The sequence below is a fragment of the Micromonospora sp. NPDC049139 genome (assembly GCF_055586845.1).
Genome location: NZ_JBVJHK010000006.1, coordinates 8,254 through 368,018 on the forward strand (window position 1 = coordinate 8,254; position 359,765 = coordinate 368,018).

The 359,765-nt window shown below is 74.4% G+C and carries 320 protein-coding genes, 1 tRNA gene and 5 pseudogenes; 197 read left to right on the top strand and 129 right to left on the bottom strand.

The window, feature by feature from the left end:
- Window positions 1–130 precede the first annotated feature (130 nt).
- Window positions 131–1,555 carry a type I glutamate--ammonia ligase gene (gene glnA / locus ACZ6Q9_RS13320; RefSeq protein WP_393454470.1) on the bottom strand — a complete coding sequence of 475 codons (1,425 nt, stop codon included), beginning with the start codon at window positions 1,553–1,555 and terminating at the stop codon, window positions 131–133.
- A gap of 263 nt (window positions 1,556–1,818) precedes the next feature.
- Here glnA and ACZ6Q9_RS13325 point away from each other — a divergent pair, with 263 nt between their 5' ends.
- Window positions 1,819–2,220: an RDD family protein gene (locus tag ACZ6Q9_RS13325; protein WP_393454473.1), complete on the top strand. Its 402-nt coding sequence runs from the start codon at window positions 1,819–1,821 to the stop codon at window positions 2,218–2,220.
- Window positions 2,221–2,412: 192 nt separating this feature from the next.
- On the opposite strand, the gene ACZ6Q9_RS13330 is transcribed toward ACZ6Q9_RS13325, so the two are convergent.
- Window positions 2,413–3,102 carry a DUF4191 domain-containing protein gene (locus ACZ6Q9_RS13330; RefSeq protein ID WP_350679779.1) on the bottom strand — a complete coding sequence of 230 codons (690 nt, stop codon included), beginning with the start codon at window positions 3,100–3,102 and terminating at the stop codon, window positions 2,413–2,415.
- A gap of 195 nt (window positions 3,103–3,297) precedes the next feature.
- Here ACZ6Q9_RS13330 and ACZ6Q9_RS13335 point away from each other — a divergent pair, with 195 nt between their 5' ends.
- Window positions 3,298–3,468: a hypothetical protein gene (locus ACZ6Q9_RS13335; protein WP_393263001.1), complete on the top strand. Its 171-nt coding sequence runs from the start codon at window positions 3,298–3,300 to the stop codon at window positions 3,466–3,468.
- Window positions 3,465–6,659, top strand: a complete 3,195-nt coding sequence (locus ACZ6Q9_RS13340) for a helix-turn-helix transcriptional regulator (RefSeq protein WP_396827550.1) — start codon at window positions 3,465–3,467, stop codon at window positions 6,657–6,659. The genes ACZ6Q9_RS13335 and ACZ6Q9_RS13340 overlap by 4 nt, the downstream gene beginning before the upstream one ends.
- A 75-nt stretch (window positions 6,660–6,734) precedes the next feature.
- On the opposite strand, the gene lipA is transcribed toward ACZ6Q9_RS13340, so the two are convergent.
- On the bottom strand, window positions 6,735–7,784 hold the full coding sequence (gene lipA / locus ACZ6Q9_RS13345) for a lipoyl synthase (RefSeq protein ID WP_393262996.1): 1,050 nt from the start codon (window positions 7,782–7,784) through the stop codon (window positions 6,735–6,737).
- Between the two features lie 407 nt (window positions 7,785–8,191).
- Here lipA and aspS point away from each other — a divergent pair, with 407 nt between their 5' ends.
- Both aspS and ACZ6Q9_RS13355 read left to right on the top strand, forming a co-directional pair.
- On the top strand, window positions 8,192–9,478 hold the full coding sequence (gene aspS, locus ACZ6Q9_RS13350; RefSeq protein WP_393262993.1) for an aspartate--tRNA(Asn) ligase: 1,287 nt from the start codon (window positions 8,192–8,194) through the stop codon (window positions 9,476–9,478).
- A gap of 20 nt (window positions 9,479–9,498) precedes the next feature.
- Window positions 9,499–10,554, top strand: a complete 1,056-nt coding sequence (locus ACZ6Q9_RS13355) for an FUSC family protein (RefSeq protein WP_396827547.1) — start codon at window positions 9,499–9,501, stop codon at window positions 10,552–10,554.
- A gap of 86 nt (window positions 10,555–10,640) precedes the next feature.
- On the opposite strand, the gene ACZ6Q9_RS13360 is transcribed toward ACZ6Q9_RS13355, so the two are convergent.
- The 3 genes from ACZ6Q9_RS13360 to ACZ6Q9_RS13370 all read right to left on the bottom strand — a co-directional run bounded on the left by ACZ6Q9_RS13360 (window position 10,641) and on the right by ACZ6Q9_RS13370 (window position 13,571).
- A complete protein-coding gene (locus tag ACZ6Q9_RS13360; RefSeq protein WP_393262987.1) occupies window positions 10,641–11,033 on the bottom strand; it encodes a VOC family protein in 393 nt (130 codons plus the stop codon).
- An 8-nt stretch (window positions 11,034–11,041) separates the two neighbouring features.
- Window positions 11,042–11,683: a lipoyl(octanoyl) transferase LipB gene (lipB, locus tag ACZ6Q9_RS13365; RefSeq protein ID WP_350707875.1), complete on the bottom strand. Its 642-nt coding sequence runs from the start codon at window positions 11,681–11,683 to the stop codon at window positions 11,042–11,044.
- Between the two features lie 67 nt (window positions 11,684–11,750).
- Window positions 11,751–13,571, bottom strand: a complete 1,821-nt coding sequence (locus ACZ6Q9_RS13370; RefSeq protein ID WP_396827544.1) for a DUF3488 domain-containing protein — start codon at window positions 13,569–13,571, stop codon at window positions 11,751–11,753.
- Window positions 13,572–13,733: 162 nt separating this feature from the next.
- On the opposite strand from ACZ6Q9_RS13370, the gene ACZ6Q9_RS13375 reads away from it, so the two are divergent.
- Entirely contained in the window at window positions 13,734–14,945 is a 1,212-nt protein-coding gene (locus ACZ6Q9_RS13375; RefSeq protein WP_396827542.1) for an extracellular catalytic domain type 1 short-chain-length polyhydroxyalkanoate depolymerase, read from the top strand.
- Between the two features lie 109 nt (window positions 14,946–15,054).
- On the opposite strand, the gene ACZ6Q9_RS13380 is transcribed toward ACZ6Q9_RS13375, so the two are convergent.
- Window positions 15,055–15,954, bottom strand: coding sequence for a TIGR01777 family oxidoreductase (locus ACZ6Q9_RS13380; RefSeq protein ID WP_396827540.1), 900 nt, complete (start codon window positions 15,952–15,954; stop codon window positions 15,055–15,057).
- Between the two features lie 300 nt (window positions 15,955–16,254).
- On the opposite strand from ACZ6Q9_RS13380, the gene ACZ6Q9_RS13385 reads away from it, so the two are divergent.
- Complete coding sequence (locus tag ACZ6Q9_RS13385; RefSeq protein WP_396827538.1) at window positions 16,255–16,482, top strand: GntR family transcriptional regulator; 228 nt, start codon at window positions 16,255–16,257, stop codon at window positions 16,480–16,482.
- 32 nt (window positions 16,483–16,514) lie between these two features.
- Here the strand turns inward: ACZ6Q9_RS13385 and ACZ6Q9_RS13390 are convergent, their stop codons facing one another.
- From ACZ6Q9_RS13390 to lpdA, 7 genes are all read right to left on the bottom strand, one after another.
- Window positions 16,515–17,438, bottom strand: coding sequence for a TIGR03621 family F420-dependent LLM class oxidoreductase (locus tag ACZ6Q9_RS13390; protein ID WP_393262977.1), 924 nt, complete (start codon window positions 17,436–17,438; stop codon window positions 16,515–16,517).
- 55 nt (window positions 17,439–17,493) lie between these two features.
- Window positions 17,494–17,988 (bottom strand): hemerythrin domain-containing protein, encoded by a 495-nt coding sequence (locus ACZ6Q9_RS13395; RefSeq protein WP_393454494.1) that lies wholly within the window; start codon window positions 17,986–17,988, stop codon window positions 17,494–17,496.
- A 109-nt stretch (window positions 17,989–18,097) separates the two neighbouring features.
- Window positions 18,098–18,514 (bottom strand): type II toxin-antitoxin system VapC family toxin, encoded by a 417-nt coding sequence (locus ACZ6Q9_RS13400; protein WP_393262973.1) that lies wholly within the window; start codon window positions 18,512–18,514, stop codon window positions 18,098–18,100.
- Entirely contained in the window at window positions 18,504–18,773 is a 270-nt protein-coding gene (locus ACZ6Q9_RS13405; RefSeq protein WP_357451152.1) for a type II toxin-antitoxin system Phd/YefM family antitoxin, read from the bottom strand. Before ACZ6Q9_RS13405 ends, ACZ6Q9_RS13400 begins: the two co-directional genes overlap by 11 nt.
- Before the next feature lie 59 nt (window positions 18,774–18,832).
- Window positions 18,833–20,164 carry a low temperature requirement protein A gene (locus ACZ6Q9_RS13410; RefSeq protein ID WP_393262970.1) on the bottom strand — a complete coding sequence of 444 codons (1,332 nt, stop codon included), beginning with the start codon at window positions 20,162–20,164 and terminating at the stop codon, window positions 18,833–18,835.
- Window positions 20,165–20,396: 232 nt separating this feature from the next.
- Entirely contained in the window at window positions 20,397–22,187 is a 1,791-nt protein-coding gene (sucB, locus tag ACZ6Q9_RS13415) for a 2-oxoglutarate dehydrogenase, E2 component, dihydrolipoamide succinyltransferase (protein WP_393454497.1), read from the bottom strand.
- 66 nt (window positions 22,188–22,253) lie between these two features.
- Window positions 22,254–23,684 carry a dihydrolipoyl dehydrogenase gene (gene lpdA, locus ACZ6Q9_RS13420; RefSeq protein ID WP_393262966.1) on the bottom strand — a complete coding sequence of 477 codons (1,431 nt, stop codon included), beginning with the start codon at window positions 23,682–23,684 and terminating at the stop codon, window positions 22,254–22,256.
- A gap of 140 nt (window positions 23,685–23,824) precedes the next feature.
- Here lpdA and ACZ6Q9_RS13425 point away from each other — a divergent pair, with 140 nt between their 5' ends.
- The gene (locus ACZ6Q9_RS13425) at window positions 23,825–24,154 is read left to right on the top strand and encodes a hypothetical protein (protein ID WP_357702497.1); all 330 of its coding nucleotides are present in this window, start codon (window positions 23,825–23,827) and stop codon (window positions 24,152–24,154) included.
- Window positions 24,155–24,232: 78 nt separating this feature from the next.
- Here ACZ6Q9_RS13425 and ACZ6Q9_RS13430 read toward each other — a convergent pair whose 3' ends face one another.
- Complete coding sequence (locus ACZ6Q9_RS13430; protein WP_350707897.1) at window positions 24,233–25,804, bottom strand: leucyl aminopeptidase; 1,572 nt, start codon at window positions 25,802–25,804, stop codon at window positions 24,233–24,235.
- A gap of 161 nt (window positions 25,805–25,965) precedes the next feature.
- Between ACZ6Q9_RS13430 and gcvT the strand changes: the two genes are divergently transcribed.
- The gene (gene gcvT / locus ACZ6Q9_RS13435) at window positions 25,966–27,108 is read left to right on the top strand and encodes a glycine cleavage system aminomethyltransferase GcvT (RefSeq protein WP_393454500.1); all 1,143 of its coding nucleotides are present in this window, start codon (window positions 25,966–25,968) and stop codon (window positions 27,106–27,108) included.
- A gap of 111 nt (window positions 27,109–27,219) precedes the next feature.
- On the opposite strand, the gene ACZ6Q9_RS13440 is transcribed toward gcvT, so the two are convergent.
- The 4 genes from ACZ6Q9_RS13440 to ACZ6Q9_RS13455 form a co-directional block, all read right to left on the bottom strand.
- Window positions 27,220–28,515 (bottom strand): DUF2314 domain-containing protein, encoded by a 1,296-nt coding sequence (locus ACZ6Q9_RS13440; protein WP_393262956.1) that lies wholly within the window; start codon window positions 28,513–28,515, stop codon window positions 27,220–27,222.
- Between the two features lie 66 nt (window positions 28,516–28,581).
- Window positions 28,582–29,355: an adenosylcobinamide-GDP ribazoletransferase gene (gene cobS, locus ACZ6Q9_RS13445; protein ID WP_393262955.1), complete on the bottom strand. Its 774-nt coding sequence runs from the start codon at window positions 29,353–29,355 to the stop codon at window positions 28,582–28,584.
- Complete coding sequence (locus tag ACZ6Q9_RS13450; RefSeq protein ID WP_393454503.1) at window positions 29,345–31,273, bottom strand: bifunctional adenosylcobinamide kinase/adenosylcobinamide-phosphate guanylyltransferase; 1,929 nt, start codon at window positions 31,271–31,273, stop codon at window positions 29,345–29,347. Before ACZ6Q9_RS13450 ends, cobS begins: the two co-directional genes overlap by 11 nt.
- A 193-nt stretch (window positions 31,274–31,466) precedes the next feature.
- Window positions 31,467–33,410 (bottom strand): protein kinase domain-containing protein, encoded by a 1,944-nt coding sequence (locus ACZ6Q9_RS13455; RefSeq protein WP_396827531.1) that lies wholly within the window; start codon window positions 33,408–33,410, stop codon window positions 31,467–31,469.
- A 142-nt stretch (window positions 33,411–33,552) separates the two neighbouring features.
- On the opposite strand from ACZ6Q9_RS13455, the gene ACZ6Q9_RS13460 reads away from it, so the two are divergent.
- The gene (locus ACZ6Q9_RS13460; RefSeq protein ID WP_350707905.1) at window positions 33,553–33,753 is read left to right on the top strand and encodes a hypothetical protein; all 201 of its coding nucleotides are present in this window, start codon (window positions 33,553–33,555) and stop codon (window positions 33,751–33,753) included.
- Complete coding sequence (locus tag ACZ6Q9_RS13465; protein ID WP_396827529.1) at window positions 33,753–34,550, top strand: site-2 protease family protein; 798 nt, start codon at window positions 33,753–33,755, stop codon at window positions 34,548–34,550. Before ACZ6Q9_RS13460 ends, ACZ6Q9_RS13465 begins: the two co-directional genes overlap by 1 nt.
- A gap of 107 nt (window positions 34,551–34,657) precedes the next feature.
- Here ACZ6Q9_RS13465 and ACZ6Q9_RS13470 read toward each other — a convergent pair whose 3' ends face one another.
- Both ACZ6Q9_RS13470 and ACZ6Q9_RS13475 read right to left on the bottom strand, forming a co-directional pair.
- A complete protein-coding gene (locus ACZ6Q9_RS13470) occupies window positions 34,658–35,656 on the bottom strand; it encodes an aldo/keto reductase family protein (RefSeq protein WP_396827527.1) in 999 nt (332 codons plus the stop codon).
- 46 nt (window positions 35,657–35,702) lie between these two features.
- Window positions 35,703–37,685 carry a WG repeat-containing protein gene (locus ACZ6Q9_RS13475; RefSeq protein ID WP_466021404.1) on the bottom strand — a complete coding sequence of 661 codons (1,983 nt, stop codon included), beginning with the start codon at window positions 37,683–37,685 and terminating at the stop codon, window positions 35,703–35,705.
- Between the two features lie 4,814 nt (window positions 37,686–42,499).
- Between ACZ6Q9_RS13475 and ACZ6Q9_RS13480 the strand changes: the two genes are divergently transcribed.
- Genes ACZ6Q9_RS13480 through ACZ6Q9_RS13490 form a run of 3 tightly spaced genes read left to right on the top strand, consistent with a single transcriptional unit; the run spans window position 42,500 to window position 45,145 of the window.
- Window positions 42,500–43,351, top strand: a complete 852-nt coding sequence (locus ACZ6Q9_RS13480; RefSeq protein ID WP_393454509.1) for an ABC transporter permease — start codon at window positions 42,500–42,502, stop codon at window positions 43,349–43,351.
- Entirely contained in the window at window positions 43,344–44,186 is an 843-nt protein-coding gene (locus tag ACZ6Q9_RS13485) for an ABC transporter permease (protein WP_393262937.1), read from the top strand. The genes ACZ6Q9_RS13480 and ACZ6Q9_RS13485 overlap by 8 nt, the downstream gene beginning before the upstream one ends.
- Window positions 44,183–45,145, top strand: coding sequence for an ATP-binding cassette domain-containing protein (locus ACZ6Q9_RS13490; protein ID WP_396827521.1), 963 nt, complete (start codon window positions 44,183–44,185; stop codon window positions 45,143–45,145). Before ACZ6Q9_RS13485 ends, ACZ6Q9_RS13490 begins: the two co-directional genes overlap by 4 nt.
- A 100-nt stretch (window positions 45,146–45,245) precedes the next feature.
- Here the strand turns inward: ACZ6Q9_RS13490 and ACZ6Q9_RS13495 are convergent, their stop codons facing one another.
- Complete coding sequence (locus ACZ6Q9_RS13495; RefSeq protein ID WP_393262933.1) at window positions 45,246–45,806, bottom strand: helix-turn-helix domain-containing protein; 561 nt, start codon at window positions 45,804–45,806, stop codon at window positions 45,246–45,248.
- A 66-nt stretch (window positions 45,807–45,872) separates the two neighbouring features.
- Between ACZ6Q9_RS13495 and ACZ6Q9_RS13500 the strand changes: the two genes are divergently transcribed.
- Window positions 45,873–46,826 (top strand): AzlC family ABC transporter permease, encoded by a 954-nt coding sequence (locus ACZ6Q9_RS13500; RefSeq protein ID WP_396827518.1) that lies wholly within the window; start codon window positions 45,873–45,875, stop codon window positions 46,824–46,826.
- Window positions 46,820–47,128 (top strand): AzlD domain-containing protein, encoded by a 309-nt coding sequence (locus tag ACZ6Q9_RS13505; protein ID WP_350707921.1) that lies wholly within the window; start codon window positions 46,820–46,822, stop codon window positions 47,126–47,128. The genes ACZ6Q9_RS13500 and ACZ6Q9_RS13505 overlap by 7 nt, the downstream gene beginning before the upstream one ends.
- 100 nt (window positions 47,129–47,228) lie before the next feature.
- Here the strand turns inward: ACZ6Q9_RS13505 and ACZ6Q9_RS13510 are convergent, their stop codons facing one another.
- The 3 genes from ACZ6Q9_RS13510 to nadA all read right to left on the bottom strand — a co-directional run bounded on the left by ACZ6Q9_RS13510 (window position 47,229) and on the right by nadA (window position 50,675).
- Complete coding sequence (locus ACZ6Q9_RS13510; protein WP_396827516.1) at window positions 47,229–47,837, bottom strand: DUF3043 domain-containing protein; 609 nt, start codon at window positions 47,835–47,837, stop codon at window positions 47,229–47,231.
- Window positions 47,838–47,910: 73 nt separating this feature from the next.
- Window positions 47,911–49,266 carry a UDP-N-acetylglucosamine 1-carboxyvinyltransferase gene (gene murA, locus ACZ6Q9_RS13515; RefSeq protein ID WP_393262927.1) on the bottom strand — a complete coding sequence of 452 codons (1,356 nt, stop codon included), beginning with the start codon at window positions 49,264–49,266 and terminating at the stop codon, window positions 47,911–47,913.
- Window positions 49,267–49,475: 209 nt separating this feature from the next.
- Window positions 49,476–50,675, bottom strand: coding sequence for a quinolinate synthase NadA (gene nadA, locus ACZ6Q9_RS13520; RefSeq protein WP_396827596.1), 1,200 nt, complete (start codon window positions 50,673–50,675; stop codon window positions 49,476–49,478).
- Between the two features lie 68 nt (window positions 50,676–50,743).
- On the opposite strand from nadA, the gene ACZ6Q9_RS13525 reads away from it, so the two are divergent.
- From ACZ6Q9_RS13525 to ACZ6Q9_RS13535, 3 genes are all read left to right on the top strand, one after another.
- Complete coding sequence (locus ACZ6Q9_RS13525) at window positions 50,744–51,886, top strand: glycerate kinase (protein ID WP_396827594.1); 1,143 nt, start codon at window positions 50,744–50,746, stop codon at window positions 51,884–51,886.
- Window positions 51,887–52,123: 237 nt separating this feature from the next.
- Window positions 52,124–52,492: an iron-sulfur cluster insertion protein ErpA gene (gene erpA, locus ACZ6Q9_RS13530; RefSeq protein WP_091104634.1), complete on the top strand. Its 369-nt coding sequence runs from the start codon at window positions 52,124–52,126 to the stop codon at window positions 52,490–52,492.
- 170 nt (window positions 52,493–52,662) lie between these two features.
- The gene (locus tag ACZ6Q9_RS13535) at window positions 52,663–53,640 is read left to right on the top strand and encodes a carbohydrate kinase family protein (RefSeq protein ID WP_393454521.1); all 978 of its coding nucleotides are present in this window, start codon (window positions 52,663–52,665) and stop codon (window positions 53,638–53,640) included.
- A gap of 60 nt (window positions 53,641–53,700) precedes the next feature.
- On the opposite strand, the gene ACZ6Q9_RS13540 is transcribed toward ACZ6Q9_RS13535, so the two are convergent.
- Both ACZ6Q9_RS13540 and ACZ6Q9_RS13545 read right to left on the bottom strand, forming a co-directional pair.
- Entirely contained in the window at window positions 53,701–53,934 is a 234-nt protein-coding gene (locus tag ACZ6Q9_RS13540) for a sulfurtransferase TusA family protein (protein ID WP_350682105.1), read from the bottom strand.
- Complete coding sequence (locus tag ACZ6Q9_RS13545; protein ID WP_396827513.1) at window positions 53,931–55,082, bottom strand: cysteine desulfurase family protein; 1,152 nt, start codon at window positions 55,080–55,082, stop codon at window positions 53,931–53,933. The genes ACZ6Q9_RS13540 and ACZ6Q9_RS13545 overlap by 4 nt, the downstream gene beginning before the upstream one ends.
- Before the next feature lie 199 nt (window positions 55,083–55,281).
- Between ACZ6Q9_RS13545 and ctaC the strand changes: the two genes are divergently transcribed.
- On the top strand, window positions 55,282–56,253 hold the full coding sequence (gene ctaC / locus ACZ6Q9_RS13550) for an aa3-type cytochrome oxidase subunit II (protein ID WP_357693102.1): 972 nt from the start codon (window positions 55,282–55,284) through the stop codon (window positions 56,251–56,253).
- A gap of 10 nt (window positions 56,254–56,263) precedes the next feature.
- Window positions 56,264–56,692, top strand: coding sequence for a cytochrome c oxidase subunit 4 (locus tag ACZ6Q9_RS13555; protein WP_357693104.1), 429 nt, complete (start codon window positions 56,264–56,266; stop codon window positions 56,690–56,692).
- Window positions 56,693–56,976: 284 nt separating this feature from the next.
- Here ACZ6Q9_RS13555 and ACZ6Q9_RS13560 read toward each other — a convergent pair whose 3' ends face one another.
- From ACZ6Q9_RS13560 to ACZ6Q9_RS13575, 4 genes are all read right to left on the bottom strand, one after another.
- On the bottom strand, window positions 56,977–57,183 hold the full coding sequence (locus tag ACZ6Q9_RS13560) for a hypothetical protein (protein ID WP_393262918.1): 207 nt from the start codon (window positions 57,181–57,183) through the stop codon (window positions 56,977–56,979).
- Window positions 57,184–57,369: 186 nt separating this feature from the next.
- The gene (trpD, locus tag ACZ6Q9_RS13565; RefSeq protein WP_396827510.1) at window positions 57,370–58,416 is read right to left on the bottom strand and encodes an anthranilate phosphoribosyltransferase; all 1,047 of its coding nucleotides are present in this window, start codon (window positions 58,414–58,416) and stop codon (window positions 57,370–57,372) included.
- Between the two features lie 84 nt (window positions 58,417–58,500).
- Window positions 58,501–58,896 carry a response regulator gene (locus ACZ6Q9_RS13570; RefSeq protein ID WP_350682093.1) on the bottom strand — a complete coding sequence of 132 codons (396 nt, stop codon included), beginning with the start codon at window positions 58,894–58,896 and terminating at the stop codon, window positions 58,501–58,503.
- A 261-nt stretch (window positions 58,897–59,157) separates the two neighbouring features.
- Window positions 59,158–60,102, bottom strand: coding sequence for a cytochrome c oxidase assembly protein (locus ACZ6Q9_RS13575; protein ID WP_393262913.1), 945 nt, complete (start codon window positions 60,100–60,102; stop codon window positions 59,158–59,160).
- A 108-nt stretch (window positions 60,103–60,210) separates the two neighbouring features.
- On the opposite strand from ACZ6Q9_RS13575, the gene ctaE reads away from it, so the two are divergent.
- The 5 genes from ctaE to ACZ6Q9_RS13600 all read left to right on the top strand — a co-directional run bounded on the left by ctaE (window position 60,211) and on the right by ACZ6Q9_RS13600 (window position 65,348).
- Window positions 60,211–60,810 (top strand): aa3-type cytochrome oxidase subunit III, encoded by a 600-nt coding sequence (gene ctaE, locus ACZ6Q9_RS13580; protein WP_393262911.1) that lies wholly within the window; start codon window positions 60,211–60,213, stop codon window positions 60,808–60,810.
- Window positions 60,811–60,882: 72 nt separating this feature from the next.
- On the top strand, window positions 60,883–61,716 hold the full coding sequence (gene qcrC / locus ACZ6Q9_RS13585; protein WP_393262910.1) for a cytochrome bc1 complex diheme cytochrome c subunit: 834 nt from the start codon (window positions 60,883–60,885) through the stop codon (window positions 61,714–61,716).
- 67 nt (window positions 61,717–61,783) lie between these two features.
- Window positions 61,784–62,872, top strand: a complete 1,089-nt coding sequence (gene qcrA, locus ACZ6Q9_RS13590) for a cytochrome bc1 complex Rieske iron-sulfur subunit (protein WP_393262908.1) — start codon at window positions 61,784–61,786, stop codon at window positions 62,870–62,872.
- A complete protein-coding gene (gene qcrB, locus ACZ6Q9_RS13595) occupies window positions 62,869–64,494 on the top strand; it encodes a cytochrome bc1 complex cytochrome b subunit (RefSeq protein WP_396827506.1) in 1,626 nt (541 codons plus the stop codon). The genes qcrA and qcrB overlap by 4 nt, the downstream gene beginning before the upstream one ends.
- A 176-nt stretch (window positions 64,495–64,670) precedes the next feature.
- Window positions 64,671–65,348, top strand: coding sequence for a DUF4142 domain-containing protein (locus ACZ6Q9_RS13600; protein ID WP_393262904.1), 678 nt, complete (start codon window positions 64,671–64,673; stop codon window positions 65,346–65,348).
- An 81-nt stretch (window positions 65,349–65,429) separates the two neighbouring features.
- Here ACZ6Q9_RS13600 and ACZ6Q9_RS13605 read toward each other — a convergent pair whose 3' ends face one another.
- From ACZ6Q9_RS13605 to ACZ6Q9_RS13625, 5 genes are all read right to left on the bottom strand, one after another.
- Window positions 65,430–65,717, bottom strand: coding sequence for an Lrp/AsnC family transcriptional regulator (locus ACZ6Q9_RS13605; protein WP_350707952.1), 288 nt, complete (start codon window positions 65,715–65,717; stop codon window positions 65,430–65,432).
- Window positions 65,714–66,601, bottom strand: coding sequence for an NDP-sugar synthase (locus ACZ6Q9_RS13610; protein WP_396827592.1), 888 nt, complete (start codon window positions 66,599–66,601; stop codon window positions 65,714–65,716). Before ACZ6Q9_RS13610 ends, ACZ6Q9_RS13605 begins: the two co-directional genes overlap by 4 nt.
- A 176-nt stretch (window positions 66,602–66,777) precedes the next feature.
- On the bottom strand, window positions 66,778–67,320 hold the full coding sequence (locus tag ACZ6Q9_RS13615) for an NUDIX domain-containing protein (RefSeq protein ID WP_393454533.1): 543 nt from the start codon (window positions 67,318–67,320) through the stop codon (window positions 66,778–66,780).
- Between the two features lie 55 nt (window positions 67,321–67,375).
- Window positions 67,376–69,163, bottom strand: coding sequence for a RelA/SpoT family protein (locus ACZ6Q9_RS13620; protein WP_393263309.1), 1,788 nt, complete (start codon window positions 69,161–69,163; stop codon window positions 67,376–67,378).
- 129 nt (window positions 69,164–69,292) lie between these two features.
- Window positions 69,293–71,047 (bottom strand): DEDD exonuclease domain-containing protein, encoded by a 1,755-nt coding sequence (locus ACZ6Q9_RS13625; protein ID WP_393454536.1) that lies wholly within the window; start codon window positions 71,045–71,047, stop codon window positions 69,293–69,295.
- Between the two features lie 127 nt (window positions 71,048–71,174).
- Here ACZ6Q9_RS13625 and ACZ6Q9_RS13630 point away from each other — a divergent pair, with 127 nt between their 5' ends.
- Together ACZ6Q9_RS13630 and ACZ6Q9_RS13635 are read left to right on the top strand one after the other, a co-directional pair.
- Entirely contained in the window at window positions 71,175–72,776 is a 1,602-nt protein-coding gene (locus ACZ6Q9_RS13630) for an NYN domain-containing protein (RefSeq protein ID WP_396827502.1), read from the top strand.
- A 143-nt stretch (window positions 72,777–72,919) separates the two neighbouring features.
- Entirely contained in the window at window positions 72,920–73,132 is a 213-nt protein-coding gene (locus ACZ6Q9_RS13635) for a hypothetical protein (protein WP_393262893.1), read from the top strand.
- Window positions 73,133–73,265: 133 nt separating this feature from the next.
- Here the strand turns inward: ACZ6Q9_RS13635 and ACZ6Q9_RS13640 are convergent, their stop codons facing one another.
- The 4 genes from ACZ6Q9_RS13640 to ACZ6Q9_RS13655 form a co-directional block, all read right to left on the bottom strand.
- On the bottom strand, window positions 73,266–74,057 hold the full coding sequence (locus ACZ6Q9_RS13640) for an ABC transporter permease (RefSeq protein ID WP_393454542.1): 792 nt from the start codon (window positions 74,055–74,057) through the stop codon (window positions 73,266–73,268).
- A complete protein-coding gene (locus ACZ6Q9_RS13645) occupies window positions 74,054–75,010 on the bottom strand; it encodes an ATP-binding cassette domain-containing protein (protein ID WP_396827500.1) in 957 nt (318 codons plus the stop codon). Before ACZ6Q9_RS13645 ends, ACZ6Q9_RS13640 begins: the two co-directional genes overlap by 4 nt.
- Before the next feature lie 83 nt (window positions 75,011–75,093).
- Window positions 75,094–75,939 carry a DUF4097 family beta strand repeat-containing protein gene (locus tag ACZ6Q9_RS13650; RefSeq protein ID WP_396827498.1) on the bottom strand — a complete coding sequence of 282 codons (846 nt, stop codon included), beginning with the start codon at window positions 75,937–75,939 and terminating at the stop codon, window positions 75,094–75,096.
- Between the two features lie 79 nt (window positions 75,940–76,018).
- Window positions 76,019–76,537: a hypothetical protein gene (locus ACZ6Q9_RS13655; protein ID WP_396827497.1), complete on the bottom strand. Its 519-nt coding sequence runs from the start codon at window positions 76,535–76,537 to the stop codon at window positions 76,019–76,021.
- Between the two features lie 358 nt (window positions 76,538–76,895).
- Here ACZ6Q9_RS13655 and ACZ6Q9_RS13660 point away from each other — a divergent pair, with 358 nt between their 5' ends.
- Window positions 76,896–78,155 (top strand): M48 family metallopeptidase, encoded by a 1,260-nt coding sequence (locus tag ACZ6Q9_RS13660; RefSeq protein WP_396827495.1) that lies wholly within the window; start codon window positions 76,896–76,898, stop codon window positions 78,153–78,155.
- On the top strand, window positions 78,152–79,276 hold the full coding sequence (locus tag ACZ6Q9_RS13665) for a glycosyltransferase family 4 protein (protein WP_393262883.1): 1,125 nt from the start codon (window positions 78,152–78,154) through the stop codon (window positions 79,274–79,276). The genes ACZ6Q9_RS13660 and ACZ6Q9_RS13665 overlap by 4 nt, the downstream gene beginning before the upstream one ends.
- 441 nt (window positions 79,277–79,717) lie before the next feature.
- On the opposite strand, the gene ACZ6Q9_RS13670 is transcribed toward ACZ6Q9_RS13665, so the two are convergent.
- The 5 genes from ACZ6Q9_RS13670 to ACZ6Q9_RS13690 form a co-directional block, all read right to left on the bottom strand.
- Window positions 79,718–81,499 (bottom strand): putative bifunctional diguanylate cyclase/phosphodiesterase, encoded by a 1,782-nt coding sequence (locus ACZ6Q9_RS13670; RefSeq protein ID WP_393262881.1) that lies wholly within the window; start codon window positions 81,497–81,499, stop codon window positions 79,718–79,720.
- A complete protein-coding gene (locus tag ACZ6Q9_RS13675; RefSeq protein ID WP_393262878.1) occupies window positions 81,492–82,301 on the bottom strand; it encodes an SAM-dependent methyltransferase in 810 nt (269 codons plus the stop codon). The genes ACZ6Q9_RS13670 and ACZ6Q9_RS13675 overlap by 8 nt, the downstream gene beginning before the upstream one ends.
- Before the next feature lie 186 nt (window positions 82,302–82,487).
- Complete coding sequence (locus tag ACZ6Q9_RS13680; protein WP_007072219.1) at window positions 82,488–83,156, bottom strand: response regulator transcription factor; 669 nt, start codon at window positions 83,154–83,156, stop codon at window positions 82,488–82,490.
- 7 nt (window positions 83,157–83,163) lie between these two features.
- Window positions 83,164–84,858 (bottom strand): sensor histidine kinase, encoded by a 1,695-nt coding sequence (locus tag ACZ6Q9_RS13685; RefSeq protein WP_393262876.1) that lies wholly within the window; start codon window positions 84,856–84,858, stop codon window positions 83,164–83,166.
- Window positions 84,859–84,872: 14 nt separating this feature from the next.
- Window positions 84,873–86,684 carry an AMP-dependent synthetase/ligase gene (locus ACZ6Q9_RS13690; protein ID WP_393262873.1) on the bottom strand — a complete coding sequence of 604 codons (1,812 nt, stop codon included), beginning with the start codon at window positions 86,682–86,684 and terminating at the stop codon, window positions 84,873–84,875.
- Window positions 86,685–86,875: 191 nt separating this feature from the next.
- Here ACZ6Q9_RS13690 and ACZ6Q9_RS13695 point away from each other — a divergent pair, with 191 nt between their 5' ends.
- The 6 genes from ACZ6Q9_RS13695 to ACZ6Q9_RS13720 all read left to right on the top strand — a co-directional run bounded on the left by ACZ6Q9_RS13695 (window position 86,876) and on the right by ACZ6Q9_RS13720 (window position 92,082).
- Complete coding sequence (locus ACZ6Q9_RS13695) at window positions 86,876–87,331, top strand: SRPBCC family protein (RefSeq protein WP_396827492.1); 456 nt, start codon at window positions 86,876–86,878, stop codon at window positions 87,329–87,331.
- A 31-nt stretch (window positions 87,332–87,362) separates the two neighbouring features.
- The gene (locus ACZ6Q9_RS13700; protein WP_393454560.1) at window positions 87,363–88,007 is read left to right on the top strand and encodes a hypothetical protein; all 645 of its coding nucleotides are present in this window, start codon (window positions 87,363–87,365) and stop codon (window positions 88,005–88,007) included.
- A gap of 76 nt (window positions 88,008–88,083) precedes the next feature.
- A complete protein-coding gene (locus ACZ6Q9_RS13705) occupies window positions 88,084–89,031 on the top strand; it encodes an ROK family glucokinase (protein WP_393262865.1) in 948 nt (315 codons plus the stop codon).
- An 8-nt stretch (window positions 89,032–89,039) separates the two neighbouring features.
- Window positions 89,040–89,747, top strand: coding sequence for an endonuclease/exonuclease/phosphatase family protein (locus ACZ6Q9_RS13710; protein WP_357693155.1), 708 nt, complete (start codon window positions 89,040–89,042; stop codon window positions 89,745–89,747).
- A 92-nt stretch (window positions 89,748–89,839) separates the two neighbouring features.
- Entirely contained in the window at window positions 89,840–91,249 is a 1,410-nt protein-coding gene (locus ACZ6Q9_RS13715; protein ID WP_393454563.1) for a flavin-containing monooxygenase, read from the top strand.
- An 8-nt stretch (window positions 91,250–91,257) separates the two neighbouring features.
- Window positions 91,258–92,082 carry an alpha/beta hydrolase gene (locus ACZ6Q9_RS13720; RefSeq protein ID WP_393263307.1) on the top strand — a complete coding sequence of 275 codons (825 nt, stop codon included), beginning with the start codon at window positions 91,258–91,260 and terminating at the stop codon, window positions 92,080–92,082.
- A 48-nt stretch (window positions 92,083–92,130) separates the two neighbouring features.
- Here ACZ6Q9_RS13720 and ACZ6Q9_RS13725 read toward each other — a convergent pair whose 3' ends face one another.
- Entirely contained in the window at window positions 92,131–93,549 is a 1,419-nt protein-coding gene (locus ACZ6Q9_RS13725) for an alpha,alpha-trehalose-phosphate synthase (UDP-forming) (protein ID WP_393262862.1), read from the bottom strand.
- Window positions 93,550–93,728: 179 nt separating this feature from the next.
- On the bottom strand, window positions 93,729–94,574 hold the full coding sequence (locus ACZ6Q9_RS13730; protein ID WP_393262861.1) for a DUF308 domain-containing protein: 846 nt from the start codon (window positions 94,572–94,574) through the stop codon (window positions 93,729–93,731).
- Between the two features lie 257 nt (window positions 94,575–94,831).
- Between ACZ6Q9_RS13730 and ACZ6Q9_RS13735 the strand changes: the two genes are divergently transcribed.
- Window positions 94,832–95,539 carry a lysophospholipid acyltransferase family protein gene (locus ACZ6Q9_RS13735; protein ID WP_393454565.1) on the top strand — a complete coding sequence of 236 codons (708 nt, stop codon included), beginning with the start codon at window positions 94,832–94,834 and terminating at the stop codon, window positions 95,537–95,539.
- Window positions 95,540–95,564: 25 nt separating this feature from the next.
- On the opposite strand, the gene ACZ6Q9_RS13740 is transcribed toward ACZ6Q9_RS13735, so the two are convergent.
- On the bottom strand, window positions 95,565–99,116 hold the full coding sequence (locus ACZ6Q9_RS13740; protein WP_393454568.1) for an ATP-binding protein: 3,552 nt from the start codon (window positions 99,114–99,116) through the stop codon (window positions 95,565–95,567).
- A gap of 164 nt (window positions 99,117–99,280) precedes the next feature.
- Between ACZ6Q9_RS13740 and ACZ6Q9_RS13745 the strand changes: the two genes are divergently transcribed.
- Window positions 99,281–99,496: a hypothetical protein gene (locus ACZ6Q9_RS13745; RefSeq protein WP_357693205.1), complete on the top strand. Its 216-nt coding sequence runs from the start codon at window positions 99,281–99,283 to the stop codon at window positions 99,494–99,496.
- A 91-nt stretch (window positions 99,497–99,587) separates the two neighbouring features.
- Here ACZ6Q9_RS13745 and ACZ6Q9_RS13750 read toward each other — a convergent pair whose 3' ends face one another.
- A complete protein-coding gene (locus tag ACZ6Q9_RS13750) occupies window positions 99,588–100,280 on the bottom strand; it encodes a Crp/Fnr family transcriptional regulator (protein ID WP_350707996.1) in 693 nt (230 codons plus the stop codon).
- Window positions 100,281–100,664: 384 nt separating this feature from the next.
- On the opposite strand from ACZ6Q9_RS13750, the gene ACZ6Q9_RS13755 reads away from it, so the two are divergent.
- The 4 genes from ACZ6Q9_RS13755 (at window position 100,665) to proC (ending at window position 103,826) form a co-directional block, all read left to right on the top strand.
- Window positions 100,665–101,159: a polyadenylate-specific 3'-exoribonuclease AS gene (locus tag ACZ6Q9_RS13755; RefSeq protein ID WP_393301698.1), complete on the top strand. Its 495-nt coding sequence runs from the start codon at window positions 100,665–100,667 to the stop codon at window positions 101,157–101,159.
- 64 nt (window positions 101,160–101,223) lie between these two features.
- Window positions 101,224–101,727 (top strand): pyridoxamine 5'-phosphate oxidase family protein, encoded by a 504-nt coding sequence (locus ACZ6Q9_RS13760; RefSeq protein ID WP_393454571.1) that lies wholly within the window; start codon window positions 101,224–101,226, stop codon window positions 101,725–101,727.
- 177 nt (window positions 101,728–101,904) lie between these two features.
- Window positions 101,905–102,933: a 6-phosphofructokinase gene (locus tag ACZ6Q9_RS13765; protein WP_393263305.1), complete on the top strand. Its 1,029-nt coding sequence runs from the start codon at window positions 101,905–101,907 to the stop codon at window positions 102,931–102,933.
- A 74-nt stretch (window positions 102,934–103,007) separates the two neighbouring features.
- Entirely contained in the window at window positions 103,008–103,826 is an 819-nt protein-coding gene (proC, locus tag ACZ6Q9_RS13770) for a pyrroline-5-carboxylate reductase (RefSeq protein ID WP_350683692.1), read from the top strand.
- Between the two features lie 127 nt (window positions 103,827–103,953).
- Here proC and ACZ6Q9_RS13775 read toward each other — a convergent pair whose 3' ends face one another.
- Both ACZ6Q9_RS13775 and ACZ6Q9_RS13780 read right to left on the bottom strand, forming a co-directional pair.
- Window positions 103,954–104,391 (bottom strand): VOC family protein, encoded by a 438-nt coding sequence (locus ACZ6Q9_RS13775; RefSeq protein WP_396827486.1) that lies wholly within the window; start codon window positions 104,389–104,391, stop codon window positions 103,954–103,956.
- A gap of 1 nt (window position 104,392) precedes the next feature.
- On the bottom strand, window positions 104,393–104,977 hold the full coding sequence (locus ACZ6Q9_RS13780; protein ID WP_396827484.1) for a DinB family protein: 585 nt from the start codon (window positions 104,975–104,977) through the stop codon (window positions 104,393–104,395).
- Between the two features lie 61 nt (window positions 104,978–105,038).
- Here ACZ6Q9_RS13780 and ACZ6Q9_RS13785 point away from each other — a divergent pair, with 61 nt between their 5' ends.
- Entirely contained in the window at window positions 105,039–105,998 is a 960-nt protein-coding gene (locus ACZ6Q9_RS13785) for a helix-turn-helix transcriptional regulator (protein ID WP_396827482.1), read from the top strand.
- 67 nt (window positions 105,999–106,065) lie between these two features.
- Here ACZ6Q9_RS13785 and ACZ6Q9_RS13790 read toward each other — a convergent pair whose 3' ends face one another.
- Both ACZ6Q9_RS13790 and ACZ6Q9_RS13795 read right to left on the bottom strand, forming a co-directional pair.
- A complete protein-coding gene (locus ACZ6Q9_RS13790; RefSeq protein WP_393454648.1) occupies window positions 106,066–106,662 on the bottom strand; it encodes a flavoprotein in 597 nt (198 codons plus the stop codon).
- A gap of 240 nt (window positions 106,663–106,902) precedes the next feature.
- Entirely contained in the window at window positions 106,903–108,195 is a 1,293-nt protein-coding gene (locus tag ACZ6Q9_RS13795; RefSeq protein ID WP_396827480.1) for an exo-beta-N-acetylmuramidase NamZ family protein, read from the bottom strand.
- Window positions 108,196–108,352: 157 nt separating this feature from the next.
- Here ACZ6Q9_RS13795 and ACZ6Q9_RS13800 point away from each other — a divergent pair, with 157 nt between their 5' ends.
- Window positions 108,353–108,703 (top strand): DUF2203 domain-containing protein, encoded by a 351-nt coding sequence (locus ACZ6Q9_RS13800; protein ID WP_393262842.1) that lies wholly within the window; start codon window positions 108,353–108,355, stop codon window positions 108,701–108,703.
- A 98-nt stretch (window positions 108,704–108,801) separates the two neighbouring features.
- Here ACZ6Q9_RS13800 and ACZ6Q9_RS13805 read toward each other — a convergent pair whose 3' ends face one another.
- Both ACZ6Q9_RS13805 and ACZ6Q9_RS13810 read right to left on the bottom strand, forming a co-directional pair.
- The gene (locus tag ACZ6Q9_RS13805) at window positions 108,802–109,020 is read right to left on the bottom strand and encodes a heavy-metal-associated domain-containing protein (RefSeq protein WP_357693223.1); all 219 of its coding nucleotides are present in this window, start codon (window positions 109,018–109,020) and stop codon (window positions 108,802–108,804) included.
- Entirely contained in the window at window positions 109,017–109,466 is a 450-nt protein-coding gene (locus ACZ6Q9_RS13810; RefSeq protein ID WP_393262839.1) for a nuclear transport factor 2 family protein, read from the bottom strand. Before ACZ6Q9_RS13810 ends, ACZ6Q9_RS13805 begins: the two co-directional genes overlap by 4 nt.
- Window positions 109,467–109,548: 82 nt before the next feature.
- Here ACZ6Q9_RS13810 and ACZ6Q9_RS13815 point away from each other — a divergent pair, with 82 nt between their 5' ends.
- Window positions 109,549–110,139: a TetR/AcrR family transcriptional regulator gene (locus tag ACZ6Q9_RS13815; protein ID WP_393454654.1), complete on the top strand. Its 591-nt coding sequence runs from the start codon at window positions 109,549–109,551 to the stop codon at window positions 110,137–110,139.
- A gap of 92 nt (window positions 110,140–110,231) precedes the next feature.
- Here ACZ6Q9_RS13815 and ACZ6Q9_RS13820 read toward each other — a convergent pair whose 3' ends face one another.
- Window positions 110,232–110,906: an NADPH-dependent F420 reductase gene (locus tag ACZ6Q9_RS13820; protein WP_393262834.1), complete on the bottom strand. Its 675-nt coding sequence runs from the start codon at window positions 110,904–110,906 to the stop codon at window positions 110,232–110,234.
- Window positions 110,907–111,109: 203 nt separating this feature from the next.
- Window positions 111,110–111,604: a glutathione peroxidase gene (locus tag ACZ6Q9_RS13825; protein ID WP_396827476.1), complete on the bottom strand. Its 495-nt coding sequence runs from the start codon at window positions 111,602–111,604 to the stop codon at window positions 111,110–111,112.
- A gap of 165 nt (window positions 111,605–111,769) precedes the next feature.
- On the opposite strand from ACZ6Q9_RS13825, the gene ACZ6Q9_RS13830 reads away from it, so the two are divergent.
- From ACZ6Q9_RS13830 to ACZ6Q9_RS13845, 4 genes are all read left to right on the top strand, one after another.
- Complete coding sequence (locus ACZ6Q9_RS13830) at window positions 111,770–113,356, top strand: glycosyl hydrolase family 18 protein (protein WP_396827474.1); 1,587 nt, start codon at window positions 111,770–111,772, stop codon at window positions 113,354–113,356.
- A gap of 236 nt (window positions 113,357–113,592) precedes the next feature.
- The gene (locus ACZ6Q9_RS13835) at window positions 113,593–114,075 is read left to right on the top strand and encodes a hypothetical protein (RefSeq protein WP_393262826.1); all 483 of its coding nucleotides are present in this window, start codon (window positions 113,593–113,595) and stop codon (window positions 114,073–114,075) included.
- Window positions 114,076–114,162: 87 nt separating this feature from the next.
- Window positions 114,163–115,569 (top strand): class II 3-deoxy-7-phosphoheptulonate synthase, encoded by a 1,407-nt coding sequence (locus ACZ6Q9_RS13840; RefSeq protein ID WP_393262824.1) that lies wholly within the window; start codon window positions 114,163–114,165, stop codon window positions 115,567–115,569.
- A 31-nt stretch (window positions 115,570–115,600) separates the two neighbouring features.
- A complete protein-coding gene (locus ACZ6Q9_RS13845) occupies window positions 115,601–116,620 on the top strand; it encodes a threonine aldolase family protein (RefSeq protein ID WP_396827589.1) in 1,020 nt (339 codons plus the stop codon).
- 157 nt (window positions 116,621–116,777) lie between these two features.
- Here the strand turns inward: ACZ6Q9_RS13845 and ACZ6Q9_RS13850 are convergent, their stop codons facing one another.
- Window positions 116,778–117,674 (bottom strand): deoxyribonuclease IV, encoded by an 897-nt coding sequence (locus ACZ6Q9_RS13850; RefSeq protein WP_396827471.1) that lies wholly within the window; start codon window positions 117,672–117,674, stop codon window positions 116,778–116,780.
- A gap of 19 nt (window positions 117,675–117,693) precedes the next feature.
- The gene (gene pknB, locus ACZ6Q9_RS13855) at window positions 117,694–119,688 is read right to left on the bottom strand and encodes a Stk1 family PASTA domain-containing Ser/Thr kinase (protein WP_393262819.1); all 1,995 of its coding nucleotides are present in this window, start codon (window positions 119,686–119,688) and stop codon (window positions 117,694–117,696) included.
- A 164-nt stretch (window positions 119,689–119,852) separates the two neighbouring features.
- Between pknB and ACZ6Q9_RS13860 the strand changes: the two genes are divergently transcribed.
- Window positions 119,853–120,245, top strand: a complete 393-nt coding sequence (locus tag ACZ6Q9_RS13860; RefSeq protein WP_393262817.1) for an Rv2175c family DNA-binding protein — start codon at window positions 119,853–119,855, stop codon at window positions 120,243–120,245.
- A 200-nt stretch (window positions 120,246–120,445) separates the two neighbouring features.
- Here the strand turns inward: ACZ6Q9_RS13860 and ACZ6Q9_RS13865 are convergent, their stop codons facing one another.
- A complete protein-coding gene (locus ACZ6Q9_RS13865; RefSeq protein ID WP_396827469.1) occupies window positions 120,446–121,528 on the bottom strand; it encodes a polyprenyl synthetase family protein in 1,083 nt (360 codons plus the stop codon).
- Window positions 121,529–121,537: 9 nt separating this feature from the next.
- The gene (locus ACZ6Q9_RS13870) at window positions 121,538–123,040 is read right to left on the bottom strand and encodes a transcriptional regulator (RefSeq protein ID WP_396827467.1); all 1,503 of its coding nucleotides are present in this window, start codon (window positions 123,038–123,040) and stop codon (window positions 121,538–121,540) included.
- Between the two features lie 422 nt (window positions 123,041–123,462).
- Here ACZ6Q9_RS13870 and metF point away from each other — a divergent pair, with 422 nt between their 5' ends.
- Together metF and ACZ6Q9_RS13880 are read left to right on the top strand one after the other, a co-directional pair.
- Window positions 123,463–124,380: a methylenetetrahydrofolate reductase [NAD(P)H] gene (metF, locus tag ACZ6Q9_RS13875; protein ID WP_393262809.1), complete on the top strand. Its 918-nt coding sequence runs from the start codon at window positions 123,463–123,465 to the stop codon at window positions 124,378–124,380.
- 44 nt (window positions 124,381–124,424) lie between these two features.
- Window positions 124,425–125,114: a CDP-alcohol phosphatidyltransferase family protein gene (locus ACZ6Q9_RS13880; RefSeq protein WP_393262806.1), complete on the top strand. Its 690-nt coding sequence runs from the start codon at window positions 124,425–124,427 to the stop codon at window positions 125,112–125,114.
- A gap of 80 nt (window positions 125,115–125,194) precedes the next feature.
- Here ACZ6Q9_RS13880 and ACZ6Q9_RS13885 read toward each other — a convergent pair whose 3' ends face one another.
- The 7 genes from ACZ6Q9_RS13885 to ACZ6Q9_RS13915 form a co-directional block, all read right to left on the bottom strand.
- Window positions 125,195–126,682, bottom strand: coding sequence for a phytoene desaturase family protein (locus ACZ6Q9_RS13885; protein WP_396827464.1), 1,488 nt, complete (start codon window positions 126,680–126,682; stop codon window positions 125,195–125,197).
- 11 nt (window positions 126,683–126,693) lie between these two features.
- The gene (locus ACZ6Q9_RS13890; protein WP_396827462.1) at window positions 126,694–127,821 is read right to left on the bottom strand and encodes a glycosyltransferase; all 1,128 of its coding nucleotides are present in this window, start codon (window positions 127,819–127,821) and stop codon (window positions 126,694–126,696) included.
- Window positions 127,818–128,696: a carotenoid biosynthesis protein gene (locus ACZ6Q9_RS13895; protein ID WP_393262799.1), complete on the bottom strand. Its 879-nt coding sequence runs from the start codon at window positions 128,694–128,696 to the stop codon at window positions 127,818–127,820. The genes ACZ6Q9_RS13890 and ACZ6Q9_RS13895 overlap by 4 nt, the downstream gene beginning before the upstream one ends.
- Entirely contained in the window at window positions 128,693–129,277 is a 585-nt protein-coding gene (locus ACZ6Q9_RS13900) for a GNAT family N-acetyltransferase (RefSeq protein WP_393262796.1), read from the bottom strand. The genes ACZ6Q9_RS13895 and ACZ6Q9_RS13900 overlap by 4 nt, the downstream gene beginning before the upstream one ends.
- Entirely contained in the window at window positions 129,274–130,038 is a 765-nt protein-coding gene (locus ACZ6Q9_RS13905) for a monooxygenase (protein WP_396827587.1), read from the bottom strand. The genes ACZ6Q9_RS13900 and ACZ6Q9_RS13905 overlap by 4 nt, the downstream gene beginning before the upstream one ends.
- Before the next feature lie 100 nt (window positions 130,039–130,138).
- On the bottom strand, window positions 130,139–130,627 hold the full coding sequence (locus ACZ6Q9_RS13910) for a YbaK/EbsC family protein (protein ID WP_363705767.1): 489 nt from the start codon (window positions 130,625–130,627) through the stop codon (window positions 130,139–130,141).
- 176 nt (window positions 130,628–130,803) lie between these two features.
- A complete protein-coding gene (locus tag ACZ6Q9_RS13915; protein WP_393454693.1) occupies window positions 130,804–131,772 on the bottom strand; it encodes an EamA family transporter in 969 nt (322 codons plus the stop codon).
- A gap of 637 nt (window positions 131,773–132,409) precedes the next feature.
- On the opposite strand from ACZ6Q9_RS13915, the gene ACZ6Q9_RS13920 reads away from it, so the two are divergent.
- The 9 genes and pseudogenes from ACZ6Q9_RS13920 (at window position 132,410) to ACZ6Q9_RS13960 (ending at window position 143,136) form a co-directional block, all read left to right on the top strand.
- Window positions 132,410–132,859 carry an SAV_6107 family HEPN domain-containing protein gene (locus ACZ6Q9_RS13920; protein ID WP_393454696.1) on the top strand — a complete coding sequence of 150 codons (450 nt, stop codon included), beginning with the start codon at window positions 132,410–132,412 and terminating at the stop codon, window positions 132,857–132,859.
- Window positions 132,860–132,952: 93 nt separating this feature from the next.
- A pseudogene (locus ACZ6Q9_RS13925) lies at window positions 132,953–133,732 on the top strand (hypothetical protein); the annotation flags it as partial.
- 98 nt (window positions 133,733–133,830) lie between these two features.
- The gene (locus ACZ6Q9_RS13930; protein WP_396827459.1) at window positions 133,831–135,516 is read left to right on the top strand and encodes a DNA polymerase Y family protein; all 1,686 of its coding nucleotides are present in this window, start codon (window positions 133,831–133,833) and stop codon (window positions 135,514–135,516) included.
- 69 nt (window positions 135,517–135,585) lie between these two features.
- Window positions 135,586–138,975, top strand: coding sequence for an error-prone DNA polymerase (locus ACZ6Q9_RS13935; protein ID WP_393454705.1), 3,390 nt, complete (start codon window positions 135,586–135,588; stop codon window positions 138,973–138,975).
- A gap of 97 nt (window positions 138,976–139,072) precedes the next feature.
- Window positions 139,073–139,249: a hypothetical protein gene (locus ACZ6Q9_RS13940; RefSeq protein WP_350712112.1), complete on the top strand. Its 177-nt coding sequence runs from the start codon at window positions 139,073–139,075 to the stop codon at window positions 139,247–139,249.
- Window positions 139,250–139,286: 37 nt separating this feature from the next.
- On the top strand, window positions 139,287–140,051 hold the full coding sequence (locus ACZ6Q9_RS13945; protein WP_393262785.1) for a methyltransferase domain-containing protein: 765 nt from the start codon (window positions 139,287–139,289) through the stop codon (window positions 140,049–140,051).
- A complete protein-coding gene (locus tag ACZ6Q9_RS13950; RefSeq protein WP_393263302.1) occupies window positions 140,003–141,199 on the top strand; it encodes an alkaline phosphatase family protein in 1,197 nt (398 codons plus the stop codon). The genes ACZ6Q9_RS13945 and ACZ6Q9_RS13950 overlap by 49 nt, the downstream gene beginning before the upstream one ends.
- Window positions 141,200–141,365: 166 nt before the next feature.
- Window positions 141,366–142,625, top strand: coding sequence for a DNA polymerase IV (locus tag ACZ6Q9_RS13955; protein ID WP_393262782.1), 1,260 nt, complete (start codon window positions 141,366–141,368; stop codon window positions 142,623–142,625).
- 115 nt (window positions 142,626–142,740) lie between these two features.
- Window positions 142,741–143,136, top strand: coding sequence for a DUF3040 domain-containing protein (locus ACZ6Q9_RS13960; RefSeq protein WP_350685819.1), 396 nt, complete (start codon window positions 142,741–142,743; stop codon window positions 143,134–143,136).
- 413 nt (window positions 143,137–143,549) lie between these two features.
- On the opposite strand, the gene ACZ6Q9_RS13965 is transcribed toward ACZ6Q9_RS13960, so the two are convergent.
- Genes ACZ6Q9_RS13965 through ACZ6Q9_RS13975 form a run of 3 tightly spaced genes read right to left on the bottom strand, consistent with a single transcriptional unit; the run spans window position 143,550 to window position 148,390 of the window.
- Entirely contained in the window at window positions 143,550–146,018 is a 2,469-nt protein-coding gene (locus tag ACZ6Q9_RS13965; protein WP_396827456.1) for a transglutaminase TgpA family protein, read from the bottom strand.
- Window positions 146,019–146,034: 16 nt separating this feature from the next.
- Window positions 146,035–147,333: a DUF58 domain-containing protein gene (locus ACZ6Q9_RS13970; protein ID WP_396827455.1), complete on the bottom strand. Its 1,299-nt coding sequence runs from the start codon at window positions 147,331–147,333 to the stop codon at window positions 146,035–146,037.
- A 1-nt stretch (window position 147,334) separates the two neighbouring features.
- On the bottom strand, window positions 147,335–148,390 hold the full coding sequence (locus ACZ6Q9_RS13975; RefSeq protein ID WP_350712104.1) for an AAA family ATPase: 1,056 nt from the start codon (window positions 148,388–148,390) through the stop codon (window positions 147,335–147,337).
- A gap of 571 nt (window positions 148,391–148,961) precedes the next feature.
- On the opposite strand from ACZ6Q9_RS13975, the gene leuS reads away from it, so the two are divergent.
- On the top strand, window positions 148,962–151,799 hold the full coding sequence (gene leuS, locus ACZ6Q9_RS13980; protein ID WP_396827453.1) for a leucine--tRNA ligase: 2,838 nt from the start codon (window positions 148,962–148,964) through the stop codon (window positions 151,797–151,799).
- Between the two features lie 141 nt (window positions 151,800–151,940).
- Here the strand turns inward: leuS and ACZ6Q9_RS13985 are convergent, their stop codons facing one another.
- The 4 genes from ACZ6Q9_RS13985 to ACZ6Q9_RS14000 are packed head-to-tail and all read right to left on the bottom strand — an operon-like array spanning window position 151,941 to window position 155,395.
- Complete coding sequence (locus ACZ6Q9_RS13985; protein WP_393454720.1) at window positions 151,941–152,747, bottom strand: phosphotransferase; 807 nt, start codon at window positions 152,745–152,747, stop codon at window positions 151,941–151,943.
- 8 nt (window positions 152,748–152,755) lie between these two features.
- A complete protein-coding gene (locus tag ACZ6Q9_RS13990) occupies window positions 152,756–153,439 on the bottom strand; it encodes a TVP38/TMEM64 family protein (protein WP_393454723.1) in 684 nt (227 codons plus the stop codon).
- Complete coding sequence (locus ACZ6Q9_RS13995) at window positions 153,436–154,158, bottom strand: type 1 glutamine amidotransferase (RefSeq protein ID WP_393262766.1); 723 nt, start codon at window positions 154,156–154,158, stop codon at window positions 153,436–153,438. The genes ACZ6Q9_RS13990 and ACZ6Q9_RS13995 overlap by 4 nt, the downstream gene beginning before the upstream one ends.
- The gene (locus ACZ6Q9_RS14000) at window positions 154,148–155,395 is read right to left on the bottom strand and encodes a MurT ligase domain-containing protein (RefSeq protein WP_350712137.1); all 1,248 of its coding nucleotides are present in this window, start codon (window positions 155,393–155,395) and stop codon (window positions 154,148–154,150) included. Before ACZ6Q9_RS14000 ends, ACZ6Q9_RS13995 begins: the two co-directional genes overlap by 11 nt.
- A 356-nt stretch (window positions 155,396–155,751) precedes the next feature.
- Here ACZ6Q9_RS14000 and mraZ point away from each other — a divergent pair, with 356 nt between their 5' ends.
- From mraZ to ACZ6Q9_RS14125, 25 genes and pseudogenes are all read left to right on the top strand, one after another.
- Window positions 155,752–156,183 carry a division/cell wall cluster transcriptional repressor MraZ gene (gene mraZ, locus ACZ6Q9_RS14005; RefSeq protein ID WP_393262763.1) on the top strand — a complete coding sequence of 144 codons (432 nt, stop codon included), beginning with the start codon at window positions 155,752–155,754 and terminating at the stop codon, window positions 156,181–156,183.
- Window positions 156,184–156,385: 202 nt separating this feature from the next.
- Window positions 156,386–157,499 (top strand): annotated as a pseudogene (gene rsmH, locus ACZ6Q9_RS14010) (16S rRNA (cytosine(1402)-N(4))-methyltransferase RsmH).
- A complete protein-coding gene (ftsL, locus tag ACZ6Q9_RS14015) occupies window positions 157,489–158,094 on the top strand; it encodes a cell division protein FtsL (RefSeq protein WP_350712098.1) in 606 nt (201 codons plus the stop codon). Before rsmH ends, ftsL begins: the two are co-directional and overlap by 11 nt.
- Before the next feature lie 5 nt (window positions 158,095–158,099).
- Window positions 158,100–160,301 carry a peptidoglycan D,D-transpeptidase FtsI family protein gene (locus ACZ6Q9_RS14020; protein WP_393454726.1) on the top strand — a complete coding sequence of 734 codons (2,202 nt, stop codon included), beginning with the start codon at window positions 158,100–158,102 and terminating at the stop codon, window positions 160,299–160,301.
- A 52-nt stretch (window positions 160,302–160,353) separates the two neighbouring features.
- Window positions 160,354–161,916 (top strand): UDP-N-acetylmuramoyl-L-alanyl-D-glutamate--2,6-diaminopimelate ligase, encoded by a 1,563-nt coding sequence (locus ACZ6Q9_RS14025; RefSeq protein ID WP_393454729.1) that lies wholly within the window; start codon window positions 160,354–160,356, stop codon window positions 161,914–161,916.
- Window positions 161,913–163,328: a UDP-N-acetylmuramoyl-tripeptide--D-alanyl-D-alanine ligase gene (locus ACZ6Q9_RS14030; RefSeq protein WP_393454732.1), complete on the top strand. Its 1,416-nt coding sequence runs from the start codon at window positions 161,913–161,915 to the stop codon at window positions 163,326–163,328. Before ACZ6Q9_RS14025 ends, ACZ6Q9_RS14030 begins: the two co-directional genes overlap by 4 nt.
- Window positions 163,325–164,452, top strand: a complete 1,128-nt coding sequence (gene mraY / locus ACZ6Q9_RS14035) for a phospho-N-acetylmuramoyl-pentapeptide-transferase (RefSeq protein WP_393262752.1) — start codon at window positions 163,325–163,327, stop codon at window positions 164,450–164,452. The genes ACZ6Q9_RS14030 and mraY overlap by 4 nt, the downstream gene beginning before the upstream one ends.
- A gap of 307 nt (window positions 164,453–164,759) precedes the next feature.
- Window positions 164,760–166,172 carry an FtsW/RodA/SpoVE family cell cycle protein gene (locus ACZ6Q9_RS14040; protein WP_393454978.1) on the top strand — a complete coding sequence of 471 codons (1,413 nt, stop codon included), beginning with the start codon at window positions 164,760–164,762 and terminating at the stop codon, window positions 166,170–166,172.
- On the top strand, window positions 166,172–167,278 hold the full coding sequence (gene murG / locus ACZ6Q9_RS14045) for an undecaprenyldiphospho-muramoylpentapeptide beta-N-acetylglucosaminyltransferase (protein WP_396827448.1): 1,107 nt from the start codon (window positions 166,172–166,174) through the stop codon (window positions 167,276–167,278). Before ACZ6Q9_RS14040 ends, murG begins: the two co-directional genes overlap by 1 nt.
- Window positions 167,279–167,333: 55 nt before the next feature.
- Window positions 167,334–168,878, top strand: coding sequence for a UDP-N-acetylmuramate--L-alanine ligase (gene murC, locus ACZ6Q9_RS14050; protein ID WP_393262748.1), 1,545 nt, complete (start codon window positions 167,334–167,336; stop codon window positions 168,876–168,878).
- Window positions 168,875–169,690 carry a cell division protein FtsQ/DivIB gene (locus ACZ6Q9_RS14055; RefSeq protein ID WP_357456600.1) on the top strand — a complete coding sequence of 272 codons (816 nt, stop codon included), beginning with the start codon at window positions 168,875–168,877 and terminating at the stop codon, window positions 169,688–169,690. Before murC ends, ACZ6Q9_RS14055 begins: the two co-directional genes overlap by 4 nt.
- 252 nt (window positions 169,691–169,942) lie before the next feature.
- Window positions 169,943–171,058 (top strand): cell division protein FtsZ, encoded by a 1,116-nt coding sequence (ftsZ, locus tag ACZ6Q9_RS14060; RefSeq protein ID WP_350686241.1) that lies wholly within the window; start codon window positions 169,943–169,945, stop codon window positions 171,056–171,058.
- A 9-nt stretch (window positions 171,059–171,067) separates the two neighbouring features.
- Complete coding sequence (locus tag ACZ6Q9_RS14065; RefSeq protein ID WP_393262746.1) at window positions 171,068–171,814, top strand: YggS family pyridoxal phosphate-dependent enzyme; 747 nt, start codon at window positions 171,068–171,070, stop codon at window positions 171,812–171,814.
- A 196-nt stretch (window positions 171,815–172,010) separates the two neighbouring features.
- Window positions 172,011–172,706, top strand: a complete 696-nt coding sequence (locus ACZ6Q9_RS14070; protein WP_393262744.1) for a cell division protein SepF — start codon at window positions 172,011–172,013, stop codon at window positions 172,704–172,706.
- Between the two features lie 30 nt (window positions 172,707–172,736).
- Window positions 172,737–173,042 carry a YggT family protein gene (locus tag ACZ6Q9_RS14075; RefSeq protein ID WP_393262742.1) on the top strand — a complete coding sequence of 102 codons (306 nt, stop codon included), beginning with the start codon at window positions 172,737–172,739 and terminating at the stop codon, window positions 173,040–173,042.
- 44 nt (window positions 173,043–173,086) lie between these two features.
- The gene (locus tag ACZ6Q9_RS14080) at window positions 173,087–173,887 is read left to right on the top strand and encodes a DivIVA domain-containing protein (protein WP_393262741.1); all 801 of its coding nucleotides are present in this window, start codon (window positions 173,087–173,089) and stop codon (window positions 173,885–173,887) included.
- Between the two features lie 75 nt (window positions 173,888–173,962).
- On the top strand, window positions 173,963–174,580 hold the full coding sequence (locus tag ACZ6Q9_RS14085) for a hypothetical protein (protein WP_396827444.1): 618 nt from the start codon (window positions 173,963–173,965) through the stop codon (window positions 174,578–174,580).
- A 14-nt stretch (window positions 174,581–174,594) separates the two neighbouring features.
- Window positions 174,595–174,894, top strand: coding sequence for a DUF167 domain-containing protein (locus ACZ6Q9_RS14090; protein ID WP_350709352.1), 300 nt, complete (start codon window positions 174,595–174,597; stop codon window positions 174,892–174,894).
- Between the two features lie 22 nt (window positions 174,895–174,916).
- Window positions 174,917–176,416 carry a potassium/proton antiporter gene (locus tag ACZ6Q9_RS14095; RefSeq protein WP_393454747.1) on the top strand — a complete coding sequence of 500 codons (1,500 nt, stop codon included), beginning with the start codon at window positions 174,917–174,919 and terminating at the stop codon, window positions 176,414–176,416.
- A 221-nt stretch (window positions 176,417–176,637) separates the two neighbouring features.
- A complete protein-coding gene (locus ACZ6Q9_RS14100; protein ID WP_088992775.1) occupies window positions 176,638–177,057 on the top strand; it encodes a TraR/DksA family transcriptional regulator in 420 nt (139 codons plus the stop codon).
- Window positions 177,058–177,123: 66 nt separating this feature from the next.
- The gene (lspA, locus tag ACZ6Q9_RS14105) at window positions 177,124–177,732 is read left to right on the top strand and encodes a signal peptidase II (protein WP_393262734.1); all 609 of its coding nucleotides are present in this window, start codon (window positions 177,124–177,126) and stop codon (window positions 177,730–177,732) included.
- The gene (locus ACZ6Q9_RS14110; protein ID WP_357456620.1) at window positions 177,729–178,673 is read left to right on the top strand and encodes an RluA family pseudouridine synthase; all 945 of its coding nucleotides are present in this window, start codon (window positions 177,729–177,731) and stop codon (window positions 178,671–178,673) included. Before lspA ends, ACZ6Q9_RS14110 begins: the two co-directional genes overlap by 4 nt.
- A gap of 45 nt (window positions 178,674–178,718) precedes the next feature.
- Window positions 178,719–179,732, top strand: a complete 1,014-nt coding sequence (locus tag ACZ6Q9_RS14115) for a hypothetical protein (RefSeq protein ID WP_393454755.1) — start codon at window positions 178,719–178,721, stop codon at window positions 179,730–179,732.
- A 77-nt stretch (window positions 179,733–179,809) separates the two neighbouring features.
- Window positions 179,810–181,435, top strand: a complete 1,626-nt coding sequence (locus tag ACZ6Q9_RS14120) for an AAA family ATPase (protein WP_396827441.1) — start codon at window positions 179,810–179,812, stop codon at window positions 181,433–181,435.
- 56 nt (window positions 181,436–181,491) lie between these two features.
- A complete protein-coding gene (locus ACZ6Q9_RS14125; RefSeq protein ID WP_393454760.1) occupies window positions 181,492–182,421 on the top strand; it encodes a DUF2567 domain-containing protein in 930 nt (309 codons plus the stop codon).
- Here the strand turns inward: ACZ6Q9_RS14125 and ACZ6Q9_RS14130 are convergent.
- A complete protein-coding gene (locus ACZ6Q9_RS14130; protein ID WP_393454763.1) occupies window positions 182,336–183,040 on the bottom strand; it encodes an LON peptidase substrate-binding domain-containing protein in 705 nt (234 codons plus the stop codon). The genes ACZ6Q9_RS14125 and ACZ6Q9_RS14130 overlap by 86 nt on opposite strands.
- A 106-nt stretch (window positions 183,041–183,146) precedes the next feature.
- On the opposite strand from ACZ6Q9_RS14130, the gene hisD reads away from it, so the two are divergent.
- The 12 genes from hisD (at window position 183,147) to hisF (ending at window position 193,232) form a co-directional block, all read left to right on the top strand.
- The gene (hisD, locus tag ACZ6Q9_RS14135) at window positions 183,147–184,469 is read left to right on the top strand and encodes a histidinol dehydrogenase (RefSeq protein WP_393454766.1); all 1,323 of its coding nucleotides are present in this window, start codon (window positions 183,147–183,149) and stop codon (window positions 184,467–184,469) included.
- Window positions 184,466–185,536: a histidinol-phosphate transaminase gene (locus ACZ6Q9_RS14140; protein ID WP_396827439.1), complete on the top strand. Its 1,071-nt coding sequence runs from the start codon at window positions 184,466–184,468 to the stop codon at window positions 185,534–185,536. The genes hisD and ACZ6Q9_RS14140 overlap by 4 nt, the downstream gene beginning before the upstream one ends.
- A 55-nt stretch (window positions 185,537–185,591) precedes the next feature.
- Entirely contained in the window at window positions 185,592–186,203 is a 612-nt protein-coding gene (gene hisB, locus ACZ6Q9_RS14145) for an imidazoleglycerol-phosphate dehydratase HisB (protein ID WP_088999256.1), read from the top strand.
- A gap of 58 nt (window positions 186,204–186,261) precedes the next feature.
- The gene (locus ACZ6Q9_RS14150; RefSeq protein WP_350709335.1) at window positions 186,262–186,435 is read left to right on the top strand and encodes a hypothetical protein; all 174 of its coding nucleotides are present in this window, start codon (window positions 186,262–186,264) and stop codon (window positions 186,433–186,435) included.
- Window positions 186,436–186,535: 100 nt separating this feature from the next.
- The gene (hisH, locus tag ACZ6Q9_RS14155) at window positions 186,536–187,168 is read left to right on the top strand and encodes an imidazole glycerol phosphate synthase subunit HisH (protein WP_396827437.1); all 633 of its coding nucleotides are present in this window, start codon (window positions 186,536–186,538) and stop codon (window positions 187,166–187,168) included.
- Between the two features lie 36 nt (window positions 187,169–187,204).
- On the top strand, window positions 187,205–187,528 hold the full coding sequence (locus ACZ6Q9_RS14160; RefSeq protein WP_357693329.1) for a hypothetical protein: 324 nt from the start codon (window positions 187,205–187,207) through the stop codon (window positions 187,526–187,528).
- A 16-nt stretch (window positions 187,529–187,544) separates the two neighbouring features.
- The gene (gene priA / locus ACZ6Q9_RS14165; RefSeq protein ID WP_350709329.1) at window positions 187,545–188,270 is read left to right on the top strand and encodes a bifunctional 1-(5-phosphoribosyl)-5-((5-phosphoribosylamino)methylideneamino)imidazole-4-carboxamide isomerase/phosphoribosylanthranilate isomerase PriA; all 726 of its coding nucleotides are present in this window, start codon (window positions 187,545–187,547) and stop codon (window positions 188,268–188,270) included.
- Complete coding sequence (locus ACZ6Q9_RS14170; protein WP_357693332.1) at window positions 188,267–188,656, top strand: RidA family protein; 390 nt, start codon at window positions 188,267–188,269, stop codon at window positions 188,654–188,656. The genes priA and ACZ6Q9_RS14170 overlap by 4 nt, the downstream gene beginning before the upstream one ends.
- A 90-nt stretch (window positions 188,657–188,746) precedes the next feature.
- Window positions 188,747–191,542 (top strand): AAA family ATPase, encoded by a 2,796-nt coding sequence (locus ACZ6Q9_RS14175; protein WP_396827434.1) that lies wholly within the window; start codon window positions 188,747–188,749, stop codon window positions 191,540–191,542.
- A gap of 46 nt (window positions 191,543–191,588) precedes the next feature.
- Entirely contained in the window at window positions 191,589–191,762 is a 174-nt protein-coding gene (locus tag ACZ6Q9_RS14180; RefSeq protein ID WP_393454772.1) for a hypothetical protein, read from the top strand.
- The gene (locus tag ACZ6Q9_RS14185; RefSeq protein ID WP_396827432.1) at window positions 191,759–192,325 is read left to right on the top strand and encodes a hypothetical protein; all 567 of its coding nucleotides are present in this window, start codon (window positions 191,759–191,761) and stop codon (window positions 192,323–192,325) included. The genes ACZ6Q9_RS14180 and ACZ6Q9_RS14185 overlap by 4 nt, the downstream gene beginning before the upstream one ends.
- A gap of 139 nt (window positions 192,326–192,464) precedes the next feature.
- Window positions 192,465–193,232: an imidazole glycerol phosphate synthase subunit HisF gene (gene hisF / locus ACZ6Q9_RS14190; RefSeq protein ID WP_393262708.1), complete on the top strand. Its 768-nt coding sequence runs from the start codon at window positions 192,465–192,467 to the stop codon at window positions 193,230–193,232.
- Between the two features lie 26 nt (window positions 193,233–193,258).
- On the opposite strand, the gene ACZ6Q9_RS14195 is transcribed toward hisF, so the two are convergent.
- Entirely contained in the window at window positions 193,259–193,720 is a 462-nt protein-coding gene (locus ACZ6Q9_RS14195) for a hypothetical protein (RefSeq protein WP_393262706.1), read from the bottom strand.
- A 99-nt stretch (window positions 193,721–193,819) separates the two neighbouring features.
- A complete protein-coding gene (yczE, locus tag ACZ6Q9_RS14200; protein WP_393262703.1) occupies window positions 193,820–194,473 on the bottom strand; it encodes a membrane protein YczE in 654 nt (217 codons plus the stop codon).
- Between the two features lie 58 nt (window positions 194,474–194,531).
- Between yczE and yczR the strand changes: the two genes are divergently transcribed.
- Complete coding sequence (gene yczR / locus ACZ6Q9_RS14205) at window positions 194,532–195,989, top strand: MocR-like transcription factor YczR (RefSeq protein ID WP_396827429.1); 1,458 nt, start codon at window positions 194,532–194,534, stop codon at window positions 195,987–195,989.
- Between the two features lie 50 nt (window positions 195,990–196,039).
- Window positions 196,040–197,323, top strand: coding sequence for a low temperature requirement protein A (locus ACZ6Q9_RS14210; RefSeq protein WP_396827427.1), 1,284 nt, complete (start codon window positions 196,040–196,042; stop codon window positions 197,321–197,323).
- A gap of 93 nt (window positions 197,324–197,416) precedes the next feature.
- On the opposite strand, the gene ACZ6Q9_RS14215 is transcribed toward ACZ6Q9_RS14210, so the two are convergent.
- From ACZ6Q9_RS14215 to ACZ6Q9_RS14225, 3 genes are all read right to left on the bottom strand, one after another.
- On the bottom strand, window positions 197,417–199,243 hold the full coding sequence (locus tag ACZ6Q9_RS14215) for an AMP-dependent synthetase/ligase (RefSeq protein ID WP_396827426.1): 1,827 nt from the start codon (window positions 199,241–199,243) through the stop codon (window positions 197,417–197,419).
- Between the two features lie 139 nt (window positions 199,244–199,382).
- Window positions 199,383–200,333 (bottom strand): terpene synthase family protein, encoded by a 951-nt coding sequence (locus ACZ6Q9_RS14220; RefSeq protein WP_393262695.1) that lies wholly within the window; start codon window positions 200,331–200,333, stop codon window positions 199,383–199,385.
- Between the two features lie 125 nt (window positions 200,334–200,458).
- Window positions 200,459–201,088: a TIGR03085 family metal-binding protein gene (locus ACZ6Q9_RS14225; protein WP_357701640.1), complete on the bottom strand. Its 630-nt coding sequence runs from the start codon at window positions 201,086–201,088 to the stop codon at window positions 200,459–200,461.
- A gap of 146 nt (window positions 201,089–201,234) precedes the next feature.
- On the opposite strand from ACZ6Q9_RS14225, the gene ACZ6Q9_RS14230 reads away from it, so the two are divergent.
- From ACZ6Q9_RS14230 to ACZ6Q9_RS14240, 3 genes are all read left to right on the top strand, one after another.
- The gene (locus tag ACZ6Q9_RS14230; protein ID WP_396827423.1) at window positions 201,235–203,115 is read left to right on the top strand and encodes an ABC transporter ATP-binding protein; all 1,881 of its coding nucleotides are present in this window, start codon (window positions 201,235–201,237) and stop codon (window positions 203,113–203,115) included.
- Window positions 203,112–204,908: an ABC transporter ATP-binding protein gene (locus ACZ6Q9_RS14235; protein ID WP_396827422.1), complete on the top strand. Its 1,797-nt coding sequence runs from the start codon at window positions 203,112–203,114 to the stop codon at window positions 204,906–204,908. Before ACZ6Q9_RS14230 ends, ACZ6Q9_RS14235 begins: the two co-directional genes overlap by 4 nt.
- A 76-nt stretch (window positions 204,909–204,984) precedes the next feature.
- A complete protein-coding gene (locus tag ACZ6Q9_RS14240) occupies window positions 204,985–205,743 on the top strand; it encodes a DUF2470 domain-containing protein (RefSeq protein ID WP_393262689.1) in 759 nt (252 codons plus the stop codon).
- Between the two features lie 120 nt (window positions 205,744–205,863).
- On the opposite strand, the gene ACZ6Q9_RS14245 is transcribed toward ACZ6Q9_RS14240, so the two are convergent.
- From ACZ6Q9_RS14245 to ACZ6Q9_RS14255, 3 genes are all read right to left on the bottom strand, one after another.
- A complete protein-coding gene (locus ACZ6Q9_RS14245; protein WP_393262688.1) occupies window positions 205,864–206,472 on the bottom strand; it encodes a TetR/AcrR family transcriptional regulator in 609 nt (202 codons plus the stop codon).
- Window positions 206,473–206,533: 61 nt separating this feature from the next.
- On the bottom strand, window positions 206,534–207,289 hold the full coding sequence (locus ACZ6Q9_RS14250; protein ID WP_393262687.1) for an ABC transporter permease: 756 nt from the start codon (window positions 207,287–207,289) through the stop codon (window positions 206,534–206,536).
- Window positions 207,286–208,032 (bottom strand): ABC transporter ATP-binding protein, encoded by a 747-nt coding sequence (locus ACZ6Q9_RS14255; protein WP_396827419.1) that lies wholly within the window; start codon window positions 208,030–208,032, stop codon window positions 207,286–207,288. The genes ACZ6Q9_RS14250 and ACZ6Q9_RS14255 overlap by 4 nt, the downstream gene beginning before the upstream one ends.
- 108 nt (window positions 208,033–208,140) lie before the next feature.
- Here ACZ6Q9_RS14255 and ACZ6Q9_RS14260 point away from each other — a divergent pair, with 108 nt between their 5' ends.
- From ACZ6Q9_RS14260 to ACZ6Q9_RS14285, 6 genes and pseudogenes are all read left to right on the top strand, one after another.
- Window positions 208,141–208,527 (top strand): MerR family transcriptional regulator, encoded by a 387-nt coding sequence (locus ACZ6Q9_RS14260; protein WP_393262683.1) that lies wholly within the window; start codon window positions 208,141–208,143, stop codon window positions 208,525–208,527.
- Window positions 208,524–209,528 (top strand): aldo/keto reductase, encoded by a 1,005-nt coding sequence (locus ACZ6Q9_RS14265; RefSeq protein WP_396827417.1) that lies wholly within the window; start codon window positions 208,524–208,526, stop codon window positions 209,526–209,528. Before ACZ6Q9_RS14260 ends, ACZ6Q9_RS14265 begins: the two co-directional genes overlap by 4 nt.
- A gap of 159 nt (window positions 209,529–209,687) precedes the next feature.
- Window positions 209,688–210,281: pseudogene (locus tag ACZ6Q9_RS14270) on the top strand (phosphoribosyl-AMP cyclohydrolase); the annotation flags it as partial.
- Between the two features lie 183 nt (window positions 210,282–210,464).
- Window positions 210,465–210,902, top strand: coding sequence for a phosphoribosyl-AMP cyclohydrolase (hisI, locus tag ACZ6Q9_RS14275; RefSeq protein WP_396827584.1), 438 nt, complete (start codon window positions 210,465–210,467; stop codon window positions 210,900–210,902).
- Complete coding sequence (locus ACZ6Q9_RS14280) at window positions 210,899–212,488, top strand: anthranilate synthase component I (protein ID WP_393454790.1); 1,590 nt, start codon at window positions 210,899–210,901, stop codon at window positions 212,486–212,488. The genes hisI and ACZ6Q9_RS14280 overlap by 4 nt, the downstream gene beginning before the upstream one ends.
- Window positions 212,485–213,114 (top strand): Trp biosynthesis-associated membrane protein, encoded by a 630-nt coding sequence (locus tag ACZ6Q9_RS14285; protein WP_393262676.1) that lies wholly within the window; start codon window positions 212,485–212,487, stop codon window positions 213,112–213,114. Before ACZ6Q9_RS14280 ends, ACZ6Q9_RS14285 begins: the two co-directional genes overlap by 4 nt.
- Here the strand turns inward: ACZ6Q9_RS14285 and ACZ6Q9_RS14290 are convergent.
- A complete protein-coding gene (locus ACZ6Q9_RS14290) occupies window positions 213,107–213,364 on the bottom strand; it encodes a hypothetical protein (RefSeq protein ID WP_396827414.1) in 258 nt (85 codons plus the stop codon). The genes ACZ6Q9_RS14285 and ACZ6Q9_RS14290 overlap by 8 nt on opposite strands.
- Window positions 213,365–213,850: 486 nt before the next feature.
- On the opposite strand from ACZ6Q9_RS14290, the gene trpC reads away from it, so the two are divergent.
- The 3 genes from trpC to trpA are packed head-to-tail and all read left to right on the top strand — an operon-like array spanning window position 213,851 to window position 216,737.
- Complete coding sequence (gene trpC / locus ACZ6Q9_RS14295) at window positions 213,851–214,654, top strand: indole-3-glycerol phosphate synthase TrpC (protein ID WP_350681602.1); 804 nt, start codon at window positions 213,851–213,853, stop codon at window positions 214,652–214,654.
- Window positions 214,655–214,690: 36 nt separating this feature from the next.
- A complete protein-coding gene (trpB, locus tag ACZ6Q9_RS14300) occupies window positions 214,691–215,929 on the top strand; it encodes a tryptophan synthase subunit beta (protein WP_393262673.1) in 1,239 nt (412 codons plus the stop codon).
- 4 nt (window positions 215,930–215,933) lie between these two features.
- Entirely contained in the window at window positions 215,934–216,737 is an 804-nt protein-coding gene (gene trpA, locus ACZ6Q9_RS14305; protein WP_393262670.1) for a tryptophan synthase subunit alpha, read from the top strand.
- A gap of 153 nt (window positions 216,738–216,890) precedes the next feature.
- Here the strand turns inward: trpA and ACZ6Q9_RS14310 are convergent, their stop codons facing one another.
- Window positions 216,891–217,502, bottom strand: coding sequence for an NUDIX hydrolase (locus tag ACZ6Q9_RS14310; protein ID WP_396827412.1), 612 nt, complete (start codon window positions 217,500–217,502; stop codon window positions 216,891–216,893).
- 101 nt (window positions 217,503–217,603) lie between these two features.
- Here ACZ6Q9_RS14310 and lgt point away from each other — a divergent pair, with 101 nt between their 5' ends.
- Window positions 217,604–218,761: a prolipoprotein diacylglyceryl transferase gene (gene lgt / locus ACZ6Q9_RS14315; RefSeq protein ID WP_393262664.1), complete on the top strand. Its 1,158-nt coding sequence runs from the start codon at window positions 217,604–217,606 to the stop codon at window positions 218,759–218,761.
- Between the two features lie 13 nt (window positions 218,762–218,774).
- The gene (locus ACZ6Q9_RS14320; RefSeq protein ID WP_393262661.1) at window positions 218,775–219,962 is read left to right on the top strand and encodes an FAD-dependent oxidoreductase; all 1,188 of its coding nucleotides are present in this window, start codon (window positions 218,775–218,777) and stop codon (window positions 219,960–219,962) included.
- Window positions 219,963–219,992: 30 nt separating this feature from the next.
- Here the strand turns inward: ACZ6Q9_RS14320 and ACZ6Q9_RS14325 are convergent, their stop codons facing one another.
- Window positions 219,993–220,829: a GNAT family N-acetyltransferase gene (locus ACZ6Q9_RS14325; RefSeq protein WP_393263298.1), complete on the bottom strand. Its 837-nt coding sequence runs from the start codon at window positions 220,827–220,829 to the stop codon at window positions 219,993–219,995.
- A gap of 155 nt (window positions 220,830–220,984) precedes the next feature.
- Between ACZ6Q9_RS14325 and gltB the strand changes: the two genes are divergently transcribed.
- The 5 genes from gltB (at window position 220,985) to ACZ6Q9_RS14350 (ending at window position 232,520) form a co-directional block, all read left to right on the top strand.
- Window positions 220,985–225,679, top strand: a complete 4,695-nt coding sequence (gltB, locus tag ACZ6Q9_RS14330) for a glutamate synthase large subunit (RefSeq protein ID WP_396827409.1) — start codon at window positions 220,985–220,987, stop codon at window positions 225,677–225,679.
- A complete protein-coding gene (locus ACZ6Q9_RS14335) occupies window positions 225,672–227,180 on the top strand; it encodes a glutamate synthase subunit beta (protein WP_393454804.1) in 1,509 nt (502 codons plus the stop codon). The genes gltB and ACZ6Q9_RS14335 overlap by 8 nt, the downstream gene beginning before the upstream one ends.
- A gap of 175 nt (window positions 227,181–227,355) precedes the next feature.
- Entirely contained in the window at window positions 227,356–228,894 is a 1,539-nt protein-coding gene (locus ACZ6Q9_RS14340) for an MFS transporter (protein ID WP_396827407.1), read from the top strand.
- Window positions 228,895–229,021: 127 nt separating this feature from the next.
- Window positions 229,022–231,619: an FtsK/SpoIIIE domain-containing protein gene (locus tag ACZ6Q9_RS14345; RefSeq protein WP_396827405.1), complete on the top strand. Its 2,598-nt coding sequence runs from the start codon at window positions 229,022–229,024 to the stop codon at window positions 231,617–231,619.
- A 4-nt stretch (window positions 231,620–231,623) separates the two neighbouring features.
- Window positions 231,624–232,520, top strand: a complete 897-nt coding sequence (locus tag ACZ6Q9_RS14350) for a hypothetical protein (protein ID WP_396827403.1) — start codon at window positions 231,624–231,626, stop codon at window positions 232,518–232,520.
- Window positions 232,521–232,644: 124 nt separating this feature from the next.
- On the opposite strand, the gene ACZ6Q9_RS14355 is transcribed toward ACZ6Q9_RS14350, so the two are convergent.
- Together ACZ6Q9_RS14355 and ACZ6Q9_RS14360 are read right to left on the bottom strand one after the other, a co-directional pair.
- A complete protein-coding gene (locus ACZ6Q9_RS14355; protein WP_393262646.1) occupies window positions 232,645–233,091 on the bottom strand; it encodes a nitroreductase family deazaflavin-dependent oxidoreductase in 447 nt (148 codons plus the stop codon).
- Between the two features lie 18 nt (window positions 233,092–233,109).
- Window positions 233,110–233,292, bottom strand: a complete 183-nt coding sequence (locus tag ACZ6Q9_RS14360; RefSeq protein WP_396827401.1) for an isochorismatase family protein — start codon at window positions 233,290–233,292, stop codon at window positions 233,110–233,112.
- Between the two features lie 138 nt (window positions 233,293–233,430).
- On the opposite strand from ACZ6Q9_RS14360, the gene ACZ6Q9_RS14365 reads away from it, so the two are divergent.
- The 6 genes from ACZ6Q9_RS14365 to ACZ6Q9_RS14390 all read left to right on the top strand — a co-directional run bounded on the left by ACZ6Q9_RS14365 (window position 233,431) and on the right by ACZ6Q9_RS14390 (window position 239,344).
- Entirely contained in the window at window positions 233,431–234,225 is a 795-nt protein-coding gene (locus tag ACZ6Q9_RS14365) for a lipase family alpha/beta hydrolase (protein ID WP_396827399.1), read from the top strand.
- 185 nt (window positions 234,226–234,410) lie between these two features.
- A complete protein-coding gene (locus tag ACZ6Q9_RS14370) occupies window positions 234,411–234,776 on the top strand; it encodes a YciI family protein (protein WP_396827397.1) in 366 nt (121 codons plus the stop codon).
- A 413-nt stretch (window positions 234,777–235,189) separates the two neighbouring features.
- Entirely contained in the window at window positions 235,190–236,638 is a 1,449-nt protein-coding gene (pyk, locus tag ACZ6Q9_RS14375; protein ID WP_357701687.1) for a pyruvate kinase, read from the top strand.
- On the top strand, window positions 236,635–237,519 hold the full coding sequence (locus ACZ6Q9_RS14380) for an acyl-CoA thioesterase (protein WP_350682454.1): 885 nt from the start codon (window positions 236,635–236,637) through the stop codon (window positions 237,517–237,519). The genes pyk and ACZ6Q9_RS14380 overlap by 4 nt, the downstream gene beginning before the upstream one ends.
- Window positions 237,520–237,607: 88 nt before the next feature.
- Complete coding sequence (locus tag ACZ6Q9_RS14385; protein WP_350709253.1) at window positions 237,608–238,078, top strand: RrF2 family transcriptional regulator; 471 nt, start codon at window positions 237,608–237,610, stop codon at window positions 238,076–238,078.
- Between the two features lie 291 nt (window positions 238,079–238,369).
- Window positions 238,370–239,344, top strand: a complete 975-nt coding sequence (locus tag ACZ6Q9_RS14390; protein WP_396827581.1) for a sulfite exporter TauE/SafE family protein — start codon at window positions 238,370–238,372, stop codon at window positions 239,342–239,344.
- 15 nt (window positions 239,345–239,359) lie between these two features.
- Here the strand turns inward: ACZ6Q9_RS14390 and ACZ6Q9_RS14395 are convergent, their stop codons facing one another.
- From ACZ6Q9_RS14395 to ACZ6Q9_RS14405, 3 genes are all read right to left on the bottom strand, one after another.
- Window positions 239,360–240,793 carry a pyridoxal-dependent decarboxylase gene (locus ACZ6Q9_RS14395; protein WP_396827394.1) on the bottom strand — a complete coding sequence of 478 codons (1,434 nt, stop codon included), beginning with the start codon at window positions 240,791–240,793 and terminating at the stop codon, window positions 239,360–239,362.
- Between the two features lie 218 nt (window positions 240,794–241,011).
- Window positions 241,012–242,022, bottom strand: a complete 1,011-nt coding sequence (locus ACZ6Q9_RS14400; RefSeq protein WP_393269035.1) for an LLM class flavin-dependent oxidoreductase — start codon at window positions 242,020–242,022, stop codon at window positions 241,012–241,014.
- 76 nt (window positions 242,023–242,098) lie between these two features.
- Window positions 242,099–242,578 carry an Lrp/AsnC family transcriptional regulator gene (locus ACZ6Q9_RS14405; RefSeq protein WP_350682462.1) on the bottom strand — a complete coding sequence of 160 codons (480 nt, stop codon included), beginning with the start codon at window positions 242,576–242,578 and terminating at the stop codon, window positions 242,099–242,101.
- 83 nt (window positions 242,579–242,661) lie between these two features.
- Here ACZ6Q9_RS14405 and ACZ6Q9_RS14410 point away from each other — a divergent pair, with 83 nt between their 5' ends.
- Window positions 242,662–243,840: a trans-sulfuration enzyme family protein gene (locus tag ACZ6Q9_RS14410; RefSeq protein ID WP_396827392.1), complete on the top strand. Its 1,179-nt coding sequence runs from the start codon at window positions 242,662–242,664 to the stop codon at window positions 243,838–243,840.
- A 264-nt stretch (window positions 243,841–244,104) separates the two neighbouring features.
- On the opposite strand, the gene ACZ6Q9_RS14415 is transcribed toward ACZ6Q9_RS14410, so the two are convergent.
- Together ACZ6Q9_RS14415 and ACZ6Q9_RS14420 are read right to left on the bottom strand one after the other, a co-directional pair.
- Window positions 244,105–244,434 (bottom strand): hypothetical protein, encoded by a 330-nt coding sequence (locus ACZ6Q9_RS14415; RefSeq protein ID WP_393269030.1) that lies wholly within the window; start codon window positions 244,432–244,434, stop codon window positions 244,105–244,107.
- A 265-nt stretch (window positions 244,435–244,699) separates the two neighbouring features.
- A tRNA-Leu gene (locus ACZ6Q9_RS14420) sits at window positions 244,700–244,773 on the bottom strand.
- A gap of 102 nt (window positions 244,774–244,875) precedes the next feature.
- Between ACZ6Q9_RS14420 and ACZ6Q9_RS14425 the strand changes: the two genes are divergently transcribed.
- From ACZ6Q9_RS14425 to polA, 11 genes are all read left to right on the top strand, one after another.
- A complete protein-coding gene (locus tag ACZ6Q9_RS14425; RefSeq protein ID WP_393269027.1) occupies window positions 244,876–245,496 on the top strand; it encodes an ANTAR domain-containing response regulator in 621 nt (206 codons plus the stop codon).
- A 158-nt stretch (window positions 245,497–245,654) separates the two neighbouring features.
- The gene (locus ACZ6Q9_RS14430; RefSeq protein ID WP_396827390.1) at window positions 245,655–246,824 is read left to right on the top strand and encodes a hypothetical protein; all 1,170 of its coding nucleotides are present in this window, start codon (window positions 245,655–245,657) and stop codon (window positions 246,822–246,824) included.
- Window positions 246,825–247,083: 259 nt separating this feature from the next.
- Window positions 247,084–248,244, top strand: a complete 1,161-nt coding sequence (locus tag ACZ6Q9_RS14435; RefSeq protein WP_393269024.1) for a branched-chain amino acid ABC transporter substrate-binding protein — start codon at window positions 247,084–247,086, stop codon at window positions 248,242–248,244.
- A 107-nt stretch (window positions 248,245–248,351) separates the two neighbouring features.
- Entirely contained in the window at window positions 248,352–249,302 is a 951-nt protein-coding gene (locus ACZ6Q9_RS14440) for a branched-chain amino acid ABC transporter permease (RefSeq protein ID WP_393269022.1), read from the top strand.
- On the top strand, window positions 249,299–250,408 hold the full coding sequence (locus ACZ6Q9_RS14445) for a branched-chain amino acid ABC transporter permease (RefSeq protein WP_357700094.1): 1,110 nt from the start codon (window positions 249,299–249,301) through the stop codon (window positions 250,406–250,408). The genes ACZ6Q9_RS14440 and ACZ6Q9_RS14445 overlap by 4 nt, the downstream gene beginning before the upstream one ends.
- Window positions 250,401–251,246, top strand: coding sequence for an ABC transporter ATP-binding protein (locus ACZ6Q9_RS14450; RefSeq protein WP_393454828.1), 846 nt, complete (start codon window positions 250,401–250,403; stop codon window positions 251,244–251,246). Before ACZ6Q9_RS14445 ends, ACZ6Q9_RS14450 begins: the two co-directional genes overlap by 8 nt.
- Window positions 251,236–251,946, top strand: coding sequence for an ABC transporter ATP-binding protein (locus tag ACZ6Q9_RS14455; protein ID WP_393454831.1), 711 nt, complete (start codon window positions 251,236–251,238; stop codon window positions 251,944–251,946). The genes ACZ6Q9_RS14450 and ACZ6Q9_RS14455 overlap by 11 nt, the downstream gene beginning before the upstream one ends.
- Window positions 251,947–251,979: 33 nt before the next feature.
- On the top strand, window positions 251,980–252,891 hold the full coding sequence (locus ACZ6Q9_RS14460) for an ABC transporter substrate-binding protein (RefSeq protein WP_393454834.1): 912 nt from the start codon (window positions 251,980–251,982) through the stop codon (window positions 252,889–252,891).
- Window positions 252,892–252,894: 3 nt separating this feature from the next.
- The gene (locus ACZ6Q9_RS14465) at window positions 252,895–253,875 is read left to right on the top strand and encodes an amino acid ABC transporter permease (RefSeq protein WP_393454837.1); all 981 of its coding nucleotides are present in this window, start codon (window positions 252,895–252,897) and stop codon (window positions 253,873–253,875) included.
- Window positions 253,872–254,681: an amino acid ABC transporter ATP-binding protein gene (locus ACZ6Q9_RS14470; RefSeq protein WP_466021405.1), complete on the top strand. Its 810-nt coding sequence runs from the start codon at window positions 253,872–253,874 to the stop codon at window positions 254,679–254,681. The genes ACZ6Q9_RS14465 and ACZ6Q9_RS14470 overlap by 4 nt, the downstream gene beginning before the upstream one ends.
- Before the next feature lie 106 nt (window positions 254,682–254,787).
- Window positions 254,788–257,487 (top strand): DNA polymerase I, encoded by a 2,700-nt coding sequence (gene polA / locus ACZ6Q9_RS14475; protein WP_393269011.1) that lies wholly within the window; start codon window positions 254,788–254,790, stop codon window positions 257,485–257,487.
- A 156-nt stretch (window positions 257,488–257,643) separates the two neighbouring features.
- Here polA and ACZ6Q9_RS14480 read toward each other — a convergent pair whose 3' ends face one another.
- Genes ACZ6Q9_RS14480 through ACZ6Q9_RS14495 form a run of 4 tightly spaced genes read right to left on the bottom strand, consistent with a single transcriptional unit; the run spans window position 257,644 to window position 259,789 of the window.
- Window positions 257,644–258,072 (bottom strand): DUF3140 domain-containing protein, encoded by a 429-nt coding sequence (locus ACZ6Q9_RS14480; protein WP_393269009.1) that lies wholly within the window; start codon window positions 258,070–258,072, stop codon window positions 257,644–257,646.
- Window positions 258,059–258,280 (bottom strand): hypervirulence associated TUDOR domain-containing protein, encoded by a 222-nt coding sequence (locus ACZ6Q9_RS14485; protein ID WP_393269006.1) that lies wholly within the window; start codon window positions 258,278–258,280, stop codon window positions 258,059–258,061. The genes ACZ6Q9_RS14480 and ACZ6Q9_RS14485 overlap by 14 nt, the downstream gene beginning before the upstream one ends.
- Window positions 258,281–258,324: 44 nt before the next feature.
- Window positions 258,325–258,927: a Uma2 family endonuclease gene (locus ACZ6Q9_RS14490; protein ID WP_393269004.1), complete on the bottom strand. Its 603-nt coding sequence runs from the start codon at window positions 258,925–258,927 to the stop codon at window positions 258,325–258,327.
- A 4-nt stretch (window positions 258,928–258,931) separates the two neighbouring features.
- Entirely contained in the window at window positions 258,932–259,789 is an 858-nt protein-coding gene (locus ACZ6Q9_RS14495; RefSeq protein WP_396827385.1) for a class I SAM-dependent methyltransferase, read from the bottom strand.
- Between the two features lie 400 nt (window positions 259,790–260,189).
- Here ACZ6Q9_RS14495 and rpsA point away from each other — a divergent pair, with 400 nt between their 5' ends.
- Complete coding sequence (rpsA, locus tag ACZ6Q9_RS14500; protein ID WP_357700111.1) at window positions 260,190–261,680, top strand: 30S ribosomal protein S1; 1,491 nt, start codon at window positions 260,190–260,192, stop codon at window positions 261,678–261,680.
- A gap of 337 nt (window positions 261,681–262,017) precedes the next feature.
- The gene (coaE, locus tag ACZ6Q9_RS14505; protein WP_396827579.1) at window positions 262,018–263,199 is read left to right on the top strand and encodes a dephospho-CoA kinase; all 1,182 of its coding nucleotides are present in this window, start codon (window positions 262,018–262,020) and stop codon (window positions 263,197–263,199) included.
- Window positions 263,200–263,272: 73 nt separating this feature from the next.
- Here coaE and ACZ6Q9_RS14510 read toward each other — a convergent pair whose 3' ends face one another.
- The gene (locus tag ACZ6Q9_RS14510) at window positions 263,273–264,766 is read right to left on the bottom strand and encodes a hypothetical protein (RefSeq protein ID WP_393268998.1); all 1,494 of its coding nucleotides are present in this window, start codon (window positions 264,764–264,766) and stop codon (window positions 263,273–263,275) included.
- Between the two features lie 300 nt (window positions 264,767–265,066).
- Between ACZ6Q9_RS14510 and uvrB the strand changes: the two genes are divergently transcribed.
- Window positions 265,067–267,175: an excinuclease ABC subunit UvrB gene (uvrB, locus tag ACZ6Q9_RS14515; RefSeq protein ID WP_393301307.1), complete on the top strand. Its 2,109-nt coding sequence runs from the start codon at window positions 265,067–265,069 to the stop codon at window positions 267,173–267,175.
- A 278-nt stretch (window positions 267,176–267,453) separates the two neighbouring features.
- Window positions 267,454–268,314, top strand: coding sequence for a helix-turn-helix domain-containing protein (locus tag ACZ6Q9_RS14520; protein WP_393268993.1), 861 nt, complete (start codon window positions 267,454–267,456; stop codon window positions 268,312–268,314).
- 97 nt (window positions 268,315–268,411) lie between these two features.
- Here ACZ6Q9_RS14520 and ACZ6Q9_RS14525 read toward each other — a convergent pair whose 3' ends face one another.
- Both ACZ6Q9_RS14525 and ACZ6Q9_RS14530 read right to left on the bottom strand, forming a co-directional pair.
- On the bottom strand, window positions 268,412–269,170 hold the full coding sequence (locus ACZ6Q9_RS14525) for an SDR family oxidoreductase (protein ID WP_393454849.1): 759 nt from the start codon (window positions 269,168–269,170) through the stop codon (window positions 268,412–268,414).
- Window positions 269,171–269,307: 137 nt separating this feature from the next.
- A complete protein-coding gene (locus ACZ6Q9_RS14530) occupies window positions 269,308–269,601 on the bottom strand; it encodes an antibiotic biosynthesis monooxygenase family protein (protein WP_393454852.1) in 294 nt (97 codons plus the stop codon).
- 99 nt (window positions 269,602–269,700) lie between these two features.
- Here ACZ6Q9_RS14530 and pnuC point away from each other — a divergent pair, with 99 nt between their 5' ends.
- From pnuC to ACZ6Q9_RS14545, 3 genes are all read left to right on the top strand, one after another.
- Complete coding sequence (gene pnuC, locus ACZ6Q9_RS14535; RefSeq protein ID WP_393454855.1) at window positions 269,701–270,354, top strand: nicotinamide riboside transporter PnuC; 654 nt, start codon at window positions 269,701–269,703, stop codon at window positions 270,352–270,354.
- Window positions 270,351–271,556 (top strand): AAA family ATPase, encoded by a 1,206-nt coding sequence (locus ACZ6Q9_RS14540; RefSeq protein ID WP_393454858.1) that lies wholly within the window; start codon window positions 270,351–270,353, stop codon window positions 271,554–271,556. Before pnuC ends, ACZ6Q9_RS14540 begins: the two co-directional genes overlap by 4 nt.
- A gap of 321 nt (window positions 271,557–271,877) precedes the next feature.
- Window positions 271,878–272,879 carry a TerC family protein gene (locus ACZ6Q9_RS14545; protein WP_393268981.1) on the top strand — a complete coding sequence of 334 codons (1,002 nt, stop codon included), beginning with the start codon at window positions 271,878–271,880 and terminating at the stop codon, window positions 272,877–272,879.
- Between the two features lie 63 nt (window positions 272,880–272,942).
- Here ACZ6Q9_RS14545 and ACZ6Q9_RS14550 read toward each other — a convergent pair whose 3' ends face one another.
- A complete protein-coding gene (locus ACZ6Q9_RS14550) occupies window positions 272,943–273,860 on the bottom strand; it encodes a C40 family peptidase (RefSeq protein ID WP_393454861.1) in 918 nt (305 codons plus the stop codon).
- Between the two features lie 50 nt (window positions 273,861–273,910).
- Complete coding sequence (locus tag ACZ6Q9_RS14555) at window positions 273,911–275,011, bottom strand: mandelate racemase/muconate lactonizing enzyme family protein (protein WP_393454864.1); 1,101 nt, start codon at window positions 275,009–275,011, stop codon at window positions 273,911–273,913.
- Window positions 275,012–275,127: 116 nt separating this feature from the next.
- Between ACZ6Q9_RS14555 and ACZ6Q9_RS14560 the strand changes: the two genes are divergently transcribed.
- Window positions 275,128–275,925 carry a tyrosine-protein phosphatase gene (locus ACZ6Q9_RS14560; RefSeq protein WP_393454867.1) on the top strand — a complete coding sequence of 266 codons (798 nt, stop codon included), beginning with the start codon at window positions 275,128–275,130 and terminating at the stop codon, window positions 275,923–275,925.
- A gap of 40 nt (window positions 275,926–275,965) precedes the next feature.
- Here the strand turns inward: ACZ6Q9_RS14560 and ACZ6Q9_RS14565 are convergent, their stop codons facing one another.
- A complete protein-coding gene (locus ACZ6Q9_RS14565) occupies window positions 275,966–276,826 on the bottom strand; it encodes a serine hydrolase (RefSeq protein WP_393454870.1) in 861 nt (286 codons plus the stop codon).
- A 65-nt stretch (window positions 276,827–276,891) separates the two neighbouring features.
- On the opposite strand from ACZ6Q9_RS14565, the gene ACZ6Q9_RS14570 reads away from it, so the two are divergent.
- A complete protein-coding gene (locus tag ACZ6Q9_RS14570) occupies window positions 276,892–277,557 on the top strand; it encodes a class I SAM-dependent methyltransferase (RefSeq protein ID WP_393454873.1) in 666 nt (221 codons plus the stop codon).
- Between the two features lie 74 nt (window positions 277,558–277,631).
- On the opposite strand, the gene typA is transcribed toward ACZ6Q9_RS14570, so the two are convergent.
- Window positions 277,632–279,500, bottom strand: a complete 1,869-nt coding sequence (gene typA, locus ACZ6Q9_RS14575) for a translational GTPase TypA (protein ID WP_393268965.1) — start codon at window positions 279,498–279,500, stop codon at window positions 277,632–277,634.
- 135 nt (window positions 279,501–279,635) lie between these two features.
- Here typA and ACZ6Q9_RS14580 point away from each other — a divergent pair, with 135 nt between their 5' ends.
- Complete coding sequence (locus ACZ6Q9_RS14580; protein ID WP_393268962.1) at window positions 279,636–281,033, top strand: DedA family protein; 1,398 nt, start codon at window positions 279,636–279,638, stop codon at window positions 281,031–281,033.
- Window positions 281,034–281,158: 125 nt separating this feature from the next.
- Here the strand turns inward: ACZ6Q9_RS14580 and ACZ6Q9_RS14585 are convergent, their stop codons facing one another.
- Complete coding sequence (locus ACZ6Q9_RS14585) at window positions 281,159–283,288, bottom strand: MMPL family transporter (protein ID WP_393454876.1); 2,130 nt, start codon at window positions 283,286–283,288, stop codon at window positions 281,159–281,161.
- Between the two features lie 166 nt (window positions 283,289–283,454).
- Between ACZ6Q9_RS14585 and ACZ6Q9_RS14590 the strand changes: the two genes are divergently transcribed.
- The 5 genes from ACZ6Q9_RS14590 to ACZ6Q9_RS14610 all read left to right on the top strand — a co-directional run bounded on the left by ACZ6Q9_RS14590 (window position 283,455) and on the right by ACZ6Q9_RS14610 (window position 288,737).
- Complete coding sequence (locus ACZ6Q9_RS14590) at window positions 283,455–283,970, top strand: MarR family winged helix-turn-helix transcriptional regulator (RefSeq protein WP_350709378.1); 516 nt, start codon at window positions 283,455–283,457, stop codon at window positions 283,968–283,970.
- A 4-nt stretch (window positions 283,971–283,974) separates the two neighbouring features.
- On the top strand, window positions 283,975–285,681 hold the full coding sequence (locus ACZ6Q9_RS14595) for a CocE/NonD family hydrolase (protein ID WP_396827376.1): 1,707 nt from the start codon (window positions 283,975–283,977) through the stop codon (window positions 285,679–285,681).
- Window positions 285,682–285,828: 147 nt separating this feature from the next.
- Window positions 285,829–286,695: a hypothetical protein gene (locus ACZ6Q9_RS14600; RefSeq protein WP_393454882.1), complete on the top strand. Its 867-nt coding sequence runs from the start codon at window positions 285,829–285,831 to the stop codon at window positions 286,693–286,695.
- 141 nt (window positions 286,696–286,836) lie between these two features.
- A complete protein-coding gene (locus ACZ6Q9_RS14605; RefSeq protein ID WP_396827374.1) occupies window positions 286,837–287,412 on the top strand; it encodes an ArsR/SmtB family transcription factor in 576 nt (191 codons plus the stop codon).
- Complete coding sequence (locus tag ACZ6Q9_RS14610) at window positions 287,409–288,737, top strand: MFS transporter (RefSeq protein WP_396827372.1); 1,329 nt, start codon at window positions 287,409–287,411, stop codon at window positions 288,735–288,737. Before ACZ6Q9_RS14605 ends, ACZ6Q9_RS14610 begins: the two co-directional genes overlap by 4 nt.
- Window positions 288,738–288,785: 48 nt before the next feature.
- On the opposite strand, the gene ACZ6Q9_RS14615 is transcribed toward ACZ6Q9_RS14610, so the two are convergent.
- The gene (locus ACZ6Q9_RS14615; RefSeq protein ID WP_007072071.1) at window positions 288,786–288,989 is read right to left on the bottom strand and encodes a cold-shock protein; all 204 of its coding nucleotides are present in this window, start codon (window positions 288,987–288,989) and stop codon (window positions 288,786–288,788) included.
- 174 nt (window positions 288,990–289,163) lie between these two features.
- Here ACZ6Q9_RS14615 and ACZ6Q9_RS14620 point away from each other — a divergent pair, with 174 nt between their 5' ends.
- Together ACZ6Q9_RS14620 and ACZ6Q9_RS14625 are read left to right on the top strand one after the other, a co-directional pair.
- Window positions 289,164–289,859 carry a class I SAM-dependent methyltransferase gene (locus tag ACZ6Q9_RS14620; protein WP_393268948.1) on the top strand — a complete coding sequence of 232 codons (696 nt, stop codon included), beginning with the start codon at window positions 289,164–289,166 and terminating at the stop codon, window positions 289,857–289,859.
- A gap of 99 nt (window positions 289,860–289,958) precedes the next feature.
- Complete coding sequence (locus ACZ6Q9_RS14625) at window positions 289,959–290,570, top strand: DedA family protein (protein WP_393454894.1); 612 nt, start codon at window positions 289,959–289,961, stop codon at window positions 290,568–290,570.
- Between the two features lie 57 nt (window positions 290,571–290,627).
- On the opposite strand, the gene ACZ6Q9_RS14630 is transcribed toward ACZ6Q9_RS14625, so the two are convergent.
- Both ACZ6Q9_RS14630 and ACZ6Q9_RS14635 read right to left on the bottom strand, forming a co-directional pair.
- Window positions 290,628–291,281: an MBL fold metallo-hydrolase gene (locus tag ACZ6Q9_RS14630; RefSeq protein ID WP_396827370.1), complete on the bottom strand. Its 654-nt coding sequence runs from the start codon at window positions 291,279–291,281 to the stop codon at window positions 290,628–290,630.
- 6 nt (window positions 291,282–291,287) lie between these two features.
- Window positions 291,288–292,004: a maleylpyruvate isomerase family mycothiol-dependent enzyme gene (locus ACZ6Q9_RS14635; protein WP_393268943.1), complete on the bottom strand. Its 717-nt coding sequence runs from the start codon at window positions 292,002–292,004 to the stop codon at window positions 291,288–291,290.
- 173 nt (window positions 292,005–292,177) lie between these two features.
- On the opposite strand from ACZ6Q9_RS14635, the gene rsgA reads away from it, so the two are divergent.
- The 4 genes from rsgA (at window position 292,178) to uvrC (ending at window position 299,373) form a co-directional block, all read left to right on the top strand.
- Entirely contained in the window at window positions 292,178–293,230 is a 1,053-nt protein-coding gene (rsgA, locus tag ACZ6Q9_RS14640; RefSeq protein ID WP_393268941.1) for a ribosome small subunit-dependent GTPase A, read from the top strand.
- Between the two features lie 340 nt (window positions 293,231–293,570).
- Window positions 293,571–296,510 carry an excinuclease ABC subunit UvrA gene (gene uvrA / locus ACZ6Q9_RS14645; RefSeq protein WP_393268939.1) on the top strand — a complete coding sequence of 980 codons (2,940 nt, stop codon included), beginning with the start codon at window positions 293,571–293,573 and terminating at the stop codon, window positions 296,508–296,510.
- 151 nt (window positions 296,511–296,661) lie between these two features.
- Entirely contained in the window at window positions 296,662–297,144 is a 483-nt protein-coding gene (locus tag ACZ6Q9_RS14650; RefSeq protein WP_393454903.1) for a Rieske (2Fe-2S) protein, read from the top strand.
- Window positions 297,145–297,396: 252 nt separating this feature from the next.
- A complete protein-coding gene (gene uvrC, locus ACZ6Q9_RS14655; RefSeq protein WP_393454906.1) occupies window positions 297,397–299,373 on the top strand; it encodes an excinuclease ABC subunit UvrC in 1,977 nt (658 codons plus the stop codon).
- A 94-nt stretch (window positions 299,374–299,467) separates the two neighbouring features.
- On the opposite strand, the gene ACZ6Q9_RS14660 is transcribed toward uvrC, so the two are convergent.
- On the bottom strand, window positions 299,468–299,635 hold the full coding sequence (locus tag ACZ6Q9_RS14660) for a hypothetical protein (RefSeq protein WP_393454909.1): 168 nt from the start codon (window positions 299,633–299,635) through the stop codon (window positions 299,468–299,470).
- 235 nt (window positions 299,636–299,870) lie between these two features.
- Between ACZ6Q9_RS14660 and ACZ6Q9_RS14665 the strand changes: the two genes are divergently transcribed.
- Entirely contained in the window at window positions 299,871–302,108 is a 2,238-nt protein-coding gene (locus ACZ6Q9_RS14665) for a ligand-binding sensor domain-containing protein (protein ID WP_393268931.1), read from the top strand.
- 134 nt (window positions 302,109–302,242) lie between these two features.
- Here ACZ6Q9_RS14665 and recQ read toward each other — a convergent pair whose 3' ends face one another.
- A complete protein-coding gene (recQ, locus tag ACZ6Q9_RS14670; protein WP_393268928.1) occupies window positions 302,243–304,081 on the bottom strand; it encodes a DNA helicase RecQ in 1,839 nt (612 codons plus the stop codon).
- 335 nt (window positions 304,082–304,416) lie between these two features.
- Between recQ and rapZ the strand changes: the two genes are divergently transcribed.
- The 8 genes from rapZ (at window position 304,417) to ACZ6Q9_RS14710 (ending at window position 311,463) form a co-directional block, all read left to right on the top strand.
- Window positions 304,417–305,334 (top strand): RNase adapter RapZ, encoded by a 918-nt coding sequence (gene rapZ, locus ACZ6Q9_RS14675; RefSeq protein WP_393268925.1) that lies wholly within the window; start codon window positions 304,417–304,419, stop codon window positions 305,332–305,334.
- Window positions 305,331–306,326: a gluconeogenesis factor YvcK family protein gene (locus tag ACZ6Q9_RS14680; RefSeq protein WP_393268922.1), complete on the top strand. Its 996-nt coding sequence runs from the start codon at window positions 305,331–305,333 to the stop codon at window positions 306,324–306,326. The genes rapZ and ACZ6Q9_RS14680 overlap by 4 nt, the downstream gene beginning before the upstream one ends.
- Window positions 306,327–306,380: 54 nt before the next feature.
- Complete coding sequence (whiA, locus tag ACZ6Q9_RS14685) at window positions 306,381–307,361, top strand: DNA-binding protein WhiA (protein WP_067304387.1); 981 nt, start codon at window positions 306,381–306,383, stop codon at window positions 307,359–307,361.
- Window positions 307,362–307,625: 264 nt separating this feature from the next.
- Entirely contained in the window at window positions 307,626–308,630 is a 1,005-nt protein-coding gene (gene gap / locus ACZ6Q9_RS14690) for a type I glyceraldehyde-3-phosphate dehydrogenase (RefSeq protein ID WP_357700170.1), read from the top strand.
- Window positions 308,627–309,826, top strand: coding sequence for a phosphoglycerate kinase (locus tag ACZ6Q9_RS14695; RefSeq protein ID WP_393268917.1), 1,200 nt, complete (start codon window positions 308,627–308,629; stop codon window positions 309,824–309,826). The genes gap and ACZ6Q9_RS14695 overlap by 4 nt, the downstream gene beginning before the upstream one ends.
- Window positions 309,826–310,617 carry a triose-phosphate isomerase gene (gene tpiA, locus ACZ6Q9_RS14700; protein ID WP_357456816.1) on the top strand — a complete coding sequence of 264 codons (792 nt, stop codon included), beginning with the start codon at window positions 309,826–309,828 and terminating at the stop codon, window positions 310,615–310,617. The genes ACZ6Q9_RS14695 and tpiA overlap by 1 nt, the downstream gene beginning before the upstream one ends.
- 95 nt (window positions 310,618–310,712) lie before the next feature.
- On the top strand, window positions 310,713–310,976 hold the full coding sequence (gene secG / locus ACZ6Q9_RS14705) for a preprotein translocase subunit SecG (protein ID WP_393268914.1): 264 nt from the start codon (window positions 310,713–310,715) through the stop codon (window positions 310,974–310,976).
- A gap of 133 nt (window positions 310,977–311,109) precedes the next feature.
- Window positions 311,110–311,463 (top strand): RNA polymerase-binding protein RbpA, encoded by a 354-nt coding sequence (locus ACZ6Q9_RS14710; RefSeq protein ID WP_393268912.1) that lies wholly within the window; start codon window positions 311,110–311,112, stop codon window positions 311,461–311,463.
- A gap of 53 nt (window positions 311,464–311,516) precedes the next feature.
- On the opposite strand, the gene pgl is transcribed toward ACZ6Q9_RS14710, so the two are convergent.
- The 6 genes from pgl to tkt all read right to left on the bottom strand — a co-directional run bounded on the left by pgl (window position 311,517) and on the right by tkt (window position 320,012).
- The gene (gene pgl / locus ACZ6Q9_RS14715) at window positions 311,517–312,287 is read right to left on the bottom strand and encodes a 6-phosphogluconolactonase (RefSeq protein ID WP_393268910.1); all 771 of its coding nucleotides are present in this window, start codon (window positions 312,285–312,287) and stop codon (window positions 311,517–311,519) included.
- 67 nt (window positions 312,288–312,354) lie between these two features.
- The gene (locus ACZ6Q9_RS14720; RefSeq protein WP_350709148.1) at window positions 312,355–313,371 is read right to left on the bottom strand and encodes a glucose-6-phosphate dehydrogenase assembly protein OpcA; all 1,017 of its coding nucleotides are present in this window, start codon (window positions 313,369–313,371) and stop codon (window positions 312,355–312,357) included.
- A 31-nt stretch (window positions 313,372–313,402) separates the two neighbouring features.
- Entirely contained in the window at window positions 313,403–314,944 is a 1,542-nt protein-coding gene (zwf, locus tag ACZ6Q9_RS14725; protein WP_393268907.1) for a glucose-6-phosphate dehydrogenase, read from the bottom strand.
- Between the two features lie 11 nt (window positions 314,945–314,955).
- A complete protein-coding gene (locus ACZ6Q9_RS14730) occupies window positions 314,956–316,605 on the bottom strand; it encodes a glucose-6-phosphate isomerase (protein ID WP_396827362.1) in 1,650 nt (549 codons plus the stop codon).
- Between the two features lie 70 nt (window positions 316,606–316,675).
- Window positions 316,676–317,857: a transaldolase gene (gene tal, locus ACZ6Q9_RS14735; RefSeq protein ID WP_396827360.1), complete on the bottom strand. Its 1,182-nt coding sequence runs from the start codon at window positions 317,855–317,857 to the stop codon at window positions 316,676–316,678.
- Between the two features lie 16 nt (window positions 317,858–317,873).
- Window positions 317,874–320,012, bottom strand: coding sequence for a transketolase (gene tkt / locus ACZ6Q9_RS14740; protein ID WP_393268899.1), 2,139 nt, complete (start codon window positions 320,010–320,012; stop codon window positions 317,874–317,876).
- A gap of 263 nt (window positions 320,013–320,275) precedes the next feature.
- Here tkt and ACZ6Q9_RS14745 point away from each other — a divergent pair, with 263 nt between their 5' ends.
- From ACZ6Q9_RS14745 to ACZ6Q9_RS14755, 3 genes are all read left to right on the top strand, one after another.
- Window positions 320,276–321,235, top strand: coding sequence for a heme o synthase (locus ACZ6Q9_RS14745; RefSeq protein ID WP_393454920.1), 960 nt, complete (start codon window positions 320,276–320,278; stop codon window positions 321,233–321,235).
- A gap of 319 nt (window positions 321,236–321,554) precedes the next feature.
- Window positions 321,555–321,887, top strand: a complete 333-nt coding sequence (locus ACZ6Q9_RS14750; protein WP_393268893.1) for a hypothetical protein — start codon at window positions 321,555–321,557, stop codon at window positions 321,885–321,887.
- A gap of 6 nt (window positions 321,888–321,893) precedes the next feature.
- Window positions 321,894–322,817, top strand: a complete 924-nt coding sequence (locus tag ACZ6Q9_RS14755; RefSeq protein ID WP_396827357.1) for a RimK family alpha-L-glutamate ligase — start codon at window positions 321,894–321,896, stop codon at window positions 322,815–322,817.
- A gap of 75 nt (window positions 322,818–322,892) precedes the next feature.
- Here ACZ6Q9_RS14755 and ACZ6Q9_RS14760 read toward each other — a convergent pair whose 3' ends face one another.
- On the bottom strand, window positions 322,893–323,855 hold the full coding sequence (locus tag ACZ6Q9_RS14760) for a COX15/CtaA family protein (RefSeq protein WP_393268888.1): 963 nt from the start codon (window positions 323,853–323,855) through the stop codon (window positions 322,893–322,895).
- Between the two features lie 98 nt (window positions 323,856–323,953).
- On the opposite strand from ACZ6Q9_RS14760, the gene ACZ6Q9_RS14765 reads away from it, so the two are divergent.
- The 11 genes from ACZ6Q9_RS14765 (at window position 323,954) to ACZ6Q9_RS14815 (ending at window position 333,065) form a co-directional block, all read left to right on the top strand.
- On the top strand, window positions 323,954–324,712 hold the full coding sequence (locus tag ACZ6Q9_RS14765; protein ID WP_393268886.1) for a helix-turn-helix transcriptional regulator: 759 nt from the start codon (window positions 323,954–323,956) through the stop codon (window positions 324,710–324,712).
- Window positions 324,709–326,139, top strand: a complete 1,431-nt coding sequence (gene sufB, locus ACZ6Q9_RS14770; protein WP_357465121.1) for a Fe-S cluster assembly protein SufB — start codon at window positions 324,709–324,711, stop codon at window positions 326,137–326,139. Before ACZ6Q9_RS14765 ends, sufB begins: the two co-directional genes overlap by 4 nt.
- A gap of 79 nt (window positions 326,140–326,218) precedes the next feature.
- The gene (gene sufD / locus ACZ6Q9_RS14775; RefSeq protein ID WP_393268883.1) at window positions 326,219–327,397 is read left to right on the top strand and encodes a Fe-S cluster assembly protein SufD; all 1,179 of its coding nucleotides are present in this window, start codon (window positions 326,219–326,221) and stop codon (window positions 327,395–327,397) included.
- Window positions 327,397–327,723, top strand: coding sequence for a non-heme iron oxygenase ferredoxin subunit (locus tag ACZ6Q9_RS14780; RefSeq protein WP_350686402.1), 327 nt, complete (start codon window positions 327,397–327,399; stop codon window positions 327,721–327,723). The genes sufD and ACZ6Q9_RS14780 overlap by 1 nt, the downstream gene beginning before the upstream one ends.
- Window positions 327,723–328,496: a Fe-S cluster assembly ATPase SufC gene (gene sufC, locus ACZ6Q9_RS14785; RefSeq protein ID WP_350686401.1), complete on the top strand. Its 774-nt coding sequence runs from the start codon at window positions 327,723–327,725 to the stop codon at window positions 328,494–328,496. The genes ACZ6Q9_RS14780 and sufC overlap by 1 nt, the downstream gene beginning before the upstream one ends.
- Window positions 328,497–328,527: 31 nt before the next feature.
- A complete protein-coding gene (locus ACZ6Q9_RS14790) occupies window positions 328,528–329,832 on the top strand; it encodes a cysteine desulfurase (RefSeq protein ID WP_393268880.1) in 1,305 nt (434 codons plus the stop codon).
- On the top strand, window positions 329,832–330,308 hold the full coding sequence (sufU, locus tag ACZ6Q9_RS14795; RefSeq protein WP_393268877.1) for a Fe-S cluster assembly sulfur transfer protein SufU: 477 nt from the start codon (window positions 329,832–329,834) through the stop codon (window positions 330,306–330,308). The genes ACZ6Q9_RS14790 and sufU overlap by 1 nt, the downstream gene beginning before the upstream one ends.
- A complete protein-coding gene (locus tag ACZ6Q9_RS14800; RefSeq protein ID WP_357701739.1) occupies window positions 330,305–330,742 on the top strand; it encodes a metal-sulfur cluster assembly factor in 438 nt (145 codons plus the stop codon). Before sufU ends, ACZ6Q9_RS14800 begins: the two co-directional genes overlap by 4 nt.
- A 252-nt stretch (window positions 330,743–330,994) precedes the next feature.
- Complete coding sequence (locus tag ACZ6Q9_RS14805) at window positions 330,995–331,381, top strand: hypothetical protein (protein WP_393268874.1); 387 nt, start codon at window positions 330,995–330,997, stop codon at window positions 331,379–331,381.
- Between the two features lie 372 nt (window positions 331,382–331,753).
- Complete coding sequence (locus ACZ6Q9_RS14810; protein ID WP_393268872.1) at window positions 331,754–332,380, top strand: LysE family transporter; 627 nt, start codon at window positions 331,754–331,756, stop codon at window positions 332,378–332,380.
- Between the two features lie 34 nt (window positions 332,381–332,414).
- Window positions 332,415–333,065: an acVLRF1 family peptidyl-tRNA hydrolase gene (locus ACZ6Q9_RS14815; protein ID WP_393268869.1), complete on the top strand. Its 651-nt coding sequence runs from the start codon at window positions 332,415–332,417 to the stop codon at window positions 333,063–333,065.
- 59 nt (window positions 333,066–333,124) lie between these two features.
- On the opposite strand, the gene ypfJ is transcribed toward ACZ6Q9_RS14815, so the two are convergent.
- Window positions 333,125–334,042 carry a KPN_02809 family neutral zinc metallopeptidase gene (ypfJ, locus tag ACZ6Q9_RS14820; RefSeq protein WP_393454987.1) on the bottom strand — a complete coding sequence of 306 codons (918 nt, stop codon included), beginning with the start codon at window positions 334,040–334,042 and terminating at the stop codon, window positions 333,125–333,127.
- Window positions 334,043–334,286: 244 nt separating this feature from the next.
- On the opposite strand from ypfJ, the gene ACZ6Q9_RS14825 reads away from it, so the two are divergent.
- Complete coding sequence (locus ACZ6Q9_RS14825) at window positions 334,287–335,891, top strand: ABC-F family ATP-binding cassette domain-containing protein (RefSeq protein ID WP_393268868.1); 1,605 nt, start codon at window positions 334,287–334,289, stop codon at window positions 335,889–335,891.
- A 119-nt stretch (window positions 335,892–336,010) separates the two neighbouring features.
- On the opposite strand, the gene ACZ6Q9_RS14830 is transcribed toward ACZ6Q9_RS14825, so the two are convergent.
- The gene (locus ACZ6Q9_RS14830) at window positions 336,011–336,610 is read right to left on the bottom strand and encodes a cadmium resistance transporter (RefSeq protein WP_393268866.1); all 600 of its coding nucleotides are present in this window, start codon (window positions 336,608–336,610) and stop codon (window positions 336,011–336,013) included.
- Between the two features lie 206 nt (window positions 336,611–336,816).
- Here ACZ6Q9_RS14830 and ACZ6Q9_RS14835 point away from each other — a divergent pair, with 206 nt between their 5' ends.
- The 3 genes from ACZ6Q9_RS14835 (at window position 336,817) to ACZ6Q9_RS14845 (ending at window position 339,948) form a co-directional block, all read left to right on the top strand.
- Window positions 336,817–337,044, top strand: coding sequence for a helix-turn-helix domain-containing protein (locus ACZ6Q9_RS14835; RefSeq protein WP_007462679.1), 228 nt, complete (start codon window positions 336,817–336,819; stop codon window positions 337,042–337,044).
- Window positions 337,045–337,091: 47 nt separating this feature from the next.
- The gene (locus ACZ6Q9_RS14840) at window positions 337,092–337,859 is read left to right on the top strand and encodes an enoyl-CoA hydratase/isomerase family protein (RefSeq protein ID WP_393454990.1); all 768 of its coding nucleotides are present in this window, start codon (window positions 337,092–337,094) and stop codon (window positions 337,857–337,859) included.
- Between the two features lie 112 nt (window positions 337,860–337,971).
- Window positions 337,972–339,948, top strand: a complete 1,977-nt coding sequence (locus ACZ6Q9_RS14845; protein ID WP_393269046.1) for an ABC transporter ATP-binding protein — start codon at window positions 337,972–337,974, stop codon at window positions 339,946–339,948.
- Between the two features lie 4 nt (window positions 339,949–339,952).
- Here the strand turns inward: ACZ6Q9_RS14845 and mug are convergent, their stop codons facing one another.
- The 6 genes from mug to ACZ6Q9_RS14875 form a co-directional block, all read right to left on the bottom strand.
- Window positions 339,953–340,600, bottom strand: coding sequence for a G/U mismatch-specific DNA glycosylase (mug, locus tag ACZ6Q9_RS14850; protein WP_393454936.1), 648 nt, complete (start codon window positions 340,598–340,600; stop codon window positions 339,953–339,955).
- A complete protein-coding gene (locus ACZ6Q9_RS14855) occupies window positions 340,600–341,367 on the bottom strand; it encodes an SDR family oxidoreductase (protein WP_393268859.1) in 768 nt (255 codons plus the stop codon). Before ACZ6Q9_RS14855 ends, mug begins: the two co-directional genes overlap by 1 nt.
- Before the next feature lie 55 nt (window positions 341,368–341,422).
- Complete coding sequence (locus tag ACZ6Q9_RS14860) at window positions 341,423–341,869, bottom strand: SCO6045 C-terminal-like domain-containing protein (RefSeq protein WP_393268856.1); 447 nt, start codon at window positions 341,867–341,869, stop codon at window positions 341,423–341,425.
- Window positions 341,866–342,684 carry an MbnB/TglH/ChrH family RiPP precursor modification enzyme gene (locus ACZ6Q9_RS14865; protein ID WP_393454939.1) on the bottom strand — a complete coding sequence of 273 codons (819 nt, stop codon included), beginning with the start codon at window positions 342,682–342,684 and terminating at the stop codon, window positions 341,866–341,868. Before ACZ6Q9_RS14865 ends, ACZ6Q9_RS14860 begins: the two co-directional genes overlap by 4 nt.
- A complete protein-coding gene (locus ACZ6Q9_RS14870) occupies window positions 342,681–343,586 on the bottom strand; it encodes a TIGR04222 domain-containing membrane protein (protein ID WP_393454942.1) in 906 nt (301 codons plus the stop codon). The genes ACZ6Q9_RS14865 and ACZ6Q9_RS14870 overlap by 4 nt, the downstream gene beginning before the upstream one ends.
- A 149-nt stretch (window positions 343,587–343,735) precedes the next feature.
- A complete protein-coding gene (locus ACZ6Q9_RS14875; RefSeq protein ID WP_350685345.1) occupies window positions 343,736–344,308 on the bottom strand; it encodes a TetR/AcrR family transcriptional regulator in 573 nt (190 codons plus the stop codon).
- A gap of 106 nt (window positions 344,309–344,414) precedes the next feature.
- Here ACZ6Q9_RS14875 and ACZ6Q9_RS14880 point away from each other — a divergent pair, with 106 nt between their 5' ends.
- From ACZ6Q9_RS14880 to ACZ6Q9_RS14890, 3 genes and pseudogenes are all read left to right on the top strand, one after another.
- Window positions 344,415–345,284, top strand: a complete 870-nt coding sequence (locus ACZ6Q9_RS14880) for a carbon-nitrogen hydrolase family protein (RefSeq protein WP_393268850.1) — start codon at window positions 344,415–344,417, stop codon at window positions 345,282–345,284.
- Between the two features lie 65 nt (window positions 345,285–345,349).
- Window positions 345,350–345,535, top strand: a pseudogene (locus ACZ6Q9_RS14885) (HAD hydrolase-like protein); the annotation flags it as partial.
- Window positions 345,536–345,823: 288 nt separating this feature from the next.
- Window positions 345,824–346,759 carry a serine protein kinase RIO gene (locus ACZ6Q9_RS14890; RefSeq protein WP_393454945.1) on the top strand — a complete coding sequence of 312 codons (936 nt, stop codon included), beginning with the start codon at window positions 345,824–345,826 and terminating at the stop codon, window positions 346,757–346,759.
- A 46-nt stretch (window positions 346,760–346,805) separates the two neighbouring features.
- On the opposite strand, the gene ACZ6Q9_RS14895 is transcribed toward ACZ6Q9_RS14890, so the two are convergent.
- Entirely contained in the window at window positions 346,806–347,054 is a 249-nt protein-coding gene (locus tag ACZ6Q9_RS14895) for a DUF2630 family protein (RefSeq protein WP_393268845.1), read from the bottom strand.
- Between the two features lie 92 nt (window positions 347,055–347,146).
- Here ACZ6Q9_RS14895 and ACZ6Q9_RS14900 point away from each other — a divergent pair, with 92 nt between their 5' ends.
- From ACZ6Q9_RS14900 to ACZ6Q9_RS14935, 8 genes are all read left to right on the top strand, one after another.
- Window positions 347,147–348,061 carry a GNAT family N-acetyltransferase gene (locus ACZ6Q9_RS14900; RefSeq protein WP_393268842.1) on the top strand — a complete coding sequence of 305 codons (915 nt, stop codon included), beginning with the start codon at window positions 347,147–347,149 and terminating at the stop codon, window positions 348,059–348,061.
- A gap of 209 nt (window positions 348,062–348,270) precedes the next feature.
- Complete coding sequence (locus tag ACZ6Q9_RS14905; RefSeq protein ID WP_393269044.1) at window positions 348,271–349,611, top strand: cytochrome P450; 1,341 nt, start codon at window positions 348,271–348,273, stop codon at window positions 349,609–349,611.
- Entirely contained in the window at window positions 349,608–350,558 is a 951-nt protein-coding gene (locus ACZ6Q9_RS14910) for a terpene synthase family protein (protein WP_393454948.1), read from the top strand. The genes ACZ6Q9_RS14905 and ACZ6Q9_RS14910 overlap by 4 nt, the downstream gene beginning before the upstream one ends.
- Window positions 350,555–352,135 (top strand): prenyltransferase/squalene oxidase repeat-containing protein, encoded by a 1,581-nt coding sequence (locus ACZ6Q9_RS14915; protein ID WP_396827347.1) that lies wholly within the window; start codon window positions 350,555–350,557, stop codon window positions 352,133–352,135. Before ACZ6Q9_RS14910 ends, ACZ6Q9_RS14915 begins: the two co-directional genes overlap by 4 nt.
- A 194-nt stretch (window positions 352,136–352,329) precedes the next feature.
- Entirely contained in the window at window positions 352,330–354,906 is a 2,577-nt protein-coding gene (locus tag ACZ6Q9_RS14920; protein ID WP_393454954.1) for a sensor histidine kinase, read from the top strand.
- 92 nt (window positions 354,907–354,998) lie between these two features.
- Complete coding sequence (locus ACZ6Q9_RS14925) at window positions 354,999–355,418, top strand: roadblock/LC7 domain-containing protein (RefSeq protein WP_350686945.1); 420 nt, start codon at window positions 354,999–355,001, stop codon at window positions 355,416–355,418.
- Window positions 355,419–355,423: 5 nt separating this feature from the next.
- Entirely contained in the window at window positions 355,424–355,810 is a 387-nt protein-coding gene (locus ACZ6Q9_RS14930) for a DUF742 domain-containing protein (RefSeq protein WP_350686947.1), read from the top strand.
- Window positions 355,791–356,393, top strand: a complete 603-nt coding sequence (locus ACZ6Q9_RS14935) for a GTP-binding protein (RefSeq protein WP_393454957.1) — start codon at window positions 355,791–355,793, stop codon at window positions 356,391–356,393. Before ACZ6Q9_RS14930 ends, ACZ6Q9_RS14935 begins: the two co-directional genes overlap by 20 nt.
- A gap of 122 nt (window positions 356,394–356,515) precedes the next feature.
- Here the strand turns inward: ACZ6Q9_RS14935 and ACZ6Q9_RS14940 are convergent, their stop codons facing one another.
- Together ACZ6Q9_RS14940 and ACZ6Q9_RS14945 are read right to left on the bottom strand one after the other, a co-directional pair.
- Window positions 356,516–359,371, bottom strand: coding sequence for an aconitate hydratase (locus ACZ6Q9_RS14940; RefSeq protein ID WP_393268830.1), 2,856 nt, complete (start codon window positions 359,369–359,371; stop codon window positions 356,516–356,518).
- A 310-nt stretch (window positions 359,372–359,681) separates the two neighbouring features.
- Window positions 359,682–359,765, bottom strand: a pseudogene (locus ACZ6Q9_RS14945) (C39 family peptidase); the annotation flags it as partial.

A 359,765-nucleotide genomic window follows, 5' to 3' on the forward strand; every position in this document is an offset into this window, starting at 1 on the left:
GCCTCCGCCTGGCCGCCCCCCCCCCCCCCGCACACTCCCCCCCGACCGGTCTCGCCGCGCCGCGCACCCCGCCCCCCCGCCGCCGCGGCCCGGCGGCCCCGCCCCGGCCGGTGCTGATGGAGCGCGTGGGTCAGCAGTCGAAGTACATGGCGAACTCGTGCGGGGTCGGGCGCAGGCGCACCGGGTCGACCTCGTTGGTCCGCTTCCACTCGACCCAGGTGGAGATCAGGTCGGGCGTGAAGACGCCGCCGTCGAGCAGGTAGTCGTGGTCGGCCTCCAGCGCGTCGAGCACCTCGGGCAGCGAGCCCGGCACCTGCTTGACGTCGCCCCACTCCTCCGGCGGCAGGTCGTACAGGTCCTTGTCGATCGGCGCCGGCGGCTCGATCTTGCTCTTGATGCCGTCCAGGCCGGCCATCATCATCGCCGAGAAGGCCAGGTAGACGTTGGCCGACGGGTCCGGCACGCGGAACTCGACGCGCTTGGCCTTCCGGTTGCTGCCGGTCACCGGGATGCGGGTGCAGGCGGAGCGGTTGCGCTGCGAGTAGACCAGGTTGACCGGCGCCTCGAAGCCCGGCACCAGCCGGCGGTACGAGTTGACCGTCGGGTTGGTGAAGGCCAGCAGCGACGGGGCGTGGTGCAGCAGGCCACCGATGTACCAGCGGGCCATGTCCGACAGGCCGGCGTAGCCGGTCTCGTCGTAGAACAGCGGCTCGCCGTTCAGCCACAGGCTCTGGTGGGTGTGCATGCCGGAGCCGTTGTCGCCGAAGAGCGGCTTCGGCATGAAGGTGGCGGTCTTGCCGTTGGCCCACGCCTCGTTCTTCACGATGTACTTGAAGAGCTGGAGCTGGTCGGCCGCGTGCAGCAGGGTCGAGAACCGGTAGTTGATCTCGGACTGGCCGGCGGTGCCCACCTCGTGGTGCGAGCGCTCCACGGTGAACCCGGTGTCGACCAGCCGGCGCACGATGCTGTCGCGCAGGTCGGCGTAGTGGTCCACCGGCGGCACCGGGAAGTAGCCGCCCTTGTACGGGGTCTTGTAGCCGCGGTTGCCGCCCGGCTCCTCGCGGCCGGTGTTCCAGGCGCCCTCGACCGAGTCGATGTAGTAGAACGACTGGTGCGCCGAGGTCTCGTGGCGGATGGAGTCGAAGATGTAGAACTCCGCCTCCGCGCCGAAGTAGGCGGTGTCGGCGATGCCGCTGGCCGCCAGGTACGCCTCGGCCTTCTTCGCCACGTTGCGCGGGTCCCGGCTGTAGGCCTCGCGGGTGAACGGGTCGTGGATGAAGAAGTTGAGCGCGAGGGTCTTCTGCGCCCGGAAGGGGTCGATGAAGGCGGTGGCGACGTCCGGGAGCAGGAGCATGTCCGACTCGTGGATCGCCTGGAAACCGCGGATCGACGAACCGTCGAAGGCCAGGCCCTCGGTGAAGAATTCGTCGTCGACGGACTCGACCGGCAGGTTGAAGTGCTGCATCACGCCGGGCAGGTCACAGAAACGTACGTCGACGAACTTCACGTCCTCGTTCTTGAGGTATCGCAGGAGTTCCTCGGGATTGGCGAACACACGTCCTCCTGGCACGTCCACGGGTGGCTGGGCTCTTGGCGACGCTATGGCCGCGCGGTTGCCCGGCCGTGTCTTGAGTGTTTCTGCCGTGTTACGTCCCTCGCGGAGCGTCATCCGCGCTGCTCCGGCGGGGGCGAGCGGGTGACGGAACACCACCGGCTGTGCCAGTGTATTGACACTTGCTCGCTTTGGTCCCTTTTTGCGCTCGGGGTGCTCGCGGCCGTCCCCGAGCCGCCCGTACGCCCTGGATACCCTTGACCGTTGTGAGCAACCCGCCTGACCGCCCCGTGCCGCCCGCGTCCGATCCCGCCTTCACTCCGCCCAGCCTGGGCCGCCGGTTCGGCGCGCTGGTGATCGACTGGGTGCTCTGCCTCCTCGCCGCCCGGGGCTTCGCAGACCCGGTCCGCGACGGGTGGGCGCCCGTGCTGGTGCTGATCCTGGAGTACGGCTTCTTCCTCGGGCTGTTCGCCCAGACGCCGGGCATGTTCATCACGAAGATCCGCTGCGTCGCCTGGGCCGACGGCGGGCGCATCGGCCTCGTCCGGGCGCTGCTGCGCGGCGTGCTGCTCGCCCTCGTCGTGCCGGCCCTGCTGATGGACAACCACCGCCGCGGCCTGCACGACCGCCTCGCGGGATCGGTCGTCACCGACGCCTCCCGCCCCTGACCCCCCAGCCCCTCCCCGTCCGTCCCTCCTCCCGCGATCTTGTACTTCCTGCCCGGACGAACGGGGCATGAGCGGCAGAGATAGGGCCGAAACTGCCGGATCGCCGAGGACCGAGACGCGCGGGGGTGGGGAGGGAGAGACGCGAGAGCCGGGCCCGACAGGGCCCGGCTCTCGTTGCGTACGTCCCGTGGGTCAGCGGCCGCGCGACTGGCGGAACGCGCCGCGCGGGGGCCGCATGTTCTTCGGGATCGCGCCCTTGGGCATCTGCGGGCGGGCGGTGAGCGCCTTGAGCCGCTTGTCGAGGGAGTTGACGTCCTTGCCGCTGAGCGTGCGCGGCAGCCGCATCAGGGTCATCCGCAACTTGCGGACCGGCAGCTGGCCCTCCTCCTGCCCGATCACGTAGTCGTGCAGCGGTGCGTTGCCGATGACCTTGGCAAGCCGTCGCTTCTCCTGGCCGAGCAGGCCGCGCACCCGCTGCGGGTTGCCCTCCGCCAGCAGGATCACGCCGGGCCGGCCGATGACCAGGTGGACCATGTCCATCTGGGTGGTGGAGCTGACGGCCGGGGTGACCCGCCAGTCGCCGCGCATGCTCTCCATGATCTGGGCCGCCGCGCCCGGCTGCCCCTCGGCCGCGTTCATCATCGCCCGGTTGGACCGCAGGTTGAGCACGATCAGCAGGCAGAGCAGGGCGAGCAGGATGCCCAGCGGCAGCCAGATCCAGCCCCAGAGCAGGACCGCGACCACGGTGAGCGCGAGCGGGATCAGCACCGCGCCGGCGGCCAGCGGGGCGAACCACCTGTCCTGCTTGGCGGTGAACTTGAACACCATCCCGATCTGCTTCAGCCGTTGGCCGAACGAGACCTTCTCCTGGGGCTTTGCCATGCCGCTGAGTCTAGTGGTCGCCGCACGCCGCGATCACCCGCGGCCGGGCTGAGTACCTTACGCCGCCGTACCACCCCCAGCGGTGGGGAGTAAGGCGGGGGAGCGGGCGAAGATCAGGCGGCTTACCCATGCCCCGTGGGCACCTTCGCGCGGAGAGTCAGAGTCGACAGCGACGACGACCTCAGGGAGCCCGAGATGTTCGGCACCGACGCGGACTTCATCCTCTCCATCCACCGTACGCACGCCGCCGAGCTGCGCGCCGATGCCGCGGCCGACCGGCTCGCCCGTGCCCTGCCACGCCGCTCCACGCGCGGCTGGCTCAGCCGGTGGCAGCACCCGGGCCGCGCCGGCGCCGTCCGCCGGTGAGCGCCCCCGCGCCCCCGGCGGCCGCCATCGTGCCGGCGGGGGCCGTCGCCGTGCTGTCGAGGGTCGCCACCGACCCGCCGGGGGCCGCCACCGACCCGTCGAGGGCCGTCACCCTCCCGCAGGGGACCGTCACCGTCCCGGCGGGGGCCGGCGCCCCGCCGCGGCCCGCGCCGTCCAGCGGGCCCGCTCCGCCGTCCGGCGGGCAGCCTGCCCAGGCGACGGCCGGGCCGTCGGTCGCCGGCCGGCCGGTCAGCGGAATCGAGGGCGGCGAGGGGCGTGGCATGCTCGGTGCCGTGACCGCACGCGCCGCCAGCACCGTCCTCGTGGGCCGACAGCCGGAACTCGCGGCCCTGCGCGACGCCCTCGCCCGGGCCCGCGCCGGCGAGCCGACCACCGTGCTGGTCGGCGGCGAGGCCGGGGTGGGCAAGACCCGGCTGACGGAGGAGTTCGGCCGGTCGGCCACCGACGCCGGGGCCCGCCTGCTGGTCGGCCAGTGCCTCGAACTCGGCGAGGCCGGCCTGCCCTTCGCGCCGTTCGCGGCGGCGCTGCGCGCGGTGCTGCGCCGCGACGGCCCCGGCGTCTTCGACGGGTACGAGGCGGAGTTCGCCCGCCTCCTGCCGGAGCTGGCCCGGGGGCCGGTCGGTGTCGCCGCGCCCGCCCCGGCGCCGGTCTCGGACGCCCCGCGCGGCTACCTGTTCGACCTGGTCGCCGAGCTGTTCGAGCGGCTCGCCGCCGGGCAGCCCCTGGTGCTGGTGATCGAGGACCTGCACTGGGCCGACCGGTCCACCCGCGACCTCATCGCCTTCCTGGTGCGGGCCGCCCGCACCGCCCGGCTGCTGCTGGTCTGCACCTACCGCACCGACGAGCTGCACCGCGGGCACCCGCTGCGGCCCTTCCTCGCCGAGCTGGACCGGGCCCGCGGCGTCGAACGGATCGAGCTGGGCCGCCTCGACCGGGACGGCACCGGCGCGATCCTGGCCGACCTGCTCGGCACCGAGCCGCTCGCCCGGGCGGTCGACCACATCCACGACCGCACCCAGGGCAACCCGTTCTTCATCGAGGAACTGGCCGCGGCCGGCGGCCCGGTCGGCTGCGCCGCGCTGCCCGAGACGCTGCGCGACCTGCTGCTGGCCCGGGTGGACCGGCTGCCCGACCCGGCCCAGCGGGTGCTGCGCATCGCGGCCGCCGGCGGCACCCGCTTCGCCCACCAGCTCATCGCCGAGGTGGCCGGGCTGCCCGAGCCCGAGCTGGAGGACGCGCTGCGCGCCACCGTCGCCGCCCAGCTCGTCGTGGCCGACCCGGAGGGCGACTACGAGTTCCGGCACGCCCTGGTCCGCGAGGCGGTGCACGACGAGCTGCTGCCCGGTGAGCACGCCCGGCTGCACGCCCGCTTCGCGGCGGCCATCGAGGCGCAGCCGCACCTGGTCGTCGCCGGCCGCGCCCCGGCCGAGATCGCCCACCACTGGTACGCCGCCCACGACCACCCCCGCGCCCTGGTGACCGCCCGCACCGCCGCCCGCGCCGCCGCCGACCGGTACGCGTACGCGGAGCAGAGCCGGCTGTTGGAGCGGGTGCTGGAGCTGTGGGAGTTGGTGCCCGACGCGGCCGACCGGCTCGACATGGACCACCTCGCGGTGCTGGAGGAGACCATCGCGGCGGCCACCACCGCCGGCGACTACCAGCGCGCGCTCACCCTCACCCGGGCCGCCCTGGCCGAGGTGGACACCGACGCCGAGCCGCTGCGCGCCGCGCGGCTGCTGGACCGGCGCGGCCGGATGCTGGCCATGCTCGGCAAGAGCGACGGCACGACGGAGCTGCGGGAGGCGTACCGGCTGGCCTCGGGGGTGCCGGACGGGCCGGAGCGGGTCCGGCTCCTCGCCGACATCGCGGCGCACCTGATCAGGATCGACCCCGAGCAGGCCGGCGCGCTCGCGGCCGAGGCGACGGCGGCGGCCGAGGCGCTCGGCGAGGACCTGGAGCTGCTGCCGGCCCGGATCGTGCTGCTCTGCCGCACCGCGGCCTCGGTCGACCTCGGCCTGACAGAGCTGCGCCGGGTGGCGGAACGGGCCCGCGCGGCCGGGAACGCGCCGGCGCTGGTGAGCGCCCTGGTCCACCTCTCCGACGTGCTCTTCGAGCTGGGCCGGTACGCCGAGTCGGCCGACGCGGCCGCCGCCGGGGTGACCGAGGCGCGGCGGGTCGGCATCAGCCGCTCCACCGGCGCCTACCTGCTGTCGAACCAGGCCGAGGCGCTGATCGCCCTGGGCCGCTGGGACGAGGCCGACGCCGCCTGCGCGGACGCCGCCCGGATCGACCTGCCGGGCGTGTCGGGGCTGCACTGGCTCCAGCTCCGCGCCGGCCTGCGGCTGGCCCGGGGCCACCCCGCCGCGGACGAGCTGGTGGGCCGCGCCCTCGGCTTCCTGGCCCGGCCCTACCTGTGGCCGAACCACCGGCTGCCGCTGCGGGAGCTGCGGATCGAGGCGGCGCTGGCGGCCGACGACCCCGCCGAGGCCGTACGCGCGGCCCACGCGGCGCTGGCCGACGAGCGCCTGCCGCAGCTGCCCCGCGAGGGCTGGCCGGTGCTCAGCGCCGTCGCCCGCACGGCCGCCCGGGCCGGCGACCCCGAGCTGGCCGCCGCGGTGTCCGCGCTCGCCGCCGGCCTGCCGGCCCGCTGCCCGGCCGAGCGGGCGCACGCCGCCCAGGTGGGCGCCCTCCTGACGGCTGGTGATCAGGCGCTTGCGGCGTGGCGGGCGGCGGTCGCGGCGTGGCGGGCGGACGGGCAGCCGTACCCGCTCGGACGCGCGCTGCTGGCGCTCGCCGAGGCGGCGGCCGCGGCGGGGGAGCGGGACGAGGTGGCGGCGGCGGTGGGCGAGGCCGCCGCGATCGCCGATCGGCTCGGCGCGGCGCCGCTCGCGGAGCAGGCCGCCACGCTGGCCCGCCGGGTCGGCCTGCGCGGGGCCACCCGGGGCCGCCCCGGCGCGGACCTGCTCACCCTGCGCGAGCGGGAGGTGCTGCGCCTGGTCGCGGAGGGGCACAGCAACAGCCGGATCGCCGAGCAGCTCTTCATCTCGCCGAAGACGGCCAGCGTGCACGTCTCCCGGATCATCGCCAAGCTCGACGTGAGCAACCGCGTGGAGGCCGCCGCGCTGGCCCACCGCCTCGGCCTGCTCGGCGAGCCCACCGCCCCCCGCTGACCCTCGATCGAGGGTCGCCCGGGGGCGGAGGCTCGTCGCGACGTGCGGCGGTGCCGGCGCGCCGGCCGGGGTGGGTCAGCCCGCGGTGACCTGGGTGCCCTCGCGGGCCTCCAGCGCCTGCCGGTAGAGCCGGCCGGCCCGGTACGACGAGCGCACCAGCGGCCCGCTCATCACGCCCGCGAAGCCGATCTCCTCGGCCTCCTCGCGCAGCTCGACGAACTCCTCCGGCTTCACCCAGCGGGTGACCGGGTGGTGCCGCGGGGAGGGGCGCAGGTACTGCGTGATGGTGATCAGCTCGCAGCCGGCGTCGTGCAGGTCACGCAGCGCCTGGGAGACCTCGGCGCGTTCCTCGCCCATGCCCAGGATCAGGTTGGACTTGGTGACCAGCCCGTCGGCGCGGGCCTGCCGGATCACGTCCAGCGAGCGCTCGTAGCGGAACGCCGGCCGGATCCGCTTGAAGATGCGCGGCACGGTCTCCACGTTGTGCGCGAGCACCTCCGGCCGGGCGCCGAAGACCTCGGCGAGCTGCTCGGGCACCGCGTTGAAGTCGGGGATCAGCAGCTCCACGCCGCAGCCGGGCTGGAGGGCGTGGATCTGCCGGACGGTCTCGGCGTAGAGCCAGGCGCCGCCGTCGGGCAGGTCGTCCCGGGCCACGCCCGTGATGGTCGCGTAGCGCAGGCCCATCGAGACCACCGACTCGGCCACCCGGCGCGGCTCGTCGGCGTCGAACTCGGCCGGCTTGCCGGTGTCGATCTGGCAGAAGTCGCAGCGCCGGGTGCACTGGTCGCCACCGATGAGGAAGGTGGCCTCCCGGTCCTCCCAGCACTCGTAGATGTTGGGGCAGCCGGCCTCCTGGCAGACGGTGTGCAGCCCCTCGCGCGAGACGAGCCCGCGCAGCTGGGTGTACTCCGGCCCCATCTTGGCCTTGACCTTGATCCACGGTGGTTTGCGCTCGATCGGCGTCTCGGCGTTGCGCGCCTCGATGCGGAGCAGACGCCGCCCCTCGGGGGCGGGCGTCGCGGTGCGCGCTACCTGGCCGGTCGTCGGCGCGGAGTGCTCGATCGTCACAAAACCGAGCCTACGCCCGACGGCCGCCGTCGATGTACCGCGGGCGACCGGCGTCACGCCGGAAGCCTTGTGACGCCGGACACCGGAGGCGGGAAAATCGCGTCACAGTACGCGCCGGCGGGGTGCTACGGTTCCCGGCAGAGCTGTGACGGAGCCGAGTAGCGGCCCGATCCGCCAGCCGAGAGAGCCGCCGGTTGCTGTGAGGCGGTCTGGCGCCGGACCGCGAAGACCCTCCCGAGCTGCGGGAAGAACGGCGTGTAAGGAAGGGCACCTTTCTAACGCCTCCGGTAGAGGAGGGGGCCCTTCCTAACCACGCCAAGTAGAGCCCGCCCGGCTGGCCCCGGTGAAAAGGCGACGAAACGAGGCCCCCGTCAGCGGGGGCGAAGGTGTGGTGGCACCGCGAGGCTCCCGCTCGCCCACACCTCCCGGGGATCGCGTTGCGATTGATCGAGGAGGTAACCGCCGTGCAACGCATCCTTTCCCACCAGCTCTCCGCCCATGTCGGCGCAACCGTCCGGATCGCCGGCTGGGTGCACCGCCGCCGGCTGCTCAAGTCGGTGGCGTTCCTGATCGTCCGGGACGCCGCCGGCCTCGCCCAGGTGGTGGTCGCCGACCCGGCCGTCCGCGCCGACCTGGAGAAACTGACCGAGGAGACGGTCGTCGAGGTCACCGGCACGGTGGTCGCGAACCCGACCGCCCCCGCCGGGGTCGAGGTCGCCGAGCCGACCGTACGACCACTCGGCCCGCCCGCCGTGCCGCCGCCGTTCGACCTCTACCGGCCGGCCCTGACCGCGAGCCTGCCCACCCAGCTCGACCACGCGCCCGTGGCGCTGCGCCACCCGACCCGTTCGGCGGCGCTGCGCGTCTCGGCGGCGGCGGTGGCCGGCTTCCGCGCCGCGCTCGACGCCCGCGACTTCGTGGAGATCCACACGCCGAAGGTGGTCGGCTCGTCCACCGAGAGCGGGGCGAACGTGTTCGCGCTGGACTGGTTCGGACGGCCCGCGTACCTGGCCCAGTCGCCGCAGTTCTACAAGCAGCTCATGGTTGGCGTCTTCGAGCGGGTCTACGAGGTCGGGCCGGTGTTCCGGGCGGAGCCGCACGACACGGTGCGGCACCTGGCGCAGTACACCTCGCTCGACGCCGAACTCGGCTTCGTCACCGACCACCGGGACGTGATGGCCGTGCTGCGGCATACGGTGGCCGGCATGCTCGACGCGGTACGCGGGCGGGCCGGCTCCGCGCTCGCCACGCTCGGCGTCGAGGCCCCCGAGGTGCCGGCGGAGATCCCCGCCGTGCACTTCACCGAGGCCCTGGAGATCGCCGGCGCGCCGGCCGACGAGCCGGACCTCGCCCCGGCGCACGAGCGGGCGCTGGGGGAGTGGGCGCGGCGGGAGCACGGCTCCGAGTTCCTCTTCGTCACCGGCTACCCGATGGCGAAGCGGCCCTTCTACACCCATCCCGACCCGGCGCGGCCCGCGTACTCCAACGGGTTCGACCTGCTGTTCCGGGGGTTGGAGCTGGTGACGGGCGGGCAGCGGCTGCACCGGCACGCCGACTACCTGGCGGCGCTCGCGGCGCGCGGCGAGCCCGTCGAGCCGTACGCCGGCTACGTCGACGCGTTCCGGCACGGGATGCCGCCGCACGGCGGTTTCGCCATCGGGCTGGAGCGCTTCGTGGCGCGGCTGACCGGCGCGGCCAACGTCCGGGAGGTGACCGCCTTCCCACGCGACCTGCACCGGCTCACCCCGTAGCCGTATATGAAGGAGTGGGGGTGCGGTGGAAGGTGATGGGCGAGCGGTTCCGGGCGACGCTGCGCGACCTGCTGCACCTCCGCGAGGCACACGGTGCCCACCGGGTCGCGTTGCGGGCCGGCGTCAGCGTCCTCGTGCCGCTGCTCGCGGTGCTGGCGGCCGGCCACCCGGACTGGTCCCTGTACGCCGCGTTCGGCGCGTTCACCTCGCTCTACGGGCGCAACCACGTGCACCTGTCCCGGGCGGCGATGCAGGCGAGCGCCGGGGCGGCCCTCACCGCGTCGGTGGTGCTCGGGGTGCTGGTCGGCTCCCTGGAGGCGCGCGCGTGGGTCGCGGTGCCGACCGCGGCGGCCGTCGCGGCGGCGGGTGCCGTGCTCGCCGCCGCGCAGGACTGGCACCCGCCGGGACCGCTCTTCCTCGTCTTCGGGTTCGGCGCCGCGGCGTCGGTGCCGCACGCGGTCTCCGACGTGCCGACCGCGGCGGCCGTGGCCGGGCTCAGCAGCCTGTTCGCGCTGCTCATCGGTGCCGTCGGCAGCGTCCTGCGGCGGCAGCGGAGCCGGCCCGCGCGGCTACGCCACGTGTGGACCTGGGAGCCGGTCCGCTACGCCGTCGCCGTGGTGCTGGCCGGCGGCGCGGCGACGGCCATCGGGATCGGGCACCCGTACTGGGCGATGGTGGCGGCGGTGGTGCCGCTCAGCGCCCGGGGCGTCACCGCCCAGCTGGTGCGCGCCGGGCACCGGATCGTCGGCACCCTGCTCGGGCTGCTGACCAGCGCGGCCCTGCTCGCGCCGGGGTTCTCGCCGGTCGCCACCGTCCTGGTGGTGGCGGCGCTCCAGATCGTCACCGAGCTGCTGGTGGGGCGCAACTACGGGCTGGCGCTGCTGTTCATCACGCCGATGGCCCTGCTGATGGGTCAGCTCGCGGCGGCCCGCCCGGTGGGGTCGCTACTCGTCGACCGGGGCGTCGAGACGGTGATCGGCGCCGCCGTCGGCGGGGCCGTCGTCCTGTGCCAGCCCTGGCTCCGGCGCCGCGGCGGTGCGCCGGAGCACCCGCCCGAACCGGCCGATCAGGTCTGACCGCCGGGGCGTGGGCGGGTGCCCGGTGCCCGTCGGCGGTCAGGCCGGGCCGGGGCAGCGTGAGTGGCGGCGCGTCCCGCTGCCGGTCAGGCCGGGCCGAGGAGGTCCCAGAGGTTGCCGGCGATGTCGCGGAAGACCGCCACCCGGCCGTACGGCTCGGTGCGCGGCGGCCGCACGAACTCGACGCGCGCCTCGACCATCCGGCGGTGGGTGGCGTCGAAGTCGTCGACCTGGAGGAAGAAGCCGACCCGGCCGGCGACCTGTTCGCCGACGGCCTGCGCCTGCCGCTCGCCGTCGGCGCGGGCCAGCAGCAGCCCGGTCTGCGCGCCGGGCGGTCGGACGACGACCCAGCGCTTCGGGCGGCCGTCGTTGGTCAGCGACGGCGAGTCCTCGACCAGGTCGAAGCCGAGCACCTCGGTGAAGAAGTCGATGGCCGGGTCGTACTCGGCGACGACGACGGTGACGAGATCGATCCGCACGGGCGGCGTCAGGCCGCGACGAGGGCCGGCAGGTGGCGCTCGACCACCGGCAGCACGTCGGCCACGGTGACCGGGCGGCCCAGCTCGGCGGTAAGCGAGGTGACGCCGGCGTCGCGGATGCCGCAGGGCACGATCCGGTCGAAGTGGCCCAGGTCGCAGTCGCAGTTGATCGAGAAGCCGTGCAGGGTGACCCCGCGGGCGACCCGGATGCCGATGGCGGCGACCTTGCGGGCCGGGCCCCGGTCGTCCTCCGGCACCCAGACCCCGCTGCGCCCGTCGACCCGGCCGGCGGCCAGCCCGAACTCGGCGCAGACGTCGATCAGCAGTTGCTCGGTGCGGCGCACGTAGGCGACCACGTCCACCGGGTCGGGCAGCCGCACGATCGGGTAGCCCACGAGCTGCCCCGGGCCGTGCCAGGTGATCTTGCCGCCCCGGTCGACGTCGACGACCGGCGTGCCGTCCATGGGCCGGTCCCACGGCTCGGTGCGCTTGCCGGCGGTGTAGACGCTCGGGTGCTCCAGCAGCAGCACCGTGTCGCCCCGCTCGCCGGCCACCACCGATTCGTGCAGCCGGCGCTGCTCGTCCCAGGCGGCCTGGTAGTCGAGGAGACCGGCGCGGACGGCCGTGAGGCCGGAAGTCGTCGTGCTCACGCGCCAAGCCTAGCCCCGTACCGGCCGGTCACCTGCGGTGACGCGGCTCACCACGGCACCACGGCGCTCATCCCTGCGGGACCCGCCACAGCCAGACGTCGTCCACCCGCTCGGGCGGGCCGAGCAACGCGGTCACGGTGCGGCGGACCGCCTCCTCGTCGACCGGCCACTTCGCCCCGTGCACCTCGTCGGCCAGCACCACCGTCTCGATCCGCCAGTGCCGCAGGTCGGCGCGGGCCTCCTGGATGCTGCCCTCGGTGATGATCGGCACCAGCCCGCTCCGACCGGCCTCGTCGACCATCGCGCTGAACGGGCGCGGCGGCGGACCGATCCGGCCCCGGCCGTCCGGGCCGCCCGGGCCGAGGAAGAAGCCGGAGGGGATGGCGAACTCGCCCTGCCGGTGCGCCAGCGCGTACGCCTGCCAGCGCTGCCCGTCGGGATAGACGTCGAGGGTCAGCGGCACGGGGGTCAGCACCCCGCCCGGGGAGACGTACTCGCGCCAGGTGCCGGCGGTGATGAAGCGCGGGATCGGCTCGCGTTCGATGGTCAGCAGCGGGGTCGGCAGCAGCGGCACCAGCGCCACCGCGAACCCGGCCCACCAGGCCAGCCGCGCCGGGCGGCGCCGGGGCGGCTCGGCCCGCAGCCGGTCGACGGTGTACGCGAGCAGCACCCCGATCACCGGCGCCACCACCAGCGCCAGCCGGGCGGGCAGGGCGGCGTTCATCACCGGCAGGTGCCCGAGCAGGTCGAACGGCATCGGCAGGTCGGCGCGGTGCCCGTCGACCTTGGCCTCGGGGCCGAAGGAGAGCGCGGTGAAGACCACGGCGGTCACGCCCAGCGCCCACAGCGTCGCCCGCCGGCCCGCGTCGGCCCGGCGCCACAGCGCCACGAGGCAGGCGACGGCGAGCAGCAGCAGCGGGATCCCGAAGAACGAGTTCTCCTCCGTCGGGTTCGGCGCCAGCCGGGTGCCCAGCCCCACCTCCCCGGCCAGCGAGCGGCGCGGGTACGCCCCGAACGCGACGACGTCCTCGGAGTGGATGACCGCGTCGAAGCCGGTGCCGTGGAAGCGCTGCGGGCCGGCGAAGTGCAGCCAGAGCGGGTACGCCAGCAGCACCCCGGCGACCACGGCGGTCACCCCGAGCCCGCGCAGGAAGGTCGGCAGCACCGCCCGGGCCTCGGCGCGGTGGGCCGGGTGCAGCGCCCAGACGGCCACGAAGACGCCGAGCGCCAGCGCGGTGAAGAAGAGCCCCTCGGCGGCGATGGAGAAGGCGACGGCGACGAGCGCGCCGAGGATCGCGCCGTCGCGCAGCGGGCGCCGGGAGCGGCGCAGGGCGAACGTCCGCCAGACCAGCAGCGGCACCAACCAGCCGGCGGTCCAGTTCAGGTGGGCGTTGGCGTGCGACACCATGCCGGGGGAGAAGCCGATGAACAACCCGCCGACCGCGGCGGCGAGCGGGCTGCGGGCCAGGTGCCGGGAGAACAGCCAGTACCAGGCGAGCGCGGTGGCGGCCAGGTTGAGGGTGAGGATCACCAGGAACGTGGCCGGCGGCCCGATCAGGTACGTCAGGGGGGCGAAGACCACCGCGTACACGGTGATCGAGGTGTTGACCGCGAGGTTCACCCCGTCCGGGACGTTGACCAGGTGGGTGAAGAGCGGGTCGTCGCCGTGGGTCACCGTGTGGCCGCCGAAGGCCAGCAGCCACTCGAAGAGCGCCTGGTCGCTGGAGTTGACCGTGATGGCGCGGACGTTCGGGTCCCGCCACAGCCCGCTGGTCACCCAGACGGCGAGCGCCAGCGCGACCAGCGCCACGATCAGGTCGGCCCGGCGGTCGCGGACGACACGGGGCGGCGAGGCCGGCGAGGGCGCCAGGGACGGGGAGGTCGGCACGCAGCGGACGTTACCAACCGGACCTGGACACGCCGGTCAGGACGCACATCCTCCCGACAGCGAATGTGTGACCGTGGCCCATGTCACACCATCGACACATCGACGTAACGTCGCGGCAATTCGCGGGTGACCCAGTTCACAACCCGTCCCCAGGAGGCCCCCGTGCGCCGCTCCTCGTCCCTGCTCACCCGGCTGACCGGTGCGGTCGCCGGGCTGGTCCTCGCCGCCACCGCGGTCGTGACCCTCGCCGCCCCCGCCCAGGCCGCCACCCTCACCCAGGTCACCGGCTTCGGCTCCAACCCCGGCAACCTCGCCATGTACGCATACCGGCCGGACAACCTCCCGGCCGGAGCGCCGGCGGTCGTGCTGCTGCACGGCTGCACCCAGGACGCCTCCGGCTACTTCGCCAACTCCGGCTGGCGCAAGTACGCCGACCAGTGGAGGTTCGCCCTGATCGTGCCGCAGCAGTCCAGCGCCAACCAGCAGCTGAGCTGCTTCAACTGGTTCGTGGAGCAGGACATCACGCGGGGCTCCGGCGAGGCGCTGTCGATCAAGCAGATGGTCGACTACGCCAGGAACAACTACGGCACCGACCCGGGCCGGGTCTTCGTCAGCGGGCTCTCCGCCGGCGGGGGGATGAGCGCGGTCATGCTCGCCACCTACCCGGACGTCTTCTCCGCCGGCTCCGTCATCGCCGGCCTGCCGTACCGCTGCTCGCCGCCCGCCACCACCAACGCCTGCCAGTTCCAGGGGGTGAACAAGACCCCGCAGGAGTGGGGCAACCTGGTCCGGGCCGCCCACCCCGGGCACACCGGCCCGCGCCCCCGGGTCGCCATCTGGCACGGCACCTCGGACTTCACCGTCGTGCCGGCCAACGCCACCGAGCTGCGCGACCAGTGGACCAACGTCCGGGGCGTCTCGCAGACCCCGACCAGCACCGCGTCGCTGCCGGCCAACACCAGCCTCGAGGTGTACGGCAACAACGACGTGCGGGTCTACCGGATCTCCGGCATGGGCCACGGCACCCCGGTCGACCCCGGCTCGGCCCCCGACCAGTGCGGCACCACCGCCCCGTACATCCTGGACACCATCTGCTCCGCGTACCACGACGCGGTCTTCTTCGGCCTGGACGGCGGGACCCAGCCCAGCCCGACGGCGACGGCGAGCCCCACGGCCTCCCCGACGGCGAGCCCGACCACCGCGCCGACCTGCGTGACCGCCAGCAACTACGCGCACGTCGGCGCCGGCCGCGCCTACCAGTCCGGCGGCTACGCCTACGCCAACGGCTCGAACCAGCGGATGGGCCTCTACAACACCTTCTACACCAGCACCCTCAGTCAGACCGGCCCCAACCACTGGATCGTCGGCTGCTGATCCTCCCTCACCGCGCGTTGATCATGAGTTTGTTGCCACCCCGCCCGACGTGTCGTGGCAACAACTTCATGATCAACCGGGTTGGGGGAGGGTCGGGGAGTGGGGATTGTCAGTTGTGTAGTGCGGCGTGCAGGGCGGCGGCCAGGTCGGGGTGGCGGAAGGTGAAGCCGGCCTCGGTGAGCACGCCGGGGAGGACCCGGGTGCTGGTCAGCGCCTCGTGGGCGAAGCCGCCGAGCGCCACCTTCAACGCCAGCGCCGGGATCGGGATGATCGCCGGCCGACGCAACTGCCGGGCCAGCTCGCGGGTGAAGTCGGCGTTGGTCACCGGGGCCGGCCCGACCACGTTGACCGGCCCGGCGACGTCGTCACGGGCCAGCAGGAACACCACGGCGTCCAGCCAGTCGACCAGCGAGATCCACGGCAGCCACTGCCGGCCGCTGCCGAGCCGGCCGGCGATCCCCAGCCGGAACGGCAGCAACTGCGGCTTCAGCAGCCCGCCGTCGCGGTGCAGCGGCAGCCCGGTGCGCAGCCGCACCACGCGTACGCCCGCGTCCTCGGCCGGGCGCGTCGCGGCCTCCCAGGCCCGGCAGACGTCGGCCAGGAAGCCCTCGCCGGCCGGGGCGTCCTCCTCGACCGTCCGGTCGCCGGTGTTGCCGTACCAGCCGACCGCCGAGGAGTTGAGCAACACCCTCGGCCGGTCGCCGTCGGGCAGCCCGGCGATGGTGATCGCCAGGGCGGTGGTCGTGTCGACCCGGCTCGACCGGATCACCTGCCGGTACCCGTCGTTCCACCGACGGTCGCCGACGCCCGCGCCGGCCAGGTTGACCACCGCGTCCGCCTCCGCCACCGTCGCCGGGTCGAGCTGCGCGGCGGCCGGGTCCCACTGCCGCTCGTCGGGGGCGCGCGGCGGCCGGCGGACCAGTCGGGTGACCTGGTGCCCGTCCGCCGTGAGCCGGTCGACCAGCCGGGTGCCGAGGAAGCCGGACGCACCGGCCATGAGGATCCGCATGCTCATATCTTCGGGTACGGACGCCGAGCCGGACGTGTAGAGCCGGTCACCGTCCGGGGGCTGCGGGCCAAGAGGTCACGGGGGTCGCCACCCCTCGCACCGGCTGCGTGGCACCCGGCCGACCTCGGGGGATCGGGCCGGCCGGGCGCGTTTCACGGGACGACCAGCTCCGGTTGCAGACCTGGGAACCAGTCAACGAGAGCTTTGCACGACATGTTGTACAAAGCAAGGCTCAACTTGTCCTTACTTGTCGTGCCAAGTTGTTCATGGTCGAATGGCGGTGCAGACCTGGGAGTGTGAATGCCCGCCAAGCCGAAATGGGCGCAGCTCGCCGACCACATCCGTGCCCGGATCGAGTCAGGCGAGTGGGCGCCGGGAGACAAGCTGCCGTCCACCGCGCAGCTCAAGGAAGAGCACGGTGTGTCGCAGACGGTCGTGCGTCAGGCGATCCTGGTGCTCCAGATGCAGGGGCTCGTGGAGGGCGTGCACGGCGTCGGCGTGTTCGTTGCCGAGCAGCCGACGGCCTGACCTCGCCGCACCCGTATCCGAAAGTCGGTGGCTCAGCCGGCGGCGGCCAGGCGGGCCATTACGGGGGTGAGCGGGTCGAGGGCGTCGACGCGGACGACGAAGCGGGTGACGCCCCAGCGGCGCCGGTGCGCGGCGACCGCCGCGACGATCTCGTCCTCGGTGCCGGCCAGCACGAACGGCGTGGCCAGCAGCTCGGCGGCGGTCAGGCCGGTCTGCTCGGCGAACTGGGCGGTGGCGGCCTCGGCGTCGTCGGTGACGGCGACCAGCTGCACGAGCGCCTCCAGCGCCGGCGGCTCGGCCCGACCGGCCGCCCCGGCCGCGACGCAGGCCAGCTGTGCCTCGATGTCCGCCTCGCGCCAGCGCACCTCGTGCATGTAGCCGTCGGGCAGGGTGCGCCCCAGGCCGGCCAGCCCGACGATGTCGGCGTGCGCGCCGGCCCAGCGCAGCATCGCCGAGTTCGCCGTGCCGAGGGTGAGCGGGACACGCCGCTGCACCGGTCGCGGCGTCTCCAGCCGCGCGGCCCGCACGACCAGGTCGGGGGAGTCGACGGTGACCTCCTCGCCGTCGAGCAGCGCGCGGACGGCCTCGGCGACGGCCAGGCAGCGGCGCACCCGACCGGCGACGTCGGGGCGCTCCCGCCCGACCGCGTGCCACTCGGCCGGGGTGTGGCCGGCGCCGAGGCCGAGCCGGGCCCGGCCGCCGGAGAGCAGGTCGAGGGTGGCCACGTCCGACGCGAGCAGCATGGGCTCCCGGATCCCGGCGTTGGAGACGTACGAGCCCAGCTTGATCGTCGACGTCACCGCCGCCGCGGCGGCCAGGGCGACGAACGGCGACGTCGTCCTGCCGGGGTGGTCGGCGGTGGACAGGGTGTCGAAACCGGCCGCCTCGGCCCGCCGGGCCAGGTCCAGCCAGCCCGGGCCGTCGGACGGGGTTGCCTGGAGGGAGAAGATCGCCATACGCCCACCCTGCCGGGCCCGGGGCCGCCCGGCCAACCCGACGCCGGCAATTCTGCTACCGGCAGACCTGCTCGGGGTCGAGCGGCGGGACGGGGACCCCGAGGAGCCCTTCGGTGGTGCCGTCGGTCAGCGCGTTGAGCGCGTCGACCAGCTTCTTCTCCTCGTAGACGAAGTGCGATTCGAGCAGCGCGGCGAGCGTGTCCAGCTCGGCCCGCACCTCGGCCGGCGGCGCGGCGGCGTCGGCCAGCTCCTCGACCCGGCGCAGGATTCCGGCCACCACGTGGTGGTCGGCTTCCAGCTCGCGCAGCACCGGGGCCAGCTCGGGGACGCGGTCGGCCAGCACCCGGAACGCCCCGGCGTCCTCGCCGGTGTGGTGCCGGGTCAGCGCCGCGCAGAAGGCCAGGCAGTGGGTCCGCAGGTCCCGGGGGCGTACGCCGGGCTCGCCCAGCCCGTCGCGGATGAGGGTGAGCTCCTCGCGGAGCCAGAGGTGGATCTCGATCAGTTGGTTGCCGAAGGCCCGCAGGCGCACGTCCGGCGTGGATGGATGCACGTGTGTCCCATGCTGTCCCGCGCCTCCATGCCCTCGGCGGTCTCCTTGCCGGGTGCACCGCGACGCTGCCGGCCAGCCTATACAGCGAGGGCGGGTGCGACGAAACCGTTCAGGGACGCCGGACGGGCATGATCCTGACCAGCTCCTCCAGCCCCAGGAAGTCGCTCGGGTTGGTGGTGTAGAGCGACAGGCCGTTCGCGTACGCGATGGAAGCGATCATCAGGTCCGCCAGCCGACGGCGGGTGGTGCGCCCGGTGGCCAGCACCGCACTGGTGATCATGCCGAAGGCCCGCGCCGCCTCGGCGTCGAAGGGTAGCGGCTCGAACATGGCCTCGGCGTGTTGCAGAACGCTGGTCCGTCGGGCCCGCTCGGCGCGGTCGTCGGTGTGGTGCGGGCCTGCGGACAGTTCCGCGAGTGTCACCGCACTGATGACCATCTCGTCCGGCAGTTCCTCGGGACCCAGGGCGCTGAGGTGGATCACGATGTTCGTGTCGATCAGGCCACGAACCGGCGGCTCACCACTCACGGCTGAACGGGTCCTGCTCCACCGACGAGTCGATGTCTGCGCGGAATGCCTCGGCGTCGAGCACAGGGGCCGTGGCGAAGGCGGCGAGCACCTCGGCCCGCGGCACGAAGGTGCGCCGGCGCAGCGGGATGAGCTTTCCGATCGGCGTGCCGTTCCGTGTGATGACGAAGGATTCGCCACGCTCGACGTTACGCATGATCGCGCCCGATTCGTTGCGCAGCTCCCGTTGCGTGATCTCCCGATGAGCGTGCTCTGCCACGGAGCAATTCTAGGTCGGCGTGCTACGAAGTGCTACGACCGACGGGATTCCTTGCGGTGTCAGGTCGACGGCTCCTCGGGGGTGGGCTCGCGCCAGCGGGCCCGCCAGGCGGCCTCGTACGCCTCGTGGCTGGTCTTCTCCTCGAAGACCCGCTCGCGCAGCGCGCGGCGTTCCTTCGCCTTGACCACCACCTCCACCCCCACCAGCCCGACGCAGATGGCGGTGAGCAGGGCGAGGGTGGCCAGCCCCGGCAGCACCAGGCCCACCGGGATGGCGGCGGCGAGCAGCAGCACCGCGCCGACCCTGGTCCAGTAGACGGTGTGCAGGGTGCGCGCCTGGAACAGCATGTTCGAGGAGAGGTAGCAGATCACCCCGCCGAACAGCAGCGGGACGCCCGGCCCGTGCGTCGGCTCGGCGTACGGCACCTCGGGGTCGGCGATGTCGCGCACGACCTCCTCCGCGCCGAGGGCGAACAGGATGATCCCGGCGATCATCGGCAGGTGGAGATAGGCGTACGCGTCCCGGGCCATCGCCACCCGGGTCCGGCCCTCGGCCGTGTGCAGGGCGATCCGGGCGGCCGGGCCGACCACGTCGTAGTGCGCCCACCACAGCGCGGCGGTGAAGAATATGCCGAGCACCGCCGCCGCCACCGCGGGCCAGGTCGGGGGCTGACCGAGCAGGTTGCTGCCGACGCCGACCGAGATGACCGACTCGCCCAGCGCGATGATCAGGATGAGGTCGTACCGTTCGGTCCAGTGCTCGGCGGAGGTCACCGTCCAGCCCCAGGCGCCGGCCACCAGGCCCATGCCGTACTGGAGCAGGACGACGCTGATCCAGAGCCCGTCCCGCACCAGTACGGCCCGGCCCGGGTCGTCGATCTGCGGCGGGATCAGCGCGGCGGCCGTGAGCAGCAGGGTGCTGACCGTCAGCTCGGGGGAGTACTTCGCCAGCAGCCGGCGCTCGCCGGGCTTCTCCCGCGCGATGTGCCAGTACAGCAACAGGTGTACGCCGCGGATCACCACGTAGCTCAACGCGACCACCATCGGCCCGGCGGCCACGTCCTCCGTGTCGCCGAACGCCTGCGGCAGGGACAGCGCGAAGCAGAACAGCGCGGCCATGCCGACGACCATCAGCACCGGCACGAAGCCCTCGCCCAGCCGGACCCGGGTGGCCACCACGCAGTGCACCACCCAGCACCACCAGAGCACGGCGAGCACCAGCAGGGCGTGCAGCAGCTGACGGCCGGAGATGTTGGCGGCGGTCGCCCGGGTGATGATGAAGAACGAGTAGACGAAGACCAGGTCGAAGAAGACCTCGAACCGGTCGACCCGGGCGCCGGGGGCGATCGAGACGGCAGGCCCCAACCGCTCGTGCCACCGGAAGCCACCCACCAACCCACTCTCGCAGCGCCCCGGCCGCGCCGCGCCGGATTCGGGCCACGGCCGGCCCCGGCGTCGGCAGGGCGGGCGACGCATCGGCAGGGCGGCTCCCGTACCGGCAGGGCCGGGGCGCGTCGGGCGTGGGCGGGGCTGGCGGGGCGGCGGCGTGCAGGTCCGAGCCACGTCGGGAACGACGAGGGCGCCCCGGTCCGTGACCGGGGCGCCCGCTGTGCGTCGTGCGGGACTACAGACCCAGCTCGGCCTCGAAGTTGCCGGCCTCCAGCCGCTCCTTGACCGCGACCAGGAAGCGGGCGGCGTCCGCGCCGTCGATCAGTCGGTGGTCGTACGACAGGGCCAGGTAGACCATCGACCGGACGGCGACCACCTCGCCCAGCTCCGGGTCGTTGACCACGACCGGGCGCTTGACCACGGCACCCGTGCCGAGCATCGCCGACTGCGGCGACGGCACGATCGGGGTGTCGAACAGCGCGCCCCGGCTGCCGGTGTTGGTCAGCGTGAAGGTCGCGCCCGCGATCTCGTCCGGGCTGATCTTGTTGGTGCGGGTGCGCTCGGCCAGGTCGGCGATCCGCTTGGCGATGCCACCCAGGTTCAGGTCGCCGGCGCCGTGGATGACCGGGACCATCAGGCCGCGCTCCGTGTCCACCGCGATGCCGAGGTGCTCGGCGTCGGGGTAGGTGATCGTGCCCGCCTCCAGGTCCATGCTGGCGTTGACGATCGGGTAGGTCTGCAACGCCTCCACGGCCGCCAGGGCGAAGAACGGCAGGAACGACAGCTTCACGCCGTGCCGCTGCTGGAACGCGTCCTTGGCGCGGGCCCGCAGCTTGGCGATCCTGGTGACGTCCACCTCGACCACGGTGGTGAGCTGCGCCATCTCGTGCAGCGACTGCTGCATCCGCTTGGCAATGGTGGCGCGGATCCGGGGCAGCTTCTCGGTGGTGCCGCGCTTCGCGCTCGGCTGCGGCCTGGCGGCCGGCTTGGCCGGGGCCGCCGCGGCGGCGGGCTGCTGCGCCGGGGCCGGCGCGGCCTTGGCCGCCTTGGCCTTCTCCGCCGCGTCCAGCACGTCCTGCTTGCGGATGCGACCGCCGACGCCGGTGCCGTTGACCGAGGCCAGGTCGACGCCGTGCTCGCTGGCGAGCTTGCGCACCAGCGGGGTCACGTAGCCGGCCGCCTCCTCGCCGCCCTGGACGGGCGCCGCCGGGCGCTGCGGGGCCGGGGCCGCCGGCATCGCCTTCTGCTCGGCCTGCGCCGGCCGCGCCGAGATCTCGGCCTCCGCCGCCGGCTCGTTGTACGACAGGCCCGGGGTCGGCTCCTCGACCTTGGGCTCCGGCTTGGCCTCGGCCTTCGGCTCGGGCTTCGGCTCGGCCTTGGGCGCCGGCTTCGGCTCGGGCTTGGCCGGGGCCGGGGCCGCGCCGGCGGCACCGATCACGGCCAGGTCCGCGCCGACCGCGGCGGTCTCGTCCTCGGCGACCTTGATCTCCAGGACGGTGCCGGCGACCGGCGACGGGATCTCGGTGTCGACCTTGTCGGTGGAGACCTCCAGCAGCGGCTCGTCCACCTCGACGGTCTCGCCGACCTGCTTGAGCCAGCGGGTGACCGTACCCTCGGTGACGCTCTCGCCGAGGGCCGGCATCTTGACCGGGGTGCCCTCGCCCGACGGTGCCGGGGCGGCCTGCGCCCGCGGCTCCTCGACGGCCGGCTGCTCCGCCTCGGCCTGCGGCTCCGCGGCGGCCTCGGCGGCCTCCTCGGCCGGCTCCTCCTGCTGCGGGGCGGCCTCGCCCTCACCGGCGATCACGGCCAGCTCGCTGCCGACCTCGGCGGTCTCGTCCTCGCCGACCACGATCCGGCTCAGCACGCCCGCCGCCGGGGACGGGATCTCGGTGTCGACCTTGTCGGTCGACACCTCGAGCAGGGGCTCGTCGACCTCGACGGTGTCGCCCTCCTGCTTGAGCCAGCGCGTGACGGTGCCCTCGGTGACGCTCTCGCCGAGCCGGGGCATGGTGACCGATACCGGCATCTTCTAAGACTCCTTCATTCCCCTGGTGGGATCATCGCCCGTCGCCGGACGCCGCGGTTGTCGTGGTCAGGCGTGTGCGTGCAGCGGCTTGCCGGCGAGCGCCAGGTGCGCCTCGCCCAGGGCCTCGTTCTGCGTCGGGTGGGCGTGCACGAGCTGCGCCACCTCGGCCGGGTACGCCTCCCAGTTGTAGATGAGCTGCGCCTCGCCGACCATCTCACCGACCCGGGCGCCGACCATGTGCACGCCGACGACGGGGCCGTCCTCCACCCGGACGAGCTTGACGAAGCCGGCCGTCTTGAGGATCTGGCTCTTGCCGTTGCCGCCCAGGTTGTAGTTGTAGCTCTTCACTTTGTCGGCGCCGTACTGCTCCTTGGCCTTCGCCTCGGTCAGGCCGACCGACGCCAGCTCCGGGTCGGAGTAGGTGACCCGCGGGATGCCGGCCTCGTCGATCACGGCCGGGTTCTGGCCGGCGATCTCCTCGGCGACGAAGATGCCCTGCTGGAAGCCGCGGTGGGCGAGCTGGAGGCCGGGCACGATGTCGCCGACCGCGTAGACGTTCGGCACGCTCGTGCGCAGCCGCTCGTCGGTCAGCACGTAGCCGCGGTCCATCTTGACGCCCTGCTCCTCGTAGCCGAGGCCGGCCGTGTTCGGGCCACGGCCGACGGCGACCAGCAGCAGCTCCGCCTCGACGGTCTCGCCGCCGGCGATGGTCACCCTGACGCCGCTGTCGGTCTTCTCGACCTTCTCGAACGGCTTGCCGACCTTGAAGTTGATCTTCCGCTTGCGGAAGGCCCGCTCCAGCGCCTTCGACGACTCCTCGTCCTCGGCGGCGACCAGCCGGGGGAGCGCCTCGATGATCGTGACGTCGACCCCGAAGGACTTCCAGACGCTGGCGAACTCGACGCCGATCACGCCGCCGCCGAGCACGATCGCGGAGGACGGCACCCGGTCCAGGACCAGCGCGTGGTCGCTCGTGATGACCCGCTCGCCGTCGACCTCCAGGCCCGGCAGGCTCTTCGCGTACGAGCCGGAGGCCAGCACGACGTTGCGGCCGGTGTAGCGCTTGCCGTCGACCTCGACGACGTTGCTGCCGACCAGCTTGCCGTGACCCTCGACGATGGTGATCGCCTTGTTGCCCTTGAGCATGCCCTGCAGGCCCTTGTACAGGCGGGAGACCACGCCGTCCTTGTACGAGTTGACCGCGGCCATGTCGATCCCGACCAGCTCGGCCTTCACGCCGAACTGCTCCGACTCGCGGGTCTGGTCGGCGATCTCGGCGGCGTGCAGCAGCGCCTTGGTCGGGATGCAGCCGTTGTGCAGGCAGGTCCCGCCGAGCTTGCCCTTCTCGACCAGCGCGACCGTCAGGCCCAGCTGGACGGCGCGCAGGGCGGTCGCGTAGCCGCCGCTGCCACCTCCGAGGATGACGATGTCGAAGGTTGCGTCATTCGGCTCGCTCACGTCCAACTCCCAGGTCGCGTCACTGCTTCGGGGGGTCACGGCGGGGGGCCACGGACACACCCCACCTCGGTCATCTTGTCACCACCGGGCACAGGCCGCGTAGTGAGGTGCCCAACGACACGTCCGAGACACGTACGCTGGGCACTGCCTTCGATGACGGAGCTTGGGGGAGACGGCCGGTGGGACTGTTCCGACGACGCAAGAAGGCCCGCGCCGTGAGCCTGGACCGCGCCGCCGACCGCGCCGATCTGGACCATCTGGAGAACTTCGTCCGGAGCCGGCGCGGGGTCGAGGCGTACATCGAGCCCCGCACGACCGTGACCGAGACCACCGTCATGCTGATCGCCGACGACGGCGAGTGGACCCGCCGCCGCATCGACGGCCCGGACGGCGCCCGCCGCTTCGCGTACCGGATGGGCATCCCCGTTTACGACGTCCGGCTGATGGGCTACCCGCAGCGGATGCGGGACTACAACGAGCGCCGCAAGCGCCGCCCCGAGCTGTTCTGACCCGGCGGCCCCGCCACCACGTGTAAGGAAGGGCCCCTTGTTAACGCATTGCGTTAACAAGGGGCCCTTCCTTACACGTCAGCCGTTGGCGGCGACGTCCTCGACGAGCTGGACGAGCGTGCGGACCGGGACGCCGGTGCCGCCCTTGGTCCAGTAGCCGGTCGGCTCGCCCGAGTGGTAGCCCGGCCCGGCGATGTCGATGTGCGCCCAGGCCACGTCCTCGGTGACGAACTCGCGCAGGAACACCCCGCCCTGGAGCATGTGACCGGCCCGGTCCATGCCGGCGTTGACCTGCGAGATGTCGGCCACGTCGGAGTCCATGCCCTTGCGCACGTCGTCCGGCAGCGGCATCGGCCAGGCCGGCTCGCCGACGGCGTCGCCGGCGACCCTGACCCGCTCGCACAGCTCCGGGCTGCCCATCACGCCGGCGATCTTCTTGCCCAGCGCGATGACCTGCCCGCCGGTCAGGGTGGAGGTCTCGAAGAGGTAGTCGCAGCCGTCCTCGCAGGCCCGCGCCATGGCGTCGGCCAGGATCATCCGGCCCTCGGCGTCGGTGTTGAGCACCTCGACCTTCTTGCCGTTGTACATGCTGATCACGTCACCCGGCCGGTACGACCGCCCGGACGGCATGTTCTCCGCCATCGGCAGGTACGCGGTCACCGCCACCGACGGCTTGAGCGCGGCGATCGCCAGCATGGTGGCGCCCACCGCGGCGGCGCCCGCCATGTCGGACTTCATCTCCCACATGCCCTGCGCCGGCTTGATCGAGATGCCGCCGGTGTCGAAGGTGATGCCCTTGCCGACCAGCGCGACCCGCTTGCCGTTGCCGCCGCCGGCCGGGGTGTAGCTCAGCTTCACCAGGCGCGGCGGGGCCTCCGAGCCCTGCCCGACGGCGATGATGCCGCCGTAGCCGCCGGCCGCCAGCGCGGCCTCGTCGAGGACCTCGACCTCGAGGCCGGCCTCGCGGGCGGCGTCCGCCACCGAGTCGGCGAAGGACGGCGGGCGGAGCTCGTTGGGGGCGGTGTTGACCCAGTCCCGGCTGCGCCGGACCGCGCCGCCGACCGCCTGGGCCCGGGCGATCTCGGCCTGGGCGCCGGCGTCACCGGCGTCCGGGACGGCCACCAGCACCTCGGCCACCGGCTCCCGCCGGGCCGGCTGCGGCCGGGTCTTGTAGCCGGCGAACCGGTACCCGCCGAGCAGCGCCCCCTCCGCCACGGCGCGCAGCGCGGCCGGCGCGTCGGCGTCGTCCGGCAGCGGCAGGGCCAGCGCCACCCGCGGCGCGCCGGCGAGCGCCCGGACGGCCGCGCCGGCCGCCCGGCGCAGGGTCTCCGGGGCCGGGGCGGCGCCGGTGGGCTCCGGGCCGAGCCCGACGGCCGCGACCACCGGGGCCGTCACGGTGCCCAGCGTGGCCAGCTTGATCACCTCGCCGGGGCCGCCGGTCGCGCCCAACAGGGCCAGCGTCTCGGTCAGCTTGCCGTCGAAGGCGGCGGCGATGCTCTCCGCGCCGCTGGCCAGCAGCAGGGTCCCGGCGGGGCCGCTGGTGGCGTCCTGCTCTCCGGTCTGGCTGTGCACGCCGATCACGATCGCGTCGACGGCGAGCTCGGCGGGGTCGGTGTCGACCAGGCTCAGGGTGGTGCTGGGCGATGTCACTGAAGCTACTCCGGGCGGGCCGGGCCGGTCGCGTCGTGGCGTACCGGCGATGAAGGTCTCCGGCGGAACGTACCCGTCGGAGGTCGGGGCTGTCCCGCCGACGGCTCCGGCGGGTCCCGCCGATGCTAACCAGCCGTTCAGGCCCCGGTAAGTTCCCACCCATGACCGACGTGACCTCCGACGCCGCCGCGACCCGGCTGCGCCGTTCCCCCCTGCACGAGCGGCACACCGCTGCGGGCGCGAAGTTCGCCCCGTTCGGCGGCTGGGAGATGCCGCTGGAGTACGCCGGAGGCGGCGTGCTCAAGGAGCACACCGCGGTGCGGACCGGAGTCGGCGTCTTCGACGTCTCCCACCTCGGCAAGGCGCGGGTGACCGGGCCGGGCGCGGCGGAGTTCGTCAACGCCTGCCTGAGCAACGACCTCCGCCGCATCGGGCCGGGCCAGGCGCAGTACACGCTGTGCTGCGACGACGCCACCGGCGGCGTGGTGGACGACATCATCGCCTACCTGCACGCCGACGACCACGTCTTCCTCATCCCGAACGCGGCGAACACCGCCGAGGTGGTGCGCCGGCTCCGCGCCGCCGTGCCCGCGTCGGTCACGGTCACCGACGAGCACGAGGCGTACGCCGTCCTCGCCGTGCAGGGGCCGCGCTCGGCGGAGCTGCTCGGCGCGCTGGGTCTGCCGACCGACCACGGCTACATGAGCTTCTCCACCGCGACCCTGGACGTGGCGTCCGGGCCGGTCGAGCTGACCGTGTGCCGCACCGGCTACACCGGCGAGCTGGGCTTCGAGCTGGTGGTGCCGGCGGAGCACGCCGTCGCGGTCTGGGACGCGCTCTTCGCCGCCGGGGAGCCCTTCGAGCTGCGCGCCTGCGGGCTGGCCGCCCGGGACACCCTGCGCACCGAGATGGGGTACCCGCTGCACGGGCAGGACCTGTCGCTGGAGATCACCCCGGTGCAGGCCCGCTCCGGCTGGGCGGTCGGCTGGGACAAGGCGGCCTTCTGGGGTCGCGACGCGCTGCTCGCCGAGAAGGCCGCCGGCCCGAGGCGTACGCTGCGCGGCCTGGCGGCCGTCGACCGGGCGATCCCGCGCCCCGGCATGGCGGTGTTCGTCGGCGACGGGCAGGTCGGCGCGGTCACCAGCGGCACGTTCTCCCCGACAAAGAAGCAGGGCATCGCCCTGGCGCTGCTGGACACCGCCGCAAACCTCGCCGACGGCGACCTGGTCGAGGTCGACATCCGCGGCCGCCGCGCCCAGATGCGCGTCACCCGCCCCCCGTTCGTCACCCCTTCGGTGAAGTGACCACGACCCGTTGATCATGAAGTTGTAGCCGTCCGGATCGGCGTGTCCCGGCAATAACTTCATGATCAACGGGGTTGGCTGGGAACGGGGGTGGCTGGGTGGCTGGCGTGGTCAGACCGGGGGCGGGGGGCGTTCGCCGGCGTCCAGGACGGCCTGGGTCCAGCCGCCCTCGATGACGCCGGTGCCGTCGAGCACCGCCCAGTCGACCACGTCCGCCGCCTCCACCACGACAGGGGAGCCGATGCGCACGGTGGGGTCGGTGTTGGCGTCGCTGGCGCTCGCGCCGACGATCCGTTCCGGCGCTTCCCACGACGTGACCCCGGCCCAGACGTACTCCGGGCCGTCGTCGCCCGGCAGCCCGTACTTCACCACGAGCTGCGTCTCCGGCGGGAGCCGGCCGGCGAGGAACCGGGCCCGGATGTCGCCCAGCCCGGCGCGCGCGGTGGCGATCGCCCTGCTCATCGCGTCGCCCGGGCGGGCGTAGCGCACGTCCGGCTGGATGCCGGCGAAGAGGGTCGCGCAGGCGGCGGCGAAGTAGCGGCCGTCCGGCCCCGGGTGCCCGGCCGGCGGACGCAGGCTGAGGAACGAGTCGGCGTCCGGATCGGTGGCCGGGTCCAGCTCCAGCCGCAGCAGCACCGGCGCCGTCGCCCCGTGCTGCTCCGGATTGCCGTACGCCACCGCGATGTCGTGCCCCGTCACGGTGGCCAGCACCGGCAGCTGCACGAACGCGGGCACCTCCTCGCCGGAGAGCCCGTCGGTCCAGTCCCGCAGCAGCCGCCGTGCCGCGCCGGTCATCACCGCGCCCCACGCCCGGGTCAGGTGGTCCGGCACGCCCTGGGTCTGCAACTCCAGCAGCCCGAAGCGACGCAGCCCCTTCGTGGTGAACCAGAGGCCCTCGGCGTCCGAGGAGTAGGGCACCAGCACCCAGTCGACCAGCCGGATGCGCCCCTGCTCGTCGGGGAGCGAGCGCAACGCCGTCGCCGGGTCGAGGAACTGCAGGCCGAAGACGTCCACCACGTCGCCGTCAACGGTCTCGGCGACGGCCGCGGCCACCGCCCGCGCCGCCCACTCGTGGGCCGGCGGCCAGCCGGGCCGGTACTCGGCCTGCACCACCACCAGGTGGCTCGCGGCGGCCAGCCGGGCCAGCTGCGCCTCCGTGGCGCCGAACGCGGTGAGCAGGTCCGGCGGCAGCGCGGGGAACTCGCCGATCGGGCGGGTGTCCACGGTCATCAGCGGGCTGTCCAGCATCTGCCGGGCCAGCCCGTGCACCGGCTCGGCCAGCCGGCCGCTGAGCCGCTGCACGGCCGTCTTCGTGCTCACCTTCGGCAGCCCCGTCATGGGCACCAGATAGGTCGCGCTCAGCGACTCCGGGACCGGTACGGGCAGGAAGTCGTCCGTGATGAGCATGTCGTCCCCCGGATGGCCGCGCCGGTGCTGTCGTGGGAGAACGCTACCCGCCGCGGCGTGCCCCGTTCAGCCGGACAGCACCAGTCCCAGGTAGACCAGCGTGGTGACCACCTCCACGGTCGCGCCGAGCACGTCGCCCGTGACGCCGCCGAGTCGGCGTACCACGTGCCGCAGCAGCCCCACCGCGACGGCGAGGGCGGCGGCGACGGCGAGCGGCCCCTGCCACGGGCGGCCCGGCACGGCCGCGAGGGCCGGCAGCGCGACGGCGACCGTCCCGCCTACCAGCGCGACGGGCCCGACGGTGCCGGCGACCAGCGCGCCGAGCCCCTCCGGGCGGGCCGCCGGCACCCCGCGCCGGCAGGCCACCGCCACCCCGAGCCGGCCCGCGGCGGTCGCCGCCACCACCGCCGCGAGCGCCGCCGGCCACGACCGGCCGGCCAGCTCCGCGAGGGCCGCCGTCTGCACCAGGAGTACGACCACCAGCGCGACCACCCCGAACGGGCCCACGTCCGGCTTCTTCATGATCTCCAGCGCGGCCGCCCCCCGCCGGTACGACCCCAGGGCGTCCACGGTGTCGGCCAGCCCGTCCAGGTGCAGTCCGCGGGTGAGCAGCGCGCCGGCGCCGACGGTCACGGCCGCCGCGACCAGCGGGGGCGCGAGCGCGCCCGGGAGCAGCAGGATCGCGGCCAGGACGGCGCCGAGCAGCGCGCCGACCGCCGGGGCGAGCGCCATTGCCGTCCCCGCCGCCGGCCGGTCGATGCGCCCGGCGCGCACCGGCAGGGTGGTGAAGGTGGTCAGCGCCAGCCGCGCCCCGTCGGCGAGCCGCGACTCAGCCGGCACGCCGGCCGGACGGGTCCACCGGCTCCGTCTCCGGTTCCGTGCTGGTCGGCCCGGGGCCAGCCGGCTCCGGCTCGCGGAAGTCGGGCTCGTCGGTGTCGACACCGGGCTCCCGCTCGCCGTCGTCGTCGCCGTCCTCCCCGCCGCCGCCGGGCGACGGGCGGGCCGGCAGCGCCGCGGCCAGCGCCAGCACCGATCGCAGCAGCGGCAGCGCGGCCAGCGCGTTGGCGCCCTCGCCGAGGTCGAGGTGCACGTCGAGCAGCGGGGTCAGGCCCAGCACGTCGGCGGCGAGCCGGACGGCGGGATCCCCGCGGTGGTCGGCCAGCAGGCACCAGTGCCGGGCCTGCCCGGCCAGGTCACGGCTGACCATGGCGGCGGCCACGCCGACCGGCCCGTCGAGCATGACCGGCAGCCGGCGGGCGGTCGCGCCGAGCAGGACGCCGGTGGCCACGGCGACGTCCCCGCCGCCCAGTTCGGCCAGCACGTCCTTGGCGCCGCGCGGCGAGCGCCGGGTCCGGTGCAGCGCGTCCCGCACGGCGGCGCACCGCCGCATCCAGGCCGCGTCGTCGATCTCGCCGGAGGCGATGACCACGCGGCCGAGCACCGCGGGCGTCTCGGCGCCGGCCGTCGCGGCCAGCACCGCCGCCGCGGCGGCCTCGGTGCCGGCACCGCACGCCCCCAGCACCAGCAGGTGTACGCCCGCGTCGGCGGCCTCCTCGGCGAGCCGCCAGCCGTCCCGCAGGGCCGCCTCGACCTGCTCGCCGGTCAGCGCCGGCTCGTCCTCCATCGGTGCCGAGACAGGGGTCTCCACGACCTGGACGTCGGCACCGCTCTCGGCGGCCAACCGGGCCAGCACCCCCCTGCCGGCGCGGGCCTGCCGGGCCCGGCGCGCCGACTCGCCGTCCACGCTGCCGGCGGCGGCGCCGCCGAGGTGGTCGCCGTGCAGCAGCAGCACCCGTACCGAGCCCCACGGGGCCGGCGTGGCGGTGCCCTGGGTGGCGGCGGCGAACCCGACCACCCGCTCCAGGGCGCCCAGCCCCGCCCCGGGCACGTCCAGCGTGGCGAGCCGCTCGATCGCCTGCGGGCCGGCGTACTCGTCGGGCATGGGCAGTTCCATCCCGGGCTGGATGACCAGGCCGGTGGCGACCACCGGCAACGCCATGGTCGGTGCGGCCCAGGCGGCGCCGTCGGGCTCGGCCGACGCGGGGGCGGGCCCGCCCGCGGCGCGTTCCGCGGCGCCCACCGGCCCGCCGGCCGCGCCGGTGGCGGTCGTGGCGGCGGCCGGCTCAGTCGTCGCGCCGGTGGCGGCCGGCACACCCGTCGCGGTGAGCGGGGCCGGGCCGGCCTGGGCCGGCACGACGCCCGGCTGCGGGGCGCCGGGCTTCAGCCAGGCCGCCTGCCCCGCGACCACCAGCACGACCGCGTCGCAGGCGTCGGCGACCGCCCGGTTGGCCGCGCCGAGCGCGTCGGTGAACGCCCGGCCGAGCGGGGTGGTCGGCACCAGCGAGAGCCCGACCTCGGGGCTGACCAGCACCAGCCGGGCCGCGCAGCCGCGCACCGCCGCCGCCAGTTCGGCGACGGTGGCGGTGTCGTCGGCCGGTTGGTGGGCCGGATCGAGCAGCACCGTCACCCAGCCGCCGAGGTCGTCGACGAGCAGCGTCTCGTTCGGGCCGGCGGAGGCGATCACGTCCGCCAGGCGGCGCGGGTCGTCCGCGGTCTCCTCGGTGGTCCAGCTCTCCGGTCGACGGGCGCGGTGCGCCGCCAGCCGGGCCGCCCACTCCGCGTCGTCGGCGGGCGCGTCGGCGGCGGTGGCCACGTAGCGGACCGTCGGCGCCTCGGCGACCAGGGACTCGGCGAACTCCGACTTCCCGGACCGGATGCCGCCGAGCACCAGGACCGTGTTCCACCCGTCAACCGACATGCCCGTACTTTAGAGCCAGCCCCCGGGGCGTGGCCCCCGGAGGTACGAGGAGCCGGCGGTCCCAGCGGGCGGGCGGCCAGCGGCCCAGCCGGCGGGTCCGGCGGCGGCTGGCGGGTCCGGCCGGCGGTGGGCGGGCGGGTGCGGTCAGCCGCCGCAGGCCCGCCCACGGCGGGTGAGGCGCCGCGGGCTCCGCTCAGTCGCAGTGCTCGAAGCCGCTGCCGTAGCTGGCCCCGCCGGTCGACCCGCCCCACTTCACGCAGACCCCGGCGGCCTTCGCCCGCACCGGCCCGGCGTAGTAGGAGAATGACCCGCTGTCGGTGCTGCGTGCCCGCCCCTGCACCTCCAGCCACGCCGAGGCGGACGTGGCCGTGCCCACCGCCGACTCCTTCATCGTCACCACACAGTTGGTGCCGGTGCCCGCGTGGTAGAGCAGGTAGACCCGGCCCTTGCGGACGCCCGAGGCGGTCAGCGCGGCCGAGTCGATCACCTTGTACCCGCTGCCGCACGCCTCGACCGGCGTGTACGGGTTCGGCTTCGCCGGCTGGCTGGTCGTCGGGGCGGAGCTGGGCCGCCCCGACGAGGTGACGGTCGGCTCGCCACCGGTCGTGGGGGCCGAGGAGCGGCCGGGCGTCGACGAGGGCGCCCCGGACGACGGGGCCGCCGACCGGGTGACGCCCGACGACGGGTCGACCTGGAGCTGCCCCGTGCCGTCGCCGCCCTCCGGCTCCGAAGTCCCCGCCGCCACGGACCTGCCGGTCAGCGCCGTAGGCGTGTCCCCGCCGGCCGGGTCTCCGCCCGAGAAGAGGGTTGTCGCCCCCACCACCCCGGCCAGCACCACGAACACGGTGGCCGCCGCGCCGACCAGCGCCCCCCGGCGCCGTCGCGACGGCCGCGCCTCGACCGGGTCCTCCCGGGTCGGCGGCAGCCCGCCCCACGTGTCGCTTTCGGCCGCCGGATGACCCGGGCGCCCGAACGGGGCCGCCTCCGCAGCCGGCGCGACCGGCCGGTGCCCGGCTGGAGCGGGCGGCAGCGCGCCGAACGGGTCGATGGGGAGCATGCGGCCCGCGTCGGCCCCGGCGGCGGACGGCGCGGGCGCGGCGAGGCCACCCGGCCCGGCGCCGGGCTGGAAGCTGACGCCCGGGCCGGTTCCCGCGCCGGCGAGGGACCTGCCGCCTGGACCGGTTCCCGCGCCGGGCAGAGAGCTGCCGCCCGGGTCGGTGCCCCCGCCGGCCAGGGACGCGAGCGGGGCGGGGGCCGGCCCGGCGACGGCCCACGGCGGGCGGGCGGAGGCCGGGACGACGGCCAGCGTCGCGTCCCGCGCCTCGGCCGCCGCGTCGGCGAGCGCCGCCGCGTCCGGGTACCGGTCGGCGGGGCGCTTGGCCATCGCCCGCTCCACCAGCGCGACCACCGGCGGCGGGGTGCCGGGCGGCAGCGGCGGCGGCTCCTCCTGGACGTGGCGCAGCGCCACCTGGAGCGGGTTGTCGCCGTCGAACGGCGGCTGCCCCGCCAGGCAGACGTACGCCACCGCGCCGAGCGCGTAGATGTCCGTCGCCGGGGAGACCGGCTGGTTCGCGGCCTGCTCGGGGGACATGTACGAGGCGGTGCCGAGCATCACGTTGGCGGCGGTGATGCCCGCCGTGGTGCCCGAGCGGGCGATGCCGAAGTCCACCAGCACCACCCGGCCGTCGGACTTCACCAGCAGGTTGCCGGGCTTCACGTCCCGGTGCACGATGCCGGCGAGATGGGCCGTGTGCAGCGCCGCGGCGGCCTGCCCCACCACCGACATCGTGGACGCCGGGTCGAGCCGCCCCGCCCGCCGCAGCCAGGAGCTCAGCGGCTGGCCGTCGACGTACTCCATCACCAGGTAGTCGGCCTGGCTGCCGTCGGCGAGGGTGGACCGGCCGACGTCGTGCACGGCGACCACACCCGGGTGACGCAGCGCCGCCAGCATCCGGGCCTCGGCCCGGAACCGGGCGGTGAACTCGGGATCGGCGGTCAGCGCCGGCAGCAGCACCTTCACCGCGACCTCGCGCTCCAGCATGATGTCGGTGCACCGCCAGACCGCGCCCATGCCGCCGGTCGCCACCCGTTCGCCCAGCCGGTACCGCTCGCTGAGCACCACTCCTTGAGTCAGCACCGGGCCACGGTACCGGCCCGTCGCCCCCGGTTGATCAGCCCGTCGGAGCCCCGGCCGCCGAGCGTCGCGCCCGTACGGGCGCGGCCGACTACGCTGGCGGGGGTTCGTCCCACGGGACATCAGCGGCGAGGGGAGACGCGGCATGGCGTGGAGCTGGCGGTACGAGGGCACGAACGGCGAGTCGGTCGAGGGGCCGGCGGAGTCGTTCGGCAGCCAGGCGGACGCCGAGTCCTGGATCGGCCAGACCTGGCGCGAGCTCGCGGCGTCCGGCGTCACCTCGGTCGCGCTCGTCGAGGACGACCGGGTGGAATACCGGATGAGCCTGCTGCCCCCGGCGGAGTGATGGCCGGCGACCGCCCGGGGGGCGAGCCGCTGGTGCTCGGCGTGCCCCGGGCGGCGTTCCGGCCCAGCCCGGTCTTCCTCGCCCTGGTCGCGCTCTTCGCCACGAGCGGCGTGCTGACCTGGAACGGGTTCGGCAACGTGCGGCTCGACGTGTTCCTCTTCGTCGTGTCCGGCTGGTTGGTGTCGCTCTGCCTGCACGAGTACGCCCACGCGATCGTCGCGTTCCGGGCCGGCGACCGCAGCGTGGCCCACCGGGGCTACCTGACGCTGAACCCGCTGAAGTACAGCCACCCGCTGCTGTCGATCGGGCTGCCGGTGCTGGTGGTGCTGCTCGGCGGCATCGGCCTGCCCGGCGGGGCGGTCTGGGTGGACCGGCACGCCATCCCCGGGCGGCTGCGGCACACGCTGGTCAGCCTCGCGGGCCCGGCCACCAACGTGCTGTTCACGCTGGTCCTGGTGGCCGCCGTACGCCTCGGCGCGGCCGGCGGCGGGCCGGTCGAGTTCTGGGCGGGCGTGGCGCTGCTGGCGTTCCTCCAGCTCACCGCGAGCGTGCTCAACCTGCTCCCGGTGCCCGGCCTCGACGGCGGCAACATGATCCAGCCGTGGCTGAACGCGCAGTGGCGCAAGATGTACGACCTGTTCGCCCCGTTCGGCTTCATCCTGCTGTTCGCGCTGCTGTGGAACCCGCGGATCAGCGGCTGGTTCTTCGGGGCGGTCTTCGCCGTGGGCGACGTCCTCGGCCTGCCGCCGTGGCTCTACGCGCTCGGCCTGGACCTGATCCGCTTCTGGCAGAGCTGACCGGCGGGTCGCACCCGGCCCGTCGTCGCCCGGCCCGGCCCGTTCGTCGGCCCGGCGCTGCCCGGCCCGGCCGGTCCCCTTCGTGGGGGCCGGCCGGGCCGGGGGTGTCACGGACGCTCGGCGGGGGACTCGGTCCGGGCCGGGTCGCGCTCGACGATCGGGTCGATGATCTCGTCGATCGCCTTGAGTAGATCGGCGTCGAGTCGCACGCCGGCGGCCTTGACGTTGTCCTGCACCTGCTCGGGGCGGGACGCGCCGATGATCGCCGAGGACACGTTCGGGTTCTGCAGCACCCAGGCGACGGCGAGCTGCGCCATGCTCAGGCCCGCCTGCTCGGCCAGCGGCTTGAGCCGCTGCACCCGCGTCAGCACGCCGTCGGCCAGGAACCTGGCGATGAAGCCCGCGCCCGACTTCTCGTCGGTCGCGCGGGAGCCGGCCGGCGGCGGCTGACCCGGCAGGTACTTGCCGGAGAGCACGCCCTGCGCCATCGGCGACCAGACGATCTGCCCGACGCCCAGCTCCTCGCTGGTGGGGACGACCTCGGACTCGATGACCCGCCAGAGCATCGAGTACTGCGGCTGGTTGGAGACCAGCGGGATGCGCAGCTCCCGGGCGAGCTGGTGGGCCTCGCGGATCTGCGACGCCTTCCACTCCGAGACGCCGATGTAGAGCGCCTTGCCGGAGTGCACGACGTCGGCGAAGGCCTCCATCGTCTCCTCCAGCGGGGTGCTGTAGTCGTACCGGTGGGCCTGGTAGAGGTCCACGTAGTCGGTGCGGAGCCGGCGCAGCGAGCCGTCGATCGACTCCATGATGTGCTTGCGGGACAGGCCCCGGTCGTTGCGGCCCGGCCCCGTGGGCCAGAACACCTTCGTGAAGATCTCCAGGCCCTCGCGCCGCTCGTTCTCCAGCGCGCGGCCCAGCACGTCCTCGGCGCGGGTGGCCGCGTACACGTCGGCCGTGTCGAAAGTGGTGATGCCGGCGTCCAGGGCGGCCCGGACGCAGGCGAACGCCGCGTCCTCCTCGACCTGCGAGCCGTGGGTGATCCAGTTGCCGTACGAGATCTCGCTGACCATCAGGCCGGAACGGCCCAGGTGACGGAATTCCATGCTCACGACCCTACTCCTGCCGATCATGACCGGCCGGGGACGCGGCTCAGAGCACCGGGTGGGTGTCGACGAGCAGCCGCTCGATCTCGGCGACGACCTCGTCGCGGTCGCGGTGCACCGGCTCGATCAGCGGCTCGCCCCGCCGGTCGAGCGCACCCCAGTGCCCGGTGCCGTCGTCGACCAGGAACGCGACGGGGTGGATGACCAGCGCCGGATGGGCGGGCGGGACCAGCACCTTCCCGGTGCGGTCCACCACGCCCCGCCGGCCGGCCACGTCCACCACGGCCAGCCCCTCGTCGGTGAAACCGTCGACGTACCGGCCGTCGGCCAGCACAGTGGCGAACCCGTGGTACCGGGTGGGCACCACGATGCGGCCGTTGCGGTCGACCGCCCCCCAGCCCTCCCGGCGGACCACCGCCACGCCGCGGTGGAACGGGCGTACGTCCGCGAAGCCGTGCGCCACGACCACCTCGCCGCCGGCGTCGATCGCCACCCACCCGGAGGCGCCGTCCGACACCCAGGCCAGCCCGTCGCTGAACGGACGGACCACCGGGTAGGACGGCCCGAGCACGGTGGCGCCGGCGAGGTCGACCAGCGACCACCGCTCCGTCTCCGGCCGCCGCACCCAGGCCAGCCCCTCGCGGAACGCCTGCGCCTCGGCGTACTCGGCCGCGACGGCCATGTCGCCGTCCGGGTCGGCGAAACCCCACAGGTCGCCGTCGCGCGCCGGCACCGGGGGCCGGTCACGCTCCAGCACCTCGTCCCGACTCCGGGGGTACGGCCCGAAGCCCGTCTCCGCCACCCGCTGCGCCACCGAGTCCAGGCTGAGCCGGATCCGTGCCTGGAGTTCGGCGTCCCCGTCGCCGCGCAGGTCGAGGGCCCGCTCGAAGTGGTGGCACGCCTCCATCAACCGGCCCTGGTCGTAGCACGACCGCCCCGCGTGCTCGTGCAGCGCCGCGCGCAGCCGGTCGGGCAGCTCCGTCGAGTTGGCCTCGGCGAAGAGCCGGTCGGCCTCCACGAACTCGCCGCGCCAGCGCAGCACGTGCGCCAGTCGTGCCTGCGCGACCGCCGTGCGCCGCAACTCCCCGGTCGCCTCCGCGTACGTGAGTGCGAGCCGACCGTCGGCGAGCGCGTCGTCCAGTTCGCCGAGCAGCCGCGAGACCACCGCCCGCAGGCTCAGCAGCCGGGCGCGCGACCGGTTGTCCACGGCGGCGCCCAGCTTCTCGGTGAGACGTCGGCGGATCGTCCGGAACTCCTCCGGCACCTCCACCACCTCGCGCAGGGTCTCCGGGTCGAGCCGCCAGCGGTAGGCCGCCAGCACCTGCTCCGGGTCGCCCTGCGCGGCACTCGTCCGGTCGACGTCCCGCGATTCCGGGCCGCGCTGCCCTGGGCCGTGCTGCCCTGGGCCGTGCTGCTCGGGGGTGTGCTGCTCGGGGCCGCGCTGCTCCGGGGTGTGCTGCTCCTGGCCGCGCTGCTCCGGGGCGTGCGGCTCGCGCCGTTCGCCGGTAGACGACGGGCCCTGCCCGACCGGCGTCGACACGGCCGGCGCGGACGCTGCGGACGCCGGCTGCGCCGAGACGGGCGGCGCTGGCGCCGGCCGCCCTGGCGGCGCCGAGATGGGCGGTGCCGGGGCGGGCGGTGCTGGGGCGGGCGGTGCTGGGACGGGCGGTGCTGGGACGGGCGGTGTCGAGACGGGCGGTGCTGGGACGGGCGGTGCCGAGACGGGCGGTGCCGAGACGGGCGGTGCTGGGACGGGCGGTGCCGAGACGGGCGGTGCTGGGACGGGCGGTGCCGGCGCGGTGACGGCCGGTGCCAGCGGTCCCGCTTGTGCCGGCGCTGCCGGAACGGGCGGTACCGGCCCGGTGGCGGAAGGAGTCAGCGGCTCGGCAACGGGCGGCGCGGGTGACGCTGGCACCGGTCGCGCCGGCGGTGTGGGCGCTGTTGGCACTGGTTGCGCCGGCGGCGCGGAGACAGGCGGCGCGGCTGCCTCGGAGACGGGCAGCGCGAATGGTGGTTGCGCCGGTGACATGGTGAGGGGCGACGCCGGCCGCGCGTCGACAGGCGGTGCTGGCGGCGTGGGCACCCCCTGTCCCGGCGCGACGTCGGGGACGCCGGGTGGCACTGCCGGCTTTTCGGAGGGTGGCGTGGTGACCGGCTGAGCCGGCATCGACGGCGTGCTGTCGGTGGTTGCGGCGGAGGGCCGGGTCGGCGGGGCCGACACGGGCGCGACGGGCGGAGTGGGCAGGGCCTGTGCCAGCGGCGCGGTGACTGGTGCGCGGGCCGGCGCGGCACCGGGCGCGGGACCGTCCTCCGGACGGTCTTCGGGCACCGGGGTGTGCCCTTCGGGTGGGGCGGGCAAGGGCCCGTCCACCGACAGGGCGGGGAAGGGCGCCGGAGCCGGCAAGACACCCCCGGCCGCCGCACCCGTGACGGGCGGTACGGGTGCGGCCTGTGCCGGGGTCGCAACGGGCGGTACGGGTGCGGCCTGTGCCGGGGTCGCAACGGGCGGTACGGGTGCGGCCTGTGCCGGGGTCGCAACGGGCGGCGCGGACACGGGCCGCGCCGTGGGTGAGGCAGCGGGGCCCGCCGGGGGTGCGGACACGGGCTGGGCAGGCGGTCCGGAAACCGGCGTGGCCGGGGCCGGCGCCGCCGCCGATGGAACGGCGTCGGGTGCGCTGCTCACAGTCGCCGGTCCAGGGACGAAGTCGCTCGGGGATGCGTCGACCGGTCGCGCGGGGGGAACCGTTCCGGTTGCGCCGCTCAGCGGTGCGGTTGCCCGCACTGCCGGGTCTGCGTGCGCGGACGCTGAGCGCGGATCGGTCGCGTCGAGTGGAACGCCATGGGTGTCAAAACCCCTCGGTGACAGCCATGGTGTTCCACCGGTGGGTCCAGCCGTGGTCGCGGCGTCGGTGCCAGGGGTGCGCAGGGGCGCAGCGGCCGTTGCGGGCGGCGGGGCAGAAGCGCCCGGGGCAGGCGCCGTTACGGTCTGTGCCAGGTCCTCGGGCCTGGACTGGCCGGTCTGAGGACCGTCAAGCGTGACTAAGGCAGGAGCGGCGTGCTCCCTTGGCACCGGATCCGACGCGGCTGGCGGTGTCGATTGCGGCGGGGCCGGGGGTACTGACTCCGTCTGGGCTGGCGGTGTCGACTCCGGCGGGGCCGGGGGTGCTGACTCCGTCTGGGCTGGCGGTGTCGACTCCGGCGGGGCCGGGGGCACGGCCTCCGTCCGGGTTGGTGGTGCCGATTCCGGCGGCACTGCGGGCAGCGCCTCTGACCGGGCGGGCGGTGTCGCCTCTGACCGGGCGGGCGGTGTCGCCTCTGACCGGGCGGGCGGTGCCGACTCCGACGGGACCGGGGGTGCCGACTCTGGCCCGGCGGGTGATGCCGACACGTGCGGGGCAGGGGGCATGGAGACAGGGCGGGGGACAGGTGGTCCGGAGACAGGGCGTGCCGGTGCGGAGGCGAGGTGGAGCTCCGTCGGCTCCGATCGTGTGGCGGCCGAGTGACTCGGGGGAACCGGGTCGCCCGCCGCAGGGGTCGTCGGGGCGGGTGCCCTGGGCGGCCCGGATACCGGTCCGGCAGGGGGACCGGAGGCAGGCGGCGAAGACACGGGCGAGGTAACCGACGAGGCGGCCGTCGACGAGGTCCCCGGCGAGGCCGGTGCGGGTGTCACCGGATCGGTCCCAGCCGCCCTGTCGAGGCGGTCGTGGGTGGGCTCGGGCGATAGGAGGTCGTCCTGGACGGGTTTCGGGGTCGCCGCCGGGGGTGTCGACACAGCGCTCGGGGACGCGTCGGCCGGGGCAGCGGGGCGGGGGCTGTCCGCCTCCGCGGGACGAGCGTCGTCCGTCTCTGCGGAAGGCGTCATGGGCTTGGAGGGCCGGAACCAGGCGTCCGCGCCGCTCGGCGCGGCCGGCTGGGGCCGGGCCGGGGCCGCCGGTGCCGGCGGAACGTACACCCTGGGCATGCCCGCTGTGAGCGGCATCGTGGCCGCTGGCGTCTCCGACGGTACCGCTGGGGTGGTCGCCGCACCCCTGTCCTCGGGAGCGGGGCGCGGACCGGCCGGCTGGACGCTCGCCGGACGGTCGGTCGGCGGCGTGGTGGCCGGTGGTCCGATCACGGGCTCGGCGCCGCGAGGTTCGGCACCGAGGCCCTGCTGCGGTGTGGGCCCGTACGGGTGGGTCGGCGGGACCGGCTCGGGGTGTGCCGGGGCCGGGCCGGAGGATCCGGTGCTGGACGTGACCCTCGGTGCCGGCAGGAACTCCAGCCGCAGTCGGGCGGCGGGCGGCGCCGGGACCGGCGTGACGTCGTCCGCGGGAGCAGGTCGCGGCACGTGGCCGGCCGCCTGGAACTGCTCCTCGGCGGAGGGCAGCGGGGGCTGAGAACCAGCAGCCGGTGGCTCGCTGGTCGGACCCCCCGGCGACACCGGTCGGCCGGCGGTCGGGCCTGCCGGGGAGATCGGTCGGCTGGTGGTCGGACCTCCCGGCGACACCGGCCGGCTCGGGACCGGAGATGCGGGTGACACCGGGCGGCCGGCGCCCGGACTTGCCGGCGCAACCGCGTCACCCCGGACCGAACCGGCTGGCGACACCGGTCGGCTGTTGACCGGGCCTGCTGGCGACACCGGGCCTGCTGGCGACACCGGGCCTGCCGACGGCACGGGGGCTGCGGGCGACACCGGGCGGCCGGCGGCCGGGCCTGCTGGCGGTACCGCGTCACCCCTGACCGGGGCTGCCGGCGACACCGGGGCTGCCGCCGTCGCCCGGGCGGCGGCCGGCCCGGCCGGTGACGGCGGGCCGGCGGGGGGACCCGCAGCGGGGGTCGGGCGCGGGGCGGGACCAGCGGGCGACACGGGCAGGTCGCGGGACGGTGCGACCGGGCCGGTTCGGTCCGTGGGCGGCACGTCGCGGGACGGCGCGGGGGAGACCGGCCGGCCAGGGACCGCAACCTCGTTACGCGGGGTCAGGAAGCCCCGAGGGCCGGAGCCGGGCGGTACCGGGGCGGGCGGGCCGGCGGCAGGCGGCACCGAGATCGGCGGGCCGGAGATCGGCGGTACCGAGACCGACACGCCGGAGACCGGCGCGCCGGACACCGGGCGGTCGCCGCCAGCGGGACCCCGCGACGGCGGGTACGGGCGTGGTTCGTCGTACCGGGGCTGGGCCGGTGGTGCGGCAACCTCGTGCGGGCCCCCGTGGTGGTGGGGACGGTCGGCCGGCTCGGCCGACCGCCGGTGTTCCGGGTGCGGTGCGGTGTGGCGCGTGTCCCGGTCGAAACCGGGCTGCGCCGGGCCGGACGACGGCCAGGGCAAGCCGTCCTGCTGCGGGTGCCTACGCGGCTCCCGGTACGCGTCGTGCTCCCGGTACGCCTCGGGCCGGGCGGCCTCGCGCGGACGCCGATCCGGGTACGCCTCAGCGCGCGCCGCCGCCTCGCGTGCCTGCCACCGTTCGTCCGGCTCCGGCTGGCGCCGTTCCCCGGCACGGTACGGCTGCCCGCTCGCGGCCCGGTCGGGGCGCTGCCACCCGTCGTCGGGTACGCCCGGCTCGCGGCCCCGTCCGCCCGGGGCGCGTTCCTCCCGCCCGTCGGAGCGCCGTTCCCACTGCCCCGACGCGGCGTGCTCCCACGGCCCGTCCCCGACGCGCCCCCGCCGCTCGTCCGAGGAACCGTCCCGCCTCCCGTCCGAGGAACGGTCCCGCGACGCGTCCGAGGGGCGGTGCTCGGTGGGGGCACCCCACTCGTACCGGGGCCGGCGGGCCCCCTCGCCCGTGCGGCGGTCGTCGTCGGTCTCCGGCCGGCGGTCGTGCCCTGCTCCGACCCGCGGATCGTGACCGCGCTCGGAGCGGCCGTCGTGGTCGCGCTGTGTCCGGTCGTCGTGGCCGCGCTCGCTCCGGTCGTCGTGGCCGGGTTCCGGCCGGCGGTCGTGGCCCGGGCCCGGCCGGCGGTCGTGACCTGGCTCCGGCCGGCGGTCGTAGCCCGGGTCCGGCCGCTGGTACGCCGGCGACCGGCGCGGGTCCTCGCCCGGCTCGGGCAGCCAGCCCGGCTCCGGGCGGCCGGCGGGCGAGACGGGGCGGTCCCGTCCGGCCGGCTCGTGCCGTGGCGGGCGGGCGTCGTAGCGGTCGTGGCCGGCGTGGTCGCGCGGCCGGGGGGAGTCGACCGGCCGGCCCGCGCCGGAGCGGCCGGGGCCGTCGAAGCCGTCCCGGGCGTTGCGGTGCGGCGGCTCCTGCCGGTGCGGCGGCTGCCGGTCGTCCGGCCAGGTCGGCTCCGCGTGCGGCCGGCGGTACGGCTCGTCGTCGCGCCGCCGCCCGTCGGGGCCGCCAAGCGGGCCGCTCCAGCCTTCCTGCCGGCCGTTCCACCCTTCCTGTCGACCGGTCCAGCCGTCGGGGTCGTCGTCCCAGGACCGGCCGAGGTAGGTCCCGTCGGGCCGGGTCGGTGCGAGCGGGGGCACCTCGGCGCGGCCGACGGCGGTCGCCCGGCCCCGGGGCGTGGGCGGGGCGTGCTGGATGCCGATGTCGCCGGGGTAGCGCTGGCCCGGGAACTGCGGGTGCCACTCGGTGGTCGGCTCGACCATCCAGGACGGTTCGCCGGTGTCGTGCCACCGGTCGGCGTAGCGGCTCATCCGGGGGACCTGTCGCCACGGCGGGTGAGCGGAACGGCCGTAGCGCGCCGTCGGTGAACGGGCGCGTCGGGGTGGCCGGCTCGCGTCCGCTCGCTCACGGCGGCGCCCCGGTGGCCGGCTCGCGTCCGCTCGCTCACGGCGATGTCACCTCGTTGCAAATTGTCGCGCTGGGCGCCCCACGTGCCGGTAGAGTCGCCCGTCCCGGCATGGCGTGGCTGCGGAAGGAGGGTAGCGGCGTGGGCTCGCTCACCGCCACTGTGGCACCGCCCACCGCCCCAAACGTTATCCTATGGTTCCGGACATTTGGTGCTATAACCGGATCAGGCTTCCGGCGTTACGCCACGTATCGGCAGGCGACCGTGGCGGGCGTCGTCACCAACACGGTCTTCGGCTTCCTGCGCTGCTACGTCCTCCTCGCCGCGGCCGGTGCCGCCGGCACGGTGGCCGGGTACGACCGCACCCAGCTCGCCAGTTTCGTCTGGGTGGGTCAGGGCCTGCTCGCCGTGGTCCTGCTCTGGGGGTGGACGGACCTGGCGGACCGGATCCGCACCGGCGACGTCGCCAGCGACCTGCTCCGGCCGGTGCACCCGGTGACCAGCCACCTTGCCACCGACCTGGGCCGCGCCGGCCACGCCGCCCTGGTCCGGCTGCTCCCGCCGGTGCTGGTCGGGCCGCTCTTCTTCGAGGTGTACGTGCCCCGACGCCTGTCCACCCTGCCACTCTTCGTGCTCTCCGCCGTCGCCGCCGTGGTGCTCTGCTTCGGCTGCCGGTTCCTGGTCAACGCGACCGCGTACTGGTTGCAGGACGTCCGGGGGCCGATGATCCTCTGGACCCTCGCCTCGGGGGTGCTCGCCGGGCTCTACTTCCCGCTGCGCTTCCTGCCGGAGTGGCTCCAGCACGTCCTCTGGCTGGGCACCCCCTTCCCGAGCCTGCTCCAGACCCCGCTCGACGTGCTCGTCGAGCGGGACCCGACCGGCACCCAGGTCGGGCTGGTCGGCCTCCAGCTCGCCTGGGCGGTGCTGGTCCTGGCCGCCTGCCGGCTCGTGCAGCGCCGCGCGGAACGCCGCCTGGTGGTGCAGGGTGGCTGACGGGGCGGTGGCGTCGGCCGCCCGGCGCCGCGGCGGCGGGGCGCTGGCCGCGTACCGGGCGCTGCTGGGGGCGCAGGCGCGGTCGCAGACGGCGTACCGGACGTCGTTCGTGGTCGACGTGCTCGGCAACGTCGGGTCCACCGTCTTCGACGTGCTGACCGTGCTGGTGATCTTCGGCGTCACGCGGGAGCTGGGCGGCTTCACGCTCCGCGAGACGCTGGTGATCGTCGGCCTCTCGACCTGCGCGTTCGCCACCGCCGATCTGCTGGTGGGCAACATCGAGCGGCTGCCCCGCTACGTGCGCACAGGGCTGTTCGACGCCGTGCTGGTCCGCCCGCTCGGCGCGCTGCCGCAGCTGCTGCTCATGGACCTGCCGCTGCGCAAGGTGTCCCGGGCGGTCTTCGGGCTCGCCGTACTGGTCGTCGCGGTCGGCTCGGCCGGCGTCCAGTGGACCCCGGCGCGGGCGCTGCTGGTGGTCGTCGCCCCGCTGGCCGGCGTGGTCTTCTTCGGGGCGGTCTTCGTCGCCACCGCCACCGTCTCCTTCTGGTGGGTCGACTCGGGCGAGCTGGCCAACTCGGTCACCTACGGCGGCCGGGACTTCACCTCGTACCCGGTCACCGTGTTCGGCGGCTGGTTCCGCGCCGTGTTCGCGTACGGTCTGGGCTTCGCCTTCGTCAGCTACCACCCGGCGCTGGCGCTGCTCGGCCGCGCCGACCCGCTCGGCCTGCCGGGCTGGGTCGGCTGGGCCGCGCCGGCCGTCGCGCTGGTCGCCGCCGCCGGGGCTGCGGCGGCCTGGCGCACCGGCGTGCGCCACTACCGGAGTACGGGGTCGTGAGCGAGGACGTCATCGTGGTCGACGGGCTGCGCAAGGAGTTCACGGTCCGGGTGCGGGCCGGCCGGCTGCGCCGGGAGAAGCGCCGGGTCACCGCCGTGGACGGGGTCGACCTGCGGGTCCCCCGGGGCGAGACGCTCGGCTACATCGGGCCCAACGGCGCGGGCAAGTCCACCACGCTCAAGATGCTCACCGGGGTGCTGACGCCCTCCGCCGGCGAGGTGCGCGTCTGCGGCCTGCGCCCGGTCGCCCAGCGCACCCGGCTCGCGCTGCGCATCGGCGTCGTCTTCGGCCAGCGCTCGCAGCTCTGGTGGGACCTGCCGCTGCGGGAGTCGTTCGCACTGTTGCGGCACGTCTACCGGGTGCCGGCCGCCGCGCACGCCGCCCGGCTGCGCCGCTGTCGGAGCCTGCTCGACCTGGACGCCTTCCTGGACACCCCGGTCCGGCAACTGTCCCTGGGGCAGCGGATGCGCGGCGAGCTGACGGCCGCCCTGCTGCACGGCCCCGAGGTGCTCTTCCTCGACGAGCCGACGATCGGCCTGGACGTGGTGAGCAAGCAGGCGGTCCGTGGCTTCCTCGGCGAGCTGGGCCGGGCCGGGGACACCACGTTGGTGCTCACCACCCACGACCTGGCCGACATCGAGCGGCTCTGCCGTCGCCTGGTGGTGGTCGACCACGGTCGGGTGGTGCACGACGGGTCGATCGCCGCGTTGCACGAGCGGTACGGCTCCCGTCGGCTGCTCGTCGCCGACCTGGAGGCCCCGCTGCCCGAGCCGCCGGCGCTGCCCGGCGCGCCGCTGCACCGGGTGGAGGCCGACGGGCACCGGCTGGCCTTCGCGCTGGAGTCGGCGGGCGTGGCCGAGGTGGTGGCCGCCCTGGCCGCCCTGGGCTCACTGCGGGACGTCTCGATCGTCGAGCCGGACATCGAGGACGTGGTGGCCCGGCTCTACCGGGGTGGCTGAGCCCCTCCGCGCGAGTGGAGCCTGCCGCCGGGCGAGCTGGGCCCGACTCCGGGGAGCCCGCGCCCGCTCCTGCCGCGGGAGGCGAGGCCGGACCGGACGGTCAGGGGTGTTCCATCACCAGGACGGCGAAGGTGCCGGGGGCCAGCGCCTCGTAGCGGTGCGGCGCGTCGCCGGGGAAGGTCGCGTAGTCGCCCGGGCCGAGCTCCACGAGGTCGCCCTCCGGCCCGACGCGCAGCCGCCCGGCGCCCACCACGATGTGTTCGACGCTGCGGGGGGTGTGCGACTCGGCGGTGCGTACCGTCCCGGGCTCCAGCTCGAGCAGGTAGACGTCCCGGCGGATGTGGGCGGTGCCGGCGGCGAGCAGCGTCGCGGTGAGGTCGGCGTGCTCGGAGCGGATCCGGGGGCCGTCGCCGGCGCGTACGACCCGGACGGTGGCCGCCGGCGGCTCGACCAGCCGGCTGAACGGCACGCCGAGCGCCACCCCGAGCGCCCAGAGGGTCTCCACGCTGGGGTTGCCGACCCCGGACTCCAACTGGGACAGGGTGGACTTGGCGATGCCGGCCCGGCGGGCCAGCTCGGTGAGCGAGATGCCGACGCGTTCGCGCTCGCGGCGGAGCGCGACGGCGATGGTGGCCAGCGGTGGAGTCGGTTCGGCGGACATCGTTCGCTCCAATGTTCCGTTTGTTCGGTTTGACGAACAGGTGTGGCGCGTTCATCATGATGGACCATGCGTACGGTACAGCGAACGGTCGAGGGCGCGGCAGTCCGCGACGTCGCCGCCATCGGGGCGGCGATGGTCGCGGTCGGTGCCTCGTTCGGCGCGGTGGCGGTGGCCGCCGGCCTGCCGGGCTGGGCGGCCGTCGTCATGTCCGTGCTGGTCTACGCCGGCGGCGCGCAGTTCATGGCGGTCGGGCTGGTGGCCACCGGGAGTCCGCTCGCGGCGGTCCTCGCCGGCCTGCTGCTCAACGCCCGGCACCTGCCGTTCGGGCTGGCGCTCGCCGACAGCATCGGCCGCCCGCTGTGGCGTCGGCTGCTCGGTAGCCACCTGATGACCGACGAGGCGACCGCCTTCGCGCTGGCCCGCCCCGCCGGGGGCGCGCGCCGGCGGGCGTTCTGGCTCGCCGGCACCCTGCTCTTCCTGGCCTGGAACGTGGGGACCGTGCTCGGGGTGCTCGCCGGCGGCGTGGTCGGCGACCCCGCCGCGTTCGGCTTGGACGCCGCGTTCCCGGCCGGCCTGATCGCGCTGTTGCTGCCGGCGCTGCGCGACCGCGACACCCGGCGGGTGGCGCTGGCCGGCGCGGTGCTGGCGGTGCTGGCCACCCCGCTGCTGCCGGCCGGGCTGCCGGTGCTGCTGGCGCTCGCTGGCCCGGCCGTGCTGGCCGTCGCCGCCGTACGCCGTGGTCGGCGGGCCGCGAAAGGCGGCAGCCACACACCGAACGCGCCGGTCGCGGGCGGCAGCCACACACCGAACGCGCCGGTCGCGGGCGGCAGCCGGACGCCGAATGCGCCGGTCGCGGGCGGCAGCCGGACGCCGAACGCGCCGGTCGCGGGTGGCGGAACGGTCGCGGGAACCGCCGCCGAACCGCCGGGCGGGGTGGGGAAGCCGGTGCGTGCGGGGGAGAGGACGCCGCCGCGGGGCGGGTCCGTGCCGGTCGGCCAAACTGGGGAGGGGTCGTGCTGATCGCCGTGATCGTGGCGCTGGCCGCCGGGACGTACGGCTTCCGGGTCGCCGGGGTGCTGCTGCGCGACCGGCTCGACCTGCCGGAGTGGTCCCGGCGGCTGCTGCCGGTCGGCGCCGCCGCCCTGCTGGCCGCGCTGGGCGCCACCGCCGCGCTGACCGAGGCGGGCCGGTTCGCCGGCTGGGCCCGGCCGCTGGGCGTGCTGGTCGGCGTGTTGCTGGCCTGGCGGCGGGCGCCGTTCGTGCTGGTGGTGCTCGCCGCCGCCGGCACCACCGCGCTGCTCCGCCTGCTCGGCGTGCCGTAGGCCCCACCCCGGTCCACCGACGACGAACGGCCCCTCGCCGCGGTGCGGGAGGGGCCGTCAGGCGCCGAACACGGTCGCCTCCGCCGCCGGTGCGGCGGGGTCAGACCGGGTCGCCGATGTTGACCCGGGGCTCGGGCGCGCGCATCCGGCGGAAGGTGATCGACCGCATGATGGCGTAGAGGTAGAGCGAGCCCATCCGCTGCCCGGTGTTCGGGAAACGCTCCCGGACCAGCTTGCGGATCTTGCGGGAGATCAGGAACGAGTCGACCACCACACCCAGCGCGAGCGCGCCCCAGAGGAGATTGGAGACCAGGCGGACGATCGGGGGCATCGCCGCGTTGGAACCGATCAGCACGATCAGCGCGCCGCCGAAGAACCAGGTGCCGACCGTACGCCGGGAGTCGACCACGTTGCGGGCCAGCAGCCGCTCGGGGCCGCGGTCACGGGGCCCACCCTCGCGGCGGAACTCCGCCGCCGACTCCGCGCGCAGTTGGCGCCGGCGCTCCCGCGCCTCCTCCTTGGTCAGCGGCTTGGTGGCCGCGGCCGGCCGGCGGCCGGCGCTGGGCCGCTTCGGCGTGGCCTTGCCCAGCTCCTTCTTGCTCGGGGTGTAGCCCCGGGGCTGGGCGGACGAGGACTCCTCGTCGGGCGTCACCGGGGTGACGGCCTCGTCGACGAGGTCGGTGGACTTGCGGCGAAACAGCGACGGCACGCGGAAAGGGTAGCCAAACGACGGCGCCCGGTGCACATCGCGGTGCACCGGGCGCGGTCGGGAGTGGTCGACGTTACGGACGCTCGGCGTGCGCGCCGAGGTCGGCGAGCTTCGCCTCGAAGTCCTCGTAGCCCCGGTTGATCAGGTCGACGCCGTAGACCCGGGAGGTGCCCTCGGCCGCCAGCGCGGCGATCAGGTGGCTGAAACCGGCCCGCAGGTCGGGGATGACCAGGTCGGCGGCGTGCAGCTTGCTCGGCCCCGCGATCACCGCGGAGTGCTTGAAGTTGCGCCGGCCGAAGCGGCACGGGGTGCCGCCCAGGCAGTCCCGGTAGACCTGGATGTTCGCGCCCATCGAGTTCAGCGCCTCGGTGTAGCCCAGCCGCTGCTCGTAGACCGTCTCGTGGACGATGGACAGGCCCCGGGCCTGGGTGAGCGCCACCACCAGGGGCTGCTGCCAGTCGGTCATGAAGCCCGGGTGCACGTCGGTCTCCAGGGCCACCGACCTCAGCTCGCCGCCCGGGTGCCAGAACCGGATGCCGCCCTCCTGGCCGGGGTCGCCCAGCTTCGGCGGCCGGGCGTCGGTGACCTCGTACTCGCCGCCGACCGAGCGGAAGATGTTCAGGAACGTCATCATGTCGGCCTGCTGCGCGCCGAGGACCTCGACGTGGCCGCGGGTCGCCAGCGCCGCCGCGGCCCAGCTCGCCGCCTCGATCCGGTCCGGGATCGGCCGGTGCGTGTAGCCGTGCAGCCTCGGCACGCCCTGGATCTCGATCACCCGGTCGGTGTGCACCTTGATGATCGCGCCCATCTTCTGCAGGACGCAGATCAGGTCGATGATCTCCGGCTCCACCGCCGCGTTGCGCAGCTCGGTGACCCCCTCGGCCATCACCGCCGTCAGCAGCACCTGCTCGGTCGCCCCGACGCTCGGGTACGGCAGCGAGAACTTGGTGCCGTGCAGCCCGTTCGGTGCCGACAGGTGCAGGCCCTCCGGGGTCTTCTCGACCGTCGCCCCGAACTCGCGCAGCGCCTGGAGGTGGAAGTCGATCGGGCGCGGCCCGATGTGGCAGCCGCCCAGGTCCGGGATGAAGGCGTGGCCGAGGCGGTGCAGCAGCGGCCCGCAGAACAGGATCGGGATCCGGCTGGAGCCCGCGTGCACGTTGATCTGGTCCGTGCTCGCGCTCTCCACGTTCGCGGGGTCGAAGACGAGCTCGCCGTCCTCCTCGCCGTCGGTGACCTTCACGCCGTGCAGGCCGAGCAGGCCCCGGACCACCTCGACGTCACGGATCTTCGGCACGTCGAACAGCCGGCTCGGGCTGTCGCCCAGCAGAGCGGCGACCATCGCCTTCGAGACCAGGTTCTTCGCGCCGCGCACGCGGATCCGCCCTTCCAGCGGAGTACCTCCGTGTACGACCAGGACGTCGTCGGTCAACGCAACCTCCAGCGCGTCGGTGCTGCCGTGTTGATGGTGGGCCCGCGATGTCTTCGCTACCCGGAATGCGGTCATGTCGAAACGGCCGCGTGATTCGTCGCCCCGGCAGCATAGCCCTCCGTGACGTAAATGGACCCGGTCAGATCGCCCCTCAGGGCACTAATCGGTGATCGGGCCCATTTACGTACCAGTGGTGCTACCGAGCGTGATCAGCTTGCCGCGGGCGGCGGGGTGTCGGCCCCGGGCAGGGCGAGCATCTGGTCCAGCGCCACCCGGGCGTGGTGCGCGGTGTCCGGGTCGACCGTGACCTGGTTGACCACCCGGCCGGCCACCAGCTCCTCCAGCGCCCAGACCAGGTGGGGCAGGTCGATCCGGTTCATGGTCGAGCAGTAGCAGACCGCCTTGTCCAGGAACATGATCTGCTTGTCGGGGTGGGCCAGCGCGAGCCGGCGGACCAGGTTCAGCTCGGTGCCGACCGCCCACGCCGAGCCGGCCGGGGCCGCCTCGATGGCCTTGATGATGTATTCCGTCGAGCCGACGAAGTCGGCGGCGGTGACCACCTCGTGCCGGCACTCCGGGTGGACCAGCACGTTCACCCCCGGCACCCGCTCCCGCACGTCGTTCACGCTGTCGAGGGTGAACCGGCCGTGCACCGAGCAGTGCCCCCGCCAGAGGATCATCTTCGCGTCGCGCAGCTGCTCCGGGGTGAGCCCGCCGTTCGGCTTGTGCGGGTCGTAGAGCACGCAGTCGTCCAGCGAGAGGCCCATCTCCAGCACGGCCGTGTTGCGGCCCAGGTGCTGGTCGGGCAGGAAGAGCACCTTCGACCCCTGCTGGTACGCCCAGTCCAGCGCCCGCTTCGCGTTCGACGAGGTGCAGACCACGCCGCCGTTACGGCCGACGAAGCCCTTGATGTCCGCCGAGGAGTTCATGTACGTGACCGGGACGGTCTGCTCCGCGATGCCCAGGTCGGTCAGCACGTCCCAGGCCGTCTCGACCTGCGACAGCACCGCCATGTCCGCCATCGAGCAGCCGGCGGCCAGGTCCGGCAGGACGACCTTCTGCGCGTCCGAGGTGAGGATGTCGGCGCTCTCGGCCATGAAGTGCACGCCGCAGAAGACGATGTGTTCCGCGTCGGGGCGGGCCGCCGCCTCGCGGGCCAGCTTGAACGAGTCGCCGGTGACGTCGGCGAACTGGATCACCTCGTCGCGCTGGTAGTGGTGCCCCAGCACGAAGACCTTGCTGCCCAGCTTCGCTTTCGCCGCCGCCGCCCGGGCCACCAGGTCCGGGTCGCTGGGCGCCGGAAGGTCACCCGGACACTCGACGCCACGCTCGGTGGCGGGGTCGCTGCCCCGGCCGAGCAGCAGCAGTGCCGTTGCGGTGTTGGAGGGTTCCACCCAGGTCGAAGTCACGTATCCCATGGTCCCACAGGGTGGCCTGAGCGCAGCCTCCACCGGTGTGGGCTGCCACACTGCTCGGCATGCGCGTGCTGCTCTGCCCGGACAAGTTCGCCGGCACCCTGTCGGCCCCGGAGGTCGCCGACGCCGTGGTCGCCGGCTGGCGCGAGGTGGCTCCCGGCGACGACCTGCTCGTCCGGCCGCTGTCCGACGGTGGGCCGGGCTTCCTCGACGTGCTCGGCGACGCGCTCGGCGGGCGCCGGACCCCGGTGCCGACCGTCGACCCGCTGGGCCGCCCGGTCGCCGGTGAGATCCTGCTCACCACCGACGGCGGGACGACCGCCTGGCTGGAGAGCGCCCAGGCGTGCGGGCTGCACCTGCTCGACGCGGGCGAGCGCGACCCGAAGACCACCACCTCGTACGGCCTGGGGGTGCTGGTCGCCGCCGCCGTGGAGGCCGGCGCCCGCACGGTGGTGATCGGCCTGGGCGGCTCCGGCACCAACGACGGCGGCGCGGGGATGCTCACCGCGCTCGGCGTGACCCCGCTGGACGACGGGGGCCGGACGCTGCCGTACGGCGGCGCGGCGCTGGCCGCCGCGGTCGCGCTCGACGGGGCGCCCCGGCTGCGCGACGCCCGGCTGGTGGCCGCCACCGACGTGGACAATCCGCTGCTCGGCCTGCACGGGGCGAGCAACGTGTTCGGCCCGCAGAAGGGCGCCGACCGGGCGGACGTGCTGCTGCTCGACGCCGCGCTGGAGCGCTTCGCCGCCGTGCTGGAGCGGGACCTGCCCGGCTGCCCCGACCGGCTGGGCGCCCTGCCCGGCGGCGGCGCGGCCGGGGGCCTCGGCGCGGCCGTCCTGGCGCTGGGCGGGCACTGCGAGTCGGGCATCGGCCTGGTCACCCGGGCGATCGGGCTGGACGCCGCCCTGGACGCCGTCGACCTGGTGGTCACCGGGGAGGGCTCGTTCGACCACCAGTCGCTGCGCGGCAAGGTGGTGGCCGGGGTGGCCGGCGCCGCCCGGGACCGGGGCCTGCCCTGCGTGGTGCTGGCCGGCCAGGTGAGCGCCGGCCGGCGGGAGGCGGGCGCGGCCGGGGTGACCGACGCGTACAGCCTGGTGGAGCACTTCGGGGGCGAGGAGCGCGGCGGGCTGGCCGCCGCGCTGGAGCGCCCGGCCGAGGGGCTGCGGGCGCTCGGCGCCCGGCTGGCCCGGCAGTGGAGCCGCTGACCGGCCCGCGGGCGTGACCTGGCCGGCGCGCTCGCCGACGGCGCCGCGCGGCCGGGAGCCGCTCGCCCGCCGCCCGGTCGGGTCCGCCGGCGCGCCGGCTGCGGCGGCCCGCGTCACGGCGGCCGGGTGAGGCCGGTCGCAGCGGCGTACCATCGGATCTGGACCACACCGGGAATGGCTGGGCGACGTGAGATGTTGGCCAGTCCGTCCGGACCCAACCGCGCAGGGAGATTTCACGTGACCACGCCAGCGCAGACCGAGTCGACCGAGGCCAAGGCCCCCACGTCCGTCGTCCTCACCGACGTCGCGGCGCAGAAGGTCAAGGCCCTGATCGAGCAGGAGGGCCGCGACGACCTGCGGCTCCGGGTCGCCGTGCAGCCGGGTGGCTGCTCCGGCCTGCGGTACCAGCTCTTCTTCGACGAGCGCTCGCTCGACGGTGACGTCGTCACCGACTTCGACGGCGTCGAGGTCGTCGTCGACCGGATGAGCGCCCCCTACCTGGCCGGCGCCACCATCGACTTCGCCGACCGCATCGACGCCCAGGGCTTCACGATCGACAACCCCAACGCGGGCAACTCCTGCGCCTGCGGCGACTCGTTCAGCTGAGCCCACCTCCGCTCGCGACCAGCGGGGCCGTCCCCTCGGGGCGGCCCCGCTGCCGCGTTCGGGCCCGGTAGCGCAGCCGAGAAGATGACCGAGGCCGGACCGACGGGTCATCCTGAGGGGGCCGGACCGGTAGGCTGACCGGCGCCCTGCTCCCGACCCCGAGGGTTGACATGAAGATCGCCGTGACCGGCTCGATCGCCACCGACCACCTGATGAGCTTCCCCGGCCGCTTCGCCGACCAGTTCATCGCCGACCAGCTGCACAAGGTGTCGCTCTCCTTCCTGGTGGACGACCTGGTGCTGCGTCGCGGCGGCGTGGCGGCGAACATCGCCTTCGGCATGGGGCAGCTCGGCCTGCGCCCGGTGCTGGTCGGCGCGGTCGGCGCGGACTTCGCCGACTACCGCTCCTGGCTGGAGCGGCACGGGGTCGACTGCGGCTCGGTGCACGTCAGCGAGGTGGCGCACACCGCCCGGTTCGTCTGCACCACGGACACCGACATGTGCCAGATCGCCTCGTTCTACGCCGGCGCGATGAGCGAGGCCCGCAACATCGAGCTGGAGCCGGTGGCCCGCCGCCTCGACGGGCTGGACCTGGTCCTGGTCGGCGCGAACGACCCGGCGGCGATGCTGCGGCACTCCGCCGAGTGCCGGGAGCGGGGATACCCCTTCGCCGCCGACCCGTCCCAGCAGCTCGCCCGGATGGACGGCGAGGACGTCGTCGCGCTGATCGAGGGCGCCGACTACCTGATGACCAACGACTACGAGAAGTCGCTGCTGCAGAGCAAGGCCGGGCTGAGCGACGCGCAGCTGCTCGACCGGGTCAAGGTCCGGGTCACCACGCTGGGCAAGCACGGCGTGGAGATCGCCGGGCGCGACATCGACCCGATCCACGTGCCGATCGCGCGGGAGATCCGGGCGGTCGACCCCACCGGGGTCGGCGACGGCTTCCGGGCCGGCTTCTTCACCGCGCTGTCCTGGGGCCTCGGGCTGGAGCGGGCCGCCCAGGTGGGCTCCCTGCTCGCCACGCTGGTGCTGGAGACCGTGGGCACGCAGGAGTACGAGGTCCGCCGTGACCTGTTCGTCAAGCGGATGGCCGAGTCGTACGGCGACGTGGCCGCCGAGGACGTCCGGCCGCACCTGTTGCCGTAACCCCGACCTCGGTGTCAGGAAGGGCCCTCCGCGTCGACCGGGTGCCCTTCCTGACACCTCTCAGTGGAGGCGGCGGACGTCGAAGGCCGGGCCGTCGGGGCCGGTGACCGTGCCGAGGAACTCGTGGCCGCGCATCCGGCACCAGGCCGGGATGTCCACCGCCGCCGCTGGGTCGTCGGCCAGCACCCGCACCACCGTGCCGACGGGCAGCTCGGGCAGCCGCCGGGCCACCGCGATCACGGGCAGCGGGCAGCGCTGACCACGACAGTCGAGGATCTCCGCCGGCGCCGTCACAGCCCCACCACCCCCGCCTCGGCGCGCAGCCGCGCTACGACCTCGGGCAACTCGGCGAGGAACCGTTCCACGTCCGCCTCCGTCGTCTCCCGGTGCAGCGAGACCCGCACGTTGCCGTGCGAGAGCACCCCCATCGCCTCCAGCACGTGCGACGGGCGCAGCGTGGAGGAGGTGCAGGAGGAGCCGGAGGAGACCGCGAACCCGCGCCGGTCCAGCGCGTGCAGCAGGGCCTCCCCGTCGACGTACAGGCAGGAGAACGTCACCAGGTGCGGGAGGCGGTCGTCGGGATCACCCACCACCTCCACGTCGGGCACCTCCGCCGCCACCCGGGCCCGGATCCGGTCCACCAGCGGCGCCAGCCGGGCCGCCTCGGCCGCCGCGTCGGCCGCCGCCGCGCGCAGGCTCGCCGCCGCCGCGACCACCGCCGGCAGGTTGAGCGTTCCCGGCGTACGCCCGGACTCCCGCTCGTCGGCCGGCCAGGGCGACTCCCACCGGGTGCCCTTGCGCACCACCAGCAGCCCCACCCCGGGCGGGCCGCCCCACTTGTGCGCGCTGGCGGCCAGCACCGACCAGCCCGCCGGCACGGGCGCCCGGCCGACCACCTGGGCGGCGTCCACGAACAGCGGCACCCCGGCCTCGGCGCACTCCCGCGCGGCCTCGGCGACCGGTTGGCGCGTGCCGACCTCGTGGCTGGCGGCGATCAGCGCGGCCAGCGCCACGCCCGGTGCCCGCACCGCCGCCGACCAGCCGTCCAGGTCCAGCCGGCCCCGCCGGTCCACCGGCACCGACGTCGCCGTGCCGCCCGCGGCGACGTGCCGCTCGGCGGCGTGCAGCACCGCCGAGTGCTCGATCGCGGAGTGCACCAGGGCCGGGCCGACCCGCCGCCGGCCGGCCAGGCCGCCGAGCACGGCGGCGTGCGCGGCCGTCGTACCGCTGGGGGTGAAGGAGATCTCGTCGGCGCGCACGCCGAGCGTCTGCGCGGTGGCCTCGCGGGCGGCGTCGAGCAGTTGGCGGGCGCGGCGGGCCTGGGTGTAGAGCCTGCCGGGGTCGGCCCATCCGTCGTCGAGGGCGGCCAGCAGCGCCTGTCGGGCGACCGGGTGCAGCGGCGCGGCGGTGGCCGCGTCCAGGTAGACCGGGGAAGCGCTCACGGAAGCCAACGCTATCGCGCCGGCACGCCCAAGATCCCCCCGATGGGGGCGGAGAGTGACCCCAAGACGGTCGAGCCCGTCATGGTCGAGTAATCTGCGACCGTCGGTGACGCCTTTGCCGCCGGTGTTGTCGCTCCGCCCCCGGCGGAGACCGGCAGAACAGAACAGACACCGCGGCGCGCTAGGGAGGCAGGACCAGGTGGTCGCAAGGAGTTCGGAGGTACGGCCGTCGGCCGTACGGCACAGCGCTTCCCCAGGAGCCGGTGGGCGCCGGGGGCGTGGTGCTGGTCGGATCGCCGGGCTCGGTCTCGGCGGGGCGGCGCTGCTGGTCCTGCTCACGGGCTGCGACGTCGGCGCCGCGTTCGGCGGCTTCGGCTGGCCGCAGGGCGGCATCTCGCCCGAGTCCCACCGGATGTACGACCTGTGGATCGCCTCGTGCGTCGCGGCGCTCGCGGTCGGCGTGTTCGTGTGGGGCCTGATCTTCTGGTGCATCGTGCGCTACCGCAAGCGGGGCAACGAGCTGCCGGTGCAGACCCGTTACAACATGCCGATGGAGTTCCTCTACACCATCGCGCCGATCCTGATCGTCTCCGTGCTCTTCTACTACACGGCGGTCGTGCAGACCGACGTGGTGCGGACGACCAAGAACCCCGACGTCACGGTCGAGGTGGTCGCGTTCAAGTGGAACTGGCAGTTCAACTACCGCGACGGCCAGGGCAAGGACGCCAACACCGTCGCCTCGGTGCTCGGCACCAGCGAGGTCATCCCGATCCTGGTGCTCCCGACCGACCGGTCCATCCGGTTCGAGGAGACCAGCCGCGACGTCATCCACTCCTTCTGGGTGCCGGAGCTGCTGTTCAAGCGGGACGTCATGCCGGGCAAGATCCGCAACGTGTTCGAGGTCTCCAAGCTCGACACCGAGGGCGCCTTCGTCGGCCGCTGCGCCGAGCTGTGCGGCAGCTACCACGCCTTCATGAACTTCGAGCTGCGGGTCGTCTCGCCGGAGAAGTACGACCAGTTCCTGGCGGCCAAGCGGGACGGCAAGTCCACGCAGGAGGCCCTGACGGCCATCGGCGAGGAGCCGTACGCGCAGAAGACGCGGCCGTTCGAGACCCGTCGCACCGAGGCCAACTTCAACCCGGACAGCGCGCCGGCCGGTACGGGAAGCTGAGGGGGCTGGCATGAAGACCGAGTGGCGTATCTTCCTGGTCATCGCCGGGTTCCTGCTCTTCGCCACCGCCCTCTACGGGGGCTGGACCGCCGCCGACTCCGGTGGCCACGTCGAGTGGGTCGGCACGATCGCACTGCTGCTGAGCTTCCTGCTCTGCGCGATGTGCGGCGGCTTCTTCTGGTTCGTCTCGCGCCGGATCGACCTGCGGCCGGAGGACCGGCCGGACGGTGAGATCGCCGACGGCGCGGGCGAGGTCGGCTTCTTCAGCCCGGGCAGCTACTGGCCGTTCGGCCTGGCGCTGGCCGCCGCGCTGACCGGCTTCGGCCTCGTGTTCTGGCAGTTCTGGCTGCTGGGCGTCGGTGCGGTGGCGGTCATCTTCGCGGCCTGCGGCCTGCTGTTCGAGTACTACAGCGGCACCCGGCGCACCGCCGAGCACTGAGCCGGCGGCCGACGACGGCCCCCTGCACGTGACGAAGGCCCGCCTCCCCGAGGGGAGGCGGGCCTTCGTGCCGTGATCGCCGACGTGCGGGGCAGCCGAGGACCGGCCGGGGCGTGCCGCGCCGGGCATGTGCCGGGCCGGGGGGTGCGCCGCGCCGCCGGGCGGGGCGGTGGGGCCGGCGCGGGCCGCGTCAGGCGGCGCGGCCGGGCTCAGGCGGCGCGGTGGCGATGGTCCAGGCGGCGCGGACCGGGTCGGGTGGCGATCGTGCAGACGACGCGGAGGGGTCAGGCGGCGCGGCGGTGGGGCGACGGCCGGCGGTGCCGCTGCGCCAGGCGCGGGGCCCGGAAGGTGAACGTGGCGACGAGCACCGCCTCGCCGCAGCCCGTGCAGGCCAGCTCGGGGCAGTCGACGCCGTGGCCGTCGACGCACGGCGGCGCCTCGAACGGCTGAACGCCCTCGCAGGTGGCGCAGTAGAGCTCGCGCTCCGACACGGGCGTCTCCTCTCGCTCGGGTCCCGTCGGGGGGCGCACGGCGGAACTGCCGCGCCGCACGGCGCACGACGGATGTGCTGTGGTGAACAGCGCATGATGGAAGTGGAAAACTACTCATTTGTAGTTTCCCACGGGGGCCCGACAACTTCCGCACGCCACCCGGCCCGCCGGGGTGGCCGCCGGCGATCAGTCGGCGCGGGCGGCCTCGATCCAGCGGTCCAGGACGCGGGCGGCGGCCCCGGAGTCGACGGACTCGGCGGCCCGGCCCATCCCGACGCGCAACGCCTCGGTGAGGTCGCCGTCGAGGGGCCCCTGGGTGGCCAGCGCCGCCGCCGCGTTGACCAGGACGGCGTCGCGCACCGGGCCGGTCTCGCCGGCCAGCAGCCGGCGCACCACGTCGGCGTTGTAGGCGGCGTCTCCGCCCCGCAGGTCGGCCAGGGTGGCCCTGGGCACCCCGAGGTCGGTGGCGTCCAGCAGCGCCTCCCTGACGCTGCCTGCCTGGATGGCCCAGACGCGGGTCGGCGCGGCGGTGGTGAACTCGTCCAGCCCGTCCTCGCCGCGCATCACCAGAGCCGAGTCGCCCCGGGCGGCGAAGACGCCCGCCATCACCGGGGCCATCCGGAGGTCGAAGCAGCCGACCGCGGCGGCCCGCGGCCGGGCCGGGTTGGTCAGCGGGCCGAGGAAGTTGAAGAAGGTGGGCACGCCCATCTCCCGGCGTACCGGGCCGGCGTGGCGCATGCCGGGGTGGTACCGGGCCGCGAAGCAGAAGCCGATGCCGGCCTCCGCGACGCACCGGGCCACCCCCTCCGGCCCCAGGTCCAGCGGCACGCCGAGGAACTCCAGCACGTCCGCCGTGCCGCAGGAGGAGGACGCCGCCCGGTTGCCGTGCTTGACCACCCGGACCCCGGCGCCGGCCACCACCAGGGAGGCCATGGTGGAGATGTTGACCGTGTGCGCGAGATCACCGCCGGTGCCGACCACGTCGAGGGCGGTGTCCCGCAGCGCCTCGGGTAGCTCGACCGCGACCGCCCGGCCGAGCATCGCCTCCACCAGGCCGGCCAGCTCGGCCGAGGTCTCGCCCTTGGCGCGCAGCGCGACGGCGAAGCCCGCGATCTGCGCCGGGGCGGCCGCGCCGGACATGATCTCGCCCATCGCCCAGGCGGTGTCGGCGGTGGAGAGCTCCTCCCCGCGCAGCAGCGCGGCGAGCAGGTGCGGCCAGGTCCGATCGCCCATGGCGGGCCTCCCGAGCGTGCGAAGCGGGTGGGATGGAACCGGCGCCGGGTGGTCCGGCGCCGAGACGGGCCGGAGCGGGGGACGTCAGGCGGGGGCGTGCGTCCGCAGCAGCTCGGCCACCGTGGTGCCGGTGGTCACCGGGTCGAGCGGGTGCACCAGGGTGGCGTCGACCTCGGCGTAGGCCGCGAGCCATCGGTCGGCGGCGCGGGCGATCACCACGCAGGTCGGGGGAGCGTCGTCCCGGTCGTCCTTGATCTGCCGGGCGATGCCGATGCCGCCGCCCGGGGTCGCCTCGCCGTCGAGCAGCAGCAGGTCGATCTCGTAGTCGTCAACGAGCCGGACGCACTCCGCGTAGGTGGACGCGTCGACGAACTCGATCCGCAGACCGGGCGCGGGGCGCGTGCCGACGGCGAGCCGCATCCGGTCACGGACCTGCGGGTCGTCGCTGTAGAGCAGGACGGTGCAAAGACGATCACTCATGCCGACACTCCGCTTCGCCGAACGGTCCGAGTCCACGCCGCGCCGGTGGATCCCACAGCGTCACCACGGCCTCGGCCGGGGATCGGGCTGTGAGCGGTGCCGTCATGAGGCACCGTCGCACTGCGCTTGGTGATTCGCTCGCTGCGCTCACTCATTGGCTGGACAGGCTCCCACCTCGTAGCTGCCGGCTGATCCTACCCGTCGGTGTGAGGTGCGTGACGTCCGCCCGTCGGCGGCGCCGGGGCGTACCGTCGGCGCAGGTCAGGCGGCGGACTCCGCGGCGCGCTGACGGGCCTCCTGGCGGTCCAGGTCGCGGTCGATCCGGCGGGCCTCCCGCTCGGCGTGGCGCATCCACTGCACGACCAGCACGGCCAGCATCGTGACGCTGACGAACTCGCCGCCGGCCCAGAGGATGCCGCCGGCGACCACCTGGTCCTCCCAGGGGTCGGACCAGGTCAGCCCGAGCGACGGGTACCAGTCGCCGCCGAAGAGCGTGGTGCTCTGCATGATGGTGAGCCCGAGCACCGTGTGGAACGGCACGGAGAGCAGCATCAGCAGCGCCCGCCCCGGGTACGGCCAGCGCCCCGGCAGCGGGTCGAGGCCGAGCAGCGGCCAGAAGAACACGCAGCCGGTCATGATGAAGTGCGCGTGCACGACCTCGTGCGCCCACGCGTGCTCGAGCGTGTAGCGGTACAGGTCGGTGAAGTAGAGCGCGAACGGGTTGACCACGAAGATGGCGAACGCCACCAGCGGGTAGCTGTAGATCCGCGCGACCCGGCTGTGCACGATCGCCAACAGACGCTTGCGCGGCCGCAGCGGCAGGGTACGCAGGGCCAGCGTCACCGGCGCGCCCAGCGCGAGGAAGATCGGCGAGATCATGGAGAGCACCATGTGCTGGACCATGTGCACCGACAGCAGCGCCGTGTCGTACGCGTGCAGGCCGCTGACGGTGACCGCCGCGATCCCGCCGAGGCCGGGGCCGAGGAAGAACACCGTCCGGGCCACCGGCCACCGGTCGCCCCGGAGCCGGAGCCGGTGCACCCCGTAGAGGTAGATGCCGGCGGCAAGCACCAGGCCGACGGCCAGCCAACTGTCCAGCCGGGTCTCGGTGAACACGGAGGTGACGGTGAACGGCGGCGGGGTGGCCGCGGTCACCGTGGGCGCGGCGGCCGAGGTTGCGGTGAAGATCGGATCGACGTGCAGCACGCTTTTCAGCCTAGGTCAGGCGAACCGGACGACCCCGATCGGGCTGCCGACGCCACCGGTTTGCCACCCCGCTGATCGCCGGCCCCGGTCAAGGGCAATAATGACCGCGTGACTGCGGCCCCAGCCATTGACAAGAGCCGGATCCACTCCCTGACCCGACCCAACATGGTCAGCGTCGGGACGATCGTGTGGCTCTCCAGTGAACTCATGTTTTTCGCGGCGCTGTTCGCGATGTACTTCTCCATCCGCGCGGCGGCGCCGGAGCAGTGGGCGAAGCACACCGAGGTACTCAACATCCCGTACGCGACCACCTTCACGGTGATCCTGGTGATGTCGTCGGTGACCTGCCAGCTCGGTGTCTTCGCCGCCGAGAAGGGTGACGTCCACGCCCTGCGGCGCTGGTTCACGATCACCTTCGTGATGGGCCTGATCTTCGTGCTCGGTCAGGTCAACGAGTACCGCGAGCTGGTGCACGAGGGCATCAAGATCAACTCGGACGGGTACGGGTCGATGTTCTACCTGACCACCGGGTTCCACGGTCTGCACGTGACCGGCGGTCTGATCGCCTTCATCATCTTCATGATCCGCACGACCATGGGCCGGTTCACGCCGGCGCAGGCCACGTCGGCGATCGTCGTGTCCTACTACTGGCACTTCGTCGACGTCGTGTGGATCGGGCTCTACGCCATGATCTACTGGCTTCAGTGATCTTGGCGCGTCACGAACCGCGCCGCTGCTCCGTCCCCTGAGACAAGGTCCAACCGGTTAAGGACACAGGTCATGACTTCTGACAACGACCGCCGACGCGGTCTGCTCGCGCGGCTGCGCGAGCGGCCCGCGGCGCGCAGCAGGGGCCGCCGCCGGCTGGGTGCCGCGGTCCGGCTGTTCGCCGCGCTGATGCTGGCCGGCGGCGCCTACACCGTCTTCGCCCCCGGCGTGCAGGCGCAGGACGCCCCGCTCACCGGCGCCGCCGCGGAAGGCAAGGCGCTGTTCGACGTGAGCTGTGTGACCTGTCACGGTCGCAACGCCCAGGGCGTCGAGGGCCGTGGGCCGAGCCTGATCGGCGTCGGCGCGGCCTCGGTCGAGTTCCAGGTCAGCTCCGGCCGGATGCCGATGGCCCGCCAGGAGGCCCAGGCGGAGCGCAAGCCGGAGCTGTTCACCGACGAGGAGACCCGCCAGCTCGCGCAGTTCATCCAGGAGCTCGGCGGCGGTCCCGTCCTGCCCGACGGCGAGGACCTCCACTCCGACGGCAACATCGCCGCCGGCGGCGAGCTGTTCCGGATCAACTGCTCGCAGTGCCACGCCTTCGGCGGTGGCGGCGGCGCCCTCTCCTCCGGCAAGTACGCCCCGAGCCTGCGTCCGGCCAGCGACCGGCAGATCTACGCCGCGATGCTGAGCGGCCCGCAGAACATGCCGGTCTTCGGCGACAACCAGATCACCCCGGAGCAGAAGGCGGACATCATCGCCTACATCCAGGAGACCCTGAAGCACGACCAGGACCCGGGTGGCTTCAACCTCGGTCGGTACGGGCCGTCCACCGAGGGCTTGGCGATCTTCCTGGTCGGCATCGTCGCGCTCGTCTTCGCGAGCCTGTGGATCGCGGGCAAGTCGTGACCGGGCGGATCATCCGATTCAGTGCTGTGGTGCCGGGGTCCGGCACCGCCCGTAGCGAGGTGACGGCATGACCACGCACACCGAGCACCAGGCCCAGCAGGGCCGGGAACCGCTCGACGTGACGACCCCCGGGCTCAGCCAGTTCGACATCGTCCGCGAGGGCGCGCGCCGGGACGACATCGAGATCGTCCACTACGAGCCGCAGGTCGCCCCGGGCAGCAAGGCCGAGCGCCGGCTGACCCGCACCGTCGCGTCGTTCTTCCTGCTGACCGGGCTGGCGGCGACCGCCTTCCTGGTGGTCTACATCTGGTGGCCGTGGGAGTACGCTCCCGGCCGCGGCGGCGACACGTGGTACACCCCGCTGCTCGGCGTCACCCTCGGCGTGGCCCTGCTCGGCATCGGCTTCGGCATCCTGACCTGGGGCAAGAAGCTGCTGCCCAAGGAGGTCTCGATCCAGGACCGGCACGAGGGCGCCGTCAGCGAGGACGACCGGATCATCACCGGCCAGACCATGCTCTACATGGCCGACGAGCTGGGCGTGAAGCGCCGGCCGCTGCTCGGCATCTCGCTGCTGGCCGGTCTCGCGCCGGTCGGCGCGGTGGTCGCCGCACCCCTGGTCGGTGGCCTGATCTCCCAGCCGCACAAGAACAACCAGATGTTCACCACCGGGTTCGCCCCGACCGAGGGCGGCGGCAAGGTCCGGCTGGTCCGCGAGGACGGCCGTCCGGTCCGCCCGGCGGACGTCAGCACCGGCGGCCAGATCACGGTCTTCCCCGGCATCGACCACGGCGTGAGCAACCTGCACGCCGACTCGCCGACCCTGCTGATCCACCTGCGGGACAGCGACGCGCGGGAGTCGCGCCGGGCCAACGAGCGGGTCGGGCACGGCGACTACATGTGGGGCAACTACGCCGCCTACTCGAAGATCTGCACGCACGCCGGCTGCCCGGCGAGCCTGTACGAGCAGCAGACCAACCGTCTGCTCTGCCCGTGCCACCAGTCGCAGTTCCTGATCACCGACAACGCCCGGCCCATCTTCGGTCCGGCCAGCCGGCGACTGCCGCAGTTGCCGATCGAGGTGGACTCCGAGGGCTACTTCGTGGCCAAGTCCGACTACACCGAGACCGTCGGGCCCGACTTCTGGGAGCGGCCGTGAAGCGGCGCAAGTTTGACATGGCAGCTGTGCCGGGTAACGCCGCCCGGGGAGTGGACGACCGCTTCCAGGTGGCCACCCCGCTGCGCCGGCTGCTGAACAAGGTCTTCCCGGACCACTGGTCCTTCCTGCTCGGCGAGATCGCGCTCTTCTCGTTCATCGTCCTGCTGTTGACCGGTGTCTTCCTGACCTTCTTCTTCGAGCCGGCGATGACCGAGGTGGTCTACAACGGCAGCTACGCCCCGCTGCGGGGCACGCCGATGTCGGCCGCGTACGCCTCCAGCCTGGACATCTCGTTCGACGTCCGCGGCGGCCTGATCATGCGGCAGATGCACCACTGGTCGGCGCTGCTGTTCATGGCCGCGATCGTGGTGCACATGCTCCGGGTCTTCTTCACCGGCGCGTTCCGCAAGCCGCGCGAGACGAACTGGATCATCGGCTCGCTGCTGTTCTGGGTCGGCTTCCTGGCCGGCTTCACCGGCTACTCGCTGCCGGACGACGGCCTCTCCGGCACCGGCCTGCGGATCGCCTCGGCGATCATGCTCTCCATCCCGGTGATCGGCTCCTGGGTCACCTCGTCGATCTTCGGCGGGGAGTTCCCCGGCACCATCATTATCAGCCGGTTCTACATCGCCCACGTGCTGCTCATCCCGGGTCTGCTGGTCGCGCTGATCAGCGTCCACCTGGGCCTGGTCTTCAAGCAGAAGCACACCCAGTGGCCCGGCCCCGGCCGGACCAACGGCAACGTGGTCGGCGAGCGGATGTTCCCCCGCTACGCGATCAAGCAGGGCGGCTTCTTCATGGTCGTCTTCGGCGTGATCGCGCTGATGGGCGGTCTGTTCCAGATCAACCCGATCTGGCTGTTCGGCCCGTACGAGGCGTGGGTGGTCTCGGCCGCCAGCCAGCCCGACTGGTACGTCATGTTCCTCGACGGCTCGACCCGCCTGATGCCGGCCTGGGAGATCAACATCCCGATCGGCGACGGGTACGTGATCCCGCCGCTGTTCTGGCCGACGGTGGTGCTGCCGGGCATCCTGGTGGGGCTCTCCACGCTCTACCCGTTCCTGGAGGCCCGGCGCCTCAAGGACACCCGCAGCCACAACCTGCTCCAGCGGCCCCGGGACGTGCCGGCGCGCACCGCGGCGGGCGCCATGGCCGTCTCGTTCTTCATCGTGCTGAGCCTGTCCGGCGCCAACGACGTCATCGCCGACAAGTTCATGATCAGCCTGAACGCGATGACCTGGGCCGGCCGGATCGGCCTGCTGGTGCTCCCGCCGCTGGCGTACTACTTCACCTACCGGATCTGCCTCGGTCTCCAGCAGCACGACCGTGAGGTGCTCGCCCACGGTGTCGAGACCGGCATCATCCGGCGACTGCCCGACGGCCGGTTCGAAGAGGTGCACCAGCCGCTCAGCGCGGGGGACCACGACGGCCACGGCGGGCTCGAGTACGCCGGCTGGGTCGTGCCGAAGAAGATGAACCGGCTCGGGGCCCTCGGCCCGGCCATCCGGGGCTTCTTCTACCCGATCGAGAAGCCGGCCGAGGCGCCGGTCTCGCCGGGCCACCCGCCGGTCGAGCCGCGGCCCGACCGGGAGCAGATCGGCAGCGGCGAGAGCCGTCGCTGACCTCGCGACACCCGACGCGGCGCCCACCGGAGTCCTCCGGTGGGCGCCACGTCCGTTTCCGCCCCTCCCACGGTCCGCGCGTGGCGTGTCGTCCGTCGCCCCCTGGGCGGGGATCGCAGGAATAACGCCGGTCAGCCGGGTATCCGTGCGATCCAACGTCTCGAGGGGGAGGAAGCATGTTGGGTATCAAACGCCTCGGCCTGCTGGCCGCGCTGGTGCTGGTGGGAATCGCGCCGGCAGCGGCGGCGCAGGCCGCGGTGCAGCCGTCGCAGCAGGACACCCAGTACCTGCAGGCCATGCACCAGGTGAACCTGTTCGAGATCACCGCGGGTGACCTGGCCCAGCAGAAGGGCCAGAACCAGGGGGTCAAGGACCTGGGTGCCCGGTTCAAGACGGACCACACGCAGCTCGACCAGACGGTGCAGCAGACCGCGTCCCAGCTCGGGGTGCAGTTGCCGGCCGAGCCCACCGCGGACCAGCAGTCCGTCCTCGACCAGCTCAACAACGCCAGCGGCGAGGAGTTCGACCGGCTCTGGGTGACCAGCGAGCTGGCCGGCCACGTCCAGGCCATCCAGGCCACCCAGACGGAGATCTCGCAGGGCTCCGACCAGACGGTGGTCCAGCTGGCCCAGACCGCACTGCCGACCCTGCAGGCGCACTACGACGCGCTGGTCCAGCTCGCCGAGCAGCTGGGCATCCCGGTTCCGCAGGCCAGCGGCACCGCCACGCCGAGCCCGGGCGGCACGACCCCGGCTCCGGGCGGCACCACCGGCACCCCGGCTCCGGGCGGCACCACCGAGTCGCCGGCTCCGGGCGGCACCACCACCGAGACGCCGGCTCCCACGCAGAGCTGACGTCGCCGTACCGTGACGGCCGGTCCACCAGTGGGTGGACCGGCCGTCACGCGCCCGCGCCGGCCCGGCCGGCGTCCGTGGTCAGTCGGCGTTCGCGAGCCCGATCGCGAACGCCTCCTCCAGGTCGTGCTGGGAGTACGCCCGGAACGCGATGTGCGACTCGGTGTTCAGCACCCCCGGCACCTTGGAGATGCTGCCGGCGATCACCTTGGCGATCTGGTCGAACTCCCGGACCCGGACCACGGCGATCAGGTCGACGTGGCCGGCCACCGAGTAGACCTCGCTGACGCCGGGGAGGGCGGCCAGGGCCTCGGCCACCTCGGGGATGGAGTCGGTGGCGCAGTCGATCAGCACGATCGCGGTGATCACGGGACATTTCTCCGTTCGTCGGCGTCGTCGCCCATGCTAGATGTTCCCGGGCCCCGGGACGGGGGTGTGGCGGGGACGGTGAGGGTGGCGCCCGCGCGGATCGCGTCGCGCAGGCGCTCGCCGGGGCCGACGGTGGCGCCCGGCCAGACGACGGCACGCTCCACGTCGCCCTGGACGACCGCGTCGGCGCCGACCACCGCCGCCCGGCAGCGGCCGGTCACCGTGGCCGTGGGCGCCACCAGGCTGCCGCCGCCGGCCGCGTGCAGGTTGGCCGCCAGGTAGTCGGCCGGGGTGCCGGTGTCGTAGAACGTGCCGGAATAGGGCACGACGGTCAGCGCGCCGGCCGCCTCCGCCGGGCGCCAGACCGCCCGGACGAGGTCGCCGAACCCGACCGGCAGCTCCCGCACCAGCCGCCACGGCAGCAGCGAGAAGCCGGTGAACACGTGGCCGTCGAAGGTGCCCGGGGCCCGCGGATCGGCGGCGGGCTGGCCGAGCAGGCGTACGGAGTCGCCGTCCCAGTCGCGCAGCAGCGCGGCGATGTCCGGCCCCGGGGGTCGCTCGGGGTCGGCGAGGTAGGCGTCGGCGTTGCCGACCAGCACCCCGCGCCCGGCGATCCAGTTCCGCAGGTTGGCCACCCCGCCGGCGGTGCCCAGCGGCGCGCCCGGCTCGACCGACAGGTGGGCGCGGTCCCCGACGTGCGCGACGACCTGCGCGCCGAGATAGCAGGCGTTGACCGCGACCCGGGCCGGCCCGACCAGGCCGAGCCCGGCCAGCCGGTCCAGCGCCCGGTCCAGCAGCGGCACGTTGCCCACCGGGCAGAGCGCCTTCGGCAGCCGCTCGGTCAGCGGCCGCAGCCGGGTGCCCTCGCCGGCGGCGAGCACCACCGCGCAGACGTCGACCGGGACGGTGGCGGGGGCGTAGGCCCGGCCGGCGGTGGTGGCCGCGCCGCGGTTGGCCGGAGCGGTGGTGGCGCCCGCTCGGTCGGCCCGGCCGGCGGTGGTGGCCGCGCCGCGGTCGGCCGGAGCGGTGGTGGCGGCCGCTCGGTCGTCCCGGTCGGCGTTCACGGCCGCGTGTCGGGCACCGGGGGCGGGAACTGTCCGGCCAACGGCCCGATGTCGTAGTACGCGAGCAGCCGGGCGGTCGGCCAGGTCAGCTCGGGCAGGTCGTCCAGCGGGTGCCAGGCGGCCTCGAAGACCTCGGCGCCGTCGACCTTCAGCTCGGTGGTCGATGCCGGCACCTCGGCGGTGAACACCACGTCCACCCAGCCCTTGGCGTGCACGATCGCGTTGGGGACGGCGGGGCTCAGCTGGCGGGGGGAGAGCCGGATGCCGGACTCCTCGTACAACTCCCGGGCGGCTCCCACCACCGGCGCCTCGCCCTTCTCCAACAGGCCGGCGGGCAGCCCCCAGCCCCGGCCGGGCGGCTGGCGCAGCAGCAGCAGCCGCCCCGCCCCCTCGGCCTCGGCGTCGCGGACGAGGGTGACCGCGCCGACGATGTACTTCGGCACGGCCAGCCGGACCAGGCGGCGGCGCACCGGCAGCGGCAGCCGATAGAAGACCTGGTAGGCGACGGCCCGGCCGGTGGCGCGCGAGCGGGGGATCATGACTCCAGGCTAGTGGCCCCGAGGAACGTTCGGACGACCCGGGCCCGACGGGCGGTCACTGCCTGTGGTCCACCAGGTCGATGAGTTGGCGTACGACCGTGTCCGGCTCGATGACCCGGTCGAAGACCGCGACCAGCAGCGTCTCCAGGTCGGGGTAGCCCAGCTCCTCCGACAGCCGCAGCAGCGGCAGGTCGCTGGCCAGCCCGCGGTCGTGCTTGCGCAGCGCCAGCCCGATGGTGGCCCGGCCGAGGCGGACCTTGTCGGGGATGGAGATGCCGGGCTCGGTGTGCTCGGCGAACCACCGGCTGATCTGCATCTGCGCGTGCGGCGACTTGACGAAGCCGAGCCACTCCCGGCGCGGGCCGCGGGGGGCGGCGTCGGCGTCGAAGCCGTTCGCCGCGTCGGTCTCGGTGAAGATCTCCACCACGTCGCCCTCCTCCAGCGCGGAGGAGAGCGGTGCCAGCCGGCCATTGATCCGCGCCGCCAGGCAGTGGTCGCCACGCTCGGTGTCCAGCTCGTACGCGAGGTCGACCGGGGTCGCCCCGGCCGGCAGCACGACCTGCCGCCCGTCGGCGAAGACCTGGATCTGGGTCTCGGCGAGGTCGCAGCGCAGCGACTCGAGGAACTGTGCCGGGTCGGCCGCGTCCTGCTCCCAGTCGAGCACCCGGCGCAGCCAGTCGAGCTGCTCCGCGCAGGCGGCGGTGCCGCCCGGCCGGGGGAAGCGGAAGTCGGCGGCGACGCCGTACTCGGCCGAGCGGTGCATCTCCTCGGTGCGGATCAGCACCTCCACGGTGCGGTCCTTCGGCCCGCAGACGCTGGTGTGCAGGGAGCGGTAGAGATTGTTCTTCGGGGAGGCGATGAAGTCCTTGAACCGGCCGGGGACCGGTCGCCACAGGCCGTGGACCGCGCCCAGCGCCGCGTAGCAGTCGGTGGCCGGGCCGTCCACCACGATCGCGATGCGGGGCAGGTCGTAGGGGGCGGCGTGACCGCCGGCCACCGTGTCCTTCCAGATCGAGTAGAGGTGCCGGGGGCGGGGGGTCACCTCGGCGTCGACCCGGTTGCGGCGCAGCGCCGACTTCGCCCGGGCGACCACCTCGTCGAGGTACGCGTCCCAGCCCGGCCGGTCGTGCACGTGCCGGGCGATGCGGGCGTGCTCCTCCGGCTCCAGGTGCAGCAGCACCACGTCGTCGAGCTCCCGCTTGAGCAACTGGATGCCCAGCCGGTCGCAGAGCGGGACCAGCACCTCCTGCGTCTTGCGGGCGATCCGCTCCCGGGACGCGGCGGACCGGACGCCCAGGGTGCGCATGTTGTGCAGCCGGTCGGCCAGCTTGATGATCAGGACCCGGACGTCCTTGCCGGCCGCGATGATCATCTTGCGGATCGTCTCGGCCTCGGCGGCCTTGCCGTAGAACGCCTTGTCGAACTTGGTCACCCCGTCGACCAGGTGCGCCACCTCCCGCCCGAAGTCCTCCGCGAGAGCCTGGAGCGTGTAGCGCGTGTCCTCCACGGTGTCGTGCAGCAGCGCGGCGACGAGGGTGGTGGCGTCCATGCCGATCTCGGCGCAGATCTGGGCCACCGCCAGCGGGTGGGTGATGTAGGGCTCGCCGCTCTTGCGGAACTGCCCGCGGTGCATGTTCTCCGCGATGGTGTAGGCGCGACGCAGCACGGAGGGCTCGGTGCCCGGGTGGATCGTCCGATGGGTCCGGACGAGGTGGTTGACCGGGTCGGTGTCGGCGGTGGGCCAGCTCAGCAGCGACCGGAGCCGGCGGGCCAGCGGCAGCTCGCCCGGTTGGGTCGGAAGGGCGCCCCCCAGGGCGGCGCCGCGTCCGGCGTCGACGTCCACGTGGGACACCTCCTCACCCCGGCCCCACGGCCGCCGGGACCCGGCAACCGGGAGCAGGCCCACGAAACGGGCAGGACTGCACTTCTCTAACAGCCTAAGCGAGTCGACGTCGTCCGATCGGACACTTGGTCATGAGCGTTCGGTCGAGAGTTGGTGGGACGCGGCGCTCTCGGCCTTGCTCAACAGGTCGCGGAAGCGCGCCGCGCCAGCCACCGGGGAAGCCCATCCGGAGGACATCTCGACCAGCCGGGTCTCGGGTCGTTCCAACCAGGACAGGATGCGTTCGGTCTCCTCCGCCGAGGCGTGCGGGACCGGGCCGTGGCCGGGCGGCACCGTCTCGGCGGTCGCCCGGATCGCGGCGATCGTCGGTCGAGGGTGGACGCCGGGCGGCGACACCCCCGCCCCGGCCAGCCGGCCGTGCCGCACGAGGGCCAGCTCCCAGCCGCCCCGGGCGGCCGGGCGGGCCGCGGCCAGCTCGGCGATCCCGGTCAAAGCGGCCAGCCGCTGCATCCGCACCGTCGCCCGCAGCACCGCGGCCAGCCGCGAACGCACCACCGCCGCCTCCTCGTAGCGCTGGTCGCGGGAGAGCACCTCGATCCGGGTCAACAGCGCGTCGACCACCGGCTGCGGGTCGCTGGCGGCCGCGGTGCGGAACGGCGCGACGGCGCGGACGTCGTACTCCTCCGGGGTGATCCGGTGCTCGCAGGGCGCCGGGCAGCGGCCCAGCTCGGCCAGCGCGCAGGCCGGCGTGACCGTGCGCAGCGAGAGTCGGTGGGTGCACTGCCGCAGCGGCACGGCGTCGTGGAAGCCGGCGGCGGCCAGCTCCGCCGCCCGGCGGGAGCTGAACGGGCCGAGGTAGCCGGTGTCGCCGGGGGCGATGCCCCGGACCACCGAGAGCCGGGGGTAGGGACCGTCGGTCAGCTTCAGCCAGACCGCCCGCTCCGGAAACTTCGACCGCCGGTTGTACGGCGGCGCGTGCGCCCCGATCAGCCGCAGCTCGCGGACCTCCGCCTCCAGCGAGTGGGCGCACTCGACCGCCTCCACCCGCTCGGCCGCGGCGAGCATCTCGGAGATCCGGGCCCGCTTCTCGGCGGCGGTGAAGTAGCTGCGCACCCGGGTGGCGATGTCGCCGGAGGTGCCGACGTAGAGCGGCCGGTCGTCGGCGGCCCGGAAGATGTAGACCCCGGGTGCCTTGGGCAGCCCCTCCGCCAGGTGCCGTTTGCGCCGCTGGGTCGGGGTGACCGCCCGGGCGAACTCGATGGCGTCGCCGATCGTGTCGACCCGGTGCCCGCCGAGCCGGGCGATCAACCCGTGCAGCACGTCGACGGTGGCCTTGGCGTCGTCGAGCGCCCGGTGGGTCGGCTGGGTGGTGGTACGGAAGTAGGCCGCGAGCGTGCCGAGCTTGCGGTTGGGCACCTCGTCGCGGGTGAGCACCCGGCGGGCCAGCGCGGCGGTGTCGAGCACCCGGGGATTGGGCCAGCGGTAGCCGTGCTTCGCACACGCGGCCTTCAGGAAGCCGACGTCGTAGGGGGCGTTGTGGGCGACCAGCACGGCGTCGGAGACGAACTCGAGGAAGCTCGGCAGCACCTGCTCGATCGGCGGGGCCGGGACCAGCATGGCCTGCGTGATCCCGGTGAGCACCGTGATGAACGGTGGGATGGGCACGCCCGGGTTGACCAGGGTGGCCAGCACGCCCAGCTCCTCGCCGCCGCGCACCTTCACCGCGCCGATCTCGGTGATCCCGCCGCCATCCGGCGCGCCGCCGGTGGTCTCCAGGTCGACCACCACGAACGTCGTCGCGTACAGCGGCAGCGCGGGATCGATCCCGCCCGCGCCCGGGTCGAAGCCGGCCAGCGGCTCCTGGACGTACTCCGTCTCTGCCATCGGCGGCACGCTAGCGTCCCGGTCCGACACTCCCGTCCCACCGGCACCAGCCGCCACCACCGGTCTAGGATGAGAGATCGGCTCACTCACCGGGCGGTGGGCCCGGTCGCGGTGGGAGACTTGCCACATGCCCCTCACCGAGCCGCACGACGACCGCCTCCCGCAGGAGGAGCCGGTCGACGCCGTGCGCGACGCCGGTGGGCTCGGCTCCGACGGGAGCGGTCTGCCCGCGGTGATCGAGCCGGCGCCTGAGGCGGCCGGTGTCGAGCCCGGCCGCGCGGCGGCCGAGGGGGGCGTCGCCGACGGGCCGGCGGACGACGGGTCCACGCTTGAGGGATCCGCGCCCGAGGGGCCGGCGGGCGACGGCCTCGCGCCCGAGGGATCCGCGCCCGAGGGATCGGCGGACGACGGGTCCACGCCCGAGCCGGAACCCGTGCTGCCCGAGCCGGTCCGCCAGCGGATCGTGGCGCTCACCGCCGCCGTGCTGCCCGGGCTGCCCGCCGACGAGGTGCCGGTGCCGCTGCGCCGGGTCGCCAAGTTCGCCCCCAACCGCCGGGCCCGGCTCGGCGCCCCGGCGATCGCCGCCCAGCTCACCGGGGATCCGCTGTTCCGGCAGCGGATCACGGCCCGGGTGCTCGCCGACACCGGCGACCTGGGTGCGGCGGTACTCGAGGGCACCGCGCCCGCCGCCGCCGACCCGGTCGAGGTGGCCGCGCTGGCCTACCTGGCCCGGCCCCGGGGGTGGCGGGAGCTGATCGAGGCCAGCGGCGCGGCGGTGCGCGCGGAGGCCGACAGCGCGGTCGTCGCCGAGTTGGTCCGCGAGGCTGAGCAGCGGGCCACCCGCGCCGAGCACGACCGGGCGGTGGCCCGGGTGGAGGCGGAGAAGCTCCGCGACGAGCTGGCCCGGGTGCGCGAGGAACTCGGGCAGCTGCGCGAGGAGAGCCGGCAGCTGGGCCGGTCGCTGCGCGAGACGCAGGCCCGCGAGCGCAAGGCCAACGAGTTGCTGGCCACCGAGCGGGGCCGGGCCGCCCGGGCGGCGGCGGACGCCGACGCCGAGCTGCGCCGGGTCCGGGCCCGGCTGGCCGAGGCGGAGGCGGCGGCCGGGATCGCCCGGGCCAGCGCCAAGGAGGCCCGGTCGGTGGACGACGCCCGACTGTGGCTGCTGTTGGAGACCATCGGGCAGGCGGCCGTCGGGCTGCGTCGCGAGCTGGCGCTGGACCCGGTCGACAAGCTGCCCGCCGACTTCGTCGCCGACGCCTTCGCCGACCAGACCGCCGCTCCGGCGGCCGGTGCCGCCACCCGCGCCCGCGACACCGACGACCCGGCCCGCCTCGACCAGTTGCTGGCGCTGCCCCGGGCGCACCTCGTCGTCGACGGCTACAACGTCACCAAGCGCGGCTTCGGCGAGATGTCGCTGGAGCAGCAGCGCAAGCGGCTGATCACCGGCCTGGGCGGGATCGCCGCGCAGACCGGCGACGAGGTCACCGTGGTCTTCGACGGCGCGGAACGGATGCACGGGCTGCCCCCGTCGCCGCGCGGGGTCCGGGTGCTCTTCTCCCGCAAGGGCGAGACCGCCGACGAGCTGATCCGGCGCCTGGTCCGCGCCGAGCCGCCGGGCCGGCCGGTGGTGGTGGTCTCCTCCGACCGCGAGGTCGCCGACGGCGTACGCCGGCACGGCGCGTACCCGCTCGGGGCCGACTCGCTGCTGCGCCGGCTCGCCCGGTCCTGATCGGGGTGCTTGATCGCATTCCAGCGTCCGCGACCCCGTTGTCCCTTTCTGTCGTACCCCGCGCCTAGCGTCGTGGTGACCGACGGTGTTCGGGTGGCGACGGTGACGCCGCGCCCGGTCGCCGCAGCGCACCAGGAGGCGTGATGCTCATCGACTGTGCGGGGTGCGGGATCCGGGGGAGCGGCTGCTCCGACTGCCTGGTCACCGCCCTGTTCGACGATTCGTCCCCGGCCGCCGGGCTGGGCGGCGCCGAGGCCCGGGCGGTCGAGGTGTTCGCCCGGGCCGGGTTCGAGGTGGAGGTGCTGTCCGCACCCCGGGCGGCCCGCCGGCCCGCCGGACGGCACCAGGTCGCGTGACCGGGCCGGCCGCGGGCGCCGCACGGCCGGCGTTGCTGGCCTCCACGGTCGGAGTTCCGCGCCGGGACTCCGATCCGCGACCGCGACCACGGGTGCCCCGTCCGGTCGGCCGGGCACCCGTGGCCGGTGCGGGTCAGCGGGACGGGTCCCGGTTGAACAGCTTCTTCGCCCAGAGATAGCCGACCAGCGCGATGGCGGCGCACCAGGCCGCCGCGAGAGCGGCGTTCGTCCCCACCGGCCCGCCGGTCAACAGCCCGCGCAGGGTCTCGATGATGGGGGTGAAGGGTTGGTGCTCGGCGAACTGCCGCAGCCCGTCCGGCATCGAGTCGGTGGGCACGAATCCGCTGCCGATGAAGGGCAGGTAGGTCAGCGGCATGGGGAGGTTGCTCGCCGTCTCGACGCTCTTGGAGACCAGACCCATCGCGACCGAGAGCCAGGTGAACGCGAAGGTGGTCATGGCCAGCACCCCGACCGCCGCGATCCAGGCCGTGACACCCGTGCTGGGCCGGAACCCGATGAGCAGCGCGACGCCGGTGACCACCGCCAGGCTGAGCATGGTCTGCACCATGCTGGCCAGGACGTGGCCGGTCAGCACCGACACCCGGGCGATCGCCATGGTCCGGAACCGGGCGATGATGCCCTCGGTCATGTCCATGGCGACCGACACCGCCGTCCCGGTGGCCGCCAGGCCGGTGGTTATCAGCAGGATCCCCGGGGTGACGTAGTCGACGTAGTCGCCCCGGTCGCCCGAACCGCCGCCCAGCCCGGCGCCGAGGGTCGCGCCGAAGACGTAGACGAACAGCAGCAGGAGCAGGATGGGCATGCCGGCGAGCAGCACCGTCATCGACGGGTAGCGCAGCCCGCGTCGCAGGTTGCGGCGCAGCATCGTGCCGGAGTCGCGTACGGCGTAGGTCAGGGTGCTCATCGGGGGGTTCCCACCTTCTCGGGCTGGCCGGTGAGGGCCAGGAAGACGTCGTCGAGATCGGGCGTGTGCACCGACAGCGACTCCACGGCGATCGACTGGCGGTCCAGCAGGTCGAGCAGGTTCCGCAGCGACCGGACACCGCCGTCGCTGGGCACGTGCAGGGTGAGTTCGGCGGCGTCGCGGGACGAGTCGCCGAGAGCGACCACGGCCGAGTCGAACCCGGCCCGGTCGGCGAAGCGCAGGCTGACGTGCCCGCCGGGGACGAGCCGCTTGAGTTCCGCCGCGCTGCCCTCCGCCACCAGCCGGCCGTGGTCGAGCACGGCGATCCGGTCGGCGAGCTGGTCCGCCTCCTCCAGGTACTGGGTGGTGAGGAAGATGGTGACGCCGTCCGCCACCAGGTCCCGTACGATCTGCCACATGGCCTGCCGGCTGCGCGGGTCGAGCCCGGTGGTCGGCTCGTCGAGGAACACCACGCGGGGGCGGCCCACCAGCCCCATCGCCAGGTCGAGCCGCCGGCGCATTCCGCCGGAGTAGCTGGCGGCGGGCTTGCCGGCCGCCTCGACCAGGTCGAACATCCTGAGCAGGCTCCGCGCGCGCTGCCGCCCCTCGGCTCGGGACAGGTGGTGCAGGTCGGCCATGAGCCGCAGGTTCTCCTCGCCGGTGAGCAGGCCGTCGACGGCGGAGAACTGGCCGGTCACGCCGATCGCGGCGCGTACCGCGTCGGGCTCCCGGGCGACGTCGTGACCGGCGACCCGCGCCTCGCCGGAGTCGGCGCCGATCAGGGTGGACAGGATCTGCACGGTGGTGGTCTTGCCGGCGCCGTTGGGGCCGAGCAGCGCGAAGATCGTCCCTGCGGCGACGGTGAGGTCGATCCCGTCGAGCACCACGTGGTCGCCGAAGGACTTCCGGAGGCCGGCGACCGTGATGGCCGCCGGGGTCGAGTGGGGTGGCACGTCTTCTCCTTCCACGCCGGCCGTCGGGCCGGTCGGGGGCTGGGCCGGCCGCCGAGCCGGCTGGGAAGTGGTGGCGTGGGGGATCAGCGGCGGTGGATCACGATGTCGCCGAAGGAGGTCCGGGCGGTCACGCGCACGGCGCTCTCGGGCTCGCCAGGCGGTTCGTACGCCTCGAGGTGGTTGTCCACCCGGCCGAACTGGGTGTGCAGGTCGAGCAGGGCGGCGGTGCCGGAGCGCACGCCGATGTCGAGCCCGCCGCTCGCGGTCCTGACCGACACCGTGCCCGCCGAGACCTCGCCGATCCGGACGTCGCCGTTGGCGGTGGTGGCGGTGACCGAGGCGTGCGCGCGGTCGACGGCGATGTCGCCGTTGGCCGCCTTCACGCGCGCCTCGCCGGTGACGGTGCCCAGCCAGCTCTCGCCGTTGGAGTTCTTGACCACCGCGTCACCCTCGACCTCCTGCACCCGGATCCGGCCGGACCCGGTGCTGATCCGGGCCTGGCCCGCGACGTGCTCCACGCGGACGCCGCCGGCGGAGGTGTCGAGATCGGCGTCGGCCGTGCGGTCCAGCTCGATGTCGCCGGCCGCGATCCGGATCCGGCAGTTGCCGAGCCGACCGGTGCCGTGGAACGCCCCCGCCGAGGCATTGCCGTGCAGGTGTGAGCCGGCGGGCAGCGTGATCGTCACGTCGATCGAGCCGGGCTTGCCGACCAGGCCGAATCCGCGCTGCCGGGGCGCTCTGACCAGGAGCCGGCCGTCGGCGTACTCCACTCGGGTCTGTTCGGCGGCCCGGACGTCGGCGTCGGCGGCGGCGTTGCTCGGCCGGACGTCGACGACCGTGTCCGTGCGGTCGGTCGCGGTGATCCGAGCGTCACCGACGACCATGTCGACGGTGGCCGAGATCGGCGCCGGGGTGTCGAATGTGGGCATGACGGTCCCTTCTGGACGGAGTGGATGTCCCGGGAACGGGACGGATGGTCGGAGGTGGTGACGCGAACCGGGCGGGCGCTCAGCGAGCCCAGCCGGTGTAGCGCTCCCCGCCCCGGGGGGCGCGTCGCGGCGCGTGCCGGCCCGCCGCCCCGGTCGGCGCCACGGCGGCCGTCGCCGCCCGGACGAGCCAGGCGTTGACGGAGAGGCCGTCGCGGGTGGCCGCCTCCTCGATGCGGTTCTTGAGGTGCTCCGAGAGGCGGAAGCTGATCCGCGAGGTGGCGCCCTCCTCGGTGTCCGCCGGTGGCGGGGTGGCCGGCTCGGGAGCCTCGGGCTCGCCCTGGAACTCCGGGCCGGTCGGCGGTGGCGTCACGACGAAGCTCGGCTCGCGCCCGCGCAGGCGCAGCTCGACCGAACCGGGTGCCAGGTCGCGGGTGATCTCCGCCGCCGCGGCGGTCAGCGCGTCCAGCAGCGCCAGCCGGAGCGCCGACTCGAGCGGCCCGGCCAGTCGCTCGGCCAGCGCCCGGGCCTCCTCGCCGCCGAGTTCGGCGACGCCGGCCAGCTCCTGCCGGAGGTTGTCGACATACGACGTCAGATCCATGACGCCACTATGACATCATCATGGCGTCATCGCAAGACAGGTTTTGGCATCATGTGGCGTCATGGTGGTGTGCGATGGCGTCGGCGGGGCACGACGGCGGCCGACGCCGGGGCTGCGACGGCCACGCCCGACCTCGGCGGGCCGCCAGAGAGGGCAGCCGGCGGCGGGGTGCGGGTCCGGTCGGGGCAAACGCCGCCGACGCGGGCAATAGGATGGGCGCTCACGGCGGGAGGGAGCGGCGCATGACGCGGGTACGGCGCGGTGGCGGCAGCCCCGCCGCGATCGGCGGCGCCGCGGGCTTTCGACGGTCGCGGGCAGTGCCGCCGGCGGGCCGCCGCGCGGTGCCGGGTGGGCCCCGGTGAGCCCGCGCGGCTGGGCAGTGCTGACCCTGGTCGGCCTGACCGTGGCCCTGGTGGTGACCGCCGCGGTGCTGATCCCGTGGCAGCGCCCGCCCGCGCCGCGGGCCGACCAATTGGCCGCGCTGGGTGACCTCCCCGCCGACCAGGTCGCCCGCAGCCGGGAGTTCCGCTCCGCGCTGCGCCCCGCCGGCTGGGCCGCGCTGGCCGTCGGCCTGCTGGTCGCCCTGGCGTTCGGCCTCACCCCGCTGGGCAGCCGGCTGGTCGAGTTGGCCGGCCGTCCCTTCGGCGGCCACTGGATCGCCCAGGCCGTGCTCGGCGGGCTCGCCGTGGTGCTCGTCGCCGACCTGGTCACCCTCCCGTTCGCCGCCTGGCGCCAGAGCGTGCTCACCCGCTACGGGCTCGCCACCAACGGCTGGAGCGGCTGGACCGTCGACCTGCTCAAGTCGTACGCGGTCAGCGCCGTCATCGGCGCGGTGGCGCTGCTCGGCTTCTACACCGTCATCCGGCTGTCGCCGCGCTGGTGGTGGGCGTTCGGCGCGGCCGGCGCGGCGACCCTGGTGGCGCTGCTCTCCTTCGTGCTGCCGGTGCTGGTGGAACCGGTGTTCAACAGGTTCACCCCGATGGAGCAGGGCCCGCTGCGCACCGAGCTGATGACGATGGCGGCCCGCGACGGCGTCCCCGTGCGCGACGTGCTGGTCGCCGACGCCTCACGGCGCACCCGGGCGGTGAACGCGTACGTCTCGGGCCTCGGGCCGACCCGGCGGGTGGTCGTCTACGACACGCTGCTGCGCGAGGCGACCCCGGCCGAGGTGACCGCCGTCGTGGCGCACGAGCTGGGGCACGCCAAGGACCGCGACGTGGCGGTCGGCACGCTGACCGGGGCGCTGGGCGCCGCCGCCGCGGTGGTCGCGCTCTACCTGGTCGGGTCCTCCGGCCCGCTGCTGCGGCTGGCCGGCGTCGACTCGGTCGCCCAACCGCGCGCGTTCCCCCTGCTGATCGCCCTGGTGACGGTCGCCGGGCTGGTCGCCACCCCGGTGCAGGCGCTGATGTCGCGGCGGGTGGAGGCACGCGCCGACGCGCACGCGCTGGCCCTGACCGGCGACCCGGCCGCCTTCGAGGCGATGCAGCGCCGGCTCGCCGGGATCAACCTGGCCGACCCCGATCCGCCGCGCTGGGAATACCTCTACTCCGCCACGCACCCGTCCACCGTCGAGCGGATGGCCGCCGCCCGCGCCCACGCCAGGGAGGCCGGCCGATGAGCCGTACGCTGCTGATCACCAACGACTTCCCGCCCCGCCCGGGCGGCATCCAGTCCTTCGTGCACAACCTCGCGGTGCGCCAGCCCGCCGGCTCGGTGGTCGTCTACGCCTCGACCTGGCGCGGCGCGGAGAAGTTCGACGCCGACCAGCCCTTCGAGGTGGTCCGGGAGCGCACCGGCGTGCTGCTGCCCACCCCGCTGGTGGCCCGCCGGGCCGCCCGGCTGGCCCGGGCGTACGACTGCGACACCGTGTGGTTCGGCGCGGCGGCCCCCCTCGGGCTGCTCGCCGCCGGCCTGCGGCGCCGGGCGGGCATCCGCCGGGCGGTGGCGCAGACCCACGGCCACGAGGTCGGCTGGGCCGCGCTGCCGGGTGCCCGGGCCGCGCTGCGCCGGATCGGTCGCGGCGTGGATGTGACCACCTACCTGGGCGAGTACACCAGGGTGCGGCTGGAGCGGGCGTTGCACGGGGTGACCGAGCTGCACCGGCTCGCGCCCGGGGTGGACGTGGACACCTACCACCCTTCCATCGACGGCGAACCGGTGCGGCGTCGGCTCGGCCTGGCCGACCGCCCGGTGGTGGTCTGCGTCTCCCGGCTGGTGCCGCGCAAGGGCCAGGACGTGCTGATCCGGGCGATGCCCGAGATCCGCCGGCGGGTGCCGGACGCCGCGCTGCTGGTGGTCGGCGGCGGGCCCTACCGGGCCACGCTGGAGAAGCTGGCACGCCAGGCGGGGGTCGAGCGGGACGTGGTATTCACCGGCTCGGTGCCGTCCGCCGAACTGCCCGCCCACTACGCCGCCGGCGACGTCTACGCGATGCCGTGCCGCACCCGCAACCGGGGGCTGGACGTCGAGGGGCTCGGGATCGTCTACCTGGAGGCCTCCGCGACCGGCCTGCCGGTGGTGGCCGGCGACTCCGGCGGCGCGCCGGACGCCGTACGCGAGGGCGAGACCGGGTTTGTGGTGCGCGGCCGGGACGTCGCCCAGCTCGCCGACCGGGTGGCCACGCTGCTCGCCGACCGGGACCTGGCCCGCCAGTTCGGCGCGGCCGGTCGCGCATGGGTGGAGCGGGAGTGGCGCTGGGAGACCCAGGCGCGGCGGATGGCCGCCCTGCTGGCCGGCTGACGCCCTCTCGACCGGGCGTGCGTCAGCCCGGCTGGTGCCGTCTACTGGCCGGCTGGTGCCGTCTGCTGGCCGGTATGGTGCCCGCCTGGCGGGGCGCCGGGTGTGCCCGGCTGCACGCTGTCGAGCTGCCCCGTCTGTGAGACCAAGGGTTTTGCCGTCCCGTCCCAGGACCGGTCGGTGCCACCGTCGCACGCCTACGGGCGCCCTGCCCCCCTCTGCTGCCCCACCCCGTGGGGCAGGTCGACAGTGATGGAACGGAACCCTGCCGGGTGCCCCGCCCGGTGGGGCAGGTCGACAGCGGCCAGGACGGTGCCCCCTGCCGCACGCGGTCGAGCAGGGCGACAGTGGTCGGGGTGGGTGCGGTGCGCTGCCCGGGTGTCCCGCCCGGTGGGGCAGGTCGACAGCGGCCGGAAGGGGCGTCGCCGGTGGGGTGGCCGGCGGTCAGCGGAGGCGTTCGAGGAGGCGCTCGGCCGAGTCCGGGCGGCCGAAGTGCCAGCCCTGCGCGGCGTCGCAGCCGATCGCCCGCAGCCGCTCCGCCTGCCCGGCGGTCTCCACGCCCTCGGCGGTGACGGTCAGGTCCAGCGCGTGTGCCAGGGACACGAGCGAGGCGAGGATCCGCTCGTCGGCCCGGCTCTCCGGCGCGCGCAGCCCGGCCACGAACTGGCCGGCCACCTTCAGCTCGGTTACCGGCAGGTCCCGCAGGTACGCCAGGTTGCAGTAGCCGGTGCCGAAGTCGTCGATGGCGATCCGGACGCCGAGGTCGGCCAGCACCCGCAGCGCCCGGACGGGCTCCTCGGCGGTGCTCATCATGGTGCTCTCGGTGATCTCCAGCTGAAGCCGCTCCGGCGGCAGGCCGGTGCGCCGCAGCAGTCCGCGGACCTCCTGGACCAGGCCGGGGCGGCGGACCTGCCGTACCGCGAGGTTGACGCTGACGAACGGCGCCGTCGCGACTCCGGCGGACCAGCTACCCGCCTGCCGGCAGGCCTCGGCCAGCACCCACCCGCCGAGCGGGACGATGAGCCCCGTCTCCTCGGCCAGGCCGATGAAGCTGTCCGGTCGCAGGACGCCCAGCTCCGGGTGACGCCAGCGCACCAGCGCCTCCACGCCGACCACCCGGCCGTCGCGCAGCGAGGTCAGCGGCTGGTAGTCGAGGTAGAACTCGCCCCGCTCCAGGGCGGCCGGGATGGCCGCGGAGAGCGCGTACCGGGCCAGCTCCCGGCGGTCGCGGTCGGCGTCGTAGAGCGCCCAGCGGGCGCCGCCGGCGGCCTTCGCCCAGTGCAGGGTGCTGTCGGCCGCCCGCATGAGGTCACCGGGGGAGGTGCCGGCGACCTGCCGCTCCACGATGCCGATGCTCGCCGACACGCACAGCTCGTGCCCGTCCACCAGCACCGGCTCCCGCACCGCGGCCAGCGCCGCCTCCGCCACGGCGACGACGTCGCCGGTGCCGGTGGTGCGCTCGACCAGGACGACGAACTCGTCGCCGCCGAGCCGGGCCACCAGGTGCCCGTCGACGGCCCGGCGGAGCCGGTCGGCAACGGTGGCCAGCAGCCCGTCGCCGACCTGGTGCCCGTGCGAGTCGTTGACCACCTTGAACCGGTCCAGGTCCAGGAAGCAGACCCCGACGCGCTCCCCGCCCTGGCCGGGGGAGTCGATCGCGGCGCTCAGGCGCTCGGTGAACAGCGCGCGGTTGGGCAGGTCGGTCAGCGGATCATGGGTCGCCTGGTGGCGGAAGCGGGCTTCGCTGGCGCGCAGCGCCCGCTCCGCCTGCGCCCGGGCGGTCATCGCGGCCCGCCGGATCGACTCCTGCTCGTCCAGCGTCCGGTCCCGCAACGCCCGGGAGTACCCGATGGACACCGCGGCCAGCAGCCGGGCCAGCCGGTCCCCGACCTCCTCGCCGACCAGCCCGAGGTCGCGGGCCAGCCGGAGCTGGACGACCTCGACCGTACGCCCCAGCGCCTCGGGCGACGCGATGTGCGCGGCCACCAGTTCCGTGCCGACGCGGTGCCCGACCCGCAGGTCGAACGGGTCGGACAGCAGTGCCGCCGCGAGCTGGTCGGTGAGGCGTTGCAGCAGCGCCTCCAGCTGTGCCTGGGTCATCGGCAGGTAACTGGTGCCGGAGACGGCCTTGGCCCACGCCCGGGCGAACGCTCCCGGGCGCGACGGGTGCCGCACGGTCGTCCCGGGCGGCACGGCGAGGGCCGCGGCCCCCGGCGGCTCACCCATCGAGCCGCCCGACGCCGCCGATGAAGGCCGCCCGCTCGGCGTCCTCGGCGCTGTCGGCGGACTCCGGGCGCCACTGCGGCACCCAGACCACGCCGGGCTCGACCAGCTCGAAGCCGTCGAAGAACGCGGTCAGCTCGCCCCGGCCGCGGATCCACAGAGGATTGTCGGTGCGCCGGTAGACGCGCTCGGCGTCGGCCCGCTCCTCGTCGCCGCGGCCGTCGGCGCTGGCCTGCGAGAGCACCAGGTAGCTGCCCGGCGCCAGCGCCTGGCGCAGCGTCCGCAGCAGCTCGGCCGGCCGGTCGTCGTCGGAGACGAAGTGCAGCACCGCCACGATCATCACCGCGATCGGCCGGTCGAAGTCGAGCAGCCGGCGGACCTCGGGGTGGGCGACGATGCGCTCGGCATGACGCAGGTCCTCCTGCACCACCGCGGCGCGGTCGTTGCCGTCGAGGATCTCCCGGCTGTGGGCCACCGCCACCGGGTCCACGTCGACGTAGACGACCCGGGCGTCGGGAGCCTCGCGCTGGGCGATCTCGTGCACGTTGCCGACGGTGGGGATGCCCGAGCCGATGTCCAGGAACTGCCGGACGCCGGCGTCGAGGAGGAACTGCACCGCCCGGCGCAGAAAGGCCCGGTTGGCCTGTGCCATCAGCGGCGCCTCCGGCACGGCGGCCACCATCGCCTGGGCCGCCGCCCGGTCCACCGCGAAGTTGTGCGAGCCGCCGAGGTAGTAGTCGTACATGCGGGCCACGCTGGGGCGCTCGATGTCGATCTCGTCGGGTGCCCAGTCCGGCCGCTGCATGCGCTCACCCCTCGTGTCGGCGGTGCGGACGCCGTTGCCCGCGCCGGTATTCTGCCGGTTGCCCGGCGGGGAGACCATAGCGCGCCGCCCCGCAAGGTGACGACGTCGGTCGATGCGCCGACAGGCCCGCGCCGGCGGGCGCGGGCCTGTCGGTGGTGCGTCACCGGGCTCCCCGGAGGGAACCGTTCAGAACTTCGGGGCGTCCGGAGCCTCGAGCAGGCCCAGCCGCAGCGCGGTCATCAGCGCCTGCGCCCGGTTGGCCGCGCCCAGCTTCTCGTAGAGCTTCGAGATGTGGGTCTTGGCGGTGGACTCGCTGACGAAGAGCTGCTTGGCGATGCCCGCCACGCTCATCCCGTCGGCGAGCAGCCGCAGCACCTGGCCCTCGCGGGGGGACAACTGCGGCCCGGACGGGGCCAGCCGGCGCTTCATCGCCTCGGCCAGGTCGGCGGCGGTGAAGGCGCTGGGGGAGGAGGCGGCGTGCCGGGCGGCGGCGACGACCTCGTCGGCCGGCGCGGTCTTGGGCACGAAGGCGCTCGCCCCGGCCTCCAGGGCACCGAAGAGCTGGTCGTCGCCGGCGTACATGGTGAGCACGACGATGCCCATCGAGGCGCTCGACTTGCGCAGCGCCCGGGTGGCCTCCAGGCCGCTGCCGTCGGGCAGCCGCAGGTCCATGATCACCACATCCGGCTGCAGCGCACCGGCCTGGCGTACGCCCTCCGCCGCCGTGGCGGCCTCGCCGACGACCTCGAACTGCCGGTCACGCTCGAACGCGTGCCGCAGGCCCTTGCGGATCAGGTCGTGATCGTCGACAAGGAGGACCTTGGTACGGGTCGCCGGTGTCGGACTTGTGGTCATCCTCGGGTTACTCCCCTTCTGCTGCCGCTACGCTACCGCGCACGTTATCGCGCCGGGGCGACGAGCCGAGCACCACCGCGACGGTCGTGCCGCTCGGTTGCCGCGGCCTGATCTCCAACCGGCCCCGGATACGTTCCGCCCTCTCGGCCATGATCGCAAGACCGTAGTGCCCGTCCGAGCGCTGGTCAGCAATCCCCTGACCGTCATCCGACACTTCGATCTGGGCGTACGGGGGGTCGACCTCGCAGGTGACCCACAGATTCGCGGCTCCGGCGTGCTTGCGCGCGTTGGTGACCGCCTCCTGGGCGATGCGCAGCAACTCGGCCTCGGTGGCGGCCGGCAGCCGGGCGGTGGACTCGTCCAGGGACAGGTGGACCCGCAGTCCGCCGGAGGCGCCGACGGTGCGGGCGTACTCGGCGATCGCGGCGGCCAGCCCGCCGTGCCGGTCGACCTCGCTGCGCAGCTCGAACAGGCTCAGCCGCAGCTCGGTGATCACCCGGGTCACCTCGTGGCGCAGCGCGCGCAGGCTCTCGGCGGTCTCCTCGGTGTCGTCGTGCACGGTGGCGAGGGCGTTGTCGATGCCGTAGCCGACCATCACCAGTTCCTGTGCCACCCCGTCGTGGATCTCCCGGGCCAGCCGCTGCCGCTCCTCGTTGGTGGCCAGCGAGCGGACCTCGTCGAAGAGCAGCGCCGCCTCCAGCCGGAGCGCGGCCGGGCGGGTCAGCCCGGTCACCCGGGACACCACCCCGGCCGGGTACGCCTGCGCCGCGTCCGCCTCCAGCACCACCAGGCCGACCGTGCGCACCCCGGCCACCAGCGGCACGATCAGCGCGGAGACCTCGCCGCCCCGGTGCGACCGGGCCTGCGAGCGGGCGGCGGTGTGCGGCTGCTGGCTGGCCCACGCGTCGGCGATCGCCGAATCCGCGTCCAGCGTCGTCTCCCAGTCCACCCGGTCCACGCCCACCTGGGCAAGCACCACGAGCCGGCCGCCGCCGCTGGCCGACAGCACCGCCGCCCGGTCCGCCCGCGCCACCGCGCGCAGCTCCTCGAGCAGGTGCTCGGAGATGCCGCCCGGGTCGAGGGTGGCCCCGGGCAGCTGCCGCGCCACCGTGCGCAGCTGGGTGAGCAGCCGGGTCGCCTCGGCGTACGGCTGGGGTTTGCCATCGTTGCGGACCTGCATCAGCCGGTGCAGGGTGCCGGCCGCGTAGAGGCCGAGCCCGGCCAGGATCAGCCACTGGGCGCAGACCGCGAGGTAGCCGAGCTGGCCGATCTGCCGGCCGCCGTCGACCCCGGTGAGCGCGCCGGCCACCAGCAGGGTCGCCGCGGTGACCGCCAGCAGGGCGGCGCCCTCGGCGAACCGGCGGCGCAGCGCGGTGACGGTCACCGGGACCGCCAGGTAGGGCAGCACCGCGGAGGCGCCCAGCCCGCCGACGTCCCCCCCGATGGTCGCGACGGCGGCGACCTGGCTCGCGGCCAGCCCCAGCACCACCACCTCGGCCACCCGGCTGAGCGGGCCGACCAGCCGGTGCTCGGGCGCCAGCAGCGCGGGCAGCCCGGCGGCGGCGAGCAGCGCCACCCACCAGAGCTGGGTGACGTCGCGCGTGGCGAACACGGTCAGGACGGCGACGAGCGCCAGCATGACCACGCGCGCCGCGGCGGCGAGGGGATGCGGCTGGGGCCGGGTGGGCGTCGAGGCGGGCACGTGACGGATGGTAGTCAGCGCCGGTAGATGTCGGCGATCTCCGCCGCGTACGACTTGTGCACGACCTGGCGCTTGACCTTCAGCGACGGCGTCAGCTCGCCGGTCGCCTCGGTGAAGTCGCGGGGCAGGATCCGGAACACCTTGATCGCCTCGGCCTTGGAGACCGCCTGGTTGGCGGTGTCGATCGCGCTCTGGATCTCCGCCCGCAGCCCCTCGTGCTCGCGTAGCTTCTCGACCGGGGTGTCCGCCGGCAGCCCCGCGGCGGACAGCCACCGCGGCAGCGCCTCCTCGTCGAGGGTGACCAGCGCGGCGATGAACGGCTGCCGGTCGCCGACGACCAGGCACTGGCTGACCAGCGGGTGCGCCCGCACCTGGTCCTCCAGCACGGCCGGGGCGACGTTCTTGCCGCCGGCCGTCACGATGATCTCCTTCTTCCGGCCGGTGATGCTCAGGAAGCCGTCGGCGTCGAGGTGGCCCAGGTCGCCGGTGCGGAACCAGCCGTCCGGGCTGAGCACCTCGGCGGTCGCCTCCTCGTTGCCCCAGTAGCCGCGGAAGACCAGGTCGCCGGAGATCAGGATCTCCCCGTCGTCGTCGATCCGGATCGTCACGCCCGGCAGCGGCCGGCCGACCGAGCCGATCCGGGTGGCGTCGGGCAGGTTCGCGGCGGCGGCGGGGGAGGTCTCGGTCAGGCCGTACCCCTCGCAGACGCTGACGCCGATGCCGCGGAAGAAGTGGCCCAGCCGGGCGCCGAGCGGGGCGCCGCCGGAGATGGCGTCGCGGCACCGGCCGCCGAGCGCCGCCCGCAGCTTGCGGTAGACCAGCCGGTCGAAGAGCGCGTGCTGCACGCGCAGCGCCAGGCCGGGGCCGCCGGCGGTCTCCAGGGCCTCGCTGTACGCGATGGCGACCTGCTCGGCACGGGCGAAGATCCTGCCCTTGCCGTCCGCCTCGGCCTTCTGCTTGGCCCCGTTGTAGACCTTCTCGAACACCCGGGGCACCGAGAGCACGAAGGTGGGGCGGAAGTCCTGCAGCTCGGCGACCAGGTTCCTGGTGTCCGCGCAGTGCCGCATGGTGGCCCGCGCCTGGACCACGCCGATCTGGATCAGCCGGGCGAAGGCGTGCGCCAGCGGGAGGAAGAGCAGGGTCGACGCGCCGGGCCGGAAGAGGTTCGGCAGCACCGGCACCGCGTTGGCGATGTCGGCGTACATGTTCCGGTGGGTGAGGACGCAGCCCTTGGGGCGGCCGGTGGTGCCGCTGGTGTAGATGACGGTGGCGAGGTCGTCGGCGCGCACGGCGGCGCGCCGCCGGTCGATCTCGGCCGGGTCGACCGACGCGCCGGAACGGACCAGGTCGTCCACCGCGCCGAGGTCGATCTGCCAGACGTGCCGCAGCTCGGGCAGCCGGTCCCGCAGGCCCGCGACCAGGGTGGCGTGGGCGTTGCTCTCCACCACGCAGGCCACCGCGCCGGAGTCGGCGAGGATCCACGCGGCCTGCTCGGCGCTGGAGGTCTCGTAGATCGGCACGGTGACCGCGCCGGCCGCCCAGATCGCGTAGTCCAGCAGGGTCCACTCGTAGCGGGTGCGGCTCATCAGGCCGACCCTTTCGCCGGGCCGGACGCCGGCGGCGACCAGGCCCCGGGCCGCCGCGACGACCTCGTCGCGGAACTGCCGGCAGGTGACGTCGGCCCAGGCCGTCCCGCCGTCCGCCGCCCCGCTCGGGCGGACGAACTGGACCGCGTCCGGGGCGACCTCGGCGTTGTCCCAGACCGGATCGGTGAGGTTGGCCGCGTCGCCGACGGTGACGATCGGCGGGACGGAGAACTCGCGCACCTGCACTCCTCGTGCTCACTGGCCGTGCCGGCCACCACCACGGGGCGGCTCTGTCGAAACCTACCCGCCTCGGCGGGCGGGCAGAATAGGCAGGTAGCCCCGGTGCTCCCCGCGTCCGCGCGGGACACGCCCCCGGTGCGGGCGGGGGGCGGCGCGGCGTACGCGCGCCCGGCGCCGGGTAGCCTCCCCCCATGGCGGACTCCTCCACCCAGTCGATCGTCGTCGGCGCGCCACCGGAACGGGTGGCGGCGGTCGTCTGCGACTTCCCGAGCTACCCCGAGTGGACCGAAGCGGTGCGGCGGGCGGAGGTGATCGAGGAGTACGAGGACGGCTACGCCAGCCAGGTCCGGTTCGTCATCGACGCCGGGGTGATGGCCGACGAGTACGTGCTGGCCTACGAGTACGCCGAGGACCTCTCCCGGATCGAGTGGCACCTGGTGGCGCCCTCGAAGATGCAGAAGTCCCAGCGCGGCTCGTACGACCTGGTGGGGAACCAGGACGGCACGACGACGGTGACCTACACCCTTGAGGTCGAGCTCTCGGTCGGGATGCTCGGCATGTTCCGCCGCAAGGCGGAGAAAATGGTCATGGATACCGCGTTGAAGCAGCTCAAGCGCCGGGTAGAAGCACGCGGTGCGGCGCAGTGACGCGTCCGGCGGCAGGGTAGAGGAGCCGACCATGGGTGCAACGGATCCGGGTTCGGCCCGGGAAGAGGCGGAACGGCTGGTCGCCACGCTGCTGGCCGGCGCGCGCCTCGCGACGTCCGGCTCCGGGACGGGCCCGTGGGGTCCGCTCGGTGGGATCGTGTCGGGTGTCCTCGGTCACAGCGCCGCCCCGGATGGGTCGACCGGGGGCCCCGGGGGCGGCTTCGCCACCGGCGGGCCGGAATGCTGCGTCTGCCCGGTCTGTCGGGGCATCGCCGCGTTGCGCGATCCGAGTCCGGAGTTCGCCGAGCGCCTCGCCACGGGCGCCGGCGACCTGGCCGCCGGTGTGGCCAGCCTGCTGCGCGCGTTCGCCCCGCCGGAACCCCCCGCCGACCCGACCGCCGCAGCGGCGTCGACCGCCGAACCGGATGGCGCGGACGACCACGTCTGGCGCGAGGCCACCCGTAGCGGGCATGATTCTCAGCCGGCAGCGGAGCGGGACGTCTGGTCCGCCGCCACCCGGGCGGAGGACGTGGCCGTCCCGGCCGCCGCACCGCCCGTCGACGCCGCCGGGCCGGCCGTCGCGGCGACCGTGCGGACGTCCGCCGACCGTCCCGTGGTGCCCGCGACGCGGGCACCCGGCGACGCAGGCGAGCACCCACCAGGCGACGCGGCCTGACCATCGCACATCCCGATCACGCGCCGGTCGTCCGGCGGCGCGGGCGCGGGCAGCACAGCAGAGGGGAGTGGCAGCGGTGACGCTGACCATCGGAGTCGACGTCGGTGGCACGAAGGTGGCCGGTGGTGTCGTGGACGCCGCCGGCACGGTCCTCGTGCAGGCCCGACGGGACACCCCCGCCGACGACGTCGCCAAGACCCGGGACGTCATCATCGAACTGGTCACCGAGTTGGCCGTCGGGCGGTCGATCGAGGCGGTCGGCATCGGCGCGGCAGGCTGGATCGACGCCGGCCGTTCCACCGTACTGTTCGCCCCGAACCTCGCCTGGCGAGACGAGCCGCTGCGGGACTACGTCAGCGCCGCGACCGGCCTGCCGGTGATCGTGGAGAACGACGCCAACGTCGCGGCCTGGGCGGAGTTCCGCCACGGCGCGGCCCGGGACGCCGACGACTCGATGGTCATGTTCACCATCGGCACCGGCGTCGGCGGCGGCATCGTGCTCGGCGGGGAACTGCTGCGCGGCGCCAACGGCATCGCCGCCGAGCTGGGCCACATGCTCACCGTGCCCGACGGCCACCAGTGCGGCTGCGGCCGGCTCGGCTGCATCGAGCAGTATGCGAGCGGCAGCGCCCTGGTGCGGTTCGCCCGCGCGGCCGCCCGGCAGGAGCCGCACCGCGCCGTGGCCCTGCTGGAGCTGTCCGGCGGCGACGCCGAGGCGATCACCGGGCGCATGGTGACCGCCGCGGCGCAGGGCGGCGACCCGGTCGCCACCGAGTCGTTCGCGCAGGTCGGGCGCTGGCTCGGCACCAGCCTCGCCGACATGGCGCAGATCCTCGACCCGCAGGTCCTCGTCGTCGGCGGCGGCGTGATCGACGCCGGTGACCTGCTGCTCGGCCCGACCCGCCGGTCGTTCACCGACGCGCTCGCCCAGCGCAGCCGGCTTCCGGTGGCCGAGATCCGCCCGGCCGAGCTGGGCAACACCGCCGGCGTCATCGGCGCGGCCGACCTGGCCCGCCGGATCTGAGGCGGGCCGTGACGCAGAGCCCGGGCGTGCCGCTGCGCGTCGTGTCGTACAACATCCACGGTCAGCGGGACGACACGGCCGCGCTGGCGGCGGTGGTCCGCGCCGCCCGGCCGGACGTGGTGGTCGTGCAGGAGGGGCCGCGCCGGTTCCGGTGGCGGCAGAAGTCGGCCGCGCTGGCCGAGTCGTTCGGCCTGGTGGTGGCCGCCGGCGGGCTGCCCGCGCTGGGCAACCTGCTGCTGACCAGCCTGCGGGTGCGGGTGCTGGACACCCGGTGCCGACGCTTCCCGCTCACCCCCGGCCGGCACCTGCGCGGCGCCGCGTACGCCGAGTGCGTGGTCGCCGGTGGCGCCCGGTTCACCGTGGCCGGCTCGCACCTGTCCACCGACCCGGCCGAGCGGCCCGGGCAGGCCGCGCTGTTCAAACGCGACCTCGACGCCGCCACCACGCCGGTGATCGCCGCGGCCGACCTGAACGAGGGGCCGGACGGCCCGGCGTGGGCCACCGTGGCGGGCGGGCTGACCGACGCCGCCGTGGCGATGGACCGGGCCGACCGGCTCACCTACTCGTGCGCGAGCCCCCGGCGGCGGATCGACGCCCTCTTCGTCGACCCGCGCGTCACGGTGGTCGACTACGACGTGGTCGACACCCCGCAGACCCGCCGGGCCAGCGACCACTTCCCGGTCCTCGTCGACCTGCTGCTGCCCGGGGCCGGCTGACCGCGTCCGCGCCCCGGGGCTGGACATCCCGCTCCGTTGTGGAGAGGATGCTGCGCGACCCCGGCCCTCGTGCCGCACAAAAGGAGATCCCGGTGTCCACCTCCACCGATCACGGCCGGCCCGACCCGGAGGCGAGCACGCTCGCCCTGACCCGCGACGGCCGGCCGGTCTCCGACCGGGGCGACACCGTCTGCGTCATCGGCGCGGGGGCCAGCGGGCTCGTCGCCGTCAAGAACCTGAAGGAACACGGGTTCGGCGTCGACTGCTACGAGCGGGAGACCGGCGTCGGCGGGGCCTGGAACTGGCGGCACGACCGCAGCCCGGTGTACGCGAGCACACACCTGATCTCGTCCCGGCCGTTCACCCAGTTCCCCGACTTCCCGATGCCCGACGACTGGCCCGACTACCCGCACCACAGCCAGCTCCTGTCGTATCTGGAGCGGTACGCCGACCACTTCGACCTGCGGGCGCACGTCTGGTTCGGCACGGAGGTCGTCCGGGTGGAGCCGGCCGAGGGCGACCGCTGGGACGTGACCACCCGCAGCACGGGCGGCTACGGCCCGGAGCGCACCTCCCGCTACGCGGCGGTGGTGGTCGCCAACGGGCACAACTGGTCGCCGAAGCTGCCCCGCTACGAGGGGTTGGAGGAGTTCCGGGGCGAGGTCGTGCACGCCTCGTCCTACAAGGACCCGGCGCAGCTACGCGGCAAGCGGGTGCTCGTGGTCGGCGCCGGCAACACCGGCTGCGACATCGCCGTCGAGGCCGCCCAGCAGGCGTCGCGCTGCTGGCACTCCACCCGCCGAGGCTACTGGTACGCCCCGAAGTACGTCCTCGGCCGCCCGGCGGACCAGGTCAACGACGCGCTGCTGGCGCTGCGGGTGCCGCTGCGGGTGCGGCAGTGGCTCTACCACTGGACGCTGCGGCTGACCGTGGGCGACCTGACCCGGTTCGGCCTGCCGAAGCCCGACCACCGGGTGTACGAGACGCACCCGATCGCCAACAGCCAGCTCGTCTACTACGTGGGCCACGGCGGGATCTCCCCGGTGCCGGACGTCGCCCGCTTCCACCCGTACGCCGTGGAGCTGTCCGACGGCCGGGAGATCGACCCGGAGCTGGTCGTCTTCGCCACCGGCTACCTGCCGCGCTTCGAGTTCCTCGACCCCAAGGTGCTCGGCGACGACGCGGGGACGGGCCGGCCCAGGCTCTGGCTCAACGCCTTCGCCCCCGGCCATCCGACGCTCGCCGTCGCCGGGCTGGTGCAGCCGGACTCGGGTGTCTTCCCGCTGTCGCACTGGCAGACGGTGCTCTTCGCCCGGCTGCTGCGGATGCGCCTGACCCGTCCCGACCGGGCGGCGGCCTTCGCCGCCCGGGTGACGGCGAAGGCGGGGGAGCGCTACGCGGGCCCCGTCAAGGACAGCAGCCGGCACTGGTTCGAGGTCGGTCACGCCGACTACCTGCGCGCCGTCCAGCGCGCCCTGCGCGACCTGGAGGGTGCCCGATGAGTGCAGCAGTGAGTCAGCAGGTGCGGGTCATGCGGGGGCGGGAGTGGGCGCGCCCGGTCCGCCCGGTCCGGCGTGAGGTGCTCGGCGTGGCGCCCGAGCTGGAGGAGGGGCGACCGCCGCTGCTGTTCGTGCCGGGCTTCGGGCACGGCGCGTGGGCGTTCGCCGAGCACTGGCTGGGCCACGCCGCGTCCCGGGGCTTCCCGGCGTACGCGCTGAGCCTGCGTGGGCACGGCGGCAGCGGCCCGGCGCCGGAGGCGACGCTGCGGGCGTACGCCCACGACGTGGCGCAGGCGGCGGCGGGCCTGCCGCGCCAGGCGGTGCTGGTGGGGCACGGCGCCGGGGCCCTGGTGGTCGCGCACGCGCTGGCCCGCTACCCGGCCCGGGCGGGCGTGCTGGTCGCGCCGGTGCTCGGCGGCTGGGCGACGTTCGGCGCCGCGCTGCGCCGCAATCCGCTCGGCACGCTGCCGGCGGTGTTCGGCGGGCCGCTGCGCCTGCACCGCCGCCAGCTGTTCAGCCGGGAACTGCCCGAGGCCGAGGCCCGGCGGTACGCGGCCCGGCTGGGGCGGGCGAGCCGACGGGCCCAGTGGCAGCTGCTGACCGGGCGGAACGCGGAGCCCGCGGTGGGCGACCCGCCGGTGCTGGTGCTCGGCAGCCCGGACGACCGGGTGGTTCCGGCGGCGGCGCTGACCCGGGCGGCCCGGCGGTACGGCTCGGCGCCGCTGCTCTTCCCCGGCATGGGGCACGACATGATGCTCGACGCCCGGTGGCGGGAGCCGGTCGACGCGATCCTGGACTGGCTGGCGAAGGACCCCGCCCCGGACAGCCGGCCCTGACTCCGGGCCCTCACTCTGGGCCCTGGCTCCCGGCCCCGGCCTCCGGCGTCAGTCGGCGGCGCCCAGCCGGGTGAGCAGCGAGCCGCTCTCGTCCAGCGCCGAGAGGTAGGAGCGGGCCCAGGCCCGGATGTCGTGCCGGTGCAGGTGCGCCCGCATGGCCCGCATCCGCGCGCCGACGTCGTCGGGGCTCGCCCGCAGCGCCGAGAGCAGCCCCTGCTTGAGCCCCTCCAGGTCGTGCGGGTTGACCAGGTACGCCTGCGGCAGCTCGGCGGCGGCGCCGGCGAACTCGCTGAGCAGCAGGGCGCCCGCGTCGTCGACCCGGGCGGCCACGTACTCCTTGGCGACGAGGTTCATCCCGTCCCGCAGCGGGGTCACCGCCATCACGTCGGCGACCCGGTAGAGGGCGGCCAGCTCGGCGCGGTCGAACGGCTGGGTCAGGTAGTGGATCGCCGGCTCGCCGACCCGGCCGAACTCGCCGTTGATCCGCCCGACCTCGCGTTCCACCCGCTCGCGGAGGATCTGGTACTGCCCGACCCGTTCCCGGCTCGGCACCGCCACCTGCACCAGCACGGTGTCGCGCACCTTGACGTGCCCGGCGGCGAGCAGCTCGCTGTACGCCTTGAGCCGCTGCTCGATGCCCTTGGTGTAGTCCATCCGGTCGACGCTGAGGATCACCTGCTCGGGGCTGCCGAGATCGTGGCGCAGCCGGCGGGCCCGGTCGGCCACGTCGGGCCGGGCGGCGAGCGCGGCCATCTCGACGGTGTCGATGGAGACGGGGAACGCGCCGATCCGGACCACCCGGTCGTCGACGGCGATCCGCCGGTCGGTGGCGGGGACCTGGAGCACCTTGGCCACCAGTTGGGCGAAGTTGTGCGCGGCCTGGGCCCGCTGGAAGCCGACCAGGTCGGCGCCGAGCATGCCGCGCAGCAGCTCGGCGCGGCGGGGGAGCTGCATGAACAGCTCGGGCGGCGGGAACGGCACGTGCAGGAAGAAGCCGATCCGCAGGTCCGGCCGGAGCGCCCGGAGCAGGCCGGGCACCAGTTGGAGGTGGTAGTCCTGCACCCAGACCATCGCGCCGGGCTCGGCCACCTGGGCGGTCGACTCGGCGAACCGCTGGTTGACCCGCTGGTACGCCTCCCACCAGCGCCGGTGGTGCTCCGGTTGCTCCACGGAGTCGTGGTAGAGCGGCCACAGGGTGGCGTTGGCGAAGCCCTCGTAGTGGTCGCGTAGCTCGTCGCCGCTGAGCGGTACGGCGTGCATCCGCACGCCGTCCACGTCGGGCACGGCGGGTGCCGGCCCCGTGCCGCCGGCCCAGCCCACCCAGGTCGCCGGGGTGTGCCGCAGCAGGGGGTGCAGGGCGCTGACCAGGCCGCCGGGGCTGCGGCGCCACTCGCACGCGCCGTCCGGGGCCGCGCCGTCGTCGATGGGTAGGCGGTTGGCGACCACCACGAGGGAACTCTGTCGCATATCGGGCATTCCGATCCGCAGAGGAGTGACCGCCGCAAGGGAGGAACAACCGGGCAGTCAGTGAGGGAAGTGACGGACAGCGGTATTCCTGCTGACAGTAAGTTACACCACTGTCACGACCGTGGCGTGGGCGGCGGTCGTCCCGGCATGCGGGCGCGAGTCCCGCCCGGCCGGGGCGGTCAGACGACCGCGCCGTCGTCCGGGTCGTGGTCCTCGTCGCCGCCGGGGCGCAGCCGCCAGATCAACGCGACGAAGCCGGCGAGGATGCCGGTGAAGCCGAACAGGTTGACGACCGAGGGGTCGGCCACCGGGAAGATCGACGGGAACAGGAACAGCACGAAGCCGACCACGATCGCCAGGACGCCGACCACCGTGTACTTGGAGAAGCGCGGCAGGGGCGGGGGCGGCGGCGGGGTGTAGCGCTCGTCGTCCGCCTCGTCGTCGGGCAGGTCCGCGCCGAAGGTGTCCAGCCCGTCCAGCAGCGAGGGCTCGTCCTGGCGGCCCCGGCCGACGGAGATCCCCGAGACGTCCGCGGCGTACGGCAGCCGGCGCACGTCGGTGGCGGTCGGCCCCGCGGGCTCGTCCGGCGCGGCGAGGGTCACCGGGCCCGTGGCGGGCCCCGGCGGGTCGTCCACGTCCTCCGCGGCGGGCCACGGGTTGTCGCCCGGTGCGGGGGTGGTGTGGAAACCGGCGACGATCCGGGCCCACTCGGCGTCGATGTCCGGCTCCGCGTCGCGGGACCGGTCGGTGGCCGTCTCGTCGGCGAGCTGGGTCAGGTAGTCCCGCGCGGTGGTCAGGTGCGACCGGTCGACGTAGAGCCGGTCGACGGGGCGGGCGGGGACGGTGGTGGTGCGGGTGACCGGGTTCAGGTCGGCCGAGGGTTGGAGGTAGGCCGCGATCCCGCCGGCGGCGAGGACGTCGAGCAGGTGCTCGCCGACGCGCGGATCCACGTCGCCGGCGACGGCGTACTCGCTCGCGTCGAGCCCGTTGTCCCGCCGTCCCCGGCGGGCCCCACCCGCTGACACCGGACATCCTCCTCATCACGCGCCCGCGGCGCGGTCGCCTGAGCCCCCTCGGCGCCGCCCCGGGCGCCGTGCCTTGAATCGTGACACGTCGGGACCCGGTTCCGGGAGTGCGTTGTGGCGTGCCGCTCCCGGTTCGTAGGCTCATCCCTGACGTCGCCTGCCCGCCGGGAGCGCCCGCGTGGGTCGTCGGGCCCGCCCGGCGACCCGGTCCGCCCCGGCGGCGCGGGTGTCGCGACCCCTCCGGAAGAAGGACACCGGTGCTGTACTGGCTGATGAAGTACATCATCCTCGGCCCGTGGCTGAGGCTGATCTTCCGCCCACAGGTCGAGGGGCTGCACCACGTGCCCGACACGGGTCCGGTGATCCTCGCCAGCAACCACCTGTCGTTCTCCGACTCGATCTTCACGCCGTTGATCGTCAAGCGAAAAGTGACATTCATCGCCAAAGCCGAATACTTCACCGGCAAGGGCATCAAGGGCTGGCTGACGAAGATGTTCTTCGTCGGCTCCGGCACCATCCCCGTCGACCGCTCCGGCGGCCGGGCGGCCAGGGCGGCGCTGGACACCCAGCTGCAGGTGCTGCGCGCCGGCGGCATCGCCGGCATCTACCCCGAGGGCACCCGCTCGCCCGACGGGCGGCTCTACCGCGGCAAGACCGGGGTGGCCCGGTTGGCCCTGGAGAGCGGCGCCCCGGTGATCCCGATGGCGATGCTCAACGCCGACGAGATCCAGCCGCCCGGCAAGCTGATCCCCAAGATCGCCCGGGTGCGGATCCGGTTCGGCGCGCCGCTCGACTTCTCGCGCTACGCGGGCATGACCGGTGACCGGTTCGTCGAGCGCGCGGTCACCGACGAGATCATGTACGAGCTGATGGAGCTCTCCGGCCGCGAGTACGTCGACATGTACGCCCAGAAGCTGAAGACCCAGCCGGCCGACCCCACCCCCCGGGAACCGGTCGCCGCCTGACGCGCACGCGCCGCGCGGCGGCGGGTCAGCAGGCCAGGGCGGGATCGGCGGGGGCAGCCGGTGGGCGGGTCAGGTCCAGCAGCCCGGGCGCGCCGTTGCGCAGCGCGAAGGCGCGCAGCTCGGCCAGCTCCGGGCGGCTCGCCGTCGGCTCGCCGGCCCGCTCCAGCTCCACGGCCGCGAAGGTGAGGGCCAGCATCCGGTCGGTCACGTCCGGGATGCCGGCGTAGATCTCGGCGCCCGCCAGGTGCAGCTCGGCGGCCCGCCGGTGGTCTCCGTCCGCGGCGGCCAGCGCCCCGGTCACCGTCCGCAGCGCCGCCTCCGACCAGGGCGTACGGTGGCCCACCCGGTCCAGCATCGCGCGCACCCGGGCGGCCGTGTCCCGCCCGGCGAGGCTGGCCGCGTAGGCGGCCGCCGCGATCCACTCGCCGCTGGCCAGGGCGGGCACCGCCGACCAGGAGGTGGCCAGCTCGTCGATCAGCGCCGCCGCCTCGTCGCGGCGCCCCTGCAACGCCCGGCAGAGCGCGCCCATCGCCAGCATCGTCCAGTGCAGCCGGTGGAAGCCGCTGCGCCGGGCGGCGTCGAGCGCGGCAGCGACGTCGTCGGCGGCGGGGTCGGCCGGGGACCGGGCCGGCGGCACCGGCTCGCCCCGCAGGACCAGCAGGCAGGAGCGCAGGCCCCGGACCTGCATGTCCCAGCTTCCCGTGGGGGTGTCCACGAACGCCTCGGCCGCGGTGAGCAGCCGGCCGAAGTCGCCGTCGAACCAGGCCCGCATCGCCTCCGCCGAGTAGCTGGTGGTCAGCGTCTGCCCGCTGGCCGTACGCGCCGGCGACGACGAGAGCAGCGCGTCCGAGCGGAGCCAGTCGCCCTCCTCCCGGACTGCGTACGCCAGGTTCTGGATGGCGCGGGGCAGGGCGATCAGCTGACCGGCGCGGCTGACCTCGACGATGGAGTGCAGCTCGTCCAGGCCCGACCGGTCGCCCGCCTGGTAGCGGGCGGTGGCGGAGGTGATCCGGGCGTTGGTGCGGGTCTCCGTCAGCCCCAGCCGCTCGCCGATCTCCGCCGCCCGGTCCGCCGCGGCGACGGCCGGGTCCCGCTCGTAGTTGAGCATGTGCAGTCGGCCCAGCTCGGCGTAGGCGTCCGCCTTCTGCGGGCTGTCGGGCAGCGGGGCGAAGAGCTGCACGGCCCGGTCCAGGCAGGCCAGCGCGGCGGCCCGGTCGGCGCGCAGCCACGCGGCCTGGCCGAGCAGCGTCCAGGCGCGCGCCGCGCAGGCGTCGTCGCCGTGCGACAGCAGCCGGTCGGCGAGCGCCTGCATCTGCTCCGAGCCGCCGCCGGAGAGGAAGGCGTTGCCGTCCCGGTAGAAGGAGATCTCCGTGCTGAGCAGCTCCAACTGGAGGCGGCCGACCGGGTCGGACTCGTCGGCCAGCCCGAGCGCTCGGCCCGCGTGGCTCGCCGCCACGTCGAGGCTGTGCAGCGCGTACGCCCGCCGGGCCGCCCGGTGCAGCGCCGCGCGGGCGGTGCCGGCGTAGCGGGCGGTGTCCATGCCCAGCGTCCGGGCGATCTCGTGCGCCGCCCAGCGGTGGTGGGCGAGCACCTCCGCCAGGTCGGTGTCCCGGCTCTGCGACAGCGTGTCCAGCCACTCCGCTGTGCGCTCGTGCCGCGCCACCCGTTCGGTGCGGGGCAGCCGCTGATAGCACACGTCGCGCACCAGCACGTGCCGGAACCGGTACTCCGGCTGCCCCGCCATGGTCGAGGCGGCCTGTTCGTGCACGAAGTCGCGCTGCTCCAGCCGGCGCAGCGCGCGTTCCACCGACTCGACGGGCTGCCCGAGGGCGGCGGCCACCGCGCCCGGCCAGAACTGCACGCCCACCACGGCGGCGGCCAGCAGCACCGTGCGCTCCTTGGTGTCGAGCAGGTCGATCCGGTTGGCGATGACGGCGTGCACGCTCTCCGGCATGGGCAGGTCGAGGTGCTTCTCCAGCGACCAGCCCCGCCCGGACTGGCGCAGCGCGCCCTGCTCGATGAGCATCCGCACGTACTCGTGGGCGTAGAGGGGGTTGCCGCCGGCCACCTCCACCAGCGGCGTCAGCATGTCGGCGGAGAACGCCGCCTGGCCGAACATGTGGGCGTACAGCGAGGCGATGCCGGTGTCCCGCAGCGGTGGCAGGGTGATGGTCACCGAGCCCGTGATCGTCCCTGCCCAGCTCGGGTCCCGGTCGACCAGCTCCGGCCGGGCGGTGCAGAGCAGCAGCAGCGGCACGTCCCGGGCGGCGGCGCCGAGCAGCTCCACGAAGCGCAGCATCGCGTCGTCGGCCCAGTGCAGGTCCTCGAAGACCAGCACGGTCGGCCGGCGCGCGGCCAGCGCCAGCAGGAAGCGCCGCCACGCCGACTCGGTCTCCTCGGCCGGCAGCGGGGTGCCCGGCAGGCCGACCAGCGGTCGCAGCGCGTCCACGAGGCGTTCCCGCTCACCCGGGCCGACCAGCTCGCCGACGGCCGAGGCGAGCCGCTGGGCGGCCGTCGACGCGGGGTCGGTGTCCAGGATGCCGGCCTCGGCCTTGACGATGTCGGCCAGCGCCGCGAACGTCACGTTCTCGCCGAACGGCGGGCACCGCCCGGTACGCCAGGTCAGCGGCTCGTCGACCAGCCGGTCCACGTGCCGGTACAGCTCGCGCACCAGCCGGCTCTTGCCGAGCCCGGCCCGGCCGAAGACGGTCACCACCTGGGGGCGCCGGTCGCGCAGCGACCGGTGCAGGGCGTTGACCAGCATCCCCAGCTCGTGTTCCCGGTCGATGAGCGGCGTCGTGTCCGGCTGCCGGTCGGTCGGCTGCCGGCGCACGGGGGAGAGGGCCAGCCACACCTCGGTCGTCGTGGACCGCCCGCGCAGCATGACCGGCGGCTGCTCGGAGTAGCGGATGGTGTCCCGGGTGAGCGCGTAGGTGGTGCCGCAGACCAGCACCCCGCCGGGCGGCGCGACGGACTGCATCCGGGAGGCCGTGTTGACCACGTCGCCGGCGACGATCGCCTGGCCGCCGTCGCGGGCGGCGGCCACGTCCACCAGCGCCTCGCCGGTGGCCACGCCGACCCGGAAGCGCAGCGCGTCCGCGCCGGTGGGGGTGAACCGGGTCAGCACCCGTTGCAGCTCCAGGCCGGCCCGGACGCAGCGCAGCGCGTCGGTCTCGGTCGCCACCGGCGCCCCGAACAGGGCCATCACCGCGTCCCCGATGTACTTCTCCACCACGCCGCCGTACTGCCCGACGACCCGGCGGGCGGCCGAGAAGAACCCCGTCTGCATGCCGCGGACCAGCTCCGGGTCGGCCCGTTCGACGTACGGGGTGAAGTCGATCAGGTCGACGAAGAGCACGCTGACCCGGCGGCGGTCCTCCTGCGGGGGCGCCGCCCGCCGGTCGGCGCCCGGCCGGGGCGCGCCGCAGGAGGTGCAGAACGCCACGTCCCGGGCGAGCGGGCGCAGGCAGTGCGGACACACCGCGCCGAGCTCGTTGCCGCAGCCGCCGCAGAAGCGGTCGCCGGCGGCGGCCGTGCGTCCACAGCGGTCACACTGCGTGGCGATGACACCCTCCACTGGCGGTCCCGCCGGCGCCGGGGTCGGCGCCGTCCCGGTGCCAGTATCGCCGCCGCCTCAGCTGTCGGGTACCGGGCTGTTGGCTTGTGGACAGTCCACCGGCCGGTCCTGCGGCTACAGTCAGGCGGCTGATTTGTCGAACAACGACCACAGGGGGACGCCCGATGGTGTACGTGATGCTGCAGAGCGACTGGACCGACAGCAACGGGGTGAGCCACTTCGCGGGCGACTCCGTCGACGTGGACGCCGCCACGCTGGCGACGCTCCAGGCGCAGGGGATCGTCAGCGAGCAGTCCGGCGGCGGCAGCAAGGACGGCACCGAGTGGGCCGGTCCGGGCAGCACCACCAACTGGGCCGGGCCGGGCAGCGCCACGCCCTGACATCCCGCACCAACGAAAGGGGCCGGAGCAACCGCTCCGGCCCCTTTCCGTGCGGTTGGCGGGGCGGTGAGGCGAGCTGGGCGCGTACGCCTCAGCGGTCGTTCATGCCGGCGCGGCGGCGCAGTGCCGCGACGTCGGTGACCACGATCCGGCGGCCCTCGGTGCGCAGCCAGCCGCGGTTGGCGAACGACCCGATCGCCTGGTTGACGCTCTGCCGCGAGCCGCCGGCCATCTCGGCGAGCTGGCTCTGGTTGAGCTCGATCGTGATCATCGGGGCCTGGCTCTCGCCGGCCAGCCGAACCAGGGTCTTGGCCACCCGGCCGGGCAGGTCCAGGAAGACGTGGTCGGCGTTCTGCTCGGTGAGCCGGCGGATCAGCCCGCCCAGCGAGCGCATCACCGCGTCGAGGATGCGCGGGTTGGAGTGCACCAGCTCCATGAACGCGCCCCGGGACAGCGCGAGCGCCGCGCAGTCCTCGATCGCCTCGGCCGAGGCCGAGCGGGTGGACGCGTCGAGCAGGGAGACCTCGCCCAGCACGTCGGGCGGGCGGATGACCGACAGCACCGCGCGCTCGCCGGTCGGCGCGGTGCGGAAGACCGCCACCGCGCCCCGGCGCAGCACGATCAGCGACTCGCCGGGGTCGTTCTCCACGAACAGCAGCTGACCCTTGCGGTACGTCCGGGGGACCGCCGCCGCGATGACCCGTTGCCGGACCTCCGGCTCGAGCCCGGCGAACATCTCCACACCCGTGAGCGCGTCACCCGGCTCCGGCAGGCGCATCTCCACGGCCCAACCCCTCCCCGGTCCAGGACCACAACTCGCTCACCGGGTGAACCTGAAGGCCCTCGACGAGGTGAACTGACACCGGTTCGGCGTCCGGTAGCGGTACACATCAGATCATGACTGTCCTGTCGCTTGCTGTACACCCCTCAAATCACTTCCGTGACACTCCCGAGCTGCGACGACCGGCATCGTGGGAGCCGGATCCGGTTCCCGGGCGGACCGCCGGGGGGCGGGGGCGGATCCGGTCGCACCGGTGACCACGGTCGGCGGACGCGGGGGGCGGGACCACCCTCGCGCCCGCCGGCCGGCGGGCCCCGGTGCCGCCGGCGGCCGGGCGCGGCAACCCCGGTCGCCGGCACGCGGCCGGCGTGGGTGAGGATGGCGGTGATGGTCTACCGCTACTTCTACGACTGCGAGTTCATCGAGGACGGCCGCATCGTCGACCTGGTGTCGATCGGCGTCGTCGACGAGTACGGCCGCGAGTTCTACGCCGTGTCGACCGAGTTCGACGACTCGCGGGCCGTGCCCTGGGTGCGCCGCAACGTGCTCGACAAGCTGCCGTCCCCGGCGGACCGCGCCTGGCGCTCCCGGGAGCGCATCCGCGACGAGCTCTACGACTTCCTCGTCGAGCCGGTCAGGGACCGGCCGGGCGAGCAGCTGGAGCTCTGGGCCTGGTACGCGGCGTACGACCACGTGGTCCTCGCGCAGCTGTGGGGGGCGATGCCGGCGCTGCCCCGGGAGATCCCCCGGTTCACCAAGGAGCTGCGCCAGCTCTGGGACGACCGGGGCAGGCCGCCGCTGCCGGACGCCGCGTCGGCCCGGCACGACGCGCTGGTCGACGCCCGGCACAACCTGGCGCGCTGGCGTGCGATGACCGGTTAGTAGGTTTGGTCGGTTCTGTCCCGGGCACCGGTGCGACGTCGAGCCGATGCGAGGGAGTGGTCCCGTGAGCAACGAACCGAGCAGCGCCGCCGACGCCCGGCGACGGGTCACCGAGCTGGCCCGGGAGGCCCGGATCTGCATGCTGACGACGATCGCCGTGGACGGCCGCATGGTGAGCCGGCCGATGGGCCTGCAGGAGGCGGAGTTCGACGGGGACCTGTGGTTCTTCGCGTACGCCGACTCCGCCAAGGTGCGGCAGATCCGGGTCAACCCGGAGGTCAACGTCGCGTTTTCCGACTCGAAGCGCGACGCCTGGGTCTCGATCTCCGGCACCGCGCGGGAGGGCTACGACCGGGCCAGGGCGGAGCAGTTGTGGAACCCGGTGCTCAGGGCCTGGTTCCCGGACGGGCTGGACACCCCCGGGCTCACGCTGATCACGGTGCACGCCGGCTCCGCGGAGTACTGGGACTCGCCGTCCGGCACGGTGGTCAACCTGTTCGGCCACGCCAGGGCGGCGGTGACCGGGAAGCCGCCGAGGGCGGGGGAGAACCGCGAGGTCAGCTACTGACCGGTAGGTCGACCGGCCGGTGGGACGGCCCGGGGCGCGGTGCCGGCGTGCACCCGCGCCGACTACAGTGCGCACTGACGGCCCGCCCCGGGCCGGCAACGGCGCCGATGGTCTGATCCGACACATATCCTGGGGCAAATCGGGCTTCACCTGATGCTCCAGGAGGATGAGCAGATCATGCGTATCGGCGTGCTCACCGGCGGCGGCGACTGCCCAGGTCTCAACGCGGTCATCCGGGCGGTGGTCCGCAAGGGCGTCGCCAGCTACGGCCACGAGTTCGTGGGTTTCCGGGACGGCTGGAAGGGCCCCCTGGAGGGCCTGTCCCGCCCGCTGGGCATCGCGGAGGTCCGCGGCATCCTGCCGCGCGGCGGCACCATCCTCGGTTCCTCTCGGACCAACCCCTTCAAGATCGAGAACGGCGTCGAGCGGATCAAGGACAACCTCGCCGCTCAGGGCGTCGACGCGCTCATCGCGATCGGCGGCGAGGACACCCTCGGCGTGGCCACCAAGCTGCACGACCTCGGCGTCCACGTGATCGGCGTGCCGAAGACGATCGACAACGACCTCGGCGCCACCGACTACACCTTCGGCTTCGACACCGCGGTCAACATCGCGATGGAGGCCATCGACCGGCTGCACACCACCGCCGAGAGCCACCACCGCACCCTCGTCGTCGAGGTGATGGGCCGGCACGCCGGCTGGATCGCCCTGCACGCCGGCCTGGCCGGCGGCGCCAACGTGATCCTGCTGCCGGAGCGGCAGTTCGACGTCGAGCAGGTCGCCGGCTACGTCGAGAAGCGCTTCCAGCACCAGTACGCCCCGATCGTCGTGGTCGCCGAGGGCGCCCAGCCGCTCGACGGCCAGATGGTGCTGCACAACCAGGAGCTCGACGCGTTCGGTCACGTCCGCCTCGGCGGCATCGGCCAGTGGCTCGCCGAGCAGCTGGAGGCCAAGACCGGCAAGGAGGCCCGCACGGTCGTGCTCGGGCACATCCAGCGCGGCGGCACCCCGACCGCCTTCGACCGGGTGCTCGCCACCCGGCTCGGCCTGCACGCGATCGACGCCGCGCACGAGGGCGACTGGGGCAAGATGGTCGCCATGCAGAGCACGGACATCGTCCGCGTTCCGCTCGCCGAGGCCACCCGCGAGCTGAAGACCGTGCCGCTGGAGCGGTACGCCGAGGCCGAGGTCTTCTTCGGTAGCTGATCGAGGTGTCGACGGCGCGGCGGGCCGCAGGGCCCGCCGCGCCGTCGACCACGACAGGGAGGGGTACGCCCGCGATGTCGTCCGGGGTGCACACGGTCGCGGTGATCGGGGCGGGCAAGATCGGTGAGCTGATGCTCTCCGGGCTGCTGCGCTCCGGATGGCCGGTGGACCGGCTGCTGGCCACCGCCCGCCGGCCCGCCCGCGCGGAGGAGCTGACCGCCCGCTACGGCGTACGGGTGGTCGACAACCTGGCCGCGGTGGACGAGGCCGAGGTGCTCGCCGTCTCGGTCAAACCGCAGGACGCGGCGGCGCTGCTGGAGGAGATCGGGCCGAAGGTGCCCGCCGACAAGCTGGTGATCTCGCTCTGTGCCGGCCTGCCGACCAGCTTCTTCAACCGGCGGCTGCCCGACGGCACCCCCGTGGTGCGGGTGATGACCAACACCCCCGCCCTGGTCGACCAGGCGATGACCGCGATCTCCGCCGGCGCGCACGCCACCGGGGCGCACCTCGCGCTGGCCGAGGAGATGTTCAAGCCGCTCGGCTCGACCATCCGGGTGCCCGAGTCGCAGCAGGACGCGGTGACCGCGCTGTCCGGCTCCGGGCCGGCGTACTTCTACCTCCTGGTCGAGGCGATGATCGACGCGGGCATCCTGCTCGGCCTGCCCCGGCAGGTCGCACACGAGCTGATCGTGCAGACCGCGATCGGCTCCGCGGTGATGCTGCGTGACTCCGGCGAGCACCCGGTGAAGCTGCGCGAGGCGGTCACCTCGCCGGCCGGCACCACCATCTCCGCCGTGCGCGAGCTGGAGAAGCACGGCGTACGCGCGGCGCTGCTCGCCGCGCTGGAGGCCGCCCGGGACCGGGCCCGGGAGCTGGCCGCCCAGGCCGACTGACCCGTCGTGGTCCGACCTCGCGGGTCGAGGCTCCGACCCGTCTGTCGGCCGGTGGTCCGTACGACCGGCACGGACGGGTCCGGCGCGTCCGGACCGCGCCGATGTCGCCGACCCGCCGCGCGGCTGGTCAGTCGAGGCAGAACTCGTTGCCCTCGGGGTCGGCCATCACGATGTGACCGGCGCCGAGCGGGGGAGCGGGCTCGTGGCGCTGGAGCCGGGTGGCGCCGCGGGAGACGAGCCGCTCGGCCTCCGCCTCCAGGGCCGCCATCCGCGCGTCGCCCTGGAGCCCTGGGGCGGCCCGCACATCGAGGTGCACGCGGTTCTTGGCCTGCTTCCCCTCCGGCACCCGTTGGAAGAACAGCCGCGGCCGGGATCCCTCCGGGTCGACCAGAGCCGAGGCGTCGTTGCGGCGCTCGGGCGGCACGCCCATCGCGTCGAGGGCCTGCTCCCACGACTCGAAGCCCCCGGGCGGGGCCTGCAACTGGTAGCCGAGGGCCTCGGCCCAGAACGCCGCCAACCCGGCCGGGTCGGTGCAGTCGAACGTGATCTGTACGTCGCGGGCCATCTCAGCTCGCCTCCAGTCGGGTCTGCTGGCCATTGTGCAGGTAGAGGTCGCGGAGCAGGCACACCTCGGCCAGATGATGGATCAGTTCGCGGTTGACGTGCAGCACCAGTGCTGCCATTGGACGCTCGGCGTACGGCCCCTCCGCCGCCCCGCACGGGCGGGCGAGGCCGGTTTCGCCGAGGGACTCGACCCCGGCCAGCCACGTGGCGTACTCCGCGTCGAGCTGGGCCAGCGCCGCGGCCGCGGTCGCGGCGTACCCGAACGACTGGTAGTCGGTGGGCGCGTGACCGAAGTGCGCGGCGTTGCGCATCGCGAGCACGCCGACGATCACGTGCCCGAGTCGCCAGGCGATCGTCGTGACCGGTGGCGGGTCGGGCACCGGCATCGCGAAGTCGATGGTCATCGCGCCGGACCCGGCCCGCACCGGTGCGGCGCCGGTGCCGCGCGGGCGCACGCTCCAGCAGCCGGGCGACGGCTCCCAGAAGTACTCGTCGTCGGTGAGTCCGTCGAGACGATCGCGCAGCTGGCGGGTCCAGTGCCAGGCGAGCTGATCTCGGAGCAGGAGATTCCAGGTCCGGTCGGTCATGGTTCCAGCCTCCCGTAGATAGCGGACAGGATCGTTCCGCGATCTGTGGAACGATGAACACGTGACCGTCGAGGCGACGACCGAGCGGGTGCTGCGGTTGCTGGCGTTGCTGCAGCGCCGGCCGTCCTGGACCGCCGCCGAGCTGGCCGCCGAGCTGGGGGTCACCGACCGCTCGGTGCGCCGCGACGTGGAGCGGCTGCGGGCGATCGGCTACCCCGTGCACGCGACGGCGGGCGTCGGCGGCGGCTACCAGCTCGGCGCCGGCACCCGGCTGCCGCCGCTGCTCCTCGACGACGAGGAGGCGATCGCGACGGCGGTGTCCCTGCGGCTGGCGTCGGGGGGCACGGTCGCCGGGGCGGGCGAGGCGGCGCTGCGGGCGCTCGCGAAGCTCGACCAGGTGATGCCGCCCCGGCTGCGCGCCGAGGTGCGGGCGGTGCACGGCGCCACCGAGACCCTGGTCGGCCCCGGGGTCGAGATCGACCCGGAGCTGCTGGTGACGCTCGCGCGGGCCTGCCGCGACGCGGTGCGGGTGCGGTTCCGTTACGCCGGCCGCGACGGCGGGGAGCGCGAGCGCACGGTCGAGCCGGTGCGGATGGTCGCCACCGGCCGCCGCTGGTACCTGATGGCCCGGGACGTCGACCGCGACGACTGGCGCACCTTCCGGCTGGACCGGATGCGCGAGGTGACGGCGACGACCTGGCGCTTCCGGGCGAGGGAGCATCCGGACCCGGTCGCCTACGTGCAGCGGTCCGTGACCGAGGCGCCGTACCGGTATGTCGCCCGGGTGCGGGTGCACGCCCGGCCCGACCGGGTGCGGGAGCTGGTGCCGCCCCAGGTGGGGCGAGTCGAGGACGATCGCGACGGGTGGTGCGTGCTCGTCGTCGGCGGGGAGAACCTGGACTGGCTCGCCGTGCACGTGGCCCGGCTGGGCTTCGAGGCGGAGGTGCTGGAGCCCCCGGAGCTGCGGGAGGCCGTCGCCCTGCTCGCCCGGCGCCTCACCGCGATGGCCGGGACCGGCTGACGCCGGGCATGACGGCCTTTCCCGTGGGCGGAGGGCGCCGGCGCCCACCTCACGGGTCCGTGGTGGATCAGCCGGACCGGAGCGCCAGGTCGTCGGCGCGGTGCGCCCGGCCCGCGCCGGCCTGCGCGGGGACCCGGGCGAACCGCGTCCAGGCGGAGACCACCTGCTCGGCGGCGTGCCACGGGAAGGGGGCGCTGACCTCGTCCGCCGCCTCGGCGGCCCCGATGACCGTCACGCCCCAGTGCCGCAGCCGCGCCAGGCTCTCCAGGAAGGCGGGGTGCCGGGCGAGCGCCGGCTCCGGGGCGGGCACGACGAGGACCGGCAGGCCGACGGCGGTCGCCTCGTTGAGCAGCCGCAGGGCCAGGTTGTCGTTGAGGCCGTACGCCCACTTGTTGACCAGGTCGAAGCTGGCCGGCGCGACCGCGTAGGCGTCGGCCGGCGGCAGCGGGTACAGCGTCTCCGGCTGCTCCTCCTCGTGGACCGGGTGGCGGGTGAGGCCGGCGATCGCGGCCCGGTCGATCGCGGCCGTCGCGTCCGGGGCGGCGATGACGTGGACCTCCCAGCTCAGCTCCTGGCAGGCCGCGACGAACGGGGTGAGTCCGGCGACGGGCTCGGCGCCGCAGACCACGAGGTGCAGGACAGGCGATCGTGACTTCCCGGGCATGACGCTCCTATCGGCGTGACGTGTCCCGCGCCAGTCGTGGCGAGATGCCGCCGGACGTGCGGCGGGACGTCGATCGCCTGCGTCACCGGCGATCTCGCCGATCGAGTGGCTCCGGATGTCCGTGGGGATCCCGAGAGCCGAGGGTATCGAGCCGGTCACCGACGTGAGCCCGTTTCCGGTGAACCGGCCGGACCGGCGGCGGGCCGCCGAACAGCTGAGCGCCGGGTCAGCCGGATGTCCCTAGTAGAGCAGGTGGGGCGCCCGCCGCCGGTCGAACTCGGCCAGCTCGTCGGCCCAGGCGCCGACCACGTCGGCCACGTCGGCGCCCGCGTCGATCATCGTGCGTAGCCGCGGCGATCCGGTCAGCTTGTCCACCCAGTACGGTCGCACGGCGTCCCACGAGTCGCTCCGCCACGCGAACGCCGGGTACTTGCGCGCCTCCACCAGCATCGCGACCGCCGTCCGGATCGGGTCGTACGTCGCCCGGTCGACGACCTTCACCTCCACCCCGGCGCAGAGCTTGTTGAGCAGTGCCGGCTTCTGCCCCGCCGCCGTCGGCGTGAAGTACGCCTCGCGGAACTCGACGCCGGGCAGGTCGCGCGCGTTGAGCCGGTCGGACCAGTGGTAGTCGAAGTCGCCGGCCAGGCCGCCGATCAGCTCGAACGGCCTGCAGGTGCCCCGGCCCTCGGTGAGCGAGGCGACGCCCTCGAACAGGCCGGTGCCGGGATAGACCAGCGCGGTGTCCGGGGTGGGCATGTTCGGGCTGGGCATCACCCAGGGCAGGTCGGTGTCGGCGGCCAGCCTGTCGCGCTTCCAGTGCCGGCACCGGACCACGTGCAGGTCGACGGGCCGCCCCGCCGCGGCGGGCAGGAACTCCGCGTTGAAGAACCCGGCCAGCTCGCCCACGGTCATCCCGTGCTGCTGGACGATCTCCTTCAGACCCACGCCGGAGGTGTAGGCGGGCGTCATCATCGGCCCGTAGGCCCGGCCGCCGACCGGGTTCGGCCGGTCCAGCACGACGTACCGCTTGCCGACGCGGGCGGCGGCCACCATCGAGGTGTACATCGTCCAGATGTACGTGTAGAACCGGACGCCGACGTCCTGGATGTCGAAGACGACGGTGTCGACGCCGGCCTCGGTGAACATGGTCTCCCACTTGGCCTGGGAGGCCCCGTACGCGTCGTAGACGGTGATCCCGGTGCGGGCGTCGACGCCGGTGCCCTCGCTGCCGCCGGCCTGCGCCGAGCCACGGAAGCCGTGCTCGGGGCCGAACGCCGCGGCCAGCCGTACCGCGCCCGAGGCGTGCATCAGGTCGACCAGGTGGCGGTAGGACGCGTCCACCCCGGTGGGGTTGGAGATCACGCCGACCCGCTGGCCGGCGAGGTCCGCGAAGTCGGACCCGACGAGGACGTCGAGGCCGGTCTCCACGCGGCGGATGCCCGGGGCCGCGTTGCCGGGCGTGCCAGGGGCCGCCGCCGCGACCGCGCCCGCGGTCACCGCACCCGCACCGGCCAGGAACTTCCTGCGCTCCATGTCGACCTCCCGTCGGTTGCGTCGAAACTTAGCTACGCATTGATGCCCCGTCAAGGAAGGTTAGCTACATGGCGGGAGGCGGTGCGGACCGCGCGCGAAGCCACGGGCGCGGCGGCGTCCGGCCGGCCGCCCGGACGTGGTGCTCCATACTGGCCCGGTGTTCACCCTCGCCCAGGCCCGTCACCTGATCGCCACGCTGCGCCCGCGCGTCGACGAGCTGATCCGGCTGCGGGCCGACCTGGCCGAACTGCGCGCCGACCTGGCCGACCGGGGCGCCAGCCCGCTCGGCGGACGGGCCGAGGCCAAGGGGCTGGAGGCCCGGCTGCACGCCCTCGTCGAGGAGCTGCACTCCCACGACATCCAGGTCAAGGGCATCGCGCCGGTACTGCTCGACTTCCCGGGCGAGCGGGCCGGCCGGCCGGTGCTCTGGTGCTGGCTGGAGGGAGACACCGACGTGCGCTGGTACCACCGCGTCGAGTGCGGCTTCGCCGGCCGCCGCCCGGTCTGACCCGGCGGCGCAACGGCCAGGTCCACCACCCGGTCGGCGGCCTTCCGGGCCGGCGCGGGGCGCGGCGCGCCGGCCGCCTGCCCCGCGGGGATCGCGGGCTACTCCGGAAGTGGGTCGGTGAGCTCGTAGCCCGCTTCCTCGACGGCGGCGCGCACCTCGGCGACGGCGAGAACCCTGTCGCTGGTCACCGTGACCGTGCCGGCCTCGACGTCGACCGCCACGGCGGTGACGCCCCGCAGGCGCTCGATCTCCTCGGTGACGAAGGCCGCGCAGTGCCCGCAGGCCATGCCACTCACGGCCCAGGAGGCGGTGGTCATGCCGACTCCGTCGGCAGGTCGCGTGCCCGCGGTGCCGGCTGGCCCGGAGCGGGTTCGGGATCGGCGGGCACGGTGCGGGTGAGCATGTGCGACCGGCGCATCCGACCGTCGGGGGTGAACTGTCCGAAGAAGTGCACCTCCATGGCGAGGGGCCGCTTCGGGTTGTCCACGTGCAGCGTGTACCGCGCGGCGACGCGGTCCCCGTGCGCCAGTGCCTCGTGCACCTCGATGCGGCTGTCGGGCCTCTTCCTGCGCACCGGGCGGGTGTGCGCCACCAGCTTGTCGCGGTCCATCCGGTGCCCGTCGGCGACCTGGACGATGTCGGGCGTGTGGTAGCGGTCGACGATTAGCCCGGCGTCCTCGTCGCTGCCCAACAGGTCGGCGGTGAAGGAGGTGAAGAAGTCGGCGATGAACTGCTCGGGGTCGGTGTCAAGGCGTGGACGCATGGCGCTCCCGTCTCGTGGCGCGGGGATAACTCTTACAGCTTGTAAGATATGGACGCCCGGCAACTTTGGCAAGATGTAAGAGATGACCTCGTCCCCGAAGCGCCGCGCCGACGCCCTGCGGAGCAGGGCCGCCGTCCTGGACGCGGCCGTGCGGCTCCTCAGCACCCACCCCGACGCGAGCGTCGAGGCCGTCGCCTCGGCCGCGGGAGTGACCCGGCAGACCGTCTACGCCCACTTCTCGTCCCGGCAGCAGTTGCTGGCGGCGGTCCTCGACCGGGTCACCGAGGAGGTCGTCGCCGCGATGGACGCCGCCGACACCGACACCGGGCCGGCCGCCGACGCGTTGCTGCGCATGCTCGACGTCAGCGCCCGCGAGGCCGGGAAGTACCGCGGCCTGCTCCAGGCGATCAGCGCCCTGCCGGTGAGCCCGCAGGCCGACCAGGAGCGTCACGCGCCGGTCGCCGACCGGCTCGGGCGGGTGGTCCGGCGCGGCCAGGAGGCCGGCGAGTTCGACGACCGGCTCCCGGCCGACTGGTTCGTCGCCGTGGTCGTCAAGCTGGGCCACGCCGCGAGCGAGGAGGCCGACGCCGGCCGGATGTCCGAGGCGGACGCGACGGCGGCGCTCCGCACCAGCCTGCTCCGCGTGCTCGGCGCGCCCACCCCACCCGGGTGAGCGGCACTTCCGGCGGTGGCCATCCGGGGACGACGGCCGGCACCGCCCCGCTGGTCGGTGCCGGTCGGCGTCCGTTCACCGCCGCGGCGTGCTCAGCGGGTGGCGGCGGCCAGGGCGGCGCGCACCGTGGCGGCGTCGGCCGGCGCCTCGCGCTCCCAGTTCGCCGGGTCGGCCGAGTAGATGGTCCCGTACGCCGGCGTGTCCGGCTGGTAGCGCCAACTCTCGGCGAGCGTCCCGGCGTCGACGGCGTCGTAGCCGATCCGGTCGAGGAAGGCCGTGGCGTCGGCCTTCGCGCCCGCGTCGTCGCCGCCGACCGGCAACGCGCTGCGGTCGGCGGCGCCGGCGGGCCGGGCCAGCGCGTGCAGGTGCTTGAAGAAGATGTTGTTGAAGACCTTGACCACCCGCGACCGCGGCAGGTGCCGCTGCAGCAGCTCGCTGCTGGTGACCGAGCCGGCGTCGAGCTCGGGGAAGGTGCCGTCCCGCTCCGGGTAGTAGTTGTTGGTGTCCAGCACGACCTTGCCGACCAGCGGCTCGACCGGCACGTCCCGGTACGCCTTGAGCGGGATGGTGACGACCACCAGGTCGCCGGCCTCCGCCGCCTCCGCCGGGGTGGCCGCCCGGGCGCGCGCCCCCAGCTCGTCGACGAGGTCCTTGAGGGTCTCCGGGCCGCGCGAGTTGCTCAGCACCACGTCGTAGCCGGCGGCCACCGCCAACCGCGCCACCGTCCCGCCGATGTGTCCACTGCCGATCAGTCCCACAGTTGTCATGTCGGTCCCCAACTCCGTTCGTTGCGGCCGTATTCCCTATCGGTGCGGTCGACAATTCCCGCCGTCGCCGCGCTGGCGGCGGGGGCGCGGCCGGCGGCGGCGACGGGTGGCCCGTACGCCCAACGTACCGCCGACCGTGGCCCGGCGGACACGTAGCGGCACCGTTCCGTCCACGGAGGAGCCGAGCCGGCGCCGGGTGGTGGTCAGGCCGCCGGGGGCAGCACCTTCTCGATCGCGGCGCGCAGTTCGGCCGCGTCGGGCTGGACGGTCGGCGCGAACCGGGCCGCGACCGTGCCGTCCGGCGCGACCAGGAACTTCTCGAAGTTCCACCGCACGTCGCCCGTGTGCCCCTCGGCGTCGGCGGTGCCCACCAGCGCGGCGTAGAGGGGGTGGCGGTCGGGGCCGTTGACGTCGACCTTCTCGGTCAGCGGGAAGGTCACTCCGTAGTTGACCTGGCAGAAGTCGCTGATCTCCTCGGCCGTGCCCGGCTCCTGGCCGGCGAACTGGTTGCAGGGCGCGCCGAGCACCACCAGGCCGCGGTCGGCGTACTCGTCGTGCAGCGCCTGGAGGCCGGCGTACTGCGGGGTGAGGCCGCAGCGGGAGGCGACGTTGACCACCAGCAGCGCGCGTCCGCGGTGCTGCGCGAGGTTCGCCGGGCCGCCGGTCAGGGCGTCGATGTGGGTGTCGAAGACGGTCATGGGCCGAGGTTACGCGCCGCCGCCGGGCGCGCCGCGGGGCCGGGTGGAGGCCGACCGCGCTCCCAGCGGGAATCGATACATGTACATCTTGACGAAGTGATGACGAAGTGAGTAGCGTCGCAGCATCATTTTGGAAAGTTTCCTAACTGTTTGGGGTGACGCCACATGAAGAGATCGCTCCGCCGGGCCCTCTGGATCGGCGCCGTCGTGGCGGTGACGGCCGCCACGGTCCCGATGGCCAGTGCGTTCGGCGCCGGCAGCGTGACCGCCGCCTTCACCAAGGTGCAGGACTGGGGGACCGGTCACGAGACCCGGGTGACCGTCACCAACGGGTCGAGTTCCTCGGTGAGCACCTGGCGCATCGAGTTCGACCTGCCGTCGGGCACCAGCATCAGCAGCTCCTGGGACGCGGACGTCACGCGCACCGGCGACCACTACGTCGCGGTCAAGAAGAGCTGGGCCGGCCCGCTCGCGCCCGGTGCCACCTTCAGCTGGGGCTACAACGGCACCGGCGGGTACAAGGCGCCGTTGAACTGCACGATCAACGGCGTGGCGTGCGGTGGCGGCAGCACCCCGCCGACCACCACCGCGCCGCCGACCACCACGCCGCCGCCCACCACTCCGCCGCCGGACCCGGGCGGCAAGAAGGTCGTCGGCTACTTCGCGCAGTGGGGCGTCTACGCCCGCAACTACCACGTCAAGAACATCCACACCAGCGGCTCGGCCGCCAAGCTGACCCACATCCTGTACGCCTTCGGCAACACCACCGGCGGCCGCTGCACGATCGGCGACAGCTACGCGGACTACGAGAAGGCGTACACCGCGGCGGACAGCGTCGACGGCGTCGCCGACACCTGGGACCAGCCGCTGCGCGGCAGCTTCAACCAGCTGCGCAAGCTCAAGAAGATGTACCCGAACCTCAAGGTGCTCTGGTCCTTCGGCGGCTGGACCTGGTCCGGCGGCTTCACCCAGGCCGCGCAGAACCCGGCCGCCTTCGCGGAGTCCTGCTACAACCTGGTCGAGGACCCGCGCTGGGCGGACGTCTTCGACGGCATCGACATCGACTGGGAGTACCCGAACGCCTGCGGCCTCACCTGCGACGCCAGCGGCCCGAACGCCTTCAAGAACCTGGTCGGCGCGGTGCGCGCGAAGTTCGGCTCGTCGGCGCTGGTCACCGCCGCGATCACGGCGGACGGCAGCAACGGCGGCAAGATCGACGCCACCGACTACGCCGGCGCCGCACCGCACCTGAACTGGATCATGCCGATGACGTACGACTACTTCGGCGCCTTCAACGCGCAGGGCCCCACCGCCCCGCACTCCCCGCTCTACTCCTACCCCGGCATCCCCCAGCAGGGCTTCTGGTCCGACGCGGCCGTCCAGAAGCTCAAGAGCAAGGGCATTCCGTCCAGCAAGCTGCTGCTCGGCCTCGGCTTCTACGGTCGGGGCTGGACCGGGGTGACCCAGGCGGCTCCGGGCGGCAGTGCCACCGGGCCCGCACCGGGCACCTACGAGCAGGGCATCGAGGACTACAAGGTGATCAAGAACAGCTGCCCGGCGACGGGCACCGTCGGCGGCACCGCGTACGCCAAGTGCGGCAGCAACTGGTGGAGCTACGACACCCCGTCGACCATCAACGGCAAGATGACGTACGCGAAGAACCAGGGCCTCGGTGGCGCGTTCTTCTGGGAGCTCTCCGGTGACACCGGCAACGGTGAGCTGATCGGCGCCATCAAGGGCGGTCTCGGCTAGGCCGCAGGCCGACGCACCACCCACACGGCGGGGAGGGACGACGCACCGGTCCCTCCCCGCCCGGCCGTGCCCCCTGACACCCGCCCCGCGCCCTCGGCCGCCGGCGACCGGCGCCGCCGCCGGACGGGGAGCGGCGGCCCCGGACCGGTTCGGGCGCGGCGGACCGCCAGCCACGTCGGTCGATGTGACAGACTCGCCGCTCAACGGGCTCGATGTCCACGGCGACGGAGGTGGCGATGCGCGCGACGCACGGGAGGCTGGCGGCGGGCGCCGTACTGCTGGGAACCCTGCCCTTCGCCCTGCTCGGCTGCGGCATCGGCAACGAGGAGGACCCGGCGACCAAGCCCGGACGGGCCCCGGCCGAGGAGGCCGCCGCCAAGTCGCGGGAGCGGGTGCAGGCGTACCTCGACGCGATGACCGCCAAGGACGTCGCGGCCGGCCGCAACCAGCTCTGCGCCGTCCTCCAGGAGGGCTTCGACGCCGCCGCGACCGGCCCGAACGGCGACTTCGCCGACCACTTCACCGTCCCCCAGGCCGAGATCACCGACATCCGCCCGGGCCCCCAGGGCCAGGAGGTCAGCACCACGGTCTCGGTCAAGGCCGGCTCCCGCACGGTCGCCCGGCCACTGCTGTTCACGGTCACCCGCGACGGCGCCGACTGGTGCATCGCCGCCGAGGCGCCGGGCGGCCACTCCCCGGCTCCGGCCGCGACGCCCTGACCTGCGCTCCGGTGAGTCATCTCTCACCTGCCGGAACCCTGCCCTCCGCCGGTCGGTCGCCCGGTCGGTCGCCGTACGCTTTCTGTCATGCGCCATGAGTGGCATCAGCTGAACCATCCCGCGGTGGGCAGCCCGGGGCTGCAGACCAGCCGCCCGACCATCGACTCCGCCGAGGACGCGGCCCTCGGCCTGGACCGCTGGCGGGAGCTGCCCCGCGCGCAGACCCCGCCGTGGCCGGACCCGGCCGGGGTCGCCGAGGTCTGCAAGGTGCTCGACACCGTGCCCTCGGTGGTGGCGCCCTACGAGGTCGACCAGCTCCGCCAGCGGCTCGCGCTGGTCTGCGAGGGCAAGGCGTTCCTGCTCCAGGGCGGTGACTGCGCGGAGACCTTCGCCGACAACACCGAGAGCCACCTGCTGGCCAACGCCCGCACCCTGCTCCAGATGGCGATCGTGCTCACCTACGGCGCCTCGCTGCCCGTGGTCAAGGTCGCCCGGGTCGCCGGGCAGTACACCAAGCCCCGGTCGCTGCCGACCGACGCGCGCGGGCTGCCGGCCTACCGCGGCGACATGATCAACTCGCTGGAGGCCACGCCGGAGGCGCGGGCCGCCGACCCGCAGCGCATGATCCGGGCGTACGCGAACTCGGCCGCCGCGATGAACATGCTCCGCGCCTACCTGGCCGGCGGGCTGGCCGACCTGCACGCCGTGCACGACTGGAACAAGGGCTTCGTGAAGAACTCGCCGGCCGGCGAGCGCTACGAGGCGATCGCCCGGGAGATCGACCGGGCGCTGGCGTTCATCCGCGCCTGCGGGATGACCGACGACGAGGCCCTGCGCACCGTCACCCTCTACTGCTCCCACGAGGCCCTCGCCCTGGAGTACGACCGGGCGCTCACGCGGGTCTCCGACCGCCGGGCGTACGGCCTGTCGGGGCACTTCCTGTGGATCGGCGAGCGCACCCGGCAGATCGACGGCGCGCACATCGACTTCATCTCCCGCATCGCCAACCCGATCGGGGTCAAGCTCGGCCCCACCACCACCCCGGACGAGGCGATCGAGCTCTGCGAGAAGCTCAACCCGGACAACATCCCCGGCCGGCTCACCCTGATCAGCCGGATGGGCAACCACAAGGTCCGCGACGCCCTGCCGCCGATCGTCGCCAAGGTGACCGCCGCCGGCGCCAAGGTGGTCTGGCAGTGCGACCCGATGCACGGCAACACGCACGAGTCGTCCAACGGCTACAAGACGCGGCACTTCGACCGCATCGTCGACGAGGTGCTCGGCTACTTCGAGGTGCACCGGGGCCTGGAGACCCACCCCGGCGGCCTGCACGTCGAGCTGACCGGTGAGGACGTCACCGAGTGCCTCGGCGGCGCCCAGGGCATCGAGGACCTCGACCTGCCCGACCGGTACGAGACCGCCTGCGACCCGCGACTGAACACCCAGCAGTCGCTGGAGCTGGCCTTCCTGGTGGCGGAGATGCTGCGTGGCTGAGCTTCCTGCGAGCGCAGCCGCGAGCGAAGACGTGATCGACCTCCGTTCCGACACCGTGACCCGGCCCACGCCGGGGATGCGGGAGGCGATGGCCACCGCCGAGGTCGGCGACGACGTCTACGGCGAGGACCCGGCGGTCAACGCGCTGGAGGCCGAGGTCGCCGCGCTCTTCGGGCACGAGGCGGCGCTGTTCGCCCCGACCGGGTCGATGGCCAACCAGATCGCCCTGCAACTGCTGGTGCCGCCCGGCAACGAACTGCTCTGCGACGCCGACGCCCACGTGGTGACGTACGAGATCGGGGCCGCGGCCGCGTACGGCGGCATCTCCTCCCGGACGTGGCCGGCGGTCGGCGCGGACATCGACCCGGACGCGGTCGCCGCCATGATCCGCCCGGACGGCTACTGGGCGGTGCCCACCCGCGCGATCGCGGTGGAGCAGACCCACAACCGGGGTGGCGGCGGGGTGATCCCGCTGGCGACCCTGCGCGAGCTGCGCCGGGTCGCCGACGACGCGCAGGTGGCGCTGCACTGCGACGGCGCCCGGATCTGGCACGCGCACGTCGCCGACGGCGTGCCGCTGGCCGAGTACGGCGCCCTCTTCGACACCCTGTCGGTCTGCCTCTCCAAGGGGCTCGGCGCGCCGGTCGGCTCGCTGGTCGTCGGCAGCGCCGAGCAGATCGAGCGGGCCCGTTTCATCCGTAAGCGGATGGGCGGTGGGATGCGGCAGGCCGGCATCCTCGCCGCGGCCGGCCGGTACGCGCTGGCCCACCACGTCGACCGGCTCGCCGCCGACCACGCGAAGGCGGCCCGGCTCGCCGAGGCGATCGCCCCGTTCGGGGTGCTGGCCGGCGCGGTCCGGACCAACCTGGTGCCGCTGGACCTGACGAAGGCGCCGCTGGACGCGCACGCCCTGGCCGCCGCCGCCCGCGCCGAGGGTGTCCTCGTGTCGGTCCTCGGCCCTCGTGTCGCCCGCCTGGTCACCCACCTGGACGTCGACGACGCCGGCATCGACCGGGCCGTCGAGGTCGTCACCCGCATCCTCAGGGGCTGACGCCCGGCGCGGGCACGCGGGGTCGAGCCGTTACGGAGGCCACGGCGCGTCCGGGATGCCCGGGCGCCTGGGGGGATCGCGGCGCGTGGGCCCGGGCCGCCGTGGGCGAACTCCGCCCAGCTCCGGCCCGTCCGGACCGGGGCGGACGGGCGACGTCTCAGGGGTGCAGGCGTTTGAGGGTGGCGATGTCGGCGGCGTGGCCGACGTGCTTCTCTGTCGGGGTCTCCACCACGATCGGGACGCCGGCGGTGGCCGGGTGCGCCATCAGCTCGGCGAACGCCGGCTCGCCGATGGTGCCCTTGCCGATGTTCTCGTGCCGGTCCCGGGTCGAGCCGCACAGGTCCTTCGAGTCGTTCGCGTGCACCAGCCGTAGCCGCCCGGCCCCGACCGTCGCCACCAGCGTGTCCAGCGTCGCGGTCATGCAGCCCTCGGCGGCCAGGTCGTGCCCTGCGGCCCAGGCGTGGCAGGTGTCGAAGCAGACCCCGAGCCAGGGATGGCCGTCCACCGCGTCGAGGTAGGGCCCGAGCTGTTCCACCCGGGACGCCAGCGACCGGCCGCCGCCCGCGCTCGGCTCGACCAGCAGCCGCGGGCCGCCCGCCGCCTCCGCCTCGTCGAGCAGCGGCAGCAGCGTCTCGCGGAGCTGCCGCATCGCCGCGTCGGCGTGACTCTCGTCGACCGCGCTGCCGGCGTGGAAGACCACGCCCTCGGCGCCGATCGCCCGGCCCCGGCGCAGCGCGTGGGCCAGCGTCTCCGCCGAGCGCTCGACCGTGTTGGCCGTGGGGGAGCCGAGGTTGACCAGCAGCGACGCGTGGATGAAGACCGGCAGGCCCCGCTCGCCGCAGCCGTCGCGGAACAGCGTGTCCTGGGCCGGGTCGCCGGCCGGCAGCGCCCAGCCCCGCGAGTTGGAGACGTAGACCTGCACGACCTGCGAGCCGGCCGCGTCGGCGTACGGCAGGGCCGCCTTCGCCAGGCCGCCGGAGGTGGGCGTGTGCGAGCCGACCGGCCGGTGCTGCGCCGTCCCGTCCTGCGCCGCCGTCCCGTCCTGCGCCGTCATCTCGTGGTGTCCGGCATCGTCACAGGCATCCGATGGTGACCTGGGTGCCCGGCGGCACCTGCGTGTTCTCCGGCGGGTTCTGGAAGCGGGTGATGCCGTTCGGGTTGAACTGGATCACCACCGGGAACTGCTGGCTCTCCAGTACCTGCTTGGCCTGCTGGCACGGCAGGTCGATGACCCGGGGCACGGGGACCAGCGGCGGGCCCTTGCTGATCTCCAGCTTGACCTTGGCGCCCCGCTCCACCCCGGTGCCGTCCGCCGGGCTCTGCCCGAGGACCTCGTCCCTGGGCTTGTCGGAGTCCTTGTAGGTGGGCGGCTCGACCAGCACCAGGCCCAGCTGGGCGAGGATCGTCCGGGCCTCGGCCAGGCTCTTGCCGACCAGGTTCGGCACCGAGATCGGGGCCTTGCCCTTGCTCAGGATCACGGTGACCTTGTCGCCCGGCTTGGCCTCGGTGCCCACCTTCGGGTTGGTGTCCACCACGACGCCCGCGGGCAGGTTGTCGTCGTAGCGGGCGGTGCCCTTCGCCACCACCAGCTTCGCGTCGAGCAGATCCGCCTCGGCCAGCTCGAACTCCTTGCCGACCACGTCGGGCACCGGGAAACGCTCCGGCCCCAGCGAAAGGGTCAGCGTGATCGTGCCGCCCTTGACGATGCGGGTGGCGGAGACAGGATCCTGCGCCAGGACGGCGTCCTTCGGGACCTTCTCGTCGTAGCGCGGCTCGGCGTAGGCGAGGGTGAAGCCGGCGCGGGCGGCCTGCGCTTCCGCGTCGGCCTTGCTCAGGGTCACCAACTGCGGCGCCACCGTGTAGCGGCCGACCCCGAACCACCAGCCGCCCCCGGCGGCCACCAGGCCCAACACCACCAGGGCGGCGATGACCGCCATCCGGCCCCGTGGGTCGCCCATCACCCGGCCGCGCAGCGCGGACAGCCGCGACCCCAGGCTCTCGTCCTCCTCGGCCGCGGCGGCCCGGCGACGGCCCGCCCGCGGAGCGCCGCCGTCGGGCAGCCGGGCCCAGGCCGGCCGCTCGACCGGCTGGACCGCCGCCACCACCATCGTCGGCTGGGACACCGCCGGTTCGTCGGCCACCCGGCGCAACACGGCGGTACGCGTGTTCGCGTTGCCCAGGTCGTCCCGGGCCACCTGCACCTCGGCCAGCAGCGCGCCCGCGTCGGTCGGCCGGGCGCCCGGATCACGCCGGGTGGCCCGGGCGACCAGGTCGTCCAGCACCTTCGGCAGGCCGGGCACCAGCGTCGACGGCGCCGGGACGTCCCGGTCGACGTGCTGCCAGGCGACGTCGACCGGCCGGTCCCCGTCGTAGGGCACCCGGCCGGTGAGCATCTCGAACAGCACGATGCCGGCGGAGTAGACGTCGGTGCGGGGGTCGGCGTGCCCCTCGGTGACCAGCTCCGGGGCGACGTACGCGACCGTGGCCATCAGCTGGTTGCCGTTCTCGTCGTCGGCGCTCGCCTCGACGGCCCGGGCCAGCCCGAAGTCGGCGACCTTGACCACGCTGTCGACGAGGTTGCCCGTGCCGCCGGTGGGTGCCTCGGCGACCAGCACGTTCTCCGGCTTCACGTCGCGGTGCACCAGCCCGGCCCGGTGTGCGGCGGCGATCGCGGCGAGCATCTGCTCGGCGATGGCCAGCGCCTCGTCGGGGTCGAGTCGGCGCCGCTCGGCGAGCACGTCGCGCAGGGTGCGGCCGCGGACGTACTCCATCACCAGGTAGGGCAGGCCGGCGTGGGTGCCCTGGTCGTAGACCGCGACCACGTTCGGGTGGGTCAGCCGGGCGATCGTCTTCGCCTCGTCGGTGAACCGCGCCACGAAGCCCGCCGCCTGGGCCTGGGTCTCGGGCGCCTGGGACGGATGAATGATCTTGACCGCCACGGTGCGCTCGAGGCGCTCGTCGGTGGCGGTGTACACGGTCGCCATGCCGCCACGAGCCACGCGACCGCGGATGCGGTAGCGCCCGTCGATCAGCGAGCCCAGCAACGTGTCGGCGACCTGTGTGTCCATCGGCAGGGAGTCTATGTGCCCGGAGGGTGAAGGTTGAACAGGATGGTACAGCCGGGCTACGACGGGAGCCTTCCCGTCGCGCTCGCGCCGCCTGTCCGACCTGCTCAGCCACCTCATCGGGGTGCCGTTGGTTTCGGCCGGCCGGGGCATGGCAGGGTGGTCGGGTGACCGACTCCGTACCCGCCGACCGGGCCGTGCCCGCCCCCGAGACCGCCGGCCCCGCCGACGCCGCCGACTGGCTGACCCTGCCGGACGTGGCCGAGCGCCTCGACGTGTCGATCAGCAAGGTCCACCAGATGATCCGGGACCGCGAGCTGATCGCGGTGCGCCGCGACGGCGTCCGCCGGATCCCGACCGACCTGGTGGCCAACAAGACCGTGCTCAAGCACCTGCCCGGCGTGCTCAACCTGCTGGCCGACGCCGGCTACGACGACGAGGCCGCGCTGCGCTGGCTCTACGAGCCGGACGAGACCCTCCCCGGCGCCACCCCGGCGAAGGCGCTCGCCGGCGACCAGGCCCGCGAGATCAAACGCCGCGCCCAAGCCCTCGGCTTCTAGCCCGCCCCTCCCGCCCCCTCCCCGCCCTCCACCCCCGCGATCTTGTACTTTTGTGTCCCGGCATTTCCGGGCGCACGGGACAAAACGCGGGCCGAACGTGCAAGATCGCCGGCCGGCCGGCCGGCCGGGTCTGGGCAAGTCGACGACCGCAGGGCGGCGTGGGTGGGGTGGGGCGGGCGGCGTGGGTGGGTGGGGCGCGGTCAGTCCGTGCGGCGGGTGGCGGCGATGGCCAGGTCGACCAGGGACTGCCGGGCCTCGGTCTCCAGGTCGACGGTGGCCAGCGCCGCCAGCGCGGTGTCGGTCAGCGCGGCGATCCGCTGCTCGGTACGCGCCAGCGCGCCGCTGTCACTGATCATCTCTCGCAGCCGGGCGACCCCGGTCTCGTCCAGCCCGGGATCGCCGAGCCCGCCGAGCAGCAGCTCGCGCCCCGCCTCGTCCGTCGCCTCCAGGGCCGCCGCCACCAGATAGGTCCGCTTGCCCTCGCGCAGGTCGTCGCCGGCGGGCTTGCCGGTCTGGGCCGGGTCGCCGAACACCCCCAGCACGTCGTCGCGGAGCTGGAACGCCTCGCCCAACGGCAGCCCGTACCCGGAGTACGCCGCCACGACCTCGGCCGGCGCGTCGGCCAGCGCGGCGCCGAGCAGCACCGGCCGCTCGACCGTGTACTTCGCCGACTTGTAGCGGGCGACCTTGCCGGCCCGCTCCAGCGAGGTGTCGCCCGTGGCCTGGGTCAGCACGTCGAGGTACTGGCCGACGGTGACCTCCGTGCGCATCTCGTCGAAGACGGGCCGGGCGCGGGCGACCGTGCGCGGGTCCAGCCCGGAGGAGTGCAGCAGCTCGTCCGACCAGACCAGGCAGAGATCGCCCAGCAGGATGGCCGCGGCGTCGCCGAAGCCGTGCGCGTCGCCGCCCCAGCCGGCCGCCTGGTGCCGGGCCGCGAACCGGCGGTGCACCGCCGGCTCCCCGCGCCGGGTGTCGGAGCGGTCCATCAGGTCGTCGTGGATCAGCGCGCTGGCCTGCACGAACTCCAGCGCCGCGAGAGCGGTGACGACCTGGTCGGAGTCCACCCCGCCGGCGCCCCGGTAGCCCCAGTAGGCGAACGCCGGCCGCAGCCGCTTGCCGCCGCCCAGCACGAACGCCTCGATCGCCTCGGCGACCGGCATCAGGGCGTCGTCGACGCCGGTCATCCAGGTGCGCTGGCCGGCCAGGAACTCGGCCAGGGCCTTGTCGATCCGTTGACGCAGCCCGGCACGGTCGACCGGGGAAACGGGAGCAGCGTGGGTCACCCCACGACGCTAGCCGGTCGGGCTCGACCCCGCCGCACCGCCGGGGGCCCGACGCGCCGAACGCGTCGCCGGACCCCGCCGGCCGCCCGGTCCGGGCGGCGACCCAGGGCGGGGCAGGTACGGGCCGGCCGTCGCGACCAGCGCCCGGTAGCGCCGGACGGCCGGCTCGTCGCCGTGCCCGGCCAGCCGCCGCCGCACCTCGGCCAGGTGGCCCAGCGCCCGGGGCGACCCGGCGCGGACCGCGTCGAGCAGCGCCTCGCCGGCCACGGCGCAGGCCCGCTCCACCTCGCCGAGCTGGAGGTAGCCGCGGGCCAGCCAGCCGCCGTAGATCGCCGAGGTGCGCGGGCGACCGGGCTGCCGGACGGCGTGCAGCGGCGCCTCGGCCGGGCGCGGCCGGCCCAGCGCGACCAGCGCGCGCCCGGCCATCGCCGCCAGCTCCAGGCTGTCGAGCCAGTAGAGCCACGGCGGCTCCCGACCCGGCTCCGGCGCGTCGGTCACGCGGCGGGCTGCCTCGAGCGCCTGCCGCGCCGCCCCGGCCCGACCCCCGGCCGCCGCCGCCAGCGCCACCCGGTGCAGCAGCAGGGCGCGCAGGCCGGGGGTGGCCCACGGCCGCGCCCCGGTGTACGCCGCGCGGGCCAGCACCAGCGCGCCCTCCGGGTCGCCCACGCCGGCGAGCAGGTGGCTGGCCGAGCCGAGCACGTGCCCGGCGAACGCCGGGTCACCGGCGGTCGCGGCGGCGCGCAACGCCAACCGGTAGGCGTCCAGCGCGCCGGCCGCGTCCCCGGCATCGGCGGCGAGCCAGCCGGCGAGCTGGGCCGACTCGGCCAGCTCGGACAGCAGCCGGCGGCGCGCGGCCGGCCCGCACCCCGCCAACGCCCGCACCGCCCGCCCCAGCCGGTACGCCCCGAGCCCGGCCAGGTCGGCCCCGCCGGCGAGGTCGTCGAGCCGGCGCAGCTCCGCCAGCCGCACCGGCCGGGCACAAGGCCGGGCCGGGTGGGGCCCGGGGCCCTCGGCCACCACCGGAGCCGCCGGCCGGGCCGGGACCCGAGGCGGTGCGCCGGACCCGACCGGGAGGTCCCGGTCGTCGGCCGGTTGCCCGGACCCGGCCGGGCAGGTCTCGGCGTCGCCCGGGTCGTCGGTCGGTCGGGCGGGCGCGCCGGGCAGCAGCGCGGCGCGCGGGTCGACCAGCCAGCGCTCGGCCAGGGCGAGCAGCGCCGCCCGGGACCGGGACCCGCCGAAGGACGGCGGCGGACCGAGACGCCGGGTGCGGGCCGCGGCGTCGGCCAGCAGGTCGAGCGGCACCGCGAGGACGATGGCGAGCCAGCCGAGCCAGAACTCGCCGGGGACGCGCAGCTGCCGTTCCCACCGGGAGACCTCGTGCCGGCTGAGCGTCGGCACCCCGGAGGCGGCGCAGAGCTCGACCGCGAGCCGCAACTGGCTCCAGCCCCGGGCCAGCCGGAGCTGGGCTAACAGCGGCCCGAGCAGCTGCGGAGCGGGTGGGGGCGGCGTCATCGGTCCTCCGGGCGGGGCGTCGGCGCGGGCGGCGGCGCAGGCCCGGACGGGACCCGTGCGTCACCGGTGGAAGGCTGACCCCCGCGCGTGCCCCCGACAGGTCGACCTCCGGCCGGCCCGCCCCGCGCTACACCATGACTACTCCGGGGGTACGACGCTTTCCGGCCCCGGCCGGGCGGACCCGGGGCCGCTCCGCGCCGGCGACCCGTCTCCCGGCAGGCGGGGCCGGGAAGTGGTCGGCGCCCTGCGGCTCGGGCACCGCCCCCGCGCGGACCGTTCGGCCCCCGAACCGCAGGGCGGGGCGTCGACCGGCGCCGGCCGCCCGGTCCCGGTGCGGTGGGGGCGCGTCGACCCGCGCGGCCGGCGTCCCCCGCTGTGGGAAGGTCTCGGGCGCGGCGTGCCCCGCCCGCTAGAGTCGTGGGGTGGCGCTCGGTCTTCCCTCGGTCCTCCCCAATCCGCAGCCGGCGATCGGGGAGCTGATCCGTGACCACCAGCCGACCTTCTCGTTCGAGTTCTTCCCGCCCAAGACCGAGCAGGGCGAGCGGCTGCTGTGGCAGGCGATCCGGGAGCTGGAGTCGCTGCGTCCCTCGTTCGTCTCGATCACCTACGGCGCGGGCGGGTCGACCCGCGACACCACGGTCGCGGTCACCGAGCGGATCGCCACCGAGACCACCCTGCTGCCGATGGCCCACCTGACCGCGGTCGACCACTCCGTCGCCGAGCTGCGCCACGTCATCGGCCGGCTCGCCGGGGTCGGGGTGCGCAACGTGCTCGCCGTGCGGGGCGACCCGCCGGGCAACCCGGGCGGCGAGTGGGTCCGCCACCCCGAGGGCGTGCTCTACGCCGAGGACCTGGTCCGCCTGGTGCGTGACGCTGGCGACTTCAGCGTGGGGGTGGCGGCGTTCCCGTACAAGCACCCGCGCTCGCCCGACGTGGCCAGCGACACGGAGCACTTCGTCCGCAAGTGCCGGGCCGGCGCCGAGTTCGCGATCACCCAGATGTTCTTCGACGCCGACGACTACCTGCGGCTGCGCGACCGGGTCGCCGCGGCCGGCTGCGACACCCCGATCCTGGCCGGAGTGATGCCGGTGACCCAGATCGGCACGATCGAGCGCTCCGTGCAGCTCTCCGGGGCGCCCTTCCCACCGGCCCTGGCCGAGCGGTTCGCGGCGATCGCCGACGACCCGGAGGCGGTGCGCCGGCTCGGCGTCGAGCAGGCCAGCGAGATGTGCCGGCGGCTGCTCGACGAGGGCGTGCCGGGGATCCACTTCATCACCCTCAACCGCTCCACCGCGACCCGCGAGGTCTGGCACAACCTCCAGGTCGGCGCGCGGGTGTGACCGCACACGCCGCGACACCTGAGCGCCGCTGCGACGGTTGATCGGTGGTGGGCACACAGCTGAACTGGGACGAGTACGCCACGGCCTGGGCCCGGCTGCACGGGGGCTTCGACCCGCGGGCGGCGGCCCCGGTCGTCCGCGCCTGGCTGCGGTTCGCCTACCACGTCGGGTTCGTGCTGGGCCGGCTGCGGGTCGGCCCGACGCCGGTCACCGTGGTCGGCGTGCTGCTCTGCGCCTGCGTGCCGCTGTTCGCCGTACGGCCGCAGAACGGCCCCTTCCTCGGGGCGCTGTTCGTGTTGCTCGCCGCGGTGGCGGACAGCGTCGACGGCGCGGTGGCGGTGGCCACGAACCGCACCACCCGGCTCGGCTACGTCTACGACTCGCTGGCCGATCGGCTCGGCGAGGTCGCCTGGCTGGCCGCGTTCTGGCTGATCGGGGCGCCCGGGGCGCTCGTCGCGACCGCCGGCGCGCTCTCCTGGCTGCACGAGTACGTGCGCGCCCGCGCGGTCTCCGCCGGCATGCGGGAGATCGGCGCGGTGACCGTGGGGGAGCGCCCCACCCGGGTCTCGGTCGCCCTGGTCGGGCTCCTGCTGGCCGGGCTGACCGGGCTGATCGAGCCGGACCTGGCGGCCGGCACCATCACCATGGCGACCGCCGTCTGGGTGCTGCTGGCCGGCTTCGGGCTGGGCCAGCTCCTCTCCGCCGTCCGCCGCGCCCTGATCGACGCCGGCTGACCGGGCTGCCGAGGTGTGAGGAAGGGGCCCTTCCTCTACCTCAGGCGTTAAGAAGGTGCCCTTCCTTACATCAGCCGGCCCTACCAGGCGGGGCCGATCTCGTCGGCGACGATCTGGGCGGAGAGCGTCACCATCGGCAGGCCGCCCCCGGGGTGGCTGGAGCCGCCGACCAGCCACAGCCCGTGCGCCGGACCCCGGTTGGCCGGGCGGAGCAGGCCGCCGGCGGTGCCGTAGATCGCCCCGCCCGGGGCGCCCGTCGCGTCGGCCAGGTCGGCCGGGGTGCGGACCTCCCGGAACACCAGCCGGTCCCGCACGTCGACGCCGCGCTCGGCCAGCACGTCGAGGACCCGGTCGGCGTACGCCTCGGCGAGGCCGGGCCGGCGCCAGTCGACCGCGCCGGCGGCGGTGCCGTGCCGGGGCGCGTTGACCAGCACGAACCACGCCTCGTGGCCGGCCGGACGGACCACCGGGTCGTCGGCCACGGTGACGAAGACGGTAGGGTCCGCCGCCGGGCGGGCGCGCACGCCACGCCCCGGCCGGCCGAAGACCGCGTCGAACTCGGCGTCGTGGTCGCGGGGGAAGAACACGGTGTGGTGGGCCAGCCCCGAGCTCCCGGCGACGCCGAGCAGCAGCACGAAGCCGGCCAGGCTGCGGTCGGTCAGCCCGGCCAGCCGGCGCGGGCTGGGCAGCAGGTCCCGGTAGAGGGTCAGCGCGTCGACGTTGGCCACCACCACGTCGGCGGGGACCGGCGCGGTGACGCCGCGCAGGCGTACGCCGTGCACCCGGCCGCCCGCGGCGTCGATCCGGGTGACCGTGGCGCCGGTCTGCACGACCACGCCGAGGTCCAGGCAGCGGGTCAGCAGCGCGTCGGCGAGCGTGCCCAGCCCGCCGCGCAGGTACCAGCCGCCGAAGGCCAGCTCGGCGTACGGCACGGCGACCAGCGCGGCCGGCGCGCGGCGCGGGTCGGCGCCGGTGTAGGTGGCGTACCGGTCGAGCAGCATCCGCAGCCGGGGGTCGGACAGGTGTCGCCGGCCCAGCCCGCGCAGCGTCCGGCCGGGCCCGATGGCGGCCAGGTCGCCCAGCCGCCAGGCCAGCGCGGCCAGGTCCAGCGGGGAGCCGATCGGGCGGCGCAGGACGTCCTGGTGCGACGCCTGCCAGACCCGCGCGGCCCGGCGCCACAGCCGCTGCCAGTCCGCCGCGGCCCGGTCGCCGAAGGCCGCGCCGATCCGGGCGGCGAACTCGGCCGGGTCGGCGCACGAGTCGAGGGCCGGGCCGCCGCCGGGGAAGACGTGCCGCACGATCGGGTCCACCGGCACCAGGTCCAGGTACTCGTCGAGCTTCGCGCCGGTCGCCTCGAACAGGTCGTGGAAGACGTCGGGCAGGGTGAGCAGGCTCGGCCCCGTGTCGAAGTGGAACGGGCCGGCCGGGGTGTCGTGGACGTACCGGCCGAGCTTGCCGCCCACCGTGTCCGCGCGTTCGAGCACGGTGACCTCGTGCCCGGTGGCGGCCAGCCGGGCGGCGGTGGCCAGCCCGCCCACCCCGGCGCCGACGACCACGATCCGCGCCATGCCGCGCCTCCCTAGGTGACGGGGCGGCCGCGCCAGGACAGGCGTCGCCGCTTCCGCAGATGGTACGACCGCAGGGTCAGCCAGCCGAGGACCACGACCGACACGGGGTGTGCCAGCGCGTCGGGCCACCACCGCCCGCCGGTCGCCCGGGCGCTGACCACCCGTCCGGCCACCCCGAGCAGGTAGGCGACCAGCGCCGCGGCGGCCACCGCCGGCGCGCCGACGGCCAGGGCGCCCGCCGCCAGCAGCGGGGGAGCGGTGTAGAGCAGGAGCAGCAGGGCCACCACCGAGGCGGCGGCTCCCGGGTGGCCGAAGGTCGCCCAGAGCGACTTCGTGTAGCCGTCGCGCAGCTGCGGCCAGTCCTCGTACATGCGGCAGGCGGCCAGCCGGGAGCCGTCGGCGAGGGCGATCCGGCCGCCGGCCCGCTTGACCGCGCGGGCCAGCTCGATGTCCTCCAGGATCCGGTCCGCGACTGCGGCGTGTCCGCCGGCCGCGTCGTAGCCCGCCCGGTCCACCACCAGGAACTGCCCGCCCGCGGCGGCCAGCGACGGCCGCGGCGAGCGCTCCATCGCCCGCAGCGGCAGGAAGGTCAGCCACAGCCACTGCAGCAGCGGCTGGACCAGCCGGTCGGCCGCCGTCGCCACCAGGATCCGGGGGTACGGGGACAGCAGCGTCACCCGCGCGGCGCGCAGCTCGGTGACCGCCGCCGCGACCGCGTCCGGGGCGAGCACCACGTCGGCGTCGACGAAGACCAGGACGGTCGCCGTGGGATCGGCGCGGGCGGCCAGCTGCCAGCAGGCGTGCGGCTTGCCCAGCCAGCCCGGCGGCGGTGCGTCCCCGTCGAGCAGGGTGACCCGGGGATCGTCGCCGGCCACCGCGCGGACCACCTCCGCCGTGCCGTCGGTCGACCCGTCGTCGAGCACCACGACGCGCAGCGCCGGCACGCCCCGCTGGGCGAGCAGCGCGTGCAGGCAGGGGGCGACCCGCCCGGCCTCGTCGCGCAGCGGCAGCAGCACCGCCACGGGCTCGGTGACCGGCGCCGGCCGGTCGGTCGGGCGGCGCAGCCAGTGGCCGGCGTTGACCAGGGTGTGCGCGGTCAACGCGGCGACGCCGAGCAGCAGCGCGAGGACGGCGGTCATGCCGTCGCGTCGACGCCGGGGCGCTGCGGCTGACGGGGTTGGATCCGGTCGTCGCGGCGGGCGCGGACCAGCGTCACCGCCAGCGGCACGGCGGCCACCGACATGCCGGCCGCGCCCCACAGCGCCGAGGCGGGCAGGTCGAGGAAGACCGCGTGGGCCAGCACGCTGGAGAAGTACGTCCACAGCCAGAGCGCGAACATCGGGTGGTCCCGCCCGTCGGTGCCGGCGACGGCGGGCCCGGCCAGCGGACGCAGCGCGCCCATCATCAGCACGGCGAAGAGCAGCCAGCCCAGGTAGTTGCTCACCGGGATGCCGGGCAGGCCGGGCAGCGCGGGGGTGGCGTCCCGCCAGACCCAGTAGCCCTCGGTCACCATCTGCGGGTCGAGGAAGAGGTCCCAGGCGGCCAGCCCGACGGCGGCCAGCGCGATCCGCCGGACGGGGAACCGGCCGTCCCGGCGTCCCGGTCGGCCCCCGGCGTCACCCCGGCGCCCGGGCAGGTCTCCGGCGTCGCCGCCGGTCAGCCGGGTGGCGGCCAGCCAGGCCGGCCAGGCCATCCACGTCCAGGCCAGCGGGATGATCAGCGGCACTCCGGCCAGCTTCGGCCCCAGCTCGCCGGAGTAGTCGTAGCTGCCGAACGGGAAGCCGGTGGCCACGCCGAGCGCCTCGATGGCGAATCCGCCGACGGTGGCCACCGCGACCAGTGCCGCCGCCGTACGCGGGCCCCGGCTGAGCAGCGCGTGGCCGACCGAGAGCAGGTAGCCGAGCACGACGGTGGCGACGGTCAGCCGGGCCCGGGTCTCCCCGGTGGTCAGCGGGTAGCAGATCTGCGCCAGCACCAGTACGGCCAGCAGCGCCCAGGACAGCCGCCGGGTCACGGCGCGGCCCGACCGGCCCGGCCGGTCGGGGCGGGCGTCGGCGGCTCCAGCGGCAGGTCCCGGCCGAGCACGCCGAACGGGCGCTCGTCGCCGGGGAAGTGGAAGTGGCGCAGGACGTCGACGAAGCCGAACCGGCGGTACAGCCGCCAGGCCCGGGACCGCTGCTCGTCGGCCTCCGGCGTGGAGAGCAGGGTGGTCGTCCCCTCCGCCAGGGTGAGCAGGGCCCGCAGTTGCCCCGCGCCCAGGCCGTGCCCCTGCGCGGGCGGCCGGACGTGCAGCTCCACCACCTCGAAGCAGTCGGTCAGCCAGCGCTGCCGGGCCGGGGCGTGCAGCGCCCGCCACACCTGGTCGTGCCACCACTGCCCGGGGGCGCCGAGGTAGCCGTAGCCGAAGCCGGCCAGGTGACCCTCGCTGGTCAGGCTGGCGACGGCGCGGAAGCCGGGCCGGCGTACGTGGGTGGCGATGTAGCCGCGCCGCGCCTCCAGCAGGTCGGTGCGGTACCCCATGGCCTCGCCGTAGACGGCCACCACGTCGTCCAGCCGTCGGACGAGATCGTCCGGTGTCCACCGCACCAACCTCATGACCGTGCACCCTCCACCGCTCCCGGGCCGCCGTCCGCGACCCATCCCAGCACCGCCCGGTCACCGACCACGTCGCGCACCTCGAACCGTGCGAAGAGTTCCTCCGCGTACCACCCCTCGGTGGGGGTCCGCATGATCGCGGCGCGGTGCTCCGGGTGACGGTACGCGAACGCCACGAGGTCCGCCGGGTCACGCCACACGCTCACCGTGCCCTGCCAGCCCAGCGGGGCCTCGCCGACGCCGAACCGGGCCAGCAGGCCGGGCGCGGCGTGCAACGCGGCGGCCACCGGGGGGATCGCCCGCCAGAAGGTGACCGCCCGCCGGGGGCGCAGCCGGGCCCGGGTCAGCGCCAGCACGGGGCCGGTGACCCGGCCGCCGGGCGGCTCCCCGAACGGCCGTCGGCCCGACCACTCGCCCCGGCTGCTCAGCGGGCGCAGGTCGACCCGGACGGCCGCGCGGGAGAGACGCGCCCAGGCGCGCCCCACCGGCGAGTCGTCGAAGCGGGCGGACGCGGCGGGGGAGTCCCACACGGTCAGCGCCGCCCACCGGGTCAGGTCGGCGTCGCCTGGCCCGAAGCCGGTGCCGGTCCCGGTGCCGAGCAGCTTGCCGAACCGCACGCCGGGCAGCGCGCGCAGCCGGCGGGGGTCGACCGCCATCCGGGTCAGCGCCCGGGGCAGCGCGGCGCGGGAGGTGCGCCACACGTGCAGGGTGACCAGCCCCGGGACGCCGTCCACGCCGTCGGTACCGCTGCTGAGCCCGATGGTTCGCTCGCTCCGCTCGCTCACGCCACCGCCTCGCTCCGCTCGACGGCGGCGCGAGGCGCCACGCTGCTGAGCCCGATGGTTCGCTCGCTCCGCTCGCTCACGCCACCTCGGCCGGCGTACCGCCGGTGACCCGCAGCAGTTCCCGGTACGTGGTGGGGAAGACCGCCTGCGGGACGCCACCGGCCGCCCAGACCTCGTCGTACCGCTCGAGGGCGGTGTCGACCAGGGTGCGCAGTGGGCGCGGGTGGCCGACCGGGGCGACCCCGCCGATCACCTGCCCGGTGTGCGCGCGGACGAAGTCCGGGGTGGCCCGGCGCAGCCGGGTGATCCCGATGGAGGCGGCCAGGCCGGCGGTGTCCACCCGGTGCGCGCCGGAGGTGAGCACCAGCAGCGGCGCGCCGTCCGCCTCGAAGACGAGCGAGTTGGCGATCTGGCCGACCCCGACGCCGAGCGACTCGGCAGCGGCCGCGGCGGTGTGGACCGCGTCGGGCAGCAGGCGGACGGCGCTCGGCGCGCCGGACCCGTCCCGCGCGCCTGCGGCGTCGAGCACGTCCTGCACCGCCCGTACGTTCGGGTGTGGCTGCATGCCGCCATTCTTCCCGGTACGCCCGCCGCCGGCTCACCCGGCCACGCCGACTCCCTTCGCGGGGGCGCGGCCGGCACGGCGTCGCGGACCGGCCGGGGTCGTGGGCCGGCCGCTCCGGTCGATGTTGGCCGGGGGCGCGGCCGGCACGGCGTCGCGGGCCGGCCGCGCCGGTCGGCTCAGTGGGGGACGGCGACGGCGTCCGGCGCGGGCGGCGCGGTGACCCGGGGCGCGGCGACCCGGGCCGTCTCGGCCAGCGCGACGCCGACCAGCACCAGGAGCCCGCCGGCGAGCTGGGCGGTGTTGAGCGCCTCGCCGGCGCCGAGGACGACCCAGGCGACCGCCGAGGCGATCACCGGCTCGACCATGCCGACGATCCCGACGCTGGTCGCCGGGAGGTGCCGCATCGCCCCGGCGACCAGCAGGTACGGCACGATCGAGCCGAGCACCACCACGTACCCGCAGAGCAGCGCCACCGGCACGCCCCGGTCGGTGTCGGCGGTCAGCGGCTCCCAGCCGCCGGCACCCACGGTGACAGCGCGGGTGAGCAGGCCCGCCACGGCGGAGGCGCCGAAGGCCCAGGTGCACAGCGACAGCGTGTCCCGTCGCGCCACGCCGTGCGAGCCGAGCACGTAGTAGCCGGCGAGGAAGACCGCGGCGCCGAGACCGGCGAGCACGCCGAGGCCGTCCAGCTTCAGCTCGCCCCACACCTCGGCCACGCAGCCGAGGCCGAGCAGGCTCAGCGCCAGGCCGGCCCAGAGCCGTGGGCGTACGCGGTGGCGCTGGCCGAACCGGGCCCAGAGGGCGACCAGCAGTGGGGCGGTGTACTCGAACAGCAGCCCGATCCCGACCGGCAGCCGGGAGATGGCGACGAAGTAGAGCATCGGCACGGCGAAGAAGCCGGTCAGCCCGTACCCGATCAGCAGCGGCAGTTGGCGGGGGGTGATCCGGAGCCGGCGCGCCCCCGGGCGCAGCAGCAGGCTCAGGGCCAGCAGCCCCGTGACGGCGCCGACGGCGCGTAGCAGGGTGAGCTGCGGTGCGTCCAGGCCGGCGCGGAGCACCAGCTTGGAGACCGTGCCGTTGACGGCGAACAGCGCTCCCGAGCCGAGCACCATGGCGACCCCGAGGGCGGGGCGGGGGGTTGTCACGAGCGGAGGCTACCGCCGCCCTCGTCAGGGCCGTAAGGGCAACCAGTCGTTACGTCGGTCGCATCGCCCGCCGGTGCGCCGCTCGGGCTGGCGTGCCCGGATCCTCGGTCGCCCCGCCCGGCTTGGCGTGCCCGGATCCTCGGTCGCCCTGCCCGGCTTGGCGTGGTACGCCGCCGTGGCCGCGCCGGCGGGTGCCGGGAGTTGCCGCCGACAGGGTGTGGCGTGTGGGGACGCCGGCCGACTCCCGCGCGCCACACGTTGCGTTTTCGTCGGAGGGAGGGTGTACTGTCAGCAGCAGTTAGAACGAGTGTTCGATTGCCTCGAACGCCCGTTCCAAACAGCCCGGGGTGGTGTTTCGCGGCGCCGGTCCCGGGCGGTGCGGCTCCGCGGGCCGCACCTGGGTCCCGGGCAGTCGCGAGCCCGGCCCGTCAGGCAGGAGCGTCGCCCGCCGCCCACGACCCCCGGGCGGCGGGCGACGAACCCGCCGGTTGTGCCGGCCGGGTGTGGTGTGGGGAAGCGTCCACACCCGGCCGGCCCCCATCCGGTGCGTCTTCCTCCGCACCACTCGACCCGGCGTCCCGTCGGCGGACCAGCTCCGCCGTCAGGGGCGGCTCGGCCACGTGGAGGAGACAGTCCCATGCCGACCAACCCGGCTCAGGCACCGACGGTGCCAGCGCACGTGCTGCCGCACCGCACCCCCACCCAGCTTCTCGCGGTGGCCCGCCACGGGCTGGCCGAAGCCGCCCAGACCCGCCCCGACGGCCTCCGCTACGCGGCCGCCCACCTGGCCGCGCTGCGCGCGGCGGCGGCCCTGCTCGCCGCCCGGGCGCGTCCCGCCCCGGCCCGGCGCAACCGGATCACCAGCGTCTGGGTCCTGCTCTCCGGTGTCGCCCCCGAGCTTGACGAGTGGGCCCGGTTCTTCGCCCTCGGCGCCGGCAAGCGCGCCGCCGCCGAGGCCGGCATCCCGCGGGTCGTGACCGCCCGGGAGGCCGACGACCTGCTGCGCGCCGCCGAACAGTTCGTCGCGGTGGTGGAGGCCGCGCTCGGCGTGGCCCACCAACCGGCGCTCGACGGCCTCGCCGCCTGATCTGTGGCGCCCGGGGCCGCCCGGCGGGGGGAGCCGGGCGGCTCCGGGCACCACGCGCACATCCGATCGACAGCACGACGGGGGGTAGGTCCGATGGCGGGCCGGATGGTGGTCGGTTCCGCCGCACTGGCCGCTCTGGTGCGTCCGGCGAGCGCGCCGGATCCGGCGGGCGGTCACCGGGTGCTGCCGGTGGCCCCGGAGCTGACCGGGCTGCTGCCCAACCGGGGGCTGCGGCGCGGCAGCACGATCGCGGTCGCCACCGGTCAACCCCGGCGCAGCGGCGGCACCTCGCTGGTCCTGGCGCTGCTCGCCGAGGCGTCCCGGGCCGGTTCGTGGTGCGCCGTGGTGGGGGTGCCGACGTTCGGGGCGGGCGCGGCCGCCGAGCTCGGCATCGCCCTGGACCGGCTCGCCCTGGTGCCCCACCCGGGCCCGGAGTGGGCCACCGTCATCGCCGCGCTGATCGACGGGGTGGACGTCGTGGTCACCGCCGTGCCGGCGACGGTCTCCGCCTCGGTCGCCAACCGGCTGGTCGCCCGGGCCCGGCAACGGGGCAGCGTCCTCGTCCCGTACGGGCGGTGGGACGGCGCGGACGTGACCCTCCAGGTGGTCCGGGGAGCCTGGGAGGGGCTCGGGACGGGCCGGGGCCGGCTGCGCCGCCGCGAGGTCACCGTCTCGGCGCGTGGGCGCGGGGCCGCCGCCCGTCCCAAGGAGATCAAGATGTGGCTGCCCGGGGACGGGCTCACCCGGGTCATTCCCCGCTCCGCCCCCGGCCCTGCCGCCGGGTCCGTCACCGGCCGGTCGGCCGCCGGCCGGCTCCGCCCGGTCGCCGCGTCCACCGCGTCCGCCCCGTCGGCCACCGTGTCCGCCCCGTCGGCCACCGCATCCGCCCCGTCGGCCACCGTGTCCGCCCCGCCGGCCGTCGCGTCCGCCGACACCTCCCGGCGCGGCCCGCTCACCCTGGTCGGTCCGGCATGACCGGTGCGCCGGTGCGGACCCTGCTGCTCTGGTGCCCGGACTGGCCGGTGCTCGCCGCCGAGATCGTCGACGGGGTGCCCGCCACCGGCCCGGTCGCCGTGCTGCACGCCAACCGGGTGGTCGCCTGCTCGGAGCGGGCGCGCGCCGAGGGGGTGCGCCGGGGGCTGCGCAAACGGGAGGCGCAGGGGCGCTGCCCGCAGCTCACCGTCGTCGAGTACGACCCGGGGCGGGACGCCCGGGCGTTCGAGCCGGTGGTCGCCGCGGTCGAGGAACTGGTCGCGGGCGTCGAGGTGGTGCGTCCCGGCGCGTGTGCGGTGGCGGCCCGGGGGCCGAGCCGCTACCTGGGGGGAGAGGAGGCGGCCGCCGAGCGGATCGTCGAGCACGTCGCCCAGGCGTGCGCGGTGGAGAGCCAGGTCGGCATCGCCGACGGGGTCTTCGCCGCCGGGCTGGCCGCCCGCGCCGGGCAGGTCGTCCCACCCGGCGCGACACCGCGGTTCCTCGCCGACCTGCCGGTCGAGGCGCTCGGCCGGCCGGCCCTGACCGACCTGCTGCGCCGGCTCGGCGTGCGCACCCTGGGTGACTTCGCCGCGCTGCCCGCCGGCGACGTGCTGGCCCGGTTCGGCTTCGACGGCGCGCTCGCCCACCGGCTGGCCGCCGGGCGGGACCACCGTCCGCTCGCCGTCCGGCAGCCCCCGGCCGACCTCGCGGTCACCGCCGACCACGACGAGCCGCTCGACCGGGTCGACACGGCGGCCTTCGCCGCCCGGGCGCTGGCCGAGCGGCTGCACGACCGGCTCGCCGCGCACGGGCTGGCCTGCACCCGCCTCGGCATCGAGGCAGTCACCGCGCACGGCCAGGAGCTGCACCGGGTCTGGCGGCACGACGGGCTGCTCACCTCGGCCGCCATCGCGGACCGGGTGCGCTGGCAGCTCGACGGCTGGCTGTCCGGTGGCGTCGGCCGGGGCGGCGCCCGCCCGGCCCGGCCGACGGCGGGCATCATCCGGCTGCGGTTGGTCCCCGACGGGGTGATCGCCCAGGCCGGCCTGCAACCCGGCCTGTGGGGGGAGACCGGCGAGGAGCGGGAGCGGGCACACCGGGCGTTGAGCAGGGTGCAGGGCATCCTCGGCCCCGAGGCCGTGGTCACCGCGGTGCTCGGCGGCGGCCGTTCGCCCGGCGACCAGGTGCGCCTGGTGCCGTGGGGGGACGAACGCCTGCCGGCCCGCCCCGGCCCACCGCCCCTGCCGGACAGGCCGTCGGACCGGCCGGGTCAGTCGTCCCTGCCGGATCGGCCGGGTCAGTCGCCGCTGTCGGACCGGCCGCCGCTGCCGGGCCGGCCGTCGACGCGGTCGGGCGAGCCGCCGTGGCCGGGCCGGCTGCCGCCGCCCGCGCCGGCGGTGGTGCTGCCCGACCCGCTCGCCGCGGCCGTGCACGACGCCGCCGGCGAGCCGGTCGTGGTCAGCGCGCGGCTCCAGGTCAGCGCCGCGCCGGCCCGGCTGACCGTGGGCACCGCGCGGCCGGCCGAGATCGTCGGCTGGGCCGGCCCGTGGCCGGTCGACGAGCGCTGGTGGGCGCCGGCCGAGGCCCGCCGCCGGGCCCGGTTCCAGGTCTGCCTGGCCGACGGCACGGCCCTGCTGCTCGCGGTGGAGGCCGGGCACTGGCTGGTGGAGGCGATCTATGACTGAGGGCGCCCGGCCGACTGCGGGCGTCGCCGCCGAGCGGCAGCGGCAGGACGTCAACCCGGCGGGGCCCCGATGAGCTTCCACAACCCGAAGCTGCCCTGGTCGGAGCTGGAACGCGTGCTCTCCGGCCGGAAACCCCGGGCCGGGCGGGCCGACGGGCAGGGCGGCCGGTCGCGTGACGAGCGGCACCTGCACGTGGTCGACCCGCTGGCCGTGGACGCCGACGGCGGCGACTCTCCCGCCTGGAGCCGCAAGCGGGAGCACTACCAGCCACCGGAGCTGACCCGCCCCGACGGCGTGGTGCCGTACGCCGAACTGCACGCCCACACCAACTTCAGCTTCCTCGACGGCGCCAGCCACCCCGAGGAACTGGCCGAGGAGGCCGCCCGGCTGGGGCTCACCGCGCTCGCCGTCACCGACCACGACGGCTTCTACGGGGTGGTGCGCTTCGCCGAGGCGGCCCGCGCGCTGCACCTGCCGACGATCTTCGGCGCCGAGCTCTCCCTGGACCTGCCCGGCCCGCAGAACGGCGAGCCCGACCCGCTCGGGCGGCACCTGCTGCTCCTGGCCCACGGCCACGAGGGGTACGCCCGGCTCGCCTCGACCATCGCCCGCGCCCAGCTGCGCGGCGGCGAGAAGGGCCGCCCGGTCTACGGCGAGCTGGAGGAGGTCGCCGCGGAGTTGCGCGACCACGTGCTGGTGCTCACCGGCTGCCGCAAGGGGCACGTGCCGGCGGCGCTGCTCACCGAGGGGGTGGACGCGGCGGCCCGCGAGCTGGACCGGCTGACCGCCCTCTTCGGCGCGGAGACGGTGGCGGTGGAGCTGACCGACCACGGGCACCCGGTCGACGCCGACCGCAACGACGCGCTCGCCGAGCTGGCGGCGGCGGCCGGCCTGCCCACGGTGGCCACCAACAACGTGCACTACGCCACCCCGGGCCGGCGCCGGCTGGCCACCACCGTCGCCGCCGTACGGGCCCGGCGCAGCCTGGACGAGATCGACGGGTGGCTGCCCGCGGCCGGCACCGCCCACCTGCGCAGCGGCGCCGAGATGGCGGCCCGGTTCGCCGCGTACCCGGGGTCGGTGGCCCGGGCCGCCGAGTTCGGGGCCGAGCTCGCCTTCGACCTCCAGCTCGTCGCGCCGCGGCTGCCGGCGTACCCGGTGCCGCCGGGGCACACGGAGATGAGCTGGCTGCGCCACCTGACCGAGCGGGGAGCGCGGGAGCGCTACGGCCCCCGGGAGGCGCACCCGAGGGCGTACGCGCAGCTCGACCACGAGCTGAACATGATCGAGGAGCTGGGCTTCCCCGGCTACTTCCTGGTGGTCTTCGACATCGTCGCGTTCTGCCGCGAGCAGGACATCTACTGCCAGGGCCGGGGCTCGGCGGCCAACTCGGCGGTCTGCTACGCGCTGCGGATCACCAACGTGGACGCGGTCCGGCACCGGCTGCTCTTCGAGCGGTTCCTCGCCCCGGAGCGCGACGGCCCGCCCGACATCGACGTGGACATCGAGTCCGACCGCCGGGAGGAGGTCATCCAGCACGTCTACGCCCGGTACGGCCGGGAGCACACCGCCCAGGTCGCCAACGTCATCTCCTACCGGCCCCGCTCGGCGGTGCGGGACGTGGCCAAGGCGTTCGGCTTCTCGCCCGGCCAGCAGGACGCCTGGAGCAAGCAGATCGACCGCTGGGGCGCGGTCGCGACGGTGGACGTCGAGGACATCCCCGAGCAAGTGGTCGCGTACGCCAACGAGCTGCAGACGTTCCCCCGGCACCTGGGCATCCACTCCGGCGGCATGGTGATCTGCGACCGGCCGGTGATCGAGGTCTGCCCGGTGGAGTGGGGGCGGATGCCGGGCCGCAGCGTGCTCCAGTGGGACAAGGACGACTGCGCCGCCGTCGGCCTGGTCAAGTTCGACCTGCTCGGGCTCGGCATGCTCTCCGCGCTGCACTACGGCTACGACATGATCGGGATGAGCCTGGACCTCGGCGGCATGGCGCTGGACGACCCGGAGGTCTACGACATGCTCTGCCGGGCCGACTCGGTCGGGGTGTTCCAGGTGGAGAGCCGCGCCCAGATGGCCACCCTGCCCCGGCTGAAGCCCCGCGAGTTCTACGACCTGGTGGTCGAGGTGGCGCTGATCCGGCCCGGCCCGATCCAGGGCGGCTCGGTGCACCCGTACATCCGGCGCAAGAACGGCGAGGAGCCGGTGACCTACCCGCACCCGCTGATGCGCAACGCGCTGGAGAAGACCCTCGGCGTGCCGCTGTTCCAGGAGCAGCTCATGCAGCTCGCCATCGACCTGGCCGGCTTCGACGCCGCGGAGGCCGACCAGTTGCGCCGGGCGATGGGCGCCAAACGCTCCGCCGAGCGGATGGCCCGCATCGCCGACCGCCTCTACGCGGGCATGGCGGAGCGGGGCATCACCGGCGAGCTGGCCGACGACGTCTACCGCAAGCTCTCCGCGTTCGCCAGCTACGGCTTCCCGGAGAGCCACGCGATGAGCTTCGCCTACCTGGTCTACGCCAGCTCCTGGCTCAAGCGCTACCACCCGGGCCCGTTCCTGGCCGCGCTGCTCAACGCCCAGCCGATGGGCTTCTACTCCCCGCAGACCCTGGTCGACGACGCCCGCCGGCACGGCGTCGAGGTCCGCCGGCCCGACATCAACGCCAGCGGCGCCAAGGCGGTGCTGGAGTCCCTCCCGCAGACCCGCTGGGGCAGCGCGCCGGGGGAGCCGCCGCACGCCTGGGGGCTGGGCGGCCCGGCCGTCCGGCTCGGGCTCTCCGCCGTGCGTACCCTCGGCGACGAGGTGGCCGAGCGGATCGAGACGGAGCGGACGGCGCGCGGGCCGTACCGCGACATGGCGGACCTGGCCCGGCGCGTGGGTCTCACCGCCGCGCAGCTGGAGGCGCTGGCCACCGCGGACGCCTTCGCCTGTTTCGGGCTGTCCCGGCGGGAGGCCCTCTGGGCGGCCGGCGCGGCGGCCCAGGACCGGCCGGGCCGCCTGCCCGGCACGGTGACCGGCGCGGCCGCGCCCACCCTGCCCGGTATGGAGGCGGTGGACCGGCTGGTCGCCGACGTGTGGGCCACCGGGCTGTCGCCGGAGAGCCACCCGGCCCGCTTCATCCGCCCGCAGCTCGACGCCCTCGGCGCGGTGCCGATCGCCCGGCTCGGCCGGGTGGATCCGGGTCGGCGGATCCGGGTCGGCGGGATCGTCACCCACCGGCAGCGCCCCGCGACCGCCGGCGGGGTCACCTTTCTCAACCTGGAGGACGAGACGGGGATGCTCAATGTCACTTGCTCCCCGGGGCTCTGGCAGCGTTACCGTCGAGTCGCCCGCACCAGCGCGGCGCTGGTGGTGCGCGGCCGGTTGCAGCGGCACGAGGGAGTCACCAACCTCACCGCCGACCGGCTGGACGCCATCGAGCCGCCGGTCAGCCCGGCATCGCGCGATTTCCGTTGACGACAGTGATCCACATTACGGTTTTTCGCCGCCGATGGCGGGAGACTCCTGCTCGCGCGGGCAGAGCGGCCCGCGTGGCACGAGGGGGAATGAACCGATGACGGGGAATCACGGATACAGCGGCGGAGTGGCCAACTCCCGGCGGACCCGGCTCAACGCCGGCTGGACCCCGGCGCACCACACCGAACCGCGCGAGTACGAGATCACCGAGGGTCCGGTGGCCAACGCCCTGCGGTCGCGGGCCGAGGAGGACGGCGCCACCGGCGAGTCCTGACCGCCTCCCCGGGCGGTCCCCGTCGGGGCTGGACCGGGTGACTAGGCTCGACCGGGTGGAGCAGACCCCAGGCCGGCTCGCCGGGCCGCCGCTGACCCCCCGTACCGCCGTGATCTGGTCGGTGCTGCGCGCCGAGCTGGAGCGCCGTGGCGACACCGCGCTGACCGTGCTCGACGTCGGCGGCGGCACCGGCGGCTTCGCCGTCCCGCTCGCCCAGGCCGGGCACCGGGTGACCGTGGTCGACGCCAGTCCCGACGCGCTCGCCGCGCTGACCCGCCGGGCCGCCGAGGCCGGCGTCGCCGAGCGGGTCCGCGCCGTGCAGGGCGACGGCGACGCGCTCGCCGGGCTGGTCGAGCCGGGCAGCGCCGACCTGGTGCTCTGCCACGCCGTGCTGGAGGTGGTCGACGACCCGGCGCCGGTGGTGGCCGCGCTGGCCGCCGCGCTGCGCCCGGGCGGCGCCGCGAGTGTGCTGGTCGCCGGCCGGGCCGCCGCGGTGCTCGGCCGGGCGATGAACGGGCACCTGGACGTCGCCGCCGCGCTGGCCGCCGATCCGGCCGGCACCGCGGGCGCCCGGGACACGCTGCGCCGGCGCTACGACGCCGAGACCGCGGCCGCGCTGCTCGGCGCCGCCGGGCTCGTGGTCGAGGAGATCCACGGCGTACGCGTGCTCGCCGACCTCCTCCCGGCCGCCGTCGCGGACGGTCAGCCGGCCGCCCTGGTGGAGCTGGAGCGGGCGCTCGCCGGGCGGCCCCCCTGGCGGGACCTCGCCGCACAGTTGCACCTGTTCGCCCGGCGCCCGTGACCGACCCGCTGGAGATCGTCGGGCCGCGCTACGGCGGCGGCAGCCTCGCCGACGTCCTGCCCAGCGCGCTCGCCGTGCTCGGCGTGCCCGGCGCCACCGACCCGCTCGGGCTGGGCGCCGCGCTGGCCGGAGTGCGCCGGGTGGCGGTGCTGCTGGTGGACGGCCTCGGCTGGCACCAGATCCCGACCGCCGCGCCGTACGCGCCGGCCCTGGCCGGGCTCGCCGCGGCCGTGGGCCGGCCGCTGACCTCCGGCTTCCCGTCCACCACGCCGACCAGCCTGGTGACGCTGGGCACCGGCGCCGCGCCCGGCGCGCACGGCGTGCTCGGCTTCACCCTGCGGGTGCCGGGCACCGACCGGGTGCTCAACCACATCGAGTGGGCGGCCGACCCGGAGCCGCGGCGCTGGCAGCCCGTCCGCACCCAGCTCGAACGGGCCCGGGCGGCCGGCGTCGCGGTGACGGTGGTGAGCCGGCCGGAGTTCGGCGGCAGCGGGCTGACGGTGGCCGCCAACCGGGGCGGCGACTACCGCGGCGCGGCCGGCGTCGACGCGCTCGCCGCGCGGATGCTCACCGCCCTGGCCACCGGGCCGGGGCCCACCCTGGTCTCCGGCTACCACCCGGACCTGGACCGGCACGGCCACCTCACCGGCGTCGACTCGGCGCCCTGGCGGATCGCCGCGGCGGAGGTGGACCGGCTGGTCACCCGGCTCGTCGACGGGTTGCCGCCCGACGCCGCGCTGCTGGTCACCGCCGACCACGGCCAGCTCGACGTGCCGGCCGGGCACCGCGTCGACCTGGACACCGATCCCCGGCTGCGCGCCGGGGTGGCGGTGGTCGCCGGCGAGCCCCGGGTCCGCTACCTGCACGTCACGCCGGGGGCCCGGGACGACGTCGTGGCCGCCTGGACGGCGGTGCTCGGCCCCGCGGCCCGGGTCCGCACCCGCGAGGAGGTGGTGGCCTCCGGCTGGTTCGGCCCGGTGCCGGAGGAGCACCTGCTCCGCATCGGCGACGTGGTGGTCGTCTGCAACGCCACGTACGCGGTGACGGCCTCCCGGTCGGAGCCGCCGATGGTGTCGCGGCTGGTCGCGTACCACGGGGCGGACACCGCGGCCGAGATGACCATCCCGCTGCTGGTCGTACGCGGCTGACGGCCGGCCGCCCCGCGGAGTGGCCCGCCCGCCCGGCCCGGTCGGGCGCGGGCGGGCGATGCCGCCGTCGCCCGCCCCTGCCGGGCGAACCCCTCGACCGCCCGCACGAGGCGCACGCCGCCGGTCGTCCGGGCGGCATGTCGGGGGCGCCCGCTAACCTGCGGGGATGGGTCGCAGCCAGTCGTTGCCCCGGGGCGGCGATCCCCGGTTCGGGCCGGACGCCGACGACTCCGGCTGCCCGATCCTGCACGTCGACATGGACGCGTTCTTCGCCTCGGTCGAGGTCCGCCGCCGGCCGGAACTGCGCGGCCGGGCCGTCGTGGTCGGCGGGGTCGGCCCGCGCGGGGTGGTCAGCTCCGCCAGCTACGAGGCCCGGCGCTACGGCGTCCGCAGCGCCATGCCCACCGCGCGGGCCCGCGCGCTCTGCCCGCACGCGGTCTACCTCCCGCCGGACTTCGCGCAATACTCGGCGGCCTCCCGGGCGGTCATGCAGATCTTCCGGGACGTCACCCCGCTGGTGGAGCCGCTCTCACTCGACGAGGCGTTCCTCGACGTGGCCGGGGCCCGGCGGCTCTTCGGCTCCCCGGCCGCCATCGCCCGGCGGATCCGCGAGCGCGTCGCCGGGGAACAGGGGCTGACCTGTTCGGTCGGGGTCGCGCCGAGCAAGTTCGTGGCCAAGCTCGGCTCGACCCGCGCCAAGCCCGACGGGCTGCTCGTCGTCCCGGCCGTCCGGGTGCTCGACTTCCTGCACCCGCTGCCGGTGTCGGCGCTGTGGGGGGTGGGGGAGCGCTCCACCGAGACGCTGCGTCGGCTCGGCCTGGCCACCATCGGCGACCTCGCCGAGGCGCCGGTCGGCATGCTGCGCAAGGCGCTCGGCGAGGCGTCCGCGACCCACCTGCACGAGTTGGCCTGGGGGCGGGACCCGCGCCGGGTCAGCCCCGAGCAGGTCGAGAAGTCGATCGGCGCGGAGGTGACCTTCGACGCCGACGTGGCCGATCCCCTGGAGATCCGCCGGGCGCTGCTCGCCCTCGCCGAGAAGGTGGGCGCCCGGCTGCGCCGGGCCGGGCAGGTCGGGCGGACGGTGTCGCTGAAGGTCCGGCTGGCCGACTTCCGCACCGTCAACCGGTCGCGCACGTCGGGCGTGCCGACCGACGTCGCCCGGGAGATCTTCGACACGGTCTGGGCGCTCTACACCGCGCTCGACCCGGGCGAGCGCATCCGCCTGGTCGGCGTCCGCGTCGAGGGCCTCGCCCCGGCGCGGGAGACCCCGAGGCAGCTCGCCCTCGGCGCGCCCGAGCGCGGCTGGCGGGAGGCGGAAGCTGCCGCCGACGCCGCGGCTGCCCGTTTCGGGCGGTCCGTCATAGGTCCGGCCAGTCTGCTCCGGGCCCGGGACGGGCGACGAAATGAAAATCCACCCCGGCCGTAGGTCGTCCCGCTTTCCGACGCGCGAGGGCCCTCGTAGACTTGCGGGTAAGCAGCCGGTTGGCTGCCACGGTCTGTCGGCCCGACCGGGCCGACCCACGTGACCGGGGAGGAGTGCCGTGCCGCTCTCGGAGCACGAGCAGCGGCTGTTCGAGCAGATCGAGCGGTCGCTTGCCGAGGACCCCAAATTCGCCTCGGCCGTGCGCGCCAGCGATCCGCGTTTCCACGCGCGGCGTCGCCTGCTCGTCGCTGCCGGCGTGATCATCGCTGGGCTGGCCCTGTTGGTCTATGGCGCGGTGATCAAGACTCCGCCGCTGGCAGTGGCGGGTTTTGTCGTCATGCTGGCCTCGGCCGCGTTCGCGGTGCAGTCGCATCGTCGGGCGCAGTCACCTGACCTGCACGTCGTGGGAGGCACGACGAGTCGTCGCCGCCCCCGCGGTCGTACGGGTCGGCGGCCCTCGATCCTCGACCGGATGGAGGACCGGTGGCGGCAGCGCCCGGAGGGGCACCGCTGAGCCCGGCCCGCCGCTGAGGCGGGTCGCACCACCGCGACGACGAACCGCGTCGCCGGCACGCCCGGCGACCTGAGGCGTCTCCGTGCGCCCCTGGGCCCGCCCCGGGCACCCTCCGACGTTCCGCGCCTGCGCTCGCCCCGGCGGCCTCCGACGTGTCGGGCGCCCACGGCCCGCCTCAGCGGCCTCTGACGCTTCGCGCACCCCGCCGGCTCGCCGTTCGCCGTGGTCAGTCGCCACAGCGAGACCGGCCGGCCCCTGACGCTCCGCGCCGTCAAGGCACCGTGGCCTTGGTGCCCGCGCTTCCCCGTCCTGCCCTCCGCCCGCCTGCCTCGGTGGCGGCAGCCCGCGCCGCGACGGGAACGGGCCGGGAACGGCGGCGTCGCCGCTCCCGGCCCGTTCGGTGGGCGTGCGCGTCAGCGGGCCATGCGGTCGGCCAGCAGGCGGCGCGGGCTCCAGCGCAGCAGTCGGGAGCGGGCGCGCGCGCCCGCCGCCAGCAGCCGGGACGACGCGTCGGCCGTGGCCAGTCGCCAGCGCAGCAGCACCGAGGGCGGCAGCACCGCCGCCACCAGGCGGGTACGCCGGTCGGCCCGCGCGGCGAGCGCGCCGCGGATGGTGCGCAGGGCCGGCGGGAGGTGCTCGCCGGTGAGCGGGTCGCGCGCGTAGCGGGCGCGCTCCTCGGCGCGGCCGAGCAGCCGTACCGCCGTGGTGGCCTCGGCGTCGGCGGCCAGCGCCTCCCGGGACAGCCGGTCGGCCGTGGCCCGCGGCGTCTCCGTCCGGTCCACCCGCACCCGGTAGTCCACCAGCGTGTCGAGCAGCTCGTCCCAGGCGGCGTGCGCGTCCGCCCGGGCCCGCTCGGCGTCCACCAGGACCACCATTCGCTGCCCGTCGGCGGGCGCGTCGCCGGCCTCCCTCGCCCGGACGGCGGTCGGGGCCGGCGTCGCCGGGCCGCTGCGCCGCCTCCGCAGGGCCAGCCGGCGCAGCGCCGGCAGGGCGAGCAGGACCAGCAGGAGGAGCACCGCGCCGGCCGCGTACCAGGGCCAGACGGGGGCCTGCTCGGCCGGGGCCGCCGCGCCGACGGCCAGGCCGGAGTCGGGGTCCTCCTCGGGGCCCTCGGGGCCCCGCGGGCCCGCCGACGGGTCGGTCTCGCCGACGGGGGCCGACGGGCCCGGGGCCGGCGCGTCGTCCTCGGGGGCGTCGATGTCGGGGGCCCAGGCCGACCGGGTCGAGCCCTGCACGCCGTACGCGGGGGTCGCGTCGAACGGCACCCAGCCGACGCCGTTGAAGTAGACCTCCGTCCAGGCGTGCAGGTTCCGGTTGGTCAGCGTGTACGTGCCGCCGCTGGAGTTGCTGCCGTTGGTGAACCCGAACGCCACCCGGGCCGGGATCCCGGCGGCCCGGACCAGCCACGCCATCGCGGCGGCGTACTGCTGGCAGAAGCCGACCTTGTTGTTGAGGAAGTCGACGATCTCCTGGCCGCTGATGCCGCCCTTGGTGCTCAGCGAGTACGTGAAGCCGTTGTCGGCGGAGAAGTAGTCGTAGATCCCGCGGACCTTGTCGTACTCGGTGTCCTTGTTCGCTACCAGGGTGCGGACCAGCTTCTCCACCTCGGGAATCGGCGGCGGCGCCGGGTGCGCGCGCCGCACCGGGTGGTCCGACGGCAGCGGTCGCGCCCGCTGCAGCGCCTCGGGGGTGTACGTCGAGCGCACGTAGTCGAACGCGTAGCGCTTGCCGCGGGAGTTGTCGCGGTTGGAGAAGACCACCTGCAGGTTCGGGTCGTACAACCAGTTGCCGTTCAGGTCCTCGGTGCGCACCGGCTCGGTGTAGACCGGCAGCAGCGGCATGGTGAGGTTCTTCGTGACCTCGACCGTGGCCCGGTACGTCCGCTGCTCGACGCCCTCGCCGGACGGTGTCGGCAGGTTCTCGACGGAGCGGCCCCTGGGGTTGCCCACGTCGAAGCCGCTCGACTTGAGCTCGTCGGCGACGCCGAAGCGCAGGTAGAACGGGCTGGGCTCGTTGGTGCTGACCTTGACCAGGTCGGCCACCTCGGACTGGTTGAGCTGCCCGCTCAGCGCCGCGAACAGGTCGATCCGGCCCGGAGCCCCGCCCTGCCCGGGACGCCCGTTGCCGTTGCCGTCGCCGGAGCCGGAGGTCAGGGTGTCGAGCAGCCCACCGGTCATCCCCGGCACGGCCAGCGGCAGCGCCACGGCCAGCGCCACGCCGACCACCGCGAGTCGCCGGCCGGCGGCGGCCAGCGGCGAGGACTCCCAGACGTCGACGTCGCGGCCGTCGCCGGTGAACCGCCGGCCGAACCGGCGGACCCGGTCGACGTTGTCGGTCACCAGCAGCCAGAGGTAGCCGGCGGCGCCGACGACGAACGGCACCGGCGGGACGCTGTCGACGTAGACCGCGACGGGCACGGAGTAGATGGCCAGCATGGGCAGGCCGGCCAGCGCCGGCCGGCGCAGCCCGACGGCGAGCACGTCGACCACCACCGCCACGCCGGCGATCCCCAGCACGGTGATGAACAGCAGCGGGTCGGTGTCGGGCACCTCGACGCCGTAGGAGCGCATGTCCTCCAGCGACCCGCTGAACAGGTCGCCGAAGTGCGCGAAGGTCGCCGGCGTGGGCAGGAAGGCGAGCAACTCGGTGCCGCCGGGGAAGAGCCAGGTCAGGGCCAGCGTGAGGCCGGCCAGCATGGCGAGCACCTGCCCCCAGAGCGGCACCCGTGCCAGCCGGGCGAGCGCGGCCGTGGCCGCGACCACGGCCACCGCGATGGTGGCCTGGATCAGCCACGTCCAGCGTTCGAAGATGGCCGACAGCGGCGCCGCGGCGAGCAGCGTCGCCGCGGCGGCCACGAAGCCCAGGTTCCGGTGGGCGATCATGAGGGGACCCTTCCGTTCATCGCACGCCGCCGGCCACCGTCTCGGCCATCGCCGCCCGCAGGGCGAAGCCCTGCGAACCGCGGGCCGCCTGCGGCCACAACGCCGGCAACCGGGCGCCGTGGTCCACCCCGATCACCCGCCAGCCGCTCTGCAGCAGGGCGAGCGCGGCGGCGCTGTGCGCGTGGTCGGCCTCGGCCCGCGCCTTGGCGGGCAGGTTGAGCCAGGTGGAGCTGTCGAGCAGGAAACCGACGCAGGTCGCGCCGTTGCCCCGCAGCCCGGCCAGCAGCTCGGCCTCGGCCGTGCCCAGCGAGCCGAACAGGCCGATGATCAGGCCGCCGTCCGCCCGCTGCCGGACCCGCTGCACCAGCGTGGTGAGCTCGACGTTCTTGTCGAGCCCGACCTCGGCGAGCTGGTCGAGGAGCAGCCCGTCGCCGGCGGCTTCGGAGGCGTCGACGTCGGCCCCCGAGCCGGTGACCAGGCGCAGCTTGTAGCCGGCCTGCCGCAGGTGCACCGCGATGCTCGCGGCGGCGGAGACCGCCCACTCGAAGGACGCCGTCGGCCCGTCGCCCCGGTGGCCGTACGCGCGGGTGTCCAGCACGACGGTCGCCCGGCTCTCCCACGGCTGCTCCTCCCGGCGCACCATCAGCTCGCCGGTGCGCGCGGTCGACTTCCAGTGCACCCGGCGCAGGTCGTCGCCCATCCGGTACTCCCGGGTGGCGGCGTCGTCCTCGCCGTGCACGGCGACCGAGCGGGCCCGGCTGTCGCCGCTGCCGGCGTACTCGCCGGGCAGGCGTACCGAGGGCAGCGGGGTGACCTGCGGGATGACGGTCAGGTGGTCCGTGCTCGGGAAGGCGCGGCTGAGCTCGCACAGCCCGAACGGGTCGGTCATCCGGACCACCAGCGGGCCCACCTCGTAGCGGCCGCGCACGTCGGCCCGCACCGTGTACGCCACCGAGCTGGCCTGGTGGGCGCCGAGCCGCTCCAGCACCACCCGCGGCCGGCTGCCCAGCGCGTAGGGCAGCCGGTCCTCCAGCAGCAGGGTGCCGGTGGGCAGCCGGGACAGGTTCTGCAACCGCAGCACCACCCGGGAACTCGCCCCGACGGGCGTGCGGTGCGGGTCCAGCGACCGGTTGCAGGCCAGCTTGTAGCGGCTGCGCCCCACGTAGGCGGCGGCGAGCAGCGGCAGGACGGCCAGCAGGACGGCCACCCGGAGCAGGTCCTTCTCGCCGAGGATGCCGGCCGAGATCGCGGCCGCGACCGCGGCCGCCAGGAACGATCGGCCGCGGGTCGTCAGCCCTCGCAGCCCGTCTCGCACGTCACCGCCTCCGCGGCTCGTAGGGGGCTCGGCCGTTGCCCTCGCCCGTGGGTCGGGTGTCGTACGGGGAGCGCTTGCGGTCGTGCGGCAACGGCAGCCGGTGCACCAGCTCGGAGACGATCGCGTCGGTGGTGCGCCGGGCCAGCTGGGCGTCGGCGGTCGGGATGATCCGGTGCGCGAGCACCGGCACGGCCAGCGCCTGCAGGTCGTCGGGGAGGACGTAGTCCCGCCCCTCCAGGGCGGCGACCGCGCGGGCGGTGCGCAGCAGCTGGAGGGTGGCCCGCGGGGAGGCGCCGAGGCGCAGGTCGGGGGCCTCCCGGGTCGCGGTGACCAGGTCGATCGCGTACTGCTTGACGGCGTCGGCGACGTGCACCTGCCGGACGTGCGCGATGAGCTGCCGCACCGTGTTGGCGTCGGAGACCGGCCGCAGCTCGTCCAGCGGGTCGGTGGCGCCGTGCCCGTCGAGCATGGCCAGCTCCGCGTTGGGGTCGGGGTAGCCCATGGCGATGCGGGCGGTGAACCGGTCGCGCTGCGCCTCGGGGAGGGGGTAGGTGCCCTCCATCTCGATCGGGTTCTGGGTGGCGACGACCATGAACGGCGTCTGGAGCTGGTAGGTGACGCCGTCGACGGTGACCTGCCGCTCCTCCATGCATTCCAGGAGCGCGGACTGGGTCTTCGGCGAGGCGCGGTTGATCTCGTCGCCGACGACCAGGTTGGCGAAGACCGCGCCGGGACGGAACTCGAAGTCGTGCGTCTCCTGGTTGTAGACGCTGACGCCGGTGACGTCGCTGGGCAGCAGGTCCGGGGTGAACTGGATGCGGCGCACCGAGCAGTCGATCGAGCGGGCCATGGCCTTGGCGAGCTTCGTCTTGCCGACGCCCGGCACGTCCTCGATGAGCAGGTGCCCCTCGGCGAGCAGCACCGCCAGGGCGAGCCGCACGGTGGCGGTCTTGCCCTCGATGACCTGCTCGATGTTCGAGACGATGGCTTCGCTGGCGGCGCGGAACTCGTCGTGCGGCAACAGGCCGCCCACCTCGTCCCAGGTCTGTTGTGTCACGGGCCTCCTCCTCGTCGCCGGACGGCAGCTCTGTATAGAGCAGCTGGACCCGCCGTTGGGTTCGCGACGCCGAGCCTCGTCTGCCGCAGGAATCTCATTGGTCTCTCAGGCTAACCATGTTTGTCGCTGTCGCCGACCCCCGCAGGTGGACCGTCGGTTACGCCCCGAATATTCGCCGGGTCGGGGGATCCGCGCGTCGCTCGGGGTGCCGTCCATGATCACGAAGGGCGCCCGGGGGCGTTTCGGACGGGGCCCGCGTCCCGACCGGTGGTAGCGGGCGACGCGCGGGACCGGACGGCGGGTACACTCCCGGTCATGGCCGGATTCTTCCTGCTCCTTACCGGGCCGTGCTGATGCGCTGACGCGCGACAGCACGGCGGCCCCTCCTGCGCGAGGGGCTTTTTTGTGCCCTCCGCCGGGCGCCCCGGCGGTCGGCCCCGGCGCCGGCCCCGACGGCACGGCGCGCCGGGGGAGCAGACCCGATCCATACCGACATGACCGCGCCGAGCGAGGTCAGCATCCAGCCCGGCCGTGGCGTGGCCGGCGGCGACGAGCGAAGCGAGGAGACGCCATGAGTGAGGCAGCAGCGGCGGGCGACATTCCCCCGTTCCGGTACACCGCGGCCCTGGCCGAGGAGATCGAGCACCGCTGGCAGGACGTCTGGGCGCGGGAGGGCACCTTCCACGCCCCGAACCCGACCGGCCCGCTGGCCGACCCCGGCCACCCCCGGGCCGGGGCGGAGAAGCTGTACGTGCTGGACATGTTCCCGTACCCGTCGGGCGCCGGCCTGCACGTCGGGCACCCGCTGGGCTACATCGGCACCGACTGCTTCGCCCGCTACCAGCGGATGGCGGGGCGCAACGTGCTGCACGCGATGGGCTTCGACGCGTTCGGCCTGCCCGCCGAGCAGTACGCGGTGCAGACCGGCACCCACCCCCGGACCACCACTGTGGCCAACATCGAGCGCTACAAGGCGCAGCTGCGCCGGCTGGGCCTGGCCCACGACGAGCGCCGCTCGGTGGCCACCATCGACGTGGACTTCTACCGCTGGACCCAGTGGATCTTCCTGCAGGTCTTCAACTCGTGGTACGACACGGAGGCGAAGCGGGCGCGTCCGATCGCCGAGCTGATCGCCGAGTTCGAGGGCGGCAACCGGCCCACGCCCGACGGCCGGCCGTGGGCGGAACTGTCCGTCGCCGAGCGGCGGGCCGTCGTCGACGACCACCGGCTGGCGTACGTGTCGCAGGCGCCGGTCAACTGGTGCCCCGGGCTGGGCACCGTGCTGGCCAACGAGGAGGTCACCGCCGACGGCCGCTCCGAGCGGGGCAACTTCCCGGTCTTCAAGCGCAACCTGAAGCAGTGGATGATGCGGATCACCGCGTACGGCGACCGGCTGCTGGACGACCTGGACACGCTGGACTGGCCCGAGCCGATCAAGCTGATGCAGCGCAACTGGATCGGCCGCTCCACCGGCGCGCACATCGACTTCCCCACCACGCTGGAGCCGATCCGGGTGTTCACCACCCGGCCGGACACGATCTTCGGCGCGACCTACATGGTGCTGGCGCCCGAGCACGGGCTGGTCGACGCGCTGGTGCCGGCCGCCTGGCCGGAGGGGACGAAGGACGCCTGGACCGGCGGGCACGCCAACCCGCGGGCGGCCGTGGAGGCGTACCGCAAGGCGGCCGCGGCCAAGACCGACGTCGAGCGGCAGGCCGACACGAAGGAGAAGACCGGCGTCTTCGTCGGGGCGTACGCCACCAACCCGGCGAACGGCGCGCAGATCCCGATCTTCATCGCGGACTACGTGCTGGCCGGCTACGGCACCGGGGCGATCATGGCGGTGCCCGCCCAGGACGAGCGGGACTGGGCGTTCGCCGAGGTCTTCGATCTGCCGATCGTGCGCACCGTGCAGCCGTCGGAGGGCTTCGACGGCAAGGCGTACACCGGGGACGGCCCGGCGGTCAACAGCGCCGCGCCCGACCGCGGCCTGGACCTGGACGGCCTGGGGGTCGCCGACGCCAAGGCCCGGATCATCGAGTGGCTGGAGGCCAACGGGCACGGCGCCGGCGCGGTGACCTACCGGCTGCGCGACTGGCTGTTCTCCCGGCAGCGCTACTGGGGCGAGCCGTTCCCGATCGTGTACGACGAGACCGGTGCCGCCATCGCGCTGCCGGAGGAGATGCTGCCGGTCGAGCTGCCCGAGGTGGACGATTTCTCGCCGCGCACCTTCGATCCGGAGGACGCCGACAGCGACCCGGAGACCCCGCTGTCGCGCCGGCGCGACTGGGTCGAGGTGGAGCTGGACCTGGGCGACGGTCCGAAGCGCTACACCCGCGAGACCAACGTGATGCCGCAGTGGGCCGGCTCCTGCTGGTACGAGCTGCGCTACCTGGACCCGACCAACTCGGAGCGGTTCGTCGACGCGGAGAACGAGCGGTACTGGATGGGGCCGCGCGGCGAGGGCGACTGCGGGGGCACCGACCTGTACGTCGGCGGCGCCGAGCACGCCGTGCTGCACCTGCTGTACGCCCGGTTCTGGCACAAGGTGCTGTACGACCTGGGGCACGTCTCGTCGTTCGAGCCGTTCCGCAAGCTGTTCAACCAGGGCTACATCCAGGCGTACGCGTACACCGACGCCCGGGGCGCCTACGTGCCGGCCGAGGACGTGACCGAGCGCGACGGCGGCTTCTACCTGGGCGACACGGCCGTCAAGCGCGAGTACGGCAAGATGGGCAAGTCCCTGAAAAACGTGGTCACCCCGGACGAGATGTGCGCCGCGTACGGCGCGGACACCTTCCGGGTCTACGAGATGTCGATGGGCCCGCTGGAGGTGTCCCGCCCGTGGGAGACCCGGGCGGTGGTCGGCTCGTACCGCTTCCTGCAGCGGGTCTGGCGGGCGGTCGTCGACGAGCAGACCGGCGCGCTGCGGGTCACCGACGCGCCCGCCGACGACGCGACCCGGCGGCTGCTGCACAAGGTGGTCGACGGGGTCCGCGGCGACATGGAGGCGATCCGGTTCAACACCGCCATCGCCAAGCTGATCGAGCTGACCAACGGGCTGACCCGACTGGCGGAGACCCCGCGCGAGGTGGCCGAACCGCTGGTGCTGATGGTGGCGCCGTTCGCCCCGCACATCGCCGAGGAGCTGTGGCGTCGGCTGGGGCACGACACCTCCCTGACGTACGCGGACTTCCCGACCGCCGACCCGGCGCTGCTGGTGGCCGAGACGGTGACCTACCCGGTGCAGGTCAACGGCAAGGTGCGGGGCCGGGTCGAGGTCGCCGCCGACGCGGCCGAGGAGACCGTCCGCGCGGCGGCCCTGGAGGCGGTCGCGTCGTCCCTGGCCGGCCGGGAGCCCCGCAAGGTCATCGTGGTCAAGGGCCGCGCGGTCTCCGTCGTCGTCTGACTCGGTGCAAGGAAGGGCCCCCTCCTATCGCTTTTTGCATAGGAAGGGTCCCTTCCTTGCGCCCTGGCGTCCGGACGGGGCCTGCCCGGGCGGGACGGCGGGTGTGCTCCGGGGTGCGCGGCGTGCGGGCTCGGGGGCGGGTCAGCGCAGGGCGGCCGTCACGGCGTCGCGGTGGTCGGCCAGCCAGTCGTGCCAGCCGCGTACGGCGTCGGCGGCGCCCGCCGCGCGGAGCCGGCGCATGGCCTCCTCGCCCCGGTCCGCGCCGGCCGCGATGCCGCGCCAGGTCCCGTCGAGCTGGTCGAGCATCACGTCCACGAGGTCGGCGCGGGGCAGCACGAGCGGCCGCGGGCCGGCCGCCTCGTAGGCGTCGCAGAGCAGCCGGGCGCGCCGGCCCAGCTCCGCCGGGTCGCCGCCCGGCCCCAGCTCCGCCCAGTGCCAGGCGGCGAAGGCCACGTCCTCGATCCGCCGGCCGGGACCGGCCAGGTCCCAGTCGAGCAGCGTCACCGGCAGCGGGCCGGCGGAAGAGTCGCGGTACACCGTGTTCTTCGGGGACAGGTCGCGGTGGCAGACCGTCTCGGCGTCCCCGGCGAGCGAACTGCCGGCGCACGCGTCGTGCAGCCGCCGGACCAGCGCCGCCAGCCTGGTCAACGCCGGGTCGGCGAAGTACGCCGGGTCCTCCCGGTCCCGCCACGGCACCCGACCGTCGACGTGGCTGAGCACCTGCCGGCCCCGCTCGTCCGTGCCGAGGTGGCGGGGCGCGACGTCCGCGCCCACCCGCTCCAGGTGCCGCAGCAGCGCGGCGACGAAGTCGGCGTTCTGCGGCGGCGTACGCCGGACGGTGTCGCCGACGCGGACGACCTCGGCGATGAAGCCCCCGGACAGCCGCTCCTCGCCCTGGTCCCCGCGCCGGTCGGGGCGGCCCGGGTCGGGGGAGGGTCGGCTCGACACGGCGGGCCTCAGCCCGGAGCGAGCCGGCGCTGCCGCTCGGCGCGCCACCAGCGACGGACCAGCACCGCGCTGGCGACCAGGCCGAGCGCGGCGGGCGCGGCGGCGAACCAGTTGACGTCGCCCGGGGAGGCGGCCGCCGCGCCCACCGCCGCGTAGCCGAAGGCGGTGGGAACGGAGGCGATCACGCTGCCCGCCAGGAACGGCAGCACCCGGGCGCCGGTGGTGCCGTAGCCGTAGCTGACCAGGCCGAAGCCCGCGATCGGCAGCAGCCGTACGGTGACCACGCCGAGGACGCTCTGCCGGGCGAACCAGCCGTCCATCCGGGCCAGCCGGCCCCGCACCCGTTCGGCGACGAACTCCCGCCCGAGCAGGCGGCCGACCGTGAAGCCCAGCGCCGCCGCCAGCAGCGCCGCGCCCAGCGCGTACGCGGCACCCTCCAGCGCGCCGAACATCGCCCCCGAGGCGAGCGTGATGAAGGTCCGGGGGACGAGCGCCACCAGCAGCAGCGCCCCGCCGACGACCGCCGCCACGGGGGCGAGGTCGCCCAGCCGGTCGGCCAGCCGGGGCAGCTCCCCGACCTCCGGCAGGGGAACGACGAGCAGCGCCGCCCCGAAAGTGGCGAGCAGGATCAGCAGCAGCGCGAACCGGACGGCCGACCGCTGCCGCAGCAGCCGCCGGACGGCCGGGTTCATGCCCGGGCGGCGGCGGCCACCGCGGCGCGGCGCTCGGCGCGGAGCCGGTCCGACCAGGTGTCGTCGAGCGGCGGGAGTTGGTGCGCGCCGGTGGCCCAGCGCAGCAGCAGGTCCGCCAGGGCGGGGTTGCGGGCCAGGGCCGGGCCGTGCGAATACGTGCCGAGCAGCTTGCCCCGCCACGCTCCCTCGGTGGCGCCGTCGTTGCCGACCCCGGCGGTCACCCGGGCCAGCGGGGAGACCCCGGGGCCGAGGTGGGTGCGACCGCCGTGGTTCTCGAACCCGGTCAGCGCCGGCACGCCCAGCCGCGGGTCGACGTCGCCGGCCAGCTCCCCGACGGCCCGGGTCGGCCCGCGGTCCGAGGAGAAATCGAGCAGCTCCAGCCCGGCGCACCGGGTGCCCTTGGCGAAGAAGGACGTGCCGAGAAGCTGGTAGCCGGCGCAGACCCCGAACACGACCGAGCCCTGGGCGACGGCCCGGTGCAGGCCGCCGTCGGCGAGCAGCCGCTGCGCGCCGAGCGCCTGCGGGCCGTCCTCACCGCCGCCGATGAGGTAGATGTCGGCGGTGGCGGGGAGGCGCTGGTCGGAGCGGACCTCCAGCACCTCGACCGGGAACCCGCGCTGCCGCGCCCGGCGGGCGAGGATCAGGGCGTTGCCCCGGTCGCCGTAGGTGGAGAGCAGGTCGGGGTAGATCCAGACGATACGCAGGCTCTCAGTTGACACGGTCCAACTCCGCTCGGATGTCCTGGAACGCGGTGTAGTTCGCGATGACCTCCAGGCGGCCCGGAGGCACCGCCCGGACGGCGTCGTGGAACGTCCGCACGTGCTGGAACGGGACGTCGTTGACCTCCAGCCGGACCGCCAGGTCGTACGCGCGGTCGCCGGTGATCAGCACCTGCCGGCCGCGCAGCGGGGCGAAGTCGACGTCGAACAGCCAGGAGGTGTCAAGCCCGTCGGGGTCGCGGGCGTTGATGGAGAGCAGGGTCGGCGCCTCGTCGGCCATGTCGAACGCCTCCAGCCAGCTGGCCGGGTTCTTCGCCAGCAGCAGCCGGATGTTGCGCCCGTCCCGGTCGACCTGGGCGTAGCGCCCGGCGACGGAGGTGACGGTGCCGAGCTGGAGCACCGCGTCCACGGGCCGGACGCCGAACTCGGCGGCGACGGCCAGCGCGGTGGCGGCGTTGCCGAGGTTGACCTTGCCGGGGAGCTGGAGCTTGACCTTGTGCCAGGCGCCGGTCGGGTCGAGCACGCCGTCGTCCTCCACCGTCCACTGCGGCTGGGGCCGGCGCAGCGGGCAGCCGCTGCACCACCACTGCTCGCCCGAGCGCTGGATGGTCGAGCCGCACTCGGGGCAGACCCACGAGTCGTCGTGCCAGCGCTGCCCGGCGCTGAACCAGGTGACCTGCGGCGGGGCGATGCGGTGGTCGTGGTTGGGCGGCGGCGTCGCGGCCCACACCACCATCGGGTCGTCGGCGTTGGCGACGATGCGGACGTCGGTGTGCCGGACCAGTGCGGCGCGCCAGAGCTGCGCCATCATGGCGACCTCCTTGGCCCGGTCGAGCTGGTCGCGGGAGAGGTTGAGCAGCGCCACCACGTGCGGCTCGGTGGCCTCCAGCACCTGGGCCAGGTAGTGCTCGTCGACCTCCAGCACGGCGTAGGGGGTGCTGCCGGCCTTGGCCAGCGCGGAGGTGTGCCCGGTCGGCATGTTGGCGCCGAAGGAGTTGGTGGCGACCCGGCCGAGCACCCCGACCGCCGCGGCGGTGAGCCGGGTGGTGGTCGTCTTGCCGTTGGTGCCGGAGACCAGGGCGATGGCGCGCCCGGCCGACAGGTGGGCCAGCAGGTCGGGATCGATCTTCAGGCCGATCCAGCCGCCGATCACCGAGCCGTCGCCGCGGCCCGCGGCCCGCGACAGCGCCGCGGCGGTCCGCGACACCGAGCTGGCCACCTTCGCCCGCAGGGGCATCTTCGCGTCCGTCACCCGAGCGAGGTTACCGGACCGGCGGGCCCACCAGATCGCCGCCGAGGGCGAACCGTTCGGCCGGGGCGGTCCGGCGGGGTGGCCGGACCACGCTCAGCCGGACGGAGTCGATCTATGTCGGAAAGCGGACCGGCTCCGGCGGGCCGTCCGGCCCTCCACTCCGCTCCACCCCATCTGACGTGCGGTTTCGCGCGGCGGAAGGGCGCGCCACGCGGGCGTTTCTGGTTGCGGGTGGAGGGAAGTGGAGTAGAGTGGGGCGCGATGGTGAGGCCGGGAGGGCCCACCGGCCCGGGGGGTCAGCGGCGCCGCGAACGCCGCTCAAGGGCGAGGGGGTTGGGCCGATGTTTCTCGGCACCCACACCCCGCGCCTGGACGACAAAGGCCGGTTGATCCTTCCGGCGAAGTTCCGGGACGAGCTGGCGGGGGGTGTCGTGATCACCAAAGGGCAGGATCGCTGCCTCTACGTCTTCCCGATGCCCGAGTTCCAGCGGATCGCGGAGCAGTTGCGCGCGCAGCCGATGACGCACAAGGCGGCCCGGGCCTACAGCCGGGTCTTCTTCGCCAGCGCGCACGACGAGGTGCCCGACAAGCAGGGCCGGGTGACGATCCCGGCCCACCTGAGGTCGTACGCCGCCCTCGACCGGGATCTGGTCGTGATCGGCGCGAGCACCCGGGTGGAGATCTGGGACAAGGCCGCCTGGGAGAACTACCTCGCGGAGAGCGAAGACGACTTCGCCGACATCGAGGAGGGGGTGCTGCCCGGCGGTCTGTAGGGCGTGACGGCGCCCGACGTACTGCGAGATCTCCACCCGCTTTCGAGTTCCTGGCACCCCTTCCCCGGTGCCAGGCGCACGATCCGATGGGAGGGCCGCGGCCTCCGGCGGGCGGGAGCGGATGGGGATCTGGCGGTACGACGGCACGGCGTCGTCCGACGACAGGCACATGAAGGACGAGGTTCAACCAGTGGGGGTCGACATGGGGGAGCTACGCGGCACGCACGTGCCGGTGCTGCTCGAGCGGTGTCTCGAGTTGCTGGCCCCCGCGCTGGGCCGGGGCGGGCGGACGGTCCATGTCGACGCGACGCTGGGCCTGGCCGGGCACGCCGAGGCGGTGCTGGAGGCGCATCCGGAGACGGTGCTCATCGGGCTGGACCGGGACACGGAGGCGCTCGCCCACGCGCGCGTCCGGCTGGCCCGCTTCGCCGACCGCGTCCACCTGGAGCACGCCGTCTACGACGAGCTGCCCGAGGTGCTCGACCGGCTCGGCTACCCGGGGATCGACGGGATCCTGTTCGACCTGGGGGTCTCGTCGCTGCAACTCGACGCGCCCGACCGCGGGTTCGCGTACGCGCAGGACGCCCCGCTGGACATGCGGATGGACCAGACCCGGGGGGTGACCGCCGAGGAGGTGGTCAACACCTACTCCCACCCGGACCTGGCCCGCGTGCTGCGGGTCTACGGCGAGGAGAAGTTCGCCGGCCGGATCGCCTCGGCGATCATCCGGGAGCGCGAGCGGGCCCGGATCACCTCGTCGGCGCGGCTGGCGGAGCTGGTGCGGGAGTCGATTCCGGCACCAGCCAGACGAACCGGGGGACACCCGGCAAAGAGAACGTTTCAGGCTTTACGGATCGAGGTAAACAAGGAGCTGGCAGCGCTGGAGACGGCGCTGCCGGCCGCGCTCGACAAGCTCAACGTGGGCGGCCGCATGGTGGTCCTGTCCTACCACTCGCTGGAGGACCGGCTGACCAAGGCGGCGCTCGCCGACCGGGTCCGCAGCAAGGGCCCGATCGACCTCCCGGTCGAACTGCCCGGGTCGGGTCCGACGTTCCGGCTGCTGAGCCGGGGCGCCGAACTGCCCGGGGAGCGGGAGGTCGCCGCGAACCCGCGGGCCGCCTCGGTGCGCCTGCGGGCCGCGGAGCGGCTCGACCCGGACGCGGCGCAGCAGGGGCGTACCGACCGCGAACGGTACCGCCGGCGGGTCAAGGCGATGCACCAACCGGGGGCGGGGTCCACCGGGTCCGAGACGGATCCGAGGGATCCCGGGGGACGGGACAGGGACGGACGAAGAGGGGGAGGGACATGACGAATGACAAGCGCGACCGCCGGGACGTGACCGGCGGCGGGCAGCGCGCACCGCGGTCGGGGGGCCGGATCGCGGCGGAGCGGGCCACGCGCACCGGGACCGGCACGCCGAAGGCGGACCGGACGAGCCGGCTGGGGGAGACTCGCGCCCGGGGGGCGCGCGAGTTCCCGACGCAGGGCAGTGCCGCGCTGCGGCCGGCCGAGCGGGGTGGCGCCACCGCGGCGCGCCCGCCCCGGCTGCGGGTGGCACCGCCGCCGCCGGTGAAGGTGCCGCGGGCGCCGTTCGCGGCGCTGGTGCTGGTGCTGGTGGTCGGCGGGGTGCTCGGCATCCTGCTGGTCAACACGAAGATCAACGAGAACGCCTTCCGGCTGGAGAAGCTCCAGGAGCAGCAGGCCAAGCTCGACCTGGAGCAGCAGCAGCTCAACAAGCAGATCGCCGACGCGGAGGCCCCGGGCAACCTGGAGGCCCAGGCCCGCCGGCTCGGCCTGGTGGAGGCGGGTGAGCCGGCCTACATCCGGCTGCCCGACGGCAAGGTGATCGGGGTGCCGCAGCCGGCCGACGGCCAGCCGTCGATCACCAGCCAGCAGGGCGCGGGAGGCTGACGACCGTGCCACCGAGATCGGAGGAACCGCGCCGGGACGCCACGGGCTCCCGGCGCGGTTCGTCCCGCGACGTCGGTGGCCGGGGCGCCGAGCGGCGTTCCGGCGAGCCGGGGGCCGGTGGCATCTCCGACGCGCGGGCGTACACCCCGCGGGGCCGCACCGTCCGGGAGCAGCGCGCCGGCGCCCGGGGCGAGCGCGACGACGCCGCCGGCCGCGCCGAGCAGCGGCGGACCCCGCGCAGCACCCGCTCCGGCGACCCGTTCCGCCCCGCCCTCCAGGTGCTCGACGGCGGGCGCGCGGGCGCCGGCCGGACCGGCCGCCGGGAGACGGCGGGCCGCTCCGGCGTCGTCCGCACCGTCACCCCGCGCGGCCCGCGCCACGACGACGAGCCGCCGGCACCCCGCCGCCGCGCGCCGCGCCGGCCGGAGCGACCGGCCGCCCGGCGACCGTCGCGCAAGCCGCCGAAGCCGCCGCGGCTGGCCGATCCCCGCCGCCGGCTGCGGCTGGGCACCGTGCTGACCCTGGCGTTGTTCGCCGTCATCGGCATCCGGTTGGTTGTCCTCCAGGCCGTGGACACCCCGGCGTACGCGGGCGGCGGCGTGGCCGACCGGCTGCGCACCGTCACCCTGCCGGCGGCGCGGGGGGCGATCTACGACCGGGACGGCGCCCCGCTGGCGCACAGCGTCGAGGCGCGGTACGTCTACGCCGACCCGACCCGGGTCAAGGACATCCAGGGCACCGCGAAGGCGCTCTCCCCGCTGCTCGGCATCCCGGCCTCCGAGCTGGCCGAGAAGATGAAGCCGCGCAAGCGGATCAACGGCGCCGACTCCGAGTTCGAGTACCTGGCCCGGGGGGTGGACATCGACCGGGCCCGGCAGATCACCGCGCTGGAGCTGCCCGGCATCGGCACCCACCGCGACGAGCGGCGCGAGGTGCCCGGCGGCGACCTCGCCGCCAACCTGCTCGGCTTCACCAGCCAGGACATGGTCGGGCTGGAGGGGCTGGAGGCCCGCTACGACGACGTGCTGCGCGGCGAGGACGGCAAGCGGGTCTACGAGGTCGGCCTCGGTGACCTGGCCGCCCCTATCCCCGGCGGCTACAGCGAGACGACGAAGGCCAAGCCGGGCAGCTCCCTACAGCTCACCGTCAACCGCGACCTCCAGTTCATGACACAGCGGATACTGGCCCGGCACATGGCCAAGAGCAAGGGCAGCACCGGCGCGGCCGTGGTGCTCGAGATCCCCTCCGGCGAGGTGCTGGCCCAGGCCAGCCACCCCACCTACAACGCGGCGAAGCCCGAGGAGAGCGAGCCGACCGACCGGGAGGACGCGGCCACCAGCTTCGTGGTCGACCCCGGCTCGGTGCACAAGGCGGTCACCTTCGGCGCCGCCCTGCAGGAGCGGGAGATCACCCCCGACACGACGCTGCCGATCCCCAACGCGATCCGCAAGGGCGACACCTGGTTCGCCGACACCCACCCGGCCGGCGGCCGTCGGATGAGCCTGCCCGGCATGATGGCGTACTCCTCGAACGTCGGCACCATCCAGATCGCCGACAAGCTCGGCCCGGAACGCCTGATCGACTACCAGAAGCGGTTCGGTCTCGGCGAGCCGACCGGGGTCGGCATGCCCGGCGAGGCCAGCGGGCGACTGCTGCCGGCCGACGAGTGGAGCGGGTCGTCGGCCGGGTCCGTGCCGATCGGGCACAGCGTCGACGCCACGCCGCTGCAGATGGCCGCCGTCTACGCGACGATCGCCAACAACGGCACGTACGTCCAGCCGCGCCTGGTCAAGGCGGTCATCGGGCCGGACGGGAAGTCCACCCCGACCGAGCCCCCGGTCACCCGGTCGGTGCTCAGCCCGGAGAACGCCGCCGCCCTGCGGACCATCCTGGAGGCGGTGACCACCGTCGAGGACGGCACCGGCCGGGCCGCCGCGATCCCGGAGTGGCGGGTCGCCGGCAAGACCGGCACCGGCTGGCGGCTGGTCGACGGGCGCAAGCAGCCCGGCGAGGTGGCCTCGTTCATCGGCATGGCCCCGGCCGAGAACCCCCGCTACGTGATCGCGGTCTTCGCGCACACGCCCGCCGGCGGCGGCGGGGACATCGCCGCGCCGGCGTTCCGGGAGATGATGCAGTTCACGCTGCGTCACTACGGCGTGCCGCCGAGCGGGGAGAAGGCCCCGAAGTTCACGGTCTATCCGCGCTGAGCGGTCACGCCGGGACATCATCGGTGAGTGCGGACGAACCACCGGGGCGGCTGTGCGGCCGGAACCGGACGACCGGGTAGGGTCTGACGCCGTGTCCGGCAATCCTCGTCCCCGTACCGTGATCGGCACCCGGCTCGGCGACCTCGCCGCCCGGCTCGCCGTCGACCCCCCGGAGGGGGCCGCCGAGCTGGTGGTGACCGGGGTGACCCACGCCAGCCAGGAGGTCCGCCCCGGCGACCTGTACGCCGCCCTGCCCGGTGCCCGCCGGCACGGCGCGGAGTTCGCCGCCGGCGCGGCGGCGGCCGGCGCGGTGGCGGTGCTGACCGACCCGGCGGGCGCCCCGGCCGCGGCCGAGGCGGGCCTGCCGGCGCTGGTGGTCGCCGATCCGCGCGCGGTGCTGGGCGTCCTCGCCTCGGCCGTCTACGGCGACCCGACCGAGGGGCTGACGGTGATCGGGGTGACCGGCACGGCCGGCAAGACGTCCACCGCCTACCTGGTCGAGTCGGGCCTGCGCGCCGCCGGCCACACCACCGGCCTGATCGGCACCGTGGAGACCCGCCTCGGCGACCTGGTCGTCGACAGCGTGCGCACGACGCCCGAGGCGACCGACCTGCACGCGATGCTGGCCGCCGCCCGCGAGCGCGGCGTCACCGCCGTGGTCATGGAGGTCTCCAGCCACGCCCTGGCGATGGGGCGGGTCGGGGGCGTCCGGTTCACCGTCGGTGGCTACACCAACTTCGGCTCCGACCACCTGGACTTCCACGCCGACTCGGCGGACTACTTCGCCGCGAAGGCGCAGCTGTTCGACGGGCGCTGCGCGGTGGAGGTGCTCAACCAGGACGACCCGGCGCTGAAGCCCCTGTACAAGCCGGCGACGGTGACCTACTCGGCGGCCGGCGACCCGACCGCCACCTGGTGGGCCGACGAGGTCGGCGGCGAGGGGTACGCGCAGCGCTTCACGGCGCACGGCCCGGACGGGTTGACCCTGCCGGCCGGGGTGGCGCTGCCGGGGCGGCACAACGTGGCCAACGCCCTGCTGGCCATCGCCGTCCTGGTCGCCGCCGGGGTGGACGCGAAGACCGCCGCCGCCGGGGTGGCCGCCTGCGGCGGGGTGCCCGGCCGGCTGGAGCTGGTGGCCGCCCCCGGGCCGGTGCGCGGAGTGGTCGACTACGCGCACAAGGCGGACGCGATCGTCGCCGCGCTGGCCGCGCTGCGGGAGTTCGGCGCCGGCCGGCTGATCTGCGTCATCGGCGCCGGCGGCGACCGCGACCGGGGCAAGCGGCCGGTGATGGGCGCCGCCGCGGCGGAGGGAGCGGACGTGGTGCTGGTGACCGACGACAACCCGCGCACGGAGCACCCGGCGGCCATCCGGGCCGAGGTGCTCGACGGCGCCCGCCGGGCCGGCACGGCCGCCCGGGTCGAGGAGGTGCCCGACCGCCGGGCCGCCATCGACGCGGCGGTCCGGCTGGCCGAGCCGGGCGACGTCATCGCGGTGCTCGGCAAGGGCCACGAACGCGGGCAGGAGATCGGCGGCGAGGTGCACCCGTTCGACGACCGCACCGAGCTGGCCGACGCGCTGCGCGCCCGGTTCGCCGACCCGGCGGGTCAGCGGTGATCGCGCTCAGCCTGGCCGAGGTCGCCTCGGCGGTCGACGGGCGGCTCGTCGCCGCCGACCCGGACGCCACGGTCACCGGCCCGGTCGAGTTCGACTCCCGCAAGGTGCGCCAGGGCGCGCTCTTCGTGGCCTTCCCCGGCGAGAAGGTGGACGGGCACGACTACGCCGCCGCCGCGGTGGCCGCCGGCGCGGTCGCGGTGCTCGGCACCCGCGAGGTGCCCGGCGTGCCGATGGTGCTGGTCGACGACGCGCTGGCGGCGATGGGCCGGCTGGCCCGCGCGGTGGTCGACCGGCTGCCGGGGCTCACCGTGATCGGGCTGACCGGATCCTCCGGCAAGACCACCACCAAGGACCTGATCGCCCAGCTCGCCGCGCGGCTCGGCCCGACGGTCGCCCCGCCCGGCTCGTTCAACAACGAGCTGGGGCATCCGTACACGGCGTTGCAGGCCGGGCCGGAGACCCGCTACCTGGTGATGGAGAAGGGCGCCCGCGGGGTGGGGCACGTGCGCTACCTGTGCGACGTGGTGCCGCCGCGGATCTCCGTGGTGCTCAACGTCGGGGTGGCGCACATCGGCGAGTTCGGCTCGGTGGAGACGATCGCGCTGGCCAAGGGGGAGCTGGTCGAGGCGCTGCCCGCCGAGGGCCTGGCCGTGCTGAACGCCGACGACCCGCTGGTCGACGCGATGGCCTCGCGTACGGTCGCCCGGGTGATCCGTTACGGCGAGGCGGCGCACGCCGACGTGCGGGCCGAGGACGTGACGCTGGACGACCGGGGCCGCGCCGCGTACACCCTCATCACCCCGGAGGGGACCGCGCCGGTGCGGCTCGGGCTGACCGGCCGGCACCAGGTCTCCAACACCCTCGCCGCCGCGGCGGTGGCCCGCGAGTTGGGCATGCCGCTGGCCGAGACGGCGATCGCGCTGGGCGCGCTGGGGTTGGTCTCGACCCGTCGGATGGACGTCTTCGAACGCGCCGACGGGGTGACCGTGATCGACGACTCGTACAACGCCAACCCCGCCTCCATGGCGGTCGCGCTGCGCGCGCTGGCCGGCATCGGGCGGGAGCGGCGCACCGTCGCGGTGCTCGGCTACATGGCCGAACTCGGGCCGTTCGAACGCGACGGGCACGCCGAGGTCGGCCGGCTCGCGGCCGAGCTGGGCGTAGACCGGCTGCTCGTGGTGGGCGAGCCGGCCGCGCCGATCCACGAAGGCGCGACATCGGTAGGTGACTGGGGAGGAGAGTCGGTGCTGCTCACCGATCAGGCGGCGGCCGTCGAGGTGCTGCGGAGCGAGTTACGGCAGGGCGACGTCGTGCTGGTGAAGGGCTCCCGGTACCGCACGTGGGAGGTGGCCGACGCGCTGCGCGCCGACGCCGCGGGCGACGGGAAGGCGACGGGGGGCGGCGCCGCATGAGGGCGGTCATCGTCGCCGTCGGGGTGGCCTTCCTGATCTCGCTCTTCTGCACCCCGATCGCGATCAAGGTGTTCGCCCGGCTGAAGGCCGGCCAGCCGATCCGATCAAACCTCGGTCTCGCCAGCAACGAGGGCAAGAAGGGCACGCCGACGATGGGCGGCGTGGTGTTCATCCTCGCCACGGTCATCGCGTACGTGGCCGGCCACCTGGCTCTGACCACCCTGCCGGACGCGCAGATCGCCCAGGTCGAGCCGACGATCACCGCCCTGGTGCTGCTGGGGCTGATGGTCTTCTCCGGCGCCGTCGGCTTCATCGACGACTTCCTCAAGGTGCGCAAGCGGCACAGCGGTGGCCTCAACAAGCGCGGCAAGCTGCTCGGCCAGATCCTGGTCGGGGCGGTCTTCGGGGTGGTGGCGCTCTACTTCCCGAGCACCATGACCGACGCCTCGGGCGCGGTGACCAACACCGAGACCGTGGGCAGCACGACGCTGAGCTTCATCCGGGACATCCCGGCGCTGGACGTCTCCAAGATCGGCGCGGTGGTCATCTTCATCTTCGTGGTGATGGCCGCGACCAACGGCGTCAACCTCACGGACGGCCTCGACGGCCTGGCCACCGGCGCCTCGGTGATGGTCCTCGCGGCGTACGCGTTGATCGCGTTCTGGCAGTACCGGCACTGGTGCGCCGACCCGAACTACACCCAGGACTACTGCTACACGGTCCGGGACCCGCTGGAGATCGCGCTGATCGCCGGCGCGGCGGCCGGGGCCTGCGTCGGCTTCCTGTGGTGGAACACCTCGCCGGCACGGATCTTCATGGGCGACACCGGGGCCCTGGGCCTCGGCGGCCTGATCGCCGGCATGGCGATGTCCACCCGGACGATCCTGCTGCTGCCGATCATCGGCGGCCTCTTCGTGATCATCACGATGTCCGTGGTGATCCAGATCATCTCGTTCCGTACCACCGGCAAGCGGGTGTTCCGGATGTCGCCGCTGCAGCACCACTTCGAGCTCGCCGGCTGGAGCGAGGTCAACATCGTGGTCCGGTTCTGGATCATCGCCGGCATCGGCGTGGCCATCGCGCTCGGGCTCTTCTACAGCGAGTTCCTCGCCAACATGACCTGAGCCGACCGGTCGGTCCCGCCGCGGGGCCCGGGCGCGCGTCGCCCGGGCCCCGCGCCGCGCCCGGCCTGGGGAGGCGCACGCCGCCGCGCGCAAGCCCGACACGCCGACCGGCCGGTTGCGCCGGTGGCGACCCCGGGAAACCGCGATGATGGTCTGCGTGGGGGAGGGCAGAGGCATCGAGGGCACGACAGAGACGACGCCCCGGCGGTCACCCGGAGCCACCCGTACGCGCGACGCGCCCGCCGCGACGCGCGGGCCGGACGAGGCCGGCGGCCGGGCGCTGCGCGGGGTGGACGCCGCGGGCGGGCTGGCCGCGCTGCGCGGCCTGCTCGACCGTCCGCTGGCCTCCTACTACCTGCTGCTGTCCAGCGCCGGGCTGCTGCTGCTGATCGGCCTGACGATGGTCTTCTCCGCGACCAGCGTCCGCGAGTACGCCCAGGGCGGCAACGCCTTCGCCGCCCTCACCAAGCAGGCGATCTTCGCGGTGATCGGCATCGTCGCCTTCTGGGCCTGCCAGCGGCTGCCGGCGAAGACCTACCGGGTGCTCGGCCGGCCGCTGCTGTTCACCGCCGTCGGCCTGCTGCTGGTGCTCAACCTGCTGCTCGCGTACGCGCGGCTGACCGGCCAGGACTCCGCCCGGATCGGCCCGGTCGAGGCCCGGCTGCTGTGGCTCTTCGTCGGCGGCATCCAGGTGCAGCCCTCGGAGCTGGCGAAGTTCGCCCTGGTGCTCTGGGGGGCCCACGTGATCGCCCGCAAGGGCGCCGCGCTGGGCTGGTGGCGCGAGCTGGCCACCCCGCTCTTCCCGGTCGTCGGCCTGCTCTTCGTCCTGGTCGGCTACAACGACCTCGGCACGATGCTCTGCCTGCTCGCCGTGGTGGTGGGGCTGCTCTGGGCGGCCGGGGTGCGGATGCGCGTCTTCGGCACACTGTCCGTGCTCGGGCTGCTCGGCGTCGGCCTGCTGATCGCCGTCGCCTCCCTGGGCGCCGGCTCCGGCGAGCGGGGCGAGGAGAACTACCGCTTCGCCCGGCTGATGTCGTTCTTCAACCCGCCCTCCCCGGACGACTGCAAGCTCGAGGGCTGCTACCAGATCTACCAGGGGCGGCTGGCCATCGAGCACGGCGGCTGGTTCGGCGTGGGGCTCGGCAAGTCCAGCCTCAAGTTCGGCTGGCTGCCGGAGGCGCACAACGACTTCATCTTCGCGATCATCGCCGAGGAGCTGGGCGTGATCGGCTGCGTCGTGGTGCTCAGCCTGTTCGCCGTGCTGGCCTACACCGGGCTGCGCATCGCCCGGCGCGTCGAGGACCCGTTCCGCCGGCTCGCCGCCGCCGCGGCGACCACCTGGCTGGTCAGCCAGGCAGTGATCAACATCGGCGGGGTGGTCGGGCTGCTGCCGATCACCGGCCTGCCGCTGCCGTTCATCTCCGACGGCGGAAGCGCCCTGGTCGTGACGCTCGCCGCGATCGGGATGCTCGCCTCCTTCGCCCGCGCCGAACCCGACGCCGCCAGAGCGCTGCATGCCCGTCCGCCGGCCCGATGGGTCCGACTACTCTGGGCCCCGTTGCCGCCGCTTCCCGGGCGGCGACGCCGCCCGGCGTCGCCCCCGGCTGCCCGAGGGTCCGTGCCCCGGTCGCGGGAGCGGCGGCCCGACGACCAGGCCGCACCGCGCGGCGTCCGGCTCGCCCGGACCCGGCGCGGGTCGGCGGACGAGAGGAGACGTTGATGGGTCCGCTGCGTTCGGTGGTGCTCGCGGGAGGTGGCACCGGGGGGCACATCTACCCGCTGCTCGCCTTCGCCGACTGCCTGCGCCGACACGACCCCGGCGTCCGGATCACCTGCCTGGGCACCCCGAAGGGCCTGGAGAACGAGCTGATCCCGCCGCAGGGCTACGACCTGCGGCAGATCCCGGCCTACCAGCTGCCCCGGTCGGTCAACATGAACCTGGTCAAGACCCCGGGCCGGATGTGGACCGCGGCCCGCGCCGCGGGCAAGGTGGTCGACGAGGTGCGCGCCGACGTGGTGGTGGGCTTCGGCGGGTACGTCTCCGTGCCGGCCTACCTCGCGGCCTGGCGGCGCGAGCTGCCGATCGTCATCCACGAGGTGAACGTGCCGCCGGGCGTGGCCAACCGGCTCGGCATGAGGTTCACCAAGCACGTCGCCGTCGGCTTCCCGCACCAGCCCGCCCAGGCCGAGGCGCTGCGCGACGCCCGAGTCGTCGGCGTGCCGCTGCGCCGGGGCATCGCCGGCCTGGACCGGGTCGCCATGCGCAACGCGGCGCGGGCCCACTTCGGGCTCCGTCCCGACCTGCCGGTGCTCTTCGTCGCCGGCGGCTCGCAGGGCGCCCGCTCGATCAACCTCGCGGTCGCCGGGGCGGCCAAGGAACTCGCCCGCAACGGGGTGCAGGTGCTGCACGTGATCGGCGCCCGCAACGAGCCGGTGCCGGTCCCCACCGACCTGCCGGTCCCGTACGTGACGCTGCCGTACCTGTCCGAGATGGAGGCCGGCTACGCCGCCGCCGACCTGATGCTGGGCCGGGGCGGGGCGATGACCTGCGCCGAGGTGGCCGCGATCGGGCTGCCCACCATCTACGTGCCCTACCCGCACAGCAACCAGGAGCAGAAGCGCAACGCGCTGCCCGTGGTGGAGGCCGGCGGCGGGCTGCTCGTCGACGACGCCGAGCTGACCCCCGACTGGGTCGAGCGGACCGTCATCCCGCTGATCCGCGACCCGCACCGGCTCGCCGCCATGGGCGCCGCCGCGGCCGCGTACGGGCGCCGCGACGGCGACGAGGCGCTGCTCAACTTCGTCTACGAGGCGGTGGCCCGATGAGGGCGCGGCCCGTCCGCCCCGAGGCCCGCGCCGCCGCGACCGGAAGGTTCTCGTCATGAACACCGCACAGTTCACCCCGGCCGGCACGCTCACCGCGGAGGACCTGGGCACGATCCACCTGATCGGGGTGGGCGGGGTCGGCATGAGCGGCCTGGCCCGGCTCTTCCTCACCCGGGGCATCCGGGTCTCCGGCAGCGAGCTGCGGGAGTGGCCCTCCCTGGCCGGCATGCGCGCTCTCGGCGCGACCATCCACATGAGCCACGAGGCGTCCAACCTCGACGGCGTCGACACGGTCGTCTACTCCTCGGCGATCCCGCAGGACCACCTCGAGATGGTGGAGGCGCGCCGGCGCGGCCTGCGCGTGCTGCACCGCTCCGAGGCCCTGGCCGCCGCGATGACCGGCCGCCGGACGGTGGCGGTCGCCGGCACGCACGGCAAGACCACCACCACCTCGATGGTCACGATGGTGCTCCAGCAGGCCGGGCAGGACCCGTCCTTCGTGATCGGCGGGGAGATCTCCGAGGTCGGCTCGGGCGCCCACCACGGCACGGGCGAGTACTTCGTGGTCGAGGCGGACGAGAGCGACCGCTCCTTCCTGATCTACCGCCCGTACGTGTCGATCATCACCAACGTCGAGGCCGACCACCTGAACACCTACGGCGACCTGGCCAACCTGGAGGCGGCCTTCGCCGAGTTCGCCCGGCTCACCGACCCGGACGGCTTCATCATCACCTGCGCCGACGACCCGGGCGGGCGGCGGCTGGCCGAGACGCTGCGCGCGGAGGGCCGGCGGGTGCACACGTACGGCGAGGCGGCCGACGCCGACCTGCGGCTGACCGGGATCGCCTCGTCGGCCCGGGGAGTCCGCTACCTGGCGCAGATCGACGGCCGGTCGCTGGGCGAGTTCCGGCTGCCGGTGCCGGGGCGGCACATGGGGCTCAACAGCGCCTCGGCGGTGCTGGCCGCGTACCTGCTGGGGCTGCCGCTGGAGTCGGCCGAGGCCGCGCTCGCGGCGTTCCCCGGCGTGCGGCGGCGCTTCGAGCGTAAGGGCGTCGCGGACGACGTGCTGGTCTACGACGAGTACGCCTACCACCCGACCTCGATGACGCTGGCGCTGCAGACGTTGCGCGAGGTGGCCGGGGACGGCCGACTGATCGTGGTGTTCCAGCCCTACCGGCTCTACCGCACCCGCGACCTCCAGACGGAGATCGCCGAGGCGCTGGCCATCGCCGACGAGTTGGTGCTGCTGGAGGTCTTCGGCCCGGGCGAGCTGCGCCAGCCGGGGGAGGGCTCGGCGGCGCTGGTCGAGGCCGTGCCGCTGCCGGCGGAGCGGAAGGTCTTCGTGGACTCGTGGGAGGCGGCGCCGGCCGAGGTGGCCCGGCGGGCCCGCCCCGGCGACGTCGTGGTGACCATGGGCGCCCCGCCGATCTCGCTGATGGGGGACCAGCTGCTGGACGCGCTGTCAGCGCGTGCCGCCGATCCGGCGGCGCCGGCGGGCACGACGCCCGGCGGCGAGGCCGGCGGGGCGACGACCATCGGCGGCACCGTTCCCGGCGTCGGCGGCGCGGTCCCGGACGGCGCGGCACCCGCGGCCGGATGAGCCCCGGTCCGGCGCGCGGGCGCACCACCGGCGCGGACGGCGGTGGCCGGCGCGGACCGGTGCGCCGGTGGCAGCTGGTCCGGGCGGGCAGCGACGCGGTCCCCGCCTCGACCCGGCGGTTCATGGCCCGCGCCCGGCAGCGCCGGATGCGGGCCGCGCTGCCGTGGGCGATCGCGGCCGGCGTGCTCGGCCTGGCCGGGCTGGTCGCCTGGGCGCTGCTCGGCACCGGCCTGTTCGGGGTGCGCGAGGTCCGCGTCGAGGGCGCGGAGCTGGTCAGCGCGGTGCAGGTGCGCGACGCGGCGGCGGTGCCCGACGGGGCCCCGCTGGCCGGGGCGGACCTGGCCGCCATCGCGCGGCGGGTCGGGGGACTGCCGGCGGTGGAGCGGGCGGTCGTCACCCGGGACTGGCCGGACGCGCTGGTGGTCCGGGTGACCGAGCGCACGGGCGTGGCGGCGGTGCCGCGCGGCGAACAGTTCGTGGTGATCGACGGGGCGGGCGTGGTGTTCCGGACCCTGCCCCGGCAGCCGGACGGCCTGCCGGTGGTCCGGCTCGCCGAGCCGGGGCCGGACGACGGGGCGACCCGGGCCGCCCTGGAGGTGCTCGCCGTGCTCACCCCGGAGCTGCGGGCCGGGCTGGTGGACGTGACCGTCGAGGGGCTGGCCCGGATCAAGCTCCGGCTGCGCGACGACCGGGTGGTGGTCTGGGGGGACGCGACCCGGGGCGCGGACAAGGCGCGGGTCGCCACCGCCCTGCTCGACCGCGAGGCCGACACCATCGACGTGAGCGCCCCGGACGTGGTGACCCTGCGGTGACCGGCAGCTCGGTCCCGCCGGGCGACGTGACCCGTCCCGCTCCCACGGCGACACGCCGAGCGGGTCCTTGGCTCACGGCGTGGGTGCGCTTACGTTGCCCCGAAGGGGATCAGTGGTTGACATAACTGTAAGCCTCTAGTAGAGGGTGAGGGTTTAATCCTGATCCTCGCTGGTGACAGCTGTCGTCGACCGCTGGTCTGGCCAAGCCGTACCCGGTCGGCCCATGCCAATCTCGAAGGGAAAGGACCGGAGATGACACCTCCGCACAACTACCTGGCGGTCATCAAGGTCGTCGGCATCGGTGGCGGCGGCGTCAACGCCGTCAACCGGATGATCGAGGTTGGGCTCAAGGGCGTCGAGTTCATCGCGATCAACACCGACGCGCAGGCGCTGCTGATGAGCGACGCCGACGTCAAGCTCGACGTCGGCCGCGAGCTGACCCGTGGGCTCGGCGCGGGCGCCAACCCCGACGTCGGCAAGAACGCCGCCGAGGACCACCGCGACGAGATCGAGGAGGTGCTCAAGGGCGCCGACATGGTCTTCGTGACCTGCGGCGAGGGCGGCGGCACCGGCACCGGCGGGGCGCCCGTGGTGGCGAACATCGCGCGCAAGCTCGGCGCGCTGACCATCGGCGTGGTGACCCGGCCGTTCTCCTTCGAGGGCAAGCGCCGCCAGGTGCAGGCCGAGTCCGGGATAGACGAGCTGCGCAACCAGTGCGACACGCTGATCGTCATCCCCAACGACCGGCTGCTGGCGCTCGGCGACCGCAACATCAGCATGATGGACGCGTTCCGCACCGCCGACCAGGTGCTCCTCTCCGGTGTCCAGGGCATCACCGACCTGATCACCACGCCGGGCCTGATCAACCTGGACTTCGCCGACGTCAAGAGCGTGATGAGCGGCGCGGGCAGCGCGCTGATGGGCATCGGCAGCGCCCGCGGCGAGAACCGCGCCGTCGAGGCGGCCGAGGCGGCCATCTCCAGCCCGCTGCTGGAGCAGAGCATGGACGGCGCCCGCGGCGTGCTGCTCTCCATCGCCGGCGGGTCGGACCTGGGCCTGTTCGAGATCAACGACGCGGCCCAGCTCGTCACCGACGCGGCCCACCCGGACGCCAACATCATCTTCGGTGCGGTCATCGACGACGCCCTCGGCGACGAGGTGCGGGTCACCGTCATCGCGGCGGGCTTCGACGGCGGCGCGCCGGCGTACAAGGCCGCCGAGTCGGGCCGCAAGCCCAACCAGAACCAACCCACCCAGCCCAGCACGCCGGTCACGCCCCCGCCGACCATGCCCGCGCCGACCCAGTCGCCGCGCCGGGTGCTCTTCGACGACGTGGACGTGCCCGACTTCCTCAAGAACGGTTCCTGAGCCCCGCCGATGACCGACAGCCCAGCCACGGTGCGCCCGGACCGGCGCGCCGAACTCGCGGCCGGCCTGGCCGACGTACGATCCCGGATCGCGCAGGCGTGCGCCGACGCGGGACGCGACACCTCCGAGGTCACGATGATCGCGGTGACCAAGACCTACCCGGCCGGGGACGTGGTGGCCCTGGCCGGGCTCGGCGTCACCGACGTCGGGGAGAACCGGGACCAGGAGGCGTCCGCCAAGGCGGCCGAGGTGGCCGCGGCCGGGGTGACGCCCCGGTGGCACTTCATCGGGCAGTTGCAGCGCAACAAGGCCCGGTCGGTGGTCCGCTACGCCGACGTGGTCCACTCCGTCGACAGCGTCCGGCTGGCGCGGGCGCTGGACGCGGCCTCGGCGGCGGGCCGGGAGCGGCCGCTGGACGTGCTGGTCCAGGTCAGCATCGACGGGGCCACCGGCCGGGGCGGGGCGCTGCCCGACTCGGCCGACCCGGACGCCGGGCTCGGCCCGGTGGCCGAGGCGGTGGCCGGCGCGGACGGTCTGCGGCTGACCGGCCTGATGGCGGTGGCGCCGCTGGGCTGGGAGCCGGAGCGGGCGTTCGCCCGGCTGGCCGAGGTGGCCGCCGGGTTCCGGACGCTCCATCCGGGAGCCGCCGCCCTCTCCGCCGGCATGAGCGGGGACCTGGAGACAGCGATCCGGTACGGCGCGACACATGTCCGCGTGGGCAGCGCGTTGCTCGGAATGCGTCCCACGCTGCGGTAGCCTGACCGCGAGAGAAGCAAATTACATGCGTGTTGTTTTGAAGGGGCGGCGTCCCGTTGTCGGGGGTCGTGGCGTGCGACGCGAATCGCGCGCCAGGGGATTGCCGGTCCGGTCCGGTGGGCAGAAAGTGTTCCACTCGCGACAAGGCGACACGGCACGGGGGCGCGTGCCGCACGGCGGACGGGAAGGGCGCGGGATGGGTGCACTGCGCAAGGCGGGGGTCTGGCTCGGTCTGGTCGAAGAGGACGACGAGCGGGCCTATGACGACGGTGGCTACGAAAAGGGTGGCTACCGCGATTCGCGCTACCGGCAGAGCCGGTACTCGGAGGAGTTCGCCGACGACGAGGAGGACGACGCCGAGGAGCCGCCGGCGCCCCGGTCCCGCCTCGGCGACCGCGGCCGGCTCTCCGAGCGGGTCGCCTCCCGGGCGGCCGAGGCCGAGCGGGCCGACGGCGACCGCCCGGAGCGGGCCGAGCGGTCCAGCGTCCGCTCCATCACCCGGTCGACCGCCGGCGAGACCTCCGGGGCGCTGACCTACCACACCCGCGACAACCTGGCCCTGGCGCCGCAGGCGCAGCCGCGTGAGCGGGCGGTCGTCGCCGAGGAGGAGCAGCGCTACCAGATCACCACGCTGCACCCCACCACCTACCGCGAGGCGCGGACCATCGGCGAGCACTTCCGCGACGGCGTCCCGGTGATCATCAACCTCACCGAGATGGACGAGGCGGACGCGCGTCGACTTGTCGACTTCGCCGCCGGGCTCGCGTTCGGCCTGCGCGGTACGATCGAGCGCGTGACCAATCGGGTGTTCCTGCTCTCACCGGCCAACGTCCAGGTCACCGCGGAGGACAAGGCCAAGATCGCCGAGGGCGGCTTCTTCAGCCTGAGCTAGCCCCGCCCGACCCGAGGGACGTCGCCTGTCGTGTTGTCGATCGTGCTGCAAGTGCTGTATCTGGTGCTCTACATCTTCCTCATCACCCTGCTCGCCCGGTTCGTCCTGAGCGCCGTCCTGCAGTACGGTCGGCGCTGGCAGCCGGGCCGCGGGGCATCGGTGGGTCTGGAAATCGTGTGGAGCGTCACTGATCCCCCCCTCAACGCGTTGAGGCGTGTGATCCCTCCGTTGCGAATTGGTACCGTGAGCATCGACCTGGCCTCACTTGTGCTCCTGGTTATCCTGTTCGTGCTGATGGAGTTCGTGTTGAGGCGGTCGATCATGAGCCTTGTCTGATGACCGACGCGCTTTCGCGGCCGCAACTGACCCGAGGAGTTTCGATGCCGCTGACCCCGGCCGACGTCCACAACGTCGCCTTCAAAAAGCCGCCGATCGGCAAGCGGGGGTATGACGAGGAGGAGGTCGACGCATTCCTGGACGAGGTCGAGCGCGAGCTTGCCCGTCTCATCGAGGAGAACAACGAGCTGCGTGCCCAGGTGGAGCGCGGCGGCCGTGGCGGCGCCCCCGCCGGCCCCGGCGGCGACGCCCGTCTCGCGGCGGAGCTCAACGACGTCAAGGCCCAGCTCGACCGGGTGCAGCGCGACAAGGCGGCGGCCGAGCAGGCCGCCCGGGCGATGCAGGCGGAGCTGGAGCAGGTCCGTACGGCCGGTGGGCCGGCGGTGACCGGTGACGGCGAGCAGCAGGCGCTGCGGGTGCTGATGATGGCCCAGCGGACGGCCGACGACCACGTCTCGGACGCCCGTCGCGAGGCCGACCAGCTGCTCTCCGAGGCCCGTTCCAAGGCCGAGGAGGTCACCCGCGAGGCCCGTTCCAAGGCCGACGCCCTCGAGCGCGACGCCCGCCAGCGGCACCAGGAGGCCATGGGCGGCCTGGACGCCAAGCGCACCGCGCTGCAGAAGCACATCGAGGAGCTCAAGCAGTTCGAGCGCGAGTACCGCACCCGCCTGAAGGCCTACCTGGAGAGCCAGCTGCGCGACCTGGACGGCCGCGGCCAGGGCCTGGAGGCCGAGATGACCCGTGGCGAGGGCACCCGGGCCGCCGGCGGCAACGGTCTCGCCGCAGCCGGTCTCGCCGGCTCCTACGGCGGCGGTCGTTCCGGCGCCCTCGAATCCGGTCGCTGATCACCGGTCGGCGGCCGTCGTCACCGCGACGGTCGCCGACCTCGCCTCATCGGCACGACCCGGCGGGGGTGAGCCGTGATTGTCGCGAGTCTCCTGCTCATCCTCGTCGCGGTGGTGCTGCTGGTGGCCGGCCTGGCCGGTGGCTCCAGCGTCCTTCTCGTCGTCTCCATCGCGGCCAGCCTGCTGGCCGCCGTCGCGCTGGTCGTGGGCGCCCGCCAGGCGGCCGGCGACCGGCTGGCGGCGGAGCGGCCATCGCGCACTGACCGGCGGTCGCGCACGGCGACCCGGCGGGCCGACGCGGCCTTCGCGTACGGGCCGCCCGTGGAGCCGGAGATCCCCGTCCAGCACGTCCCTCCGACGGTCGACGCCGGCGGCACCGGGTGGCGGCAACCGCCCGAGCCACCGGTGGCCGACGTCGGCTCCCGGGGCGCCGCGCCTGGCGCGGTCGGGGCGTACGACGACGAGCCGGCGGCGCAGGACGTCACACCGGCCGACGCCGCCCGGGTGGCCCGCCTCGATGCCGAGGTCCGGGTGGTCGACGGGCGTCCGCGCTACCACCTCACCGGGTGCGCCCACCTCGTGGGCCGCGAGCACGAGTCGCTGCCGGTCGGCGAGGCCGTCGAGCTCGGCTTCACCCCGTGTGCCGACTGCGCGCCGGACACCGCCCTGCTCGCCGACGCCGGCCGGCTCTGAGCGGCCCGGCTCCGGTGGACGACACGCTGACCGTGGCGGTCCGGGTGAAGCCCGGCTCCGCCCGCGCCCGCGTCGGCGGCCGCTTCGACGGCCCGCACGGGCCCGCGCTGGTGGTCGCCGTCAACGCGCCGGCCGTGGACGGCCGGGCCACCGAGGCGGCCCGGCGGGCGCTGGCCGGGGCGCTGGGCGTCCGACCGGCTGCGGTGTCCCTGCGGGCGGGCGCGGCCAGCCGCGACAAGCTCTTCCTGGTCGAGGGTCCCGCACCGGAGCTGACCGAGGCGCTGCGCCGGCTGCGCGACGGGGCCGCCGGGTGACGTACGCCCGGGTCGGGCACCCGTGACGCCGGGGCTGGATCTCGCGCTGCTGCTCGGCGCGGCGGTGCTGCTGGTGGCGGTCGGGGCGGTGCGGCTGTCCACCCGGCTCGGGGTGCCGAGCCTCCTGGTCTACCTGGCCCTCGGCGTCGCCATCGGCGAGGCCGGGCTGGGCATCCGCTTCGACGACGCCGAGCTGACCCGGACCCTCGGCTTCTGCGCGCTCATCGTGATCATCGCCGAGGGCGGGCTGACCGCGCGGTGGAGCACGCTGCGCCCGGTGCTCGGGCTCGCCGCCCTGCTCTCCACCGTCGGCGTACTGGTCAGCATCCTGGTCGTCGGCCTCGCCGTGCACCTGCTGCTCGGGCTGGACTGGCGGTTGGCGCTGCTCTACGGGGCGGTGCTCTCCTCCACCGACGCGGCCGCGGTCTTCGCCACGCTGCGCCGACTGCGCCTGCCGCCCCGCCTGGTGGCGACCCTCGAGGCCGAGTCGGGGATGAACGACGCCCCGGTCGTGCTGCTGGTGGTGCTGCTGTCCCGGGAGGGGATCACCCATCCGTGGTGGTACGAGACCGCCCTGGTGAGCTACGAGCTGGGCGTCGGCGCGGCTGTCGGTTTCGCGGCCGGCGTCGGCGGGCGGTGGGCGCTGCGGCACGCCGCCCTGCCGTCGGCGGGGCTCTACCCGATCGCGGCGGTCGGGCTGACCGTGTTCGCCTACGCCGCCGGCGCGGTGCTGCACGCCTCGGGCTTTCTCGCCGTCTACGTGGCGGGGGTGATCCTCGGCAACGCCCGGCTGCCGCACCGGCAGGCCATCCTCGGTTTCGCCGACGGGTTGGCCTGGCTGGCGCAGATCGGGCTGTTCGTGCTGCTCGGGTTGCTCGTCACGCCGAGCCGGCTGGGCTCGGCGGTGCTGCCGGCGGTGGTCGCCGGGCTGGCGCTGGTGCTGCTCGCCCGGCCGCTGTCGGTGGCGGCGTCCGCGCTGCCGTTCCGGTTCGGCCTGCGCGAGCAGGCGTTCCTGTCCTGGGCGGGGCTGCGCGGCGCGGTGCCGATCGTGCTCGCCACGATTCCGCTGTCGGAGCGGGTGCCCGGCGCCGACCGGCTCTTCGACTCGGTCTTCGTGCTGGTGGTGATCTTCACGCTGCTGCAGACCGGGACCCTCGCCCCGGTGGCCCGCCGGCTGCGGGTGACCGCCCCGGCCGAGGCGGCGGAGATCCGGGTGGAGACCGCCCCGCTGGAACGGATGCGCGCCGACCTGCTCCAGGTGGAGGTGCCGCCGGGTTCCCGGCTGGCCGGGGTGCACGTCGACGAGCTGCGGCTGCCGCTGGGCGCCTCGGTGACGCTGGTGCTGCGGGACGGCGCGGGTGTCGTGCCGGGCCCGGACTTCCGGCTGAAGACCGGCGACAGCCTGCTGATCGTGGCGACCGCCGGGGTGCGCGACGAGGCGGAGCGCCGGCTGCGGGCGGTCAGCCGGAGGGGCCGGCTGGCCCGCTGGTTTGGCGAGTACGGCGAGGATCGCGACGGTTGATCTGCTAGCGTTCCTTTTGCCCCGATAAGGTGCGACTCGGGGTCGAGCGGCGGTGCGTCGGAGCGGCACGTTGTCGGACGCCTGTACGTTCCGTATTCTTGCGAATCTCCGGAGTGCGCGGCCACGTCGCCGCGCGCCCCTTTTGTACTGGGGGCGCCGATGTCGGCGGCCCCTGTCCAGGCGCCGCGGTCCGCCGCGGTTCCGCGGCCGAGGGAGCGACGATGGCGAAGCCAGCCGAGACCAGGACCGCCGGCCGCAAGCCGGTGGCGAAGGCCACCCGCAGCGCGGCGGAGACCGAGAAGATCCGGGCGGCCCTGGCGGCGCGGCGTGACGAGTTGCGTGCCGAGTACGATCAGACGCTGAGCGAGATCACCGAGCTGCAGCGCGACCGGCTGACCGACTCGGCCGGGGACGACCAGGCCGACACCGGGACGAAGACGTTCGAACGCGAGCAGGAGATCTCACTCGCCAACAGCATCCTGGAACGGATCACGCAGGTCGAGCGGGCGTTGGAGCGGCTCGACGAGGGTGGCTACGGCTGGTGCGAGCGGTGCGGCAACCCGATCCCGGTGGAGCGGCTCGCCGCGTTCCCGTCGGCCACCCTCTGCGTGACGTGCAAGCAGCTGGAGGAGCGGCGCTGAGGCCCGCTCCCCGGCGGCCATGGGAGGCGGCGCGCGAGCGCCGCCGCGAGCGTCGATGGGGAGCAGATGTCCGAAGCACCGCCCGCCGGGTCCGGCAGCGCTGAGCCGGGAGGCGGCACGCCCCGCCGCCGGGCCGTCACCATCCTGCTCGGCGTCGCGCTGACCGCCCTCCTGGCCGACCTGGTCACCAAGCACCTCGCCCTGCTCACCCTGTCCGACCGCGAGCCGGTCAAGCTGCTCGGCGGCGCGGTCTACCTCACCCTGACCCGCAACAGCGGCGCGGCCTGGAGCATCGGCGCGGACCACACGTGGGTCTTCCCGCTGATCACCCTCGGCGTGGTCGGCTGGATCCTCTGGATGGCCCTGCGGCTGCGCTCGCTGCCCTGGGCGATCTCGCTCGGCCTGGTGCTCGGCGGGGCGCTGGGCAACCTCACCGACCGGATCTTCCGCGCCCCGGGCTGGTTCGTCGGGCACGTGGTGGACATGGTCAGCCTCTTCGACCCGTACGGCCGGGTCTGGCCGGTGTTCAACCTGGCCGACAGCGCCCTGGTCTGCGGCGTGGTGCTCGCCGTCGTGCTGGAGCTGACCGGCCGCCAGCGCGACGGCAGCCGGGTCGGCAAGGACGGGGCCACCGAGGCGACGCCGGCCGACGCGGGACAGCGGGAGCGGGCATGACCTCCGCCTTCGCCGCCGGCGGCGACCACCGCTCCCTGCCCCTGCCCGACGGTCTCGACGGCACCCGGCTCGACCAGGCGGTGTCGCGGCTCTTCGGGCTCTCCCGCACCGCCGCCGCGGCCCTGGTCGACGCCGGCGACGCGCTGGTCGACGGGGTGGTCCGGGCCAACTCGTACAAGGTCAGGGCCGGCTCCTGGCTGGAGGTGACCCTGCCCGCCCCGGCCGCCCCGCCCACCGTGGTGCCGCAGGCGGTCCCCGGGCTGCGGGTCGTGCACGCCGACGACGACATCGTGGTGGTGGACAAGCCGGTCGGCGTCGCCGCGCACCCGAGCCCCGGCTGGACCGGCCCCACGGTGATCGGCGCGCTGGCCGCGATCGGGCACCGCATCTCCACCAGCGGCGCCGCCGAGCGGCAGGGCGTGGTGCACCGGCTCGACGTGGGCACCACGGGGATCATGGTGGTGGCCAAGAGCGAGCAGGCGTACACCGCGCTGAAGCGGGCGTTCAAGTACCGCGAGGTCGAGAAGCGCTACCACGCCGTGGTGCAGGGGCACCTCGACCCGCTGCGGGGCACCATCGACGCCCCGATCGACCGGCACCCCACCCACGACTACCGCTGGGCGGTGGTCTCCGGCGGCAAGCCGAGCATCACCCACTACGACACGGTGGAGGCGTTCCCGGCGGCGAGCCTGGTCGACGTCCGGCTGGAGACCGGCCGCACCCACCAGATCCGGGTGCACTTCTCCACCCTGCGGCACCCGTGCGTGGGCGACCTCACCTACGGGGCGGACCCCACCCTCTCCGCCCGGTTGGGTCTGGCCCGACAGTGGCTGCACGCCCGCTCGTTGAGCTTCCTGCACCCCCGCACGGGGGACGAGGTGCGCTTCGTCAGCGACTACCCTGACGACCTGGGCCGGGCGCTCGAGATCCTCCGCGACTGAGCGTCGCCCCACCGCCAGACGATCCGACGAGGGGGATCCGCACCCGTGCGCGCCGGCGACCCGCTGCGGCGATGGGACCAGCCACCGCTGTCCCGGCTGGCCGGCGCCGTGACCCGGCCCGGCGACGGCCCGGCCCGGCCGCGGGTGCTCACCGTGATCGCGCTGCTCTCCTGCGCCGCCGTGCTGCTCGCCGCCGGGTGGGCCGGCGACGACCGCCCGACCGGTGACCGCACCGGCGGCGAGGTGACCCGGGTCGGGGTGGCCCACGGCGACTCGATCCCCGGCTACGTCCGCGCCGCCGCCGCCGACCTGGCCGCGCTGCCGCCCGCCGCCCCGGCGGCCGGCGACGGGACGTACGCCCTGGTCTCCCTCTCGTCCTACCTGACCCCGCAGGGGGCGGCGGCGGTCCTCGGCGACGTGCCGGTCGCCGCCGTCCTCGGGCGGGTGCCGCTCGCCGACCGGCAGACCGAGATCGTCCGCATCCCCGCGCAGCGGGTGCCCGACGACGTGGTCGCCGGGATGGCCGACGTCGCCGCCCGCAAGGAGCGGGAGGCCGCCGACTACCGCGCCCGGTCCGGCGCGCTGACCGACGGCGGGCAGGCAGAGCGCGAGCTGCGGCAGGTGTACGACAGCGGCGCCGAGGTGTCGGCGGCGGAGGCAGCCGCGTACCGCTCCGGCTGCGCCTGCCTCTACGCCGCGGTGGTCCGCGCCGAGCCGGTGGCCCTGCGCCGCCTGGCCGCCCGGCCCGGGGTGCGGGCGGTCGACCCGGCGCCCGAGGTCACCCGGCTCGACCGGACCGTCTTCACGCCGCCGCTGCCCGAGCAACGAGAGGTCGCGCACCCGCCGGCCGACGCCGGCCTCGTCGCGCGAGCTGCCACGGGGAAAGGCGACCGGGGCACGCCCCCGACCCCGCCGGTGGGCGAAACGTCGGAACCCGCACCCGAGGTGACGGATTCGTCACCGGTCCGGACCGGCCCGGCATCCGGCGGAATCCCACCGCCGACCCCGCCCACCTCGGCAGACGCCGCCGCCGGCGGCACCGGGGCACCGGCCGGGTGACGGTGGGCAGGACCGAAGGTGCGCGGACGGGTGTGGTCCGAATAGGGTTTCGTTCGTAGCCTGTCAGGCGGACGTCGATGGTGCTGGGAGGGCGAGCCGTGGAGGGCAGCGAGACCGGCTGGGCACGGCCGGCCGAACCAGCACCGCGGTGGCGGGCGCTGCTCGACCGGGCCCGGCACGGTGGTCGACCGGCCGAGCCGGCCGAGACCGACCGGCGCGAGGCGCCGCCGGCCCCGCCCGAGCCGCTGCCGCGCCGGTCGTCGGGGAACGGCTACGCCGCGCGGGTGCCGGCCATCGGGCGGGCCCCCGAGCCGCCGCACGGCGCGGAGCCCGGCCCGCCGGGGTACGGCACGGAGTACGGCCACCCGGCCGACGCCGGATACGGCCGCCCGGCCGACGCGGGGTACGGCCACCCGGCCGACGCCGGGTACGGCCACTCGGCCGACGCGGGGTACGGCCGCCCCGCCGACGCGGGGTACGGCCACTCGGCCGACGCGGGGTACCGGGCCGAGGCCACCTACCGGGCCGAGGCCACCTACCGGGTCGAGCCGGCCTACCGGGTAGACCCGGCCGAGCCGGCCTACCGGGTGGACCCGGGCTATCCGGCCGAGCCGGACCACCGCGAGCCGCCGGCCCACCGGCCCGAGCCCTCCCACGTCGTGCCGACGCAGCGGCGCGGGCACGAGCCGGTCGAGTCGCGCTACGCGCTGCTGGACAACGGCTACCGGCACGAACCGCCCCCGGCCGAGTCCCGGTACGCCCCCCTGCTCGACGGCGGCTACCGCCCCGAGCCCACCTACCAGCCGCCGCCCCCGGCAGCGCCGCCCGCCCCGCCCCCGGTCGCCGAGCGGGGCTACCCGGCCCGCGTCGAGTGGCGCCCGCGCGGGGCGGAGAGCGAGCTGGAGCGCGCCGCCGGGGTGCTCCGCCGGGACCTGGGCACCCCGCGGGTGCTCGCGTTCGCCAACCCCAAGGGCGGCGTGCACAAGACCACCGCCACCGTGCTGGCCGCGGCGACCGTCGGCAGCGTACGCGGCCGGGGCGTGCTGGCCTGGGACGACAACGAGCTGCGCGGCACCCTCGGGCTGCGCGCCGGCAGCGCCCGGCACGCCCGCACCATCCGGCACCTGGTCGGCGACCTCGCGCACATCGAGATCAAGGAGGGCGCGGAGCTGCTGGCGCACCTGGACGACTACCTGCGGCACGCCTCCGACGGCTCGTACGACGTGCTGGCCGGCGAGGAGAGCCCCCGGTTCGCCCAGCGGCTCGACCAGTTCACCGTCCGGCGGGTGCTGGAGCTGCTGCGGCGCACCCACGACGTGATCTGCGTGGACACCGGCAACAACGTGGAGAGCGCCAACTGGCGTACGGTCATGCAGGCGGCCGACCAACTCGTGGTGACCACGGTGCCGCGCGAGGACGCCGCGTTCAGCGCCGACTGGATGCTGGACCTGCTGCACGAGGTGGGCATGGGCGAGCTGGCCGACAACGCGGTCACCCTGATCTCCTGCCCCACGCCGGGCCGCTCCCCGTTGCAGGACGACCTGGAGCGCCACTTCGCCACCCGCACCCGCGCCGTCGCCGTCGTGCCGTACGACCCGGCGCTGGAGACCGGCTCCTCGATCGAGTACCAGCAGCTCCAGCAGGAGACCCGGCAGGCGTGGCTGAAGGCCGCCGCGGTGATGCTGGAACCGTTCGCCCGGTGAGCGGGTGTGCCGCCACCGGCCACCCGCGCCGCAGCCCGGCCTGAGAGGATCACGGGGTGAGCGCGGACACCCCCGAACCCGACCGGCCCGGCCGCCGGCCCGACGAGCCGGGCGCCCCGGCACCGGCAGCCCCGGCGGAGCGCGCCGCCCCGGCCGGGGATGCCCCCGCCGGCCCGTACGGCGCCCGGGAGGTCGACCAGCAGGTCGCGTGGGAGGCCGGCCCGTACGCCCCGCCGACGGCGGGCGCCGTGAGCCCGTACGACGGCCCCGGCGCGTTTCCCTACGGCGACCCGGGCGCCGCCTACGGAGTCGGCCAACCGGTCCCGCCCGCCGAGCCCGAACTGCCGCGTCGCCGGGCGGTGCGGCTCGCGGCGGGCGCGGGGCTCGCGCTGACCGTCCTGGGGGTGCCGCTCGGGCTGCTCTGGGCCGCGCTCGCCCCGGACACCCCGGTGCTCAAGGTCCCCGACGGCGCGATCTACGCCGAGCCGCAGCCGGAGCAGCCGGTCGCCGCCGACGGCTGGTTCAGCCTGCTCGGGCTGGGCTTCGGGGTGCTCGCCGCGCTCGCGCTGTGGTTCGTGCTGCGCCGCGTGCGGGGGCCCGTCGGCCTGCTCGCCACCGTGCTCGGCGCGTTCGGCGCGGCGCTGGTCGCCTGGCAGGTGGGCCGGCGGATCGGGCTGGCCGGCTACCAGCGGCTGCTGGAGACCGCCCCGGACGGCCGGGCCTTCAGCAAGCCGGCGGACCTGCGGGCCGGCGGGATCGACCTGATCTTCGGCGTGCTGCCGGTGCCGCACGGCAACCTGCTGCTGCCCGCCTTCGGCGCGGCCGTGACGTACACCCTGCTGGCGGGCTGGTCCCGCTGGCCGTCGCTGCGCCCGGAGCCCGAGCCCGGCGCGCCCGGGGTCAGTTGGGAGTCGGCGGGGAGGCCAGCTCCGCCAGCGGCACCGGAACCGCCCGCACCTGGCGCAGCAGCGCCGCCTCACGGTTGAGCAGCCGCAGCTCGGCGCGGAGCCGGGCGGCGGTGTCGTCGATGGCGAGCAGCCGCTGGCGGTCGGCCACCGTCAGCGCCGCCGTCGCGGCGACCAGGTGGGAGAGCACCGTCGGGTCCTCCGGCAACTGCTCGGACAGCTCCTCCGGGTCGGCCCGGACCAGCCCCAGGTACTGCCGGAAGACCGAGATCACCCGGGCGGCGAGCAGGTCGGCGACCTCGTCCGGCCCGTCCGGCTCCGGCAGCCACTCCACCTCCGCGGTGAGGTAGGGCGCGGCCTCGCGGTCGACGTCGGTGACGCGGAACCTGCGCCGGCCCACCGTGACGATGTCGAAGCCCCCGTCGGGGCGCTCGGTGACCTGCCGCAGCTCGGCCGTGCAGCCCACCTCGTGCAGGGTGACGTCGCCGCCGCCGGGCACCGGCCGGCCGTCCGGGGCGGTGGGGGCGACCTCCCAGCCGGCCTGGATGGCCACCACGCCGAACTCGCGTGGGGCGCCCTCGGGGAGCCCGACCAGGTGCCGGACCAGGGCGCGGTAACGCTCCTCGAATATGTGCAGTGGCAGCACCAGACCGGGGAAGAGGACCGTCCCGAGCGGAAATACCGGCAGCCGCGCAGTCACGCGTCGAGGGTAGCCCGATCCCGGCGCGGCGGCGTGTCCCGGCTCACCGTCCCGGCGTACGGGCGGCAGCGGTCGGTGTCCGGGCCGGCCGCCTAGACTCGCAAGGGTGTTGAACCGGATCGACCTGCGCGGCGGCGTCCGCGACCCGCGCCGCCTGCTGCCCCGTGCCCAGCTCGACGTCTCCGTGGCCGTCGAGAGGATCCGCCCGCTCGTGGAGGCGGTCCGGGAGCATGGCTACCCGGCGATCCGGGAGGCCAGCGAGCGCTTCGACGGGGTCTCGCCCGAGGTGCTGCGGGTGCCCGTCGAGGCGATCGCCGAGGCGGAGGGGACCCTCGACCCCGGGGTGCGTGCCGCGCTCCTGGAGTCGATCACGCGGGCCCGCAAGGTGCACGCCGACCAGCGGCGCACCGACCACACCACCCAGGTGGTGCCGGGCGGCACGGTGACCGAGCGCTGGGTGCCGGTCGACCGGGTCGGCCTCTACGTCCCCGGCGGCCTGGCGATGTACCCGTCGACCGTGGTGATGAACGTGGTGCCGGCCCAGGCGGCCGGGGTCCGCTCCCTGGTCGTGGTCAGCCCGCCGCAGAAGGACAACGGCGGCCTGCCCGATCCCCGGGTGCTCGCCGCGTGCGCCCTGCTCGGCGTCGACGAGGTCTACGCCGTCGGCGGCGCCCAGGCCGTCGCGATGCTCGCGTACGGGGCGGCCGTCGACGCCGGGGGCAGCGCGCACTGCGACCCCGTCGACATGATCACCGGCCCGGGCAACATCTGGGTGACCGCCGCCAAGCGGCTGCTGCGCGGCGTCGTCGGCATCGACGCCGAGGCCGGCCCGACCGAGATCGCCATCCTGGCCGACGACACCGCCGACCCGGCGCACGTCGCGGCCGACCTGATCAGCCAGGCCGAGCACGACCCCCTCGCCGCCAGCGTGCTGGTCACCCCGTCGGTCGCGCTGGTCGACGCGGTCGAGCGGGAGCTGGCCCGGCAGGTGCCGGCCACCAAGCACGCCGAGCGGGTCACCACCGCGCTGACCGGCGAGCAGAGCGGCGTCGTCCTGGTCGACGACCTCGACGCCGGGCTGCGGGTGGTCGACGCCTACGCGGCCGAGCACCTGGAGATCCAGACCCGGGACGCCCGCGAGTGGGCGCTGCGCGTGCGCAACGCCGGGGCGATCTTCGTCGGCGCCTGGTCGCCGGTGTCGCTCGGCGACTACTGCGCCGGCTCCAACCACGTGCTGCCCACCGGCGGCTGCGCCCGGCACTCCTCCGGGCTCTCCGTGCAGTCCTTCCTGCGCGGCATCCACCTCGTGGAGTATTCGCAGGAGGCGCTGCGCGAGGTGGCCCCGCACGTGGTCACCCTCGCCGGAGTGGAGGACCTGCCCGCGCACGGGCAGGCGGTCAGCGTGCGCTTCCCGGGGACGGCGTCGTGAGCGGGCTCGACGACCTGCCGATCCGGGACGACCTGCGCGGGCTCACGCCGTACGGGGCGCCGCAGCTCGACGTCGCGGTGCGGCTGAACACCAACGAGAACTCCTACCCGGTGCCCGAGCCGGTGGTGGACGCCATCGGCAAGGCCCTCGCGGCGGAGCTGCGCGACCTCAACCGCTACCCGGACCGCGACGCCGTGGCGCTGCGCGCCGACCTCGCCGGCTACCTGGGCCACGGGCTCACCGTCGAGCAGGTGTGGGCGGCCAACGGCTCCAACGAGATCCAGCAGCAGCTGCTCCAGGCGTTCGGCGGGCCGGGGCGCACCGCGCTCGGCTTCACCCCGGCGTACTCGATGCACCCGCTGCTGGCGCTCGGCACCGGCACGCGGTGGGTGCCGGCCCGGCGCGGCGTCGACTTCGGGCTGACCGCCGACGAGGCGGTCGCCCAGGTCCGCGCGCACGCCCCGGACGTGGTCTTCCTCTGCTCGCCGAACAACCCGACCGGCACGGCGCTCGACCCGGCCGTGGTCGCCGCCGTGCTGGACGTCGCGCCCGGCATGGTCGTCGTCGACGAGGCGTACGCCGAGTTCGCCCGCCCCGGCACGGTCAGCGCGCTGGCGGTGCTGCCCGGGCACCCGCGGCTGGTGGTGACCCGGACGATGAGCAAGGCGTTCGGGTTCGCCGGCGGCCGGCTGGGCTACCTGGCCGCCGACCCGGCGGTGGTGGCGGCGGTGCAGCTGGTCCGGCTGCCTTACCACCTCTCGGCGCTGACCCAGGCCGCGGCCCGGGCGGCGCTGGCACACCGCGACGCCCTGCTCGGCACGGTGGCCGCGATCATGCAGCAGCGCGACCGGATCGTGGCGGAGTTGCGCGGCCGGGGGCTGTGGGTCGCGGACAGCGACGCCAACTTCGTGCTGTTCGAGGTCGGGGGCGACCAGGCCGTCGCCTGGCGCACCCTGCTCGACGCCGGCGTGCTGGTCCGCGACGTCGGCCTGCCCGGCTGGCTGCGGGTCACCGCCGGCACCCCCGCCGAGACCGACGCCTTCCTCGCCGCCATGGAGAAGATCTAGTGGGAGCGCGAGGAACGAGCTCGCCAGCCCCGCAGTCGCGACCGAAAGGCAAGCAATGAGCCGGACCGCCCGGGTGGAGCGGATCACCAAGGAGACCAAGGTCCTCGTCGAGATCGACCTCGACGGCACCGGCCGGGCCGAGATCGGCACCGGGGTCGGCTTCTACGACCACATGCTGCACCAGATCGCCCGGCACGGCGGCTTCGACCTGACGGTGCGCACCGTCGGCGACCTGGAGATCGACGCCCACCACACGATGGAGGACACCGCGCTCGCCCTGGGCGCCGCGTTCGACCAGGCGCTGGGCGACAAGGCCGGCATCCGGCGGTACGGCTCCGCCACCGTCCCGATGGACGAGGTCCTCGTCCGGGCCGCGGTCGACCTCTCCGGCCGCCCGTACGTGGTGCACGACGAGCCGGCGCTCGCGCCGTACATCGGGCCGGTCTACCCGACCAGCATGACCCGGCACATCTGGGAGTCCTTCGGCCAGGCGGCCCGGATCACCCTGCACGTGGACGTGCTGCGAGCGGCCCGCCCCGGCGGGCACCCGGACGCCCACCACGTGGTGGAGGCGCAGTTCAAGGCCGTCTCGCGCGCGCTGCGCGAGGCCACCGCGATCGACCCGCGCGCGGCGGGCGCGATCCCCAGCACGAAGGGTGCTCTCTGATGGGCGCGAGGAGGGCGGCACGGCGGAGTCCCGCAGCCGCGGACGGAGGGCGGAGCTGATGGGCGGGGTCCTGCCGACGTTGCTGCTGATCCTGGCCGGTGTGCTGGTGGGCGGCACCTGGTCGCTGCACAAGCAGGGCGCACCACGTGGCGCGGTGGTCGTGACCGCGCTGCTCGCCGTGCTGGCCACGGCCGGCGGCGTGCTCTGGCTGCTGCCCGGGGACGGCTCGTGAGCCGGCGGCTCGGTGGCGGCATGAGCGAGCGTCAGCGAGCGAGTCATCAGTGCGGCGCCGTGGTGCCTCATGCCGCCACCGAGCGAAGCGAGGTGGCGGCATGAGCAACGTGGTGGTGCTCGACTACGGGTCGGGCAACCTGTGCTCGGCGGAGCGGGCCCTGGCCCGCGCCGGCGCGGACGTGACGGTGACCGACGACCTGACCGCCGCCGCCGAGGCGGACGGCCTGGTGGTGCCGGGCGTGGGCGCGTTCGCCGCCTGCATGGCCGGCATCGAGGCGCTCGGCGCCGGGCCGGTGATCGCGGAGCGCGTCGCCGCCGGGCGTCCGGTGCTGGGCATCTGCGTCGGCATGCAGGTGCTCTTCGAGCACGGCGACGAGCACGGCGTGGTGACGAAGGGCCTCGGGCTGCTCCCCGGCGGGGTGACGAGGCTGGCCGCCGACCGCCTGCCGCACATGGGCTGGAACACGGTGTCGGCGCCGGCCGGGTCGGTGCTCTTCGCCGGGCTGCCCGCCGACAGCCGGTTCTACTTCGTGCACTCGTACGCCGTCGGCGACCCGGGGGCGCTGGCCGCCGCCGGCGCCACGGTCACCACCGCCCACCACGAGACGGACTTCGTGGCGGCCGTGGAGCGGGGTGCGCTGTGCGCGGCGCAGTTCCACCCGGAGAAGTCCGCCGACACCGGTGCCGCGCTGCTGGGCAACTGGCTCGCCACGCTGTCGACCGGTGACTGAGCGCCCGTCCGCCTCCGTCCGCCGGCGGGGCACGCCGTGAGCAAGGAGCGGGCCCGTCGCCGGGCGGCCCGGGAGGCCGAGGCGGCCCGGGAACGGGTCGTCCGGGAACGGCGGGCGGCCCGGCGGGAGCGCCGGCGGGCGCTGGTCCGCCGGATCACGCCCGCGCTGCGCCGGCGGCGTACCGGCCGGCTGCCCCGGCACAGCCGCGGCGAGCGGGCCGCGATCGTGCTGCTGACCCTGGCGGCGATGGTCCTGATCTGGTCGCTCGTGGACGACCTGGCGCTACGGATCGCGCTGGTCGTGCTGTTGCTGCTCGTACTGCCGGCGATCGTGGTGATCGCCCTGGACCGTCGCACCTGACCCGAGGAGAAGAATCGTGAGCCTCACCCTGTTGCCCGCCGTGGACGTCGCCGACGGCCAGGCCGTCCGGCTCGTGCAGGGCGCCGCCGGCAGCGAGACGACGTACGGCGACCCACTGGAGGCCGCGCTGGCCTGGCAGCGGGACGGTGCCGAGTGGATCCACCTGGTCGATCTCGACGCGGCGTTCGGGCGGGGTTCCAACGCACACCTGCTGGCCGAGGTGGTGCGCCAGCTCGACGTGAAGGTGGAGCTTTCCGGCGGCATCCGGGACGACGAGTCGTTGCAGGCCGCGCTCGGTACCGGCGCGGCCCGGGTGAACATCGGCACCGCGGCCCTGGAGGACCCGGTCTGGTGCGACCGGATCTGCGGCGAGTACGGCGACCGGGTGGCGATCGGGCTCGACGTGCGGGGCCGTACCCTCTCCGCCCGGGGCTGGACCCGCGACGGCGGCGACCTCTACGAGGTGCTGGAGCGGCTGGACAAGGCCGGCGCGGCGCGGTACGTGGTCACCGACATCACCAAGGACGGCACCATGCGCGGGCCGAACCTGGACCTGCTGCGCGAGGTCTGCGCGCGCACGGACGCCCCGGTGATCGCCTCCGGTGGCGTCTCCACCCTGGACGACCTGCGGGCGCTGGCCACCCTGGAGCCGATCGGCGTGGAGGGCGTGATCGCCGGCAAGGCGCTCTACGCGGGCGCGTTCACCGTCGCGCAGGCGTTGGACACCCTGGCCGCGGCGTGACCGCCACCCGGCTCGGCTCCGGCGGCCCCTGGGAGGCCGTGTACGGCTACTCCCGGGTGGTCCGGGCCGGCGACCTGGCCTGGACCGCCGGGTGCACCTCCACCGTGGACGGCGTGGTCACCCACGTCGGGGACGCGGCGGCGCAGACCGCGCAGGCCCTGCGGATCGCCCTGGACGCGCTCGCCGAGGTCGGCGCGGCGCCCGGCGACGTGGTCCGCACCCGGATGTACGTCACCGACCGCGCGTACGCCGACGAGGTGGGCCGAGCCCACAACGCGGTCTTCGGAGCGGTCCGCCCGGCCGCCACGATGGTGGTGGTCGCCGGCCTGCTGGATCCGGACCACCTCGTCGAGGTGGAGGTGGAGGCGTACCTCGGCGACCGCTGAGCGCCGCCGCGGCATCCCGCTCCGGACGGCCGGGCGCGACCCGCCGTCCGGTCCTCGACCGACCCGGCCCGCCGGTGCCAGACTGACCCGGTGAACGGGGCGGCCGTCGGTCGGGACGCGGTAATCGACCGCGCCTGGCGGGCCCTGGACGAGGGCCGGTCGGTGCTGGTGGAGGGCCCCGCCGGGATCGGCAAGACGGTCGTGCACCGGGCGCTGCTGGCCGCGGCCGGCCGGGCCGGCTGGCTGGTGCTGGCCTGCGCGCCGACGGAGACGGAGGCGGCGCTGCCGTTCGCGGCGCTCGCCGACCTGCTGGCCCCGCTCGCCGCCCGGGTGCCCGAGCTGCCCGCGCCGCAGCGCGCGGCGCTGGGCGGGGTGCTGCTCGCCGGCGACGAGGTGGCGCAGCCGGTCGACGAGCGGACGGTGGGCGCGGCCACCCGGTCGCTGCTGGACGCCGCCGCCGACCCGGCCGCGCCCCGGCTGCTGCTGGCCGTCGACGACGCCCCGTGGCTCGACCCGCCGAGCGAGCGCGCGCTGCGGTTCGCGGTGCGCCGGCTGGTGCCCCGGGTCGCCGTACTGGTCACCGCCCGCGCCGCACCCGCCGGGACGGAGCCGGCCCCGCTCGGGCTCGACCGCGGCGCCGGACTCGACCGGGTGGCCCTCGGCCCGCTCGGGCTCGACCGCGGCGCCGGGCTCGACCGGGTGGCCCTCGGCCCGCTCGGCGTGGGGGCGCTGCACCACGTGCTGCGCACCGAGACCGGGACGGCGCTGCCCCGGCCCCTGCTGGTGCGGATCGCCGAGACGGCCGGGGGTAATCCGCTGCTCGCCATCGAGTTGGCCCGGGCGGTCCTCCGGATGCCGCAGCTGCCGGCGCCCGGTGCCGACCTGCCGGCCGCGCCGTCGCTGCGGCAGCTCGTCGCCGAGCGGGTGGCCGCCCTGCCGCCGGACACCCGGCACGCGATCCGGCTGGTCGCCCTCTCCGGCCTGCCCACCGTGGCGGGGCTGGCCCGGGCCGGGGTCCCGCCGGCCGCCCTCGACCCGGCCGAGGAGGCCGGCCTGGTCGCGGTGCGCGGGGAGGAGGTCGTGTTCACCCACCCCGTCTACGCGGCCGCCGTCCGCGACGACGTGCCGCCGGGGGTGCGCCGCCGGTCGCACCGGCTGCTGGCCGACACCGCGACCGACCCGGACGAGCGGGCCCGGCAGCTGGCCCGGTGCGTCGCCGGCCCCGACCCGGCGGCGGCGGCCGAGATCGCGGCGGCCGCCGCGCGCCAGCGCAGCCGGGGGGCGCCGGAGACGGCGGCCGGGCTGTACGACAGCGCGGCCCGGCTCGCCCCGCCGGGCGCGCCCGGCGGGCACACGCGGTGGCGACTGGCCGCCGCGGAGTGCCGGTTCGACAGCGGCGACTACCCGGCCGCGAAGGCGGCTGCCGACCGCGCGGCCGAGGAGCTGACCGGGCCGGCGCGCGCCGAGGCGCTGCTGCTGCGGGCGGTCGTCGCGTGGAGTTCCGACGAGCCGCCGGAGGTGGTTCGGGCGGCGGCCGACCGGGCGCTCGACGCCGCCCCGGCCGGCTCGTCGCTGGCGGGGCGGATCCACGCGCATCTCAGCCTGTTCCGGGACGCGCCGGACCCGGCCCGGCGGCACGCGGAGGCGGCGGTCGCCCTGCTGGCCGACCGCCCGGCCGACCGCCCGGTGCACGCCGCGGCGCTGCTGCTGCTCTTCTTCAACGAGGTGCGCGCCGGGCTGCCGGCCCGCGTCGACCTGCTGGACCGGGGGCTGGCGCTGGAGGGGGAGGAACCGTCCTGGCTGGCGGGCATCGTGCCGGCTGCCTGGTGGAAGGCGGTGGACGAGCACGGGCGGGCCCGCGACCGGCTGCACCGGATGCTGGCGCGGGCCGCCGCCCGCGGCGACGAGCCCTCCCAGCACGAGCTCCTCTGCCACCTGGGGGAGACCGAGCTGCTCGCCGGGCGGTATCCGGCCGCCGCGGCGCACATCGCCGCCGCCCGCGAACTGGGCGAGCAGTACGGCGGCGACTCGGCCGGCGAACGCTGGCTGGACGGGCTGCTCCGCGCGTACCGGGGCGAGCTGGCCGAGGCCGCCCGCGTCGCCGAGGACGGGCTGCGCCGGGCCGCCGAGCTGGACGACCGTTGGCGGCGGCGGATCTACGCCCAGCTGGCCGGCTTCGCCGCGCTGACCGGTGGCCGGCTGCCGGCGGCCGCCCGGCACTACGGCGAGCTGGCCGCGACCGTCGACGAACTGGGCCTGGTCGAGCCGATCGCCCAGCGCTTCGAGCCGGACTGGCTGGAGGCCTGCGTCGGCGCGGGTGACCTGGCCACCGCCGAGGCGGTGCTGGACCGGCTGGCCGCCCGGCACCGGCGGCTGCCGCGGCCGTGGACCAGGCTGGGCCTGGCCCGTAGTCGGGCCCTGCTCGCCGGCGCGCGGGGCCGGGACCCGTCGGACGCCCTGGCGGAGCTGGCCGCCGCCCGGGCCGCGGTGCCCGCCGACGTGCTGCCCCTGGACCGGGCCCGTTGCCTGCTGGTGGCCGGGGTCGCGTACCGGCGGGTGCGGCGCCGCCGCGAGGCGCGGGAGGCGCTGGTCGCGGCGGCTGCCGAGTTCGAGGCCCTCGGGGCGGTCGCCCTGGCGGCCCGGGCCCGCGCGGAGGCGGGCCGCACCGGGGGCCGCCCGCCCGCGCCCCGCCAGCTCACCGGCACGGAACGCGAGGTGGCCCGGCTCGCTGCCGCCGGCCGCACCAACCGCGTCATCGCCGACACGCTGTTCATCAGCCCGAAGACGGTCGAGGCCAACCTCGCGCGGATCTATCGCAAGCTCGGGGTCGCCAGCCGTGCCGAACTCGGTGCCGCGATGGCCCGCGCGGCCGACGGCGAAGGGTAGGGAAACACCCGATTACCCCGGCGTCGGGCGGGCCTAGCGTCGACGCATGGCCACTCGACTCTTCGTCCTCGAACGCTACGACCGCGTTCCGGGGGAGTGCGCCGACGTGCCGGTCGGCGCGCTGAGCACCGGCGTCACCCGGCTGCGGGGCGCGCTGCGGATCCCGGCCGACGACGTGGCGCTGGCGCTGGTCGACCGTGACCGGCTCCGACCGTCATGAGGAGGTACGTCGAGGTGGAGCAGATCCGTCGTCACCGGCGGTCCGTGCTGCTGCTGGCCGGGCTGCTCGCAACGGCCGGGCCGGTGGCCGGCTGCGGGGGTACGGAGGAGACCCCGCCCGTCGCCGGTGTCGAGGCGACCCGGGAGGCGGTGGTCACCGGGACCACGGCCGCCGAGCCCTCCCCGACGCCGGCGGCGTCGGCCCCGGACCCGTGCGCGCTCGTGTCCCGGCGGGAGGCCGAACAGCTCGCCGGCACCCCGCTGGAGGAGGGCCAGCCGGTGCGCGAGACCTGCACCTACACCGGGCCGACCAGCGGGCCGACGGCCCAGGTGGAGATCTTCGTGGGCGAGGGCGCGAGGAAGTTCCTGGACATCGAGCGGGACCTCGGCCACGAGCTGCGGCCGCTGGCCGGGGTCGGCGACGAGGCGTACGCGAGCCACGAGGCCGTCTTCGTGCACCGGTCGGGGGTCTGGGCGTCGGTGCGCCTGGTGCGGCTCAACGACCCGGCGGAGAACCGCGCGCCGCTGGAGCGGGTGGCCCGCACCGTGGCGGGACGGCTCTGAGCGGGTGGGCGGATGCTCGTCCGGGCGTGCGGACGGGCACCTCCGGACGCCTCCGCTGGGGCAGGGAACCCGTGTCTGCGGCGGTGGTCGGCCTCACAGGGCCGGTCAGCGCCGTCACCGGGAAGGATAGGCTCGCGGCATGACGGTGGCGGTACGCGTGATCCCGTGTCTGGACGTGGACGCCGGGCGGGTGGTCAAGGGGGTCAACTTCCTCGACCTGCGCGACGCCGGCGACCCGGTGGAGCTGGCCGCGGCGTACGACCGGGCCGGCGCGGACGAGCTGACCTTCCTCGACGTCACCGCCTCCTCCAGCGACCGCGGCACCATGCTCGACGTGGTCCGCCGCACCGCGGAGTCGGTCTTCATCCCGCTGACCGTCGGCGGCGGCATCCGGCAGGTCGCCGACGTCGACACCCTGCTGCGGGCCGGCGCGGACAAGGTCGGGGTGAACACCGCCGCGATCGCCCGCCCCGAGCTGATCGCCGAGATCGCCGACCGGTTCGGCAGGCAGGTGCTGGTGCTCTCGCTCGACGTGCGGCGCGCGCCGGCCGGCACCACGCCCAGCGGCTTCGAGGTGACCACCCACGGCGGCCGGCGCGGCACGGGGCTGGACGCGGTCGGGTGGGCCCGGCGGGGCGCCGAGCTGGGCGCGGGGGAGATCCTGCTCAACTCGATGGACGCCGACGGCACCAAGGCCGGCTTCGACCTCGAACTCATCGGCGCGGTGCGCCGGGTGGTCGACGTGCCGGTGGTGGCCAGCGGTGGCGCGGGCGAGGTGGCGCACTTCGCGCCGGCGGTCGGCGCCGGCGCGGACGCGGTGCTCGCCGCCAGCGTCTTCCACTTCGGGGAGCTGACCGTCGCCGAGGTCAAGGACGCGCTGCGCGGAGCAGGCCACCCCGTCCGCTGACCGAAGGCCTGGGGCGTCGGCCGGGGTCAGTCCGGGCGGGACCGGTTCTCCGGGGAGCGCCGGGGTGCCGGGATCGACCGCACCACGTATTCCTGCACGGCTGCGGCGTGCTCCTCCTCGTCGAGGTGCCACTCGGCGCTGACCGGGGTGTGGCGCCGGCTGAGCACGCCCTGCACCGTGTCCACCGTCGTGGCCAGCCCGGCGCTCGGTCGGGTGCGCCAGAGCCGCTCACCGTCGGCGGTGATCCGGAACCAGCCGTCGGCGACGCTGACCAGCCCGGCCCCGACGAGCCGGCGGACCGCCACCTCCACCTCGTGCCGCTCGGGGATCGCCTGGTTGAGGTGGTCGGCGGTGGAGAGCACGTCGGCGAGGCGCACGCCCTCGGGCCGGCGGCTGGACGCCGCCCGGCGGTGCCGGCCGGCACCGCTGGCGATCACCAGCGAGACGAAGATCCAGGCGTCGGTCCAGCGCCAACCGTTCTCCCCCATGCCAGGATTCTGCCGGGCGTGGCGGCCGAAGGGAACACCGACGCCGCGCCGGCGTCCCGGAACAGGGGTTCGTGGCCGTCTGCGCTGCGGTGGGACCGGTCAGGTCGCGGGGAGCGGTTCGACGCGGCCCGGGGCGACCTCCGCCGGCTCGGGGACGGTGAACAGCGGCAGGAAGACCTGGGTCAGCGGGCCGATGGCGAGGGCGTAGGCGACCGTGCCGACGCCGACCGTCCCGCCGAGCAGCCAGCCGAGCGCCAGCACCGTGACCTCGATGACGGTGCGGACCAGCCGGATCGACCGGCCGGGCCGCCGGGCGACGTAGCCGGTCATCAGGCCGTCGCGGGGGCCGGGGCCGAGGCGGGCGCCGATGTAGAGGCCGGTGGCCGCGCCGTTGGCCACGATGCCGGCCGCCAGCAGCCCGATCCGTACGCCGAGTGGCCCGCCGGCCGGCAGCAGGGCCAGCGTCGCGTCAACCACCAGCCCGATCACCAGGACGTTGCTCACCGTGCCGAGGCCGGGGCGCTGGCGCAGCGGGATCCAGAGCAGCAGCACCAACGCGCCCACCGCGATGGTGACCGTGCCGAAGGAGAGGCCGGTCAGCTCGGCCAGGCCCTGGTGGAACACGTCCCACGGGTCGAGGCCCAGCCCGGAGTTGATCATGAGGGCCATGCTCACGCCGTAGAGGACGAGCCCCGCGTAGAGCTGGGTCAGCCGCCGCGCGGGACGATGCCGGAGATTGCCAATCGCTGCCACTCATGCCACTCTAGGGTCCAATTGGCGGGATGGAAGAGCCAATATCGGAGGGGTGGCCATGACGAGTCAGGTTCGGGGTGCTCAATTGGCTCGGCTTCTCGGCCAGTGGCATGCACTTCCGGGCCGCCGTCGCAGCCCCGACTACGCCGCCCTGGCCGGTGCCGTGCGGGGCCTGCTCGCCGACGGCCGGCTGCCGCTGGGCGTCCGGCTGCCGGCAGAGCGGGAGCTCGCCGAGGCTCTGAAGATCAGCCGGACCACCGTCACCGCCGCGTACCGGGAGCTGCGGGAGAGCGGCCACCTGGCCAGCCGGCGCGGTGCCGGCAGCTGGACCATGCTCCCGGGCACCCACCGGGTGGCGAGCACCGGCCTGTGGACCCCGCTGGACGACCGGGACATGATCGACCTCGGGGTGGCCGCGCTCGCCGCCCCGCCGGAGTTGCTGCCGGCCGCCCGGGCCGCCGCCGAGGACCTGCCGCGCTACCTGGGCGGCGCCGGCTACCACCCGACCGGGATCATCGAGCTGCGCGAGGCGGTGGCCCGGGCGTACACCGAGCGTGGCCTGCCCACCTCGCCCGACCAGATCATGGTCACCAACGGCACCCAGCACGCGCTGGACCTGGTGCTGCGCCTGTCGCTCGCGCCGGGCGGCAACGTGCTGGTCGAGGCGCCCAGCTACCCCAACGCGCTGGCCGCGCTGGCCGCCCGGCGAGCCCGGATCACCACCCACGGCCTCGCCGTCGACGAGCCCGGGTGGGACGCCGACCTGCTGCTCGGCAGCCTCCGCCAGGCCCGGCCCAAGCTGGCGTACCTGATCCCGGACTTCCAGAACCCGACCGGCCACCTGATGCCGGCGTCGCTGCGCGAGCGGGTGGTCGGCACCGCGCACGCCGTCGGCACCGACCTGGTCGTCGACGAGTCCTTCGTCGACCTGCCCCTGGACGGGACGGTGCTGCCCCCGCCGACCGCCAGCTTCGACCGGCACTCCCGGGTGGTCACCATCGGCGGGATGAGCAAGCCCTTCTGGGGCGGCCTGCGGATCGGCTGGGTCCGCGCCTCGGCCCCGCAGGTGCAGCGGCTGGCCGCCGCCCGGGTCGGCGTCGACATGGCCAGCCCGGTGCTGGACCAGCTGGTCGCGGTCCACCTGCTCGCCGACGCCCCGGCGATCGTCGCCGCGCGCCGGGCGCAGCTCACCGCCCAGCGCGACGCGCTGCTGGCGGCGCTGGCCGAGCGCCTGCCCGAGTGGCGGGTCACCGTGCCGCACGGCGGAGTGACCCTGTGGGCCGAACTCGACGGCCCGATCTCCAGCGCGCTCGCCCGGGCCAGCGAGGAGGTCGGCGTACGGCTGGCGCCCGGCCCCCGGTTCGGCCTGGACGGCACGCTGGAGCGCTTCCTGCGGCTGCCGTTCACCCTGCCCGCCGCCGACCTCGTCGAGGCGGTCGGGCGGATCGCCGCCGTCCGGTACGACCTGGACCGCGGCGGCCGGCCGCAGTGGCGGGAGCCGGCCGTCATCGCCTGACCCCGGGACGCCGGGACACCCCACCGCGGGCGGCTGCCAGACTGTGCGCCGTGGCGACTGGTAGTACGACGCGGCGCGCGCCGCGCATGCGGGTCATGCGGGAGGGGTCCACCGTGACCCCGCTCGAACTCTTCTTCGATCTGGTCTTCGTCTACGCGCTCACCCAGGTGACCGCCCTGATGGCCGACGACCTCACCGGGCGTGGGTTGCTGCGTGGCCTGCTGGTGCTGGCCCTGCTCTGGTGGTGCTGGTGCTGCTACGCGTGGCTCGGCAACACGGTCCGGGCCGACGAGGGCGTGGTCCGGGTGGCCCTGTTCGCGGTCATGGCCGCCATGTTCGTGGTCGCGGTGACCATCCCGGAGGCCTTCGACGACCTGCCCGGCGGGCTCTCCGGGCCGGTGGTCTTCGCCGCGTGCTACCTCGTCGTGCGGGTGCTGCACCTGGTGATCTACTGGCACGCCGCGCGCGGCGACGAGGGGCTGCGCCGGCAGTTGCTGCGGGCGGTGCTGCCCATGCTGGGCGGGGCGCTGCTGCTCTTCTCCGCCGCGTTGCTGCCGCAGCAGCTCGCCGACGACCCGGCCCGGGCCTCCACCATCCGTACGGCGCTGTGGGTGCTCGCGCTGGCCGTGGACTACGGCGGGATCATGGCCATCGGCGCGGATGGCTGGCGGATCTTCTCGGCCGCGCACTGGACCGAGCGGCACGGGCTGATCATCATCGTGGCGCTGGGGGAGTCGCTGGTGGCCATCGGCGTCGGCGTCACGCACCTGCCGATCTCCTGGCCGATCATCGTCGCCTCCGTGCTGGCCATCACCGTGACGGCCGCGTTGTGGTGGGCGTACTTCGACGTGGTGGCCATCGCGGCGGAGCAGGTGCTGCACCGGGCCGAGGGCGCGGCCCGCGCCGCGCTGGGCCGGGACTCGTACACGTACCTGCACCTGCCGATGGTGGTCGGCATCATCCTGCTCGCGCTCGGCTTCAAGAAGGTCCTGTCGTACGTGGGCGACGGCAGCGCGCACGACCTCACCGACCCGCTGCACGGCCTGGGCCTCTACGCCCTCTACGGCGGGGTGGTGCTCTACCTGCTCGGGCACCTGGGCTTCCGGCTGCGCAACATGGGCTCGGTGAACTGGCCACGGGCGGTGACGGTGGTTCTCCTGGTCGCTCTCGTGCCGCTGGCCGACCGGCTGCCGGCGCTGGCCGCGCTCGCGGTGCTCGCCGTCGTCTGCGTCGGCATGGTGGCGGCCGAGGTGCGGCTCTTCGGCGAGGACCGGCGAGCCCTGCGGGACGCGTCGCTGACCGCGCACGGCGCCGGGCCCGAGCCCGGCCGCTGACCCCTCAGAGGCAGAGCAGACGAGGTGGCGGGGCCGCCACCTGTGACGGTCGGCGGCCCGCGCCTGGCCGGGCGGGCCGCCGACGCGGCGTGCTCAGAGTTCGGCGAGCGTGCCGGCGTACATCTTCTCGATCTCGGCGGCGAAGTTGCTCTCCACCCCACTGCGCTTGATCTTGAGTGACGGGGTGATCTCGCCGTCCTCGATGGTCAGGTCGCGTGGCAGGATGGCGACCTTCTTGATCGTCTCCCAGCGGTTGAGCTTGGTGTTGAGCTCCGCGACGTACCCCTCGACCATGGCCTGCGCCTCGGGCGAGGCGACGATCTCGGCGTAGTCGCGGCCCTCCAGCGGGGTGCCGGCGGCCCAGCCCCTGATCGCGTCCGGGTCCAGCGTGACCAGCATCGTGCAGTAGTTGCGGGCCTGGCCGATCACCACCGCCTGGGAGGTGTACGGGCAGGTCGCCTTGAACATTCCCTCGATGTGCGAGGGCGCGATGTACTTGCCGCCCGAGGTCTTGACCAGGTCCTTCTTCCGGTCGGTGATCTTCAGGTAGCCCTCGGCGTCCAGCGTGCCGATGTCACCGGTGCGGAAGTAGCCGTCCTCGGTGAACGCGGCGGCGGTCTCCTCGGGCAGGTTGTGGTAGCCGCGCATGACCGGCCGGCCGCGGACGAGGATCTCGCCGTCGGTGTCGATCCGGCACTCCAGATCGCCCAACGCCTTGCCGACGGTGCCGATCCGCAGCCCGTCCGGCGGGTTGACGAAGTTGCCGGCGCTGGTCTCGGTGAGGCCGTAGCCCTCGGAGATCGGCAGGTTGGCGGCGGCGAAGAAGGTGGCGATCTCCGCGCTGAGCGGTGCGGCGCCCGAGACGAGCACCCGGATCCGGCCGCCGAGGCGGGCCTGGAGCTTGCTGAACACCAGCTTCTCGGCCACCGCGTACTTCAGCCTCAGCCCCGTCGGGACCGGCCTGCCGGCCTGCTCCAGGGCGACCCTCTCCTTGCCGACCCGCACGCCCCAGGCGAAGATCTTCGCCTTCGCGCCGCCGGCGTCCTGGGCCGTGGTGACCGCCTTGTTGTAGACCTTCTCGAAGACCCGCGGCGCGCCGCACATCAGCGTCGGCTTCACCACCCCGAGCAGCTCGACCAGCTTGTCCACCCGCCCGTCGACGTACGTCGGCAGGCCCACGTGGATCACCCCGCAGAGCAGCGTCTTGCCGAACGAGTGGGACAGCGGGAGCCAGAGGTACTGCAGGTCGTCGTCGCGGAGCAGCCCCAGCTCGGCCTGCGCCACGCCCTCCCAGCACCAGCCGCCGTGCAGCAGCTCGACGCCCTTCGGGCGCCCGGTGGTGCCGGAGGTGTAGATCAGGGTGGCCAGGTGGTCGGGGCCGATCCCGGCGACCAGCATCTCGATCAGGTCGGGCTCGGCGGCCAGCGCCCGGGCACCCTGCTCCTCCAACTCGGCGAGGGTGAGCTGCGGGACGGCGGCGGACGGGTCGGCCGCGCCGTCGAAGAGCACCACGTGGGTCAGGGCCGGCAGGTCGGCTCCGGCGATCTTGGCGGCCTGGGCCGGGTTCTCGGCGAACAGCACCCGGGAGCCCGAGTCGGCGATGATGTAGGTCGCGTCCTCCGGCTCGGTGGTGGGGTAGACGGTGGTGGTCGCGCCCCCGGCACACATGATGCCGAGGTCGGCGAGCACCCATTCGAGCCGGGTGTTGGCCAGAATCGCCACCGGATCCTCCTGGCCGACGCCGAGCCCGTGCAGCCCGGCGGCGACCGCCTTGGCGCGGCGGGCCACCTGCGCCCAGGTCAACCAGACCGGCCCCGAGTCGTCGGAGGCCGGGTGGGCAAAGGCGTCGCGGTCGGGGGACGCCGCCACGCGCTTGAGGAACATGTCCGGGATGGAGCGGTACGGTACATCGAGAGCCATCGCTGTAGCCGCCTTCGGGGGTGGAGGCGTGACGGTCGTCACGTCAGTATTCGTTACCGAAGAGTATTGCCTGCACCCCGGGCGTCGGCCAGCCCCGGTCGATCACGGCTGGGCCACGTCCCCGGGACCTGGGGCGCCCTCAGGCGTACCGGGCGGCCCGCAGCGACCAGTCGTAGGTGGCCCGGATCCAGTTGCGGCGGGCGAACACCGCCGGTCGCAGGCCCTCGTCGCCGGCGGCCAGCAGCGCCGACTCCGTCGCCAGGTAGGCCGCCAGGGACTCGTTGAACCGGTCGGCCGCCGCCCGGAGGGCCGACGGCTCGTCGCCGCCGGTCCGCCCGGCGGCGATGACGGCCACCAGGTTGTGGCCGTCCGGCTGGGCGAGGTTCTCCTTGCCGTACGAGAAGACGTCGTTGCACCAGCAGACCAGGTCGGCGGCGAGCAGGTCGAGCGTGACCAGCGCGGGCTCGGCGCGTTCGGCCGCCCCTGGCCGACCGCCGGCGGCCAGTTCGGTGAGGGTGAAGCTGGGGTGGACCGCGCCGGTGTGCCGGCGCATCTGGACGTACTCCGCCAGCTCCGGCACCCGGCCGTGCTCGCGGTTCGCGGCCTCCCAGAGCAGCGCCAGCAGGTACTCCCGCACCTGGCTGGTGAAGCGCAGCAGCACCGCCGGCGTCCCGGCGGCGCGCACGCGCCGGCACAGGTCGGCCAGCGCGTCGCCCAGCGGGCCGGCGGCGCCGGCGGGTGCCACCGGGTCGCCGTGCCGGTCCAGCACGTCCAGCATGGCGGCAACCGTCGGCGCCAGCCGGGTGGGGCCGTCGCCGAGGCCGTCCTCGTCGCAGGCGTCGTCCATCACGAACAGCCAGGAGATCAGGTCGGCGAGCAGGCGCAGCCGGTCGACGGGCCCCTCCGGGCAGGCCCGACCGGCGAGGCCGGCGGCGTCGGCCCGGCGCAGCCGGTGCAGCCGGTGCCCGTTAGCGATCAGGCCGTGGCCGAGCACCCACTCGGTGCTCTCCTGTGCCACCTGGTCGGTGGCGTCGTGCCGGCGCGCGGGAAAAGGGGGTTCCCGCAGCGCCGAGAGCGCGAAGGTCCGCATGGCGCCCCCTGTCGCGCCGCCCCCGGGCGGGACGGCGCGGGACAGCGTACGGGAGAGGGGATCGGCGGCGGTCGTTGGGTAGAGGCAGCCTGCCGGAGAGATCGTGACCACTTCCGTACAGTCCGTTACATGCCCAGGTGGGCGTTGCGCAGCCGGTCGGCCAGCGCCGTCGGCCCGTCGACCTGCACCCGGGCCACCCGCTGCCGGCCGGAGAGGAACAGGACCAGCTCGCCGGGCGCCCCGACCACGCGGACGGGCTCGCCGCCCCGGCCGACGGAGAGCGCGCCGTAGCCCGGCGCCTGCACGAAGACGTCGGCCGGGAACCGACGCAGTGCCAGCCGGGCCAGCCCGGCGGCGCGCGTCCACAGTGCCGCCTGGAGCCGGGCCGCCAGGTCGCGCGGAAGCCAGCCCGGGCGGGCGCGGCGCACGTCCTCGTGGTGGATGAAGAACTCCATCGTGTTGGCCAGCTCGTCGGTCACCGGGTTGCTGACCGGGCTCCACACCGGTGGCCGGCGCACCTGCTCGACCAGGCGGGGCCAGGGGCGCGCCGCGATGCGCCGGCGCACCCGCTCGGCGTACCCGCGCAGGGGTCGCAGCAGGATGCCGCCGGCGGCGTCCGGGCGGCGCTCACGCAGCACCAGGTGGGCGGCGAGGTCGCGGGTCGTCCATCCCTCGTTGACCGTCGGGGCGTCCGGTCCCAGCGTGAGCATCAGGTCGGCGAGCGCCTCGCGCTCCGATCGGGCGTACCGCGGCATGGCATCGATCGTAGGCGCGGACGCCCGGGTCGGCGCGCCGGCGCGGCGGGTCGGCCGTGACGGCGGACATAGCGGCCCGGGGCGGCGGAGCCGGCCCCGACCGGTAAGGATGAGGGAGATAATTGCGGCTTACGGCGGGGGAGAGCGTGGCGAGCAGGACAAGTCGGGACGTGCTCGGTCGGGGGTTGGCCGTCCTCGGGGTGGCCATCCGGGAGCAGCCGCGGATCTTCGCGGTCGCGGTGACCGGCAGCGTGCTCTTCGGCGCCATGACGGTGGCCAGCGCATACGTGGTGGGCGCGGTGGTCGGCGACGTGGTGGTCCCGGCGATCGAGCGCGGCTCGGTCGGGGTCGGGGCGCTCGCCCTGGCGGCCGTCGCGCTGTTCGGCATCAGCGTGCTGCGGGTGGCCGGCATCTTCGGCCGCCGGCTCGGCGCGGGTTACATGCAGTACCGCCTCCAGGCCGCCTACCGGCGCCGGGTCACCCGGCGCTACCTGGAGCTGCCGCTGTCCTGGCACCACCGCAACGCCACCGGCACCCTGCTGTCCAACGCCAACTCCGACGTGGAGGCCGCCTGGCACCCGATCGCCCCGCTGCCGTTCGCGGTCGGCACCCTGGTGATGCTGGTCGGCGCGGTGGCCTCGCTCTTCGCCACCGACTGGGCGCTGGCCCTGGTCGGCCTGGCGGTCTTCCCGGCGCTCTTCGCGCTCAACGTCGCCTACTCCCGCCGGATGGCCCCCCGCCAGGCGCGGGCGCAGCGGCTGCGCGCCGAGGTCAGTGGCATCGCCCACGAGAGCTTCGACGGCGCCCTGGTGGTCAAGACGATGGGCCGGGAGGCCCAGGAGACGGACCGGTTCGCCGCCCGCGCGGGCGAGCTGCGCGACGCGCTGGTGTCGGTGGGGCGGCTGCGCGGCGTCTTCGACCCCGTGCTGGAGACCCTGCCCAGCCTCGGCACCCTCGCGGTGCTGGTGGTCGGCACGTTCCGGCTGCGGCAGGGCGCGATCAGCGTCGCCGAGCTGGTCAGCGTCGCCTTCCTCTTCACCGTGCTGGCCTTCCCCGTCCGGGCCATCGGCTGGGTGCTGGCCGAGCTGCCGCGCAGCGTCGCCGGCTGGGACCGGGTCCGCCGGGTCCTCGACGCCACCGGCGAGATGCCGTACGGCGACACGACGCTCGACCCGGCCGACCCCCGCCCCGCCACCCTCACCTTCGCCGGCGTCCGGTTCGGCTACGAGCCCGCCGAGGCGCACCTGCCCGGCACGGAGGTGCTCGGCGAGGTCTCCTTCACCGTGCCCGCGGGGAAGACCGTCGCCCTGGTCGGGCCGACCGGCGCCGGCAAGTCCACGATCGCCTCGCTGGCCGTGCGGCTGGTCGACCCCGGGGCCGGCACGGTCACCCTGGACGGGGTGGACGTGCGCCGGCTCACCGCCGCCTCGCTGGCCCGCACCGCCGCGCTGGTCGCCCAGGTGCCGTTCGTCTTCGACGACACGGTGCGGGCCAACATCACCCTGGACCGGCCGGGCATCGGCGACGACGACGTCTGGGCCGCGTTGCGGCTTGCCGAGGCGGACGGCTTCGTCGCCGCACTGCCCGACGGTCTCGACACGAAGGTCGGCGAGCGGGGCACCTCGCTCTCCGGCGGCCAGCGGCAGCGGCTCACCCTGGCCCGCGCGCTCGCGGGCCGGCCACGCCTGCTCGTCCTCGACGACGCGACCAGCGCCGTCGACCCCCGCGTGGAGGCGGCCATCCTGGCCGGGCTGCGGTCCTCCGCCGGGGAGCCCGGCGCGCCGGCCGCGTCGATCCTGGTGGTCGCCTACCGGCGGGCCACCATCGCGCTGGCCGACGAGGTGGTCTACCTGGAGCAGGGCCGGGTGGTCGCCCGTGGCACCCACGCCGAGCTGCTCGCCACCGTGCCCGGCTACGCCGACCTGGTCACCGCCTACGAGCAGGCCGAGGTCGACCACGCCAAGGACGAGACGTACGACGAGGTCGCCCCGCTGAGCTCGGGCCTGGAGATCGAGGTGGACCGGTGAGTGGTAAGGCGCAGGGGGCGACCGAGGCCGAGACGGCCGAGGCGACCGAGACGACCTGGCACACGCTGCGGCGAGGCCTGGCGCTCTCCCCGGAGCTGCGGGTCGGCCTCGCCGGCACGCTCGGCCTGGCCCTGGTCTACATGGTCGGCCGGGCGGCCGTGCCGGTGGCTGTGCAGCAGGGCATCGACAACGGCATCGTCGGCGGTCTCGACCTGACCGTGGTCTGGACGGTGGTCGCCGCCACCGCCGCCGTGCTGGTGGTGACCACGGTCTGCGGCTACCTGATGATGCGCCGGCTGTTCACGGTCAGCGAGACCGCGCTGGCCAACGTGCGGGTGCGGGCGTTCCGGCACGTGCACGACCTGTCCATGCTGCACCAGCAGTCCGAGCGGCGCGGTTCGCTGGTGTCGCGGGTGACCAGCGACGTCGACCAGATCACCCAGTTCCTCCAGTGGGGCGGCGTGATCCTGGTGATCAACCTCGGCCAGTTGGTGGTCACCACGTTGGTGATGCTGGCGTACTCCTGGCAGCTGACCCTGCTCGTCTACGCCGCCTTCCTGCCCGCCGTGCTCGTGATCCGGGTGCTCCAGCGCCGCCTCGCCGGGGCGTACGGGGTGGTCCGGCAGCGCACGGGAGCGCTGCTCGGCGCGATCGGGGAGAGCGTGGTCGGCGCGCCGGTCATCCGGGCGTACGGGATCGCCGGGCGCACCGCCCGCCGGCTCGACGGGGCGATCGACGGCCAGCGGCGGGCGCAGCAGCGGGCGATCAGGATCAGCATCCTGGGTAGCTCCGTCGGTGAGCTGGCGGCCGGGCTGGCCCTCGCGGGCGTGGTGGTGCTCGGGGTGACCCTGGGCGCCGACCGCACCCTGAGCGTCGGCGAGGTGACCGCCTTCCTCTTCCTGGTCACCCTCTTCATCCAGCCGGTGCAGATCGCCACGGAGGTGCTCAACGAGGCGCAGAACGCCATCGCCGGCTGGCGCCGGGTGCTGGACGTGCTGGACGTCGCGCCGGACGTGGCCGACCCCGGCGAGCAGGGGCGCGAGCTGCCGCCCGGCCCGCTGGACATCCGCTTCGCGGGGGTGGAATTCGCCTACCCGGGCGGCCCGCCCGTGCTGCACGGGATCGACGTGGAGATCCCGGCGAAGAGCCGGGTGGCGGTGGTCGGCGAGACCGGCAGCGGCAAGACCACGTTCGCCAAGCTGCTGACCCGGCTCATGGACCCGACCGCCGGCCGGGTGCTGCTTTCCGGGGTGCCGCTGGAGCAGGTCCGGTTCGCCTCGCTGCGGTCGCGGGTGGTGATGGTGCCGCAGGACGGCTTCCTCTTCGACGCCACGGTGGCGGAGAACGTCCGCTTCGCCCGCCCCGAGCTGACCGACGAGCAGCTCGCCGCGGCCTTCACGGAGTTGGGCCTGGCCGACTGGCTGGAGGGGCTGCCGGCGGGCCTGCGTACCCCGGTGGGGGAGCGGGGCGAGGCGCTGAGCGTGGGGGAGCGGCAGTTGGTCGCGCTGGCCCGCGCGTACGTGGCCGACCCGGACCTGCTGGTGCTGGACGAGGCGACCAGCGCGGTGGACCCGGCCACCGAGGTGCGGCTGCAACGCACCCTGGACGCGGTGACGCGGGGGCGGACGACGCTCGCCATCGCGCACCGGCTCTCCACGGCGCAGTCCGCGGACGAGGTGATCGTGGTGGACCGGGGCCGGATCGTGCAGCGCGGCCCGCACGACGAGCTGGTCCGCGACCCGGAGTCGGTCTACGGCCTGCTCTACGCCTCCTGGCTGGAGCAGACCCGCTGACCCGGTCCCGCTGGACGTCTCCGATCCGGTGCTCTAGTCTCCGGGTTAGGTAAGCCTAACCAAAGGAGGTCGTGTCATGCGGCCCAGCCCGGCGGAGATCGTCCGTACCCTCGTCGCGGGCCGGTTGCCCGGCATCGCCCACGTCGCGCACCGGCCCGGCCCGCACCAGGTCCGGCACGTGACCGACCCGGACGGGCGGGTGCTGCTGCTGGTGCCGGTGGTCAGCGACCTCGCCGCCGCACTGCGGCCCGCCGACGGCGAGTCCGACGTGGCGCTGGTGCTGGACGTGCTCGACCTGCCGCCCGCCGCGGGCGCGCCGAGCCTCGGCCGGGCCTGGGTCTCCGGCTGGGCGACCCGTCTGGAGGGCGCGGAGGAACGCCGGGCCGCGCTGGACTTCGCGGCGGTCGAGCCGACCGGCGACCTGCTCGACGTCGGCACCCGGTTCCGGCTGCACCGCTTCGAGGTGGCCGAGGCCCGCTGGGAACGCGCCGACTCCGTGCGCCGGATCGACCCCACGGCGTACGCCGAGGCGGAGCCGGACCCCCTGCACGCGGTCGAGGCCGGGCTGCTGGCCGACCTCGCCGAGCACCACGCGGCCGAGGTGGCCGCCTACCTGCGGCGGCAGCTCGGCCTGGCCGACAGCGGCCCGGACGCCGCGCCCCGGGTGGTCCGGATCGACCGGTACGGCCTGCTGGCGGACCACGGTCGGCCCGGCGCCCGCCGGCGGGCCCGCCTGGCGTTCCCGCGCCCGCTCGACGGCGAGGAGGAGCTGGCCCGCCTCCTGCACCCGATGCTCTGCCGCCACGCCGCCTCCCGGCACGCCGACCACGCCTGATCCCGCCGCGTCGCCGGGTCCCGGCGAGCAGACCTGAGCCCGCCGCGTCGCCGCGGTCCCGCCGGCCGCGGCTGGCCGGCCGCCGGGTGCCGCTCGGCCGGCCAGGGGTGCCGGCGCGGGTCAGGCGGCGAAGACCTCGGCGAGGTCGCCGGTCAGGTAGCGCTGCACCGTCGGGCCGACCGCCGCGACGAGCGTCTCCGGGGCCGCCGAGGCGACCGGCTCCAGCCGGACCACGTGCCGCATCATGGCCAGCCCGAGCATCTGGCTGGCCACCAGCGAGCCCCGCAGCGGCAGCTCGGCCGGGTCGGCGTCGAGCTGGTCGAGGACCTTGCGGAGCACCTGGCTGACCAGGAACTCGCGCAGCAGGCGGGCGGTCCACTCGTTGCTCACCGCCGAGCGCAGCAGGGCCACCCCGGCGGTGCCGGCCGGGGAGTCCCAGACGCCGAGGAACGTGCGGACCAGCCGCTCCCCGAGGCCGTCCCGGTCCCCGGCGAGCACCTTCGGCAGCAGCTCGCCGGGGTCGACCGGCGCGTGCATCGCGGCCAGGAAGAGCTGGTCCTTGCTGCCGAAGTAGTGGTGCACCAGCGCCGGGTCCACCTGCGCGGCGGCGGCGATGGCCCGGATCGAGGCCCCGTCGAAGCCCCGCTCGGCGAAGGCGGCGCGGGCGGCCCCGAGGATCGCCTCCCGGGTGTCCGGGTTGCCGGGTCGCCGTCCGGTCCGCCGCGCCATCGCCGCCCTTCGCTCGTCGTCGTCCGCCGCCGGTCCCACCTCGTGGCGGGTGCCGGTGGCATCAGTGGCTGCGCCGCCGCAGGGTGGCCGCGGCGAGCACCAGCGCCAGCACCGCCGCGCCGGCGACGACCGCCATGTCCCGCCACATGGTGCCGGTCGGCTCGGCGTTCGCGCCCACCTCCTGCAGCGCCTCGACTGCGTACGACAGCGGCAGCACGTCACTGACCGCCTGCAACCAGCCGGCCATCTCGCCCCGGGGCACGAACAGCCCGCAGAGCAGCAACTGGGGCACCACCACGACCGGCATGAACTGTACGGCCTGGAACTCGGTGCGGGCGAAGGCGCTGCAGAAGAGCCCGAGCGCGACCGCGAGCACCGCGTTCAGCGCGGCGATCATGATCACCAGGCCGCTGCTGCCGGCGGTGTCCAGGTCGAAGACCCCGTACGCCACGGCGGACGCGATGACGGCCTGGACGACCGCGGCCAGCCCGAACGCGATGCCGTAGCCGAAGAGCAGGTCGAGCTTGCCCAGCGGGGTGGTGAGCAGCCGCTCCAGGGTGCCGGTGGTGCGCTCGCGCAGCATCGCGATGCTGGTCACCAGGAACATGATCACGAAGGGGAAGAAGCCGAGCATCACCAGGGCGACCCGGTCGAACGTCGACGGCTGCCCCGGCGGTGCGGGCTGGTCGACGTACATGAAGTAGACCAGGGCGAGCAGCGCCGACGGCACCACCACGAGCAGCGCCACGGTGCGCCGGTCGTGCCGTAGCTGGCGCAGGATGCGGCCGGTGGTGGCGGCCAGGATCCGCGGGTTCACGACGCCGCCCGCCCGGCGCCGCCCGCCGGGCCCGCCTCGCCCGCCCTGATCAGCCGCAGGAACGCCTCGTCCAGGTCGTCGACGCCGGCGGCGGCGCGCACCGCGTCCGGGGTGTCGTCGGCGATCAGCCGCCCCTCGCGGATCAGCAGCAGCCGGTCGCAGCGGGCCGCCTCGTCCATCACGTGGCTGGAGACCAGCAGGGTGGTGCCGGCGGCGGCCATGGCGTGGAACCGGGCCCAGAGGTCGGCCCGCAGGACCGGGTCCTGGCCGACCGTCGGCTCGTCGAGGACGACCAGCTCCGGCTCCCCGACCAGCGCGCAGGCCAGGGACGCGCGGCTGCGCTGCCCGCCGGAGAGGCTGCCGACGAGCTGGCCGGCCGCCTCGTCGAGCCCGACGTCGGCGACCGCCCGGTCGGCGTCGGCCCGGCCCCGGCCGTGCAGGGCGGCGAAGTAGCGGGCGTTCTCCCGCACGGTGAGGTCGGCGTAGACGCTGGGCGCCTGGGTGAGGTAGCCGACCCGGCGGCGTAGCTCCGGCGTTCCGGCGGGGAGCCCGAGCACGGTGACGGAGCCGGCGCCGACCACCTGCACCCCGACGACCGCGCGCATCAGCGTCGTCTTGCCGCTGCCGCTCGGCCCGAGCAGCCCGGTGACCCGGCCGCGCGCCACGGACGCGCTGATGCCGTGCAGCACCCGTTGCCCGCCCCGGTCGACGACCAGGTCACGGACGGCGATCGCCTCGTCCATCGCCCACCACCCCGGAAACTCAACGGCTGTTGAACTCGACGCTAGTTGAGATGTCTCGCGGGGCGCAACGGTTGACTTCGCGTGCACTCGAACTGGAAGCCTGGGGGCGTGGACATCAGCACGCGGGAGACGACCCTCACCGTCGGCGAGGCGGCCGAGCGGGTCGGCCTGACCACCTACACGCTGCGCTGGTACGAGCAGGAGGGGCTGGTCGCCCCGGTCGGGCGGGACTCGGCCGGGCGCCGCCGCTACACCGAACGGGACGTGGACTGGCTGTTCCTGCTCACCCGGCTGCGCCGTACGGGCATGCCCGTACGGGACATGCGCCGCTACGCCGAGCTGGCCCGGCAGGGCGACGCCACCCTGGCCGCCCGGCGGGCGCTGTTCGAGGCGCACCGCGCCCGCGTGCTGAGCCGGATGGCCGAGTTGGAGGAGGACCTGAAGGTGCTCAACTACAAGATCGACAACTACCGCCGGGCGGAGGGGTGCCGATGATCCGCCGTCGGCTGGGCGCGGCCGGGCCGGAGGTCTCCGCGATCGGGCTGGGCTGCATGGGGATGAGCTTCGCCTACGGCGGCGCCGACGACGCCGAGTCGACCCGGACCCTGCACCGGGCGCTCGACCTGGGCGTGAACCACCTGGACACCGCCGACATGTACGGCCGGGGCCGCAACGAGGAACTGCTCTCCCCGGTGGTGCGGGCGCGCCGCGACGAGGTCTTCCTGGCCACCAAGTTCGGCAACCGGGTTCGCGGCGACGGCCCCGGCGCCACCGGCAGCCCCGGTGCGTACGTGGACAGCAGCCCGGCCTGGGCGCGTGCGGCGTGCGACGCCTCGCTGCGCCGGCTCGGGGTGGACGCCATCGACCTGTGGTACCTGCACCGGCGCGACCCGGCCACCCCGATCGAGGACACGGTCGGCGCGATGGCCGAGCAGGTCGCCGCCGGCAAGGTGCGGCTCATCGGCCTCTCCGAGGTCAGCCCGGCGACCCTGCGTGCGGCGCACGCGGTGCACCCGGTGACCGCCGTGCAGATGGAGTACTCGCTGTTCAGCCGGGACGTCGAGGGCGAGATGCAGGCCACCTGCCGGGAGCTGGGGGTGGCGCTGGTCGCGTACTCGCCGGTGGGGCGGGGGCTGCTGACCGGGGCGATCACCAGCCGGGAGCAGCTCGCCGCCGACGACTGGCGCACGACGGCGCCGCGCTTCGCCGAGGGCAACCTCGACGCCAACCTGAAGCTGGTCGACGAGGTGCGGGCGGTGGCCGACGAGATCGGCTGCACCCCGGCCCAGGCCGCCCTGGCCTGGCTGCTCGCCCAGGGCGAGGACGTCTTCCCGATCCCGGGCACCCGGCGGGCGCACCGGCTGGCGGAGAACGCGGCGGCGGCCGACATCCGGCTCACCCCGGGGCAGCGGTCCCGGCTGGGCGAGGCGGTGCCGCCGGGCGCGGCGGCCGGCGAACGGTACCCCGAGGCGTCGATGAGGTTCGTCGGGCATTAGCCTTCGGACCGGACACCGGGTCCGCCATCGGGCATTGCGCACCGATCGGGCGTACGGCACGATGGCGCCGTGGGTCACGCTCCGTCACCGGACGAGGGGTTCCTCCGCGACTGGACCGCCCGGCTGCGGGCCGGCGCCGAGCAGCCCGTCGTCGGCATCATGCTGCGCGGCAGCCACGCCCGGCGGGCCGCCACCGCGCACAGCGACGTCGACGTCGACGTGCTGCTCGGTGGCGCCCCGTACGCGGCCCGCCGGGCGTACCTGGCGGAGCACGCCGGGCGGCTGACCCACGTCTCCGTGGCCGCCCGCGACGTGCGCTCCTGGCTGAGCCGGCTCGGCGAGCCGGCCGACTGGGCGTTCGGGCTGCCGGTGACGGCGCCGGCCCGGCTGCTCTGGGCGGATCCGCACTGGCGGGTCCGGATCGACCTGCCGGTGCTCTGCCAGCCGGCCGGCGAGCCGCAGTTGGAGGAGCTGATCGCCACTCTCGGCAAGGTGGCGGGCGCGCGGGACGCCGACGACCACCTCGGCGTCCGGTTGGCCGCCGCCGACCTGGCCCGGCTCTGCCCGTCCGTGCTGCGGCCGGCCAACCCGACGGTCCGGGTGGCGTCCCGCCGGGAGGCCTTCGCCGCCGCCCTCGACCTGCCGGTGGCGCCGCCGAACTACCGGGAGGACATGCTGCTCTGCCTCGGGCTGCGCCCCGGCTCGGTCGGGCAGGTCTGCGCCGCCGCGGCCCGCCTGGTCGCCGGCGCCCTGCCGCTGATCCGCCCGTACGCCGCCGAGATCGCCGAGGTCGCCGGCGCGGACCTGGCCGACGCCCTGGTCGACGGCCGGCTGGACCGCTACGTCGACCAGCTGACCCGGCCCGCCGGCCGGCCGCCGCGCCCCCGGCGGGAGCCGTCGCCGGTGCCCGCCCCGCGTGCGGGACAATGGGTCACTGTGCCCGTACCTGACGCGCCGGTGACCGGCGCCCACCCCACCCCGCAGGAGCCCGCGGCCGGCGGCCCGGCCCGTGCGTCCCGGCTCGACCCGGCCATCGCCGCCCGGCTGCGCCGCACCACCGACGGCCTGGTGGCCGCGGTGGTCCGCCAGCACGACTCCGGCGAGGTGCTGATGGTCGCCTGGATGGACGACGAGGCGCTGCACCGCACCCTGACCACCGGCCGGGCCACCTACTGGTCGCGCAGCCGCCAGGAGTACTGGGTCAAGGGCGCCACCTCCGGGCACCACCAGTACGTCCGCTCGGTGGCCCTGGACTGCGACGGCGACGCGCTGCTGGTCGACGTCGACCAGGTCGGCGCGGCCTGCCACACCGGGCACCGCACCTGCTTCTTCACGGAGCTGCCGGTGACCGGGGAAGAGGCGGGGGCCCGGTGACGGCGCAGCGCGCGACGCCCGGCGGCGGGTCCCGGACCGACGGCGCGGTCAGCCCGGACGTGGCCTCCTTCACCGAGCTGGCCACCCGCTGGCGCGTCGTCCCGGTCACCCGGCGGCTGCTCGCCGACGCGGAGACGCCGGTCGGCGTCTACCGCAAGCTGGCCGGCGGTCCGGGAACGTTCCTGCTGGAGTCCGCCGAGCAGGGCGTCGGCTCGGCCGGGCTGGCCTGGTCGCGGTACTCGTTCATCGGCGTACGCAGCAGCGCCACGCTGACCGAGCGGGACGGCGTGGCGACGTGGACGGGGCAGCCGCCGGCCGGCGTGCCCACCTCCGGCGACCCGGTCCGGGTGCTGCGCGAGACCGTCGACGCCCTCGCCGGCCCGGCCTGGGACGCGGCCAGCGGCATGCCGCCGCTGACCGGGGGTATGGTCGGCTACCTCGGCTACGAGCTGATCCGCCGGTTCGAGCGGCTGCCCGAGCTGACCGAGGACGACCTGGGCCTGCCCGAGCTGGGCATGATGCTCGCCGCCGACCTGGTGGTGCTGGACCACTACGACGGCTCGGCGATCCTGGTCGCCAACGCGATCCTGCCGCCGCTGGACGAGCCGGACCGCGAGGCCCGGGTCGCGGCCGCGTACCACCACGCGGTCGGCCGGCTCGACGCGATGACCACCGCCCTGTCCCGGCCCATCCCGCCGATGGTGTCCACCGTCGACCGGCCACCCGCCGGGGAGGTGCGCAGCCGCACGCCCGAGGGCGGTTACCCGAAGGCGGTGGAGGCGGCGAAGGAGGCGATCCGGGCCGGCGAGTGCTTCCAGATCGTGCTGGCCCAGCGGTTCGAGCGGCAGACGCACGCCGACCCGCTGGACGTCTACCGGGTGCTGCGCACGACCAATCCCAGCCCCTACATGTACCTGCTGCGCTTCGACGGCTTCGACATCGTCGGTTCCTCCCCGGAGGCGCACCTGAAGGTGACCGCCGACGCGGAGGGGCAGCGGCGGGCGCTGCTGCACCCGATCGCCGGCACCCGGCCGCGCGGCGCCACCCCGGAGGCCGACGCCCGGCTCGCCGCGGAGCTGCTCACCGACCCCAAGGAGCGGGCCGAGCACGTGATGCTGGTCGACCTGGGCCGCAACGACCTGGGCCGGGTGTGCCGTCCGGGCACCGTGGAGGTGCCGGAGTTCGCCACCATCGAGCGCTACAGCCACGTCATGCACATCGTCTCGACCGTCGTCGGCACGCTGCGGGACGACCGCACGGCCTTCGACGCGCTCGCCGCGACCTTCCCCGCCGGCACGCTCTCCGGCGCGCCGAAGGTGCGGGCGATGGAGATCATCGAGGAACTGGAGCCCGTCCGCCGCGGCCTCTACGGCGGCACCGTCGGCTACTTCGGCTTCGGTGGGGACCTGGACATGGCGATCGCCATCCGCACCGCGCTGATGCGCGACGGCCGGGCGTACGTGCAGGCCGGGGCGGGGGTGGTGGCCGACTCGGACCCGGCCGCCGAGGACCAGGAGACCCGGAACAAGGCCGCGGCGGTGCTCGCCGCGATCGCCGCCGCCGAGACCCTCCGGCCCGCCCGATGACGGCGGCGCAGCCGCGCGGCCACGAGTCGGGGACGGCCGCGGCGGCCGAGGCCGAGGAACGCGCGCGGGCCGTCGCGGGCCGGCGCGAGCTGACGTACGCGGTGCTGCTCTGCGTGGCTGGCGCGGGCCTCGCGTTCTGGGCGTCGACCCGCACCTGGGCGGTCGAACTGACCGCCCGGCCCACCCCGCTGCCGCCGATACGCGACGCGCGCACGGGCGCGGGCCTGCTGCCGTGGCTGCCGGCGCTGGCCCTGGTGGGGCTGGCCGGGGGCGGCGCGGTGCTCGCCACCCGGGGCCGGTCGCGGCGGCTGCTGGGCGCGCTGCTCTGCGGGCTCGGCGCGGCGGTGGCGGCCGGCGGCGGCTACGGCCTGGTCGCCGGGTTCGACGGTGAGGTCAGCCGGCACTGGCCGGCGCTCTGCCTGGTCGGCGGGGTGCTCGCCGCGGCGGGCGGGTTGCTGACGGCGCTGCGGGGCCGGCGGTGGCCGGCGATGGGCGCCCGCTACGAGCGGCCGGCCCGGGGCGGCGGCGTGCCGGCCGCCCGGGGCGAGGACGGCCGCGTCACCGGCCGGCGCACGACGGAGGCGTGGGACGCGCTGGACCGCGGCGAGGATCCGACGGTCAGCTGACGGGCTGGTGGTCGCGGGCGGCGGCCCGGGCGGCCGTCAGCTCCGCCACCAGGCGGTCCAGCTCGGCCCGCTGTTCGGCGCGGGCCCGGTCGGCGCAGACGGCCTCCCAGGCGTTGCCGCGCGCGGTCCGCATCCGGGCCTCGCCGACCACCGCGCGCTCCAGGGTGTGGACCACGCCGGCGGCGAGCGACGCGACGGTACGCGAGATGGTCGTCAGTCCGATGGTCTGGTTGGGCTCGACAGTGCTCATGATCACCCCGCACGGAGATCGTTGGTGTCGGTGGGGCAGGCGCGACATCGAGTCTGCCCGAGAGAGATGCTGGCTGGCTCACGTTTCGCCGTGGTGACCGACACGTCAACTCTCCGTCCGGGCCCGCGACCAGGGAAAGGGCCGTTCGCCCTTGAGCTAGGTCACAGGGGCCGGCGTCCCGCCGTGGCCGCGCCGGGCGGCCGGTCGCGGGAGTGGACAGGATCGGGCCGAATGCCTCGCGCGGCGGGGCGACGAGACGGGGCGGCGGTCGTCGATGGGCGCGGTCGCCCTGAGTGACGTCCCGTTCACCGGAAGTCGGCCATTATGCCGCAGCCCATCTCGTGAGGCACGCCATACCCCCGGCACCCGTCGCCAGGTGGCGCCCCCTAGCATCGGCCCATGACACCCGGAGAGGGGAGTCCGTTGGTGACTGCTGAGCATGCGCACGCGGAGGGGGACGAGGCCGGTCCGGCGGCGTCCCTAGGCGTGCTCGACGAGATCCTGGCCGGCGTGCGTGAGGACGTGGCCCGGCGACAGGAGCAGGTTCCGCTGGAGCGGATCCGCGAACTGGCCGCCGCCGCGCCGCCGCCGCTGGACGCGTACGCGGCCCTGCGCAAGCCGGGCGTCGCGGTGATCGCCGAGGTGAAGCGCTCCTCGCCGTCCAAGGGGCGGCTGGCGGAGATCGCCGACCCGGCCGACCTGGCCGGTGACTACGCCGCCGGCGGCGCGCGGGCGATCAGCGTGCTCACCGAGGGGCGCTGGTTCGGCGGCTCGCTCGACGACCTGGCCGCCGTCCGTGCCGCCGTCAACATCCCGGTGCTGCGCAAGGACTTCGTGGTCTCCAGCTACCAGGTGCACGAGGCCCGGGCGCACGGCGCCGACCTGGTGCTGCTGATCGTCGCCGCCCTGGAGCAGAACGCCCTCGTCGGCCTGCTGGAGCGGATCGAGTCGCTCGGCATGACCGCGCTCGTCGAGGTGCACGACGAGGAGGAGGCCGACCGGGCGCTGGAGGCCGGCGCCCAGGTCATCGGGGTCAACGCCCGCAACCTGCGTACCCTTGAGGTCGACCGCTCGGTGTTCGAGCGGATCGCGCCCGGCCTGCCCAGCAGCGTCGTCAAGATCGCCGAGTCGGGGGTGCGTGGTCCGCACGACCTCATCCGGTACGCCTCGGCGGGCGCCGACGCGGTCCTGGTCGGCGAGGGTCTGGTCACCCAGAAGAGCCCCCGCGAGGCGGTGGCCGAGCTGGTCAACGCCGGCAACCACCCGGCCACGCCCCGCCCGGTGCGCTGATCCCGCGCCGGTTCGCCAGCACCGAGAGGAGAATCCATGAGCGCCGAAGCGCTGGCCGCCCCGGCCGGTCCGCAGCCCGACTCCGCCGGTCACTTCGGCCGGTTCGGCGGCCGGTTCGTACCGGAGGCGCTGGTCGCGGCGCTCGACGAGCTGGACGCCGCGCACCGCACGGCGATGGCCGACGAGTCGTTCCGGGCGGAGTTCGCCGCCCTGCTGCGCGACTACGCCGGCACGCCCTCGCTGCTCTACACGGCCCAGCGGTTCTCCGCCAAGGCCGGCGCGCGGGTGCTGCTCAAGCGGGAGGACCTCAACCACACCGGGGCGCACAAGGTGCGCAACGTGCTCGGCCAGGCGCTGCTGACCAAGCGGATGGGCAAGACCCGGGTGATCGCGGAGACCGGCGCCGGCCAGCACGGCGTGGCCACGGCCACCGCCGCCGCCCTGTTCGACCTCGACTGCGTGGTCTACATGGGCCAGGTCGACACCGAGCGGCAGGCGCTCAACGTGGCGCGGATGCGCATGCTCGGCGCCACCGTCGTCCCGGTCACCAACGGCTCGCGCACCCTCAAGGACGCGATGAACGAGGCGATGCGGGACTGGGTCGCCAACGTCGACGACACCCACTACCTGATCGGCACCGCCGCCGGGCCGCACCCGTTCCCGGCGATGGTCCGCGACTTCGTCCGCGGCATCGGCGACGAGGCGCGCCAGCAGTGCCTCGACCTGACCGGCGCCCTGCCGGACGCGGTCACCGCCTGCGTCGGCGGCGGCTCCAACGCGCTGGGCATCTTCCATGCCTTCGTCGGCGACCCCGACGTGCGGCTCTACGGCTTCGAGGCCGGCGGCGACGGGGTGGAGACCGGGCGGCATGCGGCCAGCATCACCGGCGGCTCCGCCGGCGTGCTGCACGGCACCCGCACGTACGTCCTCCAGGACGCCGACGGCCAGACCTGCGAGTCGCACTCGATCTCCGCCGGGCTGGACTACCCCGGTGTCGGGCCGGAGCACGCCTGGCTGCACGACACCGGCCGGGCCAGCTACGTGCCCGTCACCGACGACGAGGCGATGGCCGCGTTCGAGCTGCTCTGCCGGACGGAGGGCATCATCCCGGCGATCGAGAGCGCGCACGCGCTCGCCGGCACCCTCAAGATCGCCCCGAAGCTCGCCGCCGAGCTGGGCCGGGAGCCCACCGTCGTGGTCAACCTCTCCGGCCGGGGCGACAAGGACGTCCACACGGCCGGCAACTACTTCGGCATCCTCGACAAGGAGCAGTGAGAACGTGAGCCGGATCGGGGTGGCGTTCGACAAGGCGCGCGCCGACGGGCGGGCGGTGCTGGTCGGCTGCATGCCGGCCGGGTTCCCGACCGTCGAGGGCAGCATCGCCGCGATGACCGCGATGGTCGAGGCCGGCGTCGACGTGATCGAGGTGGAGATCCCGTACTCCGACCCGGTGATGGACGGCCCGGTGATCCAGAAGGCCAGCGACATCGCCCTCGCCGGCGGCGTACGCACCGCCGACACGCTGCGCATCATCGAGGCGGTCGCGGCCACCGGGGCGCCCGTGGTCACCATGACCTACTGGAACCCGGTCGAGCGCTACGGCGTGGACGCCTTCGCCCGGGACCTCGCCTCGGCCGGGGGCACCGGTCTGGTCACCCCGGACCTGATCCCCGAGGAGGCCGGCGAGTGGCTCGCCGCCTCGGACGCGTACGGGCTGGACCGTACCTTCCTGGTGTCGCCCTCCTCGACGGACGCGCGACTGGCGATGACCGCGGCGCACTGTCGGGGCTTCGTCTACGCCACCGCGATCATGGGCGTCACCGGCGCCCGGGCGAAGACCTCCGACGCGGCGCCGGTCCTGGTCTCCCGGCTGCGGGAGGTCACCGACCTGCCGGTCGGCGTCGGGCTGGGCGTCGGCACGGGCGCACAGGCCGGCACGGTCGCCGGGTACGCCGACGGCGTCATCGTCGGCAGCGCCCTGATCCGCTGCCTGCTCGACGCCCCGGACGAGGCGTCCGGCCTGGCCGCCCTCCGCACCCTCAGCGCCGAACTCGCCCAGGGCGTCCGCACCCCCACCCCCTGACCCACCCTCCTCCCTCCCACGCCCTGCCGTCCGCCGCCCGCGATCTTGCACTTTGTGCCCGCGTAATGCGCGGGATGCCCTCTTTTGTCGGGGCGGAAGGTGCAAGATCGCGAGAGTTGGGCGGGAGCGTGGGGATGTGGGGCGCGTGGGGAGTTAGTGGCGGGTTGCCGTGGGTGGATTGGCCCGCTGGCCCGGCGGGTGTCCGGCCGGGGAAGCGATCGCGCTCGGAGTGGTGTCCCTTTCGGCCGCAGTGTCCGGTGCGGGGGTGGAGGGCGTGGCGGTGTGCAGGACGCCGGAGCGGCCCGCCAGCGCGTCGGCGAGCGCGGCCCGGGTGGTCGGCGTGAGCGCCTCCGGCAGAGCCGCGGGGTCGTGCCAGGACGCCCGGCAGCCGCCCATCGGCTCGCCGGTCGGCCTCGGCCCCCGGACGCGCGCCCGGAAGACGTGCACCAGGACGTCGGGCAGCGGCCCGGCGTGACCGGCCGACGACGCGACCCGGCCCGCCGACGAGGCCGGGGCGGCGGGGCTCGTCGGCGCCGGGGCGCACGCGCCGGCCAGGTGGTAGAGGCCGACCAGGTCCACGACCTCGACCTCCCAGCCCGTCTCGGCCCGGATGTCGCGCATCGCGGCGTGCAGGGGGCTCTCCGCCGGGCGCAGCCGGCCGCCCGGGAGCCCGTAGCGTCGCTCGCCCCGGCCCTGGCGGCAGAGCAGCACCCGGCCGGCGTCGTCGGTGACGACCGCCGCGACCGCCCAGGTGAGCGCGCCCATGGACAAAGAGCCTACGGGGGCGCAAACCAGAAGTCACCGGGATCGGGCGACGGTGGACCGGGGTGCCGCCGGAGGGGCCCACGGCGGTAGCGTGTGCATCCGTGACTCTCGCCTCGCTGTCCCCCCAGGCGGCCCTGCCCAGCCCCAGCACCGCCGTGTGGCAGCTCGGACCGCTGCCGGTCCGGGCGTACGCGCTGTGCATCATCGTCGGCATCGTGGTGGCCTGCTGGGTCACCGAACGGCGGCTGCGCCAGCGCGGCGTGGCCCCCGGCGCGGTCCTGGACATCGCGGTCTGGGCGGTGCCGGCCGGCATCATCGGCGCCCGGATCTACCACGTGATCACCTCGCCGGAGAAGTACTTCGGCACCGGCGGCGACCCGCTGAAGGCGTTCGCCATCTGGGAGGGCGGTCTCGGCATCTGGGGCGCGGTGGCCGGCGGCGCGGTCGGCGCCTGGATCGCCGCCCGCCAGCTCGGCATCCCGTTCGCGGTGGTCGCCGACGCACTGGCCCCCGGCCTGCCGCTGGCCCAGGCGATCGGCCGGCTCGGCAACTGGTTCAACAACGAGCTGTACGGCGGCCGGACCACCCTCCCGTGGGGCCTGGAGATCCACCGGATGGACCCGGACAACCCCGGCCAGGCGCTGCGGGACGACGCCGGCCGGCCGATCCTCGAGCCGGGGCTCTACCACCCGACGTTCGCGTACGAGCTGCTGTGGAACCTCGGCGTCGCCGCGCTGGTCTTCGTCCTCGACCGCAAGCTGCGCCTCGGCCGCGGGCGGGCGTTCGCCCTCTACGTGATGGGCTACACCGCCGGGCGGTTCTGGATCGAGCTGATGCGCACCGACGAGGCGAACACCATCCTCGGCGTACGCCTGAACGTCTGGACCGCCGGCCTGGTGTTCCTCGGCGCCCTGGTCTACTTCCTGCGGGTGCGCGGGCCCCGCGAGTACCTCGTTCCGGTCGGCGCCGCCGCGACGCCGCCCGTGCCCGCCGACTCCGACGTCTCGCAGGTCGACCTCTCCGCCGCCGAGGCGGGGGCGAAGCCGGCCGCGCCGGAGGGCTACCGGGTGGTCGGCGAGGAGCAGTACCGGCGCTGGCGGGAGACCGGCGAGTTGCCCGCCACGACCGGCGGGGAGACGGCGACCGGCAAGGACGCCGCGAGCGCCGGCGACGGGTCCGCCGAGCCGGACGGTGACGAGGAGAGCTCGGAGGACCGGGCGGGGGCTGCCGGCTCCCGGCCCGCCGACCGCGACAGCTGAGGGGGAGCACCACATGCGTAGCGCGGTGGTGGTGGGGGCCGGCATCGGTGGCCTCGCGGTCGCCGGCGCGCTGGCGCGCTCCGGGTGGCGGGTCACCCTGCTGGAGCGCGCCGACCGGGTCCGCCCCGAGCCGACCGCCGTGGCGCTCTGGCCCAACGGCGTACGCGCGCTGCGCGCCCTCGGTCTCGGCGCCGGCCTGGAGGCGATCGCCACGCCGCTGCCCGACGGCGGGGTACGCCGCCCGGACGGCCACTGGCTGGTGCAGCCCCGGCCGACCCCCGCCGACCGGATGCCGGTGGTGGTGCACCGGGAGGACCTGCACGACGCGCTGATCGCCGGGCTGGGCGACGAGGTCGAGCTGCGCACCGGGGTGACGGTGCGGACGGTCCGCGCCGAGCCCGGCCAACGCCCGTCGGTCGGCGACGGCCGGCACACCGTCGAGGCGGACCTGGTGGTCGCCGCGGACGGCACCGACAGCGAGATCCGCCGGCAGCTCGCCCCGGAGTCCGGGGTGGTCAGCTCCGGCTGCGCCGCGTGGCGGGCGGTGATCCCCTGGTACCGCGCCCCGAAGCTGCCCGCCGACCGGCCCGTCGGCGGCGAGGTGCTCGGCGCCGGGTACCGGTTCGTGTCCGCCTCGCTGGGCGAGCGCGGATCCTCCGGCGCCTCCAGCCGGGGCGGCATCTACTGGGTGGCCACGGCCGCCGGGGCGCCCCGCCCGGAGCCGCCGGAGACCCAGCTGGCCCTGCTGCGCCGCTGGTACGCGGGCTGGCCCGCGCCGATCGCCGAGCTGCTCGACGCCACCGACCCGGCGGACCTGGTGCAGCAGGAGATCCGCGAGCTGCGACCGCTGCCCAGGTCGTACGGTTTCCCGGCCGGCCCGGGCGGGGTGGTGCTGCTCGGCGACGCCGCGCACGCCATGCCGCCGCACCTCGGCCAGGGCGCCTGCCTCGCCTTCGAGGACGCGGCGACCCTCGCCTCGCTGCTGCGCGAGTCCCGACTGCCCGACGCCGTGGTCGCGTACGACCGGGTGCGCCGCCCCCGCGCGGCGACGGTGGTCCGGCAGACCCGCCGGATGTCGGCGGTGCTGAAGGCCCGGGGCCCGCTGGCGCTGCGCGCCCGCGACGCCGCCCTCGGCACGATCACGCCCCGCCTGCTCTCCACTGCCGCCACCACGGCCGCCCAGTGGCGGCCCCCGACCTGACCCGCCCACCCCACCCCGCCGGGGCGGGCGTCAGGGGGTGACGGGGGCGGGCTCGGCGATGCAGGCGGTGCCGACGCGGCGGAAGCCGACGCGGAGGTAGACCCGGGCGATGTCCTCGCTGCCGGCGGAGAGGAAGACCAGGTCGGTGCCGGCGGCGAGCAGCGCGCGGGCCAGCGCGGCCGTGACCGCCGCGCCCAGGCCGCGGCGGCGGGCGGCCGGCAGGGTGGCGATCCCGGCGATCTCGGCCACGTCGTCGACCCGCATCGCCATGCCGCTGGCCAGCGCGCCGTCGGCGGGCGTGCCGACCAGCGCCGACAGTCGCCGACCGTCGGCGATCCGGGCCCGCTCCTCGTCCAGCGCCGCCTCGTCCAACCCGGCCACGGCGGCGTCCCGCTGCGCGGGGCCGGCCTCGCCGCGGTCGGTGCCGGGCGCGGCGAACCCGACGGCGGCGACCGCTCGTTGCGCGGCCACGTCCGCCGCGAAGCCGGGTCCCGCCGGGTCGAGCAGCCGCACCGGCACGTCAGTGAGGGTGCCCGGGTCGGGCAGGGCGCCCGGGTCGAGCACCATCAGCGGAGCCTCCAGCACGGACAGGCCCGCCGACCGGGCCACCGCGAGCAGGTCCGGGGTCGTCTCGTGCACCCACTCGAGGGCCTCGGGCAGGCCGAGTTCGCGCTGCCGTTCGCGCACCGCCGCGACGTCGGCCAGCGACGGCGGCTCGGTGGCGTCGAGCCGGGGCCGCGCGTAGAACGGCCAGCCGGCCCCGTTCCGGACGAACAGCACGAGTGCGCCGTGCTCCTCCGTCCGGGCGACGTCCCGGGGCACCGCGTCGTAGAAGCGTTCCAACCGGTCGAACAGGTCCTTCGGCAGGCGATCCACCGGGCGAGACTACACGTCCCACACTCTGGAAGGTGTGATCAATCTGCACTGGCCTTGCGCGCCGGACCCTAACGTAGACTCAATAGACCCCTGAGGGCCGACGTCGTCCCGATCCAGATCCATCCTGAGTGACGACAGGAGGCCCGGTGGCCTTTCCGTACCCTCACCGCAGCCCCCAGCAGGCCCCGCACCTCGGCCCGGGAGCGCCCGCGGCCGGGCTCTACGACCCCGCCCAGGAGCACGACGCCTGCGGTGTGGCCTTCGTGGCGGACCTGCACGGACGGCGCTCGCACGCGGTCGTGGTCAACGGCCTCGACGCGCTCTGCCGACTGGACCACCGGGGAGCCCGTGGCGCGGAACCGAACACCGGCGACGGCGCGGGGATCATGATCCAGGTGCCGGACGCGTTCCTGCGCGCGGTGGTCGACTTCCCGCTGCCGCCCGCCGGAGCGTACGCCACCGGCCTGGTGTTCCTCCCCGACGACGACGCTGCCGAGGCCCGGGCCCGCCGCGTGGTGGAGAAGTACGCGCTGGTCGAGGGGGCCGACCTGCTCGGCTGGCGGGACGTGCCGGTCGACCCGAGCGGCCTCGGCGAGACCGCCCTCGCGGCGATGCCCCGGGTCCGGCAGCTGTTCCTCGCCGCGCACCGGCTCACCGACTCGCCCGCCGGGCCGGCCGGGTCGCCGCTGGGCGGCATCGAGCTGGAGCGGGTGGCGTTCTGCGTGCGCAAGCAGGCCGAGCGGGAGAGCGCCGAGCGGGGAGTGCCGGCGTACTTCCCGTCGCTGTCCGCGCGGACCATGGTCTGGAAGGGCATGCTCACCCCCGACCAGCTCCCCGCGTTCTACCCGGAGCTGACCGACGAGCGGGTGGAGAGCGCGATCGCGCTGGTGCACTCCCGGTTCTCCACCAACACGTTCCCGTCCTGGCCGCTGGCGCACCCGTACCGGCTCATCGCGCACAACGGCGAGATCAACACCATCCGGGGCAACCGGAACTGGATGCAGGCCCGCGAGGCGCTGCTGCGGAGCCCGAACCTCCCCGGCAACGTCCGCCGGGTCTTCCCGGTCTGCACCCCCGCCGCCTCCGACTCGGCGAACTTCGACGAGGTCCTCGAACTGCTACACCTGGCCGGGCGGAGCCTGCCGCACGCGGTGCTGATGATGATCCCCGAGGCGTGGGAGAACGACCCGGACATGGCCCCCGACAAGCGGGCCTTCTACCGCTTCCACGCGAGCCTCATGGAGCCGTGGGACGGGCCGGCCTCGGTCGCCTTCACCGACGGCGAGATCGTCGGCGCCGTGCTCGACCGCAACGGGTTGCGCCCGGGCCGCTGGTGGCGGACGGACGACGGCCTGGTGGTGCTCGGCAGCGAGGCCGGCGTGCTCGACCTCGACCCCGCCCGGGTGGTCGCCAAGGGCCGCCTCCAGCCGGGGAAGATGTTCCTGGTCGACACCGTCGCCGGGCGGATCGTGCACGACGACGAGATCAAGGCGGAGCTGGCCGCCGCGCAGCCGTACGCCGAGTGGCTGCACGCCGGCCTGATCGAGCTGACCGACCTGCCCCCGCGCGAGCACATCGTCTACACCCACGACTCGGTGCGCCGCCGGCAGCAGACCTTCGGCTACACCGAGGAGGAGCTGAAGATCCTGCTCGCGCCGATGGCGCGGACGGGCGCCGAGCCGCTCGGCTCGATGGGCACCGACACCCCGATCGCCCCGCTGTCCACCCGGCCGCGGCTGCTCTACGACTACTTCCACCAGCTCTTCGCGCAGGTCACCAACCCGCCGCTGGACGCCATCCGCGAGGAGCTGGTGACCAGCCTGGCGTCGACGATCGGCCCGGAGGGCAACCTGCTCGACCCGGGCCCGGCGAGCTGCCGGCAGATCGTGCTGCCGTACCCGGTGATCGACAACGACGAGCTGGCCAAGATCCTCTCCATCGACGAGGACGGCGACCTGCCGGGCTTCAAGGCCGTCCGGGTCTCCGGGCTCTACCGCGTCCGGGAGGGCGGCGCGGGGATCAAGGCCCGGCTGACCGAGATCTGTCGGCACGTCTCCGAGGCGATCGAGGACGGCGTACGCATCCTGGTGCTGTCGGACCGGGACTCCAACGCCGACCTCGCCCCGATCCCGTCGCTGCTGCTCACCGCCGCCGTGCACCAGCACCTGGTCCGCGAGCAGACCCGCACCCAGGTGGCGCTGGTCGTCGAGTCCGGCGACTGCCGCGAGGTGCACCACGCGGCCGTGCTGATCGGCTACGGCGCGGCGGCGGTCAACCCGTACCTGGCCTTCGAGTCGGTGGAGGACATGATCTCCACCGGCGCGCTCGTCGGCGTCGAGCCGGTGAAGGCGGTTCGCAACTACGTCAAGGGCCTCGGCAAGGGTGTCCTGAAGATCATGTCCAAGATGGGCATCTCGACGGTGTCGTCGTACTGCGGGGCGCAGGTCTTCGAGGCCGTCGGGCTGGACTCCCGGCTGGTCGACCGCTACTTCCGTGGCACCCCGAGCAAGATCGGCGGGATCGGGCTGGACGGCATCCACGCCGAGGTCGCCGCCCGGCACGCCGTGGCCTGGCCGGAGCCGGGCGCCGAGTCCTCCGGGCGGCTGGCGGTGGGCGGCGAGTACCAGTGGCGCCGCGAGGGTGAGCTGCACCTGTTCAACCCGGAGACGGTCTTCCTGCTCCAGCACGCCACCCGCAGCCGCCAGTACGACGTCTTCCGCCAGTACACGGCGAAGGTCGACGAGCTGGCCGCGAAGGCCGGCTCGCTGCGCGGGCTGTTCACCCTGCGTACCGGCGTGCGGCCGGCGGTGCCCCTCGACGAGGTCGAGCCGGCCACCGAGATCGTCAAGCGGTTCGCCACCGGCGCCATGTCGTACGGGTCGATCTCGGCGGAGGCGCACGAGACCCTCGCGATCGCCATGAACCGCCTCGGCGGCAAGTCCAACACCGGCGAGGGCGGCGAGGACGTCGAGCGGCTGCACGACCCGGCCCGCCGCTCCGCCGTGAAGCAGATCGCCAGCGGCCGGTTCGGGGTGACCAGCGAATACCTGGTCAACGCCGACGACCTCCAGATCAAGATGGCCCAGGGCGCCAAGCCCGGCGAGGGCGGGCAGCTGCCCGGCAACAAGGTCTGGCCGTGGATCGCCCGCACCCGGCACGCCACGCCGGGCGTCGGCCTGATCTCCCCGCCGCCGCACCACGACATCTACTCCATCGAGGACCTCGCCCAGCTCGTCCACGACCTGAAGTGCGTCAACCCGTCCGCGCGGGTGCACGTCAAGCTCGTCAGCGAGGTCGGCGTCGGCACCGTGGCGGCGGGCGTGGCGAAGCTCAAGGCCGACGTCATCCTGATCTCCGGCCATGACGGCGGCACCGGCGCGTCCCCGCTGAACTCGCTCAAGCACGCCGGCACCCCGTGGGAGCTGGGGTTGGCCGAGGCGCAGCAGACGCTGCTGCTCAACAAGCTGCGCGACCGGGTCACCGTGCAGGTCGACGGCCAGCTCAAGACCGGCCGGGACGTGCTGGTCGCGGCGCTGCTCGGCGCCGAGGAGTTCGGCTTCGCCACCGCCCCGCTGATCGTCGAGGGCTGCGTGATGATGCGGGTGTGCCACCTGGACACCTGCCCGGTCGGCATCGCCACCCAGAACCCGGTGCTGCGGGAACGCTTCACCGGCCGGCCGGAGTTCGTGGAGAACTTCTTCCTCTTCCTCGCCGAGGAGGTCCGCGGCTACCTGGCCGAGCTGGGCTTCCGCTCGATCGAGGAGGCCATCGGGCACGCCGAGCTGCTCGACGTCGCCCCAGCGATCGCGCACTGGAAGGCCGGCGGGCTCGACCTGACCCCCGTGCTGCACCTGCCGGAGCTGCCGGCCGGCGCCGCCCGCCGGGGCGTCCGCGCCCAGGACCACGGCCTGGACCTGGCGCTGGACAACGAGTTGATCGCCCTCGCCGGGCCGGCGCTGCGCGACGGCACGCCCGTACGGGTCGAGGTGGCGGTGCGCAACGAGCACCGCAGCGTCGGCGCGATGCTGGGCGGCGAGGTGACCCGCCGCTTCGGCGGAGCCGGCCTGCCCGCCGACACGGTCGAGTTCACGCTGCGCGGCACCGCCGGGCAGTCGTTCGGCGCGTTCCTGCCGCGCGGGGTCACCCTGCGGCTGCACGGCGACGCCAACGACTACGTCGGCAAGGGCCTCTCCGGCGGCCGGCTCATCGTGCGGCCGGACGCCGCCGCCCCCTTCGTCGACGGCGACGCCGCACCGGGGGAGCGGGCCGAGGACCAGACCATCGCCGGCAACACCATCCTCTACGGCGCCACCGCGGGCGAAATCTTCCTGCGCGGGCGGGTGGGGGAGCGGTTCGCGGTGCGCAACTCCGGCGCGCTGGCCGTCGTCGAGGGCGTCGGCGACCACGGCTGCGAGTACATGACCGGCGGGACCGTGGTGGTGCTGGGGCCGACCGGCCGCAACTTCGCCGCCGGCATGTCCGGCGGGACCGCGTTCGTGTACCGGCTGGACCGTCGCCGGGTCAACGCGGAGCTGGTCGACCTGGCCCCGCTGTCCGAGGAGGAGCAGGCCGTGCTGCACGAGCTGGTGCAGCGGCACTTCGCCGAGACCGACTCGGCGGTCGCCGAGGAACTGCTCAAGCGCTGGCCGGAGGCGGTGGCGGAGTTCACCGCGGTGGTGCCCCGGGACTACCGCCGGGTGCTGGAGATCATGCGGGCCGCCGAAGCCGCCGGCCGCGACGTCGACGACGCGGTGATGAGCGCGCTCTCCGCGCCCGCCGCGAAGTCCATGCCGACCACGCCCGCCCCGCGGGCGGCGGTCCAGGAGGTGGCTCGTGCCTGACCCGAACGGTTTCCTGCGCTACGACCGGCGGCTGCCGGCGCGCCGCCCGGTGCCGGTGCGGATCAGCGACTGGCGGGAGGTCTACCCGCCGGCCGGCGAGGAGCTGATCCGCGAGCAGGCCACCCGCTGCATGGACTGCGGCATCCCGTTCTGCCACGACGGCTGCCCGCTGGGCAACCGCATCCCCGACTGGAACGACCTGGTCCGCACGGGCGGCTGGGACGCGGCGGTGGAGTCGCTGCACGCCACCAACAACTTCCCGGAGTTCACCGGCCGGCTCTGCCCGGCGCCCTGCGAGGCGGCCTGCGTGCTCGGCATCGGCGGTGGCCAGCCGGTCACCATCAAGCAGGTCGAGGTGGAGATCGCCGACGCGGCCGTCGCGCGGGGCGGCCTGCTGCCACGCCCGGTGCCCGCGCCGACCGGCCGCTCGGTCGCCGTGGTCGGTTCCGGGCCCGCCGGCCTCGCCGCCGCGCAGCAGCTCGCCCGCGCAGGTCACGCCGTGACGGTGTACGAGCGCGACGACGCGATCGGTGGCCTGCTCCGGTACGGCATCCCCGACTTCAAGCTGGAGAAGGCCCACATCGACCGGCGGCTGGCCCAGCTCGCCGCCGAGGGCGTGCGCTTCCGCACCGGGGTGAACGTCGGCGTCGACGTCACCGCCGAGCAGGTGCGCGCCGAGCACGACGCGGTGCTGCTCGCCTGCGGCGCGTTGCAGGGCCGGGACACCCCGGAGACCCCGGGCCGGCACCTGCGCGGCGTGCACCAGGCGATGGAGCACCTCGTCGCGGCCAACCGGGTGGTCGCCGCGGCGGCCGGCGGCCGGCCCGACACCGCCGTGCTGCCCGACGGCACGCCCATCGACGCGGCCGGGAAGCACGTGGTGATCATCGGTGGCGGCGACACGGCGGCGGACTGCCTCGGCGTGGCGCACCGGCAGGGCACGGCCGGCGTACACCAGCTCGACCTCTACCCGCAGCCGCCGCAGGCCCGCGACGAGGCCCGGGACCCGTGGCCGACCTGGCCGTGGCTCCTGCGCAGCTACCCGGCGCACGAGGAGGGCGGCGAGCGGGTCTTCGCCGTCGCGGTGCAGGAGTTCGTCGACGACGGCACCGGGCAGGTGCGGGCGGTGCGGATCGCCGAGGTGAGCGTGGAGAAGCGGGACGGGCGGCGGATCGTCACCCCGCTGCCCGGCTCGGAGCGGGAGCTGCCGGCCGACCTGGTGCTGTTGGCCATCGGTTTCGAGGGCACCGAGGAGCAGCCGCTGCTCGACCAGTTCGGGGTCGTCCGCAACGCGCGCGGGGCGGTCGACGCCCGGCCGGACTGGCAGACCGCCGTCGATGGCGTCTTCGTCGCCGGTGACATGCACCGGGGCGCCTCGCTGATCGTCTGGGCGATCGCCGAGGGGCGGGCGGCGGCCGCCGCGATCCACGCGTACCTCGGCGGGGTCGGAACGCTCCCGGCCCCGGTGGACCCGGCCCGGCAGCCGCTCGCGGCCCGCTGACCACCCGCTCGGACCCGACGTGGTCCCGGCCTGCGCCTGGCAGGCCGGGGCCACATTGCGTGAGCCGCCTCACGAAAGACGGCAAATCGGTTTAATTGCCGCCAGACTTGGCGGCTGCCGCGCACCGCACCCGGGTTCGGCACCGTCATGTCGCCGTCCCACGGGGGAATCAGTCGTGTTCGCCGCGCTGCGCCACCGGAACTACCGGATCTGGGCCGCCGCCGGGTTCGTGTCCGTCGTCGGGACCTGGATGCAGGTCCTGGGCGTGAACTGGTACGTGCTCGCCGAGACCGGCTCGGCGACGTCGATGGGCTTCACCGTCCTGCTCCAGGCCCTTCCCACCCTGCTGCTCAGCGTCTGGGGCGGGGCGCTGGCCGACCGGCTGCGCGCGAAGCCGCTGCTGATCATCGCCCAGGCGCTCCACGCGGCCCTGGCGGCCGGGCTGGCGCTGGTCGCCGTCACCGGCGTGGGCGGCCTCCCGGCGATCTACGCGATCTCGCTGGTGACCGGCGCGGTCTCGGCCATCGAGGGTCCGGTGATGGGCCGCTGGTGCTCGACCCTGGTGGACCGGGAGAGCCTCGGCAACGCCCTGGCGCTCGGCTCGCTGACCAACTCGGCCGGCCGCATCCTCGGTATGAGCGCCGGCGCCGTCCTGGTCGCCGCCGTCGGCCCCGCGCTGCTCTTCGCGGTCAACGCCGCCAGCTTCGTCGCGGTGGTGGTGGCCCTGTTCGCCGTACGCGAGCGGGAGCTGCACGCGGGGGAGCCGGCGCCGGCCGACGCGGAGCAGGCGGACGGCGGCATCGTCGCCGGCTTCCGCTATCTGCTGCGCCAGCCGGTGGTGCTCGTCGCGCTCGCCCTGTCGTTCGTGCTCGGCAGCCTCGGCCGCAACTACCAGGTGACCATGGCGGCCATGAGCGACGGACCACTGGGCGGCGGTGCCTCCGGCTACGGGTTCCTCTCCACCGTCTTCGCGATCGGCACGGTGCTCGGCGCCCTCGTCGCGGCCCGGCGGCGTGAGCTGGGCTACGGGATCCTGCTCGCTGCCGGCCTGCTGGCCAGCGTGCTGCAGATCGTCGCCGGCCTGGCCCCGGGCACCCTGAGCTTCGCGGCGGTGATCCTGCCGGTCGCCGCCGCGGCCGTGGTCATCGACACCACCGTCGGCGCCCGGGCCCAGCTCGACACCGACTACGCGATGCGGGGCCGGGTGCTGGCCGCGCTGGCGGTCACCGGCTCCGTCTCCGCCGCGGTCGGCGCGCCGCTGCTCGGCTGGCTCTCCGAGCACGCGGGCCCCCGGCAGACCCTCGTGCTGGCCGGGACGGTGACGGCGATCGCCACCGTGGTGGCGGGGATCGGGCTCGACCGACTGCGTGGGCGCCCGCTGCGCCGGCGGGTCGCCCTGGCGCTGGCCGTGCCGGCGGTGCGGCGTCCGGTGCGTCGGGTCGCCTCGACGGCGGCCCGCGTCGTCCGGCCGGCGTCGAGCGCGGTGCGGTCCGTCCGGCCCGTCCGGGCCGTCGCACGGATCGTCCGACCGGCGGGAAGCGACGTGCCGGCCGGCCGCCCCGTGCTGCCCCGGCCGGCCACCGGTCGACCCCGGGCGGGCCGGGAGGCGCACGAATGCGCAGCCTGCGCACCACGCCGTGCCCGCCGCCGCTCCCGCCCGACCGGCACGGCACCCCCGGCCGGCCAGCCGGCCGACTGCCCCCGCTCCGGCTGACCCCACCGCCCCACCGGTTCCCGGTGTGCGGATGGGCCGACGCGCCCGCCTCGCCACTGTCCGGGTGTCGCCCGTGTCCGTTAGGGTCCTTGAGGACCAGGCGGGGCGACGGCGACGGGAGCAGAGGGTGGGCAGGCTCGCGTCGGCGTACGGGCAGGCGGTCGCGGCGCACCGCGCGGCCCGGTCCCACCTCGACACCGCCCGTCGGGCGCTCGCCGGGCACGCCGCCCCGGCCGTCCCGAACGGCGCGGGCGCGCTCGTCGCCCGGCTCGCCGAACTCGGCGGCGCGCTCGCCACCCCGACCCCCGGGGCCACCCCGGTCGCCGTCGCGCCCGTCCCGGTGCGCGTCGGTGAGGCGTCCACTCCCGACGGCGCCTTCCCCGTCCTCGTGCCGCTGGGCGGCGGCCACCACCTCGCGGTCGACGCGGACGCCCGCGACCCCCGGGTGGCCGGCCTGCTGCGGGCGCTCGTGCTGCGGCTGCTCGCCACGGCGCCGCCCGGCGGGGTCCGGGTCGCCGGGATCGACACCGCCGCGCTGGGCGCCACCTTCGGGCCGCTGCGCCCGCTGGTCGACGCCGGCGTGCTCGACCCGCCCGCCACCGGCGAGGCCGAGGTGGCCGCCCTGCTCGACGCCGCGGAACGGCACGCCCGCGCCGCCCGGCACGCCGACCGCCCCGACCAGGAGTTGCTGCTGGTCGTCGCCGCGTCGACGCCGCCGCCCCGCGAGGCGGCCCGGCTCGCCGCGCTCACCCACGCCGGGCCGGCCGCCGCCGTCTGCGTCCTGGTCGCCGGCCAGCCGTCCGCCGCGTCCGCCGACCCGCCGCCGCAGCTCGGCGCCACCACCACGGTCCGGCTGACCGAGCGGTACGCCCACGTCGGCGACCCGCCCGGCGCCCCGTTCAGCGTCGACGGCACCGGCCTGGCGGCCCCCGTGCTGCTCGACGGCGACCCGCCGGCCGCGTCGGTGGCGGCCCTCGCCGCCCATCTCGGCGCCGCCGCCCGGCGCGGCGACGCGGTGGGCTTCGCCGAGCTGCTGCCCGAGCGGCGGTGGGCCGAGTCTGCGGGCAACGGGCTGCGCACCGTGGTCGGCCGCGCCGGCCGGGACCGGGTCACCGTCGCCTTCGACGACGCCACCCCGCACTGGCTCGTCGGTGGGCGCACCGGCGTCGGCAAGACCGTCTTCCTGCTCGACGTCCTCTACGGGCTCGCCGCCCGCTACTCGCCCGCCGAGCTACAGCTCTACCTGCTCGACTTCAAGGAGGGGGTGAGCTTCACCGAGTTCGTCCCCACCCCCCGCGACCCGTCCTGGCTGCCGCACGCCCGGGCCGTCGGCATCGAGTCCGACCGGGAATACGGCGTCGCCGTCCTGCGGGAGCTGCGCCGCGAGCTGTCGCGGCGGGCCGCCGCGCTCAAGCGGCACGGCGTCACCAAGCTCGCCGACCTGCCCCGTGACACGCCGGTGCCCCGGATCGTGGCGGTGGTCGACGAGTTCCACGTGCTGCTCGCCGGTAACGACGCGCTGGCCCGCGAGTCGGTCGACCTGATCGAGGAGTTGGCCCGCAAGGGCCGCTCGTACGGCGTGCACCTGGTCCTGGCGAGCCAGAGCATGACCGGCGTCGAGGCGCTCTACGGGCGGGCCGAGGCGATCTTCGGTCAGTTCGCGCTCCGGGTGGCGCTGCCCGGCGGCGGCGGGGTGCTCGACCCGCTGAACGAGGCCGCCCACACCCTGCCCGTCGGTTCGGCCGTGCTCAACACCGCCGCCGGGGCGGTCGGCGCCGACACCGTCGTCCGCTTCCCCGACGCCCACGCCGCAGCGGCCGAGCTGGCCGCGCTGCGGCACGAGCTGTGGCAGGCGCGGCCGGCGGGCGCGCGCCCCCCGTCGGTGTTCAGGGGCTACGAGACCGCGCGCGTCGAGGACGACCCCACCTTCGCCGGCCTCCGACCGGGCGGGCGTCGCCCGCTCGCCCTGGTCGGGCGGACGGTCGACGTGGACGGCACCTCCGCGCTGTTCATGATGGACGCCACCCCGGGCCGGCACCTGGCCGTGGTGGGCACCTCGGCCACCGGCGCGGAGGTGCTGCGGGCGGCCACCCTGAGCCTCGCCCGCCAGCACGCCCCGGGCGACGCCCGGTTCCTCCTCGCCCCGCTGGTCGCCGCCGCCGAGCCCGCCGCCGACGACACCACCGCCACCCTGGTCGCCGCCGGTCACGCCGTCGACCGCCTCGACACCGCCGGCCTGCGCCGGCACGTCGCCACCCTCGCCGCCGGGCTGTCGGCCCCCACCGCGGCGTCCGGCCCGACCACCCCGGCCCGGCCGGAGGGCAGTGCCGCGCCGGACACCGGCCGCACCTACCTCGTCGTGTTCGGGATGGACGCCGCCAGCGCCGCGCTCGCCGCCACCGACCCGGAGACGTTCCGCTCCGGCCACGACGACCTGGGGGCGCTGCTGCGCCAGGGCCCCGCGCGGGGCGTGCACCTGCTCGGCTGGTGGCGCGGGCTGCGCCGGCTCGCCGACGACCTCGGCGGCGCGCACAACCGCGACGACGTCGCCTGCCTGGTGGCGCTGAACGTGCCCGGCACCGAGCTCGGGCTGCACCTCGGGGTGCACGACCTCGCGTACGCGCCCCGGCCCGACCGGGCGCTGCTGGTCGACCGGCACGACCAGCGCACCCGGCTCATCGTGCCGTTCGCCCGCGACGGGCACGGCCCGGACGGGGAGGACTGAGGCGGTGTCCGACTACTCCGAGTACGCGGCGCTGGCCCGCCAGCTCGCCGAGCGGCGCCGGGCCGGTGAGCGTGGCGCCGCCGCCGAGGCCGAGCGCCGGCGCAACCTGCACGCCGCCGCGGAGTACCTCCAGCACCGGCTGACCGCCCAGGGGCAGCGCCTCGACCAGCTCGGCCAGGCCATCGGCATCCCGGCCTCCGGCGTGCCCACCGGCCCCGCGCCCGCGCCGGCCACCGCACCCGCGGGCCCCGTCACCGCGCCGGCCGCCGTGCCCGGCGCCGGGTCGGTCGGCGACGGCGCTCCGGGCGGCGCGCCGGCCGGCGGCGCCGGACCGGGGGCGGGGGAGCCCGCCGGCGCAGCCGGCGCGCCGGGGCGGCCGGGGGTCGGGGCGTATCCCCAGGTCGGGGTGGGGGAGACGAGGCTGGCGCTGCCGCCGGGGGCGGCCCCGGCGGCGGGCGGGGTGCCGGGCCCGCGCCCGGCGGAGGCCGACCCGACCACCGAGCTGGAGTTGGCCCGGCGCTACGCCGACGAGTCCGACCGGCACGGGCAGCAGGCCGAACTGCTCGCGCAGCAGCCGCCGCTGCTGCCGACCTGGTCGCCGGTGACGCGGGCGCTCGCCGTCTATTCGGGCTGCGCGGCCGTGGCGGCGGTGCTGATGGTGGTGATGGTGCTCGCCTCCGGCGTCGGCCTGGTCGACGGGTTCACCCTGGGCGCCTGGATCTGCGCCGGCCTGCCCGCGCTGTCGTTCTTCGCCGGCTACCTGGTGCTCGGGCGCTGGGGGCGGCCGGCCCTGGTCGTCGGCACCCCGCCTCGCTACGTGCACCTGGGCTTCCTGATCTGCTTCGTCGCCGTGCCGGTCGCCTACGTGGCCTACCTGCTGCTGTTCCGCCTCCTCCGCTGACCGGCCGTCGCTCCGCCGCCAGGGCGCCCGGCCGTCGCCAGCGCGCCCGGCCCTCGGGACCGGTGGAACACGGTGGACGTCACCGGCGCCCGGAGACGGCCGTGGTGTTCCACCGGTGGTTCCGTTACGGCGCGACGTCGGAAGGCACCGGCTCGACCACGACGACGGGAATCTCCCGGTCGGTCCCCTGCTGGTAGCGGGCGTAGGTCGGGAAGACGCCGGTCATCACCTGCCACAACCGGGGCCGCTCCTCGGCAGTGGCGGTCCGCGCCCGGCCCCGGAACCGTTCGGCCCCGACCTGCACCTGCACCTCGGGGTCGGCGCAGAGGTTGAGGTACCAGGCCGGGTGTCGCGCCGCACCGCCGTTCGACGCCACCAGCAGGTACCGGTCGCCGTCCCGGCCGTAGATGAGCGCCGTCCGTCGCAGCTTGCCCGTCCGGCGCCCCCGGGTGGTGATCAGCAGGGCGTCGTATCCGTGGAACCTGCCGCCGTCGGCGCCGTCGGTGGCCAGGTAACGCTCCACGTGGCTGGCCACCCAGCCGACCGGACTGTCCTCGATGGTCTCCGCCATCGGAGCAGCGTAGCCGCCTCAGCGGTAGTCGTCGGCGCGTCGGACGGCGCCGAATCGCGGGAAGATCCGCTCGACGGCGAACTCGTGCTCGTCGGCGGCGAAGCCGGACATCACGTCGGCCACGAGCTCCAGCTCGTAGCCGTGGTCGCAGGCCGCGCGGGCGGTCGATCGGCGCGCCGCGCGAATTGCCGGTTCGTGCATACGGCGCGACAAGCGGTTACCGGCCCGTAACGTCTTATTGACGTTCGTGAATTGCAGCCCTCATCATCGTCCCACGATCGATCGGATCCCCCACCCGCCGTCCCGGCTTTCCGGGTACCTCCCGCCGGAGGTGCAGCCATGCTGCCCCGAAAGATCCTCGTCACCGCCACCGCGGTCGCCGCGCTCCTCGTCCCGGCCAGCGCCGCTACGGCCGCCCCGGACCGTCCCGCCACCCCCACGGCCGTCACCGCCCCGGCCGCCACCGCCACCGCCACCGCCAACCCGGTCATCGTCGTCGGCGGCCTGATCGGCCTATCCATCGCGTACGAGCCGATCGCCGCCCGGCTGCGCGCCGACGGCTTCCGGGTCTTCGTTTACCAGTTGCCCGGCCTCGGCTTCGGCGACATCCGCGACTCCGCCCGCGCCTTCGCCGCGTACGTCGAGCAGGTCCGGTCCGTCACCGGTGCGTCCCAGGTGGACGTCGTCGGCCACTCCGAGGGCGGACTGGTCTCCCGCTGGTACGTGAAGTTCCTCGGCGGCGCGTCGGCCGTCGGCCGCTACGTCAGCCTCGGCAGCCCCCAGCAGGGCACGTACGTCGCGAACATCCTGCGGGTCGTCGGCCTCGGCAGCTGCGCGGGAGTCGTCGCCTGCCAGCAGATGTCGATCGGCTCCGACTTCCTCGCCGACCTCAACGGCGGCGACGACACCCCCGGCGCGGTCCGCTGGACCACCGTCCGGACGTGGCAGGACGAGCTGGTCCGGCCGGTCGACAACGCCTCGCTCGCCGACGGCGCGACCAACGTGCTGATCCAGGCGGCGTGCCCGCTGCGGGTCGTCGGGCACCTCGGGCTCGTGCTCGACGGCACCACGTACACCGTGGTCGGGCAGGCGCTGCGCGACACCCCGATCAGCCCGAACTGCCTGGCCTTGTAGCGGACGTGGTCCGGGCGTGGACAGGGGCCGTGCGGGCGAAACGGCGCAGTCGGGCGGCAACCGGGCCGGGCGCGGACCGAGTTGACCGGAGCACCCGTGCGGGCCGCCCGCACGTGCGACGCTGGGCCCGTGCCGGTGGGCGTCGACCACGGTCGCCGCGCGACGCCACGCGGGAGGGAGCGCCCATGACGGGAGTGCCGCAGGTCGACTTCGCGCTCGACACGTACGAGTGCATCGTGCTGTATCCCGGCGCGGCCGGGCGGGCGCTGCCGGCGGAGACGGTGCAGCGGTTGCAGGCCGAGCACCTCGCGCACATGCAGGCCCTCCAGCGGCGGGGGATCATCCTGGTCGCCGGCTCGGTGGACGGCCAGGCCCGCGAGCCGGACCCGCCGATCGGCTTCGGTTTGGCCCGGACGGGTTCCGTGGGCGATGTGCGCAGCGTGATGGAGGCCGACCCGGCGGTGCAGGCCGGGCTCTACCGGGTGGACGTGATGACCTTCCTCTGCCCGGCGGGCTCGCTGGAGTTCCCACTGGTCAAGACGCAGACCTGAGTGGTCCGGCCGACGCCCGGCGCGGCGCCGTCGCGCGCGGCGTGGACCGCCGTCCCGGGCGTGGCCGCCGGCGTCCCGCAGCGGTTCCGCGCCCGGCGCGTGAGCGACCCGGTCGGGCAGCCGCGACCGAGTAACGCCATCGTCACCATCGTGCCGACGCCCCCTGCGGCGCCATGAAGCAGACCGCGCCGCCGCGAACCAGCCACCGACGCCGGACCACCGGCCGGGAGCACCCCGGTGCCCGGTGGCGCCGGGGGCGTACGATTCCGGCGCGCGGTCGCCGTTGCCCGCCGTCTCAACGTCCCGGCGTGGGTTCCGCCCGCCGGCTGCGCGCGTGACGCGCGTCGTTGGACAATTTTCCGCAGCCCGCGAGGGGTCGGCCCGCAGTCCGACCCGGAGGAGAGACTAGCCTGATGGGCGTGACACGCCGCGCGAAGATCGTCTGCACTCTTGGTCCTGCCACCTCGTCCCCGGAGCGGATCCGGGGGCTCGTCGAGGCCGGTATGAACGTGGCGAGACTCAACTTCAGCCACGGCAGCCACTCCGACCACGAGGCGGTGTACCGGCTGGTCCGCGAGGCCGCGGAGGCGGCCGGACGCCCGGTGGCCGTGCTCGCCGACCTGCAGGGTCCGAAGATCCGGCTCGGCCGGTTCGCCGACGGCCCGCACGAGTGGCGCACCGGCGACTCGGTCGTGATCACCGGCGACGACGTCCTCGGCACGAAGGACCGGGTCTCCTGCACCTACCGGAAGCTTCCGCAGGAGGTCAAGCCCGGCGACCGGCTGCTGATCGACGACGGCCGGGTCGCCGTCGAGGTCACCGACGTCACCGGCAACGACATCCGCTGCCTGGTCACCGAGGGCGGCCCGGTCTCCAACAACAAGGGCGTCTCGCTGCCCAACGTGGCGGTCAGCGTCCCGGCGATGTCCGAGAAGGACGCCGAGGACCTGCGCTTCGCCCTCGGCCTCGGCGTCGACCTGATCGCGCTCTCCTTCGTCCGCTCCGCCGACGACATCAAGCTGGTGCACGGCATCATGACCGAGGTCGGGGTGCACCGGCCGGTGCTGGCCAAGGTGGAGAAGCCCGAGGCGGTCGACTGCCTGGAGCAGATCGTGCTGGCCTTCGACGGGGTCATGGTCGCCCGCGGCGACCTCGGTGTGGAGCTGCCGCTCGACCAGGTCCCGCTGGTGCAGAAGCGCGCCGTGCAGCTCTGCCGGGAGAACGCCAAGCCGGTCATCGTGGCCACCCAGATGCTCGACTCGATGATCGAGAATTCGCGCCCGACCCGCGCCGAGGCCTCCGACGTGGCCAACGCCGTGCTCGACGGGGCGGACGCGGTGATGCTCTCCGGCGAGACCAGCGTCGGCAAGTACCCGGTGCTCACCGTCAGCACCATGGCGAAGATCGTCACCACCACCGAGTCCGGCTCGATCGGGGTGCCGCGCCTCCAGCACGACCCGCGTACGCACGGCGGCGCGCTCACCGTCGGGGCGTCCTCGATCGCCCGGGCCATCGGCGCGAAGGCCCTGGTGGCGTTCTCGCAGACCGGCGACACCGTGCGGCGGCTGTCCCGGCTGCACTGCGACCTGCCGCTGCTCGCGTTCACCCCGGTGCCCGAGGTGCGCAACCAGCTCGCCCTCTCCTGGGGCGTGGAGACCTTCCTGATGCCGTTCGTCGAGCACACCGACGACATGTTCCGCCAGGTCGACCAGGCGCTGCTCGGGCTCAACCGGGCCAACCCCGGCGACCACGTGGTGATCGTCGCCGGCAGCCCGCCCGGCACCCCCGGCTCGACCAACACGCTGCGCGTACACCAGCTCGGGTCGTTGGTCGACGCGGCGTCCGCGCGAGCACTTCAGTGAGTGCCGCGGAGGTCGCGGTCGGCCAGGCCGCGGTCGACCAGCTCCTCGAGGTGCTCGACCTGGAGCACACCGGCGAGATGACCTTCCGGGGGATGAGCCCGCCGGTCGGCCCCCAGCGGGTGTACGGCGGCCAGGTCGCCGGCCAGGCCCTGGTGGCCGCCGGCCGGACGGTCGACCCGGCGCGCTTCGTGCACTCCCTGCACGGCTACTTCGTGCGCGCCGGCGACCCGAGCGAGCCGATCGTGTACGAGGTGGAGAACATCCGCGACGGCCGCTCCTTCTCGGTGCGCCGCTCCGTGGCGCTCCAGCACGGCAAGCCGATCTTCTTCATGTCGGCGTCGTTCCACCGTCCCGAGGAGGGCCTGGACCACCACGCGCCCACGCCGCCCGACGTGCCGGGGCCGGACGAGGTCCCGACGATGACCGACCGGCTCTCCCGCTACCCCGAGCGGCTCGGCATCTGGGCGCAGATCCCGCGCCCGATCGACGTGCGCTACGTGGGCGAGCCCGGTTGGGTGCGCCCCGGCGACCGGCCGGCCGACCCGCACCAGCGGGTCTGGATGCGCATCGACGGCAAGCTGCCCGACGATCCGCTGCTGCACGCCTGCGCGCTGACGTACGCCTCCGACCTGACCCTGCTCGACTCGGTGCTGTCGGTGCACGGCGAGGTCTGGGGCCCCGGCGGGGTGGTGGGGGCCAGCCTCGACCACGCGCTGTGGTTCCACCGGCCGTTCCGCGCCGACGAGTGGTTCCTCTACGACTGCTGGAGCCCGTCCGCCTCCGGCGCGCGGGGGCTCGCCACGGGTCGCCTGTTCACCACGGACGGCCGACACATCGCCAGTGCCGTGCAGGAGGGGCTGCTGCGCCGCGTCGGGGAGTGACGCCGAGCCGGGGCGGCACATCGCCGTCGGCCGATCGGCCGAGGGGTGATCGGTCGGCCGGGGCGACCAGCGGGTTAACCTTGCCGGCATGCGCCTCTCCGCCCGGGTCGACTACGCCCTCCGTGCGGTCGCCGAGCTCGCCTCGGTGACCGGCGGCGCCGGGGCCGGGCGAGGTCGGCCGGTGACCGCCGAGCAGATCGCCCGCGCCCAGGAGATCCCGCCGAAGTTCCTGGAGAGCATCCTGCTGCAACTGCGCCGCGGCGGCATCGTGCACGCCCAGCGCGGCCCCGAGGGCGGCTACTGGCTGGCGCGGCCGGGCGGGGAGATCTCGCTGGCCGAGGTGATCCGGGTGATCGACGGCCCGCTCGCGCACGTACGCGGGCAGCGGCCCGAGGAGCTCGGCTACCACGGCGCCGCCCGGTCCCTCCAGGAGGTCTGGATCGCCCTGCGGGCCAGCGAACGCCAGATCCTGGAGCTGGTCACCGTCGCCGACGTGGCCGCCGGCACCCTGCCCGAGCGGGTCACGGAGCTGGCCGCCGACCCCCGCGCCTGGACCTGATCCGGGCCGAACCGGCCGGCGCCGGGGCTCGCGCGCCGGCGGTCGACGCGTCGCCGCGCCGTCCGGGCCGGCGTCACCGTCGCCCCTGTCGCCGGGCCGGCGTCACCGTCGCCCCTGTCGCCGGGCCGGCGTCACCGTCGCCCCTGTCGCCGGGCCGGCGTCACCGTCGCCCCTGTCGCCGGATCCGCGTCACTGTCGTCTCACTGACCGGTCGGAGTCTTGACCCCGGCACCCCGCGTGCCGCATTGTCGACCAAGTCGATAGGAGATGCCGAAAAGTCAGGGGGCGCTCGTGCGCAAGCTGCTGGTCCTCGCACTGGTCGGGCTCGTCGCGCAACTCGTCGACGGCGCGCTCGGCATGGCGTACGGGCTGACCTCCTCCACGCTGCTGCTGCTCGTGGGCGTCGCCCCGGCCGCCGCGTCGGCGTCGGTGCACCTGGCCGAGATCGGCACCACGCTCGCCGCCGGGGTGGCGCACTGGCGGTTCGGCAACGTCGACTGGCGGGTGGTGGCCCGGATCGCCGTCCCCGGCGCGGTCGGCGCGTTCGCCGGCGCGACCTTCCTCAGCACGATCTCCACCGAGTCGGCGGCCCCGTGGATGGCCGGCATCCTGTTCACGCTCGGCGCGTACCTGCTGGTGCGCTTCTCCCGCCCGCTGCGCACCGACCGGCGGGCCGGTCGGCTGCGGGGGCGCTTCCTGGGCCCGCTCGGCCTGGTCGCCGGCTTCGTCGACGCCACGGGCGGCGGCGGGTGGGGGCCGGTCGCCACGCCGGCCCTGCTGGTCAGCGGCCGGCTGGAGCCCCGCCGGGTGATCGGCTCGGTGGACACGGCCGAGTTCGTGGTCGCCGGTGCCGCCAGCATCGGCTTCCTCATCGGCCTCGGCGCGGAGGGCTTCCTGCTGCCCATGGTGGCCGCGCTGCTCGTCGGTGGCCTGATCGCCGCGCCGGTCGCCGCCTGGCTGGTCCGGATCGTCCCCGCCCAACTGCTCGGCGCGGCGATCGGCGGCGTGATCGTGTTGACCAACGCCCGCACGCTGATGCGCTCGGCCGACCTCGGCGGCCCCGCCCGACCGGCGGTCTACGCGCTGCTCGCCGCCGCCTGGGTCGCCGCCCTGGCGCTGGCCGTCCGGGCGCTGCTGCGGACCCGCCGGGCGCGGGCCGTCGCCGCGGCGGCCCTCGCCGCGACCCCGGTCCCGGCCCCGGCGTCCGTCTCTCGCACGAGCACCCGGATCCCGGTGCCGACCGCCGGCACGCCCGACCCGCGCTAGCGGGGGAGTGGCGGGTCAGCGGGGCAGGAGGGCGGTCGCGGCGTCGCGGAGCAGCGACCACGCCTCGTCGACGTGGGCCTCGGTGGTCTGCGGCGAGCCGACGGCCAGGCGCAGCGTGTACCGGCCGTTCACCCGGGTGTGCGTCAGGTGCACCCGACCCGTGGCGTTGACCCGGGCCAGCAGTTCCGCGTTGACCTCGTCGTCGGCGCGCAGCCGGAAGCAGACCAGCGAGTACGGGTGTGCCCCCACCAGCGCGAACCGGTCGTCGGCGCGGACCCGCTCGGCGAACCGGGCGGCGAGTGCCACCCCGGACCGGATGTGCGCCCGCAGCCCCTCGGCGCCGTACCAGCGCAGCACGAACCAGAGCTTCAGCGCCCGGAACCGGCGGCCCAGCGGCACCTGCCAGTCCCGGTAGTCGATCACCGCGCCGGATTCGGTGGCGGCGTTGCGCAGGTACTCCGGCAGCACGGTCAGCGCCTCGATCAGTTCGGCGGTGTCGGCGACCCAGAACGCGTCGCAGTCGAAGCCGGTGAGCAGCCACTTGTGTGGGTCGAAACAGTACGAATCGGCGTACTCCAGGCCGGTCTGCCCGAACCGCAGCTCCGGGCAGACCGCCGCCGCCCCCGCGTACGCGGCGTCGACGTGCAGGAAGACGCCGTACTCGGCGCAGATCGCGCCGATCTCCGGCAGCGGGTCGATCGCGGTCGTGGACGTGGTCCCGACGGTGGCCACCACGATGGCGGGTACCACGCCGGCGGCCCGGTCCGCCTCGATCGCCGCGCGCAGCGCCGCCGGGGACATCGCCTGCGTCTCGGAGTCCACCTCGATCGGTCGTACGCCGTCGGCGCCCAGCCCGGCGATCCGCGCGGCCTTCTCGATCGAGGAGTGGCCCTGGGTGGACGTGTAGGCGCGGTATCGGCGGTCGACGCCGACCTCGCGCCACCGGCCGCCGCCGGCCCGGTGCAGCGCGACCAGGGTCGCCACCAGCGTCGCCGAGGACGCGGAATCCTGGATCACCCCGCCGCCGCCGGAGCCGGCGCGGAACCGCTTCGGCAGCTCCAGCAGGTCGGCGAGCCAGTCCAGCATCACCGTCTCCAGTTCGGTGCACGCGGGCCCGGTGGCCCAGAGCATGCCCTGCACGCCCAGTCCCGAGCTGACCAGGTCGCCCAGCACGCTGGGCCCGGAGACGTTGGCCGGGAAGTAGCCGAAGAACCCGGGGTGCTGCCAGTGGGTCAGGCGCGGGGCGATCAGCGTGTCCAGGTCGGCGAGGACGGCCGCCACGGGCTCGCCGTGCTCGGGCGGGCCGGCCGGCAGCCCGGCGACCACCGCGCCGGGCGGGTCCTGCGACGTCACCGGGCGCTGCCCCACCGTCGCCCAGTAGTCGGCGATCCAGTCCACCACCGCGTGCCCGGCGCGTCGGAACTCGTCCGGGGTCATGTGCTCAGCCACGCCCTGAGTTGATCAATAATTTGGGCCGGCGGCAAGGAAACGGCGGTCGCGGACGGGGCAGGCACCGGGCCGCAGCCGCGGAATCCGCACAGCCACGGCCCGGTGCCCCACACCGCGGCATCCCCGACCCGTCCCGACCGGGGATGCCGTACCACCACCGGGGACAAACCTAGGCGGCCCGCGCGTCTCCCCGGTGACGGCGACGTGAAGATCGTGTTTCAGCCGTCCCGGCGCAGGCCACCGGCCACCTTCGCGGCGATCAGCTCGTACGAGCGCACCCGGTCGGCCACGTCGTACACCAGCGTGGTCAGCATCAGCTCGTCCGCGCCGGTACGCGCCAGCAGGTCGCCGAGCTGCCGCCGTACGGTCTCCGGCGAGCCCATCGCCTGACCCTCCCGGCGCTGCGCCACGAACTCCCGCTCGATCTCGGTGTACGGGTACGCCGCCGCCTCGTCCGGCGTGGCCAGGGGCCCCGGTCGACCCGAGCGCAGCCGCAGCAGCGACAGCGCGCCCGGTCCCGCCAGCCACTCCGCCCGCTCGTCGGTGTCCGCGCAGACCGCGTTGACCGCCACCATCGCGTACGGCTCGGCCAGCCACTTCGACGGCCGGAAGCTCTGCCGGTACAGCGCCAGGGCGGGCAGCGTGTGCTGCGAGCTGAAGTGGTGCGCGAACGAGAACGGCAGCCCCAGCATCCCCGCCAGCTGGGCGCTGAACCCGCTGGAGCCGAGCAGCCAGATCGCCGGCTGCTGCCCGCGACCCGGGGTGGCCGTGATCGGCCCCGGCCGCTCGCCGGTGAAGTAGTTCATCAGGTCCGCCAGCTCCCGGGGGAAGCCCTCCGCCGACAGCCCCTCCATGGTCCGGCGCAGCGCCAGCGCGGTCACCTGGTCGGTGCCCGGGGCGCGGCCGATGCCCAGGTCGATCCGGCCCGGGTGCAGCGCGTCGAGGGTGCCGAACTGCTCGGCCACCACCAGCGGCGCGTGGTTGGGCAGCATCACCCCGCCCGAGCCCAGCCGGATCGTCGACGTGTGCGCCGCCAGGTGCGCGAGCAGCACGGCCGGAGCGGAACTCGCGATCCCCGGCATGTTGTGGTGCTCGGCCACCCAGAACCGGTGGTATCCCAGCTCCTCGGTGCGGCGTGCCAGCTCGGTGGTGTGCCGCAGGGCCTCGCCGGCCGTGGCACCGGCCGCGACCGGGGCAAGGTCAAGAACAGACAGCGGTACGTTGATCACACGGCTGGCCAACCCGCCCGGCCCCCGAATTGTTCCCCGGGGCAACCAAGCTCACGCGGTGCCCCGCGCCGGGTGCTCAGCCCAGGCCGCGGGCCTGTTCGAAGATCAGGCTCGTCTGGGTGTGCAGCACCGCCGGGTCCACCGCCAGGTGGTCCAGCACGAAGTCCCGCAGCGCGTCCGCCGAGGCGGCCCGCACGTGCAGCACGTAGTCCTCCGCGCCCGCCACGTGGAACACCGACACCACCCCCGGCAGCCGCACCGAGCGGGCCCGGAACGCGTCCACCACCGCCCGCTCGTGCGCGGTCAACCGCACCGACACCAGCGCCTGCAACGGCAGCCCCACCGCCGCCGGGTCCACCTCCGCGTGGAACCCGCGGATCGCCCCACACTCCCGCAGCGCGCGGGTGCGGGTCAGGCACGTCGAGGGGGCCACCCCGACCCGCTCGGCGAGGGCGTTGTTCGGCAGCCGGCCGTCCGCGGCCAGCTCGGACAGGATCGCCCGATCGGTGTCGTCCAGGGTCGCGAACCGCCGCACATCGTTCGTCGCAAGGGGCATGGAGACATCCTCCGTCGAATCGCCGCGCCAATCAAAGGAATCTAGCCGAATCATCTTCGGAACTATTGTCCACTGCTGGCTCTATGTTCGATCCTTCCGGCATGACGACCGTGGACACCCGAGCCGTGCACGCCGGCCGCGACGACCTCGCCGCCCTCGGCGTCCACGTGCCGCCCATCGACCTCTCCACCACCAACCCCCTGCCGTCCGTCGACGCCGGCGGCGACGCGTACGAGACCCTCGCCACCGGGGGCACGCTCCCCGCCGGCGGCAGCGCCGTCTACCAGCGCCTGTGGAACCCCACCGTCGCCCGCTTCGAGACCGCCCTCGCCGCCCTCGAAGGCACCGGCGACGCCGTCGCCTTCGCCAGCGGCATGGCCGCCCTCACCGCCACGCTGCTCGCCGCCACCCGGGACGGGAAGCGCCACCTCGTCGCCGTCCGCCCGCTCTACGGCGGCACCGACCACGTGCTCGCCACCGGCCTGCTCGGCACCACCGTCACCTGGGCCCACGCGGACGAGGTCGCCGCCGCCGTCCGCCCCGACACCGCCCTGGTGATCGCCGAGACCCCGGCGAACCCCACCCTCGACCTGGTCGACATCGCCGCCCTCGCGCGAGCCGCCGGCGACGTCCCGCTGCTCGTGGACAACACCGTCGCCACCCCCGTGCTCCAGCAGCCCACCCGGCACGGCGCCGCCCTCGTGCTGCACAGCGCCACCAAGAGCATCGGCGGACACGGCGACGTGCTCGCCGGAGTCGTCGCCTGCGACGCCGACTGGGCTGCCCGGCTGCGCCAGGTCCGCGCGCTCACCGGCGCGATCCTGCACCCCCTCGGCGCGTACCTGCTGCACCGCGGCCTGCAGACCCTGCCGGTGCGGGTCCGCGCCCAGCAGGCCGGCGCGGAGAAACTCGCCGCCTGGCTCGCCGCCCACCCCGCCGTCACGCGGGTGCACCACCCGTCGCTGCACGACCCGGCCGGGCTCGTCGGCCGGCAGATGACCGGCCCCGGCAGCCTCCTCGCCTTCGAGGTACGCGGCGGCGCGCCCGCCGCGGCCGCCGTCGCCGACGGCTGCCGGCTGATCACCCACGCCGTGTCGCTCGGTGGGGTCGACACGCTCATCCAGCACCCGGCCTCGCTGACCCACCGGCCCGTCGAGGAGGGGGCCAAGCCGGTCGGCGGGCTGCTGCGCGTCTCCGTCGGCCTGGAGGACCCGGAGGACCTGCGCGCGGACCTGGCGGGGGCGCTCGCCGAACTCGGCTGAGCCGGCACGTCCGCGCGCCCGACGACTCGGCACCTCGGCACGGCTGGCGCCTCGCCACGTCGGACCGCCGCTTTGGAGGCGCGGGTGGAACACCAGGGGTGTCGAAGACGCGGCGTCGCACCCATGGATTCCACTCGTCGAGCCGAAGCCCCGCCGGGGCGGGCGAGGCGAGCAGCCGACCGCGCGGAGCCGGCCGGTCTCCGACCGCGCGGAGCGGCTGGCCCCTTCGATCGGGCCGAACAGCCGGGGATTCCGACCGTCAGGTCAGGACTTCGGGCCGACGCGGCGGTCGAGGGCGGCGACCGCCTCGCGACGCGCGACCGACAGGGAGTTGCGGCGGTTCATCCGCCAGGCGACCCCGAGCAGGTCGAGCGCCCACTGGCAGAGGCCCATGATGTCGGCCGACTCGTTGACGAACATGTAGCGCGGGTAGACGTACTGCTTGCCGCGCACCGTCACCCGGTTGGTGGTCCGACACCCGTCGGAGTGGAACAGGCCGCGGACGAAGTCGCCGGGATGGGCGGTGACGATCTCCCGCTGCCAGTCGGTGAGGACGATCCGGCACCCGGGCGGAGGACACCAGATAGCCGTCACCCAGGTAGAGGCCGAGCAGGAAGCTGTAGGCCTGGGCCTGAGTCCGATTGTCGACGCCGGGACGGCAGCGGAAGCAGCGCAGCGCCGTGCCCCGGACCGGGGCCTCGGGCCGGCGGCACCACTCCCACACGGTGCGGTAGGGAAGCCCGACGGCGCGGGCCGTCTCCGCGACCGTCGCTCCCAAGCGGTGGACCTGGTGCGCTCGTGCGCGTACTTCCGGTGGATGCACGCCGACGAGTTTGGTACGTACGTGCGACAGTTTCGGTGCCCCCGGTGGGATTCGAACCCACACTGTCGGAGGTTTGAGCTCCGCTTCTCTGCCAGTTGGAATACGGGGACTTCGCCACCCACGCTGTGGCGGCGCCACATAGGTTACCCACTACGCTAGGCACGACGGTACCGGACCGGCGGGTGCCGGGAACAGAGTGGTGGGAGTGGCTCGTGGCGGAGACGCAGACGGACGTCGAGCGCAGGCGCGTTCTGATCGCCGAGGACGAGGCGCTCATTCGGCTGGACCTCGCCGAGATGCTGGTCGAAGAGGGCTACGAGGTGGTCGGGGAGGCCGGTGACGGCGAGACGGCCGTCCGGCTCGCCGAGGAGCTCAAACCCGATCTGGTCATCCTCGACATCAAGATGCCGATCATGGACGGGCTGGCCGCCGCCGAGCGGATCGCCGGCGCCCGGATCGCCCCGGTGATCATCCTGACCGCGTTCAGCCAGCGCGACCTGGTGGAGCGGGCCCGGGCGGCCGGCGCGATGGCGTACCTCGTGAAGCCGTTCCAGAAGAGCGACCTGGTGCCGGCGGTGGAGATCGCGCTGTCCCGCTACTCCGAGATCGCCGCGCTGGAGTCGGAGGTCGCCGGGCTGACCGACCGGCTGGAGATCCGCAAGACCGTGGAGCGCGCCAAGGGTGCGCTCATGACGACCTACGGGATGACCGAGCCGCAGGCGTTCAAGTGGATCCAGCGCACGGCGATGGACCACCGGATGACCATGAAGGAGGTCGCCGAGCGGATCCTCGCCGAGACCGCCGGCGGCGAGGTCGCGCAGCCCACCGCCTGACCCGGGGCGGAACACGCCGGGCCGCTCGGAGTCCGCGCCGGGCCCTCCGTCGCGGTCGACCGTACGGCCCGGGGGCGACGCACCGGGACGGCGCGACACGCCGGGGCCCGTGGAACCGGGCTCCCCGCCGGGCCGGCCGATCGATAACATCTGATCCCATGTGGTCCCGGCGGCTGGTGGCGGCGCTCGGTGTGGCCGCCGCGCTGCTGGCCGGCTGCGACCGGGCCCCGGCGGAGCCCACCGCCGAGCCGCTGCGCCCGGCGTGGCAGCCGCTGAGCCTGCCCGCGCCGCCGGGCGCGGCCGGCCGGCCGCTGTTGCGCGACGCCGTGGCCTGCGCCGGCCGGTGGTACGTGGTGGGCGGGCTGGCCGACGCGGCGGGGGAGACGCGGCCGGCGGCCTGGAGCAGCGCCGACGGCGCGGCGTGGTCGGCGCTGCCGGTGGCGGCGTCGAGCTTCTACGGCCGCCAGCACGTGCTGTACGCGGCCGCCTGCCGGGACGGCCGGGTGGCGGCGCTCGGGGCGAAGAACGGCGGCGTGCACGGCAATCCCCGCACGGGCACCTGGGCGCAGGCCCCGGACGGCGCGCTGCGGGAGGTGCCGGCCCCCTTCGAACTGTACGCGGGGCCGCGGGCGGTGAGCGTGGCCCGGTTGGCCGCCGGGCCGGCCGGTTGGCTGATCGCGGGGGCCCGGGTCGACGGCGCGGCGGTCTGGACGTCCCCCGACGGCGCGCGGTTCACCATCCGGGAGGGTGTGCCGGAGCTCGCCGGTGACGGGCGCGGCCGGACGGTGGCGTACGACGCGGTGGCCGTGCCGTCGGGCTGGTGGGTGGTGGGGGCGGTGCTGCCGCCGGGCGCGACCGCGCTGGCGCCCCTGGCGTGGGCCTCGGCGGACGGCCGTGCCTGGCGGCGGGTGGCGTTGCCGGCGGCGGACGGGCGCGGCCAGGCGCAGCGGGTGGCGTCGGTGGGCGACGGCGGGCTGGTGACGGTCGGTCCGGTGCGCGAGGGGTTCGCGGCCTGGCGGCTGGCCGGGGACGAGTGGCGGCGGGTCGGCGGGTTCGGCGTGCCGGGGCCGGGGGTGTCGTCGGTCGACGGTCTGGTGCCGGCCGGGCGTGCTCTGGTGGCGGTGACCGGGGACGGCGGCGGTCACGGACTGTGGCTCTCGGTCGATTCGGGGGATTCGTGGCGGACGATGGCGATGCCTGCCGTGGTGCCCGACGGCGGCAACACGGCGGTGGCCGCGGCGGCCCAGGGGGATCGACTGGTGTTGGTCGCCGATGACGGCCAAACGTCCCGTGCCTGGTGGACCGGGTTGCCGGTCATTGATCGGTAGGGAGTGGGCGCTGACCTGCCCGTTACCGACGAAACGAAGGCGAGGGGCATTCATGACCGACGGTTCTTACAGCGATCGTTTCCAATCCGCCACGGCGTGTAACGGTTCGGTCAACCCGCTCCGCTGGGGCTTTCGTCACAGCTGAAAGGTGGGATAGCGTCCGGCCCCAGACCGGCGACGACGGTCTGGTTCGTCCGCCCCCGCAAGGGCCAATAGGCAGCGGGTGGTTCGGACCATGGGACGGAGGAGGGTTCGGGCCTTGAGGCAGAAGCTCGCGCGCGTTATCGGTGGGGTGGCCATGCTGGCGCTCGTCGCCGGCGGCACCGCATGCTCCAGCGGTGGAGACGACACGGCGTCCGGTGGGGAAGCCTGTGGCAACAAGATCGCGTTCTTCGGCGCGTTGACCGGCAGCTCGGCGGCGCTCGGCATCAACGAGAACAACGGCGTCAAGCTGGCCGTCGACAAGTACAACAAGGAAAACGCCGACTGCAAGGTCGAGCTGGTCTCCCTGGACTCGCAGGGCAGCCCGGACCAGGCCCCGGGTCTGGCCCAGAAGGCCATCGACGACACGAAGATCCTCGGCATCGTCGGCCCGGCCTACTCGGGTGAGTCGGAGGCCGCCGGTCCGCTGTTCAACGAGGCCGGTCTGGTCACCATCACCCCCTCCGCGACCCGCCCGAGCCTTGCGGAGCAGGGCTGGAAGACCTTCTTCCGCGCGGTCGGCAACGACTTCAGCCAGGGCCCGGCGGCCGGCAACTACATCAAGAACGTGCTGAAGGCCGACAAGGTCTACGTCATCGACGACCAGTCCGCGTACGGCGCCGGCCTGGCCGACGAGGTCAAGAAGCTGCTCGGCCCGGCGGTCGTCGGCTCGGACAAGGTCCAGGGCGAGGGCAAGCAGACCGAGTTCTCCGCCGTGGTCACCAAGGTCAAGGCCGCGAACGTGAAGGCCATCTTCTACGGCGGCTACTACCAGGAGGCGGGCCTGATCCGCAAGCAGCTCAGCGCTGCCGGGGTCACCGCTCCGCTGATCGCCGGTGACGGCGTCAACGACGGCGCGTACATCACCTCCGCGGGTGCGGCGGCGGCCGAGGGCACCATCCTCACCTGCCCGTGCCAGCCGGCCACCGAGGCGCGGGGCACCTTCGCCCAGGAGTACAAGGCCCTCAACGGCACCGACCCGGGCACCTACAGCGACACGGCCTACGACGCGGCGAACATCCTGCTCGCCGGCATCAAGGCGGGCAAGACCACCCGTGCGGGCCTGCTGGAGTTCGTGAAGGGCTACAGCGGCGAGGGCGTCGCGGCGAGCTACAAGTTCGTCGAGGGCGGCGAGCTCGACCCGGCGCAGGTCAAGGTCTGGGCCTTCAAGGTCCAGGGCGGCAAGGTCGTCCCGGACCAGGAGATCCCGAAGTCCTGACGCCGGTCGCTGCTACAGCGATTGAGTTGTGATCGCGGGTGCGGCCGGGAGCTCGCTCCCGGCCGCACCCCCTTTTTCTCTCCAGACCCTGATGGAGCGTCCCTCCCTTGAACTTCGACGGACTGTTCTCCAACTTCGGAGAACTCACCACGACCGGCCTGACGCAGGGCGCGATCTACGCCCTGGTCGCGCTGGGCTACACGCTGGTCTACGGCGTGCTGAGACTCATCAACTTCGCCCACTCCGAGGTCTTCATCGCCGGCGCGTTCGCTGCGCTGGTCTCCTGGAGATGGTTCGGCCTGGACCAGAACTCGCAGGTCAGCGGCGTCGGCACGATCATTTTCTACCTGTTGGTCGCGGCGCTCGCGGCGGCGATCGCCTCGGCGGGCACCGCGACGGTCATCGAGCGGGTGGCCTACCGGCCGCTGCGTAAGCGCAACGCGCCGCCGCTGGCGTTCCTGATCACCGCGATCGGCGCGTCCATCGCCATCGCCGAGGCGTTCGGCATCTGGACCCGCCGGTTGCCGCAGGGCGCACCGGCCCTGGTCAGCTCCAAGCCGTTGTTCCACATCGCCGGGGTGCCGATCGACGCCATCCAGTTGCTGACCCTCGGGTCCGCGCTGGTGATGATGATCGCGCTGGACATGTTCATCAACCGCAGCCGGGTTGGCCGCGGCATCCGGGCGGTGGCGCAGGACGCCAACACCGCCGCGCTGATGGGCGTGAACAAGGACCGGATCATCCTGATGGTCTTCATCGCCGGCGGCGCGATGGCCGGCGTCGCGGGCCTGCTCTACGACGTGCGGATCCAGACCCTCACCTACAGCGTCGGCTTCATGCTCGGCCTCAAGGCGTTCACGGCCGCGGTGCTGGGCGGCATCGGCAACCTGCGCGGCGCGCTGCTCGGCGGCCTGCTGCTGGGCGTCGTGGAGAACTACGCCTCCGGCCTGTTCGGCAGCGAGTGGAAGGACTTCGCCGCGTTCGCGGTGCTGGTGGTGCTGCTGATGTTCCGGCCGACCGGTCTGCTGGGTGAGTCGCTGGGGAGGGCACGGGCATGACGACCGTCCTGGAGAAGGTGCGCTCCGGCCGAGAGGCGGCCGGGGAACGGTGGCGCGGCGCGCCGCGCTGGGTGCGCTGGGCGCTGCTCGCCGCGGTGATCGTGTTCTTCTACGCACTGCCGAACAAGGAGTTCTACCAGTACCTCGGGCCGATCCCGACCCCCGGTGCGAACTTCACGCAGGTGATGTTCACCGTCTCGATCTACGTGCTGCTGGCCGTCGGCCTGAACATCGTGGTCGGTTTCGCCGGCCTGCTCGACCTCGGCTACTTCGGTTTCTTCGCCGTCGGCGCGTACACCGTCGCGGTGCTGACCTCGCCGAGCAGCGACATCAAGACGCTGTGGCCGTGGCTGCTGGCGGTGCCGGTGGCAATCGCCCTGACCATGGTCTCCGGCGTGATGCTCGGCACGCCGACCCTGCGGCTGCGCGGCGACTACCTGGCGCTGGTGACGCTCGGCTTCGCCGAGATGATCCGAATCGGGGCGGTCAGCTCCGAGTTCCTGAAGGGCCAGCGGGGCTTCAACCAGATCCCGCACCCGCCGGGCCAGTACGCCGACGGCAAGCCGATCTTCGGCGTGCTCGACGCCCGGCCCTACTACTGGCTGGTGCTCACGCTGATCATCCTGGTGGTGATCGGGGTGCGGAACCTGACCCACAGCCGGGTCGGTCGGGCCTGGATCTCGATCCGGGAGGACGAGGACGCGGCGCAGCTGATGGGCGTGCCGACCTTCAAGTTCAAGCTGTGGGCGTTCGCGGCGGGCGCGGCGATCGCCGGTCTGGCCGGCGCGCTCTTCGCGGGCAAGCAGAACTTCGTCAACTCGCAGAACTTCGAGCTGCTGAACTCGATCATCATCCTGGCCGCGGTCATCTTCGGCGGCTCCGGCAACATCGTCGGCGCGATCGTCGGTGGTGGCCTGGTGGCGTACATGATCGAGCGGTTCCGCGGCATCGAGGTGCTCGGCTACGAGCTGTACGAGTTCCGGTTCCTCTTCTTCGGCCTGGTGCTGGTGATCATGATGATCTTCCGGCCCGAGGGCCTGATCCCGAACCGACGACGCGCGGCGGAGTTCAAGGACCGCCGCAAGGAGGTGACCGTCGGTGAGTGACACCGAGCAGACGCCGGCCGTCCCGGCGCAGGCCGGCGCGCCGGCCGTGGAGACGGTGCCCACCCGGGAGCCGCTGCTGGAGGTCGACAACGTCACGCTGCGCTTCGGCGGCGTGGTCGCGCTGAACGAGGTGGACTTCACCCTCTACAAGGGGGAGATCCTCGGTCTGATCGGGCCGAACGGCGCCGGCAAGACCACCTGCTTCAACGCGATGACCGGCATCTACCAGCCCACCGAGGGGCAGATCCGGTTCCGTGGCCAGAAGATCAGCGGCAAGAAGCGGCACCAGATCACCAAGATGGGCATGGCGCGGACGTTCCAGAACATCCGCCTCTTCCCCGAGATGACCGCTATGGAGAACGTCCTGGTCGGCGCGGATGCGCACCACAAGACCAGCGTCATCTCCGCGCTGTTCCGCCTGCCGCGGTACTGGAAGGAGGAGCGCGAGGGCCGGGAGAAGGCCGAGCGCCTGCTGGAGTTCGTCGGCATCCGCAAGCGGATGCACGAGTTCGCCCGCAACCTCTCCTACGGCGAGCAGCGGCGGCTGGAGATCGCCCGTGCGCTGGCCACCGACCCGGTGCTGCTCTGCCTCGACGAGCCGGCCGCCGGCTTCAACCCGGCGGAGAAGGAGGAACTGCTCCAGCTCATCCGGCAGATCCGGGACACCGGCGTGACCGTGCTGCTCATCGAGCACGACATGCGCCTGGTCATGGGGGTCACCGACCGGATCGTGGTGCTGGAGTTCGGAAAGAAGATCGCCGAGGGGCTGCCCGCCGAGGTGCGGGAGAACCCGAAGGTGATCGCGGCGTACCTGGGGGTGCCGGACGATGCTGCTTGAGATCGACGACGTGAGCCTGCTGTACGGGCGGATCCAGGCGCTGCACGGCATCAGCCTGACGGTGGACGAGGGCGAGATCGTCGCCCTGATCGGCGCCAACGGCGCTGGCAAGTCGACCACGATGCGGGCCATCTCCGGGATCCGCCCGGTCGCCAGCGGGAACATCCGGTTCAACGGTGAGGACATCACCAAGCTCCGGGCCGACCTGCGGGTCAGGCGGGGGCTGTGCCAGGCGCCGGAGGGCCGGGGCATCTTCCCGGGCATGACGGTGCTGGAGAACCTGGACATGGGCGCCTACACCCGGCGGGACCGGGCGGGCATCGCCCAGGACCTCGACCGGGTGCTGAACCTGTTCCCGCGCCTGGCGGAGCGGCGCAAGCAGGCCGGGGGTACCCTTTCCGGCGGCGAGCAGCAGATGCTGGCCGTCGGCCGGGCGCTGATGAGCCGACCGAAGCTGCTGCTGCTCGACGAGCCCTCGATGGGTCTGGCGCCGATGCTGATCCAGCAGATCTTCGACATCATCACCGAGATCAACGAACAGGGCACCACCATCCTGCTGGTCGAGCAGAACGCCCAGCAGGCCCTGGCCCGGGCGCACCGGGCGTACGTGCTGGAGACCGGCCGGATTGTCAAGAGCGGGACCGGCGCGGACCTGCTGCACGACCCGGCGGTCAAAGAGGCCTACCTCGGCGTGGCCTGACCGGCCGCCACCCCTCACCGCAAGGAGAACGACATGTTCCACATCTCTGGTGGCCGCCGGGCCGTGCTCGGCGCCACGAGTGCCGCGCTGCTCGCCCTCTCGCTCGCCGGTTGCGGCGAGAAGGAGAGCACCGAGCAGCCCGGCGCCGGACCCAGCGTCACCGCCGCCGCCGACTCCGCGCTGGCCGCGAAGGTGCCCGACGCCATCAAGGCCGACGGCGTGATCAAGGTCGGCACCGACTCGACGTACGCCCCGGCGGAGTTCCTCGACGCCGACGGCAAGACGGTCGTCGGCTTCGACGTCGAGCTCTTCAACGCCGTCGCGCAGAAGCTCGGCCTGAAGGCCGAGTACGAGTCGGCGCCGTTCGACTCGATCCTGCCCGGCGTCGACTCCGGCAAGTACGAGATCGGCGTCTCCTCGTTCACCATCAACGCCGACCGGATGAAGACCGTCAACATGGTCAGCTACTACTCCGCCGGCACCCAGTGGGCGACCAAGGCCGGCAACCCGGCCAAGATCGACCCGAACGACGCCTGCGGCAAGAAGATCGCCGTGCAGGTCGGCACCGTGCAGCTCGACGACATCACCGCCCGGTCGAAGAAGTGCACCGACGCCGGCAAGCCGGCGATCACCATCGACCAGTACCAGGCGCAGAGCGACGCCACCGCCGCCGTGGTCAGCGGCAAGGACGACGCCATGCTGGCCGACTCGCCGGTCGGCGCGTACGCGGTGAAGCAGAGCAACGGCCAGCTGGAGCTGCTCGGCGACATCTACGAGTCCGCCCCGTACGGCTACGCGGTGAAGAAGGACCAGGCCGCGTTCGCCGAGGTGCTGAAGGAGGCCGTGCAGGCGGTCATCGCCGACGGCAGCTACGAGACCGCGCTGAAGAAGTGGGGCGTCGAGGGCGGCGCCATCACGACCCCGGCGCTGAACCCGACCAGCTGACCCATGTCGGTCGAAACAGACACACCCGAGCGGGCACGGCCGGAACCCATCCAGGCCGTGCCCGTGCGGCATCCCGGGCGGTGGGTCGCCGTCGCCGTGATCGGGGTGCTGGTGGCCATGTTCGTCCACCTGCTGGTGACGAACAAGGCGTTCAACTGGTCGTTCATGGTCGACGAGATGTTCCGGCCGCCGATCATCGAGGGGCTGCGCGGCACGATCGCGCTGACCATCCTCTCGATGCTGATCGGCGTCGGGCTGGGTGTCGTCATCGCCATCATGCGGCTGTCGGAGAACCCGATCCTGCGCGGCGTCGCCTGGGCGTACACCTGGTTCTTCCGGGCGGTGCCCCGGCTGGTGCTGGCGATCCTCTTCGGCAACCTCGGCATCCTGTGGGCCCGGATCGAGTTCGGGCTGCCCTTCGACCGGCAGATCGGCGCCCTGTTCGGGGTCGACGACTTCGAGGCGCGGCTGTTCGGCTTCTCCGCCGTGGAGATCCTGACCGGCTTCGTCGCCGGCATGCTGGCGCTCGGCCTCTCCGAGGCCGCCTACATGGCGGAGATTGTCCGGGCCGGCATCCAGTCGGTCGACGAGGGGCAGACGGAGGCCGCGCAGGCGCTCGGCCTGACCCGGGGGCAGATTCTGCGCCGGATCGTGCTGCCGCAGGCCATGCGGGTGATCATCCCGCCGACCGGCAACGAGACGATCGCGATGCTGAAGGACACCTCGCTGGTGGCCTTCGTGCCGGTTTCCGCCGAGCTGTTCTTCCAGCTCAAGGCCGTCGGTAACCGGACCTTCCAGGTCTTCCCGATGTACGTGGCGGCGTGCCTGTGGTACCTGCTGCTGACCAGTGTGCTGCTGGTCGGGCAGTACTACCTGGAGCGGCACTTCTCCAGGGGCGTCGGGCGCAGCGGGCGGGCGAAGACCAAGCTGCGCGGGATCACCGCGGAGGCGGGCGGCGCGACCGGGAAGGTGGACGGCGGATGACCAAGGTGACGGTGCCGGCCCAGGCCGGCGCGCCGACGGCGGAGTCCGGGCCGATGGTCCGGGCCGAGCAGGTGCACAAGTCGTTCGGGTCGGTCGAGGTGCTCAAGGGAATCGACCTGGAGGTCCGCAGCGGCGAGGTCTGCTGCCTGCTGGGCCCCTCCGGCTCCGGCAAGTCGACGTTCCTGCGCTGCATCAACCACCTGGAGAAGATCAACGCCGGTCGGATCTGGGTGGACGGCGAGCTGATCGGCTACCGCGAGCGCGGTGGGAAGCTGCACGAGATGCGGGAGAAGGAGGTGGCCGCCCAGCGCCGTGCGATCGGCATGGTGTTCCAGCGGTTCAACCTCTTCCCGCACATGACCGCCCTGCAGAACGTCGCCGAGGCGCCGGTGCTGCTGGGTCGGGAGAAGAAGGCCGCCGCCCGCGAACGGGCCGCCGCCCTGTTGGAGCGGGTGGGGCTGGGCGACAAGCTCGGCAACTATCCCGGTCAGCTCTCCGGCGGCCAGCAGCAGCGGGTGGCGATCGCCCGGGCGCTGGCGATGCGGCCGAAGCTGATGCTCTTCGACGAGCCCACCAGCGCGCTCGACCCGGAGTTGGTCGGCGAGGTGCTCGACGTGATGAAGGACCTGGCCCGCGACGGCATGACGATGATCGTGGTGACCCACGAGATCGGCTTCGCCCGCGAGGTCGGCGACTCGCTGGTCTTCATGGACGGCGGCGTCGTGGTCGAGTCGGGCAACCCGCGCGAGGTGATCGCCAACCCCCGGCACGACCGGACGAAGGCGTTCCTGGCCAAGGTGCTGTGACGGGGACGCCGGCGCGGCCGTACGGGCCGCGCCGGCGTCCGCGCCGGGCCGATGGCGGCCGTGCCGGTGTCCCGAACTGTCGGGGCGGGCGGCTAGAGTCGCTGCCGTGACAGCTACGACGCCGCGCCTGCTCCTCGTCGACGGACATTCCATGGCATACCGGGCCTTCTTCGCCCTGCCCGTGGAAAACTTCTCCACCACGACGGGGCAGCCGACCAACGCCGTCTACGGCTTCACGTCCATGCTGATCAACGTGCTGCGCGACGAGCAGCCCACGCACATCGTCGTCGCCTTCGACGTCTCCCGCCGCTCGTTCCGCACCGAGAAGTACGCGGAGTACAAGGCCGGCCGCAGCGAGACCCCGACCGACTTCAAGGGCCAGGTCAGCCTGGTCAAGGAGGTCCTGGCGGCGCTGCGCGTCCCGGTGGTGGAGAAGGAGGGCTACGAGGCCGACGACATCATCGCCACCCTCGCCTGCCAGGCCCGCGACCAGGGCATGTCGGTGCTGATCAGCACCGGCGACCGGGACGCCTTCCAGCTCGTCGGTGAGAACATCACCGTGCTCTATCCGCGCAAGGGCGTCTCCGACCTGGCCCGGATGGATCCGGCGGCGATCGAGGCGAAGTACGGCGTCGCCCCGCAGCGCTACCGCGACCTGGCCGCCCTGGTCGGCGAGACCAGCGACAACCTGCCCGGCGTCCCGGGCGTCGGCCCGAAGACGGCCGCGAAGTGGATCAACCTGTACGGCGGGGTCGACGGCGTCGTCGCGCGGGCCGACGAGATCAAGGGCAAGGCCGGCGACAGCCTGCGCGAGCGGCTCGCCGACGTGATCCGCAACTACGAGATCAACTGCCTCGTCTCCGACCTGGAGCTGCCGCTGCGCCCCGAGGACGCCCGCTGGCAGGGGTGGGACCGCGAGGCCGTCCACCAGGTCTTCGACACCCTCGAGTTCCGCATCCTGCGCGACCGGCTCTACCAGTACCTGGAGGCCGTCGAGCCGGAGGCCGAGGCCGGCTTCGACCTGACCGGCGAGGTGCTCACCGCGCCCGGGGCGGTGGCCGGGTGGCTGGAGACGCACGCGCCGGCCGGCACCCCGGTGGGCGTGGCGGCGAAGCTCGACACCGGGCCCAACCGCCGGCACACCGCCTCCGTGACCGGCCTGGCCCTGGCGACCGCCGGCGGCGCGGCGGCCTGGCTCGACCCCGCCACCCTGGAGCCGGCCGACGAGGCGGCCCTGGCGGCCTGGCTGGCCGACGAGGCGCGGCCCAAGGTGCTGCACGACAGCAAGCCGGCCGTGCTCGCGTTCGCCGCGCACGGCTGGCGCCTGGACGGCATCCTCCGCGACACCCAGATCGCCGCCTACCTGGCCCGCCCCGACCAGCGCTCCTACGACCTGACCGACCTGGCCCTGCGCTACCTGCACCGCGAGCTGCGGGTCGACGCGCCGGAGACCGGTCAGCTCACCCTCGACGGCCTCGGCAACGACGGCGAGGCGGAGCAGAACCTCATGCTCCAGGCCCGGGCCACCCTCGACCTCGCCGACGCCATCGACGCCGAGCTCTCCCGCGACGGCGAGCAGTCCGCCCGGCTGATGGCCGGGGTGGAGCTGCCGCTGATGCGGGTGCTCGCCGGCATGGAGCGCACCGGCATCGCCGCCGACACGCACTACCTCTCCGAGCTGGAGGCGCACTTCGCCGCCGAGGTGAAGGCCGCCGCCCAGGGGGCGTACGCGGCGGTGGGGCGCGAGTTCAACCTCGGCTCGCCGAAGCAGTTGCAGGAGATCCTCTTCGGCGAGCTGGGCCTGCCCAAGACCAAGAAGATCAAGACCGGCTACACCACCGACGCCGACGCCCTGCAGTGGCTCCACGCGCAGAACCCGCACCCGGTGCTGGCCCACCTGCTGCGCCACCGGGACGTGGCCAAGCTCAAGACCACCGTCGACGGGCTGCTCAAGTCGGTCTCCGACGACGGGCGCATCCACACGACGTTCAACCAGACGGTGGCGGCCACCGGCCGGCTTTCCTCTACCGAGCCCAACCTGCAGAACATCCCGATCCGCACCGAGGAGGGGCGGCGGATCCGCCGCGCCTTCGTCGTCGGGGAGGGCTACGAGTGCCTGCTCACCGCCGACTACAGCCAGATCGAGATGCGCATCATGGCGCACCTGTCGTCGGACGACGCGCTCATCGAGGCGTTCAACTCCGGCGCCGACTTCCACGCCGCCACCGCCTCGTCCGTCTTCGGGGTGCCCCTCGACGAGGTCACCGCGGACCAGCGGCGCAAGATCAAGGCGATGAACTACGGCCTGGCGTACGGGCTGAGCGCGTTCGGCCTCTCCCAGCAGCTCGGCATCACCGCCGAGGAGGCGCGCGGGCTGATGGAGGACTACTTCGCCGGCTTCGGCGGGGTGCGCGACTACCTCCAGGAGATCGTCTCCCGGGCCCGGCACGACGGCTACACCTCGACGATCCTGGGGCGCCGGCGCTACCTGCCCGACCTGGTGAGCGACAACCGGCAGCGCCGGGAGATGGCCGAGCGGATGGCGCTCAACGCGCCGATCCAGGGCTCGGCCGCCGACATCATCAAGGTGGCCATGCTGCACGTCGACACCGCGCTGCGCGAGGCTGGCCTGCGCTCGCGGATGCTGCTCCAGGTGCACGACGAGCTGGTGTTCGAGGTCGCGCCCGGCGAGCGGGAGGCCCTCGAGGCGCTGGTGCGGCGGGAGATGGGCGGGGCGTACCCGCTGTCGGTGCCGCTGGAGGTGTCGGTCGGCGAGGGGCGGGACTGGAACAGCGCCGACCACTGAGTGTCTTCGTGGTGGGTTGCGGGGCGGCCCGACCCGCTCCGGGCGGTCAGGCGTGATCCCTGCGCTGGTCGGGCTGCCCCGCAACCCGTCGCGGTCGGCGTCGTGTCGGCCCGTTCCGGTGTACCACCCCTGCCGGACGTCGTGGCCGGGTCCGGTTCACCGTCCCGGTCCCCGGCGGGACTTCGGCGGGGCGCCGTGCCGCTCCAGGGCCTTCCGGGACGGTCCGCCGGGCGGCGGGAGCGGGGCCTTGACGGGATCGTGACCCCAGTTCATCAGGGAGTACCGCCACCGGGTCTGGCGCACGTCGCCGCTCGGTCGCTGCGCCATGTGCCGCCGGACGTACCCGACGACCTTGCGCATGTGCCGGTAGTCGTCCTCGGAGAGCTGGTCGCGCTTGCGGCGCAGCAGGCTGATGATCCTGCGGCCGGACTCGTGCCCCACCGACTCGCCGCCCTTGGTGCCCTTCCGCCAGCCGACATGCTTCGACTCGTCGGTCTCCAGCCACGTCGACAGCTCGCCGGGCTTCATGTTCACCGCCTCGGTGAACTCCCGATAGACGTCCCGACCCTCGTCACCCCCGCTCATGGCGCAGCACCTCCGGTCGGTGGGCGACGTCCCGGCCCGAGTCGTCGTTGCGGATCCGGTACTGCGGGTGCTCCGGGGACGCGTTCACGGCGTGCCCGCGCACGTGCGTCCGGTCGATCAGCTTCTCCTTGACCACGCCGTACGCCCGGCCGCTGTGACTGGCCCAGGAGACGTGGTCACCCTTGCGGAACTCGTTCTGCTCGGCCATGCCGGGTGGGTACCCGGCGTCGATGCCAGGAAACGGGGGGACCCCTAGGGGGTGATCTCGGCGATCGGCAGCTTGATCTCGAACGGCTCGCTGAGTTCGACCAGCTCGGCGCTGTCGGTGATCAGTTCGTACTGCCGCTCTCCGCCCGGCCCGAGCCGCTCGCCCCGGCGGTAGGCGTACAGGTGCACGGGGTCCTGTTCGATGCGCCAGTAGAACGGGATGCCCGCGGCGGCGTACTCACCCGGCTTGGCGAACCTGTCGGTGCGCCGCGTACCCGGGGACACCACCTCCACGGCGAGGATGACGTCGTCAGGCACGAGCAGTGACCGGTCGGGGGTCACCTCGGCCCGGCGCAGCAGCACGTCCGGCTGTCGACTGGTGTTCGCGTTGAGGGCCACGCCGACGGCCTGAGCGGCGCGGAGGTGGGCGGGGGCGTGGGTCCGCAGCCACAGCCAGAGCAGGCTGGAGATGTCCTGGTGGCCCAGGGTGGGGGAGGGTGTCACCTGGATGACTCCGTCGACGAGTTCGACGCGCGGGGCGTCGTCCGGCAGGTTGAGCAGATCCTCCAGCGTGTAGTCCGCACGCTGCTGCCGGATCGGGTCAGGACACCAGGGGCCAGGTGGTGTCGCGATCGGCTCGGCGCTCACCGGCTCAGCGTAACCCTGCGGGCGGCCCTGGCCGCCGCACCGGCTGTCCGGCTTCTCGGGCGGGCTTCTCGGCGACGAAGATGGCAGTGCCGGGAAAGAGGCGGCCGCGCAGCGGGCTCCACTGCCCCCAGATCCCCTCGTGCCCCTCGGGCCACTCCGGCTCGACCAGGTTGACCAGGTCGAACCCGGCGCCCACGATCTCCCGGATCCGGTCGCCGAGCGTGCGGTGCTGCTCGACGTAGGTGGCCGCGCCGGTCTCGTCCTGCTCCACGTAGGGGGAGCGGTCGAAGTACGAGTGCGTGGCGGTCAGCCCGCCCTCGCCCGGGTCGTCGAGGAAGATCCACCGCATCGGGTGGGTCACCGAGAACACCCAGCGACCGCCGGGGCGCAGCACCCGGAACACCTCGCGCATCACCGCCGCCGAGTCGGCCACGAACGGGATCGCCCCGAACGCCGTGCACGCGGTGTCGAACGCCGCGTCGGCGAAGGGCAGCGCCAACGCGTCGGCCTGCACCAGCGGCACGCGTACGCCGGTGCGCGCGGCGGCGAGGGCGGCGTGTCGCAACATGCCGGCGGACAGGTCCATGGCGACCGGCCGGGCGCCCCGGGTGGCGAGCCACCGCGCGGCGGCCGCGGCGCCGCAGCCGACCTCCAGCACACGCCGCCCGGTCAGTTCGCCCAGCAGCCGTACGTCCGCCTCGCGTACCCCCTCGGGGCACCAGACGAAGTCGAGGTCGCCGAGGAAGCCGCCGTGCTCGGCCTGATAGTCGTCGGCGTCGGTGTCCCACCAGTGGCGGCTGGCGCGCCGGGCCTCGGCGTCGCCCACCCGGCGCCGGGTCACCCGGCTGCTGTCGTCGTCCACCCGCTCACGCTAGTGCCTCTCCCGCAGGGCGCGGCGGCGGGCGGCGAGCCCCCGGGCGTGGCGGAACAGGGGTGGCGCTACGGTTCCCGGTGGTGCCATTGTGACGGACGCGACAGGTGGGACAGCTTCCTACCGAAATCTCCGCTTTCGCAGGTGGCGAGGCGGCGAGAGGGCGGGAGGCCTTGCACGCTGTGGTAATGCAGCGGGTAGGCTAGACGATGCGCTCGCGAATCGTGTGCCTCGGCAGGGAGCAGGTGCGCGGTCTCCGGGACCACTGGCGGAGTTACCTCCATGATCTCACTCGATCTTCGGTGTGCCCGGCGACGGATCCGCTGGCGCGAACAGGTCACCGCGACACCAGCCTGCTGTGACACACCATCCGACCGGAGCAACCGCCCACATGACGAGCAGCATCGAGGCCCCCTCGAGCGCCACCCGGGTCACCCACGACGATCTCGGTTCCGAGGAGGCTTTCCTCGCCGCGATCGACGAGACCATCAAGTACTTCAACGACGGCGACATTGTCGAAGGCACCGTCGTCAAGGTCGATCGGGACGAGGTCCTGCTCGACATCGGCTACAAGACCGAGGGCGTCATCCCCTCTCGGGAGTTGTCGATCAAGCACGACGTGGACCCGGCCGAGGTCGTTTCGGTTGGTGATCACATCGAGGCCCTGGTCCTCCAGAAGGAGGACAAGGAGGGGCGTCTGATCCTCTCCAAGAAGCGGGCGCAGTACGAGCGGGCCTGGGGCACCATCGAGAAGATCAAGGACGAGGACGGCGTCGTCCGCGGCTCGGTCATCGAGGTGGTCAAGGGCGGCCTCATCCTCGACATCGGGCTGCGCGGCTTCCTGCCCGCCTCCCTGGTCGAGATGCGTCGGGTGCGGGACCTGCAGCCGTACGTCGGCCGTGAGCTCGAGGCCAAGATCATCGAGCTGGACAAGAACCGCAACAACGTGGTCCTGTCCCGCCGGGCCTGGCTGGAGCAGACGCAGTCCGAGGTGCGCACCGAGTTCCTCAACAAGCTGCAGAAGGGCCAGGTCCGCAAGGGCGTCGTGTCCTCGATCGTCAACTTCGGCGCGTTCGTCGACCTGGGCGGCGTGGACGGCCTGGTGCACGTCTCCGAGCTGTCCTGGAAGCACATCGACCACCCGTCCGAGGTCGTCGAGGTGGGCCAGGAGGTCGAGGTCGAGGTCCTGGACGTCGACCTGGACCGCGAGCGGGTCTCGCTGTCGCTGAAGGCGACCCAGGAGGACCCGTGGCGGCAGTTCGCCCGCACCCACGCGATCCAGCAGATCGTGCCGGGTAAGGTCACCAAGCTGGTGCCGTTCGGCGCCTTCGTCCGGGTGGACGACGGCATCGAGGGCCTGGTCCACATCTCCGAGCTGGCCGAGCGCCACGTGGAGATCCCGGAGCAGGTCGTCCAGGTCGGCTCCGAGGTCATGGTCAAGGTCATCGACATCGACCTGGAGCGCCGCCGGATCTCGCTGTCGCTCAAGCAGGCCAACGAGGGCTTCGTCGAGGGCGAGGAGCACTTCGACCCGACCCTCTACGGCATGGCCGCGACCTACGACGCCGAGGGCAACTACATCTACCCGGAGGGCTTCGACCCGGAGACGGGCGAGTGGCTCGAGGGGTACGACAAGCAGCGCGAGACCTGGGAGAACCAGTACGCCGAGGCCCGTCAGCGCTGGGAGGCCCACACCAAGCAGGTGCAGACCTCCCGCGCCGCCGACGCCGAGGCCGCTGCCAACCCGGCTCCGGCCGTCACCGGTGGCACCACCACCTCGACCAGCGCGGCCCCGAGCCGGCAGGCCGAGGAGCCGGCCGGCACCCTGGCCACCGACGAGGCGCTCGCCGCTCTGCGGGAGAAGCTCGCCGGCGGCAAGTGACCCGCTGAACGACGGACGAGGGCCCCGTCCCCGCGATCGCGAGATCGCCGGGGGCGGGGCCCTCGCCGTTGCCCGCCCCTGCCGGCCCCCGCTCCGGCGAGGGGCGGCCGCTCGGCGCCGCTCCGGCGGGCCCCGGCACCGGCCGGTTCGTTCCGGTGGGGCGGGGCGCCGGGCCCGTCCGTGCCGGTGGGGCCCGGAGGCCGGGCCCATCCACCCGGCGGCCAGCCAGACCGTGGCCCGGATGGCCCGCGCCGGCCTCCGTCCGGCGGGGCGGGCGTGCCGGGCGCGGGCACCGGCCCGGTTTGGCGGTGCGGGGAAGATCGGGTTGACTGGTCCGGTGCTGATGGTGGGGTTGACCGGGGGGATCGGATCCGGCAAGAGCGCGGTGGCGTCCCGGCTGGCCGAGCGGGGCGCGGTGGTCATCGACGCCGACCAGGTGGCCCGGGAGGTGGTGGCGCCGGGCACCGAGGGACTGGCCGAGATCGTCGCGGCCTTCTCCGACCGGGTCCTCGACGCCGGCGGGGCCCTCGACCGGGCGGCGCTGGGCGCGGTGGTCTTCGCCGACGAGGCGGCCCGGCGTCGGCTGGAGGGGATCATCCATCCCCGCGTACGGGCCCGCACGGCCGAACTGGCCGCCGCGGCGGTGCCCGACGCGATCGTGGTCAACGACGTGCCGCTGCTGGTGGAGGTGGGGCTTGCGCCCACGTACCACCTGGTGGTCGTGGTGCAGACGGCGGTGGCCACCCGGTTGGCGCGGCTGGCCCGCGACCGCGGGATGGACCAGGCGGAGGCCGAGCGGCGGATCGCCGCGCAGGCCGACGACGCCCGACGCCGTGCCGCGGCGGACGTGGTGCTGACCAACGACGGCAGCCTCGCCGACCTGCACGCGGCGGTCGACGCGCTGTGGCAGGAGCGGCTGCTGCCCTACGAGGCGAACCTGCGCGAGCGGCGACCGGTGCGACCGCACCGCGTCGTGCTGACCGAGGCCGACCCGACCTGGCCGCAGCAGTACGCGCGGCTCGCCGCCCGGATCCGGCACGCGATCGCCCCCGCCGACCTGCGGATCGATCACATCGGCTCGACCGCGGTGCCCGGCCTCGCCGCCAAGGACGTGATCGACATCCAGCTCACCGTGCCGACCCTCGCCGACGCGGACGGCCCGCTGGCCGAGCGGCTCGCCGCCGCGGGCTTCCCGCGCCTGCCCGGCGACTGGTGGGACAACCCCCGGCTGCCCGGCAGCGGCCGGTGGGAGAAGCGGCTGCACGGCAGCGCCGACCCGGGCCGCCCCGTGTACCTGCACGTCCGCGCCGTGGACTCGCCCGGCTGGCGGTACGCGCTGCTGATGCGCGACCACCTGCGTGCCGACCCGGACCAGCGGGCGGCCTACCTGCTGCTGAAGCGGGAACTGGCCGCCTCGGCCCCGGACAGCGCCACCTACACCACGGCGAAGGACCCGTGGTTCGACGAGGAGCACCTGCGCGCCGAGGACTGGGCGGCGCAGACCGGCTGGCGCCCCTGACCCGTCACCGGCCGCCGTCGCCGGCGCGCCGGGGCCCTGACGTCGCCCCGGCGGCGACCCTGACCCCGATCGGTCATCGCCCGCCGGCCGGCGCTTCCGGGCGCTGCGGCGCCGGCCGGGCGGCGGGCAACCGGGGCACCGCGCCGGGGGCCAGGTCGAGCTGGGCCCAGGCACCCGACCGGGTACGCAGCTCCAGCCGGCGCAGCACGCCGGACCGGTCGATCCAGTAGCGCAGCAGCGCCCCGGACGTGCGCAGCTCGACCACGTCCACGGTCCTCCCGGACAGGCTGTCTCCGCGTACCCGGAGAGTGGCGCCCCGCGGCGCGGGCGACCGGGCGGCCCGCAGCGCCGCGCCGAGCAGCAGGCCCAGGTCGCCGGCCCGCGTCGGGTCGGCCCGCCAGCCCTGGGCGGGCGGCGGCAGCGGGGGCCGGCCGGGTGCCTCCACCGTGCCGGGAACCGTCGTGGCGGGGACCTCCGCCCGGGTCACGTCCGTCCCGTCGACGCGCAGCAGCGCCCGGTGCTCCGGTGCGCCGAGGTCGGCGACGGCCACGTACGCGGCCCGGTCGGTCCAGCTCACCCAGCCGGCGCCGCGCAGGTTGGTGCCGGCGGCGAGGGGCCCGGTGAGGGTGACGGAGGCGCCGCCGGCGGCGCGGAGCCGGGCGGGCAGCCGGTCCAGCCGGTCCCGCTCCCCGGCGGTCAGGGCCCGGGGCTGCCCGGGCCGGCCGCCGAGGGCGTCGACCGGCCGCAGCGTCGGCCGGTTGGTGCGGGTGAACTGCACGGTGACCGGCCCGACGCCGGGCAGTCCGGTCTCCAGCCGGTGCAGGCGGGCGTCGCGGTCCAGCCAGTAGCGCGGGTGGTCGCCCGTCGCCGCGGACGCGGGTGGCGGTGGCGTGCCCGGGGCCGACGGCGCCTGGAGGATGTCGACCCGCTCCGCCCCGACGGTGGCGCGGCCCACCCAGCGGGCGGCCGCCGAGGGCGGCTCGGGGCGGTCCGCGCCGAGCCGGAAGAGCAGGTCGAGCACGGCGGCGAGCCCTCGCCCGCCGGACGGGTCGTGCAGCCGCCAGCGGTCCGCCGGCGGCACCAGCGGAGGCGGTGCGGCGGTGGGCACCGCCGACGGGTCGGGCCGCAGCACGGCCACGGTCGGCGTGGCCTGCAGCAGGCCGCGTTCGGCGCCCGCGCCGGGCCCGCCGACGTCCAGGTAGACCAGCGGCCGGGACCAGTCGACCCAGCCGACCAGTTCGATGCGGTCGGACCCGGTGCCCGTCGTCACACGCACCCCGGCCCGCAGGTCACGGTGGTTGGTGACCCGCATCGCGGCCAGCCGCTCGCGCTCGTCACCAGTCAGCGCCCGGGACGGCTCCGACCGGTCGGGCGACCAGCTCAGCAGCCCCGCGACCAGCGCCGCCGCGGAGAGCACGGCCACGACCGCGAGCACCAGCAGGGTGGTGCGCCGGCGGCCGGTCAGCACCCGCGGGACGGCCCCGGTGTGGGCGTCGTCGTGCGGCGGCCGGTCCTGCGGCGGGGAGGTAGGGTCGGCACGGGTGGCCCGGGCGGCGGAGGTGTCCACGGATGGTTGAACGGGATTCACCGTCGCGGGGTGACGAGCAGGGGCGCTCGCGGCGGCCGGTCAGCGCCTCGGGCGCGACCACGTCGGGTGCGCACGCCGGGCGTGCCGGGTGCTGCGACCCCTGTGCCGGGGGCGGGCCGGCCGCTGAGGGCCTGGCCGCCTGCCCGGTCGGCCGCCGCGAGCGGCCTACACCGAGAGCGTAGTCTCGTGAGATCGGCCACACAATGGGAATATCGAAGCCGATCAGGGACCGTCCGTAGTCGGCGCGGGGTGTCGGACCCCCGGCGTACCGTTGGGGTCATGGCGCTCGACATTCCCCGGCTCGACGGCCGCTTCCAGGTCGTCAGCGACTTCCAGCCGGCCGGCGACCAGCCGGCGGCCATCGACGACCTGGAGCGTCGGGTCCGACGCGGCGACCGCAACACGGTGCTGCTCGGCGCGACCGGCACCGGCAAGAGCGCCACCACGGCGTGGCTCGTCGAGCGGTTGCAGCGGCCGACGCTGGTGCTCGCGCCCAACAAGACGCTCTGCGCCCAGCTGGCCAAGGAGTTCAGCGAGCTGCTGCCGCACAACGCGGTGGAGTATTTCGTCTCCTACTACGACTACTACCAGCCCGAGGCCTACATCCCGCAGACCGACACCTACATCGAGAAGGACTCCTCGATCAACGAGGAGGTCGAGCGGCTGCGGCACTCGGCGACGATGTCGCTGCTGACCCGGCGCGACGTGGTGGTGGTGGCCACCGTCTCGGCGATCTACGGCCTGGGCACCCCGGAGGAATACCTCGACCGGGCCGTGCGCGTCGCCGTCGGGCAGGAGCTCGACCGCGACCAGCTGCTGCGCCGCCTGGTCGACATCCAGTATTCGCGCAACGACATGGCCTTCAACCGGGGCACCTTCCGGGTCCGGGGCGACACGCTGGAGATCATCCCGGCCTACGAGGAGCTGGCCGTCCGGATCGAGCTCTTCGGTGACGAGGTGGAGAAGCTCTACTATCTCAACCCGCTCACCGGCGACGTGGTCCGCGAGGTCGACCACCTGCTGATCTTCCCGGCCACCCACTACGCGGCCGGCCCGGAGCGGATGGAGCGGGCGATCCGCGACATCGAGGCCGAGCTGGGCGAGCGGTTGGCCGAGCTGGAGCGGCAGGGCAAGCTGTTGGAGGCCCAGCGGCTGCGGATGCGCACGACCTACGACATCGAGATGATGCGGCAGGTCGGTTTCTGCTCCGGCATCGAGAACTACTCGATGCACATCGACGGCCGGCTGCCGGGCAGCCCGCCGCACTGCCTGCTCGACTACTTCCCCGACGACTTCCTGACGGTCGTCGACGAGTCGCACGTGACCATCCCGCAGATCGGCGGCATGTACGAGGGCGACGCGTCACGCAAGCGGATGCTGATCGACCACGGCTTCCGGCTGCCCAGCGCGGCCGACAACCGGCCGCTGCGGTTCGACGAGTTCCTGGAGCGGGTGGGCCAGATGGTCTTCCTGTCCGCCACGCCCGGCCCCTGGGAGCTGGAGCAGGCCCAGGGCGAGTTCGTCGAGCAGGTGATCCGGCCGACCGGCCTGATCGACCCCGAGGTCGTCGTGAAGCCCACCAAGGGCCAGATCGACGACCTGATGCACGAGATCAAGCTGCGCACCGAGCGCGACGAGCGGGTGCTGGTCACCACGCTGACGAAGAAGATGGCCGAGGACCTGTCCGACTACCTTTTGGAGAACGGCATCCGGGTGCGTTACCTGCACTCCGAGGTCGACACGTTGCGCCGGGTGGAGCTGCTGCGCGAGCTGCGTAAGGGCGACTACGACGTGCTGGTCGGCATCAACCTGCTCCGGGAGGGCCTCGACCTGCCCGAGGTGTCGCTGGTCGCCATCCTCGACGCCGACAAGGAGGGCTTCCTGCGCAGTGGCCGGTCGCTGATCCAGACCATTGGCCGGGCGGCCCGGAACGTCTCGGGCCAGGTGCACATGTACGCGGACAAGATCACTCCGTCGATGGCGGACGCGATCGACGAGACCAACCGGCGGCGGGCCAAGCAGATCGCGCACAACGAGGCGCACGGCATCAGCCCGGAGCCGCTGCGCAAGAAGATCCACGACATCCTCGACGACATCTACCGCGAGGCGGAGGACACGGAGAACAGCCGGGTCGGCGGGGCGGTGCGGCAGCTGTCCCGGGGCAAGGCGCCGGTGAAGGAGACCCGCAGTCGCGGCCGGGCCGGCGGTGCCGGGCCCGCGCGGGAGGGGATGGCCCGGGCCGAGCTGGCCCAGCTCATCCAGGAACTCAACGACCAGATGCTGGCCGCGGCCCGGGAGCTGCAGTTCGAGCTGGCCGCCCGGATCCGCGACGAGGTCGCCGACCTGAAGAAGGAGCTGCGCGGCATGGACGCCGCCGGCGTGAAGTAACCGCCCGGCTGGCGGCTCCGCGCGGTTCCGCCACGAGGCCGGCCCGTCGCCGAAGACCACCGGGCGTCGGCGGCCTCGGGCGCCGGGCCCGGTCGCGCCTGGTACCGCAGCGCCCGTGACCTGGCCGGCGACGTCTGCGCGTTCGGCACGGACCGGCCCTGACGGGCGGCCGGCGGGGCCCGGTCGGCAACGGGGCTACTAGTCTCGATTGCGGTACGCGAGCAGACTATTGCGCTGGGTGATCGTGCTGCGTAATCTCCCTCGGTGGGGAGGCGGGGATGCCGTTGCCAACGAGTCCGGTCATTCGACGCGCGCGGTTGGGCGCCGAGCTGCGCCAGTTGCGCAGGCGGGAGGGGCTGACACTGGAGCAGGTCTGCGACCGGCTCGGCTGGGCGTCCACCTCCAAGCTGTCCCGCATCGAGCTGGGGCAGAGCCGGCCGGATCTCGCCGACGTCCTCGATCTGCTCGACGTCTACGAGGTGCCGCCGCCACAGCGGGAGGCGCTCATCGTCATCGCCCGCGACGCCGCCACCAGCCGGGGCTGGTGGAAGGCATTGGGGGAGATGGGGGAGCGGCAGCGCACCTACGCCGAGCTGGAGGCGGGGGCGGCGACCATCGTGGACTGGCAGCCCGCCGTCGTGCCGGGGCTGCTCCAGACCCCGGCGTACGCGCGGCTGCGGATCGCCGCCGGGCGGCTGCTCGACCCGACCGTCGACGTGGAGGCCGACGTGCGCGCCCGCGCGATGCGGCACGAGGTGCTGCGGCGCACCGATCCGCCCCGCTACACGGCGCTGCTCGCCGAGGCGGCCTGCGAGGCCGGCGACATTCCGCCGCAGGTGTGGCAGGAGCAGCTGCGGTTCCTGGTCGACCTGGCCGGCCTGCCGCACGTGACGATCCGGCTGCTGCCCCGGGGCGTCGCCGCGCGGGGCGGGGCGCAGCCGCTCACGCCGTACTCCTGCTACTCGTTCCCCGACCCGGCCGACCCCCGCACCGTGATGCTGGAGGCGCTGACCACCGACGTGCGCCTGGCGACGACGGCCGACGTCGACCGCTACGACCAGCTCACCGGTTGGCTGCTGGACGCGGCGCTCAGCCCGGAGGAGACGAGCGCGGCGCTGAGCCGTCGTGCCGCCGGGTGACCCCTGCCGGCGCACCGGGGCGGCGACGCCCACCGACAGACCCGGCCGGGTGCGCGCAGCGCGGCCGAGCCGGGGAGCAGTGGCGTCGGCGCGCGGATCAGAGGTGGCGGCGGAACCCGCCCTCCGAGTCGATCACCTGCCCGGTGATCCAGTCGGCGTCGGCTGAGCAGAGGAAGCGCACCAGCCGGGCCGCGTCCTGCGGGGTGCCCCAGCGTCCGGCCGGGAAGAGCTGGGCGATCTCGGCGTGCGCCTCGGGTGAGGCGTATCCGGTGTCGGTCGGGCCCGGGTGGACGCAGTTGACGGTGATGCCCTGCGGCATCAGCAGCGGGGAGAGCTGGAACGTGGCGTTCTCCACCGCCGCCTTGCTCACCGCGTAGGCGAGGGTCTGCGGCATCGGACCGAGGCGCTGCCCGCTGGAGAAGAGCACCAGCCGGCCGCCCGATCCGGCGGTGAACGCCGCCGCGAAAGCCTCGGCGAGCAGGAGGGTGGCCCGCACGTTGACCAACAGGTGCCGGTCGACCTCGGCCGGGTCCAACGCGCCGAACGGCGTGTCGGTGCAGTAGGCGTGCACGGCGACCACCGCGTCGAGCCGACCGTGCCGGCGTACCGCCTCGGCCACCAGCTCGGCGGGCGCGGCCGGGTCGAGCAGGTCGGCCGCGACGTAGCTGGCGCCGCCCAACGCGCCCAGCAGGGTCGGCACGCCCTCGGGATCGCCGCCGTAGGGCTGGGCTTCGTCGAACTCCGGCAGGCCGGTGAGCAACAGCCGCCAACCGTCCGCGGCGAGCGTGCGGGCGACCGCCGCGCCGATGCCGATCCGCCGGCTCACGCCCGTCACCAGGGCCACCCGGTCCGTCATGATCGCCAGTCAACCCGCACGGGCGGTCGCCGGCCACCCGATTTCGCCGCGCGGCCACCGGGCCCGGCGCCCCCGAGCCCGTCGGGACCGGCAGCCGGCGCGTGCACCGCGCAGGGTAGGGCAGGGGTACGACAGCCTCAGGCCGGCACGTCCACGAAGTGCTCGACCAGCGGCGGGTTGGCGAAGTACGGGCCGATCAGCGCCCGCCACTGCGTGAAGCGCTCGGTGCCCCGGAAGTTGTCGTTGTGCGCCTCGACCGAGTCCCACTCGACCAGCAGCACGAACCGGGACGGGGACTCCACGCCCCGGGTCATCCGCACCGACCGGCAGCCCGGCGTCCCGGCGAGCACCGGGTGTCCCTTGCCGTACGCGGCGGCGAACTCGTCCTCGTGTCCCGGCAGTACGTCGATGAGCGCGACCTCAAGCACCATGGCCGCAGCCTTTCACGTCGCCCCGGCGGCCCGCCGTCGCGGGGGCCTGTTCCCGGTGGTCGGGCGGATCTAGGGTGGGCGCGCGGAGAGGGGAGAGGCATGATCGACTGGCTTACCGGCACGGCGTTCACCATGGCGGGCACCGGCACGACCCGCGCGGAGCTGCTGGGCTTCGCCACCGGGGTGCTCAACGTCTGGCTGGTGGCCCGGCAGCGGATTGCCAACTGGCCGGTCGGCATCGCCAACGTGTTGCTGCTGATGCTGCTGTTCTGGACCGCCGGCCTGTACGCCGACGCCGGCCTCCAGGTCGTCTACGTCGTCCTGGGCCTGTACGGGTGGTGGGCGTGGCTCTACGGCGGCGAGCGGCGCAGCCGGCTGACGGTCCGCGGGACGAGCCGTCGGGAGTGGTGGGCGCTGGGGCTGGCCGGGGTGGCGCTGACCGGAGCGCTGTGGGTGCTGCTGGACCGGGCCACCGACTCGACGGTGCCGCTGCCGGACGCGCTGACCACCGCGCTGTCGCTGCTGGCCACGTACGGGCAGACCCGCAAGCGGGTGGAGAGCTGGTGGCTGTGGATCGCGGCCGACCTGATCTACATCCCGCTCTACGCCTACAAGGGCCTGTACCTCACGGCGGCGCTCTACCTGATCTTCCTCGGCCTCTGTGTGCTCGGGCTGCGCGAGTGGCGGGCGGACCTGCGGCGCGGCGCCGGCGCGACCCGGGCGCCGTCCGGTCCGGCCCCGGTGGCGGCATGACGGGCCCGGCGCCGGCCGACGAACGCCCGGCGGCGGGCGGCGGCGCGGCCGGGCCGGGGGCGCCGGAGTTCCGGCACGGGTTGGTGGTGGGCAAGTTCTATCCGCCGCACGCCGGCCACCACGGGCTGATCGAGGCCGCCGCCGCCCGCTGCGCGGCCGTCACCGTGGTGGTGGCGCCGTCGCGCCGGGAGTCGATCCCGCTCGGGTTGCGGCTGGACTGGCTGCGCGAGGTGCACGCGGACACCCCGTGGGTCCGCTTCGTCGGCCGGTACGACGACCACCCGGTGGACTACGCCGACCCGGCCGTGTGGGACCTGCACTGCGCGGTGTTCCGCGAGGCGCTGGGCGGGCGGCGGGTGGACGCCGTCTTCTCCTCCGAGGCGTACGGCGAGGAACTGGCCCGGCGCTTCGACGCCGTCGGCGTGTGCGTGGACCAGGGGCGGCGGTGCGTGCCGGTCTCCGGGACGGCGGTGCGTGCGGACCCGGCGGGCCACTGGGACCGGCTCAGCGCGCCGGTGCGGGCGTGGTTCGTGCGGCGGGTGGTGGTGGTCGGCGCGGAGTCCACCGGCACCACCACGATGGCCGCCGCCCTCGCGGAGCACTACGGCACCGGGTGGGTCCCCGAGTACGGCCGGGAGCTGACCGAACGGAAGCTGGCCCGGCTGCGCGAGCGGGACCCGGCGGCCACGATCTTCGACGTGTCCTGGGACCGTGACGACTTCGCCGAGGTGGTCCGGGAGCAGCAGGCGGCGGAGGACGCGGCGGCCCGGTCGTGCGGCCCGCTGCTGTTCTGCGACACCGACGCCCGGGCCACCGCCGTGTGGGAGGAGCGCTACCTCGGGTCGGCGTCGGCGCGGGTGCGGGCGGCGGCCCGGCGGCCCGCGCTGTACCTGCTGACCGACCACGTCGGGGTGCCCTTCGACGACGACGGGCTGCGCGACGGGGAGCACCTGCGGGCGTGGATGACCGGGCGGTTCCGGACGGAGTTGGCCGGGTGCGGGGTGCCGGTGGTCGAGCTGACCGGCCCGCATCCGGAGCGGCTGGCCCGCGCGGTGGCCGCCTGCGACGCGTTGCTCGCGGCCGGCTGGCCGCTGGCCGACCCGTTGGTGCCCGGCGGGTCGCCGGCGGACCCGCGCGACCCCGCCACCCCGGAGCACCTAGCCTCGCGCGACCCCGCCAACCGGGAGCACCTAGCCTCCTAGGATGGCGTACGCAGAGTGCGCTCAGGATCACCGAGAGGGTCGGCGGCTGTCGGTGGGCTAAGACACGGCCAGCCCGAGGTGCGGTGGCTGGGCCCGGTGGGCAAGAATGGCGGACGAGGAGGGGAGTATTCCCCCGTGACGGAGTCGTCAGCACGGTCGAGCGTCGGTCCCCGGTGCGCGACCCGGCCCCGTCGGTCACCGCCCGCAGGACGGTGACGGAAGAGACCTCCGACAGTCACCAGAGTCAGCGTCACCGGCACACCGCGCCCACCGAGGGCGTACGGTGTGCCCGTCGTTGCGTGTCTGCCGGAGGAATGAGCCTTGGACGTGTCCGGACTGGTCTGGGCGGCGACCCTTGTCGTACTGACCGCGATCCTGCTCGTGGATCTGCTGATCATCGGTCGGCGCCCCCACGAGCCGAGCGTGCGTGAGTCGAGCCTGTGGGTCGGCTTCTATGTCGCACTGGCCCTGATCTTCGGCGCCGGCGTCTGGCTCGCCTCCGGGGCGGGCGCGGCGGGGGAGTTCTACACCGGCTGGCTGACGGAGTACAGCCTCTCGGTCGACAATCTCTTCGTCTTCGTGATCATCATGGCGCGCTTCGGGGTGCCCCGGAAGTACCAGCAGAAGGTGCTGCTCATCGGCATCGTGCTGGCGCTGGTCATGCGGGGCGGGTTCATCGCCGCCGGCGCCGCGCTGATCTCCCAGTTCTCCTGGGTGTTCTACATCTTCGGCGCGTTCCTCATCTACACCGCGATCAACTTCGTCCGGCAGGGCGAGCCGGACGAGGACGACTTCAGCGAGAACGTGATGATCCGGTGGAGCCGCAAGGCGCTGCCGATCTCGAAGGACTACGACGGCGCCAGGCTGACCACCCACTCGCCGAAGGGCAAGCGGATCTTCACCCCGATGCTGATCGTCATGATCGCCATCGGCACCACCGACCTGATCTTCGCGCTCGACTCGATCCCGGCGATCTTCGGCATCACGCAGGAGCCGTACCTGGTCTTCACCGCGAACGTCTTCGCGCTGATGGGTCTGCGGCAGCTCTACTTCCTGCTCGGCGGCCTGTTGGACCGGCTCATCTACCTCACCTACGGCCTGGCCGTGGTGCTCGGCTTCATCGGCGTGAAGCTGGTGCTGGAGGCCCTGGCCGGCAACAACCTGGCGTTCATCAACGGTGGGCAGCACGTCTCCTGGGCCCCGCACATCCCGATCTGGCTCTCGCTGACCGTCATCCTCGGCACCCTCGCCGTGGCGACCGTCGCCAGCCTGGTCAAGTCCTCCCGCGACCAGCGCCGCCTGCTGTCCGACGCCCGCCGCTGAGGCGTACCCACGCGACGAGGGGGCGCTCCCGGACCGGGAGCGCCCCCTCGTGCCGTACGCGGGTCAGACCCGGTGCGCGCCGACCAGGGTGGCGGTGCGTTCGGCTGGCAGCCGCTCCTCCAGCACCCGGCGCCGCAGGTAGCAGGCGTGCAGCATCCGCCGGTCGTCGCCGGGACGCGGGTCGGCGGTGACGATGCCGATGTGGTGGATCTTCCGGCCGGGCCGGGCGAAGAAGTAGAGGTCGCCGGGGCGTTCCGTGCCCAGCGGCACCGGCGTGGTCGCCGCGGCCTGGTCGTCGGCGTCGCGCGGCAGCAGCACGCCGAGCCGCCGCCAGGCCAGGTGGACCAGGCCGGAGCAGTCGATGCCGTACGCGGACACGCCGCCCCAGATGTAGACGACGTCGACCAGCCGCTGGGCGACGGCCAGCACCTCCCCGGCCGACGGGGGCGTGGTGGGCACCGGCACGGCGTGGGCGGCGGGCAGCCAGAGCGGGTCGGCGTGACCGGGGGCGTGCACGGGGCGCCATCCGTCGACCGCCGGGCCGGTCGGGGCCAGCCGGGTGCCGAGGACCACTCCGGGCACGACCTCGGCCCCGCCCGGGGCGGTGTGCAGGGCGGTGACGGTGGCGTCGACCACGAGCGACTCGGCGTCGGCGGGGACCGCGCCCGGGGCGAGCTGCTCGGCGGGGAGCCAGCCGGGGTAGCCGCGCGGGTGCAGCCCGGGGGCCGGCTGCTCGACGGCCACCACGTGCGCCCAGCCGTCCGGGCGCACGTCGGTGACGAGCACCCGCTCGCCGAGCAGCAGTTGGCTCAGCACGCAGTCGCCGACCTGCTGGTCGGTGTCCAACCCGGAGATCCAGGCCGCGATGTCGGTGCGCGCGGCCAGGGCGGGACCGTCGACGGGTCGTACCGCCTCGGGAGAGGCCCAGAGGGTCGCGACGGCGACCCGGACCACGGCCTCCCGGCCCGGTTGCAGCTCCACGTCCACCCCCAGCTCGATCGTTCCCGCGACCCTATGAAAGTTTCCGCCAGTCAGCAATCGCCAGTCTGCATCTTTGCTTCAGTCACGGAGGTCACGCCGAGGCCCGGCGCGTCCGGCAGCACGACGGTCGCGCCGTCGTACCGGAGGCCGTCCCGCACCGGCGACCGGGCCAGCCACCACGCGGCGTCCAGGTCGGCGACGGCCGTGGTGCCGTAGGCGGCGACCAGGCTGGCGGCGGCGCCGATGCCCACCTGGCTCTCCATCATCGACCCGACGACGGTGCCGAGGCCGTGCGCGGCGGCCAGGTCGAGCAGGGTCCGGGCGGGGTGCAGGCCGCCGCACTTGGCGAGCTTGACGTTGACCATGTCGGCGGCCCGGCGGCGGATGACCTCGACCAGGTCGCGGACGCCGAAGACGGCCTCGTCGGCGAGGACCGGCACGTCCACCCGGTCGCTGACCCAGGCCAGCCCGTCGAGGTCCCAGCGCGGGACCGGCTGCTCGACCAGTTCCACGTCCAGCCCCGCGTCCTCGACGCCGCGGATCACCCGGACCGCCTCGCGCGGGGTCCAGCCCTGGTTGGCGTCGAGCCGGATCCGTACGTCCGGGCCGACTGCCGCCCGCACGGCGCGGACCCGCTCCAGGTCGCCGGCCGCGTCGGTGCCCACCTTCATCTTGAGCACGCCGAAGCCCTCCGCCTGCCGCTGCCGGGCCGCCGCCGCGAGATCCACCGCGTCGCCTGCGGCGAGCGTGACGTCCGTGGGGACCCGCAGGGCCGTGCCGCCGAGCAGCCGCACCAGCGGTACGCCGAGCCGCCGCGCCGCCAGGTCGTGCAGGGCGACGTCGACGGCCGCCTTCGCCGCCTCGTTGCCGGCGACGGCCCGCTGCACCTCGGTGCAACGGGCCACCAGGTCGTCGGCGTCGCGCCCGGTGAGCGCCGGGCCGAGCAGGTCGCGGACGCACGCCTCGGAGCCGGCCACCGACGCCCCGGTCACCTGCCACACCTGCGGCGCCTCGCCGTAGCCGGAGCGGCCGTCGGCGTCGACGACCTCCACCACCAGGGTCTCCACGGTGGTGGTGCGGCGCAGCGCGGTGACGAACGGGGTGTGCAGGGGGGCGGAGAGCCGGTGGGTGCGCACCGCGGCGATCGTCATGTCCGGCACCCTATACGGACACGCACGAGCGAAGGGGAGGCCGGCATGAGCGAGCGAATCATGGGGTGCGGTGCGGTGGCGCCTCGTGGCGGCACGGAGCGGAGCGGAGTGCCGGCATGAGCGAGCGGGGCTGGGATCTGGTGGGTGCGCCGAACGCCCGGGACCTCGGCGGGCTGGTCGGCGTGGACGGCCGGCGGGTGCGGCCGGGCGTGCTGATCCGCACCCCGGCGCTGGGCCGGCTGGCCGACGAGGACCTGCCGGTGCTGGCGAGGCTCGGCCCGGCCTGCGTGGTCGACCTGCGGGACCGTTCGGAGATCGTGGTCGCCCCGCCGGACCGGCTGCCGGGTGAGCCCACCGTCGTGCACCTGCCGGTGCACGACGCCGAACACCCCGTCTTCACCTACGTCTCGGCGGTGCTGCTCGGGCACGACCTGGGCGCGTACGCGGCCCTGGCCGAGCAGGGCACCCCGGCGGCGATGGCGGCGATCTACCGCTGGTTCGTCACGGGGGCGTCGGCGCGGGAGAGCTTCGGCGCGGCGGTGCGGCTGGCCGCGGAGGCGCGGAACCTGCCGCTGGTCTACCACTGTTCGGCCGGCAAGGACCGCACCGGCTGGTTGACGGTGCTGCTGCTCAGCGCGCTCGGCGTGGACGAGGCCGCGATCCGGGCGGACTACCTGGCGAACAACGCGCTGACCGAGAGCCTGCGGGAGGTCCTCCTGGAGGCGATGCGCCGGCGGCAGCCGGGGCTGGACGTCGGGGCGGTGCGGCCGGTGCTGGAGGCGCGCGAGGACTACCTCGACGCCGCGTACGGGGAGGTGCGCCGGGTGCACGGCTCGTTCGGGGCGTACCTGCGCGACGGGCTCGGGATCACCGACGACGTCGTGGCGGCGCTGCGGGCGCACCTGCTGGAGTGACGGCACCGCGCGGCGCCGGCCCAGGTGGGCCGACCGGCCGTCACAGGTCGTGTCGGGCGGCCCAGGCGGCGGCGGAGATCCCGGCGATCAGCCGGCAGGCGTCGTCCTCCGCCTCGTCGCCGTCGGGGCCGCCGTCGGCGAGGTCGGTGGTGGTGCAGGCGACCACCGCGTACGCCGGCGCGTCGTCGGGGAAGACCACCCCGGCGCCGTGCCGCACGCCGTGCACCCAGCCGTTCTTGTGCGCGATGCGGGTGCCCTCGGGCAGCCCGGCGGCGAGGTCCTCGCGGTGCTCCTGGGCGAACAGCACGTCGAGCATGGCGGCGCAGCCGGCCGGCGAGGCGAGCGGGCCCGGGGTGTCCGCCCCGGTGGCGAGCGCGCCGAGCAGGGCGGCCAGGTCGGCGGCGGTGACCAGGTTGGTGATGCCCGCCTCGCGGGCGGCGAAGTCCTCGATGCCCCGCCCGGTGACGCTGTGCCGGGCCCCGGCGAGCGCCCAGACCTCCGCCACCGCCGGCAGGCCGACGTGGCCGATGACGATGTTGGTGGCCAGGTTGCTGGAGCGGACGATCATCCGGTGGGCGAGCCAGCGCAGCGGCGCGCTGTCGCCGACCCGCTCCCAGACGGCCTCGTCGTTGTCGTAGTGGCGGGCGCAGGAGAATCGGGGCGCGCCGGGCAGCGCCGAGTCGAACTTGTTGCGCACCGGCACCGGGGCGTCCAGGTCGAGGGCACCGGCCTCGGCGGCCCGGTGCAGCGCGACGAGCACCGCCGCCTTCATGGTGCTGGCCGCGTAGTGGGTGGCGTCGGCGTGCCGGGTCCAGGCGGGGGCGGCGCCGGGCCGCCCCACGTACGCCGACACGGTGCCGGGCACCCCGTCCAGGTGGGCGTCGAGCTCGTCCCAGGTCATGCGGCTGACCGTAGCGGACCACCGGCGGGGCGGCGGAACGGGGCGGAGCGCCGTACCGTGCGGGGATGACGGTCGCCGCCTACGACGCGCACGCCGACTGGTACGAGGCGTTCGCCACCGACACGTCCAGCGACTACATGACCCGGGTCCGCGGCCGGTTGCGCGACCTGCTCGGCGCCGGCGCCGGCCGCTGCCTCGACCTGTGCTGCGGCACCGGCCTGCAGGCGGCGGAGCTGCGCCGGCTGGGGTGGCAGCCGGTGGGGGTCGACCTGTCGGGCGGGCAGTTGCGGCACGCCCGGCCGCGCCTGCCGGTGGCCCGCGCCGACGCGGCGGCGCTGCCGGTCGCCGACGGCTCGGTGCCGGCCGTGGCGTGCGTGCTCGCCCACACCGACGTGCCGAACTACGCGGCGGTGGTCGCCGAGGCGGCCCGGGTGCTCGCGCCCGGCGGGCGGTTCGTCCACGTCGGAGTGCACCCGTGCTTCGTCGGGGCGTTCGCCGACCGGTCCGACGCGGAGCGGATCGTGGTCGACGGCGGCTACGCCGACCGGGAGCGCAGCTTCCGGGCCTGGACGCCGCACGGGGTGCGGGTGCGGGTGGGTGCGTGGCACGTCCCGCTGGCCGACCTGCTCAACGCGGTCACCGACGCCGGCCTGACCCTGGTCCGCACGGCCGAGTCCGGCCCCGGCCCGGTGCCCGACCTGTTCGCCTTCCTCGCCACCCGCCCCGCCTGACCCGGGCGTCGTGAACGGGCGGAGCCCGGACCGCGTGGGGCGGTCCGGGCTCCGGGAAAGGCTGTCGTCGTACGTCAGCCGGCGTGCTTGCGGCGGGCGGCGGCCCGGCCGCGGGCGGTCTGGTCGAGCACCACCTTGCGGATCCGGACGGCGGCCGGGGTGACCTCGACGCACTCGTCCTCGCGGCAGAACTCGAGGGCCTGCTCCAGCGACAGCTTGCGCGGCGGGATCAGCTTCTCGGTCTCGTCTGCCGTGGAGGAGCGCATGTTGGTCAGCTTCTTCTCCTTGGTGATGTTGACGTCCATGTCGTCGGAGCGGGAGTTCTCCCCGACGATCATGCCCTCGTACACCTCGGTGCCGGGCTCGACGAAGAGCTGGCCGCGCTCCTGGAGGTTGGTCATCGCGAACGCGGTGACCGCGCCCGAGCGGTCGGCGACCAGCGAGCCGTTGTTGCGGGTGCGCAGCTCGCCGACCCACGGCTCGTACGACTCGAACACGTGGTGCAGGATGCCGGTGCCCCGGGTCTCGGTGAGGAACTCGGTGCGGAAGCCGATCAGGCCGCGGGCCGGGACCAGCCACTCCATCCGGATCCAGCCGGTGCCGTGGTTGACCAGCTGCTCCATCCGGCCCTTGCGGGTCGCGAGGAGCTGGGTGATCGCGCCGAGGTACTCCTCGGGGGCGTCGATGGTGAGCCGCTCGACCGGCTCGCAGGTCTTCCCGTCGATCTCCCTGGTGACGACCTGCGGCTTGCCCACGGTCAGCTCGTAGGACTCGCGGCGCATCTGCTCGACCAGGATGGCCAGGGCCAGCTCGCCGCGGCCCTGCACCTCCCAGGCGTCCGGACGCTCGGTGGGCAGCACCCGCAGCGACACGTTGCCGATCAGCTCCTTGTCGAGCCGGTCCTTGACCATGCGGGCGGTGACCTTGGCTCCCTTGACCCGGCCGACCAGCGGCGAGGTGTTGGTGCCGATGGTCATCGAGATGGCCGGCTCGTCGACGGTGATCAGCGGCAGGGGCTGCGGGTTCTCCGCGTCGGCCAGGGTCTCACCGATCATGATCTCGGGGATGCCGGCGACCGCGATGATGTCGCCCGGGCCGGCCGAGTCGGCGGGCTTGCGCTCCAGGCCCTCGGTCATCAGCAGTTCGGAGATGCGGACCCGCTGGGTGCTGCCGTCGGTGCGGCACCAGGCCACGGTCTCGCCCTTGCGGATGGTGCCCTGCCGCACCCGGCACAGCGCCAGCCGGCCGAGGAACGGGGACGCGTCGAGGTTGGTGACGTGCGCCTGCAGCGGCGCGTCCTCCTCGTACGCGGGCGGCGGGATGGTGTCGAGCAGGGTGCGGAAGAGCGGCTCGAGGTTGTGGCTGTCGTCCGGGACCGCGCCGTCGGCGGGCTGGGTCAGCGAGGCGATGCCGTCGCGGGCGCAGGCGTAGACGATCGGGAAGTCGATCTGCTCCTCGTCGGCGTCCAGGTCGAGGAAGAGTTCGTAGGTGTCGTCCACGACCTCCTTGATGCGGGCGTCGGGACGGTCCACCTTGTTGATCACGAGGATGATCGGCATGCGGGCCTTGAGCGCCTTGCGGAGCACGAACCGGGTCTGCGGCAGGGGGCCCTCGCTGGCGTCCACCAGCAGTACCACCCCGTCGACCATGGTCAGGCCGCGCTCGACCTCGCCGCCGAAGTCGGCGTGGCCGGGGGTGTCGATGATGTTGATGGTCACCGGGTCGGAGCCGTCCGCCGGCATGTACCGCACGCCGGTGTTCTTGGCCAGGATGGTGATGCCCTTTTCCCGTTCGAGGTCCATCGAGTCCATGACCCGCTCGGTTACCTCGCCGCGGGCGCCGTAGGCGCCGGCCTGCCGCAACATGGCGTCGACCAGGGTCGTCTTGCCGTGGTCGACGTGGGCGATGATGGCGACGTTGCGGAGGTCGGTGCGAAGCTGCATACGCTTCATACTCCTGTCTGCGGTTGCCGGGGCACGCGTCGGGGTCTCCCCCCAGATGGCCCGGATCTCTGCCGAAACTGATGTTCCGACCGTTTCAGCGCCTGGCATGCTGACCCCCGTGGGAATGGGGGCCCGATGCACGACCTGCTGACCTGGCTGCAGGGCCTGCCGCCCCTGCTGATCTATGTGATCGCCGCGATGATCGTCGCGGGGGAGACCGCCGTGATCTTCGGTCTGCTGGTGCCGGGCGAGGCGACCCTGCTGCTGGTCGGTTTCCTAGCGTACGCGGGGACGCTGCGGCTCGCGCCGGCCCTGCTGGTGATGATCCTTGCAGCCGTGATCGGGGACACACTCGCGTTCCGTGCCGGCCGCCGGTACGGGCCCCGGCTGCGGGCCGGCCGGCTCGGGGCCTGGGTGGGCCACGAGCGGTGGGGCCGGGCGGACGGGATGCTGGGCCGGCTGGGCGGGCGTGGCGTGCTGACCGCCCGCTGGGTGGCCTTCGCCCGCACCCTGGTGCCCCGGCTGGCCGGCGCGGCGGGGATGCCGTACCGGCGGTTCGCGCCGTGGAACCTCGCCGGCGTGGTGACCTGGGTGGGCGGTTCGGTGCTGGCCGGCAACCTGGCCGGCGAGTCGTACGAGACGGTCTCCCGGCTGCTGGGGCGGGCCACCGGCGCCGTGCTGGTGCTGGTGGCCGCGCTGGTCGCGGTGGTGCTGGCGGGACGGTGGCTGGGCCGCAACCCGGACCCGGCGCGGGCGCTGGCGTCCCGGGCCGCCGGGCTGCGGCCGGTGCGCTGGCTCAGCGGCCGCTACGGCGTGCTGTTCTTCCTGCTCGCCATGCACGTGGGGCCGGCCTGGACGCTGCTGATCAATCTGGTCGGCGGGCTGCTGCTGCTCTTCGTGGCGGGGTTCGCCATCGCCTGGGTGCTCGGGGCGGTGGTCCGGCACAGCGGGCTGGCGGTGATCGACGGGGCCATCGCCGACTGGTTCGCCGACCGGCGTACGCCGGGGGCCGTCGACGTCACGCTGGTGGTCGTCTCGGCGCTGCGCGGGTCGACGCTGATCGTGCTGGTGGCCGTCGTGGCCGCGGTGCTGGCCTGGCGCAACCGGCCCTGGCGGGCCGACCTGCTCAGCGTGGTCGGCACGGTGGGGGCGTTCGTGCCGCTGGTGGTGCTCGCCGTGGTGGTCGACCTGACGGGGTCGGCCACCGGCGGCCCGGGGAGCCGGGATCCCGCCCTGTTCCCGACGCAGAACGCCGTGGTGGCGGCCAGCCTCTGCACCCTCGCCTGGCTGCTGTCGCGCGGGGCGCGCTGGCCGGTGGCGGTGGCCGCCTGGACCGGCGCGGCGGCCGGGATGGTCGGCATCGTCGGCGCCCGCCTCTACCTGGGGTGGAGCACCGCCAGCGGCAGCGCCACGGCGGTGCTGCTCGGGGTGGCGTGGACGGTGTTGTTCGTGGTGGCCTGGGCCACCCGCGACCGGGCGGTGGGCGACGCCCCGGCGGAACCGGAACCGGCGGCGGTGCGCGCCGACGCCTGACCGGGTCCGCGGCCTCCGCCGGGGCCGTGACGTCGCCGGGTGGGCGACCCCGACCTGGCGGGCCAGGTACACCCGGTGGTGACCCGGCACGCGCTGGTCCCCGCCACGGCCCCGGATCGCGTCGGTCAGTCCCGGGCCGCCGCCGGCTCCGGGCGGGTCGGGGCGTGGGGCGTGGCGGGCTCGGGGGCGATCCGGCCCGGCCACCAGAAGCGCTCGCCGAGCGCGAACGCCAGCGCCGGCACCAGGACCGTCCGGACGAGCAGGGTGTCCAGCAGGACGCCGATGCAGACGATGATCCCGATCTGGGTCAGCAGGATCAGCGGCAGGACGCCCAGCACGGCGAAGACCGCCGCGAGCAGGATGCCGGCGCTCGTGATGACGCCGCCGGTGATCCGCAGGGCCGACAGCATGCCGTCCCGGGTGCCGGTGCGCCGCGCGTCCTCGCGGGCCCGGGTGACGAGGAAGATATTGTAGTCGACGCCCAGCGCCACCAGGAACACGAAGGCGAGCAGGAGCACGCCGCTGTCCAGCGCGGGGAACCCGAGCACGTGGTCGAAGATCAGCCACGACGCGCCGATGCTGGCGAAGAACGACGCGATCACGGTGAGCACGAGCAGCACCGGTGCGATCAGGCCGCGTAGGAGCAGCACGAGTACGGCGCCGACGAGCAGCAGGATGACCGGCAGGATGAGCCGTAGGTCCCTGCCGTCGGCCGCGCCCGAGTCGTGGGTCGCGGCGACCGGGCCGCCCACGACGGCCCCGTCGAACGCGGCGGCGCCCTCGACCGCGGGCGGGGCGGAGCCGGGCACGGCAGCGACCGCGTCGCGCAGCGCCTCGACGGTGCGGTCGGAGGCGGCGGTGCCGGGCTCCGCGTCGAGGACGACGTCGACCTGGGCGACCCGCGCGCCCGCCTCGCCGGGCCGCGCCGAGGCGACGCCGGGCACGGCCGCGGCGGCGTCCGTGACGGCCCGTGCCGCCGAGGGGGTGGTCAGGACCGCGACCGGCTGGGTCGTCCCGGCGGGGAAGGCGCGGGCGAGGGTCTCCGCGCCGGCCACCGCCTCGGGTCTGACCCGGAACTGCTCGGTCTCGGACAGGCCGGTGCGGATGCCGAGCCCGCCGAGGGCGAGCCCCGCGAGCAGCAGCGTCGCGAGCACGGCGACCGGCACCGGACGGCGTTCGACGGCGGCGCCGAGCCGGCCCCACAGCCGGCCCTCGCGGACCGCGCCGCCGACCCGGGGCACGAACGGCCAGAACAGGCCGCGGCCGAAGATCACCAGTGCGGCGGGCAGGACGAACAGCGCGGAGAGCATGGCGAGGACGACGCCCGTCGCGCAGGCCACGGCGAGGGCGTGGTTCAGCTCCCGCTCGGACAGCAGCAGGGTGAGCACGCCGAGCACGACGGTGAAGCCGCTGGCGAGGATGGGCTCGGCGGTGCGGCGCAGCGCGGCGCGCATCGCCACGAAGCGGTCCTCCTCGCGGCGCAGCTCCTCCCGGTAGCGGGCGATGAGCAGCAGCGCGTAGTCGGTGGCGGCGCCGAAGACCAGGACGCTGGCGATGCCGGTGACGGCTCCGCCGGGCAGGTTGATGCCGACCGCCGGGACGATCGTGTCGAGGGCGCGCAGCGTGAGCTGCTCGGTCGCCGCGACGACGACGAGCGGCACGATCCACAGGAACGGGCTGCGGTAGGTGATCAGCAGCAGCAGCGCGACGACGCAGGCGGTGACGACGAGCAGCGTGGTGTCGGCGCCGTCGAAGACCTTGGTCAGGTCGGTGGCGAACGCGGGCCCGCCGGTCACCTCGACGGTGAGCGTCTCGGGTGCGTCGTCCAGGGAGGCGCGGAGCTCGTCGACCCGGCCGGCGACCTCCTCCTGCCCGCCGCCGGTGGACAGTGGCACGGCGACGAGCGCGACGGTGCCGTCGGGGGAGACCCGCGGTGGGCTGACGCGGCCGTCGGCGGCGAACCGGCCGAGGTCGCCGGACTGGCCGGTGAGCGCCGCGCGGTCGGCCTCGGTGAGCGGCCCGCCGTCGGCGCGGCTGACCACGACGATCGCCGGCTGGACGTCGCGGGAGGGCAACTGGTCCTGGAGGCGTTCCACCTGGGTCGACTGCCACTCGACGGACAGGCCGGTGGCGGAGATGGGAGCCGGGTTGTCGGGCTTGGGCAGCCCGAAGACGGCCGCGCCGAGGAAGAACGCGGTGACCACGGTGAGCCATGCGGCCGGTCGTCCGCGGGCCACGCGGGTGAACACAGACATCGGATGCCCTCACGGTCTCTCGGCGGGACTGCTTCGACGCAAGACCTCGCCGCCACCGGAAGTATGCCGACCGTCGAGTATCTCGATAATCGAGATTATAGGCTGCTGAGTTATGCTGCAACCGGAGCGGCGGCGGGAGGAAACGGCGGACGTGACAGGCCACGGCATGTACCGGCGGCGCGACACCCGCCGCGAGAAGCTGGTCGCCGAGATCGCGGCCGAGCTGCGGCGCTACTCCGTCGACGCGCAGCACGTCGGGCACGCCTTCGCCAACCTGCACGGGCTGGGCGCCACCGACCTGCAGGCGCTGATCGCGGTGATGGACGCCGAGCTGGCCGGCCAGCCGATCACCCCGGGGCGCCTCGGCGAGCAGCTCAGCCTCTCCTCCGGATCCGTCACCGCGCTGATCGACCGGCTCGAGCGCGCCGGGCACATCCGCCGCGACCGCGACACCGCCGACCGGCGCAAGGTCTTCCTGCACTACGCCGAGCGGGGCGCGGCGCTGGCGACGGACTTCTTCCGCCCGCTGGGCCGGCGCACCGACGAGGTGATGGCCGGCTTCGGCGACGACGAGCTGGAGGTCGTGCACCGGTTCATGGCCGCGATGACCGCCTCGATGCGGGAGCACCGCGACACCGTCCGGGCCGCCCGCGACGAGCCACCCCGGCGCGCGAAGGGCTGACGTCGTGCTCGACCGGCCGGCCGTCCGGCTCGCCGTCGCCGCGCTGCGGCTGCCGCCCGCGCGCACCCGGCGGGTCACCGTCACCCGCGGCATCGCGGTGCGGGTCCGCGACGGTGTGCCGCTGCGCACCGACCACTACGCCCCGGACCTCCCCGGCGCGCCCACCGTGCTGATCCGTACCCCCTACGGGCGGGGCGGGCCGATGCGGCTGCTCGGCCGGCTGGCCGCCGAGCGCGGCTTCCACGTGGTGATCCAGTCCTGCCGCGGCACGTTCGGCTCGGGCGGCACCTTCGACCCGCTGGTGCACGAGCGCGACGACGGCCTGGACACCCTCGACTGGCTGCGCCGCCAGCCCTGGTGGTCCGGCGCGTTCGGCATGTTCGGCGCGAGCTACCAGGGCTTCGTGCAGTGGGCCCTGGCCGCCGACGCGGGACCGGAGCTGCGGGCGATGGTCGCGGTGGTGACCGCCTCGGGCACCCGCGACTCGACGTACGCCGGGGAGTCCTTCGCCCTGGACACGGTCCTCACCTGGGCGGAGCTGCTCCAGGCGCAGACCGTGCCGTGGCTGGCCCGGCAGTGGGAGCTCAAGCGCGGCCAGCCCCGGCTCACCGCGGCGCTGGCGCACCTGCCGCTGCTGGAGGCGGACCGCGTGGCCACTGGCGTGACGGTGCCGTTCTTCCAGGAGTGGTTGCGCCACCACACTCCGGACGCCGGCTACTGGCGCGACCGCGTCTTCGGCGACCGGATCGCCGAGGTCCGTGCCCCGGTGGCGATGGTGACCGGCTGGCACGACATCTTCCTGCCGGCGCAGCTGCGCGACTTCGCGGCGCTGCGCGCGGCCGGTGCCCACCCCCGGCTGACCGTCGGGCCGTGGACCCACGGCAGCCCAGGGCTGTTCGTCGCCGCCCTGCGCGAGGGGTTGGACTGGCTCGACGAGCACCTCGCCGGCCGCCCGCCGCACCGGGCGGAGCGGCGGGGCACCGCCGCCGGCCGGGCGGCCCCGGTCCGGGTGCACGTCGGCGGGGCCGGTGGCGGCTGGCGCGACCTGCCGGACTGGCCCCCGCCGGCCGCGCCGATCCGGTGGCACCTGCACCCGGGCGGCCGGCTGGACACCGCGGCGCCGGTCCCGTCGACGCCGGATCGCTTCCGCTACGACCCGGCCGACCCGACGCCCTCGCTCGGCGGGCCACTGCTCGTCGCCCAGCGTGCCGGGCCGGTGGACAACCGCCTGGTCGAGGCCCGACCCGACGTGCTGACCTTCACCAGCGCCCCGCTCGACCGGCCCGTCGAAGTGATCGGCCCGGTACGCGCCGAGATCCACCTCCGCAGCGAACTGTCCCACCTGGACGTCTTCGTGCGACTGTGCGACGTGGACCGGCGCGGCCGGTCCTGGAACGTCTGCGACGGGCTGGTCCGCGTCACACCCGGCCGGTACCCCACCGACCCGGAAGGGGTGGTGCGCGTGCCGGTGGAGATCTGGCCGACGGCACACCGGTTCGCGCCCGGGCACCGGCTGCGGGTACAGGTCTCCGGCGGCGCCCATCCGCGCTACGCGCGCAACCCCGGCACCGGCGAAGCCCTCGGGGCTGCCGTCACCCTCCGTGCCGGATGGCGAGAAATCCTGCACGACCCGCAGCGACCGTCTGCAGTGGTCCTGCCGATCACGGCGACCCCCACGCAGCTTTCTACCAGTCGAAAAAACCCCTTCTGAGCTGGGCATTCATTCATCGGCGGCGCTATGGTTGGGCCAACGCCCGGCGCTGTGCACCACTCGGCCGGGCCCGCGCGTGCGGCCCCACACCGCCTACGCGGTGTAACCGTCGTGCCCGGCCCCTGACCATCCGCAAGGGGGAATCCCATGACGCGGGCACCGGAGAACCTGTTGACCGTCCGCCGTCTGCTGCTCGACCACCTCGACATCGACCCCGACACCAGTCGCAGCCAGGACCTCGAACCCGACGAGGTCGGCATCGTCGGCGACCCCGCCCACCGGGGCGGCTACCACTGCGGCTCCGACCGGGTGGTGCCCAACGACTACTCCGTCGTCGAGTCGCCGCGCGACTCCGCCGGCCTGACCCTCGACGCGGCGGCGCTCGACGTCGGCCTCTTCGCGGTCGACTCCGGCGGCCGTACGCACGACCTGCGCACCTTCTCCAACTGGTGCGTGGCGCAGTGCGTCGCCAACACCCCGGACAGCCGGGACATCAGGGAGATCATCTACTCCCCGGACGGCAGGGTCGTCCGACGGTGGGACCGCCTGCGCAAGCGAACGAGCGGGGACGACTCCCACCTGTGGCACACCCACTTCAGTTTCTTCCGCGACTCGATCAAGGCGAGACGCGACCAGACCCCGCTGTTTCGCCGCTACCTGACCGCCATCGGACTTCTGGAGGACGACATGAGCGCACAGGCCGAGAGTCAGATCAACAGCATGTACACCGGCATGTTCTACGGCGGGTCGAGCATGGGGCGCAGCGTCGACCCCGACGCGGGCGGCCCCGAGAAGGCCAGCAACAGCATCGTGGCGAAGCTGGACTACACGATGCAGCGGCTCGACACGCTCGTCGTGCAGCTCACCGCGCTGTCCGGCAAGGACTTCACCGACGAGCAGGCGATCGTGGCGGGCGTGCTCGCCACCCTCACCCCCGAGAAGATCGCCGCGGCGATCCCCGCCACCATGGCCGCGCAGGTCGCCGACGAACTGGGCCGCCGGCTGGCCGCCTGACCCGCCGTCGACCCTGACCCCTCTGGGCGGCGCGAGCGGGGTGCCGAACGCCGTGTGGGCGCCTGGGACCACCCGGAACCGGCAACGTCAGTTGCGCAATGATCCTTGCGCAATTGGCGTTGCCGATGCCAGACTGGCGGCATGACGAACCCTGAGGTGCGCCAGGTCACCGACTCGCGGGTCCTCACCGCGCTGTCCCACCCGCTGCGTCGCCGGTTGATGGACGTGCTCAAGGTGCACGGCCCGTCGACCGTCGGGCAGCTCGCCGAGCGGACCGACCAGGCGCCGGCGAACGTCAGCCACCACCTCAGGGTGCTGGCCGGCGCCGAGCTGCTCGAGGAGGCGCCCGAGCTGGCCCGCGACCGCCGGGAACGCTGGTGGCGCCTGGTCAGCCGGGGCGTGCGCTGGTCCCAGTCGGACTTCGACGCCGACCCCGCCGCCCGGGCGGTCGCCGACGCCGCCACCTCGCTCAACCTGGACCGGCACGTCGCCCTCGCCCGCGCCTGGCACGCCACCGACGAGGCCAGCCAGGCCGCCTGGCCTTCGGGGCCGTTCTCCACCGACCGCTGGCTGCACCTGACCGACGAGGAACTCGCCGAGCTGGGGCGCGAGGTGAACGACCTGCTCGCCCGGTGGGCCGACCGGGAGGTGCCCGACGACGGGCGGAAACGCGAGCCGGTCTTCCTGTTCGCCTACGGCGTTCCGGCCACGCCGTGACGCGGGCCGCCGGCTCCGCGCCGCCCCGTACCCCTGCCGCCGGCGAGACCCCGCCGCCGCCCCCGGCGGGCGACCCGGGGGTACGACGCGGCGGCCTGCTGCGGCACCGGGACTTCCGGCTGCTCTGGGCCGGGCAGACGGCCAGTGCCGTCGGCAGCAACGTCACCACCGTGGCGCTGCCCCTGGTCGCGGTCACCGTGCTCGACGCCGGCGCTTTTGGCGTCGCGGTGCTCACCGCCGCCTCCTGGCTGCCCTGGCTGCTCGTCGGCCTGCCGGTCGGCGCCTGGGTGGACCGGCTGCCGCGCCGGCCCCTGATGATCGCCTGCGACCTGGTCTGCGCGGCGCTGTTCCTCAGCGTCCCGGTCGCCGCCCTGCTCGGCGTGCTGACCGTCGGGCAGCTGCTGGTGGTCGCGCTGGGCGCCGGCCTGGCCCGGGTCTTCTTCGAGACCGCCGACCAGGTCTACCTGCCCGTGCTGCTGCGCCCCGAGCAGGTGCCGGAGGGCAACGCCAAGCTCCAGGCCACCCAGACCGCAAGCTACGTGCTCGGCCCCGGGCTCGCCGGCGGGGTCGCGCAGCTCGCCGGCGCGGTCACGGCGCTGCTGCTCGACGCGCTGAGCTTCCTGTTCTCCGCCGTCTGCCTGCTGCGCATCCGCACCGTCGAGGAGCCTCCCGGGCGCGTGCGGCGGTCCCGGTCGCTGCGACGCGAGATCGGGGAGGGGATCCGGTTCGTCGCCCGGGACCCCTACCTGCGGGCACTCACCGTCTTCGGCGCGGCCAGCAACGTCGGGCTGGTCGGCTACCAGGCCGTCCTGGTGGTCTTTCTCGTCCGGGAGGCGCGCCTCGCGCCCGCGTCGGTCGGCGCGCTGGTCGCGGTGATGAGTCTCGGCGGCATCGTCGGCGCGCTGCTGGCCACCAGGCTCGGCCGGCGCATCGGCACCGCCCGGGCCCTGCTGCTGGCGGGGGCACTCAGCGGGCCGCCGGCGCTGCTGATCCCGCTCGCCGGCCCAGGGAGCGCGCTGGTGCTGCCGGCGGTCGGCGGCATGCTGCTCAGCCTCGGGGTGGCGGTCGGTAACGTGGTCAAGGGCAGCTTCCGGCAGACCTACACCCCGCACCACCTGCTGGGCCGCGTCACGGTGAGCATGCAGATGCTGAACTACGGCACGATCCCACTGGCCGCGCTGCTGGCCGGGGCGGTCGGCGCGGCGTACGGGACCGGCACCGCGATCGCGGTGATGACCGGCTGGCTGGCGCTCACCCCGGTGATCCTGCTGGTCGGGCCGCTGCGGCGGCGCCGGGACCTGCCCGCCGCGCCGGAGGCGCCCTGAATGCGCTGCGGCGGCGGCCGGCTCCCGGCCGCCGCCACCGGCACGGATCTACATCGGGCGGACGTTGTCCGCCTGCGGACCCTTCTGCCCCTGGGTCACCTCGAACTCGACCTTCTGGCCCTCGTTCAGCTCCCGGTAACCGCTCGTCGCGATGGCCGAGTAGTGGACGAAGACGTCCGGCCCTCCGCCGTCCTGCTCGATGAAGCCGAAGCCCTTTTCCGAGTTGAACCACTTAACCGTGCCGGTTGCCATGCATCTCTCCCTGTTCCCAAGCGGGTGATCCCTCGGTGCTCGACCGATGATCGCCCGGTACCTCCCCGACAGTAACCGGCCGAACGCCGATCTGCTGGCCGAAGTGCCGTAGGCGGCGTGGTGAACTCTTGGGGCCACTGGGCGAAAGCCGCGCGGCGACCGGCTCGCTGGGGCATGCTTGCGCCGGTGAGAGGTGCCGCAGCCGTCGCGCTGACCGAGCTGGAGCGCGAGATCGACGCTCCGGGCGCCGGCCTGGACCGGCTCCGGCTGGTGCGGGCACCGTTCGTGCCCGAGGTGCGGCTGCACCTGGCCGAGGACGCCATCGTGTGGTGGGCCCGGATGGAGGCGCACGCCGGGCACGCCCTGCCGCCGCCGTACTGGGCCTCGGTCTGGGCCGGCGGGCAGGCCCTCGCCCGTCACCTGCTCGACCATCCCGACCTCGCCGCCGGGCGGCGGGTGCTCGACCTGGCCGCCGGGTCCGGCCTGGTGGCGATCGCCGCCGCGCTCGCCGGCGCCGACCGCGTGGTCGCCAACGACATCGACCCGTACGCGGTCGCGGCGGTGACCGTCAACGCCCGCGCCAACCGGGTGACGGTCGCGGCCACCGGCGGCGACCTGCTCGACTCCGATCCGTCCGAGGTGGACCTGCTGGTGGCCGGGGACGTGCTCTACGACGAGGCGATGACGGCGCGCGTGCTGCCCTTCCTGCGCCGGGCCGCCGCGACCGGCGCGGACGTGCTCGTCGGCGAACCCGGGCGGGGGCACCTGCCGCCGGACGTGCTGGCGGCCGTGACGAGCTATGTCCTGCCGACCACCGAGCCCGCCGTCGACACGCCCGTCCGGCGGGTCCAGGTGCTGCGCCCCCGGTGACCCCGGGCTCCTCAGGGTCGACCCCGACCCGGATACCAGGGGGCGGTGGGGGATCGGACCCGATGCCCGGGGTGGCCGGGCGGTCATAGCGTACGGGGCATGGCGGATTGGCTGGCCCAGGTCGGAGAGCTTCCCACCACCCTGCTCATGGGGGTGCTCGGGGTGGTGATGCTCTTTGACGCCGTACCGCTGCTCGGCGTGCTGGTCCCGGGGGACGTGGCGATCCTGGCCGCCATGGGGGTCGGCGGCCCGGTCACCGGCGTCGCCACCTTCGCCGTCGTGGTGGCCGGCTGCCTCTCCGGGTGGTCGCTGAGCTTCCTCGCCGGCCGCCGGTACGGGGACCGGCTGCGCCACAGCCGGATCGGCGGGTGGATCGGCGAGGAACGCTGGGCGGCGGCGGAGGGGATCCTGCGGCGCGGGGGCGGCCGGATGGTGCTGATCGCGCCCTTCCTGCCGGTGTTCAACGCGCTGCTGCCGCTGGCGGCGGGCGGGCTGCGGATGTCGTACCGGCGCTTCCTGGGCTGCGCGACGGTCGGCGCGGCGGCCTGGGCCGGGCTCTACCTGATGCTGGGGACCGCCTCGCGGTCGCTGGCCGGGCTGCTGCCCGGGGAGTCCAGCCCGATGCTGGTCACCATGGCGGTCGGGCTGCTGCTGGCGGGGGTGGTGCTGATGGGTACGCGGCGCCGGCTGCGGGCGGTCACCGGGGGCTGACCGCCGCCAACGGGGGGAGCGGGGCCGGGCGCGCGACGCACCCGGCCCCGCCGGTGCTCACCAGCCCCGGGCGCGCCACTGGGGCAGCGCCGGGCGCTCCGCGCCGAGCGTGCTGTCCTTGCCGTGGCCGGGGTAGAACCAGGTGTCGTCGGGCAACCGGTCGAACAGCTTGTGCTCCACGTCGTCGATCAGCGCGGCGAAGCGCTCCGGGTCCTTGTCGGTGTTGCCGACCCCGCCGGGAAAGAGGCTGTCGCCGGTGAACAGGTGTGGCGTCCCGGCCGGGTCGCGGTAGAGCAGCGCGATCGAGCCGGGGGTGTGCCCCTTGATGTGGATGACCTCCAACGCGCAGTCGCCCACCGGCACGGTGTCGCCGTCGGCCAGCGTCTCCGCCTCGATCGGCAGCCCCGCCGCGTCGTCGGCGTGCACCAGCGGGTGGGCGCCCGTCTTGGCGACCACCTCCTCCAGCGCCACCCAGTGGTCCATGTGCTGGTGGGTGGTGACCACGGTGCCCAGCCCCGCGTCGCCGACCAGGTCGAGCAGGCGCGGGGCCTCGTTCGCCGCGTCGATCAGCACCTGCTCGCCGGTGGCCCGGCAGCGCAGCAGGTAGGCGTTGTTGTCCATCGGGCCCACCGACACCTTGGTGATGGTGAGCGCGTCGAGCTCGCGTACGGCCGGCGCACCGCCGGGCGTGACGTCTCCGCTGTAGGTCATCGTTGGCTATATCCATTCCGGTGGTTGCGGCAGGGGGCCGTCGGGGGTGACGGCCAGCACGGTGCCGGGGCTGCGGCCGATCAGCCAGGCGGCGAGTTCGGGGGCGGAGCCGGCAACCGTGGGCGCGGCCGAGCGGTCGCCGACGACGAGCTCGTGCCGGCTGCCGTCGAAGCGCAGCACCATCGGCGGCACGTCGGCGCGGCCGGCGAGGTCGCCGGCGACCTCGTGCAGCAGCCGGTGGCCGAACGACTCGGGCCAGTCGGCCGGTCGGTAACCGGCGTCGAGGTCCACGTGGTGCACCTCGATCTCGCGCAGCCGGCCCCAGACCAGCATGGCCGTCGGCCACGGGCCGCGCCGGGTCTGGACCGTGCCCGCCCACGCCTCGACGGGCATCGCCGCGACCGCCTCGGCGAACCGGTCGGCCGAGCGGCGCAGGTCGTCGAGGTGGGCCTCGGGCGGCCGGGGAGCGCCGGCCTCGATGTCGGCCTCCCGGGCCGTCGCGGAGGCGTACATCGGGACGGGCTCGCCGGTGCGGGCCGCGGTGAACAGGTTGACGAATCCGTCGGCGTTGCGGGCCAGGTGTGCCAGCACGTGCCCGCGGGTCCAGCCGGGCAGCAGGGAGGCGGCGGCGACGTCCGCACCGTCGAAGGTGGCCGCGGTCCGCAGCAGGCGGTCCGTGGCCGCGTCCACCTCGCCGGTCAGCAGGAGTGGATCAGTGGTCACGTACCGACCCTAACCGTCGGGCCGCCCCGAGTTGCCGGGGAAATCGCTTTCGGCGCGTCGTCGCGCGCCCTACCGTCGGCGTCGGACGCGGCACCGGAAGTCGGGGAGGAGGTGGTGACGTTGCCGGTCGCAGCACGCGTGCACCACCCGCTCCGACACCGATAAGGAATGCCATGACCATCGATATCACCGCCCTCGGCTGGGACGCCGACCGGGCGGCACACGTACGACGGCGCAACGACCACCGCCCGGGCCGGGTGGCCCGGGTGGACCGGGGCGTCTGCACCGTGCTCTGTGCGGACGGCCCGGTCCGCGCCACCCTGGGCGGGGCGGTCCTGGCCGCCGCCGCCCGGGACCTGACCCGCCTGCCCTGCGCCGGCGACTGGGTGCTGCTGGGCACCTGGCCGGACCGCAACGTGACCGTGGAGGCGGTGCTGCCGCGGCGCACCGCCCTGGTCCGGCGGACCGCCGGCAAGGACGCCAGCGGCCAGGTGCTGGCCGCCAACCTGGACGCCGCCGCGGTGGTGGAGCCGGTGCACCCGGAACCGGACACCGGCCGGATCGAGCGGCTGCTGTCCCTGGCGCACGAGTCGGGCGCCCGGCCGCTGGTGGTGCTCACCAAGGCCGACCTGGCGGCCGACCCGCAGGCGGTGGCACGCCAGCTCGCCGCCGTCGCCCCCGGGGTGCCGGTGCTGGCCGTCAGCGCCGAGCGCGGCACCGGGCTGGAGCCGCTGCGCGCCGAGGTGGCGCCCGGCCGCACGCTCGGCCTGCTCGGCCCGTCCGGTGCCGGCAAGTCGAGCCTGGTCAACGCGCTCGCCGGGGCCGTGGTGATGCCCACCCAGGCGATCCGGCGCGTCGACGGCAAGGGCCGGCACACCACCACGTGGCGGGCGTTGGTCCCGGTGCCCGGCGGCGGGGCGGTGCTGGACACCCCGGGGGTACGGGCCGTGGGCCTGCTGGACGGCTCGGCGGGGCTGGACCGGGCGTTCGCCGACATCGCCGAGCTGGCCACCGGCTGCCGGTACGCCGACTGCGGGCACGACGGGGAGCCCGGCTGCGCGGTGCGCGAGGCGCTGGAGAACGGCGAGCTGCCGGCGCGGCGCTGGGAGAGCTGGCGCCGGTTGCAGCGGGAGGTGGCGTACGAGAGCCGGCGGCGCGAGGCGCGGCTGGCCGCCGAGCGGCGCGGCGGCTGGCGCTCCGCCCGCCGGCGGGCCGCCCGCCCCTGACGGGGTCGTCGCGCGACAGCGGCCGGTCGGCGCATGGCGCTCGACCGGCCGCGGGCGTTCGGCGCGGGCGTTCGGCGCGGGCGTTCGGCGCGGGCGTTCGGCGCGGGCGTTCGGCGCGGGCGTTCGGCGCGGGCGTTCGGCGCGGGCGTTCGGCCCGTGCCAGGGGGTGGCCGGCGGCGCGGCCGACCGGGCTGAGCTGGGGGAATGTGCCGGCGGGGAAAAGTGTCGTACCTCGGGGCTAGAGTTGCCGGGGCGCCTTTCCTGTGCGCAGACAACCGCTCAGACCAGTCTCAGAGCGGACATTTCCTCCTCATCTTCTTCACCCGGGAGTACACGGACAGTGGCCGACCGACTGATCATCCGTGGCGCGCGCGAGCACAACCTGCGTGACGTCAGTCTCGACCTGCCCCGGGATGCCCTGATCGTCTTCACCGGGCTCTCCGGGTCGGGCAAGTCGAGCCTGGCCTTCGACACGATCTTCGCCGAGGGGCAGCGTCGCTACGTCGAGTCGCTGTCGTCGTACGCGCGGCAGTTCCTCGGCCAGATGGACAAGCCGGACGTCGACTTCATCGAGGGCCTCAGCCCGGCCGTCTCCATCGACCAGAAGTCCACCTCGCGTAACCCGCGCTCGACGGTGGGCACCATCACGGAGGTCTACGACTACCTCCGGCTGCTGTTCGCCCGCATCGGCGAGCCGCACTGCCCGGTCTGCGGCGAGCGGATCTCCCGGCAGACCCCGCAGCAGATCGTCGACCGGGTCCTCGCCATGGCCGAGGGCACCCGGTTCATGGTGCTCGCGCCGGTGGTGCGCGGCCGCAAGGGCGAGTACGTCGACCTCTTCGCCGAGCTCCAGGCCAAGGGTTACGCACGGGCCCGGGTCGACGGCGTGGTGCACCCGCTGACCGAGCCGCCGAAGCTGAAGAAGCAGGAGAAGCACACCATCGAGGTGGTGATCGACCGGCTCGCCGTCAAGCCGAGCGCCAAGCAGCGGCTGACCGACTCGGTCGAGGCCGCCCTGGGCCTCTCCAACGGCCTTGTGCTGCTCGACTTCGTCGACCTGGCCGAGGGCGACCCGGAGCGCGAGCGGCGCTACTCCGAGCACCTGGCCTGCCCCAACGACCACCCGCTCGCCATCGAGGACCTGGAGCCCCGGGTCTTCTCCTTCAACGCGCCCTACGGCGCGTGCCCCGAGTGCACCGGCATCGGCACCAAGAAGGAGGTCGACCCAGAGCTGCTCGTCCCCGACCCCGAGCGCAGCCTGCGCGAGGGCGCCATCCAGCCCTGGTCGACCGGGCACAACCTGGAATACTTCCTCCGCCTGCTGGAGGCCCTCGGCGAGGCCGAGCACTTCGACGTCGACACCCCGTGGCGAGCCCTGCCGTCCCGGGCGCAGAAGACGATCCTGCACGGCTCCGACGACCAGGTGCACGTGCGCTACCGCAACAAGTTCGGCCGAGAGCGCTCCTACTACACCGGCTTCGAGGGCGTGGTGCAGTGGATCGAGCGCCGGCACACCGACACCGAGTCGGAGTGGTCGCGCGAGAAGTACGAGGGCTACATGCGGGACGTGCCGTGCGCGGCCTGCGGCGGCGCCCGGCTCAAGCCCGAGGTGCTCGCGGTGACCCTGGCCGGCAAGAGCATCGCCGAGGTCTGCAACCTGTCGGTCGGCGAGGCCGCCGACCTGCTCGCCGGCATCGAGCTGACCGACCGGCAGAAGATGATCGCCGAGCGGGTGCTCAAGGAGATCAACGCCCGGCTGAAGTTCCTGCTCGACGTCGGCCTGGACTACCTCTCCCTGGACCGTCCGGCCGGCACCCTCTCCGGTGGCGAGGCGCAGCGCATCCGGCTGGCCACCCAGATCGGCTCCGGCCTGGTCGGGGTGCTCTACGTGCTCGACGAGCCGTCGATCGGGCTGCACCAGCGGGACAACCACCGGCTCATCGAGACCCTGGTCCGGCTGCGCGGCCTGGGCAACACGCTGATCGTGGTCGAGCACGACGAGGACACCATCCGCACCGCCGACTGGATCGTCGACATCGGCCCGGGCGCCGGCGAGCACGGCGGCAAGATCGTGCACAGCGGCTCGGTGCCGGCGCTGCTGGAGAACCCGGAATCGGTGACCGGGGCGTACCTGTCCGGCCGCCGGTCCATTCCGACGCCGCAGCAGCGTCGCCCGCAGACCCCCGGCCGGGAGCTGGTCGTGCACGGCGCGCGCGAGCACAACCTGCGCAACCTGACCGTGTCGTTCCCGCTGGGTCAGCTCATCGCGGTCACCGGGGTCAGCGGCTCCGGCAAGTCCACGCTGGTCAACGACATCCTCTACGCGGTGTTGGCCAACCAGATCAACGGCGCGCGGCTGGTTCCCGGCCGGCACACCCGGGTCTCCGGGCTGGAGCACGTCGACAAGGTGGTCGGTGTCGACCAGTCGCCGATCGGGCGGACGCCGCGGTCCAACCCGGCCACCTACACCGGGGTCTGGGACCACGTCCGCAAGCTCTTCGCGGAGACCACCGAGGCCAAGGTCCGGGGGTACGGTCCGGGCCGGTTCTCGTTCAACGTCAAGGGCGGACGCTGTGAGGCGTGTTCCGGCGACGGCACGATCAAGATCGAGATGAACTTCCTGCCCGACGTGTACGTCCCGTGCGAGGTCTGCAAGGGCGCCCGCTACAACCGGGAGACCCTGGAGGTCCACTACAAGGGCAAGACCGTCTCGGACGTGTTGGAGATGCCGATCGAGGAGGCGGCGGAGTTCTTCTCCGCCATCCCGGCCATCCACCGGCACCTCAGGACGCTGGTGGACGTCGGCCTGGGCTACGTCCGGCTCGGCCAGCCCGCGCCGACGCTGTCCGGCGGCGAGGCGCAGCGGGTCAAGCTCGCCTCGGAGCTGCAGAAGCGCTCCACCGGCCGGACGGTCTACGTCCTCGACGAGCCGACCACCGGCCTGCACTTCGAGGACATCCGCAAGCTGCTGATGGTGCTGGAGGGGCTGGTCGACAAGGGCAACACGGTGATCACGATCGAGCACAACCTCGACGTGATCAAGTCGGCCGACTGGCTGATCGACATGGGCCCCGAGGGCGGTCACCGGGGCGGCACGGTGCTCGCCACCGGCACCCCCGAGGAGGTCGCCGAGGTGCCCGAGAGCCACACCGGGCAGTTCCTGCGGCAGGTGCTCAGGCTCGACGGCGAGGCCAAGGGTGCGGCGGCGGCCACCTCCCGGGCGGCCAAGGCCAACGGCGCGAAGTCCCGCGCGCGGAAGGTCCCGGCCGGGGCCCGCTGAGGCGCGCCGGCACCCATCCGGGCGGGCCGCCGGGCCCGTCTGGCCAGCCTGGCACTCGCCGACCGGGTGAACCGTCGGGCACAGTGTTGCGTGTACCCGAGCATGGCCGCGGATCATCACTGGGCGGCGGCAGCCGAGAGAGAGGCAAGGCATGAGTGACGAGCAGGAGCTGACCGGGCCGGCGACGCAGACCCGGCGTGCCCTTCTCACGGGCGCCGGCGCGGTCGGCGCTGCGGTGGTCCTGGCTGCCTGCGGCAGCGACGACTCCGGCGGCGGCGCGGCTCCGACCAGCGGCGGCCCGGCGGTGCCCAGCAGCGGCGACGCCGGCGGCGGTGACCGCGCGGGTGCGCAGTCGTTGGCCCGCACCGCCGACATCCCGGTCGGCGGCGGCGCCGTATACCCCGCCCAGGGCGTGGTGATCACGCAGCCGACCGCCGGTGATTTCAAGGCCTTCGACTCGATCTGCACGCACCAGGGCTGCCCGGTGACCAACGTCGACGGCGGCACCATCAACTGCACCTGCCACTTCAGCAAGTTCTCCATCGAGGACGGCTCGGTGAAGGGCGGCCCGGCCACCAAGCCCCTCCCACCGAAGAACATCAAGGTCACGGGCGACCAGATCTCGCTGGCCTGACCGGACGCACCGCGGCCGGCGACCCCACCGGGTCGTCGGCCGTCGTCATCCCGTCGTGGCGTCCGCCGTCGCCGTCGCCGTCGTCCGCCGGCCGGCTGGCCGGGGCTCCCCGGAGGGCGGCCGGCGGCAGGAACCGCTCCAGCACCAGGATGCCGGCCGCGCCGCCGGCGGGTCGTCCACCAGGGCAGGGCGGGCAGGGCGGCGCCGCGCTCCTGACGGGGGCTGTCGGGGGTGCGGACTAGGCTTGCTGCCGTGGCTGACCCCTCGACCTACCGTCCCGCGCCCGGCACGATCCCGGAGTCACCGGGGGTCTACCGGTTCCGCGACGGCACCGGCCGGGTGATCTACGTCGGCAAGGCGAAGAACCTGCGCAGCCGCCTCAACTCCTACTTCGCGGACCTGTGGGGCCTGCACCAGCGCACCCAGCAGATGGTCACCACCGCCGAGTCGGTCGACTGGGTCACGGTCGGCACCGAGGTCGAGGCGCTCCAGCTCGAATACACCTGGATCAAGCAGTACGACCCGCGCTTCAACGTCCGCTACCGCGACGACAAGTCGTACCCCTACCTGGCGGTCACCCTCGACGAGGAGTTCCCGCGTCTGCAGGTGATGCGGGGCGCCAAGCGCAAGGGGGTGCGCTACTTCGGGCCCTACTCGCACGCGTGGGCGATCCGCGAGACGCTCGACCTGCTGCTGCGGGTCTTCCCGGCCCGCACCTGCTCCGCCGGGGTGTTCAAGCGCGCCGGCCAGGTCGGCCGCCCCTGCCTGCTGGGCTACATCGGCAAGTGCTCGGCGCCGTGCGTCGGCAGCGTCACCCCGGAGCGGCACCGCGAGATCGTCGACGGTTTCTGCGAGTTCATGGCCGGCCGCACCGACACGATGGTCCGCAAGCTGGAACGGGAGATGACCGAGGCCAGCGAGCAGTTGGAGTTCGAGCGGGCGGCCCGGCTGCGCGACGACATCGCCGCGTTGCGCCGGGCGATGGAGAAGCAGACGGTGGTGCTCGGCGACGGCACCGACGCCGACGTGGTCGCGTTCGCCGACGACCCCCTGGAGGCGGCCGTCCAGGTGTTCCACGTCCGCGACGGCCGGGTCCGGGGCCAGCGCGGCTGGGTGGTGGAGAAGACGGAGGACCTGACCACGGGCGACCTGGTGCACCACTTCTGCACCCAGGTCTACGGCGGCGAGCAGGGCGAGGCCGACGTGCCGCGCGAGCTGCTCGTGCCGGAGCTGCCCGCCGACGCCGTCGCGCTGGCCGACTGGCTCTCCAGCCACCGGGGCAGCAGGGTGACGCTGCGGGTGCCGCAGCGCGGCGACAAGCGGTCCCTGCTGGAGACGGTCGAGCGCAACGCCAAGGACGCGCTCGCGCGGCACAAGCTGCGCCGCGCCGGCGATCTGACCACCCGGAGCAAGGCCCTCGACGAGATCAGCGAGGCGCTCGACATGCGCACCTCGCCGCTGCGCATCGAGTGCTTCGACATCTCACAGATGCAGGGCACCGACGTGGTGGCCAGCATGGTCGTCTTCGAGGACGGTCTGCCCCGCAAGAGCGAATACCGACGGTTCATCATCCGTGGCGCCACCGACGACCTCTCCGCCATGTCGGAGGTGCTGCGCCGCCGCTTCGCCCGCTATCTCGACGCCCGCGCCGAGACCGGCGAGGTGGGCGTCGAGCCGGCCGACGACCCCGACGCCCCGGCCGGGCAGGCCGGGCCCGACGAGCCGCGGGTCGGCACCCTGATCGACCCGACCACCGGCCGGCCGCGCAAGTTCGCGTACCCGCCGCAGCTGGTGGTGGTCGACGGCGGCGCGCCCCAGGTCGCGGCGGCGGCCCAGGCCCTCGCGGAGCTGGGCGTCGACGACGTGGCGCTCTGTGGCCTGGCGAAGCGGCTGGAGGAGGTCTGGCTGCCCGACGACGAGTTCCCGGTCATCCTGCCGCGCACGTCCGAGGGGCTCTACCTGCTGCAACGGGTGCGCGACGAGGCCCACCGCTTCGCCATCACCTTCCACCGGCAGCGGCGCTCGAAGCGGATGACCGAGTCGGCGCTGGACAGGGTCCCCGGCCTGGGCGAGGTGCGGCGCAAGGCGCTGCTGCGGCACTTCGGCTCACTCAAGCGGCTCTCCGCCGCCACCGTCGAGGAGATCACCGAGGTGCCCGGCGTCGGTCGGCGCACCGCCGAGGCGATCCTCGCCGCCCTCGGCGGCGGTGAGCCGCCCGCGCGGTCCTGACCGCCAGTCCAGACGCCTCTGCTCCGTGCCGGCCGGCCCTTCCGGGCCCTCGCCTTCCTCCGGGCCCCGAGCTGCCGGCGGTACGGCCACCGGCTCACGCCCACCGAGCCGCCGCCGCGTCCGACTGCGCCAGGGTATTGACATCCGACACGTTCGATATACGGTCAAGGCCGTAATGCGGCCCCTTGATGGTGGGCAGGAAACCGTCGACAAGCCGCGAATCCTCCTTCCGCCACCGCTCCACGGAGGTCGACTTGCTCATACCGATGCGGAAACTGCACCTGGCCATAGCGGCCGGTGTCCTCATGGCGTCAACGGGTAGCGGGGCTCTCGCCGCTGCGCCGGCCCAGCCGCTGACCGTGGACTCGGTCGTGCGGAATGGTGGATTCGAGGATCCTGCCTCGGCCACTGCAATTCCGGGCTGGACCCAAAGATACGGGACGGGCGGCTTCAGCGTTGTCGCATCGCCGACGCGCGGCGGGTCGCAGGCGCTGTCCATGGAGGATCCCAGCAACACCGGCCAGTTTGGCCTGCTCAGCGACCCGGTGCCGGTGATCGCTGACCAGAGGTACGACTTCGGGGCCTGGGTGCTCGTCAAGCGCGGCATTCCGTCGATCGTCGTCTACTACTACGACGCGGCGGGGCGGCAGCTGTCCAGCAGCACGCACCGCATCTACTACGGCGACCCGACCGCCTGGGCCTGGGAAGGGGTGACCGCGACAACCCCCGCGGGGACGGCCACCGCCCGGATCCTGCTCTACTCGTCCACCGCCGATGTCACCAGCGTCACCTGGGACGACGTCACGTTCCGGCGCGCTGTGCCGCGGACCGAGACCTCCATCGGGCACCCGGTGGTGGCCGCCAACATCCTCGACACCGCGTACGGCGTGGGGCCCGACGGTCGCGAGGAGATATACGCCGTCACCACGGGTACGCCCGCCCGGTTCGAGGTGATCGACGTAGCGTCCGGCGATCTCAGGCACGCGGTCTCCCTGCCCGCTGGCGCACAGGGATCATGGACGGTCATCACCGGCGGCGACGGCTCGGTCTACGTCGGTGCCTACAACGACGGGGCGCTCTACCGCTGGTCGCCGTCGACGGCGAAGCTGGAGTCGCTGGGCCGGGCCACCCCGAACGCCCTGTACCTGTGGGACCTGGAGGTCGACGAGAACGGCATCGTCTGGGGTGGCACCTACCCGAAGGGTGAGGTGTTCAGCTTCAACCCCGCCACCGGTGACTTCACCAGCTACGGCAGCGTCTCGGACGAGGCGTACGTGCGCAGCGTCGCCGTCGCCGACGGACTCGTCTACGCCGGCCTCGGCAGCTCGAAGCCGCGCATCGTCGTGCTCGATCCCGGCACCGGAACCCGGCGCACCATCGAACTCCCCGCCGAGCACCGCGACAACGAGTTCGTCTACTTCCTCGACATCCGGGACGATACGATGTTCGCCCGGGTCACCCCGGGCAACCACCTGCTCGCCTACGACCTGAAGCGAGGTGAGTGGGCCACCGATCTCGGGCCGACCTCGTTCGGCAGTGTGTCGGAGCCCGGGCCGCGACGGGACGTCTACTACATCGACGCGGCCGGTGAACTGCGTGCCTACAACCTCACATCCGGCCAGGTGCGGGGGACGGGCATGAAGAACCTCAAACCGGCGCGGGACTTCGGCTGGGTGCACCTGGGCAGCGCGGACTTCCCGGGCAACACGCTCGCCTTCATGTACCAGACCGGCGAGCTGGCTCTCTACAACCCGGTGACCGGAAAGCACGACATCCGCCAGGCCGACGTGGAGACGGCACCGATCAAGATCCAGTCGATCGGCCGCGGACCCGACGGTCGGATCTACACCGGCGGTTACATGTACGAGGGTGTCTCCGCGTACGACCCGGCAACGGGGACCACCGAGCAGCTGCCGCGCGGGCACGTCGGGCAGGTCGAGGGGATGCTGGCCCACGACGGCGACCTCTACCTCGGGACGTACACCCGGGCCAACCTGTACCGGTACGACCCGACCCGGCAGTGGGACGGCACCACCAACCCCGAGCACATCGGCGCCCTGGAGCACCTCGAGCAGGACCGGCCGTTCGCCTGGGCGTCCGTGGGTGACCGGGTGGCCTTCGGCACCGTCCCCTCCTACGGCAAGCTCGGCGGGGTGCTCGGCCTGTACGACCCGCAGACCGGGGAGCTTGTCACGCACCGGGATGTCGTTCCGGGCCACAGTATCGTGTCGCTGGCCGCGGCGGGCCAGGTACTCTTTGCCGGCACCTCCGTCCACGGTGGGCTGGGCTCCACGCCGACGGACCGGACCGCGAAGATCTTCGCCTGGGACACCACCCGCGACGCCAAGCTGTGGGAGATCACGCTCAGCCCGGAGGTCGAGGCCGTGACCGCCCTGACGGTCGCCCCGAACGGCAACCTCTGGGCGATCGACATGGGTCGGTTGTACGAGCTGGACCCGGCCACCGGCCAGGTGCTGCGCAAGACCCAGCTCACCCCGTACCTGTGGCAGGGGGCCGCCGTCTGGGTCAGCGCGGACCTCGAGTTCGCCGAGGACGGCACCCTGTACGCGTTGAGCCGGGGCAACCTCTTCCAGATCGATCCGACGACACTGGAGCCACGGAGGTTGGCCAACGGGATCACCAACTACACCTTCGCCCGTGACGGGCACACGTTGTACTACACCCGTTCCGACGAGGTGTTCCGCCTCAGCCCTGAGGCAGACTCCGCCGGCTGATCTGGACCGCCGGGCCGCTCCGGCGACCAACCGCGATCGGGTCGGGAGGTTCTGCTTCCCGACCCGATCGTCGCGCCCGGCGAACCCGTCCCGGCAGCCACGGTCGAGTAGCCGGTGGCTCGACCGGCCGCCGGTCACTCGGCCAGGACGGCCAGGATCTGCTCGCCGTACTTGGCGAGCTTGTTCTCGCCGACGCCGCTGACCTGGGACAGCTCCGCCAGGGACGCCGGCGCGTCGGTGGCGATCTGTCGCAGCGTGGCGTCGTGGAAGATCACGTACGCCGGCACGCCCTGCTCCTTGGCGGTGGCGGCGCGCCAGGCGCGCAGCCGCTCGAAGACCCCGGCGGCCGCCGGGGACAGGTCGGCCACGACGGTGGCCGCCCCGCGTGGCTTGGCCGCCCGGGGCGAGGCGACCCGCTCCGGCTCGCGCCGCATCATCACCGTGCGGCGGCGGCCCAGCACCTCCGCGCTGGCCTCGGTCAGGGCCAGCGTGCCGTAGTCGCCCTCGACCGCCAGCAGCCCCTCGGCCAGGAGCTGGCGCACCACGCCGCGCCACTCGGCCTCGCGCAGCTCGCCGCCGATGCCGAACACGGTCAGCGAGTCGTGGCCGTACTGGGTGACCTTGTCGGTCGTGCGGCCGAGCAGGATGTCGACGCAGTGCCCCGCGCCGAAGCGCTGGTTGCGTTCCCGGTCGAGCCGGAACACCGTGGAGAGCAGCTTCTGCGCCGCGACGGTGCCGTCCCACGACTCCGGCGGGTCGAGGCAGGTGTCGCAGTTGCCGCAGGCGGCCGTGGCCTGCTCGCCGAAGTAGTCGAGCAGTTGGGCGCGGCGGCAGCGGACCGTCTCGCAGAGCGCCAGCATCGCGTCGAGGTGGGCGGCGAGGTTGCGCCGGTGGGCGAGGTCGCCCTCCGAGGTCTCGATCATCTTGCGCTGCTGCACCACGTCCTGCAGCCCGTACGCCAGCCAGGCGGTCGACGGCAGCCCGTCCCGCCCGGCGCGGCCGGTCTCCTGGTAGTAGCCCTCGACGGACTTGGGCAGGTCGAGGTGGGCGACGAAGCGGACGTCGGGCTTGTCGATGCCCATGCCGAAGGCGATGGTCGCCACCATCACCAGGCCGTCCTCGCGCAGGAAGCGCTGCTGGTTTCGCGCGCGGGTCGCCGCGTCCAGGCCGGCGTGGTAGGGCAGCGCGGCGATGCCGTTGGCGGTGAGGAACTCCGCCGTCTTGTCCACGGAGGCGCGGGACAGGCAGTAGACGATGCCGGCGTCGCCGGGGTGTTCGTCGCGCAGCAGGCCCAGCAGCTGCTTGCGGGGCTCGCGCTTGGGCACGATCCGGTACTGGATGTTGGGCCGGTCGAAGCTGGCCACGAAGTGCCGGGCGTCGGTGAGCTTCAGCCGGGTGGCGATCTCGGCGCGGGTCGCGCTGGTCGCGGTGGCCGTGAGCGCGATCCGGGGCACGTCCGGCCAGCGTTCGTGCAGCATCGACAGGGCGAGGTAGTCGGGGCGGAAGTCGTGCCCCCACTGCGACACGCAGTGCGCCTCGTCGATGGCGAACAGGCCGATCCGGCCCCGGTCGAGCAGCTGCTGCACCGGGCGGGTGCCCAGCGCCTCCGGGGCGAGGTAGAGCAGGTCCAGCTCGCCGCCGACGAACGCCCGCTCCACCGCGCGGCGGGCGTCGAGGTCCTGCGTCGAGTTGAGGAAGCCGGCCCGCACGCCGACCGCGGTCAGCGCGTCGACCTGGTCCTGCATCAGCGCGATCAGCGGCGAGACCACCACCGCCACGCCGTCACGCACCAGCGCCGGGATCTGGTAGCACAGGGACTTGCCGCCACCGGTCGGCATCAGCACCAGCGCGTCGCCGCCGGCCACCACGTGGTCGATCACCTCCTGCTGGAAGCCGCGGAAGGCGTCGTAGCCGAACACCCGGCGCAGCGTCTCCAGGGCGTCGGAGGTGCGCAGGTCGGTGGGGGAAGCCATCCGGGGATTCTACGAACCGCCCCCGACACCCGGCGCACCCGAGCGCACGCGCCGCGCCACGACGGCGTCACGGGGTAGCGGTGCCATCCGGCCGACGGCGCCGCGATCTTGCACTCTATGCCCTCGGATTGCGCGATAGGCCCGATATGCCGGGGCGGCACCTGCAAGATCGCTGTGCCGTCGGCGGGCCCGGGCCCGTGGTGGCACGGCTGCCCGGCCGTGCCTTCGCGCGTACGCGCCTGACCGCTGTCGGCACGGGCGCGCTGACGAGGGATAGAGTCGCAGATCGACCAGTCGCGGTCACACCCGACCGCGCCACCCGTGGGGAGCAGGCAGTGAACGAGGCGCGGACACCCGAGGCTCGGGTCGCCGAGGACCCGACACCGACGGAGTCGGACACCACCCTGGTGGTGGTCACCGGCCTCTCCGGCGGCGGTCGCAGCACGGTCGCCCGGGCGCTGGAGAACGTCGGCTTCTACGTGGTGGACAACCTGCCCCAGGCGCTCATGCTCGACATGGCGGAGCTGGCGTTCAAGGCCGGCGGGGCGGCCCGGCGCACCGCAATGGTGCTGGACGTGCGCTCCCGTGCCTTCTCCACGGACCTGGCGGGGGCGATCCGGGAGCTGAAGGAGCGCGGCTTCTCGCCCCGGGTGGTGTTCGTCGACGCGGACGACGAGGTGCTGATCCGGCGGTTCGAGAGCGTCCGCCGGTCGCACCCGTTGCAGGGCGACGGGCGGCTCGCCGACGGCATCGCGGTCGAGCGCGGCCTGCTGGAGGAGGCCCGCGACCAGGCCGACGTGATCATCGACACCAGCCACCTGAACGTCAACCAGCTCCGCCGCCGCATCGAGGAGTTGTTCGGCGGCGAGGACACCCGCCGGCTGCGGGTCACCGTGCTCTCCTTCGGCTTCAAGTACGGCCTGCCGCCGGACGCCGACTTCGTGCTCGACGCCCGTTTCCTACCCAACCCGTACTGGGTGCCCGAGCTGCGCGAGCACACCGGCCGGGAGGAGGCGGTCAGCTCGTACGTGCTGGGGCAGGAGGGCGCGGACGCCTTCGTCGCCTCGTACGCCGACCTGGTCAACGCCACCACCGCCGGCTTCGAGCGGGAGGGCAAGCGCTACCTGACCGTCGCGGTCGGCTGCACCGGCGGCAAGCACCGCAGCGTGGCCATCGCCGAGGAGTTGGCGGCCCGGCTGCGTCAGTCCGGCCTGGCCGCCAACGCCCAGCACCGCGACCTGGGGCGCGAGTGACGGCGACGCGGGTGGTCGCCTTCGGCGGCGGGCACGGCCTGTCCGCCTCGCTGCGCGCGTTGCGCCGCTGCGCCCCCGAGCTGGACCTGGACATCACGGCGGTGGTCACCGTCGGCGACGACGGCGGCTCCAGCGGCCGGCTGCGCGCCGAGCGGGGCGGCCTGCCCCCGGGCGACCTGCGGCAGGCGCTGGTGGCGCTCGCCGGGGACCACCCCGCCACCCGGCGCAGCGCCGGCCTGTTCCAGCACCGCTTCGCCGAGGTGCCGCCGCCGGGCTCCGAGGACCCGGCCCCTGGGCGGGGCGACGGGCTGGCCGGGCACGCGGTGGGCAACCTCGTGCTCTGCGGGCTGATGGAGCTGCTCGGCGACCCGGTGGCCGCCCTGGAACACGCCGGCGCGATGCTCGGTGCGGTGGGCCGGGTGCTGCCGATGTCCTGCGAGCCGGTGGACATCGAGGCGCGGGTGCGCGGCGCCGACCCGACCCGGCCGGACGAGGTGCGTACGGTCACCGGCCAGCACCAGGTCGCGGTGACCACCGGCCGGGTGGAGTCGCTGCGGCTGACCCCGGGCGCCCCGCGGGCCTGCCCGCAGGCGGTCGCCGCGATCGGCGCGGCGGACTGGCTGATCTTCGGGCCCGGCAGCTGGTACACGAGCGTGCTGCCGCACCTGCTGGTGCCGGAGTTGGCCGCCGCCGTCGTCGCCAGCCCCGCGCGGCGGTTGGTGACGCTGAACCTCGCGTCGGAGAAGGAGACGCTCGGGCTCTCCCTGGCCGACCACCTGGCCGCGTTGCGCTGGTACCTGCCGGAGCTGAAGGTCGACCATGTGGTCGCCGATTCCAAGGCGGCGGGTGACCCCGAACCGGTCGAACGTGCGGCAGAATCGCTGGGTGCCCGCCTGGTCCTCGCTCCCGTCGCGGTCACCGACGGCACTCCCCGTCATGATCCGGCCGCCCTGGGCGCCGCACTGGTGCCTGTCCTGGGCGCCGATCGTTAGACACGTACGTAATCTCCGGCGACACGCCGGAACAGGTCCGTGAGGGGACGCACAATGGCGATGACGGCTGCGGTCAAGGACGAGCTGAGTCGGGTCGACGTGCCCAAGCCCTGCTGTCGGCGGGCGGAGATGGCGGCGCTGCTGCGCTTCGCCGGCGGGCTGCACATCGTCTCCGGTCGGGTGGTGGTGGAGGCCGAACTCGACACCGGGGCGGTGGCCCGCCGGCTGCGGCGGGAGATCGCCGAGGTCTACGGCTACCCCAGCGAGATCCACGTGCTGGCCTCCGGCGGCCTGCGCAAGGGCAGCCACTTCATCGTGCGGGTGGTCAAGGACGGCGAGGCCCTCGCGCGGCAGACGGGGCTGCTCGACGTCCGGGGCCGCCCGGTGCGGGGCCTGCCACCGCACGTCGTCGCCGCGAACGTCTGCTGCGCGGTGTCGGCCTGGCGGGGCGCGTTCATGGCGCACGGCTCGCTGACCGAGCCCGGCCGCTCCAGCGCGCTGGAGATCACCTGCCCCGGCCCCGAGTCGGCGCTGGCCCTGGTCGGCGCGGCCCGCCGGATCGGCATCACCGCCAAGAACCGCGAGGTGCGCGGGGTGGACCGGGTGGTGGTCAAGGACGGCGACGCGATCGCCGCGCTGCTCACCCGCATCGGCGCGCACTCCAGCGTGCTGGCCTGGGAGGAGCGCCGGGTCCGCCGCGAGGTCCGGGCCACGGCGAACCGGCTGGCCAACTTCGACGACGCCAACCTGCGCCGCTCGGCGCGCGCCGCGGTGGCCGCCGCCGCCCGGGTCACCCGGGCGCTGGAGATCCTCGCCGACGACGCCCCGAACCACCTGACCTCGGCCGGTCAGCTGCGCCTGGAGCACCGGCAGGCGTCGCTGGAGGAGTTGGGCGCGCTGGCCGACCCCCCGCTGACCAAGGACGCCATCGCCGGCCGGATCCGCCGGCTGCTGGCGCTGGCGGACAAGCGGGCCCGGGACCTGGGCATCCCGGATACGGAAGCGGCCGTCACGCCCGACATGCTCGTGGTCTGATAGGACGGTGAGGGTCGGCGGCGCCAGTGGGATCACCACCCGGCGCTGCACGGCGACGCACGCTCGGATAGGGTCGCTGCGTACGGCAAGGGGGCCGGCACAGGCACTCCTCGCCGTGCACACCGCCTCGGGCGGTCAGGTCCTTCGAGACCGCGGCGGGGTGGCCGAGATGAACCGTCAACGGCCGGCTCCAACGGTCGGCGCACACACCTCCGCCGGCCCGGGTCTGACGCCGGCGGACCAGAACGCAAGGAGATGGGACCTGTGACCATCCGGGTTGGCATCAACGGCTTCGGCCGGATCGGCCGCAACTTCTTCCGGGCAGTGCTGGCGTCCGGCGCTGACGTCGAGGTCGTGGCGGTCAACGACCTGACCGACAACGCGACGCTCGCCCACCTGCTCAAGTACGACAGCATCCTGGGTCGTCTCCCGCACGAGGTGAAGGCCACCGCCGACGAGATCACCGTGGGCGGCAAGACCATCAAGGCGTACGCCGAGAAGGACCCGGCGAAGCTGCCGTGGGGCGAGGTCGGCGCGGACGTGGTCATCGAGTCCACCGGCTTCTTCACCGACGCCACCAAGGCCAAGGCGCACGTCGACGGCGGCGCCAAGAAGGTCATCATCTCCGCCCCGGCGAAGAACGAGGACGTCACGGTCGTCATGGGCGTGAACCACGACCAGTACGACCCGGCCAAGCACACCATCATCTCCAACGCCTCGTGCACCACCAACTGCCTCGCCCCCATGGCGAAGGTCCTGCACGACACGTTCGGCATCCAGCACGGCCTGATGACGACGATCCACGCGTACACGCAGGACCAGAACCTCCAGGACGCGCCGCACAAGGATCTGCGCCGGGCCCGCGCCGCCGCGCTGAACATCGTGCCGACCTCGACCGGCGCGGCGAAGGCGATCGGCCTGGTGCTGCCGGAGCTGAAGGGCAAGCTGGACGGCTACGCGCTGCGGGTGCCGATCCCGACCGGCTCGACCACCGACCTGACGGTCAACGTCAACCGGGAGACCACGGTGGACGAGGTCAACGCCGCGCTGAAGGCCGCCGCCGAGGGCCCGCTCAAGGGCATCCTGGTCTACAACGACGACCCGATCGTCTCCGCCGACATCGTCACCGACCCGGCGTCGTGCATCTTCGATGCGCCGCTGACCAAGGTCGTCGGCAACCAGGTCAAGGTCGTCGGCTGGTACGACAACGAGTGGGGCTACTCCAACCGCCTGGTCGACCTGGTCAAGCTGGTCGGTCAGTCGCTGTGAGCATCCGTACCCTCGACGACCTGCTCGCCGAGGGGGTGTCGGGTCGGCGCGTGCTGGTGCGCGCCGACCTGAACGTCCCGCTCGACAAGCAGACCGGTGACATCACGGACGACGGCCGCATCCGGGCCGTCCTGCCGACGCTGGGCGCGCTTGTCGAGGCCGGCGCGAAGGTGGTCGTCTGCTCGCACCTGGGCCGCCCGAAGGGCGCTCCTGACCCGCAGTTCAGCCTCCGTCCGGTCGCCGGGCGGCTCGGCGAGCTGCTCGGGTCGCGGGTGCACTTCGCCACCGACACCGTCGGCGAGTCCGCCCGCGCCGCCGTGGAGGCGCTGGCCGGCGGCGAGGTGGCGCTGCTGGAGAACCTGCGCTTCAACAAGGGCGAGACCAGCAAGGACGACGCCGAGCGGGGCGCGTTCGCCGACCAGCTCGCCGCCCTCGGCGACGCGTACGTCGACGACGCGTTCGGCGCCGTGCACCGCAAGCACGCCAGCGTCCACGACGTGCCGGCGCGGCTGCCACACGTCGCCGGCCGGCTGGTGCTGCGCGAGGTGGAGGTCCTCTCGAAGCTCACCGGCGAGCCGGAGCGGCCGTACGTGGTGGTGCTCGGCGGCTCCAAGGTCTCCGACAAGCTCGCCGTGATCGAGGCGCTGCTGCCGACGGTCGACCGGCTGCTCATCGGCGGCGGGATGTGCTTCACCTTCCTGAAGGCGCAGGGCCACGAGGTGGGCTCCTCGCTGCTGGAGGAGGAGATGGTGGAGACCTGCCGCAACCTGCTGGAGCGCTCCGGGAACAAGATCCTGCTCCCGGTCGACGTGGTGGCCGCGGACGCGTTCGCCCCGGACGCCGCGCACGACACCGTGCCGGCCGACGGCATTCCCAGCAAGCGGGTGGGTCTCGACATCGGGCCGGAGACGGTCGCCGGGTTCGCCGCCGCCCTCAAGGGCGCGCGGACGATCTTCTGGAACGGCCCGATGGGCGTGTTCGAGATGCCGGCGTTCGCCCACGGCACGCGCGGGGTCGCCGAGGCGATCGCGAAGGCCGACGCGTTCACCGTGGTCGGTGGCGGTGACTCGGCGGCGGCGGTCCGCGCGCTGGGGCTGGACGAGTCCGCTTTCGGGCACATCTCCACCGGCGGTGGCGCCTCTTTGGAATACCTGGAGGGCAAGACCCTCCCCGGCATCGCGGCTCTGGAGAACTGATGGCGAGCGCCACCCGCCGGCCCCTGATGGCCGGCAACTGGAAGATGAACCTCAACCACCTCGAGGCCAACCTGCTGGTGCAGAAGCTGGCGGCCAGCCTGACCGAGAAGCAGCTCACCGACGTGGAGACGGTGGTGCTGCCGCCGTTCACCGACCTGCGTACGGTGCAGACCGCCGTCGACGGCGACAAGCTGCTGCTCGGCTACGGCGCGCAGGACCTGTCGCCGCACGCGTCGGGGGCCTACACCGGCGACATCTCCGGCCCGATGCTGGCCAAGCTGGGCTGCACGTACGTGGTGGTCGGGCACTCGGAGCGGCGCGCCTACCACCACGAGGACGACGCGATCGTCAACGCCAAGGTGCAGGCGGCGCTGACCCACGGGCTCACCCCGATCCTCTGCGTGGGGGAGGGGCTCGACGTCCGGGACCGGGGCACCCACGTGGCGCACTGCAGCGACCAGCTCGACGGGGCCCTGAAGGGGCTGACCGCCGAGCAGGTGGCGAAGGTCGTGGTGGCGTACGAGCCGGTCTGGGCGATCGGCACGGGCAAGACGGCCACCCCGGAGGACGCGCAGGAGGTGTGCGAGGCGGTCCGCCAGCGGCTGGCCGAGTCCTTCGGCCAGGACACCGCCGACCAGGTCCGGGTCCTCTACGGCGGCTCCGTCAAGTCCTCCAACGTCGCGGCGATCATGGCCAAGCCAGACGTCGACGGGGCGCTGGTGGGCGGCGCGAGCCTGGACGCCGAGGAGTTCGCGAAGATCTGCCGGTTCCCGGAGCACATCGCCCGCTGATCGCTCGCTATCCTTGACTCCGCCCGTCCGTCGGTCGGTGCCACCGTGCCCGATCTGCCCGGGCGAGGATCGTAACGAGAGGACTGACCCCAGCCATGCCGATCTGGTTCGCATACACGTTGATCGTGTTGCTGGTCATCACGAGCATCCTGCTGACCATGCTGATCCTGCTGCACCGCGGTAAGGGCGGCGGGTTGTCGAGCATGTTCGGTGGCGGCGTCAGCTCCAGCCTCGCCGGGTCGTCGGTGGCGGAGAAGAACCTCGACCGCTACACCGTCCTGGTGGGCATCGTCTGGTTCGCCTGCATCGTCGGGCTCGGGCTCTGGCTGCGCCTCCAGACGACCAGCGGCGTCGTCTGAGCGCCGTCTGGTCGTACAATCTGCGCGCGGTCCGTCACTGACGGGCCGCGCGCAGTCCGTTTCACCCGCTGCACCGTGTCGCCCGCCGCCCCCTCCGCGGCGGTACCCCTCCCGACGACAGGAGCGAGCAGCCGTGCCGAGTGGCAACGTCATCCGGGGCACCCGCATCGGGTCCGCCCCCGAACGCCGCGCCGAGCGCTACCAGCCGGTCCCGTGCCGGGCGGTCACCTACTGGTGCCGCAACGACCACCACACCGAGATCCGCATCGCCGCCGACGCCGAGGCCCCGGAGGTGTGGGACTGCCCGCGGTGCGGCCTCCCCGCCGGGCAGGACGCGCAGAACCCGCCGGGCCGGGCCCGGCCGGAGCCCTACAAGACCCACCTGGCGTACGTGAAGGAGCGGCGCAGCGCCGAGGAGGGGGAGGCCATCCTGGCCGAGGCCCTCGCCGACCTGCGTCGCCGCCGAGGCCGCCCCGCCGCGCTGTAAGGAAGGGCCCCTTGTTAACGCTATGCGTTAACAAGGGGCCCTTCCTTACACGCTCAGCGCAGGCTGCGCAGGCGGGTCGGCACGTCGGCCGCCGCCGCCCGGTCCAGCAGCCAGAGCGTACGACCCGTACCCTGCACGCCGGCCGCCGGCAGTTGCACCGGCCCCGCCCCGGCCAGCGCCATGCCGACCGCCCGGGACTTGTCGGCGCCGCTGGCCACCAACCAGACCTCCTCGGCGGTGTTGATCGCCGGGAGGGTCAGGGTGGTCCGCACCGGCGGGGGCTTCGGGCTGCCCCGGACGGCGCTGACCGGCCGGGTGTCGTGGTGCACCGGGTGCTCCGGGAACACCGACGCCACGTGCCCGTCCTCGCCGACGCCCAGCATCAGCACGTCGAAGTGGGGGAGCGCGGCGTGGCCGGGACGCGCCGCCCGGGCCAGCTCCTCGGCGTAGCGGGCGGCCGCCTCCTCCGGATCCGGCCCGGCCGGCCCGTCGGAGGCGGGCATCGGGTGGACCCGGGCCGGGTCCAGCGGCACCACGTCCAGCAGGGTCGCCCGGGCCTGCGTCTCGTTGCGCTCCGGGTCGCCGGCGGGCAGGAACCGCTCGTCGCCCCACCAGACGTCCACCCGGGACCAGTCCACGGCGTCGCGGGCCGGCAGCGCCGCCACCGCCCGGTGCACCGCCGCGGCTATCCGCCCGCCGGTCAGCACCACCGACGCCTGGCCCCGCTCGGCCTGCGCGTCGAGCAGCTTGACCACCAACCGGGCGGCCACCGCCTGGGCCAGCAGGTCGGCGTCGGCGTGGACGGCGACACTCGCCTCACTCATCTGATGTGCCTTCGTTTCTCCGGCCGCCGCGCGGTCGGTGTTCCTCGTGCGCCCGGCAGTCGGGCGCTCAGTGCTGGGCGCTCGTTCCCGCGTGCGCGGTCACCCCCGCCTCGGCCCGCTGCGCGGTGGCCGGGTCCTTCCAGACGTGCACCCGCTGCGCCGGGCGCTGGTCCAGGCCGGTCAGGCCGGCCGTGGTGCCCAGCGCCTCCGCGTACACCTGGTCGGCGTCGAGCCGGCGCAGCTCCTCGGCCAGCTCGTCGCCGAGCGGCCGGCGGACGAGCGGCAGGTGCCGGTCCTCCTGGCCGGTACGCCGGAACGTCGCCACGCTGTCCTCCCGGGTCAGCGTCAGCTCGTCGCCGTTGGCGCAGCGCAGCTGCACCTCCCGCATGCGCGGGAATTCGTCGGTGCGCTGCCACACCGGGTCGATGCCGAGCCGGGCGGCCAGCCAGCCCCGCATCAGCGCGGCGGTGGGGTCGGAGGCCGGGGCGACCACGGTCGCCTCGGTCACCCGCGCCTGGGTGGTGTCGAACGCCCCGGCCACCAGCGTGCGCCACGGGGTGATCCGGGTCCACGCCAGGTCCGTGTCGCCCGGCGCGTAGTCCCGGGCCCGCTGGCGCAGCGCCTCGACCGGGTCGGCGGCCTGCGCGGCGTCGGTGATCCGCCGGTCGGCCACGACGCCGAGGAAGTCGGTGGCGATCTCGGCCGGCGGCTCGCCGTGCCACCACGTCACCACCGGAACGTCCGGCACCAGCAGCGGCATCACCACCGACTCGGCGTGCAGGGCGAGCCGCCCGTACATCCGGGTGACCACCGCCTCGCAGGGGCCGAGCCGGCCGCCGACGACGATCTCCGCGTCGAGGCGGTTGCGCTCCCGCTCGACGTCGGAGCGGACCACCACCACCAGCCGGCAGGGGTGGGCGGCGGCCGCTATCGTGGCCGCCGCCTCCGCCTCGCGCACCCGCTTCTCGTCCACCACCACGATCAGGGTGAGCGCCATGCCGCTGGCCACCCCGCCGGCGCTGCGCCGTTCGGCGGCGAGCGCCTTGACCACCTCGTTGCCGGTGGTGTCCCACAGGCCGATCACTGGAGCCTCCTGGTTGACTCGCTGGGCTTGCTCACGCTCTGCGCCAGGCCCGACCCTCGCGGGCCAGCATCTCGTCGGCGGCGCGGGGCCCCCACTCACCGGCCCGGTACGGCTCCGGCTTCGTGCCCGCCCACGCGTGCTCCAGCGGGTCCACCACCTGCCAGCTCTGCTCGACCTCGGCAGCATCCGGGAAGAGGGTGCGGTCACCGATGAGCACGTCCAGCACCAGCCGCTCGTACGCCTCGGGGCTGGACTCGGTGAACGCCTCGCCGTACTGGAAGTCCATCGCGATGTCGCGGACCTCCATCGTGGTGCCGGGCACCTTGGAGCCGAACTTGAGCACCACGCCCTCGTCGGGCTGCACCCGGATGACGAGCTGGTTGTTGCCCAGCGACTCCATGTCGGCGGCGTTGAACGGCAGGTGCGGCGCCTTCTTGAACATGATGGCGACCTCGGTGACGCGGCGCGGGAGCCGCTTGCCGGCCCGGATGTAGAACGGCACCTCCGCCCAACGGCGGTTCTGGATGCCGAGCCGGACCGCCACGTACGTCTCGGTGGTCGAGTCCTCCGGGACGCCCTCCTCGTCCAGGTAGCCGACCGCGCGCTGGCCGCCCACCCAGCCGGGCAGGTACTGGCCGCGGACGGTGCCCTCCGCGATGTCCTTCGGCAGGGTGATCGCCCGCAGCACCTTGAGCTTCTCGGTGCGGATCTCGTCCGCGTCGAAGCTCGTCGGCTCCTCCATCGCCACCAGCGCCAGCAGCTGGAGCAGGTGGTTCTGGAGCACGTCCCGGGCCGCGCCGGCCGAATCGTAGAAGCCGGCGCGGGTGCCGATGCCGACGTCCTCGGCCATGGTGATCTGCACCGAGTCGACGTACTTGGAGTTCCACAGCGGCTCGAACAGGTTGTTGGCGAACCGCAGGGCGAGGATGTTCTGGACGGTCTCCTTGCCCAGGTAGTGGTCGATGCGGAAGACGTCCTTGCGGGTGAAGACGTCGTCGACCAGGTCGTTGAGCGCCTTCGCCGAGGGCAGGTCGTGCCCGAACGGCTTCTCCACCACCACCCGGCGCCAGCCGCCGGACTTGGCGTTGTCGGCCATTCCCGTGCGGGCCAGCTGCTTGAGCACCACCGGGAACGCCGCCGGGGGGATGGAGAAGTAGAAGGCGGCGTTGCCCGGGATGCCGTGCGTCTGGCGCAGCTCGTCGAGGGTGGCGGCGAGGTGGTCGAACGCCGCGTCGTCGTCGAACGCGCCGCCCACGAACTTGATGTTGCCGACCAGCCGCGCCCACACCTCCTCCCGCCAGGGGGTGCGGGCGTGCTTCTTGGCGGCCTCGTGGGCCAGCGACTCGAAGTCGCCGTCGCCCCAGTCCCGACGGGCGAAACCCAGGACGACGAAGCCCGGGGGCAGCAGCCCCCGGTTCGCCAGGTCGTACACCGCCGGAAGGAGCTTCTTGCGGGCGAGGTCGCCGGTGACGCCGAAGATCACCAGGGCGCACGGCTCCGGGATCCTCGGCAGCCGGCGGTCCTGCGGGTCGCGTAGCGGGTTCACGCCGCCTCCTCGCTCCGCATCGTCCATGGTCCTCATCGTCACGCCCGCAGCGCCCCGACCGCATCGAGCAGCTGGGTCACGCCCGCGGACCGGTCGGTCAGGTGCAGCCGCACCAGGGGGCGCTCCCGCCCGGCCAGGGCCTGCCGGTCGCCGGCGGCCTGTGCCGCCTGCAACTCCCCGAAGGTGTACGGCTTGCCGGGCACCGGCAGGTCGTCGGCGACCGCGCCGGTGAGCTGGAGGTAGCTGCCGACCTGCGGGCCGCCCTTGTGGTACTGGCCGGTGGAGTGCAGGAACCGCGGCCCCCAGCCGAAGGTGACCGGCCGCCCGGAGGCCCCGGCCAGCAGCGGCCGCAGCCGGGCCGCGTCGGCGTCGGCGAACCGGTCGAGGTACGCCATCACCGCGAGGTAACCGTCGCCGCCCAGCCCGTCGACCAGCCAGCGGAGCACGCCGGCCAGGTCGCCCGGGGCGCCCTGCGGCGCGTACACCTCGATCGCGCCCGAGGTGAACGACGGCGTCTCCGCCGGCGGACCCGAGGCGAGGATCTTGTTGGTGTTCTCCTTGGACTCGGTGACGTTGGGCTGGTTGAACGGGTCGATGCCGAGCACCACGCCGGCGATCGCGGTGGCGTACTCCCAGGCCAGGAACTGCGCGCCGAGCGGGCCGTTGACCGCCACGTCCGGGCCGGTGCCGCCGCCCGGGACGGCGCCGGTGGCCAGCGCGCCGCCGTAGGTCACGGTGAGCACGTCGGCGCCGCCGGCACCGGGGCTCTCCGGGGACTCCACGACGACCGGGAGGATGCCGACGCCGGACTTGCCGGTGGACTCGGCGATCAGCTGCTCCGCCCAGTCGCCGAGGCCGTCGATGCCGGTGCCGTCGGAGATCAGGGCGATCTTGTCCCGGCCCATGGTGGCCGCCGCCCCGAGGGCGGCGCCCAGGGCCAGGCCCGGGTTGTCCCGGTCGCCGCCCAGCGACCGGGACAGCGCGTCCGCCTCGTCGAGAAGTTCGGCCACCTCGACGCCGGCCAGCGCCGACGGGACCAGCCCGAACGCGGTCAGCGCCGAGTAGCGGCCGCCCACGTTCGGGTCGGCCAGCACGGTGAAGGCGCCCATCTCGGCGGCGGTGGCCTCCAGCGGCGAACCGGGGTCGGTGACGATGACGAAGTGCCGGCCGGCCTCCGCCTCGGTCATCCCGGCGTCCAGGAACGCCTGCCAGTAGGCCCGGCGGTGGCTGTCGGTCTCCACCGTCGAGCCCGACTTGCTGGCCACCACGACCACGGTGTGCTCCAGCCGGTCGGCCAGCGCCGCCCGGACCTGCCCCGGGTCGGTGGTGTCGAGCACGGTCAGCTGCTTGCCGAGGGTGCGCGCGATGACCTCCGGGGCCAGCGACGAGCCGCCCATGCCGGCGAGCACCACGTGGTCCAGGTCGGCCAGCTCCGCCTTCAGCTCGGCGAGCTGGGGGAGCAGCTCGCGGCTGCGCCGGTGGGTGTCCACCCAGCCGAGGCGGATCTTCGCCTCGGCCTCGGCGTCCGGGCCCCACAGGGCCGGGTCCTTCTCCGCCAGCCTGCCCGGCACGCCGGCGCGGACCAGCGCGTCGCGGGTGGAGGCGGGGGCCGACTTGTCGACGGTGTCGGCCCCGTGCACGGCGAGCCCGGCGGCCGCCTCGACAGGCCCGGCGAGCAGGTCGCTCACGCCGCCACCTCGCTCCGCTCGGCGGCGGCGGCGCGAGGCGCCACGCCGCTGTACCTGATGGTTCGCTCGCTCACGCGTTGCCTCCCGCCTGCTGCGCGGCCCGCGCGTTGCCCTTCGCGGCGTCGCCCGGGTGGCCGGTGCCCTTGCCCGCGGCGGCCAGCGACTTGCGCACGCCGTCGAGCAGCTCCAGCCAGCTGGCCTCGAACTTCTCCACGCCCTCGCGCTCCAGGGTGGCGATCACGTCGGCCATGTCGACCCCGACCGACTCCAGGTCCGCGAAGACCTTGCGGGCCTCGTCGTACGAGCCGGTGATGGTGTCACCGCGGGTCTCGCCGTGGTCGGCGTACGCGTGGATGACCGGCTCCGGCATGGTGTTGACGGTGCCGGGCGCGACCAGCTCCTCCACGTAGATGACGTCCCGGTAGTCCGGGTTCTTGGTGGAGGTGGACGCCCACAGCGGCCGCTGCGGGTGTGCGCCCGCGTCGGCGAGGGCCTGCCAGCGGTCGGAGGAGAAGACCGCGCCGTAGCGCTCGTAGGCCAGCTTGGCGTTGGCGATGGCGGCCTTGCCGCGCAGCGCCTTGGCCTCGGCGGAGCCGATCTTCTCCAGCCGCTTGTCGACCTCGGTGTCGACGCGGGAGACGAAGAACGACGCCACGGACCCGATCTTGGACAGGTCGTGGCCGTTCGCCTTCGCCTGCTCCAGGCCGGCCAGGAACGCGTCCATCACCTGGGAGTAGCGGTCCAGCCCGAAGATCAGCGTGACGTTGACGCTGATCCCCTGGGCCAGGGTGGCGGTGATCGCCGGCAGGCCCGCCTCGGTGGCCGGGATCTTGATGAAGAGGTTGGGGCGGTCGATCAGCCACCACAGCGCCCCGGCCTCGGCGACGGTCTTCTCGGTCTCGTGGGCCAGCCGCGGGTCCACCTCGATGGAGACCCGGCCGTCCACCCCTGCGGTCGCGTCGTGCGCCGGCCGCATCACGTCACAGGCCCACCGCACGTCGTACGTGGTGAGCAGGCGGACGGCCTCCTCGACGTCCACCCCACGGATGGCGAGGTCCTTCAGTTGCCAGTCGTACTCGTCCGCGTCGCTCAGCGCCTTCGCGAAGATGGTCGGGTTGGAGGTCACCCCGACCAGGTGCTTCTCGCGGCGCAACTGGTCCAGCCCGCCGGAGCTGAGCCGCGTCCGGGAAAGATCGTCGAGCCAGATCGCCACACCCGCGGTGCTGAGCTCGCCCAGCCTGTCCTTCGTCATGTCGTCCACGCTCCCCTCAGTTGCCGGTCGTGAAACCGGTGATCTCGCCCACCCGGGTGAGCGCCGCGTGCGCGGCGGCCACGATCCGGTCGGGGGTGAACCCGAACTGCTCGAAGAGCATGGAGTGCGGGGCGCTGGCGCCGTAGTGCTCCAGGCTGACGCTCTCGCCGCAGTCGCCGACGAGGTGCCGCCAGGACATGGCGATCCCCGCCTCCACGCTCACCCGTGCCTTTACCCCGCGTGGCAGCACCGACTCCCGGTACGCCTCGTCCTGCTCGGCGAACCACTCCTGGCAGGGCATCGAGACGACCCGGGTGGGGGTGCCGTCGGCCTCCAGCCGCTCCCGCGCGGTCAGGCAGAGCTGCACCTCGGAACCGGTGCCGACGAGGATCACCTGCGGCTTGCCGGTGGACGCCTCGGCGAGCACGTAGCCGCCCTTCGCCACGCCCTCGGCGCCGGCCAGCGTCGACCGGTCGAAGGTCGGCAGCGCCTGGCGGCTGAGCGCCAGCGCGGTCGGCCGGTCGGTGTGCTCCAGCGCGCACCGCCAGGCCCAGGCGGTCTCGTTGGCGTCGGCCGGGCGGACCACGTCCAGGCCGGGAATGGCGCGCAGCGCGGTCAGGTGCTCCACCGGCTGGTGCGTGGGGCCGTCCTCGCCGAGGCCGATCGAGTCGTGCGTCCAGACGTAGACCACCGGCAGCTTCATCAGCGCGGCGAGCCGGACAGAGGGGCGCATGTAGTCGCTGAACACCAGGAAGGTGCCGCCGTACGGGCGGGTGCCGCCGTGCAGGGCGATGCCGTTGAGGATCGCGCCCATGGCGTGCTCGCGGATGCCGAAGTGCAGCGTGCGGCCGTACTCGTGGCCCGGGAACTCCTTGGTGGCCCAGGCGGCCGGGATGAAGGACGGCTCGCCCTTCATGGTGGTGTTGTTGCTCTCGGCCAGGTCGGCCGAGCCGCCCCACAGCTCGGGCAGCACCGGGGCGAGCGCCTCCAGGACCTTGCCGGAGGCGGCCCGGGTGGCGATGCCCTTGGCGTCGGCCGGGAACTCGGGCAGGGCCTCGGCCCAGCCGTCCGGCAGCGCCCGGCCGGCCATCCGGTCGTAGAGCGCCCGGCGCTCCGGGTTGGCCTTCGACCAGCCGTCGAACGCCGCGGTCCACTCCTGCTGGGCGCGGGCGCCCCGCTCCATCACCAGGCGGGCGTGCGCGAGCACCTCCTCGTCGACCTCGAAGGACTGCGCCGGGTCGAAGCCGAGGATCTGCTTGGTGGCGGCCACCTCGTCGCCGCCGAGCGCGGAGCCGTGGATCTTGCCGGTGTTCTTCTTGTTGGGCGCGGGCCAGCCGATGATGGTGCGCAGCGCGATGAAGGAGGGGCGGCCGGTCTCGGCCTTCGCCGCCAGCAGCGCCCGGTGCAGGGCCTCCACGTCCTCGTGGTAGTCGCCCTGGTCGGCGTCGCCGGTGCGCCAGTCGACCGTCTGCACGTGCCAGCCGTACGCCTCGTAGCGGGCCGCGACGTCCTCGCTCATGGCGATCCGGGTGTCGTCCTCGATCGAGATCTCGTTGTCGTCGTAGATCACCGTGAGGTTGCCGAGCTGCTGGTGCCCGGCGAGCGCGCTGGCCTCGTGGCTGATGCCCTCCTCGATGTCGCCGTCGGAGGCGATGCACCAGATGTCGTGGTCGAAGACCGACGCGCCCGGCTCGCCCTCCGGGTCGAACAGGCCACGCTCGCGGCGGGCGGCCATCGCCATGCCGACCGCGTTGCCGAGGCCCTGGCCGAGCGGGCCGGTGGTGGTCTCGACGCCCGGGGTGTGGCCGTGCTCGGGGTGGCCCGGGGTGAGCGAGCCCCACTGCCGCAGCGACTTGAGGTCGTCGAGGCTGAGCGGGTAGCCGGCGAGGAAGAGCTGGATGTAGAGGGTGAGGCTGGAGTGGCCCGCCGAGAGCACGAACCGGTCCCGGCCGGGCCAGTTCGGGTCGGCCGGGTTGTGCCGCATGACCCGGTTGAAGAGCAGGTAGGCAGCGGGCGCGAGGCTCATCGCGGTGCCCGGGTGGCCGTTGCCGGATTTCTCCACGGCGTCCATGGCCAGCACGCGGACGGTGTCGACGGCCCGGCGGTCGAGGTCGGACCAGTTCAGTGCGGGGTGCTCGGGTCGGTTGGCAGCCACGATGGTTGTGCTCCTCGGCAGATGGGCGGAACCCTCACCGATGACCCTATCGAGCGGTCCTAAACGTCCGCCCGGGGATCTCTGCATGCAGGTCTGGGCGCGTCCGGGAGGATCGGTGGTTCGATCGGAGGTGTGACGGCCCGCACCGTTGTCGGGTCGCCCGGGCAGCCAAAACGACAGCGCGTAGTCTGTGGTGCGGTGTGTGGCCCGAGTCGGGTCCGACCGATCCGACCTCCCCTGCCGACGCCGGAAGGTGGCAATCCGTGAGCATGATCACCGAGCGCCCCGTCAGCAACTCTGCCGGGCAGCCGCCGGTGCGCGCGGGGGCGGAGGCCCCGGGGGTGGGTCGCCGGGACGTCCGCGCGGTGGTCTCGGCGTACGTGACGCTGACCAAGCCGCGGATCGTGGAGCTGCTCCTGGTCACCACCGTGCCGGCGATGATGCTCGCGGACGGCGGCATGCCGTCGCTCTGGCTGATGGCCGTGGTGCTGGTCGGCGGCTCGCTCGCCGCGGGTGCGGCCAGCGTCATCAACTGCTACATCGACCGGGACATCGACGAGCTGATGCGGCGCACCAAGCGCCGCCCGCTGCCGGCACACACCGTGTCGCCGCGCAACGCGCTGATCTTCGGGCTGGTGCTGGCGGTGGTGTCGGTCGCGCTGATGGCGGCGTTCACCAACCTGCTGGCCGCCGGTCTCACCCTGGCCGCGATCGCCTACTACGACCTCGTCTACACCCTCTGGCTCAAGCGCACCACGACGGCCAACACGTTCTGGGGCGGCGCCTGCGGGGCGGCGCCGGTGCTGATCGGCTGGGCGGCGGTGACCGGGTCGCTGGCGCCCGCCGCGTGGGCGCTGTTCGCGGTGGTCTTCTTCTGGCAGATGCCGCACTTCTACCCGCTGGCGATGAAGTACAAGGACGACTACGCCCGGGCCGGCATCCCGATGCTGCCGGTGGTGGCCTCCGCCCGCCGGGTCAACGCCGAGATCATCATTTTCGCGTGGCTCACCGTGGCCTCCTCGCTGGCGGTGTGGCCGCTGGGGATGAGCGCGATCTACGGCGTGCCCACCCTGGTGGTCGGCGGCATCTTCCTGGTGGAGGCGCACCGGCTGGCCCGGCGGGTCTCGCGGGGCCAGGCCGTCAAGCCGATGCGGCTGTTCCACTGGTCGACGACCTACCTGACGATCCTCTTCGCCGCCGTCGCGCTCGACGCGCTGATCTGACCCCGGGCGGTCACCGCGCACCCGGGCCGGCGGGTGCCCTCGCTGGCGGCGGCCGGGGTGCGGGGCGTATCGTGCGGGAAAATGAGCATCGTGTATGCCTTGTCCGGGTTTCTTGTTACATCCGTGACAGCGCGGGCATCGGTCCGAACGGTTCGTCATGCCCCAGACCGCCCCGGTTCGCGGCGGAGCTTTGCGGTGGTAAGTCCGGATAAAATCGGGCGATTCACCTGTGGTCTTCCTTAAACCTTCAGGTAATTGGCATCACAAAAGCTTCATGGTTCTCGCCCGCCCGGATGGAAGTCTGCTTACGCTTCGCGTCATGGCAGATGGTTCCGATACGACGCTGACGGCCGAGCAGACCGCCGAACAGGCCCCCCAGGGCCTGGTCGCGGGCATCAAGTCGTTCGCCGCCGGACACGGCGGGGCGAAGGCGGTCATCGAGTACGTCGGCAAGCGCGGCGCACGCATCGTCCTCGTGGGCGAGGACGGGGTGTGGGGCGACCAGTTCGCGGACGACACCGTCGTCGCGCGGGAGGCCTGCGCGAAGGCGGGCGTCACCGTCGAGAACGCCTGGGAGCGTGAACTCATGGACCAGATGCGTCCCAGCAACGACCTCTGGCGGTCGATGGCCCGGCGCTCGATGGCCCGTTGACATAAATTGACCAACCACCACCAGTCGACCCGGGGGGAACCTCGGGTCGCTCTCGTCACCTGTGCCGAACTGCCCGCCCTCGAAGCCGACGACCGGCTGGTGCTCGACCCGCTCGCGCGCCGCGGCGTGACCGCCGAACCGGTGGTCTGGGACGACCCCACCGCCGACTGGGCCGGCTACGACCTGGCCGTGCTCCGCTCACCGTGGGACTACATGCCCCGCCGCGACGAGTTCGTCGCCTGGGCGGCCGCCGTCCCGGCCCTGGCCAACCCGGCCGACGTGGTCCGCTGGAACACCGACAAGCGGTACCTCGCCGAGCTCTCCGCCGCGGGCGTGCCGACCGTCCCCACGACCTGGGTGGAGCCGGGGGAGAGCTGGCAGCCGCCCGCCGACTCCGGCGAGTACGTGCTCAAACCGTCGATCAGCGCGGGCAGCCAGGACACCGGCCGGTACGACCTGGCCGATCCGGAGCACCGGGAACTGGCCGCCGCGCACGTGCGGCGGCTCGCGGCGGCCGGCCGCGTGACCATGGTCCAGCCGTACCTGGCCGCCGTCGACACCGCCGGTGAGACGGCGCTGCTCTTCCTGGCCGGCCCGGATGGCCTGGCGTTCAGTCACGCGATCCGCAAGGGCCCCATGCTCACCGGGCCGGACCTGGGTGTGGAGGGCCTCTACAAGCCCGAGGAGATCACGCCGCGGACGGCCACGCCGGAGCAGTTGGCGGTGGCGGAGCGGGCCCTCGCGGCGGTGCCCGGCGGGCCGGAGCGGCTGCTCTACGCCCGGGTCGACCTGATCCCCGGCCCGGACGGCGCCTCGATCCTGGTCGAGCTGGAGCTCACCGAGCCGTCGCTGTTCCTCGGGTACGCCGAGGGCGCCGCCGACCGCCTGGCCGGCGCGATCCTGACCCACCTGGGCCGCCCACCACGCTGACCCGACGCCGGGCGGTCGCCACGTGCGGACCGCCCGGCGCCCGGGCCGGCGGACGTCGCCGCCGCCTGGCGCCCGTCAGGCGGCGACGGGGACGGCGTCCTCGGCGGGGGAGGGGTCCGGCGCCGGCGCGACGGAACGGCGCTCGCGGGTGGCCCACTGGACCGAGAGGGTGGCCAGCAGCACCAGGCAGGAGCCGAGCATGTGCGCGCCCACCAGCAGCGCGGGCAGGTTGGTGAAGTACTGCACGAAGCCGATCAGGCCCTGACCCAGCTCCACCGCGACCAACACCAGGGCGGCCCGTGCGGCGCGTGCCGCGCCGACCGCGCGGAACGCGAAGACCAGCGCCACCGAGAGGCCGATCAGCAGGAAGACGCTGTCGGCGTGCACCTGGGCGATCGACTCCGGGTCGAGGCCGTTGCGGGCCGCGCCGTGGTCGCCCGCGTGCGGGCCGCTGCCGGTCACCCAGGTGCCGATCACCAGCACCGCCGCGCTGACCACGGTGGTGATCACCGCCAGGGTCCGCAGCGGCGCCGGCACCACGGCCACCGCCGGGCCGACCGGGTCCCCGATCCGCCGCCACAGCGCGTACGCGGCCGCGATCACGAGCATCGAGGCGAGGAAGTGCAGGCCCACCACCCACGGGTTGAGGTCGGTGAGCACGGTGATGCCGCCGACGACCGCCTGGGCCGGGATGCCGAAGAGCACGGCGACGGCGAGGGGGAGCAGCTCCCGACGTCGGGGGCGTTGCAGCAGCACGGCCACCAGCACCGCCAGCGCGATGACGCCGACCGCGAAGGTGAGTAGGCGGTTGCCGAACTCGATCGCCCCGTTGATGCCCATCTCGGCGGTTGCCACGTACGACTCGTCCGTGCACCGGGGCCAGGTGGGGCAGCCGAGGCCGGACTGGGTGAGCCGGACCGCCCCGCCGGTGACGACGATGCCCACGTTCGCGATGATCGAGGCGAGCGCGAGACGGCGCAGCAGGGCGGTGGAGACCGGGAACCGGACGGATGGAGTCACGGCGCAAATCCTACGCACCGTAGTGATCGAGGTTCGTGCGACTCCGCCGGCACGGTGGTTCGGATCACCGGGACCCGGGTTTGCGGCCCCTCGACGAATTACGTAACGTGGGCGTTGTGAAAAACGCGGCGGCGCTCTCCGGGCACCAGCCGGCGGCCGCCCCGGCCGCCGGTCAGTCCGTGTCCGCCGGCGACCTTTCCACCCGGGACCGGGTCACCCACCTGCTGCTGGAGCGGGGGGCGACCACCGCCGCGCAGCTCGGCTCGGCGCTCGGGCTCAGCCCGGCCGCGATCCGGCGGCACCTCGACGCGATGCTCGCCGACGGTGACGTGGTCGCCCGCGACCAGACGGTCCGCGGTCACCGGGGCCGGGGCCGCCCGGCGAAGGTGTTCCTGCTGACCGACGCGGCCCGGGTCCGCTGCGGCACCCACCACTACGACAACATGGCCACCGCCGCGCTGCGCTGGATCTCGCGCAACGGCGGCGCCGAGGCGGTCGAGGCGTTCGCCGCCGACCAGGTCGCCGCCCTGGAGGCCCGCTGCCGGGCCGCCATGGAGGACGCCGGCGACGACCCCCTCGCGCGGGCCGAGGCGCTCGCCGGGGCGCTGACCGCCGAGGGCTACGCTGCCAACGCGTCCACGATCGCCTCCGGCGGCCAGCTCTGTCAGCACCACTGCCCGGTGGCGCACGTGGCCGCCGAGTTCCCCCAGCTGTGCGAGGCCGAGACCGCGGTGATCTCCCGCCTGGTCGGCACCCACGTGCAGCGCCTGGCCACCATCGCGCACGGCGACGGGGTGTGCACGACGCACATTCCCGCCCAGCCGGGGCGCGCCCAGTCCGGTAAGACCGTCACCACTGTGAGGACAGATAGATGACCGAGCAGATCGTCCAGCCCCTGACCCAGGAAGAGCAGCTCGCCGCCCTGGGTCGCTACGAGTACGGCTGGGCCGACCCCGACGTCGCCGGGGCGGTGGCCCAGCGCGGCCTCAACGAGGCGGTGGTGCGGGACATCTCGGCCAAGAAGAACGAGCCGGCCTGGATGCTCGACCTGCGGCTGAAGGGCCTGCGGCTGTTCGGCCGCAAGCCCATGCCGGCCTGGGGCGCCGACCTCACCGGGATCGACTTCGACAACATCAAGTACTTCGTCCGGTCCACCGAGAAGCAGGCCACCAGCTGGGAGGACCTGCCCGAGGACATCAAGAACACCTACGACAAGCTGGGCATCCCCGAGGCGGAGAAGCAGCGGCTGATCGCGGGCGTCGCGGCGCAGTACGAGTCCGAGGTCGTCTACCACAAGATCCGTGAGGACCTGGAGGAGCAGGGCGTCGTCTTCCTCGACACCGACACCGCCCTCAAGGAGCACGAGGACCTGTTCAAGGAGTACTTCGGCACCGTCATCCCGGTCGGCGACAACAAGTTCGCCGCGCTGAACACCTCCGTCTGGTCCGGCGGCTCGTTCATCTACGTGCCGAAGGGCGTGCACGTGGAGATCCCGTTGCAGGCCTACTTCCGGATCAACACGGAGAACATGGGCCAGTTCGAGCGGACGCTGATCATCGTCGACGAGGGTGCGTACGTGCACTACGTCGAGGGCTGCACCGCGCCGATCTACTCCTCGGACTCGCTGCACAGCGCCGTGGTGGAGATCATCGTCAAGAAGAACGCCCGGTGCCGCTACACGACCATCCAGAACTGGTCGAACAACGTCTACAACCTGGTCACCAAGCGCGCCGTGTGCCACGAGGGCGCGACCATGGAGTGGATCGACGGCAACATCGGCTCCAAGGTCACCATGAAGTACCCGGCGGTCTACATGACCGGCGAGCACGCCAAGGGCGAGGTGCTCTCGGTGGCCATGGCCGGCGAGGGCCAGCACCAGGACGCCGGCGCCAAGATGGTGCACGCCGCGCCGCACACCTCCTCCACCATCGTCTCCAAGTCGATCGCCCGGGGCGGCGGCCGCACCTCGTACCGCGGCCTGGTGCAGGTGCTGGAGGGCTCGACCAACAGCCGCAGCACGGTCAAGTGCGACGCGCTGCTCGTCGACACCATCTCCCGCTCCGACACCTACCCGTACGTCGACATCCGTGAGGACGACGTGTCGATGGGGCACGAGGCCACCGTCTCCAAGGTCAGCGAGGACCAGCTCTTCTACCTGATGAGCCGGGGCCTGAGCGAGGACGAGGCGATGGCGATGATCGTGCGCGGCTTCATCGAGCCGATCGCCAAGGAGCTCCCGATGGAGTACGCCCTGGAGCTCAACCGCCTGATCGAGCTGCAGATGGAGGGCGCGGTCGGCTGACGCCGACCCGGGCGGGCCGGTCCGCCGGCCCGCCGCCCCCGCACCAGAGACCGTCGTCGCGAAACAGACCAAGGAAGAGATGACTACCCAGGCTTCCGCGCCGCCCAGCACCAAGTCGCAGGCGCTCCGCTCGTACGACGTCGCCGACTTCCCGGCCCTTACGGGCCTGGAGGAGGAGTGGCGCTTCACCCCGCTCAAGCGGCTCCGCGGGCTGGTCGGGGGCGACGGCTCCAGACGCGCCGAGCTGGAGCCGTCGGAGGCGCAGGCCGCCACCGGCACGGTCCGCCACGAGTACGGCGACCTGCCCGAGGGCGTGACCGTCGAGCGGATCGGCTCCGACGACCCCCGGGTGGGCAGCGTGCTCACCCCCGTCGACCGGGTCAGCGCGCTGGCCTACGGCGGGGCCGGGCAGGCGCTGCTGGTCCAGGTCGCCCGCGACGCCGTGGTCGCCGACCCGGTGGCCCTGCGGGTGGTCGGCGACGGCGCCGAGGGGGTCGCCTTCGGGCACACCTTCGTCGAGGTCGGCCGGTTCGCCGAGGTGACCCTGGTGCTGGAGCACGTCGGTTCGGCGACGCTGGCCGACAACGTCGAGGTGGCGGTGGCCGACGGGGCGAAGCTGACCCTGGTCACCGTCGCCGACTGGGCCGACGACGCCGTGCAGGCCCAGCACCTGAAGGTGAAGCTGGGTCGGGACGCCAGGGTGGTCCACGTCCAGGTCTCCCTCGGTGGCGACCTGGTCCGGCAGTACACCTCGGTGGAGTACACCGACCGGGGCGGCGAGGCCGAGCTGTACGGCCTCTACTTCGCCGACTCGGGGCAGCACCTGGAGCACCGCCAGCTGGTCGACCACAGCGTGCCGGACTGCCGCAGCTACGTCGGCTACCGGGGCGCCCTGCAGGGCGAGAGCGCGCGTACCGTCTGGGTGGGCGACGTGCTGATCCGCGCCGAGGCGACCGGCACCGAAACGTACGAGATCAACCGGAACCTGCTGCTGACCGACGGCGCGCGGGCGGACTCCGTACCCAACCTGGAGATCGAGACCGGCGAGATCGCCGGCGCCGGCCACGCGAGCGCGACCGGCCGCTTCGACGACGAGCAGCTGTTCTACCTGATGGCGCGGGGCATCCCGGAGGCCGAGGCGCGGCGCCTGGTGGTCCGCGGCTTCTTCGCCGAGCTGATCAACAAGATCCCGGTCGAGGAGCTGCGCGAGCGGCTCGGCGACGCGATCGAGGCCCGGCTGAGTAAGGCCGGCGCCTGATGATCAAGATCTGCTCGACCGAGGACGTGCCGAAGGGCACCGCGATCGCCGCGGACGTCGACGGCACGCAGATCGCGATCGTGCACGGCGAGGACGACGCCTTCTACGCCGTCTACGACGAGTGCTCGCACGCCGCGGTCGCCCTCTCCGAGGGGGAGGTCTCCGGCTGCACGCTGGAATGTTGGCTGCACGGTTCCCGTTTCGACCTGAGGACCGGCGAGCCGACCGGGCTGCCCGCCACCGAACCCGTTCCCGTCTATCCCGTCGAAGTCCGCGACGGCGACATCTACGTCAGCCTCACGCCGAGCAATGGAGTGACCCGATAATGAGCACCCTGGAGATCCGCGACCTGAAGGTGTCGGTCAAGCTGCCCGAGGGTGAGCTCAAGCCGATCCTGGCCGGTGTCGACCTGACCGTCCGCTCGGGCGAGACCCACGCGATCATGGGGCCGAACGGCTCGGGCAAGTCCACCCTGGCCTACTCGATCGCCGGCCACCCCAAGTACGAGATCACCGGCGGCTCGGTGACCCTCGACGGCGAGGACGTGCTGGCCATGTCCGTCGACGAGCGGGCCCGCGCCGGCCTCTTCCTGGCCATGCAGTACCCGGTCGAGGTGCCCGGCGTCTCGGTGGCGAACTTCCTGCGTACCGCCAAGACCGCCATCGACGGCGAGGCGCCGAAGCTGCGCACCTGGGGCGGCGAGCTGCGCGGGGCCATGGAGCGCCTCCAGATGGACCCGGCGTTCGCCCAGCGCAACGTCAACGAGGGCTTCTCCGGCGGTGAGAAGAAGCGGCACGAGATCGTGCAGCTGGAGCTGCTCAAGCCGAAGATGGCCATCCTCGACGAGACCGACTCCGGCCTCGACGTCGACGCGCTGCGCGTGGTCAGCGAGGGAGTGAACCGGGTGCGCGACACCGGCGACACCGGCCTGCTGCTGATCACCCACTACACCCGGATCCTGCGCTACATCAAGCCGGACTTCGTGCACGTGTTCGTGGCCGGCCGGATCGTCGAGCAGGGCGGCCCGGAGCTGGCCGACAAGCTCGAGGAAGAGGGCTACGAGCGGTACGTCGCCGGGGCCGGTTCGGCGCGGGCCTGATTCCTCTCGGAGAATGGGTGGGCCGGTCGACATGACTACCATCGCGATCCCGCCGGGGATGCCGCAGTACGACGACGTGCCGCGTTTCGACGTGGCGAAGGTGCGCGCCGACTTCCCGATCCTGGACCGGGAGGTCAACGGGCACCGGCTGGTCTATCTCGACAGCGCCAACACCTCGCACAAGCCGCGGCAGGTGCTCGACGTGCTCGCCGAGCACTACGCGAGGCACAACGCCAACGTCTCCCGCTCGGTGCACACGCTGGGCACGGAGGCCACCGAGGCGTACGAGGGCGCCCGGGCGAAGGTCGCCGCGTTCGTCAACGCGCCGAGCCCGGACGAGGTGGTGTTCACCAAGAACTCCACCGAGGCGATCAACATCGTCGCGTACGCCTTCTCCAACGCCTCGCTGCGGCCCGACGCCGACCCGCGGTTCCGGCTCGGCCCCGGTGACGAGGTGGTGATCTCCGAGATGGAGCACCACTCGAACATCGTCCCGTGGCAGCTGCTCTGCGAGCGGACCGGCGCGACGCTGCGCTGGTTCCCGGTCACCGACCACGGGCGCCTGGACGAGTCGGGGCTGGCGGACCTGGTCACCGAGCGGACGAAGATCGTCTCGCTGGTGCACATGTCCAACATCCTCGGCACCGTCAACGCCACCGCGCGGATCACCGAGCGGGTCCGCGAGGTGGGGGCGCTGCTGCTGCTCGACTGCTCCCAGTCGGTGCCGCACATGCCGATGGACGTGGTCGACTACGACGCCGACTTCGTCGTGTTCACCGGGCACAAGATGTGCGGCCCGACCGGCATCGGGGTGCTCTGGGGCCGGGCCGAGCTGCTGGCGGCGATGCCGCCGGTGCTCGGCGGCGGGTCGATGATCGAGACGGTGTCGATGGCGCGCTCAACGTTCGCCGCGCCGCCGGCCCGGTTCGAGGCGGGCACCCCGCCGATCGCCGAGGCGGTCGCGCTCGGCGCCGCCGTCGACTACCTCACCGGCATCGGGATGCGGGCCATCCAGTGGCACGAGAAGGAGCTGACGGCGTACGCGCTGGATGCCCTCGCCACGGTGCGCGGCCTGCGGATCTTCGGGCCGACCGTGCCGGTGGGCCGGGGCGGCACCATCTCGTTCGCCCTCGGCGACATCCACCCGCACGACGTGGGGCAGGTCCTCGACTCGCTCGGCGTGCAGGTGCGGGTGGGCCACCACTGTGCCCGGCCGGTGTGCACCCGGTTCGGCGTGCCGGCCATGACGCGGGCCTCGTTCTACCTCTACACCACCACAGAGGAGATCGACGCCCTGGTGGCGGGCCTGGAGCAGGCGCGGAAGGTGTTCGACTGATGCAGCTCGACCAGCTCTACCAGGAGATCATCCTGGACCACTACAAGCACCCGCACGGCCGTGGCCTGCGTGACGCGGACGACCCGGGCGACCGGGTCGCCGAGGCGCACCACGTGAACCCGACCTGCGGCGACGAGGTCACGGTCCGGGTGGCGACCGACGGCGACGTGCTGCACGACGTCTCGTACGACGGCATGGGCTGCTCGATCAGCCAGGCGTCGGCGAGCGTGTTGCACGAGCTGCTGGTCGGGCGGGGCGCGGGTGAGGCGTTCCGGGTGCACGAGGCGTTCGTGGAGTTGATGTCCGGCCGTGGTCAGGTCACGCCGGACGAGGACGTGCTCGGTGACGGGGTCGCGTTCGCGGGCGTCGCCCGCTACCCCGCCCGGGTGAAGTGCGCGCTGTTGCCGTGGATGGCGTTCAAGGACGCCGCGGCACGCGCCGGCGTGGGCGTGAGCCCTTCGGAGGTTAAGGCATGAGTAGCGAGGACACCGCCACCGCGGCGACGCCGGCGACCGAGGGCACGGCGACGCCGGCCACGGACGCCGCCGCGCCGGCTGCGGGTGACGGCGGCAAGGCCGCGGGTGCCCGGGCCGCCGTCGCCGACATCGAGGAGGCGATGAAGGACGTCGTCGACCCCGAGCTGGGCATCAACGTGGTCGACCTCGGCCTGGTGTACGGCGTGCACGTCGGCGACGACAACGTCGCCACGCTGGACATGACGCTGACGTCGGCGGCCTGCCCGCTGACCGACGTGATCGAGGACCAGGCCCGCCAGGCGCTGACCACCGGCCCCGGCGGCGGCTTGGTCGACGACATTCGGATCAACTGGGTGTGGCTCCCGCCGTGGGGCCCGGACAAGATCACCGACGAGGGGCGCGACCAGCTCCGCTCCCTCGGCTTCAACGTCTGACCCGGCCCAGCGTCGGTCCCCGTCGAGCGCGCCGCCCCTCCCGGGAGGCGCGCTCGACGCGTTCCTGTCGACGGACGACGGCGGCCAGCTCGCCGACGACGGCGCGGGTGTCCCACAGCCGCGGATGGCCCGGCGCGTGCGGGGACGGCCTTCTCTTCCACCCTGCCGCGTTCCGGCGGAGCGACGCCAGGGTGCGATCCGCGTGACATCCTCTATCGATAGTTGTCACCATCTATCTGGAGGAGACGGCACATGCGATCTCGGTTGCTCTCCATCGCGTCCGCGCTGGCGCTCGTCACGAGTGGCTCGGCGCTGGCGTTGCTGCCCGCCAGCCCGGCCAGTGCCCACTGCAGCGGGCACGGCACCCACCCGGATCTGTACAGCGGGGGTGCCATCTCGTTCGGGAACGGGACCAACATCCGGGCCTATCCGCACATCGACTGCGGCAGTCGCGGGCTCGGCTACCCGAGTCAGGGGATCGACGTCCACTGCGCCACCTACACCAACGCGCTCTGGATCTACCTCCGTAACACCACCACCGGAGTCAACGGGTGGTCCCGGTTGGACGCCCTCAGTGTCTCGGAGCCAACCACCATCGCCGACTGCTCGAACACCGTCGCGGCGCACCGGCTGGCCTGACTGTGAGGCTGGACGGGTCGGCCCGTACGTGATGGGTTGATGGCTGGCAGCAGTGGACGTGACCCATGCCCTGACTGGCTTGTGTGCCTTTGAGGCGACTTGTCCGTCTGCTGCTGCCGGCGCCGGCCCGGCGGGAGACGTTTGGCCTGATCAGGAGCTTGACCGCCAGTTAGCGGCTGGCGTGTCGCCCACGGCCGGCGTTCGTCGCAGCCGGCGAGGTGCCGGGAAATGGGTGGCGGCGGGTGGGGTAGGGAAGCAGGATCGGGGCGTGATCGAGACGTACCCGGTGCTGAGCCCTCCCGTTGCCGCGGCCACCGCCGTGCGGCGACAGCGGACGGTGCCCGGCCGCGCCTCGACCCGCCGCCGGCCGTCGTGACCGGCGCGTTCCTGGCCGGTCTGGTCGCCGGCTACGGCGTCGCCGTTCCGGTCGGTGCGATCGCGATCCTCATCCTCGGGCTCAGCGCCCGCACGTCGTTCCGGGTCGGCGCCGCCGCCGCGCTCGGAGTGGCCGCCGCGGACGGGCTCTACGCCGCCGTGGCGGCCCTCGGCGGGGCCGCGGTCGCCGGCCTGGTCGCCCCGGTCGCCGGGCCGCTGCGGCTGGCCGCCGCCGTCGTGCTGCTCGCCCTCGCCGGCCACGGCGCCTGGCGTGCCCTACGCCCCCGCACCGCGACCGGGACGACCGGTGCCCGTCGAGGCCTGGACACCCCGCCCCGGGCGTTCGCCGGCGTGCTCGCGCTGACCCTGCTGAACCCCGCGACGGTGGTGTACTTCGCGGCGCTCGTGCTGGGCCGGGCCGACGCCGCCGACCCGGATCCACGGGCCGCCGCGCTCTTCGTGCTCGGCGCGTTCGTCGCCTCGGCGAGCTGGCAACTGCTCATCGCCGGCGGTGGCACCCTGGTCGGCCGGGCACTCGCCGGGACGCGCGGGCGGCTGGTGACCGCGCTGCTCTCCAGCGCGATCATCGCCGCGCTGGCCGTCGCGATGCTGCTGCCCGACTGAGCCGCCGGCGGCCCGGTGCCGTAGGTTCGGGCGCATGAGCAGCCGACCCGCAGCCGGGGGTGGCCGTTGGGTCGAGGTCGGCCCCGGCCGGGTCGCCCGCTGGGTCGAGGGCTTCGCCGACCGGCACGGCGTGCCCACCACCACCATTCAGGCGTACGGGCTGCTGCTCGCCGCCCCGGACGGCGCGACCGCCGAGCTGCACACCCCGCCCGGCGCGCCGGCCGCCCCGGACGTGCCCGGTTTCGTGGCCGCCGCGGCCACGCCCCGCCGGATCGGCCTGCTGCTGGCCCGCAAGGGCGCGGTGGCGGTGGGCGTCGCGGCGGGCGAGGAGCTGACGGTGTCGAAGGTGGACACCCGGTACGTGCAGGGCCGCACCGCCGCCGGGGGGTGGTCCCAGCAGCGCTTCGCCCGGCGGCGCGACAACCAGGCGAAGGCGGCGCTGGGCGACGCGACCGAGTTGGCCGTACGGCTGCTGTTGCCGGAGGCGTCGTCCCTGAGCGCGCTGGTCTGCGGCGGCGACCGGCGGGCGGTGGACACCGTGCTGGCGGACCGGCGGCTCGCCCCGCTGGCCGCGCTGCGCGCGGAGCGGCTGCTGGACGTGCCCGAGCCCCGGCACGCCGTGCTGGTCGGCGCGATCGTGGCGGCCCGCGCGGTCCGGATCCTGGTCCGCGATCCCGTCAACTGAACCGGGCCCCGCTTGCCGCCGTGGCGACGCGGGACCCCGTTGCGGGGCGGGTGACGGGCTCACAGCGCCCCGCTGAAGGTGTCGCACGACTTCGGGTCACCGGTGGAGTAACCGCGGGTGAACCACTGCCTGCGCTGCTCGGAGGAGCCGTGGGTGAACTCGTCGGGGTTCACCGGCCGGTTCGCCCGCTCGGAGATGGCGTCGTCGCCGATCTTCTCGGCGGTGTCGACGGCCTGCTGGATGTCCTGCTCGCTGATGCTGGTGAAGATCTTCTGGCCGCTGGAGTCGGCGGTGCCGGTGGCGTTCTTCGCCCAGGCGCCGGCGTAGCAGTCGGCCTGGAGTTCCAGCTTGACCGAGAGCGCGTTGGCGCTGTCCGGGTCGCGCTGCTGCTGGCGACGCATCTGGGCCTCGGTGCCGAGCAGGTCCTGCACGTGGTGGCCGTACTCGTGGGCGAGCACGTACGGCTGGGCGAATTCGCCGGAGGCCCCGAGCTGCTGGGCGAGCACCCGGTAGAAGGTGAGGTCGATGTAGACCAGGTCGTCGGCGGGGCAGTAGAACGGGCCGACGCCGGAGTCGGCCTGCCCGCAGGCGGTGTTGACGCCCTGGCTGAAGAAGACCGTCCGGGACGGGCGGTACTGCTCGCCGAACGCCTCGGGCAGGGCCTTCTGCCAGTACGCCTGGATGGAGTTGACGTAGAGCGCGTTGCGGCAGTCGAGCTGCTGGAGCGCGTCGTCGGCCGAGCACTTCTGCTCCAGCGACGTGTTGTCGCCCTGCGGGTCCCCGCCGCCGTTGGTGGCGGCGTTCAGGCCGAAGCCGCCACCGACGAGGGCGACGAGCACGGCGATGACGAGGCCGACGATGCCGCCCCGGCCGCCGCCGATCGGGATCGGGATGCCGCCCAGCCCGCCGCCCCCGCCGGATCCTCGCCGGTCGTCCACCTGGCTGGTGTCGATCCGCGCGTTCTCGTTCAGCTCCATGTCTACCCCGATCACCGTTTTGATCCGTTTTGGTGGTTGCGGTACCGGACCGGGTCCGGACGGCGTTTCGGTACCCGATGATCTTGGTCGGTAATCCGGCGGGGCGGTCGGGCGACGCCCGGTACACTTGCCACGTGCTGCTCTGCGAAGGCTGAACCGCCCCGCGCCGACGGGCCTCGTGCCCGCCGGCGCTTTCGCGTGCCCTGAGTCAGCCCTTCCAGACCCCGAGAGCGAGTCCTCCGACATGATCACTGCCACCGGCCTGGAGCTTCGTGCCGGCGCCCGGATCCTGCTGTCCGACACCACGCTGCGGGTGCAGCCGGGTGACCGGATCGGCCTGGTCGGCCGCAACGGCGCCGGCAAGACCACCACGCTCAAGGTGCTCGCCGGCGAGGGGCAGCCCTACGCCGGCCAGATCGAGCGGCGCAGCGCCATCGGCTACCTCCCGCAGGACCCGCGGACCGGCGACCTGGAGGTCACCGGCCGCGACCGGGTGCTCTCCGCCCGAGGCCTGGACGTGCTGATGGCCCAGATGAAGGAGATCGAGGCCAAGCTCGCCGACGGCGCCGACGACCGGCTGGTCCGCCGCTACGGCGCGCTGGAGGACCAGTTCGCCTCCCTCGGCGGGTACGCCGCCGAGGCCGAGGCCGCCCGGATCTGCGCCAACCTCGGCCTGCCGGACCGGGCGCTCGCCCAGACCATCGGCACCCTCTCCGGCGGCCAGCGCCGCCGCATCGAGTTGGCCCGGATCCTGTTCCGGGACGCCGGCGAGAACGGCGGCGGCATCCTGCTGCTCGACGAGCCGACCAACCACCTCGACGCCGACTCGATCACCTGGCTGCGCAACTTCCTCGCCAACCACAAGGGCGGCCTGATCGTGATCTCCCACGACGGCTCGCTGCTGGAGTCGGTGGTCAACAAGGTCTGGTTCCTCGACGCCACCCGCTCGGTGGTCGACGTCTACAACCTCGGCTGGAAGGCGTACCTGGAGGCCCGCGAGACCGACGAGCGGCGCCGCCGCCGGGAGCGGGCCAACGCCGAGAAGAAGGCCGGCGCGCTGATGGCGCAGGCCGACAAGATGCGGGCCAAGGCCACCAAGACCGTCGCCGCGCAGAACATGGCCCGGCGGGCCGAGAAGCTGATCGCCGGCCTGGAGGAGGTACGCGTCGCCGACAAGGTGGCGAAGGTCCGCTTCCCGAGCCCGGCCCCGTGCGGCAAGACCCCGCTCACCGCGACCGGCCTGTCGAAGTCGTACGGCTCGCTGGAGATCTTCACCGACGTGAACGTGGCGGTGGACCGGGGCTCCCGGGTGGCCATCCTCGGCCTCAACGGCGCCGGCAAGACCACCCTGCTGCGGATGCTCGGCGGCCTGCTGGAGCCGGACACCGGCGAGGTGCACGCCGGCCACGGCCTGCGGCTCGGCTACTACGCGCAGGAGCACGAGACGCTCGACGTGGACCGCACGGTCCTGGAGCACATGCGCAGCGCCGCCATCGAGCAGACCGACACCGACCTGCGGAAGATCCTCGGCGCGTTCCTGTTCTCCGGCGACGACGTGGACAAGCCGGCCGGGGTGCTCTCCGGCGGCGAGAAGACCCGGCTGGCGCTGGCCACCCTGGTCTGCTCCGGGGCGAACGTGCTGCTGCTCGACGAGCCGACGAACAACCTCGACCCGGTCAGCCGGGAGCAGGTGCTCGACGCCATCGCCCGCTACCCGGGCGCGATCGTGCTGGTCACCCACGACCCTGGCGCGGTCATGGCGCTCAAGCCGGACCGCGCCATCCTGCTCCCCGACGGCGACGAGGACGCCTGGAGCGACGACCTGCTCGAACTCGTCGAGCTGGCCTGACCCACCGCCCGACGCCGGCCCACGGCGTCGATCATGAAGTTGTTGTCGCGACACGCCGGGCCTAGCGCAACAACTTCATGATCAACGCGGCTCGCGGCTCGCGGCTCGCGGCGAGGGGGTCAGCGCAGGAGGGTTAGGAGGTGGGGGAGGACGTTCGAGGTGGCCAGGATGACCACGCCGATGGCGATGAACACGGCCGGGACGAGCCAGTGGCCGGCTCGTTCGACCACACCGGTCACCCGCGGGTGGCCGCCCAGCCAGGCGCCCGCCGCGCACCACAGCGCGACGAGCACTACGAAGACCAGCAGGAATACCGCGCTGTCGGCCGGCCCGAGGGCGCGGAACACCGGCACGTAGACGGCGATGTTGTCCGCGCCGTTGGCGATCGTCACCCCGGCCACCCCGAGCGTGGAGCCCACCACCGCCGGGGCCTCGTCGGCTTCCCGGTCGAGCAGCGCGCGCACGCCGAGGGCGATCGGCAGCAGCCCGAGCAGCCCGGTCCACGGATCGGGCACCACCAGCAGCCCGGCCGCGACCACCGCGCTGGCCAGCGCCAGCGCGCCGATGCCCAGGTACTGCCCGGCCACGATCTGCCAGGTGCGGGGGCGGCCGGTGCTGCGGGCGGCGACGAAGAACAGCGTCAGGACGACGATGTCGTCGATGTCGGTGGCGGCGAAGACCACCGCCGCGCCAGCGGCCGTGTCGAGGAGGTCCGTCACGTCAGGCAGGGTACGGAGCGCCCGTCGCCGCCGCGCGGGCGCGGGGCGTCGACCCCGGCCCCGTCGGGAGTATCACTCTATCGGGAAGATGACAACGCATAGCGTGTCGGTTGGCGAAGAGTTGATATCTGGCGCATGATCGTTCGAGGCGGTCTAATAGGTGGGACCGTATCCGAACCGCACAGTCTGGGACGTGAGGACACAGCATGGCAGCCACTGGCACAGCCACCAGCACTGAGAAGGGTCGCCGGATCGTCGGAGCCGAGCGTCAGACGCTCGCCAAGGACCTGGTAAAGCGGTACACCTCGGGTGAGAGCATCCGCGCGCTCGCGGCCTCGACCGGCCGTTCCTACGGGTTCATCCACCGGGTGCTCACCGAGTCCGGGGTGCAGCTGCGGCAGCGCGGCGGCGCCCGGCGCCGCAAGAAGGCGTGACCCGCCCCCCCAACGTCGTCCACCAGCACCGCGCCCCGGATCGTCCGGTGACCGCCGAGGCGACCGGGGTTCGGCTGGAATGCGAAGGGCCGGTCGCGACGGTCACGTTGTGTCGGCCCGACGTGCTCAACGCCCAGACCCCGGCGATGTGGCGCGCGATGAGCGACTTCGCGCGCGACCTGCCCGGCGACGTCCGCGTCGTGGTCGTGCGTGGCGAGGGGCGGGCGTTCTCCGCCGGCCTCGACCTGACGGTGGCCGGCGCCTCCGGGCCGGGCTCGTTCGCCGAGCTCGCCACCATGCCCGAGCAGGAGTGTGCGGACCGCATCGCGGAGTTGCAGGGCGGCTTCACCTGGTTGCACCGGCCCGACATCGTCTCCGTCGCCGCCGTGCAGGGCCACGCGATCGGCGCCGGCTTCCAGCTGGCGCTCGCCTGTGACCTGCGGGTGCTCGCCGAGGACGCGAAGTTCTCCATGGCCGAGGTGACGCTCGGCCTGGTGCCGGATCTCGCCGGCACCAAGCGCCTGGTTGACCTCGTCGGCTACTCCCGCGCGCTGGAGATCTGCGCCACCGGCCGGCGGATGGACGCCGCCGAGGCGGACCGGATCGGTCTGGCCACCCTGGTCGTGCCGAACGCCGCCCTCGACGCCGCGGTGCGCGATCTGACGGCGGGTCTGCTGGCCAACAACCGGGACGCGGTGGTGGAGATCAAGGCGCTGCTGGCCGGGGCTGCCGGCCGGTCCGCCGGCGAGCAGCAGCGGGCCGAGCGCGAGGCGCAGACGCGTCGGCTGCGCGATCTCGCCGGGCGGGGAGAATAGTAAGGACCGTTCGGGAAGATCCGGGTTACGACCGAGGTTGTCAGAGGCGTCGGGAGAATCGACCTGACGGTGCGGTCGACCCGACGACCCGGAGGTGAACGTGTCCAACCCGATGTCCGGTGGCGGCATGGCCGGTTGGAGCATGCTCCGGTCGATGCGCAGCCGCGACGAGATCTCCACGCACCGGCTCAAGCGCGGCGTGGCCCGCCGGATCGTGGCCTTCGCGCGGCCCTACCGCCGCGACATCGTCGTCTTCCTGGTGACCGTGGTGCTGGCCGCGATCATCGGGGTCGCCACCCCGGTGCTCGCCGGCGACGTGATCGACGCGATCAGCCGGGGCGGCTCGGGGGCCGGCAACCTGGTGGTGCGGCTGGCCCTGGTCATCGCCGCGCTCGCCGTGGCCGACGCGCTGCTCTCTCTGGCCCAGCGGTGGTATTCGGCCCGCATCGGCGAGGGCATCATCCTCGACCTGCGCACCCGGGTCTACGACCACGTCCAGCGGATGCCGCTGCAGTTCTTCACCCGCACCCAGACCGGCGCTCTGGTCAGCCGGCTCAACAACGACGTGCTCGGCGCCCAGCGGGCGTTCACGTCGACGCTGTCCGGCGTGGTCAGCAACGTCATCCAGCTGGTGCTCACCGCCGCCGTGATGTTCACCCTCTCCTGGCAGATCACGGCGCTGTCGCTGGTGCTGCTGCCGGTCTTCATCATCCCGGCCCGCCGGGTCGGCAAGCGGCTCGCCGAGATCACCCGGGAGTCCTACAACCTCGACGCGAAGATGAACGCGACGATGACCGAGCGCTTCGGCGTCTCGGGGGCGCTGCTGGTGAAGCTCTTCGGGCGGCCCGAGGTGGAGGCGCGCCGGTTCGCCGGGCGGGCCGAGCGGGTCCGCGACATCGGCATCCAGTCCGCGATGTACTCGCGGACGTTCTTCGTCGCGATGCTGCTGGTCGCCTCGCTGGCCCAGGCGCTCACCTACGGCCTCGGCGGCTGGCTCGCGGTCACCGGCAACGTCAGCGCCGGCACCGTGGTCACCCTCGCGTTGCTGCTCACCCGCCTCTACGGCCCGCTGACCGCGCTGTCCAACGTCCGGGTGGACGTGATGAGCGCGCTGGTCTCCTTCGACCGGGTCTTCGAGGTGCTCGACCTGAAGCCGGCCATCGAGGAGAAGCCCGACGCCGTCGCGGTGCCCCGGGGCAGCGGCCGGGTCGAGTTCCGCGACGTGCGGTTCCGCTACCCCAGCGCCGCGGAGATCTCGCTGGCCTCGCTGGAGGAGGTCGCCGCGCTGGACCGTACGGTCAACGAGCCGGTGCTCAAGGGCGTCTCGTTCGCCGTCGAGCCGGGGCAGATGGTGGCGCTGGTCGGGCCCTCCGGCGCCGGCAAGTCGACGCTGTCCATGCTGATCTCCCGGGTCTACGACGTCACCGACGGGCAGGTGCTGGTCGGCGGGGTCGACGTCCGCGACGCCACCTTCGACTCGCTGCGCGACGAGATCGGCGTGGTCACCCAGGATTCGCACCTGTTCCACGAGACCATCGCCGACAACCTGCGCTACGCCAAGCCGGACGCCACCGACGACGAGATCTGGGCGGCGCTGGCCGGCGCGCAGGTCGCCGACCTGGTGCGGTCCCTGCCGGACGGGCTGGACACCACCGTCGGCGAGCGCGGCTACCGCTTCTCGGGCGGCGAGAAGCAGCGCATCGCCATCGCCCGGCTGCTGCTCAAGGCCCCGTCGATCGTGATCCTCGACGAGGCGACCGCGCACCTCGACTCGGAGAGTGAGGCGGCGGTGCAGCGGGCGCTGTCGGTGGCGCTGACCGGGCGTACGGCGCTCGTGATCGCGCACCGGCTCTCCACCGTCCGCGACGCCGACCAGATCCTGGTCCTCGACGACGGTCGGATCGTCGAGCGGGGCCGGCACGAGGAGTTGGTCGCCGTGGGCGGCCTCTATGCCGAGCTCTACCGCACCCAGTTCGCGGTCGCCGACTCGCCCACCCCGTACGTGGACGCGACCGGCCCCGAGCCGGTGAGTCTGCCGCTGCGGTCCTACGTCGCCGACGAGGCGATGCCGCCGGCCGCGGCCAACTGACGCCTCAGCCGGTGGCGACGACCGCCGCCCGCAGCTCGCCGAACGCCGCGCCGAGGGTCTCGGGAGTGAAGTGCGCGTTCAGGCCGCTGGGGTTGGGCAGCACCCAGAGCCGGGCGCCGGCGAGCGGCTCCGGCTGCGGGCCGAACGCGGCCTTCGGCCGGGCGAACCCGATCCGGTAAGCGGTCACCCCGACCACGGCGACCCACCGGGGGCGGTACCGCTCGACCTTGCCGGTGAGGATCTCCGCCCCCTCGACCAGCTCGGCGGCGGTCAGCTCGTCGGCCCGGGCGCTGGCCCGCGCGACCATGTTGGTGATGCCCAGCCCGAGGCCGGGCAACTCGTCCTGCTCGGCGGGGTGCAGCAGCCGGGGCGTGAAGCCGCCCCGGTGCAGCGCCGGCCAGAACCGGTTGCCGGGCCGCGCGAAGTGCCACCCGGTCGCGGCCGACCACAGGCCCGGGTTGATCCCGACGAAGAGCACGTCCAGCCCGGGTGCGACGAGATCGGGGATCGTGCGGTCCACCGCCGCGGCGAGCTCCTCCCGCGTGGGTCGCGGATACCGGTGCGCGGCGTCCCCGGGGCCGGGTGTCGGTTCGGGGCGGCCACCCCGTCCGGTGCCCCCGGCCCCGACCGGTCCGCCGGGCGACGGGACCACTACAGGCTCCGCAGCGCGCCACCGTCGACCGGCACGGTGACCCCGGTGAGGTAGCTCGCGGCGGGGGAGAGCACGAACGCGGCCACCCGGCCGAACTCCGCCGGCGCGCCGATGCGGCGCAGCGGGATGCCCGCCTCGGCCTCCGCGCGGGCCCGCTCGGGGTCGCCCGTGGCGGCGAACAGCTCGACGTTGCGGTCGGTCATGATCCGCCCGGGCAGCAGGCCGACCATCCGTACGCCCCGGGGCCCGTACTCGTCGGCGACGTCCTTGGCCATCCCGACCAGGCCGGGCCGCAGGCCGTTGGAGATGCCCAGGCCGGGCACCGGCGAACGTGCCGAGGTCGACAGGACCAGCCCGATCGCGCCGCCGTCGCCCTCGCCCAGGGCAGCGGCGACCGTACGCACCGTGCGGACGGTGCCCAGGAAGACCGTCTCGAAGGACCGGCGCCACTGCTCGTCGGTGACCGACGCGGCGCTGCCCGGCGGCGGCCCGCCCACCGAGACCAGCGCCCCGTCGAGGCGCCCGAAGTGCTCGCGGGCCGCCCCCACCAGCCGCTCCGGTGTCTCCGGGTCGGTCAGGTCGGCGGTCAGCCCGACGGCCCGGTCCGGCCCGCCGAGGCGCTGCGCGGCGGCGGCCACCGCGTCGGCGTCCCGGGCGGAGAGCACCACGCGGGCGCCGTCGGCGACGAGGCACTCCGCGGTCGCGTAGCCCAGGCCGCGGGAGGCACCGGTCAGTACGTACACCCGATCGGTCAGTCCGAGATCCATACCGTCGATCCTGCCGTACCCGGGCGGATGCGCCAGCCGGGGGCGGTGGGTCGAGTCAGCGGCGCGCGCGGCGCAGCAGGCGTACCCGACCGGCGAGCTGGACCGCGACGGCGCCGCCGGCGCGCCCCCACCCCGGCAGGCGGCGGGGCCGCGGCGGCCCGTGCCCGTCGTAGCGGTCGGTGGCCTCCCGGGCGGCCAGCTCCTCCGCGCCCAGCGGCGGCAGCGAGCCCCGGTCGCGCAGGTCGCGGGCAAGGTCCCAGCCGTCGCGCAGGGAGCCGGCGGTCGGCCGCCCCGCCGCCCACCGGGCGAAGGTCGCCGGCCAGTCCGTGCCGAGGCCGGCGGCGAGCAGCGGCCAGTGCCGGGCCACGTCCCCGGCCCGCTTGCGCAGCAGCGCGGCCCGGGCGGCGGCGAGCGCGGCCGGGTCGAAGCCGGATGGGGGCGGGCCGCCGGCCACCAGCGCCGCCACCAGTTCCGCCTGCCGGGCGGCCAGGTCGCCGTTCACGTCACCGCCGGGAAGCCGGAGGCGGCGGCGAGGGCGTCCAGCTCGGCGCGCAGCGTGGCCGCGGGCGGGTAGTGCCCGTCGCGTTCCAGCAGCAGCGCCGGCGGCCGGTGCCGGGCGCACAGCTCGCGCAGCAGGTCGAGCACCGCGGCTGGAACCGGGTCGGTGTGGGTGTCGTGGTAGAAGCCGCCGTGGTCGGCGCCGCCCGCCACGTGCAGGTAGGCGATCCGGTCCAACGGCAGCCGGTCGAGCAGCGCGACCGGGTCGCCGCCCCGGTTGCGGGCGTTGGCGTACACGTTGGCGACGTCGAGCAGCAGGAACGCGCCGGTGCGGTCCAGGATCTCGGTCAGGAAGTCGGCCTCGTCGAGCTCGTCGTCGGGCCAGTCGAACAGGGCGGCGATCGGCTCCAGCGCGATCGGCGCCGGCAGCTCGGCCTGCGCGCGGGCGACGTTGGCGCAGACCGCGTCGACCGCCTCCCGGCTGCGCGGCAGCGGCAGCAGGTGGCCGGCCTCGACGCCGCCGGCCCGGACGAACGCGATGTGCTCGCTGACCAGTGGCGCCTCGACCAGTTCCGCCACCGCGGCCAGGTGGGCGACCCGGGCCGGGTCGACCGGCTCCGCGCCGCCGAGGGAGAGCCGCACGCCGTGCGGCACGACGGTCACGCCGCGTTCGCGCAGCTCGGCGAGCCCGGCGGGCAGCGGCCCGGTCGCGGTGACGCCCTCCGCGACCACCTCCACGAAGCGCAGCCCGGGCAGGTCGGCGACGAAACCGGCGATCTCCGGTCGCCAGCCGATGCCCACCCCGCGCGGGCCGGTCATCCGCCGCACCCGCCTCCGCAACCGCCCCCGCAGCCGCCCCCGCCGCCCCCGCCGCCGCCGCACGAGCTGCCGCCACCACAGCCGGAGGAGCCGCCACCACCGCTCGCCGCCTGCCGCTGGATCTCGGCCTGCTCGGCGAAGCCGGGGTCCATCGCCCACAGTGACGCGGTGCCGAACAACGCCACCCCCATCGCGGCGCCCGCCGCGCCGTAGGTGGCGTAGGCGGGGGTGGACGCGGGCGCGAGGTAGGTGTGCTGCTGTCGCAGGCCGCGCAGCTCGCGGGTGGCGGCGCGGGTCCGCCGGGGCACCCGGTGCAGCAGGACGGCCACCACGATCAGCGGGATCTGGCTCAGCACGAGCCAACCCACCGGGCGGTCGTTCGACAGGCCCGCGAAGATCCGGAACACGCCGACCGCCAGCAGGAGGGTGAGCAGGAACGCCCACTGGCGCAGCGCCGCCCGGCGCGCCTGCGTGAGCGCGAGCCCGCGCTGCTCCAGGCTGGTCCGGAGCTGGTCGAGCGCCCGGCGTACCCACTCGTCGCGGTGCAGCGCGCGGGTGGTCGCGTTCCGGCCGGCCGCGAGGTGGATCGCCTGGTCCAGCGGCGTGGTCCCGGCCGGCAGCGGGCCGCCGGTGGTCAGCCGCCGGTCCGGCCGTACGCCGATCGCCCCGCTGCTCCGCAGCCCGCCGAGCGAGGCCCAGATCGCCAGCTGCTCCCCACCGTTGAGGTAGGCGACCTGTTGCGGGCCGAGCTGGCCGACGTCGCCGGCCGGCGGGCCGGCGAGGACGCGGATGCGGTGGACGATGGCGCCGACGACGACCACGGCGGCGGCGAGGAGGTAGACCCGGAGGAAGACGGGCCCGGGAATGCCCCAGGTGTCACCCGGTGCGGCGAGGACAGACATCTGCTGCTCCTGTCGTGCGAGGGGATCGCGGCCTCATTGTGGAGCAGTCCCGCCAGGGCGGACCGACCGCGAGGGGCGAGTTACCGGACCGATACGGAACGGGTGGCGGCTCCGGACACCCGGGGCGGCGCCGCGACCGGGGTGGCCGGTCAGCGGCGGCGGACCGCTTCCTCGACCAGGTCGAGCACCGGGCCGAGGTCGCCGGCGGGGCGTCCCATCGCGAGGTGCAGCACCAGGCCGTCGTAGGCCAGTTCGAGGAACTGGGCCAGCACGTCGATCGGCACGTCCTCGCGGAGCACGCCCGCCTCCCGCTGGCGGGCCAGCCGTTCGCGGGTCGCCTCGGCGACCGCCGCCGATCGTTCCGCCCACCGCTTGGCGAACGCCGGGTCGGTCCGCAGCCGCCGGGAGACCTCCAGCTGGCTGCCGAGCCAGCCGGTGGTGTCGGGGGAGACCGCGCCGGCCAGCAGGTCGCGCATCACCTGGACCAGGCCGTTGCGGGCGACCGTCTCCACCATGGCGGCGGCGTCGTCCTCGGCGACCGCGAGGAAGAGCGAGTCCTTGTCGCGGAAGTGGTGGAAGATCGCGCCCCGGGACAGCCGGGTGGCCTCTTCGAGCCGACGCACGGTGGCGCCCTCGTAGCCGTGCCGCGCGAAACACGCCCGCGCGGCGGCGAGGATCTCCTGCCGACGGGCGTCGAGCTGGTCCTGACTTACTCTGGGCACGGGTCGATCGTGTCAGGTCACCCCCCGTCACGCAAACCGTACGTACGGCTTGGTTGCGGCGCACGAATGATCATCATGCCTCCGCCCGCCCGCTAGGATCGGGCCCGTGACGCCACTCCCCGCCGCCGTCGCGGTCCCCGCCGCCCCGCTGACCGTCGCCGCCGTGCAGGCCGAGCCTGTCCCCGGAGACGTGGCTGGCAACGCGGCGAGCGCCGCCCGGCTGGTCCGCCGGGCGACGGAGCGGGGTGCGCGGGTGACCGTGCTGCCCGAGCTCTTCCTGCCCGCGTACCACCCGCCGACGCTCGCGGCCGACCCGGCCGGCACCGACGTCGCGGCCGACGCCACGGCGACCGTCGCCGACCCTCGGCTGGACCCGCTGCGCGAGGCCGCCCGCGACGGCGGCGCCGCCGTGGTGGTCGGCGCGGCGGTCCGGCACCCGGACGGGCGGCGGACCATCTCGTCCCTGGTGGTCGACCGGGCCGGCGTGGTCCGCGTCGGGTACGACAAGCAGCAGCTCTGGAGCGGCGAACGCGAGCTGTTCAGCCCCGGCGACCGGGGCGCCACCCTGCTCGTCGACGACTGGCGGCTCGGGCTCGGCATCTGCTACGACGGCTGCTTCCCGGAGCACGGCCGCGCCGCCGCGGCCGACGGGGCGCACGGCTACCTGTGCCCGAGCGGCTACCTGGCCGGCTCCGAGCACCGCCGCGACCTCTACTACGCCGCCCGCGCGCTGGACAACACGATGTACGTGGTGTTCGCCAACTCCGTCGACGGCGCGGACCCGTGGCGGTTCAACGGTGGCGCCGCGGTCTACGACCCGGAGGGCCGGCCGCTGGCGCGGGGCGCGGACACCGGCGAGGCCGTGCTGGTCGTCGCGCTGGCGCCAGAGGCCCTCGCGGCCACCCGGGCGGCCCACTCCATGCTGCTGGACCGCCTTCCCGACCAGGGACGCGCCCGTTCGTCGCTGCCGGCCTGACGGAGGCCGCCGCTCGGGCCTGTCGGCGAGTACCGGAGTCCCGTAGGGTGCCCGGCTGTCGCTGCTCCTGCCCGCTGCGCGGCGCCTGGGTGGTCGGCGACGGGCCGGAGGCGGACATCGGCGGCGCCGCCGCCGTCGGCCTGCCCAGCGTCTGGCTGCACCGGGGGCGCACCTGGGCCGACCGCCGCTTCGCGCCGACCCGCACCGTGGACGGCCTGATCGCCGCCGTCGCGGTGGTGCTCGGCGGCTGAGCGGCCGGCGGAGACATCCCGGCGGCTGAGCGGCGGGGCTGCGGCACCGCGGCGGCGGACCGGCCGGCCGTGCCGCCGGGCCGGCCGGCCGTGCCGTCTGGGCGGTCCCGGGCGCGGGTCGGGCGGCTCGGGTAATTCGGTTGACCGGGCGCCACCGGGCCGAGAGCATGGTCGGCGCATCGTGCACCCGGGCGTGCGCCCGGTCGAGGAGAGGGGGTCGGTCATGGCCGTCTTCGCAGGTCACATCCACCTGCCTCCATCAGCCTCGAGCAAGGGATCACCACCGCAGTGCGCGATCACGACCTTCCGGCGCGCGAGCGCCGTACCCGCGGCAAGCGCCGCTTCGACGACGACGAACCGCTCTTCCTGAAGCGCGGCCGGGCGGCCGAGCCCGTCCCCGCCGACCCCGACGCCGAGCCGGACCCCGACACGGGGGAGCGCTGGTCCTCCTGGGACGACGCCGTGCACGGCCCGCAGCCCCACCCGGACTGGCTGGTCACCGAGCTGGCCGCGAAGGACACCGAGCTCGGTGTCCTGAAGACCGGCAAGGAGGCGGACGTCCACCTGGTGCGCCGGGCCGTGCCCGGCACCGACCGTTCCTGCCTGCTGGCCGTCAAGCGCTACCGGGACGCCCAACACCGGCTCTTCCACCGCGACGCCGGCTATCTGGAGGGGCGCCGGGTCCGCCGGTCCCGGGAGAATCGGGCGATGGCCGGGCGGACCGCGTTCGGCCGGGAGATGATCGCCGGGCAGTGGGCGGCGGCCGAGTTCGCCGCGCTGGCCCGGCTCTGGGAGATCGGCGCCCGGTACGGCACGATCTCCGTCCCCTACCCAGTGCAGCTGCGCGGCACGGAGCTGATGCTGGAGTTCCTCGGGGACCCGGCCGAGGGGCTGGCCGCGCCCCGGCTGGCCCAGCTGCGGCCGGAGGCCGGTGAGCTGCGCGACCTGTGGGACCAGATGGTGGACGCCCTGGTGGTGCTCGCCCGCGCCGGCCTCGCGCACGGCGACCTGTCGCCGTACAACCTGCTGGTGCACGCGGGGCGCCTGGTGCTGATCGACCTGCCGCAGGTGGTCGACGTGGTGGCCAACCCGCAGGGGCCGGAGTTCCTGGCCCGCGACGTCCGGGTGGTGGCGACCTGGTTCGCGGCCCGGGGGCTGCCGGCGGGGGAGGCCGACCCGGCGGCGCTGACCGCGCTGCTGCTGCGGGAGGCGGGGATCCGCTGACCGGGTGCCCCGGGGCGGCCGACGCCCGGCCGCCCCGGGGCCCGGGTCACTGCAGGTAGCGCTCGACCTCGGGCTTGGGGCGCATCCCCTGGGCGTCCGGGTCGCCGTGGGTCTGCCGGGCGGCCCGCCGCCGGCGCAGCAGGTCCCAGCACTGGTCGAGGGACTCCTCCAGCTCGCGCAGCCGGTTGCGGGCGTCGTCGTCGGTGCCCGACTCGTTGGCCTGCGCGTCGGCGCGCAGCCGGTGCTCCTCGTCGACCAGCTCGGAGATCCGGTTCAGGATGGTCTTGTCGTCCATGCCCTGAGCCTGGCACAGGCCGTGCGGGCGCGCCCGGATTCCACCGCCGGCCGCCCCCCGCCGCGCCGCCCGCTGCGGTAGGTTCCCCAGCCATGCTCCCTACCGTCCGGGCCGCCGGGCCGCGCGACGCGACGCCGGTGGCCGGCCTGCTCCGCGCCGCCGAGCCCCACCTGGTCGTCACGCCTGCGTTGCTCGCCTGGCAGGCGACCGGCAAGCCGGCGGAGCGCTTCGGGATGCTGGTCGCCGAGACGGGCGACGGGATCGCCGGCGTCGCCCGGACGGGACTGCTGCACGAGAGCGCCGAGCCCGGGCTCGGCTTCGTCAACCTGGTCGTGCGCCCCGAGCGGCGGGGGCGGGGCGTCGGGTCGGCGCTGCTCGCCGCCGCCGAGGAGCGGCTCGCCGGGCTCGGCGTGCGTCGGGCGTACGCGCGGGTGGCCGACGGGCCCGCGGCTCTCTCCTTCGCCGAGGGACGCGGCTACCGGCCCGGCCGACGCAACCTGATCCTGCGCCTGGACCTGGCGGCGACGTTGCCGGCGCCGCCCGCGCCGCCGCCCGGGGTGCGGCTGACCACGGCCGCCGAGCTGCCCGATCCGCGCCCGCTCTACGAGGCGGACCTGGCCGCCGCCGCCGACGAGCCGGGCGACGTGGGGATGGACGCGATCAGCTATGCCGACTGGCGGGCCGCGTACTGGGACCGGCCGGACCTCGACCGGGGTCTGACCACGGTGGCCGTGGCGGACGGGGTGGTGGTGGCGTTCAGCGTCGCGCTGACCGACGGCGGCGCCCGCTATCTGTCGGGGATGACGGGCACCCGCGCCGAGTGGCGGGGCCGGGGCCTGGCCCGGCTGGTCAAGCACGTGTCGCTGCGGTCGGCCCGGTCGGCCGGCTACCGACGGGCGTACACCGTCAACGACGCCGGCAACGACGCCATGCGCGCGGTGAACGAGTGGTTCGGCTACCGCCCGGTGGCCGCCGAGTGGCGTTACCTGCGCTCGCTCCAGGAGTGACACCCGACACGAATTCCTTCATGGATCAGCATTCCCATGAGCAAAATTCTCGTACGGCTCTGGCGGGTCCGAACGGGTGATGGCATGCTCTCCGAATCGTGACGTAAGGCAGCCGTCCGGAGGACGGTCTGTCACCGCGAAGCGTGACTGTGAGGGGTGCCATGGCTGACCGGAGTTCCGACGGGCCGCACGGGCGGGCGGCGCGGAGCGTGCCACTGTGGAGGATGCTGCCGGGCCTCCTGCGTGACCCGTTGCGCGAACTCGTCGCGCTGGCGGACGCCGCGGAGGGCGAGGTCATCCGGCTCAACGTCGGGACCATCCGCCCGTACCTGGTGACCGAGCCGGCCCACGTGCAGCACATCCTGCGGGACAACGCGGCCAACTACACCCGCGGCGGGCGGAGCATGCTCTGGCGGCCGGTGCGGCGGTTCACCGGGGAGGGCATCATGTCCGAAGGCCCCGAGTGGCAGGCCAGTCGCGCGCGGATGCAGCCGCACTTCACGGCCAAGCGCATCGACTCCCTCGTGGACACCATGAGCCGCGCGGTCAGCGAGGCGGTGGACGGGTTTGAGGAGCCGGCCCGCACCGGCCGGTGGCTGGACATCGGCGCGGAGCTGGGGCGGGTCATCTGCCGGGCGATCAGCAGTGTCTTCTTCGCCGACCGGGTCAGCCTCGCCGACCAGCTGCGGATCGTCGCCGCCCAGGACACCATCGTGACCGCGCTGCGGCTGCGGCTGCTCCTGCCCTTCGTGCCCGACGCCGTGCCGGTGCCGGGAGACCGCGCCCTGCGCCGCGCTACCGGTGTCGTCGACGACATCATGCTGCCGCTGGTGCGGGCCGAGCTCGCCCACCCGCGGGACAGCGACGACCTGCTCGCCGCCCTGACCCGCGCACGGGACGCCGACGGCCGCCCGCTCGACGAACGGCGGGTCCGCGACGACGTGGTGGCCTCGTTCGCCACCGCGACCGAGACCACCTACGCCGTGCTGACCTGGCTGTGGCCGATCCTGGACGCCCACCCCGCGATCGCCGAACGGCTCTACGCGGAGCTGGACGAGGTGGTGGGCACCGACCGGGTGATCAGCCGGGAGCAGTTGGTCGCCCTCACGTACACCCGGTCGGTCGTGGACGAGCTGCTGCGGATGTATCCCGCGGGCTGGCTGCTGCCGCGCGCGGCGTTGGCGGACGACGTCATCGGCGGCACCCGCATCCCCGCCGGCAGCATCGTCGTCGTCAGCTCCTACATCACCCAGCGGCTGGCCCGGTACTGGGACCGCCCGGACACCTTCGACCCCGACCGGTTCCGCGCCGACCAGCCGCGCCGCAGCCACCGGTACGCGTACTTCCCGTTCGGCGGTGGCCCGCACCAGTGCCTCGGCAATCACCTGTTCAACCTGGAGGCTCCGCTCGTGGTGGCCACGATCCTCAGCCGCTACCGCTTCCGGCTGCGCGAGCCCGGGATGCCGCCCAAGCAGCTGGCGGCGGCCCTGCGCCCGGGCAGGCCGGTGGTCATGGCGCTGACCCCGGTTCGCGAGCAGAGGCCGGCATGATCCCGGCGCTGACGACCGCGCAGGACGGCACCGGGACCGGACCGGAGCCGGCAGGCGGCGGGCGGGACGAGCTGCGCGACGCGCGGGAACAGGGGCGGATCTGCGGCGTGGCCGTCCGCGGGCAACGCGACCTCCGGGCGTCGGCCGCCGCGCACCCCGAGCTGTTCCCCGCCGAGCCGTTCGACGCCATGCTGTTCGCCAACATCTCGCTGGCCATCGCGTTCGGTGCCCCGTGGTGCACGCCGCAGCAGCTGCGGGTCGCCAACCGGACCGTGCTGTGGGGCTTCGCCCTCGACTGGCTGATCGACCACCGGGCACAGTCCCAGGAGGAGGTCGACCGGCTCGTCGACCGCTGCGTCTCGGTGGCCGCCGGCGAGCCGCCCGCCGCCGACGACCACCTCGGTGCCTACCTGGCCGCGCTCCAGGACGAACTCGCGACGGCCCCGGCCTTCGCCGCACACCGTTCACTGTGGCGGAACAGCCTGGGCGCGACGGTGGGGGCGATGGCCCGGGAGTGGGCATGGAGGGCGGCCTGGCGCTCCGGCGACCGGGCGGCCCTGCCGAGCCTCGACGCGTACCTCGCCAACGCCGACAACCTCGCCTGCACGATCGTCAACGTCGCGCACTGGATCCACACCGGGGACGAGGCCACGCTCGCCCGGCTCGACGACCTGGTCGCGGTCAGCGACGAGGTGCAGCGCGCCCTGCGCCTCGCCAACGACCTCGGCACGTACGAGCGGGACCTGCGCTGGGGCGACCTGAACGCCCTCCTGCTGGTCGACGACCGCGCCGAGGTGGAGCAGCGGCTCGCCGCCCTGGTGGACGACTGCCGGCGGATGCTCGTCCCGCTCCGGTCGGACTGCCCGCGGGAGGCGGACTACCTGGCCCGGCAGATCGGCTTCAGCAGTGGCTTCTACCAGCTGGCCGACTTCTGGGGGATGTCGTGACGGCGGCCCCGGTCGCCGTGGCGGAGGTCGGCGGGCCGGGGCTCGCCACCGCCGGGCGGGCGCTCGTGGCGGCGATGGCCGCCAGCCCCGCCGGCACGGTTTCGCCCTCGGTGTACGAGACGGCGCGGCTGGTCAGCGACGCGCCCTGGTTGCCCGGGCACGCCGGGCGCCTGCGCTACCTGGTGACCGCGCAGCGGCCCGACGGTGCGTGGGGGGCGCCCGGCGCGTACGGGCTGGTGCCGACCCTCAGCGCGGTGGAGGCACTGCTGAGGTGGGTGTCCGGCGCCGGGCGGGGCGAGCCGACGCACCTGCCTGTGTCCGTGGTGGACCGCGGCGTCGGGGCGCTGCGGCGGCTGCTGGCCGCCGACGAGCCGGTGCCGGACATGCCGGGCGTGGACCTGATCGTGCCCGCCCTGCTCGACCGGATCGACGCGCTGCTGCGCCCGGCCGGCGGCACCGAGCCGTCGCGGTGGGCGCACGCAAGACCGCTGCCGATGCCGCACGGCATGACGCGGCACCGGTCCGAGGCGGTCGGCCGGCTGCTCGCCGCCGGCCGGCCCGTGCCGGAGAAGCTCTTGCACGCCTTCGAGGTGCTGGACGAGCGGACGCGGGTGAACCTGCCCGTCCGGCCGCTCCTGGGCGCCGTGGGCGCCTCGCCCGCCGCCACCGCCGCCTGGCTGGGCGACCCCTCCCGCCCAGGGGTGGACCGGGCGGCGCTGGGCTACCTGACGAACGCCGTCGGGCCGGGGGGCGGCCCCGTCCCGTGCACGACACCCATCGCCGTGTTCGAGCGGGCGTGGGTGCTCAGCAGCCTCGCCCGGGTCGGCGCGGCCCCGGACGTCCCCCGCCGGATGATCGCCGACCTGGCCGCCGTGGTCGGCCCGGACGGCGCGGCGACCTCGCCGGGGCTCCCGACGGACGCCGACACCACCGCCGCCACCCTCTTCGCGCTGGCCCGCCTCGGCCGTCCGGTCGCCCCCGACAGCCTGCTGGCGTACGACACCGGAGCGCACTTCTGCACCTGGCGGGGCGAGGACGGCGCGTCGGTCACCACGAACGCGCACGTGCTGGAGGCGCTGGGCTGGCACGCCCGCCACGAACCGGGGCGACCGCACGCCGACGTGGCGCGCCGGGTGGCCGGCTGGCTGATCGACGGCCAGCTCCCCGACGGCCGGTGGACGGACCGCTGGCACGCCTCGCCGTACTACGCCACCTCGGCGGTCGCCGCCGCCCTGTCCGAGTACGCGCCCGAGGCCGCCGCTGCGGCGCTCGACCGGGCGGTCGACTGGGTGCGGGACACCCAGCGGGCCGACGGCTCGTGGGGGCTGTGGGACGGCACCCCGGAAGAGACCGCCTACGCCGTGCAGGTGCTGCTCGGCAACGGACGGCCGCCGCGGCCGGGTGTCGGCGCCGCCGTGCGGCGTGCGCTGGCCTTCCTCGACGACCACGACGACGTCACCGGGCACGCCGCTCCACTGTGGCACGACAAGGATCTCTACCATCCGATGCTGATCGTGCGGGCCGCCGTGCTGGCGGCGCGGTACCTGGCGCGGCTGAACGGCCACATGGGACACTGACCGCCGCAGCGGGCCGCGGCCCGCTGCGCAGCGTCATGATCAGCACCGCTTGAGCGATCGTCGTGACACTGCTACCGTGCGCCGGGTCGGTCGAAGCGACACGCGCTTCCGCCGATCGGATGAATCAGGCTCCCCGCCAGGGATGGTTTCGCATGGGTTCCCGCAGCTCGAATCTGCGCCGGAAAGTCGTGGCTATGTTGGCCTCGCTCGTTGCGCTGTGGGCTTTCGCCGCGTGGGTGACGCTGCGGGAGGGCGTCAACCTCATCTGGGTGCAGGCGCTCGACAGCCGGGTCGCCCAGCCGAGTGAGCCGCTCGTGCTGGAGCTGCAGGCGGAGCGCCGGGCCTCCGCGGCGTACCTGGGCGGGGCGGGCGAGCCCGAGCGGGCCCAGCTCGAGGCGCAGTGGCAGCGGACCCAGGCCGTCGCCGACGACTTCCGGGAGTCCGTCCGCGGCTGGCGGGTCGACCTGGCGGCGAGCGACGACACCAAGCAACAGATCGACACGGTCGTCGCCGGGCTGGACCGGCTGGGCAGCGTGCGCGAGTCGATTCGCACCCGCCAGGTGGACCGGGCCGCCGCCGTCGAGGCGTACACCGGGCTCATCGACTCGACGCTGCAGGTGTACGGGTCGCTGGGCAACCTGGACGACGAGCAGTTCGCGCGGGAAACCGTGGCACTGATCCAGCTCGTCCGGGTCCGGGAACTCATGTCCCAGGAGGACGCGCTGGTCACCGGGGCGCTCGCCGCGGGCCGGATGACTCCGGAGGAGTCCGCCGCCTTCGCCCGCACCGTCGGTGCACAGCGCTTCCTCGACAGCCAGACCCGCGACGACCTGGCCGACGCCGACCGGGCACGGTACGAGGCGCTGCTCGGCGGCGAGACGTACACGTCGTTCCGCGCCCTGGAGGACCGGATGGTCCTCGCGGGACGGACGTCCGGCCCGCCGACCGTCACGGCCGCCCAGTGGCGCGCGGCGGCGGACGTCGTGGCCGAGGAGCAGCAGCGGTTCATCATCGAGGCCGGCGACGCGCTCGTGGACCGGTCCACGCCGATCGCCGCCGGCGTCATCATCCGGCTGGTGCTGGCCGCCGGTCTGGGCCTGCTCGCCGTCATCGCCTCCATTGCCATGTCGGTCACCACCGCCCGGGCCCTGGTGCGGCAGTTGGAGCGGCTGCGCGACGCGGCGTTCGGGCTCGCCAACGAGCGGCTGCCCGGCGTGGTCGAGCGGCTCGGCCACGGCGAGGAGGTCGACGTCGCCAAGGAGGCGCCCCCGCTGGAGTTCGGCGACGACGAGATCGGCCAGGTGGGCAAGGCGTTCAACGCCGTGCAGGAGACCGCCATCCGCACCGCCGTCGAGCAGGCCGAGCTGCGCCGCAACGTCCGGGACGTCTTCCTCAGCCTGGCCCGGCGCACCCAGGCGCTGGTGCACCGCCAGCTCACCCTGCTCGACGCGATGGAACGCCGCGAGCACGACGCCGAGGAGCTGGAGGACCTGTTCCGGGTCGACCACCTGGCCACCCGGATGCGGCGCAACGCCGAGAACCTGATCGTGCTCTCCGGCTCCACCCCGGGCCGGGCGTGGCGGCGCAACGTGCCGATGGTCGACGTGGTCCGGGGCGCGGTCGCCGAGGTCGAGGACTACACCCGGGTCAACGTGCTGCCCCTGGGCCCGGTCTCGCTGACCGGGCGGGCGGTCGGTGACGTCATCCACCTGCTCGCCGAGCTGATCGAGAACGGGCTGTCGTTCTCCCCGCCGCACACCACCGTCGAGGTGCGTGGGCAGATGGTGGCCAACGGCTTCGCCATCGAGATCGAGGACCGCGGCCTGGGCATGAGCGAGGAGGACCTGGCCGCCGCGAACCACCGGATCGTCGACCAGTCCGAGCTGAACCTGGCCAACGCCTCCCGCCTGGGGCTCTACGTGGTGAGCCGGCTGACCGAGCGGCACGGCGTGCGGGTGCAGCTCAAGGAGTCGGCGTACGGCGGCACCACCGCGGTCGTGCTGATCCCGGCCGAGCTGGTCACCGCCGACGACGCGGACCCGAGCACCTCCGGCGGCTTCCCGGCCGGGGTGCCGGCCACCACGCCGGTGCCGGGCGCGTCCACTCCCGCCACCGAGCAGCCCACCACGGTGGCGCTGGCCGAGCCGCCGGCCGCGCCGAGGCCGCGGTCGGCCCCGGAGTCCGAGGCCCCTGCCGGGGACTCCGACGGGGGGGCCCTGCCCACCCGGTCGCGCGGTCGGAGCCTGTCGACCACCCCGACGGAGGAGCGGCTCCCCACCCGGGCGCGCGGCGCGTCGATGCAGCCGGCCCTGGACGGCCCGACCTTCCCGACCGGCCTGCCGGTGACCGCCGCCCGGCCGGCCGTGGCCGCCCCGCAGCCGTCCGCGCCGGCGCAGGCCGCCACCCCTGACGAGACCGTCCCGGCGGCCGGAGCGGCGGAGTCGGGCGTCGGGAGCACGGCGGCCGCCGGCCCCGCACGGGTGCCCTGCCCCGAGCAGGTGCGCACCGGGTCCGGGCTCCCGGTCCGGGTCCGGCAGGCCAGCCTCGCGCCGGAACTGCGCGACGAGCCCGCCGCCGGGAACGACGACGAGGACACGGTACGCCCGCCGGAGCAGGTGCGCCGGATGATGAGCTCCTACCAGAGCGGCACCCGGCGTGGCCGTACGGACGCCGCCCGGCTGCTCGGCGGGGCCGGCGGCGGCCGGCCCGAGACAGGCGAGGGAGCCGGGGCCGGCGAGGGACCCGACGTCGGCGATCAGCAGGCGACCTGACCGGCACCGCCCGCACTGCGGGGTGACCCCGCGGCGTGGCGGTCAGCCCAGACGAGTACGGCGACAACAGCCGGGGGAGAAGAGGACGACGAGTGGCGCAGAAGACGGCTTCGAGTGCCGACCTGACGTGGTTGCTGGATGATCTGGTCGGCCGGGTGAAGCAGGCCGACCACGCGGTCGCGCTCTCGACGGACGGCCTGTTGATGGCCGCCTCGCGAGGGCTCAGCCGGGACGACGGAGAGCACCTGGCCGCGATGGCGGCCGGCATCCAGAGCCTGGCCCGGGGCGCGGGCAAGCGCTTCGGTGGCGGGCAGGTGCAGCAGACCATCATCGAGATGCAGTCGTCGTTCCTGTTCGTCACGGCGGCCGGGCGCAACGCCTGCCTGGCTGTCCTCGCCAGCGAGGACGCCGACGTCGGCCTGATCGCCTACGAGATGGCGATGCTGGTCACCCGCGTCGGCAAGTACGTCGCGTCGCCGTCGCGGACCGAGCAGCCGGCCGACGAGAAGTAACCGCGATGACGGTGCAGGGGGAGTCCGCCGAGCACCAGTGGGTCGACGACCACGCCGGCCCGGTGGTGCGCCCCTACGCGGTGACCCGTGGCCGGGCCCGGCCGGTCACCGGCACGTTCGACCTGATCTCGCTGGTGACGGCGACCCGCGCGGACGTGACTCCGGAGGTCGGACTGGGTCCGGAGCACCTGGCGATCGTCGGGCTCTGCCAGCGGATCCAGTCCGTCGCCGAGATCGCCGCCCACATGGACCTGCCGGTGGGCACCATCCGGGTCCTGCTCGGCGACCTGGTGGCCCGCAGCCTGGTGCAGGTACGCGAGCCGCGCACCACGGCCGGCCTTCCCGACAACAGCGTTTTCGAGGCGGTAATCAATGGACTACGGGCACTCTGAGCGGCCGGCGGGAGCGCCGCCACTGCCCACCGCGATCAAGATCCTCGTCGCGGGTGGCTTCGGCGTGGGCAAGACCACCATGGTCGGCGCGGTCAGCGAGACACGCCCCCTGCGCACCGAGGAGGTGCTGACCGAGAGCGGGGTCGGCATCGACGACCTCTCCGGGGTGGAGGGCAAGAAGACCACCACGGTGGCGATGGACTTCGGTCGCATCACCATCAGCGACGACCTGGTGCTGTACCTCTTCGGCACCCCCGGGCAGGACCGCTTCTGGTTCGTCTGGGACGAGCTGGCGCTCGGCGCGATCGGCGCGGTGGTGCTGGCGGACACCCGACGGCTGGCGGACTGCTTCCCCTCCATCGACTACTTCGAGGGGCGCGGCACGCCGTTCGTGGTGGCGGTGAACTGCTTCGAGGGCGCCCGGCAGTACCAGCTCGACGAGGTGCAGTCGGCGCTGAACCTCGACCCCGGGGTGCCGGTGCTGCTCTGCGACGCCCGGCAGCGGGAGTCGAGCAAGGAGGTGCTCATCACGCTGCTGGAGCACGCCATGAAGACCCGGGACGCTCGCCGCCGGGCCGGGTGACCCCACCGCGGGGCCGGCGCGCGGGCAGGTGAGCCGCGACGCCGCCTCGCCCGGAGAGCGCCGAGCCGGTACGCGACAGGGCCCCTCCCGCGAGCGCGGGAGGGGCCCTGTTCGATGGTGCGTCAGCTGGCGATCATGCGGCGCAGCACGTACTGCAGGATGCCGCCGTGCCGGTAGTAGTCCGCCTCACCCGGCGTGTCGATCCGGACGACCGCGTCGAACTCGACGCCGGTGTCGGTGCTGACCTTGACCGTGCGCGGGGTCTCCCCGTCGTTCAGCGCGGTCACCCCGGTGATGGTGAACGTCTCCGTGCCGGTGAGGCCCAGCGACTCGGCGGTCTCGCCGGCCGGGAACTGCAGCGGGAGCACGCCCATGCCGATCAGGTTGGAGCGGTGGATCCGCTCGTACGACTCGGCGATGACCGCCTTGACGCCGAGCAGCATGGTGCCCTTGGCCGCCCAGTCCCGCGACGAGCCGGAGCCGTACTCCTTGCCGGCCAGGACGACCAGCGGGACGCCCGCCTCCTGGTAGGCCACCGAGGCGTCGTAGATCGAGGTCTGCTCGCCGGTCAGGTGGTTGACCGTGAAGCCGCCCTCGACACCCGGGACCAGCTGGTTGCGCAGCCGGATGTTGGCGAAGGTGCCCCGGATCATGACCTCGTGGTTGCCCCGGCGGGAGCCGTACGAGTTGAACTCGTGCCGCGGCACGCCGTGCTCGGCGAGGTACTTCCCGGCGGGGGAGTCGGCCTTGATGGAACCGGCCGGGGAGATGTGGTCGGTCGTCACCGAGTCGCCCAGCTTGGCCAGCACGCGAGCCGGACCGATGTCGGAGACAGGCGCCGGCAGGCGCCCCATGCCCTCGAAGTACGGGGGCTTGCGGACGTAGGTCGAGTCGCCGGCCCAGGCGAAGGTGTCGCCGGTCGGGGTGGGCAGCGACTGCCAGCGCTCGTCGCCGGCGAAGACGTCCGCGTACGCCGCGCTGAAGCCGGTGGCGCCGATCGCCGAGGCGATGACGTCCTGGATCTCGGCGGTGTTCGGCCAGATGTCGCGCAGGAACACCGGGTTGCCCTGGCTGTCCTCGCCGATCGGCTCGTTGGCCAGGTCGATGTCCATCGTGCCGGCCAGCGCGTACGCGACCACCAGCGGCGGGGACGCCAGGTAGTTCATCTTGACGTCCGGGTTGATCCGGCCCTCGAAGTTCCGGTTGCCCGACAGCACCGAGACGACGGCCAGGTCGGCGTCGTTGACGGCGGCGGAGATCTCCTCCGGCAGCGGGCCGGAGTTGCCGATGCAGGTGGTGCAGCCGTAGCCGACCAGGTGGAAGCCGAGCTTCTCCAGGTAGGGCGTGAGGCCGGCCCGCTCGTAGTAGTCCATGACGACCTTGGAGCCGGGCGCCAGGGTGGTCTTCACCCACGGCTTGCGGGTCAGGCCCTTCTCCACCGCGTTGCGGGCCAGCAGCGCCGCCCCGATCATGACCTGCGGGTTGGAGGTGTTGGTGCAGGAGGTGATCGCGGCGATCACCACGGCGCCGTGGTCCAGCTCGAACTCGGTGCCGTCGTCGCCGGTGACCCGGATCGGGTTGCTGGCCCGCCCGCCGGCGCCGACCGCCGCGGTCTCCAGGTCGCGCGGGGCGTCGGCCGGGTCGCTGACGCCGTTGGCGGGGGAGTCGCTGGCCGGGAAGGATTCGGCGCTGGCCTCGTCGGCGTGGCCCACGACCCCGAACGGCTTCTCCTGCTGCGGCACGCCAGCGGCGCGGCCCCGGTCGCCACCGGTCTCGTCGGCGGCCACGTAGTCGGTCAGCGCCGAGCGGAACAGCGTCTTGGCGCTGCCCAGCGGCACCCGGTCCTGCGGGCGCTTCGGACCGGCCAGGGACGGCTCGATGGTGCTCAGGTCCAGCTCCAGGCGCTCCGAGTACTCCGGCTCGGCGTCCGGGTCGTGCCAGAGGCCCTGCTCCTTGGCGTACGCCTCGACCAGCGCGACCTGCTGCGGGTCGCGGCCGGTCAGCTCCAGGTAGCGGACGGTCTCGCCGTCGATCGGGAAGATCGCCACGGTGGAGCCGTACTCCGGGGACATGTTGCCGATGGTGGCCCGGTTGGCCAGCGGCACGGCGCTCACGCCCGGGCCGTAGAACTCGACGAACTTGCCGACCACGCCGTGCTTGCGCAGCATCTCGGTGATGGTGAGCACCAGGTCGGTGGCGGTGGTGCCGGCCGGCATCTCGCCGGAGAGCTTGAAGCCCACCACGCGCGGGATCAGCATGCTGACCGGCTGGCCGAGCATGGCGGCCTCGGCCTCGATGCCGCCGACGCCCCAGCCGAGCACGCCCAGGCCGTTGACCATCGTGGTGTGCGAGTCGGTGCCGACCACGGTGTCCGGGTACGCCTGGCCGTTGCGCTCCATGATCGTACGGGCCAGGTACTCGATGTTGACCTGGTGCACGATGCCGGTGCCCGGCGGGACGACCTTGAACTCGTTGAACGCGGTCTGGCCCCAGCGCAGGAACTGGTAGCGCTCCTTGTTGCGCTCGTACTCGAGCTCGACGTTGCGCTGGAAGGCGTCCTCGCGGCCGAACAGGTCGGCGATGACCGAGTGGTCGATGACCAGCTCGGCCGGGGCGAGCGGGTTGACCTTGGTGGCGTCGCCGCCGAGGTCGCGGACGGCCTCGCGCATGGTGGCCAGGTCGACCACGCAGGGCACGCCGGTGAAGTCCTGCATGAGCACCCGGGCCGGGGTGAACTGGATCTCCACGCTCGGGTCGGCGGTGGGGTCCCAGCCGCCGAGCTGCCGGATGTGGTCGGCGGTGATGTTCGCGCCGTCCTCGGTCCGGAGCAGGTTCTCCAACAGGATCTTCAGGCTGTAGGGGAGCCGATCGTGGCCCTCCACCTTGCTGATCTTGAAAATCTCGTAGCTCGCGTCTCCGACGCGTAGCTGGGTCTTCGCACCGAAGGTGTCGAGGCTCGCCACGTCGTACTCCTTCACACCAGCGACCGTGAGTAGTCCTGAGCAGTCTGTCGCACCGGCCGGGGTGTCGCCGTGGTTAGGGGACACTTACCGCCGATTCTCGTCGTCAACAAAACCGTACGTCCGTCTTGCTAACTGCGCAACCTCGTGCCATCGTTCGGGACGAGGAGGTACCACCATGATCCATCACCTCCAGCTCGCCTGCCCACGCGGCTCCGAGGACGCGTCCCGCGCCTGCTGACGACTGACAGCCCCCGGGACTGCCCGCTGCGGGCATGACGAGAGGGCCGGCCCCGTTCGGGGCCAGCCCTTGTCGTTGGTGGTGGGATCAGGCGGCGTAGCCGCGGGTGGCGATCCAGTCGGCGAGGGCCTCGGTGGTGATCCAGTAGGAGGCCTGGGCGGGGTCGGCGGA

Bases quoted from the DNA above. Each gene is read 5' to 3' on its own strand.
- ACZ6Q9_RS13330 (WP_350679779.1), bottom strand. From the start codon at position 3,102: ATGGCAAAGCCCCAGGAGAAGGTCTCGTTCGGCCAACGGCTGAAGCAG.
- ACZ6Q9_RS13335 (WP_393263001.1), top strand. From the start codon at position 3,298: ATGTTCGGCACCGACGCGGACTTCATCCTCTCCATCCACCGTACGCAC.
- ACZ6Q9_RS13380 (WP_396827540.1), bottom strand. From the start codon at position 15,954: ATGCGGATCCTCATGGCCGGTGCGTCCGGCTTCCTCGGCACCCGGCTG.
- ACZ6Q9_RS13385 (WP_396827538.1), top strand. From the start codon at position 16,255: ATGCCCGCCAAGCCGAAATGGGCGCAGCTCGCCGACCACATCCGTGCC.
- ACZ6Q9_RS13390 (WP_393262977.1), bottom strand. From the start codon at position 17,438: ATGGCGATCTTCTCCCTCCAGGCAACCCCGTCCGACGGCCCGGGCTGG.
- sucB (WP_393454497.1), bottom strand. From the start codon at position 22,187: ATGCCGGTATCGGTCACCATGCCCCGGCTCGGCGAGAGCGTCACCGAG.
- gcvT (WP_393454500.1), top strand. From the start codon at position 25,966: ATGACCGACGTGACCTCCGACGCCGCCGCGACCCGGCTGCGCCGTTCC.
- ACZ6Q9_RS13440 (WP_393262956.1), bottom strand. From the start codon at position 28,515: ATGCTCATCACGGACGACTTCCTGCCCGTACCGGTCCCGGAGTCGCTG.
- ACZ6Q9_RS13450 (WP_393454503.1), bottom strand. From the start codon at position 31,273: ATGTCGGTTGACGGGTGGAACACGGTCCTGGTGCTCGGCGGCATCCGG.
- ACZ6Q9_RS13460 (WP_350707905.1), top strand. From the start codon at position 33,553: ATGGCGTGGAGCTGGCGGTACGAGGGCACGAACGGCGAGTCGGTCGAG.
- ACZ6Q9_RS13465 (WP_396827529.1), top strand. From the start codon at position 33,753: ATGGCCGGCGACCGCCCGGGGGGCGAGCCGCTGGTGCTCGGCGTGCCC.
- ACZ6Q9_RS13470 (WP_396827527.1), bottom strand. From the start codon at position 35,656: ATGGAATTCCGTCACCTGGGCCGTTCCGGCCTGATGGTCAGCGAGATC.
- ACZ6Q9_RS13475 (WP_466021404.1), bottom strand. From the start codon at position 37,685: ATGTCACCGGCGCAACCACCATTCGCGCTGCCCGTCTCCGAGGCAGCC.
- ACZ6Q9_RS13495 (WP_393262933.1), bottom strand. From the start codon at position 45,806: ATGTCCGCCGAACCGACTCCACCGCTGGCCACCATCGCCGTCGCGCTC.
- ACZ6Q9_RS13500 (WP_396827518.1), top strand. From the start codon at position 45,873: ATGCGTACGGTACAGCGAACGGTCGAGGGCGCGGCAGTCCGCGACGTC.
- ACZ6Q9_RS13525 (WP_396827594.1), top strand. From the start codon at position 50,744: ATGCGCGTGCTGCTCTGCCCGGACAAGTTCGCCGGCACCCTGTCGGCC.
- ACZ6Q9_RS13535 (WP_393454521.1), top strand. From the start codon at position 52,663: ATGAAGATCGCCGTGACCGGCTCGATCGCCACCGACCACCTGATGAGC.
- ACZ6Q9_RS13555 (WP_357693104.1), top strand. From the start codon at position 56,264: ATGAAGACCGAGTGGCGTATCTTCCTGGTCATCGCCGGGTTCCTGCTC.
- trpD (WP_396827510.1), bottom strand. From the start codon at position 58,416: ATGGGCGATCGGACCTGGCCGCACCTGCTCGCCGCGCTGCTGCGCGGG.
- ACZ6Q9_RS13570 (WP_350682093.1), bottom strand. From the start codon at position 58,896: ATGAGTGATCGTCTTTGCACCGTCCTGCTCTACAGCGACGACCCGCAG.
- qcrC (WP_393262910.1), top strand. From the start codon at position 60,883: ATGACTTCTGACAACGACCGCCGACGCGGTCTGCTCGCGCGGCTGCGC.
- qcrA (WP_393262908.1), top strand. From the start codon at position 61,784: ATGACCACGCACACCGAGCACCAGGCCCAGCAGGGCCGGGAACCGCTC.
- ACZ6Q9_RS13600 (WP_393262904.1), top strand. From the start codon at position 64,671: ATGTTGGGTATCAAACGCCTCGGCCTGCTGGCCGCGCTGGTGCTGGTG.
- ACZ6Q9_RS13615 (WP_393454533.1), bottom strand. From the start codon at position 67,320: ATGATCCCCCGCTCGCGCGCCACCGGCCGGGCCGTCGCCTACCAGGTC.
- ACZ6Q9_RS13625 (WP_393454536.1), bottom strand. From the start codon at position 71,047: ATGGCAGAGACGGAGTACGTCCAGGAGCCGCTGGCCGGCTTCGACCCG.
- ACZ6Q9_RS13630 (WP_396827502.1), top strand. From the start codon at position 71,175: ATGCCCCTCACCGAGCCGCACGACGACCGCCTCCCGCAGGAGGAGCCG.
- ACZ6Q9_RS13635 (WP_393262893.1), top strand. From the start codon at position 72,920: ATGCTCATCGACTGTGCGGGGTGCGGGATCCGGGGGAGCGGCTGCTCC.
- ACZ6Q9_RS13640 (WP_393454542.1), bottom strand. From the start codon at position 74,057: ATGAGCACCCTGACCTACGCCGTACGCGACTCCGGCACGATGCTGCGC.
- ACZ6Q9_RS13650 (WP_396827498.1), bottom strand. From the start codon at position 75,939: ATGCCCACATTCGACACCCCGGCGCCGATCTCGGCCACCGTCGACATG.
- ACZ6Q9_RS13655 (WP_396827497.1), bottom strand. From the start codon at position 76,537: ATGGATCTGACGTCGTATGTCGACAACCTCCGGCAGGAGCTGGCCGGC.
- ACZ6Q9_RS13665 (WP_393262883.1), top strand. From the start codon at position 78,152: ATGAGCCGTACGCTGCTGATCACCAACGACTTCCCGCCCCGCCCGGGC.
- ACZ6Q9_RS13670 (WP_393262881.1), bottom strand. From the start codon at position 81,499: ATGGGTGAGCCGCCGGGGGCCGCGGCCCTCGCCGTGCCGCCCGGGACG.
- ACZ6Q9_RS13675 (WP_393262878.1), bottom strand. From the start codon at position 82,301: ATGCAGCGGCCGGACTGGGCACCCGACGAGATCGACATCGAGCGCCCC.
- ACZ6Q9_RS13680 (WP_007072219.1), bottom strand. From the start codon at position 83,156: ATGACCACAAGTCCGACACCGGCGACCCGTACCAAGGTCCTCCTTGTC.
- ACZ6Q9_RS13695 (WP_396827492.1), top strand. From the start codon at position 86,876: ATGGCGGACTCCTCCACCCAGTCGATCGTCGTCGGCGCGCCACCGGAA.
- ACZ6Q9_RS13700 (WP_393454560.1), top strand. From the start codon at position 87,363: ATGGGTGCAACGGATCCGGGTTCGGCCCGGGAAGAGGCGGAACGGCTG.
- ACZ6Q9_RS13725 (WP_393262862.1), bottom strand. From the start codon at position 93,549: ATGCGACAGAGTTCCCTCGTGGTGGTCGCCAACCGCCTACCCATCGAC.
- ACZ6Q9_RS13745 (WP_357693205.1), top strand. From the start codon at position 99,281: ATGGTGTACGTGATGCTGCAGAGCGACTGGACCGACAGCAACGGGGTG.
- ACZ6Q9_RS13755 (WP_393301698.1), top strand. From the start codon at position 100,665: ATGGTCTACCGCTACTTCTACGACTGCGAGTTCATCGAGGACGGCCGC.
- ACZ6Q9_RS13765 (WP_393263305.1), top strand. From the start codon at position 101,905: ATGCGTATCGGCGTGCTCACCGGCGGCGGCGACTGCCCAGGTCTCAAC.
- proC (WP_350683692.1), top strand. From the start codon at position 103,008: ATGTCGTCCGGGGTGCACACGGTCGCGGTGATCGGGGCGGGCAAGATC.
- ACZ6Q9_RS13775 (WP_396827486.1), bottom strand. From the start codon at position 104,391: ATGGCCCGCGACGTACAGATCACGTTCGACTGCACCGACCCGGCCGGG.
- ACZ6Q9_RS13780 (WP_396827484.1), bottom strand. From the start codon at position 104,977: ATGACCGACCGGACCTGGAATCTCCTGCTCCGAGATCAGCTCGCCTGG.
- ACZ6Q9_RS13790 (WP_393454648.1), bottom strand. From the start codon at position 106,662: ATGCCCGGGAAGTCACGATCGCCTGTCCTGCACCTCGTGGTCTGCGGC.
- ACZ6Q9_RS13795 (WP_396827480.1), bottom strand. From the start codon at position 108,195: ATGGAGCGCAGGAAGTTCCTGGCCGGTGCGGGTGCGGTGACCGCGGGC.
- ACZ6Q9_RS13805 (WP_357693223.1), bottom strand. From the start codon at position 109,020: ATGACCACCGCCTCCTGGGCCGTGAGTGGCATGGCCTGCGGGCACTGC.
- ACZ6Q9_RS13810 (WP_393262839.1), bottom strand. From the start codon at position 109,466: ATGCGTCCACGCCTTGACACCGACCCCGAGCAGTTCATCGCCGACTTC.
- ACZ6Q9_RS13815 (WP_393454654.1), top strand. From the start codon at position 109,549: ATGACCTCGTCCCCGAAGCGCCGCGCCGACGCCCTGCGGAGCAGGGCC.
- ACZ6Q9_RS13820 (WP_393262834.1), bottom strand. From the start codon at position 110,906: ATGACAACTGTGGGACTGATCGGCAGTGGACACATCGGCGGGACGGTG.
- ACZ6Q9_RS13825 (WP_396827476.1), bottom strand. From the start codon at position 111,604: ATGACCGTCTTCGACACCCACATCGACGCCCTGACCGGCGGCCCGGCG.
- ACZ6Q9_RS13830 (WP_396827474.1), top strand. From the start codon at position 111,770: ATGAAGAGATCGCTCCGCCGGGCCCTCTGGATCGGCGCCGTCGTGGCG.
- ACZ6Q9_RS13835 (WP_393262826.1), top strand. From the start codon at position 113,593: ATGCGCGCGACGCACGGGAGGCTGGCGGCGGGCGCCGTACTGCTGGGA.
- ACZ6Q9_RS13840 (WP_393262824.1), top strand. From the start codon at position 114,163: ATGCGCCATGAGTGGCATCAGCTGAACCATCCCGCGGTGGGCAGCCCG.
- ACZ6Q9_RS13850 (WP_396827471.1), bottom strand. From the start codon at position 117,674: ATGACGGCGCAGGACGGGACGGCGGCGCAGGACGGGACGGCGCAGCAC.
- pknB (WP_393262819.1), bottom strand. From the start codon at position 119,688: ATGGACACACAGGTCGCCGACACGTTGCTGGGCTCGCTGATCGACGGG.
- ACZ6Q9_RS13870 (WP_396827467.1), bottom strand. From the start codon at position 123,040: ATGACGCCGCCCCCACCCGCTCCGCAGCTGCTCGGGCCGCTGTTAGCC.
- ACZ6Q9_RS13885 (WP_396827464.1), bottom strand. From the start codon at position 126,682: ATGGCGCGGATCGTGGTCGTCGGCGCCGGGGTGGGCGGGCTGGCCACC.
- ACZ6Q9_RS13890 (WP_396827462.1), bottom strand. From the start codon at position 127,821: ATGACCGCCGTCCTCGCGCTGCTGCTCGGCGTCGCCGCGTTGACCGCG.
- ACZ6Q9_RS13900 (WP_393262796.1), bottom strand. From the start codon at position 129,277: ATGAGGTTGGTGCGGTGGACACCGGACGATCTCGTCCGACGGCTGGAC.
- ACZ6Q9_RS13910 (WP_363705767.1), bottom strand. From the start codon at position 130,627: ATGCAGCCACACCCGAACGTACGGGCGGTGCAGGACGTGCTCGACGCC.
- ACZ6Q9_RS13920 (WP_393454696.1), top strand. From the start codon at position 132,410: ATGCCGACCAACCCGGCTCAGGCACCGACGGTGCCAGCGCACGTGCTG.
- ACZ6Q9_RS13930 (WP_396827459.1), top strand. From the start codon at position 133,831: ATGACCGGTGCGCCGGTGCGGACCCTGCTGCTCTGGTGCCCGGACTGG.
- ACZ6Q9_RS13935 (WP_393454705.1), top strand. From the start codon at position 135,586: ATGAGCTTCCACAACCCGAAGCTGCCCTGGTCGGAGCTGGAACGCGTG.
- ACZ6Q9_RS13940 (WP_350712112.1), top strand. From the start codon at position 139,073: ATGACGGGGAATCACGGATACAGCGGCGGAGTGGCCAACTCCCGGCGG.
- ACZ6Q9_RS13955 (WP_393262782.1), top strand. From the start codon at position 141,366: ATGGGTCGCAGCCAGTCGTTGCCCCGGGGCGGCGATCCCCGGTTCGGG.
- ACZ6Q9_RS13965 (WP_396827456.1), bottom strand. From the start codon at position 146,018: ATGATCGCCCACCGGAACCTGGGCTTCGTGGCCGCCGCGGCGACGCTG.
- leuS (WP_396827453.1), top strand. From the start codon at position 148,962: ATGAGTGAGGCAGCAGCGGCGGGCGACATTCCCCCGTTCCGGTACACC.
- ACZ6Q9_RS13990 (WP_393454723.1), bottom strand. From the start codon at position 153,439: ATGAACCCGGCCGTCCGGCGGCTGCTGCGGCAGCGGTCGGCCGTCCGG.
- ACZ6Q9_RS14000 (WP_350712137.1), bottom strand. From the start codon at position 155,395: ATGCCCCTGCGGGCGAAGGTGGCCAGCTCGGTGTCGCGGACCGCCGCG.
- mraZ (WP_393262763.1), top strand. From the start codon at position 155,752: ATGTTTCTCGGCACCCACACCCCGCGCCTGGACGACAAAGGCCGGTTG.
- ftsL (WP_350712098.1), top strand. From the start codon at position 157,489: ATGACGAATGACAAGCGCGACCGCCGGGACGTGACCGGCGGCGGGCAG.
- mraY (WP_393262752.1), top strand. From the start codon at position 163,325: ATGAGGGCGGTCATCGTCGCCGTCGGGGTGGCCTTCCTGATCTCGCTC.
- murG (WP_396827448.1), top strand. From the start codon at position 166,172: ATGGGTCCGCTGCGTTCGGTGGTGCTCGCGGGAGGTGGCACCGGGGGG.
- murC (WP_393262748.1), top strand. From the start codon at position 167,334: ATGAACACCGCACAGTTCACCCCGGCCGGCACGCTCACCGCGGAGGAC.
- ACZ6Q9_RS14055 (WP_357456600.1), top strand. From the start codon at position 168,875: ATGAGCCCCGGTCCGGCGCGCGGGCGCACCACCGGCGCGGACGGCGGT.
- ftsZ (WP_350686241.1), top strand. From the start codon at position 169,943: ATGACACCTCCGCACAACTACCTGGCGGTCATCAAGGTCGTCGGCATC.
- ACZ6Q9_RS14065 (WP_393262746.1), top strand. From the start codon at position 171,068: ATGACCGACAGCCCAGCCACGGTGCGCCCGGACCGGCGCGCCGAACTC.
- ACZ6Q9_RS14070 (WP_393262744.1), top strand. From the start codon at position 172,011: ATGGGTGCACTGCGCAAGGCGGGGGTCTGGCTCGGTCTGGTCGAAGAG.
- ACZ6Q9_RS14080 (WP_393262741.1), top strand. From the start codon at position 173,087: ATGCCGCTGACCCCGGCCGACGTCCACAACGTCGCCTTCAAAAAGCCG.
- ACZ6Q9_RS14100 (WP_088992775.1), top strand. From the start codon at position 176,638: ATGGCGAAGCCAGCCGAGACCAGGACCGCCGGCCGCAAGCCGGTGGCG.
- lspA (WP_393262734.1), top strand. From the start codon at position 177,124: ATGTCCGAAGCACCGCCCGCCGGGTCCGGCAGCGCTGAGCCGGGAGGC.
- ACZ6Q9_RS14110 (WP_357456620.1), top strand. From the start codon at position 177,729: ATGACCTCCGCCTTCGCCGCCGGCGGCGACCACCGCTCCCTGCCCCTG.
- ACZ6Q9_RS14120 (WP_396827441.1), top strand. From the start codon at position 179,810: ATGGTGCTGGGAGGGCGAGCCGTGGAGGGCAGCGAGACCGGCTGGGCA.
- hisB (WP_088999256.1), top strand. From the start codon at position 185,592: ATGAGCCGGACCGCCCGGGTGGAGCGGATCACCAAGGAGACCAAGGTC.
- ACZ6Q9_RS14150 (WP_350709335.1), top strand. From the start codon at position 186,262: ATGGGCGGGGTCCTGCCGACGTTGCTGCTGATCCTGGCCGGTGTGCTG.
- hisH (WP_396827437.1), top strand. From the start codon at position 186,536: ATGAGCAACGTGGTGGTGCTCGACTACGGGTCGGGCAACCTGTGCTCG.
- ACZ6Q9_RS14180 (WP_393454772.1), top strand. From the start codon at position 191,589: ATGGCCACTCGACTCTTCGTCCTCGAACGCTACGACCGCGTTCCGGGG.
- ACZ6Q9_RS14185 (WP_396827432.1), top strand. From the start codon at position 191,759: ATGAGGAGGTACGTCGAGGTGGAGCAGATCCGTCGTCACCGGCGGTCC.
- hisF (WP_393262708.1), top strand. From the start codon at position 192,465: ATGACGGTGGCGGTACGCGTGATCCCGTGTCTGGACGTGGACGCCGGG.
- ACZ6Q9_RS14195 (WP_393262706.1), bottom strand. From the start codon at position 193,720: ATGGGGGAGAACGGTTGGCGCTGGACCGACGCCTGGATCTTCGTCTCG.
- yczR (WP_396827429.1), top strand. From the start codon at position 194,532: ATGACGAGTCAGGTTCGGGGTGCTCAATTGGCTCGGCTTCTCGGCCAG.
- ACZ6Q9_RS14215 (WP_396827426.1), bottom strand. From the start codon at position 199,243: ATGGCTCTCGATGTACCGTACCGCTCCATCCCGGACATGTTCCTCAAG.
- ACZ6Q9_RS14220 (WP_393262695.1), bottom strand. From the start codon at position 200,333: ATGCGGACCTTCGCGCTCTCGGCGCTGCGGGAACCCCCTTTTCCCGCG.
- ACZ6Q9_RS14225 (WP_357701640.1), bottom strand. From the start codon at position 201,088: ATGCCGCGGTACGCCCGATCGGAGCGCGAGGCGCTCGCCGACCTGATG.
- ACZ6Q9_RS14240 (WP_393262689.1), top strand. From the start codon at position 204,985: ATGCGGCCCAGCCCGGCGGAGATCGTCCGTACCCTCGTCGCGGGCCGG.
- ACZ6Q9_RS14245 (WP_393262688.1), bottom strand. From the start codon at position 206,472: ATGGCGCGGCGGACCGGACGGCGACCCGGCAACCCGGACACCCGGGAG.
- ACZ6Q9_RS14255 (WP_396827419.1), bottom strand. From the start codon at position 208,032: ATGGACGAGGCGATCGCCGTCCGTGACCTGGTCGTCGACCGGGGCGGG.
- ACZ6Q9_RS14265 (WP_396827417.1), top strand. From the start codon at position 208,524: ATGATCCGCCGTCGGCTGGGCGCGGCCGGGCCGGAGGTCTCCGCGATC.
- ACZ6Q9_RS14285 (WP_393262676.1), top strand. From the start codon at position 212,485: ATGACGGCGGCGCAGCCGCGCGGCCACGAGTCGGGGACGGCCGCGGCG.
- ACZ6Q9_RS14290 (WP_396827414.1), bottom strand. From the start codon at position 213,364: ATGAGCACTGTCGAGCCCAACCAGACCATCGGACTGACGACCATCTCG.
- trpB (WP_393262673.1), top strand. From the start codon at position 214,691: ATGAGCGCCGAAGCGCTGGCCGCCCCGGCCGGTCCGCAGCCCGACTCC.
- ACZ6Q9_RS14310 (WP_396827412.1), bottom strand. From the start codon at position 217,502: ATGGGCGCGCTCACCTGGGCGGTCGCGGCGGTCGTCACCGACGACGCC.
- ACZ6Q9_RS14320 (WP_393262661.1), top strand. From the start codon at position 218,775: ATGCGTAGCGCGGTGGTGGTGGGGGCCGGCATCGGTGGCCTCGCGGTC.
- ACZ6Q9_RS14355 (WP_393262646.1), bottom strand. From the start codon at position 233,091: ATGGCGGAGACCATCGAGGACAGTCCGGTCGGCTGGGTGGCCAGCCAC.
- ACZ6Q9_RS14360 (WP_396827401.1), bottom strand. From the start codon at position 233,292: ATGCACGAACCGGCAATTCGCGCGGCGCGCCGATCGACCGCCCGCGCG.
- ACZ6Q9_RS14365 (WP_396827399.1), top strand. From the start codon at position 233,431: ATGCTGCCCCGAAAGATCCTCGTCACCGCCACCGCGGTCGCCGCGCTC.
- ACZ6Q9_RS14370 (WP_396827397.1), top strand. From the start codon at position 234,411: ATGACGGGAGTGCCGCAGGTCGACTTCGCGCTCGACACGTACGAGTGC.
- pyk (WP_357701687.1), top strand. From the start codon at position 235,190: ATGGGCGTGACACGCCGCGCGAAGATCGTCTGCACTCTTGGTCCTGCC.
- ACZ6Q9_RS14385 (WP_350709253.1), top strand. From the start codon at position 237,608: ATGCGCCTCTCCGCCCGGGTCGACTACGCCCTCCGTGCGGTCGCCGAG.
- ACZ6Q9_RS14405 (WP_350682462.1), bottom strand. From the start codon at position 242,578: ATGCCCCTTGCGACGAACGATGTGCGGCGGTTCGCGACCCTGGACGAC.
- ACZ6Q9_RS14410 (WP_396827392.1), top strand. From the start codon at position 242,662: ATGTTCGATCCTTCCGGCATGACGACCGTGGACACCCGAGCCGTGCAC.
- ACZ6Q9_RS14430 (WP_396827390.1), top strand. From the start codon at position 245,655: ATGTGGTCCCGGCGGCTGGTGGCGGCGCTCGGTGTGGCCGCCGCGCTG.
- ACZ6Q9_RS14445 (WP_357700094.1), top strand. From the start codon at position 249,299: ATGACGACCGTCCTGGAGAAGGTGCGCTCCGGCCGAGAGGCGGCCGGG.
- ACZ6Q9_RS14455 (WP_393454831.1), top strand. From the start codon at position 251,236: ATGCTGCTTGAGATCGACGACGTGAGCCTGCTGTACGGGCGGATCCAG.
- ACZ6Q9_RS14460 (WP_393454834.1), top strand. From the start codon at position 251,980: ATGTTCCACATCTCTGGTGGCCGCCGGGCCGTGCTCGGCGCCACGAGT.
- ACZ6Q9_RS14465 (WP_393454837.1), top strand. From the start codon at position 252,895: ATGTCGGTCGAAACAGACACACCCGAGCGGGCACGGCCGGAACCCATC.
- ACZ6Q9_RS14470 (WP_466021405.1), top strand. From the start codon at position 253,872: ATGACCAAGGTGACGGTGCCGGCCCAGGCCGGCGCGCCGACGGCGGAG.
- ACZ6Q9_RS14480 (WP_393269009.1), bottom strand. From the start codon at position 258,072: ATGAGCGGGGGTGACGAGGGTCGGGACGTCTATCGGGAGTTCACCGAG.
- ACZ6Q9_RS14485 (WP_393269006.1), bottom strand. From the start codon at position 258,280: ATGGCCGAGCAGAACGAGTTCCGCAAGGGTGACCACGTCTCCTGGGCC.
- rpsA (WP_357700111.1), top strand. From the start codon at position 260,190: ATGACGAGCAGCATCGAGGCCCCCTCGAGCGCCACCCGGGTCACCCAC.
- uvrB (WP_393301307.1), top strand. From the start codon at position 265,067: ATGGCGCTCGACATTCCCCGGCTCGACGGCCGCTTCCAGGTCGTCAGC.
- ACZ6Q9_RS14520 (WP_393268993.1), top strand. From the start codon at position 267,454: ATGCCGTTGCCAACGAGTCCGGTCATTCGACGCGCGCGGTTGGGCGCC.
- ACZ6Q9_RS14525 (WP_393454849.1), bottom strand. From the start codon at position 269,170: ATGACGGACCGGGTGGCCCTGGTGACGGGCGTGAGCCGGCGGATCGGC.
- ACZ6Q9_RS14530 (WP_393454852.1), bottom strand. From the start codon at position 269,601: ATGGTGCTTGAGGTCGCGCTCATCGACGTACTGCCGGGACACGAGGAC.
- pnuC (WP_393454855.1), top strand. From the start codon at position 269,701: ATGATCGACTGGCTTACCGGCACGGCGTTCACCATGGCGGGCACCGGC.
- ACZ6Q9_RS14540 (WP_393454858.1), top strand. From the start codon at position 270,351: ATGACGGGCCCGGCGCCGGCCGACGAACGCCCGGCGGCGGGCGGCGGC.
- ACZ6Q9_RS14555 (WP_393454864.1), bottom strand. From the start codon at position 275,011: ATGACGATCGCCGCGGTGCGCACCCACCGGCTCTCCGCCCCCCTGCAC.
- ACZ6Q9_RS14560 (WP_393454867.1), top strand. From the start codon at position 275,128: ATGAGCGAGCGGGGCTGGGATCTGGTGGGTGCGCCGAACGCCCGGGAC.
- ACZ6Q9_RS14565 (WP_393454870.1), bottom strand. From the start codon at position 276,826: ATGACCTGGGACGAGCTCGACGCCCACCTGGACGGGGTGCCCGGCACC.
- ACZ6Q9_RS14570 (WP_393454873.1), top strand. From the start codon at position 276,892: ATGACGGTCGCCGCCTACGACGCGCACGCCGACTGGTACGAGGCGTTC.
- typA (WP_393268965.1), bottom strand. From the start codon at position 279,500: ATGCAGCTTCGCACCGACCTCCGCAACGTCGCCATCATCGCCCACGTC.
- ACZ6Q9_RS14580 (WP_393268962.1), top strand. From the start codon at position 279,636: ATGCACGACCTGCTGACCTGGCTGCAGGGCCTGCCGCCCCTGCTGATC.
- ACZ6Q9_RS14585 (WP_393454876.1), bottom strand. From the start codon at position 283,288: ATGTCTGTGTTCACCCGCGTGGCCCGCGGACGACCGGCCGCATGGCTC.
- ACZ6Q9_RS14590 (WP_350709378.1), top strand. From the start codon at position 283,455: ATGTACCGGCGGCGCGACACCCGCCGCGAGAAGCTGGTCGCCGAGATC.
- ACZ6Q9_RS14600 (WP_393454882.1), top strand. From the start codon at position 285,829: ATGACGCGGGCACCGGAGAACCTGTTGACCGTCCGCCGTCTGCTGCTC.
- ACZ6Q9_RS14605 (WP_396827374.1), top strand. From the start codon at position 286,837: ATGACGAACCCTGAGGTGCGCCAGGTCACCGACTCGCGGGTCCTCACC.
- ACZ6Q9_RS14615 (WP_007072071.1), bottom strand. From the start codon at position 288,989: ATGGCAACCGGCACGGTTAAGTGGTTCAACTCGGAAAAGGGCTTCGGC.
- ACZ6Q9_RS14620 (WP_393268948.1), top strand. From the start codon at position 289,164: ATGCTTGCGCCGGTGAGAGGTGCCGCAGCCGTCGCGCTGACCGAGCTG.
- ACZ6Q9_RS14625 (WP_393454894.1), top strand. From the start codon at position 289,959: ATGGCGGATTGGCTGGCCCAGGTCGGAGAGCTTCCCACCACCCTGCTC.
- ACZ6Q9_RS14630 (WP_396827370.1), bottom strand. From the start codon at position 291,281: ATGACCTACAGCGGAGACGTCACGCCCGGCGGTGCGCCGGCCGTACGC.
- rsgA (WP_393268941.1), top strand. From the start codon at position 292,178: ATGACCATCGATATCACCGCCCTCGGCTGGGACGCCGACCGGGCGGCA.
- ACZ6Q9_RS14650 (WP_393454903.1), top strand. From the start codon at position 296,662: ATGAGTGACGAGCAGGAGCTGACCGGGCCGGCGACGCAGACCCGGCGT.
- ACZ6Q9_RS14660 (WP_393454909.1), bottom strand. From the start codon at position 299,635: ATGAGCAAGTCGACCTCCGTGGAGCGGTGGCGGAAGGAGGATTCGCGG.
- ACZ6Q9_RS14665 (WP_393268931.1), top strand. From the start codon at position 299,871: ATGGAGGATCCCAGCAACACCGGCCAGTTTGGCCTGCTCAGCGACCCG.
- recQ (WP_393268928.1), bottom strand. From the start codon at position 304,081: ATGGCTTCCCCCACCGACCTGCGCACCTCCGACGCCCTGGAGACGCTG.
- whiA (WP_067304387.1), top strand. From the start codon at position 306,381: ATGGCGATGACGGCTGCGGTCAAGGACGAGCTGAGTCGGGTCGACGTG.
- tpiA (WP_357456816.1), top strand. From the start codon at position 309,826: ATGGCGAGCGCCACCCGCCGGCCCCTGATGGCCGGCAACTGGAAGATG.
- secG (WP_393268914.1), top strand. From the start codon at position 310,713: ATGCCGATCTGGTTCGCATACACGTTGATCGTGTTGCTGGTCATCACG.
- pgl (WP_393268910.1), bottom strand. From the start codon at position 312,287: ATGAGTGAGGCGAGTGTCGCCGTCCACGCCGACGCCGACCTGCTGGCC.
- zwf (WP_393268907.1), bottom strand. From the start codon at position 314,944: ATGGACGATGCGGAGCGAGGAGGCGGCGTGAACCCGCTACGCGACCCG.
- tal (WP_396827360.1), bottom strand. From the start codon at position 317,857: ATGACGAAGGACAGGCTGGGCGAGCTCAGCACCGCGGGTGTGGCGATC.
- ACZ6Q9_RS14750 (WP_393268893.1), top strand. From the start codon at position 321,555: ATGGCAGATGGTTCCGATACGACGCTGACGGCCGAGCAGACCGCCGAA.
- sufB (WP_357465121.1), top strand. From the start codon at position 324,709: ATGACCGAGCAGATCGTCCAGCCCCTGACCCAGGAAGAGCAGCTCGCC.
- sufD (WP_393268883.1), top strand. From the start codon at position 326,219: ATGACTACCCAGGCTTCCGCGCCGCCCAGCACCAAGTCGCAGGCGCTC.
- ACZ6Q9_RS14780 (WP_350686402.1), top strand. From the start codon at position 327,397: ATGATCAAGATCTGCTCGACCGAGGACGTGCCGAAGGGCACCGCGATC.
- sufC (WP_350686401.1), top strand. From the start codon at position 327,723: ATGAGCACCCTGGAGATCCGCGACCTGAAGGTGTCGGTCAAGCTGCCC.
- ACZ6Q9_RS14790 (WP_393268880.1), top strand. From the start codon at position 328,528: ATGACTACCATCGCGATCCCGCCGGGGATGCCGCAGTACGACGACGTG.
- sufU (WP_393268877.1), top strand. From the start codon at position 329,832: ATGCAGCTCGACCAGCTCTACCAGGAGATCATCCTGGACCACTACAAG.
- ACZ6Q9_RS14800 (WP_357701739.1), top strand. From the start codon at position 330,305: ATGAGTAGCGAGGACACCGCCACCGCGGCGACGCCGGCGACCGAGGGC.
- ACZ6Q9_RS14805 (WP_393268874.1), top strand. From the start codon at position 330,995: ATGCGATCTCGGTTGCTCTCCATCGCGTCCGCGCTGGCGCTCGTCACG.
- ACZ6Q9_RS14815 (WP_393268869.1), top strand. From the start codon at position 332,415: ATGAGCAGCCGACCCGCAGCCGGGGGTGGCCGTTGGGTCGAGGTCGGC.
- ypfJ (WP_393454987.1), bottom strand. From the start codon at position 334,042: ATGGAGCTGAACGAGAACGCGCGGATCGACACCAGCCAGGTGGACGAC.
- ACZ6Q9_RS14825 (WP_393268868.1), top strand. From the start codon at position 334,287: ATGATCACTGCCACCGGCCTGGAGCTTCGTGCCGGCGCCCGGATCCTG.
- ACZ6Q9_RS14835 (WP_007462679.1), top strand. From the start codon at position 336,817: ATGGCAGCCACTGGCACAGCCACCAGCACTGAGAAGGGTCGCCGGATC.
- ACZ6Q9_RS14845 (WP_393269046.1), top strand. From the start codon at position 337,972: ATGTCCGGTGGCGGCATGGCCGGTTGGAGCATGCTCCGGTCGATGCGC.
- ACZ6Q9_RS14855 (WP_393268859.1), bottom strand. From the start codon at position 341,367: ATGGATCTCGGACTGACCGATCGGGTGTACGTACTGACCGGTGCCTCC.
- ACZ6Q9_RS14865 (WP_393454939.1), bottom strand. From the start codon at position 342,684: ATGACCGGCCCGCGCGGGGTGGGCATCGGCTGGCGACCGGAGATCGCC.
- ACZ6Q9_RS14870 (WP_393454942.1), bottom strand. From the start codon at position 343,586: ATGTCTGTCCTCGCCGCACCGGGTGACACCTGGGGCATTCCCGGGCCC.
- ACZ6Q9_RS14895 (WP_393268845.1), bottom strand. From the start codon at position 347,054: ATGGACGACAAGACCATCCTGAACCGGATCTCCGAGCTGGTCGACGAG.
- ACZ6Q9_RS14900 (WP_393268842.1), top strand. From the start codon at position 347,147: ATGCTCCCTACCGTCCGGGCCGCCGGGCCGCGCGACGCGACGCCGGTG.
- ACZ6Q9_RS14910 (WP_393454948.1), top strand. From the start codon at position 349,608: ATGATCCCGGCGCTGACGACCGCGCAGGACGGCACCGGGACCGGACCG.
- ACZ6Q9_RS14920 (WP_393454954.1), top strand. From the start codon at position 352,330: ATGTTGGCCTCGCTCGTTGCGCTGTGGGCTTTCGCCGCGTGGGTGACG.
- ACZ6Q9_RS14930 (WP_350686947.1), top strand. From the start codon at position 355,424: ATGACGGTGCAGGGGGAGTCCGCCGAGCACCAGTGGGTCGACGACCAC.
- ACZ6Q9_RS14935 (WP_393454957.1), top strand. From the start codon at position 355,791: ATGGACTACGGGCACTCTGAGCGGCCGGCGGGAGCGCCGCCACTGCCC.